A 461,373-nucleotide genomic window follows, 5' to 3' on the forward strand; every position below is an offset into this window, starting at 1 on the left:
CCAATGGTAGGTAACCAGGTCGCTCTCGCTAATACCTACCATCTATTCTTACAACCGGGGCATGAACTAATCAAAAAGGCCGGCGGATTGCATGAGTTTGCGAATTGGCAATTACCAACCATTACGGACTCTGGTGGCTTTCAAGTTTTTTCACTGGGAGCGGCTTTTGGTAAAGGAGTTACAAAATTTGCCACCTCTGATCTCAAACCAGAAGAAACCAACGGACTAAACGTCTACAGCCAAGAACTGGCAACCGATCATGGTAAGTTATGCATTATAGATGAAGAAGGAGTTACTTTTACATCCCATATAGACGGATCAATGCATCGCTTTACAGCAGAACGATCAATTGAAATACAACATGCTATTGGTGCAGACATCATAATCGCTTTCGATGAATGTACTAGCCCGACCGCCGATTATAACTATCAAAAAGAAGCTATGGATAGAACTCATCGTTGGGCCAAAAGAAGCATTTTGGCCCATAAAAACAACTACCAAGCACTAAAAAAACAAGGTTTATACGGAGTAATACAAGGTGGCCGACATCTAGACCTGCGGGAAGAGAGTGCTAGAGTGCTAAGCGACATGGACTTTGATGGTTATGGTATTGGCGGCAGCTTTTCCAAAGCTGATTTAAATGAATCACTACAAGTAGTAAATCAAACCTTACCAAGCAACAAGCCAAGACACCTACTAGGCATCGGAGAGCCAGAAGATATCGTTCAGGGCGTATTAAATGGCTGCGACACATTTGATTGTGTTAACCCAACTCGAATAGCACGAACCGGTACTATCTATGTTCATACTGGTAATTACAGAACCTCAACTTGCGGAACTTTGACTTATCCAGAAATTGCAAAAATAAATCTACGCAATCAAAAATACCAACAGGACTTATCTTTGGTCGATGAACTGAGTACCAGCCCTGTTGGACAAACCTACAGCAAAGCCTATTTATCGCACTTGTTTAAGGCTAATGAAATGTTAGGTCCACAGTTAGCCTCGATCCATAATTTGCAGGTTATTGTTAATTTTACCGATAATCTCCGAAAACAGATACTAGAGTTATAATTTTTGCTGAGAGCTTTTATTCACGCTATACTCAAACTATGAAATTTACTTTAGCGACCGACAAAAAACCGGCAGGTGACCAACCTAAAGCTATAAAACAACTTCTCAACGGACTAGAGTCTGGCGCTCTACATCAAACCCTACTTGGAGTTACAGGTTCTGGCAAAACCTTTACCTGCGCTAACGTAATTGCAGAAGTTCAAAAGCCAACACTGGTTATTGCTCACAACAAAACCCTAGCCGCTCAGTTGGCTCAGGAATATAGAGACTTCTTTCCGAATAACGCAGTACATTACTTTGTGTCTTATTATGACTACTACCAGCCGGAAGCATATATGCCAACTAGCGATACCTATATTGAAAAAGAGGCACAAATAAATGAGGAGATAGACAGACTAAGACACGCTTCAACCCAAGCTCTTCTGACCAGACAAGACGTAATCATTGTCGCCTCAGTATCTTGTATTTATGGCCTTGGTTCGCCAAAAGAATACTTAAAAAAACATTTAAAGTTTAGTCGCGGTTATGAAACTACACGCACTGAAATGCTACGAACTCTGATAGACATGCAATTTTCGCGTACCAACGCTGACCTAACGCCAGCTCAGTTTCGCGCTGTTGGTAATGCTGTAGAAATAATGCCTACCAACGAAAGAGTAATATATCGATTAAGTTTTGTTGGCAATACGATTGGCAATATCACTAAAATAGATGCCATAACTCGCTCTATCACAGCTGAGCCGGAAAGCTTTTTCCTGTTTCCGGCTAAGCACTTTGTGACACCGGAAGCAGAACGCAAGTTAGCAATTGAAGAAATCAACCAAGATCTTAAAGCTCAACTTAAGAAATTTAAAGCGGAAGGTAAATTACTTGAAGCAGAAAGACTGCGACGACGAACTGAACATGATTTGGCCCTGATTCGTGAAGTTGGTTATTGTAACGGAATTGAGAACTACTCAAGACATTTTGACCGTCGCAGTGCCGGTGAAGCACCTTACACTTTACTCTCTTATTTTCCACACGACGAAGTAGGCAGGCCAGACTTTCTAACTATCATAGATGAATCCCATGTCACGATCCCGCAAATAAACGGTATGTACGCTGGTGATCGTTCAAGAAAACAAACCTTGATTGAACACGGTTTTAGACTACCAAGCGCCCTGGACAATCGACCGCTAAAATTTGCTGAGTTTGAAGAAAAAGTGGGACAAAGAATCTATACTTCAGCCACACCTGGAAAATATGAATTTGAACAGGCCAAGGTTACGAATATTCCGATGATTGAACAAATCATTAGACCTACCGGTCTGGTAGATCCAGAGATAGACATCCGTCCGGTCACAGCCACCGGCAGTTACGAAGGACAGATCAAGGACTTTTTGGAAGAAGCTGAGCAAGTAATAAAAAAAGGAACCCGCGTCTTAACAACTACTTTAACTAAAAAAATGGCCGAAGACTTGGCGGACTTCCTTGAAGACAGGGGAGTCAAAACAAAATACATTCACAGCGATGTAGAAACCATTGAAAGAATCGAGATTTTGACTGATTTTAGACGCGGCAAATTTGACTGCTTAGTTGGAGTGAATCTACTCCGAGAAGGACTAGACCTACCTGAGGTCGAGTTAGTAGCCATCTTAGATGCCGATAAAGAAGGGTTTCTAAGGAGCGAAACAGCCTTGATCCAAACCATTGGCCGAGCCGCTAGAAATGTTAACGGGCGAGTACTTCTATATGCTGACCAAATGACAGATTCCCTACAAAAAGCTGTTGACGAAACCAGGCGCCGGCGCAAATTACAATTAGATTACAATAAAAAACACGGTATCACACCAACTACTATTACCAAAGAAATAAAATCAATTGCCGATCAATTACGGACTGACCACGACGAAACTGTAGATACTTTATTAAAAGTTGATCTTGAGCTTTTCAAAAAAAATCCAAAAACGCTTTTGAAAGATAAACGTAGGCAAATGGAAGAAGCTGTTCGGGTATTAGATTTTGAAACCGCCGCCATTATCAGAGATGAAATTGCCATTTTAGACAAACAGCTAGAATCAGTCAAAAAAACCCCAAAAGCTAAATAACTGTCAATTAGTAACTATATGCCTACTCATTGTATGTAATAATAAGTACTGAACCTTAAAACATAAACACTCATGACAAACAGTACCAAAGCCCTCTTAGGAAAGAAAATTCTTGTGATTGGTGGAGATTATAATTTCTTAAATACCATTGAGCGTATGTTTATATACGCTGGGGCGGAAGCCATAATAGAAAATTCACTATCCAAAGGCTTGTCCTCTATGAAGACCTTAAAGCCCGACCTTATTTTACTTGACGCTAGCGTGCCAGACCTTGACCCAAAAAGCGGGGACATCTTAAAAGCTATCTATGATAACAATGAGCATAATCTACCGCTTATTCTAATTACCAGCGATTCAGATTCAGCGAATACACCCAAGTATGAAGTTGATTACGTTGTTCAAAAGCTAGGGATAGACCTATTAGATTTAATAGAGAAAATTAAGAAGACACTGCTGGTCTCAACAGAAAACAGTGATACCGTAATTGATATATCAGAACACGACCAGACGCCAGTATTAACAAAAGATGCTAAAGCAGCCAGAGTACTGGTAGTTGAAGACGACCCTCTTTTACGTAGCCTGTTATCTGTGCGGCTAACTAAAAGTAAAATATCTTATCAATTCTGTCACAATGGAAATAATGTTATCGACATAATGAAACATTATCATCCAACTATAATTATTTTAGACTTAATGTTACCGGGAAGAAATGGTCTGGACGTATTGCAGGACATTAGAAAAATTGATGGATTTAAAGCTATCCCGGTTGTAATATTTTCAAATAAAGATAGTGATAGCGATCGGGCTTTAGCCCAAAAACTTGGTGTGAAGCACTTCTTGATTAAAGCCATGACCGATCTTAATTCGCTCCTTAAGATAATAATTGAATCAGCTCCGAAAACCGTTGATAAATAAGTAAACACACTGGTTCAAGCTAGTATAATGACACCATGGCGAGAACGTCTACTAAAAAAAAGGGGGATAAACCAACTAGAACCAAGAAACCAATGAAGACCGATACTAAAGCACGGCAGTCTACACGTGCGCCTAAATCTGACCCAACTATCAAAATTAAATCGTCTTTAAAGCAACCAACAAAAGCTAAACCAAAAGTAGCAACGAAGTCAAAGAAGGCAGAGGCTGTTGTTTCTTTACCACCAGAAATTAGCCCAGTCATGCAAGCTAAAGCTGATCGATACAGACACTTGTTTGATCTAGTGTTACCAAAGGTTATGCTTAGAACTGCCTATATCGGTGGATTCTTATTTGTAAGCCTAGGTTTTGCCCTTAGTTTTTATGCTTTAAATTACTCAAAAGGTAATTTTAATCTATCGGCAACTATTTGCACCACCACAGACTGTACCTCTACCTCCAGCACCACATCCTCCACAGATACTACAAGTCAATCCACCACAGAGAAATCTTCCGTATCATTTGCTTCAAATTTTGACACCAAACCACAAAGCGATTTTACCACCATTATCACAACCAAGTCTGTTCATAGCATAGCTGCTTTTGTAATAGCAAAAGATACAAATAAAGCAACGGAATTATCAGCCAGAAAAATCAGCGAGACTCAATATGAGCTATTAATACCCGTTAACAGTTTACCCGTCGGAGATTACTACATCAAAGTCAAAGCTACCGCTTTAGATACTGTTACCATATATACATTTAGTGGCCCAGGTTTTTCAATTGTCAGAGAAACAAATACGGATAATTCCGCTGCCACCGAGACAACCATGACAAACACTGTTGATTCTGATAATGGAAACAGTGATCCAATGCTTATCCAAGACACCACAAATGAATCTTCAATGGATTCAGACAGTACTGTCTCCAATACAACAAACGACAATCCAATCACCTTAGAACCAGTTTCTAGCTTATCTGAAGACAGTGAATTCGAAACAAGTGACATAATTGAGCCAACTCCACTAACCACATTAAATCGAACAGGTGAGCCAGGACTTTATTACCTCAATATACTGTCACCTGAAGCTAAATTTGTTGAAGTCTACACAAAACCTGAGCTGTCGAGCACGAGACTATTTCTAGGACTAGCCACACTTCGTGATAAATATTGGGTTTTCCTAGTTGATGGATCAAAACTTCCTGTTGGTAAGTACCTGATTATAACTAGTTCGTTTATAAATGGAAACATGATTGAATCAAAGCCTCTGCCTTTTACTGTAACTGCTGATTACTACACTGACGAAGATTCCCGTAGAAATAACAACGAGGCTGAAACCGCTATTTTGACAGAAAGAGTTAAGTCTGCGCTAAATGACAACACCGAAGACTTTTTAGAAGATTCTTCAATTGATACAAATTTATTAGAGCAAAGAACCGACTATTATAATGCACCAGAAGATTCAAGCACCTATTCAAACGTTGACCTAGGACCAAGGGAAATTAGTGTTGACCTCAATGAGTCAGAGTTAAACAACTTGCTTAAAAAGTACGCCTCAGCGCTACAGAGTCGTGACGGAAACCTAATTAGACTAGCTGAAGATAGTTTAGACGAATTTGAAAGTGATGTGCTGAAACCAACCGACGACACTGACTTAGATACTAATAACACCGATCTTTCTAACTTTTTTGACGAACTGAAGGCTAAAGTTGCCCGTTATGAAGATATTATTTCTGTTCGCTCAGAACTCATAAATAAAGATAGCGATCAGGATGGAATTAGTGACTTCGATGAAGCTACACTATATAAAACAGATCCGTTCACAGCTGACACAGACATGGATGGCTTCATTGATTCAGTAGAAATCTTGCGTGGCTATGACCCACTGGATCCAAATCCAGAGGCCGCAACTAACTACAAGTCTCCAAAAGATGTTAATTACATTGACGAAGACAGACTGGTTATTCAGTCTATAGCTCCTGTTATCCAAGTGGCAGACGAAACACTGTCAGATACACCAATACAGGCTGAAATAAAAGGAAAGGCTCTACCAAGCAGCTTTGTGACGCTATACGTATATAGCTCACCAACCATAATTACAATCAAAACAGATAGTGATGGTAACTTTGCTTACACGTTTGACAAAGAATTAGAGGACGGTCAACATGAAGTTTATTTGGCCATTACTGATAACACAGGTTCCATTGTGGCTCGTAGTGAACCATACCGTTTCGTCAAAACAGCCGAAGCTTTCACGACAGAATCAAATACTGCGTCAGCTGCCAATACACCAAAGCCACTTATTAACGAGAGCTTTGACCTTTCTGCTTATGGAACATCTGCTGCACTAGGTATAGTCTCTTTTGGACTAATCCTACTCATGATTGCGCAGACACTCAGACTTAGGCCCGAAGAAGACGAACCGCAAGTCCAACATGAGACAAAAACTTAAATATGCTTTAAGGGTTCTAAAAACGAACACACAGCTCTTGCTGGTTTCTATACTGCTTGTTATTTTCCCATTTTCTTTTATTTTTACTCTTAACTCAGTAATTGACGCCACCAGAGCCAACACTAACACTGTAATAACCCAAAAGATAAATACTGTCCACGACACTATTGAAATCCTCGTTCGCTCTGATGCCAATACTCTAGGGTTCGTAAGACAACTATCTACCGAACAAAATGATCTTATTGACTATATTTTAGTGTCTGAAAAGGCCAACAATCTCACGGTCCTGGAACAACTTGGCGAAGACAAAATTGGAACTACAGATATTAATGATTTTCACTATAAGAGCGCACTAATTGCACTGGGTGAAAGCTTTTTATTCCCTCTAGATGGCCAAACCCTAAGTAAAGTAGTGGCCACCAGAGCTTTACGTCTTACGGATGATTCGGTTGTATATCTGACTACTGAACACGATTTTTCACCTCTGCTTTACACTTTAGACAAGAGAATATCAGAAACCTATTATGGCTTAACCTTTATATTTATCTTCCTCTTGCTCTTGGCTTACTGGATAATCAAGCAAATAAACTACCGCCAGAAATATGAGGATAGTCTAGCTAAGATAAATGAAAAGGACTTATTCATAGATGGTTTGGCTCATGAATTTCGCACTCCGCTTACAGCCATTCGTGGCTACTCAAGCCTGATATCAGAAACCGACGCCTTGGCCGAAGCCCGAGACTTCTCATCAAGAATTAATAATGCCACAAACCGCCTTATTACCTTGGTCAACGATTTTCTTGAAGTCGCCCGCATACAATCAGGCAAGGTCAAATTAAGCATAGTTCCTACAATGGCTGGTGACATAATAGACAATGTTATCACTGAACTAAAACCACTAGCTGACATAAAAAATCTTTCGCTAGAAACAAATTTACCGCCAAAGCAAGAACCACTGAATACAGACCGTGTACGTTTGCAACAGATACTAACCAATATAGTTAATAATGCTATCAAATACACTGCTTCAGGTTCAGTTATCGTATCCCTGGAACAAAACTACACTTATACAACGATAACGGTTGCGGACACAGGTGGAGGAATCAGTGCTGAAGACCAAAAGAAGTTATTCAGACCATTTTCTCGGGTAGGAGAACATGAAAACGACAACGAAACCGTTGGCTCAGGACTAGGGATGTGGGTGGTAAAACAACTAACAGGACACCTTAATGGCGAAGTGTACGTGGAATCAATCAAAGGTGTCGGTACTCACGTCATTATAAAGTTTAAGAATCTAGAGACCTAAACCCACTTTGCACACATTCATAAAATCGTTATACTGGGATACTTAGCGTATATTTATGGCAAATAAACCAAGCAAAAAAAGCAGAGTGACCTGGCAATCGGATTCTGAACAAAAGATTATTGTTCGTGGTGCCCGAACGCATAACTTAAAAAATATTGATGTTTCGATGCCGCGCGGCAAAATGATTGCCATCACCGGCCCATCTGGCTCAGGTAAATCGTCCTTAGCTTTTGATACTATCTTTGCAGAAGGACAGCGCCGGTACGTGGAGTCGCTTTCGCCCTATGCTCGCCAATTTCTAAACAAGCTACAAAAACCAGATGTCGATGAAATCAGCGGCCTATCACCAGCTATCTCTATTGACCAAAAATCTGCATCACGAAACCCACGTTCAACCGTCGCTACCATCACTGAAATATATGATTATCTCCGTATTTTATACGCTCGAATTGGACAACCTTACTGTTTAGATGTAGATGTTCCGATTCAAAAGCTTTCGCAAGACGAGATATTAAATATCATTCTTAACTCGATTGAATCCAAAGAAGTTAAAGCTGCTACCAAGAAACAATCTAGGCAAGTGTTAGGCATTGAATTATCTAAAGGGCGAGTCGCAATATTTGCACCCGTAGTGGTGGGCAGGAAAGGGGAATACTACCAACTCCTCTACGATCTTCTAGGCAAAGGCTTTGAAACAGTAAAAATTGATGGCGAGATAAAGCAGCTCAGAGAAAAAATTATTCTCACCAAGACAAAACGTCACGACATTGATGTTCTAATTGACGAAATCTATATTAGTGAATTCACCGACGACCCAAAAGGTTCAAGAGAACGACTTTCGGAAGCAGTCGAATTGGCTCTTCATGAAGCAAATGGAATGGTTAAGATTGAAAGTCCAGATGGATCAGTCCGCACCCTATCAGCAAAATTTATTTGCCCAATTGACGGGTCTTCATTTCCCGAAGTAGAACCGAGACTTTTTTCATTTAACTCACCTTATGGTGCCTGTTCTGAATGTAATGGTCTGGGTGTAGTTGGTATATTTCAAAGTGACACCTGTCCAACCTGTAAAGGGGCTAGACTTAGGCCGGAAGCCTTACGTGTATATCTTGGTGGAGATGGTAAAAAAGATCTCGGTATTAATATCGTCTCTTTCACCCAAATGACTATTAAGCAAGCTACAGATTTCATTAACAGATTAGAGCTTACTAAAAAACAACAAGATATCGCCTGGCCGGCCCTTCGAGAGATTATACAACGCCTCGACTTCATGAATAATGTTGGTATTGAATATCTTACTCTGGATAGACGAGCCAACACCTTATCTGGTGGAGAAGCGCAGCGAATCCGCCTAGCTTCGCAGTTAGGGTCTGGTTTAGTTGGAGCTTTGTACGTACTGGACGAACCGACTATTGGACTACATCAACGCGATAATGACCGACTGATTAGGACCCTAACCGAACTTAGAGATCTCGGTAATACGATTATTGTGGTTGAACATGATGAAGACACGATTCATGCTTCAGATTATCTGGTCGATATCGGCCCAAAGGCTGGGGTGCATGGTGGGGAAGTGATAGTATCGGACTATCTAGACACACTTCTAAATGCACCAGACAATAAATCCAAATCTGTTACTCTAGACTACTTGCGCGGTACAAAGAAAATTACAGTACCTGACAGACGTACGAGTGAGAAAGGTGCCATCAAAATCCGTGGTGGAAAGGCATTTAATATAAAAAATCTTAACGTAGACATACCACTCGGTAAGCTTATCTGTGTAACCGGAGTTTCCGGCTCAGGTAAGTCAACCTTCATGTATGAAATAGTAGACAAAAATCTAAAGTCACGTCTAGAAAAGAGGTACCGCACTCCACACACTTACAACTGTAAGACCTTTACCGGCACTGAGTATCTTGGCCGATCATGTCTAATTGACCAATCGCCAATTGGCAGAACACCACGCAGTAACCCGGCTACCTATACCGGTGCCTTTACTCACATTCGCGATATGTTTGCCGCCACTAGCGAAGCTAGGGCTAGAGGCTGGAAACCTGGCCGCTTTAGCTTCAACGTTAAGGGTGGGCGTTGTGAAGCCTGTCAAGGCAACGGGCAAGTGGCTGTAGAGATGCACTTTTTACCAACTGTTTATGTGACTTGCGATATCTGTGACGGTAAACGCTTCACTAAAGAAACTTTGGAGGTCACTTACAAAGGTCGCAACATTAACGAAGTCTTACACATGACCGTTGAAGATGGTTATCAATTTTTCAACGACGTACCCGCCATCGCTGAACGTCTCAGAACCTTAATTGAAGTTGGTCTTGGCTACTTAGAGTTAGGTCAAAGTGCCACAACCTTATCAGGTGGAGAAGCGCAGCGAGTCAAAATCGCTTCGGAGCTCTATAAGCCGCACACTCAAAAAACCATTTATCTACTAGACGAGCCAACTGTGGGGCTCCATTATGAGGATGTCAGAAAGCTAATTGAAATACTCCAACAACTAGTGAATCACGGTAACACCGTTATGGTGATTGAACATAATCTTGATTTAGTTAAATCAGCTGATTACATTATTGACATCGGACCGGAGGGTGGAGAAAACGGAGGTGACTTGGTTGCTAAAGGTACTCCGGAGGAGATAGCAGAAAACCCCAAGTCACACACTGGCCACTACCTCAAAAAAATACTATAAACATGACCAAGGCAGATCTTAACCTAAGTAAATTACCGGATAGTCCTGGTGTGTACTTTTTTATTGGAAGAAAGAAAGAAATACTTTACATTGGAAAAGCTACATCCATCAAACAGCGGGTAAAAAGCTATTTCACGAATGATCTAACGGAAAAACGGTCAGAACTAATAGCTAAAATGGTAAAAGAGGCACTACAAGTTGAATTTACAGTTACGGATAGTGTCATAGAAGCACTAATACTAGAAACCAATCTAATCCGCACTCACAAACCACTCTACAACACTCGCACCAAGGACGACAAAAGCTACAACCACTTAATAATTACCAAAGAAACTTGGCCCAGAGTTTTGGTTGTGAGAGGTAAAGATCTAAGTGAAAAATATACCGAGGATCAGCTCCAGTATACCTTCGGACCTTTTATTAGCGCCAGCCTCCTTAAAGAGGCACTGAAAATTACTAGAAAATTATTCAAGTTCTACGATACAAAAAAATCAGTAGAGCGGTCCAAAAGCAAATTGGCCCGCGGCATTATAGATTTCAATCGACAAATTGGACTCTACCCGAAAGAAACTGACATTAAGACGTACAAAAGAAATATACACCAATTAGCTCTTTTTTTCTCGGGTCAGAAAGAGCAAATCATAAAAGAATTGGAGAAAGAAATGATGCAATTAGCCAAGAAAGAGAAATTCGAAGAAGCGAACTATACCAAAAAGAAGATCTTCGCTTTGAAGCATATTCAGGATATTGCTCTTGTAAAAGATGATTACCGAACCTACAAGGACGACACCAAACAGAGAATTGAGGCTTACGATGTTGCACACCACGCCAGTAAAGATATGGTGGCCGTAATGACTGTCATAGAAAATGGCGAGACAAGGAAAAGTGAATATCGTAAATTCAAAATAAAGACAGTAACTAAAGCCAATGACCCAGAGGCTCTTAAAGAAACACTAACTCGAAGGCTAAATCATTCAGAATGGCCGCTACCACAAATAATTGTAGTTGACGGTAACATCGTCCAAAAAAGGGTAGCTGAACGAGTTTTAAAAACTCTTAATTTAACAATACCAGTAGTGGCAGTTGTAAAAAATGATCAACATAAGGTAGACAGGATTATAGCCAGCGACAAGATATTAAAAACACACAAATTTGACATTCTTCTTGCTAACGCCGAAGCTCACCGTTTTGCTATTAGCTTTCATCGAAGGAAAGCTCGTTTATCTCTACTTAAATAATTTACACTTCTTGGTTACCAAATAGTAAGTAATATTCGTACTTATAAACAAGTAGTTAGTCCAACATTGACTTTTACTTGTTATTATATTGATAAGTTATTTTAAAACGTATCATTTTATGGAGCCAGAAAAAAAAGAAAACACTATTTTAATGTTTTTGACGTATTCGCTTTTGGGAATTCTAATGCTAGTTGTGAGCGTATTAATGTACAAAGAAACCAGAGAACCACACATAGTTCAATACGATGAACCATTTACTATTCCAGAAATTCAACTTTTAACACCAGAAGAAGTTGAAAACGAAAAGCTTGCGTTAAGACAAGCAAACCCAATACGTATCACACCCACCAACAGCACGAATAATGAGGATATAGAGCTGGAACCGGCCCTGATCCGAAACAATATAATTATAGACGAGTCTAGCATCACACAATCTGCCACAATCCAAGTAAAGCCGCAGACGTCAGACGGCTTAGTGGAAGTAAAAAAAGTACAAGAAATCAAGGCGGATGGAACAGTAATATATACCACTGAAAAAGTCGCGCCGAGTAAATACAGCCTTGCTTACGCCACTTACGATGAGGACACCTTTAAAAAACTCTCCTCAACTGGAGAAACGATTGAAATGGCATTTACAGGTGATATAAATGCTATAAACCCCGAAAGTGGACAGCTCACCCTTGTACAGTCTAATGGATCGGGACTGGCTTCAGTCTGGAATACCTCCAATACCTCTGTCACTATCAACGGCAAACAGATGCCGTTTGCACAGCTCAGAATAGGGGATAAGATAATTGCCACCGGAACCGGTTACGCTGGTACATCACATCTAAAAGCTACATCCATTGCATTAGTAGGTACCTTTGAAATTAACTAAATTTGATATGACACTAAATATTCTCACACCATCAAGAAAAACGATAATTATTTTACTCATACTCATCATCACTTTCTTTATGGGTCACTCCAAAGCACTTGCAGCTGGTGCTTACGGATGGTTTGCCACCAAGGCTGATTACGCAGATGACAACTTGAGCAACTGTAGCGATCCTGTCAACCAAGTCTCAGTTCAAATAAACTTAGTTAAACCTGGTACAAGAAATACCATATCGGCTCCAATAGGCAGTTGGTCAGTAACAGTCAGATACAAAGCAGACGAATCTATCAAGTTTACTAATACATATAGCGGAGAAAAACAATCAGATCGTATTTGTTATAATCCAGACACTGAAGGTATCCAAGTTGGTGTAGTAGAGAATTCTAACTACTTTGCCTACAAAGGGCCCACTATTTTTGAAACAAGCGCTCAAAATAGTTCCATAAAAGGCCATAGCTTTATAGGATACGTTGAATTAAGACCAAAGGCACCCAGTCCGTCGGCACCAGACATTGAGTCAGTTCCTGTGTCACAAGGTTTCTTCGCATCAACCGCTTCACAAGAGCTTTCAATAAACTTAAACACACTTAGTACACTGTTCGGAAACGGTGACGTCCGCAAAGTGAAATTCTATATAAAGAAACAGGACACTCCAACCTCATTAACTGAAATTGAAAGTTTACTTAGTACCCCTGCTGGGGCAGGTAGTAGTCTTGTCTATCAACTGACTGGCAGCAACGCGCTTGGTAATGGTCACTACCTCTGGAGTTTCAATGTAGAGCAGAATAATAGTAATACAACTTACAAAAATACCCCACCAGCAATGAACTGGACCTTTTCCAACATCCCTGCTTCATCAGTTCCGAATGCTGAATATTTTGTGGTAGACACCTTAGCACCCATTTCAAATATAGATGCATTTTCAGTGACGTCAATTAATTCATCAGATCCTACTCTAGCAGACCTCCAGTTAAGACTTGAGGTAACCGATACATTGTCTGGCCTAGATTCAGTCACTCTCTTTGTAAAAGATATGACTGACAACTCGATAATTTCTGTTCCATACCTAGGTCTACCTAATCCTACGCCAAACCTTAACAACGTAGTTAGCCTAAATAACATGGTTATCGGTCGAGATTATGAATATTACACTGTGGCAGTAGATCGCGCCGGAAATAGTGTTGAAAGCTCACATGTAACCTACACCATTCCAAATAGCTTAACCATTCCAACTATTGTTTTTGCAAACCCAGCCTACAGTGGAGTAGTGTCAGATTTTGCTAGAATAAATACAAACGTAACAAATAAGTTCAGTAACCCAGTTAGCTTAATAAGTGCTTATCCATGTTGGTCAACCGATCAAGCTAAAATTGATACCCTAAACGACTTAACCGCTTACGATACTAACAATAACGGATTACTTAACATCTACGATCTTGGTGATGGGGTAATCTGCGAAAATCAAGCAGGTACTGGTATAAGTTGGTTTAATGATCCAAATAACAGTAGCACCAATCTAAGCAGAGAAATTACCACTATGCCGTATGATACATACATTTACTACAAAGTCTTTGCTTACAATTATTTTGGTTGGGGTCACACTACCACAGGCGGTTTAAAAACTGCTGCCTTTGGAGAAGGTGTGGCAACTGCAACTAACTATATTTTTGAGCATAACAAAGTACCGCTTAGTAACAGTGATGATATAAGTCTCGGTCAGGTTTATGTGAATGCTGCCGATTACAACGCTGGAGTTTACGCTAAAGCAGGTGTAAATCTAGCTGTAATTGACCAGACATATGATCCAACTACAGGGAACAGGTACACCGGAAATAAAGTTTATCCAAATTCTAATGTAAGAAGCGTTAACTACATAGCCAAAATTGATTTTGGTGACAATGGTACCTTTGATCAAACAGTCACAGGTTCAATCGCTACATTAAAAGATACTACAGCGTCGACTTATGATGGATGGTCACTTAAACGTATAAATTTCACTAATGTACCAGAGGGAACAATCAAAATTGAAGTTACAGCTAATTACGATGATCAATTTCCTTGTAATTTAGTTGATGATCCAGACTGTGTAGATATCAGAACTGAAACAATAACCGTCAATTTACTTAGCCCAGGTTCGCTTGAGGACAACGCGACCGGTAATAGCAACTCAACAGGAGAGCTAACTGACATCGACCCCCAAATCTTCCTAGAAGCTGTGCCAAAAATTATTCGCAAAGAGGGTACCGCAGATATAAACTGGGGTCTGGAAAATATTGATATCAGTTGTGTATTAACCGGGCCAAGTGGCTTTTCGCAAACGATTAACCCATCTACAGACGGTACTTTGAATTCAAGCACGAATCGAAAGGAAGGCACAATAACTTCGCCGCCACTGCTTAACACACAAATCTTTACTATGACCTGCTCTAACTCAGTCTCTACCTATACTGCCACCACTCGCGTTACTGTCCTTGGCGAACTGCAGGAACTTTAATGTTACTAATTTCACATTAATAATATATAATTGTAGTCATGTTACAACAATTTGTAGCCGTCATTAGAGGTGGACCAAGTTCAGAATATTCTGTGTCGATGAATACCGGCATGGCTGTTTTAGATTCTTTAAGAAGCCAAGTTTACCGAGTTGTCGATATAGTTATTTCTAGGGACGGAGACTGGCTTCGAGAAGGTAAGACGGTTACTCCAGAAATTGCACTGGAAGGTATTGATACTGTTTTCATTGCTTTGCACGGAACTTATGCCGAAGACGGAGAAGTCCAAAGAATACTAAGACGTCTACGTATACCATACAATGGTAGCGGGCCTTTAGCATCAGCTATTGCTTTCAATAAACTACTAACGAAAGAAACGCTAATGCGCTATGGTGTTCTAATGCCCAAACACGTAAACCTCAAGAGGACAGACATTCAAAATATTGATGACATAATTTCTAGCGTAGAAGTTGAATTTGGTCCCGAGTACATTATTAAACCTCTCAGCAATGGATCATCAATTGGTGTTCAGCTTGTCCATGCCGGTCAACCGTTAAAACAAGCTGTTTTGGATAGCTTATCTACATTCGATAGCATTCTGGTCGAAGAGCTTGTCCGCGGAAAAGAAGCAACCAGTGCTATACTTGAAAATTATCGCGGAGAGGATATCTATAGTTTTCCAGCCATTGAAATAGCCTTGCAGCCAGACACACAATTCTTTAGCAACGAGGCTAAATATTCTAAACCTACCGAAGTAATTTGTCCCGCTAGATTCTCATTTGAAGAACGCGAGCTACTCTCTGAAGTCACCCAGCTTGTTCATAAGACACTCAATCTACGTCAATATTCACGAAGTGACTTTATAGTTCGAGACGGCAAGGTTTACTTCCTGGAAGTAAACACGTTGCCCGGACTGACAAAATCTTCACTGTACCCCAAGGCAGCCGAGGCGGTAGGAATGACATTTGACCAACTGGTAGAACATTTGGTCCAAACTTCTAGTATCTGTGAGTAAATTACTATATCTAGCTAGATAACTGCTATATAATTATATGAATATGGAAGGCACCAGAAACGAACGGGTAGCGATTATCGCCACCTCATACGTAATAGGTTTCGTTACCGCTTTTATTCTGTTTGGTATAAATAACCCAACCGATACTGCCACTACAAATCTAGCTAACGTAGCTGAAGTTAGTGCTGCCGATGTTTACAAAGAACCAAAATTAACCCCAATACCTATAGCGATTACTTATGAAAATGGTAGTCTGATAATAAAAAAGGGTGATAAAGATATTATTTTGACGCAAAACCCCATACTAGCAACCACTCTGATAAAGCCAGAGACCAGATTACACTACAATAACCTTAGTTGGACTCTCTCAGATAACAACTCATACCTTTTCTTCTGCGAGCAACAAAACACTGAAGGCAACTACTGTATAGGTGCTATTTATGATATTAGTAACGAGACCGTTCACACACTAACAACTGACGGGGTAAACCTATCTCTTAGCTTACCTGCCTCTACTCTAATTCGCTGGAAACAAGAGTCCTTGGACATAACAGGTTTTACAAGCAGCGACCCAGCTAAACCTTGGATACTCCAAAGTAATTAGACTTGACTTAAGGGACTCAAATTCGTATTATAGTGTCACTCTTTTAAGAGAGCAATTTTATGGGCCCGTAGCTCAGTTGGCTAGAGCGCCTCATTTGCACTGAGGAGGCCGGGGGTTCGAATCCTCTCGGGTCCACCGCGTAAAGAAAAACAGCACCTGCGTGCTGTTTTTTAGCGGTGGAAGGCGGAGACATGTTTTTCTGTCCTTCCTAGGCAGAAAAACGGTCGAGCCGGGGTCGCGAGTACTTAGCAGAATAAGAGCGTGCGCGACTTTATTTTCTTATTAGCTGGCGAATTAGAAAATAAGAAGTACCCTTGTGGTGAATTATTATGCTTAGTAACTTGTGACCACGAAATAAGCTAGAAGGTTTCTATACCCAAACACTGCACAGATTCTGTAAGAATCGAATCCTCTCTACTACAGTTTGTTACAATTAGAGATACATGAAAGAGATAATTATACTACATGGTACCGGTAGCACTCCAGATTCATACTGGCACCCATATTTAAAATCTCAACTTGAAAGAGCAGGACACAGAGTTCAAATACCTCAATTACCCAACTCTGAGCTACCTAAACTCGAAGAGCAGCTGTCCTATGTACTAAAAAATTGCCAACTGAGTACAGAGACTGTTTTAGTTGGACACTCATCAGGGGTACCGCTTATACTAGGAATACTTCAGGAAATAAGCAGTAGAATTGCCACATCTATTATGATTAGTGGTTTCTTTAAATCAATTGGGGGGGTAACTCAAAGCTGATGGTTAGAAATTCATACGACTGGGACATTATTAAAAACAATTGTAGTAATTTTATTGTACTTAACTCAGATAATGATCCATGGGGCTGTGATGATAAAGTAGGTATGGAATTATCAGAACATTTAGATGGTAAATTTATTTTAATGAAAGACCAAGGACATATGTGATCATCAACATATAACCAACCTTACAAAGAATTTCCACTGCTTTTAGATTTAATTGATTAATTTACAATACAGTTTACCTGAATGAATATGTTATAATATCACTAACAATCTCATAGCGAATCAAGAGAGACGGATAGGGTTTTGGCCCGCTAAGTCGTCCAGCAACTTGCTTGAAAAAGTTAAGTGCTACATCCAACCCAACTAGGGGAAGATTCATGTTTATAAAAACAATCTCTTCCGTTAGAGATTGTTTTTATAATTAATTTTTAAAATATGAGCACCTTAATGAAAACCGCCGAATCAGTAACTCCTTCACATCCAGATAAGATATGCGACCAAATAAGCGACGCTATACTAGATGCTTGTCTAAAGGAAGATCCTAATACCAGGGCAGCGATTGAAGTCTTGGGAGGACATGGACTTATTACTATCTGCGGTGAACTCACAACCAAAGCGCATGTAAATATGCGTGACGTAGCCACTAGAGTATACAAGGATCTTGGCTACAAAGAACAAATTGGAGTCACTATCAATGTAGTAGAACAAAGCCCTGAAATAGGCAGTGGTGTTGATGCTGAGGGGGCAGGGGACCAAGGAATAATGGTCGGTTACGCTACAAGCGAAACCTCAGAATCATTACCACTAGAGCTAGTATTAGCGAGAAAGCTTACCAAAGCTATGGGCCCAAGAGACGGTAAAGCCCAGGTAACAGTACAGGATGGAAAAGTAGTAAAAGTTCTAACATCAGTTTGTGAACACTGTGATTATGATGATACAGAGCTAGAAAAAGTGATAGAAGAAGAAATTACTCCACACTTACATGAAAAAGTTACCGGTCTAAAGGACATCTGGATGAGAAATCCAAACGGGCGCTGGACCGTTGGTGGATTTGCAGCCGACACCGGACTAACTGGTAGAAAACTCGCAGTAGACAACTACGGACCAAATATTCCACTCGGTGGCGGATGTTTTTCCGGTAAAGACGCCACCAAGGTAGACCGAAGTGGGGCTTATATGGCAAGAAGAATAGCTGTAGACTATTTAAAAGAAAGAAAGGCTTCTGAAGTATATGTACACTTAGCTTATGCCATTGGTGTAGCAGAGCCGGTAATGGCAGTAGTTACTATAGACGGTGTACAGGAAGAAGTAAAAGGCTATGACTTAAAACCGCAAGCTATCATCAAAACACTGGATTTAAAGTCGCCAAAATTTGAACAGACAGCAAAACACGGACACTTTGGAAATGGATTTAGCTGGGACGCTTAAAGCCTATAAACAAGAGGAAAGTACACAAAAAGCACTAGGTTACTTCTAGTGCTTTTTGAGTCACAAGCTAAATGATACTCCCTGAAACTAGTATTATGTATTTTATTCAATTCCTTTTCATGCTAATATATCAGCCGTCAGGGCCCTTAGCTCATCTGGTAGAGCGCATCCATGGCATGGATGAGGCGAGCGGTTCGAGTCCGCTAGGGTCCACGAGAGAACAAAGTGAACGAGTGAACCCTAAGCAAGCAAACTACTTTGCTTGCGAGCGGACTCGAACCGCCGGAATGATGTGAGTTTACGAACGAATGAGGTGTGTCCCGCTGCACCAGTTATTTTGTGAGGCAACGAAACAAAATAATTTGGTGACAGTCAGGATCAGTCCGCTAGGGTCCACACAGCACAGGAACTTGAAAGTATAATTAACTTGCTCTAATTATCTCCAAAGCCTTGTCTCTCATTTCTTTCATTAACTCTTCTGTATTAGCCTCTAGATTTAGCCGCATGACTGGATCGTTAGCAGAGGGTCGAACATTACACCACCAATCATCTGCTTCTAGAGTAAGGCCATCAAGTTTATTAACCTTCATGTCTTCAAAATACTCTTCAAGATCTTTGTAGATGTCAGCCGCTTCTCTGGTGACAGTGCTGTTGATCTCGCCTGAATGATAATAATTCTTCACCTCGGCAACCAATTGACTGAGGGTTTTTTTCTCTCTGTTAATTAATTCCATGATAATAAAAGCTGCCAACGGGCCACCTTCAGAAAAATAAGATTCTTTAAAGAAAAAGTGACCTGAAAGCTCAATTCCCAGTACAGCATCCTCTTCACGCATCCTGCCTCTAATATTGGTGTGACCAACTTTTTCACGAACCGCTCTACCTCCCAGTCGTTCAATTTCTTCGACAACAGCTTTGGATGACCTGATATCACAGACCACTACACCACCTTCGTTTTTACCTAAAATATAGCGGGCCAATAAAGCACCAATAATATCACTAGCAATAGGGGTTCCTGTTTCATCCACAAAGCCAAGCCTATCCGCATCTCCATCAAAAGCCACACCGAGATGAGCCTTTTTATCAACCACCTCTCTTCCTAAATGAACTAAAGTTTCATGTTTAATTGGGTTAGCTTCGTGATTTGGAGCAGTGTGATCAAAATCATCAAAAATAGTATGTACTTTTATGTCTGGCTCAAAGGCTTTAAAAGTATCTATTTCTAATATACCAATTAGATTTGCCGGATCAATAACAATTGAAATATTTGAATTTGTTAAATCATGCTTTACCTTAAATTTTTTAATCCAATCTTCCTGCATGGAATGATTAATAACATTTCCATGCTGAACTTCCTCTGAAAAGGTGTGATTACCCACAATATCCCGAATTGTTTTCAAAACATCACTAGTCACCGGCTTTGAGTCTTCAATAGTAATCTTTAAGCCATTGTAATCTGAAGGCATGTGAGAAGCGGTAATCATAACAGTCATATCTACATCACTAGACCCACACATGTGATAGGACATAGGAGTAGTACACAGACCGATATTTACCACATCTACACCGCTTTCATTAAAACCACTGGCAATGGCATCAAACAAACTTTCTGCTGATGGTCTAACATCATATCCAACCGCTACTTTTTTTACATCAAAATGTTTGGTCAGCGCTTTGGCAATTTTTTTTACTTCCTTCTCATTAATTTCCTCCGGATACTTACCTCTAATATCGTAATCTCGGTAAATAGTTTTTAGGTGATCGAATGACACGTTTAGTATGGCTAATTTCTAAATAATACTTAAAGTATTCAATAAAAAAATTATATCATAAGAAAGATATGCAGATAATACTGTATTTTGGTGTCAAAAAGCTGATATACTTTATATATTATGGAAATATTAATTTTAATTACATTGATTATACAAAGCATGGGCGTTAGTCTCGGCGTAGGATCATCAACTTTAGCCGTTTTAAATTTCTTCACTGCCATCAAAGATGGTGTTATCGACGAAAAGGAGAGAAACTTTATGGGAGTAACCTATATCGTGTTACGAGTGTCCATGGTAGTACTCCTCATCACCACAGCCATCCTTATATATGCCGGTTTTTCACAATACGGTACTGACTATTTTAACGGATATGTACTAAGTCAGATTCTAATTATAGCTATACTTTATTTAAACGCTATTTTGATGACACTACACATGATGCCAAGCACTTTCGGCCCTGCTATTCAGGCCTCAGCTTGGTACAGTTTAGGTCTGATTTTTGCCTTAACCGCCGCTGGATTGGTAAATCTGCCAATTCTTACTTATATACTAATCTACCTAACTCTCTTTATTGTGGCACTGATTATCATCAATGGAGTTATGGGATATCTAAAGAAGCAAAGCGCCCCACAACAACAAACTTAAGCAGTGAAGTTGCTGCACTTCGCATCATAAGATAGAATAGTTTCATGTTCGGTGGTGAACTTACCGTAATCTGGATGCTCATCGGTTTTCTTCTGGCGGCGTATTCAGTTATCGCAAACGATAGTGTACAAACACTCGGTACTTTCATAGCCTCCAACCAAAAAACCAAATGGTACTATCTGTGGGGTTTTACCTCACTTATACTCATTGCTACCTTATCAATCAGCTATTTCACCAGCGGGGGAGACATAGCTTCAGGTAGACTCGAAAAAATTCCCTTTGTAGAAATACAGTGGTACCACGCTCTAGCGCCTTTGGCGCTAGTTTTGTTGACTAGATTCGGTATACCGGTCTCTACCTCACTGCTAGTTTTAAGTGCCTTTGCATCATCGATAGTCTTTTCAAGTATTCTGACCAAGTCAGCCCTTGGTTATGGTATCGCTGCCGTCACTGCTTACGTGCTTTGGGTAATTATATTTAAGTGGGACAACGCCAATAACCCAGTACCGGAAAACCGCCGTGCACTCTGGCGAGTATTGCAATGGTCTGCCACCGGTTTTCTTTGGTACACCTGGCTCTCTCACGACATGGCCAACGTTGCTGTGTTTCTACCAAGAGAGCTGACATTACCACAATTTCTTCTGGTCATCTTTATTTTTGTAGCTGGGTTAGCGTATATCTTTTGGAATCGAGGAGGGAAGATCCAGCACATCGTACTGGAAAAGAAAAACACCAGGTATATACGTAGCGCCACCATCATTGATTTTGTGTACGCCTTAATCCTTATCGTATTTAAAGAATGGAACAGTATACCAATGTCTACTACCTGGGTCTTCATTGGACTTTTAAGTGGTCGCGAGCTAGCCATGTCCACTTGGATAAAAGACTACAAATTTAGTGATGTCTTTCCAATCGTCGGAAAAGATGTTTTGCGACTACTCTTTGGTCTCGCTGTCTCTATCCTTATCGCTCTACTAATCCAAAACAGGGAAGCGATTGGAGTATTTTTTAGCGGCATATTTTAATCACATGAGTCCAAGTGAATATTTAAATTCTCTTCCTAGAATTACAACACAAAACCACTGAAGGCAAATCTGTCTACAGTGGTTCTTATAATTTACTATAAATATTTTAATTCAAAGCTTCATCTCTAACACCTTCTTTAGTTCTAGATCCAAGACCGATCCGCTTTCTAACCTTGATAGCATTTACTATATACAGCAATAACTCGGGATTTTCCTTATTAACTTCTGTGAAATAGTAAATAGCTTTCTCCTGAACAGTTTTGAAACTATCAACCTTAACGTTAAGCACATTTTCAAAATCTGAAACCACTTTTTCGTTAACTGATACTTCAAAGAACAGATTTAATTTAGTGATAACAAAAAAGATTCTTGATACCGATGCCCTTTTTCTGTCGTCTACGCTGTAACCACTTTTTTTAGCAATCTCCATAGTCTCTGACATATTCTGCCAATAAGTGGGCATATTTATAAACAGTGCTAGTACGCTACCTAAATAAAAGATCAGCCCAACGCAAAAAATCAACCACACTAGAAAGATAAAGCCAACTAAATAAAACCCATAAGAAAAACTAATTGTAGCCATAAGAGCTATAGCTATTAAAGGGTAAAGTTTCATCTGTTATATTCTCCTTACAAACAAATCTATTTTTAAAATTACTATTTAATTGTGTATTTGTAAAATCACATATAAACAATAAGGCAGACATCTTGTCTAGTGGGTAGCTTTCTGGTAAGGTTGCCGTGGGATAGGAATCAAAATCCTTGTAGCATATTGACATGAACTTCTTACTTTAATTCAAAAAGGAGAAAAAAGTGAAGACAGAAATCACAATTACAAAGCCAGACGACTGGCATCTACACGTACGTGACGGATCGGCAATACAGACAGTATTACCATACAGTGCTAGGCAATTTGCTCGAGCTATAATAATGCCGAACCTTAAGCCGCCGATAGTGAATGTGCAGATGGCTCTCGACTACAGACAACGTATAGTCAGAACTACACCAGTAGGATTGTCATTTGACCCTCTCATGACGATCTACCTTACAGATGACACCACTCCAAAAGACATTATGGAGGCAGCTAAGTCACCATGTATTCTAGGTGCTAAACTCTATCCGGCAGGAGTCACTACAAATTCAGGCGATGGTGTTACTGACATCTGGAGACGTCATGAGGTTTTCGAGGCTATGCAAGAGTGCGAGTTGCCATTATTGCTCCACGGGGAATCGCTGGTGGACAAACATGGTAATGAGCTGGACATTTTTGATCGAGAACCCTATTTTATTGAAAATGTTTTATCAGAACTGGTTGATGAATACGAAGGACTAAAAATCGTCTTGGAGCACATCACCACTCGCGAGGCAGTTGATTTTGTAATGAGCAGCAGAGAAGGAATAGCTGCCACCATTACCGCTCACCACTTACTTGAAAATCGTAATGCAATATTTAGAGGTGGTATTCAGCCACACAATTATTGCCTTCCGATTTTAAAGTCTGAAGAAGATCGTGAAGCTTTAGTGGGCACTGCCATTTCTGGTAATCCTAAGTTTTTTCTAGGTACCGACTCAGCCCCACATGCAAGAAGCATGAAAGAAAACGCTTGCGGCTGCGCCGGTATATTTACCGCTCACGCTGCCCTTGAGCTCTACGCTGAAGCATTTGAACAAGCTGGAGCCCTAGATAAACTAGAGTCTTTTGCCAGCTTTCACGGCGCTGACTTTTACGGCTTACCGAGGAATACTGACACCATCACTTTACGAAAGGAGACTTGGCAGATTCCCAAAAGCATCCCATACACACAAGGTAATGTGCTAATACCGTTTAGAGCTGGAAAAAATATGAGCTGGAAGCTCGTAGCATAAAATAAATAAGTTTTTTAGCAAAACACCCTAAGCAAAATATTGCTTAGGGTGGCTTTTTTTGAAGGCTGTCCAGAGACGCTTCTCTAACGACCTTGTCTCAATTCCTCTTTTCTGCTACCTTTGACGTCGGACAGGAGATCTTTAACAAACCTCCAATCTTCCTTTAAATCAAACACAAGGAGAAATACTAATGATTAAACTTAATGGTGAGCGATTTGCACCTGTTCATTGTGCTACGGGTGCCAGATCGCGCCTGCCTGTGAAATTTCATGCCGCGAGCTTGTGAGCGGTGTGAAGGGCGGGGTAAGGGCGGCTTTACTGCCCGTTGTACTCCTCAATAAATGTTATTAGCCTTGAGGTTACACAGGCCATGTCAACTTCTCCCGCATTTACTCCAAATGCGACATTGTAGTCTGGGTAGTTGGCTATCATCCTCGTACCTTCGGTATTTATGCTTTTTTCAGCAGGTTGTCCAAGTTTCTTTACCACATCGTTGTAACTGTTGTACTTTCCTAGGCCAAATATTTCGTCTGAATACTTGCTGCTACAAATTCTGTACACTCCTTCTGCAGTATTCCAATTAACCATTAAAAATGATGAATAATCCTTGTAATTGAGTGAAGATCCACCCTCAAATTCTATTTCATCAGATGGTTGTCCCTTTATTAAAGTTACGTCAACCTTTTTCATACCAAGTGATATCCCAGCCAGCTCGGTTACCTCCTTAGGTCTTTCTGAATAGGTTTGATACGCATAAACTCCTCCCCCTATCAAGAGTCCAAGCAATATAAGCCCACCTAGAATTTTACCAACTAATTTCCACTTTTTCTTGTTGTGAATTAACCTGATTCCATAAATCAGACCTCCAATTATTGCAATGGTTATCAAACTATCACCTGTAGTCATAAAACAATTACAACATATAACTACTCTTTTGTCCCGCTAAATCAGGGAGTAATGAGGATACGATCAGGAGTAATGGGGATACGTTCGTTATTTTTAAGGAAAATGTTGTGGTTCTACGTAGTACGATTTAAAACCAGGATGTAAGAAAGTTGTAAATTTTAATCAAAAAAGGTCGAAAGAAAAATTCTTAACGACCTTTTAGGTTGTTGTTTATGCTAGACGAAAGACAATTTTTGAAATAAGGATGTAAAACCTACGCCCTAACTAAATAATTTAACTTTTATCCCACGAATCTATAATTTCACAATCGAACTCGTCGGCTCTATCAAAGATTTTTCTGATGAAGTTTCGCCGCTTAATCTCTTCACCCTCATAATGAATTACGAGATTGTTGAATATTATAAAAAGATCATCATGATTTACTGCCAGCTCTAACATTTTATTCCACAAAAGTTCATCTAGATCCTCGTAGCCTGCATCAGATTGACACCAAAGATTATAAGCTTCTTCTGTGGTTGTAATTTGCAATAGTTTTTTCCGTAAACTGATTTCTAGTTCACCCACTTCGGGTTCCTGTGGTTCAGTACACATTTCTCTCTCCTAGGTTGATTACATCAAACTTTTAAAAGTGAACATACGTTAAAATAGTGGTCTAATAGAACAATACGAGAAAAATTATATTTGTCAAACCATGACCCTACACGGAATGATCCTGACGGTCACCAACGTACTTTGCTCAAAGCTATGATTTTGGGTGAAAATATTTGTGGTCACGAATCACTTAGTGCCACGGGGAATGATCCCGCAGTTTCTAATTCGCTGACGCTCATAAGAACTTCTGGACGCAGCTCGCTTGTTTTCTGCGCTAGGAAAGGCGCATAAAACATAGCTCCGCTGGTTCGATTCCCACGCAAAGTGCGCAGGCACTTTGCTCGTGGGATCACAGCTATTTTCAAAAGCAAAAAGCACCTAAACGGTGCTTTTTGCTGAGAAAATATGCTGTGATGACATACTAGCCTTTGCTCGAACCCATTTCGAGGAAAGACCATAACTACAACGCGCGGAGCGCGTGGTGGCTTTGTACCTCAACGTACGCATTGGGGCACATGGTGATGCTGTGCGCGCCTCGCGGCCTCGCCAGCTCGGCCCCCAAAACCAAAGAAATATCCTTACAATCAAATTTTCGGTGGAGGGGTCTGGGGAGGAGCCGACAGAAAATGGAAAGGATATTTCTTTGTTTTGGGATCGCCGCTTCGTCCTCCAAAAGGCTCCGTTTCAGTCTCCATTTATTTGAGAGTCTTCCACTTCGCTTTTCTCCGTACTCGCGGCGTGCGAGGCGCGCTCCCGTAGCCAACCCGCGTGGTAATTCTAGAGTTCGCTCACTACACCCTAGCACCTCCGCACAGCTCGCTCACTCTGTTCGCGCGAGCTGCTGCGGTGCTTCCGTGTGTGAGCTTGGTGACTTCGGTTGAGTTCGTGGTTTTCAAAGCTGTTTGCGCTGAGGCGCAAGCAAATCTGTATGTGCTTGTCCCGCCCACCCAATACGCGAACATTGGAGCTTCGCTCCTTGCTCCCAAAATAAAACCGCCCACCCCGAGGGGAAGGCGGATGAGTGCAGAAACACCGGTTCAGTTCCGTTGTGCACGGATACGAAGTCGGTTCAACTGATGTATCATCTCGACTTCGGTAAGAACTGTGTCTCGTTGGTCAGGATTACCAATCGAGTGACAGATGTCTTCGTTGCCGACAGCAAGCAGGTCCTCCTTGAAAGTTGGGTCCTGTTCGTACACGGCATCGTAGATTCTGGTGATCAGTTCCTGATACTCCCGCGAGTTGCGGGCATAGGTGACACCGCGCCACCAGAGCATCTGTCCTTGTTTCCAAGCGTCTCGTTCCGAACCAGCTCTTTTGGCCGGTTTGCCGGACATTGCACAGATTTCCACTTGTGTTTCAAAATGGAACTCCTTGAGCGACTGGAGTATCCCCTCAATGCCGGCACACTGTACGCCGTCAAAGACGAAAGGACGATCGGTAAAGTTGCTCAAGCGAGCGGCTCGTGAGTCTTTCGACCCACCTTTGATGTCTATCATGTTTGCCTCCTCGTCTATTGACGTGCAGTGAGAAGTGCTTGGTCAACAACCTCCGACATCGTTTCGTAGAACGGGAACGGTTTGCCGAAGGCTTCGCTGAGCTCGAACAGGATGACATCGAGGCCGTGAAAGTCACGATGGCCACCCACCACCATGCGGACGTTCATCATCTCCGCATAGGCAGTGAACTTGCCGATCTCACGGCGCGTATCCATGGCGTACGGCTCAGGGCCGGGGTGGGGACGCTTGGTGCTCTCCAGACCCAGCCAGAAGATGACGCAACCAGGGACGTTCGGTTCGAGTCCAGCCTGCTTCAGGTAGTGGCGTTCCCACACGAGCTGACGGTTGTCGGCTTGCGAAAAAGGTTGGTGGAAGTCCTTGGTCAGCGGATGGGACGCATCCCACCGGGATGGACATGCGACAAGCGCCGACGGCTCACGTTGCAGTAGCTGCTTGGCCATGAACGCTTGCCAGTCACCGCCACCACGGATCGGCCCCGCCAAGAAAAACAAGGGGGAATCGACAGTGGGCGTGAGCGGTACGATTTGTTTCGGTATGTAGATAGGCATTTCGCCCTCCTGCTGAAAGGTTCAAGTAGACGGAGAACTTATAGGGTTCAACCCAGAAGCTGACCAAACAATATAATGAAAATGTTGGTTTGTAAAGACTTCAATTTTCCTCCACATTTTCAACGATGAACTTTGCTCTGTTATATAGTTCATCAAAAGTGACAATGTCTACTCCATGGATACTTTTCCTGAATCGTTGGAATGTCTCACGTTTGCTTCTACTGTCAAGCAGGGTTTCCAGCTTTCCGATAACGATGATTCCTTTTGGTTGTATAGTGAACACGTTTTGAGCCTCAAACCTATCTCTATTGTCTGGTTGCTCAGACCCTTGTTTGTCCCATGTGTGAATGTTTGCTTCAATTTGAGAAAGCGCATCAGTCAAATCTTTTGCTAAACTCCAGGCACCATTTCTGATTTCTTGTGATCCTTGAAGGAGAGAGGTGTCTGGTGTCTTTATCTCAACCAAAACAGTAAAGCTCATATCTCCATCAGTAGCTGTCAAATAATCTCCTCTTTCTCCTCCCTTACCGTCCACCTTCACTCCACCATAGTGTGGCTGTGACTGCTCTTGCCTCAATATTTGGTAATTTAAGCCATATCCAAAAATCCACTTATTTTCTTCAAAAAAATTTTGCCACCATGCTTCATCTGAAGCATGGTTTATAAGTCCATTTTCAAACTCTTTTAACTTTTCACGTCTCTTTAGAAGATTATTTATGTCACTCTGCGTTAAAACTATTCCTTCCGCTGAAGAAAGTTGTTTGATAATATTTCTCACACTCGATGCGTCTCGTCCCTTCAAAGCATTCACAATCTCGCTCTCACTTTGAGACATTAATGAAAAACTCTCCTCTGGAATTTCAATGTTACGGATTGATCGTAAAAAAGAAATTAGCTTCCAAAACTCCTCATGACAATCGTTGAGATTTACACTGCCTCTGATTTTATGAACTTCAACCTCTGTCGTTTCTTTTTCTAGAATCTTGTTCAGAGCCTTGTCTCTAACGGACAAGGCAAGTCTTGGAGTAAACTTTTCACCCTTATTGATAAGCGTAACTTGGCAAATGATATTACGCTTGTCCTTCTCTTTGAGAACAAACTGCTTTATGAGCCTACGGTCTTTAGAGTGATAAAAGTAGTAGAAATTGTTGATGGGAGTCGAATTGATCTGTAAGTCACTAAAACTATCTTTGCCAATAACAAAGTTTTCATTCTTTCCAATAGCATCTTTTAACAATTCCGACCATTTCATAGTTATTTCTGCAAAAGATCATCAACCTTAACTTCGAGCGCGGTGGCAATTTTGGAGAGGGAGTTGATTGTAGGATTTTGGTTCGTGCCGTCCTCAATCTTAACAACGGTACTTAGTGACAAATCAGCCAGTCGGGCGACTTTTTCGAGAGAGTAACCCTTTTCGGCACGAATCTTCTTAACATTGCTAGCAATACTCATGTTTTGTTTGTGTAATTTGGTACATATAATATAATACAAAGTATGTACTCCTTGTATCTAAATAATACGGGATTTGAGATGTTTTGCAATTTTGTGGACTCATTGCGGCGATCCCAAAACAAAGAAATATCCTTTCCATTTTCTGTCGGCTCCTCCCCAGACCCCTCCACCGAAAATTTGATTGTAAGGATATTTCTTTGGTTTTGGGGGCCGAGCTGGCGAGGCCGCGAGGCGCGCACAGCATCACCACGTGCCCCAATGCGTACGTTGAGGTACAAAGCCACCACGCGCTCCGCGCGTTGTAGTTATGGTCTTTCCTCGAAATGGGTTCGAGCAAAGGCTAGTATGTCATCACAAAACGAGACTTCGTCTCGACACAGCGAGCGCGGCGAAGCCGCGCGAGAAAAAGAAGAAGCCAAAACACCCTTTCGTGTGGCGGCGAATTGGGACGGGACGGGCGCGGCGAAGCGCGCGGATTTGTCCTTGTTTCGTATCTAAAATCACTATCGTATGTCCAAACCAAAATATTTTCTTTATGCTCGCAAAAGCACCGAAGACGATGACAAACAAGTCATGTCTATCGAGGCTCAGTTATTTGAGTTGAGAGAATTCGCACATAAAGAAAATCTTGAAATCCTAGCGGAGTTTCAAGAGTCGAAAAGCGCAAAGACTCCCGGTCGTGAACAGTTTGCACAAATGATGACGCGCATTGAAGCAGGAGAAGCAAATGGCGTTTTGGCGTGGCATCCTGACCGTTTGGCGCGAAATAGTATTGATGGCGGGCGCGTCATCTACGCAGTAGACACACAAAAGGTCACGTCTTTGCGCTTTCCGACATTTTGGTTTGAACCCACTCCACAGGGGTTGTTTATGTTGCAAGTGGCGTTCGGACAGTCGAAATACCATTCGGACAATCTGACGCAGAATGTGAAGCGAGGGATGCGCCAAAAAGTGCGGCGAGGCGAGTGGCTCACCAAAGCTCCATTTGGCTATGTGAATAATCCGCGTACGAGAAATATTGAACCGCATCCCGTGCATAGCAAGATCATCGTGCGGGCTTTTGAGGAGTACGCCAAAGGTGAGCATGGATTGGTTTCTCTCGCCGACTTTTTGTCGCTGCATGGAGTAACGACTGGCAAGGGAACGCCACTTGGCAAAGCTTCCATCAAACGCATACTGATTAATCGAGCATATCTCGGTTTTGTGAAGCATCATGATGAATGGTTTGAAGGAAGCTTTGCACCAATCATTTCCCCGAAATTGTTTGAAGCTGTCCAAAAGGTATTGGTACAGCGAGAACGTCCTCGTAAACGGAAAGCGAAGCATGATTTTCCGTTTGTGGGTATTTTTGAGTGCGGAGAGTGTGGGAGCATGTTCACTGCCCAGTGGGCTACCGGCAAGTGCGGAGGAAAGTATCGATATTATCGTTGCACCAAGAAGAAAGGCATATGCTCCCAAGGGTACGTCCGTGAGGACATTCTCGCTGACCAACTAAGGGAACAGCTTCAAACCATTTCGCTTTGCGATGCATACACTGACTACATGCTCGGCAAAATCGAAGAATGGGAGCGCGAAGAAACTTCCGCATCGCAAAGTGGTGCGCAAAATCTTTCAGAAAATATAAAAGCCAGTGAGGCACGCATGGATAAACTGGTGGAGAGTTATTTGGATGGCGATATACCGAAAAGCATCTATTTGAAAAAGAAAGACGAGATCATGCGTGCCACCTTGTCTTTGAAGGAGAAAAAGAAAGATTTTGCACACCAAGGAAATAATTGGGTCGAACCCCTGCGTGAGTGGATTTTAGATACGAAACAAGCCACCTTTTTATCCTCCAGCGATGATTTCTCCGAAATCGCCGCTTTCGTCAAAAAAGTCGGAACGAACCCCTTGGTTCGTGACAAATCCGCGCGCTTCGCCGCGCCCGTCCCGTCCCAATTCGTCGCCACACGAAAGGGTGTTTTGGCTTCTTCTTTTTCTCGCGCGGCTTCGCCGCGCTCGCTGTGTCGAGACGAAGTCTCGTTTTGTGATCCCACGGGGAATCGAACCCCGATTTGCAGGATGAAAACCTGCTGTCCTAACCATTAGACGATGGGACCTAATATTTAATTGTTATTTCTTTTACCTCTTTTACTTAAATTAGATTGGTTTTCATTGATGAAAACTTTTCCTATCACCTCATAAATATCGGTGATTTCTTCCTGACGTCATAACCGGATAAAAAGCTAAACGCTTTTCATTATCCTAACCATTAGACGATAGGGCCATATATTTAATTTTACCTCTTTAACTTCTGTCGCTCCAGTTGAATCGGTTTTCATTGATGAAAACTTTTCCTTCGAATTAAACAGTATCCCATACTGTTTAATTATCCTAACCATTAGACGATAGGGCCAAAATTGCGTGGGGCGCAATTTTGGTTGAGTGCAATACCTAACCCGTTATGCCCCCCTTGGAATTCTACTAACAAAAGCAGGGAATCCACCTTGTGTATCTACTAACAAAACTGCTGTAGAAAACAAGTGGCATATTTATAGCAGAAAATAGGGAAGATGTGAAGTCCTTGTACGATCTCACCACCTTTGAGACTCTATCTCATAATGTTCTCTATAATACTCCATGGGCGACAAAAGACCCAGTCCTTCATGCGGTCTCTCATGGTTATACCAATACAACCATTCATTCAGTGAATCATTGAAGTCAGGAATACTATCTCGAAGCAGGGATCGGTGATAAATAATGTGTTCTTCTTGAACGGTACGATTGAATCGCTCTATATAGGCATTCATCTTAGGACAACGTGGATAAGTGTGATAATGGTTGATGTTAAGAGTTAAACAAGCTTCGTGGAAGTATTTAGCGAATTCTGAACCATTATCAGTCTGTATCTCATCTATACTAAAAGGGGTATAGTGTATAAGTTGTTTTAGAAAGTCTCGAGCACTATTTGAAGAATGACTGGTATAAGTACGAGCGTAAGCAAACCGTCTTTCTATGTCTATGGCGGTGAGTATGTACCGTTTAGTGCCATCTATGTGTCTCACGATAGTGTCTATCTCCAAACCTTGTTTTTGTGGTCTTCTTTGTTTTTTAACCTTGGTTTTTCTTTGTTCTTTGTGTGTACCACTCTTAGCGTACCAAGAGAGCTTAACTGGATTCGGTAGTCTACCTAGTTCTTTAAGATCACTGATACAGCGATTAACATAGGAAACTGACACCTTGAATCCTTCCTTCTTCAATAGCGGTACCAGCTTTTTCCCACCAATCCGTGGTCGCTTAGTACGCCAGTTGATAATAGCTTGCTCTAGTGGTGGTGATATCTGTCTCACTCTTCGTTTCTTAGGAGCAGTACTCTTGGGGTCTAGGGCTTGGATATTACCATTACTATCATTTAGTTCTTTTTGCCATCTAAATAAAGTTGGTCTAGATACGCCAAAAGCATCTTTGGTGGTATTAGTACCATGTTTTTGCCAAAACGTGAGTATTTTAACTCTTCTTTCGACCTCCTGTTTGTTTTTCATTGTCTGCCACTTTAGAGCACTATCAGCCGCTTTGGCAAACCCTCTGGTGTTCCTTAAAATGTTATGTATTCTCATTACTCCTTATTTAAGGAGTCTCATATGTATGTGAGATTATTCAGTCCTGCAGGTTGATTAGTTGGTATTCCTAATATTGTGCCTGATATCAAAGCGTGGGTTTACTTTCTTACCCGGATTGAAGATATCATCAGGGTCGAATATTTGCTCTAGTTCTGCAAATATATCCAGCATTTTTTTGGTAAACATCTTGCTTAAGTGAGGAGTGCGGATAATGCCGTCGTTGTGTTCACCACAAAGACTACCGCCATACTTTAAAGCGGTTTCGTAAAAACGATCTGACATTTTCTCGATTAATTTACCAGTAGTCCTCTGGGTAAAGTCCAAGAGCGGATAAAAATGGAAGTGACCATTACCACCGTGCCCATGTATGGCAGCGGTAATATTAAACTCCTTAAACAATCTTTGGATTTCCACCAGGAATTTAGATAGATTCTGCGGTGGCACTGTCATATCCTCGAGAAAGGCAGCGGGACGCTTGCGACTATCCTGGAGCTTCGATAGGGTATAACTAGAACGTCTGACGAGCCAAAGCATTTGCTCTTCAATCGGATTTAGTATTATACGTGCTTTGGCTTTGTCGGTTCTTATCTCATTGACTATTTCGTGAGCCGGCATCTTTGTGGTCGTCTCATCATCTAGGGTGATTAGGATGGTGAGGGCCGGTGTCCGTCTGCCATACCGCACATGGTAAGTGGTATAAAGAGAAAGCATACCGCGGTAGTAATCCATACGATCTAGACGCTTTTTAAAGAAGTCTGGGTTATTGAGAGCCAGGTCAAAAGTCAGAGCATCAAACACCTCAAGATTAAGCGGGTTATGTTTCAACGCTTTATTGACCACCTTACCAGCCTCCGCCAGATCAAACACCGGCACCGCGATCAGGGTTGTGTGACGCGGGACAGGGATGGCTCGCATGGTGATGTTGGTAATAATACCGATCGTACCCTGACTACCTGCGATAAGCCGCGACAAGTCAAAAGTACCTTGACCTTTTTTGAAGTCAGCTACCGATGTAGACAAAACGTGCCACAAGGCATAACCGGCGGTGTTTTTAGGAGTGTCTGGGCGATTGTGTTGGATTTCTTTTTCATTTTTGGCAATCAAGGAAAATACTGCTTCAGCAATTTTGGCGTATTCATGCTTATGCTTGATTAGTTTTTGGTATTCTTTGTAGGTAAGTGGCTTTATGGCGTACGAAACACCGTCAGCCAAAACCACCTCCAGCTCTTCTACCCAGTCCGCACAATGTCCATAACGGAGTGAGTCAGGACCAGCCGCGTTATTACTCACCGACCCACCGACCGTACAAATGTCTTTAGAAGCAGTATAGGAGGGGATGTAGGCCCCGGCTCGTTTTAGTTTTTTCTCGACATCGCGCCACATCACGCCCGGCTCACAAGTAATGGTGACCGATTCGTCTTTTTTCATCTTAATCTCACCAATCTGGTGCAGATGAGTAGATACATCGACCACAATAGAGTCAGTCAAAGACCCGCCACTAAGCCCGGTACCAGCCGCTCGCGGAGTAAGAGAGAGGGAAGAGAAGCGTTTAGTCTCACGAGCGATTACTTTGGTAGCCAGCTCCACATCATGCTTAGTCTTCGGTTGAATCACCACCTGTGGTTTTATAGAAAAAATACTTTCATCGGTACTGTATTTTTCAAGGACATGTTTATCACTTGATATACCGCCACGAAAGCCAGCCTCTCTAAACATCTTCTCAATCAATAAGTGACCAAGCGGATGACGTTTGACAGTCGGTACCTTAACTTTAGCCGTTACTGGTACTGAAGCTGTCTTAGAAGTAGTGTTCTTCTTGATTTTGGTCTTTACAGTGGCTTTTGTTTTCGTTTTAGCACCAGCTCCGGCAACTTTCACGGACGCAGACATCTTGGGCTTTACAACTTTCACCTTTACCGAAGAGCTAGCTTTAGTCGTGCTTTTTGAGGTTTTTTTAGACACACGTGTCTTACGAGTAGCGCTTTTAGCGCCCGCTCTAACGACCGGAATAGTTGTGCTGGTACTTACCGCCATTGGTATATGATACCTTACGTGCACTTAAAATATGGTACTCTATGTCCACATGACTCAAGAGACTGCTTTATCGATTCTAAAAACCGGCGCCAATGTTTTCCTTACCGGTGAACCGGGAGCCGGAAAGACTTACGTAATCAACCAATACATAAACTGGCTTGAGGCAGCCGGCCTTAAGGTAGCAGTCACCGCCTCAACCGGTATCGCGGCCACTCATATCGGAGGATTAACAATTCACTCATGGAGCGGTATCGGCACCCGTGACACGCTAACCCGAGGCGACTTAGACCAAATCAGTACCAACGAAAGACTGGTCAAGCGCATCCAAAAAACTCAGGTGTTGGTGATAGATGAAATTTCTATGCTCGATGGCAAGCTACTCGATATGGTTGATGTTATTACTCGTACAGTTAAGGGTTCTACCGACGCCTTTGGCGGTATACAAGTCGTATGTGTTGGAGATTTTTTTCAACTACCTCCTATTAGTCGCGCTGGCGACATGATCAGATATGCGTTTGAATCAAGGGCTTGGGAAAATATGCGACCGCTGATTTGTTACCTGACAGAGCAATTCAGACAAGAAGATGAGCTTTTACTTGGCCTTCTGGGTTCTATCCGCAGTGGCAATATCGAAGAAGACCACTATTCACTCCTTCGCGAACAAACCGAGATTGCCTATGAAGACATTGAGCCCACTAGACTCTATACCCACAACGCCGACGTGGACTCAGTAAACAGCCAAGAGCTAAAAAAACTATCTGGAAGCGGCAGGACCTTTAAAATGAGCGGGAAGGGAAGTCGAGTGTTACAAGAATCATTAGCTCGTAACTGTCTATCACCACAGAATCTTGAGCTTAAGGTTGAAGCAATGGTGATGTGTACCAAAAACAACTTTGAGGCCGGTTATGTAAACGGCACCTTAGCTCGCGTTGTCGATTTTGACAGCTACGAAGGCTATCCGGTGATTGAAACCGCTGATAAGAGACGAATCACCATTGAACCAGTGTCTTGGGAAGTCGTTGAGGACGGTAAAGTTAAAGCTGCGATAGAGCAGGTACCACTTCGCCTGGCGTGGGCTATCACTGTACATAAAAGTCAGGGTATGTCGCTAGACGCCGTCGAAATCGACCTATCAAAAGCCTTCGTCTATGGCCAAGGCTATGTGGCTTTGTCTCGTGTCCGTTCTCTGGCCGGTCTAAAAGTGTTGGGTATAAACGCCAACGCTCTACATGTGGACCCCAAAATCATCCGAGAAGACGGCAAATTCAGAGCAGAATCAGACGCGGCTGAAGAGACATTCCACAATATGGAAAACGAAGAACTCACCATCATGCACGAGCGTTTTGTTAAGGCCAATAACGGTAAAATCCCTACCACCGAGGAGCTAAACAATCCAACCCCGGCCGTTGACCGCCTAAAAAAGGAGAGTACTTACGCCGAGACCAAAAGATTACTACTTGAAGGTGCCGAACCGGAAAGTATCGCTAAATCGCGAAATTTAACCCTATCAACCATAATCAACCACATTGAAGTACTCGCCGAAAATAAAGAAATTGATCCTACAATCATCGAAAATATCCTAGAAAAGCAAGTGAAGCAGTGGCTCGAAACTAAGCAAGAGCTATTTAAAGTTATAACCTTTAATGGTACAGAAAAACTAAAGCCCATTTACGAAGCTACCAACGAGAAATATGACTACAATGTGATTAGATTGGCCCGCGCCTTGTACTTAATTCAATATCATGCGAACGAACACTCATTTTGACCAAAGTTAATCGTAGATAACAACAGATTTATATAGAAACTATCATTCTAAGTTATTCACAGGTATGCCTATGGATATAAAATTACTTCTAATAGGTGATATAATGCCGTAAGCGGCCTATTTTGGTCTATTATTTAGCAAATTTAAATTTTAACAACATAATTATGACGATTACAGAGTCTAAGCAATACCTAGTTGGTATTTGTTTTGTGTTGTTGGCAGCTATCGCTTTTTTGCCAGCAGCAGCTAGTGCACAAACATCAACTACAACCGACACAACCACCACATCAAGCGACATTTCAGGATTGCTTGCAATATTACAAGACCTAATGAAGCAAGTTGAACAACTGCAACAACAACTAGCTCAAGTACGAGGTGAGATTCGCGAACAACTACGTGATGGCTTACGTGAAGGTATATCAGATGATGATGTAGCCAAAATACAAGAACTACTAGCCACCGACCCAACTATTTATCCACAAGGTCTTGTAACCGGTTATTTCGGCCCACTAACACGTGACGCCCTAACTCGCTTCCAAGCTCGACATGAACTTCGTCTAACCGGAGAAGTAGATGAAGAAACCAAAGAAATGATCCTTGAATACTTCAAAGAGAAGACCAATGGTCATATTCCTCCAGGTCTACTTCGAGCACCGGGAATTGATAAAAAGATCAAGCTTCGCTTACGTGAACACAGTGAGGATGGTAAATATGAACTAGATTGTGAAGACAAGAAAGGTTCTGGTTTCTTATGTAAGGAAAAAATCAAGTCAGATGACGATGAAGAAGATGATGAGGACGAGGAGGAAGATGACGATGACGACGACAATACAGATGTGACCGAGGAAGACGCTCAAGCCATGATTGATGACGCCGAAGAAGCTATCGCTGATCTACAAGCAGCGATTGATGACGCAACTGATGGTGACGCTAAGGATCAGGCTCAGGATGATCTTGATGACGCACAAGAGAAACTGGACGAAGCTCAAGATAAGTTTGATGACGGCAAGTACAATGACGCTTACGAAAAGGCAGAAGATGCCAAGAACAAGGCAGAGGATGCTTTAGCAGACTTAGAAGGCGATACTGCAATGTCTGACGCACAAAACGCTATTGATGATGCGCAAGATGCCATTGACGACTTACAAGCAGCGATTGATGACGCAACTGATGGTACAGCTAAAACTGACGCTGAAGCAGAGTTAGCTGACGCACAAGATCTTCTTGATGAGGCTCAAGCCGACTTTGATGACGAAGATTACGAATCTGCTCAAAATAAAGCAGAAGATGCAAAAGATATAGCTGATGATGCAAAAGATGTTCTAGAGAACGCTTAATCAGTTACTATCTAAAACACAAATAATACCACCCTTATCAGGTGGTATTATTTTTGTCCGCGTTCTGAGTAGCGGTTATGAATTTATGCGGTAGTTTAATATAGGTCGAGTTCTGGTATTATAATATCTACTTATTTTTATGTGGTTTTTTAGAAAAAGGAAGCGAAAAGGAGATCTGAGTCACCAAAAATTCAAGCCTGAAGCTCGTGCCGTAATTCACTCAAGATTGAAATATTTTGCCCCCCGGTGTGAAGTTGTATACAAACGGGTCGCTATCCGCAACACCAAAAGGAGTTGGGGTAGCTGTTCGTCACTAGGTAACCTAAATTTTAACTACAAACTACTCTTTATGCCGCCTTGTCTACGTGACTACATTATCGTGCACGAGCTTTGTCATCTCAAAGAACTAAATCACAGTCCTCGCTTTTGGCTTGAAGTCGAACGTGTCTTACCAAACTACAGGGAACACGTTACTGCGCTAAGGCACATGGAAAAAACCCACGGAACCAGCCTAAAAGCTATTACTGACTACACAAAAAATCACAACTGTCTGCATTGCAGCAACCTTTCATATACCCAAAATCAGCAAAATGGCTTTGATACTAAAGGCTAGGACTATGCTATACTCAAGTTATTAGTTTTGTAATCTAACCTTTTATTTCAGTATGGATATTGCACAAGTGTTCCAGTGGATAATTTTTCTCGTCATGTCTCTATTTGTATTAATACGGGGAGCTGACTACTTAATAGAAGGCGCTAAGCAAATTGGCTTTAACCTTGGCATTAAGCCTCTTATTATTGGTGTTTTCATCGTTGGTTTTGGTACCTCTCTGCCAGAACTAGCCTCATCCATCGCCGCCATCATGCAAGGTGCTTCAGAGATTGTGATTGCTAACGTTGTTGGTTCTAACATTACCAACATTTTATTGATTATTGGTCTAACCGCCTTTCTTAGTCGCGGCATTTTTATAAAGGAAAATCTACTTAAATCAGAATTACCAATATTTTTCATTGCCACCTTACACTTTGTCATGATTGTCCGAGACGGCTTAGTAGACCGTACCGAGGCTTGGCTACTACTTGGTACTTTTGCTGCTTACACTTGGTACATATTTAGTGATGGTAGGGCAGAGGTTGATAAAGAGAAGCTTAAGAAAGACAAGAGCAAATTTGCCTTCAAACCTGTACTACTATTTGTCGGAGGACTCTTAGCTGTACTAGCTGGTGCAAACTACACCGTCGAAATGACAATAAATCTTGCCACGGCCTTTGCTGTTCCACTAGGCTTAGTTTCGATTCTAGCCATTGCTCTCGGTACTTCGTTACCAGAACTCATGGTATCTCTGCGAGCTATCAAAACAGGAGACACTTCGCTGGCCATCGGTAATATCTTCGGCTCAAATGCTTTCAATATGCTTATGGTAGCCGGTATCCCGGCCGCTATTACACCACTCGTTGTCGATGATGTGGTAATGGATGTTGGTCTTATGATTCTGATTGGTGCTTCAGCCATCCTGTTTGTATCTGGTTTGGCACGCCAAATTCTCCGCTGGGAGGGACTGATGATGCTTATTTTCTTCGCCTTCTTCTTGGTGAAGTTGGTGGAGTATGTTTGAGAGGTTAGATAAAAGATGTAAAGCACCGCGAGCTTTAGCTCGCGGTGCTTTACATTTACATGTTTCTAATACATAATCCCAACAGAAGTAGTTTTCATAAATCTTTTATACAAAAAGGAAACACAGATGTCAAAATCTAATTTTAAGGAAAAACTGTCAGAGCTACAAACGCTGATCTGGACAAGAAACAAAAGGTCGGCAATTGAGCTAACAAAACAAGTATTTAGTGATATATATGACAGAGATAGAATAGAAGCACATAGTTTGTTGTTGTATGTTTATGATTGTTTCTATTACCAACAAACCCTTTGGGATAAAATACGTTTCGCCCTAGACATGCGAGATAGCGCAAAAATACTTACCTATAGTTACGATAGACTAAACCTTCGCCAAACTAATACCTTGCTAAATCATTTAATTCGTCATAGCTGGTGGCCTTCTAGCGACCTAAAGAACGCATTGATTGACCAAGCTTTACAGTTAGCGGAAAATACAACAGTTAACCATAACACTGCTTTAGCACATATTTTAAAAGCAGAATCGTTAGTCAACAATGGTTCACTGTATGATGTCGGACGGAAGGAGGCTATTCTTGCAGAAATAAATACAGCAGAAAACCTTCTAGAGAACCATTTGATTAGATCTAGAGACCTAGAAACTCTACGCCAAATTGTTCTTATTTATGAACGAATTAGTGATACTTACGGAAGCTTGGGGAATAAAGATAACCAACATTCTTTTATGCAAAAAGCTTACACCCTGGCTACTTGTGAAGCTTGTATTTATACAAGTATTATTACAATAAGATTAGGTGAACGTTTAAATAAATTAAAAAAAGAATAGTTATATCACCACAAAACCAAAAACCGCCGACTTACATCGGCGGAATTTTTTATATAGAATTTAAAAGAAAAAGCCTAAAACAATCCCTCTACCACCATCTTCACATCAGCTCCATCGGCTTGGCCTTGGAGCTTTTTCATTACCGCGCCGACCAACATACCCATTTTAGCCTTATCATCAATTCCAAGTTCTGTTTTCACGGCTTCCGCTATCGGTTTGATTTCTTCTTGACTCATTAAAGTAGGGAGGTAGGACTCTAAGACAGCTAATTCTTCCTTTTCTGGTTCAGCTAGCTCTGGTCGACCGGCTGCTTCATATTGAACGATAGATTCCTTGCGCTGTTTGGCCAAACGCTTAATAACAGCCAGAGTTTTATCATCTTCCAGCTCATCTTGCGGTGTTTTACCGGTTGCCACCAGCTCGTTAGTACAAGCAGTCATGATGCTGCGCACAGTTCTAAGTCGCACCTCATCTTTAGCTTTCATGGCCTCTTTTAACGAATTCCTTAAATCACTATGAATAGACATACTTTAATATATTAAAACGGTTATTTTGATTGACTCATAGTAGCATATCTTTAGCCATTTTCTAGCTAAGATGATAAACTTGTCTTTGCATGGAAAAAATACAAATCTTACTCTTAACCCTACTCCTAGCCATTATCGGTATATTGGTGTATGTCTTTTTCATTAGAAAAGATAAGAAACCAGAAGACAGCGAAAGCCTACTTCTCATGCAGCAACAGATCCAAGAACTATCTCGCACTGTCCGTGAACAAATGAGCGAAAGCTCTAAGTTAGCACAAGAAGGAAGCCGGATGCAGTTTCGTGAGAGTAAAGAGTTGATGCAAGAAATCAACAAAGAAGTCAACGAACAAATCCGTTCGATCCAAGAAAGCATCAGTGAGAAGCTCCTAGGCGTACAAAAACACGTCTCAGAGGTGAGTGAGAGCTCCAAGCAAGTCTTCACCATAGCCGAACAGCTCCAAAACCTGGAAAAGGTCCTGAAACACCAAAAACAACGAGGAAATCTAGGCGAGGCCAGCCTCCAGCTCGCTCTTGAAAACATCCTACCGGTCGGTGCCTACAAACTACAATACCAGTTTGATGGCGGCGAGACAGTCGATGCTGTCATACTGACCAAAGACGGCATGATACCGGTTGACGCTAAATTTTCGCTTGATAACTACCGCCGGCTAGTCGATGAGACGGATCAAAACCGTCGTGAAGATCTGGAAAAAGAATTTAAAAACGATCTCAAAAAACGTATTGACGAAACCGCCAAATACATCAGACCAAAAGACGGCACCTTGCCATTTGCGTTTATGTTTATTCCAGCCGAAGCGATTTATTACGACCTCTTGGTAAATGAAGTTGGCTCGGTCAAGGTAAATACTCGCTCATTACTCGATTACGCCTACCGCGACAAGAATGTAATTATAGTTTCACCAACCACCTTTGCTGCGTATTTGCAGTCAGTACTCTATGGTTTTCGCGCCTTTAAAGTGGAAGAAAGTGCCAAAGAAATCCAAAAAAATGTAGAAAAACTAACCCGCCACTTAAGCGCCTACACTCAATACTTCGATAAAGTAGGGAACAGTCTAGGTACTACCGTAAACCATTACAACCAAGCCAGTAAGGAGCTAGGGAAGGTCGATAAAGATCTTATGAAAATCACCAGCGAAAGCATCGAACACGAAAACCTAACTCTGGATAAACCGATTAAAGCTGAGTAGATTTTACATAAAGTAAGATCTGATATATAAAGTTGATAGTTGGACAAGAATTTATAACTTATATCCTAAGGAGGGATAAATGAAAACGTTATCAAAACTGATCTTTTGTATTGCACTACTGTCGCCCACAATAGCTTTCGCAGGTCAAACAAATCCTTTTGTTAAATTGTTTGAACCAATTTCAATAGTTATGCTGTTTTTCTTCTTTACTGCCGCCTTTTTCATAGAACTGATGTTTTTAAGAGATAGGCTAGATGGGGTAAACAGCATATGGCTCAAGAATAAAAGTCTCAACACCTACTTGTACGTTACAAGTTTAGGAATATTGATTATCTATTTTATTGGATCTATGTTCATAGAGCAAAAAATAACACCAGCCACTAGCGAAACGGTAATTATGTTTATTGTAATAATCACCAATATAATAATCAATAAATCCGACAATAGGATAGATAATGGTATAGTAGCCTCATTAGTTCTGGCTACAATGTTCTACACCAGTCTTGTCATCTATACCATTAACAACTACGCTTAAGAAATAAAGCTAAACCCCGTTCTAAACAGAACGGGGTTTATTGTTTTTTTTGATAAACTTAAGACCTTCTTAGATAGACCGCAAAGATTATTATGAACACATGAAGTCCATTCATGGACCACAAGAAGACATAATGGAATCCTTACGTAAAGCTACAAAAGTTTCGTTATCATACGAGAGACGAACCGGTTTCATGTCTTGAGATTTGAGGCGCGAATTGAAGACTTTTGCCTATATGAAGTTATAAAAAAGTGCGCCAGACAATTACGTTAGTCTGGCGCATAGAAAATCGCGGAAGCTCTCAATCAAACATTTCACTCTTTTTTATCAATCGACAAACTATATATAGGTTTGTAATCAATAAGTATGCGGCTGCACAAAATAAAACTATCCCAAATATTGCAATAATGGCAGAAGGTGCTAATAGAAACGGTGCGTTCACTGCATAAGCTAAGAAGAAAGCGTACACAGCCATTACAGTGGCAAGCAGATAGATTGGTATCATATATTTACCGTAGAACGCCAATACTTGTCCTGTGAACGCAATATGTTTCCTGACCTGAACCAGTCTCTCTTTAAACATCAAATTGATTAAAATGAGAAAAGAGGAGGCAGATATTGATTTAATCCACGAACTCAGAAACAAAGACATGTCTTCAACTCGAATTAAAATTAACAAGAACACAAGCGACAATAGAAAAATAACCTTGCTAATATCAGTTATTTCACATTGATATCTATAAATATACCCATTAGTGAATTGCTTTATTACCATTTTGGAGTCCTCGTAACAAAATTTATCAAAACAACTAACCAACCCATAATATGCATATTTTTAGGGCTTTAGTCAAGTTTTGAACCTATAATTTTATCCCCAAATGCACACTTTTGTTTGCATTATTAACCCAAATGTGGTATATTTAACGAGTTGTGAACGTTACTGTAGATAATTTAACTTCAGTAATATAACAGTAGAGTTTTTTGAATTTGGAGGTGTATCATGATTGCGGCAGAGTATTATGATCTAAGACCACGACCAGCCAATCCGTTTGTTATTAAGTTAAGTAGAAAACTTAATAAATGGATCAACGGTAGAGATTACATGCTTTGCTCCTACATTTACCTAATGATAAAAAGGGGAGAAAAGCATGGGTTTGAACAATTAATTTATACGGTATCTTGGCATACTCTTGATGGTATATTCATGTTATGGAGTAACCAGGAGCATCACTGTCAAGACTGCCTTGATTACGAATTAATTTGTTTCCCACACCTTATACCCAAGGAGGATCTTGGATGAAATGTTTTCTGATATAGCACCCATACCAAACTTAACTAATATGTTAAAGATTGGTATGGGTGTTTTTTAATTGAAAAATGTAGCCCATTGCATTTTTATGAGTTTTCTTGTACTATAGCCGGCATTATGGCAACAGAAACAGCTAAAAAAGACGCTTTCGCAGTAATTGCAACCGGCGGCAAACAATACATAGTCTCAGTTGGAGACACTATCTTGGTGGAACTTTTGGGCAACCACAAAGAAGGTGACTCTATCGAGTTTGATAAGGTTTTATTAACTGATAATGGTTCTGAAACCAAGGTGGGTACACCAACTACCGGTACTAAAGTAAAGGCTACTTATTTGGGTGAGAAAAAAGGTCCTAAGTTGACTATTATTCGCTACCAAGCTAAGAGTAACCGCGACCGCCGTCTCGGACACCGCCAGCATTACGCTGAAGTGAAAATTGAGTCTATATAGATATTTATTAAGAAATGCGCCCACGAAGTGGGCGCATTTCTTTATTTCTTTCTTTATGTACAAGCCAAAGAACCTCCTACACTCTATTACGTAGCGCACTCTTAATTGTTTCAGCGTCAGCGTATTCAAGCTCGCTACCAGTCGATAAGCCACGTCCCAAATGTGAAATATTCACTCGCTTAGCTTCCACCAACTCACGCAACAGAGACTCTACGTACCGACTGGTATTTTCACCATCGGGATTTACCGCAAAACCCAAAATAACTTCTAATTTGGTTTGCTCGCTACGTTTGTTTGCCAAGGCTTTCAAAGAAGTATTACGGATTCTTAAATCCTCCTCTTTAGCATTAAGAAGGGGAATGGTGCCACCAAGTACAAAATACACCCCATCATAAACACCACTACGTTCAATCGCCTGAATATCACCATCATTAGTCACAACCAAGAGCTTATGATTATCACGGTTAGGATCAGCACAAATAGAGCAGGTAGAACCTTGATTAGACCGCGTAGAAAAAAAGCGATGACAGTCAGCGCATTCGGTGGTATCTGAAGCTACCGAGCCAATTAGGTCAGCCAGCTCACTAACTTGTTCACGTTTTAAAGTCAACACATGAAAAGCAAATCGCTTAGCCTGCCTTACTCCGACCCCTGGGAATTTTTCAAAATACGCCACCAATTTATCAAAAGTACTCATGAGTGCATATTAAAAATCATCATTGCTACTACTAGACATACCAGCGTGATGAGTGTCTAGATTGAGGAAGCGAACGTGTTGGCCATCAAAGTATAGCTCGGCGGTACCAACTGGACCATTTCTGTGTTTCTCAACCAAAATTTCGGCAATATTTGGGCGGTCAGACTCTTTATTAATCTTATCTTCACGGTGGATAAACATCACCACGTCAGCATCCTGCTCAATTGAACCAGAATCACGAAGATCAGACAGACGTGGGCGCCCACCACGTTGTTCAACCGCTCGAGACAGCTGTGACAAAGCAATCACTGGCACTTCTAAATCTCGTGCCAAAATCTTAAGTGAGCGGGAAATTTCTGTCACCTGTTGTACCATTGAATCACTGGCCTTAGTGGCAGTTGGAGACATAAGCTGCAGGTAGTCTACGATCAACAGGTCCAAACCGTGCTCGTTTTTAAGTCGCCTAGCGGCTGAGCGCATCTTCAAAATATTGTTACCTGCCTGGTCATCAATATGAATCTGGGCCTCCGATAATTTAGCCATTGCTTGCTGCACTGCTTCAAACTCCTGATCATTAGAAAGCCGACCGGTGCGTAGTTTCCATGAATCTACTCCAGCTTCAGCCGCCAACATACGGTCGACCAGTTGTTGATCGCTCATTTCCAGTGAAAAAATACCAACTGACGCACTGAACTTAAGCGCAGCATTACGAGCCACATCAAGCGCAAAAGTAGTCTTTCCCATTGATGGACGGGCCGCTAAAATAATAAGATCTGATTTTTGGAAGCCGGCCAAAAGATTATCGAGTGAAGTGAAGCCCGACTGCACACCACGCTTTTCGTCCTGATTGGCACTTAAGTGCTCAAACCGCTCCCAGGCTTCGTGCAGGGAAGTGCCGATCGTCTTAAACTTCTGCGCACTTGGAGACTGAGTAGCATGGAATATTTTCTTTTCCGCTTGATCCAAAGCCTCATCAACACTTTCTGGGTCAGAGTAACCAATTTCAGCAATATCATCAGCCGCATTTATCAAATTACGAAGTGCTGATTTACCTTGTACCAACTCGGCATAATAAAGAGCGTTACCGGCCGCTGGCACAGTTTCTATAAGTTCAGTAATATAGCTTGCGCCACCAACTCGATCCAACGTATCGTTAGCCTTTAGTTTAGTGGCCAAGCTAACCACATCAATCGGGTCACCCTTAGAGAAAATACTTAAAATCGCTTCATAAATAAGCCGGTGCTTATCTGCAAAAAAACTTTCCGGATAGACCGTTACCGACACATCATGCATCACATCGGGTTTCAAAATAATTGCCCCTAACAACGCTTTCTCAGCGTCGATATTGTTTGGTGGAGTACGAAGCGCACGATTGATGGCCATAAGACAGATACCATTGTATCACGTATTTTGGATTGACAACTTTTGCACAGTCCTGTGGATTTAAATCTCAGCGATGTAGAAAACAAATTATAGTTTTGTTATTTTCGGACCATGCGGAGTGTCCTCAACACTATATCCTTTGAGACTTATAGCCTCACGCAGAGTATCGGCCTCCAACCAATTACGAGCGACTCTAGCCGCCTCGCGCCTATCAATCAATTCCTGAACCTCAGTCGGCACTTCGTCATGCGCTACGATACCCAAAGTCTTGGCTCCCTCATCAAGGTCATCACTAAGACCAATATCAAGCACAGTGTCCATCATACGGATAGTGGCGCACTTGGTTTTATTATCTAAACTAGTATCCTTCGTCGCTTCCCACAGTAGAGCAATAGCGCCAGGCGTATCTAGATCATCAGCAATCCGTGCCTTAAACTTATCAATGTATTCATCCGAGGCTTTACCCGCTATTTGCTTATAATCCTCATACATGTAGCGTTTTAAGCGGTATAGAGCCTGTTTAGCTGCCTGCAAAGCTTCCCAAGAGAAGTTGATAGGGGAGCGATAGTGAGCCGTCAGGAGCCAATAACGATAATCGTCCCCGGTAAAGCCACGATCAAATAAATGACGAAGGTTTATAGTATTACCTAGAGATTTGCTGATTTTGGTGTTATCTATAGTCAAAAAAGCCCCGTGCAGCCAATAGCGGACAAACTTTTTGCCGGTTGCACATTCTGACTGGGCAATTTCCGCATTATGATGGACTGGTATGTGATCAATTCCACCGGTATGAATATCAATCTCCTTACCCAGGGTTGCCATCGCCATCGCTGAACATTCAATATGCCAACCAGGGAACCCTTTGCCCCAACGACTATCCCAACCAAGTTCACCTTTCTTCCAGACCGCAAAATCAACTGGGTGGTGCTTCTCTTTATTTACTTCTACCCGAGCACCACTTTTTAACTCATTTATATCAATTTTGCCAAGACATCCATAGCGAGGAAACTTTTGAACATCAAAATACACTCCGTCACTGGTTTCATATACATAACCTTTACCCTCCAGAGTTTCTATCAGACGAATCTGAGCCTGCACAAAATCACTCGCTCGAGACCAGGTAGTTGGCGGAAGTATCCGCAAACTGTCAAAATCATCAAAAAAGGCATCTATGTACTGATCAGACAGTTCCCGCATCGCTTCCAAAGTCACCGGCAACCCTTCACGTTTTAGTCCTTTCATCATTTTATCCTCGCCCTGATCACCATCATCAGAAAGATGTCCGAAGTCGGTCAGATTGATCGTATGATTAACTTCATAGCCATGAAAAATAAGAGTGCGTTTTAAAACATCTGCAAAAACAAAAGCTCGTAGATTTCCAATGTGGGCATAGTCATACACAGTCGGACCACATGTATACATAGTAACCATGTTGTCAGACAATGGCTCAAAAAGTTCCAACTGATTAGTTTCTGTATTATATAAATGTATGACCGGCTTCGGCTCAGACTTTTTGGACACACCCTTAAATAAATTACCAAACATATTTTCCTTAAGTGTACCAGACAAACAACCATCAACACAATTCTTGTATTATTTTTTGTTTTTAGCAGTATCTATGTCATAATAACTCCATGCAAAATCATCCAGATCTAATACCACCATCAGTCCGCCATCAAACAAGTAACAAGAAAAATAACCTCCTGGGAATCAGTCTATCTTTGCTCTTAGCCTTGGGTGCTTTTTTTACTGGTTTTCAAATGAATAACATTCTCTCAGCCGAAGGGCAGTCAGCCAGCATTTTTTCAATTTTTGCCGTAGAAGCTAAACCGACTATAGACAGCGACACCATAGACCTCAGTGAATTCTGGAAAGTTTGGCAACTATTAGATGAAAAATTCACCGCCGCCAGTACTACCCAGACAATATCCGATCAAGATAAAATCAACGGTGCCATTAAGGGTATGGTCAAAACATACGGCGACCCATACACTGTCTACCTACCACCTAAAGAAAGCCAAGACTTTGCCGAAAATATTGCTGGTAATTTCAGTGGTATAGGTATGGAAGTAGGAATCAGAAATAATGTGGTAACTGTAATTTCACCTCTACCAGACACACCCGCCGAACGAGCTGGGCTACTCGCTGGTGACCTAATCACTAAGATTGACGACAGTAGCACCGAAGGTATGTCTATCGATGAAGCTGTGCACCTGATACGCGGCGAAAAGGGAACTGAGGTCAAATTATCAATTTACCGTGAAGGTGAGTTGGAAATTAAAGAGTTCACTATCGTTCGCGACACCATCACGATACCGACTGTAAAAACAGAAGAAAAAGATGGGGTTTTCACTATCCGGATTTACAGCTTCAACGCCGTAGCCGAAAGCAAGACTCAAGAAGCCCTTAGAGAGTTCGCCACCAGTGACGCCAAATCTCTTATCTTAGACCTACGTGGCAATCCCGGCGGTTATCTACAGAGCGCAGTCGCTATTGCCAGCTACTTTTTACCAACCGGCAAAGTCGTAGTTCGAGAACATTTTAGCGAGACCGATGAAGACAGACCTTATCGTAGCCAAGGACGCACTTTTTATGATTTCAATCCAAAAAACTTCGTTGTCTTAGTTGACGGCGGTTCAGCCTCAGCGTCAGAAATTCTAGCCGGCGCGCTTAAAGAACACAAAGTGGCAACCGTCATCGGTACCAATACCTTTGGAAAAGGTTCGGTTCAAGAACTACTAAACCTAGACTCCGGTGCCTCACTTAAAGTAACAGTGGCACGTTGGCTAACACCCGAAGGCAAATCAATATCAGATGGTGGATTAGAGCCGGATATACACATAAGTCGAACTCCGCAGCAAATCATGGATAATGTAGACCCGCAATTTGACGCCGCTATTGATTTTCTTGAAGGCAAGGAAATACACAGTGAAGAAAACTAGTTCTATTACGAACAGTGACTAATTAAGTAGTCTTTGCTATGATACTTTCTGTTAATAGAAATAACTTACTGTAGATTAAAGTATGAAGGTTATATTACTGCGTGACGTAGCAAAAATTGGTAGACGTTTTGAGGTCGTGAATGTACCAGACGGCTTCGCTCTAAACCGACTTATCCCACAAAAAGACGCCGAACCAGCCACTCCAGTCAATATCAAACGTCTGGAGCAGAGGAGAAACCGCCTGCAGACTACTCAAGAGTCACAAACTTCTGAACTAAAGACTATTGCCGAAACTATTGCCCAAGAACCACTGGTAATTACAGCCGAAGCTAATGAGCATGGCCACCTCTTTCAAGCTATTCACGCCAGTGACGTGATAAACAGTGCGAAAGCTAGAAATATAGACATACCATTGGCGGCAATTGAGATTAAAGAAACAATTAAAGATCTCGGTGAGTATAAAATCACCTTAAAAAACAAAGAGTTGCAGCTTGAGGTGCCAATAGTTGTTAAAACGAAATAACATAATCATTATGACTAGAAGTAATATAATCGCAGTAATCAGTGTCTTGCTCGGATGTGTGGTGCTAATAGTAGGTATCTCATTTTGGCTTGGTCCGGACAACAACACAAGTCAAAAGACCTTATCCAGCAGTGACGCCGATACCCTAAAAGAATTACCAGGACCATTAACCGCTGAAGAATTAGATGCTTACAACGTAACTATGACAAATCAAAACAATCCAATCGCCAAAGTAACCACAAACAAAGGAGTTTTTGACCTCGAATTATTTGAAGACACTATGCCTATCACGGCTGGCAATTTTATTAAACTAGCCAATGAAGGATTTTACGACGGGGTTAAATTTCACCGCGTAATTGAAGGCTTCATGATTCAAGGTGGTGACCCAATCACTAAAACTGATGAAGTTATGCGTTATGGTACCGGTGGCCCTGGCTATAGCATCCCAGACGAACACATCAGCGGGGAATACCTGACCAACATCCGTGGCACTATCTCAATGGCCAACAGTGGCCCGAATTCAGGGGGTAGTCAGTTTTTCATCAACGTAGCCGACAACACCAACCTAGACTTTGATAAACAACCACTAGCCTCAAAACATCCGGTCTTTGGACACGTGATTAAGGGTATGGATGTGGTAGACCAAATATCTGTAGTAGAAACCGGCCCAGCCGACAAACCAGTCGAGCCTGTGGTGATTGAAAAGGTGGAGATAACTAATAACTAATTTTGATTCATAGGAATTTAAAAAACCGGTTTGCTTTAGAAAAGCAAGCCGGTTTTTTATTGTTACTTTATTACTATGAGGTTATTCTTGTTAGATGACCTCTATTCGAAATACCGAGAAAGAAACCAAAATAGCAAGTGTAGCTCCCAATATTCCCGTGACCACTAACGCAAGGTGTTCTTTTACCTTTTCGTAAAGCACTGATGTTGCAAATGAAAGCAGCAAGACAAGCGTAACAACACCAAACCATTGCATATGAATATGCACAGAATCGCCGGAGTAAAGAAACATTAATAGACCAGTAGCACATATAACTGACCACAACCCAATGAAACAAAACCTGTTTAATTCAGTTAATTTATTGAGTTTGGAATAATTAAACCACGCTGTACAAGCAAGAATGATAAGACCGATTACAAGCATCATCACACCTTTAGCCGGCACATACATATCCATACCCACAAATCCAATACCCAAACTAAATGATGCTATAGCGACAGTAGGTACGGATGAAATAACCAAGGATAAGTTACGTAGGGATAAAAAGATAGCCAGTAAAATTAGGCATATAATAAATGTAATAATTACTACATTATAAGAGCCTGTTTCCGGTACATTACTTGAACCTACGGGTTCTACAAAGAAATCATCTTTGTCATTATCAAAGTATAGCTTGTATTTTTGGATTCTTGTTTCCAGAAAAAATAAGTTGAGTGAACGGAATGTTTCTCTAGAAAATTCAACTTCTCCCTGCTCGAAAGCCGTGTCGAAATCAGACACGGACAATCTTCCATACTTGGCAATTAAAGAATCTAGGTTACCAGCCCAGTTAATCTTTGGACACGTCTTATTTTCATAATATCCAAGAACCAACTCGCTACAACTAGACGATTGTTTATCTTGAGTACTAGAACCAGCAGAAACTGCACCTGAAGCTGACATTACCATTAACAGCAACAAAATATTAAGGTACTTCATCTAAAACCCCCTCTAAAAGGTTTAGGATTAAAAAAACAATACTGAAAAACATTACCCTGATAACTCAAAGTTGTCAACAGACAGTATTGACTTTTGCTCTTAATATCGTATTATGTGGGTCGTTTTAAATAAACCCGATAGGAGGTTTAGATGAAGTACTTCAACATTCTATTGTTAACATTCGTTATGTTTTCAAGCGCAGCCTTAGCAGACAACACAACCGGCAGACAGTGCGGTGGTTATAATAATACTACAGGAGTATATACAGCCAGAATATGTAGCACCACTACGCTCTGGTCTGGATATGTGAAGCATTTAAAGACCGTATATTCCTTGAAAGACCAACACTTCGACGAAACAAGCAGGAGGGGTTCTGTTGTTTTTTCTAATAAAGAATATCAATACCGCAGTCTATTTAATGACGATGTAGATGTCTACAAGTACAAATTGGTGTTCAATGAGAAAAACGGTTTCTGGGTTGAGTTGGTCAATGGTCCAACTCCTACAACTGAAAACCATGCATGGATCTTGTTTTTGATATTTGTATCACTTGGAATTCCGGTGACACTATACAATTATTTTGAACACTATATAGGTGAAATGGTTTTTCCAGCTCTGGCTGGTATTTTGACAACCTTTGCCGTAGCCATGGCGCTCAATCCAGAAACAGGACTTTCAGCCGTAGTGGGATATATTGTCTTGTATATACTGTCTTTTGGTATGGGTATTATTAAATTTAATACACTCAGAAAAACACAGGTTGATGCAATCCTAGTTTCTGCCTACTGTATGCTACCTATGTTTATAACAGAGAAGTTGGTTTCTGCCGGTGGTGTGAGTGTCGCACTTATGCAGTGGCTCATGGTCTGTGTAGGCATACTTATGTCCACCTACATTATTGCATATGCTCGTAAGAAAATGATTTACACATAAAACGAATGCTGTACGATCAAAAACCCGCTTTTTAAAGCGGGTTTTACATATTCTTAGAATCTGAGGTAAGGCTAAGCTACCACTTCAGCGGCTTTTTTGGTTACTTTGCGACCGTCAAAATTAGTCTTGCGAATATTCTTGAAAGCCACCTTTCCGTCGATAGCTGCGTGTAGAGTATGGTCTTTTCCGACATATACTCCTTGTCCAGCCTGGATCTTAGTACCACGCTGACGCACGATGATCTGACCAGCTTTAACAGCCTGTCCATCAGTTCTTTTCACTCCGAGATATTTTGGCTGCGAATCTCGCAGGTTTTTGGAGGTACCCCCCGCTTTTTTATGTGCCATACGATATAATAATAAATAATTTTATGCGCGGAGTATACGATATATGAAAGAAAAACTCAAGTCCCTCGTTCAAAATGACCAGATTTTCTATGGTGTATTAGTACTTCTGGTCGGAATCATATCCTTTTATTTAGGACAAGCTTCAGCAATCACTAAAACACCCACAACCTCACCGGTCCAACTAATTGAGCCAATAACCCTCACCAGTAGTGCTGAAAATGCTCAAATAGATACAAAACCCGATACTCAAACAACTCCAAAACCAGTAGCGGTAAGGGAGACAGATCAGAAAATAGTGGCCTCTAAAAACGGTACCCGCTACTATTTATCAACCTGCTCTGGTGTAAAACGCATCAAACCAGAAAATATTGTGACTTTTTCCACTAAAGCGGCGGCTGAAGCAGCTGGTTATACCAAAGCAGCCAACTGTCCTGGGTTATAATAATAGGTAACTCATGCAAGTCATTAGTCTGTTAACAAACTCCGCTAAGTCGTGGTATGAATCTGACATGAAGTCTTATGCCGCTGCTTTTTCGTACTATGCTCCACTCGCCATAATCCCGATTCTTCTTTTTTCCATCACCATGGTTGGGACAATCTACAGCGAGTCAATCACCAGACAAATATTAACGGGCTGGGCCGGAGTGCTAGGCGACGATATTGTTGAACTGATTAAAATTGCCATTACCAACCTTAGGATTGAGGCTGAATCTTTTCATCTTCCGATTTTTGGTATAGTTCTATCACTAGGTATTAGTATCCTAGCCCTAAACGCTCTAAGTAACGGCTTTCATAAGCTTTGGAACGTACACCAATTTGGCTTGCATGCTTGGTTTAAAAAAAGTCTTAGGTCTGTGTTGTTTATTTTAATCTTTCAAATATACCTAGCTGTGGTCATAGGTTTTGAATTCTTTATGATTGTAAACAATCTGCAAAGTGACTACATACTATCATTACTATTTTTATTTATTAGCACCGGCGCTTTCTTCGCTATTTTGTTTAGATTCTTGGCCAGCCACTCTCCCAGTTGGAAAGGGTGCTTGGTTGGCGCTTTGGTAGCCTCACTACTTTTTATCGTGACCAAGAGCTCAGTCAATATCTATGTTATAAAAGTCGCCAATCTAAACATCTACGGTACGGCCGGATTAATCTTAGTACTGCTTCTTTGGGTCTATATCTTGGCCGCCCTTATATACTACGGTGCGGCTATCGCCTATGAATATGATAAAATCAAAGCAATACGGATAAATAGTAGCGTAAATTAAGACAATAGGAATTTTGTATGATAATAATAGACATTGAAGCTTCGGGTACTGATTATAAAAAACACTCAATTGTTTCGATTGGTGCAATTGATTATGACAATCCCGACAACCGCTTTTATGGAGAGTGTAGGATCTGGGAAGGGGCACACATAATGGAAGAAGCACTGGAAATAGTCGGTTTTAGTGAAGAGGAGATCAACGATCCAAACAAACCCACCGAAGCAGAGTTGACACAGTCTTTTTTGGAGTGGTCTCAACACATGAATGACCGAACTTTGGTTGGACAAAACGTATCCTTTGACCGAGACATGCTGAAAGCCGCCTGCGATCGAGCTGATATTAATTGGGATATGGCCCACCGCACCTTAGACACCCACACTATGTGTTGGATGCATATGGTTAAGAGAGGACTGAAACCACCAATCGACGAACAGCACCGACGAACAGCACTGAACCTAGACGCTGTAACCAAGTATTGCGGCATACCAGAAGAACCAGACCCACATAACGCTCTGACCGGAGCAATGATTCACGCTGAAATTACTGCCAGGTTACTGTACGACAAAAAACTTCTCCCCGAATTTGACCAATTTGAAATCCCTTGGCCAACCCAATAATGCTACAATGAATTAGCTATGTTAAAGAAAATACTCGGTATTAAAAAAGAAAAAAAGCCCAAGAGAAAACCTGGCAATCGTGTTGTTAAAGAACTACTAGATCCCAAGGGTCAAGATGGAGCTATTCAGTCTTGGCGCGTCTTTAGAATCATGTCAGAGTTTGTGGAAGGTTTTGAGCTACTAAACAAATACGGGCTCGCGGCCACCTTTTGGGGCAGTGCTAGACTAACCCCTCAAGATCATTACTACAAAGACGCTGAGACCTTAGCTGCCAAGTTAGCTAAGAGGGGATTTACGATTATTTCTGGAGGTGGTCCAGGAATCATGGAAGCCTCTAATGTTGGAGCTTTTAAGGTTGGCGGTAGTTCTGTAGGCCTTAACATCAAACTACCTTACGAACAAAAGCTAAATCCTTACACCACCGAGTCTCTAACCTTTGATTTTTTCTTTTCACGAAAGGTTATGCTGACCTTTGCTTCTGAAGTGTATGTATACTTCCCAGGCGGATTTGGTACTCTGGATGAATTTTTTGAGATTGTAACACTTATACAAACAAAAAAGATTGAACCGATTCCGGTTATCTTGTATGGAAAAGAGTATTGGGAACCGCTTATTAAATGGTTTGAGAAAGATTTAATTAAAAAGCACAAAACTATAAGCAAAGAGGATTTAGAGATTTTTCATGTGGTAGACACTGTCGACGAGGCCTATAAATACATCATGAAGAATGTTGACTGCAAAAATACTAAGCAAGTATAAAATTTACCTTACTTATAAATTATGTCATACCTAGTATTAGACATCGGTGGTAGCAAAACACAAATTGCTGTTTCAGAAAATCTTAGTGACCTAAGGGACATTAAGAGTTTTAAAACACCCAAAAATTTTAAAAAAGGAATTCAAGACATAATAGAAAACATCAATAGCCTCAAACCGAAAGGAAAGATTAAAGGGGTAGCAATTGGAGTCAGAGGTTTATTGAACGAAGACCGCTCAGGAATAGAAAACGATACCATTTTAACTGATTGGGCCAAAAAACCACTGACCGAGACCCTCGAAAAAGAACTTAAAACACCAGTTTTTCTTGAGAACGACACAGCCTTAGCTGGCCTAGGCGAAGCAGCTAATGGTGCCGGAAAGGGTTTGGACATTGTTGTTTACCACAGTATCAGTACTGGCATCGGTGGGGTAAGGATAGAAGATGGCGAAATTGACACATCCACTTTTGGTTTTGATCCGGGGCAACAGATCCTTGATATTGACCGAACAATTCTTGGCGAAGATATCACACCAACCCTTGATAACTTAGTCTCTGGATTAGGCGTAGAAACCAGGCTAGGAACTAAGCCATACGATATTCCACAGACTGACATGATCTGGAACGAATTAGCAGAATATTTGGCTCACGGCTTACGCAACACAATTCTATATTGGTCACCAGACGTAATCATCCTGGGCGGAGCAATGATTCTAGGAGAACCAAAGATTCAACTTGATGCTATTAGAAAATACACCGTAGATGTCTTGGAAGGTTTTGTTCCATCTCCATTTATAACCACTTCTTCACTGGGAGACCAAGCCGGTCTGCACGGAGGAATGGTTTTACTTAAGAAATCCGGAATATAGACCTGTAAAATAAGGCTTTTTTATAACCAAAATACGGCTGATTTGTAGTATCTAGGCCAATATTATTGACTGGATGTCTTTTTTGTGCTATAATATAAAAAATCTGCAGATTGTGATAGAATTTTGCAGTTATCAGCTTTATTGCTGATATTTGTTAGATAAGACAACTGGCTTATTATATCGACCGTGATACTTGCGGTTTTGACAGTAACCTCATTCCAAACAGTACTTCCAACCGGAATTGCTTATGGACAGATTGACGGGGATCAGATCGTAGAAGAAAACAGGCAACAAGATATACCAGTTTCCGAATCTTCTATAACCGATACCGAACTTATTGTTCGTTCGTATTTTAAAGACGATCCAGTCATGATTCAGATTGCACGATGTGAATCAGGTTTTCGTCATACTCTTACAGACGGTTCTGTTTTACAAGGTAGGGTTGACCCGGCAGACACAGGTGTTATGCAGATCAACAAACGTTACCACGAAAAAACAGCCGCTTCTATGCAACTAGATCTTGATAATATTTATGACAACATGGCGTACGCTCAGTATCTATACGATACACAGGGTACCAGACCATGGAGCGCTTCAGCTCCTTGTTGGAACGGTCATGTAGCAATGAATATCTAAAGACACAAATAAACGGCGCTTTCGCGCCGTTTATTTGTGTCTATGGTACCATTAACTCTAAAATAATATGAGATACTGGCTAATGAAAAGCGAACCTAGTGAATATTCAATTGATGACCTAGCGAAAGCTAAGGAGGGATTTTGGGATGGTGTACGAAATTACCAGGTAAGAAATATGTTCAGAGACGATATGAAGATTGGGGACAGAGCGTTGTTTTATCATTCAAATACTAAAGATATTGGCGTGGTAGGGGAGATGGAGGTGGTAAAAAGCGCTATCCCAGACCCAACTCAATTTGATAAAAAAAATAAACACTATGATCCAAAGTCAGCTATAGACAACCCACGTTGGCTTGGACCAACTGTAAAATTTATTTCAAAATTTAGCAAAATTGTTACCTTAAATGAGATTAAGAAAAACAAGACTTTCGCTGATTTACCACTAGTTAAAAAAGGGAACAGGTTATCTGTTATCTCTATTTCTAAAAAGCACTATGAAACATTAGTGAAAATGGGGCGATAAATATAAAGTATGAAAATTGGCTTTTTTGATTCGGGACTTGGAGGACTTACTATACTAAAAGCGGTAGCTACAGAACTACCTGAGTATGACTACGAATATTATGGTGACACGGCCAATCTACCGTACGGAGATAAAACTGAAGAGGAAATTTTTATCTTAACCAAACAGGGTATTGAACACCTATTTAAAAAAGAGTGCTTACTGGTGATCGTAGCTTGCAATACCGCATCGGCCGAAACCTTACGAAAACTACAAACAGAATATCTGCCACATACTCATCCAGACAAAAAGGTTCTGGGTGTAATTATCCCAACAATCGAAGAATTACTTGAAGAGTCTGTTACACACACTATATTGATCGGTACCAACCGAACCATCGAATCAAAAAAATACGAAAGTGAGATAAAAAAGCATAAAGAGGAACTTAAGGTAACTGCTATCAAAACTCCGGAACTAGTTCCGCTTATAGAAGGACGCCAATACGAAGACGCGCTATGCGTGGTATCAAAAATAATTGATGAAAGAAAAGGGGAACAGGGTATAATCCTTGGCTGCACACACTACACAATCCTGAAAGAAAAGCTGGAGGAAAAATACACTGGCTCGGACTTTAAAATATTTTCACAAGATTTAATCATCCCAAGTAAACTAAAAAAATATCTTGAGAATCATCCTGAGATCGAAACAAAACTTAGCAAGAATTACAGACGAAATATTTATCTAACAGATAACAGTAATCAATACGATGAGTTAATTGAGACGATACTTAATGGCCACCTTATTTAGAATAGGAGGGAGAAGTGGTGTATATAAATACGTATTTCCGTATGTCGCACCACAAGGGCACTCCTATTTAAATAGTCGCTAACGCTCCTTTTAAATATGTCGCACAATATATCTTTTGCGACATAATAAAGTATTTAAATGGTGGTATTAGCTTCCGTATTACTACTTCTATATCTACATAGATTTGTACCACTACACATATACAATAAAGTCCCATGGTTTCTATATCCTGTATCTAACTTATACTATTATCTTAAATAATTACTTTTATACTCAATTTTTTATACGTACTTAATTAACTTACTTACAAACAAAGCGTAATTTTTCTCCCTTTTTCCCTAAAATTTGGTCCAAATCTCATTTAAGCCTTATATATAAACGTATATTGCTACAAAGCCCAAAATTGCGTTCTAAGCGCTTTTATTCGCAGAGATGACATAAGGATCATCTATGAATTAGGTTCAATAGTATAAAGACTTACAAAATTGAATATAAAAAAATCCGCTCTCCATTTTATGGTTAACTGATTTTTAATTTCCTGAACTTTTCTTTTATATCCCCCCTTGTCTACACCATAACAGTCACATAAAAGCTCTTCAATTTTTTTAAGCGTTTGAATATATGCTTGTGACTTTACCACAGAAGTCAGCGGCAACATCGCTTGTGCAAGTGCTGCAGTCACATGATTCATATAGATATCACCAAGATCTGAAATGAATATCGTAACTAAACCACCCTCGTAATCTATCACATGATTGAAAATATCCTCATTTCTTTGTTCTGAGTGCGGGATAATATATATCGAGTAGGTTGGCTGCAATGTTAATTTGGGTTTAGGAATAAACAAATAAATCAATACACTTATTGTTACCCCTAAGAACAAAAAAACCACGACGAGCCAATTGGCAACCTGTGCATCAATTAACTTTTCGTCCATAATATAATGCAGGGCTATAACCGCTAGAAAAATTGCGACGAGTACCAATAGTAAGAAGTTGACTGCAATTTTATATGTGTCAATTTTCGTTTTCACGCTTCCCTCCTATTAAGTGATGTGAAAAGTGCTTTATTTATAACATTATTTTGGTGGTTTGTAAATAGTTCTAGATAAATATAAAAAACCCATTAGATCAATTTTTGTAAATCAATCTAATGGGAAGTAGCGCACAAACACAGATGCTAACGTGACATATCAGTGATTAAAGAAGGTTCAACCCAGGCCTCATAGTAGACATAAATCATTTTTTTGAGACCTCTTTCCTCGACAAACCTTAACTTTACAGGTGTTCCTATTGGTAAATTTACTTCTTCAGGTACACCTCTAACATATGCCGCAAATATTGTTTGACTGTTCGTCTTGTTGGTGTCTTTAGAGTCAAATGACCTGTCGTCAACATTCAGGCTTTTTACCCCGACTATCAACATCCCATCGGTTACTTGAGTCAAGGTCTTGAACTCGGCATCAATATCGACACGCTTGGTAAGTGGACCAGTTTCAGAGATGACTCTTGCAAAAAGTAACACGAGTAAAAGTACAGCAGTCCCTATTAACACGCTAAAAAATGTACTGGCTTTCACTTTTCATTCTCCTTTGGTTTTATGTGTTTAATATAATAATCATAATTGACCATCATTTGTTTACACAAGAATCGCTCAATCTCTGCAACACGCTGTTCACGGTCTTCACGAAAACATTCGTTGTCATGATTATGGTTCACTCTTTCAATTAACTCTGTGATAGACTGAACAAATTGAACTTCTTCGCTATCATTCTTAGGTACATATATAACCGCCTCCCCTGCATATTTACATTCATAGGTAGCTTTACCTACATCTTCACTGGTTCGTATTTGAAGTAGCGACTTACTTTCTAGCCACCTATCATCCTTAAGAAAAAACCAAAATCCAATAACAGATCCACCTAATACTGCAGATAGGAGTAGGATAATAAAATCGCTCGCATCTGTATTGATGCCCAAATATAATATTACACTTACCAACAAACCGGTTAACGTTATCAAAGTACTTTTTTTCACTTTCCTTCCCTCCTCTTTGAATGGTTGTGAAAAGTGCTTTATTTATAACATTATTTTGGTGGGTTGTAAAGCCGCCGTTACTTTTACTACTGCGGTGGTAGGTACAAAACTGGGTCCAGATAAGCATCAGAGGCAGCGACCGGTGTAGAAGCTGGTCCACAGCTAGTTACTGTCTTGATCTCGTTGAACTTACGTACACTTACACCATCCTTGGCGTATACAGTGAAATGAAGGTGTGGGCCGGTTGAGAAGCCGGTATTACCAGTGTAGCCAATAATGTCTCCGGTTGTTACTTTTTGGCCCGGTGAGACACTCTGTACATCCTGATGAGCATAAAGTGTAGACAGACCGTTGGCGTGGTCTATTAGTGTCCATTTACCCCACGAATAACAACCGGGGACGATGTCAGTGTTACCAGTCGCGCGCACTGTACCAGAAAGCGGTGCGTAGATAGCGGTCCCTCGTGGTGCGCTAAGGTCGATACCGGGGTGGTAAGCTCGACCACCATAGATACCAGGGTTACGCTTGGCAAACTCAGACCCGCCGAAGTATTGAGTAATGATGATATTTTTTAACGGCCAAGCAAACACTGCCGTACCCGGTGTTGGCACACTGTTTGGATCTAGGAAGAATTTAAGCTTGGTTTCGTAGTCACGAATCTCTTTTACGATCTGTTCCCTCGCCTGCTGCTTTTCTGCTAACAGCTGCTGGTAATTTTTTTCTTCATTTTTGGTAACCTCCAACAAATCAGCCTGCTCGGCTTGGTTGTTGGTCAATACTACATTTTGATCCTTATATTGGGAGTGTAGGGACTTAAGATCATTGCGTTTTTGGGTACTCTCCTCTCTTTTTTCGTCAAGCAATTTATGTAACGAGACTAACTCTTCCACCTTTATTGCCATACTGTTTTGCACCGACTTATGAGCCTCGAGTGAATTCCAAAATTCTGAAAATTTCTTATTTCTAAGTAAGAGTTCAACTAGAGTAAGGTCTTCGGTTTTGTATTGAGCCCGAATAATCTCCGCTATCGCTTCTTTGTTAGTATCTATATCCTTCTCAGTTTTACTAATTTCTAAAATAAGCTTGTTTATTTCTAAATCCGTAGAGCTTATGAGTGTCTCGGTACGTGAAATTTCTGCTTGTACTTTCTTGCGTTCCAAAGTTAACTGATTGATAGCTTTCTGAAGACTTTGCTTCTCTGCCCCCACCTCCATAAGCTGCAACTCAAATTTGGCAATTTCTTTTTCTATATCCGCCAAGCGCGATCCTCTATCTTGAATATCCTGTTTTAATTTTTCCAGCTCGGAAGTCTGAGCGTGAACAAGCGGTAAAGAAAACCAAAAAAGCGGGGCTAAAAATAGACCAAATAAAAAAGCGGTTACTGTTTTTTGTAACTTCACCGCTTTATTTTATCACAAGCGACAGAGATTCTCTTTAGAGTTTCTTCACGACCGATTATATAGGCAATAGTAAAAGGGTCTGGCGACCTCTCTCGGCCCGATAAGGCGACTCTAAGCGGCCAAAGTAACTCTCCCCTACCAACCTCTTCTGCATAGTCCCAAAGATCATTTTTAACGCTATCTGGCGTCGAAAAATCGGCTTCCTTGAGCAAATTTAGAGCTTTTTGAAGTCTCGGCAGAGCCTCTATTACATCATTATCCTTTTTCCATTTCAAGATATCAGTCTCGTACGCTGGAGTTACAAAAGCAAAATCATACTCCCCCGCTTTTGCTGCTTCACTAATCTCAGCGGCTATATGAGCCCTTTCCATTATAGTCGGAACCAGTTTCTTTAAAATGTCTTCCGAGTAACCTGCCATTACTTTAAGTTCATCAGGTAGAGCCTTACTAACGTAAGCATATACTTCATCATCACTCAGTTTAGCTAGGTGCTGCTTGTTCATCCAAAGCAACTTCTCTTCATTAAAGACAGCGCCGGCTTTTTGAATCTTTGTAACATCAAACGCAGCCACCAGATCATCAAACGTGAAGACCTCCTGTTCAGTTCCTGGATTCCAGCCGGTAAGCGCTAAGAAATTCACCATTGTTTCTGGCAAAAAACCTTCATCTCGATATTCAAAAATATCCTTCGCCCCATCTCGCTTGCCCAGCTTTTTGGTTCTATCATCTCTGAGTATCGGTGGCAGAGTGACAAAGACTGGGTACGGTATCTCCAAAGCATCGTAGATGCTTAAAAACTTTGGTGTACTGGCAATAAACTCATCCGCCCGCATGATGTGAGTAACACCCATCTCGAAATCGTCAACTATGTGTGCAAAGTTGTAAGTAGGATACCCATCACTTTTAATAAGGACAATATCATCCAACATTTCCTCCCCCGCCGACAATTCACCTCGGACAGCATCTTGCCAGGTGTAGCGTTTTAGTTCCGGTACCTTTAAGCGAAGTGGCTTTGTTTTATCCCAAGCCGGCAAGACGTCTGGTCTATGATTTCTAAATAAAAAAGGTTTTTTGGCTTCTTTAGCCTGAGTCTTAAAAGCTTCGATTTCTTCCGCGGTGTAGGGATCCTGGTAAGCTAATCCCCTATCAACCAGTTTTTTGGCGTAGCGGTGGTAGACATCTAGTCTTTCGGACTGTATGCACGAACCAAATGGCCCTGGTTTGTCTGGTCCATAATCCCATTCAATATTGAGCCAAGTAAGAGTCTCTTTAATATGACTTATGGAATCAGCCACCTCGCGCTTCTTGTCGGTATCTTCAATCCTGAGAATAAAAGTTCCATTATGCTTTTTGGCAAATAAATAGGAAAAAAGAGCCGTACGAGCGCTACCAATATGCATAAAGCCCGTTGGAGACGGGGCAAAACGCGTAACTATTTTGTGGTTGTCAGTTTTAGGATCCGTGTTCATCTCCGATTTTTATTAGGATATCTGATATTTTTTCAGCAGCGTTTGGTATTGCAAAATTAGAAGCCGCTTGACTCATCTTATTCCACTGCTCTTGATTCTCCATAATAGAGCCAATTTCATTTAGAAGCAAGGTCTCGGTTATATTGTGCTCTTCAATTACCGTAGCGGCACCAGAACGGGCGTAAGCATAGGCATTGCTACGCTGATCACGACTAATGTCTTCAGGGATTGGGATAACAATACTCGGCTTACCATGAAGCGCAATTTCAAATAAAGTTGTACTTCCGGCCCTAGTTATGATAACAGAAGCTACACTCATGATAGCTCCGACCATTTCTGAAGAAATGTGACCAACAGAATAGTAACGTTCTTGAAGAACAGGGTCAGTAATAAGCGCCTTGGCTGTAACCAAAAGCTCGTCTTGATTGCGGGCACCGGTCTGATGAAAAACTCGATACTTAGGTAATAACTCATCCAACACACGTAGGATTACATTATTAATACGTTCTGAACCTAGTGAACCACCGGTCACATAAATAATTGGGAGATCACTTGGAATATTAAGAAGTGTATACGGATCAGCTGTATTGGTTAGAGTACTGGTTCGTACCGGGATGCCGACCAGCGCAGTTTTTTCCTTCGGAAAAAACTGCGCTGCTTCAGGATAAGAAACCGCAATATATTCAGCAAAGTTACGTACCAACTTATTGGCTCGACCCGGAACAGCATCTGATTCATGTATAACCACCGGTATCCTAAGGAACCAAGCTGCTAATGTAACAGGTACGCTAGTGAACCCCCCTTTACTAAAAATTACATCAGGGTAAATCAAAAACAACTTCCAGATAGCTACGAATATACCAAAAAAAGTTCTAAAAGGATCAAGGAAATTATTGACTGAAAAATATAACCTTAGTTTACCAGCCGGACACTTTACGTACCTAATGTTAAGCCGCTCCAGAGCCTCACTATCGTAAGGATCAGGACCAATATAATACAAATCAGGTTTTTTGGGAGAATTATTCAAAACCTCAGCGATTGCAATAAGTGGATTAAAGTGCCCACCAGATCCACCACCTACAAACATTATTCTCATATGTAGATTAGTTTATCATACCCGTGATTTACTGATGCGGTACTTTGACACATTTAACACAATACCCAAAACCGCCAAAGTAACGAGCATAGCCGTCCCACCATGACTAATAAGTGGTAAAGGCAACCCAGCCAGTGGAAACAAACCAATCATGGCAGCGATATTTAAAAAAGCCTGACTCACAATCAAAGTCATAAAACCAACCACCAGTAACACGCCAAACAAATCATTGGTTTGGGTGGCGATTTTAAAGCCTCGAAAAGTGAACAAAGCTAAAATGGATATTAGGAGTAAAGAGCCGATAAAACCAAACTCTTCAGCGTACACAGCGAAAATAGAATCTCCAATTGGTTCGGGCAAATACTCAAACTTCTGGATACTTTGACCGTAACCACGCCCTGTTACCTCTCCTGAACCAACCGCAATCAAGGACTGCTGAATCTGGTAGCCACTACCTAAAGGATCAGCTTCAGGATGCAGAAAAACGGTTAGGCGGTCAATCAAATACGGGCGCATTGAAACCACAATGGTGATCAAAATCAATCCCCCCAACGCCATCACTCCAATATGTTTCCAATTAGCCCCAGCCGTCAAAAACATCGCCATGCCTGATAGTGCCATCAAAAAGAAAGTGTCTGTGTCTGGGAGTGATAACATTACCAAACCAACTATACCCACAGCTGCCACAAATGGCAGCACTCCATAGCGCCAGGAATCTATCTGTTTATGAAGACCAGATAATAGAGTAGCCACGTAAATCACAAACCCAACCTTAAGAAACTCCGACGGTTGGACAGTTGTAATACCAAGGTCAAGCCAACGAGTCGCTCCACCATGCGACATACCTATACCGGGAATAAAAACCGCTAAGGTAAAAAGTATGCTGGCCACAAAAATATAAAAAGCGTATTTTCGCCAGTGTCGATAATATATATGACTAGTGATAAGTAGTGCCAATCCCCCACCAACAATACCAAAGAAGAATTGGCTAAATGCAACTGACCCAAAACTAGCACCATTTCGTGCCAAAAGACCTAGGGAGGCTGAGGTAAAAATAAAAAAGCCCAACACTACCAAAACACCAATCAGAATTAACAGAATCGGATCAACTGTCTTTGGTGAGGAATTTTTCATTGACGTTTATTATAAAACACTTAGAACCTCAATCAAATAAAAATTTTCGAATAAATCTAGTGATCAAAAAATAAATTAAACTAAAGTTAGTATAATCAAACCAAGTGCGGCACACATCATACCAATAATCCAGTAACGCATTGTTACCTTGTATGAAGGCCAACCAATCGCTTCAAAATGGTGATGTAAGGGAGCAATTCTGAAAAACTTTTTACCGGTAAACTTACGATAAGTCACCTGTATAACATTCGACAAGACTGTTACCACGAGCAAAAAACCGATGATCGGAAAGAGTGATATGCCGTATCCATCGACCAATTGATCAGTCATCAAGACCACTACCGCTAAAGTCAAAGTCAGAGCCATTGAGCCGGTTTCCGTCATCCAGAAGCGAGCCGGTGGTATATTAAACCAAAGAAAAGCTAAGATAGCACCGGTAACCATCGCACAAAAAGCTGCTAGGTCATATTGCGACTGCAATATAGCCACACCAGAGTAAGCAGAAAAGATGATAGCAAAAACTCCACCTGATAAACCATCGATACCATCAATTACTCCACTAGCATACAAAGCGTTTGTCAACAACACAAAAAAAGGAATTAGCAAGACCCCAACGTAGATTGGATCAAAAAATGGCAGACCGATAGTGGTTACACCCAGCTTGGCATAAAACCACCAACCAATAAACGCGGCTAATATACTGATAAACACTAGTCGTACCGATAGCCTAACCCCCTTCCCGCCGTGTTGAATATCATAAAAATCATTCAAAAAACCAATTGCTGCTCCAATAAACAAAACCGTAAACGGTATCCATGTTTGTGAGCGACTTAGAAAAAATAGGTCTGAGAAAAATTTATCATCACTCATTAAGGTAAAGATAAACAACATTCCAATAGTGAGAAAGATACTCCCCCAGATCACTGTACCACCCATTCTTGGGGTCTTTGTCTCGTGATCACCCTTGAGACGATTGAATTCAACCGCTTCATGTCCTCCAAGCGCTGTCTTCCCTCCCTCTTTCTTCCAAGCCTTATGCTTATAGAGATAATGAGTGATTATTGGAGTTATCAGTATACCAATAGCGAAGGACAACACAGCGGGAAATAGAATTTTTATAATAGTTATATCCATACTTGATCTAATTTATTCTGACTTAACTACTGTTCCCTGCACAGCCTCAATCAACTTTTGCACATCACTGAACCGTTCGCTTATAGTTGAACCGAGTACTGTAATAACTACCGGATGAGCAAAACCAATATCTAGAGCCACGGTCAGATTACCGCCCGCCAAATCAGTGTACCCTGTTTTAGAACCAATTAAATTAGGAATTTCATCAACAATATTATTGGTGTTTTTAGCCTCATGATATTCACCAGCTAAATTATAAATTTTTGCATGATCAGATATAGTTGGAGCTAATATAGCTGGGTAATTAGTCAGTATATACTCCATTAAAAAAGAAACATCACGAGCTGTCCCATAAGCCCCAGCCTCACCGGCTGAGAGATCAAGACCGGTTGGGTTTAAGTAGCTTAAATCCGTGAATCCAAGTTCTTTGGCTCGTAGATTCATAGCTGTTACAAATTGAGCCACAGCATCTCCATCACCTAGCTTAGCTCCAACCGAATTAGCTATAGCATAAGCCGCACTATTGTACGAGGACACTAAGGCAAAGTCGGCAAGATCACGAATGTTGAACACCTCTCCTTCATTTAAATTCCCGCCACTTTCTTGGCTAGCAGCCACTGTACCCACCGTTACATACTCATCATCATCTAGTAGCTCATAGGCCAATAAAGCAGTCATTAATTTAGTAATAGAAGCCAGCGCTAGTTTTTCATCAGCATTTTTTTGATACAAGACTCGCTGCTCTTTAACATCCCAAACAAAAGCTGCTTGGGCCTGAATATCAACTACATCGATCTTTTGGAGCACCTTATTCTCCTGAGTTGGCGGAGTTAAGGTGGCCACATTCTTTATTGGCGGCACTTCTTCGTGATTTAGAGCTGTCATTGTTTTCGGTATTATCACTCCGGCAAATATACCACCAAGGATCAGAAGCAATATCGACAGTTGAGCTACAACCGGAAAGCGTGTAGCGGGTTTCTCCTCAATCGGTTCAGGAGCGGTTTCAATCACAAACTTTTCTTCATCATTCATACATCTTCTTTTATATAATCGGCGCTAAACTTTTCCAAAGTATCAGCTATTTGCGCAAAATCTGGTAGCTCCTGCTTGCGGGTTACACCAAGTTCGGCCAGTAAGGCTGGGGAAATAACAAACTTTGTTTGATTTGATTTAACATCTTTCTCCTTCTCAATCAGACCGCGAATTAATAAGTTTCGTAAAATAAAGGATGAGTTAACACCGCGAATCCGGTCAATCTCTCCCCGACTAACCGGAGACTGATATAGAATAATAGCCAGAGTTTCGGCACCCGCTTTACCGATATCATTCTTCATTTCATTTTTACGTAGCTCTTCAATTACCGGCGCCAACTCTGGCGCTGTCACCAACTGAATATCATGATCAGTCTCAATTACGCGTGTCGCTCCGGACTTAAGCCGTTCATGTAAAGTCATCATGGCCGTAGTAAAGTCCTCCTCGGAAATATCAAAAATCTTCATCACCGTCCGCTTTTTTTGGGGAGCCGATTTATAAAACAAAAAACCCTCGATTAGCACATCAATTGGCATTTTGTGATTGTAACATATAAAAAATAAGGCACCTACCCGGCATATGTTATCTTTTTTACGCCAATATATTTGACGTACTGGAATGCTCGTGTTTTACTGGGAGAGATTAGCAGTACTTTGATTAACATAACGATACCGAGGTGAAAATGTGAAAAAACTTTTAAACTTACTAGCATCAGGACAGGCTTTTACACTATTGTCTATAATATTTATAGCCCTTATTGTAGCAATCTACGTACACAGAACTGATCCAGTAGAACCTGCTATACTTACATTTATTTTCGCAACTCTCCTTGTAGCTATTGGGTATTCAGTTGGATATTATTCACCGAATAAACAATATAACACGTACGGCAGAAGCCTAAGTGGTGATGTTAAAGTGGTAAGCGAAAGTGGAAACTGGTCTGATTTTAACAGGATAACCAAATGGGGTGTTGAGAAATTAGATGGTGAATTTTGGCACTATGTTTATATCGCTGAAATTACACCTAAAATCAATGAGTGCGATAGAAATACTACGACCTTAGACCATTTTTGCATAGAAGTCAGGGATAGTTTTTCTAAGCAGGATATATTATCTGGGAACACTAGAACTCACGGTTATAATTCCAGTAATTTCTTTATAGATGACGACACACCTTTGGGGAGATTGATGGTTTTTTGTGGTAATCTAATCAGATACGAATTCATCTGCAGAAAACCTCCTGAGCCAGGAATGGTTTATATGAAAACCCTTGATGGAAAGACCATAACCGGACAGGTATTAGTACCAGGAAAATAGTTCCGACAAATGGATAACAACCGACTGATGTCAGAGACATCAGTCGGCTTTTTTAGTAATAAGTTGGGGTTTGGCTTTTATCCAACTCTATCTCAATATCATCATAGCGGCGACTCTGAGTAATAATCAGATTACCCTGTTTGAATAACTCCAAAACAGCCAAAAAACTGACAATCACCATCTTTTTCTCCGGTTCATTGGCACTAAGATCAGAAAAACGTAAGTAGGAACTACGCTTAATCCTGGCTTCTAGATTTTGCATCATTTGCTCCAGGCTAATCACTGTCTTGATTTGCGCCTTGGCCGGAGACTCTTTCTTGGGCAGACCGTTTATCGCATCAATCATAGCTTGGTGAAGCTGTGATAGCTGACAGTACTTGTCCGGTAAAAATAACGGAGTGGCTGGCGCCGTAAACTTAGGCCCATAGAGACGATTTTTACCAAAAATGTTTTGTAGAGAGACAGCCGCATCACGAATAACCTGATACCGTTTCAATCTTTCCTCCAAGTCCTCAATCGAAGATTCTTCTTCCTCAGTCAGCTCTAGCACCGGCAGAAGTGACTTGGACTTTACTAGGAGTAAGGTAGCAGCTAGGGATATAAACTGCGCTGTGTTGGGCAAGGACATCTCTTGCATCTCACTCACGTGACGCATATATTCGTCAGTCACTGCAGCCAGAGAGATATCGTTGATAAGCAACTTACGCTTTTCTACCAAATCTAACAGCAGTTCCAACGGTCCTTCGAAAACGTCGGTTTTGATGGAAAAGTTTGATGTGGCGAGCGGTTGCATGGTTATAATAATATTAGCATATGGAAAGCGGGAAAAGTAAGGCGCCGCCGACTACGTCGGCGGCGCCTTACTTTTCCCGTCTCCTAAAGAGAGAAATATACGAAACGAGCGCAGATAGCTTCTTTTGAGTGAAGCTTAGTAGCTCTCCAAAAACTTTACCAGCAGACGTACCGGCTCGCCAGTCGCACCTTTAGCCAGCTTATCACTGGGGATACTTTCCATTCGTGGTGCAATATCAATATGTGCCCATGGCACATTCTTAGGTGCAAAGAATGACAAAAACGTCGCACCTTCAATCGTGCCACCAAAACGGGAAAAGTTAGCAGCAATGTTACTTACATCTGCACGACTGCTTTTGATGTGCTGCTTGTACTCATCCCACAACGGTAGCGGCCAGACTAGATCTCCACTTTCCTCACCAAAATCACGCAACTTCCGCTCTAACTCCTCATCCTTGGTCATAATCGCACTAGCGTGTTGACCAAGTGCCACCAAAGCCGCGCCTGTTAAGGTCGCTACATCGAGGATAACTCGCGGATTGTAGCGCTCTGAGTACGTCAATCCATCCGCCAACACCATTCGCCCCTCCGCATCAGTGTGAAGGACTTCTATCGTCTTTCCGTTCATGGCGGTCACTATATCTCCGGCCCGCATCGCATCATCAGAGACTGAGTTTTCAGCCGCTGGTACAATCGCTACTATATTTTTCTTAAGGCCGAGTTTGGCAGCACAAGCGATTGCCGCCAACACAGTTGATCCACCGGTCATGTCCATATGCATATCATGCATCCCGCCTGATGGCTTTACATTAAGCCCACCAGTATCATAAGTGATCCCCTTACCCACCAAAACAGCCGGTTGTTTATCCTTTTCCACCTTCTTACCTGACACCTTACCAGCTCCCCAGTACTCAGCCACAATCAGCTTAGTTTCACTCTTTGTCCCTTGCCCTACCGCCAGTAGAGAACCCATCTTGAGCTTCTTAAGTTCTTTTTCTCCAAGTACCTTTACTATAAGCTTAGTACCTTTAGCCAGCTGCTTAGCTGCTTCACCTAAATGAGTCGGGGTCATGTCACAGGCTGGAGTATTAGTAATCTCGCGCGCCTTGTTTACATACTCACCCACTACTAAACCTCGTGCCAAACCAGTCTTAGCAGCAGTGGTATCAAGACCAGAGATAACTACTTCCTTCAATGCTCTTTTGCTTTTACTCTTAGTCTTATAGGTGTGAAATTCATAATCCGCCAACAAAATGTTTTCGGCCAGAGTTGACGCTAACCAATCATCCCCAAGTACTTGGAGCTCCGAAAACGATTTCAGTATAGAAAAGTCTATTGTTAAATATTCAACCTGATGAGACTTAGCCCCTCGAACAATAGACCGAACTAGTGTCCTGTAAGTACGTGGTGTTACCTTGCCAAATTTCCCTACTCCCATTCTATATTCAAGTATTCCACTAGAAGTCTCAACCAAACGCTGATAAGTGACTGATTCTTCAGTTAAAACTAGACATACATATTTTTCTGGTAATTCTTTTAAACCTTCTTTCGCAATGGTGACATTTAACATATGAATAACAGTATATTTTATTTATAGTATCAATTCAAATTATGCTAGTTTTTTACAATATGGGCACCTGTGCTGACTAAAATCAAGTAAAATAAAGAAAATAACGGAGGTATCACCTTAAAGAGTATCGGTGAGCGACAACAAAAAGGTCGTTCCTCGGTTATTTTCTAAAGAAATTAATTAGCACAGGTGCCTGTGAGATTAATTGACATCATGACAAGATAGTTTATTAACAGTTTTTATCATTTACTTATAAAATATACAGGTGTACTATTTATAAGGGTTAAGAACTAACAACTTACAGAACTCTCCTAAAATAACGATGAATGACGAGGCCCTTTATCAGCGCTGTCCAATAGCGCTGATTTTTTATTTTTGTGAAATTTGACATTTATTAAATATGTTTTATACACAGGTTTGTCTAGTGACAAATTAAACTAAACTGCTATACTCACCAGTGGCCCGCTCTTTTGTATTTTTTGTTTTTGAGCGCGCCTGATTTTAAATTTGTTAAATTTAAGGAGATTCTCAAATGGATCAAGCACAGCAAAGTACAGGACAACAAACCGGCCAAACACCAATCGTGAAAAAAGATGGTGACCAGGATCAAACGCAAATTGAGACAAGTGGTCGTGGTGAAGACAGCACAGGTTCTGTACGCAGCAAAAAGCTGCAGTAACCTCCGCCTTTGTTGAAAGGACGAACCCAAAAGACCCAGCAATACTTTATGTATTCGCTGGGCATTTTATTTATATTAGAAAACGCCGTCAGCTAGTCTAGACGGCGTTTTTATTTACATAAACATCCCTTACTATTTCTTCTTATCTACACTGATTCCTAGCTCTAGCAGTTGCTCTATCTCGAGTGACTTGGGTCCGTTCATTACAGCCGTTTGTCCTTTGCGGGTCATTGGAAAGGCTTGTACCTCACGCAGGGCTTCCTCACCGGTCAGGTTCATAACATTTCGTTCGACCCCAAGAGCGATTCCACCATGTGGCGGTGTACCATACTTAAAGGCTTCAAGCATGTGTCCAACCTTATCTTGCATTTCCTCTTCGCTGTTACCCATTATCTTGTAGACCGCCTCTAGTATCTCTGGCTTATGAGCCCTGATACTACCTCCGCCAGCTTCGTATCCGTTACACACCAAGTCGTACTGTGTGGTGAGTATCTTATCTATGTTTTCACCTTTAAGTAGCCACTCTAGATGCTCAGCTTTTGGCATCGAGAATGGGTTGTGTGAGAAGGTCCAAGTACCTTTGTCGGTCTTTTCAAAAAAAGGAAAATCAACCACCCAAGCATAAGCGAGAACACCGTTTTTCTTATCTTCTTCAGTTCTAAGATCAAACTTATCATCACCATATTTTTCTATCGAGTCAGCGTAGGTCACGACCGGGAAAGGCTTATGCTTTATGGTGTAGCCCATTGACTCCACTACAGAAGTAATCATGTCTTCGATTGTCCTCATCACATCATTTCGCTCTACAAACGACATCTCAACATCAATCTGAGTATGCTCATAGCCTCGGTCAGCTCGCAAATCTTCATCTCGAATCGCGCGCGCAATCTGCACATACCGCTCAAACCCGGCCGTCATCAACATTTGCTTATATTGTTGTGGTGACTGCGGTAGGGCGTAGAATTGCCCTGGATTATGACGACTTGGCACCACAAAGTCTCGCGATCCTTCCGGAGTTGACTCAGTCAATATCGGCGTTTCAATCTCCACAAAATCCTGATCCATAAGGAAGTTGCGACAGCGACGCACGAACTCGCTACGAATTCTGATATTCTTTTGCATACGCTCGGTACGCAAGTCTAGATAGCGATACTTCAATCGTACCTCTTCATCTTTATTAATAGAATCTTCACCCAGATCAAACGGTGGCGTATCAGACTCGGCCAAGACATCAATGCCAGTAATCTCAAGTTCAATGTCACCATTTTGTACCCCCTCTTTAACCATCTTTTCAGGCCGCTTATTTACTTTTCCAGTCACAGCTACCACATATTCTGACTTTAGTTCTTTAGCTATTTCTAGTACTTCTGGCTTACCAAAAACCACCCCTTGCACTTTGCCGCTACGATCACGAAAATCAAAGAAAGCCATCTTCCCTTGCAAGCGAGCCACATCAACCCACCCCTTAATCGTTACCTCTTTGTCTATATGTTCACTAAGTGAACCAATGAGAATTCTTTCCATAATAATTTACTTGAAGCTAGGAACAGAAAACCGCCCCTATTACTTATTATTTACAATTTATAAATAATATAGGGGCGGTTTCTTTAAACCGCGGTGCCACCCTATTTCCTAGTTATCACCTCTGACAACTAGGCACTTAAGTGATACGCGTGTCGAGCGTTAGACGGAGGGTTCTACTTGGAGTTTTAAGGAGCGCGCGAAGCGCGCTCCTTAAACCCCGTTCTTCCCTCACCTCAGCGGTAGTCAGCCGCTTCATTGGCTTATTCATAATATATAACAAATGATACCATTTTGCTACCTTTTTAATTGATAAAAGTTAGAGCCTGTGATTTTGTCACAGGCTCTAAAAAATTAGGCAGGTAAGGTCTCAACTTCCGCGTTTACCTTGGGAAATAGTTTCAACAGCCGCTCCAACACTCCAGATAGACTTGAAGGAATTTCGGTTTTTATGAACCAGGTAATTTTGACATTTTGACTCGGTAAAATTTCTTTTTGACTATCAATCGAGGCAAGAACACTCACCAAAAGAAGTAAGTTGATTGGAGCAACAGCATTATATGGCAGTTCAATAGGTTGACCACATATTTCTATAGGTAGTTTACTGAATTCTTCTACAATCTGATCTGGCACATTAATCCCCCCTACTTGATGCAAAATGTAATTAGACAAGGCTTTTAGGTCCTGAAATTCAGTTGCCACAGCCTCCACAGTTGACTCCACCTCTATGTTTGATTCATGACTAAAGTACCACAACATTACTTTCGGATTTTTTTTAACAAATTCTCTCAGTTTATTAAAATCAAAAGAACCTGTACATAGTAATATACTTTGACAATCAGTCATTTTGCCTCCCCATTCTATGTTTAATCGGAAAAAGAACAGATTTTAAAGTTTTGCTGATAAGTTTATACTGTATTTTAAAAAATAGTCAACCAAAAGCTGTTTGGTACCTGTGCTAATTAAAATCAAGTAATACAAAGGAGATAACGGAGATGCGACCTGTTTAGAGTTTTAATCCGATCACTTCCCGCACCCTATCCATAGTTTGTCCCGATATCTTTTGTGCTTTTTCTACTCCCTCGGCCAAAACATTTTTTACTTGTGCATCACTTATACCGTCTCTTTTTTCTCGCATTGGTGCAACCAGAGCCTCGATATCGGCAAATAATAATTCCTTCAAGACCTTGTACTTGCCTTTGTTTTCCTCATACAAAGCATCAAGATCAACTATGTCTTTACCAGTAGCTTCATGAACAACTTTGTGGATACTGTAGACATTTTCCGGACGATCACCAGTAGAATCTGTCACTATGCCCATCACCGCTTTTTTAATTTCTTCCGAAGAGCCAAATAACGGAATAGTGTTTTTATAACTCTTGCTCATCTTTTGTCCGTCCGTTCCCGGCACCACCCCCACCCCTTTCACAATCATTTCTTTTGGTTCTTTCAAGACGTCCCCGTAGGTGTTATTAAACTTAGTCACCGCCTCGCGAGTATACTCAATATGCTGTCTCTGATCTTCGCCCACCGGCACTAAATCGGTATCGTAAAGCACAATGTCTCCAGCCATCAGCATTGGATAAGTAAATAGTCCCGCATTTGCTTCAAGACCTTTAGCAACTTTATCTTTGTATGAATGAGCCTGCATCAAAAACGGCACTGTTACCATGCAGTTCAGTACCCAACCCATTTCCGTATGATCCGGATTGTCAGACTGTCTAAAAAGTGTAACTTTGTTCGGATCAACTCCCGCTGCCAGATAGTCACGAACAATTTGGTAAACGTTATCACGCAACGTCTTTGCATCCTTAACAGAGGTCAAAGCATGGTAATCAGCTACCATTAAGAAGACTTCATTATTTTCATCATTCGTTAGATCAACCAGTGGTTTCAAAGCCCCGAAGTAATTACCAATATGCAAAACTCCCGAAGGCTGGAGTCCAGTTAAAATACGCTTTTTTGCCATGATTAGATTATACTACCAGAAAAGCTCAGGTGCTCAAAACCAAAACATTTAAGAAGCGGCAACTCAAGCACAAACTTAGATCCTTTCCCTTCACCTTCTGAAGACGCTGTAATAGTACCACCCATTGCTTCAATGATCTTAAGAGCCATATAAAGACCCAGACCGGTCCCTTGAATATTTACCTTGTGCGCATTATCGGCTCGCTCAAATTTTTGGAAGATGGTATTTAAAGTTTTTTCACTCATACCAATACCAGTATCAATCACCTCTACGTAAATCCTTTTTTTAACTTGGTCATCACGCACCAAAACATTAACACTGCCTTTGGGGGTATACTTTAGTGAATTATTGATTAAGTTATGAATTGCCTGCACCACCTTTCCAACATCAGCGTTTACAATACCGCTCGTGGTCATATCTGTTTTAAACATGAGTAACAACCCACGTTTAATAGCTTCCTGGCGTGAGTCGTTGGCAATACGCTCCACCTCATTACGTAGATTAAAATCAACCTTCTCGTATTTCATATTGCCAGACTCAATCCTAGATACGTTTAAGTATTCCTCTATTGACTGCGTCATCAATCTGGCTGATTGGTAAATACGCTCAGTCGATTCTTTTGCCTTGGCTGGCAATTTACCAAAACCACCCTCACGAAGCATTGAAGCGTAGCCACTAATAACAGTGAGCGGACTGCGTAGCTGATGGGACGCAATTGAGACAAACTCAGACTTTTGCTTGTCCAGCTCACGCAAGCGGGTGTTGGCCTGCTTGAGCCGCTTGGCCAAACGTTCGATCTCTTGGCGCTGCCTAATCTCACGCCTTATCGATTTAATCAACGCATAACCGAAGATGAATAAGAAAAATAAAGTTACAGACACAATAACTTGAACAATTTCAATCTTCCTAATAAATAAAAGAGAGAAAACAAAAATCCAGAGCCCTATCACCAAAGCAACAGGGGCGGCCAAGTTTACATTAAAGGCTTTATATTTTACACTCGTAAAAGCAATCGAAAACATAAAGGCTACCATACCAAACAACCCATACATCTCTAACCTAGAATCTGGTAATATACCTAAATTAACCAAATATGTTATTAGAAAAACTATTGAAAAGAATAGAAATAAAAATAACTCTATACCAATTCCCACATATAGGATTTGCTTCTTCACATCTTCCTCCACCTCTCTCCTATACCCATTAACCATCAAAACAAGAACCCAGACCATGGCAAGAACCCCAAGTAAAGTGTAGTACACCTTATAAGCGATCCCTTCAAAAGCAAATGAATCGCAGTTTGTTAAATCAAAACCGCTAACACTTAAATCGGTAGGTGCAAACAAAAACAAAGGAAGGAGCAATAGAGTAAATGCAACTTTGTAGGAAAATGGAACGTCTTTTTTATTTAAAAATACGTAAACAAAATATATACAAAGAATAGATACCAAGCCAGCAAGTACACCAAACAAAGGCCAAATAAAAGCTATAATCTCAGCATTAATGATAGTCCACGCAATTAAACTTATAGTTATCCAGGCAGAAAAACAAAGTGAGATAAACAGTAATAGTTTATTCAAAAGTGAGTGTCTATCATTAAAATACACATACAAACCTATTGATAGAAAGAGTAAAATTGTTGGTATGTGCGAATAGTACAACAATAAAGGAACATCAGAAGAGAAGATTAGATAGGTCGGTTCTGGATATAAATAGCAGATCATAATAAATCAATAAATTAAAAAAACATCATTGCGTATAACATTCGTTACTCAAGTCATTCTTATCACAATAAGTGATTACACAGTCACTGCCTTCAATATCACACAAAATTGATGTATCACACATAGAAGCGTTCTCACCACAAACTTCAGACAAAACCCTGGCGTTACTTTCTACGTAATTGTAATAGTAATAGTATTCACAAAGATCGTCCTCACAGCCCACAAAACAGCTATTTATTTCAGGATTACAATCAGCTTCGTACAAAACTCGATAATCAAGAATTACAGCAAATCTATAATAAGATGCCCCAATAGCCAGGAGCAAAAAAATAAGTATTATGTAAAAAAAATAATTAGTTTTAAAGTGCATAATTGCTACACCCTATATTTCTCAGTATAGCAAGCTACTATACTAAAACACATAAAGTAATGCACAACACTAAAACAACAGCAATATGTATGTGCCTATACCAGTTATAAATATAGCCAGTAGTTTTTGAAAAATGTATTTAACATGAATATTTTCTACAGAGATTTTTCGGAAAAATATAGTCAGGATAATTCCTATTATTAAAACAAAAATTGACTGAAAAGACTGAGTTAACAATATTAAAGATATCGGAGCCAACATATAAGCAAACGCAAACACTGCATTACCAGACATATACAGAACTTCATTGAGAACGTTTAGAGAAATAATGGCTCTGGAATTTTGTTTAAAAGCGGTAATAAAATGCTTGCGATACTCCTTTATAAATATAAATATTCCTACACCTATTACTGTTAGCATTAAGTGCTCCCAAAACAAGGATTTAATAACATTCTCCTCCAATGCAACATACTTAAAGATAACAGAACCTAAAGCCCAGAAAAACGAGGCTGCTGTCATCAAAGCTATGGTTTTCTTTCTAAGTTTAAAATTATTTTCACTGTCTATCTCTATAGAGATAATAGAGGTACCAAAAATAATAATAGCCATTGCAAGCAGCTGCGTAGTAGTTAGCTGCTCTCCTAATACAAAATATCCAAGTATGTATCCAAAAACAGGAACTAGTTGGTAAAATACAATAGTTATCGACGCCTCATCGTCCTTTAGGGCCAAGAAGTAGAATAGTAAAACCAGTATGTTTAAAACACTAACCACCGAAAGTGCTACAGCACTCTTTAAATCCACAGAAAGAACAGTAGGGTCAAGTGTGAACAAGATCGGTAAAGCCAAAATCGATAACAGGGACGAAAAAAGCAGTAATGTTCCTACCCCGCTAACTTTGAAGTACTTCTCTAACAATATTTTATCAAGATGATTTGTTAGAGCATATAAAAAGGGGCCAATTAGGGCAATAAAAAACCAAGTCATAATTTATGTTTGCATTATTTTATACTTTTTTAAAAAATCAACTGGTCTATAACTGAGCTTATTTGATCTCAATCCTTTAACCCCAAGATCCTGTTCCCAATTCCAATAGACAACTGAATTTTTGTGCAGATATTCAGCAATCTTTTCATTCATAAACTCATAAATACCGCGGTAAGTTATATCAGCCTTAACAAAGTGGGATGTTGCATAACCAGCAACAAGAATTTCGTCTATGCTGAAGGCTCTAATTTTACCATCAAGAGTTAATGTAGAAATGACTATATTCTCATCTCTACGTAATGTATCCACAAGTCTTTTAAGTCCAATCTTCTCTTGTAATTTAGCATCGCTCTTACCATTGGAGATCTTATTTTTTTCCCAATCCTCTACTAACAACAAAAGGCGATTAACATCTCCTATATCATCATATCTAAAGACCTCAAAGACCGCATCTGGATTATTGTTTAAAAAAATTCTTGATAAATGCTTTTTTGTTTTATACTTGCGACCCTCTAGATACGATAACTCGGACACGTCAAAAATGTAATCGAAATTATCGATATCTTCTTCGATGAGAAACTCTGTGTCTACCGGCAACTGATCTACAACCTCTTGTGGAACTAAGCTCAGGGTTGACGATAACCCTTCGGCTTTAGCCCAATTTATTAACGCTACTATTGTATTCTCAGTACTATTAGTACCCAGAAAAGACAAAAAGGGGTAATTGGTCTCGTAATCAGTGAAATATACAACCAGGTTACCATTGAGAACAGACACCTGCCTTTCGTTATTAATACTCCATGACCACAAACTAGTGAAATTAAAATCTGAATAAGGTTTATACCTATTGGTGTACGAATCAATCTCTGGCTTATCACTCAATTCTATTTTTTTAAAATTCGGAAACTGTGGAATCATTTTTACTGGAATTAGTAAATATTGTTTACCGGGTACTTTGTTCCTCTTTTTTGTATAAAGAATTCATAATCTTTAATGCAAAAAGCGGTAACTAATTCCGAAATTAACTTATCTGAATCTAATTCATTCTGACAAGTGTACAAATCAATAGTAACAAAACCTCGATTAGGAAATGTATGGAAACTTAAATGACTTTCAGCTATTAAAACAAAGCCACTAAGACCTCCTGGATCTTTGCGGTTTTTCGGACCTACTTCCACTACCAATGGATTAGAAATCGCATGCATACCCATTGCTACAGGTATATTTTTAAGCATATCTAAAAGAGACTCCTTGTCTTTAAGTTTACTTAAATCAGCTCCATACCCGTCCAGCATGAGATGAATTCCAAATTGTTCAACATTAGTTTTATTTTCCATATGACACACGTATTGTAAGCCACTTTAGTGGTAACTGTTTCTTAATGATAAATATACTCCATAATTATCATTTTGTCAATACCAAATATTAGGCCTTACACAAAAGCCAAAATCAGAAGCGGGAGAACCATCCAGGCGAAGAAATATTCCTGTGGAGCAAACAGAGATTGGATTGGTGTACCCGGAGTCAAAAGCTCGGTCACTGGCAAAATATTAAAACTAAAAATCATTACCAAAACAGTGGCACTTAGCGCCAGCACTATCTTTTTAAAAAAACTCTCAAATTTACCCTCATCATATTCACGCGGCATCAGTCGTTTGAAAAGTAGCGTGGCAAAAATAGTAAGGACCACAAAAAACATGAGCTTCATGACGGCCACGACAATTGGTTTTTCAATATCTCCTAAGAGAACATCATAGTATGGAAATTGGATGGTCAGAAGCAGTGATAAATAAAGACCAGCAATAATATTGATAAGCATCTGCCGACCGGAGAAAACCGCTAACGCAAAAAATACAAAAAATACCACCAGCAAATAAGCTGACTCTGATAAAAAATGTAAAATAACAGTGGTGTCCATGCTCTAAGGGCGAGCACTTCGTGCTCGTCCTTACATTATATTCCCTCTCAACCACGCATTCTTCATTTTTTATCATTGGTTTGGGATAACTAAAAGGCTTTGTGGAGAAAGAAGAAAAATAATCTCCACAAAGCCTTTTGATATAATACGAGCCCATTCAGTAGAGCTCATTTATAAACACCCTTACGTTCTCAAACCTACGCTTGCCAAACTCATCGTATTTAAGGAATGCAACAACACGATGTAGCGGGTTTTGCTTATAGGTAATCTGTACCGCATAGACTACCTGTCCATCATGGAACTCAAATGCCATAGCATAAGTATCCCAATCGGGACCAAATACGTCCTGACGATAAACAAAAGTAAGCCAGTCGTTCAGAATAACATTCTTTGCTCTACCGTCATCATAGGCATAGTTTATCATGTCATTCCTAGCCCTGTCTGCCTGGTAATTATTACCAGGCACTGGGATTTTGAACTTCACCCCTGATAGTAAAGTGGTGACAGCAAAAATATTGCTATCATACAGAAAACTATTTTTAATATCTGTATTGTACCACTTCCCGTTGTGTACATGAGACAACCAATTCGGTGGTATCCAACCGGCGCTGATTGCTTGGGTCGGAGTTTTTCGCTCTCCACCCATCTCAAACCAGACAGTGGATAAAGGTGCATTACCCTTCATAACAAATTCTTGTTTGCTACCAGGAGTAGGTACCTCGACGATAAACGTCTTCCCACGATCATCTACCACCAAGAAAGGCGATAAATATCCTGCCACCATAGAAAGGTTCAGTGTTTGCTGGTTAGGATTTACTCCTACCGAAATATTAGAAGGCCCGTATTTTGTAGCGCTCCAATGAAACTTAGCTTCAGCAATTTCAGCAATTACTGTTCCAATCTCTATATCCTTAAAACTATACTGATAACCAACATAATCAGTTACCAGCGAGGTAATATTCAGATGGAATTGCAAGTCCAGGTAATCACCATCATGCGAAAGATACGGTATTCTATGCCTAGTAACAAACTCTCTTCCCAGTTCTTTGGGTGTACTTTGTCTATTAAAGTCATAATAGACAATCTGCCCATCCCCTGGCATGAGTAGTTGCACAAAGTAATATATACTATCTTCCTCTTCACACACGCTACGCAAATCTACACCTAACCGGTTCATATGTGTAACCGAGTTGTATTCCAGATGATACGTATGACCATCAAAGACCCAACCTTTTTTATCACAGGTTTGCCAGGGTTGGTTCAGATCAACTGGATATATCATATGACCAGTTAATCTAGCTTCCTTGGCCTGACCGGCAAAGCTGCTATTATTAAGAATAAGAAAAAGACAAAACAAAAAAAATAATAAGTATTTTTTCACTTTTTACCTCCTTTAAGGTAAATATTTATCAAAGAACCAAAATCCAACTACTACATTGGTGTTTTATTTATAACACTAATTTACAATAAAGGCAAGTCGGGTAAGAACCCCGATGTTGATTAAAAACAGAGACCCACAGAAAAATAATAAGCTTGAGTCTTTTTTTATATTAAACCCCTTCCCCTCGCAATTCTTCTACTAATTTTTCCGCTTTTCGGGATAGCTTTTTCGGCATCTCTATCTTTATGCGCACCATAAAGTCACCACGACCACGCTCAGTTGGCACCCCTTTATCTTTGATTCTAAGCAGCTCACCGTGAGTTATGCCGGCTGGCACCTTAAGATCCATAGTTCCATCGAGCGTAGTGACTTTATAGACTCCGCCTAAGAGCGCGTCAGTCAGCTTTATCGGCAAATCAGTAAGCAAAGTAGTTCCTTCACGCCTAATATTTTTATCGGCTTCTACATGTAGCTTTATGTACAGGTCACCTGGCTGGCCGTTTGGCATCGCCTCACCACGACCAGTCATCCGCACCACTTCGCCGTTTTCTATACCAGCTGGAATCTTGATCTCTACTTCCTCCTGAGCCCGAGTCACGCCAGCTCCGGCACAGTGAGGACACCGCTCTTTAGGTATTTCGCCACGACCGTGACAGACACTACATTCACGTACAGTGGTAAAGTTACCCATAATACTCTGCCTGGTTTCGCGAATCTTGCCGTGACCGCTACAGGTGGTGCAGGTAGTCATACCAGCACCTTTCTTGGCGCCATTTCCCCCACATTCGGTACAAAGCGAATTTTTAGTAATCAGCACTTTGCGAGTAGTACCAAAAACCGCTTCCTTGAAACTTAAGTTTATCTCAATTGACACATCACGTCCCCGAGCCTGATTGGCACGCCCGCCACCAAAACCAAAGTTCTCAAAAATATCACTGATATCGAACTCAAAACCTTGACCACCAGCAAAACCACCCTGACCGGGAAAATCCGCCCAGTTAAAACCACCTTGGCCTCCAGCCGCCCCATTAAAGGCATGTCCATAACTGTCATACTCAGCCTTCTTCTTCTCATCTCCCAAAACTGCGTACGCTTCAGTGATTTCTTTATACTTAGCCTCGTCACCAGTCTTTTTGTCTGGATGATACTGAGCTGCCAATTTTCTAAAGGCTTTTTTAACCTCATCTTTTGAAGCCCCTTTCTGCAACCCCAAGATTTGATAGTAATCTTTCATAAGCGTGACTTAAGCCTCTAATAAACCTGATTATGTCACAAGTGGACAAAACCTGCAAAAACTATTTTTTGTCTTCTGGCTTCTCTTCAGTTGCTTCTGCATCACGAACCTTATCTTCAGCTGTTCCTTCTGTTTTAGACCCCTCTTCGGTCTTTTCAGCCGCAGCCTCGTTAGCCTTCTGCATTATTTCGCCAATTTTTTGTAGCGAAGCGGATAGTTCTTCGGTCTTAGCCTCTATGGCAGCCTTATCGTCATTTCCCTTAACTTCGTTTAAAGCTTTGATCTTATCCTCAATTTCAGTCTTAGTTTCAGCCGGTACTTTATCACCATGATCCTTAAGAGATTTTTCAGCGGTGTAAATAAGCTGCTCAGCGTGATTTCGTGTCTCAATCAAAGCTTTCTTCTTCTCATCTTCACCAGCATGCTCTTCAGCTTCTTTCTTCATGCGTTCAATATCGTCTTCACTCAAACCAGAGTTGGCCTCAATTCTAATTGATTGTTCTTTACCAGTTGATTTGTCCTTGGCTGTCACATTTAGAACACCGTTGCTATCAACATCGAAAGTAACCTCAACTTGCGGCACACCACGTGGTGCTGGTGGAATACCATCTAGTACAAATTTACCAAGTGACTTATTGTCTGTTGCCATTGGACGTTCACCCTGAACGATATGGATTTCGGTTGAGGTTTGGTTATCGGCAGCGGTTGAGAAGACTTGCTGTTTTTTGGTTGGAATATGTGTGTTTTTTTCGATCAACTTTGTGTTAACACCGCCCATAGTCTCAATACCCAGTGAAAGCGGAATCACATCCACCAGAGTAATATCCTGCACATCGCCCTGGAAAATACCAGCCTGAATGGCTGCTCCGAGCGCTACCACCTCATCCGGGTTTACACTCTTATTTGGCTCCTTACCAAATAGCTCCTTCACTGCATTTTGTATAGCTGGCATTCTGGTCTGCCCACCTACCAGTATGATCTCGTCAACCTCGTCTTTCTTTACTCCTGAAGCCTCAAGTGCGCGCTTAGTGATCTCAATAGAGCGGTCAATGTATTCGCTAGCAATATCCTCTAACTTAGCACGAGTAAGTTTAATATCCATGTGCAAGGGACCATCTGAACCTTGAGAAATAAACGGAATATTTATATCGGATTCAGCGGTTGAAGACAAATCATGCTTAGCTTTTTCAGCCGCTTCATCTAGTCGCTGCAATGCCAACTTGTCCTTACTTAAGTCTACACCACTGTCTTTTTTGAATTCCTCAATCAAGAAACGCACAATGCCTTGATCTATATCTCGTCCACCCATGTGAGCATCTCCGTCAGTTGATTGGACCTCTACCACATCGTCACCTACTTCCAGCACAGTCACATCAAAAGTACCACCACCAAAATCGTAGACAACGATCTTCTCTTCCTTTTTCTTATTAAAACCATACGCGAGCGCAGCGGCTGTTGGCTCGTTGATGATACGTTTCACCTCCAGTCCTGCGATCTTTCCAGCATCTTGAGTTGCTTTACGTTGCGTATCATTAAAGTAAGCTGGCACGGTAATAACCGCTTCAGTGATTTTTTCACCCAATTTAGCCTCAGCGTCAGCCTTCAGTTTAGACAAAATCATCGCCGACACCTCTTCTGGTCGATAGTCCTTATCACCCATCTTTACCAAAGCACCACCATCCTCGCCTTTTTTAACCTCATACGGAACAATCTCTTTGTCTTTCTGCACCGCCTCCTCGTCATAAGTATGACCCATAAAGCGCTTAATTCCGTAAATAGTATTAGTTGGATTGGTTACCGCTTGACGCTTGGCAATCTGCCCCACCAATCTTTCACCAGTCTTAGAGATAGCGACAATCGAAGGAGTGGTTCGGTTACCATCGCTGTTTTCTATAATGCTTGGTTCACCAGCCTCGATAATAGCCATCGCTGAGTTAGTTGTACCAAGATCGATTCCAAGTATTTTTGCCATAAAATAAGTAGTTAAATTAAAAATTTATAATTAAACATTCTGATTAACCTTTCAAAATTCCAGTAGTAACCCGTGCGTGCCTAATCACCTCAGTTTGGTCCCCCACTTTCATCTCATAACCATGCTGAACAACCGAAACCACCGTATCAACCATCCTATCGTCGTCCACTTCTTCAGTTCCAATCGCTTCGTCACGATACGGGTCAAATTTCTCTCCAGCCGGATTAATCACTTTGACTCCGTAAGACTCCAACAGCCGCATGAGCTGACCGTGTATGCCCTCGATACCAGTGCGCCAGGCTTTATCAGCCTTTTCCCAGGCTTCCTTGTCTGACATTGCCATTTGAAAACTATCACAAAGTGGCAGTAGCTCTTCTATATGCTTCTTTTGACTACGGACTCGGTCGCGAAGTCTTTCTTCTTCCAGTCGTCGGCGGGCATTAAGAAAATCTGCCTTAGCCCGTTGACCTTCCTCAAGGATTTCTCGCTTCTCCTCATTACAAGCCTTTAGCTTGACCTTGAGTGACTTAATAATATCTTTTTCGTTGTTTTCAATTTCTTCTAAATCAGGTTCCAAAACATCAGTTTCTTCATTGGTGATTTCAACATCATCCTGACTTTTATCTTCATTACTTTTGTTCACCATGTCGGCATTATAAATCTGAAAGGGTTGTTTGTCAAAAAAGTAAGCATCGGTCTTTTAAAGTTACGAGTAGAATATTTTGAGAACCTTTACCAAGTCATCTTTAGTCTTTGCACCCGACTCAATTTTTTCAATAAGTTCCTTGGGTGTGAACCAGTAGTAATCAACGAATTCGTTTGTGTTGTAAGGAGGAACTTTATCGTATTTTATTTCATAGATACACATATGAGAACTAACACTGTTTTTTCTTGGATTTAAGTAACCCTTATATTTCCAATTAATTTCTTCGGTATTAAAACCTAATTCTTCTTTTGTCTCACGAAAAAAAGCAGTCTGGTATGTTTCGCCACTTTCGACATGACCAGCCACACTAAAATCTAAACATGACGGAAAAATCCTTTTGTCAGCACTACGTAGCGGTATCTATAATTTACCTTCAGAATCTATTAAGAAGGCATTAATTACTCTATAGTTATTTAGCTTTTCAGAATATATTTCTGAACGTAATTTCCTTCCAATAACATCATCGTTATCATCAACAAGATCCAGATATTCATCTTCCATATACAACATACTACACAACTATCTCCAAAAACAAAATGACATCAAATTTCTTAACGAGACTCATGACCGCCTAAGTAAAAAGAGTCGCGAAGGCAACTCTTTTCTTAACGTTTTGTCCTCCTATCTCCTCATAAATATCGGGGATTCCAAGCAGAAGCTTGGACCAGAGTAAACGATAATCAATTTATCGTTTACCTCACGAATCACTAAGTATATTTGTTCGTCTTCGACTCCAAATCTACTAAGTGTTCGCGAGCCCGTCTCGACTGTTTCTTGATTTTATTAAATCAAGAAACATGTCTCCGACCGTCTAAGCTAATAAAAGCCGCGCAAGCGGCTTTTATCTTAACGCTTAGACCAAGCTGGACGTTTGCGAGCTTTGCGTAGACCGAACTTCTTACGCTCTACTGAACGCGCGTCACGCTTAAGGTAACCTTCACGCTTAAGTGGAATACGTCGATCAGCCTTTTCTTTTACCAGGGCTCGAGCGATACCAAGTCGAATCGCTTCTGCTTGAGACGATAGTCCGCCACCGACCACTTTGGCGCTGATTGAGTAATGTTCAATACCAGCATCCTGAGTATCGAGCACTGACTGAACGTCCTTCTGCAGGGCAAGCTGTCTAAAATACTCCTTGGCATCCTTACCATTTACGGTAACAGTAGTAGCTGAAGCAGGCACCAAACGCACGCGAGCTGTCGCAGTCTTACGACGACCAATTCCTTCTATGTATGCTGATTTTGTAGTTGTTGCCATATTTATTCAGATATCACCAGATTTTTTAATAAAACTTTCTTGAGCTTGTTGTTTGGTAACATACCAGCAATGGTTCGGCGCACCACCTCAGAGTAACCACGTCTCTCACCAAGGTGCTCAAGAGTCTCAGTCTTGCGTCCGCCTGGGTGACCAGAGTAGGTTTGATAAATTTCAGACTTCTTTCCCTCAGGAATATCTAACTTGCTAGCATTGGTTATCTCTACTCGTACATCAGCCGCCAAATTACGTGCAAAATCAGCTTGATCTTTACCATTTAGGATGGTTGCTACCTCAGTAGCCAAACGACCTAGCCGCTTACCAGCAGCATCAATTGTATGAACTTTTGTATTTGCTTGTGTTTCCATATAAATTATTCTACAAATTCGATAACCGCCTCCTCTCGCCCAGATGGCATACGACCGATTTTAATGACTCTAGTGTAACCACCGTTTCGTTCAGAAAATTTAGGTGCAATGTCCAAAAACAGCTTTTTAATAATAACATCACTTGGCTCACCAAGTCTGGTTGATACAGTTCGTCTAGCCGTTACTGTACCCTTTTTAGCATGAGTAACCAAACGTTCAATGCGTGGCTGTAGCTCTTTAGCCTTAGCCAAAGTAGTAGTGATTTTACCGTCTCTGATCAGTGACACAGAAAGTCCACGCAACAAAGCAGTGCGTTGATCAGTATTGCGGCCTAATTTTCGATTTTTGTTTGCGTGTCTCATATAATAATACTTACTCGGCTAGTGCCAAATCCATCTTCTTTAGAAGTTCAGTAATCTCCTCTAACCCTTTTGGTCCTATACCTTCGAGGGCTAGAATATCATCTTTTGATTTTCGCACAAGTCCTCCAACAGTTCGGATACTTGCCTCCTCTAGAGCCTGGGCAGTGCGAGCTGAAAAATCAAGTGTTTCAATCCTAGTTTTAAGAATATCAGAACTTGGTTCTGAACCAGTGTCTGTAGCAACCGCTTCCCGCTCTACCTCTTGTTCGTTAGATTTTGGATAAATTTCTTGAAAACCGATGATAGCGCTAAGCTGATGTACCATTATTTCAATCGCCTTTTCTAGTGCTTCACGCGGTGAAAAAGTACCATCGGTCTCAATCGCTACACGTAAGCGGTTGTAATCTGTACGGTCACCTACACGCATATTTTCAACTTCGTAGTTGGCGCGACGAATTGGTGTAAAGACAGCGTCCATGGCAATGGTTCCAATCTCAACCTTGTCTTTTTGGTGCACTTCGCGTGGGACATAACCCAAACCTTTCTCTACTGTTAATTCCATCTCTAGAACTGAGCTTTTAGCCGTTAGTTCGGCAATTGGTTGTTCTGGATTTAAAATCTCAACCTGCGTTGGTGCCTCCAAGTCAGCAGCTGTGACGAAGCCAGCGCCACTCTTCTTTAGTTTTACAGTCATTGGTTCGTCACCATGCAGTGAGAGACGAACTCGCTTAAGGTTTAGCAGGATGGTAAGCACATCTTCTCTTACACCATCAAGAGTACTGAATTCGTGTTCAGCTCCTTCAATCTTCACCTGAGTGATAGCTGCTCCTGGTAGAGATGACAAGATAATTCGGCGCAGTGAATTACCCAAAGTATGCCCATAACCAGGGTATAGATTATCAATTTCGAAAACTCCGTGAAACTCATCTTCTGAGACAACGCGGGGCTTTGACGGTAGGGTGACGTTTGTTTCTAACATAGTTTATTATTACAATTACGCTTATATAGCTTCTATCCTATCGACTGTAGTATTCCATCACTTGTTCAGGATCAAACAAAGTTTCGGCCGGATTGTATACTGGAACTGCATTCATTTTAGCTGATAATTTTTTGATATCTATAGACAACCAATTCGGTACACCAGCAGACTCGTGAGTATCGGCTATCTGTACGAATGGACCGGTCTGCTTACTACCCTCACGCACAGAAATTACATCACCAATTCTAACACGGTGAGATGGGATACTTAGCTTCTTTCCGTTCACTAAAATGTGACCGTGTGATACGATTTGTCGAGCAAAACGTCGAGTTTTTGCCAAACCTAATCGGTAGATGACATTATCTAACCTTGATTCCAAACGCTCCATAAGAAGAGAAATTGGTTGATGACTCTTTGCTACCGCCTCATCAACATAACGACGCAGCTGCTTCTCAGTAATTCCATAAGTAAAACGCATCTTTTGCTTCTCAAGAAGTTGACGCTTATAGTCACTCATCTGACGTGGGCGACCACCAGTTTTACCAGCTCTTGCCTGAGATAAGGCAAACTTTTGTGACTGAGTTTTCTCAAAGATTGGCGCACCGAGTCGTTTAGCAATCTTAAATTTTGGACCTATTTTCATAAATTATTTGATTACATTAAACACGACGTGGCTTAGGTGGTCGTGTACCATTAAATGGTACTGGTGTACGATCAGTGATTCGTAAGATTCCAATACCCTTACCTGAAAAAGCTCTTAAAGCCGACTCGCGTCCAGCACCAACACCGCGAACCACCACCTCTGCCTCCTTCATACCCATTTGCTGAGCCTTCTCTCCGATAATTTCCCCCACCTTTGCCGCTGCAAAAGGAGTACTCTTGCGAGACCCTTTAAACCCTAGAGCTCCACTAGAGGCGCTCATCACCGCATTACCCTTTGGATCACAAAGCGTGAGCAAAGTGTTATTGAAAGTAGCTAGAATATTTAACTTTCCAGCTGCTAACTTGCGCTTTGGAATCCGGTTTAGCGCTCTTGATGTACCTGACACATCTGATCCACCACCTTTTTTGATTATACGTTTCTTACCCATATGAAATACGCATTTAAACTAATAATTCTAAGTCTTCTCGAGCTTACGACGACCACTACCCATAGTTTTCTTAACTCCTTTGAGAGTGCGGGCATTGGTCTTGGTACGTTGTCCTCGTGCCGGTAGACGTCTAGCATGTCGAGAGCCTCGATATGACTGGATATCTTTAAGACGCTTGATATTAGCTGAGATCTCACGTTTTAGATCGCCTTCAATACGAAAAGATTCTACTTTCTCTCGCACAGCATTTTCCTGATCGGTTGAAAGATCGGTTGGCTTACTCGTATGTTCAATATTTAATTCAGTGAGTATATCCTTAGCACGTGACAAACCAATACCATACACGGTAGTTAGTCCGTAGGCTAATTGCTTCTCATCTGGAATTGTGATACCTGAAATTCGCATATATATATTTATCCTTGACGTTGTTTGTGACGTGGCTTCTTTTTATTGATGACAAAAACTACACCACGTCGTTTTACGATGATGTCATCAGGGCTCATTTTTTTTACTGATGATCTAACTTTCATAATTGCTTTTAGAGTCTCTTAGTAATTCGTGCTTTACCGCCATATGGATCAAGTACCATGCCAACCTTATCACCAACTAACACACGAATGCGAAACTTACGCATTTTGCCCGCTAGATAAGCAATAACTGTTTGCTTGCTATCATCAAGCACAACACGAAAAAAAGCATTGGGTAGCGCTTCTTCCACTACACCATAAGCTAAGTCATCTTTCGTCGTTTGTGCTTGTTGATCCATTAAACGTGAGTGAGTGTAACAAAACTGTTAAATATAGTCAAGAACATACTATAGGATAATGAAAACTATTTCACCTCTAGCTGTTCAACGACACTTATATCGTCAGGCTCTGACGGGAACGAACGCTTCCAAAATGGTTTTTCTGTAATCTTGCCATTAGCTATACCCGGATAAGCTGTAAGGACGGTAGTGATGGCGGTAAATGATTTTCCGGAAAGATCTTCCTGCAGCTGATTAACATCATAATCCCAAACGATTAGTGGACGACCAATGATTTTGAATGACAAAGACGGTTCGTTGGCAATGTTAATAGAGCTAGTATTTTCATCAGTATAACCAAAGCGTATCTCATCAATATTTCTTATCTGGACCGCCTCTCCACTATATGTGGTGATTGTTTCAGCAGCCATGAAGCTAGCGAAATCAGCTTTAGCAAATAGTGGTATTTGCAAAGTAGCCTGCTCTCGGATGGTCACCAAATTATCTCCATACTGAACTGCCGGCAATTCGTTGTATGTAAAAGTCACAGCGTCAGGAAAAGCAATGAAGCCAGCTGGTTTTTCGCTTTCTATTCTGGCTAACAAACCATCTCTTAGCTCCATTTGTAATGACTGACGAGCGGTAGCTAATTCATTATCATCTATAATAAATCTTGGACCCTTAAAACCACCTGTAAAAGTCTCGCTGTTTTCAGCATAAATCGCCTTGTAAAGTTCGTCTAGATTATTTTCTTTGAAGCCTGGAATATCAAACCTTGTACCAGCCGCTAGATTGTACTGCTGACCAACATCATCAGCAAAAACTTCAGCTCTGATAGACCCAGGAGTTAAAGCACCATCACCACCCTTCACTGCACCTGGCACCACTACTGACTCTTGAATTCTAAATATTAGGCCGTCTGGTGAGCGAAAACGAGTATTTTTTATCAACCTCTCTGAACCCGGAGTTGTCTTAACAATATTTACATAACCCTTAGCCTGCTCCTCCACTTCTTGCTGACCAGTGGCGGTAACTTGACGTTCGCCAGTTGATTCCAGGGTCATTATTTCATAAGATAGCTCAGCTTCTCGATGGTCTGGATAAGCTGTAAATTCAGCATTTACATTCGGCTGTTTAGACACCGGCACAACAGTTAAGGTGGTTTTAGACAGGATAGCAGTCAAACCGAATATACCGGCGATTAATACCAAAACTGCTACTATACCAACAATTATTCCGGTTCGATTTGACTTGTTTCCATCCTTGATAACGATAGTTCCAACATCGTCGTTAGGGTTTACTTGTTTTACCGGTGACTTAACGGCTTTATTAACCGCCTCTGGGCGACGGGGTTTGCGCACCTCAGCCGGTCTAATGTCTTGTAAGTTCCATTTTTGTGTCATAAATGCTAGTTACAGTATATACTTTTATAATTGTTCAAAATCTCGGTCATAACTGTTAGTGTGGAAAAACTGAGCCGATATAAGCATAGCAGTGTCCAGCTTTGTCTTTTTCATTTCTGAAATCTTGTCCTTGGAATATCTCTGAGTTAATAGATCTCCAGTTACATTATAAACTACATGAGAAGATTTGGTAGTCAAATTGGCCGCTTGAACTATATGATCTTTAAAAAACTCAGCTCTGGAATTATCACAGTGCATAAATAAGCTTTTAGGAATGGAAAGTTTATCACCGGTCTCATGAAACAATTCAACCAATTTTGCCTCATAAGCCTCTATTACAGCCTTTACATCCTCCTTTTGCTTACTTGAATATTTAATCAGTAAAGTATCCAAATCAGGCTCTGCTAAATAATTATGAGCTTCTTGGAGTGGTACCGACAAAATAGCAGACAATTCACGCGCCAGCGAAATTGAACCAAATGGTATATTGGTACAGTACTGTAAGATACCATCACGCACCACTCCAATCTCAGTCGCTTCGTAAGTCACATCAACCAAACAATACTCCCTTTGCTCAGGATATAAGTCGGAAATAGTATAGTAAAAGGCCATCATAAAAGAATATAGTTCAGGGTCAGCGGCTGGAAATAATTTATCCTTGACCTCTTCAACTTCCTGAACAATACTTTCCTGCGTTATGGCATTTAACTGAACCACCTTGAGTGATTTGGCTTTTTGTCGACTTGAAACCCGAACCGAGTAACCGTTAGCTATTACATCAGCTGTAGTTCTGGAGATCAATTCCAAACCTTGTTCGTGTATTTTTTCGTTCTCCTTTAATTCGACCTGGACTTTTTGCTCGGCCATACGTAACAATTCGTCCAGCAAACCTTTAGTAACAGAAAACTCATTTTCCTTGCTATACAAAATAGTTTTGGACACAGTATAAGACCACGGAGCCACAATGGTTACTTGGAGAGTTTTTATTTTAGCCCGAGGCGCCACCTCTTTTAATCTTGCCCGGCCCTCAGAATCCAGAAGCATCATAACACTCATAAAAGAAGTCATAACATTCTTAATACTTTTACTAAGGGAATCAATCTGTTTTAAAGGAGAATATTCTCGCTTCGCCCAGATAATATTTGGATGAGTTTTATTAACATCAGACTCAACAATAGAAGCTAATACACTACCTGAGCCAATGTCAATTACCGCAGCATATTCAATACTATCGTCACTCGATGAAAAGAATCCCATAATAAACTCCATTATACTAGAATTTATCAGTTAAACGTAACTTCAAGTGGATAGCTTAGAACCTATCTAAAATCAGATCGTAGCCTAAAGTGACCAAAATGATTTATGTGGTGAGATTTCAGACAATTCCTTACACCAACACTGCCTTAATACGTCTAATTCCAGCTGCTGAAGATTCCTCTTTTTTGATTTTAAACTCCCCTTGTATCTCGCTTAGGTTTCCAACATGTGGCCCACCGCACAGCTCTCTGGAAAATACCGTACCATCTCCACCTGTCATAGTGTAAACCTTAACTTCATCGGGATAACGATCCCAAAAACTAGCCTCAATCGTATCATCAGACTGCGCCTTATCTTTAGCCATCATCTCAATTGTTACTTGTCCACCGAGCTTAATAGCGTGGTTTACATACTCTTCTACCTTATCTAGAGTTTCTCTGTCTACCTTGTCAGGATGAGTAAAATCAAAACGAAGACGCTCACCGGTAATATTAGAACCAGCCTGATGCACATGATCACCCAAATATTTGCGCAAACCAGCCAAAAGCAAGTGAGTAGCAGTGTGGTAATACACTACCTTTTCTGAGTGGTCAGCCAATCCGCCTTTAAATTTCTGCTCCGCTCCCGCGCGTGATTTAGCTCTATGTTCTTCCATTAGTTTTTCAAAGCCAGCCCGATCTACCACCAAGCCTTTTTCAGCCGCAATTTCTTCAGTTAATTCAATCGGGAAACCATAAGTAGTGTATAAATCAAAAGCATTTTGCGCGCTAATGGCTTTTTTAGCGACCGGAGGAACACTTTTGTCTATAATCTTTTTTCCACCCACCTCTTTGGAGGTAACATGTACTTGCAGTGAAATTTTATTAAATTGCTTCAAACCACTCTCAAGCGTACTCCTGAACTGCTCTTCTTCTTTACCTATCGTAGACCTAATATCAAGCTCCTTTAATTTTAGATTTGGGTAATGATCACCGTAAGTTTCAATTACTTTTCCAGCCAGACCAGGAAGCATACCTTCTGGTGCAGATAACTGATCAGCAAACATCACTGACCGGCGCAAAAGCCGACGTACAAAATAACCTTGATCGGTATTACCGGGCAAAACTCCATCCGCAATCAAGAACACTGCCCCACGAATATGATCAGTAATCACTCGAAAAGCTGTTAGGTTATCTTCATACTTCTTACCAGACAGGTTTTCTATCTCTGTTACCACATTCCATAGCAAATCCACCTTGAACATGTCTGGATCGTTATTTTTAGCTGCGGCAATGCGTTCCAGACCACCACCAAAATCAACATTGCGCTGTGGCAATTTAGCAAAGCTACCATCTTCCTGCTTCACGTATTCCATGAAGACCGAGTTACCAATCTCTACAAATTGCCCCGAGTCGCTATTCGGGTGTGGCTCTTTGTCCTTATAGTCAGGGTGAGTAGCGTATTCTGGACCAAAATCATAGAAAACCTCGCTGTCAGGACCACCAATCTCTCCTGTCGGCATTTTGTCTGGTGTACCAGAACGACTCCACCAGTTTTTTCCAGCGTCATAGTAGAATATCCGCCCACCTTGCATACCGAGCTGATAGCCAGCCTCTTCGCTACCAATATGCACGTCCTTGGCTTCAATTCCCTTTTCTTTAAATAATTCTTGCCAGATAGCCACCGACTCTTCATCAGCCGGTATGCCAAGACTCTCATCTCCGGCAAATACCGTAACGTAGATACGTTCTGGATCAAGTCCAACTTCGTCTACAAGATAAGTAAAAAACCAACGTAATTGTTCTTTTTTGAAATAATCACCCAAAGACCAGTTACCAAGCATTTCAAAGAAAGTAGTGTGGCGATTGTCACCCACCTCCTCGATATCATTGGCGCGGAAACATTTTTGTGAGTCCGTGAGGCGCACCCCTTTGGGGTGCGCCTCACCCTGCAAATACGGAATCAAAGGCTGCATCCCACTACCGGTAAACAGTGTGGTCGGATCATTCTCAGGCACCAAAGCAGCCGACGGTATCACCGCATGTCCATTCTTCTCCATGAATTCCAAATATTTTTGCCTGATTTCGTTTCCACCCATAATTTCAATATAAAATACCACTTAGGTTGTTTAAAACCAAATTATACTATACTAAATGGAGCGATTTTGCGAGGGTTTGTACGATCTCACCACCTTTGAGACTCTATCTCATAATGTTCTCTATAATACTCCATGGGCGACAAAAGACCCAGTCCTTCATGCGGTCTCTCATGGTTATACCAATACAACCATTCATTCAGTGAATCATTGAAGTCAGGAATACTATCTCGAAGCAGGGATCGGTGATAAATAATGTGTTCTTCTTGAACGGTACGATTGAATCGCTCTATATAGGCATTCATCTTAGGACAACGTGGATAAGTGTGATAATGGTTGATGTTAAGAGTTAAACAAGCTTCGTGGAAGTATTTAGCGAATTCTGAACCATTATCAGTCTGTATCTCATCTATACTAAAAGGGGTATAGTGTATAAGTTGTTTTAGAAAGTCTCGAGCACTATTTGAAGAATGACTGGTATAAGTACGAGCGTAAGCAAACCGTCTTTCTATGTCTATGGCGGTGAGTATGTACCGTTTAGTGCCATCTATGTGTCTCACGATAGTGTCTATCTCCAAACCTTGTTTTTGTGGTCTTCTTTGTTTTTTAACCTTGGTTTTTCTTTGTTCTTTGTGTGTACCACTCTTAGCGTACCAAGAGAGCTTAACTGGATTCGGTAGTCTACCTAGTTCTTTAAGATCACTGATACAGCGATTAACATAGGAAACTGACACCTTGAATCCTTCCTTCTTCAATAGCGGTACCAGCTTTTTCCCACCAATCCGTGGTCGCTTAGTACGCCAGTTGATAATAGCTTGCTCTAGTGGTGGTGATATCTGTCTCACTCTTCGTTTCTTAGGAGCAGTACTCTTGGGGTCTAGGGCTTGGATATTACCATTACTATCATTTAGTTCTTTTTGCCATCTAAATAAAGTTGGTCTAGATACGCCAAAAGCATCTTTGGTGGTATTAGTACCATGTTTTTGCCAAAACGTGAGTATTTTAACTCTTCTTTCGACCTCCTGTTTGTTTTTCATTGTCTGCCACTTTAGAGCACTATCAGCCGCTTTGGCAAACCCTCTGGTGTTCCTTAAAATGTTATGTATTCTCATTACTCCTTATTTAAGGAGTCTCATATGTATGTGAGATTATTCAGGGTTAAAAAAACAAAAAACCGATATCATGCGATTAAACATAATATCGGTTTAGCCAAGGAGATTTACTGTCTATATTGTACTGTAAAATTCCTCAACTACAATTTCGTTTATTTCTTTATAGAAAAGACCTTCTTCTCGCACTGTTGGCTCCGTCAATGTTTCCATATTAATCGTTAGTCCGATTAACTTTTCAAAAGTCTCCTGATCCAAGATATCAGCATACATCTTGTACAGAACCCGAGCCTTGGCCATTTTGACCTCCAACACTTCCTCTGGTGTCAGCTGTTTGATATAAAAAATATCAAGACCAGCTCCAAAAGGTTTGTACTTTTCCAAAATAGGATTGTCTAAATCATGATCTTTTTCGCAAGTTGCAAAGCTTTGAGCTATCACTTCATCAGGAAATTCGAAATAGACAACCATCGCCGACCCACTATATCTCGGCGTATGCGACAACCCTTCAGGATAAGCTCCTGGATCAGGAAGACCCTCAACGGTTCGCACGATTTCAAACATGAACGTAGGCATAACAACCTCCCATTTAAGTTAAATTAAAAAAAGCAAACTTGCTGAGTATTATACATTCATTTTTATAAATGTCAATATTTAGGGTTTGAGTTTAAGGTTTCTATTTACCAAGCACCGCCTTCAACTCCTTCTCAATCTTCTTATCTACCGGCCCGGCGGCGCTGATTACTACGTTAGCTGGGTTAAGATATTTTTTAAGCACCTTATTCACTTCAGCTTTGGTGCAAGTATAAAGCTGCTCGCGGTATTTTTTATAATCCTCATAGCGAACTCCCGCCACCAAAGCACTATGTACATAACCAACAGTACCAAACAAAGAATCCTGAACCAATGTCTCACCAGTCCTTAAAATATCTTTAAATCTCTTCCACTCAGAGTCGGTTATACCCTTATAGTGAATATTTTTAATCTCACGCAAAGTCGACGACACGCCTTGTACCACATCTTTAGGAGCAAAAAAGGTCATAATTCGCCAATAGCCGGTTTCGATTTTCGACACCCCTTCGACTCGTCCGTAGATACTATAAGTCAAACCTTCTTTCTCCCGCACAGTACTCATCAGTCGCCCAGCAAAACTCCCCCACTTTCCTAAAACTGCCAAGCCAAAGGTAAACGGCGCTAGTTCTGCATCAGACATAGTTAATGGCAAATGACCACCAATTGATAGCTCAATATTTTGCTTACTAGCTACCACTTCAGTCACCAACCGACTTCCTTTCAGACTTTTTACCGACACCGCCCCTTCTAATGGTTTATAGTCAGTCTTTTTCTTGATCTTTTGGACCAACTTCAATACTGTCTTAATTGCGGTACTTTTTCCACCAATACTAACCACCCACGGTAAGGTCATAAATTCTTCGTGTAGTTTTTTTACATCAGCCAAACTAACTTCAGAAAAAGCTTTTTCCAGATCTTTTGGGGTAAATCGATAATGTCTATCATTTTCTCCATAAAAAGATCGCCTAAGACCATCCTGGGCCAATAATCTAGCTTCTTCTTTGTACAAAGATAAAGAATTTTTGGCTGTTTTTACCGCTCTGTCGTACTCACTCTTGCTAAAAGTTGGTTTGATCAAAACTGTCTCTAGTAAACTTAGAGTCTTAGTCAGATTCTGTTCTAAAGATTTCACTGATATAGTTACTCTCCCCTCGCTAGCCCCCACCTCAATACCAGAACCAAGCTCATCCACCGCACGTAAAAAGTCCTCTCGACTATATTTACCTGCTCCAGACAACAAAAGATCGCTATAGACAGACGCTGTTATTACTCCTCTTGCACTATTATTATCGTGACAATCCACTGTAACCAAAACAGATACCACCGGCGTATCTTTCTCAACTGTGGCGCATTCAAAATTAGAATATGACTGAGTTTTTATTTCCATAATTAAATACTTTTATAAGTTCCAATAGTAAGGTTATTTTCGGTAAATAAAGTCTTTAAATTATTTTGCACCTCTTTAACCGTAATCTTTTTCAAAATTTCCTCGGTCTTAAAGTAGACAGTCCAATCACCAGCTGACACATACTCCGTTAATTCACCGACAATACTAAGACTACTGTCACGACCAAAGAGTTCACTACTGACAGCTTTGGTAATAATCGCTTTTAGTCTTTTCTTTATCCAATTAGCATCGACTTTAGAAATTAATTCAAAAACTTTCTTTTCAATTTCTTCATGACCAACTCCATCAGCCAAGGTTATATAAATGATACCTAAATTTGCATCTTTGGTCGGTTCTTGCATAGTTGACACGTCAGAAGCCAAACCAGTATCAACCAAAGCTTTCTGCAAAAGACCATCTTTACCGCCCGCCAAGAGCTTGAAGGTCACCATAGTAGTAAACCACTCCTTCGTTGGGAATCCATCGTGTTTTATCCCAATTGCCAACAGGTTAGTAGTACCCGGTCGCACTATCTCTACTCTTCTCAACCCTTCTTGTTTTGGCTCAATAATTTCTGGTCTAACTTCTACCTGAGGCTCTGGCTCTAAATGTCCGAAAGTAGCCACTATTTCATTTAAAGCAGCTTCTAGATCAATATCACCAACTACCATTAAAGTGGCGTTATTAGGACGATAAAAGTGGTCGTAAAAGCGCTGGAGTTTAGTAGTAGTATAACGTTCTATATCCTGCCGATAACCAATCGTCTCGTGTCCATACGGATGACAATGAAAAGCTGAACTCACCATATCAACCGCAATGGCAAATTCCGGTTCACCGTTGTACATATCGAATTCACTAAGTACGTTAGTGCGTTCCGGTTGAAATTCTTTATCGGTCAAAACTACATCACGCATTCTTTCGGCTTCTATCTGTAAAGCGCGAGAAAAATGTTTTGCATCATAAGAAAAGTAATAAGTGGTACGATCTTTCCAGGTATTAGCATTAAGAATTGAGCCGGTCTCACGCTCAAACCTCATCGCGCCTCCCTCATGTTTTCTTTTCAAATCATGACTAGTTGGTTTAAAAACCATATGTTCAAGCATATGCGCCAGCCCAGTCTCACCAATATTTTCATCTCGCGCTCCGACCAAATAAGTGATATTAGTAGTCACCACTCCAGTGTCCGGTATATGTTTATACAACACCGTCAGACCGTTACTTTTTAACTTATATTCACTGATGTCTTTTACTGTTCTAACGTGCTTGAATTTCTTATGTGTCATAACGATGCTCCTCGGCTTCTATTGTCTTATTAATAAATTGCTTGAATTCCTCAAAAACATGATTAAACTCCTCAACTATCGGGCTTTCTAAGCGATCATTGATTATATCACCAATCTCCTGATAGACTTCAAGTCTTTCGTCAAAATTTTTACCAAAATCCTGGGCGTAGCGTTCGTAACTGTCAGAATAATCTTCCACCATCGTACGGAAGTTATGAATCTTATCAGCCGCCGCTACCAAGAGCGCTTCGTGTGGAGCGTGCCTCAATTGCTTGGCATAAGCTTCTTTCTTCTCTCGCCATGTCAATTTATGTTCCCCTTTTAACTTCGGCTCAGTAACTGCTTCTACAATATCACGCACCCGACCACCAAAATCCTCCTGCAATTCCTCAATAGTGTAGTCGGTGTCTTCAAGCGTATCGTGAAGTAACGCCGCTATGATTACATCTTCATCTTGAGTGTAGTCAAGGAGCGTAAAAGCCACCGCAATCAGATGCGTAACGTAAGGAAAAGGCATCGAACCTTTTCTGAGCTGCTCCTTATGCAAGACCGATGCCGCTCTGATTGCCTGTTCAATCCGATATGAATACATGTTGTATGTAGTGTAGCATCCAAAACAATATTAGGAAACGAATATCTAACTCTGCCACCCTTCAGCTTTCAACAATTCCCTTTTTTTCTGCTCGCCACCTCGGTTATATTCCCCTACCTTTCCATCGCTTCTAATTACTCGATGACATGGAATACTGGGGTCAAAATTTTTTGCCATCAAGCTGGCCACTGCTCGATAAGCTTTGGGATGTCCGGCCAGCTTAGCTACTTCGGCATACGACTTAGTCTGCCCGGCTGGAATCTGCCGCACTACAGCATTGACCTTATCTCTAAAACTATTTTTGTTTTTTTGCATTATGAATAGCCAGTAACTTCTTACCACAAGCTTCACGATAAGGACAAAATTCACAGTTAGCTCCAGTCGTCGGAATATCCTCCTTGCCTAATACTTCCTTTATCTTTAGTAGAGATTCATCTATCCAAGCATTATCACCTTCACAAGGCACTAGAGTAGTTTCAAAGATGAGTGTATCGTCAAAACTATCTTGATCCTTGCGGGCATTAGCATAAACAAAATAACCGACCTTATCGACTGCAAAACCGTTTTTCTCTAAAAGCCACTGGTATACTCCCATCTGCCGACGGTACGAATCTTCCCAACCACTATTGCTTAAAGACTCGATTTTTTCGTCTTTTGAAGTAGCTTTGTAGTCAACTACGATCAGACTTCCGTCTGGTTTAACCCAAATATCATCCACTGCGCCTGACACAGTAAAACCGGTCTCCTCGTGCTTGTAGGTGATACCGGCAAAGTTGTCGCGCCATTCGTCCATTTTCTCGTGCTTGAATGGTATCGCCTCGATCTTGTTCTCTAGCATTATCGGATGTTTCTCGCCTGTCTCGCGGTAGGCATCAAATTCCTTTTTAAATAATTCGTCAACCGCTACGTTTAAAGTAAAGGCCGGTCCACGCGGGCGCGCGGTACCAAGCTTGTTATCCAAATAAAAACACCGTGGACATTCTGTAAAAAGCTCAATCTTAGAGCGTGATAATTTCCAATTAGGCCCACCATAATTCCAATCAGGACTACGGTTAGGGTTGTATCTCTTTTTAAATTCTGCCATATGGGCAGTATAACATTTTTGGAGAAACATAAGAAAAACCCCTACACCGTGTAACTTTTGGTGTAGAGGTTTTTAGATCTAAAATCAGTTTAAGCTGATTCTTTCTTTGATGTAAGGAAACCAAACAAGGAGCTGAACGCCCTTGAAATAAATGATTTATGTTCACCCTTTTCGCTAACCCCAACCCTAGAAATAACGACTTCTGGTCGATTAATTTTCTCCTCAACCTTAATGACGATTTCGGGGTCAGTGCTGGCAACTTCAGTCACTGCCATCTGAGCCAATTTCTGAATTGCCAGTACTTTGATTCCTATATGACAATCATCAGCAAGCTTGCGCCAACGACGTTCAGCTAAGTTAAACCCAGTCAACTTTTCCAGAGCTATCTTTTCCAACTCCAGGTCACTGATTGCCCTTATGAGCCAAAGCACATCGTCAAGACTACAATTGGCCTTTTTTATCAAAGGATAGACCTTTTTGCGGTTTTGTTCATTCAGCGAACGAAACAGTCTGACAAACTCGTCTCTATCTCCGCCTCGTGGCAAACCCGGATTTCTTTTTTTAAAACAGCTTAAGTTTAATATCTTCATGTACCCTCCTTCGGGTAAAAGTTATATTAAAAAATGAGCGTATTGCAGATCAAAACATAACATGTTTTTATGTTATAGTCAATAGCAACAATTTTCGATGGAAATCCATTCCGTTAAAAAAACACCCCTTGGGGTGTTTTTTTACTTCTCTTTTTTATTTCTTGGTTAGAAACTTACTTTGAAGTGGCGGTAAAAGTATCAAAGATAGTATCAATCTGCTTGTCATCAGCTAGACTGAACTTACGGTCACCACTTTCCTCAAACACTACTACAGCGTACTCGCGGCCGGCGATAGTTGGAGTTTGTAGGATGATACTACTTGGTACCAAGCCCTGCTCCTCACTAAAGCGAACTACACCAAGAATATAGCCTAGTTGACCATCCCGATAATCACGAATACCAACCCAACCTTCCCCTACTGGGTAAGTAGCACTCTCCATAGCGATGCTAGTGCTTACCGGCTGATCGTTAACCACAATCTTACCATCACCAACCGACAATTTCTTCTCAACTGGAGCAGAATCACTTGCGGTGCCGCCCTTATCTTCTGAAACACTGCTGGTAGTTTTCTCCTCATCAGCCTTGGTTGATGTGGTCTTCTGATCCTTGTCTGCCTTCACCTCTTTATCATCATCACTCTGGGTGGTTGGAGCATCGGTGGTTGGACCAGAAAAAGCCCAGACCAAAAGTCCACCAATTAGTAAACCAACAATAAATGAGACCACTGTCTTCTGACCCTCTTGCTTTTCTTCTGCCATATTTTGCTTAATGATTTTCTGAAAATAGTAATGTGGGCATTATAACACGGCGCTAAAAAGCTCTATATTGACAAAAAAACAATTCTGAACGCTTATTTTACCTTGGTAATTTGCAAATCTCCCTCGCTTCATCAATCAATTGTTCTTGTTTTTTAGCACTTAAATGTAGGTGTTTAAGAACTCTGGGGTTTTTTACCAAATCACTGCAGACAATTACATCATATTCAATCAGCGTTTCTATTTGCGCTGTCGACAAATTCTGCAAAACCGTTACCGGATAAATTCCAGCTCTTTGGATTCTGTCGTGTAAATTATCGCGCCTTGGGTAATCCCAGCTCAGCATTTTAAGACCAACACATTCACCATACTTTTCGGCTGTGGAGGTAAATTTGGTATTTGTAACCAACCAAAACTCAGAAATTCCACAAATGCTTTCGTGGCAAATACTTTGGTCACGCAAATCGAGTAGCCGAGCGTAAGAGTACATAGCTACCTGCAAATCAGATTTAATACCGGGCCGAGCATGGAACTTAGCCTCACCAACAAAGCTGTGAGAGTCATGGAAAGCCGCGATATCAATTTCATGTGGAGCACAATGCCCCTGTATAACTAAGCCAGTTCGCGTACTATATCCATCGAGCTCAAACAGTCGACCAAGAAATTTTTCAAACGGAAAACCAGTTGGTCCTAAACTAAACAAAGCTCGTCTTAGAGAATAACGAGCCGCCGCTGGTATCTCATTTCGTTTTAAAAGCTCAAAAGCTCGACGGTAGATCTCTTGTGTCCTAATACCATCATATATTTCTTTTCCTATCTGTGCCACGACACTGTTAACCTCATCCGGCGCGGCGCCGGCGCGGCGTAAGGAACGTCGTAATTTTTCAACCTTAAAATACTCTACCGAACCATCAGCCTTTATTATCTGGACTTGCATTACGCTATGATACCACCCAAGACACAAAGTGAACCACGATATAATACACAAGACTGACCAGAAGCGGCCGCATCAACCGACTTATCTTTTATACTTAAGACAAGCTCAGTGTTTGTAACCTTCTCAACCCTGACCGCAAATGGTTTTTGTCGGTAACGAGTTTGGGCTTCAAGTTCGTCACCCACCTCAACTTCCCCTCTAGCCACAACATCCTTTAATACCAGCTCGTCACTAGATTTCACCTTAGGTCGCTGACTGGAAACTGTGATCGTGTTGTTTTCAGTATCCCTATCCACCACATAATAAGCCTCTCGGTGTCCATCAATAGTATCAATGGTAAAACCATGACGCTGCCCCAAAGTGTATACTATAGCACCCTTGTGACAACCAACAACTTCCCCCTTTTCATCCAAGACATCTCCCGCTTGTAAATCAACAAAGTGTGAAATAAATTCAGGTATATCAATATACCCTAAAAAACATACTCCTTGGCTATCTTTTTTAGTTGCAGTTGGTAGACCAGCTTTATCTGCCTCATGCCGAATATCCTCCTTAGTAGTATCGCCGACCGGAAACAGTACATTTTTCAGCTGCTCGTTGGAAAGTGTCCACAAAAAATACGTCTGGTCTTTATTTTCATCAACTCCTCTATGCAACTCTGGACCATTGTCACCATCAATCCGTCTAGCATAATGTCCGGTAGCAATGAAATCAGCTTGGTGTGTTTTAGCAAATTTTAAGAAAGCACCAAATTTTACATACTTATTGCACATAACATCAGGGTTTGGCGTTCGTCCCACTGTATATTCCCCAATAAAATATTTGGCAACCTCGTCACGATATTCGGCTTCAGCGTCACAGGTGAGAAATGGTATATCAAGATGAGCAGCTACCCGCATTGCGTCTAGACGTTCTTGTTCCCAGTTACATACCAAAAAATCCGGATGCCAGACCTTTATAAAAACACCCGTTACATCATAACCCTGCTCTTTCAGTCGCCAAGCTGCTACCGATGAATCAACCCCGCCAGACAAACCAACAAAAACCTTTTTTTTATCACTCATAATTTTATGAACGCTAGCAAATAAATATAACTAACGCAAATACCGAGCCACATTCACCTTATGTTGATCAAAATTCTTAGCGTAATAAAAGTTTCCTTCCTTGTCGGTAATATAGAACAAATAATCGGTCTCAGCCGGAAAAAGTACCGCCTCAATCGCCTTTAAACCTGGATTACCAATCGGTGTTGGCGGCAAACCAGCATTTAGATAAGTATTATAAGGCGATTCAATTTTCAGATCTTCAGCTGTTAGTTCGGATAGTGGTTTATGCAAAATGTATTCAATTGAAGCATCGGCTTGTAGTGGCATATTTATCGCCAGACGATTTTGTAGGATACTAGAAACCATCCGCATACTTTCTTCATCATTAGCCTCTCTCTCAATAATTGAAGCTAAAATCAGCACCTCGTCCAAGGTCAGTGTATTGTCGGCCAGCCGGGTTTCGTAAGGTTTAATTTTTTCATCAAAGGTTTTAAGGGTCAGATCAAGCAAATCTTCTTCGCTAAAATCCGCTGGTACCATGTATGTCTCAGGAAAAACCTTCCCCTCAAAGGGCAAAGCGATCTCAATAAACTTATCTTGATCAAAGTTAGACAAAACATCTTTCGCTCGAATCGCTAAACTTTGTACACTTTCTCCTTCAACATGGGTTAACTTTAAGAGATTGTGAGTATAGTGCCCCTCGGCCAACTCTACTATCAACTGACCAAGTGGTAACGGCTCCGAAAACGAATAGTCACTAGCCTTTAGAGATGTATCGCTTTGAAATAATTTAAAGTACACATAAAAAGCTAATTTCGACTTAATCATGTGATTCTCCTTCATTATCTCTGCCACTTCAGCAACAGTAGCTCCGTTTGGTATGGTAATAATGGTATCAGTTGGAAAGCTATGCGGTGGCTGCTTTACATAATAACAACCAGCAACGGTTGCGGTCAGTAAAACGAATAAGAAAAAAAGCCAGAGACTAACTCTTCTTTTTGTTTTTGCGGTCTCACCTGGTGATTCAACCCCTTCTTCCATTGATGGTGTGTCGTCAATCATGCGTATAAATCTAGTCTAACAGAAAAAAGTATAGCACAAGCTTTTTGGTAAACCGACTTTAAATATCTGTCATAATTCCGGTTGGCAAGTTAGACGGAGCCTCTTTTCGAGTCGAAACTATACGCGGCATCGTCGGAGTGACTACCGCTCGGCCCGGGATATGAAACATGGTAGCTAATTCTTCGACTGACATGACCTTCATCTTATCAACAAATTTCTTTTTATCACGAGTAGTGTACTCTCTGAGTTTATATTCTTTAACCTCCTCCTTGCGCCAACGCCTAAGACGGCTGCCAGTAAAATCAGAAATAAACTTATAGTCAAAATCACTACGCCACCGTACCCCTACGCCATTTCGATTTAGAATATCGTACTGTGAAAAAGTTCTAATCAAGGGCCCAATCATTTGTCCATCAAACTTTCCTTTCTCAGCTAGATAAATCCAACGTATTCCCACCTCATAAGCATACTTGCCAACATTACGCTCAATCGCCGCAATCTTGTCTTTTTCACCCGCCGTCAGCATAACTTGCCTTTCTCCCTCATCTTGATCAAAAGCAACCTTTTTATTGCGCTGCATTATCTCATTTACCTTATCCACCGCTTTAGCTTCCCAAGTACCAGAAGAGTAGCGGTAACCAGACTTTAGATCCTTTTTAACATGAGGTATAGCCAAAAACTGTACCCAGATTCGGTCGTGTGGCTTCGCTTTACCTAGAAGTTCAATCATTGGGGCCATTGGCTCAAATTTTTCCTCTTCTTTCGGCATCTTGTCTAGCCCATAATCAATATAAGTTTTGATTGGTAAGACTTCATCCTCTTTCTTACCCATATGAAAAACAATCATCTCATATTTCTCCGGATCCCAGACTATTTCATCCGTATAATCCAGCTGCTCCTCCACCACCTCAATACCAGGATACTGGGCATAAAGCTGCGCCTCTACCGCATTCTTTATTTTTACCGTCGGTACATTTATGTAAAATCTAACTTCCCCACCAATTGAAGCCAACTCAAAACTAAAAGGTAGAGCATGCTTTCCGCTGAGATATGATTCCATCAGGTTATCAGGGTAATTACCGGCGTGGATTTGTGACATCACGCTTTCCATTGCCTCCGGTGATTTTAGAACTTCTTGCGGCAGATGGATACGTAAAGTAGAGCGGCCATTGTTGATCACAAACTTCAAGCGAACATACTTAATCCACTCATCGTAAGTAATATAAAATAGAGCAACAGGTAACAAAATTGGCGTCAAAGCCAGAATAATGGATATAACAGGAGCGAACTGTACACCCATAACTGAAAATGTCTTGTAAATAATATATAAGCCCACAAAGAAAAAAAGCGGACCCGCCATTGCGCCAAAAATAGTTTTGAAGAAATCTGCCATGTAGTCCTTATTGTACTACACTAAAACACCCACAAGTATTGCTCTTGTGGGTGTTTTAAGATTTATTTACTTATAACTTATTCAGCCAAAGTATAAGTACCGTTAGATAAACGTCGGAAAAGATTTGTATCCTGCAGATTAACCACAATTGTGTTGTCCTTTACGTATCGCTCTTTTCGTACCTTATCAATCAATTCCTCTCTAGACAACGGACCTTCCTGCGCTAATATTTCGCGAAGGACATCCTTCACCACTCCGGCGGTATAACCCCATTCAGTTAGAGCATAGAGACCGCGACCAACCAAAACAAATCGCTTATCCTTGATTAGCTCATTATGAGTCGTAGCTACGTGAGCCTTGTGATTGAATAGATTATCAATAGATTCAGCCACTTCTCTAAAGTGCATTGGTGAACCGTGCCGCTTTACCGCTAAGTAAGCATAGTCACGAATACCCTTCACTCGGACATTTGGACTATCTACTAGTCCCCAGTCTCCAAGTGGATTACGTCCGATTTGCTTTGAAACTAGTAACCAACGACGAAGTACTTCTTCATCATCCTGCTTCACAAGGTCAGCCAACTCGGCCTTAAACCGATTCAGAATTTCTTGTTCGCTAATAAGTTCATCACGCTTCAAGGTAGAGTAGACATTCTTCAGAGCCTTCTCAACACTATCAGCCACCTTACGCTCGGTGAACCAACGATGCATGTACTCAGAATTCTCTTTTCCACGATAGAACGGATCACCTACCACTAGTAAAAAGTAAAGATGGTTACGAGTAATCGGGTCATTTGTAAGTTCATCCAGCAGTACATTTTCAGCAATAAAACCACCGCCCAATTTATCAATCAGGTTCTGCATTTCTAAAAATAGATCATAGTGCTTCTTGTACTCTTCAGAGCGCTGAATAGACTGAATTCCGTAGTTCTCAATCTGTCGCACCCGCTCGCGAGTAATGCCATATGACTGTCCAATTGCTTCTAAAGTTGAAGTTTCACCGCTAGGACCAAGCCCGTAACGCTTTGTTAATACATCATTAGCACGCTCCGGCAATACGCCAAGCAACGCTTTTGTTATTTGTTTTGGTTTAAATGAAATCATAATTTTTAAATATTTCTATTGAATCCCTCAATGCGTTGGCATATTTATAACATGACTCTTCAAATAGGTCAAACTTTTTCTCGACAGTCTGATCAGAGACCTTGTCAGACCGTAATATTGTGGTATTGTCTTTAGCAAATAGTTGTTTATATTTTGAATTTTTGAGAGGAAAATACAGATGAAAACAGTAATAATAGTGGCAGTACTTTTTCTGTGCGTTCTGGGGCCAGTATATGCAGTTGATAGCGAGATTGACCAGAAAGTATATCTAGCTGAAATGCTAACAACCCTGAAAGAAGCCCGTAATGGCTCAGACGTAGCCAATAACATCGCCACGCTAGAAAATGAAATTAGCGCAGGCAGATTAACCCATGAAGAACTAGATTCATCGGTTGAAGAATTTGTAAGGATAAAAAATTATATCTGCACAACGGAACCCAAGATATTGGTCGAAATAATAGCAAAAACTTATCAACCACTAAATCATATTCATCGATTGAGTACACTACTAGTGAGGTGTAATCTGAACTATTCAACCACAGAAAATGACTCAGCGAAAATAAATTACTATAGTGACATCTACCCGCATGAAAAACGTGGCTATATGGTACTGGCTCTAGAAGCCATTAATCGATATAAAGCCACTAACTTGAATGTTTATTGGTATGAATACCATAAACATAAACGTGCCGGAGGCTTCACAGACGAAGAGTTTAAAAAGTTCCGAACAGTACCTTGGGATTTTAAAAACCAAAGTCTTTAATCAACTTTATAAAACCACTGCAATATTGAGTGGTTTTGTTTTTAGCGAATGCATATTGAACCAATTTAATCAGCCGGCAAAGACGAAGTCTTTGCCGGCTGATTACCCCTTTTTCCACCACATCTTACCCCTACTTCACCACCACATTCACAATTCTGCCCGGTACGTAGATAAACTTAACCATCTCCCTCCCTGCCAAGTGTTTTTGTAACCCTTCGCTAGCTTCCACCGCTTTTTTAACTTCTTCCTCACTCGCGGTCGGCGAAATAGTCACTTGTCCGCGTAACTTACCGTTAATCTGCACCCCTAAGGTCACCTCTTTGTCCACCACCAACTTTTCATCAGCTATCGGATAGCTATCTGTATGTACCGAATCTCCTTTCCCTTCCGGTCGCCATAACTCATCCACCACATGCGGTGCAAACGGAGCCATAAGCTTAAGGAAAGTCAGATAAGAATCCTTAGTCAAACCAGCCTTTTCCGTGTGATTTACAAATACCATCATGGCGCTGATGGCCGTATTGAACTTATAATTTTCAATATCTTCCCTCACTTTCTTGATGGTTTTATGCAGTAGTTTAGTAGTCTTTTCATCTTCATTGTCTTTGATATGTTCATCAAGACCGTAGACTCGCTCCAAAAAGCGCCTAATACCAGCAATCCCCCCTAGGTCAAATGGGTAATTCGCTCCCTCATACGGCCCCATAAAAGCTAGGTACATTTTGACTGTATCAGCTCCCACTCTAGCCACTTGCTCATCTGGGTCAATCACATTTCCTTTACTCTTACTCATCTTATTACCATCAGGACCAAGGATAAGTCCACGATTCACTCGCCGCTTGTACGGTTCTTTTTCGGTCACTAACTCAAGGTCACATAAAGCCTTTTGCCAAAAACGTGAGTACAGTAAGTGCATAGTAGTGTGCTCCGCTCCACCAAAATACAGATCGATCGGCATCCATTCTTTCTGTCTTTCTAGTGACGACAATGCATCATCATTTTTGTTATCCAAGTAGCGCAAGAAATACCAAGACGAATCCACAAACGTATCCATCGTCTCTACTTCCGGTGTCCAACCCTTGCCAAAGATTTCTTCCGTTCGTTTTTTCAAAGCCTCACTCTTAGCTAGAGGTGGTTCACCAGTTGGGGTAAAGTCCACATCTTCAGGCAAAGTCCACGGTAAGTGCTCCTTTGGTATCACATGCGCCTTACCAGTCGGGTCATACACAATCGGAATCGGTACTCCCCAATAACGCTGTCGCCCAATAGACCAGTCGCGTAAGCGATAGGTAGAAGTCATCCGTCCGCCCACTTTCTCGGTAATGGCTAATTTCGCTTCTTCGGAGTCCATTTCGTTAAATTCGTCTGAAGAATTAATTATCTTACCTACTCCTGAATATCCTCTCCATTGCCCCTTCCAGTTTATATCTGTAGAGTACTCTAAATATTCTTGATACCATTTCTTATTATCTCTATCTATCGCCTCCTCTAAAGTCTGCCCATCTTCAATCCTATGTACAGTTTTACTGAAGAAATCCCTTTTAAATTCGGCCAGTGAATTTGGTTTTATTACATAAATGAGACCAGGATGTTTCCCTGATTGTGAAGTAACAATTTTATCGGCAAATTGACGATCCCGCTCATCATGCGCTGGTACCGCCATAATCGCTCCGGTACCATAGCCACCGAGCACGTAGTCGGCAATATAGACTGGTATTTCTTCCCCGCTGGCTGGATTGGTCGCCATAATTCCCTCTAGCTTCACGCCGGTCTTTTCCTTGGTGTTATCCAGTCTGTCCTGCTCATCTTTCTGTTTCGTCGCTTTTATGTAAGCTTCCACCTCACTCCAGTTCTTGACCTTGTCTTTATTTTTTTCTACCAGCGCGTGCTCTGGCGCTAGCACCATATAAGTCGCTCCATAAAGTGTGTCAGGACGAGTGGTAAAGACAGTTACTTTCGGCTCAAACACTTTTTCGATAGCGTCAGTAATCGGTCTAAGCTCCATTAGTTCCTCTTCTTCATTATGAGTAAGGGCATGCTTTCCGGTCGCCTTGGCTTTGTAAAGAGCGCGGACTGGCAGATACGGGTCATAGTCACCTACTGCCTGGTCAGTCAAAATCACCGGCCGCACCCCTTCCGACATATACACACGTCCGTCCATTACCAGGCAAAGGGCATTTTTCCATTCTGCCTCTACTTCTCCACCATGTTTCTTAGCAATCTCCGCATAATAAGCCACCATCTTTTCTCCCACTTCTTCGATGGTAAGAGTCTTTTCATCTATACCAGCCAAAGCATTCCGCTTCACTGTCACCGGATCAAGCTCCTCACCGGCCACAAAAAAGCCTGTATCATCCGCCAAAACCGGCAGGTCAGTCAGCTTAGCAAAGTGCAAAGCTTTCTTCTTAGCATTTAAAGCCAAGTCATTCTCGTCTTCCACAACTTCAGTATCAGTAATTCCCGCTTCTTCCGGCGACACCAAAGTAATATCCAAATTAGTCTCAGTCACCAACTTACGCATACGCGCCAGCTTGCCTTTGTTATTAGAAGCAAACAGCACTTGCCCACTATAAGTTGGTAGGTTTAGCTTAAAATCAATCTCCGCTCCCTTACTCCTTCCTATCCACTGCCTTTGCGCTTCTTTAATGTGTTCCGGCCAGTCAATTTGATCCAAGTCATCTACCAGCCTATCGGCGTACTTAGTGATCTTTAGCATCCATTGTGGCATTTCTTTCTTTTCAATCTTGTGTCCACAACGCTCGCACTCGTCACCATCTTTCCCGGCTATCACTTGCTCATTGGCAATCACTGTATTACACCCTGGACACCAATTCACCTTACCTTTCCCACGGTAAGCAATACCGTTTTCAAAAAATTGCGTAAACATCCACTGGGTCCACTTATAGTATTCAGGGTCAGTGGAGCTTGTAGTCTTATCCCAAGAAAAAGCATTACCCATGCTCTTCAGCTGGTTTTTCATGTAGGCAATGTTGTCGTTGGTCCAACCTTTTGGATCCAGTCCACGTTTGATCGCCGCGTTTTCCGCCGGCAAACCAAAAGCATCAAACCCCATTGGGAATAGCACCTGCTTACCATTCATTCTTTGGTAACGCACATAAATATCCGGCACCGCAAAAGCATACCAGTGTCCGATATGGAGATTTCCGGACGGATAAGGCCACTCTACCAGCACATATTCTTTCTCTTTACCGGTATCGCGCTCGCCAACGTTATAAATCCCCTTTTCTTCCCAAATTTCCTGCCACTTCTTTTCAATGGCACTTGAATCAAATTTTTTATGCATAAGCTTGGGTTAAAGTATGACATATAGTAGGCCGTTAAGCCAAACCTTGACTTATTTGCTTTTTATTATATTGTACCAAGTAGAAATTTGAATAACTAACCTATTTCTAAAGGAGCAGGTTATGAAGTACCTTAAAATTTTTGTTTTTCTTTTGCTGGTGTTTATAGCTGTAGCAAATTTTACTTCCAAAGAAACACAAGATTGTTCCACTATAGACTATACGAATTATTATAATTTTGCGCAAAATAATTGTACACTAACAACCACTCAAACAGTTTTTGGGAATTACTTTGCGGAGAATATCCCAGACAAGCAAATGCCTTTAATTAGATCTTTAATACCAACGATTATAATCTGTGTATTAATTTCTAGTTTTTTGGAAAAAGGTATTACATCTCCATATATTAGATATGCCACTATAAACATATCTGCAGGTGTTATTTTTGCCAGTCTTATAGGTGCAATTACAGACGGATACACCGGCGGTGTAGTTGGTGCTATTGTCATTTTATTTTTAGGGTTAATTGTTTTAGAGCTTATTCCGGGCTTAGCTGGTGCGATCGCTGGTCTATTTGCTGCCAGTTTAACCGCAGTATTTGCAGGTGAATACGGCTTAACTGCCCCCATCACCCTGGAATGGATAGTGTTTTGCTTGAGTATGGTTCTCCTCGAACAGTTAATTGTGTTTGGAAGAATCAAATACCAACAAATCAAACAAGTTAAAATACAAACTTAAAAAGTTAATTTTAACCAAAAAGTCGTCACAGCAACACTGTGACGACTTTTTCTTTTTCCATAGCCCTTTTTCTAAATAATTTTTGAATCAATTTTTTTATGCATAAGCTTATTTACAAAGACAGTATGCCACAAATACTTTAAGTCACTAACGACAGCCATCATCATTCAATCCACCCGGAAATTCTTCATTATATTTTTCCAAAAAAGTAACAGCGTCTGACGATATCTTTATATCACCATTAGATGTATCCAATATTTTCATATAATCATTACCATCATTTTTTATTGACCGATCGAGATTAAGTACAGTATGCAGTGAGTTAATAGCCCTAACATATTCTTCTTTTCTGTTTCTAGTAAGAACATCGTAAAGTTTTTCAGCACTTTCTCTACGTACTCTGTTTCTATTGTAATTCAAACTAGAACTTTTCAATTCATTAATTCTTTTTTCTGACGTGCTTATCATAGACAATAGCCCCTCTTGTACCCTTATGTTTTCATATATCTCCAAACTTGTTGCGGTTTTAGTTTTTTGTTTTTCTTTTTCGCTTTCTTTAGTCATATAAAGCAAAAATTTCTCATACCATAAAACTAAATATGGCATAATGGCCAAATATAATCCAGCAATAATAATTGGTCCTAAGAAAAAGTACAATATATTATCTATGCTATTTAGAGCTAAATCTACTCTAGATAAGTCTGATTTTGTATCGAAAGGCAGTAAAAGATAGTAGAAAAATTGCCAATTATAAATTACAAAAACCGTAATAAAAGTGATAGATATGGGGTTATCTATTCTTTTTGTAAAAGTTTTTATCAAATCAGAATCTTTATCCATCTTTCTACTTAATTATTTAACGCACTGGTTTTATTATTGTTGGATCAACTGTTTCTGACAATTCTCCTATCACCCTCAGAAAACAATAATACCCCGCTTCATGGTCCCAGTTGTTTGGGTTTTTAATCATAGTTACCCCATCTGGATAAAGTGGCGCAGCGTAGCGGAATTCCGCACTTAAGCCATTTTGAGTTGCTTCCGCAAACTCCGCACAGAGCTTAAAGCCTTCGTCGGTTAACTCGTAACTGTAATCTTTACGCCCTTCTGATGCTACCGGCACTTCCACTCCGACATAAGCACTTTCGATTGACTGCGGTAATTCATTATTAGCTCGCAAATAGTCTTCAATCCGGAATTGCATATCCTGGAGATCAGTTAATTGCTTTTCATCTATTTTTAGTTCTCGCACCTCAGTCGGAGTTTCGATATAAGAAAAACCGGTCAATAAAGTCGCTAAGACAATTGCCGACATTCCGACCCCGTAATAAATTGATACTTTCTCCCGAGTCAACCAATAGCCGCGAGCGTCTTGGAGATAGTAATAGAAAGCGGCCCCCACAATCAAAAGTAAGGCACCGGCTTTTAAGACAAAGCGGGTAGTAATTTCTCCATTAAGAAAAGCGAGAATTACCGCCACCAAATCACCAAGAAGAACTCCGCCACCAATAAGTAACGATAGGTAAATGAGCCACTTAGTAAAGCCAAGATAACTACTACTAGTTTCCTGTCGACGGTTTTTATTTACCCTTCTAGTTAAAATAATGTAGGTTGGGAAAAACACGATCAACATCGCGATTCCCCAACGCACCGCATCGCGATAGCTTTCAATCTGCCAGTAGCTATCGACCGCATCCGGATAGATAAGATTGATAATATTAAAATGTAATACTAATAAAAAAGCGATTGATAAATAAAGGGTAATCAAAGACCCAAGTTGTAGCACAAAGTGCTTAGCGGTATGATTTTCCATATACTATATAGTATGCGCTTTTTTACAGATTCGTAAAGACTTTTAATGAAACTCACGCAAATTTAATCAGTATAAAAAATAACCGAGGAACGACCTTTTCCCGTCGCTGTCGCTCCTCTTTAAGGTCGCACCTCCGTTATTTTTTGCTCTTTTTAATTTAATTAGTACAAACACTCCAATATATGTAATAATATACCTCTATGAAACCAGAAGATTTGAAAAAAGCCCCGAAGCTGTTTTGTGAGAGCATTAATGTTGGATTTACCCCAGAGTATTTTGTCATGGCTTTGAGCTCAGGCAACCAAGGTACCATTTATTCACTTACTCCGCAGCATGTCAAGAGACTAAAGCAGTATCTCACCCACCAACTAGCCGAGTATGAAAAGGAACACGGAGAAATTACTGCCGAATGGAACCCAAATGTAGTTAGCCCGGTGCAGAATATGAATCCACCAAGTAATTTGAGTTAGTTAGAAATCTAATTTTATCAAAAGAAATAGAATAAGAAAAACAAATCCAGGGTTTACCATTTACAAAATGTACATTCATGTTATATTTTGAATGTTCAATATTATAAAGTTCACTACAGAAGGAGGAAGCTCAATGAAACTTTATAAGATAACCACCGTAGTTCTTAGGACAGTATTCGTTCTTTTACTAATATTGGTTTTAACCGCTGTAGCGACAGCAATACATTCAGAAAATGTTACTCTTTCAGGATTATTACCAGGTATAATAATTACACTTGGAGTCCTTATAGCCTTAAGTACAAATAGCTCAAGCTTTTATTCTAAACTTGAGGTGGGTTCTTTAGATAATTCTTCGACTATTACCATACTATCCAGTCTGTCAACAGTAATACTGTCTGTCATATTATTTAAAAATGTCTGGATAGCTACAATTATCGGAGTAGCAGTTGGAGGATATGTTGGAAAAAATGTCTCCAGGGACAAATATCAACTCCGAGAGTTTAATTATTTTCTGTGTATTCATGATTCAAAGTCACCACAATGGTCATTTCATGGTCGTGCCGCTAGTTTTTTTGATGATATGTTGACAGGAATAATATGCGGAGCAACAACAGGGCTTGTTTTAGGTTTCTACGAGTTCGATAGTGATTGGACTTACTATTGGATTCTTTCCTGTGTAATCATCTCTGTATATGGATCACTGATAAGAATGATTTGTAAATTCTTCAACATAGAAATAGAAACGGTCACAATTAACTTATCTGAAAAACTATAACAGTTTCTCAAAATAAAAAGCATCTCTTTTTTGAGGTGCTTTTTTAATTTTTATATCAAAAACTCAATCACATCACCGTCTTGTACCACATGCTCCTTGCCTTCGGTGCGGAGATTAAAACAAACTAACCCCTAAAAAGACCGTTATTAGAAGCATAGCTATAATACCTATTACGTCAGCGGTCTTTTTAGACAACCTTCCCAAGACTTTTTTACCAAATAAAGTAGCAACTGTTATAATTGGAACAATGTATACAATAGGTATTACTTGATCTAAAGTTAGTTGTTCTGTCTCTAGACGCACAAGGAAGGCAAGGGACAGAACAACGAAACTTATGAGAGATGTTGTGCCATGCATTTGCTGCAAGCTAATGTTTTCAGACAATAAATACACTTTTCGCAACGCACCACCCGCACCAAGTCCAGTACCCTGCATAAAACCTGAAATTATACTTACTATCACTAAAGTTGGTTCATGTATATTTTTACGTCTCTCTTGTACATTGTACATTTCATATATTTTCTTAAGGAGAAAATAAGCTGACATAATGAATATCAGTACAAGTAGCATCATTGATGAAACAAGACTGACAACATAAGTACCGATCATTGCCATAACTATCGATATTGGTAACATCTTTTTTATATATTTCGGCAAAACATCTTTTCGGAAGACTATTGTTTTTACCAAACTATTCACCATAAAAAAGAACGCCACTAGACCTATAGCTGTATGTGGCTCAACAATAAGTGATAACAAAGGATTTAAAACCACCGCCGCCGACATTGGTACAACCACAAAAAAGAACGAGGAAAAGCCAAGTAGTATATATACCAAAATTTCCGTGTTCATAATTATTAGTTTAGTATAACAGCAAAGGAGCCAGTAAAGTGATCTATAAATCGTCTTATATCAAAAACTCAATCACATCACCGTCTTGTACCACGTACTCCTTGCCTTCGGTGCGAAGCTTGCCTTGCTCGCGGGCCTTAGCGAGCGAGCCTGCTTGCACCAAGTCATCAAAAGTCACTACTTGCGCGCGGATGTATTTTTTCTCAAAGTCAGTATGAATAGCAGCAGCAGCCTTAGGTCCTAGTGAGCCAATTGGCACAGTCCAAGCTCTGGTTTCTTTTTCACCAGTCGTGAAGTAACTCATTAGTCCCAATCGGTGGTAACAAGCGCGGATTAGACTCTCTACCCCACTATCCTGCGCCCCATACTCACGACGGAAATCATTCTTTTCTTCTTCGGACATATCGCGAAGTTCATGCTCCATACCAGCATCTACCACCACATACTCCGCTCCGGTTGCCTCAAAGAAATGAAGAAGTTCCTGCCACCGATCATCATTTTGCTCATCAAGATTATAAGCGTCGGTCTTTTTGTTACAAACATACAAGAAAGGCTTCATAGTGAGAAGGTGTAGATGTCTCACAATCTTTTTCTCATCATCTGACATCTCAAGTGAGTTAGCCAAGCTACCAGCCTCTAGGTGCGGCAAGAGTCTAGTAAGAAGATCCTTCTCCGCTACTGCTTCTTTATCACCTCGCTTAGCATCACGCTCGACATTTCCCAATCTCTTACTCACCGTCTCAGCGTCAGCCAAAATAAGCTCAAGATTGATTACTTCAATATCAGAAAGTGGATTTACTCCCCCTGACACATGATGCACATCGCTATCTTCAAATATACGCACCACTTCCGCAATCATATCGGTCTCGCGAATATTGGCCAAGAATTTGTTACCAAGACCTTCACCGGCTGATGCTCCCTGCACCAAACCGGCAATATCAACAAACTCCACCACCGCTGGGATAATTTCTGATGAACCCGAAATAGCAGATAAGGTCGCTAAACGACTGTCGGGTACTGCTACCAAACCCACCGTTGGGTCAATAGTAGCAAACGGATAATTAGCAATCAGCACCTCATTTTTAGTGAGGGCGGTAAATAAAGTGGACTTCCCAACATTTGGTAACCCGACAATTCCAACAGATAATGACATATGGTGGCTAGCGTAACATTTTAATTATAAATTTACTATAAATCTTCTTTTTTTTCTTTTAATTCTTCAGATTTAAGGCGACTGCCGTACATAAAAACCCAAACCAGTCCAGCAACTGTTCCTGTACCCATAATACTTCCCGCCACCGGATTACCAAAAACTCCAATTATAGCCGATACCGACAAACCAACAATTGCAATTATAAAACCAAGTATTTGACCCCATTTTGAACGGTGTATGTCAGACTCGATTACTTTCTTTTCAAGATCGCGTCTATGTGAAGATTGTTCTTCAGCCATTTTTATAATCCTTTCCGCCGCTCCAGGGGAAACTTCTTCAAATCTATGTAACACATCAGGGTGCGGTAACGGACCAGAAAATGAATGCCTTACGTGTTGCTTGTGGACCACAACCCCTCTTTCATCTGGTGAGTTATCAAACGAATGGGGTACAGATCTAACTGTTTTTTGACTTTTTTTCTTTTTGCTCATAGCTTTTAATGGATTTGCTTAAATCTTCACCTACAGCCATCCAATCGTTTTTTAGAGCAATAATATCAGCTTCTCTTTCAGACATTGATTCATTATATCTTTGCATTGTAGCCCCAATGTCTACAACACTACCCATCCCCTCAATCAGTGACGGTTCAGCAAAAAGACTCCCGAATACATAGCGACGTTTCATTATACACTCATGTTAACAAACAAGGTATTACAAAGCAAATGATCAGACCTAAAACGGCAACAAACTTCGCTCGTATTCACAAAATACTACATCGCTTGAGTCGATACCTAAGCGGTTAGCAAACTCCTGTCTAGCGATTTCGCGATTACCAACCATATCGACAAGACCAGCGTCAACCGCTTTAGCTCCCGGCATGGTCGAACCATCAGCCAGCTCTTGGACATTTTCTACTGAGAGCCCACGGAGATCAGCGACCTGTCGCACAAATTCGTTATGGATTATCTCCAAATCAGCTTCAAACTTTTCTCTTTCTGCATCAGTCAAGGGTTTGTTTGGATTACCGGCATCTTTAAACTCACCCGTTGATAACTCCACAAAAGTCAGTCCTTTCTTTTCATTCTTTTTAGAATTTTCTACATAGGACATAGTGACCCCAATACTACCGACATCTGACATAGCTGAAGCAATGATCTTATTAGAACCAGCCGCTACCAAGTAGCCACCAGAAGCCCCGATATCACCAATCAAACTAATGGTTGGCAATGAAGTAGACCGTATCATTTGACTAATCTGCTCGGCCGCCACTGGTGTGCCACCAGGAGAATTTATTTCAAGTAATAATCCGTCAACTCCAAGGTCTTTTTCGGCGCTAGCAATAAAATCACGCACCATACCCGGTGTCGTGACTAAACCATAGTCTTCGAACCCATTGTATGGCAATATCACCCCTTCAATCGGCAACACTCCAATGTTACAAAAACCATCACTGATAGTATCAGACCGGTACCACGCATCAGTAATACCCAATATCAAAATGAAGGTTAATAAGACTGCTACCACCCGTAAAAATACCCCAGCCACTTCTCTACCAAATGTTTTTTCCATAATTAACCTATCTTATCATAAATACTAAACACACTCGGCAACAAAACCTTTTATATAGTGTAGAATAAGCGTATCATTATGAAAATTCCGACCCTACCGCTAAAAACGGCTACCACCAAAAAAATTCTGTTTGTTTTTATAGCGGCTACCGGGTTTGTTTTTGTATTTGGCCTTTTCGTCTTACTTTTTACCAAATACATAATCAATCATGAGAATTTTGTACTACTACACCCCAACAAAGACACACAGGGTTTGGGAGCTGATTATTTTCCTATTGGCGTGGACCCAGCCAAAAAAGAAATTGTTGAAAACGCTTCGGTTGACTGGTACGTTGAAAGCTATCTTTCTATTCATGTTGACGAATCACGTAAACAGCGTTTGTTTGACCGTATGGTGGCCGAACTAGCAAAGTGGGATTTCTATCAGCAGTTCGCTTCACCTCGCAGTCGAGTGTTAGTCATTTATCCAGGTGAACGAAAAGAGGAAATTGCGAAAAATTTTGGTGATATCCTAAAGTGGACAAAGTCCGAACGTGAACAGTTCATGGCAGCCGTAGTAGAAGCTGAACCACTTATTAGTGACGGGAAATTCTATCCAGGCAGATACGTAGTAGACATAGATACCTCACCGGAAGTTGTGGCCGAAACTTTAAATAGTCGTTTTGATCACGAAATCGCAGACAAGTACAATCCCGAAATCGCCACCAAGGTTCCCCTTAAAGACGCTCTGACCATAGCCTCCTTATTGGAGCGCGAGGCTTATGACTTTACTGATATGCGCTACATTTCCGGAATCATCTGGAACCGAACTTTTATAAATATGCCACTGCAGCTCGACGCCACCTTGCAATACGTACGTGGTAGCAAACCCAGCGAACCAAAATGGTGGCCGGCCGTCAGACCTAATGATAAGTTTTTATCTTCACCCTACAATACTTATAAAAATACCGGCTTACCACCAGCACCGATTGCCAATCCGTCGGTGGAGGCAGTAGTAGCTGCTTTAAATCCCCGCGCAACTGACTGCTTGTTTTATTTTCATGATAAAAATGGAGAATTTTACTGCTCAGCTACCTATGAAGATCATATTGCTTCACTAAAGAAGGTGTACGGTCGCGGACAATAGAAAACAGCGTAAATTTTGCTTTACTTCACAAAATTTACGCTGTTTGGTTTTATCGATTTCCTCTCCAGCCTGGATTATCCCAAATATGTCTGTTATCAGGTGTTCTATAGAACCCATGATTGCGGGTGTTGACCCCAGGCCTTTTCCTGAATCTAGTTGCTCCTGTGCCTGGGTTGTAATCACCGAAATATTGATTACCACGAACTCCACTGTGATAACCTCCAGGGTTCCCGTATACTTGTCCACCATATCCACCGAACCCTCCATACGGTGCAACCCCAACACATCCAACAAGAAAAGGAAATGCTAATATAATTAAAATCAAAGGAACTTTTTTCATTTTGACCTCCCAGTCAAAAAATGTTAATCAAATTCAATTTAAATAATATCACAAAACACCAAACTTGTCAATAGAAAAGTTCGGTGTTTTGCTAATTCCGCTTGAATTATACCCCTTTTTGTCCTAATTCGACCACTTCTTTTTCCCACTTTTTGCGGGTTTTGTCGTCTACCTTTTCACATGGACCAAAAGCACTAACTGCTGTGCGAATACCGGCAAACTCCATAATTCCGTACTGGATTTCGTTGGTATAATCACCATATTGCCACCACGTCTTAAATGGACTATGTGAACCGGAAAGGATAATCACGCGACCAGTTCTCCCCTTTAAATGTTTTTCTACTTGCTTAGTTTCTTTATTGAAGTTAAAGGCAAACCCGGGAAGCCAAAAACGGTCAAACAAGCCTTTAAGTAAAGCCGGCATGGTACACCACCAATTTGGATAAACAATCACAATATGCTCAGCCCATAAAAACTTCTCTTGTAGATCAACTAAGTCCGGCTCCAATTCCTGAATTTCTTTATAACCCTTATGTAGTATCGGATCAAAACTCAAATCACCCAAATTTACCCGCTGTACATTATGACCCGCTTCTTCCGCTGCCAGCTGGTAATTATCAGTCATTTGTCCACTGTATGATTCTTTGTCAGGGTGTCCGCATAAAACTAAAATATTCTTCGGGTTTTTCATATCTCTCTAGTATAACGGAAAAGGCGCCAGCGTAGCTGGCGCCTTGTTGATTACTTTCGATCTAATTTAATTACGTATTGTTCCGTTAGGGTTAAATCTTCCCTGTGACCCCATCTGCATTTTCATCAACTGCTCCTTCATCTCAGGACTCATTACAGCCATGATCTCTGCTTGATATTTTGGCAGCACTTTTTGAGCAGCTGCCATTTGGTTATTCCCATTTACTTTTAGTTCAGCTTGCATTTCCTTGGCTATTTTTTCAAATAAGGCCGGATCCTTTTCGATCATTTCCATGATCATTTTTTGCTGCTCTTCAGGTACCCCTTTCATCTGTGACTGAAGAACCTTTTTAAGTGCAAATTGTTTTAATTTTCCAAACATAATGTGTCTGATTGTATCACAAATGTCTAATTATTTAGAGTCTTTGTAATTACTTTCTTTTCTGCCACTCTCTACCCTGTCTGACCAGCAGCTCAGATGCTCGTTCTGGCTCCTGCATTATTTCTTCAACAATCCTTTCGGCTCGCACTCCTTGTGAACCCTTAATCAAAATAACATCACCAGGCTTGATAAAAGCTTGTAACTCTCGACCAGCTCTAGCGGCATCGTCGTATTGATAGACCGTTTTGTCACTCAAGCCATTATTTAGAGACGCTTCTGCCATACTCCGCGCCCTGACTCCAACTGTAAACAAGACATCAGCACAGTGTGGCACGAATTCACCTATTTTCTCGTGTTCACGTGCCGAAAATTGACCCAACTCCAACATATCACCTAGTACAGCAATTTTGCGCTTGGCGTAACGAATCTCTTTTAAGGTGGCGAGGGCTTGGACTGTAGCAGCTGGTGATGCGTTGTATGAGTCATCAATAATCACCGTCCCTTTAATACCGGCTAATATATTCATCCGACCAGGTGGAGGCAGATATTCCTCAAGCGCCTTAGCCGCCTCTGCTACTGAGACTCCACACGAAACGGCAGTAGCAATGGCGGCGGCGCATGTATAGACATACTGCACACCAACGGCTCCCGCCACTTTAACTTCATACTTGTCACCAAGATTATCAATCACAAAACTGATTCCGGCTGGTACATCATCCCGATAGTATATCTGGTCTTTCCCAGCTAAAAAATGAGAGCTTAGATAACGACTAAAACCGATTGCTTTATGTCTGAACTCGGGTAACTTTGATTGGATAATTTCATCATCGTGGTTATAAACTATAACCCCTTCCGGATCAAGCGCGTCAACGAGTCTTAATTTTTCTTCAACTACGGCTTCAGGTGAAGCAAAATATTCAACATGTACCGGCACATCAGGCAATCTAGTCAAAACTACAATGTGTGGCTTGAGCCATTTAGTTAAATTTACCATGTCATTTGGCCTATCGATACCAGCTTCGATAATCAAATATTCAGGATAATCCTTAGCAAAAAAGGCAATAAAAAAACCGTCCACTATATTTTTAAGCCACAAAAAAGGATTGTTCCAAGCATTCGGTAAACCAAGGACAGTAAGTGGGACTCCAATTTCAGAATTAAAACTTTTCTCACTTTTCCTGGTCACATAGTGATTTTTTAAGATACTATAGATAGCATCTTTGGCGGCTGTCTTACCGACACTACCTGTTACCGCCACAATTACCGGGCGACGACGATTCAAGAGCCGTTTGGCCTCAAAAGTAAGAATTCTAACAACAACTGATTTCAAAAACTTTTTCATGTTAACGGTCAGGTGGAATGGTGTAATAATTGATTAAAAACTTTGCAATATTCATAAATGGGTCAGTTAAGGTCTCAGACGCATATCTCACCCCCTTTGGTTCTACAGTATACATGAAAACAATAAATTTTGGGTCGAAGGCTGGAAAGTAGCCAAAAAATGAGTGTAAGTAGCGATCATCGTAGTATCCGCCACCGTTAGGATTGGCAATCTGAGCTGTCCCAGTCTTGGCCCCAATGGTATGCTGTGGTAAGGATTTCTTACCATTGGCCAAAGCATCATCGACCACGATTGTAAGCATTCTGGATATTTCTTCACTAGTTCTTTCAGACAAGACCTGATCTCCTTCAGGATACCGAATCTCACGAGTTGTACCATTATCATAGATAACTTCTGAAGCTATATGCGGTGTCACTAATCGTCCTCCATTACCTAAGGTAGCCAAAGCTCTAATCGTCGCAATCGGCGTGAGAGCAATACCTTGGCCAAACGAAGCAGTAGCATATTCAACCTCTCGCGGTGAGTTAAGGTTGTCGACCAATCCATAAACTTCATTGGGTTGATCTATACCAGTCTCACTCCCTAACTTGAAATTAAGAAAATATTCTCGGAACTTATCTTTACCCATTTTCTGAGCTATGTACGAAACACCAGTGTTCAAAGATTGATTTAAAATCTCTTGCATCGGTACAGTACCACGCCCGCGACCATCATAATTGCTTATAGTCATTGAATTAAGAGTGATGGTTCCCGCATCATAATAAGTTGAATCACGAGTAATCACCCCACTATCAAGACCGGCCGCCATGGTTAAGGCTTTTATAGTCGAACCAAACTCATAAACATCTTCAACTAGCGGGTTTCTAAATTGCTCGACCGTAGAAGTTCCACGGTCATTTAGGTTATAACCAGGTACGACATCCATCGCATAGATAGCACCGGTTTTTGGATCCATTATAATGGCACCGGTCATCTTACTTTGATATTTATCGTTAGTTTCCTGCAACTGGGTACTCAGCATTCTGGCCACCACCGGCTCAATTGTCGTCACCACGTCACCCTTGGGTGACTCATCTTTCTCATAGACCGCGCGTCCTAGATTACTAAATATTTCAGCAAAGAAGTTGACTGACTGCACTTCTGTATCATGAAATAAAACTTCATCATAATAACGTTCCAAACCATATTTCCCATGCAGCTCATTTTCTGTCTCAGCACTATAGCCCACAAAGCCAATGGTTCTAGCTACTAAATCGGCACCGGGATAATATCGCCACTGATTGCGATACAACTGTACACCGTCTATATCAAGGTCTGATATCTTATCAGCCACGTCATCTGACAAAGTGGTTTCAATTTCAACATAAGTGCGATCAGGTAAGGTCGCCCGATTTATACAGCGGTCTTTAGAAATAGATAGATAAGGCAATAATTTTTCACAGACGATTGCCGCATCTTGTATCATCTCCGGATTAAATGATAATAAGTAACCAGAGCTAATTGAAGCGGCTGAAACCTTTTCGCCATCCTTGGTCGTAAAATATATTGAGCCACGGGAATACAAATCCTGTTTAGTATGAACATACTGACTCTCCGCTTTTTCTGTATATTCCTCCCCATGAACAACTTGAATCTGATATAGACGAAAAACCAAGACCAGTGCCAAAAAAAGCACTAATCCGGTTATAATGCGAATTCTTAAAACCATTTGCTGTCTCATAGCTTATTCGGAAACAGTATTATATACCAGATTTTGTTCAGACCGACTAACAAATATCTTGTTGTCACTCAATTCAAAATTATCCAAGGTAGCTACCTCTGAACTGATTTCATGACGAGCTTCTATATACGAAGCTTCCAGCTTTGCAATCTGAGAACGAAGTTCATTTAAATCATGTAATGCCTCCTTACGCATCACTACATGCATAACAGATAAGCTTAAAAAATACATATACAAAGCAATACCAACTAAAAACAAACCTACCCCTAAAGACGTGATTAAGTGATTATTCTTGGTGATTACCTTTGTATTCATGCTGTGTTTTGTCTGTTAAAAAAATTTTTCTGATAATTCTTAATTTTGCACTTCGTGCTCTGGGATTTTTGGACAACTCTTCTTCATTGGCTGTGATCGGTTTTTTGACCACTAGTTCAAATTCCTCAGTTTCAGCCAATTCCCTAAATTTGAGCTTTACTATCCGGTCTTCAATCGAATGAAAACTTATGATAGCCAACCTTCCCTCTTGCTCTAGAAAAAACGCAGCTTGATCAACAAATTTTTCTAGAACCTTAAGCTCATCATTAACGGCAATGCGTATCGCTTGGAAACTTTTAGTGGCTGGGTTGATGCTCTTTTTGTAGGCAGATTGTTTTGGTACAGCTTGGGTAATGATTTCAGCCAACTGTCTGGCGGTACTAATCGGAGTTTTTTCGCGAGCCGTTACTATCGCCTTGGCAATTCGTCGAGCAAATCGTTCGTCACCGTATCCGTATAGAACATTCGCCAAATCCTCCTCAGCCCAAGTATTAACCAAGTCATAGGCGGTAAAGATGTTATCTTCCGGCTGACCGTAGGTCATGAGAAGTGGTTCATCCGCTTGAAACGAAAAACCCTTTCCACCACCCTCAAACTGGTCTGTACGCCACCCTAAATCCGCTAAAATTGCGTCAACCTTTTTAATATGTAAAGAACCTAATATTTGTTCTAAATTTGAAAAATTATCATTCACTAGATGAATGACTGGTTTGGTTTCCTCTAATTCCTTTCTTTTGTTTAGAAAGGCAGCTTTGTCGGCATCAATACCAATATATACTCCGTTTTCATCTAAGCTTCTGCAAATTGACAATGCGTGACCTCCGCCACCATAAGTAGCATCGACAACGACACTATCTGGTTTTAGATTGAGAGCCCTGACAGCCTCAGCTTGTAAGACGGTAATATGTTTCTTCATGTCGGTAGTTGTTATAGGACACCTATTTCACCGAGTTTTTCAGCAAGCGAATCGGCTTCGATTTCTATCTTGCGTTTGTACTCAGTCCATCTTTCCTCATCCCAAATTTCGATACGATCATGTATACCTGCAAGCACTACACTTGAATTCAGGTGTGCAAAATCTTTCAAAAAGTCTGGCACGAGAATACGTCCAACTGAATCTACCTCCACCTCTACTGCTCCTGATAAGAAGAATCGATTGAAACTTCTTGTATCCGCCTGTCCGAGTGGCAGTTGACCAATCTTTTCAGTGATCTTCTGCCACTCCCGGAGCGGATATACAAAGAGACAGTTGTCGAGACCTCGGGTTACCACCAGCTTTTTCCCAAGTTCCTTACGCCATTTAGACGGTAAGGACAGCCGTTTCTTAGGATCCAACGTATGCTTGTGTTCGCCGATTAACATATCTCAACTAGTCTATACGATTCTCATCGCACATTCCACTATCTCCCACCACATCTACATTTTACACCACTTCATCCCACCTGCAACTATTTTATATTCAAAAATTGGGTATAACTTTTTAAAATACAAAAAACCGATGGATTCCATATGGAATCCATCGGTTTTTATGTTATCTATTCAGAGACTATTTCTTTTAATTCACTACCTACAACTTTAGGCTTCATCAGTGGAAATAATTGCGTCTCGCGGATTGGCTTGTCTTCCAAAATAGCAAACAGACGCTCACCAAAGCCAAAACCACAGGCTGGTGGCATACCGTGCTCAAGCATCTCTACAAACTCAAAGTCAGGCATCATCGCCTCTTCGTCACCACTCTCAATTAGTTCCTGTTGCTGATAAAAACGAGCTTTTTGTTCCAGTGGGTCATTTAATTCAGAGTAACCATTCCCAACCTCTGTACCGGCAATAATCGGCTGAAAGCGTTGGGTAGCTCCCGCTTGCCCTGGTACTTCTTTAGCTAGTGGTGAAACTAGCTTTGGATGGTTAATTAGAAAAGCAGGACCAGCAATATTTTTGCGGCAATATTTCCAAAGTGTATCGGTCAGTCTTTCAATATTATCTCCTTCATACTTAACACCCAGTTCTGACAACTTAGCTTTTATTTCTTCTTCTGAAGTTGAATTCAGATCAATACCGGTTTGTCTTTTTACTTCTTCAACATAGTCTACTCTCTGCCATTCGTCAGCTAAGTCAAAGGTGTGTTCACCGCGAGTAAATTCGGTCTTACCATACACTTCAGTGGCAATAGTACGATAGAGATTTTCTACCAAATGCATTCCATCCTCATAATCAGCAAAGGCCTGGTAAAACTCAAGGTTAGTAAATTCTTGTAAGTGATTTGGACTAGAACCTTCATTACGATAAGTGCGACCAATTTCAAATATTTTTTCAAAGCCGGCCGCCATCAATCGCTTTTGCCACAATTCTCCGACCGATATACGCAAAAAGACATCAATATCAAAATCATTATGATGAGTGGCAAACGGTCGCGCTTCCGCTCCGCCGGTTGTAATCTCCAGAGTTGGAGTCTCTACTTCAGTAAAGCCCTGTTCTTTCATAAAGTTCCTGGTCACATCCCAGAACTTTTCTTTGCGCTTAAACATTTCTCGAAGCTCGTCTTTATCCAGAAGATCTAAATAACGTTTACGAAAACGTTCGTCTTCGTTCTGTAGACCGTGGTATTTGTCTGGAAGTGGTAAAAGACTTTTACTCACCATTCGCCACGATTCAGCCATCACCGACTTCTCTCCCCTTTGGGTCACAAAAAGTTTACCGGTCACCTCGATAAAATCACCACCATCGGCTGCGTCTTTGAATAATTGAAAATCTTCAGCTGACAGTACATCTTCCTTGAAAACAGCCTGTAGTCGGCCAGTAGCGTCTTGCAGGACCACAAACATAATCGCTCCCTGCCCACGGATTATCATTACCCGCCCCACTATTGTCACAATAGTCTCAGAACTTTCTAATTCAGAAAAAGACTCCAGTGCCGTCACTATTTCATGAGTACGGTTTACCTTTGATACATAAGGGTTAATTCCCTTATCTTTTAATATCTGTAATTTCTTTAGTCGCTCGTCGCGAATCTCTTCTAGTGATGACATAATGTTGTTTAGTGTAACGGAAAAACAACAAAAATAAAAGCCCTGCATGCTAAGCATGCAGGGCTTTTATTTACAATATTACTCTACCTTAAGCACTTTATACTTCTGCTTTCCTGCCGGAGTATCGAAAGTAAATTCATCCCCCTTAGTCTTACCCATCAAAGCCTCCCCAAGTGGTGACAAGTAAGAGAGCTTCTTCTCATGAATATTAGCTTCATCAGATCCTACGATGGTGTAAGCCCTGGTATCTTTTTCCTTATCCTTCTGAATTGAAACGATTGACCCCAGCCCAACGACTCCTCCTTTCTTCTCATGAGCAACGATCTTAGCCTCTTTGATAACCTTTTCCAAGTAACCAATTCTCTCCTCAATCGCGGCCTGCATATCACGCGCCTCTTGATATTCGGCGTTCTCTGATAAGTCCCCTAAACTACGAGCGTACTCCAATGACTCGGCCACTTCCTTTCTTCTGACCGTCTTTAGGTGATCTAGTTCTTTCTTTAGTTCTTCAAACTTCTCGGCGGTTAAAAATGCTTGTGTATCGTTCATATTGTGTTTTAAAAATTTACCCAATTATACTTACTTAGCTCCGCAGGTCAAATATTTATTAATTATCTTCGTCGCTGTCTTTCTCTAAACTAAGGTATTCTGGACGATTTTTCGACATCCATTCTACCACATCACCCATAATCCTAGTGGCCCCCAGGGCGTTACTGCGTGGCGCCCTATCCATCATCAAAATAAAAGCATACTGCGGATCTTCGTACGGAAAGAATCCGGCAGCCCAAGAGTTCACATAGGCATTTCCAGAACCCACCTCGGCCGTACCAGACTTGGCAGCAATAGCTACATCCTTTCTTTCTAAAGCTCTCGCAGTTCCGCCTGGATAGATAACGGTTTTACGCATCCCCTCGTGGATGATTTTTAAATACTCCGGATTCAAGTGAAGGTCAACTGAATCTCCTTGTTTATCTTTAATGACGTGTGGTGACAATAAATATCCACCATTGGCTAGAGAAGCATAAGCTCTAAGCATCTGAATTGGGGTTACCAAAAAACCAAACTGCCCAATCGCAGTAAAATAAGTATCACCAAGTCGCCAATCATCATCAAATACTTCCTTCTTCCAGTCCGGGTCCGGCACTACTCCAATCTGCTCCTGCGCTATATTGATACCAGTCGGAGAACCTAGGCCGAATTTTCGGTAATTTTCAGCCATCTTAGTGATACCAAGCCCGGTCATAGGTGATGTAATACCAGCCTGTGGTACAGCATTTTTCGGCAAACCGCCGCCAACGATATAGAAATAAACATTAGAGGAAAAAGCAATTGCCTCCCGCATCGTCATCGCGCCATGCGCACGCCAGTCATTAAAACGTGAAGGGTTACTTGGGTTATAGGGGTTAGGAATAACAATTGAACCATTGCTGAAAACCTCCTTGTTTGGATCGATAACCTTTTCTGCGAGCGCCGCATAAGCTACAAAGGGTTTCACAATTGAACCTGGCGTATAGGCGCCACTGACAATCTTATTCAAAAAAGGCAATCGATCATCATTATTATATTTTTCGATTGTCTCAATATCATAACCATCAGCCATTACCTCAGGGTCATAGCTAGGGAAACTGGTAAGAGCAATCAATTCACCTGTATGAACATCCATAATCGCTCCGGCACCACTTCGAAAACCCGCCTTGGCACTGGACGTTGAAATTATTTGATACATAGCCTCTGATAGTTCAGCATCAATTGATAAATACAGTGGCTCCCCAGCCACCGGCTGATCCAAAGCATGTTCACTGACCACATTGTTAAGCGCATCCGTAACCACGATTCGGCTGCCATTAACCCCTTTTAGCATATCATCGTAAGCCGCCTCCACCCCATTTCGACCAATATACTCGGTTCTGAAATAAAACCCACGACTGTCTTTTTTGGGATAACTAACATAACCTAAGACCTGTCCCAAGCCCAAGCGGTCTGTATAAGCCCGAATGGGAAAATTATGAACGCCTCGATCGTCAATTTCGTTCCAAACCACCATCTCCCCCATTCGGTCATAAACAACACCACGTTCTGCAATAATTGTATCCTTATCAACCGTATTTGACTCAGCTATTTTCTTATACTCATCACCATGAACCACTTGTAAGGAATACACCTTACTAACAAAAAATAACGCGATTACGATAAAAACAAACCCGACTATATAAATATTACGTGGAGATATAGGTAATTCACGTTTACCCTCCAAACGCTCCATGTTTAAACCCAGAACATTTGAAGCATCAAATAGAACCTCGTCTAATTCCACTCGTGATTTGCGTTTTTTGTTACGAAACCATCTCATTATCGCTAGTATACATCAACAAACGAGGCTTGAGTAAATCTATAAAAAGCACCAGGGCCAGTGAGCAAATTGTAATTAGTGGTAAATGATAAAAAGCCCCAAAATAACCATCAAGCAGCACAGCCACAAACACTAGCTCATAACCGCCAAACTTAAACATATACCAGACAGACAAAACAACACCAACAATATATAACGGCGTTATCATAAACATAACTATTGCCACTAACAATAATAATCTAAGCATATTTACTATTATTAATCACTGACTGTTGTCGACGCACTCGAAGACGCAACCTCTAATACTGCTATATCTTGAGTAGCTAAAACGTCGGTAAGTGAATCAGTCAACTCGCGATTTAATTTTAACTTTTGCTCAATCTCCTCTTCTATATTATCTACAATTTCTACCTCTGTCTTTGGTTGAACCACATTTGTGTCGATTGAAACATAAAAAATACTGTTCATTGCTACCGGTGGTACAACATATCCATATTGTTCCGGCTGGGTCGGGTGATTTTCAACCCAAGCGATCTCACCATAGACCCCGCTAGTTAGGGCTGGCAACAATACCTCATTGCCAACCGTCATTGGTACCCCTTGTGGCAAACTAACCCGTGCCACCCCACCACCAACTCCCTGAATATCCGCAAATACATTTGGTCCAATTATGTAAGCAGTGGCCTCAAACCCAGAGGTGGTAAATAATTCTACAAAGGAATATTTTGGAGTCACATGACTAACAATACCAAGAACAGAGTCTAACCCGGAATACACCGGCATCCCAACTTCAAGCCCAGCCTCTGAACCTTGATCAATTTGAAGTGAATCATAGACCAAAGTACTAGGTTGAGCGATAACCCGAGCTACTATGCGCTGATTGGGAGTATCAACATTTGCCAACTTCCTCAACTGCATATTCTCCATTAACAAACGCTGGATTGTAAGTTGAGTACCGGTTTCGGTAGCGTCTTTTGCTCGCAATTCTTCCAACTCTGTCACGAGTTCCGCCTTTGAACGTAAATAAGTAGGAAAAACACCATTTGAATTTTTAACCCAGACAGTAACCACATGAAATGGATAAAGGGCAACCGAAGCCACTTGTGACGTAAGCCAAGGTAGTAACCAGCCAATAAAAATAAGCGCCGCTGCCACCAAAATCCAAGTCCGTCGTTTTTTATGACTGATATGGCGATAATTCACCTTCGTTGTCGATGAGTATTTCTTCATATTCTTCAAAATTTTCAATCACAATCCCCGTACCCCTGATTACCGAACGGAGGGGGTCGGGTACTACAATAACCGGAACCTGGAGACTTTCTTCAAGTAAAGTAGACAAGCCCGGTATCAACGCCCCACCACCACAGACATGAACACCACGCTGCATAACATCGGCCAGGACTTCCGGTGGTGTTTTTTCAAGGACAGCTTTAGTGGTTTCCACAATGCTATCAATCTGATTTACTACCGCATCTCTAACATCACTAGCAGTGATGATTACTTCACGTGGTAACCCAGTCATAACGTCACGTCCTCGAATAATCATTTCATTACCACTTCCCTCCGGATTAACTGAAGCTAAGGCAATTTTAGCATCTTCTGCCGTCTTTTCACCGACATAAACTTTGAATTGATCACGAACATAAGACGAAATAGCAGCATTCAAATGATCACCGGCCACCCGTAAATTTTTGGCCACCACAATACCATTAAGAGAAATAACCGCGATATCGGTAGTTCCTCCACCGATATCAATAATCATGTTACCGGCTGCTTTATTTATTGGTAATTTGGCGCCAATAGCGGCAGCCATAGGTTCTTCAATTAGAAACACATCACGAGCACCAGCGTTCTTAGCCGCATCTCGAGCCGCTCGCATTTCCACATTAGTGATACCAGACGGTACACCAATCAAAATTCGTGGCGGAACTAATGAACGAGTTTCGTTTTGTACTTTATTTATCAGGTAACCAAGCATTTCCTCGGTTACTTCAAAATCAGAGATCACACCATCCACCAATGGTCGCACCACTTCAATGTGCTGTGGCGTACGCCCCTGCATAGTTTTAGCCTCGATACCGACCGCCACTAACTGGCCAGTTTTCTTATTAACCGCTACTATCGTTGGCTCATTTAGTACAATACCCTTGTTTTTAACGTAAACCAGAGTATTAGCCGTACCTAGGTCAATAGCCATATCAGTTGAAACAACCGATAAAAGCTTGTTGAAATTTTGCGATAACCTACCCATTAATTTTTATTTTACTATGTATCGCTATTAGTATCAAAATCTCTATATAATTCCTCTTCGGTTAGATGTCTAACTTCTCCAGTAGCCCGGTTTACCACTTCAAACTTACCTTCTTCTTTAGCCTTCTTGCTCAACACGACCCGATACGGAATACCAATCAAATCACTGTCTGCAAACTTTTCACCAGCCCGAGTAGCTTCACGATCATCAAAAAGTACTTCAACTCCGCGCTCTAACAGATTCATATAAATACCTGTAACCCAGTCAGCTACTGCTTCGTCTTCCATATTGAGACCCACCAAATGAACCTTGTAAGGAGCGATATTTTCAGGCCAAACAATCCCCTTTTCATCGGCAAATTTCTCGACAATAACCCCCATTACGCGAGTGATTCCAATACCATATGAACCCATCCAAACCGGAAGATCGTTTCCTTCCTCAGTTTTGAAAGTCAAACCGATATCGTCAGCTTTCTGACGTCCGAAATTAAAAATGTTTCCCACCTCAGCCGTTTTGACCTTAGTTAGGTCAGATTCGGTTATTCCAAGCTTGGCCAGAGTCTCATCGTTTAAAACCTCTTCGTTTATGGCTATATCTTTTTCGCGGTTGATATATATTGCATCTTCACCGGCCTCACAAATAGTCTGAAATTCGTGACTAAATTCTGTAAAGGCACCACCAGATGCAAAAGTCACAAAAGTATCTTCACCAAGCCCTAATCTATCGTAGACACGATTATAAGCGTCTATAGTCTCTTTATAAAAAGCTTCGTGTGCATCACCATCAACACAAAAAGAATACATGTCTTTCATGACAAATTCTCGGCCGCGCATGATGCCGCTTTTGGCTCTAAGCTCATTACGTAGTTTAGTTTGAAACTGGTAAACATAAACCGGTAAATCCTTATAACTGGCAATGTAGTTTTTGAGCATTTCTCCAATCGGTTCTTCGTGACTCCAGCCGAAACCAACCTCTCCACCGGCTTTAAGCTCAGATTTAAACCACACATCAACCACCTCATCATCCCACCGACCAGTCCGCTCCCAGAGCTCCTTTCGCTGCAGAGCTGTCATAATCAGTTCCTGGCCACCAACCATGTTCATCTCTTCTCTGACAATAGCTTTTATCTTTTCGAGCACCTTAAGACCAAGTGGTAAGTAAGCATAAACCCCAGCCATTTCTTTATAGACATATCCGGCCCGTATTAACAACTGAGCATTTTTAGACTGTTCGTCAGCTGGTGCTTCTCGTCTGGTTTTGGTAAATAATTTTGATTGTCGCATAGGCAGAATTTCTAATTAGTAAAAAGACGAACAATATCGTTATAAGTAACCACGATCATTAAAAGCATCAATAGTGCAAAACCGATAAGATTTAAGTGGCCGGCCCAATTTGGGTTAATTGGTCGGCGAGTTACCGCTTCTATAGCCACAAACACCAACCGGCCTCCATCCAGAGCTGGAATTGGTAGAAGATTAATAACAGCCAGATTAAGAGAAATAACAGCCGTGAACGTTAACAAAGCTACCACCCCAAATTGGGCCGCGTCACCAACCATGTTAACAATACCAACCGGTCCAGCCACTTGTGATAAATCAGCTGTGCCAGAAACTGCTCCAACCAACAAAGAATAAAGACCGGTCACAATTTGCTCCAAACCATTAACGGTAGCAAAAAACGAGTCGACGATAGCGGTGAAAAATGAACGAGGTACAGTTTCAACTAGCGCTAGAGAGACACCGACAGCTGCCTTGCTTTCCTCTCCCGGTATTAAACCGGTTTCTGGTGTAACATTAACCGTCCCAGTGTCGTCTCCATTTTTATAATTAATACTTAATTCTTCGTCAGCATGAGCTTGAATAAATTCCGTAAAAGTTGACGGGGTCGGTTTCATCAACTCATCGTCTGCCGACCCTACGCTTAAAATCTCAGAACCAGCTGATAACTTCTCATATAGCGGACTACCTGGCAAAACACCTGAGACATACAGTACCGCTTCATCGGTAGCCACTGACTCTTCAACCGCTGTCGGCGTACCCAACATGAAAACAACGAAAAACAAAAACCAAGCAAATAAGACATTCATGGCAACGCCAGCTACCAAAACGAGGGCTTGGGCCCATTTTGGGCGCGAGCCGAAGGCTCGCGCCTTATCCACCTCATCACCAGGAATCTCTTCCAAGTTTTCCCCATAAATTTTTACAAATCCACCAATCGGCAGAGCATTAAATGAATATTCGGTTTCACCTTTTTTAATACCGTACATTTTTGGCGGAAACCCAATACCAAACTCATCCACCCGCATGCCGGTTTTTTTGGCTACAATAAAATGCCCCCATTCATGCACCAGAATAAGTACAAATAATACTAATAGGAATAAAATAATTGTCATAAATTATTTCTGCAACTCAGCTTCTTTACTCGTAAAAAGTGCTTCCAAGGCTCGATTTGTCTCCTCTACACTTTTTTGAATATCCTCTTTCATGGCAAACTTATCATCCTCACTAATTTCAGCAGCCTTGAACTGACTTTCCACTCCTTTCATAGTCTCATCTCGCACAGAACGAACTGATATACGGGCATCTTCCAATTTACTTTTAGCCAACTTTAAAAGCTGCTCTCTTCTTTCACTAGTAAGTTCCGGAAAAATGACTCGTAGACCTGAAGAATCAACAGCCAAAGAAACACCAAGTTCTGCGTCTCTGATCGCTCTTTCAATCGCTGGGATACTACTCGCATCCCATGGAGCAACTCTCAGGGTTCTCATATCTTCTATATTTACTGAACCAACTTGCTGGATCGGCATAAACGAACCATAGCTTTCAACTTTTATACTATCAAGCAAAGCCGGCGTGGCTTGACCAGTCCTAATCCCTGCATACTCTTTTACCAACCAATCCTCAACTTCTTTAAGTTTTTGTTTTAATTCATTCGTCATACATGATTTTTATTCCATTATTATAACAGTTTAACATTAAACCTATTTCAAAAGTAGAGGCAAGTTACAAGCTAATATATAGCTTTAGAAATAAGACTATCTTGTTATTTTTCAGCCCCAGGAGGCAAAAGCAAAGCCATTTCCTCCAATAACATCTTATTGGATGCACCGCGAGTATTTAGACTGGTTACCACCACCAACAAACTGTGCATAGTATCAACATCTAGACTATTAGCCCTCTTTGATAAATATTTAGCTAGGCCAACTTTTATATTAACCACCCAGTCACCTTTAGCATCCAAATTTTTACCTATTAATACAAGCCGCTGTGCGTAATTTAATTTACAGAAATCTGCAAAATCATCAGTAGTATTAGTCTCTGTACCCTGATACGACCCTTCATATGTCTGAAAACGTGACAATAGCGTAGGCAGTAGCTCCGTGTCATTACCAACCAAAAAAATAAATTTTGTAGTACTTGGCGGCTCCTCCAATAATTTCAATAAAGCCTGTTGTGCTTCGCTAGTAATTTTCTTTAAGATTACTACCAATAGCTTTGCGTCGCCTTGACCGGGTTTTAAAAAAGCCAAACGAACCAACTCCCTAGCATCATCTATACCAAAATTTTCCTTCTCAATATAGGAAATTTCCTCTATCTTAAGTTCACAAATAAGCTCCTCTCCTACTTGGCGGTTCGTCAGATTAGACCGAATTAGAAAAGCGTGATGGTCGAGCATTGGCACATTATGCTGGATTACGTTTTTTTTGTAAATCTAGAATATGCTTGATGACGCGACGTAAATACAACTCAAAAGTCTCTCCTTGCTCATAGATAATACCCTGCTCATAGCGCCAACCATTCATGTAGTCTGTGATGCTTTGTCTGATTTCTTGAGTAGCTCCCTCAAAACGACCGGCTAGTAAAAGTGGGATCTGCAACCCAGCTATCTTCTTAAAGAGAGGGTGCTCCCGTCCACTTGGGCCGGTACCAAACAGTCCACTTTTCTTGAACAGACTCCAATCCGACAATAACTGCTCTAAGCCACTGTCAATTTCTGCGGTATACAAAGGATTGGTAACGCCAGCTTCAGTTTTTGAGCTATCAGCTAAATCATTAGGTGTAAGGTTGCGCTTTCGGTCAGCCAGCGAAGGAACATTTGATTGTACCGGTAAAGTAGATTCTGCTGACGGCTGTCTTGGCGGAGTTGGTGGTGTAACCGCTACCGGAGTAACTGGGTTTGGGGCTGATGGCACAGTATTAATCTGAGATGCTGGAACATTCTCTGGTGTTGGTGAAATTGGTTCCGGCTCCACCATCGGCATAGGAGTGACCTCAACCACCGGTCTAGGTGGTATAACAGGCTCTACCGCGGCCGGGGGCGGAGTTGGTGGTGGTGTAACTACTACCGGTTTTGGTGTGACCGGAGCAACCGATTGAGAGGTAACAGGCTCAGGCGGTGTAGAAACGGGAGTTGGTGTTGAGGCTGGTTGTGGTGTAGTCTGGGCAACTTCTGAAACAACAGACGGTTTTTGCTTAGCTTGTTCTTTCATTTCAATTGCCTTTTGAACTGCTACAAAGGCAGTTTCCAATCTCTGCATTGCCACGTCTATACCTCCAACTCCACCATTCATTTTCTTCATCGCATCCAAAAGTGCGTTCATGTATTCGCGACCAACTTCATTATCTATATCTACCAAATTCACTGGATTACCAACTTTTTGGTTTACTACCGCTTTAATTTCTCGAATACGATTTAGGTAGCTTGACTGTTCTGGAGATGGTGTAGGAGCGGCGGCAGGTGTAGATGGAGCCGGTTGCACCGGTGAAGTGGTTTGTGTCGGCGGATTTGTCGACGCTGGTGAAGCCGAAGCAGGGGGCACTGGTGTGGTAGTAGCCGTGTCAGAAACTGACGGAGTAATTGGTGGAGTCACCTTCGGTATATCAGCTGGCGCAGCCATCGTAACAGGAGAAACTGTCACCTGATCAGCTTGTTTTACTTCTTCAAGAGGTTTTTGACTTACTGCAGGGGACACCTCTCCAGTCTGAGTCTGAGCTGAAGCTGGAGGAGGCACTGGCTGAGTATCCAAAGCTTTAGCTTCAGAAGCAGATACGGTTGGTTTACGAAAAGTTGGAGCTGGACGCATACTACCAAAAGGTAAGTCTGGTTCGGGAGCAGGTGCCACCTCAGGCTCTGTCGGTTTTTTGATAGCCGCCACCGGAGTAATATTGTGTGCCGAAAGTTTCTGCTCTAAAGAAATTCTTACCGACTCATCTTGCCCTCCGTTTTTATATAAAAAGACAAGGTCGCGTAATTCATTTTTTTCAGCTGAGGACAACTCACTCTGACGAATACCAGCCAAGAGAGCGGTGATACCTGCCTGTGTAGTAAAGTCATAACTTGAAACCAAGGAACCAGTTTTATCCATAACTCCTAAATAATAACATCTAGCAAATCAAAACGCAGTAACGAAGCAGTCGATAAATGTGAATTAAAAAAAATATGACCATCACTAAAGTATAGAGCTCACTTCGGATTGAAAAGCTTTCATTTCTTCGTCCAACAGTTCACAAAAATCCGGATATTTTTCACAAAGGATTTCAAAAAAGTTCTCTGCTCCCACGTTTAGATTAATAAAAGACTCAAATTCTCGAGAAGTTTCTTCAGGGGTAATGGCTAGATATTTCATTAGCGCACTTTGAAAAACCAGAGTACCTACTTCCTCCGCGAATGCCTGCTCTACTTCGCCCTGAACAGCACTTTGGTCTGATGGTGATTGCGTGTCTCCAATTTTATTGTTGTCTGTTATCATAATTTTATTTTATCTATAAACATTTTGATTAGCTAATGTTTGAGCACTATGCTCCACAACAAATCGAGAAAACAGATCAGATATCTTTGTGTTATCTGTATATTGTAGACCAGACTGCTTTAAATTATTTATTGCATCCATCCAAGCTACCGCTGCTTCGTACTTAATATTATGAACTTCACTAGAAGGAACAGTGTCTCTACCCAGGTAGTGCAGTTGACCACTTTCCGGTGCAGTATTGTTTAGCGCATGAATAAGATAGTCTCTACCGTACTGATCATATAAGTACTGCATATCACCAAACTCCTTCATGGTCATATTCCCATACACAGACATAAAGCTGTCATAATGATTCCTAGCATCAAAGAAGTCATAGGCTCCGGCATCAACTTGATTCGTTGCTTCATTTATAGCTGCGTTTAGATTTTTTTCACTACCAAAAACCTGTAGAGCATAATCCTTGTACTCTGGGCTATGGAAGAAATTGTCAGAATTATAAGTTTCCGGCGGCTGGATATTAGCCGAGACAACGTTTTCTACACTAGGTAAATTTAAATTTGTTTGATCTACTTCAAATTTCAAAACCGAGTGGATATCCCAAGCTGGATTACGAGCAGCTTCAGCCGTAAGTGCTTGCCAGACCCCAGCCTTTAATTCATATGGTGCTATACTAGGATCTTTGGCAACCAATTCAGCTGCGACAGTTTGTGCATAGTCATTCATTGCCAAGGTCACCGGAGTTGAGGTGCCGGGCTTAGTGGCAAATTCAATTAATGGTGATTCCTCGACCCTCTCAGCAATTTCACTTACTTGGATATCCGGATGATTGGCAGTAATAGGTATGACTTCTTCACTTGACCCATCCGCCACTACTTCTAGGTGACCGGAAGAAGGTGAAGTTGGAAGATCTATATCGTTTTTCTCAAGTTCAATTAACTTATTCAATTCCCCTTCTAAGGGACCTAAATTGATCTTATCTCCAGGATAAATTAATTCTGTATCATTGATATTGGCTAACTCACGCAAAACCTCATCGGCCCGAACTTTATCAAAGAGAGCGTCTAGCACTTGATTACGCTCACTTGGTGACAAATCTGCCAACTCAGACTGATACCTGTCTTCTACAATATCCCAAAGAGTATCGCCCTTTACAACCGTATGAATATTCTCAACATTTTCTACATTTGATGTAGTCTGATCTACCGCATGCTCTCGCCAAGCTTCTGCCACCTCGTTATTTAAGGCATTCTCAGCGGTTGAGTTTACCTCAGCGGTAGCCGAAGAAGCTAAGTCGGAAGCGTCGATTTTTTCTATACTACCAATCTCAACTTTAGTGATTGGACTTTCCTGCCACCAGTCAGTTTCGCCAAACTTACCCTCCAGCTTCCCAAGCAGGGTCTCGGATAGATTATCGGCTGTCATATTAGGATGAAGCGCCAACAGGTTGCTGGTATTTAGACGCAGGTAGCTTTCAACTTGTACTAGGTTTTCACCGCTTAAATCTTCCGCGCCAACCACAGACAAATCTTTAACCAGAGTACTGAATTGTTCATGACTAAAGCTATAATTAGGTACAGTAATCTTATCAACCACTTCAGTTACACCAACATTTCCTGCTACTGCTTCAGTAGCCGAAGAAGTTTCCTCACCACCAAGCATGTCAAGAATCTCAGGATTTTTATCCAAAGCTGCTGCTATTTGTTCACTGGTGGCATCTGTCGCCTTACTTACACTTTCAGAAATTTGATCAGCAGAGCCCAGATGAGACATTCCATAGCCGGTCAATCCTCCGGCTAGGAAACCGGCTCCTATAGTAGCTGCTGTTCTTTGGCTCTGTGCAGCCTTAGCTTTTCGCAATGCCTGCATTACTTCCTCTTCATAATTATCTATATCATCGACTGAAAAATCTTCGCCTTCCATAAGCTTCTCAGCTTTTGCCTCAGCTTTCCTGACCTTAAAACTCATTACCTGATCAGCACCCAAGGCAGCACCGGAGCTGATAGCCATACGAGCACCAGCCACACCAGCCGCCGCAGCACCAGCCAGTACACCCGCGCCGAGTATAATTCCCCCTCTGACCCACCACTTGGTCTTTTTAAGTTTCATCATTACTCTGCCCACCGTCTTTGCCTGCTCTTCAGTCAGAATCTCAGTTTTCTGTATATCCAACCTTTCCTTACCAGGTCGCAAAACGAACTTTTTTAAGAATGCCTGATCCACTTTTTGTTCATAGCCTGTTGGTTTAGGAGCTTTTTCTTTATTGTAGGAGGCAAGATAGGCTGCCGTCTCACTTTCAAGCTTACTCTTATGAAACTCTTCGTTCACAGACAACTTACCCCTCTCTTTCATTGCTAAGCGTAATTTCCTTGTATATTCCTTTCTGGATACTTTGTACTTATCTTCCAAGACTTTGATGTTGTCAGGTAATTTAGGCTTTAAACCAAGGAACTTTTTACCCCAATCTTTAATCTTACCAAGTCCACCACGATTAGCGTAATAATTTTTTACCGCATCTTCGTACTCTTTTTTGTTGTCTTGATATGCTTCCTTGAACGTCTTATCAGTTCCCTCAACTTTAGAAAACAAAAGATCTTGTTTAGCTTTTTGATAATCGGTTAGTTCTATTTCTTTTTCGTCTTTTGTTTTAAGTTCAACTTTTTCTTTATCGCTTAATTCAAGAGTTTCCACAGCTTCGTTATCCATGTCCACAAATTCAGCTTCTTTTTTAGTAGCGACATCACTTTCTTCAAGGTCAAAAAGTTTATCTGGAGTTGATTTATCAATATTTATAACTTCCCCTTCACTTTCGGTACTTAAGTCGTCTTCTGAACCTACTTCTGCATCAACTACACCGTCCCTAAGCTTAATCTCTTCCTGGAGAGTTGGAATTTCATCAGCCTTTGGTTCAAATTTTTCATCCGCATCTCCATCGCCACCATTTTCCTTATTATCTGTCTTCTGAACACCATCAATTTCATCATTACTTTCAACTTCTTCCATCTCACCAACTTTTTTTGACAAACTTGCAATTACAGATTCCAGCTTTACTTTTTTCTCTTCTAATTCATTACACACTTCCTCGGAAGCTTCATTTTTTACAACTTCATTAAATTCTTTTACTATATTTTGACCCTCTTCAATAAATCGTCTTACTGTGGGTGTGGGTGTGGGTGTAGGTATTTGAGATCTTGTGTTTTTAGCAACACTTTTAGCTTTATTTACTGTATTTTCAAATTTAGACTCAACTAAGCTAAACTCTGAAACAATTTCACTCTTTCTTTCTGCAAAATCCTGAACCTCTTCTGCTTTTGTATCTGCTACTTCTTTTTGATCTTCAGCACCATTTGACTTACTGGCATCTGTACGTCTGTTTTTATATTTAAAGTTTTCATCTTTTATTTTTTTAATCAAATCGTATAGACCGTACTTCAATTCTACTAATTTATCTCGAAACGTCCTAGAATTTTGTACATCACTATTACTATTATTCAGCAAATTATTAAATTCAACCTCTTTTTGTTTTAAAAGTTTAAGCTTAGAAACCAGAGTTTCTGGTAAGCCATTCAAAATAGGCTCTGGTAGACTATCTAGATCACCGCCAAAGTTAAGCCTTAAAAAGCCATTATTGAAGTTATCAAAAACTCCAGCGATTTTATTTTTTAGATTCGCATATTTATCTTCGTTTTTTTCTGGTTGAGCATTACCTTCTTCATTTATACCTTCTCTTTTTTCTTTAATCTCATCCAACTTATCTTTATTTTCTTCAATTAGTTGACTAATTGAGCTTATCGTCTCATTGAATAATCGAAAACTCCTCGGAAGTCGATTCTCTATATGATTCTTTAGCAAATTTTGATCAGATTCCCTTAGAAGGTTGCCTATGGCCATTAGGACAGAATTTGCAGTCACTATATGACTATTCATGAGATGAATAGAATCTCTTAATAATTCAGCATCTTCTTTTATTCTTTCAAACTCTTGTCTAGAATTCTCAAGCAACTCTTTTAACTCCCCTACATCATCAGGCAGTTTTTCAGCATCAATTTCTAATTTTAGTTCAACCTCATCTATCTGAGGTTCTTCTAAGGGCTCGTCTACGGGGTCAGTATTTACTTCTACACCTGAATCTTGCTCGACTGTATTATCGCCATTAGACCTTTCAACCGTTTCTGTATCAGAGTTTTCATTTGATTCATTTTCGCCAACATCCTCAACAATCTCAGCGTCCACTATTTCGGCTCCAGGTTTATTAGCTTTTTGAGACAAACTTTCTATTCTCATAGACAAATAATTATTGGTTTAATCATACCACACCCTATAAAACCAGCGGCGTCTCTTTAGCATACCGTGCGGATATCTCAGCTTCGACCTCAGCCCGCGGACGGCCGTGGGTATGATAACTTAATTCGATCATTTCATTGATTCTGGTGAGATCAGTCGGTGGTGGTGGCATGGTCTTAATATTGAAAGGCTTGGTCGGTGTGCCGTTGGCCAAAATACGCACCAAGGCATTGCGGTTTGGAATATTCATTAAATTGCTGGCATTAAATGGTGGTGAGAACTGATGTTCCAGGAACTGAGCATCCTCGGGACCAACCCGAAAAGCCGCCATTGAACCCACGTTGCCAAACACAGCATCTTTAATGTTGGGATCAAGCTGGGCAATAAATTGATGAGCAATAGTGAGGCCAAGCTTATACTTACGCGCCTCAGACAAAATCGCCGATATGGAATTGGTTGAGACATTCTGAAACTCATCCATATGGAGATAAAACGGTGCAAACCCTCGAGTTGGATCATCCACTCGAGACAATGCCGCCATCAGTATCTTGCCAACAATTATCATACCAATCAGATTGGCATTAATTTCTCCCAATCGACCTTTCGATAGATTGACTAAGAGAATCTTACGTTCGTCCATTACCTGCCGGAAGTTAAAGGCTGATTTTTGTTGCCCGATGATTGGCCGCATGTAGTCATTGGCGGTAAAAACATCGAATTTAGATACGATATAAGGCACAATATTCTCAAGCGACGCTTCACCACCAGCCTTTGAAGCAATTTCCCGCCAAAACTGTACAACCACAGGGTTGGTAGCCTTTTCTAGTTTCATTCGACGATATTTAGCGTCGGCCATAACTCGCGAGATATCCATCAAAGTATTGCCGCTGTCAGGGTCTTCCATGACTAACAAAGTGGCGTTACGGAAGTATTGTTCAAACATTGGCCCCATTGACTCCGGATTGGCTCCGTAGAGCTTTTGGAAAATTGAAAACAGCTCATTGACCACAAAGGTCTTCTGCTCCGGCTTGGTAATATCATACTCAAGCATGTTGAGTGCGAGGATGCGGTCGAGTCGCGATGGGTCAAAGTAAATAACATCCTGTTCTCGCTCTTTTGGTACCGCACTGAGCACATCCTCAATATCGGTTCCATGAGGATCTATCATACACACACCATCACCCCGCAAAATATCTTGCGTTATCATATTTTTCATTAGCGTGGTCTTACCAGTACCAGTCTGTCCAATGATATAGAAGTGTCGCAAACGGTCTTCGTTGGTTATGTAGATTTCACGTTCTGAATTGCGATGATTATTTATACCAAGCAATGTTCCTTCGGTTGGCATGTCATTGGGAGCCGCTGCCGTGTTGGCATGCGATTGTTTAAACTGCGGTGAAGATAGAACACCATTACCTGGAAAATGAATCAAAGTTGATAATTCAGTCAAGTTGAACGGAATAATCGCTTTAGTCCAAAATTCGCGAAAAGCAAAAGCTTTCTGAAGTGATTTAAGACTTCCTTTGGCCCGCTTAGGCGCAAAACTATTACCATCAACCAGATCAAATTGATTGAAGGTAGATTCAATCTCTCCTAAAATTTGCTCGGCTCTAGCGCTGTCTCGAGCTGAAACTGCTATCCGAATATTTGTTTCTACAATCTCTGACTTGACCTTTCGGGAGAATACTTCAATTTTATCGGACTCTATGGTCGATGATGAACCTTCACCCTCTTTTGGTTTTTTGCTAAAGATTAAATCAGACAAAGAACCCATAATCTCACCACCAATAGTGCTACGCGAAATTGCCTCACCCGCTTTCATACCTTTCTGCATGTTTTTGATCACTTCGCTGTAACTTTTGTTGTATTTTTTTTGCGGATAACGCATCAAAAACTGCACCGCCGCACCGCCGCCTTCGCGCTCAATTTTAGAAAAAGCATTTAAAATAACCGCCAGCGGATCAGAGGTAAAGCCGTCATGCGTACGAATTGGGTAAATTGGATGCTTTTTTAACTTTAACTCACTGATCAAAGTTACTCCTTGATCAACAAAGATATTATAATCATGCGCCTGCACTGTCAGTTCAGCGTGTGGAAACAGCGACAATACCTGCTTTTCAAATAAGGTGACAAACTGATTAGGAACCGCAACATAAAATACGATATCATCACTAAAATCCGCCACCGCAATCTCAATAGCAAAATGATTGTGCGACTGCTCCGAACCAATATTTCTAAGGCCGGCAAACAACTGCTCCATCATCCCGATCAGCTCTGATAACTGATATTCTCGCCCATCAGCTGCTTTAGTCTCCGGTAAAGTTAGCTCATAAAGTGTCATATGAAGTAGGTGCCAAGTCGGCATCCCCTCTTTTATATCCTGAATATTTACCCCAGACCGAATTTGCTCCACCAAACGACGATGGACTTGGTCGATAATGTAGGCGTTGTCGGTTTTTTCTAGAACCGACAACGCATTTCTAATCCCTTTTTCTAGCGCAATATGTACTATTTCTTCCACCGGATCTGCCGCTAAAGCCACCTGCTCGCTGGCCACCGCCACATCAGCTTCAGCAAATTTGTGTTTAGGATCAAGGACTGACCTAGGAGTAAAAGAAGCGTATTCTCTAATCTCCTGCTTACCAACAGTTTCGATATCAGCCTGGTCTACTTCCGGACTACGAGCCAAAAGCTCGCGCTCACGCGCCGCAATTTGCTCACGCAGATAACTAATCTCCTCTTCCGGAGAAGTGAATTTCTTAGGTATTCCCTCTGGCATAGCCACATTGTATCTTAGTTTTGACACATAAAAGCAAGACTATCCCCTTAATAGAACTGCCCCGCGCCTACGGCGCGGGGCAGTTCTATTAAGTCACTATCGTTTAGCTAGCACTGTCCGTTTGTAGGTATCAAGGTGCTCTAATGCAATACCAGTACCGGTAGCCACACAAAAGAGTGCTTGGTCGGCCAATTGCGCCTTAACACCGGTACGCCGCTTGATTAATTCGGGAAAATTGCGCAACTGTGAAGTTCCACCAGTCATTATTATTCCACCATCGATAATATCCGAGGCTAGTTCCGGAGGAGTGTCTTGAAAAACATCCTTAATAGCTTTGACCATTTCTCGCAATTCTCGGCCAATTGCCCGCACTACTTCATTGGTACGCATCTCGGTAGTACGCGGCAAACCAGACAAGACATCACGCCCTTTAATATCCATCACCAACTCCTCTTCCAAGGGCAAGGCCGAGCCGATAGTTATCTTAATTTCTTCAGCCGTTTTTTCACCAATAGATAAATTGCGAGTTTTTTTCACATAATCAACAATCGCTGTATCTATCCGGTTACCGGCGCATTTAACTGAGTTGGAAGCCACGATACCTCCCAAAGAAATAACCGCCACATCGATCGTACCACCACCAATATCAATAATCATATGCCCCTGCGCCTCATAGATCGGCACCCCAGCCCCAATCGCCGCCAATATCGGCTCTTTTACCACATAGGCGTTCTTGGCCCCCGCCTTGATTGTCGCTTCCACCACAGCCCGTCTTTCGGTCGAAGTGACTCCCGCCGGCACTGACACCATCACATCCGGTTTAAAAATATTGAATCGACCAAGGGCTTTGCGCAAAAAGTAGCGAAGCATAGCCTCAGTCACCCGATAGTCCGCAATTACTCCATCCTTCATCGGACGGTAAGCACGAATCGTATCTGGCGTACGACCAATCATCCGTTTTGCTTCAGCTCCAACTGCCACCACTCGGTTATCATCAGACACCGCCACCACCGATGGTTCGTTTAGTACAATCCCGTGACCAGGTACAAACACCAGAATGCTGGTAGTACCAAGATCTATGCCAATTTTTGGGTTCAAATTATTCCAGGCCATGTTTTGGGTATATATTACCTTCTTTCTCGAAAACAACAAAGGGTGGGCTAAAAAAATACCAAGGGTAACCCTAGGCAAGCCTGCCTAGGGTTACCCTTGGTATTTCCCTTGGTATTTTTAGCCTTGGTATTCTACACTCTTTGACCACTAGCACCGTATAGCATATATGCTATACTGTGTTTCTATGTTAAATATTGGACACAAGATAGCAGACTTACGAGAAACCAAGGGTATTACTCAGACCGAATTAGCCAAGACATTAAAAACCACCCAAAGTGCCGTAGCCAGAATGGAAGCTGGCAAGCAAAATATCAGCGCTGACATGCTCAAACGAATCGGTAAGGCGCTAGGCAAGAATCTGATCACTCTCTCCCCTGGTACAGTAAATGTAGAAATTGAAGGTGGACACAAACTAAACGGTACTATAGAAACCAACACCTCTAAAAATGGCGCTGTTGGCCTACTCTGTGCCAGCTTACTAAACCGTGGTACCACCACCCTGCACCGCATGCCCCGAATTGAAGAAGTACATCGCATCGTTGAAGTTCTAGAGAGCATCGGTAGTAGAGTTGAGTGGCAAGGTAGCACCATCACGATTACTCCACCCAAGAAATACCAACTCAACAAAATTGACGTTGAAGCTGCCAAGCGAACCCGCAGCATTGTCATGTTTATCGGTCCACTAATTCATCATTTTGCAAAATTTAACCTACCACAATCCGGTGGCTGCAAACTCGGTAGCCGCACCGTCAAGCCGCACTTTTTCGCCTTAGAGAACTTTGGTGTAAATATAAAGGCCACAAATGACAGCTTTGAAATAACTAAAAGCAACAAGAGACCTTCAGAAGTCATCCTTTACGAATCAGGTGACACGGTTACTGAAAACGCACTGTTTGCCGCCGCCTTGACTCCTAACACTACCGTCATCAAATACGCCACCGCTAATTACATGGTGCAAGAAATCTGCATCTTTCTTCAACTACTAGGCGTAAAGATAGATGGCATTGGCACCACCACCCTAACCGTTACTGGAATATCAAATATTAATAAAAATGTTGAATACACCTTATCTGAAGACCCGACCGATAGTATGTTTTTCTTGGCTGCCGCTATCGTCACCAACTCAGCTATCACCATTACTCGCTGTCCGATTGATTTTCTAGAACTGGAGCTCTTAAAACTAGAAAAAATGGGCTTTAAGTACACTAAGTCCAAGCCTTACTTATCGCACAATAATTTCACCAAGCTGGTTGATATTACGACAAAACCATCAAAACTGGTCGCTCTTCATGAAAAAATTCACCCTTCTGTTTACCCAGGCTTAAACATCGACAACCTTCCCTTCTTCGCCGTTATCGCTACGCAAGCTAAGGGTCAAACCCTGATTCACGACTGGGTCTATGAGAAACGCGCCATTTATTTTACCGAACTCGAAAAACTAGGAGCTGACACCGTACTAGCTGACCCGCACCGCATCTTTATCACCGGACCAACCGAACTCAAAGCTAACGAACTTATCTGTCCACCTGCCCTCCGCCCGGCTACCATCCTTCTCATTGCCATGCTTGGAGCCAAGGGTCATAGCGTGCTTCGCAATATCTACAGCATCAACCGTGGTTACGAAAACCTAGTAGAGCGCCTCGCTTCGCTCGGCGCTCAGATTAAGTACTTGGATGAGTTTTAAGTTTGACAGAAGATATTATTCATGTTATTTTCCAACAGTCTTGTAATTTAATTTGTTTTTTTGAGAGGATCTTTAAATGAATACTAATGATATTAAACGTGTTTCAGCATGGACGATTTTATTAACATCCCTTGTGATAGCAGTTCTGCTGGCCTACATAACCACAGAAATGTTAAAGTTTGGTGGATTGATAGTCCTGTCTCTGATTCTATACTTATTAAAAACAAAAACCGAAAAGTACCTTGACAAACTCGATGATGAAAAACAACCTGGTTTTCACGACCTTCTATATATCTTACCGATATCTATCCTAACTTTTATCGTCTCTATGTTTATTTTTTATATATACACCACAGACGACAAACAGATAGTTGAAGCCCTTGAAGTTATAAAGTATTACACAATCAAATAGAACTACTAGCAGCTCTAGACCCTCCCGCCCATAAAAAGCGGGAGTTTGTTTTACTTCAAAACTCCCAAACCTTACAACTCCCCGCCATTTTGATACAATACTCCTCACATGTTCGTAATTCAGGTAATTCCCCTCATCAAAGCCACCAAAATCAACACCCTGACCTACTTCAGTAGCGTCAATTACGAAATCGGCACCATCTTATCAGCGCCAATCAGAGGCAAAAGTCACCAAGCTATTGTGATTTCGAGTAAGGACGCCTCTGACTACAAGACCACCCTCCGCAATGCCTCATTCACCCTTCGCAAACTTCCCGAACAACAAAACACCACAACCGTACCGGCCAGTCTTCGCCAAACAGCTGAGAAACTAACCGAGAGCTATCCCAGCTCACTAGGAGCCATCATGTATCAACTCCTATCACCCGACATTAGAAACGGCAACTATCAATACCCCACAGTCTCAGCCTTAACCCATCAAGAGGAAACGATACCGCAAATCCTCACCGCTACCACCACCGAACGTTACGTAGCCTACCGCAGCTACATCCGTAGCACTTTGGCTAGACGTGGTTCGGTGATGTTCGTAGTTCCTAATTCAGCTGATCTAGAGTACGCCAAAGCCAACCTCTCTCATGGGATTGAAGATAGAATCGTTATTTTTTCACCCTACCAGTCAAAGTCAGAAAGAAAGAAAGCTTACGCCGCCTTTGAAGACACTAGTATCGCTAAAGTGATTATCACAACCACCAGTCACGCTTATTTGGACCGAGTTGATCTGCTGACCATAATTATGGAAAACAGCGCCAGTAATCTGTATAAAGACCGTACTCGTCCCTACCTAGATCACCGCACTGCTCTTACTACCTTATCGAAAATCACCGGACGCAGTGTGTTACTGGGCGATATTTTACCGCGCAGCGAAGATGAGCATTATCGTCGTCAGGATCTGTTCATTACCTACAACGAGGAAACCAAGCGCATCCCCTTTTCCAGTCCGATTACCATTATCGAACAAAAAGACAAACCTTCACCCGACCTACCTTTCATGTTATTTTCCCCGGAGTTGAAAAGGCGTGCTATCAGTGCCCTAGAAGGTCGAGGACGAGTCTTCATGTATGGAGCCAGACGAGGTATTGCGCCTGTCGTAGCCTGTGTTGACTGTGGTTTTATTTTTCGTTGTCCTGACTCAAACACTCCCTACTCTCTAATCCGTACTTACAACAAAGCCGGTGAGGAAGATAGGTGGTTTGTTTCTAGCACCTCCGGTCGACGCGTACGCGCTTCTGACACCTGTACCAACTGTGGTTCATGGCGGCTAAAGCAACGCGGCATTGGTATTCAGCACGTTTTTGATGAATGTGTGGCTAACTTCCCAAACAATAAAGTACTGTTATTTGATAACCAGACCGCTTCCACCAAACGTCGCGCTAGCAAAATTATCGACGAATTCTATTCTGACCGAGGCACGATACTCGTTGGTACACAAATGGCTTTAGCTTATCTGAGTCAAAAAGGAATAGACCTAAGCGCCGTAGTATCGCTGGACGCTGCCCGCTCCAACCCAACCTGGCGGGCCGACGAGGAGATTTTCCGTCTTTTGCTACAACTACGGGATCTTTCCCATAAAGAAGTGTTGGTCCAAACCAGAACAGAACCAGACGATTTAATGCATTACATAAAAACCGGCAGTCTAGAAAGTTTTTACAACGATGAGCTGGCCTTGCGTGAAGCGTTAAATTATCCCCCATTTTCAACCTTTATCCTAATGAGTTGGACCGGCAACAAAGACTTTATAGCCACGACCGAAAATACCATTAAGTCACTAACCAAACCGCACGAGGCGTTTTTCTATACCAATCCTAATTTCGGCAAAGATAAATTCTTACGCCATGCTTTATTTAGACTACCAGCCAAAAGCCAAGCTCTTAAAGATTTAATCAAAGTCAGCAGCGAACTTCCTCCATACGTACGAATAGAAATTGACCCTAATCGCATTGTCTAGGTTAGAAAAATGTGTTATTTTTCGCATTATAACTATGTCAAAATTAGTACCAGAAAGTCACACCGCCCTGCATATTATTTCAGAGGAAGTTACACCTGAAGAATTTACTGATGGCACAGTAAAAAAAATACTAAAAGGCATGCGTGCCGCGATTAAAACCTACGAAGTAGATGGTTTTATCGCTGTAGCTATCGCCGCGCCGCAGATTGGTGTGGCCAAGCGTATTTTTCTAGTTGAAGACCAAACTCAAAAGAAAAGCGAGGACGAGGAAGATCGACTTCCCACCTTAGTCGCTATTAACCCAAGAATAATAAAAACCTCTAAGAAAACCCACCTGGTCGGTGAAGGTTGTCTGTCAGTAAAAGACCGCTATGGTACAGTCCGCCGCGCCACCAATGTCACCTTTGAAGCCTTGGACGAGAACGGTGAAAAATACACCAGAGGAGCTGGTGGACTCTTGGCGCAAATAATACAGCACGAATACAATCACTTGGACGGAATCCTTTTTGTCGATGTGGCAGAAAAAGTCTGGGAGAAAAAAGACAATGAACCAACCAATGAAGAAAACGATGCAGAATAATCTTAATCTAAAAATTACCTACTTTGGCGGTGAACCGCTGTCAATGCCGGTACTAGAAGAATTGAAAAAGTCAGGAATCCTCCCTAACTTGGTTATTTGCAACCCCGATCGACCAAGTGGCCGAAAAAAACAGCTTACTCCCCCGCCAACCAAAGTTTGGGCAGAAGAAAATGGTATCGAAGTTTTCCAACCAGAAAGTTATAAAGACGAAGATGTTAAAACCAAACTAGCGTCTGGAAATTTCGACCTGTTTGTCGTGGTGGCATACAACAAAATCTTACCTAAGTGGCTAATTGATCTACCCAAATTTAAAACCATCAACGTTCACCCATCACTTCTTCCAAAGTTACGTGGCCCGAGCCCGATTCGTAGTGCTATTTTAAACGACCAGCGCGAAACCGGCGTTTCCATCATAGTCCTAGACGAAGAAATGGATCACGGACCAATTATCGCCCAAGCTAAAGTGACTATACCATCAGAAAAATGGCCGATTAGCGGCACCGAACTGGACATGACCTTAGGACAAATCGGTGGCAAACTCTTAGCCAAGACGATACCAAACTGGACTTCGGGCAATATTACACCTACAGACCAAGACCACAGCCAAGCAACTTTATGTACCAAAATCACTAAAAACATGGGTGAGTTGCAGCTCGACCCATACAACTTGCCCAAAGGAGAAGGAGCCTATAAAGCCCTTCTAAAAATCCGCGCTTTTGCTGGCTGGCCGGAAACTTTTTTTATATACAATGACAAGCGTTTTAAAATCAAAGAGGCTGTGTTGACTAACTCTGGTCAGCTTGTAATCAACAAAATAGTACCAGAAGGAAAATCCGAGACTGATTTTTCAGCTTATTTTAAGTAGAATTTAAAAATAAAAGCCGCGTCGAGCAAATTTGCTCGACGCGGCTTTTATTTTTTAAATTTCTCCTCCTGACCGCATCGCTTCCTTTATTTCTCGACCACCCTTTTTCATTAAAGTCTGTCGCTTACTACTATCCTTATTTAACTCCCGATCAAGCTCCTCCTTAACTTCATCGATAGCGTTTTCAAAAGTATCTTTAGTTGCTTCCGCGCGGTGCATTTTTCCACTCAACCATAGATTAGCTTCAACTCTGTATATATCACCAGTATTATGTGAAGCGATTTTTTCAAATTCTACTTCACACTTCAAATCAGTTTCATCACCAATATATTTCTCTAGAGAAGTAAACTTTTGCTCAACCAGATCGTGAAGTTTTTCTTCAACCGTTACATTTGTGTTCCTGAATATTATGTTTGAGAATGACATATTTTTTTCTTAATTCTTATACCCTACATCTTTACATCAAAAATTTTGTTACCCGAGTGATGTCCAGAGACAATCCTTACCGCTTTTACACTTACCCCGAGGTTTTCTGCCAGCAATTCTCTGACTCTCTGATTGGCTAAATTTCTTTCCGCTGGCGCTTTAACTGCCATTTCATAAACCAACTCACCTGTTTTCTCTACTGTCTCCTTTTTGGCTTTTGGTGTCACCCGCACCTTTACATACATACACTAACCCTCACAAGAGACACAGGCGCTGTCACTAATGTGTATACGAGGTCGAGCCGGAGTAGCAGCCGTCTTTCCATAGTTAGTTTGCAAATGTGCCACTATATCATCGGATTCGTGAAGGGCAGCTTCTTTGTCAGTGTCTATCAAAAATGGAGTTTGTGAGCTATTCCCTTTTTCTTGAAGTTCAGCCAAATTAGCCGACTCAGTCACATCTTTTAGTTCAACCTCTAGATCCAAACGGTCAATTACCGCCAGTACTCGACGGCAAAAAGAACAATTGGGTTTATAGTAAAGTGTAAGCATACAAAACATTAAACTTGTAACTCGTTCATTATACTACATCTCATAAAGTTGAACACCAGTTGATAAATACACCAAAATAGAGCTTATGCCCCGCAGCTACGCTGCGGGGCACCCACCATCCCTCCACACAAACACATGCCTCCAGCGGCAAAAGTTGAATATTCCAATTTTTTCTGTACAATACAACCACTTGAGTCAAACCAGACTTAAGTGGCTAATAGCCAGAACAATCACAATTAAATATTCCGCCGTAGCTCAGTGGTAGAGCAGTTGGCTGTGAACACACCGTGTTTCAAGCCTGATATACTAAATACAATGAGTGTACCAGACAAAAGAACATATGCCGATCGTGCCGAGTATTTGAAAAAAGCTGTTTCTGACAGAAGAAGAAAACTGAAGGAAATGGCAATTGAATACGGGGGTGGCAAATGTCAAATTTGTGGTTATAAAAAATGCAAGAGAGCTTTAAGCTTTCACCACAAAGATGCTAACAAGAAAGACTTTGGTCTTTCTGCAAAAGGACTCACTAGATCTTGGAATAAGATCAAGAAAGAACTTGATAAATGCATCCTAGTTTGTGCAAATTGCCACATGGAACTACACGATGGTATCACGCAGCTTCCTACTGAAAAGTAGGTCGAAAACGAGGTGAATTGCTGGAAGCCTTAGCAAGTAATGTTGCAGGTAATCAGCAGCCAAGCTTGAGTTGAAAAACTCTTGAAGGTTCAGAGACTATCCTTTATGGAGTACCCAGCTCTAGATTTAATTTTCAAAATTTTGAAAATTAAATCTAGAGCTGGGGAAGCGCCTCGCATCCAACAACAGCAAAAAACTGAAAAGGATGATGATATAGTCCACCCCTTTTAGAAATATTAGGACAAGTGTAACCAATTGGTCGTAGGTTCGAATCCTACCGGCGGAGCAAATCTGAATAATCTCACATACATATGAGACTCCTTAAATAAGGAGTAATGAGAATACATAACATTTTAAGGAACACCAGAGGGTTTGCCAAAGCGGCTGATAGTGCTCTAAAGTGGCAGACAATGAAAAACAAACAGGAGGTCGAAAGAAGAGTTAAAATACTCACGTTTTGGCAAAAACATGGTACTAATACCACCAAAGATGCTTTTGGCGTATCTAGACCAACTTTATTTAGATGGCAAAAAGAACTAAATGATAGTAATGGTAATATCCAAGCCCTAGACCCCAAGAGTACTGCTCCTAAGAAACGAAGAGTGAGACAGATATCACCACCACTAGAGCAAGCTATTATCAACTGGCGTACTAAGCGACCACGGATTGGTGGGAAAAAGCTGGTACCGCTATTGAAGAAGGAAGGATTCAAGGTGTCAGTTTCCTATGTTAATCGCTGTATCAGTGATCTTAAAGAACTAGGTAGACTACCGAATCCAGTTAAGCTCTCTTGGTACGCTAAGAGTGGTACACACAAAGAACAAAGAAAAACCAAGGTTAAAAAACAAAGAAGACCACAAAAACAAGGTTTGGAGATAGACACTATCGTGAGACACATAGATGGCACTAAACGGTACATACTCACCGCCATAGACATAGAAAGACGGTTTGCTTACGCTCGTACTTATACCAGTCATTCTTCAAATAGTGCTCGAGACTTTCTAAAACAACTTATACACTATACCCCTTTTAGTATAGATGAGATACAGACTGATAATGGTTCAGAATTCGCTAAATACTTCCACGAAGCTTGTTTAACTCTTAACATCAACCATTATCACACTTATCCACGTTGTCCTAAGATGAATGCCTATATAGAGCGATTCAATCGTACCGTTCAAGAAGAACACATTATTTATCACCGATCCCTGCTTCGAGATAGTATTCCTGACTTCAATGATTCACTGAATGAATGGTTGTATTGGTATAACCATGAGAGACCGCATGAAGGACTGGGTCTTTTGTCGCCCATGGAGTATTATAGAGAACATTATGAGATAGAGTCTCAAAGGTGGTGAGATCGTACAAATCATTGACACTTTACCCAAAAAAATGTATAATTTACAAAGATTTCAAACAACCAGATAGGAGATTATTTATGTCTGAAGTAACTTTTAACTGCCGTATTGTAATTGCTGACGGTCACCCATATGTTGTATACGCTCGCTCAGGAAATCACTACCATTCGTTCACTGCTCGGTATGCAGTCAGTATAGATATGAAGAACAATAAATGTACTGTAAGTGAAATAGCCCTACAGATGGCACAACAGGCGCCCGAGGAGTTACCTTTAAGCAGACTGGTTCAAAATTTTGTCTACAGCTTCTCAGCAACCTCTTTTTCTTGTGATGAAAAAAGTGGGTGGCAAGAACTATTTGAAAAGCATGACAAATCTAAAGTAGTTACTGAATAATCTGAGCAAGTTGATGTTCAATTAAGATAAACCTATATGTTTTATAATAGCTCACTCGTGGTGTAACTAGTAATAGTTTTCACCACGAGTTTTTGTTTTATATTGATATCAACAAGTTCGAACATCCTCCACCCAGCGGAGCTAGACAGATTAAGTTTTTTATGATTTAATACAGATTGATGTAGCGTTTTAAATTTCAGACACTCGTGAGGAGAACCAAAAATGGCAATAACTGAAACCGATTACATTAAAAAGGTACCGCTTCAAAAAATTCATGCACTCATGACTAGACAGGACATGAATATTGGGTATATGTTACTTATGGGTAAATGGGCTGATTCAGCACTAACATGCGAAGAACATCCTTTTGGTTTAGATTTACCCGCATACGAGAACGATAGTTGTGGTCCTTATAAAAATAGACAAGTAAGATTTATACCAAGAACAGATGCTGATGCGGAAATCAACACGTTAATCGCCCATCTTAATTGGACCCTAGATGGTAGTAGTACAGTTTCGCGCTTGCGTGTCATATACGCAGAATGCAATGAAAACAATCCTAATGAACATTCCGTCTATGTGGAAATATGGACCAATGCAGGAGTACTCATGGCTGGCGGCTCTGATTGTGACATTGAAGGTGGTATAGCAGCCTCTAATCTCCTGGGTATAGTGCACTTACTTAAATTACTATACGTGACAGAAATTGAAACAATTGAGATACCCTATTGTATAGCAAAAGTACATAGTGACAATTTTCACAATAAGTATAGATACCTCATTTAACATTTAAATTCTGTTCTCAACATACTACCCTCAGCAATAGCTGTAGGGTAGCTTTTTATATAATACAAGTTCGAACATCCTCCACCCAGCGGAGCACAAAATCCCCTTTCGGGGATTTTGTGCTCACGTCTTATCCTAAGATAATCAATGACAAAGTTCTTATAGACCCATTTCTTGTACAGCGTGTACACCAACACTTCCTCCTAGAGTTAATGATGGTGAACCTTTTGCTATTTCTACCGCAGCGTCCATATCGTCTGCGTTTACCACCAGATATCCACCAACCTCAGCTTGATAATCGGAAACTGACATGTCGGTACCAATTATATCCTTTCCTTTTTCCTCAAAAGGTCCCATACTATCTAAAATACCCTTTCCTCTTAGATCATCTACCCAAGTCTTCCATTGATCCATAATTTCCTCTCGATTTGAATCATCGGGACTGCCGCCCTTGATTAACAATATAAATTTTTGCATAGTTATTATTTTTCTTATCTAGCAATTATTTAATTCTAACAGATAAGATGAGGGTATCCTACTTCAGCTTAAGATTATTACACCAATCACCTAACTACCGTATACCCGTGTCACACGACAAATCAACGTCTAGCATTGTGTCCGGCGTCACAGTAATATCAACCGTGCCACAACTTGGAAATGGACTTCCGCCGACTGGCTGAAGTGTGTAATTTCCAGGTGGAAGCATTGCTTTATAAACTCCAGTTTTATCAGTATTTATTATCGAAAATGGCGCATTACTATGACTGCCAATTGCGTAGACTTCTACAGTTGTAGGGTACGGTTTGTCGGCACACCCAGGATCTGGCGGTTCACGCATGACCGGACAGGTCGGACCAAGTAATACCCTACCCGATACACCTGAATCAAATGGTAATATACCTCCTCCGCCACTCATAACCACATCGTCATCCACATCAGCAATACCCTCGTCCTCAGCACCATCTTCATCACCATTGATTTCTTTTATATCTTTTCCCTCTCCCTCCCTCTCCTCATTTTGTGTTAATACTGCGAGTAGAGTTGCGACATCAGATTCACTCTTTACCTCTACCTCTAACCGCTTTGAGAGATTGGCAAGGAGCGTTCTGTAGCCTTCACTAGATATAGTCTGTTCAGCTGAAGTCACTGGTTGACCAGCGGTTCTTTGGTATGTAAGTTCATTTCCATCGAAGTGATACACGCCTTCAAGGGTTTTTACTCCACCAAAATCCGACGGCACAAGGTCCGGAAATATCTGCATAAAAATAAACGCGCTAAAACCCTCTATCGGGTGTCCACCACGTTCAACCCCGGCTTGTATGATCTCTGACTGAAAGAGTTCGCTATATTGATTTAATTCGTACCCAGGAACTTCTTTAGTTAGCTGCCAAAAAATACCAATTCCAAGCACAATGACCATAACCATCATTGGTGACAAATATTTCTTCATGTACTTATTTTACCCCAAACCCTAACTAACTTGAAGCTGGTTAGGTAAGACTATACCTATCAACCCTAAGACGCAGCTTGTAGTTTTAACAGTTTTTGTAGTTGCTGAAGTAGGTCGAGGAGTTGCAAAAGCTGTTTAATTTTTGCTTCCAATTCTTCCCGAGTCGGCTGTACCATACCCTGCTTATCATTGCTATTAACACTAGTCACAACTGGCGCGACCGGGTTCTTTAAACACGATATCCAAGGTGTAGTACTTTGCTTGTCATAAACATATTTGGCGTAGGCGAGATTATCCTCAAGAGTATTAATATCAAAACCAAGTTTTTTAGCAGTATTTAGATGAATAGATTCATTAAACTGAAATACCCCGATCATCTGACCACCTGAGCCGCCCCGCAAAACAGCGCCGCTGTTGGTGTATTGACGGAAGTTTGATTCACAACGAGCAATCTCAATCATATCTGGAATGTCCACGAAATACTCTCGAACTTTTTTCTCTGTCTCAACCTGATTACGATAATCCGAGACTCCAGCTGTGAGTGGTGTTTCAGCGTAGGCTGAGCTAGACACACCAAAAGCTACCAACAAGAAGGTAGATAGAAATATTATAGATTGTATTTTCATAGTTGGATATTATATCACCAAAACCTCTCAACCTGCACCCGTCAAACTTTTTTATTTTACCCCAACACTGCTATAATCCAAGCTATGGAAATTCCAGTTTTTAGTATCATATCGCTTATTACCGAAATATTGGTCACAGTATCAGTTTTAGTCATTATCTATAAAGCCTATTACACCGGTGTTTTTATGCGGGGTTTTGCTTTCTTTGTTCTTGGCTACGAGATCATGTTCAATATCTCATATATGCTTTCTCGAGTACTACACCACCTACCAGAACACCACGACTCACACCACGAACCTTTTGAGCTTGGACTCGCTATTTTTCACGGCACCTTTTCCTTGATAATGTTTATTGGTCTAGTTATTTTCTTTCTTATGGCTGCCAAAAAATACGCCACTGGTGAAAATTACTTTGCTAAACACCCCCGCTTCACTTCCCTCTTTATCGCCGCTTGGCTGGTATCGGTATTTTCTGGAATGCTATTCTTTTATCTTTTGTATGTTTAATATCTTATTTTTTTAACTATAGAGTATGGAAGTATTTTTTAGCGTAGCTCCAACATTATTTAACTTTATTGGAACAATTGTTATTGCCTGGGGTCTTTTGATCACAAAAGAAAAAGCTTTAGAATTAGGCATATCTCGCTGGTCAAGTGATGATGAAGAAGAAAATCTTAAACTTCCAGCCATAAGCGACAGAATTAAACAAAGGAATTTTGCAATCGTAGGATTAATACTATTAACTATTGGTTTGATTATAGAATTAATCGGTACACTTTGTTACAAGTGATATACTTACTCCATGAAAAAGGTTTTGGTTTATGGGGTTTTACCAATAGCTGTATTTTTGATAGTGCTTTATGTATTAGCTTCTTTTACACATACTGGGCGGGTGTGGTCTTTGTATTTTTTGGCGGCGCCGAAGGCGCCGCTCGCTGTGAAATACGATTGTATCAAAGAGACCAACCAAAAAGTGTACGATAAGTTTCTATTACCACTGGAATTTGATGAAGTATCCAAAAACGACTTACGAGAGTATTGGCACTTTAGCTATTATCGTGCCTGCCTTTTTAAAGCCGGCTATGACTTTTGGGGTAATGAAATACCACCAACCTCTCTACTACAAAAAGACAGTCACACAGAATATACCAACTACTTTGCAGACATATCTCTAACTCTCCCCCCTCAAACTAAACTGGCTTTAGACAATGAAGTAAATCCCGACCATGATGATTATATTATCGCCTCTATCCTAGAACTAGATGGAAATGAAATTTATATAAATGTTGACCGAAGCTACAAGCCTGCCAATATGGCGACACTGAAAAATGAGTTCGCCGGCTTTCAAAGCCAAAAAGATTTTAAGAGCCCTGACTTAGTTTTCCAAAGTGAAACAAAAGAAAACGTAGCTGCTTTTAGTGACGGTAAATTATATGGCTACGTAGTACTAATACCAAACCGACATATTGTAAAAATATATACAGACAAAGATGGGTCAGAAACACTAGACCAGATTATGACTACATTTAAAACTATTGAATAAAAGAACTGCTAATATAAAATAACCGAGGAACGACCTTTTCCGTCGCAAGCTCCTCCTCAATTTCGCACCTCGGTTATTTTAATCGTCATCATCTTCCTCCTCCCACTCGTCATCCTCGTATTCTTCATCATCTTCCCACTCGTCATCTTCCTCATATTCTTCGTCTTCATATAAACCATTAAAAACACTATCATCCACTGGATTAGAAGAAATATCAGCAGAAGTCGGTATTGGAATCGTTTCCAATTCTTCCGGCAACGGGTCAACTTGCTCTATTTCAACACTAGCGGTAGTGTCATGTATTTCTTTGTTGGCGTTTTTCTTTTTTTCGGCATAACTAGCAAAACCATACGCTAAAATTGCTGTTGCCCCAATCCAGAATACTATCAAACTAAGTACAAAAGTCTTTTTCATAATTTATATTTTAAGCAGCTACACCGACATAATATTTACTAAGTAATTGGTAAGAACTGGACTTATGCCTATGTCCACCGGAAGTTGTACCATTAAATAGTTTAGTCGCATCAATACCACAGTTATTGATAATCCTACTCTTACCACCCGGATGATACGGTATATAGTCAGTTACATCATACACCTTTCCATCAATCGTCATCCAGCAGTCGGTCGAGCTGTTGTGCTTGGCGACAGTAGCGGCGCTAATCCCCGAAGAGGTCTTGGTGGTGTTTGTGGTGGTGTTGGTAGTATTAGTTGTATTTGTATTGGTAGTAGTCTTGGTGGTGTTTGTGGTTTGAGTTTTAGTATTGGTTGTACCTGAAGTTGATTTAACCTCAACCTTAGGTTTGAAACTAAGATCATTAGTTAAATAATTCTCTACCGACCACCCTCTCGTTCCATCGTCATACGATATTCTGTACCACCAATAACCATCAGCAGCTACCGGATCTACCAATACTCTCCCAATGGTACCTGGTAACACTGTACCTACTACCCCTGCTTCAATGGAAGGCTCCTTACGAACCTTTAAACTTTCCATTGCCATTAAAGTATCAAGATCAGTATATTTGGCCGAATCACTTAGTGTATTATCGCCATTAGATTTTTCTTTATCGCCACCAAATATACCTTTGGTAATCTCAGATAAAAAACCATTCCCCTCTTCAGAAACACCTTCTGTATCTTCCACCCTTTCAAGCGAATTCATATCTGAAGACATCAGGCCAACCTCCGGCGCAGTATTATCATAAACCACAAAAGCCGCCGCCAAGAGAGCAGTAACCACTGACCAAAAGATTGCAACAAAGATAACGAAAGTTTTTTTCATAATAAATACATTCTACCCTACAAGAGCTTAAATTCTTCGGTATGAATCAAGCGACGCGGTACCCCAGCGGCAGTAAATTGCTTAATTAAACCCTGCATCATTGGCGGCGGACCACAGACGAATATGTCAGTGTTGGAAAGGTCACCACTGGTACTCTTTATGACGTCCGCTGACAAAAAACCTTTCTCATCTGATTGATGAGGAATAATACTAATATTAGAATTTTCTTCACTAATAGCCTTAAGTTCATTATAAAAAACCATTTCATCCTCTGTTTTGGTCGCATAATAAAAATCAATTACCAAGTCATCACGTTGATTTACCCTTAAGTTGCGTGCCATGTTAAGAAACGGAGTAATACCAATACCACCTGCTATCCAGATTTGACGCCCGCACTTGCCTTTAAGATAAGAAAAGCCACCAAACGGACCCTCAATCCTCGCGGTTGCTCCCGCGTTTAAGTACTTAAGTTGACCAGTCCAGTCACCAAGCGCTTTTACAGAGATGCGCAAATATTTCTCTGTAGGTGCCGAACTAATCGAAAATGGATGCACTTCTTTGGTCATACCACCATCCACAAAACTAATAAAAATAAATTGTCCGGGCACATAATGCATTACTTCATTTTCTGGACGCATAACTACCTCAATAATACCTTCCCCTAAATCATTGACCGCTTCAACTATATACGTATATCTTTTCTTAAACGCATGACCGAGCAGAGTATGATAAATATAAGCAGCAATAGCTAAAGCAGCCAGACTAAAAATATATACTTTAAGCCAAGGATTGATTGACACATCGCTCGGAATCAAAAAAGCATGCAAAGCGCCAAGAAAAAAAGCCCCACCCAAAATCTGATGGGCAAATCGTAAGTACTGATAACGCCACTTGGCGAAGAAAGTAATAACGAGAAGCGACATCATAAGTAAAAGTCCTAGGATACCGAAGTTTACCGCCCAGTCACCACCAGGAATAAGTAGCTTAGCGGCTTCAACTACAGATATAGGCACGAGTGCCACGGCCAGAGCCAATGGGTGCACTAAGATAAAAAGAAAAGCAATCGTCCCAGAATAGTGATGTATCCGATAAACCCGATCCAGACTCCCAAAGTATTCCTCAAGAAAATGCAATCTGGCACTAAGGATAATTGTAAGAGAAAAAAGTGTAATACCGACAAGAGCAGTTAATTGCCCAACACTGGTGAGAGCGGAAAATGAGTCACCAAATCGCATAGACAACGGCATCATGGTGAGCCACATAAACATAGGCAATAAAGTCGCCAAAATAACAACTGTCAATCCAACCCGATTTTTAAATATCCTTTGTGGCATATGTTTTTATGATTATACGCTAAATGGATAAAAAACGAAGAGCCTGAAATCATTTGCTTACAAGAAATAAAAGCCAACCTCAGTGATGAGATTAAAAAGATCCACTGATATTACTTATATTTTAATTCCGCCGAGAAAAACTAGTCCGTGGTCTTTACCGCACCATTGTCTGATTCGACTGCAGTGGTAGCCACACCAAAGTCATCTAGCAAGTTTTTTCCTGAGTCAACAACCACATCTTCATCAATTTCCAAATCGTTATTAGAAGTCTCAACAAACTCGTTGGTTGGAGCAAAGATATCCGGTCGCGGGTCACCCTCGACTTTAATAATCGCCCACGCCCCCTTATTCATACGAGCTAGAGCGTGGTCAACTAAGATGATATTACCTGGTACTTCAGCGGTAAATTCAACAATCGAAGCCCCGCCCGGCAACACCGCGGTAGTTTGGATATTTTGTAGTGGCAATGCCCCAATTCCTCCCTCAGCATAAACTAAATCAAAAATCTCACCAATTGGATGGAACGAAGAAATTAAATTCACACCACCATTACCAACGTAAATACGCACCTTCTCTCCAGTCTTTACTTTCATACGCGGCTCCCCATCCTTTTCAATTCGTCCGTTGAAGGTCACGTAGTTTGGATTACCGTCGAGCAAAGCCTCTGAGTCAAACACCGTTAGACCCTTTTTACCCAAGGCGCCCTTAGTATATAGTTCGCCTTGTACTAAATAAAACTCTTTATCAACTGGTGGCAGACCTTCCTTTGGTTCAACCAAAATAAGTCCGTACTGGCCGTGAGAATTGTGAGTACTGACATTCGGCGAGGCGCAGTGATAGATGTATAAACCGGGATTCAAAGCTTTCCAAGAAAATTGTTTGGTTTCTCCAGGCTCCACAAACGAAAGAGTGGCTCCACCTCCTGGACCTGTAACAGCGTGTAAGTCTATATTATGCCCATGTAAACTGGATTCATGATTGGTAATAGTCATCTCTACCGTATCGCCCTCCCTGACTCGAAGCATCGGACCCGGTACCTGCTTATTAAAAGTCCAGTAATTAAAATACACTTCATCAGCCACTTCTGATATTACTTCTTGGGTCACCAATGACACTTTTACCGTTTCACTCCAATCTCTATCAATTGGTGGCGGCACAGCATTTGGATCAGCTCCAATGTCATCTACCCACTCAAAATTACTGTAGCCTTGGAAGAAATGTAAAACATTTCTAAAAGGCAAATCTGCCGTATGACCGCCCGGATGATAACTGTGCATAAAGGCCGGCATGGCAAAGTGCGGCGGATGAGTTTCGTCACCCCACACGTAAAAAATTCCGCCAGTTATAAAAAGCGCCATGGAGATAGCCAAAGGTTTTGAATGAAAACGATAAGCCACCCTCGCTACAAAGAAAATCGAGGAGCCGATAAGTAGTAAAATGCCTATTTTTTGGAGTAATTCGTATTGAATCAACGGAAAAATTTTAAAGAAAGACAAAGCTCCCAAAAGAACCACTACCAGGACTATTGACGCAACAATTATTAAATAAAAAATAAAAGACTTTGATCGGCCTTCATTTTGTTTTTCTTCATCCATAGGTTATTTATATGACAACTTATAAGGCAAAATGACTTGCTTTAACTAATTGTACCACCAGATAAATATTAGAGCGTGAGTTAATCACCTTTAATAAATTATTATTCTTATAAATGATTTATTTAAACAATTTAGTAATATCATCAATATACTTGCCGTAGGAGCCGAAGTTATAAAAACGAGACCACAAGGCCGGTGAACCAAGGTGACTAAGATAATCGAGTAATTTAACTTTACTGCCATCGGGTAAGGTAATAATTTTCATATGCACCTTCTCAGACACCAATTGCATCGTACATTCACCAGTCACCGGATCAAAATCATCAAGGTGATGCCAAGTATAACCTTCTGGTTTTTTTGCCAGGTCTGCCGCGGCGTTAGCCAGCTCATCGTCAACACTTCTGATTCCACTCATCTTAATTTTAATCTTTGCAAAAAAAGACTCGCCTTGATAAATAACCGGTTCTTCAAGATAGATAGTTTCAGCCAAAGAGGTATAGTCGGGAGCAAAACCACGCTTTGACGCTTTTATTTCTAAACCAAGATACTCACGAGCTTTTTCTACATCAAATAACCAACCTTCGTCCTCTAATTCTCTGATTATTTCTCTTATGTATCGTTTCTTGGTCGCTCGTGACAGTCGATAAACGTTCATAAAATTCTCTAGTTGAGCTTTGGTACCACGACAAAGCATCTCGCCCGCTTCGGTGAAAAGATCGATTCCACCAGAAAACCTTCCCCGATAAACAACCAATCGATAAGCCATCTTAGTTTCTTTCATGAAAGCCACTGACTCATCTCCAATCGTTCGGAATAATGCAATTGAATTTTCACCGAAAGAATCCATTCCGATAGCCATCACATCTTCCATGTAGGCTGGGATATTTTTTGCATATACAAAAACATCTTTAAAGCGCGCTCGCCCATTATCAACAACACCGTAGATGAATTCAATACAAAAAGACATAATCAGGTACGTATCTTACAAATAGCACAACCGTCTTCAGCTGTTTTAACCAAAGCCATACCAATATCATCCAGCCAAGATTTTAGTTTGCTACTGGTTGTACCAATCTTGCCGGCAACCTCTGCAATATACTCCATACCCAAAGTAGCTGCTTTTTCAATGACCAAGAAGATTTCACGAATAGCAGTACGAATCGCTGCTCTGCCACCTCTTAGGACACTGATGATTTTTCTAATAATTGGCAGTATGGTTTCAATAGAAAATTTAGTAATTCCACCTAGAACTGTATTGATTGAAGCTTTCAAAAAAGCTAGCACATCCTCTCCTATCTTACCCATCTTGGTGAGAAGCGAACTTACGCTACTCATACCACCGGAAGAAATAAGACCTACCACCAATTCCACTATAAAACCAACAATCGCGCCGACCATATACGCTACTTTATCAAGCGTGATATCAGCAGTAAGAGCACTGAGATTGAAACTACTAACTTCTTCTACAATAGTATCTATCGCCTCGCTAAATATTCCGGAAATATCTGCACTTAAAACCGTCTGCACCATTTCATCAAGTATCTCTAGAGCTTCTGGTATTACCGTCGCGGCATTTTTAATCGCTTCCCCCGCCGCTCCTAGAGCGACAAAGATCCAACCAAGAAGATCGATAAGTCCAAGTACCGCTTCAACCAAAGCATTCCAAAGACCACAAAAATAAGCGTTAATAGCACTAATTACTTGCTCACCAACATCAGCCAAAGCTCCGACCGCCGCCTCAACCTTAGCGGTCAATTCGGCGGCAAAGATATCTACCTTGGCAAACACGCTATCTAAAATATAAGTGATATCTTCAGATTGCACCAAAACTGCAGCGTATGATTTTGACATAGCGGTCCGAACATATGACTCTAAATCTCGTTTACGACTATCAATCTCAGCTCTAATGGTACGACTAATATCTTCAATTAAATCTTCGGATAAAGATTCAAAGGAATTAACAGCTAGGTTTGAGTAGTGAGTAAGAATCGGCGAATAACCAGCCTTGCTTGAATCCCAATGCTTTTCTTTAAACTTGACCTTATCTCGCAGAAACTCGGTAACCGCTAAAATACCGTCTCCAACAAGGGAGTAAGCGCCTGACAGCAGTACTGTCTGCCAGTTGAGGATCATCAAGAAAGTAGCCAAAAATTCCATTGATGGATCCTCTATCCTACCGGTACGAATCAGCTCTGATATTTCTGCACCGGTAAAATCAAGACTGTATCCTTGGTCATTTTGATTTATAAGACTAATGATTTCCATTTGCTCACCATCAAAACGAGCCGCTTTTTCCCTGAGACCTTCCAGCTCATTCTTGAAATCATCACCAACCGCAATATAAGCCGTGCGTCCACTAAACAAATCCTTACTATTATCTTCTAAGAACAAGCATATTTCATTTGACAGAGGCTCGGCGGCCGTAAAAGCCTCCTTAAGATAACCAGCATCGCGCGATACAAAGACCCACACCTTATACTGATACTCACCCGGATCCAATGTCTTATTTCCATCTCTATCCATGAAAGCCCAAAATTCCTTAACCAATGGGGTTGATACATTTGTCTCTGCCACCAACTCAACACCACTAACTTCTTCGCTCTCAGCACTACCGAAATAATATTGTTTTATATCATCACTACCAAGACTAAAGGGCGAATCAGCCAAAGGGCTAGTGTAACGCAAGGTTGCCAGATCTTTTTCTGAGGATAAGGACATGGGAAATTAAAATTGATTATGGGTTTTCATCCGTATCGGTATCAGTGTCGACATCTGTATCTGCATCCTCATCGGTTTCGTCGCTGCTTGACCCACCCAAGACAGAGGAAGAACCGAGCAATTGTGTGTCACCCTCGTACTTTCCACAACACGGCAAACCTTCATCATCCAGATAAACAGAATTGCCCTGAATAATGGTTAACGAAGTTGGAACCCGAGTTTGCCACTCTTCCTCAACAAAACCTTCCACCTCAGCCAACTCCTCTTCAATTGAAAGATAAAGATCATCATCAGTCTCGATTACCAAGTCTCCTCCGTTCCAGATGTCACCAGTCTCTAAATAATAATCAATCGCTGATTCAAAACCGATGCGTACCGGCACCACCACTCGCGCCATACCACTTTGCAAGAAAGCTTCAAAAGTCTCGTCTGATTCGTTCAGAGTATTTACCAAATTAGCCCAGTCACACTTACCGGCCCAGTAGTAAGGATAAAATAGATACGACATAATACTCCAATCAAAAGCTTGTTCGAAGAATTTCACATGTGATGAATACTCTTCCCAACTTGAGCTTTGGTTTACTTGTGGCACGTTACAGTACATACTATCTTGGTAAAAATCTTGTCCCTGAGTTATTCCAAATGGGCTAGTCAACATCTCTATTGCCACTCGTTTGATCTCTCGCTGCTCAATACTACGGTATGAGCTAGACGGAATCGCCCCAGCCACCTCTTCCTCACTACTACTTAGAGCCGCTTCTTGCTCGGCCACATCACTCTCATATTCACGAAGCGCCTCTTCGTAAGCATCAAGCAGACTGTCATAAGCATCAGATTGCCAAGCTGCATACTCATCAGGATCAATCTCACAATTCAAGGTAACATTTAAACTGTAGCTTAAAGTACGATGTCCGGAAATTGCCACCTCCACCAAGTCACCAATTGGCTCATCCATGTTTAAGGTAAATGAATAATCCTTATGTCTATCATCATTACCGCTTCCTTTAACATCTTTTGTCCAAACCTCACTTCCAACAGTAATTCGCCAGTTGGTGCCAACATTCTTTTTTGAATCATAACGAAACGAAACACTGACATTAGCACTGGTACACTGATAGCCAGCCGGTAGAGCAACTTGCCCACCACCGGTGAATTCGTCACCTTTATCTAAATTTGAAGCATTATATGTCTTAGAGGTCGAACTGGTTTCCGTCTCTGGAGCACTGATAGTAATACCATATTCGGCTGCTAATTCTTCGTAGTTTGGCTCATCATAACCCTCGATATCAGATGGTCCCTTAATACCCAGATCTGCCAAAGTTGGTGGTGGAGTAATGCTGGCGATTTCTTCTTCAGTTACACCACTAGCTTCTAGCGCTTGCTGTTCTAGAGCAAATTTATAAAACTTAGCCGGTTCAGGAATCAAGAATTCTACCATCAGTCGCTTGCCGTAGTTTATAAGTCGATTAACATAAACAATATCGATCCAACGATATACACCGGTCACATGTTCGTCACCCTCACGGTTGTCATAGCCATGACGGTTGTTTTCCTCATACTCTTCAAGCATTTTGACAGTTCGTTTATAAGAGGTCTTTTGAACAATACGTTCAAGCGCGTTGTTTACCACTTCTTCAGCATAAGTCTTGGCGTCAGTGTCTGAGGTGGAAGCAGAGTTAGCAGAAGCGTAATCAAAATTACCTTCCGCCGATACAGTAACGCCCATATACTCACCAGACACACCAGCCGAGGCTCCCGCCCCAAGATCCGTCCCCTTTTCCAGCACCTTAGCAATTTCTGACTGCAACTCATTGCGTACCGTTGATGAAGTGTCGGTCTGATTTTCAACTTCAGATTCAGTTGACTCTTCAGTGGTAGTCTCAGTCGATGACAGAGTTCGAGTATGTCGCTCTTTGTACTCACGTGCCATAATATTTTCAATCCGTGATACTTCACCCGGCACATAACAACAAACCTCTTGTTCAACCTTACGGAAAATACCAATCCCGAGTCGATTAACCCCATACAATTCGGTTGATCCCTCCTCAGTTTCCTCTGTCTCTTCGGTTTCTTTAGTGCCTTTGCCAACACCAATTGAAGGTAGTTCAGGTATTATGTTTGGAATCTCGAGCTCCATTTCAGATCCATCATCGAAAATAAATTTACCGGTAAAACCAAAATTATCATCGGTTGAAGTGTCTATGTCCTTACCTGGAAAAAGTTTAAGGTTCAACAGACTATCGTCATTCTCCACTATCTCCACCTCCTTTCCTGAAGCGACTTTTGTATTACCTTTCTTTAAACTATAAGAAACTGAGGTGGGCTTGGCCCCAACTGTGTTAGTGTTAAGAGTAAGAAAAACATCCGACCCAAGGTCATCTGCTTCGCTTATAGTTAAGTAAGAGGTAAAAGGTTTTATGTCTGCATTACCGTCATACCGCAGAGCCCCAGTATCTCTAGCTACACTATGCAGTTCGCTCCGAGTCCGACGGATAGAGCTATTCAAGTCACTTTCCAGTGCTGTAACGGTTTTCTTTTTAGTGTTGCTGCGATCAAAAAAATCCTTGGCGGTGGTACTTAAAGATATCTTTTTGGATACAATTTCTGATCCAACAGCCGCAATCGTAGCATCCTCATCAACCTTACTACTCACTAAAGATACGTCATTCTTTAGAGTTTTATAAGTATTTAAACGACTTTTGCCACGCGCCATCTTTTGTGAACGACCAAAACGATCCAATATACCCCCTTTACCAAAACCAGAACCAGCTGAGGTACTACTATCGGTTTGTCGTTCGGTCGAAAAGGCCTTTGGTATCACCACCTTAGCATTAGCCAATCGACGCAGATAGAGTTCGACCCGCTTCTCTTTTGACGGCGACTTTGGAGTCCGCGGAGTTTCTATCAACTCAACTGCCAAATCTTTAAAATCAGTTTCCTTAAAGTGGTACAAGAAATTATCCGCTACTAAAAGACGACTGCAAGCCTGCCTAGTGACCGGCGAGTCTCGTACAATAAGTTGATAAAAAAGGTTATCCCACACAACCCGAGCGTTCTTTGCGCTAAGACCATTTAGACCAGCCAGCTTTTTCTCTACATCAGCTAAAGTAATACTGGCTCGCCGTTTAGAAAGCCAATGCGAAAAATCATATAATCCTGGTGCCAATTCCCGGACCTCTCGATAAGTTTTTATCGACTTGAATTTTTTAGCGGCTGACTGCAATTCTTCTCGGGCCGTCGGCAAATCATCGCTAAGGTCTTTAATGATCAAACTTTTAGCACTTAATTCAGAAGATATATAAATAAAACCCGAATCACGGCGGGCAGGGTCTAAAAGTTGAGGTGTTCTAAGGGTAAAAAAACGAAAAAGATCGCTAGTGACAGGTCGTTGTTGCATGAGTTGTGCTTATTAAATTAAAACTTTTAATTGCGTTCAACCATGCCACCAAGCCCCCCACTACCGTTGCGCATTACTGGTTAGTATAGCCAGACATCTTTAAGCATGCAAAAAAAATCTGTGGAAGCGCACATTCACTACTTCAATAATCCACCTTATTTAATTTTTACCCACACTAAACATGTATAATAAATAAATATTTACCACACATACCTTCTTGTATAGGATTGGTAAAATTATTTTTAATATTAAATTGTTATGTCAAATTTAAAGAAATGGATTTTGTATATCCCGGCTTTAATCTTAGTATTTATTTACGCTGGACACGCTTGGGGTGGACTCATGCAAGACCCGGAGTTTATTGAGTTAGTAGGTACCTTAGGATTTAGTGAAGAAATAACTAAATATCTAGTTTACCTTGTATTTATATTGGATGGTGCGGTTGTTCTACTTATTCTGTTTGGTAGTCGTATCACTAACCTTTCCTGGAAATTTGTTTATCTCTGGGCTGGACTTTGGCCATGGATTCCACGCTATCTGGAAATACAAGGCGGACATGAGTCAGAGTGGGGTGAGGCTTTGTTTATAACCATACTAGCTTTCATCGCTTACAAGCTCCACACCACCAAAAACATAAAATTGTTCCCAAAGAAAGAACAATACTTGTACCAGTAAAACTCGCAACAAAAAGCCGCCTTTCATGAAAGGCGGCTTTTTGTATGTTATATTTATTACGTTATTTATATAAAAGCTAAATATCTATGAAAACTCTAAAATGTGATTTATGCGAACACGAAGCTCAAGGCGAAACTTTTGAGGAGTGGATGGAAGCTCTAAAACCTCACTATGCAGAAGCTCACGCTGATTTTATGCAGCAACAAGGAAACAGGACCGAGGAAGAACAGAAGGCAGAAATGCAAAAATGGATGACGGAAAATAAAGCTAGGTTTGAGGCTGCTTAGAAACCGTCTAAAACCCCTCAAAATTGAGGGGTTTATTATTTTTATTTTATCCTCTCATACTTACCCATCAAAACAGCACTTTCTATCGCTGACTCTTTGGCTATTACCTCTACCTCATCAAGGGTTGGGACTTTAATAAAATTCACAATATCAGGCAATGCATAAAGTCGGAAAAAGTACCGGTGCTCACGATCTGGCGGACAAGAACCAACGTACCCGACCTCACCACGCGAAGATAAGCCTTCACTACCAACCATCTCTCCTTCCTTAATCACGGTTGTATCTGGCGGAATATTGTACAACACCCAATGATCAAACTTCTCTATTCCCCGACTTTCCTTCACACTATCCGGAATATCTGGATCATCCATCACTAGAACCAACGATTTTGTACCCTCTGGAACACCAGAAATGTGTAACTCAGGATTTACATTTTCACCATCACAGGTGTATCTTGCCGGAATTGACCCACCATCAGCAAAAGCTGGTGAAGTTAAAGTGAGTGCCATAGTTGTCTCATTGTTATCACTATTAATTTGACTCTTATCTTCACCCAAGCCACCATCAATCGCAACTGGTGCATGAACTGGCTTATATAAAAGATAAGAACCGACCAAAACAACCACTAACGTGAAAATAAAAATTTTATGCAGGTTGTTCATATTTGAATATTTTATCACTGTCATACTACCAGTACCAGATAAATATAACGAATAATGTATACTTAAAAAACATGACAAATACCGAACACCGTTCACTGACCAATGAACCAGTACCAATACTGCTTCGTTCTATCGCTGTGCCTGCTTCTATTGGTTTCTTCTTTAATACCATGTATAACGTCGTGGACAGTTGGGTAGCAGGTCAAATTTCCGGAGAAGCTTTAGCAGCACTCTCTGTTACCTTTCCTGTCTTCTTTATAATCATCGCCTTGGCCATTGGTATCGGTACCGGTGTAACCGCTCTTATCGCCAACGAGCTGGGCGCTCAAAAAACCGAAAAAGCCAAGCTATACGCCACCCAAACCATTTCCTTTGGTCTTATCACTTCTATCATCATAACCATTGCCGGTTACCTGGCCGCTCCAACTTTATTTAAATTTCTAGGTGCCTCTGACTCATACCTTACGGCCACCCTAGCCTATATGCAGCCAATTTTCCTTGGCTCAATTTTCATTGCCATGGTAATTATCCTAAACGGTATTCTTAACGCCGTTGGAAATACTAAATCGTACCGCAACGTGCTTGTTGCAGGTTTTTTCTTAAATGTTCTTCTTAGTCCAACCTTAGCCCTCGGTTGGTTTGGTCTGCCAACCCTAGGTATCTTGGGTATCGCTGTCGCGACCCTCATCAGTAATTTGCTCGGGCTTATCTATATTAGTTACAAAGTTTGGCAGACCAAATTAATTGACCGAGAATGCCTCAGTTGCTACCTAAAACCAAACAAAAAGATTTACGCGGACATAATGTCACAAGGTTTACCAGCCAGTTTAAATATGATGACGGTGGCTATCGGCGCCTTTATTATTACTTATTTTGTCAGTCAATACGGTAAAGAGGCGGTGGCCGGTTACGGAACCGCTATTCGTGTTGAACAAATGGTTCTTATTCCTAGTATGGGTATAAATATGGCTGTGTTAGCCCTGATAGGACAAAATAACGGCGCTAAAAGACACGACCGTATTACAGAAATTGCCGCTGTCGGAATAAGGTATATTTTAATCCTGGGAACCATTGGCACCACCATCCTCTTCTTTGCAGCTGCTCCACTCATGAAACTCTTTACAGAGGAGCCAGATATAATTGGCTTTGGAGTTGGATACTTAGCTGTCGCGGCCTTTATCACTTGGGCATACGGAATAATATTTGTGACAGAAGCCATTTTGCGCGGGCTTAAAAAACCAATCTTCCCTTTGATTTTAGGAGTAGTTAGACAGACTATAGTGCCATTAACTGCTTTTTATTTAGTGACTTTCGTTTTCACCTTAAGTATCGTTGGGCTATGGTGGAGTATTTTTATCATCGTTTGGTCATCGGCTTTGATCTCACTTTGGTACACCAGGCGACAAATGAGTCTGTAACCAGCTCCTCTTAGGAACACCCCCACAATTAAATAGGACATATAATACCGCGTCTAGTCTTTTTAATTTGTGCAGATGTAATATGATTCATATATGACCAGACGCCAACATAAAAAAGATAAAACCTACATCATTTTGAGAATAATGGCTATTTTGATTTTTCTACTCTTAATTACAATCATAGCCACCATTGAAGTAAATAAAGTAGACTTTAAAGCAAACCAACCAATCACAATTGACCCTGTAAATATAGACTACAAACACGAAACTGCCCCAAGTAGCCCTTTTCTACACTCTGAAGAAGCAGTCATCGTGGAGGTCGGCACATCTACCGAGAAAGAGGTTATACCAATTGATAAAGTTTTATTTGAATATGTAGAAGTGACAAACGGTTGCGGACCACATTTTGAAGGCGACTGTCTAAATGTCCGCAGCGGCCCCGGTCTTGATTATCCGGTTGTAGCCCAACTTAGAAACGGCATTGTTCTAAAAGTTGGTGGTAAGGTGGAGAGAGACGATGAAACTTGGTTTAAAATTATTTTTGACGAATGGCTCCGCTACCCAGAACGAATAAAAGATGATTGGTATATATCTGCTGATTATGTAGAGGTTTTATTAGACGAGGGAGATAAAACTGTTTGGGATAAAAAAGACACCGACGCCAAAACCGCGTCAAGCACTATCGCTTCAGACCAAAGTCAATCAACGACCACACCAATTAAGAAAATCATTGTCGATCGTTCCGAACAAAAACTCTACGCATACGAGGATGAAGATATCTTTATGGAAATTGATATATCGACCGGGCTAGAATTAACACCCACTCCACGCGGTGAATTTACCATCTTCAAAAAAACACCGAGCCGGTATATGCAAGGACCATTACCAAACCTAATTGATCAACAATACTACGATCTGCCAGGAGTACCCTGGAACCTCTATTTCACTCATGGCGGAGCCGTTATCCATGGAGCCTATTGGCACAATAGCTTTGGCCATCCATACTCACACGGCTGCGTAAACGTTGAACCAAACAATGCCAGAAAATTATATAATTGGGCAGACTTAGGAACCAAAGTAATCGTTCGAGACTAGACCATAAAAAACGTTTTGTGTCATATTGACCTTATTGTATAATTTCTAGACTTTGAAATCATTTAAAGTTATTTCTACTTTATCTATATTGACCGTTGTCGGAGCGACCTACGGTCTACTAGAAACTACTCAAGCCTCTCCCTCCCCTCTACCCAATGAAGACCAAAGTCAAAATATATATCCAAGGATAGTTCAGGTTGCATCCGCTAGCGAACTTGAATCAAAATCCCCTGAATCAAACCAGACCGACTCAATTAAAAAAACAGAAAAGGTCGAAGATAAAAACTATATTGCAAAAAAAGAAAAACAGACCGAGAAGACCAAACTAGCCACAGCCAGTAAAGATAATCTGATCAAGACCAACAAAACCAGCCAAACAAAAGATAATTTTTTTGTTCCTTTCTACTCTCAGTTTCAGGACATCTCTGACCCCAGTTGGAAAAAAGTCGGCTGTGGCATTGCCAGCCTGGCCATGCTTATAGAACTATATGAACCAGGAAAAGTTTCGGTCGATAGCTTACTTCAAGAAGGTATTGAGGGCGGAGCATACCTAAACGACGCCGGCTGGATACACAGCGGTCTTATTAGCTTAGCCCGGGATTATGGACTTAATGGATCAACCAACGACTTGTCAGGTTTGGGTACCGAAAAAGCCTTTTCAAAACTAAAAGAAGCTTTAAATGAAGGACCTGTCATGGCCTCAGTCCATTACACTTTTGACCCGAAAAATCCAATTCCCCATTTAGTAGTAATAAACGGAGTTGACGGCAACACCGTCTACTATAACGACCCATCAGAAAAAACCGGTGGTGGCACCATCACTTCGGAAAAATTCATCAAAGCTTGGAAAAAAAGATATATAGAAATCAGACCTGTTTAGTAAATAGAAAAAGCCTGGGTATGTGTTATATATACATACCCAGGCTTTCGCAGAAGTTTTTCCGGACACAAGACCGTAACCCAAACCGCCATTAAGGGGTTATGCTACACCCAAATGTACCCAATTGTACCTTAAGCAGTCCTGGTACGCCTCTGCAACTTGCCACTCAATGCTATTTTGCTTCGGAGGTGAATGTCCCCCCAAATAATCTTTTATCGCATATATCCTCCTCAACTACAATGCAATATTTGTAGTTGAAGCAATATAACACATGTTCTTGCTTTCGTCAATACATCTATCCTGAATTCTCACCCTAATTGCACAATCCTTTGCACCCTAATTGCACAGGTCAAGATGACATACATACTGCTTTTGTATGTCACACAAACAAATAGGACCGGAAGACTGGCCGGTTATTTCACGTATGCTCAAAGCGGGATACTCAGGAGTGGAGATTGCGCACATTATCAACAAAGATCCAAGTGCGGTTAATAGACATATTAAAGCGTATGGTGGTCGGGATAGATACGATGCTCGCGAGGTTCGCAGAAAGAAAAAACAGGCACGTATCATTGCTATGGAAGGTACTAGAATACTCAAAGGAGTATTATTACGAGAAGTGAAACGATTATTAAAACAACACTACTCACCGGAACAGATAGTCGGAGTACGTGATGACATCTCTGCGAGCACTATCTACCGATACATTAACGAACGAGCTCCACACCTTAAACAATTTCTTCGTTCTCAGAAAGGCAAGTATCGGCGCAAACGAGGCACCAAAATACGTGAAAAAGTTCGTGAAAGAGCCAAGAAACGTCGTATTGATGAACGACCGCCCATTATTGAACGTCGCTCCCGTTTGGGAGATTGGGAGGGAGATACTATGCTGGGAAGAGACAAACGAGTACGTATTGTCACCTTCGTTGATCGCAGAAGCGGGTATCTAATTGCGTATCTTCTGCCAAAATTAAATGCTACTTTACTCACTAAACTGGCGGTGGAAAAATTCAGGCGTATACCCAAAAACAAACGAAAGACCGCTACCTTTGATAACGGTACCGAGTTCAGTGACTGGGAACGGTTTGAGAAACAAACGAGTATGACTGTGTACTTTGCTTATCCATACCACTCTTGGGAGCGTGGTACCAATGAAAATACTAACGGGCTACTTCGACAATATTTTCCGAAAGACTTGGATTTCAACACCATTACTCCACAAGAACTTTCTGAAGCGGTTCGTCGTATAAATCATCGTCCTAGAAAGAGACATAATTTCAAGTCTCCACATCAGATATTTTGGAAGTGATGGTCTGTGCAATTAGGGTGGTGATTCAAGTATGTTTGAACCCTTAACCAAAACACACAAACCCTACTTTAAAGTAGGGTTTGTGTGTTCATAAGAAATTAACTTGCTAACGCTCTAACCAAAACTTCTTTTGCATCACATTCACTATAGTTCCCACCGTTATTAAGAATACTAGGAAAGTAATTATCCAACCCACAATCGGTATCAAACTAACCAAGGTGAGCAACAAAACTCCGATCACAACTTTGAACCAAGTTATAGTGATCTGCCCGTTTCCAATTAATTTTAGAAGCCATACCCCAGCCAAAACACCGGCATAAATACCAGAAAGCATTAAAAGTAAAATGTAGGCTAAAATAGTTAAGATTCCTAGCGGCAAGCCAAATATAGTTACAAATAGGAGCACGATAACCACTGGTACAATAACCACCGCCACGAATCCCTTACCAAGCTTAGCTAGCGGGTCAGCTATCGCATCTTGAACCACTGTTTCAGAAAAGCGCCTAAATAACCAAACCAGGATCAATGCTGCCACAATAGTAGTGATCAATTTGAAAACAAACAAAGCTCCCAGCAAAGCTGCGATCACATTCTCAGCATCGGGTTTTTGTGGCCTTTCAACCATTTTGAATACAGTTTCGCCTTCCACCACCGCTGCCTCATCTTTCTTTAAAATATTTTCACTCCGCCCCGCATAACCTAGACCACTATTTATAACAGCGGTTTCGCCCAGAGTTAAGCTGTCAGTTACCTCAGCTTCCACTTTCCCCGACACTTGTCCATTAATAGTCGCCACTCCGCCGTTTATCCTTACGTTACCAAGCACATTTCCGTCTAATGTCACCTGACCACCAACCAGAATTAGGTCTTTATTGACTGTCACATCAGACGAAACCAGGACCGATCCACCCATCACGATCAACTCGCCACCTACGTCACCGGTTAGTAAAATATTTCCACCCGCCACTCTCACATCGCCACCTACGTCACCGAGTACGGTCACCGAGCCACCAACCAGAGCAATATCGTCAGAAACCTTACCAGTAACTAAAACATTGCCACCAGCCGCGAATAAATCACCAGCGATATCAGCTGCTAGCGTAACATTACCTCCCGCTACATAGAGATTGTCATTTACCTCAACCCCTTTTTTGATTGACACCTCTTCACCGGCCTGTATGGTAGCCGCCAAAGATACTGTTGGCACCAAAACAACAGCCATTGCCATCAAAATAATTTTGTTTATTTTTTTCATATTAAGAATTATGAATTGTTCAATAAAACTACCCTCTTTATTTAATATGGTACTCCTATTATGGTCTTTTTACCAGAACAAACGCACTTTCTTCATAGCTTTGAATAATCTCACATACATATGAGACTCCTTAAATAAGGAGTAATGAGAATACATAACATTTTAAGGAACACCAGAGGGTTTGCCAAAGCGGCTGATAGTGCTCTAAAGTGGCAGACAATGAAAAACAAACAGGAGGTCGAAAGAAGAGTTAAAATACTCACGTTTTGGCAAAAACATGGTACTAATACCACCAAAGATGCTTTTGGCGTATCTAGACCAACTTTATTTAGATGGCAAAAAGAACTAAATGATAGTAATGGTAATATCCAAGCCCTAGACCCCAAGAGTACTGCTCCTAAGAAACGAAGAGTGAGACAGATATCACCACCACTAGAGCAAGCTATTATCAACTGGCGTACTAAGCGACCACGGATTGGTGGGAAAAAGCTGGTACCGCTATTGAAGAAGGAAGGATTCAAGGTGTCAGTTTCCTATGTTAATCGCTGTATCAGTGATCTTAAAGAACTAGGTAGACTACCGAATCCAGTTAAGCTCTCTTGGTACGCTAAGAGTGGTACACACAAAGAACAAAGAAAAACCAAGGTTAAAAAACAAAGAAGACCACAAAAACAAGGTTTGGAGATAGACACTATCGTGAGACACATAGATGGCACTAAACGGTACATACTCACCGCCATAGACATAGAAAGACGGTTTGCTTACGCTCGTACTTATACCAGTCATTCTTCAAATAGTGCTCGAGACTTTCTAAAACAACTTATACACTATACCCCTTTTAGTATAGATGAGATACAGACTGATAATGGTTCAGAATTCGCTAAATACTTCCACGAAGCTTGTTTAACTCTTAACATCAACCATTATCACACTTATCCACGTTGTCCTAAGATGAATGCCTATATAGAGCGATTCAATCGTACCGTTCAAGAAGAACACATTATTTATCACCGATCCCTGCTTCGAGATAGTATTCCTGACTTCAATGATTCACTGAATGAATGGTTGTATTGGTATAACCATGAGAGACCGCATGAAGGACTGGGTCTTTTGTCGCCCATGGAGTATTATAGAGAACATTATGAGATAGAGTCTCAAAGGTGGTGAGATCGTACAAGCTTTTGACAAGCACAAACAAATAAAGTAACTTACCGTCAGAATCATTTGTCATAGGAGAAAAAACAAATGAGTAGGTATAAGTACTTAGTGATAATGACAATATCTGGACCTTCTAAGTCGACATTGATAAGACTGATGGACTTTGCAGCTAACCAAGCACAAACAGAAGCACCTCACCATAAGCTAGCTCCGAACATTATGTTACATAGACCGTTTGAAACTACTGATGACACCAACCTCGTAGTTGACTCGTTAAATAAGTCTCTACGAAATGCAAGAAAAACACATGTGACTGTCGGTGAGCTACGGTATCACAATAGTAAATACTTAGTTTTACCAATTCATTCACCTCTAGAGCTGGCCAATCTGTGGGTAAATGTATGTAAGCAGATAAGTTTACTTTCTGGATACAAACCGCTTCCTTACGACCGAGAACGAATTCTAGATATCACTATCGCTTCAGGTATTTTAAATATAGGAGATGGTGCTAGACACAGGATTATAAGTCAAAAGTATACTCTTGGAAGGATAGAATTGTCTGATGTAAAATTGTTACGCAAACCAGTAAATGAACCAAGTTCAAATTGGGAAGAAGTTCAAACCTTCTCCCTACCAGACTGACCCCCTTCTTTTTGTTAAGAAGGGGTCTTTGTTAATTAAGTAAGCTTTGGTTGCAATTTAATATCAAGTACATACAATAGATTCATGCCAGAATTACCTGAAGTCGAGACAGTCCGCCTCCAACTACTAAACAAAGTGATTGGTAAAAAGATAGCAAAGATAGAGGTATTTCACCAAAAAACCATTGCCAATCAAACCGACTTTACCAAGCAACTGACCGGTAAAGCCATAGATCACATTGACCGGATCGGTAAGCTGATGATATTCAGTTTTTCGGGAGAACCTGATTTGTTTCTCCTGGTTCACTTGAAGATGACCGGGCAATTTTTCTATGTTGCCGGTAAAAATATTGTCGGCGGCGGACACTATGGTGGAGATAAAGATAGCCAGAATCTACCTAACAAACATACCAGAATCGCTTTTTACTTCTCTGATAAATCTGCCCTATTTTTCAACGACATGAGACTCTTTGGGTATGTAAAGACAGCCGATAGAGAGGAGGTAGAAAAAGCCAAAACAAAGTTTGGGCAAGAGCCAATTGCTGACAACTTTGATTACGAAGCGTTTGCCGCTAGGCTAAGAAAACGAAACACTAGCGTAAAAGCCGCCCTCTTGGATCAGTCTTTTATTGCCGGACTTGGTAACATCTATGTAGATGAAGCGTTATTTTTAGCTGGTGTCAGACCGACCCGTAAGGCTAGTAAAGTGACTAAAAAAGAAGCGTTGGCGATAGCCAAAGCCGGCGGAGAAATAATGAAAGAATCTATCAAAGTCGGAGGCACTACCTTCCAGCACTTTTTGGACACCGGCGGTGAAACCGGCAACTACACCGACTACCTGAAAGTTTTTGGTAAACAAAATACCAAGTGTCCGGTCTGTGGTACCATCATAAAAAAGATTAGGGTCGCTGGTCGTGGTACCCACTACTGTCCTAAGTGTCAAAAATAAGTATGAAAGATAATAAAAATAACGGAGGTGCGACCTTAAAGAGGAGCGGTGAGCGACGGGAAAAGGTCGTTCCTCCGTTATTTTTTATGTAAATTAGTTAACATTAATCGCTATTATGAATGTAAACATAGAAAAGAGTTGGCAAAAAGCTTTGGCGGAGGAATTTGAAAAACCTTATTTCAAAGATCTAACCGCCAAAGTTAGACAAGCGTACTTAGACGAAGTCATCTACCCGCATCCAAAAAATATTTTCAACGCTTTTTCCCTTTGTCCTTTTTCTGAAGTAAAAGTCGTAATATTGGGACAAGACCCTTATCATGGTCCCGGACAGGCGCACGGTCTTTGTTTTTCAGTGCCGGACGGCGTAAAAATACCACCGTCTCTTAATAATATTTATAAAGAAATAAAAGCTGATTTAGGTAAAGATATGCCCGATTCTGGGAACCTGGAACGCTGGGCTGAGCAGGGAGTATTACTCTTAAACGCTACCCTTACGGTACGCGGAGGTGTAGCCGGCTCGCACCAAGGCCTCGGTTGGGAGACTTTCACTGACACCATTATTAAAACCATCTCCGACCAAAAAGAGCATGTCGTCTTTTTGCTTTGGGGACGCTACGCTCAAGCTAAAACTAGTCTAATAGACAGTAGTAAGCACCTTATCCTCACCTCTCCACACCCTTCCCCTCTCTCCGCCCACAACGGCTGGTTTGGTAGTAAACACTTTAGCCAGACTAATGCTTACCTAGAGAAATACGAGCAAAAATCGATTGAGTGGTAGAAAATAAAAAACACTACAATACTATTTCTAATATTGTAGTGACATAAAAATGAACAAGTATTACTTATGATTTCCCAAGAAATTTTTTATATCCTGGAAAGTCTCTATACGACTGATTTGGAGCAGAAGGCAAACGTCTATCTTCTTTAAATCTTGCTGTATATTCGGCTTTTGACCTAATGCCAAGATTTTTAACCACAATCGAAGCCTCCTGCCAAGTTGGATAAAGTTTAATGTGACCTAAAAAAGAAATGAACCCCGGAAAATCTTTGTAAAATTTATGAGGAGTAGAAGGTAATTTTTTATCTTGTATATATTTTTCTTCGTACTCTTTCTTAGATTTTATACAAAGCCTAATAACGGCTTCTGAAGCCTCCTGCCAAGTTGGATAAAAATCTGTACCTAAAAATACATTATAACCAGGAAAATCTTTGTAAGATTCATTAGGTTTGCTTGGCAGACGATTATCTTCTCGATATCTTTGATGATATTCTAACTTCGACTTAATACACAAAGCCCTCGCTACCTCAGACGCCTCCTGCCAAGTTGAATAAAACTCACTTCGACAGTGATTTAATATACTCATTAAATCTACAATTTTATCTGAAAAAGTAAATTCAAATTCTTTACCTGAAACCTCGAAAATGTCTCTTGTGTAACCTTCTTTTTTTCGCTCCTTAGACGAAGTAAATTTCTCATGTAGATCTGAGATTTTATTCACCATCTCTCGCACAAGTTCAATTCGCTCCAAATTGCTAACAAAGTCATAGACAATAAGCTTTTCTTTTCCAGGTCTCGCCCCACGTCCAAGTTGTTGCTTGAAAATAGTATAAGACTCAGTCGTTCGACAAAAGACTACAAGACCAATCGAGGGTACATTCACACCTTCATTGAAAGCATTTATTGCACAAACACGACGTAATTCTCCGGTACCCAAAGCATCAAGTACAGCTTGATTTTTATCCCAAGTGTCTTTTTGACCTTTACCCTTTTTAGAATGGAAAGTATCTGCTGAATCCAATACTGTTGCCAAACGCTCAGCATGATCAACAGAAGCACAAAACACCACAGCTTTTTCATCACAAACATTGATAATTCTAGCAATTTCCTCATCACGCTTTTTGATAAAAAGACGACGATTAACTTCCGCCATCGAAAAACGCTTTTTGCCTTCACGGATTTCTTTAGCGATTTCCTTAAGCACTTCATCATCTAGATTTTCATCAATCATGACGTGGTACTCAATCCTTGGTAACCAACCTCGAGCAATCGCTTCCTCTAGACTTATATCTATCACCTCAGGACCAAAAACCTCACGAATATCTGCATCGTCCTGTCTATTTGGTGTAGCTGTAATACCAAGCTTTGGACCAGTAAAATAATCAACTACCGGACGATAGGTATCTGCTTCGGTATGATGAGCTTCATCTACAATAATCAGATCAAAATGATCAGATTTCCATTTACTAAGGTTATTACCCATAGTTTGCCAAGTAGCGAATACAATATCAGCCTCATAAGCACCTTTTTTAGAAAATCCGTTGTAAACAACCTTATTGTAATCCGTGTCAGAAAAAACCAAAGAATACTCTTCAACTGCGTGCTTTAGAATGAAATTATTGTGTACCAAAAAAAGAATTCGTTTAGCACAAAACTTTTTCGCTATAAAAGCTGAAGTCAGGGTCTTACCTAAGCCGGTAGCCATAACAACCAAAGCACGGAGTTTTTCGCGCAATCCTTCAATTGCAGGTCTTATAGCTAATTTTTGATAAATACGCGGTTTAATTAGCATCGTATCCTCCTTTCTTTGTAGATCTAAGTAATATTTATCAAACAACTACTTTATCCAAACTTAGCATAAAAAATTGACAAAATCAATATTATATTTTTTATACACCTTCCCCTCTCTCCGCCCACAACGGCTGGTTTGGTAGTAAACACTTTAGTCAGACTAATGCTTACCTGGAAAAATGTGGTCAGAAACCAATCGAATGGTAAATTCTAGTCCTACAGTCCCGAATTCAAAGAAACTTTAAATTGAAGTCTAAAGCCAGTGCGGTATAATTTACTGATGTTTCATAGACTGTTCTTATTCATTGTCTTATCCTCCGCTATGATTAGCGCTTCGGCTTTTTATATACACCAAAAAACGGTAGTAATAAGCGAAACAGCACAAGATATCACCCCTCCCCAAATAACAATCTCCAGCAGCAACGTAATCGAGTCTAAATTGAACGAGATTCAAGTACAGGTCGCGACCAGCTCGCCAAAATTAGCAACAAATCAGAGCACAACAACCCCAAAGACCGACAACTTAACTACTGATAAAAACAAAAAAATGACCATCACACCAAAAACTGAACCGCCAAAAAAAATAACCGAGACCGTACCAGAACCAATAGCCGCTGCTATTGTAACTACCCCCAAACCCACGCCACCCCCACCACTTAGACCATTGTCTTGGGGAATTTATACCGGTTCAACCCCACAAGAGATTAATGATTTTGAAGAAAGAGTATCAACAAATCCCGACTATCTAGCATACTTTGTCCACTGGGGTAATGGGGGCGGTAAACTACCGGCTTTTCTAAATGAATATGCCTATCAAAAAAATCGAACCTTAGTACTATTTTGGGAAGCTAGCGATTACCTAATTGGTGGTACCGAACAACCGGATTTTTCCTACCACAAAATCCTGCAAGGTTACTGGGACGAATATTTTGAAGACTTTGCGGAGCAATTAGCAGATTATGAAGGACCGGTTATTCTAATTCCTTTTTCCGAACTAAACGGTGACTGGACACCTTGGTCTGGCACTAAAAACGGTAATTCTCCCGAGCAGGCTGTCGCCGCTTACCGATATGTGCACAGTTATTTTGCCGATTTACCAAATGTAAAAATGGGTTGGGCGGTTAACTCTAATTCCGTTCCGGACACACCAAACAATCAGATTGAAAGATACTACCCGGGAGACGACTACGTCGATATTGTTGGTGTAGACGGCTTTAATATGAACTGGCCCTGGCTTAGCTTTAGTGAAATTTTCACTAGTCCACTCCAAACCCTTTCACAGTACAATAAACCAGTCTTTATCTTTTCCTTTGGTTCAGCTGAAGGGCCAGAAAAAGCAAACTGGTTGAAGGAAGGTTTGTATACCGTATTACCAAACTATCCTCTGGTAGAAGCTTGGATATATTTCAATCAAAATAAAGAAAGGAACTGGCTACTCTGGTCTGATGATGGCACCTTTAAAGTCTTTACTGATTATATAGAGAAATAAAAACCTAAATGCCCGCCAGCTTCGCTGGCGGGCATTTAGGTTTTTATTTTATTTATTCATACAATAATTCTGCTCCTTCCGCTACCGTAATAACATCAACGTCAGCTTTGCTCGTATACTCAACCAACCCCCTAAAAGCCTCTTCGTCTATACCCAGACCAAGAGACTCATCATCACTAATTTGATGGAACATAAAGATTAACCAGACTCTATTCTCCGCCGCAAAATCAACCCAACCCAACATCTCTTCTAAGCTCGTATTACGGTCAATTTGTTGCACCTTGAGAGAAAGAGGATCAGTCGTACCGTCGTTATAACCACGTTTAGTAGAACGAGCAAGCAAATATTCTGACTCACCCGCCATTTTTTCTATCTCTGAATTAAAATCTCCATACGGATAAGCGATAGTAGTAACTTCAAATCCAACTCTAGCTAAATCCTCTTTAGAACCACTGATTTCCGCTAATTGTTGATCATGATTTAAGCTAGTCAAATGAGCATGCGAACGAGTATGTGCGCCGATCTCGTGCCCGTTTTCAGATAAAGACCTTATCTGCTCGGTGTTAACATAAATTTGTCCCGATTTAACCGATGGCTCGCTATTGGACTTAAAAAGTGCTTTTATTTTTTCAAAAACACTTCCTGACTTATTAACCCCATTGATTGATTCATTGGTTATGATATAAAAAGTTCCCTTTAGACCACTATCATCTAAAACCGGCTTGGCAATGGTGTAGTGTTCCAACCACCCGTCATCAAACGAAAAGGATACCTTACCCCGATCAAAAGCCGCCGCATTACCTTCATAGAGATGATAATCATCTATCGTTAATTGCCCCACACCAGATAATATATGTAGCACTGTTGCCGACACAGCATTTTCAGGAGCAATAAAAGTAAACACATGCTGTTTCCAAACACTAGAAGGCTGAAGTTTAGCCACTTCCTTATACTTAAGAGTACCGTCAGTCATCGTGTACTCAAGAACCAAAGTCGTACCTAAATTTGCTGTATAAAAGTGGGAAAAAGTATACTCCTCACCAGGGGTTACTGTCACGTCGTCAAAGTACCACTTGGCGTCGCCATCAGTATAATTAGCAATCTCCACTTTGGCTCCTTGCCCAGAACTACCATCTACCGGGTAAGTAAATACTCGGTCATTGGTGCCCCAACCACCCTGATTCCAACCAACTGGATTATTATCACTACCTTCTTCAAGATTACCGTTTGTAATTAAGTTTTTTCCATTTATCTCAATCTTCTTTTTAGCTGGATAATTAACCGCAGCAGCATCTCCCTCACCGGTAGGATCAACCTGGTCAACAGAAAAACTAGCGATCACGAGCAAACCAGCCACCGCAACCAAAAGCCCTGCTACTTTTCTGGTATAAATTCTAGATAATAAATTTTTTAATTTATTATTTAATTCCATAGTTACCTACTATAATACACTTACATTATCAATAGCCAACTCACCAACCCCAGCAATCAGATGAAATACAGTTAAACTAACAGCGTTAGCCGGCACAGAAATCGCTTGACTGAAACTATTCCAAGCCCCGCCGGTAGACGGCAGATTTTGCACCAACTCATATTGGAACGAATTGTCAGCCAGGGTATATCTCACTACCACCTGTGAAGCAATCGTACTACTATAATCATCACCAATAGTGTAAGTAGCTCCACCGGTTACTGCCACATCATCGAAATACCATTTAGCGTCTCCGTCGGTGTAGTTAGCAATAGCCACTTTGGCACCATTACCTCCATTACCAGCTACCGGATAAGTGAGAACACGATCGTTAGTACCCCAGCCACCTTGGTGCCAATTGGTTGGATTACCATTTCCAGCATCATTCTCTAGATCACTGTTAAGCACTAGATTATTCCCCACCGGCGGCGGCGTACTATTTGCCACTGTCACACTGATATTTGTAGCGGTACCAACATTACCAGCAGCGTCACGAGCGGTAGCGGAAATAGTGTGTACACCATCAGCTACGGTAGTTGAGTCCCAAGCGAAAGTGTACGGAGCGGTAGTGTCTTCGGTTAAGACCGCTGTACCATCAATTAGAAGAGTTACTCCAGCAACAGCAACATTATCGTTAGCAGTAACATTAACACTCACATTACCGGCCACAGTGTCGTTGTTTACTGGTGAAGTAAGGCTGACAGTTGGAGCAGTGGTGTCGGTTGGAGGGGTGGTAGTGCTGTTATCAACTGTCACCGTTATTTCTACCTTAGCATTATTTCCAAACGGATCGCGAGTAGTAGCTTTTAGGATATGCGCCCCATCAGCAACTGTAGTTGAATCCCAAACAAACTCATAAGGAGCAGTCGTATCTTCAGCGGCTAAAGGTGTTCCATCAACCGCAAAGAAGACACCAGCCACCGCTGTATCATCACTACTAGACGCAGTTAGAGTAATAGTCCCAGAGATTGTGTCCCCCTGAAGTGGATTTATAAATTCAACCACCGGTGGATTAATTTCAGATGGTGTACCGGTACCGGTTTCAAACAAACCAACCTCATCAATCGTAAGTGTTGTTACTGTACTAATCAGATGATACAGCGTTACGTTCACAACGTTAGCCGGCGGAACAAACTTACCGGAGATTTGTGTCCAATTAGCTGCAGCCGGGATTTCTTTAATAACACCAAAGTAATGCTCAGAACCGTCAGCGAATTGATAACGTCCAATCACGTCAGAGATAGTTCCGGCTTTATACTTAGTCGTATAGGTGTACTCAACACCTGGTGTTACAGCGACTGGAGCAGGTGCCCACTTAGCGTCGCCATCATCTAAAGCAGTATAGCTAGTAATGACCACCTCAGCCCCATTACCTCCATCAGAACCAGCCACCGGATAGTTAAATACTCGTGTATGACTTCCCCAGCCAGCCGGAGTCCAACCAACCGGATTACCATCGGCTCCAACTTGTTCAAAGTCTCCATTTTGGATTAAGTTAACTCCCACCGGCGGCGGCATAGTTGTACTATTATCGACTGTTATATCAATATCTACACTAGACCCTAATTGCCCATCAGTATCATGCGCTGTGGCAGATATGGTATGTAAACCATTCGTTACAGTGTTCGAATCCCACACAAACACATGAGGTGAACCAGAATTTGTGGTCTGAATCTGTACACCATCTACCAAAAGGTTAATGTCAGAAATACCTACATTGTCTATGGCTGTAACCTGTACATTTACTAGACCAGAAACAGTATCTCCATTACTGGGTGCTTTTACATTAACAGTTGGAGATACAACATCGGTAGCGCCACTTGGATCAACCACCTTCACATCATCAATGGTAAGTTCACCGACTCCGGCGATTAAGTGGAATAGAGTCATCGAGACAGCGTTGGCTGGTGTAGTGACAGTTCCCGAGAAAGTCTGCCATGCGCCGCCAGTACTTGGTAAGGCCTGCACAAAAGCATACTGCACAGAACTATCAGCCATGGTATATCTAACCAAGACGTCAGTAGCGATAGTAGAGTTGTAACTATCCCCGATAGAATAATCTTTTCCACCAGTCACAGCCACATCATCAAAGTACCATTTAGCGTCTCCGTCGGTGTAGTTAGTAATAGCCACTTTGGCACCATTACCAGTGTTGCCTGGAGTTGGGTAAGTAAAGACAGGATTGTTAGTTCCCCAGCCACCCTGATGCCAGTTAGATGGACTGCCATTTCCAGCGTTATTTTCTAAATCACCGTTACTAACTATGTTTGTGTAAAATACCGCTGAGTCATTAACGATTTTCCAACCTACCGCTTTATCTGAGCTATTCCCAACACCATCCGTCGCCTTAGCTACAACTGTATAAGTACCGTCCGATACAACTGTTGAATCAAACTCAAATATGTACGGTGAACTGCTAGATGTAAAATATGTACCGTCAATTGGTCCTAAGGTATCAGGACTCAATAGATAAAATTCTACATTTGTGATTCCTGAAAGATCGGTAGCTTCAATTCTTACGTTCTTAATTCCTGTTATATCAGATAGGTTACCGGGCACAATATCAACACTTGGTCCTGCAGTGTCAGGAGTAGTAGAAGAATTGTTTACAATCACATTAACAACGTCTGACTGAGCTGAGTTCTGATTTACATCGGTAGCTTCAATAAATACTGCATGATTACCATTAGCGTAAGCGGTTGTATCTAATTCTAAACTATATGGTGAAACACCATCAACACGAATAGACTTTCCATCAACAAATAACTGTACAAAACTTACACCAACATTATCAGTAACATCCGCATTCACGAACACTGTACCAGTAATTTCTTGCCCATCTGTCAAAGACGTTATACTCACCGTCGGCGGAGTTGTATCCGCTGTACTGGTGCTGTTTGGATCAACCACCTTCACATCATCAATGGTAAGTTCACCGACTCCGGCGATTAAGTGGAATAGAGTCATCGAGACAGCGTTGGCTGGTGTAGTGACAGTTCCCGAGAAAGTCTGCCATGCGCCGCCAGTACTTGGTAAGGCCTGCACAAAAGCATACTGCACAGAACTATCAGCCATGGTATATCTAACCAAGACGTCAGTAGCGATAGTAGAGTTGTAACTATCCCCGATAGAATAATCTTTTCCACCAGTCACAGCCACATCATCAAAGTACCATTTAGCGTCTCCGTCGGTGTAGTTAGTAATAGCCACTTTGGCACCATTACCAGTGTTGCCTGGAGTTGGGTAAGTAAAGACAGGATTGTTAGTTCCCCAGCCACCCTGATGCCAACCGGTTGGACCAGCGGTTTCAAAGTCTCCGTTTACCACTAAGTTATTAGTGGTAGTAGCGGTGGTGGTACCACTATTATTTACTGTTACATTAATGCTAGGAGTATTAGCTGTATTACCAGCTGTGTCATGTATATGACCAGCCAAGGTGTAAGTTCCATCAGCTACCGAGGTAGTATCCCAAGAAACTGCAAACGGTGGCTCTGAATCACCGACCCCCACCTCTGTTCCATCAACCTCCAGATGAACAGAAGCTACACCAACATTATCAGTTGCATTAACCTCAACCGATACCACCCCGGAAATAACATCTCCATCTGCGATATTGGTAATTGTTCCGGTTGGCGGCGTAACGTCTCCACTAGCAGCCAAAGTCAAAGAATAATCATCAACCACTAGTTGCCCGATACCGTAAATTTCATGAAAGATAGTAACAGTCTGAATACCACTTGGTACAATAAAGTTAATTGTATTTGTGGTAGGTGTCGAAGTGGCTGGCACAGTGGCTAAGTATTGGTAAGTGGCTGTACCGTCAGGACGAATGAATTGAGCGGTTAAGTCAGACGGGATATTGGCGGTGTATTGATTTTTGAAAGTATACTCAGCTCCAGGAGTAACAAAAACCGGTGAAAAAGCCCACTTAGCACTACCACTTTGGTAATCTAATATTTCTACCTTGGCAGCCTTACTGCCAGCTAACCCAGCTACCGGGTAAGTGTAAATTGGATTCATGACACCATACCAACTCTGTACCCAGTCAAGTGGAGTACCGGCTAGAGCTCCTTCAGTTTCCAGTGACGGATTAGAGATCAAGTTACCTGAACCTATTCCATTATCCAGATACATGTTGATACTTTGTGATGAGGTAAGACCGGCACTATCAGTTACTGTCAAAATAATCTCCATATAAACGTCCGGATCATTGTGGTCGTCAGCGATAAAATTAATATCTTTCACGCCACTAAACTGCTGCACGGTATGAGTATGAGTGTTATGGTGCAGTAACACTGTCCAAGCAAAAGCTGAGGCCGGTAAGGTACCGTCCTCTGGATCAGTCCCATCACCAGAAACCGCTACGCTTTCTAACGCTTTATATAGAGAACCCGAAGCCGGGCTAACAATCTTGGCTTGCGGTGCCTGGTTACCAGCTGTGATAGTTATACTTTTGGCTGCCACCGCTCCAAAAGTATCGGTCACTGTCACACTAGCTAAGTAACTACCATTACTATTATAAATATGAGTTGGATTAGCTTCAGTAGAAGTACTACCGTCACCAAAATCCCAAGCGTAGGTTATGGCATCACCATCAGGATCAGCTGTCCCAGCCGTAGAGAAATCAACTGATAGTGGAGTTAGTCCAGAAATCGGGTTGGCCGACAATTGTACTACCGGTCGACGATTACCGTTAGTATGAGTCACTCGCATCAAGTTACCAGTAACAATATCAAGATAGTAAATACTGCCATCAAGACCGTTGGTAATTTCAACCGGCCAAGTCATACCACCACTAAAGTTTTCTACCGATACTAGGTTACCAGCCGCATCCAACACCATTCGCTTCAACCACATCTGAGCATAATCACCAATCAAGATACTGGTTTCATAATTAGCTGGGTAAGCACTGTTTGAGAAAAAGGCACCAGCGGTAATTGATCCAGCTCCTGCTGAGTTGTGTGGGTAAGTATACAATGGACTGGTACTAGTAGAAGAAGGAGAACAAGCGTAGCTAGTCGTACTGTTACCCTCAATACATGGCCAACCATAGTTGGCGCCCTTTTTAACCTCATTCATCTCTTCCCAACTACTCCAACCAACATCACCTCCGTACATTTTTCCGGTTTTTGGATCAAAGTTGAAACGGAACATATTTCTAAACCCTAGAGCATAAACCTTTGAACGATTAGAGTTCGGATTTCCGTCATAAAAAGGATTGTCTGCCGGAGCGGTACCGTCAGTGTTGATACGCAGCACTTTTCCGGCCAAAGAATCAATGTTTTGGGCTCGCAAAGCCCGCGGGTCAACTGCCGCAAAGTCAGCTCCATCACCTAAAGTAGCGTAAAGATATCCATCTGGACCAAACCTTAGACCACCAGCACTGTGACTACTGGAGTCAGACGGAATACAATCAGCTGTTACTGCAAAATCTTCACAAGAAGGAGCGGCCGCTGAACCACCAACAGTCCCCACTAAGACGACCTTGCTGGACTCACTAGCAGTATCACCCACTACCGTAAGACGGACGATACGTGCTGTCTTAGAACTCGCCACGTTGGTTCCGGGAGAGTTTTCGTAGGTGTAAGAAAGATAAATATAACCATTAGTCGAGAAGTTTGGGTCAACCGCAATACCCAAAAGACCTCTGTCGCCAAAGGTGTTCACATCAGTCAGAGACACTAAGGGGTTAGGTAGTACCACGCCGTCTTTAACAATCTTAACGGTTCCACTTTTTTCAGTAACAAAAATACGCCCATCAGGAGCAAAAGCCACTGCTGTCGCCAATGAAAAACCACCCGCCACTACCCCAGACTCAAAACCTGGCTCAACGATCTGAGCACTAGCAAAGAGCGGTGCCGAAAAGACAAGAATACCGGCTACTATACCAAAGATTAGTGTACTGAGTTTTACGACATAATCCGAAAAAGTATCCTTTATTTTTTCAACACCTGCTATTACCCCTACTTTTGCTTTTGACATACTTATTTTATTTAAAACTACTGACCTATTAATATGAATAAATCCTAATAAAAATACGATAAAACCCGATACTGCTAAAACTTGGAAAACCGAATCTGAAATAACCACAGCCAAACCAGTAGCTACAGTCGCCACAAAATGCTTCACAAATATCACCTGTGGTTCAGAAGCACCAGACGCCAAACCCATAGTCAACACTGTGAACAGCAACGAAAATAGATAAAAACTAACAGCTATCAGTATAAATAAGGCTATAATCCGGTTAATCAGCACATTTTTTACCACTCCACCGCCTTTGCCATAAGTCTGAAAAGCGGATTGTAACTTATCACCCCGAAAAAAATTTATAATAGCGGCGATACCGATAATTAGAAAATGAACGATAAGTAAGAGTCCTGAGAACGGGAAAGGCATAGTGATTAATTATTATTGTGATTACTAGTAAAGCGCTGCGGATGGAACCAGGTTAGATTTTTACGACGTAAAATAACCTCTTTGACCATTTGTTCCAAGAATATATACGAGTTGATAACCATGATAAAAGCGTACGGTATAGGTATCAACAACAACTCTGGACGCTTTTCCTTCCAAGCTGCAAATATAGCAAAAAGTATCGCTATTGCAAAATAAGCCAGAATAAATCCGCCAAAATACTTTAGACTGATAAAAGGTAACACGAATAACAGAAAAGCAAAAATAGTACCCTCAATATACATCATCGATAATTCCAAAGCCACTTTGGGCTGCCTGGTCACCAATTTACGATGTTTTAAAAGACACTGCCAACCACCAGCAAACCAACGACGCATTTGGTTTATGTATGAATGTAGTGTAGCTGGATCTTGGGTATACACAATAATCCGGCGATCATACATAATCTTTAGATCCTGCTCATGCAAACGATAAGTAAAATCAAGATCTTCGGTCAAGGTATCATGCTCAAAACTGATGTATTTATTAAAATGCTCAGTTCTAAAAACTCCAGCCGCTCCCGGAATCACAAACAAAAAAGCTAAATGGTGTTGAGCTAACTTATGTAAATTCTGACCAACCGCGTATTCATACGCCCGACAAGCAGTCAACCAGTTATGTCTCAGACTTCGTACGTAACCACCGACAGCCGTCAGTTCCGGATTCTTTGTATAATCTTCCTCCACAAACTCTACGAACCGCTCATTCAACATCGTGTCACCATCAGTACTGATAAAAACATCACCAGTAACAAATTTAAGACCAATCTCTTGCGCATAACTTTTGTTGCCAGTTGCTTTTGGCAAAGTAATCACCTGAATTCGATCGCCAAATTTTTTAAGAATTTCGCCACTACGGTCTGTACTACCATCATTAACCACAATAACCTGGTCTGGCAACCGGGTTTGATTAAGACATGAGCTCACACATGCCTCGATAGATTTTTCCTCGTTGTGACAAGGTATAAGTATTGAAATCTTCATTTTATATAAGGCCTTATATTTTCTTCACCACAGAAGACATAGAGAAGACAAGCAAGATGCAAGCAGTACACCCTACGTACAGAAACAGGATTTTTCTTCACTGGAGAACGAAAACTTACCTAACAATCTATCTTAAAAATAGAGTTTTGTCAAGCCTTGGCATTGACAAATATCCTATATTTTATACAGTTTAAGTTGTTCTGATCATAATAAGGAGAGAAAATGAAGCTCCCTCGCCAACATAAACAAAAACTGCTTAGTTTGTTTAACGAAAAAGTCTTAATAAGACTTGCCTTGTGGGATAACCTTGGCAAGGACCCACAAAAAATACTTAAGTATATAAATTCAATTATTGAAAAAATTGAATTTAATTTAGCAGAATCACCCAGTTTCTACCCTAAAGGTGCTGGGGTAAATATTAAATGCTTTAAACTTTACTTTGGTTTAGCCGGTAATAGACCACTGAGACAAACAGATGTTTTGCACCATCTTAATCTTAAGACTTGTACCAGAGAAATAGGGAGAAAAGTATCTAGGGCAGCTAAGATAATAACAAACGAAATCACCAGACTCACGAACTTTGGTGAAATCCCTGTTCAGTGCATATATTTACCAAGGGATGTTACATCAAAACTTAGCAGGCTTAAGATAACTACAGTAGAGTCTCTACGTGAACACCTGGGTAACGAATTAAAAGATTTAAATATCATAGGGTCAAGCAGACTTAAACAAACCAAACAAAAACTAGCATGTTTAGACAGTCTGACAAACTAAGTATTACTAAAAAGCCGCTCATTAACGGCTTTTTGTTTTTATATCAAACTTCCCTACCCCTCCTTCGCGACGATCATTGCTTTTACACGCATGGTAGAGACCACGGCATCACGAGCTCGTTCATCAAGTTGCATAGTGATAAACTTGATGGTTTCCTCTAGGTTTGGAATCATCACGTTTTCGAGAGCCGATACACGACGGCGGGTTTTTTCGATTTCTTCTGCTAAGTTTTCAGCGGTTTTCTCAAGAGCCGCTAAGCGTACGATGTCGACAAACACTTCATCGAACTTCACGATTGCATTATCCAAGTCTCCGGTAGTTCCGGTAAATCCGTATGAAAAAGCAGAACCTTCTTTAGAGATTTTAAACTCCGGAATCTTAACTGACATCACGTTTTTTACCCCAACCTCAAGCGAGGTCTTGGCATTTGGCACCAAGAGAGCAATCTCTTGGTCTAGTCGTGAAGTCATCGCACTTGAGCGCTGATACGAATCAAAAGCTCGTCCCAACCTCTCTTCTACCACTTGGCGCAAATCGCGGGTTTCAAAAATAATCGTCATGAATTTTTTGATCAAACCATCACGTTTATCTTTAAGAAGTTTATGACCCTTTTTAGCCACCTTAAGTTCTTTCTTAAGATTCAGTAGCGATATTCGGGTTGGGCTAACTTTAAGTATCATAATTTATTAATTATGCAGCTTTAGGCATGTACTCATCAACCAAAGCTGGCTTCACTCGCTTTAGGGATTCGCGCGGCAACATTGAAAGTAGTTTCCAGCCAATATCCAAAGATTCATCAACCGAACGGTTATCAAACTCACCTTGTCCGACAAATTCCTTTTCAAAGGCATCCGCAAAGCGCAAGTGAGCCTTATCTGATTCGTCCAAAGAAGCTTCTCCCAGTACCACTGCCAGTTCTCGCACCTCCTTTCCTACCGCGTACGATGCAAACAGCTGGTCTTTGAGATCTTTATGATCACCACGAGTTTTACCTTCACCTACCCCAGCCGACCAGAGCCGAGACAATGAACCTTGTACATCCACCGGTGGAAAGACTCCCTTGCGGTACAAGTCACGAGAAATTACAAATTGCCCCTCAGTAATATAACCAGTTAGGTCAGGTACTGGGTGAGTCTTGTCATCATCCGGCATGCTCAAGATTGGAATCTGAGTAATTGTCCCCGACTTACCTTTTACTCGTCCGGCTCGTTCGTAGATCATGGACAAGTCAGTGTAAAGATAGCCAGGATAACCACGACGACCCGGCACCTCTTTTCGTACTGAAGACACCTCTCGCAAAGCTTCACAGTAGTTGGTCATGTCAGTCAAAATCACCAAAACATGCATTCCCTTTTCAAAAGCCAGATACTCAGCGGTGGTTAGCGCCATACGCGGTGTTGAAATACGTTCTACCACTGGGTCAGCAGCGGTATTAATAAAAAGCACACTTCGCTCCAATGAACCAGCTTCTTCAAATTGTCGCTTGAAGTACTCAGCTTCTTCAAAAGATACACCTAGAGTAGCAAACACAATCGCAAACTCTCCCCCATCTTTCACTTTAGCTTGCCTTGCGATCTGGGCCGCCAAACGTGAGTGTGGCAAACCAGCACCAGAAAAGATCGGTAGCTTTTGTCCTCGTACCAAAGTATTCATCACATCAATTGACGAAATACCAGTCTGAATGAAGTCATTTGGAAATTCGCGGCTGTATGGGTTGATAGCGTTTCCGTTGATGTCGATTTTTTGTTCTGGAATTATGTCGGGACCACCGTCAGCGATTACTCCAGCACCGGTGAAAACACGACCAAGCATATCAGCACTTACCCCCAACTTTAGAGTGTCTCCCATAAAGCGGACCCTTGTGTCTTTAGCTTGAACACCAGCAGTTGGGTCAAACATCTGCACTACCGCTTTGTCCTCTGATACATCAAGCACCTTACCTAGTCTGACTTGATTTTCACCAGGAACATTTACCTCTACTAATTCTTCATATTTAACACCACTAACACCTTCGACAACCATAAGTGGTCCGGTGATTGATGATACTGTTTTATATTCTTTCTGACTCATACATTTAAACGTTAGATTGTGCTAAAGCATTAATTTCTGCTTTAACTTTATCGACAAAAGCTGAATAATCCTCGACCTTATCCTTTTCCTTTAGGGAGCCAATTTCCTTATAGGTTTCCATTTGTTTAAATTTAGCAAAATCAAAATCCTCAGCGCCCACCACATCCTTACCGGCAGTGTAGAAAGTAATAATTGCCTTAAGTAGACCATGCTGAATCTTAATCGGCATATAAGCATCATCTGGATCAAAGGCGTTCTGCATTAGGAAATCTTCGCGTAACATACGTGCCACCTCTAAAGTTAGCTTGTCGCCATTAGACAGTGACTCCATACCAACCAAGCGTACGATACTCATAAGTTTCGATTCGTCCTCGAGCAACTGCATAGCTTGTTTTCGCACTTCAGCAAAATCTGGAGCTACTTCGTTGCGCCAAAAGTCAGTGAAGTTTTCTACATACAAAGAATATGAAGATAGCCAGTTAATTGTCGGGAAGTGTTTTTTGTACGCTAGGTCAGAATCAAGTGACCAAAAAGTCTTAGTCACACGTAAAGTAGATTGTGACACTGGTTCAGAGAGGTCTCCACCCGGAGGAGACACTGCACCAATCACAGTTAATGAACCTTGACGACCTTCGGTTCCAAGTGTTTCCACCATACCAGCGCGCTCATAAAACTGCGCGGTTCGTGAGGAGAGATAAGCTGGATAACCTTCCTCTCCCGGCATCTCTTCTAGACGTCCAGAAATTTCACGCATCGCTTCCGCCCAACGAGAAGTTGAGTCGGCCATCAAAGCAACATTGTAGCCCATGTCGCGGTAGTACTCAGCGATAGTAATACCGGTGTAGACTGAAGCTTCACGAGCAGCCACCGGCATATTTGAAGTGTTGGCAATCAAGATTGTTCGCTTCATCAAAGGCTCACCTGAGTTAGGGTCAATCAAGTGAGGAAATTCTGAAAGCACTTCTGTCATTTCATTACCTCGCTCACCACAACCGATATAAACAATCACCTCAGCGTTACAGTACTTAGCAATTGACTGCTGTGTCACTGTCTTACCGGCACCGAATGGTCCAGGAATAGAACCAGCTCCACCCTTAGCAATCGGGAAAAAAGTATCGATTGAACGGCCACCGGTTAGTAGCGGTTCTGACGGGAAAATTTTCTTATTCTTTGGTCGCGGTTCACGAATTGGCCAATACTGAAGCATAGTGATTTCTTTGGTTTCACCTGAGTCAGTAGTGATTTCAGCGATCGCCTGTGTCACATTAAACTTACCGGCCTTGATAGACTTCACAGTACCACTAACATGTGGAGGTACCATAACTTTGTGTACGATTAGTTTAGTTTCGTCTACCTCACCAAGAATATCGCCGCCAGTCACTTTATCACCAACTTTGGCCACCGGCTTGAAGTCCCACTCGCGAGTTTTATCGATCGCATCCGCCTCAATTCCTCGCTTGATATAAACCGAGCCCGAAGCCTCCTCAATACTTTTTAGCGGTCTTTGTACTCCGTCATAGATAGACTCTAGTAGACCTGGAGCCAGAGCCGCCGACATAGTCTGTCCAGTTCGGAAAACCGGATCACCCGGACCAACCCCGGCTGTGTCTTCATAGACCTGAATTGAAGCCACATCACCATGCAACTCAATTATTTCTCCAAGCAGTCGCTCGCCCGAGACTTTAACCAACTCATAGAGTTTGGCTTCAGCCATACCGCTCGCTCGCACCAACGGACCGGTTACCCGAACAATCTCGCCGGTTCCCAGGTCGCTGTTTGTCTTTTCTGTATTAATTGTGTTTGTCATAGTGATAAAGTTTATTAAATTATTGATAATATTTCTAAATAATGGCCGCGCCGATTGCCTTTTCAGATAATTTCCGCAGTCTGGCTTCGGCAAAACCTTGACTGCCAGAAGTCCCTGGCAGTACCACCACCGCCGGTAAATAACCAGCTGTTTGGTTTGCGTCCAGTTCTTTTACCTTGCGACCGGCCGCTACCGCGTTAACAAAATTTTCCATATCTTTTTGCGAGGCCTCCTCCTTTGGTTTAAAAGAACTATTCATAATCCGCTGATATTCTTTTTCATCCATGTCTATCATCAGATCCTCAATGATACAAACCACCGCGTAAGCTGATGAACTGGAGTCAGTAGATAGTTGTTTAATATTTTTGAGCTGCTCCAAAGCTTCTTCTGAAGAATAAGCTTCAAACGCCTCAACTCCAAGCGCCTTAAAACCGGACACTACATCACGAGGGCCGATAATAGCGATTTTATACTGACCGATAGTTTTAGACATAGATAGTTCGTAATTGTTTACGGATAAAGTCTCGTGTTTGACCACTCTCCTTTCCTACTACAACAGTCTTGATTATCTTAGCGGTATTTTGTACCTGCAAGAAATAAGCAATTAAAGAAGCCGGTGAAAAGACATCATAACTCATAGTGCGAACCGTCTCTAATAGATAATCGTCTGATCGAGCGTCAATCAAAGTTGAATGACCTTCGCTAGAGTACAGCTCAATCGCTTCTCGCCACTTGGACTCACCACCATAATTAACAAGAACGGCCAAGGCTTGTTCTTTAAGCTCAATGTCTTCATAGCGCAAATTGCCACCAGTGACAAACCAAGAGTCGTCCCCTTGTCGCGGCACCAACAAAGTGCGCAAGCGAGTTTTAAGATTGTATAAGTCAATTTGCAATCGCAAAATAGTGCCGATTGACAAATCTCTCGCATCGCCAACCATGCGCTTGGCTAAATCAAAGTAACCAGCCTCAATCACCAAGTCAGCGGCGGCCACCCCCTTCTCCTCTAAAGCCTTGCTGGCGTTATCGTAAATAGTTTTAAATTCAGGCTCTAGACGATTAAGAGTTCCAGCTGCTATGTGTTCCAGCAAAGTCTCTGGTGAGTACTTTCCAAGACGTGACAGATAGGCCATCATCTGCTCGGATTCTAGGTTAGCCTGCTTTGACTTTAGTTGAACTCTTAGATTCTGCAAATCGTAGTAGACCCAAAGAAAATCCAGCAGCTTAGGCTCGGGAGTAATTTTGGTTATAAGCTCTTTAGCCTCCACCAAACTTTTTTCTGTCGCCTTCAACACTCCGTCAATATCATCACTTTCAAGATACTGATTTATGTAAGTTTCCTTCAGAAACTTAATCAACTCTACACCCCGCGACGCTTCGAGGAGTCGTTCCACATCAGACTCGTTCAAGAGCTCTTTTTCAAGAGCTTTGACTCGGCTTGAACTGTAGATGTATGATGTTTTCATTTGTGTAACTACTGACTCTTGTTGTTTAATGCTCTACTTACCTGAGAAGAGAGTGTTGGCAATCTCCATTTCTGAAGCTGCACGAGCTTGGGCAAATAAGTTCTCTAGAGATAAATCAAACTCAAAATCTGAACCAACAAAGACACATCCGGCCTGCAGCCTGTCACTTACTGTAACAGTCGCTTTAAGACCTAGAGTCTTTATTATTTCAGCTGTTTCAGTCTCTTTAGCTTTAGATGCTAAGACATCTTTAATATCCATGTCAGCCGGCACAAGAGTCTTGTACTTAGCCACCATGAAATCCACGTATTCTGACCCAGACAAAGTCAGAAGCTCAGTGAATGCTTGGTCAAAGACCTTGTCGATGATCTGACGCTTGGCTGTCTGAAGTGCAATACTGGCCCGCTGCTTCTCTAGCGAACGTACCACCGCCTCTTTGTGAGAGCGCTCCTTTTCCAACCGAGAATCAACCTCAGCCCGTATATCAGACACCAAACGATCAGTTTCCTTGGAGATGACAGAGACTTTTTCGTTAGCTTGAGCCAATACTGACTCTGCTTCAGCTTCTGCGTCCTGCTTTATTTTTGTTGTTATCGCGTTAAGTGACATCGCATTATAATTAGTTGCCGATTGAGATCAAAAGGATAAAGCTGATCAAGACACCAAAGATAGCCCAAGTCTCCACCATCACAGACAACACGATGGCGCGTCCCATGTTAGTCTCGTCCTTGGCAATCATAGAGATTCCAGAAGCGGCCACGATTCCTTGGAACATACCAGAGAAGTATCCAGCAATACCAATCGGTAGACCAGCCATCAAATACTGTAGCCCGGTCGCGGTATCGATTACAACCGAACCGTCACCACCTAAAATACCGGAAAAGTTAAGGATCAAGAAAGCTCCCACCAAACCGTAAATTCCCTGTGAACCAGGCAAAGCCTGCATCAACAGCATCTTACCAAATAGATTTGGCTTCTCCCCCAAAACACCGGCCGCTGCTTGTCCAGCGTGTCCCATGCCGATAGCTGAGCCACTAAATCCAAGAGCCGCTGCAATAGCCGCTCCTGCGAATACCAATCCAATTCCTAATGATAATTCCATAATTAAAGTTCGTTAATATTTATAAATATATAAAAGTCTTAGTCGTAAAATACACTGGCTAACCACTATCCTTTACGATACTAATGTGTGATTCCTTTCTAGTGAGGGGCTTAAAAGTTCGGCCCGTACCGGTGATAAACTTACCAAAGAATTCCACAAACTGCAAACGAGCGCTATGAATAAAGGCGCCAAGCGTATTGACCACCAACGTAAAGAGATGACCGACGATCAAAATAATGATGGCAAAAATGAAACCAACATAAGGAATCATGTCGCTTACAATACCGGCAATAAGGTTGACCGCAAAAGCCAAGGCGCTGGTAGCCAAACCAAGAGCCAAAAGTCGAGAATAAGATAAGATGTCCGAGAAATAACCGATACTATTATATAGACTAAGCAGACTCATTTGTACCTTCCCCAAAATAGTCTTACCGGTACGACCACTAGCCACTACTACTATCACCAAGGACAAATAAACGAGCGGCAACAGGTCATCACTTGAAGCCGTAGCTAAATACCCAAGATTAGCTGCACCATAAAGAATCAAAGATGTGAACAAGAGAAGCCATGGACCCTGGTCTAAAATACCAGTCATTAGCATATTGTTTCTAGCGTCAGAGTAGATTTTAAGCATCATACCGAACATCACCTGCACCACACCAAGGGCCAAAGCCAGGTAAAAGACCGGTAACGGATTCCCAATCGGATCGAACATTTGAATAGCCTTTAGTGAGTCCGGTAGCTTTGCAGCATCAATTCCAAGATAACCGCCAAACAAAAGACCAACCAAAGCTGAAGCTAATCCCATTAAGAAAAGCAGTTTTCCAAACATCTTAATCGTTGGTGAAACTTTAAAGTAGAATAGGACGAGTAAAGATACAGCCATCAAGAACACTCCGTAACCAACATCAGTCAAAGAAAGTCCAAAGAATAGGAAGAAAAATCCAGCCAAAAACGGAGTCGGGTCTATGTCTTTATGGGTCGGAAGACCGTAAAGTCGAGTAATGATTTCAAAGGGTTGTATATTTGCGTTGTTTTTTAGCTCCACCGGCGGCTCCTCTCCTTCATTCGGTGCAATTTCTATTACTTCACATAGCGCGTTAGCTTCCGCTAATTTGTTTTTTAGAGTTGGTAGCTCGTATTCGTTACACCACCCTTCAAATATAGCCACTCGCTTAGTAGCTTTAGCTGCCTTGGTTGCTTCTTGGCGTTCTTTCTTCCAAACTGATAGATCATGAGCGACTCTAAGGACTGACAATTTTTCCTTGGCTAATTTTTTCGCTTCATTCTCTAGCTCGGCTTGATTAGCTTCTAACACGGAAATTTGTTGATCAAGATTTTTTATCTCAACTGCCGGTGTATCAGTAGCTGATGGTAGTTGCACAAACTCTCCTTGAACAGCCTGAACCGTCTTACTGACAAGCTCAGCAAAATCATCAATTTTGTAGACAGTAACACTCACCAAGTCATCATTAATTTCTTCAGTGTAAGCGGTAACACCCGCCTCTGCCAAAGCTTGTTCTAGCTGGTCGGCAAAACTTGCAGTTGATTCATTTTTTTTGCTATTTGAATCTTTTTTACGAGTAAAATATGTCGCTGTATAGGCGGTTGTAAGTTTTGACAGGGGTACAGACAAAGTTTGCCACCTTGTTAAAATATCTCTACTTTCGCGCAGAGTACGTAATTGTTCGGAATTCTCCACGACTTTGTTGTGCAAGCTGGCCACCTCTTCAAGAATCCCCTCAATTTCAGCTCCAACCAACTCTTGCTTTTTTAATTCTGATTCCTTAATTTCAATTGTCGTGCCCTCGACTAACTTCGTCCAAGTACCAACAGTTGGTTCGTAAGTATTTAAAAAGGTAAGAGCTTGGGTAATTCGGCTAAGTTCAGTGCTTTGACCAACCTCATAGGCTTCTACACTGTTTTCCACCTCACCCAAATCAGCTACCGCTTGAAATTCAACCGCCCCCACCGCCTGAGCTACCTCCAGCACTTTTTCCGCATCAGTTCGATGCGTCAAAAGTCTAACTTTCTTCATGGGAATAACGGACATAGAATTTATTTAAATTTTGTCAGAATTTGTTTTAACGCCTGACCACTACGGGCTGACACCTCTTGTTCAAATCCAGTCAACTGCTTGTCCGACTCAGCTTTCGCCTGCTCCATTTCTTGATTTAACCCAGCCTCAAAGTTTGCCAACTCAGTTTTGATTTTTGCCTCCCCTTCACTTTTTGCTTCTTCTACTTGCTTAGCTTGGTTAGACACAGCTTCAGTCACCAATTGCTTGGCTTTTTCTTTGGCGGTCTCAACTATCAAATCAGCCTCTTTTTCCGCCTCAATAATGGTATTAAATGACATAATCTTAGAGTTTTTTATCGAAATAACCGTAATTATTGCTTTGCACACAATAACGTTCTGATTACAGTGCGCCCATCTTACTATTTATCACCATATAGTCAAGCGCGGATTGTTGATTTTAACGCATAAAATAACGCTTTCGGTAAGAATTAGTGAACTGAAATTAGATGGCTGTAAGAAAGGTACGCAATACTCGTCTTATAGCTCATCATTAGCCAAAATTATTGCATTTTCGCTAATGAAGTTCTTTAACTTTTAGGGAGAAAATTAAGTTGACTTGCATCAAAGTGAGCTTTAATAGTTCTTTTATATTTATAATTATAATTTGTATTATCTATGGCCTTAGCCAAAACCCAGACTACTTAAAGTCTATACCAAAGGAAGAACAAGTCTTTGATTTAAATTTTGAGTGGTACTGGAAGATTGTCCCTACCCAAGACCTTAGCTGGGCTTGGTTTATAGATTGGCTAACCCCAAAGACGAAAACTGAGCCAATGGATCCTTCCATCAGAAAAGTAATTGCGCCAGCCAAGGGCAGTCCTGTCTATACAATTCTGAAGACAAAGCAATACCTTTCGGAAGTAGGTATAATGCACGAAATATCGCGCTGCGAGTCCGAAAGAAAACATCGTGATGGTAGTGGAAAATTACTACCAAATAATACAGGTAGTTCAGCCCGCGGTGCTTTCCAAGTCCTCTTCGGAGTTCATAAAGAGGAAATGGTAAAACTGGGACTTAATCCTTACAATGACGATCATTATTTTACTTTTGTAAGACGTTTATATGATGCCAGAGGTACACAACCCTGGTACGCATCAGAGCAATGTTGGGGTAATATAACGATTAAGAAGACCTAAAGACAATAAAGTAATCAAAAAGTAATTTAATTAGAGCGGTGTTTTCCCTCCGGGAAAACACCGCTCTTTTTCTTGTCTCATTTACAATTATATTCTTAAGAAACCACCAGTTACAACAACTTCTGATTCTTTGATTGGGAATGGGTTATCTATCTCCTCCAACACAAGATCGTAGCCGCCTAAATTTAAGTCATTAACACAAACCATATCATCTACATCAGGATAACTTTCTTTAGCCTGAATCAAGGTTTTGTCCTCAAAAAATGAATCTTGCTTAGCTAAAGTTTTTGCCTCAGCTTTATCTGCCGCAACCACAAAGATCTGCTTATGCACTTCACCAAAATATCCTTCTCTATACCCGCCAAGGTTAATAAAAAACAACCTTTCACACATTGACTGAGTAGACTCAATTTGCTCATCAAAAACCTTACCTGGATATCTGTCTTCCACAACAACACCATAGCCGGCAACCCTCTCAAGGCAAATATAAGCATCTATATGTAGAACGTTTGCCCTTGGCCAAAATTCCTTGGCTTTGGTTTTTATCTCTTCAAGACCAGAAGCAACACAAAAGAAATATTTATGTTGTTCAAACAAATATCCACTTTCTCTAGCGCCTAAAAGAACCACAAATAATTTTAAATTTTTAGAACCCATCAGTACTTCCTCCCGATATATAGTTTCAATGAACTACCCCGATGACAAGCATACGGGGTATCGGCGTTGGACTAGGTAGTAAACAGTGAAGTCTGAACCGGTGCGGAGTGTAGCTGTTGGTATTCGGGATAACCTTGGTTTTTAACGTAATTGGTAATAATATCCATACTGGCATTACCCACTGTATTTGCATAATAACCTTCAGTCCAGAACTTTCCTCCCCAGAGTTTTATTTTTAGTTCAGGGTGGATTTTAAAGAGATGATTGGAGGTGATGCTTTTTATTTTCTTTACCGTATCAGAGAAACGTATGTTTGGAATTGTTTGTATTAAAAAGTGTACATGATCTTCGTCTATTCCTATTTCAAGAAAGTATATCTCGTAAGCTGGACCAAATTCCAAACATAAGTTTTTAAATGTTTTTGATATTGGTGGTGTAAATACATCTCTTCTGTATTTTACTGGGCATACCAGATGATAGATGAACAGAGTTTTGTTGTGTGGTTTTTTGATATGTTGTGGTTTACCTTTCATTACTGTTTAGTATGACAGTGTTTCCCCCGATGACAAGCATGCGGGGTAAAGATGGAATTTAAATAAAAACCTAGAGTCAGATTATATAAATAACTATAGGTTGTCAAAAAAAAAATTTACACTCGAGCTGCGGATTGTAGCTCGAGTGTAAATTTTTTTGACAACTTACCTCATCAATGTTACTATCAGCTCACCTTAAGATTCTCGTGTAGGGCTCTTGAGCCATCAATTTGAGATTTACTATTGACTGAATTGAATTTATTTTCTGCACAACGTAGGTTATAGCCTATCTAAAAAATAATTAAATAATAATGCAAAGTACTAGTAGCCGAACTAATCGGCCAGCGGGACGCGGACGTCGTACCTATTCGTCCAGTCCAAATAGAAGCGGTTTTAATACTCGTCGACCTTTTTCTCGTTCAACCAGCAATCATAATGGTGGTGGTTTTTCCAGATCTAATTTTAGGCGAAACGGACATGGCGGTAGCCGTCGCCGTGAACAAACCACCTTTGATGTCTCAAAATATATAAACCTAAATCCTGTTACACCAACCAAAGAAGTGTACGAAAACAAGCACACCTTCTCTGATTTTGCCCTAGATAAAGACTTAAAAAAAGCCATAAACGACGCCGGCTTAGTGACTCCTAGTCCAATTCAAGATCAGGTGATTCCACTGATTCTCGACGGTAAGGATGTGGTTGGTTTAGCTGAAACTGGCACCGGTAAAACAGCCGCTTTCTTAATACCAACTATCCAGAAAACTTTAGTGAACAGAAGTTCACTAACCCTCATCTTAGCTCCGACTCGTGAGCTAGCTATCCAGGTTGAGCAAGAGCTTCGTAAATTAACTCCAAAAATGGGTATTTTTTCAACCGCCTGTGTTGGTGGTATGAACATCTTACCGCAAATCAAAAACCTACGCCGTCGTAACCATTTCATCATCGGTACCCCCGGACGTGTACAAGATCTAATTGATCGTGGTTCAATTACACCAGAAAGAATTACCGGTGTAATCCTTGATGAAGCAGATCGAATGTTGGATATGGGCTTTATCCACGACATTAAAAAAATCTTGAAGGACATTCCCGCCAAGCGTAGCACCCTCTTCTTCTCAGCTACCATGTCTAAAAGTATAGAAAGTTTGATTCATGATTTTCTAAAAGACCCAATTACCATTTCTGTTCGCAAAACAGATGTGGCTAGTAGTATTTCTCAGGATGTAATTAAGTATGAAAACCACCACAAGTTTGACACCTTGGTTCTACTTCTTAAAAAACCTACCCTTACCAGAGTAATTATCTTTGGTGCCATGAAGCATAGCGTTGAGAAATTAAGCCAAGAACTAAATCAAGCCGGCATTAGAGCAGACGCGATTCATGGCAATAAATCACACGGACAAAGACAACAAGCTCTCCGTCGCTTCAAGAGTGGACAAGTACAGGTCTTGGTTGCGACTGATGTAGCCGCACGCGGTATTCACGTAGACAACGTATCGCACGTCATAAATTATGACCTACCTAACACCTACGAAGACTACATTCATCGCATTGGTCGTACCGGCCGCGGCGATAAACGTGGTGAAGCTTTGACTTTTGTACCAGCATAAATCTTGGTATAATTGTAATATTATGAAGGTTATAATATTGGCTCTTGGTCTGTTTATCTTACTTATGATCATAAATGCCTTTTTGGGTGGTGATCCAATTTAATCACAATCGTGGAATACTTAATTTCAGTAATTTTAATTACTTTTTCAGCTTTATTTTCCGGTTTAACGTTGGGCTTCTTCTCTTTGAATACCCATACTCTCGAAAGAAAGGCTAAACTTGGTGATAAGGAGGCTATTGCCATTTATCCGCTGCGTTGTCGCGGTAACTTGCTTTTGACCACCTTACTACTCGGCAACGTGGGGGTAAACACCGCTTTGTCGATTTATCTTGGTTCAATCGCCAGTGGAGTGGTGGCTGGTTTTATTGCCACCGCATTGATCTTCCTTTTCGGTGAAATTTTACCACAAGCGGTTATATCTAGGCACGCCATGTGGTTTGGTAGTCGCTTAGCCCCCGTTGTACGAATGGTAATGATAATCCTCTCACCTATTACTTATCCTATAGCCTATCTTTTAGACAAATTACTAGGCAAAGAAATACCGACACTGTACTCCAAAAGTGAGCTGATGCAGATTGTGTCAGAATTGGAAGACTCAGAACACAGTGATATTGATGAAGATGAGGAGAGGATTATTCATGGCGCTCTGCAATTCTCTCACACCCTAGTAAGGGAAATTATGACACCTAAAGAGGAAGTGGTTAGCCATGATGAACATCAGAAGTATGACGAGAATTTTGTTAAAATTATTTCTGAAGCCAATTTTTCTCGCTACCCTATTTATAGTGGCAACAAAGACAATATCGTCGGCATTCTTTTTACCAAAGAACTAATCAACGAAGACTATGACACTGCCATTTGTGATACCAAAGAAGCTTTCACAAAAGACTTTTTGGAAGTACGTCCAGGACAACGACTTGATACCGTTCTGGCCATGATGCTAAAAACACGACAACATATGGGTATAGTAATGACAAAGAAAAAACAGTTTTTGGGAGTGATAACCCTTGAAGATATTATCGAAGTCATTATCCAAACCGAAATACACGACGAGGATGATGAAGATTAATCTATGTCTAAAGGAAATGAAAGGTACATGATATTGGAAAAAGCGGTTGGTGAGACGCCGCTTGAATGTGCAGAAAAATGGCGAAGAACCAGACCAGACCTTACCGGTGTACCTTTAGCTTACGCCGGCCGTTTAGACCCAATGGCGTCCGGTCAACTTTTAATACTCATTGGCGAAGAGTGCAAAAACCAAACCGCTTACCATGACCTAGATAAGGAATACGAATTTGAAATTTTATTTGGTGCAGCTTCTGATTCTGGTGATGTGCTAGGGATGATTGAAGAAGGCGGCAAAAAAAATATTGAGTCTGAAAAAATTACAGAAACGCTAAAAAGTTTGGTTGGTCAAATTGAACTACCTTACCCAATCTTTTCCTCAAAAACAGTTAAAGGTAAACCCCTTCACACTTGGACCATGGAGGGGCGGCTCAATGAAATAGAAATCCCAACCAGAAAATCGGAAATCTATGAATTGGAACTTTTAGAAACAAGAGAGCTAAGCAGAGAAGAAGTAGCTAAAATAGCCATGGAAAAAATCGAAACTATTCCGCCGGTCACCGACTTAAGAAAGGCGCTTGGTAATGATTTTCGTCGACCAGAGGTGGGGGAAAAGTTGGCAAAGCTTTGCCAACTTTTCCCCCCCACCAAACGACCACTTCACTATCGCCAAAATCCGCTGCCTCTCCTCAAGCGGCACCTACATGCGCACCCTAGCGGAAATTATTGCTGAGAAACTTAATTCAAAAGGGTTGGCGTTTAGTATTCACCGCACCGAGATCCACAATTTTAAAACCTAGAGTGATAAATAAATTTATACACTAGTAACACTACATATAAACAGCAAACCAAAATTGGAAATATGCAAAATACTTATTGTAAAATATCTCCTTTCCTTCCCCGGCCTTAGCTTAGGTATTTGCATAATTTTTTGGTTATTTTTCACCCAACTCCTCTACCTTCTTTAAGTATTCATCTACCGCAAGCACATACTCAGCATGGCTCCAGATCAAGGGTGCGGTTGAAAGATGCTCGCGGGTATTAGGATGCATCTGTTCTGCTAAGACTCCGCCGTTCGTAGCGTGCGAACAAGTCCAATCTAGTATATCAAGCGGTGCTTTCAAATCCTCTAGAGTCTTAGCTTTTTTAATAAAATACTGTGCCATCCACAAAGTAGTAATCACCCAAGGATTAGGCGAGCCCGCATCTTGCATTTTGTAATATTGATCGTTCTCGTATCTGATGTACCCCTTACTACTCGCGTGAATCTGAAGCTTTTCCATAACCGTTGCCGCTGACTTTTCAATCCGATAATCATCAACGTCATACACATCAAACAGAATCAATCCGTAAAAACTACTAGTATCAATTGTCTTATCGTATACCAACTCACCATCATCAGTATGCAACACCTGCTTAACAAACATTTTCAATTCATCATCATAGAGCACTTCCCCGATGGCTGTCTTCATCCTCTGTGCTATCGCCTGGTAAGTACGAGCAGCATCATCCTTACCCAAGAGAAGAGCGAAGCGCGAAGCCGCCATCAAGCCACCATAGACCGAAGCTGCTGTGTAAGTAGAGGTACCGTATTTCTCCTCCCACAAATCATATGAAGCTTGTGGTAAACCGGTTGTAGATTCAAGATAATTACTCAAAAAATCAGCCGCCGGCTCAATAAACGGATTGTACAATGACTCGATAAATTCTAAGTCACGATTTCGTTCATAATGTTGCCAGAGCGCAAAGATAATTGATGCGGTTTCATCCTCTTGGATTGGTAAATTTGGTTTACCATCTTGTATCCACGGATGCCAAGAGCTGCCCAAAACCCCATCAGCCCGATACTTATGCATCAAATAGCCGCCGGACTCAATCCGGTCAGTTATAAAACCATAGAAGCGCTTGGCAATATCACCATAACCAACCATATCTAAGGCCGAAGCTATAAAAGCCCCGTCTCGCGGCCAAACATAGCTATAAGTATCACGACCATGATGCAGCATATCGGTGTCGCTAGACGCAATAATACCACCCCGATTATCAGCATGGATTCGCATAGTTATCAGCGAACGATTGTATAAAGTTCTAAGCGGGGGTGGTAAAATTGACAGATCACGATCCTCTTTCTCAAGCCAAGCCTGCCAATAAGCATCAGTTGAATCAATCAGGTGATCAGGTGTCTCTTCTATAATATATTCGTCTAAAGTATGAACTACTGGTATAGAATCACCACAAACAATCCAGTAGTAAGCTTCCTCACTAGCCTCAGCCACTATCTCCATAGTAAGTCCAATTACCGAATCAACCGAGCCGTGCTCAATCGGATTTTTCTCCAGAACCCCATCATAAGCATCAAAATAAGTCCCTTCTTTATCTTCTATCCCAAAAAGACCGATATTGTAATCAGTGAACTGTTTTTTACCAACAAATGCATTGATCAAAAAAGCCACATTCCCTTTATAGTGAATCACCGCATTGACTCTTGGATCATAAAAGGCCGTATCTCCGCGCCTAGACTCAAAAATACGAAACTGCTGTGAGAAAAATAACCTTACCTCTCGTTCCTTGTCAGCCTTATTGGTAACTGTAAATTTTCTAATGAAAACATTTTGTTCATTATGGACAGCATCTTTAGTACTAAGCTCGATCTTCAATCTATCATTCACCGCAAAAATACTGCCGATTGCGCTATATTCTTCACTGCCAACAGTGATTTTCCACTCAGGATCATCAAGCCATGATAATTCCCCGTCCACAAACACACCGATTCGGTGCATAAAACTACCACTAGCTCCACTGACATGGTTAGCCTCCCCGACAAAGGGATAATACAAATCACGAACCTGTCCACGCCGGTCCAAACCTACCAGTAAGTTTCCATTTCCGATTGTGACGGCTCGAGCCATAAATTATTAGATAGTATAAAGTTTGAGGTGTTTAGCCACCACAGTCCGCGCTCTTTTGGGACTTTTGGCTTTCCTGAGATCACCAGCACAAGTATTGTCACTTAGAACATGTTCAACCCAATCTGCAAAATCATGCTTTTCATCATGAACATGATGAATAAAAACATCTTCGTCCATCTTTGACAAAGCGTCGTGTAAAGCTACCAAGTTATTAAGAATCTCTCCGTTAGTTACCCAAAAAGAATGTTCGTTGTCAGCGTATATTAATGTTTTTCTAGCACGTTTAGTTGTCGTCTTGGTTATAGACTTAGCTTTTGGTTTAGCCGTCCGCTTAGTGGCTGCCTCGGCTTTTTTTGTTACTGGTTTTTTGGTTACCTTTTTTTCTGACACCTTTGAGACTTTTCTTTTAACTGGTTTTTTTTCAGCAGTTTTCTTGGTTGTTGCTTTTCTTGGCATAATAAATTTTAAGAACTAATCTCACTTACTAGAACTATTAAAGAACGGCAAACGCCTGAAGAGATCGCGAACCCAATCACGTACTCTCTGCCACCCATTAGCGCGCGGTGACTCTACCTCCTCCTCATTTACAACATCAGCCAACCTCTTTTCTATAAAAACTTCCTCTTCGACAACTAATTCTTCGCTCTCCACCTGTTGCTTTGACAAGATTTGGCTCACCCTTAATTGTAAATCACTAAGAGCATTCATAAAAGCGATATATGCGTCATATGGGGATTGGTAAGGACTGAAGTAAGCATGAACATCTCCATCAGCTGACCATTTGGTACACATGTAATAAAAGTGGTCAGAAGTTTGTAGCTTTCGCCAAATTTCAATCAAGTTATCATCTTCGGTTTTCATTATATCGTTCTCCAAACCATAGATAGCACTGATAGCATCACGTTGAATATCGTTACCGGTCCAAGCCGTCAAATCGCGGTCGGTATCAGCCCAGGTTAGAATATCTGGCACATCCAACTCTCCCACGGTATTGTAGCTAGCCACAGTTTCGCTTGGTGTCTTGAAAGTTGTGTCTGGATGTCTGGTCAGAATATGTGGCAGCGCCCGTAAGAAATCGAAGATACCGGTATCTTCCCATTGATGCTCTCCAAAGGTCTCGTAATCCATAAACAGATTTATTGTTTGACCATCACCATGGTGAGAGTGGATCCAACCGGCGTAAGTCTCAGCCGACAAAGGCCAACTAGACCACTCCCGATTACCAAACCGAAAAGCGACGTCATCTGACAACTTATAGTTTTTAAGCAGTACCTTAATCTTACTGGTGCCAGTCGGTTGATAAAGAAAGTTTGGACTTCGCCAACCTAAATATTTGTCCCACCCCTCAGCCATTATACCGACATAACCGTTGTCTTCACACCACTTAGCCAAGTCGTTTCGATACGATAACTCAGTGTTACGAAAAACTCTTGGTGTATATCCAAACAATTGCTCCACCCGCGCGCGGTGTTTGTTTACCTGCCGCTCAAACTCTGGTATTGAGTAAAAAAAAGCCAACGAGTGATGATAGGTATCAGCCAAAATTTCTACCCGACCACTGGAAACCAACCTCTGAAAAGACTCTAGTACATCCGGTGCGTACTCCTCGAATTGGTCGAGGACAGTTCCAGAAAAAGATAAAGCAAACCTGAATTCCGGGTGTGTATCCAAAAGTTCTTGCAAAATTGCATTGGTCGGTCTATAGGATTTTTCAGCTACTTTTTCAACTATTTTACGGTTATTTAAATCTGTATCACTGGAATCGTTAAAATATTCATTGTCATTACCAATGTCGAAAACCCGATATTTTTTTATTCGATACGGTTGATGAACATGAAAATAGGGACAGACAGTTAGCATAATAATTTGGTTAGCTTAATTTTAACATCCTTTTATAAAGTTGCTGCACTTTTTGAGCAGATTTGGACCAAGATATTTTATTCAACTCGAGCTTACCTTCCTCAACCATCTGTCGCTGCATCGCCGGATAGCGAAGAGTTGATAAGATCTTATCGGCCATTTCTTCAACATCCCAAAAGTCGACCTTGAGTACGTGGTTCAGTACTTCACTTACCCCTGATTGCTTACTGATAAGAGAAGGAGTTCGGTGCTGCAGAGCCTCAAGTGGCACCAGTCCAAAAGGTTCAGACACCGATGGCATCACCAGTAAATCAGCTGTTTGATACATCCGATCACGCTCCTTGTCCCACAGAGCTCCGGCAAAAATCACATTATTTGATAGGGATAGTTGCCCCACTAGCTCAATTATTTTGTTGGTCATATCACCAGAACCAGAAATCACAAACACTACATTAGGATCGACATCAACTACTCGCCTGGCCGCTCGCACAAAATAATCAACCCCTTTCTGGATAGTAATACGACCATGATACATAACTATCTTCTTACCCTGAGTTTTAAGATCGGCTAAAGCAAGCGGATGTTGTTCTGGTTCATGGACATCACAACCATTGTGTACCACCTCAATTTTAGCCGGATCTATAGCATGCTTATTAACAATAATATTTTTTGTAAACTCACTAACCGCTACGATTTTGTCAGCAGCAGCAAAACCTTCGTGTTCCACTTTGTATACTCTTGGATCGATGTTATCACTAGCCGCTTGGTCAAACGAAGTGGCGTGAACATGAATAATTAGTGGTTTCCCACTAACCTTTTTGGCCGCTACCCCGGCCAAAAAAGCGGTCCAGTCATGCGCGTGGATAATGTCGAATTCTTCCTCTCTGGCGATCAAAGACGCTTCGTGAGCAAATTTATGTACCTCGTCTATTATCGTGCTTGATTTGACTATTGGCTTACCACCTTCATCATATCCAACTACATACGAAATCTCACTCGAAGCCCCATGGTACGGCTTTAAAAATGAAGAGACTTCTCTGACTTTCATACTTCGTCGCTTTCCATCAGCAAACAAAAAACGAGCGGGGCCTATTACCTCTTGTTGTCTTGGCAATATAAATATCACCTCTGTCCCACCATCCACCAACTCACGCGTAAGACCATGACAGGCAGCACCAAGACCGCCGCTATATGACGGTGGAAATTCCCAACCAAAAGTAAGAACACGCATATTTAAAAGCAAACTAATGACCCAGACGACACAGGAGTTAGCTACTATAATAACACGCTTAAACTATACCTATTTTCATTTTCACAAAAAAAATGTTGATATGCTGGGTCAATAAGTCACCCAACCCTAGTCAAATAGATGATATTATGAGATAGTACACCTTAATTAAACCTCACACCGATTATGTTTAGTCCCGAATCAGAACCGACAGCCGAAAAAATAGAAGATCTAGAAATTGACTCCGAGGAACTCGCTTCTCAGGCCGTTGCTAAAAGTGGCAATTTTTACACGATTAAAAATGCCTTGGAAGAAGAAAATCTTTTGCATGGTCAGATAGAGAGAGTTAAAAGTGAGTATAAGGAAGATTTAGACAGACTCGAATTCCTTTCTAACAGCGACTTAGAAATGTTTACTATCGTCGAACTATACGACAAAAACTTAGCTTTTCATTGCATCGAAACCTTTGAGTTAGCCAAAAGCAAAGCCGAACGAACCTTGGCCTTTGATATAGTATTGATTGATGTTTTCGCCAGTGAAAATGTCACACCCGAACAATTTTACCGCGCCTGCTTCCTTCATGATGTCGGGAAAGTCTATGTGCCCAACTTTATTTTAAACAACAAAGTTAAAGTTGATGAGATTGCTGAAAAACTGGATCAAAACCTGAATCAAAGTGACACTGACACTTTGGCCAACATCGCCCGCAAGACCGATTCTGACATCACTGGTAAAAGTCCGGAAGAAATCAAACAATTACTTGAAGAGCACCACCTAAGACCAGCCCACGTCTTACCGGTCAAATATCTACTTAGCGCTGACGAAATAACTATTACCGAAAACCACTATCATCTCGACATCAACCAGTCAATAATGGACATAATTGAAACCCATGAGGGTCACTCGGCCGACATTTTACACCAAGCTGGTTATGAAATAGAAGCTGATTTGGCTGGTGCTCACCACAACTACCACGGTCGTGGCTCGAACCACAAAAAAACCTTAGAGGCTTTACATCTAGCAGTATATTCTGTTGACACGGTAGAATTACTACGGATGGCAGACATCACCCGCGCCCTCGGTGATAATCGTTCCTACAAATCCAGTTTATCAAAACCAAAGATATGGAAAGTGATACTAGAAGAAACAAAAGCCGGTAATATTAGCCCAATCATGGCTTATATTTGGTTGGACGATGAAGTAAAAATCTTTGAACAGGACCAGGCAAATATAGAAAATCTTAGCGTAGAAGACCAAGAAAATATAGAGGTTGTTAAAGCCGAACTAGAAAGAATCCTCTCAAACCTAACCCCAGGAGATGAGTTTCAGTTCCCGATAGCAGCCTGATGTCAAACTACCGTAGGCTATCATACGCCCAGTGTAGCAGGGCTTGTCGCTGCTTCTTGCGACAAGTTAAATCTCCTTTGGCACAATTATTTATTATCTGAATGACGTGACGTTTCATGTTTTTCCAGCGTTTAATTTGTCGTTCATCTTCCCCATCATTTAGTCTCCTTCCCAAGTAATAACGAGCATACCACTGGAACCAACCGCGTGGATCGTTTTTATAAATCCAACCCTTTTCTTGCCAAACCTGGAGTGGCTGACTGGCGTTTATACCAAAGTAATTTAGCTTCTTATCTGGCTCTTCAGCACCTTCTGGTTGTAATTTAGCCTTCTTAAACCAACTCTCTGGATACTCTTCTTTATCTTCTCTAAAGTATAATCCACCGAACACTCCCAACTCCAACATCTCCTTAGGGGTTAATTCAGGCTTAAAATCTGGATGAAAGCGTCGACCAACCGGCGCTGTTAGCTCATATACATAACCAGCCGGACTTAAGCTCTTTATCTTTGTACCCTTTTTATACTTCATAAATACACATCCCTTGATTATATTACAACTTAACTTTGTCTATCTTTCCGAGATGCGCTCTTGACATCATTATACTTTCATTGCTACTATTTCCACAATCAAGCTCATTGAATAAACTTTTATTACTCTTCATCCTTTTAAAGGAGGGAAAATGTTTGAAGCTAGAATTTATCTACTTCACCATAAAGTAATGTGTCACGAAGGAGTGACCAAGATTGAAATATGTAATTACACCACCAGGGTATTGATAAAATTTGATATCAATAATGGTTATTATATTCCTTTGGAGTATAGGTTTAAACCATACATTTCAATAGACCCGACATTGGAACCAGTCATTAATTTTGTATCGCTTACCTTTAGAGACGAGAATCGTCTGTATAGTAGCGGTAAATACGAAAGTGGTAAAGTGAATTATATATCATCTGATGAGGTGCAAATAATTGCAGATAATATTGATGAACTCAATATTATCATACAAAAATTTTTCACCGGAGAACTTTGCAGAGAGGGAGAAGAAAAAACTGCTAGAGAAATTGCAAAGGAAAAACAGTCTAAACTTCAAACCGTAGCCACCAGGCTCACAAAAAATTTATGGATAATTATCGGAAGCAGAGCTGGTTATATACCAATCAGCAACCTAACCTTGTTTGATAAGGAGAACCTCAAACTTTTATCTTACAAAAACATTATAAAAAACATTGAGAGTATTGACTCACATATTTCCAGGGTTAGAAAAACTTTCTGGTATAAGATTGGCAGAGTTTTGAGACTTTGTCCAAAGTAAACTCAATTACATAGACGGAATCAGCTTTACTGTTGGTTCCGTCTATTTATTTTATAGTTAATCCTCTTGAATCACCACCCTAATTGCACAGACCATCACTTCCAAAATATCTGATGTGGAGACTTGAAATTATGTCTCTTTCTAGGACGATGATTTATACGACGAACCGCTTCAGAAAGTTCTTGTGGAGTAATGGTGTTGAAATCCAAGTCTTTCGGAAAATATTGTCGAAGTAGCCCGTTAGTATTTTCATTGGTACCACGCTCCCAAGAGTGGTATGGATAAGCAAAGTACACAGTCATACTCGTTTGTTTCTCAAACCGTTCCCAGTCACTGAACTCGGTACCGTTATCAAAGGTAGCGGTCTTTCGTTTGTTTTTGGGTATACGCCTGAATTTTTCCACCGCCAGTTTAGTGAGTAAAGTAGCATTTAATTTTGGCAGAAGATACGCAATTAGATACCCGCTTCTGCGATCAACGAAGGTGACAATACGTACTCGTTTGTCTCTTCCCAGCATAGTATCTCCCTCCCAATCTCCCAAACGGGAGCGACGTTCAATAATGGGCGGTCGTTCATCAATACGACGTTTCTTGGCTCTTTCACGAACTTTTTCACGTATTTTGGTGCCTCGTTTGCGCCGATACTTGCCTTTCTGAGAACGAAGAAATTGTTTAAGGTGTGGAGCTCGTTCGTTAATGTATCGGTAGATAGTGCTCGCAGAGATGTCATCACGTACTCCGACTATCTGTTCCGGTGAGTAGTGTTGTTTTAATAATCGTTTCACTTCTCGTAATAATACTCCTTTGAGTATTCTAGTACCTTCCATAGCAATGATACGTGCCTGTTTTTTCTTTCTGCGAACCTCGCGAGCATCGTATCTATCCCGACCACCATACGCTTTAATATGTCTATTAACCGCACTTGGATCTTTGTTGATAATGTGCGCAATCTCCACTCCTGAGTATCCCGCTTTGAGCATACGTGAAATAACCGGCCAGTCTTCCGGTCCTATTTGTTTGTGTGACATACAAAAGCAGTATGTATGTCATCTTGACCTGTGCAATTAGGGTGCAAAGGATTGTGCAATTAGGGTGAGAATTCAGGCCTATACAATTGACTATTTGTCAGATTTTGATACTATTCTAGCCACTATGTCACAAGATTTATTGGTAAAGCTGGTTTCAGCTGGCGACAAAAATGGTGTTGGAAAAGGTCATGTCTACTACACTCGCTACAACAACAAGGTCAAAAAAGACCCGAGCAAGAAGTACGAGACCAAAAAATTCAACCCAATCGCTAAGACTCACACTGTCTACAAGCAAAAGAAATAGGAAAATAGAATTAAAAAAACCACCAACTTTAGTTGGTGGTTTTTTAAATTTAATCCCTTTTTTATAGACCTCTTTTCAAAAGTAGATGCAGGTGTGCTTGTTGGAGTATTTCTGTCGAAAGAGCCGTATCTGGATATACGGTGACAGAGACAAAAATACGAAACAAGTGCAAATGCGCTACTTTTGAAAAGAGGCTTGTTATTTTAGCTTTTTATCCTTAGCCGAATCATACTTACCCTGACTAGCCAGACTATTCATACGACAAACATGTAGCAGCATCTTCTGCGCTTCCTCGGCATTTTCTGGCTTACCACCCCAAGTCTGCAAAAATGGTTCTTCAATCGCTCTTGAGTACGAGAAAGTAATTGGCCACGGCTGTTCACCAAGACCGGCAATAGCATTTAGATTTTCGGTTGCTCGCTTTGGTGTTTGACCGCCAGACAAAAAGACAATCCCACCCACCTCGTGTGGTACGGACAGATGAAAGGTTCTCAGCGTAGCGTTGGCCACCTGCTCTGGCGTAGATTGCTCGGCATTCATATCACCAGCTAAGACCATTGATGACTTCAATATCAAGCCACCCAAATCCACTCGGTAAGTTTGTAGTGTCTGGAAGAGTATCTGCAGAGTGCGAGTCGTAACCAGTTCAGCCCTAGACAATGAATGATCGCCAGCATAGATAACTTCAGGTTCAACCATTGGAACAATTCCAGCCGCTTGCGCCAACTGCGCGTAGCGCGCTAAAAAGACAGCGTTCATGGTAATGGCTGCGTCGGTCGGTGTCTCCTCGTCATCAATCGTTATAACAGCTCGCCACTTGGCAAAACGAGCGCCGAGGTCATAATATTCTTTTAGCCTATCAGCTAGATTATCAAGACCCTGGGTCACCACCTCACCCTTAAAACCATGCAAATCAACAGTACCTAAGTCCACCTTAATCCCCGGAACTATTCCTTTAGCCGTCAACACATCAGGAAACGGAGTGCCATCGTCAGTAGAGTTCTTGATAGAAGAGTCATACATAATGACACCAGAGAGATATTTTTCTATCTCAGGAGCGGTAAAAAGAAGTTCTCGAAAATCTTGCCGGTTTTCCGGCTCGTTGGCCAAATGTACCATCTCCAAGCGTTTACCGGCCGTTTTGTTACTTTCGTCTGCCGCTAATATTCCCTTACCCGACGCCATAAGAGCCGCTACCGTTTCATATAACTTGGTGTTCTTTTTCATACTGCTTATAGTGTAGCAAAATAATACAGCCCACGTGTGCGCGGGCTGTGAAGAAAGTTCCAAAAAACTCAGTAGGGTTTTAGAGCGAATATGTACGCATCTATACCTTCAATAGCTTTTATAGTATTACACCTTGCTCTGTATTGTTTAATAATCTTTTCTATAGCATTTTCCAAAGAAATTCTGAATGCTGAAGAATCAGCTTCAGCTTCATGAATCAAACTATCTCCTCGACATTTCATTCTCATATTCATTGATTTGTGAATTTTTCCACCCATATCAATAACATTTTTTGCAAGAATACATACCGGCACTTGTCTTGGTGATATCTTACGATTAGCCTTACTCAGTCTAGTTAAAGTTTTAATTTTTGACTCAAGTAGAACAAATTCTAAAGCCAAATCTCTCAAGATACGCTGAGATAGATTATCGTCTGTAAAAGCACTTAATTTTTTTTGTACCATAACTCCCCCCAAAAGGTTGACAAAATACTACTCAACCAGCATAGTACTACTTAATTATGCTTAGTCAAGAGGAAGAGTGGTTGCTTAGGGAGGGGTTCGGCGGCAAAAAAAGCGCAGCTTTTTTCGCCGCCCGCACTAAACTCGCCACCGGCACTCCCCTAGCCTATTTAATCGGCTACACTCCTTTTCTAAATACAAAAATTTACCTAGATTCAAGTCCTCTAATCCCTCGCCCCGAAACTGAATTTTGGACAGAAAAAGCCATTGCTGAAATAAAGGCTTGGCAAAAAAATACCGACCGACCAGTTAAGATACTAGACCTTTGTGCCGGTAGTGGTTGTATTGGAGTAGCGGTAGCAAAAAATATCCAAAACTTAACTGTAGACTTTATCGAACTCGACAATCACCAAACACTTATCACAAAAAACTGCAAAGAAAATGATATTGGCTCCAGTCGCTTTAGGATTTTTTCTGGTAACTTATTTTCACCACTGACAGACGAAAGTTATGACTTTATTCTTACCAACCCACCCTATATTGATAAGACTCTCGACCGCGTTGAAACTTCGGTAAAAAGCCACGAACCAGAACTAGCCCTCTATGGTGGCGAAGCTGGCTTGGAAATAATTAGTAAGATCATTGAACACGCTCCTGACTTTTTAAACCAAAATGGCGAGCTTTGGATTGAACACGAACCAGAACAAGTTGCCAACATCAACGAGTTAGCCTCTAGTAAATTTACCGTTATTAACCACCAAGACCAGTATAAAACCGAACGTTTCTCTCAATTAGTGCTAAAATAATGAAGATATGATTGATACAAGCCTAGCTACCTTACCTCTACATACCATTATTACCACGAGTTTCTATCTGGTTTTAATTACCTATATTGTCTTCACCGCGATATTGTATTACCACTGGAATGAGTACAGTGTTGAACCGACTGTTACTAGAACCACTTACGTTTTTTACTTTGCATCCACCCTGCCTCTCATTCTTATTCTCAGCATCACTGCTCTAATTATTTAAAAGTTGAGTATGTTATACGAAAAAATCCAACTGGAACCGAATGAAGAAGTACTGAAAGTTGTCCGTAAACATTGGTTTATTATTGTCTCTGAATTATTTGGAACCTTCTTGATGCTACTCGCACCCTTCTTCATGATTTTCTTTATCATGATTTTGCCGTTTGAATTTATTCCAGACACCATTCACCTAGAGTCCCATTTACCACTAATTATTTATATAGTGTCTATTTGGTCATTAATGGCTCTGATGACCGGATTTATGATTTGGACCCATTATTACCTAGATCTTTGGATTATTACCGACCGGAGGATTATCGTAATTGATCAAGTCCGTTTTTTTGACCGCCAAGTGAGCAGCTTTCGCTTAGAACGTTTGCAGGACATAAGGTATTCTATTGACGGCCTAATCGCCACCTTCCTAAAGTTCGGCACCATCAGAGCCCAAACCGCCGGTATGGGTGAAAACAGTTTCAAAACCACAGGCTTACCCGATCCGCGCGAACTGCAATCAATCATCCAAAAAGCCACTGATGCCAGACTGGGTATCATCAACGAACATCACCATACACACTAAACTATAGAAAATACTTGCATATCAACCACATCTCACCTACAATCTAAGCACTATGAGCAACAAACTTCCAACTGGTGCCTACAAAGGTGTGCGTGATTTTTACCCGGCCGACATGGCAATACAACGCTACATATTTAAAAGCTGGAGTAAAACTGCCGAAAACTTTGGCTTTGAACGCTATGACGCCTCCATTCTCGAACCAGCCGATCTATATAAAAGCAAAGGGTCAGCCAACGAAGAGATTGTAAACGAACAAACCTACACCTTTATCGACCGCGGTGACCGAGAGGTTACTTTGCGTCCCGAGGTGACCCCAACCGCCGCCCGGATGGTATCTGGAAAACAAAGAGAGTTGAAATTCCCTCTGCGTTGGTACTCGATTCCCAACCTCTTCCGCTATGAAAGACCACAGCGCGGACGACTCCGCGAGCACTGGCAACTTAACTGCGACATCTTCGGTAGCGACGACTATCTGGCTGATGTTGAGATTATTGCCCTAGCCTATCAAGTTCTAATTGATTTTGGAGCTACGCCGGACATGTTCGAAATCAGGATCAATGATAGAGCTCTAATGAAGCGCACCTACCACGCTCTTGGTTTAGATGATGAGACAATTGACAAAATCACCAGACTAAATGACCGACGCAGGAAAATAGACACCGATACTTACCGTGACGAACTCACCACCATTACTGGTGACGAGTTACTCGCAGAAGAAATTATTATCATTCTGGACAAATCTGACGAACAGTCCGACGTAATGATCGGCCTTCAAGAACTAGGAATCAATAACGTCGTCTTCGACAAAAGCCTGGCTCGTGGTTTCGACTATTATACAGGGACAATCTTTGAAATCTTTGATACCGCCAGCACCAACAACCGTTCCTTGATTGGTGGTGGCCGTTACGATAACCTGACCAACTTATTCAGCAACGAACCGATAGCCGGAGTTGGTTTTGGTATGGGTGATGTAACTATGCGTGACTTTCTGGAGACTCACAACCTTTTACCAGACTCTGCTAAAAACACCGCTCCGTCTCTAATGATAATTCCACTGGAAAATTCTTTTAACCTAGAAGCACAAAAAATCGCCAGTATTTTCCGTAAGCGTGACGTAAAAACAGCTGTCGATATCGGCACCAAAAAAATCGGTAAGAAAATCTCTGACGCCGCTGAACGTGGTGTTCTGTACACAATGATTATCGGACCGGACGAAATAAATAGCAATACTTTTTGCTTAAAAAGCCTAGCCGACGGCCTTGAAAAAACTGGTACTATAGATGAATTATCAATGGGACTAATAACTAATTGCCAATAATGATGCGCTATATAATATTCGATTTAGAGACCCAAGATGCTATTAGTAGCAATGACCCAACAACGATGGATATATCGGTAGGTACTTTTTATGATAGTCTCGAAGATAAATACACCACTGTTTCCATAGACGAGCTCCAAACCGTTTGGCCGATTTTAGAAAAAGCCGACGCTTTAGTCGGCTATAACAGCAATCACTTTGACATCCCTCTTTTGAACAAATACTATCCGGGCGATCTAACTCACATCAAAAGCATTGATCTCCTAGAAGAAATTAAGAACTCACTCGGTCGAAGGCTCCGTCTTGATAGTGTGGCCGAAGCCACGGTGGGCGCCAAAAAATCAGCCCATGGTCTCCAAGCCGTTCGCTGGTGGCGTGAAGGTAAGATTGACGAAATCAAAAAATACTGCGAGCAAGATGTAAGAGTGACCAAAAAGATTTTTGATTATGCTCTCAAACACGGTCACTTAAAATTCAAAGACGGCTCCCGCAAGCGCGAAATCCCTCTCGACACCAGTACCTGGATTATAAAAGAAGAAGCGGCGATGACACATTCGTTACTTTTTTAGTCACAGATACAAAACTATTTATATAAAAAAAATTCCCCGTCAGCACTATAACCAACGGGGATTTTATTTGCATCAAGAAACCTAGAGGCTTTATGTTTTATATTTAGCATGAATCATTTTCGCCTCAGTCACGGTTCTGGCTTCAGAGAGAAGTTCTTGGGTATCTCTCATAATCTTTCTCGAAGTAGCTAATGCTGCCACAGTATCTTCCTTGGTGCTCACTGATGTTAAAATGATTATGATCTCATTTCTCAATTTATCAGCCTTGGTCTGCATATTTTCCAAGACTACGCCTGTCTCACCACAACCCTCACTACTCAAACGAAGAATCTCGTTATTCGCTTTTGTCACAGCACCCAAGATTTCACCCGATTCGGATATCACCTTTTCTTTCAGTAGCTCCAAAGTCACACCTCGTTTTTTAATAAAATCGCGTACCCTATATTTAAGAGATTTAAGATCTGAAAGATAAAACTTAGATCCTGAGGCTGATAAAGTAGAAAGCTTTTCACGAAATAAGTAAAGTTGATACTTGGCAAGTCCTGTTTTGTTTTCAGGAACCTTATATAGAGTGTCAAGCTTTTCACTCAGTTCGTTCTTCAACTTCTCACACTGTCTGTTTTCCAACTTATCTAGATATCCCATAATTTTTTTTGCCAGTGGCAAAAGGACATATAAATAAATACCTAAAAACACGCAGAGGGTTAAAAGTAGCGCACTCAAAAGAGCAAATGACAAGTAATCTCCGTAATATTGACCAAAAATATTTTTGGAAATCAGTAAAAATAGGGGTCCAAACAGAGCAGTTGCCATGAGAAAAAAATACATCTCTCCCTGGCCTAGTGTCTTGAGTCTAGTAATCATTTTTACTTCTCCTTCTTCAATTTTAAAAAACTACAAAAAACTTTTATTATGTAGAACAATGTACATACATTATTGTGTTTCGTCAATAGTAAAAGCGACGACAAAAATAGATATATTTGTAAGAAGAAGCGGCGATGACGCACTCCTTGTTGTTTTGATGAGAATAAAACAAACAAGCGCTGTTGCTAAATTACACACAACAGCACCCTTTTACTTCTTTACCTTATTTATCTATCTCCCCATCGCCTATGCTTTCTTTGGTCCCATTTAAGGATAACTGCAAGAAAAAAAGCAGCAATTATCAGTCCTCCAAAAATTACAAAACTAATTGGCCCAATATTTGATAACCATTCTACAAACTCATTCCACATTGTTTTAACTCCTTAAATAACAGTTTTGAAAATTCAAAAATACTATATCACTCTAATTCTAGTTAGTCTATCTAAACAAACAGCGTGAAGTAAAAGATAGTCAACGACAACACAATGCTGTACCAAATAAACGGCCACAAAGTATAGCGACGAATGAAGGCTAAGAAAAAGTGAATGACGATAAGAGCGGTTACAAAACTGATAGAAGCACCCAACATTATCGGCAACCAGTTTACTTCCCCTTCGATAACCAACAAATCCAGAAGTTTTTTAGTACCAAAACCAAGAGTGATAGGAATGGCCAACAAAAAGGAAAATCGTGCCGCTTCATAACGCGTCAGTCCAAGTAGCATCCCGCCCGCTAAAGTCGCTCCGGATCGTGAAAAACCAGGTAGTAAGGCTAAGGCTTGGAATAAACCAACCTGCCATCCACGTCTAACCGTGATAGTATCTTGCGGTGGGTTCAAATAATATCGCCACTCTGCGTACATAAAGAAAATAGCCGAAACAAATAGAACACTAACCACGACCAGTGCGTGATTGAGATACTTATCAAAAAGCGGCTCTAGCAGCAAACCAAGCAAGACCGCCGGAATAGTACCAACTAATAAGGCATAAAGTAGAGTCAAATCCTTCTCATTTACCGGTAACTTACCCAACTTTCTCATAAAAGTCTGAATCAACACCCAGATATCACCCCAAAAATAAACCATTATGGCTAGAGTAGTAGAAAGGTGTAAGATTCCGTCCATTGCTAACTGATTGACGTCATCTACCGACAAAGCCTCCCTCACCAATATCAAATGCCCACTAGAAGAAACGGGCAAAAACTCCATTATGCCCTGAACCAGGCCAAGTATAATTGCAGACAAAACATCCATAATACACAGAACAGTATAACACTAAATCATTATTTATCATGCTATAATTAGTTAATATAATTTATTAAGTAAAAGTATTTTATGGAACCATCTTTCCCACCCACCAAATCAAATTCTTCTCCAGCCATTCCCATTGCCATCATCTTCGGTTTTGGCCTGATTGCTTTAGCTATCTACTTTAGCGGTATTGGCGGCGAGCCCGACAAAAGACCCACCCTACAAGATAACCCCGAAGCCGTTGGTAACGGAAAGATAAAACCCATAACCGATGCTGACTACATACGAGGTAACCCTAATGCTCCGATTATGATCGTTGAATACTCAGATTATGATTGTCCTTTTTGTAAGGAATTTCACACCACCATGAAACAGATTATCAATGAGTACGGAGTCAGTGGTAAAGTGGCTTGGGTTTACCGACAATTTCCACTAGCCGAACTTCATCCCAACGCTCCAAGAATCTCCGAAGCTGCCTTGTGTGTTGGTGAAATCGGTAATGAAACAGCCGGTTCCGATGATGCTTTTTGGGATTTTACCGACCTAATCTTTAATGAACGCAATACCAATGAATTCACAAACATTAGCCGACTACCGGAATATGCAGAGTTGGCCGGTGCTGACAAAGCAGCTTTTGACTCTTGTGTGAAAAGCGGCCGGCATGAAAATACTGTCAAAGACAGTTTGCGTGACGGAGCTAGTGCTGGCGCCAAAGGAACACCGCACACTTTTGTCATTGTCGGTAACCAGCAAATAGCGATTGAAGGTGCTCAGTCCTACGCTATGATACAAGGTGTGGTAGAGACACTCCTCAACCAATTAGAAGGTAAAGAAGTTACTCCAGAAGAGACAGGGGAATCCGACACAACCACCCCTTAACTAAAGTATAAAGTTCATAGTAAAAACCCAACCTCTTATAAGGCTGGGTTTTTACTTTGCTGAAGAAAATGTTTTAATTAAGTGACAATAGTCGCACTTTGACTCATCGCATTCTATTTGAAGACAATGACCACTAACCACCTCGTCAGTTGCTTTGATGATTTCTCCCTTCAGTTCCTCTATCTCTTCATCAAGAATAGTAAAAGACTCTTCGTGTATCACTCCTTTAGTATCCGGCTCTACAAACGACAAAACGCCGGTCCGACAATGGAATTCTTCATCCTTATGCAAAGACAGAAGCAAAGCATAGAAAACTAATTGACGCTTATAATTACCGTCACTAGTTTTGGTCTTACCTTCAATCACTCCCCGAGTTTTTGGTTTGCCGGTTTTGTAGTCGACCACTTTTACCACTCGCCCATCTTCTGCAAAATCCAGACGATCAAAGTTACCACTCAACATTACCTCCGGAAAATCTGCCAAGCCAGTCTTAAGTGGCGCCTTGAGCGAATACTCAGTCTTATAAGTCTTACCGAGCGAACTTTCAAGGTGCGGCAAATAAGCCATAATTGAGTTAAAAGCACGCTCGTGATTGCGGGTAAATTCAGCGACAGTTAACAAACTTTTTCCAAGCACCTGATCTAGCAATACTTTTATCTCGGTAACTTCCACTTTCTCACCTCGACTCATTTTGATCACAATCTTTTCCAAGACCGAGTGAACCGCGCTACCAAACTGCAACTCTGGAGTCTTGATAGTTGGTACCCGTAAGACATTTTTATAAATATATTCCCACGGACTCTTATGATAATTATTAAAAGAAGTAGCTGACCAACCACGTTTAGTTAAAGCTATCCGCAAAAACTCCGGATCAATCGTCGGCTTTGGTACTGACCTCAGACCACCAAGTGGATCAAACTTATTTTCATAATCTTTTGTATCCTTGTGATTTACTTCCCCTTCAATCCCAACCAAAAAGCGTGACGGCACCAAGTCCTTTCCTTCACCGTTAGTTTCAGAGTAAGACATGGTTAATACTCTTTTGGCGCGAGTCAAAGCTACATAGAAGAGTCTACGTTCGTCATCTTCCGCTTGCGCTTTTACATCCTCCACCTCATGCTTTACCACTGGCAACTCAAAGGTAGACGAGCGTGTGGTCGCGCCCCAAACATTGTCATTTAAGTGCGGTATCACCACCACTTCAAACTCCAAACCTTTGGCTTTGTGGGCCGTCATGAGTCCGACCGCGTCACTATGAATTTCAATAAACGGCGCACTGATAGAAATATTATGCCGCTCCCCCATTTCAAACCGAGTTAAAACTGAAGCCAAGTCTAGTGCTTCTTTTTTATCAAACATTGCTTCCACCTCATCATACACACGTCTCACCACCCTAACCGCATCATAGACCTCGCTCTTTAAAACCCAGTTGAAAAACCCGCTTTCTTGTAGCAAGAATTCCAAAATCTGCGCCGGCGTTTTTGTCGCACCGAGTCCGCGCGCTTCTTCGAATAATCTGGTGATTCTCAAAACTGATTCTGTATTTTGCACCCCAGCTTCCTTAAGATTTTCTTCACTACCAACAATTTCTCGAAGCGGTTTTTCATAAGACTGCGCTTGAAATATCGCCACCATATCACTGGCAGAAATTCCCCAGTATGGCGCCTGCAATACTTCTGCCAACGCTGCTTCTGACTTTATATCTAAGACAGCGCGTAAAAGTTTCTTGATAGCTACAAAGATCGGATGACTCAAAATATCATTATCAGACGAAGGTGAGACCGGTACACCGGCTTTACGCATCAAGGTGGCTAGTTGTTCTATTTCATTGTTGGTACGCACAATCACCGCCATTTCCTGCCACGACACACCAGCGCCGTGGTGTTTTTTAAGCTCATCCACCAGCCAAGTATCCTCAACCGCGCGGTGCGAAAAACTTTGGCTAGTTATATCCGCCTCGTATTTATTAAAAGCCGTCAGTGGTACACGTAAGTCTTTGAGGAGCGGATCATCTGACTTTATACACTCATGTGCCAAATCAAGAATAAATTGATCTGAGCGGTAGTTGTTAGTTAAAGAAATAGTCGTTGCTCCTTTATAGACATTCTCAAAGTATAAAAAGTTATCGAGTGATGCTCCCTGAAAACGATAAATCGCCTGCTTCTCGTCACCTACCACAAAGACGTTAGGGTTTTCATGATAAGAAGCCACTAGTTCAATCAAATGGTTCTGACTTTGATTCACATCCTGATGCTCATCCGCCAAGATGTATTGGTATTGCTCCTGTACATCAAACAGCATCTCTTGATTATTCTCGAGCGCCACGATCGTATCCAAGATCATATCCTCAAAGTCATAGAGACGCGCTGCCTTCAATCCTGAAATATATTGACGATAAAGCGATAATAGTTCTTGATTGCGGTTTAAGAATTTTTCGGCAGTTAAGTATTCACCACGAACCTTACCTTTATGCGCGCCTTTGGTGTGATACTGCTCAATGTCATTTAGTCGACTTATTTGCCCTTCAATATGAGTAGCAAACTTATCCGGTGAAATATCTTCTTTCTTTAGAGTTGAGATAGCATTTAAGACCGGTTTGACGTAGTAGGTATGGTCGCCATGTGGGCGCAGTTGCTTATACTCACCGTTTTCGAGCAAGTCCTCAATCAGCATGATTTTCTCCAAGTCAGACGCCGGCCGACCGCCAACAATATTTTGGTACGAATCCGGGTACTTCCGGATCATCTCCCCAGCAAAACTATGAAAAGTATGAATCGGCACATGATAAGCATCAGAGCCGATAAAGCCAGCCAGACGCGTCCGCATCGCCCGCACCCCTGACTCGGTAAAAGTAAGGGCGAGGATATTTTCCGGTTTAGTATCAGTTTGTCTAAGGATATTAGCGATTCGTAAAGTCAAAATCTGCGTCTTTCCGGTACCCGGCCCAGCGATTACCATCACCGGGCCCTCGATGGTATCAACCGCCTTTTTCTGCTCGGTATTTAACCCCTCATAAGCTTCCGTAAACACCACTTCATTCTCCTTTTTCTGATCACTAGTTTTTCCTGACATGGTGAGAGTATAGCATTTTAAAAACCGATCACTTACCATTTACACGATCATGCATTTATAGTATAAATTACTAAGCGATAATTTTTAAAAATTATCAATTTTGGACTTTTACAGGAGATGAAGTAATGGTTTATGTACCTTACAATCTTGATTTTACAAATAAACAAAATTTTATTCTAAGATTTTATACCAATGTTATTATTCGGCTAATTAACGAAAAACTTCAAAGCTTCAAAGGCGACAACATTTTGCTTTTGTGCAAAGTGGGAGAATTGCTAGATTGGCTCCCAAGGAAAATTCGTTACACAGTATCACTTAAACTCTTGGAGTCATTACTTTACAAAAATTCCAAAAACCTTGCTCCGATTCTGAAAAGAATTGATCCTACATTGATACAAGATCAGTTTCAATCATTGATTCTAAACAGGGTTTTTGAAAATGACTATGAAGGACTGAATCGTCTATCTGTCTTTTCAGCACAAAGGAAGGATACTACACTCGATATTAGTACCATAAGAAGTATCATAAATTGTTATCAAACCGAAAAGGAAATAGACCAAGAAGCACTTTCGAGGCTAAGAAGTTTTCGACGATCCATAGAGACAGATAGAGAGTTAACTCTTATTTGTCAAAATGGTGAAAAGGTGAATTTTGATCAGCAAGAAGCGGTAATCAAACTCTTTCCTTATTTTGTGGCCATAACACTATTACACAAAAACATTTCGCCTAGTGAAGACGTGACAGCAATTATGATAGGGAGAATATGGTATCAACCAAAAGCATTTCCCTTATCAGAAGGAGAGTTATACGTTGCCACAGAATTAATTGCAAAACTGATACAAAGTAAAGGGATAAAAAACATAGATATAACTTTTAGTACTATAATAGAATTTTTATCAAAACATTATCGTTATTGGTTTGGAATAGGAAAAATTATTAGAGCCATTGATGATGAGGTCAAAATTAATTATTTTACAGAATACTTTAACTTAAGATGTTATGTAGCCTGTGATGACGAAATCGGGTCAGAAACGGAAATTCGTTTACTTGCTGAAAAAATAAATGGGTTTCTAGATTAATAAATATAGGATGGATTTTTAAAAGAAAAATCCATCCTGTTTTTATTTCCTTACCACAGATAGTTATCGTGCAGGTGCAAAAATTCCATTGACATCTACCTCCTAGAAGAGCATAATCTAGGCTTATTTATAGGCTTGTCCGCCTATTTAGGATTAAATTTAATATATTCTTTATGCTTACAGCCGAAGCCGCCTTAGCCATTTTTGCTATGTTTGGTATTTCCAGCTTGGCCATATTCTGGGCTAAACGTTTCCGCATTCCCCACACTGTATTTTTGGTGATTGTTGGACTTATTATTGGTTTGATTTCACATTTTTCTTTCTTTGAATTTTTCACTGAATTTGAATTCACACCGGAACTACTATTCTTCCTACTCTTACCTACTCTTATATTTGAGTCAGCTTATAACATAAATATCAGACGCATTGTTGACGACGCCGGAATTATTGTCCTTCTGGCTGTGGTTGGACTTCTTATCTCCACCTTAATTATTGGTACGTCAATATACTATCTGTTATTACTCTTAGGTCTCCATGCACCATTTATAGTTACTCTACTGTTTGGTGCACTAATCTCAGCCACCGACCCAGTGGCGGTATTAGCTCTCTTTAAAGAATTTGGTGCCCCACGAAGACTTTCTCTCATTTTTGAAGGTGAAAGTCTTTTCAATGATGCCACCGCTGTCGCTTTGTTCCTAGTCCTTCTTGGCATAGCCAGCTCCGGTTTTCATGGTGGCGAAACCATTCTAGAAGGTACCGTTAGTTTCACCTCAATGATGATAGGTGGTGTTTTCTTTGGTGTTCTCATGGGATTAATCTTCACCAAACTGATTGGTTACGCTAAGGAGAACGAAGTGGCCAGTATTACTCTTACTATAGTTTTAGCCCATACCACTTTTATTCTAGCGGAGATATTATCTCATTATCTATCATTTATGGGCTTTGAGCTCCCGCTCTCACCAATTATCGCCACCACCATCGCTTCGCTGGTAATGGGTAATTATGGACGTAGCAAAATTCACCCGAAAGCTGAAGAGTTTGTCGAAAAACTTTGGGGGCAATTAGCTTTTTTAGCTAACTCTTTAATTTTTATCTTGATCGGTATGTTAGCCGTACCAGTCTTACATCTCGATTTAAACATGATGACTGTGGTAGCAGCTACCATTGTTGTGGTTGCGGTTGCTAGAGCTATTTCAATTTATCCGACAGTCGGTTTGTATAATCAACTTATACCGGAAGAAAGAAAAGTACCAACTTCTTGGCAACATCTTCTATCCTGGGGATCGCTACGTGGTGCTTTAGCGGTAACAATGGTACTGATGATACCAGACAATCTAAGTGTTGCCGGCTGGAATCTTAACATGACACCTAAGGAATTCCTTTTGTCACTAACAGTTGGTTGTATCTTTGCTACCCTATTTATCAAAGCTACGACCATGCAGCGAATTATGAACCGATTAAAACTTGACCAACTAACAGATATAGAACAAGTAGAAATTCAAGAGGCTCGCGCTCTAATACACCACGAAGTAAACGACAGAATAGCAGTCTACCAAAACCGCGGCTACATAGAAGATAAGGTAGCCAATGAGCTGACCAGACAACACCAAAAACAATACGATGAAGCCTGCCAAGAATTATGCTCCCCTGATACAAAAGAACTCTCTACTCGCGCCCTTCGCATGTACGCTATTGGTATTGAGAAAAAATACCTAAAAGAACTCTATCATCACAACGAAGTCAACGAACGAGTGTACAGGAGACTGACCGGTAAGCTACAGCTACAACTTGAGGCGATTGAAAGTGGCAACCTAGCGCCAGATATGACACTCCATACCGACAAGCGAGATGTCTTCGACCGCTTGGAAGGTTTCTTCTATAAGTTAATTGGTAAAAATACCGAGGAACAAACTGTAGATGAGTTATATATGTACTACCGAGCGCAAGCTATTATTTCTCGCAAAGCTCTAAAGGAACTTACGGCCATAGACAAACCAAGCGCCGAACATATCTTTACCAAAGAAGCCTTGGCTCACGTGGTAAAACTCTACACGACCTTCAAAGAAAATTCCGAACAAAAAATGGAAGCTACCGCCACCAAACACACAGAAAGATATGAGAAATTGGCTTTTGAACTAGCCACTCACGGTGTAGAAAAGATACAAGAAAATGTCTTGCATGAACTATACGAACGTGGACTGATAACCCCGAAGTTATTTATTACTTTATCGGAGGAAATGGGTGAAAATAAACAAAGTTAAATCTTACGTTGAGTAAAAGAACACAAAACAAAAAGTGCCTAATACCAATACCTCTTTGAGCTTGAATCACCACCCTAATTGCACAGACCATCACTTCCAAAATATCTGATGTGGAGACTTGAAATTATGTCTCTTTCTAGGACGATGATTTATACGACGAACCGCTTCAGAAAGTTCTTGTGGAGTAATGGTGTTGAAATCCAAGTCTTTCGGAAAATATTGTCGAAGTAGCCCGTTAGTATTTTCATTGGTACCACGCTCCCAAGAGTGGTATGGATAAGCAAAGTACACAGTCATACTCGTTTGTTTCTCAAACCGTTCCCAGTCACTGAACTCGGTACCGTTATCAAAGGTAGCGGTCTTTCGTTTGTTTTTGGGTATACGCCTGAATTTTTCCACCGCCAGTTTAGTGAGTAAAGTAGCATTTAATTTTGGCAGAAGATACGCAATTAGATACCCGCTTCTGCGATCAACGAAGGTGACAATACGTACTCGTTTGTCTCTTCCCAGCATAGTATCTCCCTCCCAATCTCCCAAACGGGAGCGACGTTCAATAATGGGCGGTCGTTCATCAATACGACGTTTCTTGGCTCTTTCACGAACTTTTTCACGTATTTTGGTGCCTCGTTTGCGCCGATACTTGCCTTTCTGAGAACGAAGAAATTGTTTAAGGTGTGGAGCTCGTTCGTTAATGTATCGGTAGATAGTGCTCGCAGAGATGTCATCACGTACTCCGACTATCTGTTCCGGTGAGTAGTGTTGTTTTAATAATCGTTTCACTTCTCGTAATAATACTCCTTTGAGTATTCTAGTACCTTCCATAGCAATGATACGTGCCTGTTTTTTCTTTCTGCGAACCTCGCGAGCATCGTATCTATCCCGACCACCATACGCTTTAATATGTCTATTAACCGCACTTGGATCTTTGTTGATAATGTGCGCAATCTCCACTCCTGAGTATCCCGCTTTGAGCATACGTGAAATAACCGGCCAGTCTTCCGGTCCTATTTGTTTGTGTGACATACAAAAGCAGTATGTATGTCATCTTGACCTGTGCAATTAGGGTGCAAAGGATTGTGCAATTAGGGTGAGAATTCAGGGAGTTAACCTTGACTTATGTGTGATATATCATATTCTACGTAATAGGATAATTTGAATAACATCTTTTCTAAGGAGAGACAATGAAGTACTTTAAAAGCCTATTAGTTGTTTTTGCTGTTGTTTTTTCAACAACAGCAGCAACAGCAAAACAATCCATGACTGTTCAGAGTTTTCAAAGTTAACAGGCATGTACATTCAAAAAGAGTGTACAGGAAAAATAATAAGATCATATCAAATTGAGGGATACGATCAGTTACCTGCCACTGCAATACTGACAATGAGACACATAAACGCCGCAAAAGAGTTTGGGGAATCCATTTCTTATAAAAAAATAACTGGTTTTAGTTTTTTTCCAGGGATCACAAAGCACACAACCTGGTCGCTAACATACAACAAAGACCAAGATTCATTTGTTGTGGAACCAAGTACCAACAATCAATATGGTATTGGCATGAAAACAGGCATAATTATAATAATCTTGATTTTCTGTTCATTATTGTCTGGATATCTAGATTCCGCAACCGTTAACCCCCTGAGAAAACCGAGCACCATAGCAACTGCGGTTGGAGCAATAATCGGCATTAATTCAAGCATTGCTTCCGCAATATTTTGTGGAATACTCACGTTTTTTGTAATAATGTTTACACGAGCTAAAGTAGATGTCGAAGGAGAACCCTGTTCAGTTTCTACCAGCGTAGTATCAGGCATAATTATCGGTGGATTTCTAGGTTGCATGTGTTTACTCATTCTATCTGAAGCAGGATACGAACTAAGTAACCATATAACCATGAATGGAGCACTGTTCTTAACACTTCTTATTGTACTTAAATATTCTTTCATAATATCTAACGGACTTATGGGAAGTAAAAAGCATCCTAGCCTGTCTACATAAAAAACCGAACAATCATTCAAAAACGCCCTACAATCATTTTCTGTAGGGCGTTATTTTATATTTTTATAGGTTTTGTAATAAGACTTCAGTCTCCTTGCCATACAAATTAGGAGGAGCGGAGCTCTGACTATAATTTGTTAGTGCGAGACCTTTCAATTTTTTACATTCCTAAGTGAAAAATTGAAGAAAAATCGTACCTTAGTACGATTTTGGTCTACGTGCCCTGAAATTAAGGAGTCACTTTAGTGATGACTATAATTTCAGTGTGCACGCAGACATTAGATTTGACCTTACCAGGGAAAATCTAATGTCTAAAATCCTACTTTTAGTAGGATTTTAGTCTGCGTGCCTTCTCATGTTGCCTTATCTTCTCCAAAGCCTTCGCTTCGATCTGACGAATACGCTCACGAGTCACGCCAAATTCTTTACCTACTTCTTCAAGGGTATGGTAAGTACCGTCCAAAAGTCCATGGCGCATTTCGAGAATCTTTCTTTCCTTTTCTGACAAAGTATCTAAAATTTCAGTGATTTGGTCGGTCAAAATACTATGTGCCACCTCCTGGTCTGGAGACACAATTTTGTCGTCAGAAATAAAGTCAGAAAGTCGAGACCGATCATCCTCATCACCGACCGGAAGTTCAAGTGAGATAGTGTCCTGACTAATTTTTTCGATCTGATACACTTTTTCTACTTCTACCCCCATTTCAGTAGCAATCTCTTCCGGCATTGGTTCTCGCCCAAGGTCCTGAGATAGACGTCGTGACACCTGCTTGTACTTAGCCATAGTTTCTACCATGTGGACTGGAATACGAATCGTACGAGACTGATCGGCCAACGCACGAGTAATCGCTTGACGAATCCACCAAGTAGCATAAGTAGAAAACTTAAAGCCTTTGGTAAAGTCAAACTTATCTACCGCCTTGAAAAGACCTAGGTTTCCTTCCTGAATAAGGTCTAGCAAAGTCAGATCCGGTGAGCGTCCGACATACTTCTTCGCAATCGATACCACTAGACGTAAGTTGGCGCGAGCCAAAAGATTTCTCGCTTCCTCATCCCCTTCGACAATTCTCTTTGCCAATACTCTTTCCTCATGGGCGTTCAAAAGTGGATATTGCCCAATTTCTCGCAAATACATTTGGATAGAATCATAGCTACTGTCACTACGCTTGAAAGCGTTTTTTTGAGCAATTACTTCAACACTCGGATCTTCACCCAACATTCCACCGCTTTGCAAAACATCAATTCCAGCAATTGAAAAACGCTCATACAAGACATCTAAGAATTCGATGTCTTTTTCTATCTCAGGAAAAGAGCGAAGTAGCTCGTCGTAAGTTATGTAACCACGCTCGCGCCCCATCTGCATCAACTCGGCCGCCTTTAGCTCGAGAATCCTCTCGCTCTTGGTCAAGGTCTTTTTCTTCGCGCTTTTAGTAGCCTTAGTTGGATTTTTAGCTGCTGGTTTTTTAGCTGTCGACTTGGTTGTTTTATTAGTGGCTGCTTTAGTTGTTTTGGTAGCCTTAGTCTTAGTTTTTACAGGTTTTTTAGTTACCACCTTAGCTTTAGCTTTTGGTTTAGCCGTTGATTTTTTTACCGGTTTTTTAGCTACTTTGGTAGCAGTCTTGTCAGTTTTTTTAGACACTTTTTTAGCCGGTGTCTTGGCTTTGGTAGGAGCTTTTTTTACTGTGTTTTTTTTGTTGGTTTTGTTTACGGTTTTGGCCGCTTTTTTACTTGCTGTTTTAGTTGTCTTTTTACTTGCTTTTATAGCCATAGTCCTACAACTATACATAAAAAAACCAAATAGTCTAGTAGCTTAATACACTTATTTAGTGTATGAGAGTTTGGTCATACGGGACCCTCTGACGCTCTAATTGCAGTTCCCCCACCTCCTTCATACTACTAGCCACCGTCTCAGTATCACCCTCTTTTTCCGCTTCACTGATCTTTTTTCTAGCCATCTGCAATTTTTGCCTAATCATCACCTCTCGTAGTTGGTTAAAAGCATGGACAACCTCGTCCTCAAAAACCTTGCGCGGGTACTGGTCAAGCGCCGCTTCCATACGAAAAGTTACCTCTGCTAACTCTGACTTTGGAATAATATTTTCAATTTCTACTAAGGATAATTCTGTATTAACTTCAATTTCTTTTACTAAACGCTCTGTGACCTCAGGTTTAAAAAGTGGTAATACCCCCAGCAGATAAGTTAATAGTGTTTCCTTTCTTTTTTCTCCGTTAGCACCAACATCTTTTTTTGATACTACTTTACCTTGATTTACACTCGGAACAACTTTAGCTGAATGTTCCGCCGATTCGCTTAAACGCTCCAACTCAAAATGAACAGCGTCCTTGGTTGTACCAAGTGCTTCAGCAATTTTGATAGTAAAATGATCTTGATCAATCCTATTAGGCAGAAGCAAAACGTAGGGCAAAACCTCCTCTCTAGCTCTCAACTTAAAGGTTCGCTCCTCAAGCTTAGCTTGAGCTAGAATTGATAACAAAAACTCAATAACATGGACTGACTTCCCAACAATCTGTTTAAATTCTTTCGGGTCACGCAAAATCATATCAGCCGGATCAGCTCCCTCCGGCATTACTGCCACCTTCACGTCTAAGCCACGACGAAGCATCAAATCTGCCGCTTTCTTGATAGCAGCGATTCCAGCTTTATCAGCATCAAGTGCCAACACCACTTTGTCCGACAATCGCTCAAGTAGTTGCACATGCTCCACCGTCAGAGCCGTCCCCGAGACCGCTACAGTATTGCTATAACCAGCTTGATGACTCATCACTACATCAAACTGCCCCTCTACTATCAAGGAAAAACCAAGCTGCCTAATACCATGCTTAGCCTTATGATAACCATAAAGTATTTCAGACTTCTTAAATAGTTCTGTCTCCGGTGAATTTACATACTTGGGTATATCATCCCCTTTTTCTACTGTCCGCCCGGAAAAAGCCACCACTTTCCCACCCTGATTAAAAATCGGAAACATCACCCGCTTACGAAATACATCATATGGCTCTTTACCATCCTCTCCACCTTTGATTAAACCAGCCCTTAAAAGCTCATCCTTGGTGTACCCCTTACCACTTAGATATTCTTTGGCCGCGCGCCAACCAGCTTCCGGTGGACCGGGCGCAAAGCCTAGTCGCCACGTCGCCATTGTAGCGGCCAACACTCCGCGCTTTAAAATGTATTGCTGTACTTCAGTATTTTCCCGTAAAGAAGCTTCATAAAAAACAGTTGCTTCTTCGAGTACCCCATAAGAGCGATCCTGCTCAGTCTTTTTCTGTGGCGATACTGGTACCAACGGAACCCCAGCCTTATCAGCCAACATCTTTAAAGCCTCTTTAAAATCTACCCCTTCAATTTCTTGGATAAAAGTAAACATATCACCACCAACGCCACAACCATAACAATGATACATTCCACGCTCTGGTGACACGTTAAAAGATGGGGTTTTTTCATTATGAAAAGGACACCGCGCTTTAAAATGTCGCCCGGCTTTATGAAGCTCCACGTAGGGAGAAATCACATCAATAATGTTGAGACGGTCTTTGATTTGCTGAACAGTATCACTCATAGTTTTGTATTGAGTGCATTATACGCGAAATTTGTAGTCGATGCACAAACCTTGACTTTTTCCCTTTACTTCCCTGTTTTTATTGATATATTGGTGGTTGGTTTAACTTTTTTGGAGGTCTGGTATGTACAATTTTGAACCTTTAACGACTTTTGTATACACAATTAGCTTTGCTACTTGGTTAAGACTGGTTGCTATATTTTTTATTTTTGGTTTGACTTTAATATCAACCGAGTACACTGACAACATTACCATACCAATTGGAATGGTAGCTATTGGATTTGTCTTAATTATGGGGAGCTTTCTGTGTAAGGACAAAAGTTGATTATGGATGTTGTAAAAAAGCCGGTTTGCATATTATTTCGCGCAAACCGGCTGTTTTTATTTTGAATTTTAAAACAATTCGAAAAATGGCTTTGTAGTATAAAAAAAATAAAGCCGACTACACATTCTTTCTGTGCATCGGCTTTATGTTTACAAAAGATAATGTGGGTGTACTTAAATTGCCACACCCCATTCTGTTATTTCAAAATCAAAAACAGGAGTACCAGCCAGCCCTACAACATTTTCCGTTGAATCAAAAAACACGTAGTCATTTGGTGTGTCCTTGTATATATTATCTCCATCTTCAAAATGTTTGGCTACTTGAGGAATACCATATTTTTCCAACACTAGCCAAAATCCAGAGTCGGAATACAAAAAGGCAGTGTCATATCCGTCGCCGCCAGAAAGCATGTCTCCACCCCCGTTGGATATCATTTTGTCATTCCCACGACCCGCAACAACCACATCAAATGTTTTTTTTGGGTAGTGATGTCTGTATTGTGTCATTACCACTTGTACCTAGAAAAAACATGTTTTTCTCCTTTTAGTTTAAAAAATATACACCCCTCATACAATAATAATACTGTATGTAGTGCGCGGTAAAACTAGCACAATATAGAGTTGTTGTCAACAGGGAAATCCTGAATTCTCACCCTAATTGCACAATCCTTTGCACCCTAATTGCACAGGTCAAGATGACATACATACTGCTTTTGTATGTCACACAAACAAATAGGACCGGAAGACTGGCCGGTTATTTCACGTATGCTCAAAGCGGGATACTCAGGAGTGGAGATTGCGCACATTATCAACAAAGATCCAAGTGCGGTTAATAGACATATTAAAGCGTATGGTGGTCGGGATAGATACGATGCTCGCGAGGTTCGCAGAAAGAAAAAACAGGCACGTATCATTGCTATGGAAGGTACTAGAATACTCAAAGGAGTATTATTACGAGAAGTGAAACGATTATTAAAACAACACTACTCACCGGAACAGATAGTCGGAGTACGTGATGACATCTCTGCGAGCACTATCTACCGATACATTAACGAACGAGCTCCACACCTTAAACAATTTCTTCGTTCTCAGAAAGGCAAGTATCGGCGCAAACGAGGCACCAAAATACGTGAAAAAGTTCGTGAAAGAGCCAAGAAACGTCGTATTGATGAACGACCGCCCATTATTGAACGTCGCTCCCGTTTGGGAGATTGGGAGGGAGATACTATGCTGGGAAGAGACAAACGAGTACGTATTGTCACCTTCGTTGATCGCAGAAGCGGGTATCTAATTGCGTATCTTCTGCCAAAATTAAATGCTACTTTACTCACTAAACTGGCGGTGGAAAAATTCAGGCGTATACCCAAAAACAAACGAAAGACCGCTACCTTTGATAACGGTACCGAGTTCAGTGACTGGGAACGGTTTGAGAAACAAACGAGTATGACTGTGTACTTTGCTTATCCATACCACTCTTGGGAGCGTGGTACCAATGAAAATACTAACGGGCTACTTCGACAATATTTTCCGAAAGACTTGGATTTCAACACCATTACTCCACAAGAACTTTCTGAAGCGGTTCGTCGTATAAATCATCGTCCTAGAAAGAGACATAATTTCAAGTCTCCACATCAGATATTTTGGAAGTGATGGTCTGTGCAATTAGGGTGGTGATTCAAGAATTGTGAGGTTGAAGAAGAAAGAGCGGCGCCTACGGCGCCGCTCTTTCTTCTTCAAATTCCCTCTATAATTCTATTTTACTTCTCCATCTTTTCGATCATCTCGTACTTCCTGCTTCCCTCAAAGCCAGAACCAGCTGGGATAAGCTTACCAATAATCACATTTTCCATTAGTCCCGCGAGATTATCATGACTTCCCTTCACCGCTGCGTTGATCAAGACGCGAGTAGTGTTTTGGAAAGAAGCAGCTGACAAGAAGCTCTTACGTGATAGTGACGTTTCGGTAATACCAAGGATAAGTTTTTCAGCCTTAGCTACTTCCTTACCAGCTTCTTTCAACTTATTGTTTTCTTCAACGAAAATCCACTCCTCTACCACATCACCAACAGTAAATGGACTTTCGCCAGAGCTGGTGATTTTTACTCGAGACATCATTTGCTTAACAATCAACTCGATATGCTTACGAGCAATGGTCACACCCTGAAGTTCGTAGATCTTGTTTACTTCAGAAATAATGTAGTCTTGAGTAATTTCTTGTCCACCAAACTTGAAGAGTTCCGGCAGTAGGGCTGATCCGTCAGTTAGTAGCTGACCAGCTTTTACAGTGTCACCCTTCGATACCGCCACCACACGACGATAGTGTACTTCGTACTCGATATTATCTTTCTTCTTTGGCGCTCCCTTAGCCGTCATATCTGGAGCCACCACTATCACCTTCTCTCGTCCTTCAGTACGAATACCTACTACCTGCCCCTCACACTTAGATACCACAGCCGGAATCTTTGGCTGACGTTTTTCAAATACTTCTTCCACACGCGGCAGACCCTGAGTTACGTCTCCACCTTGAGAAGCTGCACCTCCGGCGTGCTTGGTGTTCATAGTTAGCTGAGTACCCGGCTCACCAATCGCTTGCGCTGCTACCGTACCTACCGCCTCACCAATGTCCACCAGTTGGTTGGTTGAAAGATCGATACCATAACAGTGCTGACAGACACCACGCAGTGTCTTACAAGTCATTGGTGAACGAACCACCACCGACTCACAAGTTGACTCCTCAACTGCGATTGCATCAAGACGAGTAAGTAGATGTCCCTTAGGGAAAATCACTCGACCCTTAGTATCAATCGCGTCTTCAGCCAAGATTCTACCCTTAATAGCCTTTGAGAAAGCAATCTCAATTCCGGAAGCAGAGATACGATTTATGTTGACACCCTGCTTAGTTTTACAATCTGACTCAGTTACAATCGCGTCCTGTGCTACCACGAAGAGACGGCGAGTCAAATATCCAGCCTTAGCGGTCTGGAGAGCGGTGTCAGCCAGACCCTTACGAGAACCGTGAGTGGTAATAAAGTACTCAATCGGAGACATACCTTCCTTCATTGAAGAAAGAATCGGGAATTCAATTGTCTCACCACGAGTGTTTACAATCAAACCTTTCATACCAGCCATCTGAGCAATCTGTCCTAGTGAACCTCTAGCCCCAGACTTCCACATTTCAAAAGCCGACCCGTTTTCGTCCAATGTTTCAGGCAAAGCTTTCTCAATTTCAGTTTTCGCACGGTGCCAGATTTCTACAATCATACGGCGGCGTTCGTCGCGCGAGATCAGACCTTCATCATAAGCCTCAATAACAGACAATTCCTCAGCTCTAGATTTATCTAAAATTGCTGTTTTTTCTTTTGGCACACTCACTTCATCAATACCCCAAGTCACACCTGACTTAGTAGCGTATCGTAAACCAAGACGCTTTAGTTTATCGACAATCGGTGGTACCGCTTCTGGGCCACGAGAGTCAATGATATCAATAATCACTGTGAAGAGAGTTTTTTGAATCACAACATCATTTATAAAATGATGGTCTGACGGCAAAACACTGTTGAAGATCAAACGCCCCACTGTAGTTTCAAAAATCTTACCTTCAAACTGTTGGTATTTTTCGGTATCAGTAGCCAAAACCTTAACCTTAGCCCTAAAGTCAATAACCCCGTAATCAAAAGCATTGATGGCGTCATTTGGTGAGGCAAAGAATTTACCTTCACCCTTTGCTCCTTCAATTATCTTTGTCATCCAGTAGGCACCAAGCGCCATATCAAGCAATTTTTCAGAAACCACTGGCTCAGCTGAACCTGGCTTAAGAATATTTTTGTTAGCTGAAATAATCTCTTTAGCTTCCAACTGTGCCTCTTCTGACAAAGGTACGTGTACCGCCATCTGGTCACCGTCGAAGTCTGCGTTGAAAGCACGACAAACCAGTGGGTGCACTTGAATCGCATTACCTTCGATCAATACCGGCCGAAAAGCCTGAATACCCTGACGGTGCAAAGTCGGTGCTCGGTTTAGAAGTACATGACGACTCTTAATAACATCTTCCAAAATCGCCCATACCTCTGGCACACCATCTTCAATCAAGCGGCCAGCACCACGAATGTTATAAGCCAACTCCTGTTTCAATAGTTCAGCCACCACAAACGGTCGGAAAAGCTCCAGTGCCATATGCTTAGGTAGACCACACTGATCAAGTGCCAACTCCGGACCAATCACAATCACTGAACGTCCAGAGTAGTCTACACGCTTACCAAGTAGGTTTTGACGGAAGTATCCTTGCTTACTCTTTAGATAGTCAGACAATGACTTAAGAGGACGACGTTGAGCTTGACTCATGGCTGAGTAAGCACCGCCACCATGACGGATTGAGTTGTCGATCAAAGCGTCAACCGCTTCCTGCAAGATACGCTTTTCATTACGCAAAATCACATCCGGAGCCTGAATATCAATCAATTTCTTAAGACGGTTGTTACGGTTGATTACTCGACGGTAAAGATCGTTTAGGTCTGAAGAAGCGTGACGTCCACCCTCAAGGGCTACCATCGGACGAATCGCTGGTGGGATGACAGGAATACGTACCAAGAACATCCACTCCGGACGTACACCAGCATTAATCATACCGCGCACTAGCGATAGACGCTTATCAAGCTTAGCTCGTTCCATGGCTCCAGCTGTCTCTCGTTCTTTTTCTAGTTGTTCCAAAAGCTTTGGTAGATCAACCTGCTTAAACAAGTCATAAATTGCCTCCGCTCCAATTCGAGCTTCAAATAAAGTACTGTACTTAATTGAATAGCGATGGAAAGTTAACTCATCTAGAACCACTCCAGGATTAACTCCTTCAATCTCACGACGCATTTCCTCCATTCGAGACTTGAGAGCTTCCTTGGCTTCTTCGTTTTGTAGAGACTTTACTTTGGTCTTGTATTCAGTGTCTAGCTCCTTGAGCAAACGGGCTCTATCCTCCTCACTAACTTTAGTGATGATGTATCCGGCGAAGTAGATAACCTTTTCTACCGCAGAAGCAGTAATACCGAGAATCATGGCGATTCGACTTGGTACACCACGCAAAAACCAGATGTGTGACACTGGAATACAAAGATCAATGTGTCCCATTCGTTCTCGACGTACAATCGCACGAGTCACTTCCACTCCACATTTTTCACAGACGATTCCTTTGTAGCGGATACCTCGATACTTTTTACACGAACACTCATAGTCCTCAACCGGACCAAAAATACGTTCGTCAAATAGACCATGCTTTTCTGGACGCTGGGTACGATAATTAATAGTTTCCGGCTTTGTCACCTCTCCGTGTGACCAATCAAGAATGGTCTCCGGGGCAGCTAAGCGCAAACTAATCTCAGTAAAATTAGTTGGAGCAGCCGGAGCTTGTTTGGTGAATGATGATGTTTTAGTAGACATATTATTTATTTTACGCTGATTCATAATCTCGCTTCGGACGTTCTGCTCTATCTAATTTTACGTCCAGTGATAATCCTCTAAGCTGGTTAACCAACACATTGAAAGCGGCTGGTGTATGTGGGTGACTGATTTTTTCACCACGCACGATCGCGTCAAAAGCCGCTGACCTTCCAACAATATCGTCAGACTTAATAGTCAACATTTCGCGTAGAGTATAAGCAGCTCCATAACCCAGAAGTGCCCACACCTCCATTTCTCCAAATCTCTGACCTCCGATCTGAGCCTTTCCACCAAGTGGCTGCTGGGTAATAAGTGAGTATGGACCAATTGAACGCATGTGAATCTTATCTTCCACCATGTGGTGCAATTTAAGAATATACATGTAACCAACCGCAGTTTTCTGAGCAAATTTATCACCAGTCAAACCATCACGTAGTTGAATCTTTCCATCCTCTGGTAAACCGGCTGCTTTTAGCTCAGCTTTTACATGGTCTTCAGTCGCTCCAGCAAACGGTGGAACAATAGCTTGGTAACCAAGAGTGTTAGCCGCCATACCTAGGTGGAGTTCTAGAATCTGTCCAAGGTTCATACGAGAAGGTACTCCAAGCGGTGTAAGCAAGACATCAATTGGTTGACCATCTTCGGTATACGGCATGTCTTCTTCCGGCAAGATACGAGAGATAACTCCCTTGTTTCCGTGTCGTCCAGCTAGCTTGTCTCCCACAGACACATTTCTAACTTGGGCGATTGTGACATGAATACGCTTGATTACACCGCTTTCAAGCTGATGTCCGTTGTCTCGAGAGAAAATCTTTACCCCGATCACACGACCCCGCTTACCAGCTTCAAGTCGTAATGAAGTATCCTTCACATCCTTTGCTTTTTCACCAAAGATCGAGCGTAATAGTCGCTCTTCTGGAGAAAGTTGAGTTTCACCTTTTGGTGTTACCTTACCAACCAAGATATCTCCCGGTCGCACCTCCGCTCCGATACGGATGATACCGTCCTCATCTAGGTTGCGAAGTTTTAGTTCTGACACATTTGGAATGTCTGAAGAAGTAACTTCTGGACCAAGTTTAGTGTCACGTACTGACACCTCAAGCTCATCGAGGTGAATAGTTGAGAACTTACTTTGCTTTACCAAGCGCTCAGAAATAACAATCGCATCTTCGTAGTTAGCACCATTCCAACTCATGAAAGCCACAAGAGCGTTTTGACCTACCGCAATCTGACCGTTATCAGTTGACGATGTATCAGCCAACAAATCACCTCGCTTCACCTTATCTCCGACGGTTACCGCTGGTCGATGATAGAAAGCTGAGAAGTCATTAGTTCTTTGGAATGAAGTGAGTGGATAATCTTTTTTCTTGCCGTCTTTGTTCTTTACCACTATGTGTTTCGCATCACATTCTACCACCTCACCAGCTTCAGATGCATAAATAACTCTATGAGTATCACGAGCCACCATACCTTCTACACCAGTCGCCACAATCGGTGCTTCTTGAACTAGACAAGGAGTAGCCTGCTTCTGCATGTTTGAACCCATCAGAGTACGGTTGGCATCGTCATGGTTCATAAAAGGAATCATGGAGGTTGCCACTGAGAATGGCTGATTGGTTGCCACATCAATATACTCGACTTCCTTAGCTGGGATTAGGCGAGGTGTACCCTTAGCTCGCGCCTCAATAAACTCACCCTTTATCTTACCTTTCGCATCAACCTCAACCGCCGCATGAGCAATGTTGTATTTCTCCTCTTCGTGAGCATTGAAGTAAGTAACCTCACCGGTAATAACTCCCTTTTCTACTTTAGCGTAAGGTGTCTCGATAATACCAAAACGATTGACCCTAGAGTACATTGACAGGCGAAGGATCAAACCAATGTTCGGACCTTCCGGTGTATGAATAGGACAAAGGCGTCCGTAGTGAGAAGGGTGGATGTCACGCACCTCAAAGCTCGCTCGCTCGCGAGTAAGTCCACCTGGACCCAAAGCTGATAAAGTTCGTAAATGTTCGATTTCAGCCAAAATATTCTGCTGTTGCGAGAACTGAGAAAGCTGGTTGGTCGTGAAGAATTCTTTGATAGCAGCTTGGAGTGGACGTGGATTAATGATCTGCATTGGTAGACTAGTCTCAGCCTCAATCGTAGACATACGATCTTGAATATTTCGCTTCATGCGAGTCATACCGACCCGAACACGTTGTTGGAGCATTTCACCAAAGTAGCGCACACGACGAAAACCGAGGTGATCGATATCATCAGCCACTGCTCCCGGTTCATGGTTTTGCACCACGATGTGAGACAAAATAAGTTTGAAGTCCTCGATTGAAACAGTTCGTTCGTCGGTTGCCTTCTTATCAATCGGACGGCCAAATCGCTCATTGAAGTGATGACGACCGATTTCAGATAAGTCGTATCTAGCTGGAGTGAAGATAGAATTAACAAACTCACGAGCGTTTTCTACGGTTGCCAAATCACCGTCACGCAAACGCTTATAGATTTCGATATAAGACTCATCGGTAGTTTTAGCCGGGTCTTTAGCAATAGTTGCTTTCATGTATTCCTCACCACGCTCCACTCCCTTAAGTAAAGCAATCATGTCCTTATCTTTTTCTAGACCAAGCACGCGAAGCACTGAAGAAACTGGGAATTTCTTTTTGCGGTCGATCTTTACATAGATAACACCATCAGCCTCTGACTCGATTTCAATCCATACTCCACGAGCCGGAATAATCTTAGCGCCAAAAAGCTGTTTGCCCTTTGATTCAGTCTGGGTAAAGAAGATACCATAAGAACGAGCCAGCTGCGGAACGATTACACGCTCTACACCATTGATGATGAAAGTACCATGTTCAGTCATAACCGGCAGATCGGTCATAAAGATTTCCTGATCCTTTTCACTTTCAAAGGTCTTGTTCTTCAAAATCACATGCGCTCGAAGCGGTGCTTCATAAGTGATTTTATTCTCCTTGGCAAACTCTGGAGTACACTTAGGGGAACCTAGCTCATACTTTTTGAACTTCATCTCAAACTTCTTTTCAGAATAGTCACTAATTGGTGAAAATTCAGTAAAAATTTCTTTTAGAGCAGTTTCCACAAACCAACGAAAAGATTCGCGCTGTGGCTCAATCAGGTCCGGCAACGGAATCTTTGGATCCGCACTCACCTGGAAGCGCTTTTGCGGCATATTTCCAACTGAAACTCTTTGTTCCTCTTTATGCTTTATTCCCATAAACACTTAAATATATAAATTAATTACCTCCAAAACCAAACACACCACAAAACGCGCCTATTTGCGCTTTTTATGACAGTTTTAGTTTTACTTGATTAATATCGACATCACGTGCTTCGTGATTTACCCCGCGATATGAAAATCTCCCATCCACAACTCATTCGAGACCCCTTTGCGTTTGTGGCGGAATTATAACAAAATAAGAATTTTTCGCAAGGGTGGATATCTAATAACTCCACCCCCATTTTTTTGCTAGCTAATGACTGCCCTTAGCTTTCCCTTTGCCACTTCTCTACCAAAGCCGGATTTCCGCTTAAAAGCACTTCTGGCACCTTGTATTCCTGCTTTTTGTACTTAAAAACTTCTGGCCTAGTGTAGACCTTACCGTTCGTAAGCCGCTCGTCTTCTAGTGACTCAAAATCTCCCAACACACCAGGAATCTGCCTAGCTGTCGCATCTATTATAGTAAGGGCTGGTAGCTCACCGCCGGTCAAGATATAGTCACCAACCGATACTTCCTCGGCGTTAGTAATTTGTCTTACCCGATCATCAATTCCTTCATAGCGCCCACTGATCAAGACCAGATGATCGTATTTTTTAGCATACTCCTTGGCCAAATCTTGGGTAAACTTCTTTCCTCGCGGCGACATGATAAGAGTCTTAACCTTTTTCTGATCACGCTTTCGCCCAACCGCCTTGTCCCAAGCTTTTACCACCGGTTCTACTTGCATTACCATCCCTGGCCCACCACCGTATGGTTTATCGTCCACCTTATAATGTTTACTTTGAGAGAAATCACGTGGATTATAGTATGAAACCTCGATTTTCTTACCCCGCACCTTTGCTCCTTTACCTTTATTAGTCTTCTGTGCCCGCCCCAAAATACTCACGCCAGTGTACGCCCGGCAAACATCTGGAAACAATGTAATGATATGAAAATGCATATTGAGAACTAAAATTTATTTGTTTCAACTTTTTTATATAAAAAGAATTGAAAAACTACAACCAATGACATTAATGCTCCGATTGTCATTGGAATAATCAATACCCAATCTTTTAACATAATTCCATACAAAACCCAAAACGAGTAAGAAATAGCAAGAATAAAGAAATAAAAGAAAGACAATCCTTCGACGCTTTTTCTTTCTTTATTTTTCTTTACCTGAGCACTCAAACCTAATCCAGTTACTATAAGTGATAGAAGTACAGTAATTACACCAATGATTTCCATATACAGATTGTATCATCTATATAAATAAAAACACCACTTGTTTGTGAGTGGTGTTTTTATTCTATTTTTTATCTATATCTTCAAGTCCTCAATCGCTTGATCTAGAGACTTTGGCTCGGTGGCTGGGTTATCTTCATTCATGGCCTCAGACATCTCTCGATCCATACCCCGACTTCCCCCTTCCGGTTCATTGATCTTAAGATTGACGCGGGCGTCATTTTTCATACCCACGACGCGGAGCAAGGTACGAATAGCCTTGGCAGTATTGCCCGAACGACCAATAATCTTACCCATATCATCAGCATGCACATCAAGTGTTAACAACACACCCATCTCATCGACAGTGCGGTTAATCTTAACACTTTCTGGATGATCAACTAGCGCTTTAACTAGCGATTCTAGAAACTGCTTATCTTCGTGCGTATCCATAAAATCAAATTCTTATCTAATCTAGTAAGCATGCGTCAAAAGATGACGTTGCTTGTATAATAATACGTAAGCTTTAATCAAGCGTCAACACAAAACCCGTGTATATAAACACAGGCTTGATTCATTTTTACACTTAAGCGGCGGTAGCCGGAGCAACTTCTTCTTCAGTCTTAGCTTCCGCTTCAGCTGACTCCTCTTCCTTTACCTCCTCGGCTTCACTAGCTTCAGCAGCTGCCTTGGCCTCTGCCTCAGCTTTTTCCTTAGCTTCCGCTTCAGCCTTGAGTTTAGCTTCATCAATAATCGGTGACTTTTTTGGTAAAACATTCTTTTTCTTACCCTCTATCACTTTATTTGAAACCAAGATGTTGTAGACAGTGTCTGAAGGCTGTACACCCTGACTAAGCCAGTGCTTGGCTTTTTCTCCATCTAGCTGAACATGATTTAGCTTTGGGTTGTATGAGCCTAGATGATCCACATGCTTGTTACTCTTGGGACCAGTTCTTTTGTCTACCACCACAATTCTGTATGAGGGGTCGTTTTTCCGACCAACCCGTTGTAAACGCATCATTAACATAAGTGGAGCTAGAGTAGCAGATTGTATAGGTTTGGTCAACAGGCAAAATAGGTGTGGGTTCATGTATAAAAAAGCCACATGACAACGCATGCCCGTGGCTTTTTAAACCCGACTGGAATTAAGTTACCAATTGTGGCTCCAAAGAACCTTCCCTAAACTTAAATAAAGAGAATTCCCTCACTTTGGTATTCTTATCATCAGGACACAGATAAATTGCTACGTAACTCGGTACACTCACCCCTCCGTCAAGAACAAATCCTATATTAGCATCAACACTGATGGATTTACCCTCTTTACAAACTTTCCCAGTAAACAGCATAGAATAAATTCTTTTGTTACTTGAACATATATATTCACAATCAAACATATCTTTCTCAAGACAAAAAGATGAATCAATTTTTTGCAAGGCAGGGACAACTTGCGTCATGGCCAGTATACCTAACACACCTTCTAGACCATCGTCCATTTTAGGAATAATCATAAGTTATTACCTCCAAAATAATTTTCACAAAAAACAACCCAACTGCTTTTGGTAGCATATATAACAAATTTAAAATGTCAAATTAACTCGTCACTCAATACAACAGTGGAAATATTAATAGTCAATGCTATACTGACCACCATGAATAATCTAAATACATACGAAGGGATAATCATGATCCGGGGCAAAGGGACCGGTTTTGTGAACCATCCTGACTTTGAGGAGGATATCGTGATCGAGCGCGAAGCCTTAGGCTTCGCGCTCGATGGTGACATCGTAAAAATCGAGTTAAAGAAAAAAGTCCCCGGCAAAAGACGTGAGGGTAAGGTGTTAGAAGTAGTTAAACCAGCCTATCGAGAACTAATCGGTGTCGTCAAAGAAAAGACCGAAAACGGCCAAACTGTTAAGTTTTTAAATCCTGACAACCACCGTATTCACATCCGTCCCCTACTTCCAGAAGCTACCAGCAACGACCTTGATATGAAGGTGGTCGTAGAAATTACCAAATGGACCCAACCTCTCCTTGATCCAATCGCCAAAATCAGCGAGACCATCGGCCACGCCGGAGATCATGAGACCGAAATGCAAGCCATCATCAGAAGTGGCGGTTTTGCTAAGACTTTCCCAGAATCAGTCCAAAAAGCCGCCCAGGATTTACACAGTAACCAAGAACAGATTTTTGCCGACGCTCTAAAAGACCCAAAACGTCGCGACTTTCGTGGCGTTACTACCATGACTATCGACCCAGCGGACGCCAAGGACTTTGACGATGCTCTTTCCTGTCAATTTTTACCATCTGGTAATGTAGAAATCGGTATTCACATCGCCGACGTATCACACTACGTTCGTGAAAACGACGACATAGACACCGAGGCCAAAGAACGTGCCACTTCTGTTTACCTGGTAGACCGCGTAATTCCGATGTTACCGGAAATTTTGTCTAATGACCTCTGTTCCCTAAGACCAAACGAAGACCGCTTAGCTTTCTCAGCTGTTTTTGAACTGACTCCAGAAGCAAAGATTGTAAACGCTTGGTACGGTCAAACCATCATCCACTCCGATCAACGCTTCAGTTATGAAGATGCCCAAAAAGTACTAGACGAAAAAGACGGACCATATCTGAAAGAACTACAAACCATGATGGATCTTGGTCGTATATTGCGCAAAAAGCGCTACCAGGCCGGTGCTATCGCCTTTGAGCAGCCGGAAGTAAAGTTTGAGCTAGACGAACGCGGTGCGCCAATTCGTGCTTACGCCAAAGTCCGCACCGAAACCATGCTTATGATCGAAGACTTTATGCTTCTAGCTAACCGCGAGGTAGCTACCCATGTCTACGATCTCTGTAAAGACAAAGGGCGTGATGTGGCTTTCGTCTACCGTATCCACGACACTCCAGACCCAGACAAACTAGAAGAACTTGGTTCTTTCCTTAGAGCAATTGGCTATGAATTTGAGGTCAATAAAGGTATGGTCAAAGCGACCACTATCAACAAACTCTTAGAAGAAGTGACCGGAAAGCCGGAAGAAAACCTCATTAAAACAGCCACTATTCGCACCATGGCCAAAGCCATTTACTCTACCAAAAATATTGGTCACTTCGGTCTCGCTTTCAAATTTTATACTCACTTCACTTCCCCGATTCGTCGCTACCCTGACCTGATGGTACACCGCATGCTTCGTCGCCATTTAGACAACTCTACCATCGGACCAAAAGAACTAGCGAAGTACGAACAAATGTCACTGAAGTCTTCGCAACGCGAAATGGAAGCCGTGTCAGCCGAACGCGACTCAATCAAATTCAAACAAGTCGAATACCTAATGAACAAAATCGGCGAGACTTTCGAAGGAGTAATTACCGGGGTAACCGACTGGGGTATCTATGTGCAGGAAAAAAATACTCTAGCCGACGGTATGGTACGTCTAGGTAGTATCAAGAGCGATTACTTTGAGCATGAGGCTAGTAAATACCGCATCAAAGGCCAAAAGACCGGTAAGGTCTATCAACTAGGTGACGAAGTGAAGGTGAAACTAACCCGTGCTGATAAGGATGAAAGGCAGCTGGATTTTGAGTTGGTAGTGTAAGAGAATATACATACAACAAACCCCGCTGTAATCTTGCCTTAAGCGGGGTTTTAATCTATCAGGTTTCAAGCATAAGACCGAGCTTCATACCATTAAACTGACCTCCTGAATATCTTACAAACTTAAACATATTAAGCTCAAGTTTTGATAAACTAGGACTATGCTTAACTAATACAATCTTATGCGGGTAACCGTCACATAAATACATATATAATTCTGCTACAAATATTTCAGACTCATAAATCTCCACTCGATCAGTGTCTTTATTAAATAACAAACTTAGAGTCGGATGCTTGTACCTGCGTCTAAAATAATTTTGTTTTCCTACAATTTCTTCTATTGAGGACTGACAATGAGTAATATGTGTCCGGCAGAAATCAGTCCATCTGGGAGACTCTTTTAAAGCAGTTATTTCCTTGTACGTCCTTAGATTTTCATACAAAGCATTCCAGCTAGTATTACCTGAACGATCCAGTACTACAAGGTTAGTAAGCCAAATTCTAATTAATTCAATCAAATTTATCATCAACCACCTCCATTTGTTGGTTAATTAAAAAAATATATCCACAAAACCTAAAAGGTTTATAACACAAAACCCCGCAAACTTAAAGGTTTGCGGGGTTTTCATATATCCTGAAAGCATATTAAAGGGTTTCTATAAGATCCGACACAGCTTTATCCTCTCGTTTTTCTTCAAGTTCTATTTCTGATTTTTCTTCCTCAGTAAACCCTCCTTTATCCCATCTATTCATCTTTTCTTCCAGCGTCTCGACTTTTTTGTCCTGAACCTCAAACACCTCTATTTGATTATCCGTATAAGTAAAATTTTTCACTAATAAATTTACTATGAATAGAATGAAGATGAATAAGACAATTACCGTAATTATATCTTTTTTCATAAATATCTTTCTAATCTAAAACCAGAATTATTTCGCCACCGCCACCGCTTCATCTAACTTCACCGACAAGAGTTTAGACACTCCATCTCCACCCATTGTTACCCCGTACAAGATACCAGCTCGGCTCATAGTCTCCCGATTGTGAGTGATAAGAATAAGTTGTGATTTCTTGGCCAACTCTTCGATCATATCACCATAGCGACGACTATTAGCTTCATCGAGCGCCGCATCGGTCTCATCAAGGATAATAAACGGCGGCGGATTCACCTGACTCATAGCAAAAATAAGGGCGATCGAAGTCAAGGCCCGTTCCCCGCCCGAAAGCATCTCAAGGCCTTTCACTCGCTTGTTTGGTAACTTAACCGCTAACTCAATACCGTTCTCTTTTTTCTTCGTCGACTCACCCTCTTCATCCACCTCGTCTTCTTCATCGGTTTTTGTAGTTACCTTTTCGAGCTTAGCCTCGCCACCGCCAAACATCAGTACAAAAAACCGGTTAAACTCGTTGGAAATTTTATCAATTCCCACCACAAACTGCTCTTCTAGTTTTTCATTGAGTTCAGCAATCAGTTCTCTTAACTTTTCAATTGATGCTTCGAGATCAGCTATTTCGTGAGCCAAAAATTCATCACGGGCTTTAGCGTCATTATATTCCTTTACCACATCTTCAGTGGCACCAATACCCATTTCCTCTAAACGAATCTTCAATTTTTCTAACTCATGCCGTCTTTGTCGCTGCACGCTCCTTTCTTCAGAAATTATACTTTCTTCGGCCACCTCCTTATCGTGTTCATCTTTAACTACAAAATCATAGTACTGTGAAGCCCCTCGCCCCAAAAGCGCCACCGCTTCTTGTAGTTCATCTTTAAATTCCTGACGATCACGATCTAAAACAGCTAGTTCTCGATCAATTTTTTCTATTTCACTTTCCAGTTCACGACTTTGTCCAACCAAATGAAAGACTGCGCGCTCAGCTTCGCGTCCCTCGGTTGCTTCTTTTTGTCGCTTGCCTTCTAGTTCGGTATAGGCTGTCTTTGCTTCCACTTCACTCTCTTTAGCTTTAACAATTTTTTCTTCCAATTCTTTTAATTCCTTTTGCAAACGTGCAAGCTCAGCTTGATCAAGCTCCTGATTATCATCCGGCACAGCTTCAGAACGTTCTACAAATAACTTTAGACGGTGCACTATGTCGGTAAGAGTCCGGTGGAGATAAGCTACCTCATCTTTTTTCGTAGCTTTTTCAACCTCTTGTTCAATCCTCTTTATTAGATCAGCCATTTCAGAGTACGGTATCGCTTTGCCTTTGTTTTCACTATTTCTTTTTTCATAGTCACGTAACCTCCTTTCCAAGAGAGAAATTTGACCCTCGTACTTACTATATTCGCGTTCTGCAACCTGTCTTTCTTCGGTCGCCTTACGTAACTTCTCATCTGCTTTCATAAAAGGTTCCAAATCTTGTTTGGACTCTGATTCTTTTAGAACCTTTTTTGCTTGCTCTAAGTCTTCTCTGGCTTTTTCTAAGTTTGCTTCCGGTTCCTTTCTCTTTTTAACCAAACGATCGTGATGATACGCAATGTAAGTATCCTCCCGTTTCAAATATTCAGCGTAAACGGTTTTTAACTGAGTCTGGAGTTCCAATGACTTTTCAATCTTTTGTACTTGGCGTTCAAGATATTTTAGATGTGGTGCCGCCTCTTTTCTCAACAGCTCCACTTGCGCAACATTATCTAATGTCTTTTTCAGCTTTTTGTCAGCTTCTTGCTTTTTATATTGATAAACTTTTAGTCCAAGTGCGTCTTCAATCATTTCCCGTCTTTCGCGTGCACCCGAACTCAAAATACGGTCTGCCTCACCTTGAGAAATAATATGATGACCGGTAGAACCAACATTAGCTGAAGCTAATAACTCTTGGATATCCTTAAGCCTTACATTTGAATCATTGAGTAAATATTCGTTTTGTCCGTCACGGTGTACTACCCGCTCGATTTTAACTTCGTCAAAATCGAGCGGAAAAGTCCGCTTAGTATTATCAAGTAAAATCACTACACTGGCTCGATTACCCCTCGATACATCAGTTGAACCGCCCCAAATTAAGTCTTCACCCTTTTTACCACGCATTGACTTAACCGACTGTTCGCCTAAAACAAACCGAAAAGATTCAGCCACGTTACTCTTCCCTGAACCATTCGGTCCAACGATAGCCGTAATTGGTGCCGAGAACTCTAGCTCGCTTTTTTTGGCGAAAGACTTAAACCCAGAAATTGTTAGTTCTTTTAAATACATTGCTGTGAATAATTTTACCAATCCTCGGCACCAATACTATAGACTGCGTAAGTTCTACTGTTTGCGTCGGCCGGTGTGGCTGTAGGACAAGCTCCACCCTGTCGCGGACAACGAGCAAACTCATCTCCATAACTTGAGACAGCTAACGACTCAACCGTGTCATACACCATCAGCTTATAAGCTGTACCAGCCGCGTTGGTCATATAATAAAATCCTTTATTTGGTTCGTTTTCAGATTTTGGATCAGTTGGTAAAGTAGCTGTAAAGTCGGGAGTTAGACCCAATATATATTTAACAGACGGACCACAAGCCACCTTATCACCAGAGTCGGTACCTCCACTTGGTCCAGCGAAAGACGTCCCCGGCGTACCACAACCTTGCTCCGGATAACGATCGTTTTGGGCTTTGTATAACTGAATAGCTAGTTGCAATTCTTTCAATTCTGATAATCGCGTTTTATCACGAGCTTGTTTACGAGCATCATCAAAAGCGGCAAATAATATAGCTGATAAGAGGCCAATAATCGCAATAACGACTAGCAACTCAATTAAAGTAAAAGCTTTGGTGTTTTTTTTATACATAATTCACTTATATTTATTTTATCACCTGCATATAACAGTGGAAGTGTCTCTAATTTTTATGGTTTCCGAAACAGAATTGACCAAAGGAGCGAATCCTCCCCAAACAGCATACGACTTTTGGTAGCGACTATCATTAGTCTTGCACCAGGCGGGAGTATTGTTACCATTCCAAGGTGGGTTTACACAAAAACCAGCTTTGTACGGATCAGAAGAACCACTACCATCCCAATCACAACTCTTAAACTCATGCTTGTAGTCTATTGAGTCCGCTTCGACTGAGTTCATCGCCATGATTTTATAGACAGTACCGGCGGTATTGGTACGGTATACATATCCATAATCTCCTGAACCAGACTTAGGGTCAACCGGTAGCACCGAAATAAATTCTGGAGCTAGATTAACGATATACTGTGTATTATTACCACTACAAGCATAGTTAGTACCCTGTTCACCGGACCACTGATCCGCCCCTCTACAACCCTCCGGATAACGACCGTACTTATTTTTATAAAGCTCTACCGCGTTTTGCAGAGCCCGCAAGTCAGCTTGTCTTTCCGTGTCACGTGACTGCTTTCCGGCGTCAGAAGTATTAAACATAACAACTGCCACCAAAATACCAATTATGGCAATTACTACCATAATCTCGATTAAAGTGAATCCGCGATAATAAAAATGCCTCATCTTCATATAAAAAAGTATAGCACGACCATTAAATTTGTACGGATAAATAATGTGATTAGTTAGACAAAAGCCCCGCGCCTACGGCACGGGGCTTTTGTCTAACTAATCACATTTTACAAACTAACCCCAACCCTTAGTCGCAATCGCCTGTTCAGCGGCTTGTTGCTCAGCTTCCTGCTTAGACCGTCCTTTACCTTCCGCTACTTTTTCATGCCGCAAGAAGACGCCAACGGTAAAGACTCGATCGTGGTCTGGCCCATCTTGAGATAAAGTTTCGTAAGTCGGTGTAATCGAAGCCCTCTCCTGCGCCAATTCCTGAAAACGACTCTTGGCATCTTGCCACAATCGTTTCTGAACAATCTCTTCAGTGTTTTTAAATAGTCGCCCGGCAATAAAATCGCGAGCCGCCTCATATCCCTGATCCAAATATATAGCACCAATACAAGCTTCAAAGACGTTAGCTAAAATATATTGCCTAGCTCGCCCCTCATCCTTGGCCTCACCTTTAGACATCAAAAGATATTGATTTACACCCAATTGCTCCGAAGCAGATGATAAGGACACAGTATTGACCAAAGCTGCACGCACAGCCGTAAGTTCCCCTTCTGGCTTATCTGGATACTTGGAAAATAAGTGGTCTGTAACCACCAATTCCAAAACTGCATCACCCAAAAACTCCAGACGCTCATTATGATCCCAAGTCGCCTCACGATGTTCATTTAAATATGAACGATGGGTTACCGCTGACAACAACAAGTTCATATCTTTAAAAGTAACACCTAGAATCGCTTGTAAAGCTTCTAAATCGCTATCAATATTTCTTTCTTCCATAAATCTATTCCCTAAAATAAGTATATCGGGAGATTAGCATTATTTACCGCGTCTGCCAACCAGCATTGTGATTGCCTTAGTAACTATTGGCAAAATATCTTCATAAAAGTTAAGCTCAAGAATGTCGGCCACTCGAAACCAACGAGCGTCATCTAAGCCACCCTTTTTCGCCAAAACGACATCTTGGTACGGGGACTTGGCAAGGAAATAATGAGCCTGTTTTCGAACCTTGCCGCGCTCTGGCTGTGACGCTATATACTCATTATTGCCCAGCTCCACTTCCACCTCTACCGGCAAGCCAATCTCTTCCAGAATAGCCCTGGTCGCACCTTGCTCAACAGTCTCCTCTTCCTTAACCTTGCTTTTAGACAAAGTCCAGTGGCCGAAAATATCATGGACTAAAGCCAGATATATTTCACCATTTTCTTCAGCATAAACCACTGCTCCTGACAAACGTTCAATCGGCATTTGGTCAAACGGCACATCCTTTTTACGTTTTTTACTTACCTCATCTTTACCAGGTTCTCCCATTTCTTTATAGACCGCACCCAACACCCCGTTTACAAACCGGCTGCTATTATCACCACCAAATTGCTTTGCCAGCTCAATCGCTTCATTGATAGCCACCTTAGCTGGCACCTCTGACCGCTCAGCAAACAAAAGCTCATAAAGGCCGAGTCTTAAAATATTGCGATCAACCGGTGAAATACGTTCAATCGGCCACTCGGGCGCAGCCTTGGTGATCACCAAATCAAGCTCTGACTGCTTACTCAAAACACCGTTCAAAAGCTTCTCCATGAACGGTCGGTCGGTCTTATTGGGAGCAAATTCTTCTATATTCCTATCTAAAACCTCAACCACTTCTTTTTTATCAATACTATTTAAATCCCACTCAAAGAGTGATTGCAGAACTATACTACGTGAAAGATGTCTGTTTGCCATAAAAAATGTACTAAAATAACTATATTACTACTGAGCTCAGTATAGCACGAGCCCAAATTCAAGATTACCTAAATCCACAAAAGCCCCTTTAGGGGCTTAAAGTTTATTTTGAAGCTGGTGCTAATTCTGGAGCAGTTTCAGCTGGAGTTTCTGACTCAGTCACTTCTTCACCGCGACGCGCTTCACGCTTGGCTTTTACTCGAGCGTCTCGGTCTTTCTTTTTAGCTGCTAAATCAAGTACCACGCGGTCCTTATAAAAACCACAACTAAGACACATGTGGTGTGGCCGGTGCATATCACCGCAGTTCTTGCAGGTAGCCAAATTAGGCGCCTTAAGAGCGTGATGTGAACGGCGGTTGGCGGTGTGTGACCGCGTATGTCGCATTCGAATTACCATAGTGGCGAAACTATAGCAAATTCTGGTAAAAAAGCAATGTCTCTTCCTTGCTTAATCATCAAATCATTAAAATTAGAATAGAGGGGAAATTTGGCGGAGCCAAATTTCCCCTCTATTTAAATATTAAGTATCAAAAAAGCACAGATAACCAAATCTGTGCTGTCTTCCCAGGTGCTGATGGCTAATGACTCAAGCCTTTCGGCGAATCAACCATCAGCACCTTAACGTTAGTAAGTAATGCGAGATAACCAGTATCTCTAACCAACACTGCAACCGACAGTGTCAGGAGCACACAAAAATGACCATTACTTTGGTAGCCATCAAACAAGCTACACGTTATCATTTAAGAGCTTCTATACTTACTTGAAACCAACAGGTGTAAAGGATCACGGTCTTCTTCGTGAATCTGAATGGCACTTTCTCTAGGCCACCAATCACTGTATAACAATGTCACTAATATATACAAACAATCCTTCCTATAAATGCAGTCTTTTTAGCTTTTTAAAGAAAACTACACTTAATGTTAAGAATTAATACACTGTGTGTATTTTTAATTGTCAGTATTCATGAATTATACTATTAACTCATGTCCCATTAACTATGTAACGACACTCACGTCTATATTACACTGGGCAGGTTAGGCATTGCCACTTGAGCATTACAAGTTCGCGGTACGAGAATATCAAACATCAAACCTCGTCTTCCCCGGAACCCCTGTTTTCAACGAACGCATTGATGTATAATCTTTAATCAATGTTTCAATATCATAGCAGATTTAAAACATTTGTCAAGCCTTTTTGCCTGAATTCTCACCCTAATTGCACAATCCTTTGCACCCTAATTGCACAGGTCAAGATGACATACATACTGCTTTTGTATGTCACACAAACAAATAGGACCGGAAGACTGGCCGGTTATTTCACGTATGCTCAAAGCGGGATACTCAGGAGTGGAGATTGCGCACATTATCAACAAAGATCCAAGTGCGGTTAATAGACATATTAAAGCGTATGGTGGTCGGGATAGATACGATGCTCGCGAGGTTCGCAGAAAGAAAAAACAGGCACGTATCATTGCTATGGAAGGTACTAGAATACTCAAAGGAGTATTATTACGAGAAGTGAAACGATTATTAAAACAACACTACTCACCGGAACAGATAGTCGGAGTACGTGATGACATCTCTGCGAGCACTATCTACCGATACATTAACGAACGAGCTCCACACCTTAAACAATTTCTTCGTTCTCAGAAAGGCAAGTATCGGCGCAAACGAGGCACCAAAATACGTGAAAAAGTTCGTGAAAGAGCCAAGAAACGTCGTATTGATGAACGACCGCCCATTATTGAACGTCGCTCCCGTTTGGGAGATTGGGAGGGAGATACTATGCTGGGAAGAGACAAACGAGTACGTATTGTCACCTTCGTTGATCGCAGAAGCGGGTATCTAATTGCGTATCTTCTGCCAAAATTAAATGCTACTTTACTCACTAAACTGGCGGTGGAAAAATTCAGGCGTATACCCAAAAACAAACGAAAGACCGCTACCTTTGATAACGGTACCGAGTTCAGTGACTGGGAACGGTTTGAGAAACAAACGAGTATGACTGTGTACTTTGCTTATCCATACCACTCTTGGGAGCGTGGTACCAATGAAAATACTAACGGGCTACTTCGACAATATTTTCCGAAAGACTTGGATTTCAACACCATTACTCCACAAGAACTTTCTGAAGCGGTTCGTCGTATAAATCATCGTCCTAGAAAGAGACATAATTTCAAGTCTCCACATCAGATATTTTGGAAGTGATGGTCTGTGCAATTAGGGTGGTGATTCAAGTTGGCTCAAATTTGGCTTATTTTTATGTAAAATCGTTATTTTAAGCCTTATTTTGTATATCTGTATAATACACGACTGCTTTATTGTTAATGATTAAAATAAACAAGGCACGTATTTATATAAGAAATTTATATAAGAAACACGTGCCTTTAATGTGTGTACTTAATAGACCCTTAGCCACACAAGTATTAAAAGTAATATAACCAACGTCCAGCCAATATATTCAGCTAGAGCCAAAACTGCAAAAAACAAACTCGCAAACAAACTCAATATGAGACCAATAGCGATAAATGCTAAAAAAACAGATCCTATAAGTACTGGAGCAATTCCAACACTCATCAGTATATATGGTTCAATCCTTTTATTTAAAACCTTTCTGTTAATGTTCATTACCCACCCCTTTTGTTTGTATATTTAAGAACACTTGCCAAGTTTTATATAAAATAAAATACAATATTTACTTTATAATGTCAATTATTCCGTTAGACATCTGTTCTATGCTCCGACAAAAACTCACCCGATGCTGGCTACTTAAACCATTCTCAGATACTGCCTGCCGGTGGGCCTTGGTACCATACCCCTTATGTTTAGCAAAGTCATAGATGACAAATTCTGACTTTTTTGCCAACCTTTCCATATATCTATCTCTAGTTACCTTGGCCACAATCGAAGCTAGTCCAATCACTTTTTCTTTACCGTCTCCTTTCACTATCATCTCTTGATTTACAAACTCAGCTGGCGCTTTCAGTCCCCCATCCAGCTTCACCTCAATTGTCCCGAGGGGAACCCTCGGGGAAATTGTAGTGACTTTTTTAAGTCCGCGTTTCATAGCCAGTCTAATAGCTGGAACGATACCTATTTTGTCTATTACTGATGAGTTGACTAAGGATACAGCAAAACTTAGTTGACCAGCTTTTTTCAACTGCTGAGCTTGCCGGAAAATCGCTTCGCGATTTTCCGGCTTCAACCGCTTACTATCATTCACTCCAGGAAGCACGCTCCAATCAAAGTCAGCCGGTACCATTACTATCCCAACACCCACTGGTCCCGCCAACGGCCCACGTCCCACTTCGTCAATACCAATTAACCATTTTATATTCTTTTTACCCATCTAAATGTATCTTTATGAAATCGCTTGACAATACTATCTTATGGAGTATACTCCAAATAGTTCGTTTTGTCTTAGGGGGTTACCCCACCTGTTTTTAGGAGTTTTAATTAACTTAAGTTTGCAAGGATGCACTCTTAGTAGTGGGGAACTTTAAAAGTTTCTATATGCTTGAGTTACATTAAATCAATTTTTAACAGAATTACGTGAATAACAAAACATGAACTATGCCGTCATTCCCTCTGGGTCTGACGGCATCATTTTATATTTTTTGAGCTAAAACAAAATAAAAACCCTCCCAGACACCGCCCCCAAGCGGTGTTCTTTTTTTTATTTTTTACCTCTACACACAAAATGCTATACTGTCCGCACTATGTCTGACATACCATCAACCTCATCCTCTGACTTCATCCATCTCCACGTCCATTCGCACTATTCCCTCCTAAACGCCCTCCCTACCCCAAGTGAATTAGCTAAAGCCGCCAAAGCCGACGGACAAGACGCCCTTGCTATCACTGACGCTGGCGCCATGTACGGGATCATTGATTTTTATAAAGCTTGTACCAAAGAAGGGATCAAACCCATTCTCGGACTAGATGCCTATTTGGCGCCCCGCACCCGTCACGACAAAGAACCTCGGATCGACAAACCCCGCTCCCGCCTAGTCCTACTAGCTAAAACTTTCTCTGGCTATCAAAATATGATCAAAATGGTCACCCTCTCTAACACCGAAGGTTTCTACTACAAACCCCGCCTGGATGAAGAACTTCTAACCGAAGGACACGAAGACTTAATCTGCATCATCCCCTCTTTTGCCGGAGAAGTAGCCCAAGCTCTCAAAGACGGTGACGATGAGCTAGCCGGACAAAGATTGGATTTTTATAAAAACCTATTTGGCGACGACTGCTACCTTGAAATCACCCACCATCCGGAAATCCTAGACCACGAAGCTAATCAGCAAAAAATTATCGAACTAGCTAGAAAGACTAATACTAAGCTGGTAGCCGCTCACGATGTCTATTATCTAAAACCAGAAGACCGTCTCGCTCGCGAAACGATGGTTAAGATTCAAAGCGGCGGCGTAGTTGATACCACCGCCGATGATAGTGACGAGAACTTTTCTTTCATTACCCAAGCTGATGCCAAAGAACTTTTCAAAGACACTCCGGATGCTATCGAGAACACCGTAAAGATTGCCAACCAGTGTCATATTGAAATAGAAATTGGTACTCACTGGTACTTCCCTAACTACATTATTGAAAGTGGTAAGACTCCCGACGACGAACTCAAAGACATGTCATACAAAGGTGTTGCCTGGCGCGGTATGTCACTTGATGACAAAGTGGTGAGAGAACGTCTTGATTATGAACTGGACGTTATCAAAACCAAAGGTTACGCCACCTACTTTTTGGCCGTGGGAGACCTGCTTCGCGAAGCGCGTGAGCGTGGTATCCTGACCACCATTCGAGGTTCGGTGGCGGGCTCACTCACTACTTACGTACTTGGTATTACAAACGTAGATCCTCTTGAATACAAACTCCCTTTTGAACGTTTCCTAAACCCACAAAGACCTTCGGCACCTGATATCGATATGGATTACGCTGATAATCGTCGCGATGAGATTATTGAATATTCTAAGGAAAAATATGGTGCCGATAAAGTAGCGCAAATCGGTACCTTCGGAACCATGGCCGCTCGCGCGGCAGTACGAGACGTAGCTCGTGCCCTTGGTCACCCTTATGCTACCGGAGACAAGATTGCCAAGCTGATACCAATGGGTAGCCAAGGTTTTCCAATGACTATCAAGAAGGCTCTAGAAATCGAACCAGACTTGGCAGATTTGTATAAAAAAGATAGCGAAGCTCGTGAAGTCTTGGACTTAGCCAAACAGATCGAAGGTCGAGTCCGTCACCTTGGTGTACACGCCGCTGGCGTCGTGATTGCTCCCGAGCCACTTGATCGCTTTGTTCCTATCCAACCCGACCCCAAATCTGGAAAATATATCACTCAATACGAAATGAAAAGCGTTGGTGAAGATGGTGTAGGACTTTTGAAGTTTGACTTCCTTGGTATCAAAAACCTAGCCATTTTGGCGGACGCGGTGAAGCGCACCAAAGCCATTAGGGGTGTGGATGTCGATATAGAAAACATTCCTCTAGATGACCCAAAGACTTTTGAAATCTTAGCCAAGGGCGAGACGATGGGTCTTTTCCAGCTCAATGGTTCTGGCATGACGGCTTTTCTTAAGCAACTAAAGCCAACTACTATTCACGACATCAATGCGATGGTGGCCCTTTATCGTCCTGGTCCGATGGAGTCTATTCCTCAGTATATTGAACGCAAACACAACCCTGGACTAGTAACCTATCTCGACCCTCGCCTTGAACCAATTCTCGACCTGTCTTACGGAGTCATCACCTACCAGGACGACGTGATGGCGATTGCCCGTGAACTAGCTGGCTATAGCTGGCTTGAAGCCGATATGCTTCGAAAAGCGATGGGAAAGAAAATTCCCGAAGTAATGGCCGCGGAGAAAGATAAGCTACTAAGCGGTTTTGTTGAACACGGCAAATTATCCAGCAAAATCGCAGACAAGCTCTGGGCTCTAATTGAACCTTTTGCTGCTTACGGATTCAACAAAGCTCACGCAGCGAGCTACGGACGCGTTGCTTACCAGACTGCTTACATGAAAGCCAACTTCCCAGTGGAGTATATGTCCGCAGTTCTCACCGCCGATTCTGGCGACACCGAAAAAATCTCAGAAATTATTCGGGAGTGTGAACGCATGGGTATCGAAGTACTACCACCAGATATCAATGAATCTTTCTCAGACTTCACCGTAGTATCCGGCAAGCAAACTATTCGCTTTGGATTAACTACCATCAAAAACTTTGGTGAAGGTATTGCCGACGCCATTATTAAAGAAAGAAAAGATAACGGACTCTTCACTTCACTTAGTGATTTTCTGTCACGCATCCATGACCGCAACCTCAACAAAAAGTCTCTTGAAGCTCTCATCATGACCGGAGCTTTAGATAAGTTTGGCGAACGTGGACAAATGAATGCCAATATCGAAATGATGCTCACCTTCAACAAAGAACGAGTGGCCGAAAAAGAATCGGCTCAAGAATCGCTCTTTAACCTCATGAGTGACAGCAGTAGCAGCACTCTCACTCTGGCTCCCGCGGAAGAAGCTCCAACCATACAAAAGCTTAACTGGGAGAAAGAACTACTAGGCGTATATGTATCTGGCCACCCGCTAGCCGAACACCAAGCCGAACTAGATAAACGCCCGTCAATTAAACAGATAAAGGAAGAAGGTAGGAATGGTGTAACAGTTGTAACTGCCGGGATGGTAAGTAGCGTCAAAGAACTCCTAACCAAAAAAGGCGATCGCATGGCCTTTGTTACTCTTGAGAATCAAACCGACCAAATCGAAATGGTTGTCTTCCCCAAAACCTACACCGACCTTAAAGAAATTTTAATTGCCGGTAGCTGTATCGCTATTAAAGGTAAACTCACGATTCGTAACGATGAACCAAGTATTGCGGTTGATAAGGCGAAGCTGCTTTCGGGAAAACCTAAAGAACAAACTACTTCAGAATAAACAATAAAACACGCGGAGACTAGACAAAGTTCCGCGTGTGTTTTTATTTCAAAAAATATCAGTATCAGTATATAGATATTAAAAAATCTATTACCACTACATGTAATTGAGTAATAATCTCAGGCACATAAGATACCACAATCGAAGCTGGTAACATACCTACAGCAGTAGCAGTAATATATAGCTTTAACCTCATGTTAGAAAAAGTTCCTAACGCATAACTCAATATTCCAACCGGGATGAACATTCTCAAAACCAAAACAATAGTGAAAAATGTCTTTTCTCCATATCTTTTTTCATATTCTTCCAACTTTCTAAAAGGATATATCCTTTTAAGAAAAAGATTTCCGTAATATTTTTGAGCTATCAAAAAAGTAATAACAGCACCAACCGTCCAAGAAAAAATACTTAACAGGACCGTCGTAAAACTACCCCAGATAACCACTCCAATTGGAACAAAAGTTATCGCTGGTATCGGTATTATTAGTATGGAAATTATACCAATCAACACATAGATAATCATGCTGATAAAACCGTAATCCAAGTGCGTAATTATATCCATCCGATACTTATTTGCTAATACCGAAACGATAATAAAAATTATTGGTATAATGACAAGACTCACGAACAGATCCTTTCTTCTTTCATTTTCAATCATTTTTTAAGAACCTTTTTAGTTAATCAATCTACATACTTTATAAGATAATTTGTACTTTTAGGCAAATAAAATTTTATTATGTAAATATATTTATTTTTCTATATAATATATTTTATGGTTAGAAAAAAGATACTTATTTGGACATTGTTAATACTTACAGTAGCAGGACTGTTACTTGCCTATTTATTTGAAAATAATAATCACAATAAATACGTTGAGGTTAACTCAATAACCGAAAGACTTGGAACTGAATATAAAATTTTACATGAAATTATTGAACCAGACGAAAGACTAGGAAGACACGAAAAAAATGTTATATCTGATTTATATCACAAGAACGAAGGATGGTTACTTCGAAATAAAACAACTTATTGTTCTAATAGACTAATTGATGATATAGATAAGATTTCGACCAAATCTGGAATTTATAAATACACAGGAAACCCAGACGGTAATCAACTTACAATGGATGTTGAAAAATTTAAAAAACACCTTATTTCACTGAATGAGTTATGTGTAAACGAAACCGAATTCAATGGAGAGAAAGCTCTTGAAGCAACTTTGTTTATAAGTCCAGAACATAAAATTTGGAAAAAAGTAAAATACTAAATTTGACATTTTATTTCCTAGCGTTAGCATTAGAATATATACATAGACAGAGATTGTGGCAGCTACCAAACACAAGCATAAGATAGTTGTATACAAAGACAGTACTTTAGCACTTAAGTCAAAAAATAAATTCGCTAATTATTTTGTTTTATAAAAAATGGTGATACCTACCTCTGCCCAAGTTAAAGTTGCTTTTTCTTAAAAATGTGTTACTCTTCAAATAGAGTCGAACTAAGTTTTTTAGTTGAAGAGACTACCAATATTCTTAAACAAAATTGGAGATAAAAATGAAAATGATATTAGTTACAGATCATGAAAATGTATCCTGTAAAAAATACCACATCGATAAATTTAAGCGCAGCTCCAAAACTTATGAAGAAGTCATTAAACAAGAACTCAGCATAGAAGAGTCTCTTAACCTTAACGAAGGGGATTTAGTTATAATACCAAGGCGGATTGCCTATTATGACTACCCTATAACAAGCAGTCTTAAAAAAACCGTTGAAGAAGGCGCTGTATTATTATGGCATACTAGTAACATAAATTATTATCCCAATGAACTTAATGAAGTAAAATTATGTTGCCAAGAGCAACTTGTCAGACATTTTACAGAGAGTTGGATTAATTACAAGGTTTCAGTCTATTCACGTGGATATTCTTCTCATGGCAAGAACTTGTTTAAGTATATTAAACACAAGAAAATAAACCTTGAGAAAATGACCGCAACAGACTTTAGGGATTTGATAGGAGCTCTATCTAAAACCTGGATTGAAGGACTTGAATGGATTAGGTAACAAATCAGCCTCACAAAACAAATGTGAGGCTTTATTTTTTACTTACATAATCCAAAATACTATATATTTTGTACGCAAATTTATTTGACAATTTATTTCCTAGCGTTAGGATATATACAAACCAGAGATTGTGGTGGCTACCAACCATCGAGATGAATTTGATTTAAAATTTATCTGTACAAAGATTTTGTACCTAATCTGAAATTGGAGTGTTGGGCGGGGAAAATTTTTAAGCTTAAAAATTTTCCCCGCCCGGAAGCTCGGTGGAACCGCGGTTTATAAAATCGTCCGAGTGAATATATGAAATTTTTTCGTGTATTCACTTGGGCGATTTTTTAAATGAACAAATGAGCGTAGCGACTATTGTGAATTTACTTCCCAATTTGCTTATTCCTAAAGCAAATCGCTGGAAGAACAAACTCGAACCATCAACGAACACATTAAAGATAAAACATCTAACATTATTACTAAATAAAATTTTCTCTATGGAACAAAAACTCGAATACAAACGACACACTCTCGCTCATCTTTTGGCGGCGGCAGTACTCGAAAAATACCCACACGCTAAGCTTACTTTAGGTCCTGCCATCGATACCGGTTTCTACTACGACATCGATTTTTCGGATGGTAACGCTCCCGGTGACAATGACCTTAAGGGATTACAAAAAGACATGAAAAAACTTCTAAACAAGTGGACTGAATTTACCCACGAAGAAGTTGGTCCTGACAAAGCCCGTGAAGTCTTTGCCGGTAATCAATTTAAACTAGAGTTAATAGACGAAATTGAAGGTCGTGGAGAAAAAATTACTCTCTATACTTGCGGTGGTTTTACTGATCTTTGTCGTGGTGGTCACAGCAAAAATCCTAAGGAAGAAATCAACACTGACGCTTTTAAATTAGACAAAATTGCTGGCGCCTACTGGCGAGGTGACGAGAAAAACCCGATGCTTACCCGTATCTATGGTGTGGCTTTTGATACCAAGGAAGAATTAGAAGCCTATGAAAAACTACAAGAAGAGGCTAAAGCGCGCGATCACCGCAAGCTTGGTAAAGAACTTGATCTCTTTACCTTCTCTGATCTAGTTGGTCCTGGTCTACCCCTTTTCACCCCTAAGGGTACTTTGATGCGTGACCTAATTGTAGATAGGATTATGAAAATACAAGCTCGCTACGGTTATGAAAAAGTAACTATTCCTCATATTACTAAAAGTGACTTATACAAGACTTCCGGTCACTGGGATAAGTTTGGCGATGAACTGTTTAAAGTTAAAGGCCAATCAGACGCTGAGTTTGTTTTAAAACCAATGAACTGTCCGCACCATACCCAAATCTTTGATAGTCGCCCACGTTCATATAAAGAGCTACCAATTCGTTACGCCGAAACCACTATGGTCTATCGCGACGAACAACAAGGTGAACTACTTGGACTATCTCGAGTACGCAGCATTACCCAAGACGATGGTCATGTTTTCTGTACCGTTGATCAAATTGAACAAGAGGTGGAAAATATTGTTGGCGTAATTAAAGAATTTTACCAAGCTCTTGGTATGTATAAAGACGGAAATTTTTGGGTCTCCCTTTCGGTTCGTGATTCAAAAAACCTAGACAAATACTTAGGTAGTCAAGAAATCTGGAACAAAGCCGAAAACACTTTGGAAGAAGTAGCTAAAAAGCTGGACTTACCATACAAACGTATTGAAGGAGAAGCGGCTTTTTATGGACCAAAGTTAGACTTCATGTTCTTTGATGCGATTGGTCGCGAGCGTCAGTTAGCTACCGCCCAACTCGACTTCATCATGCCGGAACGCTTCGGACTTACTTATACTGACAAAGATGGTTCCAAGAAAACTCCGGTTATGATTCACCGCGCTATCGCCGGCTCACTAGAACGCTTCATGGCCATCATGATCGAACACTTTGCCGGTGCTTTCCCGCTTTGGCTATCTCCGGAACAACTACGTATTATTCCAGTTAATGAGGTACATCTTGAATATGCCAATAAAGTCTACACTGAACTTAAAGCCGTCGGTCTACGTGTTACCCTCGACGACAGTAACGAATCCATGGGCAAGAAAATCAGAAATGCCAAGAAAGAAAAACTTCCTTACTTCGCTGTCATTGGCGACAAGGAAGTAGCCGCTAAAAACGTCACCTTAGAATCGCGCGAAGGAGAATCAGTACAAGTTGATTTAAGTAAGCTGGCCAATCACCTTTTGACAGAGGCTGACATGCCTGATTATTAAAAAATATAAAACAAAAACCGCGCGCCAAGGGCGTGCGGTTTTTTACTTTATTACTTACCTACATATATTTCCTTCTCCATAAAAGCATAATATATAAACTGGTATTCCCTACAGTTTGTACTAGTACATAGGTGACTGTAAGTAGATTATACTCAGTTAATGAAATGATAACGAGTATTGCAGCTATTGCCATAATTAACCAAAATGAAGCAGTTTCACTATAAGGTTCTGTGTATGATTTTCTAAAAGTTGGGACATAACTCAATGCCTCAATAAAAGAAACTGTTAGCACTGCAAGTGACGGGTTGTCTAACTGCCACCAAAAGATAATTGCCAATAAAGCAAAAAAGAGAATTATTGTGTCACTCTTTGTTATATTCTTGGTACCGTATTTTAGAGACAATATAAGAATTAGTGCCATTAAACTTGTACCTATAATTAGTACCGTACTTCCAAAAACACCTCCTCCTCCGTTTATTAACGCTACTAAGGCTGTTGCTTGTGTGATTATTACAATAAGCCAAGTATACAAATGGGGTTGAGTATTCTTTTGTAGAATATCTTTAATATAAGGTGCAAATCCTATGATCACTAGTATAGAAGCTACAACTGAAGCTGCTAATTTTATATCTACGTTCTCAAACATAATTAAATAATAACACTGAATTTTCAAAATTAAGTATGACAAAAACCGCGCGCCAAGGGCGTGCGGTTTTTGTTTTTATTTATTATTTAATTAAGCGTGGGTTACCACCTTAACAGCTTTCATGATTGCCACCTTTACCGCTGAAGCCTCATCGGTATAAGTACCATCAAGTGCGCCCGTCAAAGCTTTGATCATATCAAGTAATTGTTCATCTGACAGACTTTCAGTTTCTTTAAGCAACATATCAGAAACCACTTCCTTATTTCCTTTTCGAGTTCGATAAACAGAATCCAGGTCAGCCGCCGCATCAGCTAGAGCAAACATTGGTCGGTGACCAATCATTTCGTAAGCAGCAACTACGTTACCGGTTACTATTGCCTCAGCTAGTGAACCAGATCCTTCTGGCATAACGGTTGGAATAAACTGAGTCGCTTTTTCGGCTACCTGAAACAATCCACTGTCTTTACATAAATCAATCATTCTTTTTTCGTTTATCACAATCCATCCTTCCTCTGCCGGAATCTGTGATTTAGCCGCCTTGATAATTTGACTAAGTATATTTAGTCGCTCATCAACCTCATCCACCTTACCAACAAAATGACGAATCGCATCACTTGATAAGAGCACGTGCTCTGTGTGGGCATAATTTTCAATTCGTGTAACTTCCTCATCATCAATCATATGAGCAGAAGTTTCAGCAGATGAAACATTGTCTTCTAAATTAGCATATCCAATAACGGGTGCAATTGGTAGGTTCGCCGGAACTGCGGACTCAACTACCGCTGTATCAGTTTTAGAAGTGTCAGCACCAACATTTTCAACCACCGTGGTTGGAGAGATATTATTTGAACCAGAATTTGTTAACTTAATATTATTTGTCGTTACCAACTTGTCATCATCATACAAGGTTGGACGAACAACCATCAGGTAAGCAATGTATAGAGCCCAAAGCATTAGTAGTGTGTAGAAGAGTACGGTTAGTATTGGTCCAGCCTCAAAACCAGTATATGGTACTTCAGCTAATGAAATACTAGCAATTAAAGGCTGTTGATCACGCACCTGTTTTACCACAATAGTGTCACCTTCTACCTCAACCTTAGCGGTACAAATACGATCTCTTGAACCACGTTCTACGTTCATTGTGTAAGTCGTATCTTTAGTCGGACTTAGGGTTAGAGAACCATCAAACAAGCCAATTTTGTCTTTACTAAGCTTATCCTCAGTAGTAACCAATACTTCTCCACTATCATCAACAATCTTTAGCTCGGTAGCACGGCTACTTTTCCAAACTAACTCAATCTCCTCACCGTGCTTTATTTTCACATCAGACACAGAAAGTTCACAAGTCGGAGAAGATGAACCGCCTCCGCCTCCGCCACCAGAAGTTACTACTACCGGAATTGGACAAGAGATTGTGTCGATACCATCAGTCGCTGTTAAAGTATAAGTAGTATCAGAAGTTGGAGACACAGAGATTGAACCGCTCAAGCTGGTTGAATTAATACCCCCATCAAAACTTAAGCTGGTAACACCGGTTGTGCTCCAAGCTAGAGTTGCCGCTTGCCCTCTTTTAATACTAGCCGGACTCATTGATAAGTTAACATTATTAGCACAAGATAAAGGAATTGGTGTACTTTCAACTGTAATTTCAGAAGTACAACTCACAGTCTCTCCATTAGTACCAAGGACATCTAATTGATAAGTTTTATTAGCTGTGAGAGCACCTGTGTTCTCTGTGCCGTCAAAAGCTACATTACCAAGGTCAGTCAAAACCGCTGAAGTTGCATTGGTTGTGGTCCAAATCAGATCAACTGATTCACCGCTAGCAATTGTTTTCGTCGCTGGAGACAAAGTACAAGCCGGAGCAAGAACTGGCGGTTCCTCAACTGTTAGAGTAACTGAACAAGTATCCCGTTTGTCATCATCACCAAAGGCGGTGAGTAGATATTCAGTAGTTGCAAGAGGGGTCACAGAAAGAGTTCCGGTAGCAGATACTTCACCAATACCGTTATCAATGACAACTCGATTGGCATTTAAAGTAGACCAGTTTAAATCAGCTGAATTACCTTTAAGCAAAGCGTCAGGAGTCGCGTTTAAAAATTCACACTTAGGAGCTGGGACTTCACAAGCATATCCGACAGTAGTCTCAACAGTATTACTATATGACCAATCATTGAAGTTATTTAATTCTTTAGCCGTAGCTTTGGCAGTGTTTTCTACTACCACATAAGTATCACAAGCTAGACCATCAACCACTTTACCGGTCCAAGTTATAGTTCCTTCTTCTCCAGGACTAAGTTCGTGACCATTCCACCACAACTTTCGTGAGCTTGGTACATAAAGAGGAGTGCTCCCATAGCCAGCATCAAGGTTACTTGTATGTGTCTCACTTATAAAAGTAACGTTTTGATCCACAACATCAAGAATACGTACTCCACCACCTGTACAATCAGTGGTTCCGGTATTTTTAATATTTATAGTGTAAGTTATCTCATCACCAGGATTAACCTTTGTTGAACTAACAGACTTTTCAAGGGTAAGTTCACAGTAAGCAGTCGCTGGTGGATTACCCATGTAATTTACCTGTACTTCAGAAGTACAGTTAGAATTACCGTCAGCTGACTCAGCGAACAAGGTGTAGGTGGTATCATTCTGCAGATCATCAATAGTAATAGTTCCTGACAGATTATTTAGCTCCTGACCATTTAGATAAACCTTAGCAAAACCGGTCACAGCCCAAGAAATATCTAAATCAGACCCAGCATAGATCTCATTTGAGCTAGCCGACAGGTCACAAGTACCAGCCACCCCGCCGGTACCATTGGTAGCCAAAGCACTACTTGGCAACAAAGAACCAAGTTCGTTGTTGGCATTATATGAACCGAAGTTCAAAACAGCAAAAACCAACACCATTACAAAAGCGATTGGTGCCACCTTTTTGATATCAATAAAATTTTTCATATCTTCTATAATATAAATTTATAAGTTCTATACCCTCACCTACACCTTAAGTACGCAAGAGTAACAGAAACCACAAATTACCACTCAAAAGAACGGTTGTATTACTGTCCCGAGCTGGTTTAGCAGACAGTTACTTGTGAAAATACTTAGTTTAGAACAGTAATCTTTTTCCTTATAAACAAACGCTAGTTGATTTTTATAAGTTTGTCAATAGGGCTTTTATAAAGCTCTCACCTCAGAAAGTTCAGCCTCAATAATAAATCTGTCGTCTACCGAGCCAAAACTGTTACAAGTAGCCAAGACAAGTTTTTGTGTCTCACCAGCAATTGGGACACTAGCGTTGGCTGCGTAAGCTTTGTATACTTTATTTACCTTGTACACGTACTCATCTTGACCTGACTGAAGCCTTACAACGTCTCCCCACTTGAGGTTTTGTATGCCGTTGAAAGCTTTAAAATTTTTATTGTTTACCACCGGCAAATAACTGGAGTGTCCTAAAATAAACACCGTACCATTTTGATCCAAAGTAGCCGAGTCAGGATGTCTAACTGCTCCGTCCAGCAAAGCGTTGTCTAAATCATGAACTGATCTTGAAGTTGGATTAGCAACTTGGATGGTTTTATCAAGAGTGTCGAAAATAATTTTTTCAGGCTTCACATTTTGGATTGTTGAAACTATGGGTGTTGAAGTGTCCTCTATGACATCAACTTCACTGACACCTGCGTCATTTACAGTAAAACCGGACAAACCGGATTCCTCAACAGAATCATCTTTATTTATCTGATCGGAAGAAATCGGTTCTGGTAAAAAATCAAACCAAGCTAGAACAGCGTATGAAATTAAAAATACTATGAAAAAGGTAGTTACAAATGCAACTTTTTTTTCTAAGATTATATCCATAATTTCTGACTGATCCTGACTAGTTTTTTCCATATAAATTATTACTAAATGACATTAATATATATAACATATTTTATTTTGTTTGTCAATGCAACATTTTTAATAAATGTCTATACTACTGATAATATAAGCCTTGGTCTTGACAGACTAGTTTAAATATAGTATTATAAAAAGATATGACAAACACAACTGAAAATCCAAATGACTCCAAAAAAGGTGCACAGAAGCTGATTATGGCAGCTGGGCTGATAGCTATTATAGTATTCTTTGCTTGGTCTGCAGTTCAAATTGTAAAAATATTCCCTACTGCTGTCAGCTCATTAGCTTCACTGGCAGATAATGTCTATAATTACAGAGAAGGAGATAAAAAACAAACTATCTCTGCTACATCTGACCGCAGTATTATGAACAGTGGTGAATCCCTAGAGGTGTGGTGGGAAAATACTAAAACATCAGGTACTTATACCTTTAATTACGAATGTAAAGATGGTGTGGCTATCGACATTAAAACGACCGATAAGGAATTCGTGAGTCTGAGTTGTGGCAGTTCCTACGATCTTGGACTTGTCGATCGATTAGAAATGCAAGTCGATTCAGAAAAGGCCCGCTTTGCTGAAATAGCCTACACAATATCTTACATCAAGAACAATTCCTCAGAACCAGATTCTTCACAGACTAAAAGTATATCCGTTTTAAACACCAACATAGCCGAAACGGAGTCTATTACCGATACCGACACTCAATCTGAGAATGAGAACAAGCCTGAAGAGGCACCTAGCGATACAACAACAGAACCTACAGAAACCAAGGAGACTGTATCTACGCAACCAAAGCCTGTCATACCAACTGAAACAGTATATACCTACGCTATACCTGTATCAGATCCAAACGGGAGTACTGACTTAGTCGTAAGTGATCTTAAAATTGGTGTTGAAAATAATACAGATACTTTTATAGAAACCAATAGCATAATACAGGATATACCAGGTGTAATTAAATTCACCGTACATAATATTGGCAACAAAACTTCTAACACTTGGGTTTTCGAGGTGGAACTACCTGGCAATGTAACTTACAAGTCAGACGATCAAGACCCATTAAAACCTAATGAAAGGGCTATCATCACCATTAATTTCCCAGCGGTTAATGAAATTGGTAAAGACTCAATCTCAATTCAAACCTTTACTAGAAGTGACGCCAATATAACCAACAACTATCTCAACGAATCAGTTACCGTAACCCAGTAGAAACATAAAAAGACCGCCCTAAGGCGGTCTTTTTATGTATTCTGTATTTGTCCAAACTAAATATCCAAATTGGCCATCTTAGCATTGGACTGAATAAATGACTTTCGACTAGAAACGTCAGTCCCCATAAGGATATCAAACACCTTGTCGGCCATTTGTGCATCATCGATAGTAACTTGCTTTAAGATACGAAACTCTGGATTCATAGTAGTTTCCCACAGCTCATCAGCATTCATTTCACCCAAACCTTTGTAGCGTTGAATTCTAACCTTAGTATTCTTCTTGCTGACCTCAGCTTCTGCTTCCCCCTCCGAATCTTCTTCTGTCACCTCTTCTTCATCTACAGTTACTCCCATATCTGTTAATATCCTGAATTTTTCCTCGTCGTCAAAAGCGTAGTGCATTTCTTTGCCGCGCTGGATTTTGTACAAAGGAGGTTGTGCGATATAGATAAAACCACCTTCAATCAGAGGTTTGAAGTACCGATAAAATAAAGTCAGAAGCAGGGTTCTAATATGAGCTCCGTCAACATCAGCGTCAGTAGCAATAATGATTTTGTGATAACGCAGTTTAGAAATATCAAACACGTCACCAATTGCAGTACCAAGAGCAATCACCACATTTTTAATTTGCTCTGAAGCCAGCATTTTATCAATACGAGCACGCTCCACATTGAGAATCTTACCGCGCAGTGCCAAAATAGCCTGAGTCTTTCGATCACGTCCCATTTTAGCTGAACCACCAGCTGAGTCTCCCTCTACCACAAACAGCTCTGAGTCTTCCGCTTTCTTACTTTGACAATCAGCCAGCTTACCTGGCAAAGACATTCCTTCAAGCGCACCTTTACGAAGCACACTGTCCTTGGCCGCTTTGGCTGCTTTTCTGGCTTTAACTGCAATAATAACTTTATTGATAATAGCTTTAGCATCGTCAGGGTTCTCTTCTAAGTAAGTTGCGAAAGCTTCACCAAACACTGTCTCAACCGCTCCTCTCGCCTCTACCGAACCCAGCTTGGCCTTGGTCTGACCCTCAAACTGAATTTCGGGCATTTTGACCGACACTACTGCAGTGATACCCTCTAACACATCGTCTCCGGTAAAACTGGTGTCTTTGTCCTTGACGGAAAAGAAATTATTTTTCTTAGCGTAGTTATTGAGAGTACGAGTAAGCGCGGTTTTAAATCCGGTTACATGTGTGCCATGCTCTGGGTTATAGATGTTATTAGCGAAAGCCGAGATTCGAGCGGAAATATCGTCAACATACTGTACCGCTACCTCAACCGACATTACCATCTCATCAATATCATTCTTCTCAACGTAAAAAATATTTTTATGAACTGGTTTTTGGTAATGATTATTAAAAGCTACCAATGATTTAAGTCCACCTTCAAAATAAAAATGTTGCTGTGGTACTTCTAAACGATCGTCGCTTAGGTACTGTTTCCCTTTCAGATCAAGCTTCTTCTGCTCGGCTTCACTCATCTCCCTAGCATCAAGCACAGATATTTTCATTGCTTTTACCAAGTAAGCTTGCTGACGTAAGTGATTTACAATTCGTTTAAAATCATAATTGATTTCTTTAAAAATTATTGGGTCGGCTTGGAAAGTTATGATTGTACCCTGCAATTTTGATGGTCCAACTTTTTTTACTTTAGCCTTTGGCTTACCGATGTTGTACTCTTGCATATAATATCCGCCGTCACGATGCACTTCGGCAATAACGTGAGTTGAAAGTGCGTTTACCACTGAGACACCTACACCATGAAGACCACCAGATACTTTATAGCCTTCTCCGCCAAACTTACCTCCAGCATGAAGAGTGGTTAGAATGGTTTCCAAAGCAGAAACTTTTGTCTGTTTGTGTACATCAACCGGAATACCACGTCCGTTGTCTACCACACGAATATAGTTATCAGGTAGGAGAGTGACCTCCACCCGATCAGCAAAACCACCCATCGCTTCATCGCGTGAGTTATCAAACACCTCCCAAATCAAGTGATGGAGACCGTCTGGACCGGTAGTACCGATGTACATTCCCGGACGCTTACGAACCGGCTCCAATCCTTCCAAAACAGAGATAGATGAAGCATCATATCCTCCTTTCTTTTTATCTTTTTTATCTGCCATGCTGAATTATTAAAACGTTAAAATATGGGGTTATTATAGCAGATAAATAACTGATTGTCTGGTTGATTTTATAAGAAAATAAGGGCAAAAAACAAAGTTTTTTGCCCTTATTTTCTTATAAAATCCATCTACCTGGTATCAAATCCAGCTTTTTCTACCGCTCGGTAAACAGCAGCCATATACGGCTCTACCTCATCATCAGTTAAAGTCTTTTCATATGACTGAAAAACTAATCTAAACGCATAGGAGATCCGCCCATCTTTAGCAAATTCATCAAACAAAGTGATTCTTTCGCACAATTCTCCTGCCCCGTCTTTCAAAATCCTACCTATGCTATCTATATCGGTATTTTCCGGCACCCACATAGCAATATCACGAACAATCGCTGGATAAACTGAAAATGGTTTGTAGGTTATATCCGATAAAGGGACATTCGGTTCGTACTTGGTAGGCTCTGGCAAAGCAGAAATAAGCTTATCCAGATTCGTCTCACATATACCCTGTTTGGCACCCACCCCTATTTCCAGTCCAGCCTCTATTAGGGCTTTTATCGCCTCATTTACTATCACATCATCTTTTGCTGAGTAACCGGTTTTTTTAACTCTCGCCCCGATTGTCAAAACTACATGTTCTCTTGCTTTACCTTTATCATCTTTAGTAAAGACTGTACCAATCTCAAACATCCGTACATCACGTAACCCAAGAATATCGACATTTTGTATATTGAGAGCTAGCGCTTCTTCAATAGCAGGTATAATACTTGACCGTAGATATTCCTTATCACTAGCCAAAGCATTTTGTAAATGTATTTGATCTTTCTTTCTAAAGGACGAAGTCATTACTTCGGAGAAGCCTAATTCACCCAAAATTTTTCTTATCTTTTCACTGTAGTAGTGATTAGCATTTATTTCTGCTAACGGTAGATTTTCTGGAGTAATTGAAACAATATTTGAAAGGCCGTAAATTCTCCCTATTTCATCTATATAGTTTTCCTCGATAGTTAGATCCACTCTCTCCTTTGGTGCTGTCACCAACCAACCAGACTCAGATTCACTGATTTCTGCCCCTAACCTAAATAAAACATCTTTCATAAAGGACTCCTCTAGAGATAAACCAAGCACCTTATTTACTCTATCTGGATGAACCGTAACTACCGACTCAGCTTGTACCATCGGATACTGATCGGAAACACCCTTAAGTTCCCCGCTGGCAATTTCAGTGATCAATTCCACAATTGTTCGCATTGCGTACGGTGGCAAGGTGCTAGAAACTTCATTTTCAAATCTTTTAGAGGCATCGGTCAGAATACCCAAGGCTCTAGCTGTTTTCCTAGTCAAGGTTGAATTAAAATTAGCTGCTTCTAAAATAATATTAGTCGTACCTTCATGTAAGCCGGCGTAAGTCCCGCCTTTTATACCAGCCAAAGCTACTGCCTGATCACTTTCCCCATTTACCACTAAAAGCTCGGTACCTTTAAGATCAACCTCACGATCTTCCGCGCCGGTTTTTTCCGGTAATAGTTTCACTATCTCCCCAGCCTTGGCTCGTCTAATCACAAAATTCCACTTGTCATCTTTTTTAGAAAAGGTGTCTGAGTCATAAACATGCATCGGTTGACCGAGTCCAAACATCACATAGTTGGTAGCATCAACAATATTATTGATAGACCTTTGTCCGAGAGTCTCAAGTCTTTCTTTTAGCCACTTTGGTGATGGGCCTACTTTAACTCCCTCCATAAGAGCCAGCATGAAGCGTGAACAGTCGGCCTTATCTTCAATCTCAATTTTAAAATCATCTAAAACAGGTAATTCTGTCTCGTCTTTCAACTGATCTACGACCAGGGGTTTGTTGAGCAAAACAGCAAGCTCAAGGGCTATTCCTCGATGAGACAAACAGCTACTGGCTCGATCCGGCAAAACATTAACCTCGATTTGAGTATCGCCCCCCACCTTTTCTGTACCCTCTATTTCAAACGCATGAAAAGTCAGAAGCTCCACCACCTCATCAACCGATGGTAAATCTTCTCCCAAATAATCCTTTAACCAATTATAAGATACCAACATACACCAACATTAAAACTGATTAACTAAACGCAAGTCACCAGCATAAAGATTTCTCACATCATCAATTCCGTACTTGATCATTATCAACCGATCGATACCACCACCAAAAGCATAGCCTGTGTATTTCTTTGGATCTATTCCTGACTCTTTAAGTACATTTGGGTGCACCATACCAGCCCCAAAAATCTCCACCCACTTCCCCTTGAGTTTGCTCTCCCCCGACAAAAGTCGCATATCAACCTCAAGACCAGGCTCTACAAATGGAAAGAAGCTAGGTCGAAAGCGTACCTCTACTTCGCCCTTCAAAAAGTTTGAGAAGAAATACTCCAACACTCCCTTTAGGTGTCCTAGATTTATCTCTTCGTCTACACAAAGACCTTCCAACTGATAAAACTGAGCCTCATGAGTAGCATCAGTCGCCTCATTACGAAAAACCTTTCCTGGCACAATAATACGAATCGGTGGTTTGTGGGTATCCATATAACGAGCCTGTACTGGTGAAGTATGAGTCCTAAGTACAGTCGGCTCATCAACGTCTTCACTTTTTAGCCAAAAAGTATCTTGCATATCACGTGACGGATGATCCTTGGCTACGTTTAGTCGGTCAAAATTATAGTGCTCTTTCTCCATTTCCGGGCCTTCAGCTAAAGAAAAGCCAATGCGTGAAAAAATATCATTTATTTCAGCAATGGTAGCAGTTATAGGGTGTCGGTGTCCTGTCTTAGGTTGCATATTTTTATGTTAACACTAGTTTTTGATGCTATCAATTGTGGTTAGGGCTTCAAATATAAATTTGCCATTTTTCACAAAAATCTGTTCCCCGTAAATCAGCATTTGTAGATTTTCTCCTGGATATAAAAGCTGAACATTTTGCCACGATCGATCATCAGCCTCAACGACATAAATACCATCATCAAGATGCATCAACACTAAATCAAGATTACCTGGAAGAAAATTAAAGTCATGCACTATTTGCCACTTTCTATCAATCCTAATATCTGTTCTACAGGAAGATTCAGCAATTGGTTCTACTCTGTTTATTATGCCAATCTCTTCTTCTGGATCAACTGTTATTTCTGCCTCCACCGCCGCCGAAGAAGTCGACACGACAGGATCAGAACAGAAATAGTAAGGAACCTGTTTTCCTGTTCCTAGAGCATGAACAAAAACATCATCTCCATCCTTGTATAGCTGCAAATGATCTCTGGTAACTGTGGTAGTTGCCACCTCACCATCTACTATTACCGGAGTTGCTGTGGCAAACCCAAACTTGGTGGCTTGAACCTTTTCCCAAGCAGCTAACGCCGCGGTGGTAGATGCTTTTTCTACAAATATTTCATCAAGCAGTGCGTATTCAGGGTTTAAATCATAACTACTTGTAGCTGACGAGGTTGCAAATATAACTGGCAGCGTACTTGAAGAATCGCTAAACAGATCAGTTGGTGCTGTCTTTACGAAATAAATTGCTTCACCAGTTTTGTCAGTATATTCAGTTACCGGTCTAACCTGTGGTATTACTGGTAAATTAAAACTCTCTGCCTCAGTCACAATTTGTGGACTGACTAACAGATTTTTAACCCAGGTATGTAACCCAGGAGCTTGCACATGTACCCTGTGTACCCCAGGCTGTATTCCTTGTAAGTACGAGGCTTTGCGAAAAATCCTGACATTGGCCACCTCCACCTCATCAATATAAATCTGACTATCTGATGCTTCAGAAGCAATATACAAACCACCTGTAGCAGTCACTGTTGGGGTTTCAGAGAAAAAATCATACCGGTACCCAGCTGAATAAAAAATGAATATCGGTAAGCTAATCAGAAAAACTAACGTCAAGGTAATAAAGACGAAATTTCGATGTCTGTATGAAAGTGGTTTTACAACTGGTTGCATATATTTATTCTAGATTTTTACCTTGGGCGTAGACCAAAAGCCCATATAACGACCGAACATTAACCTAGTTTGCGCATCTAGTCCAGGAATAGCACTAAAGATAATCATCGTAGCCGGGACCATGATCCACTGCACAGCCATAACGAAATACTGGAATCGACTGGTGTGATTAGGGCGGGCCGGTAAAAGTGAGAGAGATATCATTGATGACACAATGAGTCCAAACATAGCGATAATCAAGAGGTCTCGAACGATTAAAGGCAGATTGAAAGACAGTACTGTCTGGTGAAAATTCTGCCCACCTAAATATAGAGGTGCCCAGCCTAAAATAAAAAGCATGATCGGGTTAGTAACCAAAGACCAATAACCCTCAGCTTGTTGAAAAGCGATAGTCAGCTTTTTCTTAAGCGTAATACTTTTATTCTTCTTAAAATGATAAAGAATGTAACATAGATTTTCAACACCATACGTCCAACGACGGTGCTGCTTATAAATCTGAACAATCGTCTTCCAAAAAGTTGGTGCAGCATTGGCATCCATCGATACTGGATATGATAATGGTATAACGTCGTACTCACCATTGTTTGCCATAAGTAAGTTCCAATAAATACGGGAGTCTTCACTTACCATGTTTTTCTGCCAGTACCCTACTTCGTACAATGCTTGAAATGAAACTGAATGGGATGAAAAAGTTGCCATACGCTCCGGTCTCTCTTGCTGAACCATTTCCCAAAATGTACTACTCATTGCCACCACCCGGGAAATAGCGGGCGCTTCCCAAATATTATTATTAAAGATAGGTACCGGCTGAAATGAGCTCTTAAGAGGGCGAGCCGCCTTCATGAAGTGCCAAACTAAGCAATTGAAATAATCGGGATACAACACTGTATCAATATCAAAAATCGACACCAAAGTTTCACTATACTTTAATCCCATTGGATCTAGGACCTTGGTACGCACCTCCTCAATAGCGTAAGAAGAATTAGAACCTTTCCCGGCCATTTCACCAGGCAAATCAGCTGGATGAATAGTGGTTAGAAAAACCCCAAATTTATCTGAAAACTTTTGTTTCATTAGTTCACAGGTTTGATTAGTTGATTCTCCAGCCCTAGCCTCTCCTGCTAAGACCACAATGATTTTTTTATGATCATACTTAACCTTGGCTAAAGCACTTAGGCTCGCTTCCACTACCTCTGCTGATTCCTTATAAAAAGGCAAGATTACCACATGGTGGAGATGCCCATAATCAAACTTTGAAATTAAAACACTCCAATCAAGCGTCAGATGATGCCGTAGACGCTTCCAATTGTGGCGTAAGTGATAAGACAAAAAAGCTGTCTTTAGAACCCAGTACAAGGCAAAAGCAATAACAAAGTAAGAAGCAATAAATGGAGTATAGATGGACAACAAAACTACTCCAATCAAGGTTCCCCAAGAAGCAACACCAGGCAATATCTCCAAGAATCGGTAGAAGACTTTATCTTTACCAGTTAGTTCAGTTGCCCGACCGACGTGAAAATCAGCCTGTTTAGCGTATGAAAGTAAATGCTCTTTGCTATCGCCCTGCATAGTTAATGTTCCTGAGTATACAACCAAAAAAGGTATAAATAAAGGGTTTTTAATCACGGCCTAATGCTGATCAGGCCGCCTTGCGAAATATAGAGTTCTGTATAATTCTGAGCCACCTCTCGGATTCGAACCGAGGACCTACGGTTTACAAAACCGTTGCTCTAACCAGCTGAGCTAAGGTGGCGTTTTTTGCCTTATTTAATTATTGCACATCTTACTTTTACTAGCCGGTTTTGTAAACATTTACAAAACCTTAGCGGACCGCATATTCATTTTCTCCCTTGGGGGTCGAAAATTTCATTGCGTCTGCTTAAGGAAAATATAGTCGTAGCAAGCTACTCCTTATTTCTCCTTATCTAACCAGCTGGGCTAAGGTGGCGGTATTGTTCACACGAACTTTTTGTGTGACTGATATCTTAAGCTGTTTTTCTAAAAAGCGCAACCTTGATTTACCGACCTTCCAATTTCTTGTTTAGTAACTTCTTTTTTTCACTCGCGCTAAGCGCAGTATTGGCCTTATGGTCAACCATTTGATGTAAATGATTATCTTTCTCCATTAACTTCTTTTCTTTTTTTATCACTTTGGCTCGGTTGTGATTTTGTAGAAATATTTTTTCTAAGCCATCATAGCTCTTTACCAACAAAGTCAAAATAAAACGAAGAAACCGGTGAATACTATAGTACCAGGACAACTTAATTATATGCCTTCCAAGATACCTAAACCAAAAGCTGAGCTTATTATAAATTTTTACTATGACCGCATCAATCCAACCTCTCAAAGAGGAAAACAGGAGACGCCTACCGCGTCGATTTTCGATTGTGACAAATATAGCGTAAAAGACGAAGACACAAATGCTGATTAAAAACAATGGGGCGGCACTAACCATGTTTATTTAACAGATAGACGGGATATTTTCACTACTGAGATATTTTCACCAAATTTCTGAACTGCTCCGGTAATCATTTCACCAATTGTATGATCTGGATTCTTTACAAAACTTTGTTCTAAGAGAATCTGTTCTTTGAAGTAAGATGACAATTTACCTTCCAGAATTTTTTCCTGCATTTCTGCCGGTTTATCTTCAACTTCTCCCTTAAATACTTCTTTAGCTTTTTCAATTACTTCAGCTGGTACGTCCTCACGAGAAACATAAGTCGGATTAGTAGCCGCTACTTGCATGGCAACGTCACGAGCCAAGGCAACAAATTCGTCATTCTTAGATACAAAGTCTGTTTCGCAAGCTAGTAAAACCAAGGCGGCTACTTCATTTGTATTGTGTAGATAAGAACCGATAGCACCAGCCCCTAATTCACGATCTGATTTCTTTTCAGCCGCTTCACTTCTCTTCTTTCTTAGGATAATAACCGCCTTATCCATATCACCACCAGCTTCTTCCAAAGCCTTTTTACATTGCATTACTGAAATGCCAGTTTTATCTCGTAATTCTTTTAATTGCGCTGAAGTAATTTCCATAGTTAAAAATTATTTTAGTAAAGAACACCAAATATTATACTTTGGTTTTAACCACTAAGCTCGTGGGGAACGAGTTCTATTAATAGTTACTCGGGATGGAGTTGTTTTTGGTGTATAAGCCGATTTACCCTCATGTAAAGCTGACACCAACTCATCGAGCACCACTGCTACACTTTGCTGTAAAGCATCATTGACCAACACTGGGTAATTAACCTCAGCAATATTACAATCTGAACTCATGATTCCAATAACTGGCACCTTCATATCAATCGCCTCTTTAACTGCAATATGGTCATGTCTTGGATCGACTACTACCATAAGATCGGGAGTCTTTGGCATAGTACTGATTCCTTGAAAATTGAAATTCAATTTTGTCATTTCACGACCAAGAACCAGACGTTCTTTTTTTGTATACTTACGCTCTAGTTCACCTGATTCAGTTTCCCGATTTAGTTGCTCAAGGCGGTTAACTCGTTTCTTGGTTTCTGAAGCATTAGTTAACATACCTCCAATCCAGCGATTTACTACGTAAGGCATCTCCACTTTTAGGGCAGCTGCCTTAACTTGTTTTACCGCTTCATCCTTGGTTCCGACAAATAAAACCGTTTTACCGTTTAACCCAGCTTCTTTTATAATTTCTTTAGCTTGATTTATAAGGCCCGCTGTCTTCTCAAGGTCAAAGATATCATTACCGTCTTTTGTACCATATAAGTATGGTGCACTAGTCGGATGACGACGACTTTTTTTAAAACCAAAATGAGCACCCGCCTTAAACAAGCGGTCAATGAGTGATGAATTATTGTTTGTTTGTGTTGACATAAAAAATTCTAAAGCAAAAAAGCGCAACGCGCTTAAAGCAAAGCAGATGTTAGCACATCTACCCAGCCTATGCAACTACTTCTCCGCCTGTAGCCACCTCACTAAGAGCATCAAAAATAGTATCTAGCTGCCCTTTCATGACTTCTTCAATATTGTGCCAAGACACCTTTATTCGATGGTCAGTAATGCGGTTTTGTGGAAAATTATAGGTCCTAATCTTTTCTGAACGATCACCAGTCCCGATTTGATTCTTCCTTTCTGAAGCATGCTTTTTAGCTTCCTCCTCCTCGTGAGCCGCCTCTAATTTAGCCACCAAAATACTCATAGCCTTTTCGCGATTCTTCAGCTGTGACCGCTCGCTCTGACTACGTACCTCAATACCAGTAGGAGTATGGACAAGTCTTACAGCTGTTTCTACTTTATTGACATTTTGTCCACCAGCTCCCCCCGAGCGCGAAAATTCCATCACTATATCACTCTGATTAATTTCGATAGTTGGTTTTTTTCGTAGTGGTAAAATAGCCACCGAAGCAGTCGAGGTGTGGATTCTGCCAGATTTTTCAGTAACTGGAATACGTTGTACTCTATGAACACCGGTTTCGTAGCGAAGCTTCTCATAAGCCTGCGAATGAATTATCTCAAAAGCTGCTTCTTTATAGCCACCAGCTGAAGATCTAGATTCGTGCTCAACTGATGTAAACCAACCATTCATAGCCGCATACTGTAAATACATTTGAGCTAATTCTTCAGCAAACAAAGCCGCTTCGTCTCCACCGGCTCCGGCCCTAACTTCTAACACAACACCGTATGGACGTTCTTCTTCTTCCTTTGACTCAGCCACTATGCGCTGCATTTCTTCATAAAGCGACACCTTTTGAGTCTCAATAGAATCAATATCTTCTCTAGCCAGTTCTGCCATATCTGGATCATCACCGATAAGCTCTTCTGCTTCTTTTTGTTTCTGAGCAAGTTCATCAAATTGCCCAGCCATAAACTGAGTTTTTTGATTGTCACGAAATGACTGCAATTCTTCTTCACTGATTTCCATAAATATAGTTTACCGTAAACAACAAAAAACCGCTTCTTTTTTAAAATTAAAAAGCGGTTTCTGTGTTATTTTTTCTTCTTGCGATTAGTCGCCTGAGAAGCTCTGTTCTTGAACCGCTCTACCCTACCAGCGGTGTCCATAACCTTTTCTTGTCCGGTGTAAAAAGGATGGGAAGCGCTAGATACATCTACATGTGCCAATGGATACTCATTTCCATCAGTCCACTTATCAGTAGCTGCTGTCTTAATAGTAGATCCGATTAAAAAACGCTCACCGCTTGAGTTATCGTGAAATATAACTAACCTATAATTGTCTGGATGAATATCTGCTTTCATATGTAGGGCACACTATAGCAAATATCTGCCATTTAGCAACCCACAGACTTAAAAGATGTCTAAAATAGAACATTTAGATTGAATTAGACAGTTTCTAATATTTTAACCCCCTCCCAGTACTGCTATATCACCCTGAATTCTGGCCTTGCGATTCATCACCTGGTCACCATAAAAAGCGTTGGCTGGATTGCTAGCTCCGCCCCAACCGGCATAATACCTAAGAGCCGCCATACGATCACCACTAGCTGTACCATTAGCACCGTTATCACGGAGGAGTAGAGCTGTCGCCAAGAAAGCATCTCGATTACTAAATGGGTTAGCCGGTCCCGTACCACCATTTATCATTCTGATCGCATCAGATCCTTGATCATAAATCCAGCCAGTGCCGATATTTATGATACCACCATAAATAGCCCAGGTTGATGGTATAAATTGTGATGGACCCATAGCCCCACCCCAACCATAACGCTCACCGTTACTGGTAATTGGACATGACACCTGTCGACTACGTGGATCAAAGCCATGAATTTTGGCAATGGCTTCAAAGATTGGCGCATCACGATCCGGATGCATCACTGTCTTACCACCTCGTAAATCATTATAAATACAACTACCTAGATGTGAACCGAGATTAGTCTCCTGCTCAAGAATAGCCAACACAAGAGAAGCCGGTACGCCAGTTTTATTTTCTGCATACTTAGCCAGCTCTACCGCTTCCGGGAATGGTATACCACCTCCACCACCAAGCAAGTCAAACAACTGACTTCTAAGCTGCGCCGCGGTTTTTTGTTGTGACTCCAAAAGTTCTTGGTAAGCCCTTTCCTGTCCTTTGGTAGTTGTTAATATTCTGGATTTTTCCTTTTCTTTCTTTTCAATCTCCTGCTTCTCTAGCTCTTGAATTCGTTTCATTTCTGCTTCAGTTTCCTGTTTTGATTCAAGCTGGTTCTTTTGAGCAAAAGTATCTTCTTTAATACCCCTCAAAATAGATAAAGATTCGTTTAGTGATTCCTTTATTGATTGGTAGCTAGCCACATCTTCAAAAAAATCTGAAAATGTCCGCTTGCTCAAAATAACTTCAACCAAAGTAAAATCCTCGATATTAGCTGAACGGCGCACCAAGTCAGCGAGTGACTCCTTTTGCTTTCTTTGTTTCTCTTCTAGGATACCTAACATAACTTCTTTCTCATCAATCTGTAGCGACAGCTGGGTAATATTAACTGAACGAGCCTGTATTCCTAATTGGGCTTTTTTTATTTGACCGTCAATTATGGCCATATCACGCTCAAGCGACTGTCTTTCCATTTGTTTATCCTCCACTAAACGTTGCTGCGTCAAAATCTGTCTTTCTACGTTTTGTAGCTCAGCCTCTAGACGAGCCTTACGTTCAGCATCAGTTTCAGCATTTAGCACCGACAAACTAGGCATTGCTACCATAATAGTAATCACACCAATCGCCAAAATTTTCTTCATGTGACTTATTGTATCAAACTTAAGTCGGCAAATCATCCAACCCGCTACCAACAGCCTTTATCGGCAAGACATTAAGCAATGTTACAATAAGTTCTATATGAATGAACAATATGATTTTGTAGCCGTAGGTGACATCGTCATCGATGCTTTTATAGAACTTAATAAAGATGCTGCTGATGTTAGCCAAGACATGGATACTGGTCGAATGACTCTCCATATGCCGTTTGGTAGTAAATTACCTTACGATAATGTAGAAGTGGTAAACGCCGTAGGAAATTCTCCAAACGCAGCTGTGTCTGCTCACCGTTTAGGTTTGCGTTCAGCCTTAGTTACCAACCTAGGACAAGATCGGAATGGAAAGGATTGTTTAAACGCACTGCGTACCGAAGGAGTACATACTGATTATGTAAAGTTACACGAGGGTAAAGAAACTAATTATCACTACGTACTTCGTTATGGTCCAGAACGAACAATTTTAATTAAGCATGAAGTTTTTCCTTACTCCCTTCCTGATTTTGCCACTCCGCCTCGCTATTTGTATTTTTCATCGGTTGGTGAACATGGTGTTCCGTTTCATCACGAAATTGCTGCCTATATAAAAGAACATGACACTAAACTGGTTTTCCAACCTGGTACATTTCAGCTTAAATTAGGTTTTGATGAGCTTAAAGATTTGTACGAAGTTACCAACATATTTTTCTGCAACAAAGAGGAGGCGCAAGAGCTACTTAAAACCGATGAGGGTAACATTCCTACTTTGATTAGAAAACTAAAGGATGTGGGCCTAGTCTTGCCAGTTATCACTGACGGACCACATGGTGCTTACGTCGTAGACGAAGATGATCAAGCTTGGCATATGCCGATGTATCCTGATCCCAAACCACCAGTAGACCGCACTGGTGCCGGTGATTCATTTGCTTCAACTTTCACCGCTGCGATTGCTCTTGGTAAAACTCCCGCCGAAGCCCTAACCTGGGGACCAATTAATTCTATGTCGGTTGTACAATATATTGGCGCTCAAAAAGGACTATTAACCAGAGACCAATTACTTGAATATATTGCTAACAAACCAGAGGATTATGAGGCGAAGCGGGTTGATTAGGTGTACTTGTGCTACATAAATTTAAAAGGCTCGGCACCTAAAGGTGCCGAGCCTTTTAAATTTATGTAGCAACTAAACAGCCTCTTCCCCTTTTTTGACAATAGCCTCCACGTCCATTCCGTAATGTGAAATTAATTCTTCCGGTTCACCAGACTGTCCAAATTGGTCATCCACCCCAATCCGTATCACCTTACGCGGAAACACTTCACTCAAATACTCTGTAACCGCACCCCCCAGTCCACCAGACCGTTGGTGTTCTTCTACTGTTAGAATAGCATCGTGGTTCTTGGCTAATTCTAGAACAGCTTCTTTGTCTAAAGGCTTTATGGTAGGAACATGAAGAACCGATACTCCAATTCCTTCCGCTTCTAAAAGTTGAGCGGCCTTGAGAGCATTAAAGAGAAGTGTTCCGGTAACCGCTATACCTAAGGTTTTTTCAGCTGATTCGTTTTTTTGATAGAAGATCTCTGCTTTACCAATCTCAAAGGGTGACTCCATGGTTGTTACTACTGGTGTGTTACTACGACCAACTCGAATGTAAACCGGGCCGTCATATTTAGCTGCAGCCAAAACAGCTTTACGAGCTTCATGAACGTCGGCCGGAGCAATGACAACCATATTTGGAACCACTCGCATTAAAGCAATATCCTCAATCGCCTGATGTGTAGCACCATCCGGCCCCACCGACACCCCGGCGTGAGCGCCAATTATTTTTACATTGCTTTCGTTATAAGCGATAGTGGTTCTAATTTGTTCCCAATTACGACCAGGTGAAAACATAGCGTAAGAGGCAATGAAAGGTACCTTACCCATCGCCGCCATCCCCGACGCCACTGAAGCCATGTTTTGTTCCGTGATACCCATCTGTACAAAGCGGTTAGAAAAAGCCTCAGCAAACTGCAAAGTTCTAGTTGATTCAGTTAAGTCGGCCGCTAAAGCCACAATGTTTTCATCGCGTTTTCCAGCCTCTAAAAGCCCCTCACCATAACCATTGCGACTAGGCAAGCTGAGCATGTCTTTAGTATCAAAATTTTTATCTACATGTGAAGCTAACATAATCTATTTATGAGATATTATCGGAGTCTATTAATCCAGCCAAGGTGCGTAACTTTTGCAAAGCTACCTCTGCTTGTTTCCCTTTAGGAACCCGTTCTTCCGGCCCCTTACCCGGCGGGTTACCATGCCAACGAAAGTCACGTTCAAAAACATCTACCCCTTTGGATGCAATTGTATGAGCGATAATTAATGATGGCTGACCATAAACAGCTTGGGCTTTACCAATTGCGTCGTTTACAGAACGAATATTGTGTCCATCCACCTCTTGAACATCAAAATTAAATGACTCAAATTTTTCGGCCAAAGGTTCGAGCGGCATAACATCCTTAGTGTAGCCATCTATTTGGATACCATTGCGGTCAATTATTACAATTAGGTTATGTAATTTTTCTTTACCAGCCAAAAGGGCCGCCTCCCAGATTTGCCCTTCGTTTAATTCACCATCTCCTGTTAAACAATATACATACTTGGAAGAATACGGGTTATCGATCCTTTCTGCCAATGCCATTCCCACTGCTTGGGAAAGACCGGAACCGAGCGGGCCTGAACTAGTCTCGATACCAGGTAAAGCAGTGCGGTGCGGATGACCTTGCAACCTTGAACCAAACTTGCGCAAGGTTGCTAACTCCTCTATTGGAAAATATCCAGCATGAGCCATCGCCGCGTATAAGCCAGGACAAATGTGACCATTCGATAACACTAAACGATCACGTTCTTCCCAGTCAGGATTTTTTGGATCGTGTTTCAACACTTTAAAATAAAGAAGTGACAGTATGTCAGCCATACCAAGCGGACCAGCGGTATGTCCGCTACCAGCCGCTACCAGCATTTCAATTATACTTTGTCTAATCTGATTGGCTTTTGCTTCTAAGTTTTTAACTTCATCGTTGGTTAAATAATACATAAAAAATATATTGACAGTATAACAGCCTCAATAGTTAAATTATAGCCAGCAATTGTTAGAAACTATCCAAGATTTCACTACTACTTATCTTGATTGGCCAACGAAACCAAATTCTTGTAAGCGGTATAAGGATCACTTGCTCCGACTATCGCTGATCCAGCGATAAAACGATTGGCTCCAGCCCGCTTCAACAACAAAATTGTCTCTTGATTTACACTACCATCGATACTTATCGGATGATTAGGGAACTTTTGTTTTATCACCTTTATTCGCTCCAAAACCCTGTCATCAAAAGATTGTCCCTGAGCGCCTATTTCAGCGATACCCATAAGTTGAACATAATCGGCTATTTCTGCGTACGGATACAAATTCTCAAGCGGTGTGTCATTTAAAGCCGAAACACCAACCGAAACAGAAGTAGTATTTACAAAGGCTCGAAAAGACTCTAAATTTATACTTTCAATATGAAAAACCAGCATGTCTGCACCGGCCTCTAGCCACTCCTGACCAGCTTCAATTGGATTTGTTACCATCAGATCTATCTCCACAGAACATTTAGCCGCCTCATCCCTTATTAAAAACGGTGAACCTGGTGGATTATAGGGCCAAGAAACAAAAGGTACAAACTTTCCGTCAACTACATCAATCTGTATCTCTTCCGCAAAAGATAGATTAACCAAAGACTGCTTTAGCTCTTCTTCTGACTTTGGAATAATGGCAGGAACAATTGGAATCATAATTATTTATACAAAGACGCAACGGTTGTTTTGATCTTCCCATTACGTCGGTTATATTTCTCATCTTCAAGTACATTTATTGATAACCATTTTGTGATGGAAGACTTGACTTCCTCGACTGAAACAAACCTAGACCCAAACGACAATACGTTCGCATCATTATGCTGACGAGATAATTTTATAATTTCTTCATTCCCACCATAATAAACCGTGGCTCTAACTTCAGGATAACGGTTAGCCAACATAGCCTCCCCTTCACCCGAACCACCAAAAATAAAAGCACAGGATTCAGTTGGACTTTCATTCACAGCCAAACTAGCTAGATTAATAAAGTCAGGAAAATCATCTAGAGGATGTAGCTGGTGCGCACCATGATCTACCACTTCATAAACAGAATTCTTTAACCACTCCTTAATCGCCTCTTTATGTTCATACCCCGCATGATCAGCAGCTAAGTGAATGGTTTTTATATTCTCGACCTCCATACATGAAATTTACTTGGCAATATGTCCTGCTACCGCTCTTACGTGCTCAACCAAAGTTTGAGTGTAACTAGTTTCATTATCATACCAAGCCAAAACTTTCACTAAGTTACCGCCAACAACCTTTGTGAAAGATAAATCTGCAATTGAGCCGACCCGTGACCCAATGATGTCGCTAGAAACAATCTGTTCGGTCGTAGCTGCAAACAAATTTTTCCATCTTGGATTTTCTGCTGCATCAGCTAAAGCCTTATTTACCTCTTCTACCGTAGTGTCTTTAGACGCAATAAAAGTAACGTCAACTATTGACCCTACTGGCACCGGTACTCGCATAGCGATACCATCAAACTTATCTTTGAGTTCAGTATGAGCTAGAGTAGTAGCAATAGCTGCGCCAGTCGTGCTAGGCACGATATTGATAGCAGCTGCCCGGCCAGCTCGTAAATCTTTTTTACTAGGACCGTCAACCAATGACTGAGAAGCAGTATACGCATGAACTGTGTTTAGTACCGCTTTCTCAATTCCGATTGACTCTTTCAAAATAGCGATCAATGGACTGGTAGCGTTAGTGGTACAAGAAGCGTTAGACGATATTTGACAGGTAGCCAGAGCATCATGATTAACCCCCATCAACACAGTCGCTCCTGACACACCTTCGACCGGCTTACCTTTAACCGGAGCTGAAACTACAACCCTTTTTGCACCAGCATCAAGATGGGCTTTTGAACCCTCATAGGTAGTGAAAAAGCCAGTAGATTCAATTACAACATCAATATTCATATCTCGCCATGGCAATTTACCAGGCTCGCGCTCTTGTAAAAAGGTCACCTCCTTATCCTGGATGATTAACTTTCCATCTTTTTGATCCACACTAAAAGGACTCCTACCGTAGACAGAGTCATACTCCAGTAAGTAAGCCAGGCTTTCCAAATTTCCCAGATCGTTGATTGCCACCACTTCAAAATCTGGATTACCATAGGCTAACCGAAAGAAAGTTCTTCCGATGCGACCAAAACCATTTATTGCAACACGTACCATGTATATATAAAACTAAAACTTATTAAGTCTTAATACTATAACGACAAAAGCACAAAACGACACTACTAATTATCCTCACCCCGCCTTTTTATCAACCAAAGCAAAAATAAAATTAAAAAAGTACCTACTCCTAAATAAAAAAGTGGTGAGGTATATTTAATGGCTGTAACAATTTTATCAGGAAATACAACTTCTGGATTAGTCTGAACATTTGACACCACAAAGTCAATTTGTTTCTTTTTAGTAGCCACTACCTTGGCTTCAAAATCAAAAACCTCAACCTGCAACCTTGAAACACCAAGTACATTAAGTGGCGCTATGGTCGCTTCGTAAGCCGTCTTCTCGGTATTTAGACGGAGTAAAAAAGAATAGCTACGACGCTGATCCGTTGGATCAAGAATGGTAACAATTATTGACTTAAGGTGTTTTGGTAGCGCTTCGTAAGGAATCCTGATAACAAACTGCTCTTGGTAAACTAAAGGAATTCTTTCCGAAGCAAAGGTATATATTAAATCTGACTGTAACAAATAAATATCCTCTCGTCCTAAAATGGAAGGTAACTCATCAGTTAACTCCGTGTTTTCAACTTTGTCCGAATCAGTTGATATGGTACCAGTAGCTGGTAAGTCATTAGTTGATTCTACCGGTGAAGAAAAAAACCGAGAAACAGATACAACCGCTCCCGATGAGATATTATCATTATCATCTATTACAAATACACTATAGAATTGCTTACCCGCATCTTTTAAAGCACCTTTGTCGGTCGCTCCTGCCCCTGTACCGCTGTAAATAATTTTACCGTCATAGATATCAGCTGGGTAACTATTTGGATTCCTCACTACTCTAATTTCTTTTATCGACACCGAAGTCGGTGATTGCCATGACAAAATTACATCATCAATATCTTGTCTGGCCTGCAATCTCAAAACATTAGGCGGTGAAAAAATCTCTGTTGTTTCCACAGTCTTAAACTGACCCGTTTTTAATATAACCTTGTTACCAGACGGAGTAATAGCTGTAAGCTCATACCAGTAGTCGGTAGCCGGCTCTAATTCAGCCAGTATTGTCTTATGAGAAGTACTGAAGGTTTCATTGGTGATATATCCGTCTTTATATTCATAGGTTTTACCCCATCTTATTAAGTAACGGGAAATTCCATAAGTTTGCCATTCAAGGATTGCTTTATTTGTAAAAGTTATCACCTCTATATTTTTCAACTGAACAGCCCTAGTTGATTGTGAGCCAGAATTGTTCGCAATATCGGTTGAGGTGGGAGTTGTAGGTGGTGGCGGTAAAGACAAGGTTGTAGTCGATAAAGCATTTGAGGTTGTCGACAGATTGTACGAAGTATCAAAAGCATAAACCTCATAAGTATAGGGTGTTTCAGAATTTAGTCCGCTATCACTGTAAGACGTGAGTGTGGTAGTGGCAATTGCCACACTATCACGTGATAACACATACCCACCAACCGCCAAATTATCAGTAGAGACACTCCACGCTAAATCAATCTGTGAAGCAGTCACTGGTACAGCCGACAACAGCACTGGTGTTGTTGGGGGCTGAGTATCATCACCAACTAACGTTTTAATTGTAAATTGATCTGTAGCTGCAAAACTCGCAATCGGTGACAATGTCAACACGCAGGTTAGTATAAACTTGATCATAGAGGTACAGCTGTTAGGGTAGAGGTCGCCACATAGTCACCAGCTATCGCACCCGCTTCACTACCAATACCAACCTTGAAATAAAGCGTGGTCGTAGCTCCACTCGGTTGGTTAGCCGCTCCCTGCGCGATGGTCTTATTAGTCGTGGACAAACCATCCCAACAAGTTAAAGCTGTACTGTTGCTACCAATGTTACAATTTGAAGTATCATTTAACCAGCGCTGGGTCACATCATTCCCTTGCGGTGAAAAACCAAAGTAGGTATCAGTGGTTCCATACGTAAAAGACATATCTGGATCCGGTGAAGCGGTTGGAATATAGTCAGAAATAGTATCAACCCCTTTTTGCATGGCCGGGTTATTTTCAGCAGCTATGGTCAATTGGTAACCACTAGGACTATCCGTCATAACCGAGACGCTGGTAGAACCATTAGATTCACCTCCGGTTAGACCACCCAAACTTGTCATAACAACATCGGGTACCGTAGTTATACTAATAAAAACCTCTTGCATCTGCTGATATCCAGCTTTTAGTGAATAAGCTGAACTCGTACCTTCACCAGTAGCTATTTCGCCAGCAGTGCTCTCTAGTTCATAATTAGTAGAAGTTGATAAGCCGCCACCAAAGTTCAAACTGTCACTTTGCAATTGATAATTTGAACTGCTACGCACCTGAGCTTCAGACAAAGATAACAAACCCAAGATTATTGCGGTTAACAAAAATGATTGTATTGAACTAATAAACAAATCTCTAAAGTACATGCTAACTCCGACGTTTAAATTCAAACGTCCTAAAAAAAGCTCTAATACCGAATAGTATAATAAATATAGCTAAGAATATTCCACCAGTAACCTTCCAAGGTAGCACCCAGAAAGATACTGAAACCTCGTCCACAATATCATCATAGCCACGATTAACCAGGGCTGTGGCTGTATACCTACCAAACAGCAGCTCGCGATCCCAGGTTACAGTTCTTGAGCGGAGTGACTTAGGCAGAGCAAACCATGGGTCAAGCTCAACAAAACCAACTTCCTCTCCCAAAATATTTTTTACCCTAAGTTCACCATAAGGATTAAGGTGGATTGACCCAGTATTCTCATAAAGTACATTCATTTCTATTGGCCCTTTTTCGTACCACCACTTACCATTAGCCAACGCTATCTCTTTAGTTTCTCCACTAGTCTTAATGTCACCTGGAACAGTGATGAAAAACAGAGTACCGACCCGAGCGATTATCGGTGACCGCGGTACATCATTATCTTCCTCACCGTTGTTTTCACGAATTGTAGAAACTAAAACACCTCCATAGTATCCACCTGGCTCAGCATCTGGCGGTATAGTTATAGTAACAGGTATCCTGGCTCGCTCACCAAGAGATAGTGTAAATGAATCTTCTGGAAAGCTTATATAATCTTTTATGGTATACGGACCTTTTTCATCTCCAAGTAATACGACCGAATCGCGACCATCATCAGAACCAGCGATATCCTCAACTTCAAGTTTAAAGATTCGGTCGTCACTAATACGGTTAGCCACCGATATTGGATAAACGACTGTTTCGCCAGGCTTAATTTCGAGTTCAGCCCTACCAGGACCAACTACAAAGTCACCTTGTTGAATATTATTTCCAGTTAACTGTTCAACTTCAAACCAAGGCTCTTTGTCGTTAACGCTCTCAGTCGTAGTGGCCAAAGCAGTATCTAAACCTGAGGTTGATGTATCTGTCTCAGTATTAGTTTGTGCTCTAGACGTCTGAGTTAAACTAAAAACTATGATTAGTGTTACCAGTAAAACTAATGAATAAATAACGCTGTGCTTTGTACTCTCTGAATTTGTAGTCATAACCATGTGACTACTTTATCGTTATTGGTTGAGTGCTGTCAAGGTTGCAGTTGCTGTGTATGTATCGGTTTCTATTGTTGGACTTGGAGAGTTTGGTACGTATACCCGAAAATTTATGGTTGTTGTGGCACCAGTAGTGGCAGCTGAACTTCTATTTATGATTTGAAATCCAGTTGTTTGCGGTTCCATCCAACAGGTTAGAGGATTACTACTTCCTGATGTGTTACAACTACCGGCTCCGTTATCTTGAAACGATTGATCAACATCAGAGGCGTTGTCAGCGGTGGCGGTGTAAGCAAAGACAGCTGAAGTACTGGCAGTATAGAAACCGTATGTTGGTTCACTACTAGAAGCAGTATAATCGTGAATTGAGGTACCGGCATAAGCATCACCCACCATAGCATTATCTGTACCATTATCGGTGAATGCAATAGACATAGTGTAGCCAGTAGAGCTGTTGGTGGTAACAACAGCTGTCGTTGTACCGTTTGATGTACCTCCAGTCACACCGTTGATGCTACCACTCATAGTGACATCAGTTGGCTGAACTAGAAACGAAATCTCTCCTGTGATAGTCTGCTTAATAGTAAAAGCGTTACTGTCTACAGCTTGACCAACTCTTGGTTCAGCCACAAAGAAAGTAGCTGCTACAAAAGTAATAATTACGAAAGATGTTAAAAGTGCTTGCCAAGCTGAATTTATATAATGATTAATATTCATAATGTCTATACTATATTTTTAGGTTTTACTACTCTATTATAACAAGGTTTTACTTAATATATTGGTGACAAAGTTGGGATATGGGTATAACTTGAACTTTATACTCTACCTCCACCTCCACCTCCCCCGCCACCAGTTTGGTGAAACACACGCACTTCAAGCGCGTCTAGGTTTATGGTATTACTTTCAGGCGTAGCGGTAACTCTTATTAAGAAGGTACTGGGTGTAAATTCAGTTGATGACCAAGTTCTCCCCCACGTATCTGTATTACCACCAACCGTATAAACAATATCTGTTCCAGATAAAGTTGGAGTGGCCTTTCCGGTAGTGTAAGAAGAACCGCCGTCCCAGGACAAAGAAACATCGACTGTGCCGGTAGCCGTAGTACCAGAAATATCCAGCTTTACTGCTATACCTTGTATAGTATTACTTCCAGGTATACTGAAGTTAAATCCAGTATAACTCTGACGTAAGCTACTGGTAGAAGCAGTGGCATAAACACCATCAGAATTGTAAGCGTTTTCCGGATTAGTCCATTCGTTGTTAGGAGTACCTGTGTTACTTGGACTAAAGTAGTTGGGGCTATAAGTAATATTCTCATCATCTACATTCTGTCCTACATTACCACCTCCACCCGAACCACCACCTGTTTCCATACCGTTTCCAGGTGGAGGCGTATCTCCAGTGCGAGATGAACTTCCTCCCGAGCCTGCTGTATTTCGTATATGCTGAACCTCATCTACAGAACCGATAATAACCGGAGACACAGCAGAAGTTGTACCAACAGATGTTATTCCGGTAACTGGTAAACTAATCGTCATTGAATCACCTCTATCTATAGAGCTTGTATTACCAATTATCAAATAATCAGAACTGGTCGTAGCATAGAAGTCAGTACTGAAAGTAATCGCCCCGAGCTGACCATTAACAGTCATAATACCGGAGTTGTCTAACAACTCATCACCACCATCCATTACTTGGTCATTGTTGATATCACGATATAGACGTAAAGTATCCACATTGTCGGTGTCAATTCCCTGTACTCCCCTCAAAGTGAACACAATATCTGTGACTGTCACATCCTCTCCTGATGGATCTAAAGAGAAAGCGTATAATGCTTCATCGGTCTTATTTTGGAAACTAAACTGGTTACTTACCTGACCCAAAGTATGATTACCTAAAGTCATGGATCCGCTTATATCTATGGTTTTGGTGTCCTCCGTAATTGCAGTTGTCGTAGCTGAGCCATCTACATGCAAAGCAAATTTACCAGATGTAGTACTGACTGTCGAAAAACTACCAACTTCTATGTTATCAATAGTCAAAGTGTCTCCGTTTACAAAATCACTAGTCACATCAATCAATAATGTAGCTCCACCATCCTCATATGAAACAGTACTAAACACCTTCCCTGAAGCGGTTCCGCCAAATGTTGGAGTTGTTACACCAGTACTAAAATAGAAGTCGGTGGTAGTAGTAGCTATAGTAATACGAATGTCATTGGCCGCGACTATGTTGGTGCTACTAGAATTTTTAGTGATAGTAATTTGATCCAAAGTTGTGGATGCTTGACCAACGTAGAAATTATAACTATAAACCGAAGCCAGTGTGACAGGAACATTCGTATTCCAATTAGTATTATTACCACTATCAATACAACCAGTACCACAATTTATAGTTGTAATATTTATATTGTCCGAATCTTGCACGTCCAAATAAGCAACAGTGGTGCTGGCTCGTGGATCTATGTACCATTCTCCGGTAGAGCTACTAGAGCGTAATGATAAGAGGTTGCCGTCGGTACCGGTTAAAGTTAATTGATCTTCTATGACATAAGTTCCACCAGATGAAAAGGTTAAAGTGTCTGCGGTGGTCACTTCTTTGGATAGAGTATAAAAAGTAGTGGTGGCTGACGAGACCAGTGATTGACTGGTACCAGATAAAGTTATGGTTCCGCTAGAGTGGTTGAAGGTACCGTAGTTACTCATGTCACCGGCTACAGTAAGACTGCTTGGAGCGGTTAGAGTGGATGAAGTAGAGATGGTGAGATTGGTGGTGGAGGAGATATCTTGAAAAGTGACTTGACCGGTTATTATTAGGCTACTAAAATCATCACCACTAACCATGCTTCCGCTCATATTTGCCGGCACACGAAAAGACATAAGCTCACAACCAATCGCTGAACCAGCGACCTGGGAACAGGCGGTAGCATCTGCAGATTTACCAATGTAAATATTATCTCCAACCTTGATTAAGTTATTTATATCTTCTAGTCCGGTGCCAGTACTACCACCGTTCACATCTCGCCCTGCCACGTAAATCGGGTTGGTGGTGGAGGAGATGTCGAAAACCATTAGTTCGCAGCCGTCGGCTGAGCCAGCGGTTTGCGAGCAAGCAGTAGCATTTTGAAGCTTCCCTAAATATAGATAATCACCATCCACGTAGATAGAAGTCGCATTAATATTTCCTACTCCAGTATCATCCCCTGTCACATCTCGTCCTGCCACGTAAATCGGGTTGGTGGTGGAGGAGATGTCGAAAACCATTAGTTCACAACCTCTGGCGGAGCCGGCGGTTTGGGAACAGGCGGTGATATCTCCACTTTTACTCATATATAGGTAGTTACCAGAGATTTGAATATCATACACAGCCTCTGCTTTGTTACCAGTACTAGAACCATCCACATCTCGCCCTGCCACGTAAATCGGGTTGGTGGTGGAGGAGATGTCGAAAACCATTAGTTCACAACCAATCGCTGAGCCGGCGGTTTGGGAACAGGCAGTAGGGTCTTGAGTTTTTCCTATATACAAATAATTACCCCTAATCGCTATACTATCGATATTCTCACCTCCAGTTCCTGTACTATCACCAGTAACGTCTTGTCCTGCCACATATATCGGATTAGTCGTAGAAGAAATATCGTAGACCATAAGTTCACAACCAATCGCTGAGCCGGCGGTTTGGGAACAGGCAGTAGTGTCAAAACCCTTCCCGATATATAAACTACTTCCAGATATTGCTAAAGACCTGATATCTAATGCAGTAGTTCCTGTACTTGAACCATCCACATCTCGTCCTGCCACATATATCGGATTAGTCGTAGAAGAAATATCGTAGACCATAAGTTCACAGCCATCAGCTGAGCCGGCGGTTTGGGAACAGGCAGTAGCGTTACCAGATTTACCAACATACATATAATCACCACTTATAGCTAGTGCATACACACTATCATTACCGGCTCCGCCTGTATTATCACCCGCCGTGTCTCTTCCGGCTACATATGTAATATTAGTAGAAGATGAAATGTCATATATTTGTAACTCACAACCTCTAGCTGAGCCGGCGGTTTGAGCACAAGTATCAGTACTAGCAGTATGTCCTACAAATAATGAGTTACCTGAGACAGCAAAAGAGTCTATCCAAATACTAGTAATTCCAGAACTAGAACCGTCAGCATCTACGCCCCCGTTATATCCACTAAGGTATGCCTGTATTTCTAAAGTCCCACTGTTATTGGTGAATGTATCAATATTCTCATAATCTCCTGAAACTATAACGGTATTAGTTGGAGCCAAAAATTCCCCCTGATTAATTAACAGATTTGCCACAATTTGAGTACTCGCACCAGAATTTGTATACAAAATATCTGTATCATCAGAACTATCGTAAAAAGAAAAATCATCACTATATAAAATATCTGTACTACTGGCTGTGTGTGATACTACATAGTTATGATAAAGAGGCACACTGGTAATATCAGACCCTTTATAACCCATCACTATCGTTGTAGCCTTATCTGTTTCACCACCAAGCCATACAGTAAAAGGTGTCGTGGTAGAAAGATTAACATCATCAATATCTGTAAAGCTCCAAGTTCCACCAGCACCAGTGGTTGCTGAGTGAACACTGACTGTAGAAGTACCAACAGCCACTTTAACAGTTTTACCAGAAGTATCAGTTGTAACACCTTTGTCGACATAGAGCGTTCCAGATAGGGTTATGGTCGCTGCATTTACCTGATTAATATCATTAAACTGACTAAAAAAAGTAAATATGATTACAGAAAAAACAAATAGTCGCACTATGTTTGTTTGAATTATATTGATTTTTTGTATAATTTTTTTTCTCATATCTTTACTAATTTGGTTTTGTTTTTTGTTATCTATCTAATTATATTTTTAATTTACTTTTTTAAGGTGACGTTTCATCTAGTTCAGAAACTTCTACTTCTGACGGACTGGAGTCTTCTACCATTTCCTCCACTACCTCTACATTTTCTTCTTCTGTCTCGCTCATTGCAACCTCCCCACTCTCACTATCAATGTTTTCACTTTCATCATCTTTAACAACTTCTCCGACATCTTCTACTATTAGTTCTAAATCTACTTCTGTATCATTTTCAATATTTTCTTGGTACTCACTATCCCCCTCTATGTCTGTTGTACTAGTAGAAGTGGTTGTGGTAACAGTTTTTTCTTCATTTATCTCTTGGTCTGTATCTTCCTCTACCACTTCATTTGCACTTGTCTGTGGTGAAGTTGAATCTTCTTGAGCCTGAACCGGTTCTTCGTGAGATTTATTTATTACTTCTCTATCCTTTTCTATATTATTATTGGTATTATTTACCGGAGACTCACTCACTCTGTTAAGTAGTACTCGAAGGTCATCAGCCCCAACACACACACCATCGACACATAGTTCATTTTGCACCTCCACCCGATCGGCTTTAAGAGTAAAGACAGAAAGTACACCGTCGATGAAATTGTTGGCTAGATTAACCAGACGCTCCCAAATAGTTACATCTGACTTAGAACCATTTGTGCTGCTAGCATTTGCCAACAAAGAATCTATAATTTTAAGCCCTTCGTCATCCAAGTAGCGGTATCCTAGATCCACAAACATTACAATCTGCCCCACCCGCACAGACTGACCGTTTTCCAAAATTTCAGTGTCGCTCTTTATGCGAGACAGCGATTCAAGTGCTTTTCTCTCCGCTTCAGCTTCAGCTAAAGCTTCCGCCTCTTTGATCTGAGCATCGGTAGTAGTTGCTTCAAGCGGTACACACTCTTCTTCTCCGGTAGCATTTCCTCCACCGTAGTAACATCCGTCGTGCATACGCGGATCCTCAACTCTGTTTATTGGTTCAAATATCGGATCAACCAAATCGTCTCCGAATTGATTAATATATGTATCTGAGTAAGCCCTAGTTTCCACAAAATCTTCCAAAGCCACACCGATTATCTTACCGGTTGAAGTCGCCTTCATCGCTACTCCTGGAATCGAAGAAAGGGTAAGCTCATCACCGGCTTTGATCGATCCGTTTTCATTTGAAAGCTTGATAGGAACACGTCCAGATAGAGCAATTGGGAACACCTCCTCTCCTTCCTCCAATGATGAATCATCATAACCCAACAAGAGACCAGGCTTGGTTGAAACCACACCGATTATTTTGTTCTTCGTATCTGTATCCGCCCTTCCTACAGAAAGACCGCCTTTGGTATACACAATTTCTCCCGCTTCAAGATTTTCACTTGAGAAGTATGTTTCCGCAAGGTCAGAATTTCCTGTATGAGTCGATACTGATGCTATCCGTCCGGTAGTCGAAGCGTTACACGAACCGTCATTATCAACACAAAGGCCCCCATAACCAATCTGCAAACCGGCATTATTACTGGTAGTACCATCACCAATAGTTAACATTCCGTAAGCTCCAACGGTGAACATAGAAGTTCCTGCGTTTTGCAGATCGACGAATTTTGAAGCGGTGGTTGAAGAAAATGATCCACCACTATTACCAAAATTCATTAAAAGACCCGTGCCGGTAAAGGTTGAAGTATCTTGGAATAACTTGAGTAAAGAAGCTGTTGTAATAGAAGATGAATAACCTCGAATAGCATTACCTTGTGTAGTTCCAGTTGTCTCACCAAACACACCGGCCGGCTCATACGAACCACCAGCATCACCTGAAGTGATACCCTTAACACCGAAAGTTCGCGCGTACCCTGACATAGCTGTATTTTCTCCCAAAGTGTTTGCTCCCCAGTCACTCTGAACTTCTAAACCTCTAACTGTATTTCCAAACGTCGTAGCGTCTTCTATTTTTATAAAATTACCAACCAGTGTACTAGTAGCTGTATTGGTGGCATATAGATATGACCGATCGCCGTACTGTGTAGAGCTGGCAGTGCTGTTAGCAAAGGTCAAATACCTATCTATACCCGCTACCCCGGCGTCAGCATAATTTAGATTTTCAATAGTCAGACGCGAAGCTGGAGTAGTGGTAGCAATACCAATACTTCCATCGTTTTTGATATATAACCTATCCGTGTAACTTCCGGTAGTTTGGAATCTAAAATCTCCAGTAGCGTTTGGTAATATAAAATTCATGCTACCACTAGTATCAGAACCACCTATTAGTACATTGTTAGCTGAACTCATGGATAATAAAGATTTAACACTACCCGCATTGTCTCTAGTGGCAAGACTGTAGTTATTAGGTATAAATATATGGCCATCCACCGTCAGCTTCCTTACCGCTGTAGTAGTACCAATAGACACATCACCACCAGAGCTCACATAAATACCCTCATCGTCTCCGTCACCTGAAAGGAAATTAGAGCCGAGAGCTATGTTAGCCGCTGTGCCGGACATGGTCAGGTTACCGGCAAATGAACCCGTGCCACTGACAGTAAGGTTTCCATCTAAGTAAGTATTGCCAGTGACAGTAAGCTTGGAAGAAGGAGTAGTACTACCAATACCAATGTTTCCACTAGATAGTGAAGTACCGGTACCATCAATACCAGTACCGAAGATAAGGTTACCTATAGATAATTGATTAGACCCAGTTGAAGAAGCGGCATCAATATCATAACCAATTAATATATTGTTTGAACCAGTCGTGACTATGTTACCCGCTCTATAACCAAGGAATATATTATTAGAACCGGTTGTTAAAGCCTCACCGGTTTCTGAACCGAATAACGAGTTATTTGAATAAGAGTTACTAAGTACACCAATACCGGCATGGTAACCAACTGCAGTGTTGCTACTGGCCGCACTTGAAACATAGCGCATCGCATTACTACCAACCGCCACATTTTTAGCACCGGTAGAAATATTCTGAGCCGTAAAAGCACCATAAGCTGTATTATCATCACCGGTAGTAACACTTAGAGAATTGGTACCAAAAGCTGAGTTTGCACTACCGGCAGAATTACCCGCCAAAGCAGAAGAACCGAAGGCATTATTATTTCCTCCAGTAGTGTTAGAGTTTAAAGCATTAATACCAAAGGCGTTATTATATCCTCCGGTAGTGTTTAGTTTTAGAGCACTATATCCAAAAGCAGAGTTGTTAACTGAAATGTTGTTGACCAAAGCATCAATTCCGACTGCAGTTTGCGTAGTATTTATCACCATTGCACTAGCTGAATTCATGGTAATTACTCCACCGGTAGTTTGGGTAGTAAGGTTGACTACCCCTAAGGAACCATCAGCAATATTGTCTGTATAAGTAGTGGTAGAGTTATCGTTTATAGTCGTTACCAAATACATAGCCCCCCAGACACCATCCGCATCTTTGTTACGATAAATCTTTCGTCCGGTCACGGCTGGGTCGCTAGATACTGGGATATTGGTTAGATTAATCTCTTGGGATGACGGTGATACTTGACCAGAAAGTTTACCGACCTCAGTTTCACCGGTAGCGGTAATGTAAGAAACTCGGTAGCGATAGGTGCCCGACAAACTTCCCGCCCCACCCAAGGCAATACTTGGTGTCACGGTAGACGGTGCGTCAACTATTGAGAACCGTAAATCCCCAGCGCCGATGTCTAATTTTGCTTGTGGTGTTGAAGTACCAATACCCAAATTAGTCCCATCAAATACTAAATCAGCATCATCCGTCACCGCAGTACCACCACTGTTAGCAAACAACAGTCGGTTAGCCGTGTATGAAGAGATGGTGTCAGAGAGACCAAGAAAAGTTCCGTCTCCTAGACCGAGGGTAGAGGTAGAGATCCAGTCAGTGCCGGTGCCGGTTGAGGAGAGAATTTGGCCTAAGGTTCCAGAGGCGTTAGAAGAGTCAAATAGTGCTCCAGTGATGAAAGCGTCGCCAGCAACGGTAAGCTTTGAAGACGGCGTGGTGGTGCCGATGCCGATGTTTCCGTTATTGAGAATTTTCATAACAGGGTTTGAGGTAGAACCGATTTCAAACTGTATGACACCAGAGTCATTAGGGACACCCAGTATCATACTGCCGCTAACTGTAGATCCGTTTATGAGAACATTGTTAGCTGAAGTCATGGACAAGAGAGAAACATTGTTAGCAGAAGTATCTCTAGTCATAAAACTATAATTATTTGGAATATAGATACTTCCATCCACATTAAATTTAGCCACGTCAGTTGTGGTACCGATAGAAACATCACCAACGTTATTTACATAAATACCCTCATCATCACCATCGCCGGAGAGCCAATTAGAACCAAGGATGATATTAGCCGCAGTACCAGACATAGTTAAACTATCAGAAAAAGTACTTGTGCCGGCTACGGTCAAATCTCCTTCTAGGTAAGTACTGCCAGTAACTGTAAGTCTGGAGGATGGAGTAGTGGTGCCGATGCCGATGTTGCCAGCAGAACTTATAGTAGTAGTTGCTGTTCCGTTAACAAAATTTAGAGAACCATTACCCCAACCGACAACAGCATCATCTTGGTTGTGGAAAAATTCTATATAGTCATCAACCTGACCCTCGTCTGAAGAATAAACACGGAAAGTCGGGTTGTCAGTATTATTACTTACTATTCTGTTATCATTCCGTTCTCCCAAAATAAAATATCCACTAGTGTTTAAATAACCTCCTACTCGGGTTTCAGCAACCATCGCTTCATAACCACCGCTATTTCGATAAAGAAATCTTGCCGTGGATTGAGAACCTAAAGTAAAATCAATATTATCATTCAGAGCTAAAGCACTGTTAAATAATATACCGGCACTACTTCCGTTTAAGGTATCTTGACCCAATGTAATAAAATACTGATGATCAGTACCTATGTTTAAACACTGGTTATAAGTACTACCACTTCCACACAATCGAATATCTCCATTGGTATCATTTTCTATGTATTCATCGTTGGCTAAAGTCGTCGTTCCCGATAAAGAGGTTACACCAGAAACAGTCAGATTACCTGACGTATCAACATTTCCATCAAAGTAAGAATTACCAACAACTGTCAGCTTACTGTCTGGTGTGGTGGTGGCGATACCAACGTTGCCATTGTTTAGGATGGTGAACATTTCTGTAGCACCTGCAAACAAACTTAGTATCTTACCTGCACCATTTTGAATTAAGGTCAAAAGAGCAGAACTACTTGTAGCCTCCATAGTGTCAGCATCATCTGCGCGCAAGAAAGAAGTGGTAGCAAAACCATCAAAGGTGTTAGCATTCTCTGCAATAAACGCTGCCGGTACCGCGCCCAGCACTTTTCGAGGAGACATTTCGCCGTCCCAACTTGGTGTACCAGTTCCTCCAATCTCCACACCCAAGTAAAGGGACTGGTCGAAATCTACCGAACCCAAGGAAGACACGTCACCGAGCATGACTGAGAAGAGGCCGTTAGTGACAGTCACCTTATTTACTCCCGTTCTGGCCTCAGACCAGATAGCGGTTGAAGTAGCTGCCGTACTGGAAGACAGTAGCCAGAAATTCATGTTGTAGTCACCGTCTGCTACCGCCACGCCAACAGAATCAGTTAGTTTACCTTGGTAATTTATCTCCTGATTGAACTGTGCCAAAGAGACAAAAGGAGAAACCATAAAAGCAAAAACCAGCACTAGTGTGCTTATCATGAAAAGTATTTTGTTTGGAAGCAAAATTTTCATAATCTTATGGACCGGCGTTACTTAAGGTTTTTTTAGACGTTGGTACGGACACAAAAGGATACTCCATTATTTCTCCATCCTGATTCTGGTATGAAATTATCCCTGCATTTTCACCTGTATATTCAATTTTTACAGGATCAGAAAACATCTTTTTTATATCTTCATCACTGTAAGCGCTACCAGGTGACAACAAAAATACCCCGCCATTATCCATTCCCACATCCCGAGTTTCACTTTCATCGAAAAAGATCGGGTACTCTGTATTCCCTGATGAAAGTAGAGTTGAAACCTCTGGCGATAGATTTACTTCACGTGCTGTTTGCGCAACCAAAGAAGTTGATTCTATGTTTTGGTTAATCCAAATATTTTTATAATAAGAATTTATATCGGCATTCGAATAAATAACACCACCCACAAAAAAACCAAGCAACATAACAAAAGCAGAAATAAACAAAGACCTTTGCTCAGCTAACTTAACAGCTATATTTACACCCGAAACTATAGACTGCACCTCCTGCTTTATATTTAATTCACGTCTTCTTTCGTGACTAAGGTGATGTTTCCTGATCGACTGCTCTAAATTTACAGAATCAATGAAACGCTCAAGTGAAACTATATCAATAAACCAATGACGGCCAACTTGTGTTGCTACTATTTTTTTGTCACGCGCCAGTTTGGAAATATAATCACGCGAGTAAGAGACTTGCTTTGCCGCGAGCTTGAGAGAAAGCATTTTTATTCCGTCAATTTCAATTTGTACAGACATACGATTTACCTTTAATTATAAAGCTAAATCGAGACAAAATCAGTTTTCAGCTGTTAATAACCAGTAACCAAAACGTCGGCTCAAAAGTGCTAAAGTTTGTATCCAAAATCCACGCCATTAGGAGTATAAACCACCTCAACCTCTACCAAAGCAGTTGCAAGAAAAAGCAGTATAAAAACAGCAATCAGTAACCAAAGAGTGGTTGGTACAAAGAAATCTCTTTCAGGTGTAGAAGCAATTGGTAATGAAGAAGGGGTGACGTTTAATGATACAGTATCAGTTTCAATGAATTTTTTGAGTTCTAAATTCACTTTATTAGTTTTTGAATTATTTAAATCATCTTCCTTAACAAGGTCATACTCAGTAAAATCGTCCTGTATTGAAGTAACAGATATCTCACCTTTTAAGGATATCTCGGGCAATTCGCTACTAGTAAACTCTACTCCTTTAGAAGCTCCAGGAAGATTGAGCTTCTTACTTTCGGCTAAATTAACAGATAATTTTTTTGACTCACCTTGAAGCCTAGGCATGAGATCAGCATCATCAACTTCATACTGAATTGGCTTCCAAGTTATCTTCCTTTCAAAATTTTTATTCAAAATTCGATTCTTGGCCACGTTTTTAGTCAGTGCTGGCTGCACGTCTATCCGAGATTTTAAAGACATACCACTATTTATCAACGTTTTCTCGGATGTCGACTTCGATTCAACATAGCGATTCTTCTTATGCGCCGAGAGTGATATGGGGTTCACGTACCAATTCCTTCCAATCAACTGAGCATCAATCTTACGAGCACGACAAAGCTGACCTATGTAATCTGAAGTATATTTAAACTTCTTGGCCAAAAGAGATGCTCTATGATATTCAATCCCATCTATAGTAACTACGTCCATACTATGAATAGTATAACAGACGCTATAAGGAAAAACTCGGATAACGGAGCTGTGTGTTTATAAATCTATATCAGTAAAATCTACTTAAGTTCTTGCCTTAACAAATCCAGTAGAAGACCCGGGTTAGCGGCTCCTTTAGTTTTCTTCATACCTTGACCAACCAAAAATTGTATAGAAGCTTCTTTTCCAGCTTTATAGTCAGCTACCACCTCTGGAAATTCAGCTATGATTTCTCGAACAGTTGGCAACAAAGCTTCGGGGTTGAATGTCTGAAGTAAACCTCTTTCCTCAGCTATCTTCTCAGGGTCAAAATCGGTCTCTAGAAGCTCCCTTAATAAATGCTTGGCTACTCGAGAATTAATTGACCCTTTATTGAGGATAATCATGAGCTTAGCAAAATTAGGAACAGATAGACTAAGCTTTCTAGATTCTTCCAAATCAATCATGGATAGTATATCAGAAGTAAGATAATTTGCTGATAGCTTTACAACATCATTGCTTAAATCATTAAAGGTCTCAAGAAGCTCACAAAAAAAATCGTCTATAACACGTGTGCTGATTATAAGCTCAATCTGAGCGGCTGGAAGTCCGATATCACTATATTTTAAGCGCTTTTCGTTCGGTAAAACAGGGAGTATCTCGGATAAACGAGACTCACTAAACAGATTGTACTCTGGTGTATTTATCTTAGTAAGGTCAGGGTCTGGGAAATACCGATAATCCTTAGCACTTTCTTTTTTTCTTTGTGTGTAAGTACGTAATTTGACCTCATCCCAACCTCTGGTTTCTTGTTCTACCACCCCCCCTTCTTCAAGTAGTCTAATTTGCCGCTGAACCTCATACGCTATGGCACTTTCAACCGACTTAAAAGAATTTAAATTTTTTACTTCTACTTTAGTACCAAGTTTGTCGGTTTTACTGACAGAAATATTTGCTTCGATACGCATCTCTCCTCTTTCCATTTGTGCGTCAGATATGTTGATGGTTTGGAGTAGTAGTTGTAGCTCTCTAGCAAACCTCCCGGCAGTACCAGCATCATGTATGACTGGTTCTGTAACTAGTTCCATTAGTGGCACACCTGCCCGATTAAAATCTACAAGACTGACACCATCATGGTCATGCTGACTTCTTGCTGTATCTTCTTCAAGATGAACTCTTGTTAACTCTACATCAGCTAAAACTCCACCTGTTAAAAATGGAAAAGCATACTGACTGATTTGGTACGCCTTAGGGATGTCAGGGTAGAAATAATTTTTCCTATCAAACTCTGAGTAGGTGGCCGCACTAGAGTTGACTGCCTTTCCAAAGAGAAGCACCTTCGCAACAGCATCTTCGTTTGGCGCAGGAAGTGTACCGGGATGACCTAAACAGATTGGGCAAGTATACAAATTAGGTTGACTATTGTGAGGATCGTTTTTACATCCACAAAACATCTTACTTTCTGTCTTTAACTCAGCATGGACTTCAAGTCCAATGGTAGCAGTATAATTTTTACTCATGATTAATTATTTTGATGTTTAATTAAGTAACTAAAGTTTGCGAATTACAGACCAGAACATGTCTTATAATTAGTACAACTTTACCACAATTCCTCATTATGGACACATGTTTACATTCACCACAGTCTCCTTTCGACCTTCTTTTAACTTTCAAGTAGATGCTTGCTTAGAGCCGTTTGCAGTTCTTTTATACCTACACCACTATTAACTGATATGGCAAGCACACGCTTCGCAATTTTGTCAATAGCGCCCATTAGTTCATCTAATTTAGCCTTATTTATAAGGTCTATTTTAGTAATAATAACCCACTCCTCCTTGTTCACTAGGCTAGTATCGTAGGCAAAAAGCTCGTCTCGAATCGCCTGATAGCTGCTCAAAACATCGTCTTCCTCAACGGAAATCAAATGGAGAAGCATCTTAGTATGCGTAACATGCCTTAAAAAAGTATGTCCTAACCCCTTACCTGATGACGCTCCAGCTATGAGACCAGGGATGTCCGCCAGGACATATCCGTTGAGATCTCCAAGATGAGGTTCTATTGTTGTAAAAGGATAAGAGCCTATCTTAGAATTAGCATTAGTGAGTGTGTTGAGTAAGGTAGATTTACCAGCGTTCGGCTTACCAATCAAACCGACATCAACAACTAACGACAATGTGACGGTTACTGTTCCCTCCTCTCCCTTTTTTCCTAGAGTCGATTCTTCAGGTGCCTGGTTGATAGCTGATCTGAAGTGTCTATTCCCAAGACCCCCACGTCCACCCTTAAAAATAATTTCCGTCTGCCCTTCCGACATAAATTCATAAACTCGGCCCCGCGCCTCATCAGTCACAATAGACCCCACCGGTATATCAACAACCAAATTCTCACCATTTTTTCCATGAAGATTTTTATTCATTCCATCACCACCTTTTTCTGCTTCAAATTTTTTTTCACCAGTGTATTTGGCTAAAAGATTTACATCACGAACAGCCCGCATAACTATGCTTCCTCCTCGTCCGCCATTACCACCAGCCGGACCGCCTTTAGGCTTAAACTTTTCTCTATTCCAACGCACCACTCCATCTCCACCATCTCCGGCTTTTGCGTAAATTGTAATCTGATCTACAAACATATAGACTCACAGTAATACCATAAACACACTCAATTGTACATGGTCTACTTAATCAATTGTTTGTTATTTATTAAATAGCCATAAGGAGACTATACAAAAAAATAAACTATACTCTTTTTAATAGTCGCTACTAATGCTTGAGTCAATGTTTTGGGTGTAAGTGAATTTTAGTACTCGGTTTATCAAATAATGAAAAACAGACCTGACGCAAAGTGGGACCGCAAGAAAATAGGACCATGTTATGCTAGGTCCTATTTTGTGAAACATACAATATCCGAGTCTCTTTTAATCAGAATATCATTATTTATATAGACATATCGTGATTAGAGATACTTATTTCCTACCGCACTAACCACCGAGACAATAAGTGAACCAAGTAAAGCGTGTAAAAATGAGGCGACGGCAAAACCTTCTATGAAGGAGGCGGCAAACCAAAATAACGCTGCATTAATAATAATCATAAAGAGCCCTAATGTGATGACTGTAATAGGGAGAGTGAGGATAAATAGCACTGGTCTAACGAATAGATTCAACAAACCTATGGTTATAGCCGCTATAATAGCTGGATAGAAACCGTCAATCTCAATCCCTGGTATGTAAGCTGCTACAACAAGTAAGGTCAGAGCCGTAAGTAGTAATTTATTTATTAACCTTAGCATAAGTCTCTACTTATTTTTATCTACAATCGTCCAACTTTTATCTGCCAAGAGAGGCTCTGCTTTCTTGTACTTCATAGTTTGAATTTCTTTACCATTAGTGATAGTCACCATATCATTACGACCATACTGTGCGTCATTACGAGCTGGCTGCTTTGGGGTATTGTTTTTAGTAAAAGCGGTCTCACCAGCGCTCTTTTGAGCTGCTTCAGCCTGTTCTTTCATAACCGCCTCCTCTCTCTCAACGATTACCGGTTGCAGTTTAGGGATTATTTCTATCAGTCGATCAATAAGTGCTTGTTGCATTTCTTTGAACAAACGAACGCCTTCTTTACGATATTCAATTAACGGATCACGCTGACCATAGGCCCGTAGGTTAACACTTGACCGGGTGTAGTTCATTACCTCCAAATGCTCGACCCAAAGCGTATCAATCATTTGCAGTGTTAACCGACGAAGTAAACCACGAAAAGCATCTTCACCAAGTTCAGCCTGCTTGTTTTCTATTAATTCGGGAACACCATCATACTCTCTAAGCTCAGACAATATTGAGTCAATCTCTGCTTGTTCCCCAAGTAATAATTTATAACGTCTAGCATAAACCACCATACGCTGCTGGTTTAAGACATCATCATAGGCTAGGACTTGTTTACGCGAATCAAAATGAAAGCCTTCAATGCGGGTCTGAGCATTTTCTAGAGTATTTGATAACATCTTCATTTCTATTGGTTGATCCTCAGGTATTCCAAACTTACCCATGAGTCCTTTGACCCGATCACCACCAAACACACGCATGAGAGTATCTTCCATAGACACATAAAATTGTGTCTCGCCAGGATCGCCCTGCCTTCCCGCTCGACCCCTTAGCTGATTATCTATTCTTCTTGCTTCATGACGTTCAGTTCCCAAGACAAACAGTCCTCCTAGCCCCTTAACAGCCTCTGCCATCTCTGTAGTAGCCTCTGGTCCACCAAGCTTAATATCCACTCCACGACCAGCCATATTGGTAGCCAAAGTAACCGCTTTAATCCGACCAGCCTCGGCTATGATTTCTCCCTCCCGTTCATGGTTTTTAGCGTTAAGCATTTGATGTTTTATCCCAGCCTCTGCCAAGGCAGCTGACAACCTTTCATTAGAGTCTATTGAAGCTGTACCAATCAAAATTGGTTGCCCTTTTTCGTGAACTTCTTTGACTTTATTTATAATCGCTTTGAATTTACCTAACTCATTTTGAAAAATTAAATCATTGTGATCAATACGCGCCACCGGTTTATTAGTCGGTACCGGAATAACCTCAAGATTATAAACAGTAAAGAATTCTTCTTGCGAGGTTAAGGCGGTACCGGTCATACCAGCTAATTTGCCATACATTCTAAAGTAATTTTGGTAAGTAATTGACGCAAAAGTTTTTGACTCCCTTTGAATCGGTACACCCTCTTTGGCTTCTACCGCTTGATGTAAGCCCTCTGACCAACGCCGACCCGGTTGCAATCTTCCTGTGAACTCATCGACGATAACTACCTCATTACCACGAACAACATATTCTTTATCCTTGGTGTAAATGGCTTTAGCCCGAACCGCTGTCTCAAGATGATGTACATACTTTATTCCCTTTTCGGTATATATATTTTCAACCCCCAACATCTTTTCAGCCGCTTCAATACCAGCATCAGTTAAAGTTGCGCTTTTTAATTTTTCATCAACCAGGTAGTGTTCTTCCGGCTTTAGATTACGGGCAATATTAGCAAATAAAGTGTAGAGATTTTCTGAATCATTAGCCGGTGCGGAAATAATAAGCGGGGTTCTCGCTTCGTCAATAAGAATCGAGTCTATCTCATCTACGATAGCAAAGACATGTCCGCGTTGTCTTAAGTTTGTGGCTTCGTATTCAATATTGTCACGTAAAAAATCAAACCCGAATTCACTATTGGTCCCGTAAGTTATATCTGCCTCGTAAGCTTCTTTGCGAGTACATGGTCTAAGAAAATCATAGACCACTTTATAAGAACCAACCTCGTCTCGCTCCTCATCTTTGTCCTGATGATTTGGATCATAAATATACGACGCATCGTGATTAATTACACCAACAGTTAGACCTAGAGCATCGTATATCTGCCCCATCCACACTGCATCACGACGAGAAAGATAATCATTAACAGTTACCACATGCACCCCTTGGCCACTTAGCGCGTTTAAATAGGCTGGTAAGGTACCGACTAGGGTCTTACCTTCTCCTGTGCGCATTTCTGTGATCTTCCCACGATGCAAAATAACACCACCAATCATCTGTACATCATAATGACGGATATTTAGTGTTCGTTTTGCAGCCTCCCTAGTCAAAGCAAAAGCGTCGATTAAAATATCATCCAAACTAGTACCTTCAGCAACTAACTTTTTTAGTTCCTCAGTTTTAGTTACTAAATCTGTGTCAGAAAGCACTTTATAGACACTTTCCTTTTCATTTATAGCCTCAACAATGGGCTGAATTGACTTTAACTCCTTCTCATAAGTAGGGCCAAAAAATCTATCTAAAAACGACATAATAGAGCTTAGTATATACGCTATTAACTATAATTACAAAGATTCAGCCAGATACGCTTTTATGTAACTGTGCTAGAATAGTCCATTATATTTAACGATACACAAAATATGGAAAATGAAGATTTTTACCCCCTTTTTGACACCCTTACCATCGGTGATATTGTGCCTGAAGAAATAAATCTTGACGTATACCAAAACGAAGAATTCAAAGGGATGAGCTTTTCTGAGTTACGTGGTAAATGGGTGGTTTTAGTTTTTTACCCAAAAGACTTTACTTTTGTCTGCCCAACCGAGCTCGGTGAACTAGCTGACCTTTATGAAGAATTTAAGAAGCTAAATGCAGAAGTTATTTCTGTATCGACAGATACACCTGAAGTACACAAAGCTTGGCATGACACCTCAAACACTATTAAAAAGATAACATACCCAATGGCAGCCGACCCTTCACATGTCATATCTGAAAGCTTTGGAGTACTGATTGAGGACCAAGGAGTTACTCATCGAGGTACTTTTATAATTTCACCTGAAGGTGAGATTAAAACAATCGAAATCAGCTGTGACGCGGTTGGTCGCTCAGCTAAAGAAACACTCAGAAAATTGAAGGCAGCGAAATTTGTAAACGAGAATCCAGCCAAGGTTTGCCCGGCTAGCTGGAACGAAGGTGACGATACTTTAACTCCAGGAATTGATCTGGTTGGTAAAATATAATAGTCACCTAGATTATTATTTTTACAAAGTTAATTTTAAAACCATGCGTACGCATGGTTTTAAAATTAACTAATATGGTTTTTAGATATATAACAAATCGCCCTAACGGGCGATTTGTTATGCAATAAACTTGATCGGCAAATGATAAGTACCATTTGCATCAATTATTTTTTTGTAGTCTTTCTTTTTGTAGTCTTCTTAGCAGCTTTTTTGACAGTCTTTTTTACAGTCTTCTTAGCAGCCTTCTTCTTTGGAGCTGCTTTCTTTGTTGTTTTCTTTACTGCCTTTTTAGCTACCTTCTTCACTACCTTTTTCTTAGGAGCGGTTTTCTTGACCACCTTCTTTGCGGTCTTCCTCGCTACTGTCTTCTTTTTTGCTGTTGGCATATTGTGATGAGAGTATTTTAGTGGATAAAATTCGACCGCAAGACCTTCTCAATTTCAAAGAACAATCAGAAGAGAAAGTTTTTGCTTACTACTATTATCACGTGTAAAAAAAATTTATACAATCACTTTTGTAAAAAAAATTTGTGGATAAAAAAATGCACAAAAAAATTTTTAAAAAATTTTTTTGTGCATTTTTTTCTTACACTACCATTAGCAATCGACTTCACTCAATAATATTTACTTCAGGTATAATCGTAACTCCGGTTTTATTATAAACTTTTTTGATTATATCTTCCGAAAAACTTTTTATCTCAGCAGCATTCTGTGAACCTAAATTAATTAAAACCAAAGCCTGTTTATCAAACAGCGCCACATCACCTTTACGATAACCCTTTAAATTACAAATCTTGTCGAGAATATAACCTAACGATATTTTGACCTTACTATCGCTTGTTTTATAAATTGGTAGATTAGGATATTTATTAAGCAATACCTCACTGTCTTCAGTTGAAATAATTGGGTTTTTAAAGAAAGATCCAGCTGTACCTGTCTCGTGCCAATCTGGAAACTTATTGGAACGAATCTCAACAACTACCTTCCTTATCGCTGACTGCGTTATTTCACGATCTGAAAAATAATTTACTAAATCTGCATAACTAATTTTCGGTACTGGTTTTTTTTGTAGATTAAAATGAACAGCCACAATTATATGATTTCTTCCTTCACTTGTTTTAAAAAATGAATCTCGATACCCAAACCGACACTCATCTCTAGTAAACTTACGCCAAACACCAGAGGTAACATCGTACGTCTCCACAAAAGTAATCAGGTCTGAAACTTCAACACCGTAAGCACCGACATTTTGGACCGGGACAGCTCCGACTGTACCCGGAATAGCTGATAGATTCTCCAGTCCCCAGAAACCGCGATCAACAGTGTCTGCAATTACCTCATCCAGTATTTCTCCCGCTTGGCAGACAAGCGTAACCTGATCATTATCGTCTTCTGTATATTGTCTGCCTTTTATTTGATTATGAAACACAATTCCGTGGTAACCATTATCACTAAACAGTATGTTTGAACCACTACCAAGTACGAGAAATGGCAGGGCGGTTTGCTTCGCAAACCGCCCTGCCATTTCAACCTCATCCTTGCTATTAAGTACAACAAAGTAGCGTGCCTCACCACCAACTTTCAGCGTAGTATAGTTGCACATTAATACACTCTCCTTAACCTCAACTTCCATATAAACTTTTATTGACAACCTGCCTGAGGCTCATTTCCAGCCTTAATATTTTCAGCGAAACATGTAGCCATTTTACTAAACGACGGTTTGGCCTCTGCTCCACTTTCAAGGGCTTTAACAGCCTCTTCTTTATTCCCTTGTTTGTAATGAAGAAAAGATAACGAAACCCAATTTTGTTCATTGGCCGGATCCTTCTCTATTCTAGCTTCGTATAGTTTTATTAAGAAATCAATATCATTTACTTGGTTCACAACGCTAAGAAGAAAATCATTAGAGGAGATCCTACTTAACACATCATCGCTATTGGCCAGAGATTTGGCCTCATCACCCTGGTTATTAAGAAACAACATGGACATATAAAACTGCAAGGCTTCAGTGTTACGGTGGTCAAGATCATAAGATTCTTTGAAAAAATCTTTAGCCGTCTCATAGTCACCCTGGCTATAAGCTACAATACCCTGCTGTGAAATAATTGACTGCTTTTCCGGAGAAAGATCACGAGCAATTGCCATTTGCTTGGCAGCTTCATCCAAATTTCCAATCGCACGATAAAAACTGCCTACAAAGACATGGACCCTGGCATCACCTGGTTTCCACTCAATCAAATTCAACAGTTCTTGTTCGGATCTTGTTACATACTGCTTCTTAATGTCGTCTGGAATTTTTGAGTCCTGCATTATATTCATCGCTTGTTGAGCTAACTGCTCAACAATCTCTTGATAAGCAAACGAATCGCGACTAAGTGCACGATCAAATGCCTCTAACCGTAATTCCGGATCATTGGTACTGTAGCCATCTATTATGTCACCGGCGGCTCGCATACCAGGAACCTGCAAAGTATAAATAACCAAGACAACAACCACCGCTGCCACCGGCAAAGCGAATTGGTTAATTAAACTTTTATCAACCTTTATTTTATCAATTACCGCAATAGGGGTACCGACACGACTATGGATAAGAGCTAATATAACCGCAAAGAAAATGTAGCTGATAATATTATCGAACACTACCAGGTTGTGTGTGAAGTAACCAGTCAATATACCAAGCAGAACCGCCCGCTCTAATACAGTGAAAGTCTCGTCATCTTTTTGGCGAAGAGGCACAACTATCAAGTAATACAGACACGCAACAAAGATACTGAGATAAGCAATCAAACCAAGAAAACCACCAGTCACCAGCCAGTCCATGATTATATTGTGAGACCGGTCAAACCACTGTTCTTGATCAAACAAGAAAGGATCGTATTGCTCGTTAAATACATAGTTGAAGTTACTCTGACCCCAACCCAACACCGGGCGTTCTTTCACCCCTTCCCAGGCCATACCCCAGATAGTGCCTCGCACCTTAAGGTCTTCCGCTAAATTGATATTAGCGATACGAGACAGGTTAGGACTATCTTGAATAAAAGCAGTATCTTTGCCCAAAACAAAAACACCAACCCCAATAAACAGTAAGACAAAAAAACCAATAGCTACTTTTTGCAATTCTTTATATCGAGCACCAAAGATAGCAATATAGCCAATCATCACCGTAAGTCCCACACCAAGGCCCAAAGCCGTACCGCGTGTACCAGTCTCAATCAAAGTAAAGATGAATAATATTGACAGAAGACCATAGATAGCACGATGCCAGTTCACCTTACTTTCAACCAACATCCACAGAGCAATAAAGATGTGAAATAGCATGTATATAGCCAAATACGCAGCATTACCTAAGTAACTTTCTATACGGTTTTTTCCGTAGTTAACATCACCCAATTGCGACATACCGTAGAGAGCTACGATAAAAGCTACAACTAAGGTCGTGTGCAAGAAGTAGCTCCAAAGCTTTTTGGTGGTAAGAACACTACCCAACACCAACACATACAAAAATACGTGCACCAACGTAATATAGCCATCCATACGTTCAAAGTTACTCCAAAAACTTGACGGTGGATGCTTACCAAAGAGATCAGCAAAAAACATTACAACCAGGAGTAAAACAAATCCAGACAACACCCACGAGAACTTCGGTCGATACTTAACTTCCGACAAAGCCAAAACCACCCAGGCCACAAAAGCCAGCTCAACTAAGATTCGGAAAGCGAAGTTTTTACCAGTAATAAATGGAAAGAAATAATCATTAGCGACATAAAGTGTCAAAAAAGGTACAGCGAAAAGGCCACCGTATACCACTGCTTTTATAAAACTATTCATATGTGTGTCAATATAACATATTTAAAAAATACTATGCTCTAGACTATACAGAGTATGGTACTCGTAATATGGCTTTAACCACAGTTACTTAAGTAGTATTTTAAATGTTATACTGCTTAACACCTTGTAGTACATACCCTGTATGAAGAAACTAATCACCACTATTGTCAATGGAATAAGATATGAGCCCGTCGCTTTTTTTCACTATTGTTTATCTTTTTTAATTTACCCTCACTCTGTTGATTTTCATAAAAAAACTCCAACCGAACTAAAAGACGACTTAAAGAAGGGCAAGTCCCTTATCAGGGTGGGCGATGGTGAGGCCATGTTGCTTATGGGACGATCTATCCATTTTCAAACCTTTGATAATAAATTAAGAAGCGACTTAAAACAGATTGTTACTGAGTACAACCCTGACAGCAATTACGTGTTAGCGGTGCCCCACTTTGCACTAACAGAACCATTTCCCTCACTTAAAAAAAGAAGTCGCAATAAAATATGGAGACTTTTTCGCGTGCTATTTAAACGCCTGTTTAATAACCAAAGCGCTTATGCTGATGCTGTCATGTTTTATCACAAAGGAGTATTTGAAAGCACGATATTGCCCATAATCTCAGATAAAAAAGTACTAGTACTAGCTATGGATAGTGTTCAAAAGCCACTGACTAAGTATTTCAACAAACATTCAATCGATTTTAGTTTTGTACCCGTTCCAATTAGCAATGCTTTTTTTAGCGTAACTTACCTAATGGAACAGGTGAAAAATTTAGCTAAAAATAAGAACGCTACAGTATTAATCGCGGCTGGGCCAGCAGGAAAAGTTCTCGCTTATCGAGTTTTAGAACATAATATACAATGTATTGACATAGGTCACGGCATAGAAATACTAGGTCAAGAAGAAGATTATTCTTCCCGACTATAAATTATTACCTTACATTTTTTGAAACATCTAGCATGAAAGCCTTTATCATAAATTTAGCTAAAGACAAAGAACGACGCCAGTTCATGGAGGAACAGATGCGTAAATTAAATATTCCTTATGAAATAATAACTGGCACCGTTGGTGCAGGACTATCTATCAAAGATCGTAACACCTTATATAGTCCTGACTTAGCCATGAAAGAAAACGGTCACGAACTGTCAAATTCACAAATTGGCATAGCTGATTCTCACCGCAAAGCCTACGAAAGAATTCTGCAAGAAAAATTACCTTGGGCGCTAATACTAGAGGACGATGTGTTACTGGATCAACGAATTATATCTGTGCTTGATGACAAATTTGTAACTGAAAGCGGAGCTGACTGGATACAAATTGATTACGTTCCAATGAATAATACTTTTATTACAAATTGGATAAAGGCGACGATAAAACGAACAAATAAGAGTCACCGTTTTATATTTTACGCACTAGTAAAAATACCCTGGCTAATTTTATGGGGAATGTATGAATATACCCGCGAACTACTAGCAAGAAAAGGCAGACCCAGGGCGGTAAATTTTCTACGTCCTTTATATCTAGCTAGTGCATACATAGTTACCGACAAAGGTATAAAAAAAATGCAGCCACTCTACTCTCCATTACGATTTGCGGCGGACAGACTGCAAAATCAAGCCAGAATAAAAAATAATCTACATCTGAAAGCTGTGGTACCATTACTGGCGAAGCAAGAAAGAGAAAGATTTGCCTCTAATCAAATATACGACAATGAATAAAGTAATAAGAATACTAAAAAGGGATGGTTTGGTCTTTACCATCAAACGAGCTGTGGCTTGGCTAATTGGACATTCACCGTTTTGGGATAAGCTATCATTTAAGTTTTACAAAAACTATAGGCTGACTTTCGCTCCCTCCATGCTTACGTATGTCCTTTTTGCGCAAAAAACCGCCCGCGACGAAGACACAAAGGTCTTGGAGAGATTCTTAAGTGCAGGCGATATTGTTATTGATGTTGGGGCTCATATCGGTAGTACAGCCATAGTATCGGCTGACAAGGTAGGAAAAGACGGAAAGGTTCTGGCTTTTGAAGCATCTAAAAAATTCTATAAAATACTGACCACAAACGTGGACATCAATAGATTATCAAGCATAGTAACCTGCTTTCCGTTTGCTGTCGGTGACAAAAAAACAAAAGTTTTTATTAACGAGTCGGTCGCTGACGACACCACAAACTATGTGGGCGAGACAGGAAACTCTGTAGAACAAATAATCTTAGACGACTACACCAAAGACTTGCACGAAGTTAACTTTCTAAAGATTGATGTTGAAGGATATGAACCAGCGGTACTAAGCGGAGCAACCGAAACCCTCCAAAAAACTAAGTATGTTTACATTGAATTCTGTACTGATAACTTTAAGAATCTAGGTAGTGACCCCAACGAGATCATAGATGTATTAACAGATATCTTTACCTTACATACCTTAATTGATGATAAACTTAATCCGTTTGAATACAAAAATAATGAAAAGTACGCTACCAATATATTAGCTATTAAAAAATAATTATGCCCCCACACGTAAAAATAAAATTATTGCTAAAGAAATTATTACCGGAACAAATTTTTGGTATAGTGTTAAAATTATGGAGAAAAACACTAGCACCCTTTTTTGCTTATAATCCTGATCAAAAATATTATGATCTATATGTAGCTGAAAAAGGACTCGTAGTAAGCGGCGGTCCATTTGTTGGCATGAAATATATAGAAGAGTCAGCCGGCAGTGTACTATTTCACAAGCTGGTTGGTTATTATGAATCTATCCTGCACCCAACATTAGAGCAAATAAAAAATGAGAAATATGACACCATAATCGATATTGGTTGCGCAGAAGGATACTACCTAGTAGGCTTAGGAAGATATCTTTCTGATGTCCATCTAATAGGCTACGATATAGACGAGAGAGCCTTGACTCTGGTTGAGAAACTTGCCTCAGAGAACAACCTAAAGAACAAAGTGACTCTTGATAAGAAGTGTACACCAGAAAAATTATCTGCTCAGATAACGCCCAACACACTACTTATCTGTGACGCTGAAGGTTTTGAGGAAAAAATATTAAACCCAGAAATCTGTCCAGCATTACTTAATGTTAAAAAGATGATTATTGAGACGCATGATTTTGCGGCGCCCAGTGTGGAGAAAAAGCTAAAAGATCGTTTTTCAAAAAGCCACGAAATATCTTCCGTAACCTATCAAATGGCTGAGACTGACAAATACCCGTTTCTTCAACAGATTTCGAATAATAGAGATTTATACTACCTACTACGTGAACGAGGTGAGCAAGAGCAGGTCTGGCTGATAATGACAAAGAAGTAGAAACTCTGCACCATAAGTAGCCTCTAGTTTAAATCAGGATAGATGATGTGATCTATGCGTTCATCTGTATAAGCCACCTCAATTCCCCGACCAACATCAATCGACACCACTCCCTCCTTGGCTAATTCATAAACCAGCAACTTGCTGGCTGGCCCAAACGCCGCCAAGACAATCGTTTTTGATTTTCCATGTCTAGCCACCTCATCTAACACCTCTTTCTTTATTTGGTCATATTGATCAAAAGCATTGTTTTCAGGTGTTTCGACAAAAGATACGTCTGAGAATGGAATCGATTTATTGGCTTTAAACTTTTCTATACTATGCTGTCTGGTAACCAGCACCAAATGCCTGGTCTTTAAGAACGCTTCAAAATACTCTGGGAAAGTTTCATTATAGTAGAATAAAGTTGCATCAAAATACTTAGCTTTTTTGTTGAAGTATATTTCATAAAATGACTTCATTGGCATCCAACAGTTTAGTAGCTTGTCTTTTCGAAGTGTGCTATTTGACTTGGATATCGGTGTTTTATTTAAACCAATAACACACGATGACGATTCATCGTATTCGCTAATGATCTTAAAAAAAACTTCTTTGAGCTTTGGTTCAAATTTTTGGTAGCCAATGTTGCCATTATTCATTATATAAACCTCTCCATCACCAATTCTCACTAGGGATTTACCTGCCCGCAAAACATCTTCAAGTTCATCTAATTCATAATATTTTATGTCTGGTATGAAATTTGGATTAAAGTAATTTATAGCATAAGTAAACAAATACCTCGGATTACCAAGATGAAGTTTTAAATATCGAATTGTTCGCTTTAGATAATTCATGCTTATAGATTAAAATCTGCACTTGAGAGATTTTGTTTAGAACACAAGTAATTAGTCACCCCATTAGCAAACTCTTGTACTTTATATATCTTTTTTTGTCCCTCATCAATAGCGATGATCTCATACTCCTGTGGCAGCATGTTATACAAGCGCGAAAAATAATCTTTGTTCAAAATCTCTATCATGAAAGTAAGCCTTCTGCTTCGCATAGCATTAACCATACCCTGTAACACTCTCTCCTCAGCACCTTCAACATCTATCTTACACAAAACACTTAAATCATCTGTTATATTAAGTTCGTCCAAAAAAGCATCGACTGTAGTCATAGGACACGGTAATTCTGTCATAACATTACCTTGTCGGTAATTATTTGCAAACTCTTTGTTTACAGAGGCAACATCAACCCAGCCTGAGCGTGGTATATACAGAGTTTCACTACCTATTCTATCCCCAATTAATTGGGTCTTGAGAAAAATATTATTTGGTTGATTAAGCTCTATATTTTTCTCCAACATCTTTACCACATCAGGCACTGGTTCAAACGCATAAATTTTGGCCTCTGAATTTGTCGTAGCAATAAGCGAATATACTCCGGTATTTGCTCCTATGTCTAAAACAATATCCGATTGTTTTACTAGAGCTGACCACAACTTAAGCTGTGTCGACTCCCACTCTCCAAAAATTCCATACCAGAAAATAAACATTTCTATCGGCTGGTTGTATGATTGCAGATAAAGTCTTTTGTTGTTAACTACAAAATCAACCACACCGCGATAGTCTAGCTTCTCTGCAAATCGATAATATGGCAACTTAAACCCTAAGTTACGCATTGTATGTTGTATCCACTCGAATTTAAGCAAAGGATAAATTATGTTAAATATCTTCTCTATACCTAGTTTAATTTTCTTACTCATTTTATTCTTACGTTAGACCATATATAAATTACAATTGTATACTAAATGCGTTACCCAGCATAAGTATTACATACAATCCTAGACTTAAGAAATTCCTGACTTGCTAGATTTTTGTCTTAAGCTATCAGACACTTTGTATGCTGATATCTTTTTCTAATCCCAGATCATACGATATACATATTCTATGATATATTAATTCGTATCATCCTGCCCTTACTATGTTCAACCTAAATAGTCTGTTAGTCAAAATTTCCGCTCATAATCCTAGGCGTTATTTTAAAAGCGCTATTTGGCTTAGTATGTCAAAAGCAATCTCAATGGTGATTTCTATTATTGCCACCTTTTATATAGCCAGAACACTTGGTCCACAAAACTTTGGTGAGTTATCATATGCGCAAAGTGTTATCGGCATCTTAGCTTTATTTGGCGCCCTTACCGGCGTACTGTACCGAGACATCGTAAAACATCCAGAGCGAGAAAACACCCTCCTCGGTACAGCATGGACAATTTCTTTTTCAACCGCCTTTATGACGAGTGTATTAGCCCTTGGGTATGCTTTTTTTACTCCTCACGATCAGTTGACAATTGCGGTTATTGCCATACTTTGTGTAGCACAATTCATCACCCCTTTTTCCGTTATCCAAAATGTATTTTACTCTAAAACGGAAACCAAACGACTATCCATCATAACCCTAACCAATCACCTACTTATTTCTACAGCAAAAATAGTAGTAATGGTTCTGGATCAAGGTGTTTTGGTGCTAGCCTCAATATTGGTCTTTGAGCAAGTGCTCATAGCCACGTCGCTACTAATTCTATACAAGATTACTTTCAATAAAGTAGCTTGGTCTTGGCAATTTGACCTATTTTATGCAAAACAACTAGTTAAGGATTCCTTTCCCTTCATGATTGTAGCCGCCAGTGCCGCTATCGCCGCCAGAATAGACCAGATCTTTATAAAACACTCCATAAACATAGAGACAGTAGGTTTTTATGGGGCGGCCGTACAAATGACCGAAATGTGGCAATTCCTCCCCGGGATTATCCTTACCGCAATTTTTCCAGCCATCGTAAACGCCAGACACAACCTGAGCGTACATAACCGTCGACTTTTAGCTTTAGTTGGTGGCTTCATCGGCTACGGAGTGGTTTTGTCATTAATTATTTATATATTCGCACCAAAAATAATCACAATTATATACGGAGAAGCATTTTTTGAAAGTATTCAATTATTGCAGATATATATCTGGTCTCTAACTGGCACCATCTTAACCTTCATCATGCAAACGGTAATGATGAACGAAAACTTCTACCGAATACAAATCTACACCGCTGTTATACCGATGATATTAAATGTTATACTAAATATCATTTTGATACCAAAAATGGGTGCGCCTGGAGCAGCTTTTGCAACAGTTATCTCTTACTCTATAAACCCACTTGTCCCTCTACTCTTTAAACCAATGAGAAGACTATTTTGGCAAAAGTAATAAGTTCGCTTGTTGATAAGAAAAATCTTTTACCCATTTTTTCACATCATCAATCACAAAATCACCATGATCAACATCAATAATCTGATAGCTCAGGGACTCAAAATATGACAACATCAAAAGACCAACGTCTAAACCCCTATCGCCCCAAAGCGTTGGTGAGTATTCTAATATAATTGCGGGCTTATCCTTTTCTATCGTATTTTTAAGACCCTTAACCACCTCAAATTCATAGCCTTCAGTGTCTATTTTTATCATATCTACCTTCCTTTTTTCACCGAGCAATAAATCATCTGGTATACACACTTCCACTTCTTCCGTTTCAGCGTTTTCTGTTGTGGCAACTAATGACGACCCGCCCAAATTATCTTTTTTCAAACTTATATTTGATACCAACACTTCATCGCCACAGGCTTTACGTACCAAACTAACTCTACCTTCAAAACCATTCAACTTGACACTGTCATACAATTGATCGGCCAAAAAAGAAACCGGTTCAAAAGCGACGACCTTACCGCCCTCGCCGACGACAGAAGCGGCAAATAATGTATGTTGTCCAATATTCGCACCAATATCGACAAAGAAACCTCCTTTGGGTAAGTATTTGTCTATTTTTGCTAATATATGGGGCTCATACACGTCGCCAATAAATATGGATCTATCCACTAATCCGTTTTTGGGATCTAACCAAATAGAAAATTTGTGATTACCATATTTTGCAACATGAACCACCTTCTTCTTAAATCTACTCACTTTATAGTTTCGCCATAATGAGAAAAAAGGGATAAAAACAGTAAATAATCCTGAGTAGATTTTTGGAAACTTTTCTCTTATGTATGTTCTTATTTCGTAAGGTCTCATAATAGCAAAATTAAAAATTATTTTTATCTACTTGCTCCACCTCTTTTATAAACAAAGACACCATTCTTTCTATCGAAAATTGTAACACTCGATGACGCGCGACAGAACCCATAACAGATAATTTAGTGGTATCAAAACACTTATCTAGAGCGTCACAAAGAGCACCAACATTCCCGGTTTCAAAAATAAAGCCGGTAGTCTCGTCACTCACATAGACATTGGAACCAACCGTGTCGCTAGTAATGGTTGGCAACCCGCAAGCCATCGCCTCAGGTACCACTATCCCTATAGCCTCGTTATAACTTGGCAATACTAAAACATCATGCTGATAGTATAAGTCGGGTATTTTTGAAACTGGCACAGTCGGTAAAATATTTATTACATTTTCTAAATTGTTTAACTCAATCATCTTTCTCACCTTTTTCATCCCAACGGTATCACGACCAATTAACGTTACAGACACCGATCTGCCCTTTTTAACTAGTACTGAAACAGCCTCTATAAGGTCAGAATGACGCTTAAATGGCACGAAACGAGAATTCATAATAACACGTAGTTTATTATCTGGTAGCCAAATTTTATTCGTAGCTGGTGAAAATGAATCTGTATCTACCGGATTAGGCATAACTACCACTCTCGCCCCTGGTAACTTCTCATTAAAAAAATCCTTACCTTCTTCACTAAACACAAAGACTGTATTGATTTCCTTCTCTCTTCTAAGAAAAAAGAAGATTACCCTCATGATAGCAGAAGAGATAAAATTTCTTGGCCACCTTTTGGTCTCGCTGTACAAGATCATTTTTTTCCCTTTATGTTTTCGGACATAAGATACACACTGCCAAAAATATCCATGAAAAAAATCAGTTACCACCAAGACGTCAGGGTTCTCCTTATCTAGTGCTTCGCCCAGATTAGTAAAAGAAACCGGCCACGATAGTTGAGTTGCCACCTTAGTCAAGATATCTGAAATAATGCTGGTCTTTGGTATTAAAGCAACCACCCGATTACTAAAATCTGAAGGTAATTTAGGAACGAAACGCTCGTCACAAAATAGAATATGTTCGCATCTATTGCCGAGCTCCTTGTAGTGCGCCAGGGTAAAAATTGGCATCATGGTAGCTATCTTCAATTTCATATTTGTTTCACTTTTTCTTTAATCCTCTCTACATACTTAGCCGAAGAAAACACCTCGCTAGTCTGCAGAACCCTACTGTGCAATTCAGTCTGTAAAGATTCATCGTCTAGGACATTAATTATCTTCGTCACCGCATCTGCCTTGTCATTATATATAAGACGATTATCGTTGACTATCTCTAGTTGACCACCGCCATTTGGAACAAAGACAACACAGCCGGAGCGCTGCATTTCAGCCAACACAATTCCGAACTGCTCATCCTTAGTACCATTTATTCCAAATCTGTGCTCTTGACATATTTTATCTAACTCTAGGTTGGTAACCGAACCAACCATTTTTATCCATGAGTTGTCTTCGGCTATCCTTTTTATCTTTTTAGCGTACATGTCCTTATATATCGGACCGACAATAGTTAGACCAACATCATACCCCTTGTCTCTAATAGACTTAATTATTTCAATACATTTCTCTATACGCTTCTCGGGAGATATGCGACCAACAAACAAAAAGTTATTATCGCGGTCTAAAAATGACCTATTTGAAACCAAAACTGATTTGACTGGCGGGTAGACGGTAGCCACATCCGTAGTTGGATAGTGTTCTCTTATTACGTTAGCTGTCCAGTTAGAACAAGTCATGAATTTGTACTCATCTACCCGTTCTTTCTTATAACCAAATAGCGCCGACAATGCATGTCTTACGCCACTCTTGGTTGTAGAATCTATCATTGGGTAATGTATGTACTGTAAAGACAGACTCTGTATATTTCCAAAATCAAACTCATTGTATGAAGAAATACAAACATCATAGTTTTTTGCCTGTAACCTGACCAGCAACATAAACACAAAGGTATGCAAAAACCAAGACCAGGAAACCAGTGGACGTATGAAAGACCAGCCTTTAACCTCAATCACTTTAAAATCCTGTGGCCTTAGATTGGTTCCATACTGATCATTAATGCGTGAAATATCCTGTAGCATAGCACCCTTGTGTGGCACAGCTAGAGACAACTCATAATCACCTTTTAAGGCCTCTAGCATCCAAACACACACCGCTTCTGCTCCACCGATATGCTCAAGACCAAATGTTTGTTGATGTACGATAAGGACCTTTTTTTTCATAGTATTTTTTTGAATAATGACTCAATTTGGTCGACAGTCTTTTCCGGACTAAAGAAAGCGGCTCTGAGCTTAGCTCGGTTATGATAGTCGGTCTTGCCCGACAAGATTATGTTTAAAGCTTTGTTAAACTTAGGAGAAATATTTTTGGGCGATTTATTAAGAACATCTATCAAAATACCAACGTCTGATTCATAAGGATATTCTAGATCAACATCAGCCTCTATATTCATAACTTCCCGCGGACCATAAGGAGCATCAATACAAACGATTGGTAAGCCAGCTGACAAAGCTTCAATTAGTGACACCCCTAAAGATTCTTGCTTTGCACAGGACAAATAAGCGGTAGCGGATGATAATTCTTGACATAAATTATCAGTAACTCCAGAAAAAATAATTCGCTCTGTAAGACCAGCTTTTCTAACCTTATCTTTTAGAATTTCCTCGATACTTCCCTCTCCAAAGATTATCAAATTTCCCCTACCACCAGACTGTACGTACCTTATAAATATCTCTACTAATATATCCACTCCTTTTACATACTCAAGTCTGGAAGCTGTAATAAAAATCGGATCAACAGTTTTTTGTTTAATTACTTCACACTTTTTCACTGGGTTATAAGCAAGAATCACTGGCGTACCTGGAAAATTATTTTTTAATTCTTCAACAACACCCGAGGACACACCAACAAAACCATCTGCATATTTATAAAATATTTTTCTTAAAGTAGCGTAACCAGTGTCATTTAGAAATAACGATTGATGTTCATAAACAATCACCGGCACTTTTATTATTCGCAAGAATTTTAACAACATCAAAATAATAATCGTACCGGAAGCAGACACTACAATCACCTGCGGTTTATTACTTTTATAAACTTCACTAAGCCAAGTAAACCGTTTATAAATTCGACTTAATTTACCGAAAATTCCCACTTTTTCAAAATCACCGAACAAGTGATAAATATCACCCCAAAAGTCATGTTCAGGTCTAACTCCGTAAAAAGTAGCGGAAGAGACCATATAACCACGTCTAGAAAAAACCTCTGCTACTAGCGGAACTACTTTTTCTATTCCTCCAATACCCGACAATTTTGGCTGCACAAAAAGTATCTTGTTCGCCATATTTTATTCTTTTGATAATAGATAATTACCTATAGCCAAATGCGGCAAACCGGATAAAACAAAAGTCCTTAAAGCATCAATCGGCTTTTCTACGTTTGGTTCGCCATGCAGATTGAAGCTGGTATTTAGTATTCCACCTACCCCGGTTAATTTTTCAAAATTACTTATCAAAGCATGGTATTCAGGATTGGTTTGTTTTTGTACCATTTGTGGCCGACTAGTTAGATCATACGGATGGAGAGCAGCAATCAGGTCTTTGTGGGCTTTTGGTTTAGTATTAAAAGTTATTGCCATATACGGAGCTACATAGTCATCTACACCTTCCAAATAATCATGTCTCCTCTCGTATAAAATACTTGTCGCAAAAGGCATCCAGAAATCCCGACCCTTAATCATTTCATTAATTAGCTTTACGTTTTCTCTGGAGGTTGGATTGGCTAAAATTGATCGGTTACCAAGCGCTCTAGCTCCCCACTCTGCTCGCCCTTTAAAGCGGCCGACTACACTGTTTTTAGCCAAAAGTTCTGCCACCTTATACTCAATATTCTCGTCGTCTTTCGGATCACAATAAGAAACTTTAATAGACGAATCTAAATCATAATCATCTATAGCTTTTTTTATTTCTTCGTCTGTGTACTCAGACCCTAAATAAAGATTTTCTATTGTTTTTAGCTCTCCAAGATCACCTTTGTTTCTCTCACTATATCTATAAATAGCCGCACCAATAGCCAATGACTCATCACCACATGAAGGCGTTACTATAAAGGATTTAACTTCGTTCATTTCTCTCACATACTGATTAGCTTTTACGTTCATAAAGACCCCTCCACCAACAGCTATATCACCCATTCCGTATTTGGCTACCGAAGCTCTGACCATTTCTTTTATAGATTCTTCGGCTAATTTCTGAATACCGTAAGCTAAAGAATCAAAACGGTGTAGATAATAATTATTAGCTATTAAATACGGAGTAGCTCTATTTAAAGGAATTTTTGACACAAACGTCATTCGTTCTGAATCAAAACTCACAAGTTCTTTTAACTTCTCGTATACCTTTTCACCAGCACTGGCTTTCGCATATGGAGCAAGTCCCATCACTTTAAACTCGTGTTCATTTCTGGCCATCCCTAAAAGATCCACAACCGCTGCATACAGAAGTCCAATAGAGTCTTTTATTAAGATTGAATGCTTCCGCTCAATTTTGCCATCTTTATATATATTTATACTGCCAGACAAATCATCACCAGCGCCATCTAAAGTCAAAATGAGATACGGTTTTTTAGTGTCCGGCAAAAAAGGTGTAGTAGCCCAAGCATGAGCCAAATGATGCTCTATTCTCGTTATCCTAGCCGAAGGAAATTGTTCAGTTAAAAGTGCTTTCAATTTTTCCTCAACTCCAGAATACGCTCTTTTCTCTACCCATTTGTCGCGCACATTAACAACTTTGTTAAGTAACGGATACCTAAACCCAATAGCTCTTAAGAAATTATCAGCCGGTACCGAACCATGCTTGCGACTTTCTAGATTTTGCTCCGCTGTCGCAAATATTTCATGTCCATATTTCATCCCTACCACCACCACTTCTTCAATAGAATTTATACCGTATTTCTGTTTTATGTAAGCTATTGATAAAAATGGAAATCCTCTATGCTTTTTAGCTCGACTCAGACGCTCTTCCGACATGGCCTCCATAACTTCTCCGTCTTTCAACAAAACAGCCGTTGAATCATGACCGATATGAATACCCAATATATACATAAAATATTAATTATTTCGTTTAATAATATACCTTAATAACTTAGCTATTCCTAATCGTCGCAAAACCTTTCTTAACCCAGCCAGCGATACCCATGACTCCGCCCAATGATTTCTTGTGTATGCCAAACTTAGTTTGTGCTGTGTACATTTTTCACCATCATCACAGGGATTAAAATAATGATAGTCGTATACTCTCACTGTTGGATACCCTCCATTTAATGTCTCAGTTACAATTATTGGTGAAGTTCGTTTTGTAGAATATGTTTTATCATTGTCGTAAACTTTCAAAATGTCCTTTATTACAGGATGATTTGGTACAGCACCAATTACTCCAGCGGCAGTCATACCATCCTTAGTTTGACCAAAAAATGCCTCGTGTTTAAGCAACGGGTCAAACGATTGTAAAACCTCCGTATCGGTATCTAAATAAATACCCCCCTCCCTTTCTAGTACCCAAAAACGAACATAGTCTGCCACAAACGCCCATTTTTTCTTAGCATACATTGCTTTAACATAGTGATGATCCATTGGGATATTGGTCTCATTCCAGAGTTTAATCTCATAATCAGGCAAATATCTTTTCCAGCTTTCAATACAACGCTTAGCTACTGGTGTAAGCGGTTGGTTCCCAACCCAAACATAGTGGATAACCTTAGGAATAATTTTTTTTTCTACTTTCTTCATGACGATAACCTAAATACGTTTAGCTATCTTACCATTAATAAGCAAAGAAAACATGCCTTACTTTAGCTTTTCCATCCCCCACTCCTCAATCAAATCTCGGTGTAAGAGAGCTGAGAGAGTTTTAACATCTTTGTAATAATATTTCACCAAATACTCTTCTAGGTCCGATGATATCGGTATCTGTTTTGCTTTACGCCAAAGCCGGTCTGGTAAGATATCTGGTTTTTTAAGCTTTGCTAACACTATATAGTAAGGCTTGGTTACAATTCGCCAAATCAACTTTAGTGTCCGTTTTATAAAACCTGGCTTATGTTGACCCAAGTCCTCTTCATCGGCGATTAATGATTTTAAAACTAATGGCACGAATTTTGGATCAATTTCCAAATAATCAAAAAAATCTGACAATACCTTAAGCGGATCATCCACCAAATCAGAACCCACAATAACCATCAAATCCGTTGGAGAATAATATGAATAGTAATGTGTAAGTTGTTTACCAAATAAATACTTAGTTAGTGTTTCTGGATACGATTTTATAAAACCCGCTAAAGTTATATCATCAGTTATTTTTCCGGATGATAAAGCTTCCAGATAATCAATTCTAACCCCCAAAAGCGGGTTACCAATAACTGCAAACAACCTAGCACTTGGATAGGTTTCGGCAATTAGGTTGGCAGCCGGCAAATGTTCTAGATAACGACAAGCTAATTCACCACACTTCCCACCGGTGTCGCAGCCGCTAAAGTTATTTTCGTACCAATCAATACCCTGAACATAGGTAGCCATGTCAGAAAAAAAATTTGTACCTGCCTCAGGGATATTAACTTCCGGATGCTCGCGTAAATATGAGTACAAAAGCGGCGTGAAGCTGGAGGAGCCCAATCCAATAAAAGAAACTTTTTGCCTTTTCATTCGTAGATTCATATTCATTTACCTTCAGCTGAACTATCACCAACAAAAAATACCTGTTCAATACTCTCACGATAAGTGGCCAAATACCGCTTAGGGTCATCATGGAATTTTTTAACTATCATAGCTTGTGCTGTTTCTACCATCCGACCACGTAAAGGCACATCATTCATTAGTATATTTAGCTTAAGACTAAACTCATCAGTATTATCTGGAGCACAAAGCAGAGCTGACTCACCATCAATAAATATATCCTCTCTGGCGGCTGTGCGTGCCACTACCATTGGTATGCCAGCCGCTGCCCCCTGCAAAGCTACCTCTTCGCTCTCACTGTCGGTATCTGGAATAATCAAAACGGTAGCAGATTTCAGATAAGGTACCACATCCTTTACATTAGTTTCAAAAATAACCTGTTCCTTAATACCAAAAGTTTCTGCCCGCTCTTGCAATTCTTTTTTAGCTGGACCGTCACCAACAATAACTAAACCGATGTGTGGATTTTTTAACCCAAAGCGAGCCGCATCAATAGCCCGGTAGGCAGCACTGTCATAATCAAGTTCACCAATATAAAGCATAATAAAAACCAATGGTTTGAACTTGGCCCGTAAATCTAGTGTGGACTGAATCTTTATAAGCGACTCGTAATTATTGAAACGCGGTAAAACCGCTAAGTCTTCGACTGAAAATTTATTTTGGATCAACTCAGCAATAGCTTTAGTGCTAGTTCGCACACTCTTAACTTTAGATATAGTAAAGTGAGGTAAATATCTTCGCCACCTATTGTGTTTACTCTTCTTTAAAAAGTCAGCCTGCGTATAATCTTCCAAAACATGAATCTGGACTGGTCGATTGTATTTTTTTCCTAACCGATTAGCCAAAAAAGCACTTTCGAAAGGATCACGCGCCACAATGAGATCAGGCCGAAAACCTCCAGCAAACACCAACTGATCTTCAGTCAGAGCCATTCCCGACCAAGGAGTATGCCACCAGTCTTTATCACTAGCTGTGTAGAGCCAGACATTATCAGCTACACGCAAGGTAGGGTTTTTAGCTCTAATTCCCTGGCGCAAAATTAAAATATGCACCTCATCAAACAAATCAGAAATATTTGTATATCCATCAAGCGACTGCTGGGTAGGATTGAGCAGCGACTCATCCTGTGAAATAAACAGAACCCGAGTCTCATCACGATCGGACCTTACCTCGTAGACAGAGTCATCGTTTATCGCCTCTTCTACTGAAACATAACGAGTATCATCTCGGGCACGTTTTTCCCGCTCCAGAACATAATCCAGGCTATAACGTTCAAATTCTGAAGCATCAGTACGCGAAAGGTTCTTTCTTGCCATTATCCTATTAGTATACAGGGTAATAAATAATAATTAATTACCTTATCAAGGGGACTGCCAATAACTAGTTCAAAATCTGAAGTAAAATTGCTGCTAACTTATCTGGATCGTGACGAATCAAGCTCCGCTTTAAGGCATCGCCCGCCACCTGTTTTATCTCTTCGTCAGCCACCAATGATTCGGCACAGACCTTATATGCCACATCATTACTACAATTATTCAAAATCGGATAATCGCCTTTACTGGCATATTTTTTTAATAGCCCTTGAGACAAAGATGTGTTATTTACAATCGCTATATCTATATTGCGACCGATATATTTTATTATCTCATCAATATGCTCTTTGGCATTCATTCCCACTGTTTGACCCTGTTTTGACATCAGATTACAAACATAGACCACCGTCGCCCGACTCTGCTGTAAAGCCTCAGCAAAACCGCCAACAATACAGTTGGCTAGCACACTAGTATATAAATCCCCTGGACCCAAAACCACCAAGTCTGCTTCAAGCAAAGTTTTTTTAGCAGACTCGGTAATCTTAACAACCGGCGATTGCAGCAGCCTAACAATACGATGTGGCGCATTATCCGTACGAAGTCTATCGATATCGTCCTCACCTTTAATTATAGTTCCGTCTTCGTATTCAGCCACCAGGTCATTATTGTCAGTTGTAACCGGCACCACTCTACCCGATACTCTCAATATTCTAGACGTAGCCTCAATTGCCTTCACCTCATCCCCCAGTATCTCCGTCAAAGCAGTTAGCAGCAGATTACCAAAATTGTGACCAGCTAAACCCTGACCTCGGTCAAACCGGTAGGAAAATAATTGCCTAAGCAATTTATCATGCTCATCACCATCAGCCGCTAGAGCCGTTAGAGCATTCCTAATATCACCAATCGGTAGCCGGCCAAACTCATCACGCAGCCGGCCAGTTGAACCACCCGAGTCTGACATACTGACTACGGCAGTAATATCCAACTGGTCAGAATAGGGCCTAAGACCACGCAGTACCGTATGTGTACCGGTTCCCCCACCCACTACTACAACACGTTTTTTATCCATAATTTTACGGACTATACTAACACTATTTTACAAGACTGGTCAAAAAACTAAGATCGCTGTCGGCTGAAATACATAGCTGTAATAACAAAGAGTAATAAAGTTGTGAAAGCTAGGTATGGCCAATTAATCTGTTTCGGGCTGGGGTCAGACTTATCTTTCTTCTTATCAACCTCCTCCATTTTAGATACCTCTGGAATATCATCTTTAACTTCCTCAACCACCCCTTCAACCGTCACCTCAGATGGCGTTGTATCATTACTCGCTACAACATATTCAAAATTAGCATCAGTATCAGCTTCGACTAGTGTGTTAACTGACTCTACCGAGCGCCGTGACACAACCTCGTACCCTTTCTTCTCAACCGCGAAGTGAGCTGTCGGAGCGGCAGCCAACAAGTTGGCTGCCGCTCCGACAGCTAAATCAGTAAAGGTTGAGGTTACGATATTGTGTTTCGTATCATAGACCGCCACCAGATTTTCGTCTGATACCTTTAACCTATCTTTAGCGATTGTAATTGTTCCTCTGGGCAAGATTATCGTTCGAGGTGGCAACACCACTTCGGCCAAGCCTTTTATACTAAAACCAGAAATATCAACATCATAAGGGGAATCATTATGAAGTTGTATGTCGCCAACCTCGTTTTTAGTAATTGAAAAAGTTATTGGCAGGACGGTTATCTCCTTGCGTACAGTAACATCACGGGTGGCATACTTTGCATTTACGGTTACCACATAGGTTCCCGGATAAGCGTAAAAATGTTCTACTTGACTACCCATCGCATCGTAAGAATCACCGAAGTTCCAAGTGTAGACTAGTGAATTTAAAATGGTTTGACCAATCCCTTCTCCAGTTGCCGTTAGTGATATAGTTTGATTAACATAAGCAATGTCCGGCACATCTGCATAAACATTCAATTCTGCTGTTGACTGAACCAACAGGCCAGGTTTTTGATTTCCCTTACTGGACGAGACTGTTTTAGGTTTGTTTATTGAGGTCTTTGACACAACCGATTCTGTAGTCGGCAATTTCGGTTCCACCCGACCACTACGATTTTGAGCACCTGGAGTCGGACTATCTGTCACCCAGCCAGCACTGGTATATTGTGCAGTATCCTTGGTAGTATTATCACCACCAATTTCTTGCCAGCTTTCTCCCCCTGCCACCTGATCTACAATCAATCCACCAGAGTCACGTAAAGTTAGTGTCACTCCAGTATTAACCAAGGCACCGGTATAAATAAGAAAAGCCGCTCCAGTGGCCGCCTCATCACTTGAACGCTCCAAAACTGCATATGACGAAGCGGGTATAGTACCAGATAAAGTAATTTCCAAATTAAGCCCGTCAGACAAAATCCAACCATCCACATTCACCGGAACCGCTTCTGTATTACGTAACTCAATCCACTCATGGTTAGCTGACTCTGTATCACCCATCCAAGCTATTTCATTGATAATAACCGCCGCATTAGCCACTATGGGCACAAAACCAAAACCGACCAACATAACAAATACAAACAAGTAATTAATCATACAAAAATTAGGAAGCGAAGGGTGTGTTTTCTTTTGGTGATTGTTTAAGTTTTTTTTGGATCTTATCTGGTGACAGAGGATCATTTTCGCGCTCTCTTTCTTTGTCCTCAACCATTTTGGGTTTAAAGATTTTTCCGTCAATCGGAGCCTGATCTGATCTAACCACTTCCAAACTTCTTTCAGCAAAATTATCCTGCTCACCGCCATAAATAGAATTACTGACAGCATGTTTTTTCTCTAACTCGCTGAAGGCTGATTCAGCTTCTTGCATCAAGCGATGAAAATCATTCTTATATTTATCTGTCTGATCAGGTTCAGCATATACTCGATTCCTGTCGCGTTTTCCTTTTCCTTCTCTTAACTGATTAGATTTCTTTCGATCAACTAGATCTGTTTTTTCTTTAGGAAAATTGTCTATCTCTTTTTTTTCATCTTTTTTTAATAATAGATCCAAGGCCCCGCGTAAATCCTGACGTTTCACTGATTCTTTTTCCACCTGAACCCGAATGGTTTTAGTTGCTTCACCATTTTCGTCTTTAGTCCAAGCCCTATCATTGTTAACCTTATTGTCGACTACTCCACTCTTATCAGTTTCACTTATCTTACCCAGAATACTACGCAAATCAGACAGCGATTTAGTTGTTTTTAATTCTCGTGGTTTTGGCTGATAATCATCATCGGTTTTCCTTTCAATTCTATTCTCAAAGGTTCTTTTCTCTCCTTCTCTCAGACGTGGCTGCGATTCTCTTCTATCAAAAACACCACCCTCTCTCCGATCATCTTTCCTTCGTTCAAAATCACTTACGTTGTAATTCTCCCCTCTACCACCATTTCCATCATCGCGCTTTGGTTTTCGTTCAAACTTTTTGTCGCTGTTACTAGAATAATTATTAGTACCATTATGGTTGTTGGTCTTTTTCATCGGCGTCTCCGTCTTAACCGGAGTATGTAAGTCAGCCACAATCTTTTCAACCTCTGCCCGCTTACGAGTGTAGTTTCTGCGACTAGCCGCAATAACCATATCTCGACACGACACTGACGGTTGCTCAATTGGTGGTAAAGTGATCGCAGAGAACGGTTGTGATCCGATACCGTCAATCATCAAGGTTAAGTAAATTTGTGCAAAGCCAAGGTTCACTAAGTCCGCCGCGACAAATCTTGGCGTAAACACCGTTTCCAAAACTTCTGCGTCAAATGGCCCAACTCGAAAAGCTATCGTCGTACCGACGTTTCCAAAGACTGCATTACGCACATCCTCTTCCATTTGCTCAATGTATTGATGAGCGATAATTAAATTTAAATGGTATTTACGGGCCTCAGATAAAATATTAGCGAAGGTTGAGTTTGCAAAAGACTGAAACTCATCCACGTAGAAATAGAAGTTGGGCATGGTTCGCATTTTTTCTACCGGTAAGTCAGCCCGGCTCATGGCCGCCAAATAAATACGAGTAGTGAGCATCGAACCGAGCAAGTTGGCATTGGTCTCGCCAACCAAACCTTTAGAAAGATTCATGATTAAGATTTTTTTCTCATCCATGATCTGTCTGATATCAAAACTTGAATGTGGTTGACCGATGATGTTACGGATCAAAGGATTACCGGTAAACTGACCGATCTTGTTTTGAATAGCTGGTAAAGCTTCAGCCATGAAGCGGTCGGTGTAGTTGGCAAACTCCTCTGTCCAAAAAGCTTTAACTGCTGGATCTTTTATATACTCCACCACCTGCTTTCGATAAGCCTTATCGGAAAAGAGACGATTGACCGAAAGCAGGGTCGTGTCTGGATACTCAATCAGAGCTAAGAGAGCATTGGTCAAGATGTATTCCATTCTAGCGCTCCACGCATCCACCCAAATCTTCTTAAAAGTAGACATGAGACCCGACACCACCAAATGTCTCTTGTCGGCCCCCACATCTTCCATCACGTTAAAAGAGATTGGATTATCCATATCAAAGGGCGCAAAGTAAATCACATCATTCACCCGATGTTCCGGTACATACTCAAGTAGAGTTTGAGCTGCTGACCCATGCGGATCAATAAAAGCCATTCCCTCACCGTTTTTTATATCTTGCGCCGCCATGTTCTCGAGCAAGGTAGACTTCCCCATACCGGTCTTTCCCACTACGTACATGTGACGCTGACGATCTTTGGCTTTTATACCAAAAGGTATCTGTTGCCCACGAGCATCAGTTTTGGCAAAAAAAGTGATTTTTTCCGGATCAAAACTCATATTAGTTAGTATAACAAACTAACTCCCAAAACGTTCTTCAGCATAATGCAAAAGTTTTAAAACATCCTCATTCCTACTTTCAGAACCTAGAATAATGACAGCTATCGTTCTGGTCACTCCTTTCACCTTAAGACTATGTAGAGACACTGAGGTCTGACCAGCGGCATTTGTTTCTCCCACCTTGCCGCCAATAAAATTACCCAGTCCGTCAATTTGATTAAAATTAAGTAACTCACCAAACTCTCCGCTAACATATGAAGTTGGCAAGTCTTGATTCGCAGTCAATTCAAAAATAAATTTTCGATTAGAATATATATACTGGGATAGTCTAAGCAGATCACTGAGGGTCGATACGTTTTCAGCCCCCAGCCCGGACGGGTCAATAAAATAGCTATTTGTCATGCCAATCTCCTTGGCCTTCTGATTCATTAGCTCCATAAACTTATCTCTTCCCAGCTCTCCAGCTATTACTTCAGCCGCTTCATTTGAAGACTCCACCAACAAAAGCTGCATCAGACTATACATGGAAACCCGGTTTCGATCGCCTAGCCTTGGAATTAGTGATTGAACAAAGGTAGGTTGATTGACCCAAATATTTTTATCCAAATTTATATACTCGGCCGCAATTAAAGCCGTCATCAACTTAGTAACAGAAGCAATCGGCACAACGTCATCAAGACCATCGGCGGCCAATACCGTACTACTATCGATGTCAGCTATTAAATAGCGTGGCGTCTTGAGATCGGGAATTTTTGCTTCATATAAAAAAGGATGTTCCTCTAAATTATTTTCATGAACTAAAATAGGGGTATTTATTTTGACATGATCATAAATCCTTTTAGCATCATCATTATTTAGTCGGATACAGTCGCCGCCAAAATCTTCGGCTACCGAACTCTTATCAGCATAAGTTGACCAACCATGGATATAAAGATTGCTTTCAAAACCAATACTCCACGGTTGATTAACTTGCCCAATGGTTGAGAAGTGATTAGTTTTTTTCTCCTCTACTTTATATAAACCAGCCGGTGTCTGACACCATGATCCCTCCTCAGATTTTGCCACAATTGGTACATTTTCAACCAAAACACCATTTTCAAAATACCGTATCTGCATCGTCGTCAAATCAACAGACAAGAAAGTCAAGGCCGCGTCAATAAAAGAATCTTGGGTCTCAGCAAAAAACGACGGTTCTGAAAGAGACAGTTGAACACCATAATTAAGCGGTTCAACCTCCGAGGTGTACGGATTCACAATGGAAACTTGAGTTACCGAAGCGACATTCATTGAAGCTAAAGCTTGCACTCCAACCACCCCAATTCCACCAACCAGCACAAGGGCCAAGACTGACAAAAAACTTAAGTCGCTTAGGTACTTTTTTCGGATTTTTTTTCTGGAACTTTTTAAACTCGGAATTAAAGTTCCGCGAGCTGTGTTTGGTGTGTCTTCTTGGTAATTAGCCATGTAGAACCGTCGGTTCTCAGATTCATCAGTCATGACTAGTATAATACAGCAAAATTAGAGCTAATCTGACGCCTTAACCACAGGCTCGGAAAGGTTTGTTGTTGACCTGGTACTGGTACTAGTACCTATCATCACCTCATAAGTATCAGGCCCTTTCAAAGCTCCTTTGGTATAAATATTAGACGGGGCCCAGATCATAAAACTCATCACTCCGGCATCATAACTGGCTTGTATTTCATCTCGCACCTCTTTTATGTCGTAGTTACCACCGTAATCAAAATCCTGAACCCAGGTTCGGAGTTTGTCTGCTGTATAAACAGGCTTTTTGTAAACCGCCGGTGTACTGGTGCCAATGCGTTCATGCAAGAAGCCATCCATCGGTGTAGTAGACGCTTTCATTCTTGCAACCCCCGATGACATCGCATAATTCACCACTTTATATGGATATAGATTTGGATCACCCAAACCTAAAAAGCTTTTTGGGTAATGCGACGGATACACCATCGGTGCCACAAAGTCAAAGTACGGAGCCGCGCGTTCAATCACCTGCCCAATCGACAGATCGTCAAAATTAGTGGTAGTCATCCCAAACAAGTCAACCGAGGTCCAAGGAGTAGACGAGGCTCGTCCGGTATTTTTGTGACGATAGGCAGAAAATTTTTCTTCCTTATCCAACTCTTCGTTTAGATAAACAAAGAAAGCTTCTAGATTTGCCCGTTTATCACCCGGCCACTTTGAACCATCAGTGTGTGGAAACGAAATATCCCGCATATTACCGTCGCTCGGATAACGCACATAATCAAAATTCAGCTCATCAAAACCAAGGTTGTATGAATCAACTGATAACTCAACAATATGATCCCAGTACTCGCGGGCCGCCACATCTATAAACGACAAACCTTTTCCATCACGCCAAACTGTATTGCCATCAAGCCTCTTTACCGCCAAATGAGGAAACTTCACTGAATAAAAAGGATCTTGAAAGACTGTTATCCGGCCAATCACATAAATCCCCTGACTATGCAAACCAGCCACAAACTCTCGCATATCACGAGCGCCACAACGGGCATTTTGCCAAGCTGGTAGCCACGCTTCGTTCTCTGGTAAGAACGATATGGTTCCAGAGTAATCTTTAATATCAATCACCACACTATTGATCTCCGTTTCATTTATTAGCTTAACTAACCGATCTCTAAAACTAGGAGTACCCGCTACACAAGAAGTCATATAAATGGCCTTAACTTGCTGTGGTAAAGGAATATGTTCAGTCACCAACCTAGTATCAGTAACGACAGCTTCCTTATCCTGCACAGTCGAAGAAGAGACGTTGCCAGATACAATACTTGGCACACGCTCATACGTTAATTCAGATTTTGGAATATAAGCATAGCTAAAAAAAGCCAATGCCGCCACGGCTATAATTAGTATCAATCCCAAATATTTGGTCATAAGATTTATTGTACCTCACGCTCTTCAAATAACTGTTTGGTCGTTTCCACAAAAGAATCAGTACCTCTTTCCCCGTTCCCTCGATCAATTCGCGACAAATACAAAGCCCGTCTGAGTAAGTAACCCACCATTACTAAAACTACCCCGATAGCAGCAATCATATACTGCTTCCAAGGTTCAGGAATACCTAAAAACGGTAAAAGCACTAAAAAAAATCCAAAAATAAAAACCAGCGTCTCTTTAGACATAATTGATGTGTATTATACCGCACTAATCGTTATATTCAAAAAACCACCACAAACTTAAGTGAAGAAACGAGCGCGACCTAGTTTATAAGGAGCTATGCGACTATATAAACGGAAATACTCTTGTGGTGAGCGACTATTCTGAACTTATGTCAGAATTTGTTACTGGAAAACAAGGAGTGTTAGCGACTGCGCCCTGCGTATGAAAATCATAGTTGTCATCACTCCTTGATTTACACATGTTTTACGTATGCAGAGCTCTGCCCTTGGGCAAATTCTGGCCCCCTGTTTGTAAAATCACCACAAACTCCCCTTTTTGTTTGACAGAATTGGTATTTAAAATCTCCAAAACTTCAGCCGGTGTACCAACCAACATTTCTTCATGTAACTTGGTTAGTTCACGTCCAAGACTAACTCTAGCTTCTGGATAAAACCCAGCTAGTGATTCCAAAGTTTTTAAAATACGGTGAGTTGATTCAAAAAATATCGCTGGTTGCGGAAAGGTCGCGAGACATTTGAAAAAAGTCTCGCGACCTTTCTTCTGCGGCACAAAGCCAAGAAAAGTAAACTGATTACCAGTAATGCCAGATATAGAGAAAGCGGCCGTTACTGCTGACGGTCCAGGGATAGCGTCTATTCGCGCTGCTCGCGCTAGCCGGGCGCGCCCCACCAACATAACCCCCGGGTCACTCACTCCCGGCGTACCCGCATCACTCACAAGAGCGATATTCTTCCCTTCCTCCAAGTCACCAAGCACAGACTCGTGTACCTTTTCGCTCGTATGCGCATCATAACGCTTCATCGGTGTCTTGATATCGTAGTGCGACAAAAGTTTGCCGGTCACTCGCGTGTCTTCACACAAAACATAATCAACCTCGCCCAAAATACGAATAGCCCGCAAGGTGATATCCTCCAGATTTCCAATCGGTGTCGCTACTATATATAGTGTTCCCATGACTCATGCATGGTAGCAGAAAATATAAAAAAAGAAACCGGACGTACGAACGTCCGGGAAAATTCTTCCTAAGTCAAATATTAATAGAAGGCTTGGGTTTGAAATAGACGGAAATATGACCATTACACGACCCCAACCAAACACTAGTTCCATTAAAATGCGCTAAGCAGTTAATTTCTCCTAAATCAACTGGGTCTAAACCACAAGAAGGATGGTCATTAAAAGTTATGTTTAATACACCAGATTCAAGTGAAACACATACACCTGAACCTACACAACGCTTTCTTCCAGCAATACATATCTCCACTGAAACAACAATACGCTTCGTCAGGTCTTGGTAAAGAGTTAGTCCAGCATGCGAAACCAAAAATTCTCTGTTCAGTTTAAACGTAAGTTTTTTTCCACGTGCTTTTTTTGAGATAGCGGTTCTCTCTGACTCAAAAGAGTCTGGTTCTTTACATGAGGACTTTGTTAGTAATAATACAGTACCCATTTTATATTCTCCCCCATTTATTTGATTTTCAAAAAATCCGTCAACAAATTCTGTTGCGGAAAGTAGCTTCTAAAAACTAATAGTAGCATTTTTTAAACAAAAAATACAATTCCCTTAACCCTCTTATAAATATAAAAATTAAGACGAAATCCGCTATCACGGATTTCGTCTTCTTGATGATACTATATAGAATTATTCTACTTTTATGTGTTACTACTTTTATCACCCCAATACACAAACTGTGCAAAAGTAGCCATAATCAATTCAACAAATATTAACACTATTGCGGACATGTATAGACACAAAGTATATTTCCCTATAAAACCATTTTCAGATATGGCAGCAACAGTTATAACAGGTGTTACAAGCCCACAAAAAAGAATACCTCCTATTGCTAAAAAGATACTTAGGTTATTCAGAGTATTGTATAAAAGCGTGCCAATCATCACCGTTGATAAAACAATAGCAAATATAACAGCCGTCTCTTCACTTAAACCGTGAGTTATTATGCTACTGACAACACCTGAAAAAACACCCGTCGCCACAACTATACTCATTGGTCTAAATAAAAAACTCTTTGTCTTATGTAATCCAGAAGAAAAAATGCTTAAAACAGTGATAGTAACAATCCACAAGAAAACTTCTCCTTCAGAGGCAAAAAAACCAGGACTTGTAGCCCAAACTGATGTGGAAAAAATAAGAATCAATACTGTAAAAAGAAAAATATATATACTTTTAAAGGTACTCATTTCACCCTCCTTTGGTGAAGTTAATTTCACCCAGTATAAAAGCAATATATTTACTTTATGTCAATATTGATTTATTTGTGATTCGTGCTATTGTTTTTAACAAACAAGGTCTTTTCTTTTACTTGAAATAAGGAGTTCCAATGGAACTGGTATCAATATTCGTATCAACCTTTGCTGTAGTTTTTGTTGGTGAATTGGGTGATAAGACTCAAATCGCCACCGGAACTGGTGCCTTAGCAAAACCAGGTCATACTAAAATCATTTTTTTGAGTTCCTCTATAGCCCTCATTGCAGTAGCTGGTTTAACCACTTTCTTTGCCGGACTAATACCCAAAGAGTACATGCCTTACGTAGTTGTTGTTGGAGGAATTGTACTTATTATATATGGTATCTATCTCTATCTTAAAGCTGGTAAAAATGAAGATGGATTAAAAGAAGACTTCTCGGAAAAAAGAACCTGGGTAATATTCTTTACAAATTTTTGGATAATCTTTATCGCTGAAATGGGGGACAAGACTCAAATGGTCACCTTAGGTTCAGCTCTTGAAAACCAATCTCATCTTTGGCTTGTGTTTATAACCGCTTCTTCAGCTTTGGTTTTAGTAACTGCTCTCACGATATTTGGAGTTACTAAATTACCAAAGCATTGGATTTGTAAAGTTCAAAAGCTTGGAGCTGTGTTTATGATATTGTTTGGCATACACATGCTATATTAATAAAAGTATCAAGAGCTAGTAGCGGGAAAAATTTCTTCGGAAAATTTTCCCGCTATTTTTATTTCCCCTTTGGGAATACTTTTAACTTAGGTAATATCGCTTATACTCCACACTCTCCATATTCCCCATCCCATAACATTCCGTGAGTGAAAAATGTGAGATGTTTATATCCAAAGAAAAATCCTTTAGCGAATTCACATACTCCAATCCTTTCTGGTACCCAACTTCATCTAAATCAGCAAAGGCCAGCGTAATATGCGGCTTATAGTCTTCAATTCTCGGTAGCCAAACTTCAAATCCATCAGTCACCTGCTGTTTAAGTATGTTAAACATTTTCCGTAAATTATCATTTATCTCTACTTTTAAATAAATAACGTAGGGTGTTATTTTACCTTCAATTGCTCCTTTACCATTATCCCAACCACCAAATCCTTCAGCCCTCACCTTGAATCCATCCACTTTTTTAGTAGCCTCATTAAACAAATTATCAGCTCGAACTAACTGCTCATCGTCTAGTGTTATTCCTGTACCAACAGTGAGGTGTGGTAGCCAATCCACCAAGCACTTTTGTGAACCGGTTAGTTTCGATAATTCCTTTTGTATACTTCTTACCTTTTTAAAATCCTCCCCACTTAGGTAACTGACCATTGAATAATTCTTTGTCATAAATATGGTTAAGTTAAAGCTAAATATCGAAGATAATCAGATACGGAATCAAAGCCTGCTTTTACAGCCTTTTGCTCAATTTTATTTTTATCATGAGCTGATACCCGAAAACGCAGTGTCTCACTCTGTTTGGCCTTATGCTCTTTTTCAGCCAAAATAAGATTTGGTAAATCAAGCAGAAGATTTGGTACATCCTCTGACAAAAAATCCTGATTGATCTTAGCCGCTTCACAAATTACCCTCACTGTAACGTCATTCTTCTTTTTTATGATGTAACTGTATTTTTTATTTTGCACTGTTATGGTAGAAGATATTTCTTTCATATTTTTTACATTATTTCTCTAATAAATGATTTCGCTTGCTCCTTATAAAAATCTTTACATTCGTTATTGTGTACCGGTATTATTAAATCTTTGGTTAATTTGTAGTGTTTGAACTTAATATGACTACCTTTTGCTTGTATCTTTTCAAACTCCAAATATTCAAGAATGACCAATAACTGACTATATTTGATAGATCTTGGAGTATTCAAAAATTTTTCAACCAACTTGTCCTTTTTAGACATTACTTTTACATTATGTAGCTACATTATATATTAATGTAGCTACATGTCAATTAGATGATCTGTGAACTCTTTATATTACTTAGAATAATTCCTATTTATTAACCAACCCCTCCGCCACCTTACTCGTCATATCTCCCGCACCCATGGTTATTATCACTCCATTTTCTGGAGTTATTTTTTTAGCTAGTTCTACCCCCTCTTCTGGGTTCACCACCACTTTAGCCTGTCCACCTATCTCCATGATCGCTTCAGCTAATTTCCCACTACTTACACCAGAGACATTTTCTTCTCGTGCTGCATAGATTGGTAACAAAATTACCCTATCAGCTTTAGCTAGCGCCGTCACAAAATCATCGAATAACTCGCTAGTGCGAGTATAGGTATGCGATTGGAAAACCACCATCAAAGATTTATCTGGATATAATTCTTTGGATCCACCTATTGCTGCCGCAATTTCGGTCGGATGGTGAGCATAATCGTCATAGACTTTGATTCCATTTACTTCTCCTTTATATTCAAACCGTCGCCAAGTACCAGCAAAATTCTCGAGTGCTTTATCACTCACTGCTTTCTCTATTTCGAGCGTACTCGCAGTGGCACTTGCAGCGGCAGCATTGAGTCTATTATGAAGGCCGGGTTGGTGTAGAGAAATACCCAAGTCTACAAAAGTTCGATAATCTATCACTGTAGCCTCCACCCCTTCCAACACCGGCTTTACGTTTGGGTTACTAACATCAGCAATGATAAATCCGTCAGCCGGTACTTTTTTAGCTAAAGTACGAAAAGCATTTTGCACATCCGCCAAGTCTTGGTAGTAGTCAACATGATCAAGCTCGATATTTGTAATTACCAAAATATCCGGTTCTAGGCGCAAGAAGTCTCGCTTGTATTCACACGCCTCCACCACAAAATACTTACTCTTCCCCGCCCGGTAATTACTCCTAGTCTTTGTGCGAAGTGATCCAACCACCACACTTGGATCAAAACTAGCTTCCTCCAAGACATCAGCCAACATCGCGGTAGTGGTCGTCTTACCATGCGTACCAGCCACCGCAATCAAGTAGTATGGATTAACCACCAGTCCAAGCGCTGTGAAGTAGTTAATGGTTTCAATTTCCTTTTCACGCGCCGCCATAAGCTCGCCATAACCTTCAGTTTTTTCGTTCACTCCTTCGGTATAGACCACAAGATCAATATCATCAGTAATGTTATCTGGTGATTGCTTAGGGGTAAATTCCACCCCTTCACTGCTTAAGGCTTCAGTGATAGCAGAAGACGCTCGGTCTGAGCCGCTAACTACCTTTCCTTCATGCAAGAAAAACCGCGCCAAGGCCGACATCCCAATACCACCCACGCCAATAAAATGAACCCTGGTTACTTCGTCTAGTTTTATATTTGACATATAGCAGCCATGATATAACATCGTGTATGGATTTACTATAGTATAAGGAGATTTTGTATGAAAACACCAGAAGATATATCTCGCTTTAAGATGTGTAGACATTTTACGACCGCTCTCTATGGAAAGAAGGTTGACCTTGACCCAAAAGTATTAGCCACAAATCTAGGAGCAAGTAGCAACCATGTCTGTTTAGTAGATTGTTCAAAAAATCCAGATGTACAGATAGCAGTAAGGCCTGTTTTTAATAGCGGTAGAAAACATGATGTAAGGGCCGAGGGTGTGCTTTTAACAGAACCGGGCAGCGCTGCCGTTATAAAAACAGCTGATTGTCCTACTCTGATTCTTTACGACAAGTTAAATCGCAAAGGAATAATTAATCATGCTGGTCGACCCGCCTTAACACCTAGGAATATTGCTAACGGTAGATTTTCCAATATCGTGACAATTACTCACCAAATCTTAACAGAAAATTCACCAAAAACACAGTTGATAGCTTATATAACCGGCTCGATTTGTGGTGACTGTTTTCTGCACGATAATGAAAATGGTCGAAGATTAGCTGAACCGTTTATCAATGTTTTTGGTGATGAAGTAATGACCGAGAAGCATGGTCTTGATTTACCGCTTGTGATTAAAAAACAGTTGATGAGATTGGGTGTAAAAAAGGAAAACATTACACATGACGAAATCTGCACCTTTGAAAATGAAAGCCTATACAGCTACAGAAACAAGGATGGATTATCCAGAAATACCGTAATTTTTGTTCTCCACTAAACTCAAGAGCATAGCGTTGGCTATGCTCTTATGCTTTAAAATCATAATGAAACAAATTCATTAACCAAACCTAAAAACTCGTCATTCCTTTCGTATTCATTTTTGTACTGCGCGAACGAAGCAAAGGCCGGAGAGAACAAAATAATATCACCTGCCTCAGCCGCTAAAACAGCTTCCTCTACCGCCATCTTCAAATCTTCTACCACTAAAAAATCAGTAAAGTCTGACTTATTAAGCTCTTCAAGTAAGGCTTCGGTACCGGTACCAGGGGTAAGGACTACTTGCTTGCAGAAGCTAAAAATAGCCTCAGTAAGAGGGGTGCTGTCGATACCCTTATCGGCTCCACCAGCGATTAAGACAACATTTTTCTTTTCTACCATACCTACCGCTTTTATACCGGCAGCAGTTGCTTGTGGCGTGGTAGCATTGTTGTCATTATAAATCCTTACCCCTTTTTCAGTTACACCTACATACTGCAACCTACCTTCTACTCCTTTAAAAGTAGCTAGCCCGGCAAAAATCTCTTCCTCAGACAATCTAAGTGCTTCTAGAGCTTGATAAGCTAAAGCTGCATTTAGTCGATTATGTTCACCCGGCATTGAGAGCAAAGCTTCTTCTGGAATAATTGAAGCGTCGGTTAGTTTCACTTCTTGACCTAAATGTAGATTTGGGAAAACTTTTTTGATCCACTCAAACACTTCCGGTGTTGCGACCAAGGTTCCACTTTCGTCTTGATGCAAAAATATCTGCGCTTTGTCTTTGAAGTATAGCTCCATTGCCTCCTCCTTACTTTTCCCACCCTTACTGTAGTAATTAAGATGATCTTCCATGAAGTTAGTGAAGACCGCTACTTGAGGAGAAATTTCCGCCCAACCAAAGCCTTGCAACTGCCAAGAGTCGAGCTCCATTACACAAACAGAATCTTCATGAACTTCTTTTAAAAGTTGTAAGTTTGATACTCCACGAATATTTCCTCCAAGCAAAATCTTTTCTCCGGTTACTTGTGACAAAACATAATGAATCATCCCGGTCACTGTACTCTTACCTCGCGTACCGGTCACACCGATAATTGGGATTTTTGATAACTCTGCAAATAATGCCGCGCTCTGCATCAAAGGCACGCCCACTTCGTGGGCGTGCAACAAACAAGGCAAGTCAAATGGCGCCCCCGCACCCACCAAAATGAAATCACGGTTTTCAAAATCAGCATTGTCATACGGACCGAACTTAAAGGTGATGTTTGTATATTCCTTAAGAGTGTCAACTGCCGGCTGCATTACCTCCGCAGAAGCATCATCTACCACCAACACCTCCGCCCCAGCTTCAGCCATATAAGCAGCGTCGCCTATCCCTCGACCCAGAAGACCAATTCGCATCACTGTAACTTTTTTTCCTTTGAAATAATACCCAAATTCCATAATCTGCTTATAATACGCAAAATTACGCGTTTTACCAGCCATTTATGCGTGATACACTTTATATAGTATGTCCAAACACCCCAAAACAGATAAACTACTTCATTTTACTTTTGTTTTAGGTATCATTGCTGTCTTCCTATATATCTCAATTTTTCTAACAGAACTAGTATCTAACAACACCAACATACAACTCCTTGTTCAGCAATTTGGCCATATCGGTATTTTTATTCTCAGCTTTATTGCCGGATTAAATCTGTTCATCCCAGTACCCGCCTCCACCTTTACACCAGTCTTTACCGCTGGCGGCATCTCACTACCTATTGTAATTGCCATCCTGGTAGCCGGCACCATGTGCGCTAACTTTGTCGCCTACGGGCTAGGACGGATCGGACATCGCTTTACCGAAAGTCATTACCCCAAACTAGAAGAAAAAATAAACAGGCTGTATTTAGAAAAGAGAAGGTGGCTCCCTTACTTTGTTTTTTCATTTGCCGCCTTTGTCCCTTTCCCGGATGAAATATATATCATTCCTCTCGGACTAATGGGGGTAAGGATCAAAGAGTTTATCACGCCGCTGATTTTAGGCACAATCACCTTTCAAACTTTGACAGCTCTCGGTTTTCAGAATGTATTTCAATTAATCATGAACTAACAGATTCCATTGTGGAAAAGCATCAATTTGCAAACCTGTTTGTTATAATTAAACTATATGCAATCTAAGAAACTGGAACACTATAAATTCTTTCAACTTTTTGCTTGGGCTTTATTTTTATTATTTGTATTCTTTGTTTACTTACTTATTAAAGATTTGAAAACAGTAACAACAAACCTGGAAGACTCTACCCAATCCAAAGAAGAACAAATACTAGACTTAGAAAGTAAAATAAACATATACAAACCTTAAACCAATATCAAAAAAACTCTACTCAAAGTAGAGTTTTTTTATTATACCCATTTGCGTAATTTTAAATGAATAAAGGAGTGGAAAACGACCATTCTGAATTTACGTCCCAATTTTGCCCTTCCCTAGGCAAAATTACTGGACGAACAAACTCTAAAATTATATAAACTTTTGAGATATTTTGCTGTTTGCGTAATTTGTCCGCGCTCTAGGATTCGAACCTAGGACCTTTCGAGTATCAGTCGAATGCTCTAGCCAACTGAGCTAAGCGCGGACAAATTAAACAAACAAAATATCCAAAAGGTGTACAGCTTCTGTAAGCTTAGCTTGCTTTCTGCGTTCGCTCAAAAATGAAAAATATTTTTCATTTTATTCGCTCACTTGAAAGTAAGAAGTCAGGAGAATGCATCTAGCCAGCTCCCTATCGCCTCGTAAACATCGGCGATTCGCTTCGCGACCGGAGAAAATGCTATACGCATTTTCTAGCTCGCGCTCACCTAAGTGCACGCTACTATAGCAGAAAATTCAAAAAAATGTAAGGGTTTGGACACAAATTAAAGCCCGTACATAAAGTACGGGCTGGTAATATAAACAGAAACCTTAATACCTTCTGTTTATCTTACAATAATCTACAGGTAAGGGAGCGTAAGGTCCTTCAAACCAACTTCTGCCCCCAGACAGACGGTACACAAGGTATCCTAAGATAGTGACAGAGGAACCCCATAGAGCAAGGCCGAAGATTTGTCCATTAGATAAATCTTCTCCTAGTGCCGACAGGTATAATAAAATACCTATTACAGTAATTACAACACCAACATTCTTCATGATTTTCATGACTTATAATCTCCTATGGAAATTTGATATGTTGAGTTACTTTTTTATTCTACCATCTTAAATGACTTATGTCAACTGTTAAGTTGTCACAAAACTTGCTTATTTACTAGGTTATAATTGAAGCATGAAAAATTACCACCTTCTTATTGCTGTCTTAATCTTATTACCATTACCGAGCTTTGCTCAAGAAGCCTCGCTTCAGTCTTTTCTTCCTGCCTTAATCGGTTTCATTAGCTACATTCTTATCCCTTTTCTATTTGGGATCGCTTTTTTGATATTTATAATTAATGCCATTAGATACTTTGTAATTGAAAGCACTAATGAGACTGGCCGAGAGAAAGCTAAAAATCTTGCTTTATATAGTATTGCAGCTTTTGTTTTTTTAGTTATCTTTTGGGGAATAGTAAACCTACTCACTTATTCAACCGGTCTTCAAGAAGGCGAGCAAACCTGTCCTGACTATCTAAAAGAACACAACGCCTGCCCTACCGCGGTACCCATACCTGGTCATAAGCCTCCAGTTCCAGCTGGTTTCGGAGGCTAATTTATACGAAAAACTACCTACACTAAAGTGTAGGTAGTTTTTCGTATGCAAACAATTTTGCAAAAGAGTTCACTTGCTCTTTTGTCTTATCCTGGAGGTCCGGTCTTTCCCTGGAGTCCGATACCACTTCAGAGTGTTGAGTATCATTACTCGTTATAGGCTCAATTGATACCTACAACATCGACCAATTAGCTGTCATTGTAGATCTGTTACCAGAAATACGACAACGTGTCCAATTGGAATTAATCCACGACCAGCTTCCGCTAGCCGTGCCTTGTTACGACTTAGTCCTTGTTATCGAGTTTACCGTCGGCCCACGCTAGGTGGGACTTCGGGCACTCCCGACTCCCCTGACTTGACGGGCGGTGAGTACAAGGCTCGGGAACGTATTCACCGCGGCGTTGCTGATCCGCGATTACTAGCGATTCCGACTTCATGAGGGCGAGTTGCAGCCCTCAATCCGAACTGAGGATGGTTTTATTAGGATTTGCTCCATCTTACGATATTGCGTCCCGTTGTACCACCCATTGTATCACGTGTGCAGCCCAAGGCATCAAGGGACATGCTGACCTGGCGTCATCCTCACCTTCCTCTCCCGTGAGGGAGCAGTCTCGTCTGACACTTATAACAGACAACGAGGGTTGCGTTCGTTTCCCCACTTAAGGGAACAGCTCAAGCCACGAACTGACGACGGCCATGCATCACCTGCCATACACCCTCGAAGGCTTCCCGAGTTTCCCCGGGCGTGCAGTATGGTTTCTAGCCTTGGTAAGGTTCTTCGCTTAGCTACGAATTAAGCCACATGATCCACCGCTTGTGCGAGCCCCCGTCTATTCCTTTGAGTTTTAAGCTTGCGCTCGTACTACCCAGGCGGTCTGTTTAACGTGTTAACTTCGCCACAGAGAGGGTCGATACTCCCCATAGCCAACAGACAGCGTTTAGGGCGTGGACTACTCGGGTATCTAATCCGATTCGCTACCCACGCTTTCGTGCCTCAGCGTCAAGAAAGTGCCAGTAAGCTGCCTTCGCATTTGGTATTCCCCACGATATCAACGGATTTCACCCCTACACCGTGAGTTCTGCTTACCTCTCACTCCTTCTAGCTATACCGTTTCAAGTGCGGCCTTCCGGTTGAGCCGAGAAGATTTAACACCTGACTAATATAGCCGCCTACGCACCCTTTACGCCCAGTAAATCCGGATAATGCTTGGGGCCTCTGTATTACCGCTCCTGCTGGCACAGAGTTGGGAGCCCCTTATTCATGAGGTAACGTCAATAAACTTCCTCCCTCATAAAAGGTGTTTACGCCCCTAAGGGCTTCATCCACCACGCGGCGTCGCTCCGTCAGACTTTCGTCCATTGCGGAAGATTCTCGACTGCAGCCTCCCGTAGGAGTATGGACCGTGTCGCAGTTCCATCGGTGGGGGTCAGGCTCTCACCTCCCCTAGCCGTCGTAGCCTTGGTAAGCCGTTACCTTACCAACAAGCTGATAGCCCGCAGGCCGTTCCTAAAGCGATAAATCTTTACCCCGAAGGGACCATCAAGTATTATTCCGACTTTCGCCGGGTTATGCCTGACTTTAGGGTACGTACCTACGTGTTCCTACCTCGTCTGCCATGAATATAAATTCATTCGACTTGCATGCCTCATCCACGCCGCCAGCATTCATCCTGAGCTAGGATCAAACTCTAATTGAAGACAGGGCACTATAGACCGAAGTCTATGTGCATCTGCGTTTGTGAGCATGTGCGGTACTGTACTACTTTCCCGCGCTCAAACAAACTATTTTACCTAAAGGATAAGACAAAAGAATAAATGAACAAATGTCCGAAGGACATATTGTGAATTTACGTCTCAATTTTTTCCTTTCCTAGAAAAAATTGCTAGACGCAAATGATGAACAAATTCATAATCTCTTGCCTAAAAATTGTGCTGATGCATAACTTTATTAAACATCAAAAAATGTTTAATAAATTATGTACGTCATATCTAATGTTGGGCATTAGATATGTTTATTCAATTGTCAAACGACTTTGTTCTCTTTGGGAGCAAAGATGATTGTATTACGCGAATGCGCACAAAAACCACACTTCCTAACCTCCAACGAACAGTGCTGAGCATTATACAGATACGAAGAAATTTTGCAAGTCCTAAAGGTGAAAAAAGAAAAAAGCCGCCATGTTACTTTACCGGCGGCTTTAGAGGATAAAGCGACTTACGCTTCGCTCAAAGAATTACTTCCTCTTTCTTCTTCCTCGTTCTAAAGAAAAGGAAAATAATTAAACTGAACACAAGAAGAAAAACAAGGTTTTGATTTTCATCCATCTGTTCCAGAGCCTTTTGTCCATCCTTGAGTTTTTTAATATCACTTTCTGTCGTCTGCTTGAAACCAGGCAGCCAATCAATGTCAAAATTTGAAATTATATCTGAAATCCGATCGAAACCTTGAATCAAATTACTGATAGCATCAGTGGTTTCTCTGTCTTGCTCCAGCAAGCCTCTGAGCATGTCTTGTACTTCCTGAAAATCACCCGATGTTACCACCGTCTGAGATTCAAGCTTCTCAATCCTTGCCAGTGCTGCTTCCAAACGCTCTTGTAGCGGATCAGGTACAATTACGGCTAAGGCTGAACCGCCTTCACCACCAGGACCCGCTTTTACAGAAATTGGATCTGGTTGATCCATAGACAAATGAATTTGATGAGCCCAAGTCTTCAAACGTTTCAATCTTTGCTCAGACGAGCCTTCTGACCCTCTAATCCGAACCACAAAATTCTCCAGTTCGCGACCAACCGGAAAAGAAAGACCGCCGCCGCTTGTCGCCCGTGTAAGAAAATCATCCTTGGTGATGACATTTCCAAGCCTGTTATAGGTAATGAATATATCACCACAAAGTCCCTTGTCTAAGGAATTCTTTTGCAGGTATTCCTTAACCGCCTCAAGTGGATTATATTTACAAACCAAGTGAGACAAGAACGACGTAGGAAAAGTCTGGGTTTCCGGGTTATATAAACTCATCATACCCCGCTCTATTCTATCCCAATTCTGAGGTGCTGTCGTAAATAGGACAATACGCTCTTCTTCTGCCACATTTGGATTATTAGTTGCTACAGCACCGCTGGCCACAAATAAAGCAACTAGCCCGAAGGCTAAAATAATTTTCTTCATTTAATTTCTCCTTTTCAAAAAAAAAATATTTTCAAATCAACAATCTGCTTCGCGACGAAGCGATACCACGCTTTTTACAAAAAAGCAAGTTTATTTTATTATATAAAAAAATAATAGGCGATCACACATTGCTGTGCAACCGCCCATTCAAAAACTTTTTTTACTGTGATAAAGAACTGGTAGTAGTAGCTTTTTTACCTGCCTCGTTTCCATTACCGGGTATAGCAGAGACCGAATTGTCCGGTTCCTTGTCTTCAAAATAGCCTACCTGTATGACCTTAGAATTATCTTCCTTGTACGGATTAGACCTTACAAAAACCATACCTGTAAAACCAGTACGGCCATCTACCTGAGTATTCATTTTGGTAAATGAGTACCCCATAGAACCACCAAAAATGGTGTCTGTTGGCGAATTACTACCACCGCCACCAACGCCAAATCCATGTCCGCGTGAACCAACCCCTCTCGCTACAACTCTACCCGCCTCAGGAAAAACAAAAATAAGTTCACTATCTGCCTTTATTCTACCTTTAACAGCCAGCGTCATTACTTCCATAACCAGCGAAGTATACGAGACCTTAGAAGCATCACCAGATTTTGCCGTAGCGGTCACCAAACCTACACATTCAACATAAGCTGTTTCTCCCGGTCTCAGCACGGTAGCTCGTGTAGCATAACGCTTTTGATTCGACCTGGTTAAATAACCACTATCGGGAGTAAAATAAATCTCCTCATCCGAAAAAAGGTTTGTAGACCATTCTCTCTTACGACTATCTACACCAGCTACCACTTCAATAGGGCACAGTTGTGAATATAAGTCCATAACACCAAGTCCCGCTTCCATGTGAGTCACACCTAACTGACTAAAAATCTGCGGAGTAACACCAACTCCTGGAGCGTAATTCCCAGGCATTTGAGGCGGTATTTTTGTATTTGATTCAATGTGAATGCTTTGCATCGGCTGAATATTCCCTACACTTTGTGTAGACTCCAGTGAAGCGTCTTGATTTGGCTTAATATCGCCAATAGACAATTCTTGAGTTGATTCTTGTATTGGGTTAATAGTAATATCTCCAATTTCCGATTTAGAACTCGAACTACCGCCTTTAGATGCAGATGTAGCAACAGCAGCAGCCGTAGCCGATGCATCATTCTGCACCCCTACATTAACCCCACTGCCGGCTCCACCAGGTGGAGTAGCATGCAAACTTTGGCTCATTAAAATCAGTAAACTTGCGATGAAAATAACCTTCATTATATTTCTCCTTTTTAAGTTTAAATACGTATTGAGATTTGTATATTTGGGACAGAGTTCTTCTCTGTCCCAAATTGCTTTCTTTATTTAAACTGCCAACCTTTTATTGCATTAGCACCTGCTGTAGTTATGTCTACCACCTCTGCAGAACCATGACCTTGAATTTCAAGATTTGTAAAATTACTGGTATCTGCAGTGGCTGTAGCCGAACGATGATCAGTCACAGCCAAACTAGTTGCTTGGTGCAAGTTAGTCACGGCACCAACCCCTTTATGAATTGACATATCTACCAATTCAAACTGATCGGCACTAGCATCAGTATAACCACCTGGACTGGACGAGAAAGTATACGCACCGTTGTTTACAATGATATACCCGTTTGCTCCGCCGCTATGGTGACCAGCACTAAGATAGAGTCCAGATTCCCCACTATTAATGGAGTAGGACACTATATTATTTGTTGCCATGACGGAAGCTGAAATAAAGAAAAACAAAGATACAAAAAACAGACACATTCTCTTCATGTTTAATCCTCAAAAAAGAAGTTTTTAGTAAGGTGTTAAAAACACCAACCTTGGTCTTAACTTTCAAAAAACAAAGGTGTCAATTACTCTTAGATAACTAGATACCTTAAGACCATTAACAAATTATCACTTATATAGCCATATGTCAAGCACGTGACTCTTGGAATTTGTCAAGAGTTCCCTTTAAGCAGAGGTCTACATAGTCCCCTAATTGTGGCAGAAAAGTAAAATTACATTGTCAGCATCATAGTCACAGTCACCGTTTTTTCCGCAGGAGTAAATTACACTGGAATCAGTACTAGCATCCGCCACCCCTCCACAACCAACCGTTTCCGCTAGACATTGATAGTCCTCATCAAGACGGTACGGGTTACCCCAGGGGTCTATCGCTTTTTTAATGTACGGCCCGTTCCAACCAGAGTAAGTACCGTCCGTTGCCACCAAACCTGAGGATGATGCATTCAACCAGATTTCATTGTTTGGATAAGAGCTGGGCGGACAATACTTTTTTAATTTGTTAGGATACAAACCAGTGTCGTTATAAAGTATTTCCATAGCTTTATATATACCATTCAGTTCACTCTGAGCAGAAGCCACCTGCGCTTGGTATCTAGCGTCAGCCAAAGAAGAGAGTATTACACTCGCCAATATACCAATGATCGCAATTACAACCAGTAGCTCAATCAAAGTGAAGCCGAGTGTATATTTGGTAAATTTATACATAATATACATAATTTGTAATGTATAAAAAGTATAGCACTTATTAATCTTAATATTCAGTATCGTAGGTTGAAACTAGTAAAAAATAACGTACAATTCTATAATTCCCTCTCAAATCAAATAGCTTGAAACCTTTGTTTTAGTTGTTTAATTTGAAACGGATCCTAAATACTATGTCAAAATCAGAAACTATTGTTATATCAGTTGGCGGATCACTGATCGTTCCCGATCAAATTGATACGGCTTTTTTAGCTAAGTTAAAGGATTTTATAATTAAAGAAACGACGGATGGCCGTCGTTTTGTTATTATCGCCGGTGGCGGTAAGACTGCCAGACGCTACCAAGAAGCAGCCGGAGAGGTTAGCAGTCTACAAAGCGAAGACTTGGACTGGCTCGGACTACATGCCACCAGACTTAATGGCCACCTTTTACGTACCATCTTTCGTGACCTAGCGTATCCAACTATAATTACCAACCCTGACGAAATTCTTGACGTTCCGACAGACTCTCCTCTTATTATAGCGGCCGGTTACCGACCGGGCGCATCAACCGATTTACGAGCCATCCAGATAGCCAACAACATTAAAGCTCACCGAGTTATAAATTTATCCAATACTGACTATGTTTATACTGCCAACCCAGCCACTAACCCAACCGCTGAAAAAATCGAAGAAATATCCTGGACCGATTTTAGAAAGTTGATTCCCGAAGAATGGGATCCTGGACTATCCTCTCCTTTTGACCCAGTGGCTGCTAAAGAAGCGGAACGATTAGGTATAGAAGTGGCCCAAATAAACGGAACCCATCTTGAGTATTTGATAAACTATTTGCACGAAGAAGATTTCATTGGTACTAGAATTCACGTTTAGTTTTGACGGCAAAATACGGTACAAAATAAGCCCTAAATAGGGCTTATTTTGTACCGTATTTTGCCGTCATCCGGCTACTCAACAATCAGCTTACCGACCATACCAGCTTGGCGATGACCACCCACTGAACAGTAATATTCAAAAGTACCAATTTTGTCAGCCACAAAAGTTACCGAAGTATTACCACCGGCTTGAATTCTATCTGTAGCTGCACCGAACTCATCTACTACCCAGTCATGAAAACCGCTAGAGTTAGTCAGATTTATAGTTACCCGATCGCCCTTGTTGACCTTTATCTCAGTAACTGAGTAACCGAAACTAAAAGCATCTAGGGTAAACACTTTTTCGGTGACAGCAGCTTCAGTCACACCAGAAGATGGCGACCCCCCTTTACCAGTTGGGTCAATCATTGTCTCTGATTTTGAAGCATCGCCCTCTGAAGTCTCTATAGTTTCCATAACCCCAGACTCTTCATCGGTTGTTGCTGTCACATCTGTTTCTTCCGACATATTATCGGTCGTAACTCCATCCGTTTCCCCGGCTGGAATATGATTATTTGTAGTGTTTGAACCTTGATTGCCGCTATTGATAAACACAAAAATGAGTGCGATTAAAATCAGCCCAAGTACAACGATATATATAGGTTTCATAAGCAAAAAATTATATCTAATTACGAATAGTGTAGCACAGTACACAGACTATTGGCTACAAATTATTTTTTGTGAGCGACCAAAAAATTATCTACAGACTTATATAGGTTCTCAAGTGAGTCACAGTTAGAAATAGTGTGATCAGCCAACTCCATTACCTTGGCTTTTTGCATACCATTAGGATCAGGATCATCCATTTCTAATTTTTCGTGTTTTACAAAATCTTCAAAGGAAACATGATCAGTTCCACTCCCACGGCCCACAATTCTTTCATATCGCACATCAGCCGGTGCATCAATCGCCAGAAGCAAGCCACCGGCCTTTCTTAAGGTTTCTACTTCATTAATTGTCCGAATAGACTCAATTACCGCTTTCTCTACTCCATCCGCCGCTATTTTTTCTAAGGCTTTTTTTACAATCACATCCGTCCCATTCTCTGAACGCATTATATTAGCCACCTTTCTTAAGTTTACTCTAGTTGGTTCAAGACCACGCTTTTTTATTTCTTCAGTAATCAAATCTCGACTTGAATAATGTACGAAGTTGTATTTTGAAATTAAATGCGCAACAACAGAACCCTTGCCTGAGCCATCTGTACCAGTAACACCAATTATCATAGCTTAGTTGTTAGGATTATTCTTAGATTCTTTATATTTTGAGTAAGTTATGAGTAGTGGACTAGCAATACAAATTGATGAATAAGTTCCCGCCAAAACTCCGGCAATCAAAACTAGAGCAAACGTTTCGGTCACGTCTCCACCGATTAAGTAGAGAGCAAATAAAGCTAGCAAGGTGGTGAGAGAAGTGTTGATTGAACGAGCAATTGACTGAGACACAGCATTCCCTACTATATCGTCAAATGGTTTTGTAATAGTGTACTCTACCTCTTCTCGCACAACCCCTACCTCATTGCGTTTAACACGTCTTTCAGTGCGATTTTTGATTAAGTTCTCACGTACTCGGTCAAAAATCACGATTGTATCATTTACCGAGTACCCAAGCACTGCCAACAACGCCATCACAAACAATACATCCATTTCTACCCCTGATAAATAGCCCAAGATACTCATGAGAGCAGTCGGCACTAACACATCATGAATCAAAACCAAGATGGTTATACCACCATAGACCCAAGAACTGACCGGCTTACCAATACCAGCAAAGGCAAAAGCAATATACAAAATTATAATCAAAACCACTCCCGCAATCGCCCACATAGCTTTGTCTCTAAGCTCCTTACCCATTACCGGACCAATAGAAGTAAAGCGAGTGACTTCTGAACCATCACTAAGACTAGTCACTGCTTCCGCTACGTCTACACGCTCAGCTTCTGATAGATCACGAGTACGAATCAGGTAGCTGTCCCGGCCTGATTCGTCCAAAGAAGCCTGAATCGAAAAACCACCCAAATCTAAAGCCTCAACCACTGACTCTACCTCCTCTTCAGTTGGAACAGTATCACTATAAGCCACCTCTGTTAGTGAACCGCCCGCAAAATCAATCCCTACCTTAGGCGGTAACAAAAGAATTAGAAGTAGACTTCCACCCATCAAGACAGCAGCGATACTTAAGAAAATTTTTCTGTACTTAATAGCAAACATAAATGATTACTTAGATAGACCACAACCGAATAAAAATGACCAGATCTTATTCTCACCCTGTTTTACATCCGGTAGAGCCATGAGCAGAGTACGAGTTACTACCAAAGCTGAAAGCATGGACACAACCACCCCGATTCCAAACACTAAAGCGAAACCTTTAACCAAAGACGATCCGAACCAAAACAGGATAATGGCCGAAAGAATACTGGTTACGTTTCCGTCCCTGATGGCCCCCCAGGCCCGATTAAATCCTTCTACTGCCGCTTCGCGACTATTCTTACCAGCCCGTAGCTCTTCCTTCATGCGCTCAAACACCAACACATTGGCATCCACCGCCATACCAAGCGAAATGATAAAACCAGCCAAACCAGCCGCGGTTAAAGTAACTGGAATATACTGGAAAAGTGCCAACATGATTATGACGTAACCCATAAGCGCGATACCAGCCACCAAACCAGACAAACGATACCACAAGATCATGAAAAGCAAGATAAGTCCAAAACCAACGGCACCAGCCTTAACACCCTTATCAAGCACTTCTTGTCCTAAAGTAGCTCCAATGGTCTGAGTACTAATAAGTTCAATTGGTACCGGCAAAGCACCGAAGTTAAGATTTTGTGCCAGAGCCCTAGCTTCGGCCGGATCAAAATTACCAGAAATAATAGCCGTTCCTCCAGTAATCGCCTCATTGATACGAGGAGAAGAAATCATCTCTCCATCCAAGAAAATAGCCAATTGTTCCCCAACGTGACTCCGGGTGATATCAGCAAACAACTTACCTCCTTCGGAAGTAAAGCGTAAAGATACAATTGGCTCATTAGCTACCTGCCCAGATTGACTACCAGCAAATTCCAGTCTAGCACTTTCCAAATAGCGACCGGTTAAACCAGTATCAATATAAGGCTCACCTACTCCTAAAGTCTCAGCAGTAGACGAGGTTCTAACGTTAGAAACAACCGCTTTGGCTCCATCTTCATCCTCAATCTCTTTTCCAATTGAAGCCACGGCATTTTGGGCAGCCAGTGCTTCAGGATCTAGTAACTTAAATTCCAAAAGCGGAGTCCGCCCAATCTCAGCCACCGCCTCAGAAACATCAGTCACACCAGGTAATTCAACCACCAAACGTTGATGTTGTTCTTCGGTCACGAAACTACTCGTCTCAACGTAGATAGCGGGCTCTGAAACGCCAAAAATATTGATACGCTTTTCAATCACGTCACGTAAAGTATTCATCAAATCCGGGACTTCAAGCGGATCAATTCCGGTCACATCTGCCTCATAAATCAAATGAGAACCACCGGCCAAATCCAATCCCAACTTAAAAGGATTGTCAGAATTATCGTTGATAGTATTGCTATACACGGTTGAAGCCAACCAGCCAATAACTGCAACAATTACAACCGCCCTAAAAAAACGCAAAAAAGCGTCTGTTTTTGTATTGGTAGAGGTTTTTTCTGGTACCGACGAATTTGCCATATAAAAGTATTTAAATAATGTGTCTGTTATAGCATAGAAAAATCTAATTTTCTATTGACGTAAGTGCAACTTTACGAGATTGCGCAAAAGTACCGCGATTGTCATTGGCCCAATTCCACCCGGAACTGGTGTGAAAAGGCCCGCTTTTTCCGCTACCTCAGGCTTGGCATCACCTACCAAAAGACCACCGTCTTCTGAAGCACCGGCGTCAAACACAAAAACACCCTCCCTTACCATATCAGCCGTCAGTAGATTTGGTTGACCAGCCCCAAGGATGATTATATCTGCCTCTTTGGTATAATATACTATGTCTTTACTATTTTCATCCAAGATAGTTACGATACCTCCCCGATTTTGGGCATACAAGCCAGCAGGTTTACCTACCAAGCGACCAGCACCAATTACCACCACTTTTTTTCCTTTCCATTCAAGCCGATATGTATCAGCAATCTCAGCTATAGCCCCCACCACCGGCGGCAAAATATCTGTATCTTCACCGGTGTACCCAAAAGCATCTATGTCCTGACTTTTTGGTATTGATTTTAAAACTTCATTCGTATCAATATGAGCCGGTAACGGCAACTGAACAATGATGCCAGTTTTCTTCGATGATTCGGTTTTGATAATGGACACTATTTTTTCGGTATCTATTTCTTTTGGTAAGATAATAGTATCCATTTCTATACCCAGCTCAGCCGCTCGCGCCGCCTTAAGAGCTAGAAACTTCTTTGTTTCAAAATTTGGATCACAAGTAATAACCGTTAAACGCGGTTTAACGTCTAGATGTACTAAACTATTTGCCAGCTCTCGATAGATCTCGTTCGCGAGAACTTTTCCGTTTATAACCATGGCGCGTAGTATAACTTATAGGTCACACTTGGTCTACAGACCAATCAATAACCTCACGGAGACCTTCACTCAATTCCACAGAAGGATCAAAACCATACTGAGATTGGATAAGTTCAATATTTGCACAACTCCTTTCAATATCACCTGGACGACGAGCACTGTACTTTGGAGCAAGCTCTTTAGACATGATCTGATTAAGTCCAACAACCAGTTCATTAACAGTTATTTCTTCACCCCGTCCAACATTCCAGACACCATACCCAACTGCACTATTCTCAATTGCCAAAAGACAAGCTTTAGCCACATCTAAGACGTGAATAAAATCTCTAGTGGCAGAACCATCACCAAAAATAGTCGGACGTTCCCCCGTTTGCATACACTGAGTAAAAACCGAGATGACACCAGAGTATGGCGAATTTGGATCCTGGCGTGAACCATAGACATTAAAGAAACGTAAACCGGCAGTTGGTAAAAAGAATCGTTCAGAGTAGAGTCGCCCATACAGTTCATTAATCATTTTGTGTACACCATATGGCGACAACGGTGCCAGCTCCACACTTTCTGACGTTGGCACCACTTTAGTGTCTCCATAAACCGCTGCTGAAGATGCATATACTAAACGGCGTATTTTATGCTTAGCTGCTGAATCCATCACATTTAGGGTACCAGTCACATTAACGGTATGAGTACCAACTGGATCGACAATAGATTCCTGTACAGAAATAAGAGCCGCCAGATGTAAGACTAATTCATACTCACCCATCACCGCATCAAGCCTGTCTTTTTCACAAATATCACCCTCGATATAGGTAATATCATTCATAACATGTTTTAAATTTACCGCCTCAGCCTTGGCTTTTTTATCAAAGACACCAACCGTGTACCCGTGTTCAAGAAACAGATCTACACAATGTGAACCGATAAACCCAGCCCCTCCAGTAATCAAAATTCGTTTCATAAATAGTACAAAATTAGCTTGTAAGTGTATTTATGTACCTGTACGCATCAGTATAGTCGCTACTGTTTTTAGCGCTATCTGTACATCAAGAGTTAGTGAATGTCGCTTGAGGTAAAAGAGGTCATACGAAAGCTTCTCCATCGTCCGTTCGACATCAACCCCTCCTCGAGGCACATCAAAGTTATTAATCTGTGCCCACCCCGAAAGACCAGGCTTGATGAAATGTCGAGCATTGTAGTATGGCACTTTCTCAGCGTAAACTTTAACAAGCGTCGGTATCTCAGGCCGTGGACCAATGAAAGATAAGTCTCCCTTGAGTACATTTATGAGTTGTGGCAATTCATCAATCCGTGTTTTCCGCAAGAAGGCTCCCACCTTTGTATCGACCAACTCACTTTTAAGTGCCTCTTCACCACTGTCGGCACCATTTTTTGTACGTATTTTATAGATATTTATCGGTCGATTAAATTGACCCACACGTTCAGCTGTATAAAAAAGGTCACCATTATCTTCGAGCTTGACTGCCACAGCCACAAACGGAAAAAGGGCTAAACTCGGTATCATCAATATCAAAGCAAAAACAATATCTATAGATCGTTTTGCAAAATTATAGAACAAGCTCTTTGCTTGTGATATGTTGGTAATAAACCACTCGTATCGTAAGGCTGATAACGGTACCCGATCAAAAGTTTCTTCATAGACTTTATTAAAATCTAAGAAAGTTAGCTCGAATTTTAGAAATGAAAGATCAAACAATTTAGGTAACACCGTAGCTATGTACTTACTGTTTGGATTCGCTACAATTATATCGATTTTCTCGTTCTCAATCAGATTTAATAACTTATTTTCAAAATCTTTTGTCTCTGTAGCTGTCTTTTCGTCAATTATCCTGACAAAGGAATAACTATAACGACTGTTGTTATTTATCTCATCGACTAACTCTATAGCCTCGTGTCCGTCGGCTAAGATAATTGCTTTGTGTTGTGTTTCCGGTACCATCCGTGGAAACAGTGACATGCGCCACCAGGTAAACAAGGCGATGCTAATAAAAATATAAATGACTAGATTGGTCTTAGGCGCAATCCCAAAAGGGATTATGAAGAATAAAAGAGCTGCTATCAAACCGTTAACGATTTGGGTATTAATTATTCGACTAAGTAAAAAAGACTTGAAAAATAACGTTTGTTTGTCATAAAGACCGGCGATATAAAAGACAAAGATCCAAATGGTTGAAATGGTCAAAAATGGCCCTAAGTGTTCCACGAATAAATCATAGCTAGGCAACGACAAATAGCGCACCAATAAAGTTAGCCAGAGTGCGGCAATAAAAAAGAATATGTCACCAAGGACTAATTGCACCAATTCACGTGTTCGCTCCCCCATAGGTAATTACACATTATCGTACCGAAGTATTTGAAAATGGCAAGGGCACGGCGCCTTTGGCGCCGTGCCCAAAAATAAGCTATGCTATATATACTATAAAAAATAAGCATGGAAACAAGCCCGACCCAAAAACGCATTCTTTATGTCATAACAAAATCAAATTTTGGCGGTGCTCAACGTTATGTTTTTGAGCTAGCTCTAGCCATGCATAAACTCGGTCATGATGTAGCGGTCGCTTGCGGAGGACAAGGAGAATTAGTAGAAAGACTGCGAGCACAAAAAATACACACTTATGAAATAGAAGGCTTTCAACGTGACATAAGCTTCTTTAAAGACCTTAAAGCTATCTGGTCTTTAAGAAAAGTCATACATCAATTTTCCCCTGATATAGTACATGTAAATAGTGCTAAAGCTGGTCTTTTGGGTTCACTTACCGCGAGGCTACTCGGCATATCTAGAGTTATTTTTACAGTTCATGGCTGGACATTCTTAGAAGACCGATCTGGGGCTTGGAAGTTCATGGCTTGGGCTGGGTCGTACCTGACCAACCTCCTTTCCCACAAGATCATTATGGTCAGCCACCATGACCTTAGCAATTCACACATGATCGGCATCAAAAATAAAAGTACCCTTATTCACACCACAGTCAATAATTTCTTTCTCTACGACAGACAAGAAGCTAGGCATAAACTTTTTTCTGCTGATGACATAGAAAATCACCAACATAATATCTGGCTTGTAACCACAGCAGAATTAAATGCTAACAAAAATCACAAGGAGGCTATCAATGCTGTAGCTGAATTTAATTCCACCCACTCAACCAAAATATTTTACTCCATAATTGGTGAAGGTGAATTGCTTTCAGATTTACGCGAGCAAGTAGATTTTCGTGGACTTAAAGACCACGTTTGTTTTCTCGGTCAAATCAAAGATGCTAGGCAGTATCTATTAGCTTTTGACGCCTTTATTTTGCCGTCAAAAAAAGAGGGTTTGCCCTACTCCCTATTAGAAGCCGGTCAGGCCGGACTTCCCTGTATAGCTAGCCAGGTCGGCGGAATCGGAGAAGTAATAGAAGAGAAAATCTCAGGACGACTAACCGACCCTGATAACCACAACACTATTGTTAAAGCTCTTGATGAAATCATCAATTACCCAGACAGACGAACACGTTATTCAAGTAATTTGACAGACCACATTCACACTAATTTTAGCCACTCTGAAATGATTGATAAAACAAAAAAAGTGTATTTTCTTTAACCAAAACTAGTTACCACCAACCAAGTAGTTCTAATCAACAAATGGAGTTTCCTTGGCCACCGCTTTAGCACCTTGAGCACGACTCATACCAAGCACCATCGCTACCGCCACAAATTCTGTCACTAAGTGTGAGCCGCCATAACTCATAAAAGGTATAGTCGTTCCGGTAACAGGTAATACTCCAATATTTATACCAACATGAACAAAAAAGTGTGCCAACAAAAAGATGACTACCCCAACCGCGAACAATTTCTCAAAGTTACTAACTCCTAAAGTAGCATGGTAGAGAAGCCGCCATATCACCACACCAAATAAAGAAAACATGACTAAAACCCCAATGATTCCCCACTCTTCAGCAAAAGCTGCAAAGATGAAATCTGTCTCATATTCCGGCAAATACAAAAACTTTGATTGTGTACCATACCCGATGCCCTTTCCAAAAATCTGCCCCGAACCGACCGTCACAGTCGACTGATAAGCGTTGTAACCAGTACCTTGAATATCGGCCAAAGGATCAACAAAGGTCATAATGCGATCCTTTTGATAGTCCTGGAAAACAAATTGCCACATACCACCAAGAGCCACCAAGCCAAGCATGAACACAACCACGACATGCCGAAACTTAAGACCGGCCACCAGCACCATACCAAACCAAATCGCAAAGATGATCATAGCTGAACCAAAGTCAGGTTGTACCAGTATTAGACCAAACGGGATCAAAACATAAAAACCTGATACCAGAATATGCTTAAAATCACCAATTAGTTCGTGACGCTTGGCAAAATATTTGGCCAATAATGCAATCAAGATAAGTTTGGTTGGATCAGAAACCTGTAATGAAAAGAAACCCAAATCAAAGCGCTGCCTTGCTCCCAAAATAGTTTCACCAAAAAAAAGCACCAAGACAAGCAAAACCACCGTTAATAAATACAGGTAAAAAACAGTGTTACCAGTCCTTAAAAAACGGTAATTCGGTATTATTGCAACAAAAAAAAGCCAAACTACAATTAGAACCCAAATAATTTGACGATTAAAAAAAATATTATCCTCGAGCGGTGAATACATAGTCACCAATCCAAAGATGGTAAGGCACATGATTGCCCCAAACAAAATACCGTCAAATCCTGAAAATACCGTTTGCCAAAGCCGTCTCATGCTTACAGCATATACAAATTATCGCAACGGCGCAAAGTTTGTGTCGGTTTTGGGAATAATGTCAATTCTAGCCGGACCAACCTCACAGATATGTATCGCAATTTCTTTATAAACAGCTTCCAATTGTCTGATAGTTGGTGCTTCAAAATACATATTAGGATCTGACGCCAAGTCTTTGATCAAAGTTACATCACGCTCAATGGAATCATTAGCCCCACCAAAAAAATCACCAAAACCAATTGTATATATAGTCACGTCAGAATCTTTGGCTTTTTTGGCCATGTCAAGGGCATACGTAGCGGCATATTCACGATCAGCTAAGCCTGTTTCAGGATTTACCGGCCTGGTCACGTCTCCATCAGTCAAGAAAATTATTACCTTTCTAGCATTGTCACGATGCCTTACCCCAGTTAGTTCAGATAAAGCGACCGCAAAAGCGTCACCCATGTTGGTGTACTGCACTCCATCCTCCCCCATTTTTGTGCTTTGAATAGCGTTAACGACTGCCTCTATATCAGGTGTGAGAGTCTGCTCAATCGGATTCGATGGAGTTGTAGCGTAAGATAGATAGCCCATAGTATCCTGCTTGTGTACTAATTTCACAAATGACTTAGCCGCTTGTTTGGCACTTTCGAGTGGCTCTGGCGGATCCCCACCATCAGCTGCCATTGAACCAGATCTATCCAAGATCAACATGATATCAGACGGAACTTCACAACTACGGACAGTCTTGGCAATCGGAATTGGCCAAGTAAACACTATATCTTGAGTGCTTCTTGGATCAAATTTATCGATAAAAGACTGTGAGGCTGTGATCGGATTGCCAGCCTGGTTAAAGATAGTCGCTACCACTTCCACATCTCTCGCTTCTGTCAGCTCTGTGTTTTCCAACCGAACATTTAGGCGAGGACGAGAATCGGTGCTCAATAAGTCCCAGTCTAGAGTTCTAAACTGATTACGACCTATAGCTGCTGGTAACCACATTTTAGTTGGATTGATTTCAATAGTTGTTCTGGTCGGACTACGATCGTCAAGTGTCTCCATTCTTCCTTCAAAAACGGGATAAACACTATTCGGCGGCAAAACCGTGGTGCCGGAACGTTCAGCGATTAAATCCTCCCCGTCAAACAACCGAAACGTGTAGGTTAAAGCAGGTGAACCAGCTTCAGCGTTTTTATTTTCGATATAAGCCACTGAGTTGTATTGGCCATCCCTAATTTTGAAACTTTCTGCCCATACCACTTGTGGTGGCTCAACAGCAAATTCGCAGATGAGAGTACAACCACCACCACAATCCACTCCGGCTTCATTACCGTTTAAAATACCATCAAAACAACTCGCTGGTGTATAAAAATATCCAAAATAAAAGACAGCGATAATCGCAGACCAAAAAACCCCAAACCCAACTATGTACTGAAGTCTACGCCAAAAGGCCCATGGTCGGAATATACTCATGATGGTTTTTATTATATCAGATACGCTCTGACTAATTTAGCGTGATGGGGACGCTGTAGGCATTGCCTATCACACTAAAACAAAACCCAGACCAAAAGGTCTGGGTTTTGTTTTAGGAGTAATTTATAAACAATATTCTTAGCACCTACTTTAGTCTTTTTTAAGAACCTTGTTCTGGCAACTAGCTACTCTTCCCCTTGCGGAGTACCATCGCCTCAACCGAGCTTAACTTCTGTGTTCGGAAAGAGAACAGGTGTATCCTCGGCGACAAGTCACCAGAACAAGAACCTCAAAAAAATAAATGACCAGATAGACACTAAGAATATTGTCTATAAAAATGATTGTTGCAGTACAGCTATCAACTAATCTCGCATATTCTAACAACTTGGTAAACAACAACTCAAAAATTGCACAGCAGTATCATCGTTAAAACAATGTACAGCGTTCCTTACAGGAATTACGTCCTATTAGTACACCTCAGCTCCATGTGTTACCACACTTCCACTTAGTGCCTATCAACCAGATCATCTCTCTGGGGACTTAATGATTCCTAATCTTGGAGTTGGCTTCCCGCTTAGATGCTTTCAGCGGTTATCCATTCCGAACATAGCTACTCGGCGGTGCCACTGGCGTGACAGCCGATAGACCAGAGGTTCGTTCATCCCGGTCCTCTCGTACTAGGGACAACTCTCCTCAAGAATCGACGCCTGCAGTAGATAGGAGACCAACCTGTCTCACGACGGTCTAAACCCAGCTCACGTGACTTTTTAATTGGCGAACAGCCAAACCCTTGGGACCTGCTCCAGCCCCAGGATAAGTCGAGCCGACATCGAGGTGCCGAACCGTGCCGTCGCTATGGACGCTTGGGCACGACTAGCCTGTTATCCCCAGGGTAACTTTTATCGGGTAATCTCCGGCGGCATCTAAAGCCAACCATCGGTTCACTATGCTCCGCTTTCGCGTCTGTTCGGCATCTACGCCTTACAGTCAAGCTGGTTTATGCCATTACACTATCGTCACGGTTTCCATTCGCGACTAACCAACCTTGAGACCCCTCCGTTACTTTTTGGGAGGGTAGCGCCCCACTAAAACTGCCTGCCACGCACTGTCTCAGATAGGTTTTTCCTATCTGGTTAGAGACTACCAAAATAAAGGGTGCTATTTCACTGGCGACTCCACGGTACCCGAAAGCCCGCTTCAAAGTCTCACACCTATACTACGCATTAATTCAATAGCCCCAATACGAAACTACAGTAAAGCTCCTGGGGTCTTTTCGTCTATCTGCAGGTAGGCGGCATCTTTACCGCCATTGTATTTTCACCGAGCAGGTCCTCGAGACAGTTTCCCACTCGTTACGCCATTCGTGCACGTCGGAACTTACCCGACAAGGAAATACGCTCTATATCTCCTTCTCCTACAAAATAAATTGTAGACATTTCACTATAGGACTCTATCTTCACCCTTCTGATATTTTGGTATAACTCCTTAGTTGAATAAGTATTTCATTCAACTAATTTGATATCCCATATCAAATTAGGGTGTGCAACATTTGGTCTCTTGTTGGTTGCATTTGGACAATCTTACATTTCTGTAAGTAAGGTAACTATGGCTAGGCTGCTTAACCTACAATCGTTCTAGTCCGTTTGATGCACGTATTTCTACACGCACCAAACCTTAGAACGATTATAGTTATCGCTGACATTTACTGGGGCTTATACAGTCCAGCAATACAATCCGAAGATCATATCACCCCCCGTATTTAACCTTCCAGCATAGGTCAGGCGTCACCCTCTATACATGGACTTACGTCTTCGCAGAGAGCTGTGTTTTTGTTAAACAGTCGGCAGGAAATCTTTCGCTGCGGCCCTTACCCCGAAGGGTTTGGGCGGACCTTATCCCTAAGTTACGGTCGCTTTTTTGCCGAGTTCCTTGAGGACCTCTCACTCGTTCGCCTTAGTCTTCTCGACTCTACCACCTGTGTCGGTTTGCGGTACGGAACCACTATGTTTAACCCAAACGAAGTTTTTCTCGGAAGCGTGCTCCTCAAATCGGTTTGACGAATCTCCCCTTCAGACTCACCTTGGAGTATTGCCATGCGGATTTGCCTACATGACCTCCTCAGTGCTCCAGCACCAATCCAATAAGATGCTTTGAGTACAACACTCCGTCCCTCCATAGGAACATAGCAGTGTGCAGGAATATTAACCTGCTATCCATCGAGTCCCCCTTTCGGGATTCCCTTAGGACCGACTAACCCTTCGCTGATCACCATCGCAAAGGAAACCTCGGTATTTCGGCGGACGGGGGTCTCACCCGTCTTGCGGTTACTTGTGCCGGCATTCTCACTCCTCCTCGCTCCATCTTGGCTCCCGCCTTGAGTTCATCGCAGAGAAGGACGCTCTCCTACCACTTGTAGGCTTCATTGAGGATCCGAGGACGAATCCTCGGAAAATTATTTTAACGAAATGTTTTTCTCATACTTCAAATTTTGAGACAGAATATGGTATTTTTTTGATACTTCTTTCAATACTTCCTTTGCTTTATTAACCGCTTCATCATGTCCAAAAGCTTTTATTGGGGCCTTTTCACGTTTAATAGAATTCGTAAAGCCTACCATCCTTGAAAAGAAACTATCGTTTATATAAGAATAATATAAAAAATACCCTTCCTCTTCTTTACTCATTTTTTCCTCCTGTTATTTTACTTCCTCAATGAAGCCTACAAATCCGCAGTTTCGGTAATATGCTTGAGCCCCGATCATCTTCGGCGCAAGGACTCTCGACCAGTGAGCTGTTACGCTTTCTTTAAAGGATGGCTGCTTCTAAGCCAACCTCCTGGCTGTTAGAGAATCCTCACCTCCTCACTTTGCACTGAGCATATATTTAGGGACCTTAACTGGCGATCTGGGCTGTTTCCCTTTCGACCAATGGAGCTTCTCCCCCATAGTCTAACTGCCGCGCTGTAACCTACTGGTATTCGGAGTTTGATAAGAAAAGCGAGATTTCTCCCTGTCTTTTCTTTCCAGTGCTCTACCCCCAGAGGGATCACGCGACGCCAACCCTAAAGCTGTTTCGGAGAGAACCAGCTATTACGGAATTCGATAAGCTTTTCACTCCTTACCACAAGTCATCCGATGGTTTTGTACGGCCAACCGGTTCGGGCCTCCACGACCTTTTACAGTCGCTTCACCCTGCTCATGGCAAGCTCATCCCGCTTCGGGTCGTACCCCTGCCCTATATTCGCGCTATTAACGCTCGCTTTCACTGTGCCTACGTGGGATTACCACTTAAACAAAGGACAAAGGTACACTCGCCGGCTCATTCTTCAATAGGCACGCCGTCACCCAAGTAAACTTGAGCTCCGACTCCTTGTAGGTGTATGGTTTCAGATCTATTTCACTCCCCTCTCCGGGGTTCTTTTCACCTTTCCCTCACGGTACTTGTTCACTATCGGTCTTCAAGAATATTTAGCCTTACCAGTTAGTACTGGTGGATTCACCCGAGCTATTCATGTCTCGGGCTACTCAGGAACAAAAACCAAAGAGATGTATATATTTCGAATACAGGACTATTACCTTCTAGGGTCGTACTTTCCAGTACATTTTCCTATATATACATTTTGTAACTCTTCGCAACTAAATGCCGTTTTTGCCCTACAACCCCATACATATAAATACGTATGGTTTGGGCTCTTCCCGTTTCGCTCGCCGCTACTAAGAGAATCGCAAGAACCTTCTTCCTAAACGTAATGGCGCTCTCGCACCACAGTTCAGGAATTTCTCCCTGAACTGGATGCTAAAGCATCCGTTCAGAAAGAAAGTTCCACTATTGCTTTCTATTCCTACAGGTACTGAGATGTTTCACTTCCCTGCGTACGCCTCCTCATACAAGGATCACTGCCGATGACAGCGGGGTTTCCCCATTCAGACATTTCCGGGTCAAAGGTTGATTGGCACCTCACCGAAACTTATCGCAGCCATTCCACGTCTTTCTTCGCTTCTTGAAGCCTAGGCATCCACCATACACCCTTACATTCCTGTAAGGAACGCTATACACCGTTTGGCTTTACGTTCGCTTACCTTCATGCTGTGCACCGCTGCACAATTTTTGAGTGTGTGTCTCTGCTTGAAAAAATACAGTAATTCAAACAGAGACGTGTCTCATCTAAAAGATGAGACGTTGTGTTTGATTTGTCGTGGACGAAAAGACCCTGTCCGAAGACATAAAATCTTTACACGACAAATCGGTTTACCTACAGTGTGAAAATCACGAAGTGATTTTCACACTATTGCCACGCGCGCGTCGAACACGCGTGGACTTTTCGGAACAGACCTTATCAATCTGTTCCTTTTAGAATATGCGATTGCGTGGTCTTTGCCACACAACCCCCAATCACTTGATCAGGCGACAGAAAGTATGAACATGAATCATATTCGCACTTTCTGTCGCTCGACTTCAGTTCTTGAGAATTGTCAACGATCGCGTACCTCCGTAAGTTTAGTTTAAAAAAACCGCGTGACCGCGGGAAAGACGTAAAAACGAATTTCGCGCGATTAGCTATTTCTTGTTCCTAAACTCATAAATACGTGAGCGCCATTGTATACGAATCAAAAATAAAGTCAAGCGTTTATTGTGGTTAAAAGTAGCCTACTTATGTACTTTTTATTCACAGTTTTATGCACAATAAAAAATACCTTTGCGGTAGACCCTTTTTCAGCCACACAAACAAAATACAGCGCTTTTATTATTAGTAAATAAAAAACCGCCGGTGTTAAATCCGGCGGTTTTTTAAGAAAGTGTAACTACTACCGTTTTGTAATAGAATCAATCACCCTACTAGCCGCCTCTTTTCCACCAAGACCAAAGGCCAAACCAAGAGCCAATGAGATAGCGAAGACAATACCGGTAAATAGAGGTTGGATAAGCTCTGAGGCAATGTTTAGCTGATTTAGAGCTGCTAGTACCGCCATGGTTATGATGGCAACATAAGCAATCTTACCAAACAAATCCGGACGACTCATACCTGCGCTCTCAGTCGAAGCAACGATAGCTTTCTTAGCTATACGACCCACAACCGCTGCCACCATCAAGATAAGAACAGCCACAATTACCCGTGGCAAATAGTCTACCACCACCTCACGCAAGAAAGTAGTAACTTCATCTAGCCTCAATATATCTAACGCCACAATAAAGAAGACTAGGAGAACAAACCACTTAACTAAAACAGCGATAAAAGCTCCCGCTCCTTCTTCAAAACCCATTCGTTTCGTGACTTCACTGACACCGGCAGCATCAAGCGCGGTATCAATACCAGTACGACTAAACAATTTCTCTACCACCTTCTTTATACCAGAAGCCACCATAACACCGACCGCGATGACTATTATAGCCACCACAATGGTCGGTAGAAACTGAATCAGACTAGCCCACATATCCATAAAGGCTGATTGCAGTGAAGAAAAAATACTGTACTCCATAAATGTAAGAATTAAATTATTAACAATTTAATTATACCATGAAAATGCAGTGTAAATAGGCAAATTGCCGATCAAAAGAGCCGCGTCCGAAGGACGCGGCTCTTTTGATCTACCCCCGATACGATCCGACATGCAACTCATCACGTACACCAATCCTATCTACCAGTATCTGATGCTTATAATCAAAAATGTCACGAGTTAATTTGTCATACATCCCTACTCGATACAAAAGGTCTTCTGATGTCATTGCAGCAAATCTTATCTCGATACCAATCTCTGCTTCAAGTGAACGGATAGCGCTTTCTACTTTAGACTGAGACAGCTTTTTCATAGCGAGCAGAACATCCAATCGTTGCTCAAACTCCCGTACAAAAACCCCCGCCACCACCACAAAGTCCACCGGACCAGCTTTACGCAAGTGCCGCAAAAGATTCTTTCCGTCTATCGGTGCTGTTTCAAATAAGAAAGTCTGAAGGGCTTGTAGTTCTGGGAATTTTTTATTTAGAGCGTAGCTTAAGACCTTTGTTTTTTTCGTTTTGCCCGGCAAAAGCGTCTGCGACATGCGAGAAGTTATGACTCCTGCTTTTTCTAAGGCCGAAATCTCAGTGCGCGCCGTTCGACGCACTAAACGCGCCCGCCGACACATATCATCAAAAGTAAATTCCTTAGACGGATTAAATAGAAAAAAACGTAGGAGTTTTACGCGAGCCGTACTACCAAACAGAATAGAAAGTGGGTCTGACATATAGTGAAGTGGCGTGATTATAGCATAAATAACCTATAGTGAATCTGGACAAAAATGCGGGTGTGTTTCTAAGAAAATCAGCCATTAAAGCGCGCGCCTTCGGCGCGCGCTTTAATGCTTTTATAGAATATCCAACTGATTTAATATATCAATATGATCTTGATTAGTAGGATCATATTTACCAACCAAAAATCTTTCAACCTCTGGATCAGGACTCTCTATCAGATCTTTAACTCCCAAATAACCTGAAAAATAAATCAAATCACGAGTAAATGCCTCACCGGCACTTTGCCCAGTAGTCCCCCTGAAAGTTCTCATGCAACGTTTCCACGATTCATCTAGTATACGCTCTTTAGAAACACCTAGCATTTCATAATATTCTTTGGACAGATTAAATATCTGCCTGAAGTTAAACTTTTGCTTAGGATAAAGACCCATAATTAAACAGGTGTTAAAATAATTTATAGTCCCCGGCATACTTTTATCTATGAATGACTGTCTGTAGGTAGCCAACCCCTCCTCTCCTTTTAAGTACTGACCCAACCCAACCGATAACAACAAAAGTGGGCTTTTAAGACCATTATAGTGTCTTGCTAAATGGACATTAATCTCATGCTCTACCAAAGCCCCAGCTTCTGTCTTTGTCACCTTCCTTGTTTCCGGTATCAACACAGACTTTCTACCGTAACTTAAGGTTATAACCAAAACAGTCGAATCAACCTGCACCTGCCACGGTATATTTTTTTCGACTAAAGCTTTTTTAAAAAACTCAACCAACTCATCAATTGTTAAATAATTTTGAACATCACTTGGTTTATATTCTATGTCAGAACCATCAGCCTCTACCTCAAAATAATCAGCTAAGTCGTTCCACTTTTCACTTAAAGCAAAGTTATGCCTTTCTGCCACATAAAGAGTAGCTGCTAAAGCCCGTCGCATGATTTCCTCGTCAGGAGCGCCGTAGATCTGTTTTGAAGCCTCTGTCACCGTTTTGTCCCCCTGCCTGACAATCGCCTCTAGCAAAGATACCTTATGTAGCTGACTCTCAATTTTTAGAGCATAGGCTTTTTTAACCGCCAGGTGAGCAGAATTATCACTACTTACTATTTCTTGTAGTTCTAGCAGCTTGGTTTTATGATGTGATACTGCCTGTATATCAACATTATATTTGAGAGTTGGCTCGTCGATAAGTCCGGCCAAAAATAACTCCTTTTGTCTAGCCATCTTAGCCTGATCAAACTTGATGTAGTCGATATCGTCAAAGGCACAGCCGTCTTTGTATATCTCAAACCAGTCTTTATCTAAAGCTTCCCTTTGCATACGGTGATTGTATCACTTTTTTAATAACCCCATATTATCCTCATTTTCATTTTTTCTTTACATTTTTCGAAAACATGTTTTAATCTATCCAGGTTTTTTGATTAACTGTTTTTTATAGTTCGGAGGAACTTGAAAATGGAAGAAACATCCAAAAATTGGTATGAAAATGAACTACCCCGATGACAAGCATACGGGGTATCGGCGTTGGACTAGGTAGTAAACAGTGAAGTCTGAACCGGTGCGGAGTGTAGCTGTTGGTATTCGGGATAACCTTGGTTTTTAACGTAATTGGTAATAATATCCATACTGGCATTACCCACTGTATTTGCATAATAACCTTCAGTCCAGAACTTTCCTCCCCAGAGTTTTATTTTTAGTTCAGGGTGGATTTTAAAGAGATGATTGGAGGTGATGCTTTTTATTTTCTTTACCGTATCAGAGAAACGTATGTTTGGAATTGTTTGTATTAAAAAGTGTACATGATCTTCGTCTATTCCTATTTCAAGAAAGTATATCTCGTAAGCTGGACCAAATTCCAAACATAAGTTTTTAAATGTTTTTGATATTGGTGGTGTAAATACATCTCTTCTGTATTTTACTGGGCATACCAGATGATAGATGAACAGAGTTTTGTTGTGTGGTTTTTTGATATGTTGTGGTTTACCTTTCATTACTGTTTAGTATGACAGTGTTTCCCCCGATGACAAGCATGCGGGGTAAAGATGGAATTTAAAAGTATTGTTGATACAAACTATTCCTATCATGACTCGTCATACAACAGGAGGATTGGTATCTCTTGGCGTTAACATAGCCAATATTACTAGCGTAGACAATATAAAAAACGCTTTGGCTTTCATGCGAGAAAATCGGTGCGACCTGATAATTGTTGATACTAAAATTGTTGAGGATTTAAGCAACAACAGGATTTCAGACATCAGCTCTTCAGGTCAAAAAATTATTCTGATAATCGGCAATTACGATAAAAATAATCTGGCCAATGCAAAAAACAACGGTGTTTCTAAGTGCATTGTAAAACCATTCCAACCAGTAACACTGGGAGAAGTAATCGATAGTGTGTTTAACAAGACCACTTAATAGACACAAAAAGCGCAGGATATGTGATGCCTGCGCTTTTTTTCAAAAAACCCCCCTTACGGGGTGTTTTTTGTCCTTATTTAGTCTAAGAAACTTATTTCAAAGTCACTTTTGCGCCAGCCTCTTCAAGCTTAGCTTTCAAAGCTTCAGCGTCTTCCTTCTTCATTCCTTCCTTTACTACTGCTGGAGCGCCGTCTACCATCTCCTTAGCCTCTTTTAGACCAAGAGCTAGTACTTCCTTAACTGCCTTAATAACAGCAATCTTCTGTGCACCAGCATCAGTTAGCTCAACAGTGAACTCTGACTGTTCTTCAGCACCACCAGCTGCACCACCAGCTCCCGGAGCCGCTACCGCTACTGCAGCAGCTGATACACCAAAGCGCTTCTCTAACACCTTAACAAGCTCGTTAAGCTCTAGTACGCTCATTTTTTCTACCTTTTCAACCAAGTCCTTGAACTCAGCCGGTACTTCAACTGATTCATCTACACCACTGTCAGTAGCTGTATCAGCTGCCGGAGTAGCTTCTTCTTTAGTTTCCTCAACTGGAGCAGCTTCTGCTGGAGTAGTAGTTTCTTCTACTGCCACGTCGTCTTTCTTTGTTTCTTCTGACATATTGTATTTAGTTACTTTACTGATTGATGTGTTCCAGGAATTTGCTCTAGGAAATGAGCAAATTCGGAACTAAATTCAGAATAGTCGCTTACGCTCCTTTCTTTATTTATTTTCATCACTCATATTAAATTCTATTAGTTTTGAATATTTAGTAATTTTAAATAAAAAATAATTAATTTCACTTTATATACTTTGTTAAATTAATTATTTCTTATGTTTTCTTCTCCGCAATAGCGTTTAAAGATATAACCAAACCTTGAATTGGAGAGTTGATTACATTAACAAACATACCACGTAGTACTTGGAGAGGTGGGATTGAAGCAATTTCAATCATCTCATCCTGGCTCTTATAAACTCCTTGGAATACTCCACCAACGATAGAGATATTCTTCTTGAATTTATCTGAAAAGTCTTTGATATTTTGGGCTGGCGCAATCGCATCAGTACTGTATGCTACCGCAATTTCTCCCTCAAGAGTCGGCATTTCACCAGTAAAGGTGTCACCGAAAGCTCGCTTCATCAGAGTCTTTTTGGCTACAAAATAACCAACTCCATTTTCACGCAACTCCTTTCTCATTGCGGTTGTATCTGCAACAGTTAATCCATTGTAGTGGACAAAAACAATTGACTCAGAATTGTCACGAACCTCCTCTAGTTTGGCCAGAATATCTTGCTTCTTGGCTTTTGAAATGGCCATGATTTTCTATAAATAACTACACTAATAATTCTCAGGCCACGGATATTAAAAAGCTAATATCTATAGGCTTCGACCCCAAACTTTAAAATAGATTGGACCTCGGTCGGCTGATGTTAAGACATCAATTACCGCACTACAGTGCGACCAACTGTCATGAGCCTGACGGGGTTCAATATAACAAATATATAAAAATAGTAAAGGTCCGGACTGCCTTGCATACAGCCGGACCCTTGGGCACCCACTAACCAGGAATGAAAGTGGTACTTTTATCCTATATGAAATGAAAATATAGTCAATACCTCCCCGCTTTAGTACAATAATGAAGTTTCGGGGTGTAGCATAGTGGTAGTGTGCACGCATGGGGTGCGTGTGGCCCGAGTTCGATTCTCGGCATCCCGACCACAAATAAGTAAATGAGGTGCGGCCTACGGCCGCACCTCATTTACTTATTTGTGGTCACTCATTAAACACTAGGCATAGTCACTGTTTCTCCTCTGTTTTTCAACTTTGCAGAAAGTGAGACCGCTCCCGGACCGGCAATCAGTAAAGCTATAGTCAGACCGAGCGCCAATACATCCAAATCACCCGCGGCCCCAATATTGAATGACTTAATTGTCCACCACGCCACAAAAGCAATGATCGCTAACCACAAAGACCAAAAACGTGTCATTACCCCTAGTATCAAAGCGATACCACCAAAGAGCTCAGCAAAGGCTACCAAGAAAGCAAAAATATCAACTATTGGAAAGCCGTGATTGGCCAGCATTCCAGCAAAGCCAGCCAAACCCGCTTCACCAAAGAATTTGCTATAACCATGCACAGTAAAAAATACACCAGTCGCAATTCTGGCTACCAATAAAGCGTAGTCTACGTCGCAAGCGGCAGGACGCACATCATCAAAAAATGTAAAAACTTTTTTAAACATCATAATATTTATATTATTAGCAAACGATTAACCTCTATAAACATCTTATCAGTCAAAACAAGGTATGCCCAGCCACTAACTGTCTATTCTTTGTTCTTTTTATCTAAATATTCTGCACTATTACCAACTAAAGTACCGACATTCTGCAAAAAAGTTGCCACTGCTGACACAGCCAGAATCACAACTGGTATCACCGCATATGATGTAAGCAGATAGAAGAACACAACCGTGGCCCCCATCCAGATACCCAAACAAGCTGGACAACCAAGCAAATCTGCCAGCGTACGTCTAGGGCCAGTGGTAGGTTTTACCAACTCAAAACCTCTACCCACCTTCTTCAAATCCCAGAACTGTTCGCGAAAAAAACGCATGATTATGTCATAAGCAAAGAGCCGGATTAGTCGCCAAGTTGCTAATGTCATTAAAACATAATCAATCGGCTTAAGTTCCTCCTCCAAAAAACGTGACTCCGTTTGGAGTATAATTATCCCCATCACCACCAGTGCTAAAAAGAAAATGGAGAAAACAAAATTCCAAAAGTACTGATCAGTAATACGTATCATATACACCAATATTATACACTAGCCCCAACTACCATGATAAAAAATAAAGTCCCAGCAATCACTACCGCAAAACTGATCAGGAATTTATAAAATGTTTTATTGAACATTTGTTTATTATACACCACTCATACACAACCACGTTACAACAAACACTCAGTCAAGTAATAAACCAAGGGTAACCCTAGGCAAGTCTGCCTAGGGTTACCCTTGGTAAGTAATTTAATTACCCTTAAAATGCAAATAGATTGTCTTTGTAATTCAACCACTCAAACAACTCTTCCTTTATATTATCTTTTGTTTCAAAGTATTCCGGAAAAGAATCAGGATTTAAGATCATTTTTTCCGGTCTAGTGCTTCCTAAATAATCCTGCAAACTAGAATACTGAAAAGACGCACAAAAATCATATGATTTTTGTGCGTCTTTTATCCCCTCCTCTTTCCAAGTTGAGTCTATCAACTTTACCGGATTTAAATGGATATAAGCATATAGATATTTTAAATATTCATCTGTATCAGTATGTTCTGCTTTAAAAGTACCCTGAAATAATGATCCGCTTCGATTATTTTTCTTATTGAAATACATTGAGTAACCAGTTGCTAACTTTTTCATAAAAGCAGTTACCCCACCATCAACCATTGGTGTTATCAAAATATGAAAATGATTAGGCATAAGACAATAAGCTCCGATGGATACAAGTTTGTTTTTACGATCAAATTCGTACACAGAAGCAAATCGTTCGCGAATGTCCCTGACACTAATATGAAGTGCTGAGTTTGAAAGAAACATAAGTTCTGTAAATCTGTTGTAATCTTGTGAGTCTAAGAAAATTGTACGCTTATCTACTCCTCGGTTGTAAACATGATAAAATTCATTTTCAACAAAACCTATAGTTCTTGTACTCATTACTAAATAATATAGCATGTCATCAAACCTACCCCGAGGAAAGACCTCGGGGTAGGTTTGGTTGGTTTGGTTAAACACACAACAAAACCCCGCTTATTAAGCGGGGTTTTGTCTGGTTTAGACTGAACTTTTACATTCACCTTTACCTATCTAGTCAATTAACTAGTTAGTGATTAGGTATGTATTAGTTTCAAAGTCTTCCTCTGGCAGAGTTGAATCTGTCTGAGTAGGTGTTGCAGCAGAAGTGTCGTTAAATCCAACTGAAAGGATTTGTGCACGGAACTGTCCGCTAGCTACTGGGTCGTAGGTAACTGTCAACTTAAGTTTTGCAGTATCACCTTCTGAGATGTGTACATAGTTTCCTTCAATAGTACCACCGCTTACGCGCTGTACAGATTGAGTAACTGTACCAGTTGCAACAGAGGCACCAGTATCATCTTCAATTTCGTAAGCAATACCTACTGTAGATGAAGCATTTCGGGTTGCTGTAAGAGGAACCCAAGCATCCTCACCAAAAGCAGTGACCTCTAACTCTACTACGTAACTACCGTAATTCTTAGTAGAGTCATTAGCATCAACTGTTTGTGTTGATGGTGACTTGTCGTCTGACATAATGGTATCAATTCCAGATGTTCGTAGTGTATGAGTATCACCAGCAGCTGATCCTCGTAACTGATCTGGAGCTGTGTTGTCAAGATCATCTCCACCTTCTGCTACGTTAGCATCAGCGTTAGCTGAAGTAACTTCAGCCATAACTGTAGTACCTTCTAGAGCTACAGCTAGAGAGTTGAACTTAAGCTTAAGCGCTGCTTCAACACGATCACCAGCATCAATAGTAACATCCTTATCAACATTGAAGTTCAATGTTGCTGTCGCTGTACCACCGTTGGTAACAGTAACATCATCGATAGTTGTACCGTCAATAACAAGTTCTGCATCGTCAACGATAGTGTTGTAAGTTGTTGAACTAACAGCAACAGTTACGTAGATGTTATCAAGTGCAATATCATTTACAGAATCATCTGTGTCGAGGTCGAAGATAAATACTTCGTACCAGTCTGAATCAGCATCATCCTCTACTTCAAAAGTAGTGCTTGTTGGATCATTAGCTGAAGTCTTTACGATAAGCTCGTCATCATTTCCAGCTTCCTCTAGTGTAAAGTTCTCATTAACACCAAAGTCTTGTCCTGAGTTCTCAGTTGTTGAAACATCGTCAGCATCGAAGAAGCGAAGTGCTTCCATTGAAACATTCCATGTAGTCAATTCAGCTGCATCAAGGTTGTTTTGAACTGATCCAGCTAGTACAACATCGAACCGATCGTCCTCTGCACCGAAGATATCAAGACCGCTGAAACGGAATGTTCCAAGATCCTCATCTAGGTAATCATCTTCATTATCAGCATCCTCCTCAGCCACTTTCTCACCATCTACCCATAGAGATAGAGTATCAAAAGCGTCCCAAGGCTTAACTGTGTTTGTGTTTGATTGACCATCAGCTAAAAGCTGTACATCAATACGACTGATCAAAGCGTCACCGTCTGTGAATTCTAACTCAAATTCAGCTAGCTCAGCATCCTCTGAACCCTCTTCGATAGTATCATCAGCAGCGCTGTTGATGTTGAAGGTGTCAAGTGAAGCCTCTCCTGAAAGAGTTGTATCCTCTTCCTCCTCCTCATCCATGTCTTCGTCTTCATCCATGTCTTCGTCTTCGTCATCCGCTACTGGAGGAACAACTACTGTGTTAAGAGCGTTAGCCTTATTGCGAGTAGATGGACCAAAGTATCCAGTTGGATTAACTAGACCAGCTGGAGAAAGAATCTCTGAGCGGTACTTAACTTGGAACTTAGATACTGCAGCTGCTGTAGCAGGACCGTAGTATTCAGTTTCCATTCCAGCAGATCCTACAGAACCAGCTGCTGCTACGCGAGTATCAGGGTCAGCGTTTAGGAACTTCTGTAGCTCCATTACATCTGCACCTGTTGAACCTGTTGAAAGGTCACGAGTCCAAGTGAAACCACTAGCTGTAGTAGAACCACCTTGACCAACTTGTGCTTGCAAAGAAGCAATCTGTGCTAGTAAATCATTAATCATCTTTTGCAAGTCTTCAGCTGACTGTGCCTGCGCAGCAGGAGCGTAAGCTGAGAAGATCATTGCGAGTGCCACAAGAGCCACACCGGCCTTTGCAGCGATATCTTTTACAATAGTCATAAATATAATTAAATAATATTTTTGCGTGGGGTTAGCACGCACGCACTCAATTTAATGAGCAGTTAATTTGATAACGACTGATAATATGAATTAATTCATATTTCGTAGACGGTTTATCACGTCATCTACGCAATATCACTAACTCCAGACTAACGGATATTTTATTTATCCCTCAGGCCAGAGGTTAGCTGCAATACAAGTCTGAGTTTCAATCATTAGCCACCAATACGGAATCAAGTTAGTCAGAAACGTGTGTACTTGAATATTATAAGGAATAATAATGTACGTGACACACAAACGTTTTGTAAGATTAGATATATAAAAATTATGCAGCCTCCTACACAACCCTGCTTAACTAAAAACTATCAAAATTCAAGACTCTGAAATTTAGTCAGCACGTCTCTCAAAGAACATTCATACCTTATGTACTATTTCAAAAAAATGCTTGGTAAATTGTAGTCTATACAATACCCGAATGACACTTCCAGAAAAAGCGCACATAAGCGCATAAGAAATAGTATATCAGTTTCTTATACATTTACTGTAAGGTTTAAACATTCCCATGTGGATTATTTGCAGAAACTATTAAAAGAAAGTTTATGCATATAAAAAATCTGTTTAAACTATTGACTTACAGCTGACACGATACGTCAAAGTATAAAAAACGTCAACGAAAACTACTCTTCCTGTCTGCGTATGATGACGACCAATACTACCTCATCTTACCAAAGAAAAAACACTAAAAAACAAAAAAAGCTAAGTGACAAGACCTTCTTCATGTGGAGTCAAAAACGGTCAAGGGTAACCCTAGGCAAGCTTACCTAGGGTTACCCTTGACCGTTTTTATTGTCCTAAAGAAGTTATCTAAATAAGTCCAGCCTATAGGATATAGTTAAGTGTGTATTGGAGTAAGCTGTCCTTATTATCGCGTGACTTTTTGTCCGTTATTTAATAACTGAATATTTAGACCATCTCCTCTCTCCTTGTCTTATTACTTGTCCTTTGTCTATTAAAGAATTGAGTTCGCGCTGAATGGTCTTCTCACTCACGTCTGTTATTACTTCTGCTATGTCTTTTATTGTCGCTTCAGGCTTTGCCTCTAAGACTGTCTTTATGCGCGTAGCCCGGTCAACCAATTGACTGTAAACCATATGAGCATCTGAACTTATATCACCCTTGGGTATAGACACTCGAGAGGGTCTAGCAACTGAAGCGGAACGCATCGTCATAGATCGTTCGGTTGCCACCGGGGGAGTCTTAGGTCCATCCTCCTGTAGAGAAAGTGGGGTCTTATTGACGTAGTGATTCTTAATGTAACGCTGTACCAGATCAAGCTCAGTCAGTAGCATAGTGAGAACATCGTCAGTTATTATTCGGGCAGCGTTGGCAATTCTAAGGACACCTTCTAGAGACACTAGAGTTTGCTGAAAGATAAAGACCCTATCCTTGGCTTCGTACTCATAAAAAGACAGCGTGGTCAGCGACTCTTCATATACGTTCATAGCTCTGTCACTTAGTGTCTTTATATGAAAGTCTGACCTTTCGTCTTTTTCTATATGAGACAGTATGTAGAAAATGACTGACACGATTTTTTCTGTCCTTTTAAAAACATTACCATAGTAATCATTATCTGCAGCTAGTCTTTTTGTTGCATAAAGTTTGTCTTTGTCCATAACGTCTTTTTTCTATTTGTGTCTGTTAACCATCTGTCTTTTGTGTCTGTTATCTTCTGTTTAGGACACCTTCTTCGTCCTTACTACTATAAAGACATTTTGTTCTTTGGCAAGGTTTTTTTGTCTTGTCTTTAAGGAATTTTATTGCCTGTTTTTTCTCTTTTTTGCCGATTAAAACCAAAAGATATTCGTGGTTTCATGTTATTATTGGCGTATTCAAAGTTTAGAGTTTTTATTTTTGTTATGTCTAGGAAAAAGAAAAATACTGTCGAAAAAACACCAATGTTTGATGATTTGTCGCCACAGACAAAACAGGCAATTGGAGCTGTAGTAATTGGAATTCTGGGAATCTTTTTTCTCCTTTCTTTACTTGGTTTCGCTGGTCGAGTTGGCGGTTTCAGTGAATTAGCTTTGACCAAACTATTTGGTACCGGGGCCTGGCTGGCACCCATCGCTTGTGGCTTTTACATGTTTGCCATGATGCGTCCACGAGAGGATGAGCGGGTCAGTACTTCTAAAATTCTTGGCATCTCACTTATGTTCCTTTCCCTACTAGCCTTACTCGAGCTCTATCAAGAAAATTTAGGCGGCTTGGCCGGCTTGGCCCTCAGTTACCCCCTATCTTTTCTGGTTGGCAATGTAGTAACTGGAATCCTCCTAGCTGGTTTTGTTTTGATTGGCATCTTCCTTACTTTCAACACTGGTCTCTCAATGCCAAAATTTGGTAAAAAAGACACCACTGGTCTTGAGGATATAGACGAAGATTTTGATCTAGAAGAACTCGACATACCAGAAGTTGAAGAAGCTAACGCCAGAAACGAAGAGTCTGGTAGCGGTGAAGACGACGATGAGACTGCTACTAAGAAAGGTCTACAATCCCTGACCAACAAAGTCAAAGAGACCCTAACCAAAGACGGAGACATGATGGTAAAGCACTTTAGTGGTCCTTATATCCCCCCTTCGCTGTCCCTCTTAAACAAAGACAAGGGTAAGGCGGTAGCTGGCGACGTGAAGGCCAACTCTCTCACGATAAAACGTACCCTTAAGGAATTCGGTATCAATGTCGAAATGGATGCAGTCGAAAGTGGACCTGCCATCACCCGCTACTCCTTAAAGCCAGCTCAAGGTGTGCGAATCTCGCGTATCGTAGCTTTGCAACAAGAGCTACAGCTAGCACTTAAGGCCAGCACCATTCGTATAGAAGCTCCAATACCAGGTAAGTCATTGGTCGGTATTGAAGTACCTAATTCTGTTCGCTCAACCGTTGGTCTAGCCTCTATCTTGCGTAACCCAGAATACACCGACTCACCACGACCATTGCTTGTAGCACTCGGTAAAGACGTGGCCGGAGGGGTTCACTTCGCCAACATCGCTCGTATGCCCCACGCCCTAATCGCCGGTACAACCGGATCAGGTAAGTCGGTCACGATACATAATATTATTGTGTCGCTACTGTTTAGAAATTCACCAGACCAGCTTCGCTTTATTCTGGTAGACCCAAAGCGAGTGGAACTTACTCTATATAACGGAATCCCTCACCTCCTAACTCCGGTTATCACTGAACCGAAAAAGGCACTAAAATCTCTAAGTTGGGCAGTGAAAGAAATGGCTAGACGTTATGACATCTTGCAAGCCGAAGGTATACAAGGTCTTGATCTCTATCACAGCCAAGTCTATCAGCCGGCCAAGGAAGAATGGGAAGCTAACGGCAGTCCAGAGGAAGAGCGTGACAACCTACCTGAACCGCTACCTTATATTGTGATCATTCTTGATGAGCTCAACGACCTAATGCAAGCCTACCCACGCGAGCTAGAAGCTCTGATTGTACGACTAGCGCAAATGAGCCGCGCAGTTGGTATACACTTACTTTTGGCTACCCAAAGACCATCGGTGAACGTAATTACCGGTACCATTAAGGCCAATATTCCAACCCGTATTGCCCTCAATGTAGCTTCTCAAATTGACTCTCGCACTATTATTGATCAAATGGGAGCTGAAAAACTGCTCGGACAAGGTGACATGCTCTATCTATCCTCCGACAGTCCAAGACTAATCCGTATTCAGTCTGCTTTTATTTCGGGTGATGAAATCAAAAAGGTTGTCTCCTACCTAAAAGCTCAAGATGCGGACACTCTCGATACCATCGACTTTGAAGAAACAAAAGATGGTAACGCTAACTCCTTTATGGCTTCAATCGACGGAGAAAGCGACGACGAGGAAGACGAGCTGTTTGATGACGCTAAGCAAGCGGTTCTAGAGGCTGGAAAGGCTTCTACCTCATACCTACAAAGAAAGCTCCGCATTGGCTACTCTAGAGCAGCGCGGCTAATTGATATTCTTGAAGAAAGAGGAATTATCGGTCCAGCTGACGGTTCCAGACCGCGCGAAATACTTCTTGGTAAAGAAGAGGAGGCTGACGATGAAGAGAAAGAGGATCACTCGACCCACCAATAATAGTTTGGAATAATACAACTATGCCAGATTTTCCCCAGACGCTAGCACTAAGAAGTATTCTCAAGGTGTTAATAGTAGTTTTTTTTACCACTGTATTTGCGTCTTATGTTTTGTTCCAGGCCAGATTTGTTATTGCCGGACCGCAAATAACCCTGACTGAAGAACCAACTACTCAACATAACACCAGAGTGGTAGAATTAGTCGGTACAACTAAGAATATTACCCATCTCTGGCTCAATGATCGACCTATTTTCACTGACGAAACAGGTAGATTTGACGAGACATTGGTACTAGAAAACGGATACACTATAGCCACCCTGCGTGCCAAAGACAGATACGGAAGAGAAACAGAGTTGGTCAGATCATTTGTTTATACACCCGTTTCATTTATTCAATAATAATTAATAATTAACATTATGGTAAAGAAAAAGACGACAAAGAAAGTAAAGGAGGTAGCCACTGCTGAAACGGAAGAGCGAGGAGTTTCAAGTATTGCTGAAACCCTACGAGCCATTAAAACAAAGTTTGGTGACGAAGCCATCATGACACTGGACGAAAGCAAGAAAGTAGATATTGATGCAGTCCCAACCGGATCAATCGGCTTAGATGATGCCCTTGGTATCGGCGGTTTTCCACGCGGCCGAATTATTGAAATCTTTGGCCCTGAATCATCTGGTAAAACTACCCTATCTCTGCATGCAGTAGCCGAAGCACAGAAAATGAACGGTATCTGCGCCTTCATTGATGCTGAACACGCCATGGATCCGGAATATGCAAGAAATATCGGTGTAAAACTGGATGAACTTCTTATTTCACAACCAGATAACGGTGAACAAGCCTTGGAGATCGTAGAGTCGTTGGTTCGCTCTGGTAAGATAGACGTTATTGTAATTGACTCAGTCGCTGCCCTAACCCCCCGTGATGAAATAGAAGGAGAAATGGGAGCACACCATGTTGGTAAGCAGGCTCGTCTGATGAGTCAGGCCCTGCGTAAACTTACCGGTATCGTAGCCAAAAGTAAGACAGTAGTAATCTTTATTAACCAAATTCGCATGCAGGTAGGAGTGATGTTTGGTAACCCAGAAACCACTCCCGGTGGAAAAGCTCTTAAATTCTACACTTCCGTCCGTCTAGACATAAGGCGTATAGCCCAAATCAAAAAAGGTGAAGAAGTGGTTGGTGGTAGACACCGCGTAAAAGTGGTCAAAAATAAGGTCGCTTCCCCTTTCCGCACCACTGAATTTGACTTAATTTACGGTGAAGGTATTTCTCGTGAAGGTGAACTATTGGCTCTGGGAGAAAAATACAAGCTAATCAAAAAAGCTGGAGCATCATATACTTATATACCACCAGGTGGCGACGAAAGCGCAGAAGTGAAACTAGGTCGCGGCTATGATGCAGCCAGAACCAGCTTGCGTGAAGACAAAAAAGTACAAAAAGAACTACTTGGCCATATTAGAAAAGCACTGAAAGAAGAAGCGGCGGCTTAAAGTGGTGGGTTTTTAAATGGCCGGGCCGTGGCCGCGACCGGCCTTTTATAAACCACCACTTTACCCTCTTAATACCCTGAAAACTCCTCAAACCTTATAGAATCTGGGTCAACCTTAGCTTCTAAAAGCATTGACCGCATAGCCTGCACCATGCCCTGCGGCCCCGCCATATAATAAATAGCCTTATCAGTATCTGGTACATGACGCTTGACCATCGGCCAGTCAATATAACCCCGCTCGCCTGACCAGTCATCAGACTCGTCCAACTTAGTCATGGTGGGTATAAAATTTAGATTTAGAGCTTTTGAATTAGAAAGGTCGCTAAGCTCGGACAAAAAAGGGGCATCCTTGGGTTCGTTATTAGAATAGAATAAATATAGTTTGTGCGGTTTCTGGTTACTTTTAGCCTCTTTAATCATGCTCATAAAGGGAGTGATTCCAATTCCGCCAACTAAAAAAACGGCTGATTTTTGTTCGTTTTGATGTAAAGCGAAAGAACCATAAGGCCCTTCTATCTCAACCAGATCGTCTGGAAGTAAATCATTTAAGGTATTTTTATAATCTGATCCGCGCATCCTAGTCGCTATCGCCAGGTCAGACTCAACCGGCTCTGTCACCAAAGAAAAAGTGTGAGCGTTGGATCCAGTTAACTTTGGTAAAATCAAGTCTATAGTTTGACCAGCTTGGTATTGAAAATTTTCCGGTTTTTCAAAACGAAATAGTCTGGTACCCGCAGCGACTTCTTCTGCGCCTTTGAATTTAACCTGGTATTTAGCTGCCATAACGTAATTAATGTCGTAATTAAAAAATAGTGTTATTAGCAACACGTTTGTTAAGCGTATTGCATTGGACTGGGACTGATTTTACCACGAAAGCGCAGACTGAGTAAGGAGAAGATTATCAGGCCAAGGGTTAGAAGTGTCAAAAATTCACCATGCTCTACAGCTTGAATAAAAGTCTGCCAAATATAAGCTGGTAGCAATCCTAATTGTACGCTAAGTAAATTGGTCCAGATATCAGGCAAAGACACCAGACTGACAAATAAAGCGCTGCTGACCCCAAAAATAAAGCCCAACGAAGTATAAAAATTAGTAGAAATACTGACCAAGTAACTATACCAAACCCGTTTCATAACTACACTTCTTATTTTTGTATTGGTGTTTTCCATAGATTATTACTTTATTTATACTATATAACTAAACAATAAGCCCCTTAGGTTACATCAACCCCTCTATCTCCTCCTCTCGACTTTCCCTTCGAAACGCAATCTTAGCGCGATAAATTCGTACCTTGATAGTACCTACACTTTCTTTGGTGTGCTTGGCAATGTCCGCATGAGACCACCGCTCCAAATAATGCAAGCGCAAAACCTGAGCAAAGTGACCAGGTAACCTGGATAATATGCGCTCTACCCCGTCTTTTTTTTCGGACAAAGCACCATGCTCCTTCTGTTCGCTAATAAATTGCTCAAATTCTGGATCTAAAGAAGTGAAACGCTGCCCCTCTTTCAATAATTTTTGGTATCGCGTAAAAGCTGTATTCATCAAAATCTTGTACGCCCAAGAGGAAAACTTGGCCCCGTCCTGGGGTGAAAAAGATGCAGCATTAACATATATCTTAGTAAAAGTGTCCTGCACTACCTCTTCGGCATCACTTTTGTTAAAAATAATGCTCTGCGCTTTACGCAAAAAAGGTGTCTCATAGCGGTCAAGCAAGATAGCAAACAGCCAAGGCTCATTAATTGACCGACGTAGCACCTCTTCATCGGTTAGCGAATGTCCTTTGTTGGTAGTTGTCAGTCCTAACATATATGGTAGTATCTTCTTGCCTTTACTATAGCATTTTTAAATATTTATGGCAGTCTTATCTTATAACGAAATTACCCCGAAAAAGGTTATCATTTTTAATGATGAGCCTTATTTAGTGCTCTCTTACCACGTTTTTCGCAAACAACAACGTAAACCAGTAAACATCACTAAGCTTAAAAGCTTAAAATCAGGACGGGTGGTTGAAAATACTTTTCATGTAAATGAAACCGCTGAAGAAGCTGATCTAGAGAATCGTAAAATTGTTTTTATCTACCGCAAAGGTGATGAATATTGGTTCCATAACTCAGGCCGACCCAGTGAACGCTTTGCTTTAACAGCTGATTTAATCGGTGATGCCGGCAAGTTTATCAAGGACCGTTCAGAACTTGAGGCTTTAGTTTACGAAGATGAAGTGATCGGCGTAAAAATACCGATCAAGATTGAACTAAAAGTCAAAGAAGCTATGGACGCTGTCAAAGGTAACACCTCCTCTGGTGCTCAGAAGGAAGTGACTCTAGAGACCGGGGCGACTTTGATGGTGCCAATGTTTATTGGTGAGGGTGATATGATTGCAATCAATACCGAGACCGGGGAGTATTCAGAGCGAGTAGAAAAGGCGTAAATATGAAAAGCTCTCATAATTTGAGAGCTTTTTTGTTTTTTACAAGAGAAATTACAGCCTCCAGGGCTCTTTTTTTCTTAATTCATTATCTATTTCTCCATATCTAGGATCATCTGTAATAGTGCTATCTAAGAAACGTCTCCCCCAAGAAGTCCGAGACAGAATAGCAACTATAACCACAAACGCCAAAGCTGCACAAAGAAATATATTCATTTTCTTTTCCTTTTGTTTAAAAAATTACTTATCTTGCCCACAACTTTATACTCTATAAAAACAAAAAGGGCAAGAACTGCGTTCTTGCCCTTTTTGTTTTTTCTCTAAACTTAGTGCTGAATATACGGCAGCAAAGCCATAAACCGTGCTCGTTTGATAGCGCGAGCAAAATCACGCTGTGATTTAGCTGAAAAACCAGTTCGCTTGCGACCAAACATACGAGAGTGCGGATTTACATAAGCTCCAAGGCTAGTTATATCCTTGTAGTCAATGTGCTCCAAAGCAGCTTTTTTGTGTAGATTATGCTGTTCCATAGTTGCTTTCTTAATTTTACTTATAAATTTCTTATTGTTTTAATTAAAACGGAATGTCTTCAGGATTGATTTCTTCTTCTGGGTAATCTGGAAGAGCGGACTTTTGACTATCATCATCTGATTTACCACTTCCACCAGCTGAAACTGACGAACCTCCACCCTTAGGACCAAACTGTACTCGCTCTGCAATCACCTCTGTACGATACTGTTTTTGTCCATCCTTATCCCAAGACCGAGTTTGCATCCTACCTTCAACAAAAGCACTATTGCCTTTACTTAGATACTTGGCGCAATTTTCTGCCTGCTTACCAAATACCACAATATTGTGATAATCAGCCGCTTCTTGTCTCTTACCATCACGATCATTAAAAACACGGTTGGTAGCAAGTGAAAATGAACACACTTGCATACCGCTAGGCAAAGATTTTAACTCTGGATCACGAGTCAAGTTGCCGTAGACCATTGCTTTGTTGATATACATAGAATTTTTATATAATTAGCTTATTATGAGCTCATTATACCGTTTCTTCAGCCTCTTTGCTATTGTTGTCGTCTTTTGTTTCTCCTTCAGATTCCACCTCTTCTTCATTGATAGATTCTTCATCTTCCTCCAAATCCTCATCGTCTATAACCTGAACCTTCTTTTCAACAATCGCATCATGGAAGCGAAATGGATTTTGCTCCTCAACTTTCGTTAACTTTATAAGCAAGAAGCGCAGTAATTCTTTACTCCCCTCAAAGGCTTCGGTCAACTTAGCAATCTTAGCCGGCTCAAGACGAAAACGAACCCAGCCAAAATAGGCGCTGTTGAATTTTCGATTCTTACCTTCAAGGTACTTAAAGATGTCGTACGCTAAATCAAAGCGTTTTGGTGACTCTTCATCTATGAGCTCACCCCCGACTTTAGTAATATGGTTTTTGAGTTGATCAAAAACACTGGCTACTTCCCCTTCAGCAACTGTTGGAAGTACGTGGAAAGCAAATTCGTAGCTAACAAGCTCACGCTCATCGCCGGTCTTTGCTTCAGTCGCTGGCATTTTTGTGTCTGACATTTATACAGAACTTAACCTAATAACTCGGCTACACTACCACAGATATCATCTGTGTTCAAGACCGCGACCATGCTAGAATTAGCTGATGTCACAAGAGCCAAAAACAAAATCAATTAAAATCGTAGTGTTAATACTGATTGTCATTCTAGTTGCCCTAACAGGATATTTATTCCTAGAGAACAGCAAAAAGACTGACCAAATATTGGCTCTAAATACTGAGCGAGACGAGCTCCAGATATCGTTGGAAAAACTTGGTTTTGAGAAAACTCAAATCGAAAACACTGCCGAAGAGCTCACAAAAGAGTTGACTCTGACCAAAGAAACGCTGCAAGAAACCGAAGACGATCTGAGACACGAAAAAAACAAAAATGATGATTTTGAAGATCAGATTCGCTCTATTTCCGGTACGGTAAAAGATTTGGATAAGCTTTCTAAGACCGATGAGGAACTACTACAAAAATATTCTCGTACTTATTTCTTGAATGAAAACTTCATCCCACTCAAATTAAAGCAAATTGACGATAAATACATATTGCCGGGTAAGAAGGACCAATATTTTCACGGTGATGCAATTGGGTTTTTAGAAGACTTGCTTGATGCCGCTAAAAGGGCCGGTCACGACATAAAAATAGTTTCAGCTTATCGGTCTTTTGACGAGCAACAGGATCTGAAGGGCCAATATACACAAGTCTACGGTAGCGGCTCAAACGCTTTCTCAGCTGATCAAGGCTACTCGGAACACCAGCTCGGTACTACAGTAGATTTGACCGACGAATCTACCAACGGCACCTATCAGTCTTTTGGCGAAACTGAAGCTTATAAATGGTTGGTGGACAACGCCTATCGCTACGGATTCATTCTCTCCTACCCTGAGAATAATGAGTTTTATATTTATGAACCATGGCATTGGCGCTTTGTCGGTACTGACCTAGCTGGCGACCTTCATCGCAAAAATGCCCAATTTTACGAATGGGACCAAAGAAAGATTGACGAGTATTTAATTAAGATTTTTGATTAAGATTTAAAAAATGATCGGTCAGATAATGAAAGGCCGGTCGCTTCGCGACCGGCCTTTCTTTTCTTTCTAAAACCAACTTTGTCGCCCACAAACTTGTACGCTATACTGCACCCAACCTGCAGCTCGGTACTGCATGTTCTTTTACAACTTACATACATAAAGGAGTAATTATGACAACTCTTACTGTAATCCCTGATGGTACCATCAGAGAAGGACAGAGCGCTATTTTTACGATCGTTCTCTCTGAACCTTTAACCGAAAGTGTTTTCTTTAGAGCCTCAACCATTACCAGTGGCGGAGCCTCCACAGCCGACGGTGATTATGAAGGATTTACCGACCGTATCTATGAAATACCAGCTGGTAAAACTAGTCTACAAATTGCCGTGTCGACCTACCAAGCCGGAACTATCAATGAAGGAGTCGAAGCGATTGGTTTATGGGTAGACGATGTCTCTCCATCAAACATCAGTATTACTGATAGCGGTGTTGGTAGCGGTCGAGCTTTCGTCACTATTTTGGACCCCGTAGAAATACGAGTTAAGAATACCAACGGCTACGAAGGTGGCCAGGTGGGATTTATCGTAGAAGCGGAAAGTCCAGTACCTCACGACACTACCGTGTACCTACAGGTACAAGGCACAACTACCGCTGGCATAGCTAGTAATTCATGGTGGGTACAGGGTGTAATCAAAGCTGGTCAGACAGCAACCACCGTCAACATTAATACTGTGGAAGATGGTCAAACTTATGACACCCGCATTAATGTCAAATTATTCTCGTACCACGAAGACGTTATGATCTTGGATGATACCGCCTATGGTACGGTATACAATACGACACAAGTACAAACCATACCCATTCTTGATATTTTCGCTGGGGGCGATGTAAACGAAGGTGATACAACAGTCTCGTACGCGAGATTGTCGACAGCCACCGACCATGATGTGACTTTTAGGGTCTCAACTTGGCTCGGCGATATGTCAGGTGACGCCAACCGAAATCCAGATAGTCCTGACTACGTTTCGTTTGTGAATCGTTCATTCACTATCAGAGCGGGCCAAACTACGGTACCAATACCGGTACAAACACTGCAAAATGACGACCCGACCGACTGGGCACAAGAAGTGTTTAGTATTCGAGTCGAACCAAACAGTGTTTCAGGTGCTACCTTAGGCCAAAGTCGCGCGGACATCGTAATACATGATGTAGCAATCACGACAACACCGGATAACCAAAATTTAGAAGATTTGAGTATCTATAAAAATCTAATAAATACTCTTGTCGCTAAAGAAGGTATCTCAAAAACGGCTGACATAATCGCCGCTAGCAACACACTTAAGAGCGCCGCCCAATCACTTGAAGCCAGAGAATTGTTGGCAGCCGGTGTTTGGGATGCAACTGGCTTGGGTGCCATTGGTGGGATAGAAACTTATCTTGACTACCTTAGCCTATTCCCTAGCACACTAGCATTCTTGATTCGGCCGGCTTACAAAGCCGCAACCGGCCTAGATTTGTTTGATTCCATAAATTACAGTGAACTGGTTAATATTCCAGGAGCAGTTGCTCCCAGTGGCATTATATTTACCGGAAACCAAGTATTATATGAAGGCAAACAAATCATTACCGATAACGATAGAGTAAACTGGACAGCTGACCAAGCCCTAGCGATAGCGAATGGAGAGCTGACTGAGATACTTAAGGCTGGAGATTATGTTGATGGGAGGTTGGTGATACATCAGCCTGTAATAGCTTTCGATAGCTCTGGAAATTTGGTTAAACATACGAGTTATCAAGGTCGCTATGATCCTGAAAGAACCTCTGTTATGTCTGGCTCAAAGACCGATAACGTTTCACATTATGATGAAAATGCACAAAGTTTTGATTGGAGTGGAAATGTAGCTGATACAGTTTATATAGTAGCTCCATTTGATGGTTATGTAGTTTATTCCACTGATACGTACGCTTCTAAAGAAGTGAGTAACGGTGGATTAGGCAACGTAATTACTTTGCGAGCTGAACAAAAAACCACAGACGGCAAGGATGTGTTTGTAACCTTTGCTCACATAAAGCAAGGTAGTATAACAAGCAACCTTATCACAACACCTAAGAACCCTCCCGAAACAGATACTTCAATACCAGTAAAAGCCGGTCAAGTGTTGGGTATCGTTGGTGACACCGGTGGTAATTGGCCAGTGCATCTGCATATGTTGGCAGGTAACAACACATCAACCTATGGCACTATGACGGCTAAAGCTGGGCTGCGTGAAGGTCAAGTCGACACCCCTCCAGTCTTCATGCTTTTTGAAGGGGCAAAAATAGCTACCCGTAGTGAATTAAACTCGGGTATACGCGAGCGAGGAGGCGACTTTAAGCAAGACATTGGTTTCCCTATAGGTGACACAGATACTTCTAGTGGAGCCTACAGCGAAATCGGATTATCTAGTGATGAACCATTGGTAGCAAAAAATATAAGCTCTACTTTTACCAAAGGTGAATTCTACGAAATAAACCCTACCTTTTCTTCAACAGACTCAGGAGGCCAAGGCGGCGACTTTCCCACCCCAGACCCAATCTGGAACGGAACGGACACCGCCGAAACCAACGAGTACTGGCAGGACAAAGTTTCAGCCGTCAATGAATTTATCTACGCCGGTGGCGGTTATGATTTCATTCTCGCCTCTGGTGGAGATGATGTAATTGACGGACAAGGTGATGGTGGACAAGTCAACCTCTTTGGTCCGGGAGCTATTCGCGCCAACTTCTCCGTCACTACTACAGGTGATGGTGGATACCGAGTACATAGTATCGATGGTTCTTTTGGTACTGATAAGTACTACAATATCGACGGTATGTGGTTTGGTGGTTACGGCAATATCCCTGGAGCTTGGCATAATATGAATGACTTAGTCATAAACACCTTTAATGATGGTGACGGTACTTTACCTTCAGTAGCCGATCCTTACGATGAGTTATTTGCCGGTACTTCAGGCGATGATCTCATAATAGGTGGTACTGGTATTGATTGGTTTACCGCTACACCGGGGAATGACATTCTCTATGGTGGAGACGGAAAGAACGTCGACCAAAGCTGGAACCAGGTTAATTTCACCACCGCTCCCTTCTATGAAATGCAGTGGGGTTATGACATCGCCAGCGACTTGTTATTTTCTCGTCACCCTAACCTCGATCTTGATTCATACAACCGTGACATCACCGACTTCTGGTTTCAAGATGGTGGCTGGCACGGTCGAGCTGAACTTATTGGTCTAGCGTCTCCTGACTTTGTATTTGTGTAGTATTTGTTCTTTTTAACAGATCGCCTAGAAATTAGGCGATCTTTTCTTTTACCTAAGGCTGTGGTACGGTACGAACATGAAAAAGATTATAATGATAACTTTAGTAGCGGTTTTAGCGATAGCTGTATCAGCTTTTATAATATCAGATAATAATCAAGAGACTGAAGTAAATACTGTTGTATCAAACCCTGTTGAGGAGACTAAGTCTTCACAAAAGTCTACTTATACCAGCAATGAAATAGGTATTACTTTTACTTACGATAAAAGGTTTGGGCAGCCGAAATTTTTAGATTTTTCTAAATATTGTACAGAAATAAAAGCATCTGATGATAGAATTTGCCAAAATTTTCAAATTTTGTTTGGGGGAGATAATTCAAATCTAGCAGATGTAGCAATTTTTGCTGTCAATAAAGTTCGCCTTGAAAGCAATGAGTTGAGTCAAATTGGGAAAGAGGGAGTGGCATTCCCTTGGCCACCAACAGAATCAATGTCAATGGATGATGAATGTTTTGTTCCGGGAGTACCTAATTACTCCAATGGTAAATGTGAGTATGTTACAAAAAATAATATCCTTATGCGACACACTTATTTAGATGTGCAAAACACAATAAATGATTTTCCTCGTTATGAATATAGTTTTTATGTACCAGATAAAGACTTAGGAGTTGTTATTTACACAAAGGAACATGACTCTGAAAACCATATTGACTTTATAGAAAGAATAACAGAAAGTCTGAGTTTGAATTAGATTTCACCACCGCTCCCTTCTCTGAAATACAGTGGGGTTATGACATCGCCAGCGACTTGTTATTTTCTCGTCACCCTAACCTCGATCTTGATTCATACAACCGTGACATCACCGACTTCTGGTTTCAAGATGGTGGGTGGCACGGTCGAGCTGAACTTATTGGTCTAGCGTCTCCTGACTTTGTGTTTGTGTAGTATTTGTTCTTTTTAACAGATCGCCTAGAAATTAGGCGATCTTTTCTTTTACCTAAGGCTGTGGTACGGTACGAACATGAAAAAGTTAATACTTATAATCTTAGGTATAGTTATGTTAGTGACGGCAGGACTTTTGCTAAACAACACGCAATATCAGATACAAGACGACCTTGATTTATCAGAATCAACTTCTACTATTGGTGTACTCGGTATACCAAAACCACTGACCTTAGCTTCGTTGGAAGCTAGAGAGGACTGGAACCCAACCATGGAAATAGAAGGTATGGTTAGGGTGGAAGATGGAGTGGCGGAATTGTCGGATAAAGAGAAAAAAATTAAAAAGCATAATATTCATTTTTCACAATTAAACGATAGTTTTGTTACCGTTCTCCACTACGACGATGATTTTGAAAGTGAGTTTTGTGCCAAAGAAATGATGAGTGACCTACCAAACGTACCGCTCAAGTGTCCACGATATAAACCATCTGAATACAATGAATTTATTATTCTTTCCAAAGATACCGGTGAGGTACTACATAAGTATAGGCTTAGAGAGGGGTATTCGATGACTACAACTGCCGCTGTATTACTTGGCAGTACAATATCACCCGGTTTTGGTAGCGACGAAAACCTATATTTTCATATAGGCCGAATAGACATGGTAGAGAGAGAAGAGACCATTACTTCATCATTTAGCTACACTCTTAACGTTGTTACCGGTGAAATAACATTGGGTTATGATAGTAAAAGTGTGCGGTAACTTTTTTGATAGAGTCGTTTGTTTTTCCTAAAAATGTGATGTGTTGCTGGGTATAAAAAGTGAAATGACACAGATGTCTACAACCGTGACATCACCGACTTCTGGTTTCAGGATGGTGGCTGGCACGGTCGGGCTGATTTGATTGGTTTAGCTGATAGCACCTTTTTTGTGTAGTTTTGGTTATTTGTTGTGGTTCTTTAGCTGTCACTTTCGAGCAACAGATGATGACACTTTGCTAACAGATAATAATTATTTAATACCATACAACTTCTCTGCATTCTTCAGCAACTGCTCTCTTACCTCCTCTACCGGCAAATTCTTGATATCCGCAATCTTTTCTACCACCTCTTTCACATACATCGGCTCACAGCGCTTACCCCTATGCGGCACTGGTGCCACATACGGACTATCGGTCTCAGCATGCATTAGGTCTAGCGGTACCGCTCGTACTACCTCCTCATAAACCTTGGCAAAAGTAATTACTCCAGTGAAAGACACGGTAAACCCAAGTTCAAAAAGTTTCTTAGCCTGCTCATAGGTACCGGCATAAAAATGCACATTACCCGGCACTTTGGCGTATTTTTTCAATGTTTCGTACACATCTTCGTAGACACTACGCCCGGTCGGACTGACGCCACCCGGTTTTGGATCGCGAGTATGGATCATGAGCGGCAAACCAAGCTCATTGGCCAGTTCAATCTGCTTTATAAATGCTCGCTCCTGGATCTCATAAGTCTCCGGCCCACAATGGAAATAATCAAACCCGCATTCCCCAATCCCAACCACCTTATCACTCTTGGCTAGCTCACAGTAGAACTCAGTATCGAACTCTTCACCTTTAGCGGTAAAAGGTTGACCATTTTCACCTACCGTTTCCTCATCGTGATGTCCGGGAGTAGTCTGGATTGGATGAAGACCAACAATCGCCCAAGCTCCGTCATTAGCTTCTGCTATCTCCACCGCTTTTTTACTAGTAGTGTCTTTGGTACCGACATTGATATGCGCCACCCCAGCCTCGCGAGTACGCTTCAAAACTTCCTCCAAGTCTTCCTTAAAAGCTGAGAGGTTGAGATGGGTATGGGTGTCAATGTGAGTGTATTTCATAATTAAAGTAGAATACCACAATATCAATACCCTGAAAGTATCAAACTACCAGTTTAGATATTTATCAAATAATCTTTTCTTCCTCCAACACCTCTTTTACTCTCTCATAAACAAGCCTATGCCCCTCAGCATTTGGGTGGATACCATCGGTAAAATAATCTTTAAAAGAGTCTACAAGTACATTAGATACGTCTATTACTTTCACCGACTGTTTTTCTGCTACTAATTTAATAACCTCGTTATACTTATCTATATAATCCTGACTATAAGCATGAGTTGGTTTCCAGGGCATTGGCGATAATAACTCCTCATTTACTGGCAGTATAGTGAGTAGGAAAATTTTAGCCGTATATTTCTTGGCTTCTTCAATACAAAATATAAGGTTTTTCTCAAAATCCTCTGTAGACACTCGGTTTTTATTTGTTTTTATCTCATACTGACTATCATTTACTCCAATAGCCAACAAAACTGCTCCGTCTTGATCTGTCAATCGGGCTTTTAACTCCACCTCGATTCTCTCGCGTAGGTCTTGAGAATTATCCCCTGAAATACCTAAGTTAAAAACAGAAGTACTATATTCATAATCTGAATCTACAATCTTTTTATGTGCCAAAAGAGACAAACGGTTACACCACCCCCCAGCTTCACCATCATGATATCCAAAAGTATTACTATCACCAAAAACTAAGATTCTCATATGTTTATTTGTATTTTAATCTAATATATTAACTGACTTATCTATATAGTTTTTAACCCACCACTTTTTTATCAGCGGCATAGACAACGTTGAAAGTAAATAACCACCGGTTGGCACAAAAGCGTTTATGAAAGGTGCGTTATTGTCAATAATAAACAGAAAGATACTGGCGGTGAAGTAAGTTATAAGGGCAATAATCACCTTTCTAGTCTTGCTAGTTTCCCAAGCTTTATCAAGCTCAACTCGACTATTTCTTTTTAAGATTTCTTCAACGCTTTGCATGTTTATTTTTCTAGTCGACCAAACAAATTCTCAGGTTTTTTGTTTGCCAAAACAGCTTCTTTAATTATTTTACTAGTTTCAGGCATAATAGGATTTAATAATCGGCCAACTTTATATAATTCACTTACCAAATATTTTACCATTTCTATTCCCTTCTCTTTATCAGTCTTTATTACTTTAAACGGCTCGTTAATTGCTATATATTCATCTAGTTCACCAACTTTCTTCCAAACAAAGTCGCCAACAGCCTGAAAATTAAAATTTACAAAAGCTTCTTCATATTCAGTATCAAAGCCCACTGCTTCTGGTCTTTTTACAGGTTCTTCTAGATGCGTCTCCGCCATTTTCATCACCCGAGCCACCAAGTTACCAAGGCCATTTACCAAGTTGGCGGTATACCATTCGTCCATTTTTTCCCAAGTTACGTCTGAATCATCAAATGGATGTACGTGACGAAGTAGAATATAACGAGTAGCGTCTACACCGTAACGCTCAATCATTTCATACGGACTAATCACATTCCCTAGCGACTTACTCATTTTTTGTCCACCGCTATTGATAAAGCCATGATAAACCACTTTATCAGTCGCTTTTACTCCCGCGCTCCTCAGCATTGCTTGCCACATTATCGACTGAAAACGTACCTGGTCTTTTCCAGCTAGCTGCAACACCTCACCCTCTGTCCAGAATTTCTTGAAATCCCCTTCTTCATCTGGCCAACCGAGCGTAGAAATATAGTTGGTCAAAGCATCAAACCACACGTACATAACCTGGTCTTCGTCATCCGGTACCGGTACTCCCCAATTCAAACGCTTCTTTTCGCGCGAGATACTAAAGTCTTCTAGACCATTTTTTACAAAATTAAGCGCTTCTTGGCGTCGCCACTCCGGTAGCACCACTCCCTCTTTAGACAAATATTCTTCCAAATATTCTTGGTAGTTAGATAGTTTGAAAAAATAGTTCTCCTCCTCTATTAGTTCAGGTTCTTGGTTGTGATCAGGACATTTTCCATCCACCAAGTCTGACTCCACCTTAAAAGACTCACATCCCACACAATAAAGTCCCGAATACTTCTTCTTATAGATATCACCTTTCTCAGCACAACGTCGCCAGATCTCTTCTGTTGCTTTTTTGTGCCCTTCATCAGTGGTACGGATAAAATTATCAAAAGAAAGATTGAGACCAGTCTCAGGGTCGGCTAATTTCCTAAACTCATTGGCATAGTGGTCAACATAAGCCTGCCTATCCTCCCCTTTTTCATCAGCCTTTTGAGCAATCTTTTGTCCATGTTCATCGGTACCAGTATTAAAAAACACCTCATGACCAAGCAAGCGATAATATCGCGCTAGAGCATCAGCTTGTACCACTTCAAGCCCAAAACCAATATGTGGATCGGAGTTTACATACGGTAAAGTGGTGGTGATATATTTAGCTTTTTTGTCTGACATAGTATGGTTACTTTAGCATAGGTTTCGGTGGTAAAAAAGCGGACGGCGCCTGTGGCGCCGTCCGCTTTTTTAATACAACCTATACATCTATTATTTATTTAGATACTCCACCAACTCGTCGATCTTCACCCTTGTCTGCTCGCCAGTATCACGGTCGCGTACTGTCACAGTATCCTTTAGCTCTGGTTTTTCTTCTCCTAGAGTTTCGAAGTCAATCACCACACAAGCTGGTGTGCCGATTTCATCTTGCCTACGGTAACGCTTGCCAATATTACCGTTGTCATCAAAGGCAACGTTACCGAAGCTCTTTTTTAGGTGTTTAAATACTTCTCTAGCCTTCTCAACCAACTGAGGTTTATTTTTCAAAAGCGGTGAAACCGCTACCCGATATGGTGCCAGATCTTTATGTAGTTTTAAGACCGTTCGTACATTACCATCAATTTCATCTTCATAATACGCATCTGAAATAACAGCCATAAACATTCTACCCATACCAACAGATGTTTCTAGAATCCACGGAATATACTTCTCACCTGTCTCAGGGTCAGTATAGCGAAGATCAACTCCGGAAAACTTCATATGTTGTGTAAGATCATAATCAGTACGATCGTGAATACCTTCAAGTTCATCAAAACCAAGACCTGGAAAATTATATTCTATATCCCAAGCATCAGACGCATAAAAAACAAGGTTGTCATGTTGTTTAAAGCGAAGATTTTCTGGCTTTATACCGATAGAAAGATACCAATCCCAACGATCTTTTTTTACTTGCTCGTAGGCTTCTTTGTTTTCATGTGGTCTAACAAACAGTTGTGTGTCTGCTTGCTCCATTTCACGAGTACGAAAAAGAAAGTTGCGTGGTGAAATTTCGTTACGAAATGCCTTACCAATTTGCACAATACCAAACGGTAGCTTTGGTGACATGGTATCGAGAATGTTTTTGTAATTTAGATAAATACCTTGACAAGCTTCCCCTGGCAAATACACGGGATTATCTCCTTTTGAAGTAAAATCTCCAAGATTTGATTTTACAAGCAAATTGAACGCACGAGCTGGTGTAAAATTTTTCTTACCACACTTAGGACACTGGATGTTATCACGGTTAGCATCAAAAAGTTGATTGATTTCCTCTTCCGACATTTTCTCATCTGCCGTTACACCAATGGCTCCCAGTTCTTTGTCGACTCGAATCCGTGTATTACACTCACGGCACTCAGCTAAAGGATCAGAAAAACCTGACGTATGTCCGCTAGCATCCCATACTTTTGGATGTTTAAACATTCCTGAATCAACCCCAAAATAATTTTCTTTATCGTAGACATTTGCCTTCCACCAAGCTCGCTTCAAATTATTCAGAAGTTCAACTCCATTTGGACCATAATCAAAAACCCCAGCCAACCCCCCATAAATCTCACTTCCTTGGAATACAAACCCTCGTCGCTTTGAAAGCGCTACTATCTTCTCCATTTTGTCGTTTTTCATAATCTTCAGAAATTAACACTACTCTGCCTGTACTCGACCGTTACCCTCAGAAAAACCTAGTTCTTCCGAAAGATTATTGTCCAACTTAATAGCCCTAGCTTTGAGACCGACTTCGGTAAACCGATCAGTGGCCCGAAAGTCCTGAGCTTCCAGCAGTGTCAATGTTTTACCAATATGTGTCACACTTGGCAAGAGCTTGATTTGCATCTTGATTTGCTTTTGCTGATGAGCTGACATATTCCCAACCCTCCAGCTAATTTGTTTAGAAACTGGATTAAATTCAATTTCACCATCACCACTAGTTCTCTCTGCCCAGCTTACATACTGAGGTAAAGCAGTAGTCACCACTCCGCCTGATATATCGTTAACCCCAGCAGTCGCGACTAGTGTAATAGTGTAGTCAGTTGTCTGCCCAGCCACTGGTGGGACGGGTCCACCGTCACCAAACGGACTACTAGTATGGTTTATTTCTCCGGCAATTTGTATTTCTGAAGAATACTTAGCTTCAGCCACCGCTGTTCCAACTAGATTTTCATTGGCATTAGCTTCATTTACCCGCCTGGCAAAGACCTTCACCGACAAATCAAACGAGCCAGTGCTCTGTCCCTTGTCCGGCTTCACGGTAAATGAAAACTTACGACTTTCTCCAGGTGGTACTTCTGTCAAAGATTTCATTCCAGCAATTTCCCAATTGATTTTTTTGGTCACTGAATCATAAAATCCGCTGGAAATATCCAAATTGTCATCGCGGATTAAGTTCCCTCGTGGCACCAACTCTACCCGCATATCATACAAAGTCTCGTTCATAGTATTGGCTACAAGAACTTCAACATTAGCATCTGCACCAGCCGCCAACACAGCCGCTCCATCGCGATCACCACCAATACCAACGGTCACATCTATGAAAGGATTCTCAATTGTGTACCCTACTTTAGTCTGCGTCAAAACAGAACTTAATTCAGTTTGATTATCTGATTTTGGCGTACCAGCTTTAAGCTGTATCTCAGCCGCCTCGCTAGCTAGTCCGGTGACTAAACCTTTAAAAGTAATTGTATAGACAGTGTCAGGAAGAACTTCATCTAGAAGCCAACTATTTTGACCATAGGTTGTCTGTGGTACCGCATTCAAAAAGGAGAAGCTGTTGGGATAGTCAGCGGTTATCAATACATCATGCATTGGATTTATAGCGTTAGATAAAAGAGTCAAAGTTACTTCAAGCTCCTGTCCGGAAGAAATTTTCTCAACCGCTTCAGTCCGAATCACAATGGGAGAAGAGTTTATTTTAACCATAACCGGTTCTGCGTTCTTGTAGAAAGTACCGTTGGAATTTTTTACCCGATATTCAATTGTTGCCTTTATTTCCTTGTCTTCATTTTCTTCACCAAACATTATGACCTTGATTGGTTTATTAACCACTCCACCCGCTTCAATATCTTCAAGCGGCAAACGATCTTCATACAAGTCGCGATTACCTTCCTCAACCGACTTTGTTCCTGGCGGATAATTTAGAATCAAGGTAGCTGATTCAATCGGAATGGAGTTTTGGTTGGTAATACCCACCTGAATCGGAACTGTATCGCCACCCGCCACTGAAAATGGCGCTTCAATAGAAATGCTGATATTGTTGGCTGATATTTGATTACCACCCAACAATATATAAATAGCGGAACCGATAACCGACAGCAGCAAAACTCCCAAACTAAAAAGAAGAATGATGGTTCGGTAAGTTCGGTTTTTCTTAGGAGGAGGAACGACAACATCTTTATCATTTTGAATAATTGTATCGGAGATTTGTGAAACTATACTCTCAGACTCATTTGGTGGCAGTTGGGTCACTGGTGGATTGTCGTGTGTACTTATATTTTCTTTAGCCGGAATTTGACTTGCGACTTCACTTCCCCAACCCCGCTTAACATCGATTGATGTTTTAGTAAGATCATGCCTTTTTACACTTTTATCTTGCCAACCACGATCGTAAAGACGCTTTCGTAGCTCGTCGATATTTTCCTGATCTTTAATTCCCGACATGGTTACCAGCCATTATATCATTATCAAACAGTAATTAGAGGTGGCTATTCGCAACTGCGTTGTCTATTAGTTTCTTCATTTTTTCAGCTGACAACTCAGATTCATATTCAGCCAAGGTACTGGCCGGGGCCACCTTGAAGTTTTTGGGAATATCTTTTGAATCAACATAGCCAAGCTCGTCCAAAATCCTTAATTGCACCGCCAATTCCAGAAAGCTGCGCTTTTGACACTCACTAATCAAAAGACGCGAGGCACCAACACAGAAGTCAAAAAGTAAAGAGTGCGCCTCCTCACCATGGACAAACCGCCTTAAGGTCTTCATAAGCATGACCACACTACCACGAGCCTCACGACTCTTAGCTGTAGCAAAATAGTTTGGCCCTGGAACAACACTACCGATTCGCCAACCTTGCTTACCTTTCACTAAAGAGACTCTGATTTGAGAAAACTCTTGCAAGGCCGGCCGCTGCTTCGACCGCTCTTCGCGCACACTACGGGCAGTAGCATAGAGCATGCCTGCCTCACGGGTAAAAAGCACAAATACCTTATCAGCGGTATTGTGCAAAAAACTACCGCAAACTATCGCCTCTGTGATGTAGGTTTGGTATGACATTAAACCTTAACAATAGAAATTAGGTATGAATTATCACCAATTTGGATTTCTTTTCCTTTGGTTGTGGTAAATGTGATTTCTTTCGCTCCAACCACTTTCTTGATTATATCTAGCTGTGCTTTTACCATCTCCTCACCAGCTGGTGATGTGGCTATGGTCAGAGTAATTACGTCCTGGGGCTTGAGACCAGACTCTTTACGCATATCCTGTATAACCCTAATCAATTCACGCGCCTCTCCCTCCTGTTTCAATTCGGTAGTAATATTAGTGTCGAGTACCACTACTTCAGACTGAGTTTCGTTGACTGTAACCGTCTTTACATTAACCTCGTCTGCAATCACACTTAATAACTCTGAATCAACCGGTTTAGAGACCGACAAAGACGACAGTGGTTGTCGTACCTTTATTCCAGATCGTGTGCGCTGCTCCAAAGCCAAGGTCACTAATTCACGGGTAGTCCTCATACAATCAAGTAAAACTTCATTAACAGACCCGGTCTCTGGCCACTTAGCCAAGTGCACGCTCTCTGCCTCACTTTCATCTCGCACTGCTCGGTATAGATATTCAGCGTAGAAAGGCATGGCCGGTGCCATTACCTTGGCTAATTCACGAAGGACATAGCGCAAGGTACCAAGCGCTAGCTTCTTGTCTTCCACATCCTCACCCTTGAGACGGTCACGTGAGCGGCGGAGATACCACACGGACAAATCATCAATAAAATCAGTAATTGGTCGCACGGCTTTATCGAGCTCATAAGCTTTGTAACCAGCAGTTGATTCGGCGATCAGTTGATTGAGGCGCGCCACGATCCAGCGATCTAAAACATTATTGGAATCGTGGCGCGGTTCGGAAGCCCCCCGGGCTTCCTCACCACCATCCGCAAACATTTCATACATCGCCAGTACATTATGAAGTCGTCCGATATTCTTCCGTTGTATTTCAAGCACGTCTTTTTCGGCGAAGCTCAAATCTTCACTATGCACTACCGGCGAAGACAAAAGATAATACCGCATCGAGTCTGCCCCCAAGCGACCCACGAGCTCCATCGGATCAGGATAGTTCTGCAATGACTTACTCATTTTCTTTCCATCCTCCGCCAAAACCAATCCGTTTACAATCACATTCTCATACGGCGACTTACCAAAAAGCGCCACCCCTAAGACGAGCATGGAGTAAAACCACCCCCGAGTCTGATCTAGACCCTCAGCAATAAACTGCGCCGGGAAACGCTCTGCCTCGAACTTTTCCTTATTTTCAAACGGATAATGAAGCTGCCCATACGGCACCGACCCACTCTCAAACCAACAGTCAAAGACATCCGGCACTCGCTTTAATTCCTCCCCGTCTTCATACAACTTAATATCGTCGATATATGGTCGATGATAATCGAGTTCGTAGCTGTCGTTATGAGGAAATGGCACAAACGGCAAAGCTCTGAGCTCTGCGTTATTTAAGTCGTAGGTATTTTCCTCAATAATCTTTCCTAAAGTTTCAAAATCATCACCTTTGGCGACCGCTTGCAACATCTGCAAAGTCCCGTTATGAGAAACAAACAAAACATTCTTATCCTTATGCTTTGTTTCAATTTCATTCAACAATTCACCCGCTCGTCTTTTCACATCCGTCCAGTTTTCTCCTCCTTCTGGAGTTTTGGTCAAACGATCAGTTCCAGTCGTAAAAAAAGCGTGATATTCACTTACAGTCTTGCCATCAAATTCACCAAACCGTACTTCAAGCAAACGTTCGTCCGCCACTAAAACCTCCTTAGACAAACCTAGTCCTTCCGCTACTTTCTCTGCCGTTTCTTTCGTGCGTTGTAGTGGAGAATAATAAATAAGATCAATCTTTTCGGCTTTTAGTTTTTCTACCAACTCACTTACCTGCTCTTTACCTTTATCAGTAATACCATTCTCAACCGCCACATCCACATTTAAAGTCTCTTTGGTATTCAAAGCTGATTCAGCGTGACGGGTAATAAAGTATTTATTGCCACTTTTGGGCACAAATTCCTGCATCTCAGCCATGCTACCGAACACCTTATATTCACCAGTCTTTTCATTTTTCCAGATCGGCAGTGGCGCACCCCAATAACGCTGCCTAGACACCGCCCAGTCGCGTGCCCCTTCCAGCCACTTGCCAAAGCGGTTTTGTCCGACATAATCCGGCACCCACTTCACTTTATTATTGGCGGCCACCAACTCATCTCTCATGTCAGTTACTTTCACAAACCACGATGTAGTCGCGTAATTTAAAAGCGGTGTGCTGTCGCGCCAACAATGCGGGTAACTGTGAGTGATATTTTCTTTCTTGAAAATCTTTCCAGCTGTTTGTAGGTGACGCAAGACTTCAATATCCGCATCCAAGTGCGACACCCGAGCTTCATCGTCATCTTTTGGCTTCACTAATTGCCCAGCAAAGTCAGTCACAAAATCCATAAACCGCCCACCATAATCAACATGGTGTGCGATAGGAATATTATTTTCCTTAGCTACATTCATATCGTCCTCACCATAAGCCGGCGCCAAATGCACGACCCCAGTCCCCTCCTCACCAATTTCGACAAAATCCGCGTGGTAAATCTTCCAAGCTTTTTTTTCTTTTTCTTTCTCCTCATTAAAATCATCTATTCTTTTTGGGCCTCTAGGTGTTGCCCATAAATTTTCAAAGTAATTGAACGGTGGCTCGTATGACAGATCTAGCAAGTCTGAACCTTTCATTTCCTCTACCACCTCATAAGGCAAATCACCCAATTGAGCCAATCGACCTTTGGCTAAAATTACATTCTCGTATTTAATTTCCTTTTTTATTTCTCCATCAGCACCCACTCTGTCAGGAATAGTTGAGTTTAGAACAGAAACCTTCACATAATCCAACTCTTGATTGACCGCAATTGCCATATTACCTGGCAAAGTCCACGGGGTCGTCGTCCAAATCAAGATACTGGTATCAGTCTTATTACCGTTTTCATCCAGTAGTGGCATTTTGACCGTCACCGCGATATCCTTCACATCCTTATAACCTTGATTCACCTCAAAGTTAGACAAAGTCGTCCCACAGCGTGGACAAAGATGCATACTCTTAAATCCTTCATACACCAGCCCCTTTTCATGGAGTTGCTTAAATACCCACCACACACTTTCGGTGTAGTTTGAGTCCATGGTCTTGTAATCATTTTCCATGTCGACAAACCGACCAAGGCGCGGGATAATCTGTCGCCAATCATCCGCATACTCCAAGACCGCCTCCCTAGCGGCTTCATTAAAATTCTTGATACCGTAGTCCTCGATATCTTTTTTGTTGGCTAGGCCAAGTTTTTTCTCAATCAAGTTCTCCAGGGGCAAACCATGACAATCCCAACCCCACTGCCGCCTTACGCGGTAGCCATTCATCGTCCAAAAACGCGGGATTGCATCTTTTATAGTGCCCGGCACTATATGACCATAATGTGGCAAGCCAGTTGCAAACGGCGGTCCATCATAAAAAATATAATCTCCTTTAGGACTCTCTCCCGCCGGCTTCTCTACACTTTTATTAAAAATATCATTCTCCTCCCAAAAAGCCTGTACCTCTTCCTCCCGCAAAGCTACCTCAGACTTCTCTACTTCTTTCACCACCTCAACTGAATCGTTCTCACGACCGTGTACTTTTTTATCTTTCATATTCAAATTAGTTTTTATGTATATCAGACATATTACTTATTGAAGATTAAACCAAAGTAAAGAAAATAAAGGAGGTGCGACCTTAAAGAGGAGCGATGAGCGACGAGAAAGGTCGTTCCTCAGTTATTTTCTTTACAAATTAATAAGCTCAAATTTCAATAAATACTTAATAAACATGTGTATCAGACATGTTTTTACATACTATCATGAGTGGTGATTTTGGCTAGCCAAAAATATTGACATAAAAATATTTCTATTATATAAAAAAGGAGAAGTGTACTTAAACAAAAACTTTCTAACACATTAAATCTATGTAAGGGAGAAAAAATGGACATAGTAAATGATTGGTTTGATGCAAAAAATATCTTAACCTTAACAGGAGCAATAACCTCAGAAAAAACTAGCAACTTAGCCAGCAAAATGCTGGAGTTTCAAATTAAATCTGAATTAAAAGAAACTACAACAGAACCATTAGTATTACTTATAAACAGTGGTGGTGGCGATATCATTTCAGCTTTAAAACTTTGTGACGTAATTAAATATGTTATTAAAAAACCTGTCAAAGGTATCGTAGTTGGCAGTTGTCATTCTGCAGCTACTTTGATTTTGCTGAGCTGTGAAATCAAAGTATGTCTACCTTATTCAGATTTTTTACTTCATTCCAACAGCGTAGCAAGAGTTACCGCCAGTACAGAAGAAGAATTAAGTCAACTACGAGAAGATTTGATTCTTACACGCAAAACCATTCTTTCGTATTACGAAAAAACCCTGAAGCTTAATGTTGTTGAAATTGAAAAGTTGATGAATAAAGGAGATCAGACCTTTAATCGCTATATTTCACCCACAGAGGCGCTAAGTATAGGATTTATTGATGTAATTCAGCATGAAAACATCAATATATTTTGATCAAGGTTATAAAAATATAACACCCCACCAAAACATCGGTGGGGTTGTTTTTATTTTAAGACAAGTAAACAAAGTGGTTATGCTCAGAAAATTTTTTGGGAATAAAATTGGTATTTTAGATTTACTTGGCGACTACATATTCATTTTCTCCCTTGTAGGTCGAAAATTTCATTGTGTCTGCCTAAGTAAAACATAGTGGTTGTGCTCCGAAAAATTCCGAAGGAAAGGAATTTTTTCGGAGAAAATTCGCAATAGTTAAGTAAAATTAAGGAGTGTAACGACTATAATTTACTTATGTCAGAATTTGTTCTGCCCTTGGGCAAATTCTGACCGCTATGCTCGTTTGCTCATTTTACATTCTCTCCGGGGCTTTGATACCCAAGACCCAAAGACCGTTTTTGAGAGTAGTTTTTACCGCTTTAGCTAAAGCGATCTTGTACGGAGCATGCTCGTCGGTCGTGTCAGCAATTTTTTCTTTGCCGTAGAAAGAGTTGAATTCACCAGCTAGTTCGGTCAAATACCCCACTACTTTATGCGGCGCTCGCTCTTGTAGCGCTATCTCAATCACTTCTGGGAATTGGTAAATAATTCGCTCAACTTGATACGGAGTATCAGGTGCATTAGCGATATTTTCTGCCAAGCCAGCCGTTTCAGCTTTTTCCAAGACACTTGCAATACGCGCGTGTGTGTATTGCAAGTACGGACCAGAATCCCCTTCAAAAGACAGAGCTTTTTCTTTATCAAAAATTGAGTCCTGCAAAATACTTCCTCGCAAAGTACTGTATTTAATAGCCGCGATAGCAACGTCTTTAGCTAGCTCTCCATTTGGCTCAGTTTTTCCTTCGGCTATTTTTGCCAAAGCAGTTTCTGTTACATCATCAATAAAATCATTGGCCGCTATCACATCTCCAGTCCGAGAAGACATTTTTCCAGTCGTTAGGCGTACCATCCCATGCCCTATATGCTCAGTCTTTTCAGCTAAGTCTGGATAAATAAAACTTAGAGCTTTTTTCAAAACCTTGAAATATTCATTTATCTCATTGGCAGTACTAACCACCGATAGATCATATTCACCTAGTCGATCTTCCTTAAGTTTTGCTAAGGCCAATTCTTTGGCTTCATAAGTCGGCAAACCTTCTTTATTTAAAAACACCCGAGTGTGAAGACCGTGATCTTCACCTCTAAAGATTCTCGCCCCATCACTTTCGGGAAATATTTCAGGGTGAGATACTACAATCTCCTTCCCTAACGGACCGGTTTCGCTTTCAAAAAAATAACTATCGAACTTAGTACCTAAAGTCTGGTAAATAGTTTCAAAATACTCTAGAGACACACGTCGTCCAGCGTCATATAACTTATTTATTTCTTCATCAGACCGTTCGTAGACTTTTTTATTGATATCACGAATTTCTGCTTGAGCTGTCTCATCTTCCTTATATGCGGTTGCCCCGAGAGCATAAGCCTGACCAAGCTCGCGAGCCGAAAATTCTTGATCTCTATCAATACCAATTTTCTTCATTCCCCAGATGGCGTTGGCTACATGAAGTCCAACATCCCCTTGGTAGTTCACACACTTGGTGTCAGCCCCGTTCATCATAAATAAACGAGCAATACTTTCACCTACCGCATTGGTAAACATATGTCCAATATGAAATTCTTTAAAAGGGTTGGGGTCAGTGTATTCCACTAGCACCTTCTTACCAGCCCATGAATCACTCTTCCCCCACTCTTCCGGTGAGTTATTGATACGAGCGATTTCCGCTGTGAAAAAATCGCGACTTAAATAGAAGTTTAGAAAACCAGGACCAGCGATCTCGATTCGGTCGACGTACTCGATTTGACCTTCGAGCGCCGCGGGGAAATGGGCCCCCAAATTCCGCGCGGCGCTTTCCCCACCTGCTTCGCCACCACCATCGCCACATTACAAGCATAGTCACCATGGGTCATATCAGCCGGATGCTCCACCACAAAATCAGCTGAGTCCAACCCCAGCCCATTTAAAACATCATCAATAGCCACTTCAATTACTCCTTTCATAAACCACAGAATACCCAATTATTTGTCATTCTACAACTGTCACTAATCCTTGCGGTGACTTTGTACTATCAATCACGAAAGTTTTCTTACCCAACACTTGTCCCCGCTTATTCTCCACTATACAGCGCCACTTGCCATCATGAACCGAAGTCACGGTTGTATAGCCACGATAGCCGTTCTTATTCTCTCCGGTTATTTTGTACGACCGACTAAAATGCTCCTGCCAGTCTCCATTTTTATCTACGTATTCCCAACGATGTACAATCTCAGTTGTCAACTTTGTCGGCGCATAGACCCGAGCAAAACAAGTCGCCCCCTGCCCTGCAACCGGATGAAAATAATCGGGCACAAATGGTAGATACTCAAACCAAGACTGCTTCTCCTTGGTGATGCGATAATCACCCAGACTGCTTCTATCTACCGATTGATAAATATTAAGTTCGGTCAGCGACAACGGAATCGGTGGAATGATGTTTAAAAAATAAAATCCATTAAATACCGCATACAAACTGGCAATAGTGAAGACCAACAATCTTTTTTGAAGGTTTATAAAATTTGGAATAATCCTTGACAGAGTGTGTATGGTTAAACTTACATCCAACAGAGCCAACAACCCACTACCAAAAAAGATTAAATTACTCATCTCACCAACCAAGACTGGCACTACCAAAACAAAATAAGAAAAAACTCCAACAAAGTAGACAGCCAGATTATAAACAAGTCGTTCTGATTGTTTCTTTACCAACTCATTAACAGCAATTACTCCAATAATCAAAGCAAAGAAAGGAGCACTGGAAATAAAGTCACCGCTTCGACCGTAGAAGATCAACATACCAGACAAAAGTCCACCAAAGGAATATTGCATCAACATCGGCATGTAGTGCCTAAGCTTTGCGGTCCACCAGTCACCAAGACGCCCGGCTACACCAAGATAAAAAAGCAAGAGTGAAGCCGTGGCCAACACCACATAAGTTAGTAGAATAAAATTATCCAACTTATCATCAATCCGATTTAGAAGTAGATAATCGGTTACAAAACCAAAAAGAAAGACCACTGTTAACCAGTGCGATTTTGCAAAACGCGCAAGGCGGCCAGTTTTTGGCTCAATTAATTTCTCATCAAAATTCTCCATTGTTAAATCTATTGTGCCATATTATAAAAAAGAGAACCTACACAGTTATAGTCAAATAAAGCAAGACCATAACCGCGTAGGTTGTAAAAAGAGAAGTAGTTCGACGCACCATGCGTCAATTTTAATGATGACACACGGCCAAAAAGTTGTAAATGTGTCAAAGTTTAATAAAGAACCTCTTGCCCCAGTAAGTTTGGGGCAAGAGGAAAAATACTTCCGCAACAACATGACGGTCCTAGGGTCATGTTTAATAATCAGAATACCACAAATATCTAAAAAAGAAACAAAAACCTGCACATTGCGTCTTACACAAAGGCAGGGATAGAGTGGCTACTTCTCACGAATAAACCTATCAGAACAAGAAAAATGAAGCAACCACTCCAGAAGACGGTGTTTATTTCGATAAATCTTTATAATTAAAAGATGTCACCACCTCCGCCACAAAAGTAGCATACAGCACCGAATAAAGCAACGGTTTCTAAACAAACCGCTCTGGCACCGGAAAGGCTTCACATATTTCTTCCACCTCTTGCCTGAATTCAACCTTTTTCTTCTTATCATCTTTAGCATGCAAAACTTCAACCATTATCTCAGCCAGTCTAGTCGCTTCCCTTTCTTTCATAAGACGCGTGGTCATAGCCGGTGTACCAAAGCGAATACCAGACGGATCAAGAGCGGTACGGGACTCATCTGCAATCATATTTTTATTTAAAGTGATACCCACTTCATCAAGAGCTGTCTCCGCTTCTTGTCCGGTCACTCCAAGGGAGTCGTAAACATCAGCCAGAAGCAAGTGGTTGTCTGTACCACCACCCAAAAGCCTAATACCAGCCGACTTAAACACCAACTCCATCGCCTTGGCATTTTTTAAGATCTGCTTACTGTATTCTTGAAACGCGGGAGTGAGAGCTTCACCAAAAGCCACCGCCTTGGCTGCTATGATGTGCATATGTGGCCCACCTTGCATCCCTGGAAAGACTGACCGGTTGATCTTCTTGGCAATTTCTTCATCTTCCCTCACCAATATCATTCCGCCTCGTGGCCCGCGCAGCGTCTTGTGCGTAGTAGTGGTAATAACATCAAAGCCGACATCAAACGGATTTTTAGCTACCCCACCAGCGATTAGTCCCGCAATGTGCGCCATGTCAGCCACCGTATAAGCACCCACTTCTTTAGCAATATCTACAAACTTAGCGTAGTCAAGCTCACGACTATAAGCGGAAAAACCGGCCAAAATAATCTTCGGTTTTTCTCTAAGCGCCACTTCACGAAGCTCGTCATAATCAATCTCGCCGGTATCGACATTTTTCATCTTGTAGCGTACGAAGTTGAAGACTTTATTAATGGTAGTAGTTGGATGACCGTGGGTAAGATGTCCGCCGTGACCCAGATCCATACCCAAAACCGTATCCCCCGGCTCCATTAGAGCAAAGTACATCGCTACGTTAGCATTAGCTCCGCCCAAAGGTTGTACGTTGGCAAACTTGGCGTTAAATAATTTTTTAGCTCGCTCAATGGCAATCGTCTCGACGATGTCAGTAAATTCCTGACCGCCGTAGTAACGACGTCCCGGGTACCCTTCTGAGTATTTGTTGGTAAAAATAGAACCAGCCGCTTCGCGCACAGCTCGTGAAGCATAATTTTCGCTTGGGATCATTTCTACCCCCTTACGTTCTCGCTCCTCCTCACCCTCTAGCGCACGATAGACTTCTTCGTCTTGGTCTTTGATAAATTTGTATTCGTTCATGATAAATAGCTTAAAAGTAATAATCTGCCTCAACTGAATTTTTTGAACGAGTTAATTTAGATCATGGTAATTTAGCTTATTGGTAAAAATTATAGCATAGAGAGAGGTAAAAGGTCGCCCAGCCCTCGCAAGCGAGGGCTGGGCGACCTTTTACCTCTATACAAGATCCCTTTTTCATACTATAATAAACACTTTCTAAATACGTTCTTTGAGGAGAAATATGAAAACAATCGTCGCCGCACTAAGCGCAATAGTCATGGTAGTGACAGTAGCATTTTTAGCTGGCACTCCCGAACCGGTAAATTTGTTGGCTGTAATAGCTGCTGTAAGTTCATTTTTTATTGGTTTAGCAGCTCTATCGCGGTCATTACCTGGATAAGTAATTTGTTTTTTAAATCTTTAGGGGAGAATTGCAATGAAAATAGACGATATCATTGTTGATAATATACTTAACAACAACAACTGCTTATCATTGTTACTATTTTCAATCTTTTTTGTGGGAGTAAGTATGCTTATTTGGCTACTTGCCCACAAAAAAGAAAGTTCTACTATGTTGGATTTTTCTTGGTTCTTTCTGCTATTATCGGTAATGTCCCTTGTGGTCTTACTTACAGAAATTGGACTAAATCCAGTTTCTTTGGCTCTTATTTTGTTTGCGATCTTAGGCGGTACAACAATTTATCTAGCACATTTAGAATACCCAGACCCGGTTCGGCACGAAGAAGAAACCGTGGAAATCTAACATTAACTAATAGTGTAACAACCTCGCTGGTATTAATACCTACGAGGTTGTGTTTTTATAAATTTTATAGCTTCAATTTTAATCCCCCTCAATCTTATGATCTACTCCCCCTACCACTGCCATTTGAGCTTTTATCGGAGGATGTGACTCATAATTATTTAGTGTCACATGTTCTGGTCTGAAATCATCTAAAGAAGTCATCTCATCACTAAGGATAACAGTTGGGAATTTCATCGGCTCACGAGACATTTGTTCTTTAGCCTGTTCTTTGTGATTTTCATAAATGTGCACATCACCAAAAGTATGAATAAACTCCCCTGGTTCATAACCAGTAATCTTCGCTAAAAGCATAGTCAAAAGTGAGTAACTAGCGATATTAAAAGGCACTCCAAGGAAGATGTCGGCTGAACGCTGGTAAAGCTGCAGACAAAGTCGACCGTTTTTTATATTCACCTGATACATATTGTGACAAATCGGAAACTGACTAGCCTCGCTTGGCTTAGCCATGCTATACAAATATTCAGGATTCCAACTATTTACCAAGGTATTGTGAGCATGTGGATCTTTCTTGATTTCGTCTACCACCCACTGCAATTGATCAATTCCTCGACCGTCTTTGGTTGGCCATTTGCGCCACATTTCACCGTATATGCGCGGTAGCTCCCCATGCTTGGTCGCATACTCATCATCAGTCGCAATCTTTTCAATAAATTCTTCTTTAGTCATTTCCGGCCAACCTTCTTTTTCACGCTTGTTGTTGTAGATACGGAAAGGATAATCGTCCCAAATATGCACGTTATTATCTACCAAATACTTTATATTGGTCTGCCCAGACATAAACCAATACAGTTCATGCAACACTCCTTTCCAGTAAACTTTCTTAGTGGTCAAAAGTGGTAAACCTTCGCTGAGGTCGAAGCGCAGCTGCCGACCAAACAAACTATGAGTTACATCTCCTGTCATTAAATCTTCTTGCCGATCACCTTTTTCTAAAAGCTCCTGCATTAAATCTAAGTATTGGTATTCTGGATGTTTGTTTGACATGATTTTTTAATTATTATTGTTAAAGTAATCCTTCAATTTAGTAGCGAACTCTGCTCTAGAAACTGGGTCTGACGAAAAGCTTTGTTTATGTAGTGAATACAAATCATCTCCTTCATATCTTGGAAAGACATGTAGATGATAGTGCCACACCTCTTGGTTTCCAGCTGGTTCGTTATGCTGCCGAATACTAACACCGTCACATTTATAAAGTTCCTTCATAGCAATAGCTACCTTTTTGGAAAAAATATGAATTTTAGCTAATAGATTATCTGGTATATCGTAAATATTCTCATAATCTGTGTTTGGAATAATAATTACATTACCAGGATTGTTTGGCCATTGCTTAGAAGAAATAAAAGCTGAAATATCGTTATCTTGATAAAAAATGTCCTCCTTATTGGTATGGATGCTATCAAAATTTCCGTTATCTATAATAGCTTGAAAAGGATTTTTGTATTCTGCGGATTTATGGCTGTACATTTTTTTATAATTACTTCTTCGGCTCTGCGAAGTGGTTTGAATTCTCGCTGTCATAGCGCCCAACATCTTCGTAAGACTTGCTAGTTGGAGAGGAAAGCTTGGCAAACAATAACTGCGCGATCTGCATCCCCGGACGAAGAATGATCGGAATATTGCTGGCATTCACGAGCTCAAAGGTCGGGTAGAATTTGTGTCCCGGATTAAAAAGCATAGCGGTGTTGTGCACCACCAGCCCAATCCGTGCCAAGCTACTTTTACCGGAAAGCAAGATCAAGTGCTCATTGTCGACCCCAATAAACTCCCGTTGCTTCCCTAGCACATTCTCTCCCGGATGAAGTACAAACTCATCATCATCCTCGATACGAAACTTACGGGTAGAAGGATAAACCTTCCTGGCCGGATCAGACGCTTGTACCAAATGTCTATCGACTACTTCAAACTCATTACCTAAAGTCACATCGTAGCTAGCGAGCTGCAACTGTTCTTCACGAAAAGGCTCGATAATAAGCGCCCCCCTTTTTACCCCATTCATGATGTCGACGTCAGACAAAAACATATTTTATTTAACAACAAAAGTCTTATCGGTGCCGTAATAATCCGTCCAGTTTTCATTATAAAAAGCAAACATACGCGCCAGACGATCCTGCGATAATTCTTCTACTTCTAATTCGGCCATCAATTTCTCCAGATTAGCTCGTACCTGATCAAGACCAGACTCATCGTCGGTGACCGTTTCAAATTCAGCCAAGTAACCATAACCAGCGTTTTTATCTAAACAAACATTGATATCTTTATAAGCATACTCTACCCGCTCCCTAGACCACTTGGCCTCATATTCATAGCCAACCGAAAGAATCAGAGCATCGAGTTCAAGTAGCGACAAAGCCACCGTTTCTTCAAATTCCAACCTGGAGACAGTGTTGCTACTACTACCACCGTCAACAGCAGCCTTCACAACCAAAAGTACCTGATCATCTTTTTGTCTAGTACGAACCGAAAAGTCAGTACCCCGCTCGGCAATCATTTTGAACTTATCGTGTTGATCATCAATAAAAAGATGCTCTACTTTGTCATAGAGGTCATGAATGTCCCCGCCGATAAAATAATGATTGAGCTGTTTATTTTCGCCAATTACCTTCAAATCCGGATCTAGCTTTCGCATTTTTTCGACTAAATTATCAGCTTGCTCTTTTTCTCCCAAGAGACTTTTAATTTCAATTTCAAAGTTGGCCATAGTCTAAGCATTATAGCAGACTGATTTTGCTAAAAAATCACGACAGTATTTGAAATCTATGCCATAATCAGTGCACTATGAAAAAACCAAACGTACCGGTAGTAATAGTAGCCGCCATGAGCCGAAAAAACCGAGTGGTTGGTAAGGAAAATAAGCTACTTTGGCACGTACCGGAAGATCTAAAACACTTTAAATCCCTTACCCTTGGTCACCCCGTTATTATGGGTCGCAAGACCTTTGAATCGATTGTTCAGATACTTGGTAAGCCTCTACCCGGTCGCACCAACATAATAGTCACCAGAAATTCTGACTATCAGCATGAAGGTGTAAAAACTGCGACATCTTTAGAAAAAGCTTTTACCATTGCCCAAGAAGAAAACCCGACCGAAATCCACATCGGTGGCGGTGAAGAAATTTGGCGACTATCTTTTCCTTACGTAGACCGACTTCACTTAACTTTTTTTGATGATGAACCGGAAGGCGACGCCTACTTCCCCGACTTTACCCAAGATTTTGTTGAAATAAAGAAACACCCTCCGCAAGAATACGGAGAGCTTAGATACCAGTGGGTAGATTTTAAGAGAAAACCTTAACTAATTTGTATAGAAAACAACCAAGGGTAGACCTTAAAGAGGAGCGACTAGCGACGGGAAAGGTCTACCCTTGGTTGTTTTTTGTTTTGGTTAACTTTAATTAGCACAGATGCCCCTATCTTGAATCACCACCCTAATTGCACAGACCATCACTTCCAAAATATCTGATGTGGAGACTTGAAATTATGTCTCTTTCTAGGACGATGATTTATACGACGAACCGCTTCAGAAAGTTCTTGTGGAGTAATGGTGTTGAAATCCAAGTCTTTCGGAAAATATTGTCGAAGTAGCCCGTTAGTATTTTCATTGGTACCACGCTCCCAAGAGTGGTATGGATAAGCAAAGTACACAGTCATACTCGTTTGTTTCTCAAACCGTTCCCAGTCACTGAACTCGGTACCGTTATCAAAGGTAGCGGTCTTTCGTTTGTTTTTGGGTATACGCCTGAATTTTTCCACCGCCAGTTTAGTGAGTAAAGTAGCATTTAATTTTGGCAGAAGATACGCAATTAGATACCCGCTTCTGCGATCAACGAAGGTGACAATACGTACTCGTTTGTCTCTTCCCAGCATAGTATCTCCCTCCCAATCTCCCAAACGGGAGCGACGTTCAATAATGGGCGGTCGTTCATCAATACGACGTTTCTTGGCTCTTTCACGAACTTTTTCACGTATTTTGGTGCCTCGTTTGCGCCGATACTTGCCTTTCTGAGAACGAAGAAATTGTTTAAGGTGTGGAGCTCGTTCGTTAATGTATCGGTAGATAGTGCTCGCAGAGATGTCATCACGTACTCCGACTATCTGTTCCGGTGAGTAGTGTTGTTTTAATAATCGTTTCACTTCTCGTAATAATACTCCTTTGAGTATTCTAGTACCTTCCATAGCAATGATACGTGCCTGTTTTTTCTTTCTGCGAACCTCGCGAGCATCGTATCTATCCCGACCACCATACGCTTTAATATGTCTATTAACCGCACTTGGATCTTTGTTGATAATGTGCGCAATCTCCACTCCTGAGTATCCCGCTTTGAGCATACGTGAAATAACCGGCCAGTCTTCCGGTCCTATTTGTTTGTGTGACATACAAAAGCAGTATGTATGTCATCTTGACCTGTGCAATTAGGGTGCAAAGGATTGTGCAATTAGGGTGAGAATTCAGGTAAATATTTTGCACCTTGTCAAAAATATGTTATAAACATTCATTCAAATTAATTAAATATTAATTTGAATGAATGTTTGTTTGTCATTTCTACTTTACAAAAGGAGAAGAAAGTGAGAAGTTTTTTGATCTTCATCTTGATACTTACAATTTTGTTTACCGCTTCATGCGCCTCTGTATCTGACAGAAAAAATGCGCTGGTAGAACCCTTTAAGTCCGAAAGAGCTCTAGCTGTTTTGGGTACAGAAAACTTACGGGAAATAGGACTGAAAAAGGACGACGGTATCGCCCTTGAAACTTTTATCCAAAACCATCTATCTATAGGTGAACAAGGTGGATTTGTAACAAAGAGTTTTAATGTAAGCAACAACAAAGATCCGTTAACCTTGTTCTTACTTACAAAGAGAATGGATCGAGAGACAAGCTGCATACCATTAGTACTGGGAATAAACTTAGGTAACGGAGACTCTTTCCAAGGGGAAGGTACGGTATGCCCTAAACTCACCAAACAAGGTGTGATCTGGAAAAGATCGGTGTAAAAAAACACAGGCTGGTAAAATTATTTACCAGCCTATTTGTTATTATCTTTAAACTCAGGGTTAATTATGCAAAATGCTAAATGAGTAATAAGAAGACCCCTTTCTTTGACCACTATCTCTTGACGGACTAAGTAAGAATAAGTCATTAGAAACGTAAGAAAATCTTAAAAGAATATTCCTTTTAATACATTTTACTATAAAAACACCCTTTTCATAATCGACAAGACATAAGACCCACACGTCTGGAGAAACCTTGTCCTCGTCACGGCACAAACCTAGTCTTGTGCCAACAGATAAACCTGGTACATAAGTCGTTTACTATCTCTCCCCCTATATAAATAATGAATTAAATTAACCTACAACAAGCACTTCTCTAAGCGATGATTCTGCCACATTTATATCAAAATAGCAACACCAAAAGACCAGCGCGAAGCGCCGGCCTTTTGGTGTTTTTATTTCGTTTCTTATTCTAGACAAGATTACCCCTCAATCTTTACCCCCATAGAATAAGCAGTTCCCTCTACAATCTTCATTGCGGCTTCGATTGAAGCAGCATTTAGATCAGGCATTTTTTCTTCCGCAATTTCTTTAACCTGAGCTTTGGTTAGAGAACCGGCTCTTGATACTTTGTTTTTGCTTGAGCCTTTTGGTTTACCAAGTTTCTTTAGAATCAAGCGAGACATTGGTGACACTTTGGTAATAAAAGTAAAAGAACGATCATCATAAACAGAAAGTTCTACCGGTACCACCTCACCCATCCTCTCTCGAGTCTGTTCATTAAACTGGTTTACAAACTCTCCGATATTGATACCAGCCTGTCCCAGTACCGGACCCAAAGGTGGAGCCGGAGTAGCTTTACCACCCACGGCTTGCACCTTGATCTTTTTTACTAATTTCTTTGCCATGTTTTTATTAAAATTAAGAATTTATTGTTATTTTGAGCAGCCTGTTCCATATCCAGACTTCTCAGTAGAAGCTCGCGTATCGTACAAGAAAAACCAGCTTTTTGCAAGAAAAAGAGGCCAAAAATATTCTGGCCCCATATTTTTAAATCATTTCTTCTGTCAGCCATGAATAGCTGACCCAATAGGCAACAATGCCGAGATTACAATGAAAACTACAAAGGCTAGTACTATAACTGGTTTTGGGATCATTTCCTGTCTCCTTTTTTGAGTGAAATGTCCTTACACATTAAATAATTTTTTTGAGCTTGTAAACATCCGCGTATGAAAAGCGCCGAGCGAAGCTCGGCGCTGATTTACTGTATAAGACTAAAGGTTGCTCTTGGTTATTTTGCTTGATTTTAATTAGCGTAGGTGCCGTTAACACTGTTATGGTTTAGTGTTGTCTACATCACCATGATTCAAATTACACAATTTCAGACACTTATCTCTAAAGTAGATTGCACCAATTCTTCTAATTGTTTCCATATTCATCCCTTTCGAAAAAGCATAGTCCTTAAACTTCTTATCTGTATCTTTATCAAACTCTATGCCATCAAACATATCAAATACATTTTCTTGTATCTCGTAGGCTGAAATATCGCAGTTATGACCACACTTATTATGTAACTCACTTTCATGTGAATCAATATATTCTTTCATCCCGCTAGCCTCTAGCACCCTCTCGCCCTCCGGCTTCAATCTTAGCGGAGATGCGTTGCCTATCAAATTTAATCTTTTATTATCTTTGGCAATACTTTGATTATTAGCAATATCCTTAACTGTTTCTTTCAACCAATCAATATTTGTTTCAATCGTTCCTATTCTTTCACCTCCTTTCCAAACAATAGCCATTATCGCTAGAAAATTCCCCAAACCAATTACTGTAAGTAGTGTTTCCATATCTATATGATACAGGTGATGTCAAATTAAAACAGTTTTTATCGACGATGGTTATCGTGTTATCATTGAATTATATACATGTAAGACCAAGGTCTGCCCTTGGTCTTATTAGTCTTAATAGTTAGTTTTACTCACTAAACTTTCTTAACCTGCAAGAAGTCTAGCTCGACTGGAGTTTCGCGACCAAACATCGGCACCAAGACCTTAACCTTACCGCTCTTTTCATCAATCTCACCCACTCTACCCTCTAGGTCTTTGAATGGTCCGTCAACAATTCCCACAATGTCGCCGGTTGATAGATCAACTTTGTGTTTGATGGTATCGGTAGACATCTGCTTCATGAGGGCATTGTACTCTTCTTCAGTCAGTGGTACCGGCTGAGTTCCACTACCCACAAAACCGGTCACTCGTGGGGTATTTCGCACCACATACCAAGACTCATCGTCCACGATCATCTCTACCAATACATATCCTGGGTAGATACGCTCCTCTTCCATGACTCGCTTGCCACCTTTCACGCGAATCTTTTTTTCGGTTGGAACAACAACATTGAATATCTTGTCATTCATACCAAGAGAATCAATACGCTGTTTTAGGTTACGGGTTACCGCATTTTCATATCCGGAATAGGTATGAATAGCGTACCAGTGCCTCTCACCTGTATTTGCTTGTTTGGCCATATAAATTTAAATAATTAAAACGATGGTTTATATGCGGTTAATAATTGTGTCGATGCCGAGTTGGAAGACGTAGTCAAAAGCTCCCAAAAACAGCGAAACAAGAGCCGAAATAACGATAACCAGAATAGTATACAAAAACGCTTGTTTTTGTGTCGGCCAACTCACCTGCTTCATTTCAGCGGCCGTATCTCGTAAGTAGTTCCCAAAATTGCTCATAATAATAAGTTTACCAAAATAAAAACGCCTCTGCGGCGACTTGCTGACATTATACGCTTAATTGAAATAATGTCAAAGGCCGGCGCTTCGCGCCGGCCTTTGACACAAAAAACTCTAGAGAGCCAACTACCGTACTTGGTAAGTAATAGTCACGCGACTGGAAATGGTATTTTCTCCGGTTGGTAACTCTGGTGCCTCAAAAGACTTAGCGGCCGATTCTATAGCCATATCACCACCGATTCCATAGTACGGCCGTGGACCACTTTCGTCTTCATAGTAACCAACCATCTTAACTACTCTAACTCCGAGTTCGTTAGCCAAAACTCTAGCCTTAGCCTTAGCATCAGCAATTGCTTGAGCTCTGGCTTCTATCTTTAAGTTATCAGTGTCATCAATCTTAAACTGAAGTCCACTTATATTGGTTGCCCCTAGGTCACCCACCCCAGCTATCAGACTGCCCGCCGTATCAATATCCCGCACCTTTACTGTAATCATCTGACTAACTTCGTAACCATCAGGTACCCGCTTCTGTGGACAAAGACTTCCTTCCGGACACACTTCTGCTTCATAGCGGTATTTTTGATACAGGTTGTAATTTTCGGTTTTGATGTCTTTTTCCTCTACCCCACTATCTTTCAAATAAGCTATGATACTGTTTATCTTAGAACCAGACGCTTCTTGAGCCGCCGCCGCATCATCTCCTTTAGCGGTTACAGAAAAATTAAACCAACCCAGATCCGGCACCGCTGCTACCTCACCTACTCCAGAGACTGAAATTGTGACCGGACCGGTATAAAGATATTTAGATTGTTTCAGAGTGTAGGTAGCGTAAGAAGCTAAAGCAATGACCAAAGCAACCAAAGCAACCGTACCCAAAAAACGATTACCTTTTGAACTAAAAAATGAATTATTTATATTGTTCTCCATATTAATTTGTTATTAAAAGTAAGCTAATAAACCACGAATCATTTGTCTTGTTCTTTGAGAGACCTCCGTCCCTTCCCCACAAGTTTCCACCAAAGCTTCTTTATCTTCATCCGTTAAAACAACCAAACCAGACTGTTCTTTAGTTAAATAATACATTACTGAAGTTTCACCTTCAACATGATTAATACCAAGAGCGTGGCCAAACTCGTGCGCTAATACTTTTTTTAATTCTTCATTATTCGAGAATTTGTATATATTTATGCGTTCACGCTTAAAATCACCCTGCGTGAAAGTATCTGATCGGCCAAAGATTTCATTATAACGAAGTACATTAGCATTGTACCGCTCAATTATCTCACTACTTTCTTCTCCCAAAGCGTTTATTCTGTTGGCCGTATCATTTAAATCTTTTTCGGCCTCAAGTAATTTCTTTAATAATCCAGACAAGTACTCTTGTTCTTTTTTTAACTCGGTAAAGATTTCGCTCGGCGCCCCTCCTTCAGCGTTATATCTTTCAACTTGTTGGTTGTACTTATTAAGACGATCCTCATAAGTATCACGTTGTTTTAAGTAATCTGCCTCTAGGTTCTTGTATTCACTCCTTAATTGATCAACCCGGTCTGACACTTCTTGACTCTCTCTTTCCTGCTGATCTAAATCTTGACGCCATTCTTCCTCTGTTCGAGCCAACTGTTGTCGCTCATCATAAATAAAATTAACCGTAAAAGTCGTATCTTCATCATAGACAAATAGCTCGCGCTCTCCAGCCGCTTCCCACACATCTTCCGCTTCTAGAAGGACGGCTTTTGCTTGTTCCGCCGAAAAATTAAATCGTGGGTCTATGTCCCCCAACTTATACTTGATCGGTACGGGGCAGATATGAGCGGAGCTGGTGTACCAATAGCTGCCGCCAAATACAAGCACAAACAACAAACTGATAATAAGAAAAAAGCGCATACTGATTTTATATCATAGCAATTTTTAATCGCCGATACTAATAAAGGCAGATAGCGGGGACTGCGTTGTCGCGAAACGTAGTCCCTGCCATCTGCCCTTTAAGAATCTTGGCTGGTACGTATACATAATACACTGTCCGTGAAAGTAAAAGGTTGAGCTTTCAACAGGAATAATTAAAAGCCGTGGTTAATAATCACGGCCCCCTTTATAATAAGTGTGAGTTTCAAGAATGAACTTTCAGCTCACCAGTCGGTTTAAATTTGAGCTTTTTCCAGCCCACTGGTATCATGCGAGCAATCTTATTAAGTCTCAATATTCTTTGATTAGCGTTTGTATTTTTTTTAAGCTTCATGTCCTCTCCCCTTTTAATTTTTCGAGTTAGAAAATAAACGCTTTTGTACAACAGACCCTAAAATAACGAAATCACTCTAATATGTCAATGAAGATTGAACACAGTTCGAACAAAAAAATAACCACCGGTTTTTAGGCCGGTGGTTTTTATGTACGATAATTAATCATGAACGACGCAATCTAGAACGTCGCTTATTAGTCTTAGGTCTTGTATAGCATTTTGGTTTAAGTTTCAATACGCTTTGAAGACTTGACCAAAAATGATATAAAAATGATGTTGCTGAAATGGCCAGGATTTCCATTCTTTCTATTTGTGGTTCTCTTTTTCTCATTTGCATCCCCTTTTTCTAAGATTAATCAGAATCTTCGTTTACAGCTTTCTTTTCATCATCAACATTATGTATATGACCATTAAGATAATAAGGATTACAAATTTTATCCTCAGGATCAACATACTCTTGACAGGTAACCCTTGTACCAACCAGTCTAGGATCAGCATTCGCTAGTTCCGTCTCAGACGGTCCATCTCTATCATCCATAATGAACTTTCCCCTTTCGTGTACAAAAACAGATGAAACTGTAACAATATTCTTTAGTGATGTCAAATTTAAAAATAAAACACCCTCCTCGCCATAATGGCTCGGAGGGCAAATACTTATTTTATCCTGATATCATTATTAAACGTTTTCTGAAAACAGGTCAATATCTTTTGCTAATTCATCTATTTCACCAGTTCCTATGCCTTCAGTTATTTTTCTGGTGCTTCTATCGATATTAAGCGATATTAGACCACTCCGCTCAAGGCGTTTAACTAGTTCAGTTATTTGTGTAGAAAAAACAACTGAACAACCGCTGTCGGCGAGTGTTTTTAGTACTTTGTCGGAAAGCTCTATTCCTTGTGCTTCTTGAGTACCACCCCCCAACTCGTCAATGATGGTTATACATTGTGAAGGCTTACTCTCTTTTGCTTTATCGAGTAATGCCTTAAGCTTTCTGAGCAGTAACTCAGCAGTTGAGCCAGATCCTCGTTCAATGAATACTAGCCCCATGGCTTGTTTGGCGTTGAATTTTACATTTGTTCCAAATACAGGTAGTCCGCATTGAGCCAAATATAAGGAAGTTGCTATTGTCTCCAAAACCACAGTTTTACCGCCAGCATTGTGTCCTGTTATACTGATTATGTTATCAGCAATATCAGGTAATTTTCCAACAGGAATAATATTTGACGGATCGACGTCTACAGCTAAGTGAAAAGGAAAAAGATTGTCCGAAGAAAATACGTGATTATTGTCATCAAGTATCTCTGGAAAAGACAGTGTAGTCTTCCAGTCCTTTGACTTGATATCAAGTGACCGGATTATCTTTGTCATATCAATCAACTGGTTAAACAAGCCGCTGATGTACTGACGACAGGCATTGGCTTCATTAAACATATCGCCTACACCTTTTTCAACTTGACCTGAGCATAATGCAGTAATTGAGTTGTAAGCGAATCGGCTAGAAAGATCATCTGAAGAAACTTCAACCCCGCTCTTTGAGAAAAAGTGTTTAGTTTTTTCATCAGAAAACAGATTTGCCAATAACTTAGCTTTTTTTACGTTTGCCAGGTGATCCCTTGTAGAGGCTTCTTTTAGTGCTTCAACTTCTCTCAAAAAACGTTGTGTGTTTTTTTGAGAATAACCAGGAAAGTCTCTATCACATTTGATCTGTAGTGATTGACTTTCATATTCGTCTTTCTGGTCTTTGTGTTTAATACCACTCAGTTGAAGTTGTATGTCTACAATCTTAACAAAAAGCCTTCCATACTCATATGTTAAACCTAGTTTTACATCCCAGGTGTGATTTGATTCATTGCGTACGTTTTTAAATAGCTCACCTACCACATCAGCCACAATTTTTTTAAGAGACTCTGGAGTCTCGTCAATGACTTGTGGTCCGTATGCACTCTGATCATTGCTTTTGTTTAATCGTTCAACTACCCACTGCTTCCATTTGCGAGGGAGTGGAATTTTTGGAAAAAAACCACTGTCAATTGTCCATGGTTTGTAATCCAGGGGAGCGTATCCATATAGATGATACCCAAGAGTGTTATCTTCAAGTAACTTTACATCCCTTTTGTCTACAGTCAAAGATATAATGCTATTAAAGGAGACGGTAGTCCTTGATAGGTCAACCACCTGCTTTGAGAAGTTTTTCTCTAGCTCACTTATAGTTCCAAAATTTTCATTCAGAAATTTTATAAGTTTTTTAACTTCAGGTGGTACGTCTCCTTCTGCGGTACGCTGCAATGCAGTGTGGTACTCATGCAAGATTTCCAAGAATAAGGACGGCTGTTCTCTATCTGGATGAAAATCGTGCAAAAAAAGCTTGTCCTTAGTAGGTATGTCTGAAGGTAGGTTGAGTTCCAGTAATTTGTCCATAAAATCTGGATTTTGTTGTAACCATCTGAATATAGACTGCCTTGATAAAATTTCATTGCGATCACTGGTTGCAATGAGGTCTACCAACCCAGTCTTCTCAATACCCAAAATTTTCAGTACAGGTTTAAGTCGAAGGTCACCTTCGTTGATAACTTCTAATGGAGGCACTTCTTTATTCCAGAAGGTTATTACAGGATAATTATTTGTTGTACATGCATCGGTCATAAGACCTCCTCTTATACGTAACGTTAAAGAAACAGAATGATATTAATAAGTAAAATATCATGTCTGTTGGTATTAAAACAGAAATATTTTAAAAGTCAAGCCATGAAAAAAGCGGAACGGCTTTCGGCCGCCCTGCTTTTCCCCTCTTTCTACTTCTTCTCCGTCAACTTCTTCCTTACCATCTGCTGCGCGGCGTTCATACTATGCTGGTAATAGAGAGATTTAATTCCCTGCTTCCAAGCTTGGATGTAAAGCTGGTTGATATCTTTGACGGGTGTGTCCGGCGCCACCATTACATTAAGTGACTGTCCTTGGTCGATGTGTTTTTGTCGATCAGCCGCTTGCTTAATAATGGCAGATTGATCAATCTCGGCGAAAGTACGGTAAACTTCTTTTTCTTCGGCTGTTAAGAAGTCCAAGTGCTGTACCGAACCATCGTGATCACGGATACTGTCCCAAGTCTCTTTACTATCCTTACCCTTCTCTTCCAACAAGGTCTTTAGGTTGGGGTTTTTAATCGTAACTTTCATTTTGGCTACATCCTTGATGTAGCAATTAGACCAAATTGGCTCAATACCCTGTGATACTTGACCAAGAATAAAGGCTGAAGAAGTATTAGGGGCAATCGCTAAAAGAGTGGTGTTGCGACGTCCGTAACCCTTCAATATTTCTGGCTCACCTAATTCTTTAGCTAATTCTTTAGTTGCCACGACAGCTCGTTCATTTATGTGTTTAAAAACTTCAACATTAATCTTTTGTGCTTCTTCACTTTCAAAAGAAAGTTTTTTGGCTTGCAAAAGCGAGTGCCAACCTAAAGCTCCAAGACCCAGCGCTCGGTTGGCTTTAGCAAAGTTATAAGCTCGTTCCATAAAAGTAAACGCTAGACGTTTTTCTTTTTCTTTGCTATCTCGCATCTCCTCCAACTTTTGAATAAAATCTTCCATTACGGCGTCTAAAAAGGCAACCATTACCTCAACCAAATCTGTATCTTTCCAGTCGTCATAATGCCTAAGATTAATTGAAGAAAGACAACATACAAACGACCAATCGTCGTGTGACGGTAGCATAATCTCACTACACATATTACTAGCGTAAATCCTTAGTTTTTTATCTTTGTAGACATCGACCGTGTTGTTGTTGGCGGCATCCTGAAACATGATGTACGGATATCCCATCTCCCCCCGACGCTGAATCACTCTGGCCCAAATGGCTCGTTTCTCTTCGTCCCCTTCAATCATTGATTCCATCCACTTGTCTGTCACGGTTACACCGTGAGTTAGTTTTTGGATTGGATTGCCCTCGGTTCCAATATCGAGAAACTCTAGAATATCAGGGTGTTCAATTGGTAAATATGGAGACAGGTGCCCGCGACGAACCGAACCCTGGCTCACCACATCAACCAAAGTTTCAAACAGCTGCATAAAATGAACCGCTCCTGATGAATGTCCATTGTCACCAGAAATACGAGCTCCTCGTTCTCGCAAATCTCCAAAATATCCAGAGCATCCTCCACCAAACTTACTCATCATTCCCACTTCAGCATTAGTGTAAAGAATACTACCCATATTGTCGGCCACATAAGAACCAAAACAGCTGATTGGCAATCCTTTATCAATCCCAAAGTTAGACCAAACCGGCGAAGCTAGAGAAATCCACCCCTTACTCATGTAATCTACGAATTTATCAGCAAAACCAGGACGCTTCAAAAATTTCTCAGCTGCTTTAGCTATAACTTCTATTCTCTCTTCCGCTGTCTGTCCTTCTGCCAAATAACCTCTGGCCAAAAAACCGCGACTGTTTTCGTTCAACCAATACCATGACTCCATATGCGTTGTATCTTTAATTAGTATATTAATCAGAATAAATCATCACTAGTCACACTAGCACTGCGCTTATTATAGTTGATAGAGCGCTTATTGAAAAAGTCCACATGCTTAGTCGCAATCACCTCGTTGTCAAACCAGTCAGTTTCTTCAAGCAAGGCTTCGCTCACTTCAAAGATGCGTGGTAGACCAATCGAAGCCAAAGAATTATTAAGACGATTTTTAACAAACTCTTTCACGTTTGCTGCTGGTAAAAAGTCCAACTCACCCGCTTCATAGATCCAGTCAATTATTTCACTCTCAGCCTCGTAGGCTTCTTCGCAAGCCCTAATAATCATTGCCTTGCAGTCTTCATCAAACCATTCTGGGTGTTCTTTTTTTATGGTATTAATCACATCAATACCAAACATACCGTGAATCTGCTCCTCTTTTGAGGTGGCTTCTACGGCGTTACTGATTCCTTTCAACAAATTTCTATGTTTATTGAAAGACATGATAATTAGAAATTGTGAGAACAGTGACACGTGCTCAATAAACAAAGAAAATAGCAAAACAGAATGCATGTACTGACGATTTTCGTCTGTCTTTGACAGGGTGATTGTTTTTTCCAAATAAGCAATTCTTTTTTTGATAACCGGTACACTGGTGATTTTTTCAAACTCAGCATTTAGTCCCAAAATTTCCAACAAGTGAGAGTAGGCGTCCATGTGCCTCGCTTCACTCTCGGCAAAAGTCACACCAACCGCACTGATTTCTGGTTTTGGCATTTTTTTGTAAATATCTCCCCAGAAGGTTTTTACCGCCACCTCTATTTGAGCAATTGCCAACATAGCATTTTTAATTGCATTTCGTTCTGACGGGGTAACGTTAACGTGGAAATCGTTGATATCACTGGTGTAATTGAACTCGGTGTGAATCCAGTATGAGTGACGAATAGAATTAACGTATTCATACAACTCTGGATATTCGTAAGGTTTTAGGTTGGTACGCTTTTGGAATATGTCACGCTCACGGAGTTTTTTGCGGGCATTACGGTAGATAATGTAGGCTTTGGCTGTATCGAAATAATCAAGCTCCATCAGAGATTGCTCCACCAGGTCTTGAATCTCCTCTACCGCCGGGTAACCATCAATACACTTCTTGGATTTGCTGCTCTCAGGGTCAGCGGTAGCCGCCTGGACACACATATCGATAGTTTTTTTATGAACCAACTCGGCTACTTTTTTGGCATCTACCACTTCTCCCTCTTCAGTCTCAAAAAGTGCTTTTAAGATAGCGCTTTCAACCTTAGCAATATCAAAAGACTGTACTGAACCGTCTCTTTTACGAATCTGCTTAATCTCCATAAAATTATCTGAAATAAATAATACTTAATAAACCTAAATATCTCTCACAAACTTAATTGCTGGTGTTGTATACAATTAAGTCTAAGAAAGATCGTCGCTACAAACCGCGTGTGTTATAAGCCTTGGATGTCAAAACACACGGTGGAGAATTCGTGCGTACCCACATGATACCATTTTTTGAAAACGCCCATTTTTCGTACTAATGGCTAAAATAAAGGCTATTAATAAGCAAAAAAATCAAAAGTGTTTATAAAAATGTGGATAACTTAAGACCCTTAGACAGTTATGATAAGGAATTCTTGTTTTGTGTAGTTTGCAAAGTGCGAAAATGTTCTGTGGTTGGAGAGGGTGAAAAATTAATTAAAGGGGTGGCCACGAAGTGACCACCCCTTTAATTAATTTTTCACCCCTACTTCTGCAAAGAATCCCTGATTTCCCGAAGCAACTTTATATCTTCAGGTATCTCTTTGGGCTTTTCTTCTTTTTTCTCCTCCTCCTTTCGCTGCATCTTCTTCAGAGTCTTAACTGCGATAAAAATAGCAAAAGCGATAATGATAAAGTCAAAAACACTTTGCACAAACACTCCATACTTGATTTCAGCATCACCAATAGCCACTGATAGGCCGGTAAAATCCACCCCTCCCATCAGCATACCTATGAGTGGAGTTACTATGTTTTCTACAAGTGATGAGACGATTTTCCCAAAAGCGGCTCCGATAACTACCGCTACCGCTAAATCGATAACATTACCCTTCATGGCAAAGGCTTTAAATTCTTTAACGAAGTCTTTCATACATTATATTTAATATTAACCAACTAATTATAACACTTTTTTTGTTAATTAATGTGAATGTTGGTGGTGATCAGCGCAAGTGTGTAAACCATCTTCATCAATACATTTATCTTTAAAATACCAAGCCGCTAAAGTAGTGGTCAACGGTACAGCTAGTACCAGGCCAATACTACCAACCACGATGCGTAATATTTCAGCTGCTATCACTTCTTGATTAAGAGTAATGAGAATTGATGATTCGGACAGTGAGTAAAGCAGTATGAGAGGCAGTGCCGCTCCCACATAGGCAAAAGCCAATGTATTAACAAGTGAACCAACATGATCTCGACCGACCTTTATCGCACTTGAATACAACTCCTTAAATCCAAGATTGTGATTGGCACCCTTTAATTGTTGCACCACAGAAGCTTGGGTAATAGAAACGTCATCCAGTACACCGAGTAGTCCAATAATAATACTACCGAGTAAAAGTCCAGTTAGATCCAGCGTACCATCGGTGGCAAAATTCAAATACACCGCCGCGTCATCACTAAAGCCGGTAAAACGCATCCACTCCACCCAAATCCACGCCATCAAACAAGTCACCATCACTGCTCCAAAAGTACCTAGAAAAGTAATAAACACTCGAGGCTTCAAACCGTGAGTGAAAAAGAGAGTGAAGCTCAATATAAAACCGGCAATGACTAAGCTAGATAGAGCTGGCGAATAACCTGCCAAAAGAGCTGGTATTAAAACAAAAATTATCGCTATAATACTTATAGCCAGACTAAAGAGCGCCCTTACCCCCTGTTTACCTGACAACCAAATGATTAGGGCGATAAAAATAAAAACTAGTACAACAAGCGGACCTTTTCTTTCTACGTCTTTGAAAGTAAAGTACTCCGAACCGTCTATGGAAACCAGCCGGTTAACATATATACTGTCTCCTTCTCGCAAAATCGCTAAATCGTTCTCGAGTCGCACTACTTCACCAACCCTCTCCCCTTCTTTGAGCTGAATTCGGAGCTCCTGCACCGTTGTCGACGCTCCAGTACCCATGATATCTCTTTCATACTCAGCGGTTACCTCAAGTACTTCAGCTTTTACCGTCTCCTGAAATTCCTGATGAACTTCCTGAGCTTGTGCCACCGGCAGTATAAGTAAAAAAATAGCGCCTAAAATAACAAATTTTCTTATGCTTGCTAAGAGGAATTCCATAAGTGACTCAAAACAAAAAACGCGCCACATAAAACCCAATACCTGCACCCAAGACGAAAGTAAAAAATAGTGTAACCATCAAAGCTTCTCTATCCATTCCTATAACTCTAACACACCCAATACCCGGAACAAGTCATGCTGTTGACACAACAGTATAATGTGTTATTCTTTAACAGACCTGAGTTTATCGAGGTCATATTTCAACTTTCAACAAAGAAGGAAACGTAATGAAAAAGCAGACAGGTCTTACCATCATTCAAACAATGATAATTGTGGCCATTTTTGGAATTTTCGGAGCAGTCGGGCTAGGCGCTTGGGAGCAAAGTCAAAAAGAAAATTCTGAGATGACAAAAGGAAGATAATCCACTCCCACCGACAATGAACAACCACTCGTAACACAAGTTAGTTACCGAGTGGTTTATTTTTTGAAAACACTCGACTTTTTGGTTAAAAATAGGTATAAATGTATGCACTTCTTGGGGCGCGGGCTGCGCCCGCGCCCCAAGACAAACAATGGCGACTATCGTATAACGGCTATTACTCCGGTTTGTGGTACCGGTTATCCGGGTTCGATTCCCGGTAGTCGCCCATTTTAAGAAACTAGATATAGCAACATATTTTTAAGATATTTTTTAGTGCCTATTGAGTTTAATGGAACAAAAACTCCAAGTAACTTCCCTCTTACAAACAATGTTATCAATATCAGACACCGTTCAATTACAGAGGAGTGTTACAATGCACGTCAATATCAAAATTAAGACACTTCCTAAACAATTCATTTTTTGCCGTCACGCTGAATCAATCGGTAACGCCAGAGGTTTGGACGACAACTCCACAAAAGACACAGCGAATCATCAATTTGGTCTGTCTCCAAAAGGACAGCGTCAAGTTGAACAGGTTAGAGACTTTTTGAGGCACAGATTTTCAAACGGTTTTTCTGAGTACTACGTTTCTTCATTCTTACGTACCCAGATAACATTTCAAGGTGTTTGGGGAAAAGACATATCACCTTACGAAGACCCAAGATTGGATGAATGGTGGAAAGGCATCTTCCATAGTCTTACCAAAGAAGAAATTGCAGAACATTACCCTGTTGAATCAGCCACTCTAAAAAGAGAAGGTTGGTACCATTACAGACCGCCACAAGGTGAATCTGGTAAGGATGTGGAAATGAGGATTTTGTCATACTTAAACTCACTCAATCCAACAGAAAGTGTTTTTATCAGCGGACACGGACGTTGGTTTTGCTTTTTCAAAAGATTACTTCTGAAACTTCCGAGAGAGAGAATGAATCTTGAAGCACCGAAAAACGGCTCAGTGATTTCATTGACTAAAAATGGCAGTAAATACGAGTCTAATGTTCTATTTACACCTAAGTAAGAGAAATTGTTTTATCGCCTGAGAAATCAGGCGATTCTTTTTATTTAAATACTACTCCACCCTCTCCCTAACCACCCCTTTTTTCCAACCAACACCTACATCATATTAGAATATTTTGGAAAATTGTCTTTAATTATTCTTTCCCATTTGTCTGTTTCATTTCCTTTACCGGTTAGAAAACTCTTGTGGTATACGAGTAAAAAGATAACTTCAGCCTTATCTGGGTCAACAAAAGCGATAGCACGACAACAAGAGCTTTTGTACGAAACATTGGTGCCGGCTATTTTGAAATAAAATTTACAAATCTTATTCCCGTCCTTCTCATGGATAGTTTCAACCTGATCAGTCTGCATCATGACGTCAAAATTCTCTGCCATATCCAAAATAGCCATTTCCGTTATATCCCACTGTTTTTTAGAATATTTCTTATTAAACTTTTTTATATAATGACTAATCGCGTAGTCATCAAAATAAGAAGAATACCTAGTAGACATCTTTCTGGTCTAACTGAGTAATCAAAGGATAAGACACTGTCTCCCCTTCAAAAGCAATCTTGTATGGTAATTGCTTGTGAGTGAAATCCACGATTTCTTGAGTATTCGCATCTTTCCATTTTTGCCAAACCTTGGCTACCAAGCTCAACTCTTTATCATTCAATTCATCCAAATCCGTACCAGCCGAACCTCTACCCTCAGTTATCACATACATGTCCCTGCCACTTTTTTGCTCATGGGTAACTTTAATCGAGCCATCCTCTTCCATTTCTTCAACCGCTTGAAAAAAATCACTAGGAACAGGACCAAACTCCATTTTCTTATACTCCATTCCACTCATGCTTTCTAAGTGATTATAAAACCAAGCAAAATCAGTCAAATATAGAAGCTTTGCCAACTTTGTCTTCTTTAGCTCCACCTTACTTTTATTTGCTTCTCGGAGAAAAGCCAGAATCATTTGTTTGTACTTCTTATAGTTGGGTGCCTCCGCTCGTATAAGTTCATCCACTGTAATACCAAAAACACGAACCAGTCGCTCAGCCTCAGACAAACTAAGCTCTTTAGTCCCCTTTTCTACCGCCACGTATGACGGACGTGAGATATTAATCTTCTCCGCCATAAGAGACTGCGAAATACCTCTCGACTCCCTAAGAGACTTTATAAAATCCCCATAAATATTGCTCATACAAAAAAATATTATCTTTCTTACTATTCAGTGTACTACACTATGCAAAATATTCAACATATGTTGTAAACATTCTCGACATTTTGAACGTGGTTAAATGTCTTTAAGAGCTCATTCGTTAAAAAATGGGGACTGAAAATGTGAAAATGGGGACTGTCCCCCATTTTCTTCTGTCCCCCATTTTCTTAACATATTAATCTGTTACACACCCTTAGAAGTCAAGCGGTTTCCCATCTTTGTTTTACCAATATGATAAAACAATACACCCAGAAAGATTAGACCCTGCATAAAGACAATCGCTCCACCGGTTGAAATGTCAAAATAATAACTAGCATATGCTCCCACCACCGAACTAAGCACACTGACCAAGACCGCGATTTGCACCATTGAATTAAATTTTCGAGTGAGCAAAAAAGCCGTTGAACCCGGTGTAATCAACATCGCAATCACCAGAATAATACCGACCGTCTGCAGCGAACCAGTAATAGTAACCGCCAACAACACCAAAAAAGCATAATTAACAAAACGCATTGGCAATCCAACCGACTGAGCGTGTGTCGGATCAAAACAAAAAACCAGAAACGTGCGCCTAAAAGCCAATACCACAGCAGTCACAATTGCCAAGACACCGATCGTGTACCAAGCAGCTTGATCAGAAATACCAAGCACATACCCAAACAAGACGTGAGTTAAATCAACACTACTGGTCACCTTTGAAATCATAATTAGACCAAGCGCAAATAAAGTGGTGAACACAATCCCCATCACCGCATCTTCTTTGATCTTCGTATTGGTCTTAATAAAGCCAATCAAAACCACCGCTAAAAGCGCAAAGACAAAAGCTCCAATACTAAACGGTATACCGATAAGATAAGCGATTACTACTCCCGGCAAAACCGCATGAGAAATCGCGTCACCCAAAAGGGACCAGCCTTTTAAGATCAAAAAACAAGACAAAACCGCACAAGTGGCGCCCACTACCATTGAAACCAAAACGGCTTTTACCATAAAAGCATACTGGAGTGGTTCGATTATAAATTGAATTAGTTCCATAAGCTATTTTTCAAATTTAATGTGATGGATAAGACCGTCGAAGGTTTTGGTAATTAAATCTTTGGTGAAGACTTCTTTGGTTGGACCATAAGCCAACACAGTGTGCTTTATCAGCGCCACCCGATCACAGTTATCAGACAAGGACGTTAGCTCATGAGCGGCTAAGATAACAGTCTTCCCTTCTTCCTTAAGAGAGACCAGAAGCTCGGTCAAAGAGCGCTCGCTCACCGCATCAAGACCGGCAAACGGCTCGTCAAGTAAGAGAATATCAGCACCCTGAGCTAAAGCTCTGGCAACAAACGCTCGCTTCTTTTGCCCGCCGGAAAGCTCACCAATCTGTCGGTTGCGAAAATCTTGCATGTTTACCTTTCGCAAGGCTTCATCCACATGTTTTTTATCTACATCAGTCGGAGTCTTAAAAATGTTCTGCAGACCAATCCTCCCCATCATTACCACGTCATAAACTGAAACCGGGAAATCCCAATCAACCAATTCTGCCTGCGGCACATAAGCAACATGACCGTGTTTTTGAGCTGTTTTTGGAGCATCACCACAAACCCTGACACTACCGGAGTCAGGAGTAACCAACCCCATAATCACCTTAAATAAAGTTGACTTCCCGGCGCCATTCATACCGATGACACCGGTAAAAGTACCATAAGGAATACTAATAGAAGCACTACTTAAAGCTTGATTGTCTCCATAGCGGACACTAACATCGCTAAGATCAATGGCGTTGTCTTTGTCGTTCATAAATTTATTTATCACTCAAGCCACTAACAATTGTGTCGACCGTACTTTGCAAAAGAGTTAAGTAGGTAGGAGCCGGTCCATAAGCGGTAGATAGGGAGTCTACATACAACACCCCACCCATTCTGGCCCCGGTCGCTTGGACTACTTCTTCTTGGATTTTTGGTGAAACGGTACTTTCACAAAAAACAGCCGGTACGTGATTGGCTTTTACTTTATCAATGACAGCGGCCACTTGTTGTGGTGAACCAGCGGTATCACTATTGATTGGCCAGATGTAAATCTCTTGCAGGCCGTAGTCGTTGGTAAGGTAAGTAAAAGCACCTTCACAGGTCACTAGATAGCGGTTATTTTCAGGTAAGACCGACAATGAATCATTTAGAGTTTTATCAAGCGCCTCAAGCTTAGCCGAGTAAGCCGCTGCATTAGCGTTAAAATAATCCTCGTCGGCTGGCGAAAATTCTACTAAGGTTTTTCTAATATTTTCCACATATTTCAAACCCTGTTTTGGTGACATCCAAGCATGCGGGTTAGGCTTACCTTCGTATGCACCCTCAACAATCGACAGCGGTTCGACTCCCTCACTCACTATCACACTCGGTACATCGGGCATATTGGCCTTAAGTTTATTAGTCCACAACTCTAAGTTCATACCATTTTCCAGTAAAATATCCGCCCGTGAAGCTCTAACCAAATCACTTGGAGTTGGTTCATAACTATGAATATTTACACCAGGCTCAATCAGCGAAAGTGACTCTACCCGATCACCACCGATCTCATTAACCATGTCGGCGATAATGGTAAACGTGCTTAAAACTACAATCTTGTCTCCTTCTTGCTTAGGACTATTTTCTGCATTTTTTCCAACGATAAAAAGCACTCCGATTACAATAGCAATTATTGCCCCTGTTAAAAAAGCTTTGTTGTTAAACATAATAAATATTAGAAATAAATTTGCTTATAATTTTTTTAAGACTCCCAATTTTTGATCTGTGGTATTTCTGATCCGTGCGGATCATTGGTTGGATGGTTTAGTAACTTTGCAATTCTCTGAATTACATCATCACTGCAGGCGTGTTCCAATTTTTCAGCCTCTTCATGAATACGGTCACTGGGAACACCAAGAATCTGTACCAAAAATACTTCAATGATGCGATGCTTGTAGGTTAGCTTGCGACCAATATCCAACCCTTTCGGTGTCAGTTTCACGGCTCCGTACGGCTTGGCGTCTACTAAACTATCTTTAACTAAACTCTTAAGCCTTTCTGAAACAGTTGACTTACTTAAGCCTAAACGCTCGGCAATCTGAGTAACCCCAATCTCCGTTTTCGATTCCTGCAGTATGTAGATAGCTCTAACATAATCTTCCCTGGCAGCATTGATTGGTTTAGGAGTCATGATTGTTCGTACCTACGAACAATACACCAGGTTGCTTTTTTTGGCAAGCTGGGAAGTGAATAAAAGTGAAAGCCCGCCGGCTACGCCGGCGGGCTTTCACTTTTATTCACCTCCCCTACTTCACCTGCACCTTAACTTTCTTGTCAGGAGTCTTTTCTCGCTTTGGCATAATCACCTTTAAAACTCCATCCTTGTATTCCGCCCCAACCTTCTCCTGTTCGACAGAATCAGGCAGTTGGACTACTCGCTCAAACGACCCGCGCCTAATTTCTTTGGCGTAGTGATTTTTTTCTTTCTTTTCCTGCATCTCTTCGCGACGACCGGCAATCCGCAAGTAATTATCCTCGACTTCAACATCTATATCTTCTGCTTTTAGTCCGGGTACATTCATTTCCGCCACAATATCATTTCCGTCTTCATAGACATCAACCGCCATATCAAACCCCACCTGATTACCCCGCGCCGAAGTCAAAGGGTGCACATCTCTAAGTAAACGATCAAACTCATCAAATGGTTCCCATTTAATTAATGACATAAGATTTTAGATTAAAAACTGCTAACCGGTGACAATCTTGTCACACAAATATTTTACGCCTATCAAAATTTTCTACAATACCCCCAGATCTTTGAGGTTTTCTCTGATTTTCGCGCGAATTTGTACAAATTCCGGAACATCATAGTAGAAAAGAATTTTTTGATTTCGAATGGTCGTATTAGCCGGCTTCCCTTCCCTGACAAAATAAACAAAAGTTTCGGCCATATCTTCTTCCGGAGCATTTACAGAATATTCGCTTACAAACCGATTTTCGTTATCATCAAAATAATCTTTGTTTAAATAGTAAATTTCACTGGCCTTTGCCTCTTTAATTAGATCAACATGCGCGTAGTCCTGACGAGTCCAAAAGTTTGCTTTGAATTGATCAGTTAATCTTGAATAATCGTATAATAGTAGGTGAGAATATTCGTGAATGAATAAATTGGAATATGATTTGGTTGACTGCTTACTTGAATCGTAACCATCGATGTTCACTCCCATTATCCAATCGCGCGGACCATTTTTTGTAGTTGCCATTAGCTCGACATACCCCCCAAGGTCGCCGTGACTTCGGTCAAAGATTCGCCACTCACGAATCTTCCTATCAACAATTTCAGGTCCTACTACATCTACCAAAAGTTCAAAAAGTCGCTTATCAATTGATCGACTTGATCTGGTGCCATCAGCATAGAGAAGTCTCCCATCTTCTACAAAATAAATAGCCTCGTAAGGAAAATCATAAAATTTTGATTTGTATGGTTGACGATTGGTGACAACTTCTATTTCTCTATTAGAAACAACTTCTGTCTCCTGAACCTCTAGAGATTCTAGAGCTTCTAGCTTTTTTTGCAAACTCAAAACAACATTCAGCAGCTGCTCTATCTGAAGAAGTAGCTGTAGCTGTCTTTCTTGTTCAACCAAAGTAGTATTAGCCACCGCAGTTGCCGGTACACCCGCCGCTAAAAGAAGCGGTATCATTAGCAGTCCAGCAATAAATTTCTTAAGAATCATCGCTACCTATTATACCTTGAACTAACTTCCATTCTCAATTTTTTTGTATTACCATGTGAAAGTAATCCAAGATAAGCTTGCACAACCTCTTCTTTACCGTCTTTTATCGTTAGCTCACGAAACATTTTTCGTTTTGTCGACGTCCGTAACACACGGTGTCTGGGAAAGTGTACCCAACCCAAGAAATCAACTCCACTTGCCAGAGTCTCAATTGATATTTTATTTGGATGTAACTGTAGCGCCAATTTCTCTTCGAGAAATTGGCGCAGTCCCAAAAAAGCTCCACCAAATACTCCTTATCCCGTGACAACACCACAAAATCATCAGCATACCGAATATAATATTTGGCTTTGAGTTCGTGTTTCATAAACTGATCAAACTCATTCATGTATACATTCACCAAAAGTTGGCTGGTCAAGTTGCCGAGTGGCAAACCTTTATTTGGCTGAATTTGAAAACTATTAATCACTTGCCCCAGCAACCAAAGAACGTCTTCATCTCTAATGTGCTTTTGTAAGATATCCAGTAGAATTTTATGATCAATGCTAGCAAAGAACTTTTTGATATCACACTTGAGTACCCAACAGGTTTTGGTGTGATTTTTTGAAACTATGACGGAGAAGTTTTTGAAGCGCTGAATAGCTTCATGTGTTCCTTTACCAACTCGACAAGAATACGAATCATAGATGAATTTTTTATCAAAGTAGGGATAGAGCTTTCGGTAGATAGCGTGGTGGAGCAAACGGTCACGGACACTCGCTTTGTGAATGTTGCGAGGTTTAGGGTCAGAGATATTGAATGCTTCATAAGTTCCGTGTTTGTATGTTTTGTTTTTTAAATCTCGGTGTAGATCAAAAATGCTATCCATCAAAGTGTACTGAAAAACTTGCACATCTTTACGCTTACGCTTTCTGTGCAAAAACTCTTCCCACGCGCCAAGAAGATTATCGAGAGAAATGATATTATGGTAGGTAATGTCAGGCGCAAACAAAAACATACCTCAGTCTACCCCCCCCCGCGCGCGACAAATTCAACAACCTAGGTTGATTCCGGTCGTCTTGAAGTTGAAAGATACGTATCGTGTATGGCAGGAGTACCTTATATCTTTTCCTAAGCAAAACCGCTACACGCTCGGTAACAAGATTGACGACGTATTTTTACTCGCCATTGAGTACTGCTTCTTAGCTAGTTACGCCAGCAAAGACACAAAGCTGATTCACCTTGAACGCTGTATATCACGGGTCGATTTATTGAAATTGTTGCTTCAACTTGCCTGGGAAATACGCGCTCTTGATACCAAGAAATACACGGTACTTGGTGAGCGGCTACAAGAAGTCGGTAGAATGCTTGGTGGCTGGAAGAAAGGCATTGAAAGTAAACGATGAAATGAAATTTATTCGTCCAGCAATTTCTTCTAGAAATGGAAGAAATTGGGACGTAAATTCGCAATATTCGCTTGCGCTCGTTTGCTCATTTAAAAAACTCCCCACGTTAAGTGAGGAGAAAATGGTGTGTTGCTGTACCACCAACCGATGACGATTGTCGGCATTCCAGACGTTGTCGTTGTCGAAGCGGTTGACGTTAGCCTTGAGCTTGCCATCATCCACATTGACGTTGGCAACGAACAGAAACGATATGTGAAATGCGCCATCTATACCACCAACCATTGATCATAAGTGAACAAGGTTTTGTATTTTACGCGGGACCTCAAAGTCCACCAGCGCACTTCACCAACAAACTATTTTTTAAAAGAAACTAACATGTCCACACTTTACGCAACCGTGATCACGCAAACTCCAAGATATGCTGTCTCACTCACAGACTTCCACAGCCGTAGCCGTAAAATAATATCTGTGGCTTCATAAGTATACAAAAGTCCCCTGAACACGCGAAGTGCCCAAGGGACAAAGGGTCAAAGACCAAAGTGCAGAGGTCAAACAGTCTGTTGCTGAACCACCAACCGACGACGATCGTCGGCATTCCAGACGTTGCCGTCGTCGAAGCGGAAGACGCGAGCCTTGAGCAGGCCAACATCCACAAGGACGCGGGCAACGAACAGAACTCCGTTCACCTCAAACAAGAAGAACGTACCGTAGCCACCTTGCCGGAGTGAGTCGCGATGATTGCGACAGAACTCTACAATCTGCCCTTGCGACAGCGCAAGCTGGCGTGGATCGCCGAGCGACTCGAACAGCGTTTCGTATGTGCCGTTGCGAGTCATCTCGTGGACATCGACCGTGACCTCGTTCGTGTCTTCGCCGGAAACATCAGTACTCCAGTTCTTGAAGTCACTGTCGAGGTAGCCAGTGAAGACATCCTCAGCTTCTGCGAGCGTGACACTGCCCTGAGTAGGGGCGAGGGTGACGGTTTTGAGGCGACGAAGGTATTCACGCTTCTCTTCCAGAATCTGCTGCAAAACATCGGCAACAGATTCGGCGTCGCGCACTCCGTCAACCACCATCATGTTGATTTTTGTCTGCAATTTAAACAGACGCTCAATCGTTTTGGTGTCATTACTCATGACATTCTCCTTTCAATAAACCATTACTCATGGTCTGCCAGAGGGCCTAACTACCTTATGTAGGTTTACCATAGCTTGAAATCAACAAACTTTTGCTGACTTGAAGCTACGGTAAAAAATAAAGAACAATTTGTTAATTATAACATGGTTAACGTTTTTAGTCAAAATTACGTCCCTGAATTCTCACCCTAATTGCACAATCCTTTGCACCCTAATTGCACAGGTCAAGATGACATACATACTGCTTTTGTATGTCACACAAACAAATAGGACCGGAAGACTGGCCGGTTATTTCACGTATGCTCAAAGCGGGATACTCAGGAGTGGAGATTGCGCACATTATCAACAAAGATCCAAGTGCGGTTAATAGACATATTAAAGCGTATGGTGGTCGGGATAGATACGATGCTCGCGAGGTTCGCAGAAAGAAAAAACAGGCACGTATCATTGCTATGGAAGGTACTAGAATACTCAAAGGAGTATTATTACGAGAAGTGAAACGATTATTAAAACAACACTACTCACCGGAACAGATAGTCGGAGTACGTGATGACATCTCTGCGAGCACTATCTACCGATACATTAACGAACGAGCTCCACACCTTAAACAATTTCTTCGTTCTCAGAAAGGCAAGTATCGGCGCAAACGAGGCACCAAAATACGTGAAAAAGTTCGTGAAAGAGCCAAGAAACGTCGTATTGATGAACGACCGCCCATTATTGAACGTCGCTCCCGTTTGGGAGATTGGGAGGGAGATACTATGCTGGGAAGAGACAAACGAGTACGTATTGTCACCTTCGTTGATCGCAGAAGCGGGTATCTAATTGCGTATCTTCTGCCAAAATTAAATGCTACTTTACTCACTAAACTGGCGGTGGAAAAATTCAGGCGTATACCCAAAAACAAACGAAAGACCGCTACCTTTGATAACGGTACCGAGTTCAGTGACTGGGAACGGTTTGAGAAACAAACGAGTATGACTGTGTACTTTGCTTATCCATACCACTCTTGGGAGCGTGGTACCAATGAAAATACTAACGGGCTACTTCGACAATATTTTCCGAAAGACTTGGATTTCAACACCATTACTCCACAAGAACTTTCTGAAGCGGTTCGTCGTATAAATCATCGTCCTAGAAAGAGACATAATTTCAAGTCTCCACATCAGATATTTTGGAAGTGATGGTCTGTGCAATTAGGGTGGTGATTCAAGGTTCCGCTAGATTCTAGTCTGAAAAGCAACAACATCTAATTCCAGCACGCTAGTGCTACTAAGCACTAGCTCTGGACACATAAAAAAAGAAGTATAGAAAAATTCTATACTTCTTTTTTTATGTGTCCAGGACTGGAGTTGAACCAGCACGGGGAAACCCCCACTACCCCCTCAAGGTAGCGCGTCTACCAATTTCGCCACCTGGACATATTTTTAACGACCACCGGGAGTATAAAAATAGAAATACTCTTGTGGTGGACAATTGTCTTTATTTAACAAAGCCCCTGCATTATGCCTGAAAAGATAGTTCACTTCAAGCGAAGTGAGACCACAATTACTGAAAAAACCAGACCGTACGGTCTGGTTTTTTCAGCAATTGTGGTTTGAGCCTAACCTTTCTTTTCTTCCGCTGCCGCTTCGGCTTTTTCTGACTCATCAGCTGGAGTCTCTTCCGTTACTTCTGGAGTAGCTTCCTCGACTTTCTCCTCTACCGCTTCAGTTTCAGTTGGCTTAGCTTCCTCTTCAGCAGCTTTTGCTTCTTCCGCTGCTTTAGCCTCTGCCGCCTCCCTTTCTTCCTTTTCCTTTAGCTCAGCTTCTTCTAGTGCCTTGGCCTCTGCTGCTGCGCGAACCGCTGCTTCGGCCTCTGATTCTGTCATTACCCCCATCATAGTAGTACGACGCATCTGACGACGAATCTCACGGGCCACCTTCTCACGAATATAATAAAGTTTTGAACGGCGAACCTTAGCTCGCTTTACAATCTCCAACTTATCAATAAGTGGAGAGTATAATGGGAAGATTTTCTCTACACCAACTCCACTAGCCACCTTACGCACGGTGAAAGTTGCTCCCGGCTCACTGCCGTGTTTGCGGGCTAGTACCAGACCCTCAAAAATCTGAATACGAGTTTTACCCTTTTCTTGAATCTTTTGGTGAACACGCACAGTATCCCCGGCTCGGATACCAAGTTGGCTGCGTTCATCTATATTTACCGGTGAAATATTAACTCCTTTTACTGCTGTTTTCATATAATAAATTAATTAGGTCTTTAGACCTTTAAGCGTGCCATAATCTACCACATACAATCCTACTCTGCAATATGTTCCGCCGCTATTTCAAATTCAGGCGGAATTGGTGCAATAAAGCGTTGTCTCTCTTCGTTTGGTAATACAATATCCAATATATGTGCATGCAACGCCAAACGATCCAGCTCTAAGTTATTTGATACCGTGATTTTCTTATCAGCATATAGCTTATCCCCGACAATTGGCCGGTCAATCGCCTTCAAGTGCACTCGCAGCTGGTGGGTGCGTCCGGTTTGCGGCATTAGTTTTAAATACGAAAAAGCCTCATCCTTGTATTCACCGACCCCAATTCGCTCAAAGTGAGTAATTGCCTCACGCAACACACCTTTAGCTCCGCGCTCGGCCGAACGCTTCTTAAAATCCTTGGCACTGCGCCCAATCGGTCGATTAATAGTTCCCCACTTATCATGAATCCGTCCGTAAACAAAGGCTCGGTACTCTTTCTTGGCCAATCGATCGTGAAATTGGGCTTTTAGAAAAGCATGCGCTTTTTGCGTCTTCGCCAAAATCATTACCCCCGACGTCTCTCGGTCTAGGCGATGCACTATCCCCGAACGCTCAAGCTTGCTGCCGTCTGGTTTTAAGGTTTCCTCCCCCACCCCTTTGGCGCCAGGCACCTGGGACAAAAACCAATCTACCACCGTACCCTCTGGACCTGATTGCCAATCCTCGTGCACCAAAAGACCGTAGGGTTTATTAATCACCAACACTTCGTCATCTTCATAGATAATCTCCGGCACCAACTTAGTCTTAGCGACCGATTCTTCTTTCTCGCTTGGCATATTCTTCCAGAATACTGGTAAATTCGGTTTTTGTAAAAGCAGGCCAGTAAGTATCAATAAAGAAAAATTCACTGTAGACAGTCTGCCATGGCAAAAAGTTAGACAACCGCTTCTCCCCACTCGTGCGAATAATAATATCAGGGTCAGGCATACCGGCAGTCCAAAGCAACTGACTAAACTGTTCTTCATTTACTTCTTGACCAACCTTGACCGCTCGATTGACGGCTTCTATAATCTCCGCTCGACCACCATAAGAAAAAGCTACCCAGACAGTAGTACTGTATTTATCAGCTGTCTCTCTTTCAACCTCAGCAATACTAGCCTGAATATCTTCCGGCAAATCATCTCGCCTGCCAACCACTCTAACATTAAACTTTCTCTCATCTGCCTCTTTACGGATCTGTGCCAAAAGCTCACGAAACAGCATCAACAAATATTCAACTTCTTCCGGGCTTCGTTTCCAGTTTTCGGTTGAAAAGGCATAAAAAACTGCGTGCGGTATTTTCATTTCTTTCAACCAATCAGTTACTTCCAAAAACTTCTCTCGACCGGCCAAGTGACCATTAAGCGTGCTTAGCCCTCGCTCCTTAGCAAACCGCCGATTGCCATCCATAATAAAACCGACACATTCAATCCTCTCCTTACTTTTCTCCATATGTTCGCAAAAGAATTTTAGAAAATGGCAACAAAGCAACCCCTACACTTCCCCATAAAATGGGGAGCCATAGTGGTAACGACAACCAGTGTTGAGTCTGATAAACCCAAGCCCCCTGCGTAACAACTATCGCCTCTGCAGAAAAACCACACACAGCAATTACTACAAACATGATTAAAGCAGATCGTGCAAAAGAAAATTGCCACCACAAATACAATACCGATATTAATAATCCCGAAGTCACAAACAAAGTATTAGAAAAATGAAAAGTTACCAAGTAAATTTGAATAAACGCAACTATAATTGAAGCTGTTATAGCCTTTTTTTGTTCGAACATAATTTATATTTTAATTTAACACCGAAAAGTCGTCATAAGTTACACGAGCCGTCCCCCACTCAATCGCTACCCCTTCCACCTTGGCCAACAAAGACCCCTCATGAAGGTACTCCACCAACTCTTTCAAACTATCTGGCTCACCCTGCGCCACCACCATCACCGAACCATCAAACTGGTTTTTAACATACCCCACCAAACCCAACTCACCGGCGGCGTTTTGCACATAATCACGATACCGCACCCCCTGCACCTTACCAGTCACTGTACATCTGATTTCATTCATAATATAAGTATTGAGTATACAATCTTTGCTGCAGATATTGAAATTATTTCAAAAAAATGTAGTATATAGCCTACTGACATCATCATCAGTAAAGACCTCAAAACAGAAGTATATATGCGCGATTAGCTCAGTTGGTAGAGCAGCTCGTTTACACCGAGAAGGTCGGGAGTTCAAGTCTCTCATCGCGCACAATATTAAATACCACCAGCTTCTGCTGGTGGTATTTAATATTTGTCGCCAGAGACTTGAAGGCCGGAATGTAGCGAAGCGGAATGAGGCGGGGTCGCGAGCCCAAAAAATAATAAGTTAACGAGACATTGTTTTCTTATGAGGGACGAATTAGAAAAAAAGAAGTACCCTTGTGGCGAGTATATTTTTTGAGGACTTGTGACCAAGTCTCTCTTCGCGCACACACGATATTAGAAAACTATTCTATATATACCTGATTGATCATAACCACCTCGTCACCAATAATTAATAACTCGAACGGATAGTGGTCACTTGGTAATGAATAGTAATAAAATGGATCAATCTTTCCAGAGTACACATCGTAGAAAGTCTCGCGGTCAACAAATTTTTCTGGATTTTGAACACTTTCAGTCTGATAGCTAATTAGGTGTATGATTGCATTGTCGGCAATTTTAAACTTTTTACCACTCCAGTCTGAGTTCCTGCAACTGAAGTATCGGTATCATTTCACCTGCTACAAGAACATTTTTCTGTTTGTATTCCTCTCCTAAAAATAATTCATATCCATTTTCACCAAACTGGACGCTTGACACTGAAGCAATAAACACATTTCCGAAGGCAAAATCATTTTCACCCTCCACTGTTTCAACCTTTACTTCTTTATCCACTTCAATAACTTTAATCTTTTCTATATTAACTACTTTTTCAGGAGCGTAAGTGTAACCAATCCAACCACCAACAAATGGCATTGCCACAAACAAAGTCAATGCAAAATATTTTGAGAATTCTGTTACCCGAAACACCGGGTGTTTTTCTTTCGACATTTCTATGGCCTCAAAATTATTTTCTTCTTGGTTCATAGTAAAATTGTAACATTCGTTTCTAGGAAGATTCAGGCTAAAGAAACATTTTAGGTGCTAAAAATGCTAAAGTACGGCTCTATTAAAAGCTGAACTGTTAATTATCTAAAATGACTTTTAAAAAAACGTACCAAATGCCCAAGCTGTGTGTCTTTAAATACCCGAAGGGATGGTATGCAAAGTGGTAGACAACGATACCGTTGTGGTGACTGCGGTTATAGATTTCAATATAAAAAACGAACCCAAAAACTAGGTAACAAGCTCTGGCACGAATACACCAGAGATAAACAAACCTTGCTAGAGTTAAGTAATAAGTATCAAAAGAGTCATGTCACCATCAGAAAGTATCTTTACTCCGAAGATTCTAACATCGTCTCGTATCGCGCGCCAAACAAAGATAAATGAACTACCTTGGCCTAAAGGCATGTGGTAGTTCATTTCTATTTTTCGCAAACTTTACTTTACGTAATTTTCTTTACTAGAAAAGTGCAAGGTACCAGGCAAAATTCGATCAACGATCCATTCAACCAGTTAGTAACCTAATAAACGCATTGTTTAAAGTGTTATTCTTAAAGCATTATAAATTTGTATTTTTTATATACATAAATATAGGTTCATATATATATGGTAAATAGTATTTGGTCAAAAGGTCACTCTCTAAAGCTTATTAAGTTTTTATTATTTTACACAATCATATTTGGCACGATTTTAGCCTATCTATTCACTTCCCCCAACAAAGCGTTGGCGGCCGTAGATGACCCCGCTTCTTATACGATAATTTCGTACGATTATATACTTGCCCTTGGTATTATTGTTGCCAATAGCGTCCCAGATATTTACCACAATGATACAGTCACTATCCACTACGGAACGGATAGCAACATGAGCATCGTCCCTCCACCTGAGGTTAGTAATATTTTGGCTAAGATATACCATATAACCGATAGTGGACAACGTGAAGATCAATATACTTTTTTTTGGTGAAAAGCACATCTTTTCATACGTGCCACCTCCTTATATATGGAAAAAGTCTGGTAGGTATGAAGTAGATATTTATGAAATGGTAGATAACGCCCCTTTGATTAAATCATACCTAACCACCATGCAATTTAATGTAGTCATAGATGGTGGACCAGCTCCAACCTGCACCTTGACTGCCACCCCAAGCACGATAGACCCAAACCAAGGTGAGACGGCCTTACTAGAATGGAGTAGTAACTACGCTTCAACTACAGTAATTGATCAAGACATTGGATCAGTTGCTACTTCCGGCTCCTTAGTTGTCTCTCCAAATGCCACCACCACCTACACCGCCAACTTTACCGGACAAAACGGAACCAGTTCCTGCAGAGTAACAGTAAATGTACCAAATCCGGTAATCATCCCGCTTCATGAGCAAGCTGCCGCGCTAGCGCGGCAGCTGGTAAACCACACCGAAGCCTACCTCTGGGGTGGTAAGGGTTGGGATTATGATCTAGGAGAATTCACTACTCCCGAACGCATCCTATCCGGCTACACTTACTTCAATCCCGACACCGGGAATAAAGATACTGGTATAGGGGTAGATTGTTCCGGACTAATAACTTGGGCCTTTAATCGTAGCTATAATGCCATAGCTGGATTTAATAGTAATTTTATAAAGTATGTAAACGCTGACGGTCTGTACCGAGACTACCAGTCAAGTCCAATAAACGAAGCCGAGCTGCGGCCCGGCGATACTCTTATTTTTGACTGGGAAGGAGATGGGTACATGGATCACGTAGCCATGTATGTAGGTGATAGTGGTGGGTATGATGTGGTTAATGCGGGAAACCCAGCTGTTGGAATAATAGGCCGCACAAACAACATTTACAAACTTACAGCTGGTTTTGAAGGTTATAGACGAATCCACCAAGCTGATGCTGAGCTTACTATCAAAACCGGCTCACCGGTTGACCTGGAAATCACCGACCCGGATGGCAATACCCTATCCGCCGCCAGCACCATCCCTTCCGACGAAGAATACATCAGAGAAATTCCCGGTGAGATGTATTATCTAGAACTGGAGCAAGGTCACGATGGTCACCCCGAAGACATAGTACTCTCACCGATCGCTAAAGATGGGGCTTATACTATCAAAGTTATTCCCGAAGCCGGAGCCGCCTCGGCAGCCACTTACTCTTTGACTGTGGAATTAAATGGTGTAGAGACAATAGTGGCCAACAATGAGACACTTGATACTATACCGACTGAAGGCTTTACTCTAAAGTTAGCCACTGGAAAAATTCTCGGCCTTGATTCGACCGTTAAGGTTTTACTTAGTGACCTATACCAATCAGTTAGTGATCTGAACCTAAACTCAACACAACGCCAGAAAAACCTCCTCTCAACGATTGACTCCGCCATAAACTGGTTTGACAAAAACCGACCCGATCAAATAATCCGCAAACTCACGAAGTTGCAAAATGATGTTGATAGACACATCGCCAATGAACTGACAGCTGAAGAATTGGCAAATATCACTAAGCAAATCGATGACCTTCTGTTATTATTACAAGCATGAGATACTTTTTGGTTATTATTGTACTTCTGACCGCTGGAGCTGGTTATTACTGGTGGACATCAGCTACTACCACTACCAATGAAGATGAAACCGACATAGTGTCAGCTACTACCACTACCCAAACCCAAAATCCCAACCCAAAAACAGTAACAAAACTGGACCACCAGATCTACACCAATGATACGTGGGGAATTACATTTAATTACCCAAATGACTGGGAAATTAGAGAACCTGCTTTTTTCAGCAAAGTTAGTAAGCTTAATTTAAGTGTAGATCCAGAAATCGGTAGAAAATATCCCGAGACCATACTAATCAATATCACACCTAAAGAATGGATAGAAAACGCCATAGATAAAATGAAAAAAGATGGTATTGTTTTTACAGACGATAAAGTTGCTGATCTTGACGCGCTTCGATTTGAATCTGCCTACGAAGGCATGCCACAGATTGATTATCTAATCTTAATAAACAATACCTACTGGATTGACATCTCCGGTAAAAAGGGGTACGAGACCGAACTTAACCAAGTTCTAGACTCACTAACAATAACCCCTGTCGAAATACCTTCGACCGTAGAATAAACCTCGTCTTCACACCACCTCTTTACTTTTTGCTTTTTTGCGGTACCCTACTCCTCATATCGTTTTTTGAGAGGTGCAGCAATGTCACAAACAGAAAGCAGTATAGTAATAAAAATAGGTACAAACGTCGTAAAAATTAACCAAGTTGGTGGAGGGAGTTGTCTTAAAATTTTATTTTATGCTGTCATAAAAACAGAGTGGCATAGTTATTACCTACACGACACAGGCGAACTTTTACCTAGAGCAGCGACTGGTGACCGCCACAATCCGATATTAAGCGGTTTTTACACAAACAAAGACGCCATAGCTAGGATGCTAAAAGAACCTAAACTAAGAAAAAAGATTAGGGGCTTGTGCTAAAAAAGCCGCTTTAATTCTCAACCTGAAAAGTCGTCTTATAGACGGCTTTTGCTTTGTTTACACCAAAAATATTTTTAAATATTTAGTATTCCCTCTTTGGATATTTTCTGCTATCCTGTGAAGCACCATCCATTGCCCCCATAGTTCAATGGATAGAACAGGAGACTTCTAAGCTCTTGATGTGGGTTCGATTCCTGCTGGGGGCACCCAATAGTGAGACCTACTGAGAGGGGTTAATACCCCACTAACCTCAGTAAGTCTAGCGAAACAATAAACCACCCAATCGGGTGGTTTATTGTTTATGCAATCGAATCAAAATGTTCTCGAACTGTTTTGCCTTGATATGTCCAATAAATCGTCCCTTGTACTGCTTTCCAATCCTTCCCAAACTGTTTCTTAAGCACATCTTTTGCGGCTGTCGAAAGTGAGGTTTCCTTACCTTTGAATTTTATCTTCCCGTTAGGCAACACTGTAGCAACTATGTTCTTATAGATTTCTCCATCAACAAAAAGAAGTTTGGCTCCGTCTGGAATGCTCGCTTGGGCAAACTTACTCTTTGACTCTTCTTCCTGTCGCACCTTGCCTTTATGCTCACGAATAAAATCACACACCCTCTCAGGGTGCTCCTCAATAAACTCTCGTCTTCGATTTAATCTTTTATCTGAAAAATGTTTTAGTACTTCTTGTTCTAGCAGTTCAGCATTCTCTATTGCAAAACTTTCATAAATTTGGAAACGAGTCGGTACTCCAGTTTTATTTAAATCGTTTAAGCGTCGTTCCAGGTTATCTGTAATACCTACCTTACAAAGGCTTGGCATGGAAATATTGGTAATGACATAAAGAATCGATTTCATTAGTCGAAGTATAGCAGTTGGCTAAGATTGTGGAAATTTTACAAAATCACACATCTAATTGATGTGGTTTTATTATTTTTGAGCTAAGTCGTTGAAAGTATCTGTAAGTTGCTGAATCAAGGTTGAATATATGAGACTAAAATCTGACCCTTCTGCAATACCGAGTCTTTCACAAACTGTTTTCAGTATTTCCTCATAATCATTCTTGCTCTGTGCATGGAGCAAACTCACCCTTAAGTCATATAGAACAAACAGAGAAGAAACGGTGCTATGAATATCTTTTTCTGGATACCTCAAACTAAAGCACATCTCCAGTTTCTTAAGGGTACCCAAATCAGCGGGGTCACCACCGAGTGTCACAATTGACCTCTTTAAATTTGTTGCGTGCAATGACTCTATGACTATCTTATTGAGCAAATCAATCACATCTTTCATTTCCTTTACACTATGAAAGACGGGAGTGTTCAATTCTTCAATAGAAACGAGGGTCTCTTCTTTTAAATTTTCGAACTCAAGACCAAATTCTTTAGTAGCAGCTTCTAAAAATTCAGCTCTGGCATTAAGTAGTGCATCTTCTGGAGAATGTTCAGTAAACTTCACTTCAATTTGGCCGTCATAAAATTCACTACCTATATCATGATCTGATTCAACATTTTCTGACCTTAAATAATACTGTTCATTTCTAGGTAATGAAGCAACATCTCCCAACCACATAATTAACTTCCCATTTCGGTTAATACCAAAAGAGATGTAAAACTCATCGCTGCCATATATCGTCCCATATGTTTTTGATGCTAGTCGTACTCTATAGTTTGGGTTATTTTGAAATTTGATAAGAGCTTCTTTATTGAAAAATACAGGTGTTAAAAATCCAACATCATGTGGTCTTTCAAGACCAGGCAAAAGAAAATAATCATCAGGATCGTACAGAAAATCTATGTCAGTAAATTTAAATTCTTCCTGAATCTTATTTCTTGCCTGAGTAAACTCAGCAAGACCTGCCTTTGTAGCTCTTTGGTGCAAGTGAATCACACACGCACTACCATGTTCAGGTAGGCACCTAAAACCGCAGCTGGGACAAACCAGATACGGGAAGTTTTCGAGGTGAAAGTGTACACCTGTAACTGTTTCATCAAAGACGTCGTAGTCTAAAATCATCCAGTCACCACATTTATCGCAATATATGTCTCTTCTTTCTTCAAGAAAAAATTCATTTATCTCCATCTCAATAAAAGTCTACCACTCAAAGATATCTACAATATCTACAATCGCACCTTTAATGCGGTCAATGATTCCTTGTCGTTTAAGTACACTTGGTGTCTCTGGTAAAAGAGCAATAATGTCATCTCCTAAAGGAGTCCTCTGTGTATAGATATACTCGCCGATAAGATCTTGGAAGGATTCGAGGTTTATATGCTCATCTTCTGCAACTTTCCGCAAAGCACTTGAGCGTTCACTGTCCCAGAACTTAGCAAATTCAGCTTCAACATCTTCTGAACGGCCAATCTGGGGAAGGTTCTCTTTTATAAACTTTTGTATAAGTTCTTTCTTCTTACGAAGTTGAATATCACGATCAAAGATCTTAAGGATTTCATCAGTCTTCTTAGCTCTAAGTGTGTCTGACGTAACATCCTTAAGCCCAGCGATTAGCTTGATAATGTAGTCAAAATTTACAATATCAGTCGCAACAAGCTCCAATTCAAAATCAATCTGATCTAGTACGGACTCAAGTTGTTTGCTGTCCTTATTCTTTCGCTCCTCGTATACATCAAGATACTTACTTTGGTAATCGTAGAATTCTTGTTCAGTTATACCTAAGTCAGCGAAATCAAATTCAGCAAAGGTCTCAAGCGATGATTTAATACGAAGCAAATCACGGAAACTCTGAACAAATGACGCTTTTTCTTCCTCACTTTGAATTTTATCCACGTCCTCAACATTTGGCACTTTCTCACGAAGCTCTTCCAGCTTCGCGCCAAACTCTTTCTTCTGTTCTTCGTATGGTTTCTTAAATACCACTTCTTTAGCGTTTTCATCACCAAAAAGTGCCAACGCTTTATCAGTATTCTTTTTCAGATTACGAAACGAGACAATATTACCGTGTGGCTTATCTGAGTTGAGGAGACGATTTGTACGTGAATAAGCTTGAACCAAACCATGATAGCGAAGATTCTTGTCGACATACAAAGTGTTAAGCCGAGGGCTATCAAAACCTGTCAAAAACATGTTTACAACCAAAACCAAATCTACCTCTTTATCTTTGATGCGTTGTTGAAGGTTTTTGTAGTAATCATAGAAGGTGTCAGTTGAATAATTAGTACCAAACTCGCTGTTATATTCTTTTATACATCGCTCAAGGAAGTCTCGAGAATGTTCATTTATAGGAGCGTCGGTATCAGTAAACACATCTGCATCAAGCATGTCTGAACTTTCATCTTCATTTGCCTGATAGGTAAAGATGGTGGCAATTTTGAAATCCTCGGGCTTCTTGGCTTTAAATAAATTGTAGTATTTCTTCAACACTTCAATACTCGGAGTAGCAAAAATAGCATTAAACTTACCATTCTTAGTCTTTCGCTTCCAATCTTGCAAAATATACTCAGTGATTTTTTGGAGACGGTCATCTGACTCCAAAATCTCTTTAGTGTTAATGCCCTCAACTTCCATATCAGCAAAGATGTCCGCATCGAGTGTATCCTGTTCCTTTTGAGTATATTTACCGACATATTCAACAGCAAAGCCGAGTACATTACCGTCAGAAATGGCGTTTGTAATGATGTACTTATGTAAACACTCTTCAAATACATCCACCGTGGTCACACCACCAACATTATTGTCCGCAAAGATTGGTGTACCCGTAAAGCCAAATAGTTGTGCCTTCTTGAAGAAATTCTTAATGCGAGCGTGAGTTTGTCCAAACTGACTTCGGTGACATTCATCAAAAATAATAATCACCTTTTCATCAGCCAAGTCTGCAAACTGATTAAGATACCCCTCCCGACCAATAGCGATGTCTAGCTTTTGTATAGTGGTAACTATTAGTTTACGTGTGGGATCTTTAAGTTGGTCAACGAGAGTACGAGTACTACTTGTCCCATCTACTGACCCAGCGGAGAAGGAGTTGAATTCTTTTGTAGTCTGAATATCTAAGTCCTTACGATCAACCACGAAAAGTACTTTCTTAACTTCAGGGATATCTGAGAGTATCTGACTAGCTTTAAATGATGTTAACGTCTTACCTGAACCAGTTGTATGCCAGATATAGCCATTTTTAGATGATTCCTTTACTCGATTCACAATACGTCGTACTGCAAAGTATTGATATGGTCGAAGAATAAGCGGAATGTGAAGTGACTCAGCAAGCACGATGTATTCTGCGATCATCTGCGACACCGCGCACTTCTCAAGAAATACTGAAGCAAAGTCTTCCAAACGAGTAATCTTTTGATTATTTTCATCTGTCCAATAAAACGTCTGCTCGAAAGACTGCTTTGGATTGTTTGAGAAATACTTAGTGTTTACTCCGTTTGAAATGACAAAAATTTGAATGTATTCAAAGAGGCTGCCAGCATATGAATGCTTGTGATATCGCTGGATCTGATTGAAGGCCTCTTTCAATTCCATCCCTCGACGCTTTAGTTCGACCTGCACCAGTGGCAAACCATTTACAAGCAGTGTCACATCGTAACGATTTTTATATGAACCGACTTGGGTGATCTGCTGAGCAACTTGGTACTCATTCTTGCACCACTGCGCCATGTTAAAGAAACGTACGTAGAATGTACTCTCATCATCACGCTTAAGCGCAAAACGGTCACGCAGTGTTTTTGCTTTTTCAAAGCGATCTCCCTTATTGAGATGATTGAGAATTTGTGAGAACTCATTATCAGAGAAAGTAACACCGTTAAACTTACCTAACTGAGAACGCAAATTAGTAACCATTGCATCACTATCAACCAGAACGACAGACTCAAAACCCAACCCTTGAAGTTGTTTCAGGAGTGTTTTTTCTAGTTCTTGTTCGGATTGATGAGTCATAGACCTCTATATAACCTAATAATTAGAAATTACACAAACATTTTCTGGAGAAGGCCTCTTTTCCAAGTCTCTGCTTTCTCGATCTGCTTTGACTTAAATTCAATTAGTTCGTCAACAGATTTTAGGAAATTGCTAATTTCAAGCTGCTCATCCTTTGAAGTTGGCACTGTAACTTTAATTTCTTTAAGGTGCTTAAACTTTAGATTCCAAGTATCTGAAGTAAGACCCTGCGAATAACGGTAGAAATCAAACACCACTCTCGGTATCTTGAATAAATAGCCAAAAAAATTAGGATCGCCAGTCTTAGGAGCGACAACTGTATATGCTGGACTCACAATTCCTTCAAAGGCAGACACACCGGATGCCCCTTGCCACATCCTCATTGTGTTATATGCAATATCATTTTTGCGGACTACTTTGTAATTTGATTTGTTACCACTAGAATTATTTTTCTTAACTGAATCATCGTATTTAGTTACGCCGTTTTTCATTGTGATCGAAAGCAAATCATAATTTTTATTACCCGCTCTTTCAGTTCTTTCTTCTATGATTTTACCAAGTCTTACTGTTTGCCAATCAGGAAAATTCTTTCCATTTTTATCTTTAAAACGTACTTCCTGTGTGAAGATTTTTAGCATAACTCCCTGCTTAAATTCTTCAAGTTTCTCCCTCTGGTATTTCATTTTTTCAATAAGTGAATCGGCATTATTAAGAAAAACTTGAATCTTTTTTTGTTCACCTACAGAGGGTAGGAAGACCTTTATTTTTCCAATGGTACTTCTTGATAAACTTGGTACGCCAGATGCCTCGTTGTACTTCTTCCAATAGATATTCTGAAAAAGTCTATAAACGAATTTGGGGGTGACTTCTTTGAAGTCACTAGTATAAAAGAGAGTATCAACAGTCCAAAAACGACCGCTAAAATAAACTGGCTTATCAATAGTACCCTTGCGACCAATGAACACTGACTCACCATCATGAAGAGCTTCATCAACATAAGTCATAACCCCACCGGTACCAAAAACTGGCACATTACCTGCTTTGAGATGTTTATAATCTCTACCACTACATACTGTGAGTATTTGAGCAATTCGTTTTTCTTGCCATGAGTCAGAAAATTGTGAAAATCGCAGTTCGGGCACTTTTTTCTGTTTTGTAGAAGATTCAGACATGATTAAAACGGTATTTTTATT

Annotated in this window: 423 protein-coding genes, 10 tRNA genes, 3 rRNA genes and 4 pseudogenes (2 of these 440 running past the window's edge); 134 read left to right on the top strand and 306 right to left on the bottom strand. The window is 41.0% G+C overall.

Annotated features, from left to right (window positions below; all coding sequences use genetic code 11):
- The 15 genes from tgt to H6779_00210 form a co-directional block, all read left to right on the top strand.
- Positions 1-1,074 carry the 3' portion of a tRNA guanosine(34) transglycosylase Tgt gene (tgt, locus tag H6779_00140; GenBank protein ID USN87844.1) on the top strand. 156 nt of this gene lie to the left of the window's left edge, so 1,074 of the gene's 1,230 nt are visible here — the last part of the coding sequence; its start codon lies off the left edge, out of view; the stop codon is at positions 1,072-1,074.
- A 38-nt stretch (positions 1,075-1,112) separates the two neighbouring features.
- Positions 1,113-3,161: an excinuclease ABC subunit UvrB gene (gene uvrB / locus H6779_00145; GenBank protein ID USN87845.1), complete on the top strand. Its 2,049-nt coding sequence runs from the start codon at positions 1,113-1,115 to the stop codon at positions 3,159-3,161.
- Between the two features lie 72 nt (positions 3,162-3,233).
- Positions 3,234-4,076, top strand: coding sequence for a response regulator (locus tag H6779_00150; protein ID USN87846.1), 843 nt, complete (start codon positions 3,234-3,236; stop codon positions 4,074-4,076).
- 35 nt (positions 4,077-4,111) lie between these two features.
- Positions 4,112-6,526 carry a hypothetical protein gene (locus H6779_00155; GenBank protein ID USN87847.1) on the top strand — a complete coding sequence of 805 codons (2,415 nt, stop codon included), beginning with the start codon at positions 4,112-4,114 and terminating at the stop codon, positions 6,524-6,526.
- Positions 6,510-7,832: a HAMP domain-containing histidine kinase gene (locus tag H6779_00160; GenBank protein ID USN87848.1), complete on the top strand. Its 1,323-nt coding sequence runs from the start codon at positions 6,510-6,512 to the stop codon at positions 7,830-7,832. Before H6779_00155 ends, H6779_00160 begins: the two co-directional genes overlap by 17 nt.
- Positions 7,833-7,887: 55 nt before the next feature.
- Positions 7,888-10,527: an excinuclease ABC subunit UvrA gene (gene uvrA, locus H6779_00165; protein ID USN87849.1), complete on the top strand. Its 2,640-nt coding sequence runs from the start codon at positions 7,888-7,890 to the stop codon at positions 10,525-10,527.
- Positions 10,528-10,529: 2 nt separating this feature from the next.
- Positions 10,530-11,765, top strand: coding sequence for a GIY-YIG nuclease family protein (locus H6779_00170; protein USN87850.1), 1,236 nt, complete (start codon positions 10,530-10,532; stop codon positions 11,763-11,765).
- A gap of 118 nt (positions 11,766-11,883) precedes the next feature.
- The gene (locus H6779_00175) at positions 11,884-12,642 is read left to right on the top strand and encodes a hypothetical protein (GenBank protein USN87851.1); all 759 of its coding nucleotides are present in this window, start codon (positions 11,884-11,886) and stop codon (positions 12,640-12,642) included.
- Between the two features lie 7 nt (positions 12,643-12,649).
- Positions 12,650-15,136: a hypothetical protein gene (locus H6779_00180; GenBank protein ID USN87852.1), complete on the top strand. Its 2,487-nt coding sequence runs from the start codon at positions 12,650-12,652 to the stop codon at positions 15,134-15,136.
- 38 nt (positions 15,137-15,174) lie between these two features.
- Positions 15,175-16,149 carry a D-alanine--D-alanine ligase gene (locus H6779_00185; GenBank protein ID USN87853.1) on the top strand — a complete coding sequence of 325 codons (975 nt, stop codon included), beginning with the start codon at positions 15,175-15,177 and terminating at the stop codon, positions 16,147-16,149.
- A gap of 43 nt (positions 16,150-16,192) precedes the next feature.
- Entirely contained in the window at positions 16,193-16,753 is a 561-nt protein-coding gene (locus tag H6779_00190; protein ID USN87854.1) for a hypothetical protein, read from the top strand.
- 61 nt (positions 16,754-16,814) lie between these two features.
- A tRNA-Ala gene (locus tag H6779_00195) sits at positions 16,815-16,888 on the top strand.
- A 308-nt stretch (positions 16,889-17,196) separates the two neighbouring features.
- Positions 17,197-17,514 (top strand): alpha/beta hydrolase, encoded by a 318-nt coding sequence (locus H6779_00200; protein ID USN87855.1) that lies wholly within the window; start codon positions 17,197-17,199, stop codon positions 17,512-17,514.
- Positions 17,515-17,954: 440 nt separating this feature from the next.
- Positions 17,955-18,947, top strand: coding sequence for a methionine adenosyltransferase domain-containing protein (locus H6779_00205; GenBank protein ID USN87856.1), 993 nt, complete (start codon positions 17,955-17,957; stop codon positions 18,945-18,947).
- Between the two features lie 140 nt (positions 18,948-19,087).
- A tRNA-Ala gene (locus H6779_00210) sits at positions 19,088-19,160 on the top strand.
- A 209-nt stretch (positions 19,161-19,369) separates the two neighbouring features.
- Here the strand turns inward: H6779_00210 and H6779_00215 are convergent.
- Positions 19,370-20,719, bottom strand: a complete 1,350-nt coding sequence (locus H6779_00215; protein ID USN87857.1) for a phosphomannomutase/phosphoglucomutase — start codon at positions 20,717-20,719, stop codon at positions 19,370-19,372.
- A gap of 120 nt (positions 20,720-20,839) precedes the next feature.
- On the opposite strand from H6779_00215, the gene H6779_00220 reads away from it, so the two are divergent.
- Together H6779_00220 and H6779_00225 are read left to right on the top strand one after the other, a co-directional pair.
- Positions 20,840-21,364: a hypothetical protein gene (locus H6779_00220; protein USN87858.1), complete on the top strand. Its 525-nt coding sequence runs from the start codon at positions 20,840-20,842 to the stop codon at positions 21,362-21,364.
- 44 nt (positions 21,365-21,408) lie between these two features.
- Complete coding sequence (locus tag H6779_00225; protein ID USN87859.1) at positions 21,409-22,389, top strand: hypothetical protein; 981 nt, start codon at positions 21,409-21,411, stop codon at positions 22,387-22,389.
- A gap of 106 nt (positions 22,390-22,495) precedes the next feature.
- Here the strand turns inward: H6779_00225 and H6779_00230 are convergent, their stop codons facing one another.
- The gene (locus H6779_00230) at positions 22,496-22,852 is read right to left on the bottom strand and encodes a hypothetical protein (GenBank protein ID USN87860.1); all 357 of its coding nucleotides are present in this window, start codon (positions 22,850-22,852) and stop codon (positions 22,496-22,498) included.
- Between the two features lie 350 nt (positions 22,853-23,202).
- Between H6779_00230 and pyrC the strand changes: the two genes are divergently transcribed.
- Positions 23,203-24,255: a dihydroorotase gene (gene pyrC / locus H6779_00235; protein USN87861.1), complete on the top strand. Its 1,053-nt coding sequence runs from the start codon at positions 23,203-23,205 to the stop codon at positions 24,253-24,255.
- Between the two features lie 315 nt (positions 24,256-24,570).
- Here the strand turns inward: pyrC and H6779_00240 are convergent, their stop codons facing one another.
- The 6 genes from H6779_00240 to H6779_00265 all read right to left on the bottom strand — a co-directional run bounded on the left by H6779_00240 (position 24,571) and on the right by H6779_00265 (position 29,272).
- Positions 24,571-25,161 carry a hypothetical protein gene (locus H6779_00240; GenBank protein USN87862.1) on the bottom strand — a complete coding sequence of 197 codons (591 nt, stop codon included), beginning with the start codon at positions 25,159-25,161 and terminating at the stop codon, positions 24,571-24,573.
- A gap of 273 nt (positions 25,162-25,434) precedes the next feature.
- Complete coding sequence (locus H6779_00245; protein ID USN87863.1) at positions 25,435-25,752, bottom strand: hypothetical protein; 318 nt, start codon at positions 25,750-25,752, stop codon at positions 25,435-25,437.
- Between the two features lie 1,037 nt (positions 25,753-26,789).
- Entirely contained in the window at positions 26,790-27,251 is a 462-nt protein-coding gene (locus H6779_00250; protein ID USN87864.1) for a hypothetical protein, read from the bottom strand.
- A 14-nt stretch (positions 27,252-27,265) separates the two neighbouring features.
- Positions 27,266-27,820, bottom strand: a complete 555-nt coding sequence (locus H6779_00255) for a hypothetical protein (GenBank protein USN87865.1) — start codon at positions 27,818-27,820, stop codon at positions 27,266-27,268.
- A 100-nt stretch (positions 27,821-27,920) separates the two neighbouring features.
- Positions 27,921-29,072, bottom strand: a complete 1,152-nt coding sequence (locus H6779_00260; protein USN87866.1) for a DUF4263 domain-containing protein — start codon at positions 29,070-29,072, stop codon at positions 27,921-27,923.
- A gap of 2 nt (positions 29,073-29,074) precedes the next feature.
- Entirely contained in the window at positions 29,075-29,272 is a 198-nt protein-coding gene (locus H6779_00265) for a helix-turn-helix transcriptional regulator (protein ID USN87867.1), read from the bottom strand.
- A gap of 510 nt (positions 29,273-29,782) precedes the next feature.
- On the opposite strand from H6779_00265, the pseudogene H6779_00270 reads away from it, so the two are divergent.
- Together H6779_00270 and H6779_00275 are read left to right on the top strand one after the other, a co-directional pair.
- Positions 29,783-30,241, top strand: a pseudogene (locus tag H6779_00270) (recombinase family protein).
- Positions 30,242-30,643: 402 nt separating this feature from the next.
- Positions 30,644-30,778: pseudogene (locus tag H6779_00275) on the top strand (hypothetical protein).
- A gap of 521 nt (positions 30,779-31,299) precedes the next feature.
- On the opposite strand, the gene H6779_00280 reads toward H6779_00275, so the two are convergent.
- From H6779_00280 to H6779_00290, 3 genes are all read right to left on the bottom strand, one after another.
- Positions 31,300-31,371, bottom strand: a tRNA-Glu gene (locus H6779_00280).
- A gap of 474 nt (positions 31,372-31,845) precedes the next feature.
- On the bottom strand, positions 31,846-32,868 hold the full coding sequence (locus H6779_00285) for a transposase (protein USN87868.1): 1,023 nt from the start codon (positions 32,866-32,868) through the stop codon (positions 31,846-31,848).
- A gap of 57 nt (positions 32,869-32,925) precedes the next feature.
- Positions 32,926-34,905, bottom strand: a complete 1,980-nt coding sequence (locus H6779_00290; protein USN87869.1) for an FAD-binding oxidoreductase — start codon at positions 34,903-34,905, stop codon at positions 32,926-32,928.
- 49 nt (positions 34,906-34,954) lie between these two features.
- Here H6779_00290 and H6779_00295 point away from each other — a divergent pair, with 49 nt between their 5' ends.
- From H6779_00295 to H6779_00315, 5 genes are all read left to right on the top strand, one after another.
- Positions 34,955-36,670, top strand: coding sequence for an AAA family ATPase (locus H6779_00295; protein USN87870.1), 1,716 nt, complete (start codon positions 34,955-34,957; stop codon positions 36,668-36,670).
- A 164-nt stretch (positions 36,671-36,834) separates the two neighbouring features.
- The gene (locus tag H6779_00300; GenBank protein ID USN87871.1) at positions 36,835-38,007 is read left to right on the top strand and encodes a peptidoglycan-binding protein; all 1,173 of its coding nucleotides are present in this window, start codon (positions 36,835-36,837) and stop codon (positions 38,005-38,007) included.
- 139 nt (positions 38,008-38,146) lie between these two features.
- Entirely contained in the window at positions 38,147-38,620 is a 474-nt protein-coding gene (locus tag H6779_00305; GenBank protein USN87872.1) for a M48 family metallopeptidase, read from the top strand.
- 94 nt (positions 38,621-38,714) lie between these two features.
- Entirely contained in the window at positions 38,715-39,623 is a 909-nt protein-coding gene (locus H6779_00310) for a calcium/sodium antiporter (GenBank protein USN87873.1), read from the top strand.
- Positions 39,624-39,749: 126 nt separating this feature from the next.
- Positions 39,750-40,466, top strand: a complete 717-nt coding sequence (locus tag H6779_00315; protein ID USN87874.1) for a hypothetical protein — start codon at positions 39,750-39,752, stop codon at positions 40,464-40,466.
- 74 nt (positions 40,467-40,540) lie between these two features.
- Here H6779_00315 and H6779_00320 read toward each other — a convergent pair whose 3' ends face one another.
- Positions 40,541-40,993, bottom strand: coding sequence for a GatB/YqeY domain-containing protein (locus H6779_00320; protein ID USN87875.1), 453 nt, complete (start codon positions 40,991-40,993; stop codon positions 40,541-40,543).
- Positions 40,994-41,082: 89 nt separating this feature from the next.
- On the opposite strand from H6779_00320, the gene H6779_00325 reads away from it, so the two are divergent.
- The 3 genes from H6779_00325 to rplU all read left to right on the top strand — a co-directional run bounded on the left by H6779_00325 (position 41,083) and on the right by rplU (position 44,495).
- Positions 41,083-42,201 carry a DNA recombination protein RmuC gene (locus tag H6779_00325; GenBank protein USN87876.1) on the top strand — a complete coding sequence of 373 codons (1,119 nt, stop codon included), beginning with the start codon at positions 41,083-41,085 and terminating at the stop codon, positions 42,199-42,201.
- Positions 42,202-42,280: 79 nt separating this feature from the next.
- Positions 42,281-42,736, top strand: coding sequence for a hypothetical protein (locus H6779_00330; GenBank protein ID USN87877.1), 456 nt, complete (start codon positions 42,281-42,283; stop codon positions 42,734-42,736).
- A 1,426-nt stretch (positions 42,737-44,162) separates the two neighbouring features.
- On the top strand, positions 44,163-44,495 hold the full coding sequence (rplU, locus tag H6779_00335; protein USN87878.1) for a 50S ribosomal protein L21: 333 nt from the start codon (positions 44,163-44,165) through the stop codon (positions 44,493-44,495).
- Positions 44,496-44,571: 76 nt separating this feature from the next.
- Here the strand turns inward: rplU and recR are convergent, their stop codons facing one another.
- The 3 genes from recR to H6779_00350 all read right to left on the bottom strand — a co-directional run bounded on the left by recR (position 44,572) and on the right by H6779_00350 (position 48,120).
- Complete coding sequence (gene recR, locus H6779_00340) at positions 44,572-45,192, bottom strand: recombination protein RecR (protein ID USN87879.1); 621 nt, start codon at positions 45,190-45,192, stop codon at positions 44,572-44,574.
- 9 nt (positions 45,193-45,201) lie between these two features.
- Positions 45,202-46,575, bottom strand: coding sequence for a replicative DNA helicase (gene dnaB / locus H6779_00345; GenBank protein USN87880.1), 1,374 nt, complete (start codon positions 46,573-46,575; stop codon positions 45,202-45,204).
- 87 nt (positions 46,576-46,662) lie between these two features.
- Positions 46,663-48,120 (bottom strand): cysteine--tRNA ligase, encoded by a 1,458-nt coding sequence (locus H6779_00350; GenBank protein USN87881.1) that lies wholly within the window; start codon positions 48,118-48,120, stop codon positions 46,663-46,665.
- Between the two features lie 89 nt (positions 48,121-48,209).
- Between H6779_00350 and H6779_00355 the strand changes: the two genes are divergently transcribed.
- The 3 genes from H6779_00355 (at position 48,210) to H6779_00365 (ending at position 50,767) form a co-directional block, all read left to right on the top strand.
- Positions 48,210-49,517: a S41 family peptidase gene (locus H6779_00355; GenBank protein USN87882.1), complete on the top strand. Its 1,308-nt coding sequence runs from the start codon at positions 48,210-48,212 to the stop codon at positions 49,515-49,517.
- A gap of 82 nt (positions 49,518-49,599) precedes the next feature.
- Positions 49,600-50,040 (top strand): 50S ribosomal protein L9, encoded by a 441-nt coding sequence (gene rplI, locus H6779_00360; GenBank protein USN87883.1) that lies wholly within the window; start codon positions 49,600-49,602, stop codon positions 50,038-50,040.
- Between the two features lie 202 nt (positions 50,041-50,242).
- Positions 50,243-50,767: a peptidylprolyl isomerase gene (locus tag H6779_00365; GenBank protein ID USN88292.1), complete on the top strand. Its 525-nt coding sequence runs from the start codon at positions 50,243-50,245 to the stop codon at positions 50,765-50,767.
- 90 nt (positions 50,768-50,857) lie between these two features.
- Here H6779_00365 and H6779_00370 read toward each other — a convergent pair whose 3' ends face one another.
- Positions 50,858-51,709, bottom strand: coding sequence for a hypothetical protein (locus tag H6779_00370; protein ID USN87884.1), 852 nt, complete (start codon positions 51,707-51,709; stop codon positions 50,858-50,860).
- Between the two features lie 222 nt (positions 51,710-51,931).
- Between H6779_00370 and H6779_00375 the strand changes: the two genes are divergently transcribed.
- Positions 51,932-52,678, top strand: coding sequence for a hypothetical protein (locus H6779_00375; GenBank protein ID USN87885.1), 747 nt, complete (start codon positions 51,932-51,934; stop codon positions 52,676-52,678).
- A 71-nt stretch (positions 52,679-52,749) separates the two neighbouring features.
- On the opposite strand, the gene rpmA is transcribed toward H6779_00375, so the two are convergent.
- Complete coding sequence (rpmA, locus tag H6779_00380) at positions 52,750-53,025, bottom strand: 50S ribosomal protein L27 (GenBank protein ID USN87886.1); 276 nt, start codon at positions 53,023-53,025, stop codon at positions 52,750-52,752.
- 43 nt (positions 53,026-53,068) lie between these two features.
- Between rpmA and H6779_00385 the strand changes: the two genes are divergently transcribed.
- The 8 genes from H6779_00385 (at position 53,069) to murI (ending at position 58,478) form a co-directional block, all read left to right on the top strand.
- Positions 53,069-53,467 carry a hypothetical protein gene (locus tag H6779_00385; GenBank protein USN87887.1) on the top strand — a complete coding sequence of 133 codons (399 nt, stop codon included), beginning with the start codon at positions 53,069-53,071 and terminating at the stop codon, positions 53,465-53,467.
- Between the two features lie 13 nt (positions 53,468-53,480).
- Positions 53,481-54,290 (top strand): YihY/virulence factor BrkB family protein, encoded by an 810-nt coding sequence (locus H6779_00390; protein ID USN87888.1) that lies wholly within the window; start codon positions 53,481-53,483, stop codon positions 54,288-54,290.
- 17 nt (positions 54,291-54,307) lie between these two features.
- Complete coding sequence (locus tag H6779_00395) at positions 54,308-54,907, top strand: 3'-5' exonuclease (GenBank protein USN87889.1); 600 nt, start codon at positions 54,308-54,310, stop codon at positions 54,905-54,907.
- Positions 54,908-54,925: 18 nt separating this feature from the next.
- Entirely contained in the window at positions 54,926-55,666 is a 741-nt protein-coding gene (locus H6779_00400; GenBank protein ID USN87890.1) for a TIGR00730 family Rossman fold protein, read from the top strand.
- A 21-nt stretch (positions 55,667-55,687) separates the two neighbouring features.
- Positions 55,688-56,533, top strand: coding sequence for an ROK family protein (locus tag H6779_00405; protein ID USN87891.1), 846 nt, complete (start codon positions 55,688-55,690; stop codon positions 56,531-56,533).
- Between the two features lie 201 nt (positions 56,534-56,734).
- Positions 56,735-57,169 carry a hypothetical protein gene (locus tag H6779_00410; GenBank protein ID USN87892.1) on the top strand — a complete coding sequence of 145 codons (435 nt, stop codon included), beginning with the start codon at positions 56,735-56,737 and terminating at the stop codon, positions 57,167-57,169.
- Positions 57,170-57,236: 67 nt separating this feature from the next.
- Positions 57,237-57,692, top strand: a complete 456-nt coding sequence (locus H6779_00415) for an EVE domain-containing protein (GenBank protein USN87893.1) — start codon at positions 57,237-57,239, stop codon at positions 57,690-57,692.
- 9 nt (positions 57,693-57,701) lie between these two features.
- A complete protein-coding gene (murI, locus tag H6779_00420; protein USN87894.1) occupies positions 57,702-58,478 on the top strand; it encodes a glutamate racemase in 777 nt (258 codons plus the stop codon).
- Positions 58,479-58,926: 448 nt separating this feature from the next.
- Here the strand turns inward: murI and H6779_00425 are convergent, their stop codons facing one another.
- The 10 genes from H6779_00425 to H6779_00470 form a co-directional block, all read right to left on the bottom strand.
- A complete protein-coding gene (locus H6779_00425; protein USN87895.1) occupies positions 58,927-59,415 on the bottom strand; it encodes a hypothetical protein in 489 nt (162 codons plus the stop codon).
- Positions 59,416-59,657: 242 nt separating this feature from the next.
- On the bottom strand, positions 59,658-60,032 hold the full coding sequence (locus H6779_00430; GenBank protein ID USN87896.1) for a hypothetical protein: 375 nt from the start codon (positions 60,030-60,032) through the stop codon (positions 59,658-59,660).
- 20 nt (positions 60,033-60,052) lie between these two features.
- A complete protein-coding gene (locus H6779_00435) occupies positions 60,053-60,457 on the bottom strand; it encodes a hypothetical protein (GenBank protein ID USN87897.1) in 405 nt (134 codons plus the stop codon).
- 143 nt (positions 60,458-60,600) lie between these two features.
- The gene (locus H6779_00440; GenBank protein ID USN87898.1) at positions 60,601-61,914 is read right to left on the bottom strand and encodes a peptidoglycan DD-metalloendopeptidase family protein; all 1,314 of its coding nucleotides are present in this window, start codon (positions 61,912-61,914) and stop codon (positions 60,601-60,603) included.
- Positions 61,911-63,383: a glutamate--tRNA ligase gene (locus H6779_00445; protein ID USN87899.1), complete on the bottom strand. Its 1,473-nt coding sequence runs from the start codon at positions 63,381-63,383 to the stop codon at positions 61,911-61,913. Before H6779_00445 ends, H6779_00440 begins: the two co-directional genes overlap by 4 nt.
- Positions 63,367-64,479, bottom strand: a complete 1,113-nt coding sequence (locus tag H6779_00450) for a UDP-N-acetylglucosamine--N-acetylmuramyl-(pentapeptide) pyrophosphoryl-undecaprenol N-acetylglucosamine transferase (protein USN87900.1) — start codon at positions 64,477-64,479, stop codon at positions 63,367-63,369. Before H6779_00450 ends, H6779_00445 begins: the two co-directional genes overlap by 17 nt.
- A gap of 15 nt (positions 64,480-64,494) precedes the next feature.
- Positions 64,495-65,613 (bottom strand): cell division protein FtsW, encoded by a 1,119-nt coding sequence (locus H6779_00455; GenBank protein USN87901.1) that lies wholly within the window; start codon positions 65,611-65,613, stop codon positions 64,495-64,497.
- A 75-nt stretch (positions 65,614-65,688) separates the two neighbouring features.
- On the bottom strand, positions 65,689-66,747 hold the full coding sequence (locus H6779_00460; protein ID USN87902.1) for a hypothetical protein: 1,059 nt from the start codon (positions 66,745-66,747) through the stop codon (positions 65,689-65,691).
- Positions 66,748-66,759: 12 nt separating this feature from the next.
- Entirely contained in the window at positions 66,760-67,779 is a 1,020-nt protein-coding gene (locus H6779_00465; GenBank protein USN87903.1) for a D-alanyl-D-alanine carboxypeptidase, read from the bottom strand.
- On the bottom strand, positions 67,776-68,315 hold the full coding sequence (locus tag H6779_00470; GenBank protein USN87904.1) for an SMC-Scp complex subunit ScpB: 540 nt from the start codon (positions 68,313-68,315) through the stop codon (positions 67,776-67,778). Before H6779_00470 ends, H6779_00465 begins: the two co-directional genes overlap by 4 nt.
- Positions 68,316-68,463: 148 nt before the next feature.
- Between H6779_00470 and H6779_00475 the strand changes: the two genes are divergently transcribed.
- A complete protein-coding gene (locus tag H6779_00475) occupies positions 68,464-69,096 on the top strand; it encodes a hypothetical protein (GenBank protein ID USN87905.1) in 633 nt (210 codons plus the stop codon).
- A 52-nt stretch (positions 69,097-69,148) separates the two neighbouring features.
- On the opposite strand, the gene H6779_00480 is transcribed toward H6779_00475, so the two are convergent.
- Positions 69,149-69,889: a segregation/condensation protein A gene (locus tag H6779_00480; GenBank protein ID USN87906.1), complete on the bottom strand. Its 741-nt coding sequence runs from the start codon at positions 69,887-69,889 to the stop codon at positions 69,149-69,151.
- A gap of 135 nt (positions 69,890-70,024) precedes the next feature.
- Positions 70,025-71,458, bottom strand: coding sequence for a leucyl aminopeptidase family protein (locus tag H6779_00485; GenBank protein USN87907.1), 1,434 nt, complete (start codon positions 71,456-71,458; stop codon positions 70,025-70,027).
- Positions 71,459-71,990: 532 nt separating this feature from the next.
- Between H6779_00485 and H6779_00490 the strand changes: the two genes are divergently transcribed.
- Complete coding sequence (locus H6779_00490; protein ID USN87908.1) at positions 71,991-72,137, top strand: hypothetical protein; 147 nt, start codon at positions 71,991-71,993, stop codon at positions 72,135-72,137.
- Between the two features lie 132 nt (positions 72,138-72,269).
- Here H6779_00490 and H6779_00495 read toward each other — a convergent pair whose 3' ends face one another.
- From H6779_00495 to H6779_00685, 39 genes and pseudogenes are all read right to left on the bottom strand, one after another.
- Entirely contained in the window at positions 72,270-73,661 is a 1,392-nt protein-coding gene (locus H6779_00495; protein ID USN87909.1) for an aspartate--tRNA ligase, read from the bottom strand.
- Positions 73,662-74,012: 351 nt separating this feature from the next.
- Positions 74,013-74,504 carry a hypothetical protein gene (locus tag H6779_00500; GenBank protein USN87910.1) on the bottom strand — a complete coding sequence of 164 codons (492 nt, stop codon included), beginning with the start codon at positions 74,502-74,504 and terminating at the stop codon, positions 74,013-74,015.
- 160 nt (positions 74,505-74,664) lie between these two features.
- Positions 74,665-75,627 (bottom strand): tryptophan--tRNA ligase, encoded by a 963-nt coding sequence (gene trpS, locus H6779_00505; GenBank protein ID USN87911.1) that lies wholly within the window; start codon positions 75,625-75,627, stop codon positions 74,665-74,667.
- Between the two features lie 2 nt (positions 75,628-75,629).
- Positions 75,630-77,207, bottom strand: a complete 1,578-nt coding sequence (locus H6779_00510; GenBank protein ID USN87912.1) for a HAMP domain-containing histidine kinase — start codon at positions 77,205-77,207, stop codon at positions 75,630-75,632.
- A 583-nt stretch (positions 77,208-77,790) separates the two neighbouring features.
- A complete protein-coding gene (locus H6779_00515) occupies positions 77,791-78,708 on the bottom strand; it encodes an EamA family transporter (GenBank protein USN87913.1) in 918 nt (305 codons plus the stop codon).
- A 3-nt stretch (positions 78,709-78,711) separates the two neighbouring features.
- Positions 78,712-79,590, bottom strand: coding sequence for a DUF2156 domain-containing protein (locus H6779_00520; GenBank protein USN87914.1), 879 nt, complete (start codon positions 79,588-79,590; stop codon positions 78,712-78,714).
- Between the two features lie 47 nt (positions 79,591-79,637).
- The gene (locus H6779_00525) at positions 79,638-80,045 is read right to left on the bottom strand and encodes an S-adenosylmethionine decarboxylase (GenBank protein ID USN87915.1); all 408 of its coding nucleotides are present in this window, start codon (positions 80,043-80,045) and stop codon (positions 79,638-79,640) included.
- A 95-nt stretch (positions 80,046-80,140) separates the two neighbouring features.
- Positions 80,141-80,626: a hypothetical protein gene (locus H6779_00530; protein ID USN87916.1), complete on the bottom strand. Its 486-nt coding sequence runs from the start codon at positions 80,624-80,626 to the stop codon at positions 80,141-80,143.
- A gap of 157 nt (positions 80,627-80,783) precedes the next feature.
- The gene (locus H6779_00535) at positions 80,784-81,983 is read right to left on the bottom strand and encodes a hypothetical protein (protein USN87917.1); all 1,200 of its coding nucleotides are present in this window, start codon (positions 81,981-81,983) and stop codon (positions 80,784-80,786) included.
- A gap of 193 nt (positions 81,984-82,176) precedes the next feature.
- On the bottom strand, positions 82,177-83,241 hold the full coding sequence (gene dnaJ, locus H6779_00540) for a molecular chaperone DnaJ (protein ID USN87918.1): 1,065 nt from the start codon (positions 83,239-83,241) through the stop codon (positions 82,177-82,179).
- 61 nt (positions 83,242-83,302) lie between these two features.
- Positions 83,303-85,213 carry a molecular chaperone DnaK gene (dnaK, locus tag H6779_00545; protein ID USN87919.1) on the bottom strand — a complete coding sequence of 637 codons (1,911 nt, stop codon included), beginning with the start codon at positions 85,211-85,213 and terminating at the stop codon, positions 83,303-83,305.
- 43 nt (positions 85,214-85,256) lie between these two features.
- Entirely contained in the window at positions 85,257-85,859 is a 603-nt protein-coding gene (locus tag H6779_00550; GenBank protein ID USN87920.1) for a nucleotide exchange factor GrpE, read from the bottom strand.
- Positions 85,860-85,919: 60 nt separating this feature from the next.
- Positions 85,920-86,420 (bottom strand): annotated as a pseudogene (locus H6779_00555) (NUDIX domain-containing protein).
- A 345-nt stretch (positions 86,421-86,765) separates the two neighbouring features.
- Positions 86,766-87,176 carry a 30S ribosomal protein S9 gene (rpsI, locus tag H6779_00560; protein USN87921.1) on the bottom strand — a complete coding sequence of 137 codons (411 nt, stop codon included), beginning with the start codon at positions 87,174-87,176 and terminating at the stop codon, positions 86,766-86,768.
- Positions 87,177-87,178: 2 nt separating this feature from the next.
- Complete coding sequence (locus H6779_00565) at positions 87,179-87,541, bottom strand: uL13 family ribosomal protein (GenBank protein ID USN87922.1); 363 nt, start codon at positions 87,539-87,541, stop codon at positions 87,179-87,181.
- Between the two features lie 5 nt (positions 87,542-87,546).
- Positions 87,547-87,903: a 50S ribosomal protein L17 gene (gene rplQ, locus H6779_00570; GenBank protein USN87923.1), complete on the bottom strand. Its 357-nt coding sequence runs from the start codon at positions 87,901-87,903 to the stop codon at positions 87,547-87,549.
- A gap of 10 nt (positions 87,904-87,913) precedes the next feature.
- Entirely contained in the window at positions 87,914-88,882 is a 969-nt protein-coding gene (locus tag H6779_00575; GenBank protein ID USN87924.1) for a DNA-directed RNA polymerase subunit alpha, read from the bottom strand.
- A 37-nt stretch (positions 88,883-88,919) separates the two neighbouring features.
- Positions 88,920-89,525 carry a 30S ribosomal protein S4 gene (rpsD, locus tag H6779_00580; protein USN87925.1) on the bottom strand — a complete coding sequence of 202 codons (606 nt, stop codon included), beginning with the start codon at positions 89,523-89,525 and terminating at the stop codon, positions 88,920-88,922.
- 16 nt (positions 89,526-89,541) lie between these two features.
- The gene (gene rpsK / locus H6779_00585) at positions 89,542-89,973 is read right to left on the bottom strand and encodes a 30S ribosomal protein S11 (protein ID USN87926.1); all 432 of its coding nucleotides are present in this window, start codon (positions 89,971-89,973) and stop codon (positions 89,542-89,544) included.
- A gap of 27 nt (positions 89,974-90,000) precedes the next feature.
- Positions 90,001-90,378: a 30S ribosomal protein S13 gene (rpsM, locus tag H6779_00590; protein ID USN87927.1), complete on the bottom strand. Its 378-nt coding sequence runs from the start codon at positions 90,376-90,378 to the stop codon at positions 90,001-90,003.
- Positions 90,379-90,386: 8 nt separating this feature from the next.
- Positions 90,387-90,503: a 50S ribosomal protein L36 gene (gene rpmJ / locus H6779_00595; GenBank protein USN87928.1), complete on the bottom strand. Its 117-nt coding sequence runs from the start codon at positions 90,501-90,503 to the stop codon at positions 90,387-90,389.
- Positions 90,504-90,511: 8 nt separating this feature from the next.
- Positions 90,512-90,739: a translation initiation factor IF-1 gene (infA, locus tag H6779_00600; GenBank protein USN87929.1), complete on the bottom strand. Its 228-nt coding sequence runs from the start codon at positions 90,737-90,739 to the stop codon at positions 90,512-90,514.
- A 65-nt stretch (positions 90,740-90,804) separates the two neighbouring features.
- Positions 90,805-92,121 carry a hypothetical protein gene (locus H6779_00605; GenBank protein ID USN87930.1) on the bottom strand — a complete coding sequence of 439 codons (1,317 nt, stop codon included), beginning with the start codon at positions 92,119-92,121 and terminating at the stop codon, positions 90,805-90,807.
- 24 nt (positions 92,122-92,145) lie between these two features.
- A complete protein-coding gene (locus H6779_00610; GenBank protein USN87931.1) occupies positions 92,146-93,378 on the bottom strand; it encodes a hypothetical protein in 1,233 nt (410 codons plus the stop codon).
- A gap of 130 nt (positions 93,379-93,508) precedes the next feature.
- On the bottom strand, positions 93,509-95,455 hold the full coding sequence (locus H6779_00615) for an alanine--tRNA ligase (GenBank protein USN87932.1): 1,947 nt from the start codon (positions 95,453-95,455) through the stop codon (positions 93,509-93,511).
- A gap of 86 nt (positions 95,456-95,541) precedes the next feature.
- The gene (locus tag H6779_00620; protein USN87933.1) at positions 95,542-96,564 is read right to left on the bottom strand and encodes a transposase; all 1,023 of its coding nucleotides are present in this window, start codon (positions 96,562-96,564) and stop codon (positions 95,542-95,544) included.
- A gap of 114 nt (positions 96,565-96,678) precedes the next feature.
- Positions 96,679-97,125, bottom strand: coding sequence for a hypothetical protein (locus H6779_00625; GenBank protein ID USN87934.1), 447 nt, complete (start codon positions 97,123-97,125; stop codon positions 96,679-96,681).
- Between the two features lie 112 nt (positions 97,126-97,237).
- On the bottom strand, positions 97,238-98,521 hold the full coding sequence (locus H6779_00630) for an insulinase family protein (protein USN87935.1): 1,284 nt from the start codon (positions 98,519-98,521) through the stop codon (positions 97,238-97,240).
- A gap of 2 nt (positions 98,522-98,523) precedes the next feature.
- Positions 98,524-99,804: an insulinase family protein gene (locus H6779_00635; GenBank protein USN87936.1), complete on the bottom strand. Its 1,281-nt coding sequence runs from the start codon at positions 99,802-99,804 to the stop codon at positions 98,524-98,526.
- Positions 99,794-100,396, bottom strand: a complete 603-nt coding sequence (locus tag H6779_00640) for a bifunctional (p)ppGpp synthetase/guanosine-3',5'-bis(diphosphate) 3'-pyrophosphohydrolase (GenBank protein ID USN87937.1) — start codon at positions 100,394-100,396, stop codon at positions 99,794-99,796. Before H6779_00640 ends, H6779_00635 begins: the two co-directional genes overlap by 11 nt.
- 45 nt (positions 100,397-100,441) lie before the next feature.
- The gene (locus H6779_00645) at positions 100,442-100,711 is read right to left on the bottom strand and encodes an MGMT family protein (GenBank protein USN87938.1); all 270 of its coding nucleotides are present in this window, start codon (positions 100,709-100,711) and stop codon (positions 100,442-100,444) included.
- Complete coding sequence (locus tag H6779_00650; protein ID USN87939.1) at positions 100,692-101,480, bottom strand: PD-(D/E)XK nuclease family protein; 789 nt, start codon at positions 101,478-101,480, stop codon at positions 100,692-100,694. The genes H6779_00645 and H6779_00650 overlap by 20 nt, the downstream gene beginning before the upstream one ends.
- An 89-nt stretch (positions 101,481-101,569) precedes the next feature.
- Positions 101,570-102,070, bottom strand: coding sequence for a hypothetical protein (locus H6779_00655; GenBank protein ID USN87940.1), 501 nt, complete (start codon positions 102,068-102,070; stop codon positions 101,570-101,572).
- Positions 102,071-102,243: 173 nt separating this feature from the next.
- Positions 102,244-102,828 (bottom strand): hypothetical protein, encoded by a 585-nt coding sequence (locus H6779_00660; GenBank protein USN87941.1) that lies wholly within the window; start codon positions 102,826-102,828, stop codon positions 102,244-102,246.
- Positions 102,829-102,925: 97 nt separating this feature from the next.
- Positions 102,926-103,762: an ATPase gene (locus H6779_00665; GenBank protein USN87942.1), complete on the bottom strand. Its 837-nt coding sequence runs from the start codon at positions 103,760-103,762 to the stop codon at positions 102,926-102,928.
- Positions 103,762-104,826, bottom strand: coding sequence for a tRNA 2-thiouridine(34) synthase MnmA (gene mnmA, locus H6779_00670; protein ID USN87943.1), 1,065 nt, complete (start codon positions 104,824-104,826; stop codon positions 103,762-103,764). Before mnmA ends, H6779_00665 begins: the two co-directional genes overlap by 1 nt.
- 30 nt (positions 104,827-104,856) lie before the next feature.
- Positions 104,857-105,870, bottom strand: a complete 1,014-nt coding sequence (mltG, locus tag H6779_00675; protein ID USN87944.1) for an endolytic transglycosylase MltG — start codon at positions 105,868-105,870, stop codon at positions 104,857-104,859.
- Positions 105,871-105,928: 58 nt separating this feature from the next.
- The gene (locus tag H6779_00680; GenBank protein USN87945.1) at positions 105,929-107,263 is read right to left on the bottom strand and encodes a hypothetical protein; all 1,335 of its coding nucleotides are present in this window, start codon (positions 107,261-107,263) and stop codon (positions 105,929-105,931) included.
- A 77-nt stretch (positions 107,264-107,340) separates the two neighbouring features.
- Positions 107,341-108,366: a hypothetical protein gene (locus tag H6779_00685; protein ID USN87946.1), complete on the bottom strand. Its 1,026-nt coding sequence runs from the start codon at positions 108,364-108,366 to the stop codon at positions 107,341-107,343.
- A gap of 178 nt (positions 108,367-108,544) precedes the next feature.
- On the opposite strand from H6779_00685, the gene H6779_00690 reads away from it, so the two are divergent.
- Entirely contained in the window at positions 108,545-109,129 is a 585-nt protein-coding gene (locus H6779_00690) for a hypothetical protein (protein USN87947.1), read from the top strand.
- A gap of 130 nt (positions 109,130-109,259) precedes the next feature.
- On the opposite strand, the gene H6779_00695 is transcribed toward H6779_00690, so the two are convergent.
- Positions 109,260-112,433 carry a leucine--tRNA ligase gene (locus tag H6779_00695; protein ID USN87948.1) on the bottom strand — a complete coding sequence of 1,058 codons (3,174 nt, stop codon included), beginning with the start codon at positions 112,431-112,433 and terminating at the stop codon, positions 109,260-109,262.
- Positions 112,434-112,554: 121 nt separating this feature from the next.
- Between H6779_00695 and H6779_00700 the strand changes: the two genes are divergently transcribed.
- Entirely contained in the window at positions 112,555-113,169 is a 615-nt protein-coding gene (locus tag H6779_00700) for a hypothetical protein (GenBank protein USN87949.1), read from the top strand.
- Positions 113,170-113,316: 147 nt separating this feature from the next.
- On the opposite strand, the gene H6779_00705 is transcribed toward H6779_00700, so the two are convergent.
- Both H6779_00705 and H6779_00710 read right to left on the bottom strand, forming a co-directional pair.
- Positions 113,317-114,009 carry a hypothetical protein gene (locus H6779_00705; protein USN87950.1) on the bottom strand — a complete coding sequence of 231 codons (693 nt, stop codon included), beginning with the start codon at positions 114,007-114,009 and terminating at the stop codon, positions 113,317-113,319.
- Positions 114,010-114,025: 16 nt separating this feature from the next.
- Positions 114,026-114,979, bottom strand: coding sequence for a hypothetical protein (locus H6779_00710; protein USN87951.1), 954 nt, complete (start codon positions 114,977-114,979; stop codon positions 114,026-114,028).
- Positions 114,980-115,179: 200 nt separating this feature from the next.
- Here H6779_00710 and H6779_00715 point away from each other — a divergent pair, with 200 nt between their 5' ends.
- A complete protein-coding gene (locus tag H6779_00715; protein ID USN87952.1) occupies positions 115,180-115,449 on the top strand; it encodes a hypothetical protein in 270 nt (89 codons plus the stop codon).
- Between the two features lie 91 nt (positions 115,450-115,540).
- A complete protein-coding gene (locus tag H6779_00720) occupies positions 115,541-116,224 on the top strand; it encodes a hypothetical protein (protein ID USN87953.1) in 684 nt (227 codons plus the stop codon).
- A gap of 50 nt (positions 116,225-116,274) precedes the next feature.
- On the opposite strand, the pseudogene H6779_00725 reads toward H6779_00720, so the two are convergent.
- The 6 genes and pseudogenes from H6779_00725 to sppA all read right to left on the bottom strand — a co-directional run bounded on the left by H6779_00725 (position 116,275) and on the right by sppA (position 119,798).
- Positions 116,275-116,337, bottom strand: a pseudogene (locus tag H6779_00725) (DUF933 domain-containing protein).
- Between the two features lies 1 nt (position 116,338).
- A complete protein-coding gene (locus H6779_00730) occupies positions 116,339-117,076 on the bottom strand; it encodes a sulfite exporter TauE/SafE family protein (protein ID USN87954.1) in 738 nt (245 codons plus the stop codon).
- A 55-nt stretch (positions 117,077-117,131) separates the two neighbouring features.
- The gene (gene ychF, locus H6779_00735; protein ID USN87955.1) at positions 117,132-118,229 is read right to left on the bottom strand and encodes a redox-regulated ATPase YchF; all 1,098 of its coding nucleotides are present in this window, start codon (positions 118,227-118,229) and stop codon (positions 117,132-117,134) included.
- A gap of 35 nt (positions 118,230-118,264) precedes the next feature.
- Positions 118,265-118,720 carry a DUF2335 domain-containing protein gene (locus tag H6779_00740; GenBank protein USN87956.1) on the bottom strand — a complete coding sequence of 152 codons (456 nt, stop codon included), beginning with the start codon at positions 118,718-118,720 and terminating at the stop codon, positions 118,265-118,267.
- Positions 118,686-118,913 (bottom strand): hypothetical protein, encoded by a 228-nt coding sequence (locus H6779_00745; protein USN87957.1) that lies wholly within the window; start codon positions 118,911-118,913, stop codon positions 118,686-118,688. The genes H6779_00740 and H6779_00745 overlap by 35 nt, the downstream gene beginning before the upstream one ends.
- Positions 118,914-118,961: 48 nt before the next feature.
- Complete coding sequence (gene sppA / locus H6779_00750) at positions 118,962-119,798, bottom strand: signal peptide peptidase SppA (protein ID USN87958.1); 837 nt, start codon at positions 119,796-119,798, stop codon at positions 118,962-118,964.
- A gap of 78 nt (positions 119,799-119,876) precedes the next feature.
- On the opposite strand from sppA, the gene H6779_00755 reads away from it, so the two are divergent.
- Positions 119,877-120,923: an endolytic transglycosylase MltG gene (locus H6779_00755; GenBank protein USN87959.1), complete on the top strand. Its 1,047-nt coding sequence runs from the start codon at positions 119,877-119,879 to the stop codon at positions 120,921-120,923.
- A gap of 446 nt (positions 120,924-121,369) precedes the next feature.
- Here H6779_00755 and H6779_00760 read toward each other — a convergent pair whose 3' ends face one another.
- From H6779_00760 to H6779_00865, 22 genes are all read right to left on the bottom strand, one after another.
- A complete protein-coding gene (locus H6779_00760; protein USN87960.1) occupies positions 121,370-121,954 on the bottom strand; it encodes an NAD(P)H-dependent oxidoreductase in 585 nt (194 codons plus the stop codon).
- Positions 121,955-122,020: 66 nt separating this feature from the next.
- The gene (locus tag H6779_00765; protein ID USN87961.1) at positions 122,021-122,335 is read right to left on the bottom strand and encodes a hypothetical protein; all 315 of its coding nucleotides are present in this window, start codon (positions 122,333-122,335) and stop codon (positions 122,021-122,023) included.
- A 49-nt stretch (positions 122,336-122,384) separates the two neighbouring features.
- A complete protein-coding gene (locus tag H6779_00770) occupies positions 122,385-123,677 on the bottom strand; it encodes a UDP-N-acetylmuramoyl-tripeptide--D-alanyl-D-alanine ligase (GenBank protein USN87962.1) in 1,293 nt (430 codons plus the stop codon).
- 1 nt (position 123,678) lies between these two features.
- A complete protein-coding gene (locus H6779_00775; protein ID USN87963.1) occupies positions 123,679-125,397 on the bottom strand; it encodes a penicillin-binding protein 2 in 1,719 nt (572 codons plus the stop codon).
- A 3-nt stretch (positions 125,398-125,400) separates the two neighbouring features.
- The gene (locus H6779_00780; GenBank protein ID USN87964.1) at positions 125,401-125,712 is read right to left on the bottom strand and encodes a hypothetical protein; all 312 of its coding nucleotides are present in this window, start codon (positions 125,710-125,712) and stop codon (positions 125,401-125,403) included.
- Positions 125,684-126,628, bottom strand: a complete 945-nt coding sequence (gene rsmH, locus H6779_00785) for a 16S rRNA (cytosine(1402)-N(4))-methyltransferase RsmH (protein ID USN87965.1) — start codon at positions 126,626-126,628, stop codon at positions 125,684-125,686. The genes H6779_00780 and rsmH overlap by 29 nt, the downstream gene beginning before the upstream one ends.
- A gap of 11 nt (positions 126,629-126,639) precedes the next feature.
- Positions 126,640-127,074: a division/cell wall cluster transcriptional repressor MraZ gene (gene mraZ, locus H6779_00790; protein ID USN87966.1), complete on the bottom strand. Its 435-nt coding sequence runs from the start codon at positions 127,072-127,074 to the stop codon at positions 126,640-126,642.
- Between the two features lie 173 nt (positions 127,075-127,247).
- On the bottom strand, positions 127,248-128,738 hold the full coding sequence (gene lysS / locus H6779_00795; GenBank protein USN87967.1) for a lysine--tRNA ligase: 1,491 nt from the start codon (positions 128,736-128,738) through the stop codon (positions 127,248-127,250).
- 78 nt (positions 128,739-128,816) lie between these two features.
- Positions 128,817-129,287 carry a transcription elongation factor GreA gene (gene greA, locus H6779_00800; GenBank protein USN87968.1) on the bottom strand — a complete coding sequence of 157 codons (471 nt, stop codon included), beginning with the start codon at positions 129,285-129,287 and terminating at the stop codon, positions 128,817-128,819.
- 58 nt (positions 129,288-129,345) lie between these two features.
- A complete protein-coding gene (locus H6779_00805) occupies positions 129,346-131,088 on the bottom strand; it encodes a hypothetical protein (protein ID USN87969.1) in 1,743 nt (580 codons plus the stop codon).
- Positions 131,072-131,296: a hypothetical protein gene (locus tag H6779_00810; protein USN87970.1), complete on the bottom strand. Its 225-nt coding sequence runs from the start codon at positions 131,294-131,296 to the stop codon at positions 131,072-131,074. Before H6779_00810 ends, H6779_00805 begins: the two co-directional genes overlap by 17 nt.
- Positions 131,297-131,346: 50 nt before the next feature.
- On the bottom strand, positions 131,347-132,318 hold the full coding sequence (locus tag H6779_00815; GenBank protein USN87971.1) for a rod shape-determining protein MreC: 972 nt from the start codon (positions 132,316-132,318) through the stop codon (positions 131,347-131,349).
- Positions 132,266-133,339 carry a rod shape-determining protein gene (locus H6779_00820; GenBank protein ID USN87972.1) on the bottom strand — a complete coding sequence of 358 codons (1,074 nt, stop codon included), beginning with the start codon at positions 133,337-133,339 and terminating at the stop codon, positions 132,266-132,268. Before H6779_00820 ends, H6779_00815 begins: the two co-directional genes overlap by 53 nt.
- A gap of 14 nt (positions 133,340-133,353) precedes the next feature.
- Positions 133,354-134,622, bottom strand: a complete 1,269-nt coding sequence (locus tag H6779_00825; protein USN87973.1) for a prolyl-tRNA synthetase — start codon at positions 134,620-134,622, stop codon at positions 133,354-133,356.
- Between the two features lie 11 nt (positions 134,623-134,633).
- On the bottom strand, positions 134,634-135,731 hold the full coding sequence (gene rseP, locus H6779_00830) for an RIP metalloprotease RseP (protein USN87974.1): 1,098 nt from the start codon (positions 135,729-135,731) through the stop codon (positions 134,634-134,636).
- 3 nt (positions 135,732-135,734) lie between these two features.
- Complete coding sequence (gene frr, locus H6779_00835) at positions 135,735-136,277, bottom strand: ribosome recycling factor (protein ID USN87975.1); 543 nt, start codon at positions 136,275-136,277, stop codon at positions 135,735-135,737.
- 104 nt (positions 136,278-136,381) lie between these two features.
- The gene (locus H6779_00840; GenBank protein ID USN87976.1) at positions 136,382-137,014 is read right to left on the bottom strand and encodes a hypothetical protein; all 633 of its coding nucleotides are present in this window, start codon (positions 137,012-137,014) and stop codon (positions 136,382-136,384) included.
- 7 nt (positions 137,015-137,021) lie between these two features.
- Positions 137,022-138,704: a hypothetical protein gene (locus tag H6779_00845; protein USN87977.1), complete on the bottom strand. Its 1,683-nt coding sequence runs from the start codon at positions 138,702-138,704 to the stop codon at positions 137,022-137,024.
- A gap of 84 nt (positions 138,705-138,788) precedes the next feature.
- Positions 138,789-139,088, bottom strand: coding sequence for a hypothetical protein (locus H6779_00850; protein ID USN87978.1), 300 nt, complete (start codon positions 139,086-139,088; stop codon positions 138,789-138,791).
- Between the two features lie 9 nt (positions 139,089-139,097).
- A complete protein-coding gene (locus H6779_00855) occupies positions 139,098-143,369 on the bottom strand; it encodes a hypothetical protein (GenBank protein ID USN87979.1) in 4,272 nt (1,423 codons plus the stop codon).
- A 34-nt stretch (positions 143,370-143,403) separates the two neighbouring features.
- A complete protein-coding gene (locus H6779_00860) occupies positions 143,404-146,148 on the bottom strand; it encodes a type IV secretion system DNA-binding domain-containing protein (protein USN87980.1) in 2,745 nt (914 codons plus the stop codon).
- Between the two features lie 96 nt (positions 146,149-146,244).
- The gene (locus H6779_00865) at positions 146,245-147,261 is read right to left on the bottom strand and encodes a rod shape-determining protein (protein ID USN87981.1); all 1,017 of its coding nucleotides are present in this window, start codon (positions 147,259-147,261) and stop codon (positions 146,245-146,247) included.
- 184 nt (positions 147,262-147,445) lie between these two features.
- Between H6779_00865 and H6779_00870 the strand changes: the two genes are divergently transcribed.
- From H6779_00870 to H6779_00890, 5 genes are all read left to right on the top strand, one after another.
- Positions 147,446-148,945, top strand: coding sequence for a UDP-N-acetylglucosamine 1-carboxyvinyltransferase (locus tag H6779_00870; protein USN87982.1), 1,500 nt, complete (start codon positions 147,446-147,448; stop codon positions 148,943-148,945).
- 169 nt (positions 148,946-149,114) lie between these two features.
- Positions 149,115-149,357 carry a hypothetical protein gene (locus tag H6779_00875; GenBank protein USN87983.1) on the top strand — a complete coding sequence of 81 codons (243 nt, stop codon included), beginning with the start codon at positions 149,115-149,117 and terminating at the stop codon, positions 149,355-149,357.
- Positions 149,358-149,465: 108 nt separating this feature from the next.
- Entirely contained in the window at positions 149,466-151,361 is a 1,896-nt protein-coding gene (locus H6779_00880; GenBank protein USN87984.1) for a hypothetical protein, read from the top strand.
- A 34-nt stretch (positions 151,362-151,395) separates the two neighbouring features.
- Positions 151,396-151,941: a peptide deformylase gene (gene def, locus H6779_00885; protein ID USN87985.1), complete on the top strand. Its 546-nt coding sequence runs from the start codon at positions 151,396-151,398 to the stop codon at positions 151,939-151,941.
- Positions 151,931-152,806 (top strand): methionyl-tRNA formyltransferase, encoded by an 876-nt coding sequence (locus tag H6779_00890; protein USN87986.1) that lies wholly within the window; start codon positions 151,931-151,933, stop codon positions 152,804-152,806. Before def ends, H6779_00890 begins: the two co-directional genes overlap by 11 nt.
- A gap of 54 nt (positions 152,807-152,860) precedes the next feature.
- On the opposite strand, the gene raiA is transcribed toward H6779_00890, so the two are convergent.
- From raiA to H6779_00905, 3 genes are read right to left on the bottom strand one after another with little or no spacing between them, the layout of a single operon-like run.
- A complete protein-coding gene (gene raiA, locus H6779_00895; GenBank protein USN87987.1) occupies positions 152,861-153,232 on the bottom strand; it encodes a ribosome-associated translation inhibitor RaiA in 372 nt (123 codons plus the stop codon).
- 23 nt (positions 153,233-153,255) lie between these two features.
- Positions 153,256-153,477 (bottom strand): DUF167 domain-containing protein, encoded by a 222-nt coding sequence (locus H6779_00900; protein USN87988.1) that lies wholly within the window; start codon positions 153,475-153,477, stop codon positions 153,256-153,258.
- A 3-nt stretch (positions 153,478-153,480) separates the two neighbouring features.
- Positions 153,481-153,783 carry a glutathione S-transferase N-terminal domain-containing protein gene (locus H6779_00905; GenBank protein USN87989.1) on the bottom strand — a complete coding sequence of 101 codons (303 nt, stop codon included), beginning with the start codon at positions 153,781-153,783 and terminating at the stop codon, positions 153,481-153,483.
- 315 nt (positions 153,784-154,098) lie between these two features.
- Between H6779_00905 and H6779_00910 the strand changes: the two genes are divergently transcribed.
- From H6779_00910 to H6779_00925, 4 genes are all read left to right on the top strand, one after another.
- A complete protein-coding gene (locus tag H6779_00910; GenBank protein USN87990.1) occupies positions 154,099-154,419 on the top strand; it encodes a hypothetical protein in 321 nt (106 codons plus the stop codon).
- A gap of 335 nt (positions 154,420-154,754) precedes the next feature.
- A complete protein-coding gene (locus H6779_00915; GenBank protein ID USN87991.1) occupies positions 154,755-155,777 on the top strand; it encodes a transposase in 1,023 nt (340 codons plus the stop codon).
- Positions 155,778-155,857: 80 nt separating this feature from the next.
- On the top strand, positions 155,858-156,172 hold the full coding sequence (locus H6779_00920) for a hypothetical protein (protein USN87992.1): 315 nt from the start codon (positions 155,858-155,860) through the stop codon (positions 156,170-156,172).
- 222 nt (positions 156,173-156,394) lie between these two features.
- Positions 156,395-156,958, top strand: coding sequence for a hypothetical protein (locus H6779_00925; protein USN87993.1), 564 nt, complete (start codon positions 156,395-156,397; stop codon positions 156,956-156,958).
- A 159-nt stretch (positions 156,959-157,117) separates the two neighbouring features.
- Here H6779_00925 and H6779_00930 read toward each other — a convergent pair whose 3' ends face one another.
- The 3 genes from H6779_00930 to H6779_00940 form a co-directional block, all read right to left on the bottom strand.
- Complete coding sequence (locus H6779_00930) at positions 157,118-157,435, bottom strand: hypothetical protein (protein USN87994.1); 318 nt, start codon at positions 157,433-157,435, stop codon at positions 157,118-157,120.
- A 94-nt stretch (positions 157,436-157,529) separates the two neighbouring features.
- On the bottom strand, positions 157,530-158,408 hold the full coding sequence (locus H6779_00935) for a hypothetical protein (GenBank protein ID USN87995.1): 879 nt from the start codon (positions 158,406-158,408) through the stop codon (positions 157,530-157,532).
- A 65-nt stretch (positions 158,409-158,473) separates the two neighbouring features.
- On the bottom strand, positions 158,474-159,034 hold the full coding sequence (locus H6779_00940) for a hypothetical protein (protein USN87996.1): 561 nt from the start codon (positions 159,032-159,034) through the stop codon (positions 158,474-158,476).
- An 84-nt stretch (positions 159,035-159,118) separates the two neighbouring features.
- Here H6779_00940 and H6779_00945 point away from each other — a divergent pair, with 84 nt between their 5' ends.
- Genes H6779_00945 through H6779_00955 form a run of 3 tightly spaced genes read left to right on the top strand, consistent with a single transcriptional unit; the run spans position 159,119 to position 160,577 of the window.
- Positions 159,119-159,541 carry a hypothetical protein gene (locus tag H6779_00945; GenBank protein USN87997.1) on the top strand — a complete coding sequence of 141 codons (423 nt, stop codon included), beginning with the start codon at positions 159,119-159,121 and terminating at the stop codon, positions 159,539-159,541.
- 25 nt (positions 159,542-159,566) lie between these two features.
- Positions 159,567-159,824 carry a hypothetical protein gene (locus tag H6779_00950; GenBank protein ID USN87998.1) on the top strand — a complete coding sequence of 86 codons (258 nt, stop codon included), beginning with the start codon at positions 159,567-159,569 and terminating at the stop codon, positions 159,822-159,824.
- A gap of 12 nt (positions 159,825-159,836) precedes the next feature.
- On the top strand, positions 159,837-160,577 hold the full coding sequence (locus H6779_00955; GenBank protein USN87999.1) for a hypothetical protein: 741 nt from the start codon (positions 159,837-159,839) through the stop codon (positions 160,575-160,577).
- Between the two features lie 78 nt (positions 160,578-160,655).
- On the opposite strand, the gene H6779_00960 is transcribed toward H6779_00955, so the two are convergent.
- From H6779_00960 to H6779_00990, 7 genes are all read right to left on the bottom strand, one after another.
- Positions 160,656-160,991, bottom strand: coding sequence for a hypothetical protein (locus tag H6779_00960; protein USN88000.1), 336 nt, complete (start codon positions 160,989-160,991; stop codon positions 160,656-160,658).
- 10 nt (positions 160,992-161,001) lie between these two features.
- The gene (locus H6779_00965) at positions 161,002-161,862 is read right to left on the bottom strand and encodes an SH3 domain-containing protein (GenBank protein USN88001.1); all 861 of its coding nucleotides are present in this window, start codon (positions 161,860-161,862) and stop codon (positions 161,002-161,004) included.
- Positions 161,863-161,879: 17 nt separating this feature from the next.
- On the bottom strand, positions 161,880-163,196 hold the full coding sequence (locus tag H6779_00970; GenBank protein ID USN88002.1) for a ferric reductase-like transmembrane domain-containing protein: 1,317 nt from the start codon (positions 163,194-163,196) through the stop codon (positions 161,880-161,882).
- A 140-nt stretch (positions 163,197-163,336) separates the two neighbouring features.
- Complete coding sequence (gene nirK / locus H6779_00975) at positions 163,337-164,791, bottom strand: nitrite reductase, copper-containing (GenBank protein ID USN88003.1); 1,455 nt, start codon at positions 164,789-164,791, stop codon at positions 163,337-163,339.
- Between the two features lie 118 nt (positions 164,792-164,909).
- Positions 164,910-165,758, bottom strand: coding sequence for an HNH endonuclease (locus tag H6779_00980; GenBank protein ID USN88004.1), 849 nt, complete (start codon positions 165,756-165,758; stop codon positions 164,910-164,912).
- Positions 165,759-165,760: 2 nt separating this feature from the next.
- Positions 165,761-167,509, bottom strand: a complete 1,749-nt coding sequence (locus tag H6779_00985; protein ID USN88005.1) for a hypothetical protein — start codon at positions 167,507-167,509, stop codon at positions 165,761-165,763.
- A gap of 16 nt (positions 167,510-167,525) precedes the next feature.
- Positions 167,526-170,906 (bottom strand): hypothetical protein, encoded by a 3,381-nt coding sequence (locus tag H6779_00990; protein USN88006.1) that lies wholly within the window; start codon positions 170,904-170,906, stop codon positions 167,526-167,528.
- A gap of 258 nt (positions 170,907-171,164) precedes the next feature.
- Here H6779_00990 and H6779_00995 point away from each other — a divergent pair, with 258 nt between their 5' ends.
- Both H6779_00995 and H6779_01000 read left to right on the top strand, forming a co-directional pair.
- Complete coding sequence (locus tag H6779_00995; protein USN88007.1) at positions 171,165-171,581, top strand: hypothetical protein; 417 nt, start codon at positions 171,165-171,167, stop codon at positions 171,579-171,581.
- 86 nt (positions 171,582-171,667) lie between these two features.
- The gene (locus H6779_01000; GenBank protein ID USN88008.1) at positions 171,668-171,868 is read left to right on the top strand and encodes a hypothetical protein; all 201 of its coding nucleotides are present in this window, start codon (positions 171,668-171,670) and stop codon (positions 171,866-171,868) included.
- 41 nt (positions 171,869-171,909) lie between these two features.
- Here the strand turns inward: H6779_01000 and H6779_01005 are convergent, their stop codons facing one another.
- Positions 171,910-172,377 (bottom strand): YbhB/YbcL family Raf kinase inhibitor-like protein, encoded by a 468-nt coding sequence (locus tag H6779_01005; protein ID USN88293.1) that lies wholly within the window; start codon positions 172,375-172,377, stop codon positions 171,910-171,912.
- A gap of 224 nt (positions 172,378-172,601) precedes the next feature.
- Here H6779_01005 and H6779_01010 point away from each other — a divergent pair, with 224 nt between their 5' ends.
- The 4 genes from H6779_01010 to H6779_01025 all read left to right on the top strand — a co-directional run bounded on the left by H6779_01010 (position 172,602) and on the right by H6779_01025 (position 177,232).
- On the top strand, positions 172,602-173,948 hold the full coding sequence (locus tag H6779_01010) for an MATE family efflux transporter (protein ID USN88009.1): 1,347 nt from the start codon (positions 172,602-172,604) through the stop codon (positions 173,946-173,948).
- Positions 173,949-174,041: 93 nt separating this feature from the next.
- A complete protein-coding gene (locus H6779_01015) occupies positions 174,042-175,043 on the top strand; it encodes a L,D-transpeptidase family protein (protein ID USN88010.1) in 1,002 nt (333 codons plus the stop codon).
- 52 nt (positions 175,044-175,095) lie between these two features.
- Positions 175,096-175,923 carry a C39 family peptidase gene (locus tag H6779_01020; GenBank protein ID USN88011.1) on the top strand — a complete coding sequence of 276 codons (828 nt, stop codon included), beginning with the start codon at positions 175,096-175,098 and terminating at the stop codon, positions 175,921-175,923.
- Between the two features lie 376 nt (positions 175,924-176,299).
- Positions 176,300-177,232, top strand: coding sequence for an IS30 family transposase (locus tag H6779_01025; protein ID USN88012.1), 933 nt, complete (start codon positions 176,300-176,302; stop codon positions 177,230-177,232).
- A 106-nt stretch (positions 177,233-177,338) separates the two neighbouring features.
- Here H6779_01025 and H6779_01030 read toward each other — a convergent pair whose 3' ends face one another.
- Complete coding sequence (locus tag H6779_01030) at positions 177,339-178,487, bottom strand: hypothetical protein (protein ID USN88013.1); 1,149 nt, start codon at positions 178,485-178,487, stop codon at positions 177,339-177,341.
- A gap of 144 nt (positions 178,488-178,631) precedes the next feature.
- On the opposite strand from H6779_01030, the gene H6779_01035 reads away from it, so the two are divergent.
- The 4 genes from H6779_01035 (at position 178,632) to ung (ending at position 182,013) form a co-directional block, all read left to right on the top strand.
- Positions 178,632-179,654: a transposase gene (locus H6779_01035; GenBank protein ID USN88014.1), complete on the top strand. Its 1,023-nt coding sequence runs from the start codon at positions 178,632-178,634 to the stop codon at positions 179,652-179,654.
- Positions 179,655-179,759: 105 nt separating this feature from the next.
- Positions 179,760-180,287: a hypothetical protein gene (locus H6779_01040; GenBank protein ID USN88015.1), complete on the top strand. Its 528-nt coding sequence runs from the start codon at positions 179,760-179,762 to the stop codon at positions 180,285-180,287.
- An 84-nt stretch (positions 180,288-180,371) separates the two neighbouring features.
- Positions 180,372-181,235, top strand: a complete 864-nt coding sequence (gene mutM / locus H6779_01045; protein USN88016.1) for a bifunctional DNA-formamidopyrimidine glycosylase/DNA-(apurinic or apyrimidinic site) lyase — start codon at positions 180,372-180,374, stop codon at positions 181,233-181,235.
- Positions 181,236-181,350: 115 nt separating this feature from the next.
- Entirely contained in the window at positions 181,351-182,013 is a 663-nt protein-coding gene (ung, locus tag H6779_01050; GenBank protein USN88017.1) for a uracil-DNA glycosylase, read from the top strand.
- Positions 182,014-182,077: 64 nt separating this feature from the next.
- Here ung and H6779_01055 read toward each other — a convergent pair whose 3' ends face one another.
- Positions 182,078-183,805, bottom strand: coding sequence for a DEAD/DEAH box helicase family protein (locus H6779_01055; protein USN88018.1), 1,728 nt, complete (start codon positions 183,803-183,805; stop codon positions 182,078-182,080).
- A gap of 321 nt (positions 183,806-184,126) precedes the next feature.
- On the opposite strand from H6779_01055, the gene H6779_01060 reads away from it, so the two are divergent.
- The gene (locus H6779_01060; protein USN88019.1) at positions 184,127-185,293 is read left to right on the top strand and encodes a hypothetical protein; all 1,167 of its coding nucleotides are present in this window, start codon (positions 184,127-184,129) and stop codon (positions 185,291-185,293) included.
- 52 nt (positions 185,294-185,345) lie between these two features.
- Here H6779_01060 and H6779_01065 read toward each other — a convergent pair whose 3' ends face one another.
- The 3 genes from H6779_01065 to H6779_01075 are packed head-to-tail and all read right to left on the bottom strand — an operon-like array spanning position 185,346 to position 194,200.
- Positions 185,346-186,725 (bottom strand): polysaccharide deacetylase family protein, encoded by a 1,380-nt coding sequence (locus H6779_01065; protein ID USN88020.1) that lies wholly within the window; start codon positions 186,723-186,725, stop codon positions 185,346-185,348.
- 9 nt (positions 186,726-186,734) lie between these two features.
- Positions 186,735-193,160, bottom strand: a complete 6,426-nt coding sequence (locus H6779_01070) for a PQQ-dependent sugar dehydrogenase (GenBank protein ID USN88021.1) — start codon at positions 193,158-193,160, stop codon at positions 186,735-186,737.
- Between the two features lie 5 nt (positions 193,161-193,165).
- A complete protein-coding gene (locus tag H6779_01075; protein ID USN88022.1) occupies positions 193,166-194,200 on the bottom strand; it encodes a glycosyltransferase in 1,035 nt (344 codons plus the stop codon).
- Positions 194,201-194,461: 261 nt separating this feature from the next.
- On the opposite strand from H6779_01075, the gene H6779_01080 reads away from it, so the two are divergent.
- The gene (locus tag H6779_01080; GenBank protein USN88023.1) at positions 194,462-194,974 is read left to right on the top strand and encodes a hypothetical protein; all 513 of its coding nucleotides are present in this window, start codon (positions 194,462-194,464) and stop codon (positions 194,972-194,974) included.
- Positions 194,975-195,027: 53 nt separating this feature from the next.
- On the opposite strand, the gene H6779_01085 is transcribed toward H6779_01080, so the two are convergent.
- The 9 genes from H6779_01085 to H6779_01125 form a co-directional block, all read right to left on the bottom strand.
- Positions 195,028-195,654: a V-type ATP synthase subunit D gene (locus tag H6779_01085; protein ID USN88024.1), complete on the bottom strand. Its 627-nt coding sequence runs from the start codon at positions 195,652-195,654 to the stop codon at positions 195,028-195,030.
- A gap of 10 nt (positions 195,655-195,664) precedes the next feature.
- Positions 195,665-197,044, bottom strand: coding sequence for a V-type ATP synthase subunit B (locus H6779_01090; GenBank protein ID USN88025.1), 1,380 nt, complete (start codon positions 197,042-197,044; stop codon positions 195,665-195,667).
- A 4-nt stretch (positions 197,045-197,048) separates the two neighbouring features.
- Positions 197,049-198,812 carry a V-type ATP synthase subunit A gene (locus tag H6779_01095; protein ID USN88294.1) on the bottom strand — a complete coding sequence of 588 codons (1,764 nt, stop codon included), beginning with the start codon at positions 198,810-198,812 and terminating at the stop codon, positions 197,049-197,051.
- Positions 198,813-198,885: 73 nt separating this feature from the next.
- Positions 198,886-199,344 (bottom strand): hypothetical protein, encoded by a 459-nt coding sequence (locus tag H6779_01100; protein ID USN88026.1) that lies wholly within the window; start codon positions 199,342-199,344, stop codon positions 198,886-198,888.
- A complete protein-coding gene (locus H6779_01105; GenBank protein USN88027.1) occupies positions 199,337-200,317 on the bottom strand; it encodes a V-type ATPase subunit in 981 nt (326 codons plus the stop codon). The genes H6779_01100 and H6779_01105 overlap by 8 nt, the downstream gene beginning before the upstream one ends.
- 33 nt (positions 200,318-200,350) lie before the next feature.
- Positions 200,351-200,926, bottom strand: coding sequence for a hypothetical protein (locus tag H6779_01110; GenBank protein USN88028.1), 576 nt, complete (start codon positions 200,924-200,926; stop codon positions 200,351-200,353).
- Between the two features lie 10 nt (positions 200,927-200,936).
- Positions 200,937-201,419: a V-type ATP synthase subunit K gene (locus H6779_01115; protein USN88029.1), complete on the bottom strand. Its 483-nt coding sequence runs from the start codon at positions 201,417-201,419 to the stop codon at positions 200,937-200,939.
- Positions 201,420-201,477: 58 nt separating this feature from the next.
- Positions 201,478-203,457, bottom strand: a complete 1,980-nt coding sequence (locus tag H6779_01120) for a hypothetical protein (protein USN88030.1) — start codon at positions 203,455-203,457, stop codon at positions 201,478-201,480.
- 20 nt (positions 203,458-203,477) lie between these two features.
- On the bottom strand, positions 203,478-203,777 hold the full coding sequence (locus H6779_01125) for a hypothetical protein (GenBank protein USN88031.1): 300 nt from the start codon (positions 203,775-203,777) through the stop codon (positions 203,478-203,480).
- A 287-nt stretch (positions 203,778-204,064) separates the two neighbouring features.
- Between H6779_01125 and H6779_01130 the strand changes: the two genes are divergently transcribed.
- Positions 204,065-204,634, top strand: a complete 570-nt coding sequence (locus H6779_01130; protein ID USN88032.1) for a hypothetical protein — start codon at positions 204,065-204,067, stop codon at positions 204,632-204,634.
- A gap of 87 nt (positions 204,635-204,721) precedes the next feature.
- Here the strand turns inward: H6779_01130 and H6779_01135 are convergent, their stop codons facing one another.
- Positions 204,722-205,291: a DUF1543 domain-containing protein gene (locus H6779_01135; GenBank protein USN88033.1), complete on the bottom strand. Its 570-nt coding sequence runs from the start codon at positions 205,289-205,291 to the stop codon at positions 204,722-204,724.
- Between the two features lie 71 nt (positions 205,292-205,362).
- Complete coding sequence (gene tnpA, locus H6779_01140) at positions 205,363-205,824, bottom strand: IS200/IS605 family transposase (protein ID USN88034.1); 462 nt, start codon at positions 205,822-205,824, stop codon at positions 205,363-205,365.
- A 311-nt stretch (positions 205,825-206,135) separates the two neighbouring features.
- On the opposite strand from tnpA (H6779_01140), the gene H6779_01145 reads away from it, so the two are divergent.
- From H6779_01145 to H6779_01155, 3 genes are all read left to right on the top strand, one after another.
- Entirely contained in the window at positions 206,136-207,431 is a 1,296-nt protein-coding gene (locus H6779_01145) for a DEAD/DEAH box helicase (GenBank protein USN88035.1), read from the top strand.
- Positions 207,432-207,542: 111 nt separating this feature from the next.
- On the top strand, positions 207,543-208,502 hold the full coding sequence (locus H6779_01150; GenBank protein USN88036.1) for a DUF21 domain-containing protein: 960 nt from the start codon (positions 207,543-207,545) through the stop codon (positions 208,500-208,502).
- 3 nt (positions 208,503-208,505) lie between these two features.
- Positions 208,506-209,231, top strand: a complete 726-nt coding sequence (locus H6779_01155) for a hypothetical protein (GenBank protein USN88037.1) — start codon at positions 208,506-208,508, stop codon at positions 209,229-209,231.
- A 202-nt stretch (positions 209,232-209,433) separates the two neighbouring features.
- Here H6779_01155 and H6779_01160 read toward each other — a convergent pair whose 3' ends face one another.
- Genes H6779_01160 through H6779_01175 form a run of 4 tightly spaced genes read right to left on the bottom strand, consistent with a single transcriptional unit; the run spans position 209,434 to position 214,498 of the window.
- On the bottom strand, positions 209,434-211,407 hold the full coding sequence (locus tag H6779_01160) for a glycoside hydrolase family 15 protein (GenBank protein USN88038.1): 1,974 nt from the start codon (positions 211,405-211,407) through the stop codon (positions 209,434-209,436).
- Between the two features lie 6 nt (positions 211,408-211,413).
- The gene (locus H6779_01165; protein USN88039.1) at positions 211,414-211,863 is read right to left on the bottom strand and encodes a hypothetical protein; all 450 of its coding nucleotides are present in this window, start codon (positions 211,861-211,863) and stop codon (positions 211,414-211,416) included.
- 21 nt (positions 211,864-211,884) lie between these two features.
- Positions 211,885-213,267, bottom strand: a complete 1,383-nt coding sequence (locus H6779_01170; protein ID USN88040.1) for a polysaccharide deacetylase family protein — start codon at positions 213,265-213,267, stop codon at positions 211,885-211,887.
- 10 nt (positions 213,268-213,277) lie between these two features.
- Complete coding sequence (locus H6779_01175; GenBank protein ID USN88041.1) at positions 213,278-214,498, bottom strand: glycosyltransferase family 4 protein; 1,221 nt, start codon at positions 214,496-214,498, stop codon at positions 213,278-213,280.
- A 183-nt stretch (positions 214,499-214,681) separates the two neighbouring features.
- On the opposite strand from H6779_01175, the gene H6779_01180 reads away from it, so the two are divergent.
- On the top strand, positions 214,682-215,842 hold the full coding sequence (locus H6779_01180) for an HD domain-containing protein (protein ID USN88042.1): 1,161 nt from the start codon (positions 214,682-214,684) through the stop codon (positions 215,840-215,842).
- 7 nt (positions 215,843-215,849) lie between these two features.
- Here the strand turns inward: H6779_01180 and H6779_01185 are convergent, their stop codons facing one another.
- Complete coding sequence (locus H6779_01185) at positions 215,850-216,371, bottom strand: hypothetical protein (GenBank protein USN88043.1); 522 nt, start codon at positions 216,369-216,371, stop codon at positions 215,850-215,852.
- Between the two features lie 151 nt (positions 216,372-216,522).
- Here H6779_01185 and H6779_01190 point away from each other — a divergent pair, with 151 nt between their 5' ends.
- Positions 216,523-217,158: a hypothetical protein gene (locus tag H6779_01190; protein ID USN88044.1), complete on the top strand. Its 636-nt coding sequence runs from the start codon at positions 216,523-216,525 to the stop codon at positions 217,156-217,158.
- A gap of 95 nt (positions 217,159-217,253) precedes the next feature.
- Here H6779_01190 and H6779_01195 read toward each other — a convergent pair whose 3' ends face one another.
- Positions 217,254-218,186 (bottom strand): IS30 family transposase, encoded by a 933-nt coding sequence (locus H6779_01195; GenBank protein USN88045.1) that lies wholly within the window; start codon positions 218,184-218,186, stop codon positions 217,254-217,256.
- A 124-nt stretch (positions 218,187-218,310) separates the two neighbouring features.
- On the opposite strand from H6779_01195, the gene rpmG reads away from it, so the two are divergent.
- Positions 218,311-218,490: a 50S ribosomal protein L33 gene (gene rpmG, locus H6779_01200; GenBank protein USN88046.1), complete on the top strand. Its 180-nt coding sequence runs from the start codon at positions 218,311-218,313 to the stop codon at positions 218,488-218,490.
- A gap of 198 nt (positions 218,491-218,688) precedes the next feature.
- On the opposite strand, the gene H6779_01205 is transcribed toward rpmG, so the two are convergent.
- Both H6779_01205 and H6779_01210 read right to left on the bottom strand, forming a co-directional pair.
- Complete coding sequence (locus tag H6779_01205) at positions 218,689-219,717, bottom strand: fructose-bisphosphate aldolase class I (GenBank protein USN88047.1); 1,029 nt, start codon at positions 219,715-219,717, stop codon at positions 218,689-218,691.
- Between the two features lie 68 nt (positions 219,718-219,785).
- The gene (locus H6779_01210; protein USN88048.1) at positions 219,786-220,181 is read right to left on the bottom strand and encodes a hypothetical protein; all 396 of its coding nucleotides are present in this window, start codon (positions 220,179-220,181) and stop codon (positions 219,786-219,788) included.
- Between the two features lie 56 nt (positions 220,182-220,237).
- Here H6779_01210 and H6779_01215 point away from each other — a divergent pair, with 56 nt between their 5' ends.
- From H6779_01215 to H6779_01235, 5 genes are read left to right on the top strand one after another with little or no spacing between them, the layout of a single operon-like run.
- Entirely contained in the window at positions 220,238-220,984 is a 747-nt protein-coding gene (locus H6779_01215; GenBank protein USN88049.1) for a peptide chain release factor N(5)-glutamine methyltransferase, read from the top strand.
- Between the two features lie 7 nt (positions 220,985-220,991).
- On the top strand, positions 220,992-221,210 hold the full coding sequence (locus H6779_01220; GenBank protein USN88050.1) for a hypothetical protein: 219 nt from the start codon (positions 220,992-220,994) through the stop codon (positions 221,208-221,210).
- 9 nt (positions 221,211-221,219) lie between these two features.
- Positions 221,220-221,783: a PH domain-containing protein gene (locus tag H6779_01225; GenBank protein ID USN88051.1), complete on the top strand. Its 564-nt coding sequence runs from the start codon at positions 221,220-221,222 to the stop codon at positions 221,781-221,783.
- A gap of 52 nt (positions 221,784-221,835) precedes the next feature.
- The gene (hisS, locus tag H6779_01230; GenBank protein USN88052.1) at positions 221,836-223,101 is read left to right on the top strand and encodes a histidine--tRNA ligase; all 1,266 of its coding nucleotides are present in this window, start codon (positions 221,836-221,838) and stop codon (positions 223,099-223,101) included.
- On the top strand, positions 223,101-223,670 hold the full coding sequence (locus H6779_01235) for a ribonuclease H-like domain-containing protein (GenBank protein ID USN88053.1): 570 nt from the start codon (positions 223,101-223,103) through the stop codon (positions 223,668-223,670). The genes hisS and H6779_01235 overlap by 1 nt, the downstream gene beginning before the upstream one ends.
- Positions 223,671-223,760: 90 nt before the next feature.
- Here the strand turns inward: H6779_01235 and H6779_01240 are convergent, their stop codons facing one another.
- Complete coding sequence (locus tag H6779_01240; GenBank protein USN88054.1) at positions 223,761-224,483, bottom strand: hypothetical protein; 723 nt, start codon at positions 224,481-224,483, stop codon at positions 223,761-223,763.
- 493 nt (positions 224,484-224,976) lie between these two features.
- The gene (uppP, locus tag H6779_01245; protein USN88055.1) at positions 224,977-225,786 is read right to left on the bottom strand and encodes an undecaprenyl-diphosphatase UppP; all 810 of its coding nucleotides are present in this window, start codon (positions 225,784-225,786) and stop codon (positions 224,977-224,979) included.
- Positions 225,787-225,867: 81 nt separating this feature from the next.
- Here uppP and H6779_01250 point away from each other — a divergent pair, with 81 nt between their 5' ends.
- Positions 225,868-226,662, top strand: coding sequence for a thioredoxin domain-containing protein (locus H6779_01250; protein ID USN88056.1), 795 nt, complete (start codon positions 225,868-225,870; stop codon positions 226,660-226,662).
- Between the two features lie 51 nt (positions 226,663-226,713).
- Here the strand turns inward: H6779_01250 and H6779_01255 are convergent, their stop codons facing one another.
- Positions 226,714-229,734 (bottom strand): ATP-dependent helicase, encoded by a 3,021-nt coding sequence (locus H6779_01255; protein ID USN88057.1) that lies wholly within the window; start codon positions 229,732-229,734, stop codon positions 226,714-226,716.
- 125 nt (positions 229,735-229,859) lie between these two features.
- On the opposite strand from H6779_01255, the gene H6779_01260 reads away from it, so the two are divergent.
- Positions 229,860-230,813 carry a hypothetical protein gene (locus tag H6779_01260; GenBank protein USN88058.1) on the top strand — a complete coding sequence of 318 codons (954 nt, stop codon included), beginning with the start codon at positions 229,860-229,862 and terminating at the stop codon, positions 230,811-230,813.
- A gap of 173 nt (positions 230,814-230,986) precedes the next feature.
- Positions 230,987-233,074 carry a sodium:proton antiporter gene (locus H6779_01265; protein USN88059.1) on the top strand — a complete coding sequence of 696 codons (2,088 nt, stop codon included), beginning with the start codon at positions 230,987-230,989 and terminating at the stop codon, positions 233,072-233,074.
- Between the two features lie 90 nt (positions 233,075-233,164).
- On the opposite strand, the gene H6779_01270 is transcribed toward H6779_01265, so the two are convergent.
- Positions 233,165-234,097 (bottom strand): IS30 family transposase, encoded by a 933-nt coding sequence (locus H6779_01270; GenBank protein USN88060.1) that lies wholly within the window; start codon positions 234,095-234,097, stop codon positions 233,165-233,167.
- Positions 234,098-234,362: 265 nt separating this feature from the next.
- On the opposite strand from H6779_01270, the gene H6779_01275 reads away from it, so the two are divergent.
- The gene (locus tag H6779_01275) at positions 234,363-235,067 is read left to right on the top strand and encodes a hypothetical protein (protein ID USN88061.1); all 705 of its coding nucleotides are present in this window, start codon (positions 234,363-234,365) and stop codon (positions 235,065-235,067) included.
- A gap of 325 nt (positions 235,068-235,392) precedes the next feature.
- Here H6779_01275 and H6779_01280 read toward each other — a convergent pair whose 3' ends face one another.
- The 3 genes from H6779_01280 to H6779_01290 all read right to left on the bottom strand — a co-directional run bounded on the left by H6779_01280 (position 235,393) and on the right by H6779_01290 (position 239,479).
- The gene (locus tag H6779_01280; GenBank protein ID USN88062.1) at positions 235,393-236,835 is read right to left on the bottom strand and encodes a sigma-70 family RNA polymerase sigma factor; all 1,443 of its coding nucleotides are present in this window, start codon (positions 236,833-236,835) and stop codon (positions 235,393-235,395) included.
- A gap of 55 nt (positions 236,836-236,890) precedes the next feature.
- A complete protein-coding gene (gene dnaG, locus H6779_01285) occupies positions 236,891-238,648 on the bottom strand; it encodes a DNA primase (GenBank protein USN88063.1) in 1,758 nt (585 codons plus the stop codon).
- Positions 238,649-239,146: 498 nt separating this feature from the next.
- Positions 239,147-239,479 carry a hypothetical protein gene (locus tag H6779_01290; protein USN88064.1) on the bottom strand — a complete coding sequence of 111 codons (333 nt, stop codon included), beginning with the start codon at positions 239,477-239,479 and terminating at the stop codon, positions 239,147-239,149.
- A 210-nt stretch (positions 239,480-239,689) separates the two neighbouring features.
- On the opposite strand from H6779_01290, the gene H6779_01295 reads away from it, so the two are divergent.
- Positions 239,690-240,622: an IS30 family transposase gene (locus H6779_01295; protein USN88065.1), complete on the top strand. Its 933-nt coding sequence runs from the start codon at positions 239,690-239,692 to the stop codon at positions 240,620-240,622.
- A gap of 107 nt (positions 240,623-240,729) precedes the next feature.
- Here H6779_01295 and rpoC read toward each other — a convergent pair whose 3' ends face one another.
- The 7 genes from rpoC to H6779_01330 all read right to left on the bottom strand — a co-directional run bounded on the left by rpoC (position 240,730) and on the right by H6779_01330 (position 250,330).
- Positions 240,730-244,398, bottom strand: coding sequence for a DNA-directed RNA polymerase subunit beta' (gene rpoC / locus H6779_01300; GenBank protein ID USN88066.1), 3,669 nt, complete (start codon positions 244,396-244,398; stop codon positions 240,730-240,732).
- A gap of 10 nt (positions 244,399-244,408) precedes the next feature.
- Positions 244,409-247,585 carry a DNA-directed RNA polymerase subunit beta gene (locus H6779_01305; GenBank protein USN88295.1) on the bottom strand — a complete coding sequence of 1,059 codons (3,177 nt, stop codon included), beginning with the start codon at positions 247,583-247,585 and terminating at the stop codon, positions 244,409-244,411.
- Between the two features lie 314 nt (positions 247,586-247,899).
- The gene (gene trmD, locus H6779_01310) at positions 247,900-248,574 is read right to left on the bottom strand and encodes a tRNA (guanosine(37)-N1)-methyltransferase TrmD (protein USN88067.1); all 675 of its coding nucleotides are present in this window, start codon (positions 248,572-248,574) and stop codon (positions 247,900-247,902) included.
- A gap of 8 nt (positions 248,575-248,582) precedes the next feature.
- On the bottom strand, positions 248,583-248,861 hold the full coding sequence (locus H6779_01315; GenBank protein USN88068.1) for a hypothetical protein: 279 nt from the start codon (positions 248,859-248,861) through the stop codon (positions 248,583-248,585).
- Positions 248,862-248,933: 72 nt separating this feature from the next.
- Entirely contained in the window at positions 248,934-249,290 is a 357-nt protein-coding gene (locus tag H6779_01320; protein ID USN88069.1) for a KH domain-containing protein, read from the bottom strand.
- A gap of 133 nt (positions 249,291-249,423) precedes the next feature.
- Complete coding sequence (gene rpsP, locus H6779_01325) at positions 249,424-249,858, bottom strand: 30S ribosomal protein S16 (GenBank protein USN88070.1); 435 nt, start codon at positions 249,856-249,858, stop codon at positions 249,424-249,426.
- Positions 249,859-249,982: 124 nt separating this feature from the next.
- Positions 249,983-250,330: a hypothetical protein gene (locus H6779_01330; GenBank protein USN88071.1), complete on the bottom strand. Its 348-nt coding sequence runs from the start codon at positions 250,328-250,330 to the stop codon at positions 249,983-249,985.
- Positions 250,331-250,486: 156 nt separating this feature from the next.
- On the opposite strand from H6779_01330, the gene rnr reads away from it, so the two are divergent.
- On the top strand, positions 250,487-252,427 hold the full coding sequence (gene rnr, locus H6779_01335; protein ID USN88072.1) for a ribonuclease R: 1,941 nt from the start codon (positions 250,487-250,489) through the stop codon (positions 252,425-252,427).
- Between the two features lie 58 nt (positions 252,428-252,485).
- On the opposite strand, the gene H6779_01340 is transcribed toward rnr, so the two are convergent.
- The 8 genes from H6779_01340 to rpmF all read right to left on the bottom strand — a co-directional run bounded on the left by H6779_01340 (position 252,486) and on the right by rpmF (position 259,041).
- Complete coding sequence (locus tag H6779_01340; protein ID USN88073.1) at positions 252,486-252,944, bottom strand: hypothetical protein; 459 nt, start codon at positions 252,942-252,944, stop codon at positions 252,486-252,488.
- Positions 252,945-253,071: 127 nt separating this feature from the next.
- Entirely contained in the window at positions 253,072-253,260 is a 189-nt protein-coding gene (locus H6779_01345) for a hypothetical protein (GenBank protein ID USN88074.1), read from the bottom strand.
- 93 nt (positions 253,261-253,353) lie between these two features.
- Entirely contained in the window at positions 253,354-255,609 is a 2,256-nt protein-coding gene (locus H6779_01350) for an AAA family ATPase (GenBank protein USN88075.1), read from the bottom strand.
- A 14-nt stretch (positions 255,610-255,623) separates the two neighbouring features.
- Positions 255,624-256,190, bottom strand: coding sequence for a type II secretion system protein (locus tag H6779_01355; GenBank protein USN88076.1), 567 nt, complete (start codon positions 256,188-256,190; stop codon positions 255,624-255,626).
- A 21-nt stretch (positions 256,191-256,211) separates the two neighbouring features.
- Complete coding sequence (locus tag H6779_01360; protein ID USN88077.1) at positions 256,212-256,877, bottom strand: prepilin-type N-terminal cleavage/methylation domain-containing protein; 666 nt, start codon at positions 256,875-256,877, stop codon at positions 256,212-256,214.
- 114 nt (positions 256,878-256,991) lie between these two features.
- The gene (gene rnc, locus H6779_01365; GenBank protein ID USN88078.1) at positions 256,992-257,702 is read right to left on the bottom strand and encodes a ribonuclease III; all 711 of its coding nucleotides are present in this window, start codon (positions 257,700-257,702) and stop codon (positions 256,992-256,994) included.
- 39 nt (positions 257,703-257,741) lie between these two features.
- A complete protein-coding gene (gene nusB, locus H6779_01370; protein USN88079.1) occupies positions 257,742-258,644 on the bottom strand; it encodes a transcription antitermination factor NusB in 903 nt (300 codons plus the stop codon).
- Positions 258,645-258,747: 103 nt separating this feature from the next.
- Entirely contained in the window at positions 258,748-259,041 is a 294-nt protein-coding gene (gene rpmF, locus H6779_01375; protein USN88080.1) for a 50S ribosomal protein L32, read from the bottom strand.
- An 877-nt stretch (positions 259,042-259,918) separates the two neighbouring features.
- Between rpmF and H6779_01380 the strand changes: the two genes are divergently transcribed.
- Complete coding sequence (locus H6779_01380; protein ID USN88081.1) at positions 259,919-260,851, top strand: IS30 family transposase; 933 nt, start codon at positions 259,919-259,921, stop codon at positions 260,849-260,851.
- Positions 260,852-261,043: 192 nt separating this feature from the next.
- Here the strand turns inward: H6779_01380 and H6779_01385 are convergent, their stop codons facing one another.
- Both H6779_01385 and H6779_01390 read right to left on the bottom strand, forming a co-directional pair.
- Entirely contained in the window at positions 261,044-261,271 is a 228-nt protein-coding gene (locus H6779_01385) for a hypothetical protein (protein ID USN88082.1), read from the bottom strand.
- Between the two features lie 67 nt (positions 261,272-261,338).
- Positions 261,339-261,992: a ribonuclease HII gene (locus H6779_01390; GenBank protein USN88083.1), complete on the bottom strand. Its 654-nt coding sequence runs from the start codon at positions 261,990-261,992 to the stop codon at positions 261,339-261,341.
- Positions 261,993-262,362: 370 nt separating this feature from the next.
- On the opposite strand from H6779_01390, the gene dnaE reads away from it, so the two are divergent.
- Entirely contained in the window at positions 262,363-265,596 is a 3,234-nt protein-coding gene (gene dnaE, locus H6779_01395; GenBank protein ID USN88084.1) for a DNA polymerase III subunit alpha, read from the top strand.
- A gap of 64 nt (positions 265,597-265,660) precedes the next feature.
- On the opposite strand, the gene H6779_01400 is transcribed toward dnaE, so the two are convergent.
- Complete coding sequence (locus tag H6779_01400) at positions 265,661-266,254, bottom strand: TVP38/TMEM64 family protein (GenBank protein ID USN88085.1); 594 nt, start codon at positions 266,252-266,254, stop codon at positions 265,661-265,663.
- Positions 266,255-266,368: 114 nt separating this feature from the next.
- Between H6779_01400 and H6779_01405 the strand changes: the two genes are divergently transcribed.
- The 3 genes from H6779_01405 (at position 266,369) to H6779_01415 (ending at position 269,900) form a co-directional block, all read left to right on the top strand.
- The gene (locus H6779_01405; GenBank protein USN88086.1) at positions 266,369-266,863 is read left to right on the top strand and encodes a hypothetical protein; all 495 of its coding nucleotides are present in this window, start codon (positions 266,369-266,371) and stop codon (positions 266,861-266,863) included.
- A gap of 287 nt (positions 266,864-267,150) precedes the next feature.
- On the top strand, positions 267,151-267,657 hold the full coding sequence (locus H6779_01410; GenBank protein USN88087.1) for a hypothetical protein: 507 nt from the start codon (positions 267,151-267,153) through the stop codon (positions 267,655-267,657).
- A gap of 485 nt (positions 267,658-268,142) precedes the next feature.
- A complete protein-coding gene (locus H6779_01415) occupies positions 268,143-269,900 on the top strand; it encodes a threonine--tRNA ligase (protein USN88088.1) in 1,758 nt (585 codons plus the stop codon).
- A gap of 58 nt (positions 269,901-269,958) precedes the next feature.
- On the opposite strand, the gene H6779_01420 is transcribed toward H6779_01415, so the two are convergent.
- From H6779_01420 to H6779_01430, 3 genes are all read right to left on the bottom strand, one after another.
- Positions 269,959-270,546: a hypothetical protein gene (locus tag H6779_01420; protein USN88089.1), complete on the bottom strand. Its 588-nt coding sequence runs from the start codon at positions 270,544-270,546 to the stop codon at positions 269,959-269,961.
- Positions 270,547-270,636: 90 nt separating this feature from the next.
- The gene (locus H6779_01425; GenBank protein USN88090.1) at positions 270,637-273,507 is read right to left on the bottom strand and encodes a DUF11 domain-containing protein; all 2,871 of its coding nucleotides are present in this window, start codon (positions 273,505-273,507) and stop codon (positions 270,637-270,639) included.
- Between the two features lie 219 nt (positions 273,508-273,726).
- Entirely contained in the window at positions 273,727-274,440 is a 714-nt protein-coding gene (locus H6779_01430; GenBank protein ID USN88091.1) for a sortase, read from the bottom strand.
- Between the two features lie 143 nt (positions 274,441-274,583).
- Here H6779_01430 and H6779_01435 point away from each other — a divergent pair, with 143 nt between their 5' ends.
- Positions 274,584-275,654, top strand: a complete 1,071-nt coding sequence (locus H6779_01435) for a hypothetical protein (GenBank protein ID USN88092.1) — start codon at positions 274,584-274,586, stop codon at positions 275,652-275,654.
- Positions 275,655-275,710: 56 nt separating this feature from the next.
- On the opposite strand, the gene H6779_01440 is transcribed toward H6779_01435, so the two are convergent.
- From H6779_01440 to H6779_01490, 11 genes are all read right to left on the bottom strand, one after another.
- A complete protein-coding gene (locus tag H6779_01440) occupies positions 275,711-277,780 on the bottom strand; it encodes a type IIA DNA topoisomerase subunit B (protein ID USN88093.1) in 2,070 nt (689 codons plus the stop codon).
- Between the two features lie 128 nt (positions 277,781-277,908).
- Positions 277,909-279,843: a phenylalanine--tRNA ligase subunit beta gene (locus tag H6779_01445; GenBank protein ID USN88094.1), complete on the bottom strand. Its 1,935-nt coding sequence runs from the start codon at positions 279,841-279,843 to the stop codon at positions 277,909-277,911.
- 9 nt (positions 279,844-279,852) lie between these two features.
- Complete coding sequence (gene pheS, locus H6779_01450; protein USN88095.1) at positions 279,853-280,575, bottom strand: phenylalanine--tRNA ligase subunit alpha; 723 nt, start codon at positions 280,573-280,575, stop codon at positions 279,853-279,855.
- Between the two features lie 15 nt (positions 280,576-280,590).
- A complete protein-coding gene (locus H6779_01455; protein USN88096.1) occupies positions 280,591-281,736 on the bottom strand; it encodes a hypothetical protein in 1,146 nt (381 codons plus the stop codon).
- A 9-nt stretch (positions 281,737-281,745) separates the two neighbouring features.
- Positions 281,746-283,305 (bottom strand): glycosyltransferase family 2 protein, encoded by a 1,560-nt coding sequence (locus H6779_01460; GenBank protein USN88097.1) that lies wholly within the window; start codon positions 283,303-283,305, stop codon positions 281,746-281,748.
- Positions 283,306-283,415: 110 nt separating this feature from the next.
- Positions 283,416-283,489 (bottom strand) — tRNA-Thr (locus H6779_01465).
- Between the two features lie 705 nt (positions 283,490-284,194).
- Positions 284,195-284,779 (bottom strand): elongation factor Ts, encoded by a 585-nt coding sequence (gene tsf, locus H6779_01470; GenBank protein USN88098.1) that lies wholly within the window; start codon positions 284,777-284,779, stop codon positions 284,195-284,197.
- Positions 284,780-284,833: 54 nt separating this feature from the next.
- The gene (gene rpsB, locus H6779_01475) at positions 284,834-285,598 is read right to left on the bottom strand and encodes a 30S ribosomal protein S2 (GenBank protein USN88099.1); all 765 of its coding nucleotides are present in this window, start codon (positions 285,596-285,598) and stop codon (positions 284,834-284,836) included.
- A 67-nt stretch (positions 285,599-285,665) separates the two neighbouring features.
- Entirely contained in the window at positions 285,666-286,646 is a 981-nt protein-coding gene (locus H6779_01480) for a PCRF domain-containing protein (GenBank protein ID USN88100.1), read from the bottom strand.
- Positions 286,647-286,711: 65 nt separating this feature from the next.
- Positions 286,712-286,981, bottom strand: coding sequence for a type B 50S ribosomal protein L31 (locus H6779_01485; GenBank protein ID USN88101.1), 270 nt, complete (start codon positions 286,979-286,981; stop codon positions 286,712-286,714).
- A gap of 102 nt (positions 286,982-287,083) precedes the next feature.
- Entirely contained in the window at positions 287,084-288,451 is a 1,368-nt protein-coding gene (locus H6779_01490) for a lytic murein transglycosylase (protein USN88102.1), read from the bottom strand.
- Positions 288,452-288,548: 97 nt separating this feature from the next.
- Here H6779_01490 and H6779_01495 point away from each other — a divergent pair, with 97 nt between their 5' ends.
- Positions 288,549-289,553, top strand: a complete 1,005-nt coding sequence (locus H6779_01495) for a carbohydrate kinase family protein (protein ID USN88103.1) — start codon at positions 288,549-288,551, stop codon at positions 289,551-289,553.
- Between the two features lie 72 nt (positions 289,554-289,625).
- Here the strand turns inward: H6779_01495 and H6779_01500 are convergent, their stop codons facing one another.
- The 17 genes from H6779_01500 to secA form a co-directional block, all read right to left on the bottom strand.
- Complete coding sequence (locus H6779_01500; GenBank protein ID USN88296.1) at positions 289,626-290,567, bottom strand: transketolase family protein; 942 nt, start codon at positions 290,565-290,567, stop codon at positions 289,626-289,628.
- Between the two features lie 49 nt (positions 290,568-290,616).
- The gene (locus H6779_01505; protein USN88104.1) at positions 290,617-291,513 is read right to left on the bottom strand and encodes a transketolase; all 897 of its coding nucleotides are present in this window, start codon (positions 291,511-291,513) and stop codon (positions 290,617-290,619) included.
- Between the two features lie 80 nt (positions 291,514-291,593).
- Entirely contained in the window at positions 291,594-292,250 is a 657-nt protein-coding gene (locus H6779_01510; protein ID USN88105.1) for a hypothetical protein, read from the bottom strand.
- A 2-nt stretch (positions 292,251-292,252) separates the two neighbouring features.
- Positions 292,253-292,735, bottom strand: coding sequence for an RpiB/LacA/LacB family sugar-phosphate isomerase (locus tag H6779_01515; GenBank protein ID USN88106.1), 483 nt, complete (start codon positions 292,733-292,735; stop codon positions 292,253-292,255).
- A 9-nt stretch (positions 292,736-292,744) separates the two neighbouring features.
- Entirely contained in the window at positions 292,745-293,770 is a 1,026-nt protein-coding gene (locus H6779_01520; GenBank protein ID USN88107.1) for a type I glyceraldehyde-3-phosphate dehydrogenase, read from the bottom strand.
- A gap of 65 nt (positions 293,771-293,835) precedes the next feature.
- Entirely contained in the window at positions 293,836-295,434 is a 1,599-nt protein-coding gene (locus H6779_01525; protein ID USN88108.1) for a hypothetical protein, read from the bottom strand.
- Positions 295,431-296,195: a hypothetical protein gene (locus tag H6779_01530; GenBank protein ID USN88109.1), complete on the bottom strand. Its 765-nt coding sequence runs from the start codon at positions 296,193-296,195 to the stop codon at positions 295,431-295,433. The genes H6779_01525 and H6779_01530 overlap by 4 nt, the downstream gene beginning before the upstream one ends.
- 1 nt (position 296,196) lies before the next feature.
- On the bottom strand, positions 296,197-297,276 hold the full coding sequence (locus H6779_01535) for a hypothetical protein (protein USN88110.1): 1,080 nt from the start codon (positions 297,274-297,276) through the stop codon (positions 296,197-296,199).
- Between the two features lie 21 nt (positions 297,277-297,297).
- Positions 297,298-297,996, bottom strand: coding sequence for a hypothetical protein (locus H6779_01540; protein USN88111.1), 699 nt, complete (start codon positions 297,994-297,996; stop codon positions 297,298-297,300).
- A 98-nt stretch (positions 297,997-298,094) separates the two neighbouring features.
- Positions 298,095-302,126, bottom strand: coding sequence for a hypothetical protein (locus tag H6779_01545; protein USN88112.1), 4,032 nt, complete (start codon positions 302,124-302,126; stop codon positions 298,095-298,097).
- A gap of 61 nt (positions 302,127-302,187) precedes the next feature.
- A complete protein-coding gene (locus H6779_01550) occupies positions 302,188-307,875 on the bottom strand; it encodes a hypothetical protein (GenBank protein ID USN88113.1) in 5,688 nt (1,895 codons plus the stop codon).
- Between the two features lie 4 nt (positions 307,876-307,879).
- Positions 307,880-308,641 (bottom strand): helix-turn-helix domain-containing protein, encoded by a 762-nt coding sequence (locus H6779_01555; protein USN88114.1) that lies wholly within the window; start codon positions 308,639-308,641, stop codon positions 307,880-307,882.
- A gap of 89 nt (positions 308,642-308,730) precedes the next feature.
- Positions 308,731-309,534 carry a hypothetical protein gene (locus tag H6779_01560; GenBank protein USN88115.1) on the bottom strand — a complete coding sequence of 268 codons (804 nt, stop codon included), beginning with the start codon at positions 309,532-309,534 and terminating at the stop codon, positions 308,731-308,733.
- An 80-nt stretch (positions 309,535-309,614) separates the two neighbouring features.
- Entirely contained in the window at positions 309,615-311,033 is a 1,419-nt protein-coding gene (gene gatB, locus H6779_01565) for an Asp-tRNA(Asn)/Glu-tRNA(Gln) amidotransferase subunit GatB (protein ID USN88116.1), read from the bottom strand.
- A gap of 143 nt (positions 311,034-311,176) precedes the next feature.
- Positions 311,177-312,145, bottom strand: a complete 969-nt coding sequence (gene obgE, locus H6779_01570) for a GTPase ObgE (protein USN88117.1) — start codon at positions 312,143-312,145, stop codon at positions 311,177-311,179.
- A 323-nt stretch (positions 312,146-312,468) separates the two neighbouring features.
- Positions 312,469-312,804: a phage holin family protein gene (locus tag H6779_01575; protein USN88118.1), complete on the bottom strand. Its 336-nt coding sequence runs from the start codon at positions 312,802-312,804 to the stop codon at positions 312,469-312,471.
- A gap of 6 nt (positions 312,805-312,810) precedes the next feature.
- Complete coding sequence (gene secA / locus H6779_01580) at positions 312,811-315,342, bottom strand: preprotein translocase subunit SecA (protein ID USN88119.1); 2,532 nt, start codon at positions 315,340-315,342, stop codon at positions 312,811-312,813.
- 108 nt (positions 315,343-315,450) lie between these two features.
- On the opposite strand from secA, the gene H6779_01585 reads away from it, so the two are divergent.
- Positions 315,451-316,050 (top strand): redoxin domain-containing protein, encoded by a 600-nt coding sequence (locus H6779_01585; GenBank protein USN88120.1) that lies wholly within the window; start codon positions 315,451-315,453, stop codon positions 316,048-316,050.
- A 164-nt stretch (positions 316,051-316,214) separates the two neighbouring features.
- Here the strand turns inward: H6779_01585 and H6779_01590 are convergent, their stop codons facing one another.
- From H6779_01590 to H6779_01600, 3 genes are all read right to left on the bottom strand, one after another.
- A complete protein-coding gene (locus H6779_01590) occupies positions 316,215-316,436 on the bottom strand; it encodes a hypothetical protein (GenBank protein ID USN88121.1) in 222 nt (73 codons plus the stop codon).
- A 223-nt stretch (positions 316,437-316,659) separates the two neighbouring features.
- A complete protein-coding gene (murB, locus tag H6779_01595; protein USN88122.1) occupies positions 316,660-317,682 on the bottom strand; it encodes a UDP-N-acetylmuramate dehydrogenase in 1,023 nt (340 codons plus the stop codon).
- Between the two features lie 8 nt (positions 317,683-317,690).
- Positions 317,691-319,877, bottom strand: a complete 2,187-nt coding sequence (locus tag H6779_01600; GenBank protein ID USN88123.1) for an O-antigen ligase family protein — start codon at positions 319,875-319,877, stop codon at positions 317,691-317,693.
- 142 nt (positions 319,878-320,019) lie between these two features.
- Between H6779_01600 and H6779_01605 the strand changes: the two genes are divergently transcribed.
- From H6779_01605 to H6779_01620, 4 genes are read left to right on the top strand one after another with little or no spacing between them, the layout of a single operon-like run.
- Positions 320,020-320,799, top strand: coding sequence for a DUF1792 domain-containing protein (locus H6779_01605; GenBank protein USN88124.1), 780 nt, complete (start codon positions 320,020-320,022; stop codon positions 320,797-320,799).
- Between the two features lie 32 nt (positions 320,800-320,831).
- A complete protein-coding gene (locus tag H6779_01610; protein USN88125.1) occupies positions 320,832-321,590 on the top strand; it encodes a glycosyltransferase family 25 protein in 759 nt (252 codons plus the stop codon).
- Positions 321,583-322,377, top strand: coding sequence for an FkbM family methyltransferase (locus H6779_01615; protein ID USN88126.1), 795 nt, complete (start codon positions 321,583-321,585; stop codon positions 322,375-322,377). The genes H6779_01610 and H6779_01615 overlap by 8 nt, the downstream gene beginning before the upstream one ends.
- 2 nt (positions 322,378-322,379) lie before the next feature.
- Complete coding sequence (locus H6779_01620; GenBank protein USN88127.1) at positions 322,380-323,186, top strand: methyltransferase domain-containing protein; 807 nt, start codon at positions 322,380-322,382, stop codon at positions 323,184-323,186.
- A gap of 23 nt (positions 323,187-323,209) precedes the next feature.
- Here H6779_01620 and H6779_01625 read toward each other — a convergent pair whose 3' ends face one another.
- Both H6779_01625 and H6779_01630 read right to left on the bottom strand, forming a co-directional pair.
- On the bottom strand, positions 323,210-324,019 hold the full coding sequence (locus H6779_01625) for a DUF1792 domain-containing protein (GenBank protein ID USN88128.1): 810 nt from the start codon (positions 324,017-324,019) through the stop codon (positions 323,210-323,212).
- A 2-nt stretch (positions 324,020-324,021) separates the two neighbouring features.
- Positions 324,022-324,933: an FkbM family methyltransferase gene (locus tag H6779_01630; protein ID USN88129.1), complete on the bottom strand. Its 912-nt coding sequence runs from the start codon at positions 324,931-324,933 to the stop codon at positions 324,022-324,024.
- A gap of 299 nt (positions 324,934-325,232) precedes the next feature.
- Here H6779_01630 and H6779_01635 point away from each other — a divergent pair, with 299 nt between their 5' ends.
- Complete coding sequence (locus H6779_01635; GenBank protein ID USN88130.1) at positions 325,233-326,423, top strand: flippase; 1,191 nt, start codon at positions 325,233-325,235, stop codon at positions 326,421-326,423.
- Here the strand turns inward: H6779_01635 and H6779_01640 are convergent.
- From H6779_01640 to H6779_01720, 17 genes are all read right to left on the bottom strand, one after another.
- Positions 326,406-327,284 (bottom strand): FkbM family methyltransferase, encoded by an 879-nt coding sequence (locus H6779_01640; GenBank protein ID USN88131.1) that lies wholly within the window; start codon positions 327,282-327,284, stop codon positions 326,406-326,408. The two genes, H6779_01635 and H6779_01640, sit on opposite strands and share 18 nt — an antisense overlap.
- A 10-nt stretch (positions 327,285-327,294) precedes the next feature.
- Complete coding sequence (locus tag H6779_01645) at positions 327,295-328,419, bottom strand: glycosyltransferase family 4 protein (GenBank protein ID USN88132.1); 1,125 nt, start codon at positions 328,417-328,419, stop codon at positions 327,295-327,297.
- A complete protein-coding gene (locus H6779_01650; GenBank protein USN88133.1) occupies positions 328,416-329,540 on the bottom strand; it encodes a glycosyltransferase family 4 protein in 1,125 nt (374 codons plus the stop codon). The genes H6779_01645 and H6779_01650 overlap by 4 nt, the downstream gene beginning before the upstream one ends.
- A complete protein-coding gene (locus H6779_01655; GenBank protein ID USN88134.1) occupies positions 329,537-330,661 on the bottom strand; it encodes a glycosyltransferase in 1,125 nt (374 codons plus the stop codon). Before H6779_01655 ends, H6779_01650 begins: the two co-directional genes overlap by 4 nt.
- A 3-nt stretch (positions 330,662-330,664) precedes the next feature.
- The gene (locus tag H6779_01660) at positions 330,665-332,419 is read right to left on the bottom strand and encodes a hypothetical protein (GenBank protein ID USN88135.1); all 1,755 of its coding nucleotides are present in this window, start codon (positions 332,417-332,419) and stop codon (positions 330,665-330,667) included.
- A gap of 6 nt (positions 332,420-332,425) precedes the next feature.
- Positions 332,426-333,082 carry a hypothetical protein gene (locus H6779_01665; GenBank protein USN88297.1) on the bottom strand — a complete coding sequence of 219 codons (657 nt, stop codon included), beginning with the start codon at positions 333,080-333,082 and terminating at the stop codon, positions 332,426-332,428.
- Positions 333,083-333,160: 78 nt separating this feature from the next.
- The gene (locus tag H6779_01670; GenBank protein USN88136.1) at positions 333,161-334,015 is read right to left on the bottom strand and encodes a hypothetical protein; all 855 of its coding nucleotides are present in this window, start codon (positions 334,013-334,015) and stop codon (positions 333,161-333,163) included.
- Between the two features lie 14 nt (positions 334,016-334,029).
- Positions 334,030-335,361: a glycosyltransferase gene (locus tag H6779_01675; protein USN88137.1), complete on the bottom strand. Its 1,332-nt coding sequence runs from the start codon at positions 335,359-335,361 to the stop codon at positions 334,030-334,032.
- A 64-nt stretch (positions 335,362-335,425) separates the two neighbouring features.
- On the bottom strand, positions 335,426-336,427 hold the full coding sequence (locus H6779_01680; GenBank protein ID USN88138.1) for a YvcK family protein: 1,002 nt from the start codon (positions 336,425-336,427) through the stop codon (positions 335,426-335,428).
- A 47-nt stretch (positions 336,428-336,474) separates the two neighbouring features.
- Positions 336,475-337,956 (bottom strand): lamin tail domain-containing protein, encoded by a 1,482-nt coding sequence (locus H6779_01685; GenBank protein ID USN88139.1) that lies wholly within the window; start codon positions 337,954-337,956, stop codon positions 336,475-336,477.
- 7 nt (positions 337,957-337,963) lie between these two features.
- Positions 337,964-340,186 carry a type IV secretion system DNA-binding domain-containing protein gene (locus tag H6779_01690; GenBank protein USN88140.1) on the bottom strand — a complete coding sequence of 741 codons (2,223 nt, stop codon included), beginning with the start codon at positions 340,184-340,186 and terminating at the stop codon, positions 337,964-337,966.
- Between the two features lie 18 nt (positions 340,187-340,204).
- The gene (locus tag H6779_01695; protein ID USN88141.1) at positions 340,205-341,683 is read right to left on the bottom strand and encodes a L,D-transpeptidase family protein; all 1,479 of its coding nucleotides are present in this window, start codon (positions 341,681-341,683) and stop codon (positions 340,205-340,207) included.
- Positions 341,684-341,710: 27 nt separating this feature from the next.
- Positions 341,711-343,099: a hypothetical protein gene (locus H6779_01700; GenBank protein ID USN88142.1), complete on the bottom strand. Its 1,389-nt coding sequence runs from the start codon at positions 343,097-343,099 to the stop codon at positions 341,711-341,713.
- A 5-nt stretch (positions 343,100-343,104) separates the two neighbouring features.
- On the bottom strand, positions 343,105-343,347 hold the full coding sequence (locus tag H6779_01705; GenBank protein ID USN88143.1) for a hypothetical protein: 243 nt from the start codon (positions 343,345-343,347) through the stop codon (positions 343,105-343,107).
- Positions 343,348-343,588: 241 nt separating this feature from the next.
- On the bottom strand, positions 343,589-344,299 hold the full coding sequence (gene rsmI / locus H6779_01710; protein ID USN88144.1) for a 16S rRNA (cytidine(1402)-2'-O)-methyltransferase: 711 nt from the start codon (positions 344,297-344,299) through the stop codon (positions 343,589-343,591).
- A gap of 73 nt (positions 344,300-344,372) precedes the next feature.
- The gene (locus H6779_01715; GenBank protein USN88145.1) at positions 344,373-344,792 is read right to left on the bottom strand and encodes a hypothetical protein; all 420 of its coding nucleotides are present in this window, start codon (positions 344,790-344,792) and stop codon (positions 344,373-344,375) included.
- 203 nt (positions 344,793-344,995) lie between these two features.
- Positions 344,996-345,541, bottom strand: a complete 546-nt coding sequence (locus H6779_01720) for a hypothetical protein (protein USN88146.1) — start codon at positions 345,539-345,541, stop codon at positions 344,996-344,998.
- A gap of 140 nt (positions 345,542-345,681) precedes the next feature.
- On the opposite strand from H6779_01720, the gene H6779_01725 reads away from it, so the two are divergent.
- Positions 345,682-346,257, top strand: a complete 576-nt coding sequence (locus H6779_01725) for a TMEM165/GDT1 family protein (protein ID USN88147.1) — start codon at positions 345,682-345,684, stop codon at positions 346,255-346,257.
- 81 nt (positions 346,258-346,338) lie between these two features.
- Here H6779_01725 and H6779_01730 read toward each other — a convergent pair whose 3' ends face one another.
- The 4 genes from H6779_01730 to H6779_01745 all read right to left on the bottom strand — a co-directional run bounded on the left by H6779_01730 (position 346,339) and on the right by H6779_01745 (position 348,890).
- Entirely contained in the window at positions 346,339-346,923 is a 585-nt protein-coding gene (locus tag H6779_01730; protein USN88148.1) for a hypothetical protein, read from the bottom strand.
- Positions 346,924-346,931: 8 nt separating this feature from the next.
- Complete coding sequence (locus tag H6779_01735) at positions 346,932-347,246, bottom strand: hypothetical protein (GenBank protein USN88149.1); 315 nt, start codon at positions 347,244-347,246, stop codon at positions 346,932-346,934.
- Positions 347,247-347,251: 5 nt separating this feature from the next.
- Positions 347,252-347,488: a type II toxin-antitoxin system HicA family toxin gene (locus H6779_01740; GenBank protein USN88150.1), complete on the bottom strand. Its 237-nt coding sequence runs from the start codon at positions 347,486-347,488 to the stop codon at positions 347,252-347,254.
- 91 nt (positions 347,489-347,579) lie between these two features.
- Positions 347,580-348,890 carry a UDP-N-acetylmuramate--L-alanine ligase gene (locus tag H6779_01745; GenBank protein USN88151.1) on the bottom strand — a complete coding sequence of 437 codons (1,311 nt, stop codon included), beginning with the start codon at positions 348,888-348,890 and terminating at the stop codon, positions 347,580-347,582.
- Positions 348,891-348,947: 57 nt separating this feature from the next.
- Between H6779_01745 and H6779_01750 the strand changes: the two genes are divergently transcribed.
- Positions 348,948-349,664: a polyphenol oxidase family protein gene (locus H6779_01750; GenBank protein ID USN88152.1), complete on the top strand. Its 717-nt coding sequence runs from the start codon at positions 348,948-348,950 to the stop codon at positions 349,662-349,664.
- 41 nt (positions 349,665-349,705) lie between these two features.
- Here the strand turns inward: H6779_01750 and murD are convergent, their stop codons facing one another.
- Entirely contained in the window at positions 349,706-351,082 is a 1,377-nt protein-coding gene (murD, locus tag H6779_01755; GenBank protein ID USN88153.1) for a UDP-N-acetylmuramoyl-L-alanine--D-glutamate ligase, read from the bottom strand.
- Between the two features lie 67 nt (positions 351,083-351,149).
- Between murD and H6779_01760 the strand changes: the two genes are divergently transcribed.
- Both H6779_01760 and H6779_01765 read left to right on the top strand, forming a co-directional pair.
- On the top strand, positions 351,150-351,734 hold the full coding sequence (locus H6779_01760; GenBank protein USN88154.1) for a VTT domain-containing protein: 585 nt from the start codon (positions 351,150-351,152) through the stop codon (positions 351,732-351,734).
- Positions 351,735-351,791: 57 nt separating this feature from the next.
- Positions 351,792-351,986: a hypothetical protein gene (locus H6779_01765; GenBank protein USN88155.1), complete on the top strand. Its 195-nt coding sequence runs from the start codon at positions 351,792-351,794 to the stop codon at positions 351,984-351,986.
- 197 nt (positions 351,987-352,183) lie between these two features.
- Here H6779_01765 and H6779_01770 read toward each other — a convergent pair.
- A tRNA-Ile gene (locus H6779_01770) sits at positions 352,184-352,257 on the bottom strand.
- Between the two features lie 684 nt (positions 352,258-352,941).
- On the opposite strand from H6779_01770, the gene H6779_01775 reads away from it, so the two are divergent.
- On the top strand, positions 352,942-353,361 hold the full coding sequence (locus H6779_01775) for a hypothetical protein (protein USN88156.1): 420 nt from the start codon (positions 352,942-352,944) through the stop codon (positions 353,359-353,361).
- 245 nt (positions 353,362-353,606) lie between these two features.
- On the opposite strand, the gene H6779_01780 is transcribed toward H6779_01775, so the two are convergent.
- The 5 genes from H6779_01780 to H6779_01800 all read right to left on the bottom strand — a co-directional run bounded on the left by H6779_01780 (position 353,607) and on the right by H6779_01800 (position 359,031).
- Positions 353,607-355,054: ribosomal RNA gene (locus H6779_01780) — 16S ribosomal RNA — on the bottom strand.
- Positions 355,055-355,587: 533 nt separating this feature from the next.
- Positions 355,588-356,529 (bottom strand): hypothetical protein, encoded by a 942-nt coding sequence (locus H6779_01785; GenBank protein ID USN88157.1) that lies wholly within the window; start codon positions 356,527-356,529, stop codon positions 355,588-355,590.
- 160 nt (positions 356,530-356,689) lie between these two features.
- Complete coding sequence (locus H6779_01790) at positions 356,690-357,748, bottom strand: hypothetical protein (protein USN88158.1); 1,059 nt, start codon at positions 357,746-357,748, stop codon at positions 356,690-356,692.
- A gap of 119 nt (positions 357,749-357,867) precedes the next feature.
- Positions 357,868-358,251 (bottom strand): hypothetical protein, encoded by a 384-nt coding sequence (locus H6779_01795; GenBank protein ID USN88159.1) that lies wholly within the window; start codon positions 358,249-358,251, stop codon positions 357,868-357,870.
- A gap of 264 nt (positions 358,252-358,515) precedes the next feature.
- Entirely contained in the window at positions 358,516-359,031 is a 516-nt protein-coding gene (locus H6779_01800; protein USN88160.1) for a prepilin-type N-terminal cleavage/methylation domain-containing protein, read from the bottom strand.
- A 170-nt stretch (positions 359,032-359,201) separates the two neighbouring features.
- Between H6779_01800 and H6779_01805 the strand changes: the two genes are divergently transcribed.
- On the top strand, positions 359,202-359,897 hold the full coding sequence (locus H6779_01805; GenBank protein ID USN88161.1) for a UMP kinase: 696 nt from the start codon (positions 359,202-359,204) through the stop codon (positions 359,895-359,897).
- A gap of 74 nt (positions 359,898-359,971) precedes the next feature.
- On the opposite strand, the gene H6779_01810 is transcribed toward H6779_01805, so the two are convergent.
- The 7 genes from H6779_01810 to H6779_01840 all read right to left on the bottom strand — a co-directional run bounded on the left by H6779_01810 (position 359,972) and on the right by H6779_01840 (position 366,814).
- Complete coding sequence (locus tag H6779_01810; GenBank protein USN88162.1) at positions 359,972-360,547, bottom strand: cupredoxin domain-containing protein; 576 nt, start codon at positions 360,545-360,547, stop codon at positions 359,972-359,974.
- A 62-nt stretch (positions 360,548-360,609) separates the two neighbouring features.
- Positions 360,610-361,164 carry an AAA family ATPase gene (locus H6779_01815; GenBank protein USN88163.1) on the bottom strand — a complete coding sequence of 185 codons (555 nt, stop codon included), beginning with the start codon at positions 361,162-361,164 and terminating at the stop codon, positions 360,610-360,612.
- Between the two features lie 3 nt (positions 361,165-361,167).
- The gene (locus tag H6779_01820; protein USN88164.1) at positions 361,168-362,148 is read right to left on the bottom strand and encodes a protein translocase subunit SecF; all 981 of its coding nucleotides are present in this window, start codon (positions 362,146-362,148) and stop codon (positions 361,168-361,170) included.
- Positions 362,149-362,154: 6 nt separating this feature from the next.
- On the bottom strand, positions 362,155-363,624 hold the full coding sequence (gene secD, locus H6779_01825; GenBank protein USN88165.1) for a protein translocase subunit SecD: 1,470 nt from the start codon (positions 363,622-363,624) through the stop codon (positions 362,155-362,157).
- A gap of 51 nt (positions 363,625-363,675) precedes the next feature.
- Positions 363,676-364,473 carry a bifunctional 5,10-methylenetetrahydrofolate dehydrogenase/5,10-methenyltetrahydrofolate cyclohydrolase gene (locus H6779_01830; protein ID USN88166.1) on the bottom strand — a complete coding sequence of 266 codons (798 nt, stop codon included), beginning with the start codon at positions 364,471-364,473 and terminating at the stop codon, positions 363,676-363,678.
- Positions 364,474-364,495: 22 nt separating this feature from the next.
- Positions 364,496-365,431: an NAD-dependent epimerase/dehydratase family protein gene (locus H6779_01835; GenBank protein USN88167.1), complete on the bottom strand. Its 936-nt coding sequence runs from the start codon at positions 365,429-365,431 to the stop codon at positions 364,496-364,498.
- A gap of 30 nt (positions 365,432-365,461) precedes the next feature.
- Complete coding sequence (locus tag H6779_01840; protein ID USN88168.1) at positions 365,462-366,814, bottom strand: sugar transferase; 1,353 nt, start codon at positions 366,812-366,814, stop codon at positions 365,462-365,464.
- A 108-nt stretch (positions 366,815-366,922) separates the two neighbouring features.
- Between H6779_01840 and H6779_01845 the strand changes: the two genes are divergently transcribed.
- A complete protein-coding gene (locus H6779_01845) occupies positions 366,923-368,071 on the top strand; it encodes a glycosyltransferase family 4 protein (protein ID USN88169.1) in 1,149 nt (382 codons plus the stop codon).
- A gap of 30 nt (positions 368,072-368,101) precedes the next feature.
- Here H6779_01845 and H6779_01850 read toward each other — a convergent pair whose 3' ends face one another.
- The 8 genes from H6779_01850 to tnpA (H6779_01885) all read right to left on the bottom strand — a co-directional run bounded on the left by H6779_01850 (position 368,102) and on the right by tnpA (H6779_01885) (position 378,893).
- Positions 368,102-369,226 carry a rod shape-determining protein RodA gene (locus tag H6779_01850; protein USN88170.1) on the bottom strand — a complete coding sequence of 375 codons (1,125 nt, stop codon included), beginning with the start codon at positions 369,224-369,226 and terminating at the stop codon, positions 368,102-368,104.
- A gap of 18 nt (positions 369,227-369,244) precedes the next feature.
- Positions 369,245-370,681, bottom strand: a complete 1,437-nt coding sequence (locus H6779_01855; protein ID USN88171.1) for a VWA domain-containing protein — start codon at positions 370,679-370,681, stop codon at positions 369,245-369,247.
- A gap of 172 nt (positions 370,682-370,853) precedes the next feature.
- A 5S ribosomal RNA gene (rrf, locus tag H6779_01860) occupies positions 370,854-370,961 on the bottom strand.
- Positions 370,962-371,139: 178 nt separating this feature from the next.
- Positions 371,140-374,718: ribosomal RNA gene (locus H6779_01865) — 23S ribosomal RNA — on the bottom strand.
- Between the two features lie 767 nt (positions 374,719-375,485).
- A complete protein-coding gene (locus tag H6779_01870) occupies positions 375,486-376,157 on the bottom strand; it encodes a hypothetical protein (GenBank protein ID USN88172.1) in 672 nt (223 codons plus the stop codon).
- 109 nt (positions 376,158-376,266) lie between these two features.
- Complete coding sequence (locus H6779_01875; protein USN88173.1) at positions 376,267-376,902, bottom strand: hypothetical protein; 636 nt, start codon at positions 376,900-376,902, stop codon at positions 376,267-376,269.
- A 120-nt stretch (positions 376,903-377,022) separates the two neighbouring features.
- Entirely contained in the window at positions 377,023-378,222 is a 1,200-nt protein-coding gene (locus tag H6779_01880; GenBank protein ID USN88174.1) for a DUF1704 domain-containing protein, read from the bottom strand.
- A 209-nt stretch (positions 378,223-378,431) separates the two neighbouring features.
- Complete coding sequence (tnpA, locus tag H6779_01885) at positions 378,432-378,893, bottom strand: IS200/IS605 family transposase (GenBank protein ID USN88175.1); 462 nt, start codon at positions 378,891-378,893, stop codon at positions 378,432-378,434.
- A gap of 91 nt (positions 378,894-378,984) precedes the next feature.
- On the opposite strand from tnpA (H6779_01885), the gene H6779_01890 reads away from it, so the two are divergent.
- On the top strand, positions 378,985-379,317 hold the full coding sequence (locus H6779_01890; protein ID USN88176.1) for a hypothetical protein: 333 nt from the start codon (positions 378,985-378,987) through the stop codon (positions 379,315-379,317).
- A 94-nt stretch (positions 379,318-379,411) separates the two neighbouring features.
- Here H6779_01890 and rplL read toward each other — a convergent pair whose 3' ends face one another.
- Together rplL and H6779_01900 are read right to left on the bottom strand one after the other, a co-directional pair.
- Positions 379,412-379,930 carry a 50S ribosomal protein L7/L12 gene (gene rplL, locus H6779_01895; GenBank protein ID USN88177.1) on the bottom strand — a complete coding sequence of 173 codons (519 nt, stop codon included), beginning with the start codon at positions 379,928-379,930 and terminating at the stop codon, positions 379,412-379,414.
- 211 nt (positions 379,931-380,141) lie between these two features.
- The gene (locus H6779_01900; GenBank protein USN88178.1) at positions 380,142-380,627 is read right to left on the bottom strand and encodes a 50S ribosomal protein L10; all 486 of its coding nucleotides are present in this window, start codon (positions 380,625-380,627) and stop codon (positions 380,142-380,144) included.
- 328 nt (positions 380,628-380,955) lie between these two features.
- Between H6779_01900 and H6779_01905 the strand changes: the two genes are divergently transcribed.
- A tRNA-Pro gene (locus tag H6779_01905) sits at positions 380,956-381,029 on the top strand.
- 61 nt (positions 381,030-381,090) lie between these two features.
- On the opposite strand, the gene H6779_01910 is transcribed toward H6779_01905, so the two are convergent.
- From H6779_01910 to H6779_01930, 5 genes are all read right to left on the bottom strand, one after another.
- Positions 381,091-381,555: a DoxX family protein gene (locus H6779_01910; GenBank protein ID USN88179.1), complete on the bottom strand. Its 465-nt coding sequence runs from the start codon at positions 381,553-381,555 to the stop codon at positions 381,091-381,093.
- 80 nt (positions 381,556-381,635) lie between these two features.
- A complete protein-coding gene (locus tag H6779_01915) occupies positions 381,636-382,115 on the bottom strand; it encodes a DUF1360 domain-containing protein (protein ID USN88180.1) in 480 nt (159 codons plus the stop codon).
- Between the two features lie 229 nt (positions 382,116-382,344).
- A complete protein-coding gene (locus tag H6779_01920; GenBank protein USN88181.1) occupies positions 382,345-383,019 on the bottom strand; it encodes a transposase in 675 nt (224 codons plus the stop codon).
- 162 nt (positions 383,020-383,181) lie between these two features.
- Positions 383,182-385,227: a peptidoglycan-binding protein gene (locus H6779_01925; GenBank protein ID USN88182.1), complete on the bottom strand. Its 2,046-nt coding sequence runs from the start codon at positions 385,225-385,227 to the stop codon at positions 383,182-383,184.
- A gap of 944 nt (positions 385,228-386,171) precedes the next feature.
- Positions 386,172-386,900, bottom strand: a complete 729-nt coding sequence (locus H6779_01930; protein USN88183.1) for a hypothetical protein — start codon at positions 386,898-386,900, stop codon at positions 386,172-386,174.
- A gap of 243 nt (positions 386,901-387,143) precedes the next feature.
- Here H6779_01930 and H6779_01935 point away from each other — a divergent pair, with 243 nt between their 5' ends.
- The 3 genes from H6779_01935 to recA are packed head-to-tail and all read left to right on the top strand — an operon-like array spanning position 387,144 to position 390,844.
- Complete coding sequence (locus H6779_01935; GenBank protein ID USN88184.1) at positions 387,144-389,354, top strand: DNA translocase FtsK 4TM domain-containing protein; 2,211 nt, start codon at positions 387,144-387,146, stop codon at positions 389,352-389,354.
- 20 nt (positions 389,355-389,374) lie between these two features.
- The gene (locus tag H6779_01940; protein ID USN88185.1) at positions 389,375-389,752 is read left to right on the top strand and encodes a hypothetical protein; all 378 of its coding nucleotides are present in this window, start codon (positions 389,375-389,377) and stop codon (positions 389,750-389,752) included.
- An 18-nt stretch (positions 389,753-389,770) separates the two neighbouring features.
- Positions 389,771-390,844 (top strand): recombinase RecA, encoded by a 1,074-nt coding sequence (recA, locus tag H6779_01945; protein USN88186.1) that lies wholly within the window; start codon positions 389,771-389,773, stop codon positions 390,842-390,844.
- Between the two features lie 68 nt (positions 390,845-390,912).
- Here the strand turns inward: recA and H6779_01950 are convergent, their stop codons facing one another.
- From H6779_01950 to H6779_01960, 3 genes are read right to left on the bottom strand one after another with little or no spacing between them, the layout of a single operon-like run.
- Positions 390,913-391,626, bottom strand: a complete 714-nt coding sequence (locus H6779_01950; protein ID USN88187.1) for an FAD-dependent oxidoreductase — start codon at positions 391,624-391,626, stop codon at positions 390,913-390,915.
- Between the two features lie 50 nt (positions 391,627-391,676).
- Positions 391,677-392,012 (bottom strand): hypothetical protein, encoded by a 336-nt coding sequence (locus H6779_01955; GenBank protein USN88188.1) that lies wholly within the window; start codon positions 392,010-392,012, stop codon positions 391,677-391,679.
- A 49-nt stretch (positions 392,013-392,061) separates the two neighbouring features.
- Positions 392,062-392,652, bottom strand: coding sequence for an RNA polymerase sigma factor (locus tag H6779_01960; GenBank protein ID USN88189.1), 591 nt, complete (start codon positions 392,650-392,652; stop codon positions 392,062-392,064).
- Between the two features lie 46 nt (positions 392,653-392,698).
- On the opposite strand from H6779_01960, the gene H6779_01965 reads away from it, so the two are divergent.
- Positions 392,699-393,274, top strand: a complete 576-nt coding sequence (locus H6779_01965) for an elongation factor P (protein USN88190.1) — start codon at positions 392,699-392,701, stop codon at positions 393,272-393,274.
- Positions 393,275-393,597: 323 nt separating this feature from the next.
- On the opposite strand, the gene rpsR is transcribed toward H6779_01965, so the two are convergent.
- Genes rpsR through H6779_01980 form a run of 3 tightly spaced genes read right to left on the bottom strand, consistent with a single transcriptional unit; the run spans position 393,598 to position 394,853 of the window.
- Positions 393,598-393,801 carry a 30S ribosomal protein S18 gene (rpsR, locus tag H6779_01970; protein USN88191.1) on the bottom strand — a complete coding sequence of 68 codons (204 nt, stop codon included), beginning with the start codon at positions 393,799-393,801 and terminating at the stop codon, positions 393,598-393,600.
- A 43-nt stretch (positions 393,802-393,844) separates the two neighbouring features.
- Complete coding sequence (locus H6779_01975) at positions 393,845-394,282, bottom strand: single-stranded DNA-binding protein (protein ID USN88192.1); 438 nt, start codon at positions 394,280-394,282, stop codon at positions 393,845-393,847.
- Between the two features lie 34 nt (positions 394,283-394,316).
- Positions 394,317-394,853 carry a 30S ribosomal protein S6 gene (locus H6779_01980; GenBank protein USN88193.1) on the bottom strand — a complete coding sequence of 179 codons (537 nt, stop codon included), beginning with the start codon at positions 394,851-394,853 and terminating at the stop codon, positions 394,317-394,319.
- Positions 394,854-394,938: 85 nt separating this feature from the next.
- Here H6779_01980 and H6779_01985 point away from each other — a divergent pair, with 85 nt between their 5' ends.
- The 5 genes from H6779_01985 to H6779_02005 all read left to right on the top strand — a co-directional run bounded on the left by H6779_01985 (position 394,939) and on the right by H6779_02005 (position 400,869).
- A complete protein-coding gene (locus H6779_01985; GenBank protein ID USN88194.1) occupies positions 394,939-395,871 on the top strand; it encodes a D-alanyl-D-alanine carboxypeptidase family protein in 933 nt (310 codons plus the stop codon).
- A 170-nt stretch (positions 395,872-396,041) separates the two neighbouring features.
- On the top strand, positions 396,042-399,167 hold the full coding sequence (locus tag H6779_01990; GenBank protein USN88195.1) for a hypothetical protein: 3,126 nt from the start codon (positions 396,042-396,044) through the stop codon (positions 399,165-399,167).
- Between the two features lie 76 nt (positions 399,168-399,243).
- The gene (locus H6779_01995) at positions 399,244-399,915 is read left to right on the top strand and encodes a hypothetical protein (protein ID USN88196.1); all 672 of its coding nucleotides are present in this window, start codon (positions 399,244-399,246) and stop codon (positions 399,913-399,915) included.
- A gap of 56 nt (positions 399,916-399,971) precedes the next feature.
- A complete protein-coding gene (locus H6779_02000; protein USN88197.1) occupies positions 399,972-400,109 on the top strand; it encodes a hypothetical protein in 138 nt (45 codons plus the stop codon).
- Positions 400,110-400,185: 76 nt separating this feature from the next.
- Positions 400,186-400,869, top strand: coding sequence for a hypothetical protein (locus H6779_02005; protein ID USN88198.1), 684 nt, complete (start codon positions 400,186-400,188; stop codon positions 400,867-400,869).
- Between the two features lie 249 nt (positions 400,870-401,118).
- Here the strand turns inward: H6779_02005 and H6779_02010 are convergent, their stop codons facing one another.
- The 8 genes from H6779_02010 to H6779_02045 form a co-directional block, all read right to left on the bottom strand.
- Positions 401,119-401,973, bottom strand: a complete 855-nt coding sequence (locus H6779_02010) for a TatD family hydrolase (protein USN88199.1) — start codon at positions 401,971-401,973, stop codon at positions 401,119-401,121.
- A 64-nt stretch (positions 401,974-402,037) separates the two neighbouring features.
- On the bottom strand, positions 402,038-402,670 hold the full coding sequence (locus H6779_02015) for a hypothetical protein (GenBank protein USN88200.1): 633 nt from the start codon (positions 402,668-402,670) through the stop codon (positions 402,038-402,040).
- A gap of 15 nt (positions 402,671-402,685) precedes the next feature.
- Positions 402,686-402,952, bottom strand: coding sequence for a hypothetical protein (locus H6779_02020; protein ID USN88201.1), 267 nt, complete (start codon positions 402,950-402,952; stop codon positions 402,686-402,688).
- Positions 402,953-402,954: 2 nt separating this feature from the next.
- Complete coding sequence (locus H6779_02025) at positions 402,955-404,400, bottom strand: methionine--tRNA ligase (GenBank protein ID USN88202.1); 1,446 nt, start codon at positions 404,398-404,400, stop codon at positions 402,955-402,957.
- A 90-nt stretch (positions 404,401-404,490) separates the two neighbouring features.
- Entirely contained in the window at positions 404,491-405,882 is a 1,392-nt protein-coding gene (locus H6779_02030; protein ID USN88203.1) for a glycine--tRNA ligase, read from the bottom strand.
- A gap of 18 nt (positions 405,883-405,900) precedes the next feature.
- Complete coding sequence (locus H6779_02035) at positions 405,901-407,910, bottom strand: hypothetical protein (GenBank protein ID USN88204.1); 2,010 nt, start codon at positions 407,908-407,910, stop codon at positions 405,901-405,903.
- 34 nt (positions 407,911-407,944) lie between these two features.
- Positions 407,945-408,523 carry a recombination protein O N-terminal domain-containing protein gene (locus H6779_02040; GenBank protein USN88205.1) on the bottom strand — a complete coding sequence of 193 codons (579 nt, stop codon included), beginning with the start codon at positions 408,521-408,523 and terminating at the stop codon, positions 407,945-407,947.
- The gene (locus H6779_02045; GenBank protein ID USN88206.1) at positions 408,523-412,182 is read right to left on the bottom strand and encodes a class I tRNA ligase family protein; all 3,660 of its coding nucleotides are present in this window, start codon (positions 412,180-412,182) and stop codon (positions 408,523-408,525) included. The genes H6779_02040 and H6779_02045 overlap by 1 nt, the downstream gene beginning before the upstream one ends.
- A 327-nt stretch (positions 412,183-412,509) precedes the next feature.
- Here H6779_02045 and H6779_02050 point away from each other — a divergent pair, with 327 nt between their 5' ends.
- A complete protein-coding gene (locus tag H6779_02050; GenBank protein USN88207.1) occupies positions 412,510-413,088 on the top strand; it encodes an ATP-dependent Clp protease proteolytic subunit in 579 nt (192 codons plus the stop codon).
- Between the two features lie 352 nt (positions 413,089-413,440).
- Here H6779_02050 and argS read toward each other — a convergent pair whose 3' ends face one another.
- From argS to H6779_02070, 4 genes are all read right to left on the bottom strand, one after another.
- Complete coding sequence (gene argS, locus H6779_02055) at positions 413,441-414,961, bottom strand: arginine--tRNA ligase (GenBank protein USN88208.1); 1,521 nt, start codon at positions 414,959-414,961, stop codon at positions 413,441-413,443.
- Positions 414,880-415,125 carry a hypothetical protein gene (locus H6779_02060; GenBank protein ID USN88209.1) on the bottom strand — a complete coding sequence of 82 codons (246 nt, stop codon included), beginning with the start codon at positions 415,123-415,125 and terminating at the stop codon, positions 414,880-414,882. Before H6779_02060 ends, argS begins: the two co-directional genes overlap by 82 nt.
- 25 nt (positions 415,126-415,150) lie before the next feature.
- On the bottom strand, positions 415,151-416,257 hold the full coding sequence (locus H6779_02065) for a DUF2914 domain-containing protein (protein USN88210.1): 1,107 nt from the start codon (positions 416,255-416,257) through the stop codon (positions 415,151-415,153).
- Between the two features lie 478 nt (positions 416,258-416,735).
- Positions 416,736-418,004, bottom strand: coding sequence for a serine hydroxymethyltransferase (locus tag H6779_02070; GenBank protein USN88211.1), 1,269 nt, complete (start codon positions 418,002-418,004; stop codon positions 416,736-416,738).
- Between the two features lie 220 nt (positions 418,005-418,224).
- Between H6779_02070 and H6779_02075 the strand changes: the two genes are divergently transcribed.
- Together H6779_02075 and H6779_02080 are read left to right on the top strand one after the other, a co-directional pair.
- On the top strand, positions 418,225-418,383 hold the full coding sequence (locus H6779_02075) for a hypothetical protein (protein USN88212.1): 159 nt from the start codon (positions 418,225-418,227) through the stop codon (positions 418,381-418,383).
- A 36-nt stretch (positions 418,384-418,419) separates the two neighbouring features.
- A complete protein-coding gene (locus H6779_02080) occupies positions 418,420-418,746 on the top strand; it encodes a hypothetical protein (protein USN88213.1) in 327 nt (108 codons plus the stop codon).
- 78 nt (positions 418,747-418,824) lie between these two features.
- Here H6779_02080 and H6779_02085 read toward each other — a convergent pair whose 3' ends face one another.
- From H6779_02085 to H6779_02100, 4 genes are read right to left on the bottom strand one after another with little or no spacing between them, the layout of a single operon-like run.
- Positions 418,825-419,790 carry a thymidylate synthase gene (locus tag H6779_02085; protein USN88214.1) on the bottom strand — a complete coding sequence of 322 codons (966 nt, stop codon included), beginning with the start codon at positions 419,788-419,790 and terminating at the stop codon, positions 418,825-418,827.
- A 6-nt stretch (positions 419,791-419,796) separates the two neighbouring features.
- A complete protein-coding gene (locus H6779_02090; GenBank protein USN88215.1) occupies positions 419,797-420,270 on the bottom strand; it encodes an HIT family protein in 474 nt (157 codons plus the stop codon).
- Positions 420,271-420,280: 10 nt separating this feature from the next.
- Positions 420,281-420,826 (bottom strand): dCTP deaminase, encoded by a 546-nt coding sequence (gene dcd, locus H6779_02095; protein USN88216.1) that lies wholly within the window; start codon positions 420,824-420,826, stop codon positions 420,281-420,283.
- A gap of 3 nt (positions 420,827-420,829) precedes the next feature.
- On the bottom strand, positions 420,830-421,504 hold the full coding sequence (locus tag H6779_02100; protein ID USN88217.1) for a CYTH domain-containing protein: 675 nt from the start codon (positions 421,502-421,504) through the stop codon (positions 420,830-420,832).
- 77 nt (positions 421,505-421,581) lie between these two features.
- Between H6779_02100 and H6779_02105 the strand changes: the two genes are divergently transcribed.
- Positions 421,582-422,097 carry a dihydrofolate reductase gene (locus H6779_02105; protein USN88218.1) on the top strand — a complete coding sequence of 172 codons (516 nt, stop codon included), beginning with the start codon at positions 421,582-421,584 and terminating at the stop codon, positions 422,095-422,097.
- Positions 422,098-422,246: 149 nt separating this feature from the next.
- Here H6779_02105 and H6779_02110 read toward each other — a convergent pair whose 3' ends face one another.
- Positions 422,247-423,179 (bottom strand): IS30 family transposase, encoded by a 933-nt coding sequence (locus tag H6779_02110; protein USN88219.1) that lies wholly within the window; start codon positions 423,177-423,179, stop codon positions 422,247-422,249.
- A 141-nt stretch (positions 423,180-423,320) separates the two neighbouring features.
- Here H6779_02110 and H6779_02115 point away from each other — a divergent pair, with 141 nt between their 5' ends.
- Positions 423,321-423,794 carry a hypothetical protein gene (locus tag H6779_02115; GenBank protein USN88220.1) on the top strand — a complete coding sequence of 158 codons (474 nt, stop codon included), beginning with the start codon at positions 423,321-423,323 and terminating at the stop codon, positions 423,792-423,794.
- 479 nt (positions 423,795-424,273) lie between these two features.
- Here H6779_02115 and rplK read toward each other — a convergent pair whose 3' ends face one another.
- The 12 genes from rplK to H6779_02175 form a co-directional block, all read right to left on the bottom strand.
- Positions 424,274-424,699 (bottom strand): 50S ribosomal protein L11, encoded by a 426-nt coding sequence (gene rplK / locus H6779_02120; protein ID USN88221.1) that lies wholly within the window; start codon positions 424,697-424,699, stop codon positions 424,274-424,276.
- Between the two features lie 426 nt (positions 424,700-425,125).
- Positions 425,126-425,638, bottom strand: a complete 513-nt coding sequence (locus H6779_02125) for a hypothetical protein (GenBank protein USN88222.1) — start codon at positions 425,636-425,638, stop codon at positions 425,126-425,128.
- 134 nt (positions 425,639-425,772) lie between these two features.
- A complete protein-coding gene (nusG, locus tag H6779_02130) occupies positions 425,773-426,318 on the bottom strand; it encodes a transcription termination/antitermination factor NusG (protein USN88223.1) in 546 nt (181 codons plus the stop codon).
- Between the two features lie 27 nt (positions 426,319-426,345).
- Positions 426,346-426,534 (bottom strand): preprotein translocase subunit SecE, encoded by a 189-nt coding sequence (gene secE / locus H6779_02135; GenBank protein USN88224.1) that lies wholly within the window; start codon positions 426,532-426,534, stop codon positions 426,346-426,348.
- A 126-nt stretch (positions 426,535-426,660) separates the two neighbouring features.
- A complete protein-coding gene (locus tag H6779_02140; GenBank protein ID USN88225.1) occupies positions 426,661-427,461 on the bottom strand; it encodes an SIMPL domain-containing protein in 801 nt (266 codons plus the stop codon).
- A 12-nt stretch (positions 427,462-427,473) separates the two neighbouring features.
- Positions 427,474-428,418 carry a matrixin family metalloprotease gene (locus H6779_02145; GenBank protein ID USN88226.1) on the bottom strand — a complete coding sequence of 315 codons (945 nt, stop codon included), beginning with the start codon at positions 428,416-428,418 and terminating at the stop codon, positions 427,474-427,476.
- A gap of 704 nt (positions 428,419-429,122) precedes the next feature.
- Positions 429,123-429,308 carry a hypothetical protein gene (locus H6779_02150; GenBank protein USN88227.1) on the bottom strand — a complete coding sequence of 62 codons (186 nt, stop codon included), beginning with the start codon at positions 429,306-429,308 and terminating at the stop codon, positions 429,123-429,125.
- Between the two features lie 138 nt (positions 429,309-429,446).
- On the bottom strand, positions 429,447-431,414 hold the full coding sequence (locus tag H6779_02155; protein USN88228.1) for a hypothetical protein: 1,968 nt from the start codon (positions 431,412-431,414) through the stop codon (positions 429,447-429,449).
- Between the two features lie 149 nt (positions 431,415-431,563).
- Entirely contained in the window at positions 431,564-433,240 is a 1,677-nt protein-coding gene (locus tag H6779_02160; protein USN88229.1) for a ribonucleoside-diphosphate reductase subunit alpha, read from the bottom strand.
- A 29-nt stretch (positions 433,241-433,269) separates the two neighbouring features.
- Positions 433,270-434,583 carry a ribonucleotide-diphosphate reductase subunit beta gene (locus H6779_02165; protein USN88230.1) on the bottom strand — a complete coding sequence of 438 codons (1,314 nt, stop codon included), beginning with the start codon at positions 434,581-434,583 and terminating at the stop codon, positions 433,270-433,272.
- Between the two features lie 409 nt (positions 434,584-434,992).
- On the bottom strand, positions 434,993-435,376 hold the full coding sequence (mscL, locus tag H6779_02170; GenBank protein USN88231.1) for a large-conductance mechanosensitive channel protein MscL: 384 nt from the start codon (positions 435,374-435,376) through the stop codon (positions 434,993-434,995).
- Positions 435,377-435,424: 48 nt separating this feature from the next.
- Positions 435,425-436,573 carry a YibE/F family protein gene (locus H6779_02175; GenBank protein ID USN88232.1) on the bottom strand — a complete coding sequence of 383 codons (1,149 nt, stop codon included), beginning with the start codon at positions 436,571-436,573 and terminating at the stop codon, positions 435,425-435,427.
- A 516-nt stretch (positions 436,574-437,089) separates the two neighbouring features.
- Between H6779_02175 and H6779_02180 the strand changes: the two genes are divergently transcribed.
- Positions 437,090-437,161, top strand: a tRNA-His gene (locus H6779_02180).
- A gap of 102 nt (positions 437,162-437,263) precedes the next feature.
- Positions 437,264-437,953, top strand: coding sequence for a histidine phosphatase family protein (locus H6779_02185; GenBank protein ID USN88233.1), 690 nt, complete (start codon positions 437,264-437,266; stop codon positions 437,951-437,953).
- 95 nt (positions 437,954-438,048) lie between these two features.
- Here H6779_02185 and H6779_02190 read toward each other — a convergent pair whose 3' ends face one another.
- The 9 genes from H6779_02190 to H6779_02230 all read right to left on the bottom strand — a co-directional run bounded on the left by H6779_02190 (position 438,049) and on the right by H6779_02230 (position 444,876).
- Positions 438,049-438,447: a hypothetical protein gene (locus H6779_02190; GenBank protein ID USN88234.1), complete on the bottom strand. Its 399-nt coding sequence runs from the start codon at positions 438,445-438,447 to the stop codon at positions 438,049-438,051.
- Positions 438,437-439,132, bottom strand: coding sequence for a DUF4065 domain-containing protein (locus H6779_02195; GenBank protein USN88235.1), 696 nt, complete (start codon positions 439,130-439,132; stop codon positions 438,437-438,439). Before H6779_02195 ends, H6779_02190 begins: the two co-directional genes overlap by 11 nt.
- A gap of 201 nt (positions 439,133-439,333) precedes the next feature.
- Complete coding sequence (locus H6779_02200) at positions 439,334-440,185, bottom strand: metal ABC transporter permease (GenBank protein ID USN88236.1); 852 nt, start codon at positions 440,183-440,185, stop codon at positions 439,334-439,336.
- 3 nt (positions 440,186-440,188) lie between these two features.
- The gene (locus tag H6779_02205; GenBank protein ID USN88237.1) at positions 440,189-440,938 is read right to left on the bottom strand and encodes a metal ABC transporter ATP-binding protein; all 750 of its coding nucleotides are present in this window, start codon (positions 440,936-440,938) and stop codon (positions 440,189-440,191) included.
- Positions 440,939-440,942: 4 nt separating this feature from the next.
- Positions 440,943-441,869, bottom strand: a complete 927-nt coding sequence (locus H6779_02210; GenBank protein USN88238.1) for a metal ABC transporter substrate-binding protein — start codon at positions 441,867-441,869, stop codon at positions 440,943-440,945.
- Between the two features lie 35 nt (positions 441,870-441,904).
- Positions 441,905-442,333: a metal-dependent transcriptional regulator gene (locus tag H6779_02215; protein ID USN88239.1), complete on the bottom strand. Its 429-nt coding sequence runs from the start codon at positions 442,331-442,333 to the stop codon at positions 441,905-441,907.
- Positions 442,334-442,448: 115 nt separating this feature from the next.
- Complete coding sequence (locus H6779_02220; protein ID USN88240.1) at positions 442,449-442,868, bottom strand: Hsp20/alpha crystallin family protein; 420 nt, start codon at positions 442,866-442,868, stop codon at positions 442,449-442,451.
- Between the two features lie 72 nt (positions 442,869-442,940).
- Positions 442,941-443,879, bottom strand: a complete 939-nt coding sequence (locus tag H6779_02225) for a hypothetical protein (GenBank protein ID USN88241.1) — start codon at positions 443,877-443,879, stop codon at positions 442,941-442,943.
- Positions 443,880-443,988: 109 nt separating this feature from the next.
- On the bottom strand, positions 443,989-444,876 hold the full coding sequence (locus H6779_02230; protein USN88242.1) for a group II intron reverse transcriptase domain-containing protein: 888 nt from the start codon (positions 444,874-444,876) through the stop codon (positions 443,989-443,991).
- Between H6779_02230 and H6779_02235 the strand changes: the two genes are divergently transcribed.
- Positions 444,854-445,264 carry a four helix bundle protein gene (locus tag H6779_02235; protein USN88243.1) on the top strand — a complete coding sequence of 137 codons (411 nt, stop codon included), beginning with the start codon at positions 444,854-444,856 and terminating at the stop codon, positions 445,262-445,264. The genes H6779_02230 and H6779_02235 overlap by 23 nt on opposite strands.
- Positions 445,265-445,812: 548 nt before the next feature.
- Here the strand turns inward: H6779_02235 and H6779_02240 are convergent.
- Positions 445,813-446,400, bottom strand: a complete 588-nt coding sequence (locus H6779_02240) for a hypothetical protein (protein ID USN88244.1) — start codon at positions 446,398-446,400, stop codon at positions 445,813-445,815.
- Between the two features lie 251 nt (positions 446,401-446,651).
- On the opposite strand from H6779_02240, the gene H6779_02245 reads away from it, so the two are divergent.
- The gene (locus H6779_02245; GenBank protein USN88245.1) at positions 446,652-447,584 is read left to right on the top strand and encodes an IS30 family transposase; all 933 of its coding nucleotides are present in this window, start codon (positions 446,652-446,654) and stop codon (positions 447,582-447,584) included.
- Positions 447,585-447,737: 153 nt separating this feature from the next.
- Here the strand turns inward: H6779_02245 and H6779_02250 are convergent.
- The 6 genes from H6779_02250 to H6779_02275 all read right to left on the bottom strand — a co-directional run bounded on the left by H6779_02250 (position 447,738) and on the right by H6779_02275 (position 450,756).
- Positions 447,738-447,821: transfer RNA gene (locus H6779_02250), tRNA-Leu, on the bottom strand.
- 182 nt (positions 447,822-448,003) lie between these two features.
- Positions 448,004-448,642 (bottom strand): 50S ribosomal protein L19, encoded by a 639-nt coding sequence (rplS, locus tag H6779_02255; GenBank protein ID USN88246.1) that lies wholly within the window; start codon positions 448,640-448,642, stop codon positions 448,004-448,006.
- A gap of 59 nt (positions 448,643-448,701) precedes the next feature.
- Entirely contained in the window at positions 448,702-449,481 is a 780-nt protein-coding gene (locus H6779_02260; GenBank protein ID USN88247.1) for an RluA family pseudouridine synthase, read from the bottom strand.
- A complete protein-coding gene (gene uppS / locus H6779_02265) occupies positions 449,450-450,136 on the bottom strand; it encodes a di-trans,poly-cis-decaprenylcistransferase (protein ID USN88248.1) in 687 nt (228 codons plus the stop codon). Before uppS ends, H6779_02260 begins: the two co-directional genes overlap by 32 nt.
- Positions 450,123-450,473, bottom strand: coding sequence for a hypothetical protein (locus tag H6779_02270; GenBank protein USN88249.1), 351 nt, complete (start codon positions 450,471-450,473; stop codon positions 450,123-450,125). Before H6779_02270 ends, uppS begins: the two co-directional genes overlap by 14 nt.
- A gap of 10 nt (positions 450,474-450,483) precedes the next feature.
- Positions 450,484-450,756, bottom strand: a complete 273-nt coding sequence (locus H6779_02275; GenBank protein USN88250.1) for an acylphosphatase — start codon at positions 450,754-450,756, stop codon at positions 450,484-450,486.
- 116 nt (positions 450,757-450,872) lie between these two features.
- Here H6779_02275 and H6779_02280 point away from each other — a divergent pair.
- A tRNA-Val gene (locus H6779_02280) sits at positions 450,873-450,945 on the top strand.
- A 461-nt stretch (positions 450,946-451,406) separates the two neighbouring features.
- Here H6779_02280 and H6779_02285 read toward each other — a convergent pair.
- Positions 451,407-451,805 (bottom strand): hypothetical protein, encoded by a 399-nt coding sequence (locus H6779_02285; GenBank protein USN88251.1) that lies wholly within the window; start codon positions 451,803-451,805, stop codon positions 451,407-451,409.
- Positions 451,806-452,108: 303 nt separating this feature from the next.
- Positions 452,109-452,258 carry a hypothetical protein gene (locus tag H6779_02290; protein ID USN88252.1) on the bottom strand — a complete coding sequence of 50 codons (150 nt, stop codon included), beginning with the start codon at positions 452,256-452,258 and terminating at the stop codon, positions 452,109-452,111.
- Positions 452,259-452,429: 171 nt separating this feature from the next.
- Between H6779_02290 and H6779_02295 the strand changes: the two genes are divergently transcribed.
- The 4 genes from H6779_02295 to H6779_02310 all read left to right on the top strand — a co-directional run bounded on the left by H6779_02295 (position 452,430) and on the right by H6779_02310 (position 455,494).
- Entirely contained in the window at positions 452,430-452,789 is a 360-nt protein-coding gene (locus tag H6779_02295) for a hypothetical protein (GenBank protein USN88253.1), read from the top strand.
- Positions 452,761-454,347, top strand: coding sequence for a C40 family peptidase (locus H6779_02300; GenBank protein ID USN88254.1), 1,587 nt, complete (start codon positions 452,761-452,763; stop codon positions 454,345-454,347). Before H6779_02295 ends, H6779_02300 begins: the two co-directional genes overlap by 29 nt.
- Positions 454,344-454,928 (top strand): hypothetical protein, encoded by a 585-nt coding sequence (locus H6779_02305; GenBank protein USN88255.1) that lies wholly within the window; start codon positions 454,344-454,346, stop codon positions 454,926-454,928. Before H6779_02300 ends, H6779_02305 begins: the two co-directional genes overlap by 4 nt.
- A gap of 494 nt (positions 454,929-455,422) precedes the next feature.
- A tRNA-Arg gene (locus tag H6779_02310) sits at positions 455,423-455,494 on the top strand.
- Between the two features lie 93 nt (positions 455,495-455,587).
- Here the strand turns inward: H6779_02310 and H6779_02315 are convergent.
- The 5 genes from H6779_02315 to H6779_02335 all read right to left on the bottom strand — a co-directional run.
- Entirely contained in the window at positions 455,588-456,142 is a 555-nt protein-coding gene (locus H6779_02315; protein USN88256.1) for a GIY-YIG nuclease family protein, read from the bottom strand.
- Positions 456,143-456,214: 72 nt separating this feature from the next.
- Positions 456,215-457,366: a hypothetical protein gene (locus H6779_02320; protein ID USN88257.1), complete on the bottom strand. Its 1,152-nt coding sequence runs from the start codon at positions 457,364-457,366 to the stop codon at positions 456,215-456,217.
- A 12-nt stretch (positions 457,367-457,378) separates the two neighbouring features.
- Positions 457,379-460,180 (bottom strand): type I restriction endonuclease subunit R, encoded by a 2,802-nt coding sequence (locus H6779_02325; protein USN88258.1) that lies wholly within the window; start codon positions 460,178-460,180, stop codon positions 457,379-457,381.
- Positions 460,181-460,209: 29 nt separating this feature from the next.
- A complete protein-coding gene (locus H6779_02330) occupies positions 460,210-461,352 on the bottom strand; it encodes a restriction endonuclease subunit S (protein ID USN88259.1) in 1,143 nt (380 codons plus the stop codon).
- Positions 461,353-461,354: 2 nt separating this feature from the next.
- A protein-coding gene (locus H6779_02335; GenBank protein USN88260.1) for a type I restriction-modification system subunit M crosses the window boundary here: on the bottom strand, positions 461,355-461,373 show its final stretch. It continues 1,550 nt past the right edge of the window; the window shows 19 of its 1,569 coding nt (coding positions 1,551-1,569); the start codon falls outside the window, past its right edge; its stop codon occupies positions 461,355-461,357.

The sequence above is a fragment of the Candidatus Nomurabacteria bacterium genome (genome assembly GCA_023898525.1).
Classification (GTDB): Bacteria; Patescibacteriota; Minisyncoccia; order Phycocordibacterales; family UBA918; genus OLB19.

Excerpts from the sequence above, each read along its gene's own strand:
- H6779_01740 (USN88150.1), bottom strand. The coding sequence starts at position 347,488 with ATGTCTAAAAAGGACAAGTTGGTTGAAAAATTTTTGAATACTCCAAGA.
- H6779_00890 (USN87986.1), top strand. The coding sequence starts at position 151,931 with ATGCAGAATAATCTTAATCTAAAAATTACCTACTTTGGCGGTGAACCG.
- H6779_00845 (USN87977.1), bottom strand. The coding sequence starts at position 138,704 with ATGGATAAAACTGGTTCCTTGGTTTCAAGTTATGACTTTACTACACAG.
- H6779_01010 (USN88009.1), top strand. The coding sequence starts at position 172,602 with ATGACAAATACCGAACACCGTTCACTGACCAATGAACCAGTACCAATA.
- H6779_00630 (USN87935.1), bottom strand. The coding sequence starts at position 98,521 with ATGGAAATAAAAACTCAGTCATATTCTAATTTTGAATGCGCCACAGTT.
- rplU (USN87878.1), top strand. The coding sequence starts at position 44,163 with ATGGCAACAGAAACAGCTAAAAAAGACGCTTTCGCAGTAATTGCAACC.
- H6779_02195 (USN88235.1), bottom strand. The coding sequence starts at position 439,132 with ATGAGCAATATTTATGGGGATTTTATAAAGTCTCTTAGGGAGTCGAGA.
- H6779_00705 (USN87950.1), bottom strand. The coding sequence starts at position 114,009 with ATGGATAAAGATTCTGATTTGATAAAAACTTTTACAAAAAGAATAGAT.
- H6779_01125 (USN88031.1), bottom strand. The coding sequence starts at position 203,777 with ATGTCATTTAATACCATTATTGAGGCGGAAAAAGAGGCTGATTTGATA.
- H6779_00490 (USN87908.1), top strand. The coding sequence starts at position 71,991 with ATGGATCAAGCACAGCAAAGTACAGGACAACAAACCGGCCAAACACCA.
- H6779_01645 (USN88132.1), bottom strand. The coding sequence starts at position 328,419 with ATGAAATTGAAGATAGCTACCATGATGCCAATTTTTACCCTGGCGCAC.
- H6779_00820 (USN87972.1), bottom strand. The coding sequence starts at position 133,339 with ATGGGTAGGTTATCGCAAAATTTCAACAAGCTTTTATCGGTTGTTTCA.
- H6779_01700 (USN88142.1), bottom strand. The coding sequence starts at position 343,099 with ATGACCAAATATTTGGGATTGATACTAATTATAGCCGTGGCGGCATTG.
- H6779_00565 (USN87922.1), bottom strand. The coding sequence starts at position 87,541 with ATGGAAACACAAGCAAATACAAAAGTTCATACAATTGATGCTGCTGGT.
- H6779_01485 (USN88101.1), bottom strand. The coding sequence starts at position 286,981 with ATGAAAGCAGATATTCATCCAGACAATTATAGGTTAGTTATATTTCAC.
- H6779_00945 (USN87997.1), top strand. The coding sequence starts at position 159,119 with ATGGAAATTCCAGTTTTTAGTATCATATCGCTTATTACCGAAATATTG.
- H6779_00155 (USN87847.1), top strand. The coding sequence starts at position 4,112 with ATGGCGAGAACGTCTACTAAAAAAAAGGGGGATAAACCAACTAGAACC.
- H6779_00305 (USN87872.1), top strand. The coding sequence starts at position 38,147 with ATGTGGTTTTTTAGAAAAAGGAAGCGAAAAGGAGATCTGAGTCACCAA.
- H6779_00605 (USN87930.1), bottom strand. The coding sequence starts at position 92,121 with ATGACACAAAAATGGAACTTACAAGACATTAGACCGGCTGAGGTGCGC.
- H6779_00765 (USN87961.1), bottom strand. The coding sequence starts at position 122,335 with ATGTTTGGAAAATTAAAACAATTTGCACTTAAAAAGGTTCTTCAGTCA.
- H6779_00330 (USN87877.1), top strand. The coding sequence starts at position 42,281 with ATGAAAACGTTATCAAAACTGATCTTTTGTATTGCACTACTGTCGCCC.
- murD (USN88153.1), bottom strand. The coding sequence starts at position 351,082 with ATGGAATTTGGGTATTATTTCAAAGGAAAAAAAGTTACAGTGATGCGA.
- H6779_02140 (USN88225.1), bottom strand. The coding sequence starts at position 427,461 with ATGGAGAACAATATAAATAATTCATTTTTTAGTTCAAAAGGTAATCGT.
- murB (USN88122.1), bottom strand. The coding sequence starts at position 317,682 with ATGGAAGTTGAGGTTAAGGAGAGTGTATTAATGTGCAACTATACTACG.
- nirK (USN88003.1), bottom strand. The coding sequence starts at position 164,791 with ATGGATGAAGAAAAACAAAATGAAGGCCGATCAAAGTCTTTTATTTTT.
- H6779_00290 (USN87869.1), bottom strand. The coding sequence starts at position 34,905 with ATGGCGGTAAGTACCAGCACAACTATTCCGGTCGTTAGAGCGGGCGCT.
- H6779_01445 (USN88094.1), bottom strand. The coding sequence starts at position 279,843 with ATGTTGGTATCTTATAATTGGTTAAAGGATTATTTGGGAGAAGATTTA.
- H6779_01550 (USN88113.1), bottom strand. The coding sequence starts at position 307,875 with ATGAAAATTTTGCTTCCAAACAAAATACTTTTCATGATAAGCACACTA.
- H6779_02035 (USN88204.1), bottom strand. The coding sequence starts at position 407,910 with ATGTCGGGAATTAAAGATCAGGAAAATATCGACGAGCTACGAAAGCGT.
- H6779_00650 (USN87939.1), bottom strand. The coding sequence starts at position 101,480 with ATGGCAGAATTTAAAAAGAGATACAACCCTAACCGTAGTCCTGATTGG.
- rpsD (USN87925.1), bottom strand. The coding sequence starts at position 89,525 with ATGAAAATAGGTCCAAAATTTAAGATTGCTAAACGACTCGGTGCGCCA.
- H6779_01500 (USN88296.1), bottom strand. The coding sequence starts at position 290,567 with ATGCTCAGCTTGCCTAGTCGCAATGGTTATGGTGAGGGGCTTTTAGAG.
- H6779_02320 (USN88257.1), bottom strand. The coding sequence starts at position 457,366 with ATGGAGATAAATGAATTTTTTCTTGAAGAAAGAAGAGACATATATTGC.
- def (USN87985.1), top strand. The coding sequence starts at position 151,396 with ATGTCAAAATTAGTACCAGAAAGTCACACCGCCCTGCATATTATTTCA.
- H6779_01540 (USN88111.1), bottom strand. The coding sequence starts at position 297,996 with ATGAATATTAATCATTATATAAATTCAGCTTGGCAAGCACTTTTAACA.
- H6779_00960 (USN88000.1), bottom strand. The coding sequence starts at position 160,991 with ATGAAAAAGACTTTTGTACTTAGTTTGATAGTATTCTGGATTGGGGCA.
- H6779_00940 (USN87996.1), bottom strand. The coding sequence starts at position 159,034 with ATGAAAATACAATCTATAATATTTCTATCTACCTTCTTGTTGGTAGCT.
- H6779_01065 (USN88020.1), bottom strand. The coding sequence starts at position 186,725 with ATGGAATTAAATAATAAATTAAAAAATTTATTATCTAGAATTTATACC.
- H6779_00310 (USN87873.1), top strand. The coding sequence starts at position 38,715 with ATGTCTCTATTTGTATTAATACGGGGAGCTGACTACTTAATAGAAGGC.
- H6779_00690 (USN87947.1), top strand. The coding sequence starts at position 108,545 with ATGAAAACAGTAATAATAGTGGCAGTACTTTTTCTGTGCGTTCTGGGG.
- H6779_00470 (USN87904.1), bottom strand. The coding sequence starts at position 68,315 with ATGCCAATTGATGTGCTAATCGAGGGTTTTTTGTTTTATAAATCGGCT.
- H6779_02325 (USN88258.1), bottom strand. The coding sequence starts at position 460,180 with ATGACTCATCAATCCGAACAAGAACTAGAAAAAACACTCCTGAAACAA.
- hisS (USN88052.1), top strand. The coding sequence starts at position 221,836 with ATGAGCAACAAACTTCCAACTGGTGCCTACAAAGGTGTGCGTGATTTT.
- H6779_01575 (USN88118.1), bottom strand. The coding sequence starts at position 312,804 with ATGCTAAGGTTAATAAATAAATTACTACTTACGGCTCTGACCTTACTT.
- H6779_01495 (USN88103.1), top strand. The coding sequence starts at position 288,549 with ATGAATGAACAATATGATTTTGTAGCCGTAGGTGACATCGTCATCGAT.
- H6779_00615 (USN87932.1), bottom strand. The coding sequence starts at position 95,455 with ATGGGTGGAAACGAAATCAGGCAAAAATATTTGGAATTCATGGAGAAG.
- nusG (USN88223.1), bottom strand. The coding sequence starts at position 426,318 with ATGGCCAAACAAGCAAATACAGGTGAGAGGCACTGGTACGCTATTCAT.
- H6779_01635 (USN88130.1), top strand. The coding sequence starts at position 325,233 with ATGTCAAAAGCAATCTCAATGGTGATTTCTATTATTGCCACCTTTTAT.
- H6779_00405 (USN87891.1), top strand. The coding sequence starts at position 55,688 with ATGTCATACCTAGTATTAGACATCGGTGGTAGCAAAACACAAATTGCT.
- H6779_00655 (USN87940.1), bottom strand. The coding sequence starts at position 102,070 with ATGAAGATATTAAACTTAAGCTGTTTTAAAAAAAGAAATCCGGGTTTG.
- H6779_02080 (USN88213.1), top strand. The coding sequence starts at position 418,420 with ATGAAAATAGACGATATCATTGTTGATAATATACTTAACAACAACAAC.
- tnpA (USN88175.1), bottom strand. The coding sequence starts at position 378,893 with ATGAAAGGTAAACCACAACATATCAAAAAACCACACAACAAAACTCTG.
- H6779_00240 (USN87862.1), bottom strand. The coding sequence starts at position 25,161 with ATGACTACAGGTGATAGTTTGATAACCATTGCAATAATTGGAGGTCTG.
- H6779_00825 (USN87973.1), bottom strand. The coding sequence starts at position 134,622 with ATGCGACAATCAAAATTATTTACCAAAACCAGACGAGAAGCACCAGCT.
- H6779_00375 (USN87885.1), top strand. The coding sequence starts at position 51,932 with ATGTTTTCAAGCGCAGCCTTAGCAGACAACACAACCGGCAGACAGTGC.
- H6779_01805 (USN88161.1), top strand. The coding sequence starts at position 359,202 with ATGTCAAAATCAGAAACTATTGTTATATCAGTTGGCGGATCACTGATC.
- H6779_00715 (USN87952.1), top strand. The coding sequence starts at position 115,180 with ATGAAACCAGAAGATTTGAAAAAAGCCCCGAAGCTGTTTTGTGAGAGC.
- H6779_01320 (USN88069.1), bottom strand. The coding sequence starts at position 249,290 with ATGGATACGCACGAAGATAAGCAGTTTCTAGAATCGCTAGTTAAAGCG.
- H6779_00965 (USN88001.1), bottom strand. The coding sequence starts at position 161,862 with ATGAAAAAAACTTTCGTTATCTTTGTTGCAATCTTTTGGTCAGTGGTT.
- rplI (USN87883.1), top strand. The coding sequence starts at position 49,600 with ATGAAGGTTATATTACTGCGTGACGTAGCAAAAATTGGTAGACGTTTT.
- H6779_01910 (USN88179.1), bottom strand. The coding sequence starts at position 381,555 with ATGATGTTTAAAAAAGTTTTTACATTTTTTGATGATGTGCGTCCTGCC.
- H6779_02005 (USN88198.1), top strand. The coding sequence starts at position 400,186 with ATGAAAAAGTTAATACTTATAATCTTAGGTATAGTTATGTTAGTGACG.
- H6779_01605 (USN88124.1), top strand. The coding sequence starts at position 320,020 with ATGAAGAAACTAATCACCACTATTGTCAATGGAATAAGATATGAGCCC.
- H6779_01410 (USN88087.1), top strand. The coding sequence starts at position 267,151 with ATGAAAATGATATTAGTTACAGATCATGAAAATGTATCCTGTAAAAAA.
- H6779_00955 (USN87999.1), top strand. The coding sequence starts at position 159,837 with ATGAAAAAGGTTTTGGTTTATGGGGTTTTACCAATAGCTGTATTTTTG.
- H6779_02075 (USN88212.1), top strand. The coding sequence starts at position 418,225 with ATGAAAACAATCGTCGCCGCACTAAGCGCAATAGTCATGGTAGTGACA.
- H6779_00550 (USN87920.1), bottom strand. The coding sequence starts at position 85,859 with ATGGTGAACAAAAGTAATGAAGATAAAAGTCAGGATGATGTTGAAATC.
- H6779_01355 (USN88076.1), bottom strand. The coding sequence starts at position 256,190 with ATGTATAAAAAAAACACCAAAGCTTTTACTTTAATTGAGTTGCTAGTC.
- H6779_01915 (USN88180.1), bottom strand. The coding sequence starts at position 382,115 with ATGATACGTATTACTGATCAGTACTTTTGGAATTTTGTTTTCTCCATT.
- H6779_01715 (USN88145.1), bottom strand. The coding sequence starts at position 344,792 with ATGGGTACTGTATTATTACTAACAAAGTCCTCATGTAAAGAACCAGAC.
- rpsM (USN87927.1), bottom strand. The coding sequence starts at position 90,378 with ATGCGAATTTCAGGTATCACAATTCCAGATGAGAAGCAATTAGCCTAC.
- H6779_00500 (USN87910.1), bottom strand. The coding sequence starts at position 74,504 with ATGACTGATTGTCAAAGTATATTACTATGTACAGGTTCTTTTGATTTT.
- mscL (USN88231.1), bottom strand. The coding sequence starts at position 435,376 with ATGAAAGACTTCGTTAAAGAATTTAAAGCCTTTGCCATGAAGGGTAAT.
- H6779_01535 (USN88110.1), bottom strand. The coding sequence starts at position 297,276 with ATGACTACAAATTCAGAGAGTACAAAGCACAGCGTTATTTATTCATTA.
- H6779_01820 (USN88164.1), bottom strand. The coding sequence starts at position 362,148 with ATGTTTGCTATTAAGTACAGAAAAATTTTCTTAAGTATCGCTGCTGTC.
- H6779_01280 (USN88062.1), bottom strand. The coding sequence starts at position 236,835 with ATGGCTATAAAAGCAAGTAAAAAGACAACTAAAACAGCAAGTAAAAAA.
- H6779_02090 (USN88215.1), bottom strand. The coding sequence starts at position 420,270 with ATGTACAGCCATAAATCCGCAGAATACAAAAATCCTTTTCAAGCTATT.
- greA (USN87968.1), bottom strand. The coding sequence starts at position 129,287 with ATGAACGATACACAAGCATTTTTAACCGCCGAGAAGTTTGAAGAACTA.
- H6779_00730 (USN87954.1), bottom strand. The coding sequence starts at position 117,076 with ATGAACACGGAAATTTTGGTATATATACTACTTGGCTTTTCCTCGTTC.
- H6779_01925 (USN88182.1), bottom strand. The coding sequence starts at position 385,227 with ATGACTATTGTAAAAGATATCGCTGCAAAGGCCGGTGTGGCTCTTGTG.
- H6779_01135 (USN88033.1), bottom strand. The coding sequence starts at position 205,291 with ATGGGTTCTAAAAATTTAAAATTATTTGTGGTTCTTTTAGGCGCTAGA.
- H6779_00625 (USN87934.1), bottom strand. The coding sequence starts at position 97,125 with ATGTTTGAAATCGTGCGAACCGTTGAGGGTCTTCCTGATCCAGGAGCT.
- H6779_00530 (USN87916.1), bottom strand. The coding sequence starts at position 80,626 with ATGGACACCACTGTTATTTTACATTTTTTATCAGAGTCAGCTTATTTG.
- H6779_01930 (USN88183.1), bottom strand. The coding sequence starts at position 386,900 with ATGGACAAAGACAAACTTTATGCAACAAAAAGACTAGCTGCAGATAAT.
- H6779_00295 (USN87870.1), top strand. The coding sequence starts at position 34,955 with ATGACTCAAGAGACTGCTTTATCGATTCTAAAAACCGGCGCCAATGTT.
- dnaB (USN87880.1), bottom strand. The coding sequence starts at position 46,575 with ATGGCCATCAATCGTGCGCTTCGTACTCCACCAAACAATATCGACGCT.
- H6779_01225 (USN88051.1), top strand. The coding sequence starts at position 221,220 with ATGTTATACGAAAAAATCCAACTGGAACCGAATGAAGAAGTACTGAAA.
- H6779_01170 (USN88040.1), bottom strand. The coding sequence starts at position 213,267 with ATGCTAACTGTCTGTCCCTATTTTCATGTTCATCAACCGTATCGAATA.
- H6779_02205 (USN88237.1), bottom strand. The coding sequence starts at position 440,938 with ATGAACGACAAAGACAACGCCATTGATCTTAGCGATGTTAGTGTCCGC.
- H6779_00325 (USN87876.1), top strand. The coding sequence starts at position 41,083 with ATGGAAAAAATACAAATCTTACTCTTAACCCTACTCCTAGCCATTATC.
- H6779_02275 (USN88250.1), bottom strand. The coding sequence starts at position 450,756 with ATGAATGAAATCAGATGTACAGTGACTGGTAAGGTGCAGGGGGTGCGG.
- H6779_02105 (USN88218.1), top strand. The coding sequence starts at position 421,582 with ATGAAAAAACCAAACGTACCGGTAGTAATAGTAGCCGCCATGAGCCGA.
- H6779_00915 (USN87991.1), top strand. The coding sequence starts at position 154,755 with ATGAGAATACATAACATTTTAAGGAACACCAGAGGGTTTGCCAAAGCG.
- H6779_01760 (USN88154.1), top strand. The coding sequence starts at position 351,150 with ATGTCCAAACACCCCAAAACAGATAAACTACTTCATTTTACTTTTGTT.
- H6779_01985 (USN88194.1), top strand. The coding sequence starts at position 394,939 with ATGTCACAAGAGCCAAAAACAAAATCAATTAAAATCGTAGTGTTAATA.
- H6779_01615 (USN88126.1), top strand. The coding sequence starts at position 321,583 with ATGAATAAAGTAATAAGAATACTAAAAAGGGATGGTTTGGTCTTTACC.
- rpoC (USN88066.1), bottom strand. The coding sequence starts at position 244,398 with ATGTCTACTAAAACATCATCATTCACCAAACAAGCTCCGGCTGCTCCA.
- H6779_00865 (USN87981.1), bottom strand. The coding sequence starts at position 147,261 with ATGGCCTGGAATAATTTGAACCCAAAAATTGGCATAGATCTTGGTACT.
- H6779_00810 (USN87970.1), bottom strand. The coding sequence starts at position 131,296 with ATGATAACGCCGTTATATATTGTTGGTGTTGTTTTGTCTGTCTGGTAT.
- H6779_02160 (USN88229.1), bottom strand. The coding sequence starts at position 433,240 with ATGGAGTCATGGTATTGGTTGAACGAAAACAGTCGCGGTTTTTTGGCC.
- H6779_01350 (USN88075.1), bottom strand. The coding sequence starts at position 255,609 with ATGTATTTAAAAGAACTAACAATTTCTGGGTTTAAGTCTTTCGCCAAA.
- H6779_01975 (USN88192.1), bottom strand. The coding sequence starts at position 394,282 with ATGTATATCAACAAAGCAATGGTCTACGGCAACTTGACTCGTGATCCA.
- H6779_01260 (USN88058.1), top strand. The coding sequence starts at position 229,860 with ATGGTTTATGTACCTTACAATCTTGATTTTACAAATAAACAAAATTTT.
- H6779_01795 (USN88159.1), bottom strand. The coding sequence starts at position 358,251 with ATGGCAACAAATAATATAGTGTCCTACTCCATTAATAGTGGGGAATCT.
- H6779_01430 (USN88091.1), bottom strand. The coding sequence starts at position 274,440 with ATGGAAAAAACTAGTCAGGATCAGTCAGAAATTATGGATATAATCTTA.
- H6779_01030 (USN88013.1), bottom strand. The coding sequence starts at position 178,487 with ATGAAAAAAATAAACAAAATTATTTTGATGGCAATGGCTGTTGTTTTG.
- H6779_01680 (USN88138.1), bottom strand. The coding sequence starts at position 336,427 with ATGGATAAAAAACGTGTTGTAGTAGTGGGTGGGGGAACCGGTACACAT.
- rpmA (USN87886.1), bottom strand. The coding sequence starts at position 53,025 with ATGGCACATAAAAAAGCGGGGGGTACCTCCAAAAACCTGCGAGATTCG.
- H6779_01750 (USN88152.1), top strand. The coding sequence starts at position 348,948 with ATGAAAACACCAGAAGATATATCTCGCTTTAAGATGTGTAGACATTTT.
- H6779_02330 (USN88259.1), bottom strand. The coding sequence starts at position 461,352 with ATGTCTGAATCTTCTACAAAACAGAAAAAAGTGCCCGAACTGCGATTT.
- H6779_02210 (USN88238.1), bottom strand. The coding sequence starts at position 441,869 with ATGTTTAACAACAAAGCTTTTTTAACAGGGGCAATAATTGCTATTGTA.
- H6779_01090 (USN88025.1), bottom strand. The coding sequence starts at position 197,044 with ATGAGTCAGAAAGAATATAAAACAGTATCATCAATCACCGGACCACTT.
- H6779_01690 (USN88140.1), bottom strand. The coding sequence starts at position 340,186 with ATGAGTTTTGATCCGGAAAAAATCACTTTTTTTGCCAAAACTGATGCT.
- H6779_01685 (USN88139.1), bottom strand. The coding sequence starts at position 337,956 with ATGATTAATTACTTGTTTGTATTTGTTATGTTGGTCGGTTTTGGTTTT.
- H6779_00370 (USN87884.1), bottom strand. The coding sequence starts at position 51,709 with ATGTCAGCTTCAGGTGCAGTTTCTGCTGGTTCTAGTACTCAAGATAAA.
- H6779_01890 (USN88176.1), top strand. The coding sequence starts at position 378,985 with ATGACTCGTCATACAACAGGAGGATTGGTATCTCTTGGCGTTAACATA.
- H6779_01670 (USN88136.1), bottom strand. The coding sequence starts at position 334,015 with ATGAAAAGGCAAAAAGTTTCTTTTATTGGATTGGGCTCCTCCAGCTTC.
- H6779_00455 (USN87901.1), bottom strand. The coding sequence starts at position 65,613 with ATGAAAAATTCCTCACCAAAGACAGTTGATCCGATTCTGTTAATTCTG.
- H6779_01255 (USN88057.1), bottom strand. The coding sequence starts at position 229,734 with ATGTCAGGAAAAACTAGTGATCAGAAAAAGGAGAATGAAGTGGTGTTT.
- dnaE (USN88084.1), top strand. The coding sequence starts at position 262,363 with ATGTCTGACATACCATCAACCTCATCCTCTGACTTCATCCATCTCCAC.
- H6779_01810 (USN88162.1), bottom strand. The coding sequence starts at position 360,547 with ATGAAACCTATATATATCGTTGTACTTGGGCTGATTTTAATCGCACTC.
- H6779_01785 (USN88157.1), bottom strand. The coding sequence starts at position 356,529 with ATGAAGAAAATTATTTTAGCCTTCGGGCTAGTTGCTTTATTTGTGGCC.
- H6779_01900 (USN88178.1), bottom strand. The coding sequence starts at position 380,627 with ATGGCCATTTCAAAAGCCAAGAAGCAAGATATTCTGGCCAAACTAGAG.
- H6779_01390 (USN88083.1), bottom strand. The coding sequence starts at position 261,992 with ATGGGTAAAAAGAATATAAAATGGTTAATTGGTATTGACGAAGTGGGA.
- H6779_01790 (USN88158.1), bottom strand. The coding sequence starts at position 357,748 with ATGAGCCAAAGTTTGCATGCTACTCCACCTGGTGGAGCCGGCAGTGGG.
- H6779_01720 (USN88146.1), bottom strand. The coding sequence starts at position 345,541 with ATGAGTACCTTTAAAAGTATATATATTTTTCTTTTTACAGTATTGATT.
- H6779_01545 (USN88112.1), bottom strand. The coding sequence starts at position 302,126 with ATGAGAAAAAAAATTATACAAAAAATCAATATAATTCAAACAAACATA.
- H6779_01640 (USN88131.1), bottom strand. The coding sequence starts at position 327,284 with ATGAGACCTTACGAAATAAGAACATACATAAGAGAAAAGTTTCCAAAA.
- H6779_00780 (USN87964.1), bottom strand. The coding sequence starts at position 125,712 with ATGAATACAAAGGTAATCACCAAGAATAATCACTTAATCACGTCTTTA.
- H6779_01145 (USN88035.1), top strand. The coding sequence starts at position 206,136 with ATGCAAAGTACTAGTAGCCGAACTAATCGGCCAGCGGGACGCGGACGT.
- H6779_02155 (USN88228.1), bottom strand. The coding sequence starts at position 431,414 with ATGACCGATGCATGTACAACAAATAATTATCCTGTAATAACCTTCTGG.
- H6779_00150 (USN87846.1), top strand. The coding sequence starts at position 3,234 with ATGACAAACAGTACCAAAGCCCTCTTAGGAAAGAAAATTCTTGTGATT.
- H6779_00185 (USN87853.1), top strand. The coding sequence starts at position 15,175 with ATGTTACAACAATTTGTAGCCGTCATTAGAGGTGGACCAAGTTCAGAA.
- H6779_01840 (USN88168.1), bottom strand. The coding sequence starts at position 366,814 with ATGGGGGAGCGAACACGTGAATTGGTGCAATTAGTCCTTGGTGACATA.
- H6779_00450 (USN87900.1), bottom strand. The coding sequence starts at position 64,479 with ATGAGAATAATGTTTGTAGGTGGTGGATCTGGTGGGCACTTTAATCCA.
- lysS (USN87967.1), bottom strand. The coding sequence starts at position 128,738 with ATGTCATCACTAGAAGAGATTCGCGACGAGCGACTAAAGAAATTACAG.
- H6779_02230 (USN88242.1), bottom strand. The coding sequence starts at position 444,876 with ATGTTTTTGTTTGCGCCTGACATTACCTACCATAATATCATTTCTCTC.
- recA (USN88186.1), top strand. The coding sequence starts at position 389,771 with ATGGTAAAGAAAAAGACGACAAAGAAAGTAAAGGAGGTAGCCACTGCT.
- H6779_01185 (USN88043.1), bottom strand. The coding sequence starts at position 216,371 with ATGAAGTATAAAAAGGGTACAAAGATAAAGAGCTTAAGTCCGGCTGGT.
- H6779_02150 (USN88227.1), bottom strand. The coding sequence starts at position 429,308 with ATGGATGATAGAGATGGACCGTCTGAGACGGAACTAGCGAATGCTGAT.
- rpsR (USN88191.1), bottom strand. The coding sequence starts at position 393,801 with ATGGAACAGCATAATCTACACAAAAAAGCTGCTTTGGAGCACATTGAC.
- H6779_01725 (USN88147.1), top strand. The coding sequence starts at position 345,682 with ATGGAACTGGTATCAATATTCGTATCAACCTTTGCTGTAGTTTTTGTT.
- rnc (USN88078.1), bottom strand. The coding sequence starts at position 257,702 with ATGGAAGAAAGAAATATTGATAGCGATTTAGAAGCTTTACAAGCGATT.
- H6779_02220 (USN88240.1), bottom strand. The coding sequence starts at position 442,868 with ATGTCATTAATTAAATGGGAACCATTTGATGAGTTTGATCGTTTACTT.
- H6779_02125 (USN88222.1), bottom strand. The coding sequence starts at position 425,638 with ATGGAAACACTACTTACAGTAATTGGTTTGGGGAATTTTCTAGCGATA.
- H6779_01295 (USN88065.1), top strand. The coding sequence starts at position 239,690 with ATGTCACACAAACAAATAGGACCGGAAGACTGGCCGGTTATTTCACGT.
- H6779_00910 (USN87990.1), top strand. The coding sequence starts at position 154,099 with ATGAGTGTACCAGACAAAAGAACATATGCCGATCGTGCCGAGTATTTG.
- H6779_01850 (USN88170.1), bottom strand. The coding sequence starts at position 369,226 with ATGAGACGGCTTTGGCAAACGGTATTTTCAGGATTTGACGGTATTTTG.
- H6779_00880 (USN87984.1), top strand. The coding sequence starts at position 149,466 with ATGTTCGTAATTCAGGTAATTCCCCTCATCAAAGCCACCAAAATCAAC.
- H6779_01815 (USN88163.1), bottom strand. The coding sequence starts at position 361,164 with ATGATAATTGGTGTTACTGGTACAGATGGCTCAGGCAAGGGTTCTGTT.
- H6779_01160 (USN88038.1), bottom strand. The coding sequence starts at position 211,407 with ATGGCTCGAGCCGTCACAATCGGAAATGGAAACTTACTGGTAGGTTTG.
- H6779_00390 (USN87888.1), top strand. The coding sequence starts at position 53,481 with ATGCAAGTCATTAGTCTGTTAACAAACTCCGCTAAGTCGTGGTATGAA.
- mutM (USN88016.1), top strand. The coding sequence starts at position 180,372 with ATGCCAGAATTACCTGAAGTCGAGACAGTCCGCCTCCAACTACTAAAC.
- H6779_00860 (USN87980.1), bottom strand. The coding sequence starts at position 146,148 with ATGCCAGAGGGAATACCTAAGAAATTCACTTCTCCGGAAGAGGAGATT.
- H6779_01480 (USN88100.1), bottom strand. The coding sequence starts at position 286,646 with ATGGAAATCAGTGAAGAAGAATTGCAGTCATTTCGTGACAATCAAAAA.
- H6779_01875 (USN88173.1), bottom strand. The coding sequence starts at position 376,902 with ATGTCAGACCCACTTTCTATTCTGTTTGGTAGTACGGCTCGCGTAAAA.
- H6779_00970 (USN88002.1), bottom strand. The coding sequence starts at position 163,196 with ATGCCACAAAGGATATTTAAAAATCGGGTTGGATTGACAGTTGTTATT.
- H6779_01220 (USN88050.1), top strand. The coding sequence starts at position 220,992 with ATGATTGATACAAGCCTAGCTACCTTACCTCTACATACCATTATTACC.
- H6779_01110 (USN88028.1), bottom strand. The coding sequence starts at position 200,926 with ATGTCACTTAACGCGATAACAACAAAAATAAAGCAGGACGCAGAAGCT.
- rpsK (USN87926.1), bottom strand. The coding sequence starts at position 89,973 with ATGGGTAAGAAACGTATAATCAAAAAAGGTGGTGGATCAGATGTGTCA.
- H6779_01070 (USN88021.1), bottom strand. The coding sequence starts at position 193,160 with ATGCCTTTCCCGTTCTCAGGACTCTTACTTATCGTTCATTTTCTAATT.
- H6779_01380 (USN88081.1), top strand. The coding sequence starts at position 259,919 with ATGTCACACAAACAAATAGGACCGGAAGACTGGCCGGTTATTTCACGT.
- uppS (USN88248.1), bottom strand. The coding sequence starts at position 450,136 with ATGGAGAAAAGTAAGGAGAGGATTGAATGTGTCGGTTTTATTATGGAT.
- H6779_01265 (USN88059.1), top strand. The coding sequence starts at position 230,987 with ATGCTTACAGCCGAAGCCGCCTTAGCCATTTTTGCTATGTTTGGTATT.
- H6779_02235 (USN88243.1), top strand. The coding sequence starts at position 444,854 with ATGTCAGGCGCAAACAAAAACATACCTCAGTCTACCCCCCCCCGCGCG.
- H6779_00620 (USN87933.1), bottom strand. The coding sequence starts at position 96,564 with ATGAGAATACATAACATTTTAAGGAACACCAGAGGGTTTGCCAAAGCG.
- H6779_00245 (USN87863.1), bottom strand. The coding sequence starts at position 25,752 with ATGTGTACTGAACCACAGGAACCCGAAGTGGGTGAACTAGAAATCAGT.
- mltG (USN87944.1), bottom strand. The coding sequence starts at position 105,870 with ATGATTGACGACACACCATCAATGGAAGAAGGGGTTGAATCACCAGGT.
- H6779_00465 (USN87903.1), bottom strand. The coding sequence starts at position 67,779 with ATGAATGATGAAGAAAAGTTTGTGATTGAAACCGCTCCTGAACCGATT.
- H6779_02010 (USN88199.1), bottom strand. The coding sequence starts at position 401,973 with ATGAAATACACTCACATTGACACCCATACCCATCTCAACCTCTCAGCT.
- H6779_01330 (USN88071.1), bottom strand. The coding sequence starts at position 250,330 with ATGGACGATGGTCTAGAAGGTGTGTTAGGTATACTGGCCATGACGCAA.
- H6779_01305 (USN88295.1), bottom strand. The coding sequence starts at position 247,585 with ATGCCGCAAAAGCGCTTCCAGGTGAGTGCGGATCCAAAGATTCCGTTG.
- H6779_01385 (USN88082.1), bottom strand. The coding sequence starts at position 261,271 with ATGAACATTAACAGAAAGGTTTTAAATAAAAGGATTGAACCATATATA.
- H6779_00205 (USN87856.1), top strand. The coding sequence starts at position 17,955 with ATGAGCACCTTAATGAAAACCGCCGAATCAGTAACTCCTTCACATCCA.
- H6779_01040 (USN88015.1), top strand. The coding sequence starts at position 179,760 with ATGACAATATCTGGACCTTCTAAGTCGACATTGATAAGACTGATGGAC.
- H6779_02110 (USN88219.1), bottom strand. The coding sequence starts at position 423,179 with ATGTCACACAAACAAATAGGACCGGAAGACTGGCCGGTTATTTCACGT.
- rseP (USN87974.1), bottom strand. The coding sequence starts at position 135,731 with ATGACAATTATTTTATTCCTATTAGTATTATTTGTACTTATTCTGGTG.
- H6779_01955 (USN88188.1), bottom strand. The coding sequence starts at position 392,012 with ATGGAAAACACCAATACAAAAATAAGAAGTGTAGTTATGAAACGGGTT.
- ung (USN88017.1), top strand. The coding sequence starts at position 181,351 with ATGAATGTAAACATAGAAAAGAGTTGGCAAAAAGCTTTGGCGGAGGAA.
- H6779_00230 (USN87860.1), bottom strand. The coding sequence starts at position 22,852 with ATGCCCACTTATTGGCAGAATATGTCAGAGACTATGGAGATTGCTAAA.
- dnaJ (USN87918.1), bottom strand. The coding sequence starts at position 83,241 with ATGAAAGATTACTATCAAATCTTGGGGTTGCAGAAAGGGGCTTCAAAA.
- H6779_01455 (USN88096.1), bottom strand. The coding sequence starts at position 281,736 with ATGCAACCAGTTGTAAAACCACTTTCATACAGACATCGAAATTTCGTC.
- H6779_00995 (USN88007.1), top strand. The coding sequence starts at position 171,165 with ATGTCAAATTTAAAGAAATGGATTTTGTATATCCCGGCTTTAATCTTA.
- H6779_01505 (USN88104.1), bottom strand. The coding sequence starts at position 291,513 with ATGTATTATTTAACCAACGATGAAGTTAAAAACTTAGAAGCAAAAGCC.
- H6779_01530 (USN88109.1), bottom strand. The coding sequence starts at position 296,195 with ATGTACTTTAGAGATTTGTTTATTAGTTCAATACAATCATTTTTGTTA.
- H6779_01880 (USN88174.1), bottom strand. The coding sequence starts at position 378,222 with ATGCAAAGGGAAGCTTTAGATAAAGACTGGTTTGAGATATACAAAGAC.
- H6779_01215 (USN88049.1), top strand. The coding sequence starts at position 220,238 with ATGCTTAGTCAAGAGGAAGAGTGGTTGCTTAGGGAGGGGTTCGGCGGC.
- raiA (USN87987.1), bottom strand. The coding sequence starts at position 153,232 with ATGTCATTCTCAAACATAATATTCAGGAACACAAATGTAACGGTTGAA.
- H6779_00760 (USN87960.1), bottom strand. The coding sequence starts at position 121,954 with ATGAAAAACCCGAAGAATATTTTAGTTTTATGCGGACACCCTGACAAA.
- mraZ (USN87966.1), bottom strand. The coding sequence starts at position 127,074 with ATGTTAATCGGCGAACACAAGCATACGTTGGATCCTAAGAAACGGCTG.
- H6779_02085 (USN88214.1), bottom strand. The coding sequence starts at position 419,790 with ATGTCAAACAAACATCCAGAATACCAATACTTAGATTTAATGCAGGAG.
- H6779_02260 (USN88247.1), bottom strand. The coding sequence starts at position 449,481 with ATGCCAAGCGAGAAAGAAGAATCGGTCGCTAAGACTAAGTTGGTGCCG.
- H6779_00485 (USN87907.1), bottom strand. The coding sequence starts at position 71,458 with ATGTTAAATGTCACCATTGCGAAAGAAGGTTTAAAAGAATTACCAGAA.
- H6779_01660 (USN88135.1), bottom strand. The coding sequence starts at position 332,419 with ATGTATATATTGGGTATTCATATCGGTCATGATTCAACGGCTGTTTTG.
- H6779_01060 (USN88019.1), top strand. The coding sequence starts at position 184,127 with ATGATTAGCGCTTCGGCTTTTTATATACACCAAAAAACGGTAGTAATA.
- secA (USN88119.1), bottom strand. The coding sequence starts at position 315,342 with ATGTCGTTTTTAGATAGATTTTTTGGCCCTACTTATGAGAAGGAGTTA.
- H6779_01290 (USN88064.1), bottom strand. The coding sequence starts at position 239,479 with ATGACACAATACAGACATCACTACCCAAAAAAAACATTTGATGTGGTT.
- tnpA (USN88034.1), bottom strand. The coding sequence starts at position 205,824 with ATGAAAGGTAAACCACAACATATCAAAAAACCACACAACAAAACTCTG.
- H6779_01920 (USN88181.1), bottom strand. The coding sequence starts at position 383,019 with ATGAGTACAAGAACTATAGGTTTTGTTGAAAATGAATTTTATCATGTT.
- dcd (USN88216.1), bottom strand. The coding sequence starts at position 420,826 with ATGTTTTTGTCTGACGTCGACATCATGAATGGGGTAAAAAGGGGGGCG.
- H6779_00905 (USN87989.1), bottom strand. The coding sequence starts at position 153,783 with ATGCTTACACTTTACTATAAACCCAATTGTTCTTTTTGCCGTCGAGTA.
- ychF (USN87955.1), bottom strand. The coding sequence starts at position 118,229 with ATGTCATTATCTGTTGGAATTGTCGGGTTACCAAATGTTGGGAAGTCC.
- H6779_01830 (USN88166.1), bottom strand. The coding sequence starts at position 364,473 with ATGGTTATAAACGGAAAAGTTCTCGCGAACGAGATCTATCGAGAGCTG.
- H6779_01425 (USN88090.1), bottom strand. The coding sequence starts at position 273,507 with ATGAAAAATTTTATTGATATCAAAAAGGTGGCACCAATCGCTTTTGTA.
- H6779_00250 (USN87864.1), bottom strand. The coding sequence starts at position 27,251 with ATGATAGACATCAAAGGTGGGTCGAAAGACTCACGAGCCGCTCGCTTG.
- H6779_01270 (USN88060.1), bottom strand. The coding sequence starts at position 234,097 with ATGTCACACAAACAAATAGGACCGGAAGACTGGCCGGTTATTTCACGT.
- uvrA (USN87849.1), top strand. The coding sequence starts at position 7,888 with ATGGCAAATAAACCAAGCAAAAAAAGCAGAGTGACCTGGCAATCGGAT.
- frr (USN87975.1), bottom strand. The coding sequence starts at position 136,277 with ATGACGAATGAATTAAAACAAAAACTTAAAGAAGTTGAGGATTGGTTG.
- H6779_01075 (USN88022.1), bottom strand. The coding sequence starts at position 194,200 with ATGAAGATTTCAATACTTATACCTTGTCACAACGAGGAAAAATCTATC.
- H6779_02295 (USN88253.1), top strand. The coding sequence starts at position 452,430 with ATGGTAAATAGTATTTGGTCAAAAGGTCACTCTCTAAAGCTTATTAAG.
- H6779_01415 (USN88088.1), top strand. The coding sequence starts at position 268,143 with ATGGAACAAAAACTCGAATACAAACGACACACTCTCGCTCATCTTTTG.
- H6779_00160 (USN87848.1), top strand. The coding sequence starts at position 6,510 with ATGAGACAAAAACTTAAATATGCTTTAAGGGTTCTAAAAACGAACACA.
- H6779_01950 (USN88187.1), bottom strand. The coding sequence starts at position 391,626 with ATGGCAGCTAAATACCAGGTTAAATTCAAAGGCGCAGAAGAAGTCGCT.
- H6779_01460 (USN88097.1), bottom strand. The coding sequence starts at position 283,305 with ATGCAGGGCGATAGCAAAGAGCATTTACTTTCATACGCTAAACAGGCT.
- H6779_02040 (USN88205.1), bottom strand. The coding sequence starts at position 408,523 with ATGTCATACCAAACCTACATCACAGAGGCGATAGTTTGCGGTAGTTTT.
- H6779_00985 (USN88005.1), bottom strand. The coding sequence starts at position 167,509 with ATGTCCTTATCCTCAGAAAAAGATCTGGCAACCTTGCGTTACACTAGC.
- pheS (USN88095.1), bottom strand. The coding sequence starts at position 280,575 with ATGCAACCTAAGACAGGACACCGACACCCTATAACTGCTACCATTGCT.
- H6779_02070 (USN88211.1), bottom strand. The coding sequence starts at position 418,004 with ATGAACGAATACAAATTTATCAAAGACCAAGACGAAGAAGTCTATCGT.
- H6779_00640 (USN87937.1), bottom strand. The coding sequence starts at position 100,396 with ATGTATTCATATCGGATTGAACAGGCAATCAGAGCGGCATCGGTCTTG.
- H6779_00180 (USN87852.1), top strand. The coding sequence starts at position 12,650 with ATGACACTAAATATTCTCACACCATCAAGAAAAACGATAATTATTTTA.
- H6779_01620 (USN88127.1), top strand. The coding sequence starts at position 322,380 with ATGCCCCCACACGTAAAAATAAAATTATTGCTAAAGAAATTATTACCG.
- H6779_02285 (USN88251.1), bottom strand. The coding sequence starts at position 451,805 with ATGAACCAAGAAGAAAATAATTTTGAGGCCATAGAAATGTCGAAAGAA.
- H6779_00480 (USN87906.1), bottom strand. The coding sequence starts at position 69,889 with ATGCAACCGCTCGCCACATCAAACTTTTCCATCAAAACCGACGTTTTC.
- H6779_00300 (USN87871.1), top strand. The coding sequence starts at position 36,835 with ATGACGATTACAGAGTCTAAGCAATACCTAGTTGGTATTTGTTTTGTG.
- H6779_02065 (USN88210.1), bottom strand. The coding sequence starts at position 416,257 with ATGGAGAATTTTGATGAGAAATTAATTGAGCCAAAAACTGGCCGCCTT.
- mnmA (USN87943.1), bottom strand. The coding sequence starts at position 104,826 with ATGAGTGATAAAAAAAAGGTTTTTGTTGGTTTGTCTGGCGGGGTTGAT.
- H6779_00355 (USN87882.1), top strand. The coding sequence starts at position 48,210 with ATGCAAAATCATCCAGATCTAATACCACCATCAGTCCGCCATCAAACA.
- H6779_01210 (USN88048.1), bottom strand. The coding sequence starts at position 220,181 with ATGGTACAAAAAAAATTAAGTGCTTTTACAGACGATAATCTATCTCAG.
- H6779_01115 (USN88029.1), bottom strand. The coding sequence starts at position 201,419 with ATGGAATTATCATTAGGAATTGGATTGGTATTCGCAGGAGCGGCTATT.
- H6779_01000 (USN88008.1), top strand. The coding sequence starts at position 171,668 with ATGAAAACTCTAAAATGTGATTTATGCGAACACGAAGCTCAAGGCGAA.
- H6779_00575 (USN87924.1), bottom strand. The coding sequence starts at position 88,882 with ATGTTAGAAACAAACGTCACCCTACCGTCAAAGCCCCGCGTTGTCTCA.
- H6779_00525 (USN87915.1), bottom strand. The coding sequence starts at position 80,045 with ATGGAAAATAAAACTAATGTTGAACAATTTGGAATTCATCTCATGCTG.
- H6779_02215 (USN88239.1), bottom strand. The coding sequence starts at position 442,333 with ATGACTCCTAAACCAATCAATGCTGCCAGGGAAGATTATGTTAGAGCT.
- H6779_00745 (USN87957.1), bottom strand. The coding sequence starts at position 118,913 with ATGAAACGTCGCTATGTATTCGGGAGTCTTTTTGCTGAACCGTCACTG.
- H6779_01510 (USN88105.1), bottom strand. The coding sequence starts at position 292,250 with ATGATTCCAATTGTTCCTGCCATTATTCCAAAGTCAGAAGAAGAGCTA.
- H6779_02015 (USN88200.1), bottom strand. The coding sequence starts at position 402,670 with ATGAGAATCTTAGTTTTTGGTGATAGTAATACTTTTGGATATCATGAT.
- H6779_02270 (USN88249.1), bottom strand. The coding sequence starts at position 450,473 with ATGTTCGAACAAAAAAAGGCTATAACAGCTTCAATTATAGTTGCGTTT.
- H6779_01165 (USN88039.1), bottom strand. The coding sequence starts at position 211,863 with ATGCCAAGAAAAGCAACAACCAAGAAAACTGCTGAAAAAAAACCAGTT.
- nusB (USN88079.1), bottom strand. The coding sequence starts at position 258,644 with ATGGCAAACAGACATCTTTCACGTAGTATAGTTCTGCAATCACTCTTT.
- H6779_01960 (USN88189.1), bottom strand. The coding sequence starts at position 392,652 with ATGTTAGGACTGACAACTACCAACAAAGGACATTCGCTAACCGATGAA.
- H6779_01015 (USN88010.1), top strand. The coding sequence starts at position 174,042 with ATGACCAGACGCCAACATAAAAAAGATAAAACCTACATCATTTTGAGA.
- H6779_00660 (USN87941.1), bottom strand. The coding sequence starts at position 102,828 with ATGGCAGAAGAAAAGCAAGAGGGTCAGAAGACAGTGGTCTCATTTATT.
- H6779_00665 (USN87942.1), bottom strand. The coding sequence starts at position 103,762 with ATGCAAGTCCAGATAATAAAGGCTGATGGTTCGGTAGAGTATTTTAAG.
- H6779_01105 (USN88027.1), bottom strand. The coding sequence starts at position 200,317 with ATGAAAACATCATACATCTACAGTTCAAGCCGAGTCAAAGCTCTTGAA.
- H6779_02175 (USN88232.1), bottom strand. The coding sequence starts at position 436,573 with ATGGAATTCCTCTTAGCAAGCATAAGAAAATTTGTTATTTTAGGCGCT.
- H6779_00260 (USN87866.1), bottom strand. The coding sequence starts at position 29,072 with ATGAAATGGTCGGAATTGTTAAAAGATGCTATTGGAAAGAATGAAAAC.
- H6779_01980 (USN88193.1), bottom strand. The coding sequence starts at position 394,853 with ATGTCAGACACAAAAATGCCAGCGACTGAAGCAAAGACCGGCGATGAG.
- H6779_00315 (USN87874.1), top strand. The coding sequence starts at position 39,750 with ATGTCAAAATCTAATTTTAAGGAAAAACTGTCAGAGCTACAAACGCTG.
- H6779_01240 (USN88054.1), bottom strand. The coding sequence starts at position 224,483 with ATGGCAACTGCTCTGTTTGGACCCCTATTTTTACTGATTTCCAAAAAT.
- H6779_01005 (USN88293.1), bottom strand. The coding sequence starts at position 172,377 with ATGGCACTCACTTTAACTTCACCAGCTTTTGCTGATGGTGGGTCAATT.
- rplS (USN88246.1), bottom strand. The coding sequence starts at position 448,642 with ATGAAAACAGCAGTAAAAGGAGTTAATATTTCACCGGTAAATATAGAT.
- H6779_00840 (USN87976.1), bottom strand. The coding sequence starts at position 137,014 with ATGCTCGACCATCACGCTTTTCTAATTCGGTCTAATCTGACGAACCGC.
- H6779_00255 (USN87865.1), bottom strand. The coding sequence starts at position 27,820 with ATGCCTATCTACATACCGAAACAAATCGTACCGCTCACGCCCACTGTC.
- H6779_00635 (USN87936.1), bottom strand. The coding sequence starts at position 99,804 with ATGACACATAAGAAATTCAAGCACGTTAGAACAGTAAAAGACATCAGT.
- H6779_02045 (USN88206.1), bottom strand. The coding sequence starts at position 412,182 with ATGAAAGATAAAAAAGTACACGGTCGTGAGAACGATTCAGTTGAGGTG.
- H6779_01705 (USN88143.1), bottom strand. The coding sequence starts at position 343,347 with ATGTCTAAAGAGACGCTGGTTTTTATTTTTGGATTTTTTTTAGTGCTT.
- H6779_02060 (USN88209.1), bottom strand. The coding sequence starts at position 415,125 with ATGAAAGGAGTAATTGAAGTGGCTATTGATGATGTTTTAAATGGGCTG.
- H6779_01180 (USN88042.1), top strand. The coding sequence starts at position 214,682 with ATGTTTAGTCCCGAATCAGAACCGACAGCCGAAAAAATAGAAGATCTA.
- H6779_01055 (USN88018.1), bottom strand. The coding sequence starts at position 183,805 with ATGCTAATTAAACCGCGTATTTATCAAAAATTAGCTATAAGACCTGCA.
- H6779_01435 (USN88092.1), top strand. The coding sequence starts at position 274,584 with ATGACAAACACAACTGAAAATCCAAATGACTCCAAAAAAGGTGCACAG.
- H6779_01935 (USN88184.1), top strand. The coding sequence starts at position 387,144 with ATGTCTAGGAAAAAGAAAAATACTGTCGAAAAAACACCAATGTTTGAT.
- rplL (USN88177.1), bottom strand. The coding sequence starts at position 379,930 with ATGTCAGAAGAAACAAAGAAAGACGACGTGGCAGTAGAAGAAACTACT.
- H6779_01155 (USN88037.1), top strand. The coding sequence starts at position 208,506 with ATGTCTAAAGGAAATGAAAGGTACATGATATTGGAAAAAGCGGTTGGT.
- rpsI (USN87921.1), bottom strand. The coding sequence starts at position 87,176 with ATGGCAACAACTACAAAATCAGCATACATAGAAGGAATTGGTCGTCGT.
- H6779_01835 (USN88167.1), bottom strand. The coding sequence starts at position 365,431 with ATGAAACGAATTTTGATTACTGGAGGGGCTGGGTTTATCGGTTCACAT.
- trmD (USN88067.1), bottom strand. The coding sequence starts at position 248,574 with ATGCATTTTCATATCATTACATTGTTTCCAGATGTTTGCCGGGCGTAC.
- gatB (USN88116.1), bottom strand. The coding sequence starts at position 311,033 with ATGAGTAAAAATTATACTGCTACCATTGGACTTGAAGTCCATGCTGAG.
- sppA (USN87958.1), bottom strand. The coding sequence starts at position 119,798 with ATGGAAAAAACATTTGGTAGAGAAGTGGCTGGGGTATTTTTACGGGTG.
- H6779_00870 (USN87982.1), top strand. The coding sequence starts at position 147,446 with ATGTTAAATATTGGACACAAGATAGCAGACTTACGAGAAACCAAGGGT.
- H6779_00775 (USN87963.1), bottom strand. The coding sequence starts at position 125,397 with ATGAGACAGCAAATGGTTTTAAGAATTCGCATTATAACCGGATTAGTG.
- H6779_00720 (USN87953.1), top strand. The coding sequence starts at position 115,541 with ATGTTCAATATTATAAAGTTCACTACAGAAGGAGGAAGCTCAATGAAA.
- H6779_01630 (USN88129.1), bottom strand. The coding sequence starts at position 324,933 with ATGAGTAAGAAAATTAAACTAGGTATAGAGAAGATATTTAACATAATT.
- H6779_02245 (USN88245.1), top strand. The coding sequence starts at position 446,652 with ATGTCACACAAACAAATAGGACCGGAAGACTGGCCGGTTATTTCACGT.
- infA (USN87929.1), bottom strand. The coding sequence starts at position 90,739 with ATGGATCAACAAGCACAAACGACGAAAGATGACTTAGCTTATGGTGTA.
- H6779_02200 (USN88236.1), bottom strand. The coding sequence starts at position 440,185 with ATGGAACTAATTCAATTTATAATCGAACCACTCCAGTATGCTTTTATG.
- uvrB (USN87845.1), top strand. The coding sequence starts at position 1,113 with ATGAAATTTACTTTAGCGACCGACAAAAAACCGGCAGGTGACCAACCT.
- recR (USN87879.1), bottom strand. The coding sequence starts at position 45,192 with ATGAGTACTTTTGATAAATTGGTGGCGTATTTTGAAAAATTCCCAGGG.
- H6779_00850 (USN87978.1), bottom strand. The coding sequence starts at position 139,088 with ATGATAACAGACAACAATAAAATTGGAGACACGCAATCACCATCAGAC.
- H6779_01610 (USN88125.1), top strand. The coding sequence starts at position 320,832 with ATGAAAGCCTTTATCATAAATTTAGCTAAAGACAAAGAACGACGCCAG.
- H6779_00265 (USN87867.1), bottom strand. The coding sequence starts at position 29,272 with ATGAGTATTGCTAGCAATGTTAAGAAGATTCGTGCCGAAAAGGGTTAC.
- H6779_00900 (USN87988.1), bottom strand. The coding sequence starts at position 153,477 with ATGTATGTAAAGGTGCGGGTGACACCAAAAGCCAAAAAGGAGACAGTA.
- H6779_00170 (USN87850.1), top strand. The coding sequence starts at position 10,530 with ATGACCAAGGCAGATCTTAACCTAAGTAAATTACCGGATAGTCCTGGT.
- H6779_00875 (USN87983.1), top strand. The coding sequence starts at position 149,115 with ATGTTAAAGTTTGGTGGATTGATAGTCCTGTCTCTGATTCTATACTTA.
- H6779_02100 (USN88217.1), bottom strand. The coding sequence starts at position 421,504 with ATGGCCAACTTTGAAATTGAAATTAAAAGTCTCTTGGGAGAAAAAGAG.
- uppP (USN88055.1), bottom strand. The coding sequence starts at position 225,786 with ATGGATGTTTTGTCTGCAATTATACTTGGCCTGGTTCAGGGCATAATG.
- dnaK (USN87919.1), bottom strand. The coding sequence starts at position 85,213 with ATGGCAAAAATACTTGGAATCGATCTTGGTACAACTAACTCAGCGATG.
- H6779_01205 (USN88047.1), bottom strand. The coding sequence starts at position 219,717 with ATGAAAAAGAACACCAAGTTATATGAAACGGTAGCGGCTCTTATGGCG.
- H6779_01315 (USN88068.1), bottom strand. The coding sequence starts at position 248,861 with ATGGAAATCATTGGTGTAATTACTGTACTTCTATCACTTATAGTAACT.
- rsmI (USN88144.1), bottom strand. The coding sequence starts at position 344,299 with ATGGGAACACTATATATAGTAGCGACACCGATTGGAAATCTGGAGGAT.
- H6779_01120 (USN88030.1), bottom strand. The coding sequence starts at position 203,457 with ATGAAGAAAGTTAGACTTTTGACGCATCGAACTGATGCGGAAAAAGTG.
- H6779_00415 (USN87893.1), top strand. The coding sequence starts at position 57,237 with ATGAGATACTGGCTAATGAAAAGCGAACCTAGTGAATATTCAATTGAT.
- H6779_00365 (USN88292.1), top strand. The coding sequence starts at position 50,243 with ATGACAAATCAAAACAATCCAATCGCCAAAGTAACCACAAACAAAGGA.
- rnr (USN88072.1), top strand. The coding sequence starts at position 250,487 with ATGAATAATCTAAATACATACGAAGGGATAATCATGATCCGGGGCAAA.
- H6779_01175 (USN88041.1), bottom strand. The coding sequence starts at position 214,498 with ATGCGTGTTCTTACTTTTGGTTGGGAATTTCCACCGTCATATAGCGGC.
- H6779_02185 (USN88233.1), top strand. The coding sequence starts at position 437,264 with ATGTTATCAATATCAGACACCGTTCAATTACAGAGGAGTGTTACAATG.
- H6779_00395 (USN87889.1), top strand. The coding sequence starts at position 54,308 with ATGATAATAATAGACATTGAAGCTTCGGGTACTGATTATAAAAAACAC.
- H6779_00645 (USN87938.1), bottom strand. The coding sequence starts at position 100,711 with ATGCAAAAAAACAAAAATAGTTTTAGAGATAAGGTCAATGCTGTAGTG.
- H6779_01405 (USN88086.1), top strand. The coding sequence starts at position 266,369 with ATGGTTAGAAAAAAGATACTTATTTGGACATTGTTAATACTTACAGTA.
- H6779_01675 (USN88137.1), bottom strand. The coding sequence starts at position 335,361 with ATGGCAAGAAAGAACCTTTCGCGTACTGATGCTTCAGAATTTGAACGT.
- H6779_01100 (USN88026.1), bottom strand. The coding sequence starts at position 199,344 with ATGTCTAAAACTATCGGTCAGTATAAAATCGCTATTATCGGCCCTCGT.
- rpmF (USN88080.1), bottom strand. The coding sequence starts at position 259,041 with ATGGTAATTCGAATGCGACATACGCGGTCACACACCGCCAACCGCCGT.
- H6779_01855 (USN88171.1), bottom strand. The coding sequence starts at position 370,681 with ATGAGTATATTCCGACCATGGGCCTTTTGGCGTAGACTTCAGTACATA.
- H6779_00685 (USN87946.1), bottom strand. The coding sequence starts at position 108,366 with ATGATTTCATTTAAACCAAAACAAATAACAAAAGCGTTGCTTGGCGTA.
- H6779_01235 (USN88053.1), top strand. The coding sequence starts at position 223,101 with ATGATGCGCTATATAATATTCGATTTAGAGACCCAAGATGCTATTAGT.
- H6779_00385 (USN87887.1), top strand. The coding sequence starts at position 53,069 with ATGAAAGAAAAACTCAAGTCCCTCGTTCAAAATGACCAGATTTTCTAT.
- H6779_00400 (USN87890.1), top strand. The coding sequence starts at position 54,926 with ATGTTAAAGAAAATACTCGGTATTAAAAAAGAAAAAAAGCCCAAGAGA.
- H6779_01655 (USN88134.1), bottom strand. The coding sequence starts at position 330,661 with ATGGCGAACAAGATACTTTTTGTGCAGCCAAAATTGTCGGGTATTGGA.
- H6779_01600 (USN88123.1), bottom strand. The coding sequence starts at position 319,877 with ATGAATAGTTTTATAAAAGCAGTGGTATACGGTGGCCTTTTCGCTGTA.
- H6779_00350 (USN87881.1), bottom strand. The coding sequence starts at position 48,120 with ATGTTTGGTAATTTATTTAAGGGTGTGTCCAAAAAGTCTGAGCCGAAG.
- H6779_01555 (USN88114.1), bottom strand. The coding sequence starts at position 308,641 with ATGTCTGTACAAATTGAAATTGACGGAATAAAAATGCTTTCTCTCAAG.
- H6779_01965 (USN88190.1), top strand. The coding sequence starts at position 392,699 with ATGGCAGTCTTATCTTATAACGAAATTACCCCGAAAAAGGTTATCATT.
- H6779_01525 (USN88108.1), bottom strand. The coding sequence starts at position 295,434 with ATGATCAAGTTTATACTAACCTGCGTGTTGACATTGTCACCGATTGCG.
- H6779_01360 (USN88077.1), bottom strand. The coding sequence starts at position 256,877 with ATGAAGATGAGGCATTTTTATTATCGCGGATTCACTTTAATCGAGATT.
- H6779_02020 (USN88201.1), bottom strand. The coding sequence starts at position 402,952 with ATGCAAAGCGTTGAAGAAATCTTAAAAAGAAATAGTCGAGTTGAGCTT.
- H6779_01400 (USN88085.1), bottom strand. The coding sequence starts at position 266,254 with ATGATTGAAAATGAAAGAAGAAAGGATCTGTTCGTGAGTCTTGTCATT.
- H6779_00445 (USN87899.1), bottom strand. The coding sequence starts at position 63,383 with ATGAACACGGATCCTAAAACTGACAACCACAAAATAGTTACGCGTTTT.
- H6779_01650 (USN88133.1), bottom strand. The coding sequence starts at position 329,540 with ATGAAAAAAAAGGTCCTTATCGTACATCAACAAACATTTGGTCTTGAG.
- H6779_00320 (USN87875.1), bottom strand. The coding sequence starts at position 40,993 with ATGTCTATTCATAGTGATTTAAGGAATTCGTTAAAAGAGGCCATGAAA.
- H6779_01195 (USN88045.1), bottom strand. The coding sequence starts at position 218,186 with ATGTCACACAAACAAATAGGACCGGAAGACTGGCCGGTTATTTCACGT.
- H6779_01490 (USN88102.1), bottom strand. The coding sequence starts at position 288,451 with ATGAAGAAAATTTTGGCGATTGGTGTGATTACTATTATGGTAGCAATG.
- H6779_00495 (USN87909.1), bottom strand. The coding sequence starts at position 73,661 with ATGGAAAGAATTCTCATTGGTTCACTTAGTGAACATATAGACAAAGAG.
- H6779_00515 (USN87913.1), bottom strand. The coding sequence starts at position 78,708 with ATGACTTGGTTTTTTATTGCCCTAATTGGCCCCTTTTTATATGCTCTA.
- H6779_01440 (USN88093.1), bottom strand. The coding sequence starts at position 277,780 with ATGGCAGATAAAAAAGATAAAAAGAAAGGAGGATATGATGCTTCATCT.
- H6779_01845 (USN88169.1), top strand. The coding sequence starts at position 366,923 with ATGGAAACAAGCCCGACCCAAAAACGCATTCTTTATGTCATAACAAAA.
- H6779_01035 (USN88014.1), top strand. The coding sequence starts at position 178,632 with ATGAGAATACATAACATTTTAAGGAACACCAGAGGGTTTGCCAAAGCG.
- H6779_01520 (USN88107.1), bottom strand. The coding sequence starts at position 293,770 with ATGGTACGTGTTGCAATAAATGGTTTTGGTCGCATCGGAAGAACTTTC.
- secD (USN88165.1), bottom strand. The coding sequence starts at position 363,624 with ATGGCAAATTCGTCGGTACCAGAAAAAACCTCTACCAATACAAAAACA.
- H6779_02165 (USN88230.1), bottom strand. The coding sequence starts at position 434,583 with ATGGAGATTAAGCAGATTCGTAAAAGAGACGGTTCAGTACAGTCTTTT.
- murI (USN87894.1), top strand. The coding sequence starts at position 57,702 with ATGAAAATTGGCTTTTTTGATTCGGGACTTGGAGGACTTACTATACTA.
- H6779_00990 (USN88006.1), bottom strand. The coding sequence starts at position 170,906 with ATGCAACAACGACCTGTCACTAGCGATCTTTTTCGTTTTTTTACCCTT.
- H6779_00695 (USN87948.1), bottom strand. The coding sequence starts at position 112,433 with ATGCATAAAAAATTTGATTCAAGTGCCATTGAAAAGAAGTGGCAGGAA.
- H6779_00740 (USN87956.1), bottom strand. The coding sequence starts at position 118,720 with ATGAGCAAAAAGAAAAAAAGTCAAAAAACAGTTAGATCTGTACCCCAT.
- H6779_00225 (USN87859.1), top strand. The coding sequence starts at position 21,409 with ATGTTCGGTGGTGAACTTACCGTAATCTGGATGCTCATCGGTTTTCTT.
- H6779_02025 (USN88202.1), bottom strand. The coding sequence starts at position 404,400 with ATGTCAGACAAAAAAGCTAAATATATCACCACCACTTTACCGTATGTA.
- rplQ (USN87923.1), bottom strand. The coding sequence starts at position 87,903 with ATGAGACACGCAAACAAAAATCGAAAATTAGGCCGCAATACTGATCAA.
- H6779_00935 (USN87995.1), bottom strand. The coding sequence starts at position 158,408 with ATGAAGAAATATTTGTCACCAATGATGGTTATGGTCATTGTGCTTGGA.
- trpS (USN87911.1), bottom strand. The coding sequence starts at position 75,627 with ATGGCAAAAAAGCGTATTTTAACTGGACTCCAGCCTTCGGGAGTTTTG.
- H6779_00610 (USN87931.1), bottom strand. The coding sequence starts at position 93,378 with ATGGGATTCTTTTCATCGAGTGACGATAGTATTGAATATGCTGCGGTA.
- H6779_02315 (USN88256.1), bottom strand. The coding sequence starts at position 456,142 with ATGAAATCGATTCTTTATGTCATTACCAATATTTCCATGCCAAGCCTT.
- H6779_01765 (USN88155.1), top strand. The coding sequence starts at position 351,792 with ATGCAATCTAAGAAACTGGAACACTATAAATTCTTTCAACTTTTTGCT.
- H6779_00930 (USN87994.1), bottom strand. The coding sequence starts at position 157,435 with ATGCAAAAATTTATATTGTTAATCAAGGGCGGCAGTCCCGATGATTCA.
- H6779_02240 (USN88244.1), bottom strand. The coding sequence starts at position 446,400 with ATGAGTAATGACACCAAAACGATTGAGCGTCTGTTTAAATTGCAGACA.
- H6779_00700 (USN87949.1), top strand. The coding sequence starts at position 112,555 with ATGAAGTACCTTAAAATTTTTGTTTTTCTTTTGCTGGTGTTTATAGCT.
- rsmH (USN87965.1), bottom strand. The coding sequence starts at position 126,628 with ATGAAGAAACATATTACCGTCTTACAAGCTGAGGCTGTCAGGGCTCTC.
- H6779_00755 (USN87959.1), top strand. The coding sequence starts at position 119,877 with ATGAAAATTCCGACCCTACCGCTAAAAACGGCTACCACCAAAAAAATT.
- H6779_00950 (USN87998.1), top strand. The coding sequence starts at position 159,567 with ATGGAAGTATTTTTTAGCGTAGCTCCAACATTATTTAACTTTATTGGA.
- H6779_02190 (USN88234.1), bottom strand. The coding sequence starts at position 438,447 with ATGTCTACTAGGTATTCTTCTTATTTTGATGACTACGCGATTAGTCAT.
- H6779_02145 (USN88226.1), bottom strand. The coding sequence starts at position 428,418 with ATGCGCTTTTTTCTTATTATCAGTTTGTTGTTTGTGCTTGTATTTGGC.
- obgE (USN88117.1), bottom strand. The coding sequence starts at position 312,145 with ATGTTTGTAGATCAGATTACAATTTACGCAAAAGCCGGAGATGGTGGA.
- H6779_00855 (USN87979.1), bottom strand. The coding sequence starts at position 143,369 with ATGAGAATAGAAAGTTTGTCTCAAAAAGCTAATAAACCTGGAGCCGAA.
- H6779_00285 (USN87868.1), bottom strand. The coding sequence starts at position 32,868 with ATGAGAATACATAACATTTTAAGGAACACCAGAGGGTTTGCCAAAGCG.
- H6779_00925 (USN87993.1), top strand. The coding sequence starts at position 156,395 with ATGGCAATAACTGAAACCGATTACATTAAAAAGGTACCGCTTCAAAAA.
- H6779_00425 (USN87895.1), bottom strand. The coding sequence starts at position 59,415 with ATGGACGAAAAGTTAATTGATGCACAGGTTGCCAATTGGCTCGTCGTG.
- H6779_00805 (USN87969.1), bottom strand. The coding sequence starts at position 131,088 with ATGAGATGGTTTCGTAACAAAAAACGCAAATCACGAGTGGAATTAGAC.
- rplK (USN88221.1), bottom strand. The coding sequence starts at position 424,699 with ATGGCAAAGAAATTAGTAAAAAAGATCAAGGTGCAAGCCGTGGGTGGT.
- H6779_01745 (USN88151.1), bottom strand. The coding sequence starts at position 348,890 with ATGTCAAATATAAAACTAGACGAAGTAACCAGGGTTCATTTTATTGGC.
- H6779_01625 (USN88128.1), bottom strand. The coding sequence starts at position 324,019 with ATGAATTATCTAAAGCGAACAATTCGATATTTAAAACTTCATCTTGGT.
- dnaG (USN88063.1), bottom strand. The coding sequence starts at position 238,648 with ATGAGTGATACTGTTCAGCAAATCAAAGACCGTCTCAACATTATTGAT.
- H6779_01560 (USN88115.1), bottom strand. The coding sequence starts at position 309,534 with ATGGACGTAGTTACTATAGATGGGATTGAATATCATAGAGCATCTCTT.
- H6779_00710 (USN87951.1), bottom strand. The coding sequence starts at position 114,979 with ATGGAAAATCATACCGCTAAGCACTTTGTGCTACAACTTGGGTCTTTG.
- H6779_01940 (USN88185.1), top strand. The coding sequence starts at position 389,375 with ATGCCAGATTTTCCCCAGACGCTAGCACTAAGAAGTATTCTCAAGGTG.
- rpsB (USN88099.1), bottom strand. The coding sequence starts at position 285,598 with ATGTCAACACAAACAAACAATAATTCATCACTCATTGACCGCTTGTTT.
- H6779_00770 (USN87962.1), bottom strand. The coding sequence starts at position 123,677 with ATGAAAAAGTTTTTGAAATCAGTTGTTGTTAGAATTCTTACTTTTGAG.
- H6779_01695 (USN88141.1), bottom strand. The coding sequence starts at position 341,683 with ATGACTGATGAATCTGAGAACCGACGGTTCTACATGGCTAATTACCAA.
- H6779_01420 (USN88089.1), bottom strand. The coding sequence starts at position 270,546 with ATGTTTGAGAACGTAGATATAAAATTAGCAGCTTCAGTTGTAGCTTCT.
- H6779_01990 (USN88195.1), top strand. The coding sequence starts at position 396,042 with ATGACAACTCTTACTGTAATCCCTGATGGTACCATCAGAGAAGGACAG.
- H6779_00980 (USN88004.1), bottom strand. The coding sequence starts at position 165,758 with ATGTCTTTTTGTATTGAATTCATCTACGGTGTTGTTGATAATGGGCGA.
- H6779_00815 (USN87971.1), bottom strand. The coding sequence starts at position 132,318 with ATGAAGAAATACTCATCGACAACGAAGGTGAATTATCGCCATATCAGT.
- rpsP (USN88070.1), bottom strand. The coding sequence starts at position 249,858 with ATGATGCGTTTACAACGGGTTGGTCGGAAAAACGACCCCTCATACAGA.
- H6779_01800 (USN88160.1), bottom strand. The coding sequence starts at position 359,031 with ATGTATAAATTTACCAAATATACACTCGGCTTCACTTTGATTGAGCTA.
- H6779_01585 (USN88120.1), top strand. The coding sequence starts at position 315,451 with ATGGAAAATGAAGATTTTTACCCCCTTTTTGACACCCTTACCATCGGT.
- H6779_01085 (USN88024.1), bottom strand. The coding sequence starts at position 195,654 with ATGATACTTAAAGTTAGCCCAACCCGAATATCGCTACTGAATCTTAAG.
- H6779_02305 (USN88255.1), top strand. The coding sequence starts at position 454,344 with ATGAGATACTTTTTGGTTATTATTGTACTTCTGACCGCTGGAGCTGGT.
- H6779_01275 (USN88061.1), top strand. The coding sequence starts at position 234,363 with ATGTACATTCAAAAAGAGTGTACAGGAAAAATAATAAGATCATATCAA.
- H6779_01250 (USN88056.1), top strand. The coding sequence starts at position 225,868 with ATGGAACCATCTTTCCCACCCACCAAATCAAATTCTTCTCCAGCCATT.
- H6779_02030 (USN88203.1), bottom strand. The coding sequence starts at position 405,882 with ATGAAAAACGACAAAATGGAGAAGATAGTAGCGCTTTCAAAGCGACGA.
- H6779_01590 (USN88121.1), bottom strand. The coding sequence starts at position 316,436 with ATGCCAACAGCAAAAAAGAAGACAGTAGCGAGGAAGACCGCAAAGAAG.
- rpmJ (USN87928.1), bottom strand. The coding sequence starts at position 90,503 with ATGAAAGTTAGATCATCAGTAAAAAAAATGAGCCCTGATGACATCATC.
- H6779_02225 (USN88241.1), bottom strand. The coding sequence starts at position 443,879 with ATGATTCTTAAGAAATTTATTGCTGGACTGCTAATGATACCGCTTCTT.
- rpmG (USN88046.1), top strand. The coding sequence starts at position 218,311 with ATGTCACAAGATTTATTGGTAAAGCTGGTTTCAGCTGGCGACAAAAAT.
- H6779_00920 (USN87992.1), top strand. The coding sequence starts at position 155,858 with ATGTCTGAAGTAACTTTTAACTGCCGTATTGTAATTGCTGACGGTCAC.
- H6779_02050 (USN88207.1), top strand. The coding sequence starts at position 412,510 with ATGGACATAGTAAATGATTGGTTTGATGCAAAAAATATCTTAACCTTA.
- H6779_00680 (USN87945.1), bottom strand. The coding sequence starts at position 107,263 with ATGGCAGATTTCTTCAAAACTATTTTTGGCGCAATGGCGGGTCCGCTT.
- H6779_01735 (USN88149.1), bottom strand. The coding sequence starts at position 347,246 with ATGAAAGAAATATCTTCTACCATAACAGTGCAAAATAAAAAATACAGT.
- H6779_01730 (USN88148.1), bottom strand. The coding sequence starts at position 346,923 with ATGACAAAGAATTATTCAATGGTCAGTTACCTAAGTGGGGAGGATTTT.
- H6779_00175 (USN87851.1), top strand. The coding sequence starts at position 11,884 with ATGGAGCCAGAAAAAAAAGAAAACACTATTTTAATGTTTTTGACGTAT.
- H6779_01870 (USN88172.1), bottom strand. The coding sequence starts at position 376,157 with ATGGAGTACAGTATTTTTTCTTCACTGCAATCAGCCTTTATGGATATG.
- H6779_00220 (USN87858.1), top strand. The coding sequence starts at position 20,840 with ATGGAAATATTAATTTTAATTACATTGATTATACAAAGCATGGGCGTT.
- tsf (USN88098.1), bottom strand. The coding sequence starts at position 284,779 with ATGGAAATTACTTCAGCGCAATTAAAAGAATTACGAGATAAAACTGGC.
- secE (USN88224.1), bottom strand. The coding sequence starts at position 426,534 with ATGAGCAATTTTGGGAACTACTTACGAGATACGGCCGCTGAAATGAAG.
- H6779_01515 (USN88106.1), bottom strand. The coding sequence starts at position 292,735 with ATGGAGGTCGAGAATATAAAAACCATTCACTTAGCTGCTGATCATGCG.
- H6779_00190 (USN87854.1), top strand. The coding sequence starts at position 16,193 with ATGGAAGGCACCAGAAACGAACGGGTAGCGATTATCGCCACCTCATAC.
- H6779_00460 (USN87902.1), bottom strand. The coding sequence starts at position 66,747 with ATGGATATAACTATTATAAAAATTCTATTTCCCGCTGTGTTGTCCTTC.
- H6779_01190 (USN88044.1), top strand. The coding sequence starts at position 216,523 with ATGTTTGAAGCTAGAATTTATCTACTTCACCATAAAGTAATGTGTCAC.
- H6779_01995 (USN88196.1), top strand. The coding sequence starts at position 399,244 with ATGAAAAAGATTATAATGATAACTTTAGTAGCGGTTTTAGCGATAGCT.
- H6779_01025 (USN88012.1), top strand. The coding sequence starts at position 176,300 with ATGTCACACAAACAAATAGGACCGGAAGACTGGCCGGTTATTTCACGT.
- H6779_00200 (USN87855.1), top strand. The coding sequence starts at position 17,197 with ATGAAAGAGATAATTATACTACATGGTACCGGTAGCACTCCAGATTCA.
- H6779_01775 (USN88156.1), top strand. The coding sequence starts at position 352,942 with ATGAAAAATTACCACCTTCTTATTGCTGTCTTAATCTTATTACCATTA.